We start from the raw sequence: 442,521 nt of genomic DNA, 5'->3' as shown, positions 1-442,521 counted from the left end.
CAGGTCGTGACGGCCATGAACTCCTCGATGTGGTCCCGCGTCCGGTCGGAGTCGGTCTCGACGTGGCGGCGTTCGAGGTTGCCGACGACGCCCTCGAAGGGGTGTTCCTTGTGGCGCGTGCCGTTTTTCGTCGTCCACTCGAACACCACGTCCTCGGTGGTGCCGAACAGGAAGGCGTCCTGCACCTCGTCCGAAAGCTCCTCGAACGGGGTGTCCACGCTGACGCCGAAGTGGTCGGCGACGTTGTCGAGCTGGCGGCGGTAGTACGTCCGGTTGTAGCTCCACGGCTCGAAGACGTGCTTGAGCGGCTTCGACGGCTCGGTGACGACGAGGTCGGGGTCGACCTCCTTCGCCTTGCCGAGGCCCTCGCACTCCGGGCAGGCCCCGTGGGGGCTGTTGAACGAGAACGACCGCGTCTCGATTTCCGAAAAACGGAACGACGAGTTCGGGTTACCGAGTTCCTCGGAGAACTCGACGACGAGGCGGTCGTCGCCCTCGCCCGCGAGCGACCCGGTCGAACGGGTGTTGGAGGCGAAGGGGAGGTCCTCGGGCGGGTCGGGGACGATGAGTTTGAGGACGCCGCCGGCCTCGTCGAGCGCGGTCTCGACGGAGTCGGCGATGCGCGAGCGCGCCTCGGGCGCGACCTTCACGCGGTCGACGACCACGTCGATGGTGTGGTCGTAGTTCTTGTCGAGTTCGGGCGTCTCGAACGAGAGGTCGAACTCCTCGCCGTCGACCTCGACGCGGGCGTAGCCCTCGGAGACGAGGTCCGAAAACAGGTCCTTGAACTCGCCTTTCTGGTCGCGGACGACCGGCGCGACGACCTTCGCTCGGGTGCCCTCGGGGAGTTCGAGAATCTGGTCGACCATGTCCTGTGCGGACTGCTCGCCGACCTCCTCGCCCGTGATGGGGTCGTACTGGGTGCCGACGCGGGCGTACAGGAGGCGGAGGTAGTCGTGGAGTTCGGTGACGGTCCCGACGGTCGACCGGGGGTTGTTGGCCCCGTTCTTCTGGTCGATGGAGATGGCGGGCGAGAGGCCCTCGACGGCCTCGACTTTCGGCTTGTCCATCTGGCCGAGGAAGTTCCGCGCGTAGGCCGAAAGCGACTCGATGTACCGCCGCTGACCCTCCGCGTAGACGGTGTCGAACGCGAGGGAGGACTTGCCTGACCCCGACAGGCCGGTGACGACGGTAAACGTCTCGCGGGGGATGCGAACGTCGAGGTTCTTGAGGTTGTGCTCTTCGGCACCGCGAACCTCGATGTAGTCCTTGCTCATTCGGACGACTCTAGGAACGAGAGGACCGAATAGGCATCGGTTCGGGCCGTTCGAGCCGCATCGCTCGCGTCGGCGACTCGGGAGAAATCGGAGCGTGCGCGGTGTCGTCCGCCGGCGTCAGCCGTTGAGCTTCTGCCGCGAGATGGAGATGCCCGTCGGCGTGATGACGATTTGGTCGTCGCCCTTCTGGACGATGTCGCCGTCTACCTCGCGCGCGACCTGCCGGAGGTCGTCGATGATGTGTTCCATCGTGTTGTCGGAGGTCGTGTGGCGGGTGATGTCCGCGATGACCAGATTGCCGTCGTAGACGGCGTCTTTGATGGCGATAACGTCCTGCTGGCCGCCGATTTCGGCGATGTGAACCGAGAGGCCGGCGTCGCCGCGAGCGGTGTCGAAGTCGTCGAGGTCGAGTTCGACGTAGTCCTCGGTCGTTCGGGAACCACCACCACCGAGAATCTTACTCATGATACCCATAGGACGTAGAGAGGCCACAACGGGGTTAGTTCTTACGTCAGACGATTGTCTCTCTTCAGACATGTCTGAGCGCTGAGGCGGGACGAATCGACGGCAGTACGGCCACAGGAGGGTGGTGCCGCGGGAGGCGACGACGCCGGCGGACGTCCGACGCGCGCGCCGTCCGCGTCGTTTCGCCGGGTGTTTTTACCTCGCGGCGCGCGGGAGCAGACGAACACGATGACCTTCAGCATCTGCGTCCGCGAGTCGTACGTCGACGACGGCGGCGACGACCAGCACCGCTTCGGCGTCGCCGTGACGACCCGCCTGCCGGGCGTCGGGGCCCTCTGTCCGTTTGCAAGTGAACACGGCGCGGTCGCGACACAGGCGCTGACGAACGTCGAACTCGGGGAGAAGGGCATGGACTACCTCGAAGACGGCCTCGCCGTCGACGACGCCCTACAGGCGCTGTTGAACGCCGACGACGGCCGGTCGGAGCGACAGCTCCACGGCGTCGGCTCCGAGGGGACGTTCGCCTTCACCGGCGACGACTGTCTCGGCTGGGCGGGCCACCGCGAAGGCGACGACTACACCGTCGCTGGCAACCTGCTCACGGGCGCGGAAGTCGTCGAAGCCGCCGCCGACGCCCACGAGCGAAGCGTCGACGGCGACGAGCCGCTCGCGAAGCGACTCATCGACGCGCTCGGCGCGGGACACGCCGCGGGCGGCGACAAGCGCGACGACCTCGACGTCCAGAGCGCGGCCGTCGTCGTGACCACGACCGAGGACCGCGAGATGGAGCCGTACTACAACGACCTCCGGGTCGACGCGACGGAGACGCCGCTTCGCGACCTTCGGGAGACGTTTTCGATGGCGCGAGAGGGATACGAGGCGGCGCTGGAGAAGTACGCCGAAGAGTAGCCGACGTGGCCGAGAGCCGCGCGCGCCGGGGCAAAGAAACAGTCGGCTCAGACGGAGAACTCGAAGAGGTCGTCGCCGACGTGGTGGATTGACTCGACGACCTTGCCGGAGTCGCCGACGAGGTCCGCCCCGTCTTCGAGCGCGCGACCCACGGCGAGCACCTTGCCGTGGGTCTCCTCGGCGATGACGACGAGGTCGCCAGCCTCGATGGTGTCGTCCGCCTCGGTGATGCCGGGGCGCATCACGTCGGCCCCGCTGGAGACGAACGAGACCGCGCCCGCGTCGACCGTGACGACGTTCGTCGTCGGCGGGAACTGGTTCGCGCCCTTGACCGTGAGAAACGGCTGGTCGTCGACGTACATGACCGCCGGCTCGCCGTCGACGAGGACGACCTCGTAGTCGGCGTCGGCGAACTCGACCGCCTCGAACGCGTCGCCGTCGAGGGCGACGCCGAGGGACGATTCGATGGAATCACACAGGGCGTCGATTTCGTCGCTTCGGAGGTGGTGGCGAGACTTGACCTTCATACCGGGTCGTGGACGCTCACGGCCGATAAATCGACCGCTCCGCATCGAGTGGTCGGCGACGACCCCGGCGGCCGGTCGAACGCGAGTCGACCCGAGCTAACCCAAAACCAACCCGAAGCAATCCGAAGCAACCCGAACCACGTCGGCGTCTGACGCGCGTCAGACTGTGACAGGATAAACTGCTAAGTACGATTGGGTCCACTCCAACGATATGTGGCGCTCCCGGACGAACCGGGACCGGAAACGTGTCGTGTGCATCGCATGCGGTGACGCGGTCCTCCGGTCGGCGGCGCGCGAGTACGACAAAGAGGGGAACCGCTGGGAACGGCACGGCAAGCGGTTCGAACACCTCTGTAAGTCCTGTTATCGAGGGCTCTGTCACCAGCCCCGCGGGGAGCTCGAAGGCCTCCTCATCGACATCGAAGAACACGGCATCACCAACGAGGAGTTCCTGCTTCGCTACTTCGACGCGGTCAAAGAGCGGTACGAATCCCCCGGCGAGCGCGGTCGCTGAGGTCGCTTTCCTTGGCCCGCCGCCGGGGCGCGCGCGAGCGTGCTCACGAGCGACGTCGTTTCCCTCTCGTCGCGGCCCGTGCCCGACACTCATTTCTCCCTGCCCCGTCTAGTCGGGGCTATGTCAGACGACGCGCAGGCGTACGCCGGGACCGCCGAAGGGCAAGGACCGGTGGAGATAGACGCCGAACTCGCGCGACACCTCCAGAACAAGCGCGAGGACCTGTTCGAGGAGTTCGAGATTCGAGACAAGTTCCCGCCGGAAGTCCTCTCGGAGGCGCGTGCGCGCACCGACGGCGTCCACGAGGAGATCGAAGACGAGCTCGAACACCGCAAGGACCTCCGAGACCTCACGACGTGGACGACAGACCCCGTCGACGCCCAGGACTTCGACGACGCCCTGAGCATCCGCGAGAACGAGGAGACGTACACGCTGTGGGTCCACATCGCCGACGTGACCCACTACGTCCACCCCGGTTCGGAGATGTGGGCCGAGGCCGTCAAGCGCGGGAACACCGTCTACCTCCCCGCCTACACCATCCACATGCTCCCGCCGGCGCTGGCCGAGACGGTCTGTTCTCTCGTCCCCGAGGAGGACCGCCTCGCCCACACCGTCGAGATGGAGATCAAGAAGGACACGCTCTCGTTCGAGTCTATCGACATCTACAAGTCCGTTATCCACTCCAACGAACGGCTCACCTACACGCAGTGTGAAAACCGGCTGGAAGACCCCGACCTCCCCCTCCACGACGAGAACGCGCTGGTCTTCGACCTCGCGGACCAACTCCACGAACAGCGCAAGGAAGACGGCTCGCTCGTTCTCAACCCGAGCCGCGACCGCGCCCACACCATCATCGAGGAGTGCATGCTGAAGGCGAACAAGGCCGTCACGCACGAACTCATGTGGAACCGCGGCGTCGAGGCGATGTACCGCGTCCACCCGCAGCCGACTCCCGACCAGTGGGACAAGGCGCTCCGCGAAATCACCGAACTCGACGGCGTGAGCATCAAGTCCACGTCGTGGGACGAGCCGCGGAAGGCCGTCAACGACGCCTTAGAGAGCGCGAACTCCCGCACGCTCAACAAGATTCAGCGCGCCGTGCTGAAGGTCATGCCCCGCGCGAAGTACATGAACGACCCCTTCGGCGGCCACTACGCGCTCAACTTCGACATCTACGGCCACTTCACCTCGCCCATCCGGCGGCTGTCGGACCTCATCAACCACTGGATCGTCCACGAAAACGACGTGCCCGAAGACCTCGTCGAGCTCTGCGACCGCGCCTCCGACCGTCAGAAGGACGCCGAGACGGCCGAGCGGCTCTACAAGCAGTTCCTCCAAGAAGTCGGCTTGGACCCCTACGCGGTCAACAACCGCGGCATCGTTACCGTCGACGACGACGGCGAGGTCATCGACGAAAACGGCCTCCCGCCGCGCGAATAACCGGGCGGGCGACCCCGCCGCCCGCGGCCGGCGAGGCGAACGCGAGACCATAGGCTCAGTCAGTGATGTGCCGAAGCGACCGAAAGGCGCTCACCGCCGCCGGCTGCGTTACTCCTCTTGTTTGTGCGTGAACAGGAGCACGTCGCCGTCGTGCTGAGTCACACAGAGGTCGAGCATCATGCTCAGTTCGAGACTGTTGTAGTCGTTTTCGCAGACGACCAAGTCGTCGAACGGTTTCTCACAGGCCGGACAGGCGATAGAGACGGTGTTCTGGTAGGTGGTGACGCCGCCGCTCGACTCGTAGGGCGTGAGCGACGACCGGAGTTCGTCGAGTTCCTCGTCGTTCATGGACGTGTTGTGCGCGCGGCGTGCGTATAATTCTTCACGGTCGGACACCGGTCACGGTCGGACGCGACGCACGAGTGGTGGCTCATCTTCCTCCGGCGTCGTCCAACCCGCAGGCCCACCGGAAGTGCGGGTGGACCCACGACAGCCCCGCGGCGTTAGCCTCGACCCACGACGACGGGTCACTCAGTCGACGCGACAGCACCGCCGCGCGCTCCTCGTGAGTCCCCTCACGGTCGAAGGGAACCAGTTCGAGCGTCCGCGACGCGGGGTTGAAAAAGACCGCCCGCTCGGTGTCCTCGTCGAGTCCGACCAGCCGCGAGCCGTTGGCGTCCTTCTGAAGGAGCGCCTGCGCCATCCGATGCTGGTGGACTCCGCGGCGCGTCTCGCGGAGTTTCGAGACGATTGCTCGAAAGAGGGCCGTCGGGTCCGACGGGGGGTCGCCTCGTCGTGTTTCCATACCGACGCCCTCGGAGCGAGACGATAAGAGGGTCCGCCATGAGCGGAGTGAAAGTGTCGGGTTCGGCGGAAGTGAACGTTCGGTAGTCGATAGCTACGGAGAGTACCGCTTGAACAGCGGGACGAACGGTTTGAGGAGGACAAGTCCGACTCCGAGAAAGACGTACAGCGTCGTTTCATCCGGGAGCCCGAGCTGACGAATCCCCAGCGTAACCCCGAGTGCGATGAGAACGTAGGCCCAGAAGAGTGCGACGACCGGACCATACCCCTGTACCGACGCCGGTGTCTCGAACATTGGTCGCTTTTGACGCGTAGTTAGTGAAACTCTTGTGTCAGAGCGGACGGGGAGTCGGTTCGGGGGGTTCGGCCTCGTAGCTGTATTACGAGGGGTATCATGCCGGGATTCCCTCCCGAAAATCGCCCGACGTGAACGGGGTGGATTCGGAGTGAGTAGGAACTCTCGATGAAACCGGTGTTTTGTGCGGCCGCTGGCCGATGAACGTTACAGCGTGAGACCGCAAGAGAGGCGTCTTGCGGGCCTTAGAAACGTTGTGAAAACGTGGATGGACTCGCGGGGATTTGAACCCCGGGCCTCTTCCTTGCGAAGGAAGCGATCTGCCACTGATCTACGAGCCCTCATTCCCACGGAGTCGTGGGATACACTTATACCCTATGTTTTGTCCGCGGCCGGGCATGCGATAGCATCCCGTTCCGTCGGGTGATTCTACGGGCGTCTGCTCGCGTGTCGAACGGAAGTGAGATGACACGCGCCTTAGCGCTGAAAGTCAGCTCGGAGGCAGAGTCCTCCGGACGCGCGCCTCGACAGCCGCGAGTGTGACGGGCGGGCCGTCACGAACGGGCGGTCCGGAAGTCCGGACAGCGCCGTCGTTAGTCTTCGAGGACGATCTCGATGCTGACGTCGTTCGGAACCTGAACGCGCATCAGCTGGCGCAGAGCGCGTTCGTCAGCGTCGAGGTCGATGAGACGCTTGTGGACGCGCATCTCCCAGTGCTCCCACGTTGCCGTCCCCTCGCCGTCAGGCGATTTGCGGGCGGGGACTTCGAGCGTCTTCGTGGGCAGCGGGATCGGCCCGCTGAGGTTGACGCCCGTCTTGTTCGCGATCTCGCGGACGTCGTCGCAGATATCGTCGAGGTCTTCCGGACTCGTGCCGGCGAGCCGAACGCGTGCCTGTTGCATCGTTATCGCTCGTTGACTTCGAGCACTTTGCCGGCCGCGATGGTCTGACCCATGTCACGGACAGCGAAGCTGCCGAGCTCCGGAATCTCGGAGGACGGCTCGATGCTGAGCGGCTTCTGCGGACGGACGGTCACGATGGCGGCGTCGCCGGACTTGATGAAGTCCGGGTTCTCCTCAGCAACCTCGCCCGACGCGGGGTCGAGCTTCTGGTCGATCGACTCGATGGTACACGCGACCTGCGCCGTGTGGGCGTGGAAGACCGGCGTGTAGCCAGCGGTGATGACCGAGGGGTGCTGCATGACGACGACCTGCGCCTTGAACGTCTCGGCGACCTTCGGCGGGTCGTCAGCCGGGCCACAGACGTCGCCGCGGCGGATGTCGTCCTTGCCGACGCCACGAACGTTGAAACCAACGTTGTCGCCAGGTCCGGCCTGGTCGACTTCCTCGTGGTGCATCTCGACGGTCTTGACCTCGCCGCCGACGTCAGAGGGCTGGAAGCTCACGTTGTCGCCGGGGTTGAGGGTACCCGTCTCGATACGGCCGACCGGGACCGTACCGATGCCGGAGATGGTGTAGACGTCCTGGATGGGCAGGCGCAGCGGCGCGTCCGTCGGCGGCTGCGGTGCCGGCAGGTTGTTGAGCGCTTCGAGGAGGATGTCGCCGTCGTACCACGACGTGTTGTCGGAGCGCTCGGCGATGTTGTCGCCCTCGAAGGCCGAAATCGGGACGTAGGTCGCGTCGTCGGAGTTGAAGCGGACCTGCTTGAGGAGCTTGTTGACCTGCTCCTTGACGTCCTTGTACTTGTCTTCGCTGTAGTCGACGACGTCCATCTTGTTGACCGCGATGATGAGTTCGCCGATGCCCAGGGTGCGGGCGAGGAAGACGTGCTCGCGGGTCTGAGGCGCGACACCGTCGTCGGCGGCGACGACGAGGACCGCGTTGTCAGCCTGCGAGGCACCGGTGATCATGTTCTTGACGAAGTCGCGGTGGCCAGGACAGTCGACGATGGTGAAGTAGAACTCGTCCGTGTCGAACTCCTGGTGGGCGATGTCGATGGTGACACCGCGCTCGCGCTCTTCGGCGAGGTTGTCCATGACGTAGGCGAATTCGAATCCGCCCTTGCCCTTCTCCTCGGCTTCCTCTCGGTGCTGCTCGATGACGTGCTCCGGGACGGAGCCGGTCTCGAACAGGAGTCGGCCGACGAGCGTACTCTTACCGTGGTCGACGTGGCCGATGATGGCCAGATTCTGGTGGGGTTTGTCGCTCATTGGTGTGTTCACGCGCTAAGGCGCTCTGTGGGGAATGTTTTTGCTGAAACCCCTAAAACGATTTCGATACGCGCTACGAGCCGTCTAACCGCCGTACTGCGATTTGCGGAACCATACCACGGTCCCGGAAACGGCGTGTCCGGTAGATACCGACAGTCGAAAGAAACAGGGATAGGGGCCGCCTGTGCCGCTATTCGAGGCGTGAAACGTCGGACAGGACGGCGGTCGCCGTTTCCGGACCGCCCGCCCCGCGGCCGCTGATATTCAGTTGGCCCGCGTGTTTGGTCTCCAACTGGACGATATTCTGCGTGCCCGTGACCGACAGCGCGGAGCCTTGCGGAATCAGCCGCGGGGCGACGCGGACCCCGTCGGCGGTCGCCTCGCCGATGAGGCGGACTGTCCGACCGTCCTCGGCGGCGAGGTCGAGCGCCGTCCCCGGAACGTTGCGGATGCCCTCGACCTCGGCGTCGTCGAGCGCGTACTCGGTCTCGCCGTCGGAGAGGACGTTCGCGAGGATGACGAACTTCAGCGCGGCGTCGATGCCGTCGACGTCGAACGTCGGGTCCGCCTCGGCGACGCCGAGGTCCTGGGCCTCCGCGAGCACGTGCTCGTAGTCGAGTCCCTCGGCGGCCATCCGCGAGAGGATGAAGTTCGCCGTCCCGTTCAGCACGCCGCGAGCGGCGGTCACGTGGGGCGCGCCGAGGTCCGAGATGGTCGAGAGGACGGGAATCGCGCCGCCGACGGCGGCCTCGAACTGGACGGTCCCCTCGCTTTCGGCTTCGAGCGCGCGCAGGTCGGCGTACCGTTCAGCCACGGGCCCTTTGTTCGCGAGCACGACGTGCCGGTCGTCGGCCAGCGCCCGCTCGACGTGCGAGAACCCGGGCTCGGCGTCGCCGAGCGTCGTCGGCGTCGCCTCCACCAACACGTCGTAGTCGGCGTCGAACACCGCACCGGGGTCCGCTTCCCCGACCACGCCGTCGCGTTCCTTGCGGTCGTGGACCGCGCTCGGGTCGAGTCCGGCGGGGTCGACCGCGGAGGAAGACGAGTCCGCGAACGCGACGACGTCGTGGCCGTAGTCGCCCGCGAGGTCGAGAACCGAGCCACCGACCGCGCCCGCACCGAGCACGGCGAGTCTGAGGCTCATTGGGACCCCTCCGCGAGCGGCTCGACGACGTGCAGTCCCTTCTCGGCGGCGAGGTCGCGAACGACCGACAGCGTCTCGTCGACGCGGCCGGAGCGGACCGCGAGCCGGAGTCGTGCGCTCGACGCCTCGTTAGTCCCCTCGCGGGCGGACAGCGACAGGTCCTGTAACGTCGCGTCCGCCGAGGACTCGATGCGGTGGAGCGTGTCCGAGAGGTCGGAATCGACGATGTCGCCGACGAGGATGACCATTACCTCCTCGCCGAAGTGCTCCGCGCCGGCGCGGATGACGTTGACGCCGGCGTCGCGGAGCGCCTCGACGATTCGCTCGAAGCGGTCGGGCGGGCACTCGAGGTCGACCTCCACGGGGATGTGCCCCCGAGGAGTCAGGCTCCCGCGCTCGTGGAAGATGGAAAGCAGGTTACCGCCGTTGTCGGAGATGGGCTTGAGCGCGGCCAAAAGCTGTCCGGGCTCGTCGACGAGTTCGAGCCGAATCGTGTGCGGTTTCGGCATCTCGCCGCTCCCGTCGGTCTCGGCGTCGCTCCCGCCGTCGAGGTCCTGTGCGCTCATCGCCCCACCCCCGTGGGCCGTCCCGACGCTGTTGTCCGCGACGCGCGGTTCGGTCGTGGTTTCGCGTCGTCGCGCCAGGAGTCGAGAGACGTACCCTTACGCATACGTATCCGTGATTCGGCCACGTGGTATAAGCCTTCGCAGCCGACACGGTTTGCCGACGTCGACAGCGTGCTGGCATGTGTCACGGGGAGGTCGACCGCGACAGAGCGCTCGGAGACGGTCTCGGCCACCGGAGGACGACGCGGGAAGGCCGTCGGGCGCGGCACGGCGGCGGGCCGACGGACCGGGGCCATCGCTGCCCGGGTGAAAAAACGAAAGAAGGCGCGAAGGCTCGCGCTTAGATGTAGTCGATAGCCTGCGAGAGCTCGAGCTTCATGCCCTTGCGCTCGCGGATCTCCATGATCTTCTCGCGCTGGAGGTTGTCCGAGAGCACCCGGAAGCCGGCGTTCTCCGTGTTCCAGGAGGCGCGACCTTCCGTGGCCGAACGGATGTCCGACGAGAAGCCGATCATCTCTTCGACGGGCGCGATGCCCTCGATGACCATGAGGTCACCTTCCTGGTACATGTCGTCGACGCGGCCGCGGCGACCCTGAATCTCGCCGGAGGCCGAGCCCATGTATTCGGAGGCGACGTCGATGCGGACGTTCTGGATGGGTTCGAGGAGCTTCACCTGACCCGCGATGAGCGAGCGGTGGACCGCGTCACGCGTCGCAGGGATGACCTGGGCGGGACCGCGGTGGATGGTGTCCTCGTGGAGTCGCGCGTCGTGGAGGCGTAGGAGCGTTCCCTGAACGGGCTCCGCGGCGAGCGGACCGTCGTCGAGCGCCTCTTCGAGACCCTCGATGACGAGTTCCATCGTCTCGTTGAGGTGCTGGATACCCTTCGTGTCGTCGATGAGGATGTTCGTCCCGTGGATGTGTTCGACGTTCTGGGACGTGTCCTTGTCCATGCCGGCTTCCTGGAGGGCCTCGCGGCGCTCCAGTTCGGGCATGTCCATCGAGATTTCGCCGAGCTTGATGGAGTCGACGATGTCCTGCGAGAGGGGTTCCGCCGTGATGTAGAACTTGTTGTGGCGGTTCGGGGAGACGCCCTCGACCTCGTGGGACTTGCCCTGGACCTGCTCGCGGTAGACGACAATCGGCTCACCGGTGCGGACCGGGATGCCCTGGTTGTCGCGGATGCGCTGGGTGATGACTTCGAGGTGGAGTTCGCCCTGACCGGAGATGAGGTGCTCGCCCGTGTCCTCGTTAATCTCGATGCGGATGGTCGGGTCTTCCTTCGCGACCTGCTGGAGCGTCTGGATGAGCTTCGGCAGGTCGTCCATGCGCTCTGCCTCGACGGACTTCGTGATGACAGGCTCGGAGATGTGCTCGATGGACTCGAACGGCGTCATCTCGACGGAGGAGACGGTGGAACCGGCGATGGCGTCACGGAGACCCGTGACGGCCGCGATGTTCCCTGCGGGGACACCGCGGTCGAGTTCCTCGCGCTCGCCGCCCATGAAGACACCGACGGACTGGACGCGGTTCTTGCCCGCGGTCCCGGAGACGTAGAGCTCCTGACCCTTGCGGATGGTACCGGAGAAGAGGCGACCCGTCGCGATTTCGCCCGCGTGGGGGTCCATCGAGATGTCGGTCGCCATGAAGACGACTTCGCCGTCGTCGTCGACTTCGCGCATCTGGCGCGCGAGGTCGGACTCGGAGTCACCGCGCCAGACCGTCGGGATACGACGGGGCTGGGCGTCGAGGGGGTCGGGGAAGTGCTCCGCGACCATGTCGAGAACGACGTCCGAAAGCGGCGTGCGCTCGTGGAGTTCCTGACGGTCGCCACCGCGCTCGAGTTCCATGATGTCGCCGAAGGAGATACCGGTCTCCTCCATCGACGGCATGGAGACACCCCACTTGTAGAGGGCGGACCCGAAGGCGACAGTCCCGTCTTCGACGGAGACCGTCCAGTCGTAGTCCTTCTCCTCGGTCATCCCGCGGATGAGCTCGTTGACGTCAGAGATGACGTCGACGAGGCGCTTCTGCATCTCCTCGGGACCTTCCTGCAGCTCGTTGATGAGGCGGTCGACCTTGTTGATGAAAAGCGCCGGCTTGACGCCCTCGCGGAGCGCCTGACGCAGGACCGTCTCGGTCTGCGGCATGGCACCCTCGACGGCGTCGACGACGACGAGCGCACCGTCGACGGCGCGCATCGCGCGCGTCACGTCGCCACCGAAGTCGACGTGGCCCGGCGTGTCGATGAGGTTGATGAGGTGGTTCTCGCCTTCCCATTCGTGGGTCATCGAGACGTTTGCGGCGTCGATGGTGATGCCGCGTTCCTGTTCGTCTTCCTTCGTGTCCATCGCGAGCTGCTGGCCGGCAGTCTCGTCAGAGATCATGCCCGCACCCGCGAGGAGGTTGTCGGAGAGGGTCGTCTTACCGTGGTCGACGTGAGCGGCGATGGCGATGTTCCGGATCTGCTCCGGCTTGTCCATCAGTTTCTCACATTCCTGGACGATCTTCTTTCGTCGGCCCATTATACAGGGGTCTACCGGCAGGAGGGTCAAAAGAGTAGTGTTTTTGCCGAGCGGATTTCCCATTTTCAGCCGCCCTACCGCCGGGGTATGAGCATTTTTGTCACGATAGGCGAGACTGTCCGCCGGACGCGGATCTCGTCGCCCACTCGGCGTAAGAGTCATGTTGATTGATAACATTTCTCAAGTCGAATGGACCTCCGAGTCGTCGGGGGCGCACCGGCAGACCCGTTCTTGAGCGCCGCCGACCTGTTCGAAACCGAGTTCGAGCTTTCGTACCCCGTGTACGTGCGCGTTCGCGATGATCCCGACTCCCGCACGTGGGCCGGCCACTATCAGGACCACCACGTCCTCAACATCTCCCGGCAGGCCGCCACCAGCGCGATGGCCCGCGAACTCGCGCTCCACGAGCTCTCACACATGGCCCGAAACGAAGAGGGCCACGTCTCGCACTACCAGTCCACGCGCGAGGCGGTCTTTCTCGCGCTCGCGGGGCGCACCGTCGAGCGCCGAAAGCTCGCGCACTGCTATCAAATCGCTAACCACTGCAAGGACATCTACGCCGACGACCTGACGCTGTCTGTCGCGCCCGCGGACAAGCTCGTCCAGTTCCTCGAGTCGCAACTGGCGGCGGCGCTCGCCGACCGACCGCAGGCGTCCGGCCGCCCCGGCTCCCGACTCGTCACCGCGGGTTCGGACCCCGAAATCACGGCCGTGAACGCCGGGTTCGCCCTCGCGCTCGTGGAGCGACACGACCTCGTCGAGTCCGACCACCGGCTGTACGACCTCGCCCACGCCGCGGGCGACGACGCGCCGTCGGTGTCTCTCGAGACGTTCAAAGAGCACTTCCGAACGCTCGCCGACGACCCCTCGAAAAGCGAGTACCGCCGGACGCTCGTCGACGTGGTGAAACACTACGTCGTCAACCCGGGGATGGCCGCCGACTGAGCGCTACGTACCGGCCGCGAGGCGTCAGACGGACGGCGTGGGTCCCACCGGCCCGACCGGACGGCGTCGTCACTCGGCGCGGTGAAAAACGAAAGAGAGTGGAGAGATTACCGGGCTGCTTCGGCGACGCGCTCTTTCTCCTCTTTCTGGGAGATAGCGTACGTCTGGACGTCGTAGTCGGCCGCACCGACGAGCTGCTGTGCGAGCGCCTCGGCGGCGGTGGTCGTCGTCTTGTAGGAGCCGCTGAGCGTGCCCTGCGCGATGAACTTCAGCGCCTCGTCGACGCGGCGCTGCGGGGCGACGTCGACGGCCTGCGGGACCGAGATACCGCCGTACTTGAGTCGGACGGTCTCCTCGCGGGGGCCGGCGTTCTCGACCGCGCGGATGAGCACCTGCACGGGGTTCTCCTCGGTGCGCTCGTTGACGATTTCGAACGCTTCCTTGACGATTTTACTCGTCTTCTGTTTGTGTCCCGTGTTGTCCTCGGTCTGCATCAGGCGGTTGATGAGCCGCTCGACGATGCTGATTTCGGACTTCTGGAACTGCTTCGAGGCGTGACGACCCATCGTGTGGGCGATGGGCGTCGCCTTGATGTACCGGCTCATGCTGGGGTCGGTGTACTCCATTTCGGAGACGTCCCAGACGCCGAACAGAAGCGCGTTCTCCTTTGCTTCCTCGCTGCTCGCGGGGGACTCGGGCTCGGGTGCGTCGCTTTCCGACATGGTTAGCGCACCGGCTTTTCAGCGTTCCCGCGGACGAGTTCGATCATCGAGACGCCGTTGACCTTCTCGACCTTGTAGTTGACACCCGAAAGGTCGCCCATCGCGCGACCCTTCGCGCCGCCGATACCGGCGATGGTGACTTCGTCGTGTTCGTCGATGAACGAAATCGCGCCGTCACCGGGACAGAAGGCGGTGACCTGCTTTCCGTTCTTGATGAGCTGAACACGGACGCATTTCCGAATCGCCGAGTTCGGCTGCTTCGCTTCGATACCGACCTTCTCGAGGACGATGCCGCGACCCTGCGGAGCACCCTCGAGCGGGTCGGACTTCTTGCCGAGACCGCGCTCACGGCGCGCGTACTCAGAGTCGGACCAGCGGCGCTTCTGCCGGTCCTGCTTGAGCTTGCGCGCGGCGTATTTGCCGTTCGCCATAGTGAACAACAGTTCCAGATGGAGCTACTTAAGCCTCCCTTTTCGAATCCGGTGAGACGGCTTCAGGAGCGATTAGCGACCCCTAAGGAGGAATCTGAGGTCGTTTCTCCGATTCGAACGACGCCCCCTCCGCGGCGAAGAGGGACTAAACCGCCCGGAGATGGTGTCGTTTCGTCCACCCATGCGAACGACACGCACGCGGGGTGACGCGCCCGTCTGACCGGGTCACTCGCCGCCGCGCTCCCCGACGAGGTCCACGTCGAGGCGGCCGCTGACCTCCCGGACCGACGCCGGCCCCAGCGTCAGCCCCTCCTCGTCGAACCGCCGCTTGACTCGACGCCGGTACTGCGAGCGAACGTCGACGAGGCTCACGTCCATCGGCGATTCGACCCAGAACTCCGCCTGCAGACCGATCGAACTCCCGGCGAACTCGAGGATGCGCGCGGTCGGCTCCGGGTCGTCGAGCACGCGGTCGTCCTCCCGCGCGGTCTCGACGAGTTCGCGGAGCGCCAACTCCGTGTCGTCGGCGTACGCGACGTCGACGCGCTCGGTGATGCGGTACCGCTCTCGGCCGTACGGGCGGGTGAGCGCGTTCGTCGTGAGTTCCGTGTTCGGCACGGAGATGGTCTCGTTGTTGACCGTCCGCACGCGCGTGACCCGGAAGTCGACCGCCTCGACGACGCCCTCGCCGCCGGGCCACGATATCCAGTCGCCGACGTTGAAGTCCGGGTCGGCCACGAGAAAGAGGCCGCTGATGAGCGCGCCGATGACCTCCTGCCCGGCGACGCCGACGACGAGCGTCAGCGCCGCGACGATGAGCGCGGTGTCGGTCAGCACCGACGCGTAGCCCGCGCCGACGACGCCCGCGAGCGTTGCGAGCGCGATGACGAACGCGTGCGCGTAGGTCTCCGTCGCCGACTGCAACGTCGGGTTGTTCCGGTTCCGGGCGCTGACGAGCCTCGTCACGCCCGGGACGACGAGAAGCCGACCGACCAGATAGACCACGACCGCCGCGGCGGCGAACCCCACGGTCGCGCTCGCGAGCTCCTCGTACTCGGCGAATCCCGTCGGGTCGAGTTGTCCGACCGCGAGCCCGACCGACTGTCGTATCGGCGACATGCGTAGCTCGCCGTTCGGTGAGGACAAAAACGTGTGGTCGAGTCGACCGCCGCCCTACGTCAACTGGATGTCGTCGATGTCGTAGTGACGACGCGCCAGCTCGCGCGCGGTGTCGATGGTCTTTCCGCTCGCGCCGATGGCGACGCCGCGGTCGGCTTCGGCGACCTCGACGTACGCGACGGTGTCGTTCTGCCGCGAGAGAGTCACGTGTCGGACGGCCGCCGGCGCGAGCGCGCTCGCGACGAACGCCTCCGGCGTGTCGGCGTCCTCGACCAGCTCGACCGACCGACCGAGTTGCCGCTCGACCGACTGGACGGTCCGCCCGCCGGGGCCGATGGCCGTCGCCATGTCGCCCGCGGCGACGAGGAAGACGACCCGGTCCTCGAACACGAGGCAGTCGTGGGCGGTCGCCTCCGTCTCCTCCTCGAAGAGGGCGATGAAGCGCCGGGCCGTATCCGACAGCGTAACTTTCATCGTCAGTCGTCAGACGGTTCGGGTGCCGCGTTGGCGTCCGCGTCCTCGACGTCGAGCGAGCCCATGCGGAGGTCCACGTCGCCGGTGCCGATCGCAATCGGCTTGCCGACGATGACGTTCTCGATGACGCCGTCGAGGTCGTCTTCCTCGCCGTGGATGGCGGCGTCGAGCAGGTGGTTGACCGTGACCTCGAACGCGGCGCGGGCGAGGACGGAGTCCTTCGACCCGGAGATACCGTGACGGCCGATGGACTCGATGGTCCCGTCGTTCGTCATGATGTCCGCGACGAGCATCAGGTGGCGGATGTTCACGTCGTCGAGACCCTGCTCGCGGAGCGTGTTCATCGTCTCGTCGATGATGGCCTCGCGGGCGGCCTCGATGCCGAGCTGCTTGTGCACCTCGTGGATGTTGTTCGAGGTGCTCCGGGAGGCGTCGACGCCCTCGATGGCGAGTGCGTCGCCGAACGCCGAACCCTCGGTGTAGAGGACGAACTCCTCTTCGTCGGTGTCCTCGTTGTTCTCCTTGCGGATGACGACGCGGGAGACCTCCTCGATGCCCTTGAACACGATGTCGCGCAGTTCCTCGACGAGTTGGAGGAGCCGGCGGTAGCTCGGGCTCTCGGGGCCGAACTCGATGAGCGTCCCCTCGCGGCGAGTCTTGATACCGAGCGCGTCCTCGATGGTCTCCGCGATTTCGCTCGCGACGACGCCCTCGTCGTCGTAGGTCGGCCAGCGTTCGAGAAGCGTCTCGTCGTTGAGGTTGATCTGGACGACCATGTCGGCGACGTTCGTCGAGATGTCGCCGAGCGCCAGAATCTTCGTGGACTCGATGTTCCAGACGACCTGGTGGGCGAGTTCGCGGTTGTTCGCGTACTCGTCTTCGAGGTACACGGTCATCATCGGCGTGTCGGGGGTCTTCCGCGCGTCCACCAGTTCGATGAGGCGCGGCAGTCCCTGCGTGACGTCGATTTCGGCGACGCCCGCGTAGTGGAACGTGTTCATCGTCATCTGCGTCCCCGGCTCACCGATGGACTGCGCCGAGACCGTCCCGACGGGGTCGAGGGGGTCGACGCGGGTGTCGAGGTAGCGCGCCTCGACGGCCTGCGCGATTTCGCCGGCCTGTTCGAACGAGACGCCCTCGCGCTCTTCGATGGTCTGGTAGATTCGGTCCTTCAGGCGTCGAGACAGCTCTTTGGACTCGACGACGTCGACGATGGCGTCGTCGACGAACTCGTAGTCGGCGGTTGCGTCGTGTTCAGTCATCGGATTCGACCCCCGCACGGGCGTCGACACGCGGTTCGGCGTGCTCGGAGAGGTTGGTCGGCGGTTCGCGCTCGCCGAGGAAGCGTTCCTTCTCCTCGGCGGAGCTGAACTCCGAGGTGAGGATGCGGTCGGCGATGTTCTCGACGTCGATCGGCGTCTCGTCGTCGGACGAGACCTTCACCGGGCTCGTGCCGTCTTCGCCGAACTCGAACTGAACGATGGTCCCCGACGTGTCGCGGACGGAGCCGTCGTACTGCGCTTCGAGTTCGGAGAGGGCGTTGATGAGCCGACGCTGCAGGTAGCCGGACTTCGAGGTCCGGACTGCCGTGTCGACCAGCCCTTCGCGGCCACCCATCGCGTGGAAGAAGAACTCACGCGGCGTGAGGCCGGCGCGGTAGGAGTTCTCGACGAAGCCGTGGGCCTCGGCCGAGAGGTCGCCTTTCTGGTAGTGGCTCAGGGTGCGACCCTCGTAGCCGCGGTTGATGCGCTCGCCCCGAACCGCCTGCTGGCCGACACAGCCGGCCATCTGGGTCAGGTTGAGCATGGACGCACGCGCGCCGGACTTCGACATCACGACCGCGGGGTTGTCCTCCTCGAAGTGGTCCTCCGCGATTTCACCGGCGGAGTCACGCGCCTTGCCGAGGCGCTGCATGATCTTCATCTCCAGCGTCTCGTCGACGGAGCGGCCCGGCAGGGACTCGAGCTCGCCCGCCTCGTAGATTTCGATGAGTTCCTGAATCTTGTCGTAGGCGGCGTCGATGGCCTCGTCGACCTGCGCCGTCGCCTCGTCCGGGATGGACTCGTCGTCGATACCGATAGACAGCCCGAAGTGCATGATGGCGCGCATCGCGAGCGAGGCAATCTCGTTGATGAAGATACGCGAGCGTGTCTTCGAGTAGTCCTTGGCGAGGGCGTCGACGATTTCGCCACCGAACGCGCCGACGGCGTCCTCGTCGATGGTACCCTGAGTGAGCTGGCCGTCCTCGATGGTGACCGTGTCGCCGACCTTCGAGGTGAACTCCATGTTCAGGTCGTCGGGCAGGAGTTCGGAGAAGATCTGCTGGCCGGTCCAGTAGGGCTGGCCGTCCTCGTTTTCGCCCGCGGGCTCGGGCAGGGTGTCCACGCGCGTCGCGCGGAGCAGGTCGAGCGCCTGCGTCTCGACGAACTCGGGGTTGTCGTGGGTGAGCAGGTAGGTGCCCGAGATGTGGTCCTGAATCGCGCCGATGATGTTCTCACCGAAGCGCGGCGAGAGAATCTGCTCTTGGACGCGCATGAGGACGCGCGCCTCGGCACGGGCCTCCTCGTTCTGGAGGGCGTGCATGTTCATCTCGTCGCCGTCGAAGTCGGCGTTGTACGGCGGACAGACGACGGTGTTCAGGCGGAACGTCTTGTACGGCATCACGACGACTTCGTGCGCCATGATGGACATCCGGTGCAGCGACGGCTGTCGGTTGAAGATGACGATGTCGCCGTCGACGAGGTGGCGGTTGACCTCCCAGCCGAGTTCGACCTTCTCCGCGAGTTCCTCGCAGTTCTTTTCGGTTACCTTCAGGCGGCGGCCGTCCGGACGGCGGACGTAGTTCGCGCCGGGGTGGCTCTCGGGTCCGTTACGGACGTACTGGCGAGCCTCGTCGATGTTGCGCTCGGTGACGTTCATCGTCTGGGTCATCTCGGACGCGACGCGGTCCGGGACGCCGACCTCGTTGAGCGACAGGGTCGGGTCCGGCGAGATGACGGTACGGGCCGAGAAGTTGACGCGCTTGCCGGACAGGGAGCCGCGGAAGCGACCCTCCTTGCCCTTCAGGCGCTGGCTGAGCGTCTTCAGCGGGCGGCCGGAGCGGTGCCGCGCCGGCGGCGTGCCCGAAATCTCGTTGTCGATGAACGTGGTGACGTGGTACTGAAGCAGCTCCCACAGGTCCTCGATAATCAGCTGCGGGGCACCCGCCTCGCGGTTCTCCATGAACCGCTGGTTGATGCGGATGATGTCCACGAGCTTGTGGGTCAGGTCGTCCTCGGAGCGCTGGCCGTTGTCCAGCGTGATGGAGGGACGCGCCGTGACCGGCGGGACGGGGAGGACGGTCAGAATCATCCACTCGGGGCGCGACCGGTCGGGGTCGATGCCGAGCGTGATGAGGTCCTCGTCCGGGATGTCCTCGAACCAGTCGCGGATGTCCGAGGGCATCAGCTTGTTCATGTCCTCTTCCGTGAGGTCGAGGTCGAGCGCCTTTTCGAGCGCTTTGCGGTCGTCGCCGACCGGGCGGAACTCGCCGGCGAGCACCTGGTTGACGCGCTCGGCGTCGAGGCCGGTCTCGTTAGCGAGGGTGACGGGGTCGACGCCCTCGTCGTCCTCGTCGTCGGGGTCGGGCTGCATCGCTTCGGCGATGCGCTCGGAGTAGTCCCCGGCGAGCACGTTCTGGACTTCGTAGTAGGTCGTCGGCTTCTCGTGTTTGATGTCGTGCTGCGGCGAGCCGCAGTGGGGACAGCGGTGGGCCTTGCGGGCCTGCCGAACCGCCGACTTCATCACGTCGCTCCAGTCGTCGCCGAGTTCCTTCGTGCGACCGAGCTTGTCGCGGTACTCGTCGGCCTCCTCCTGCGTGAGCGAGAGGCGACCGCACTCGCGACACGTCGAGCGGAGCAGGCGGCGGATGAGCTTCGTGAAGCCGACGTGGATGACGGGCGCGGCCAGTTCGATGTGGCCGAAGTGCCCGTTACACGACCCGGAGTGCTGGCCGCAGGTGCGGCACTGCAGCCCGGGGTCGATGACGCCCAGCCGCGGGTCCATGAGACCCATGTCGATTGGGTAGCCGTCGTCGTCGTAGGTGTCCGCGGTAATGACCTTCGTCGCGGACATGTCTCGGTACGTCTCCGGGTCCATCAACCCGAACTGGATGCTGCCGATTTCTTTGGGTGTCTGCATTGACATGAGTGGTTAGACCGCGTCCTTGAGCTCGATTCGCGGGCGAACGCCGAGTGCGACCATCTCGTCTAAGAGCAGCTTGAACGCGTAGCTGATGTCGATTTCGTGGATGTTGTCCTCGTCACCGGTGACGGGGTCGTAGATACGACGCTGGTCGCGGTCTTCGACGGCGACCATGCCGGTGTCGGCGGAGATGTAGACCTGCTCCTTGTCGGAGGAGTCGAGCAGGCGCTCCTGGAGCACCATCGCGGCACCGTGGCCGATGACGGTGTCGCGCTCCATCTCCCCGAGACGGAGGCCACCCTCGCGGGCGCGCCCCTCCGTCGGCTGGCGGGTGAGTACCTGCACGGGACCGCGCGAGCGGGCGTGCAGCTTGTTGCTCACCATGTGGTACAGCTTGTGGTAGAAGATGATGCCGACGAAGATTTCGGCCTCGATCTTCTCGCCGGTGACGCCGGAGTACATGACCTCCTTGCCGGAGGACATGAAGCCGCGCTCTTCGAGCGCCGAGCGGAGCTCCTCTTCGTTTTCGCCCTGGAAGGCGGTACCGTCGACGCGGCGGCCTTCGAGCGCACCGACCTTGCCGCCGAGCATCTCCAGCACGTGGCCGACCGTCATGCGCGACGGCAGGGCGTGCGGGTTAAGGACGAGGTCGGGAACGACGCCGTCGGCGGTGAACGGCATGTCCTCCTGGGGTGCCAGGTGGCCCACGACGCCCTTCTGTCCGTGACGGGACGCGAACTTGTCGCCGAGTTCCGGAACGCGCTGGTCGCGGACGGACACCTTGGCGAGCTTCGAGCCGTCTTCGCCCTCCATGAGCGTGACCGTGTCCACGACGCCGGATTCGCCCGAGCGCATCGTGACGGAGGTCTCGCGGCGCTTCTGCGGCGAGAGACCCGCCATGTCGTCGGGTTCCTCGAGGAACCGCGGCGGCGAGGTCTTGCCGAGCAGCACGGAGTTCTCGTCGACGACCGTCTCGGGGTTGACGAGGCCGTCCTCGTCGAGGTGCGAGTACGCGTCTTCACCGCGCGCGCCGCGCACGTCCTGCGACGGAATCTCGAAGCGGTCTTCCTGACCGCCGGGGTAGCGGCGCTCTTCGCCCTCGTAGGTGCGGAAGAAGTGCGAGCGGGCGAGGGCGCGTTCGACGGAGCCCTTGTTCATGACGAGCGCGTCCTCGATGTTGAAGCCCTCGTAGGACATGACGGCCACGACGAAGTTCTGGGCCGCGGGTCGCTCGTCGAACCCGATCTGCTCCGTGGTCTGCGTTTTGACCATCGAGAGCTGCGGGTAGTGCATGAGGTGCTGACGGGTGTCCGGGCGGATGCGGTAGTTCGCCGCGGGCAGCCCGAGCGACTGCTTCATCATCCCTGCACCCATCGTAATGCGGGGCGAAGCGTTGTGTTCCGGGTACGGAATCATCCCGGCACCAATGCCGAAGATGAGCTGCGGGTCGATTTCGAGGTGCGTGTGGTCCTCGTTGAGTTCGTCCTCGTCGACCGCGACGTAGATGTCTTCTTCCTCCTCGGCGTCGATGAACTCGACGAGTCCGCGCTCGACGAGGTCGTCGAAGTCGAGGTCGTTGTTGTCGAGCGCCTCGACGTGGTCGTCGTCGAGGAGCGGCTCGCCGTCTTCGACGACGATGAGCGGACGGCGGGCGCGGCCCGCGTCGGCGTTGATGATGACTTCGCGGGTGCGCTCTTTGACGGAGACGTTCACCATCTGGCTCACGTCGCCGCGGCGGCGCGCCTCTCGAATCTGTGCCGCGAGTTGGTTGGGGTCCGGGTGGGTCCCGACGAGACTACCGTTGACGTATACTTTCGCTTCTCGCTGTGCCTGAGCCATGTTAGTCGTCCGCGGGTGTGGCGTCGACGCTGTCGATGCCGGGGATACCCTCGACACCCATCGACGCGAGTTCTCGTTTCAGCGACTGTTCATCTTCGACGTTCTGGGAGAGCTCCATCGCCTGCGCGAAGTTCTTCACCAGTCCACAGTTCGGTCCCTCGGGAGTCTCGGAGGGACAGATGCGACCCCACTGGGTCGCGTGCAGGTCGCGCGCCTCGAAGTGCGGCTGCGACCGCGACAGCGGACTGCGGAGGCGGCGAAGGTGCGACAGCACACCCATGTAGTCGGTGCGGTCGACGAGCTGGGAGACGCCGGAGCGGCCGCCGACCCAGTTACCCGTCGCGATGGGGTGTTCGAGCCGCTCTGTGAGCACGTCGGACCGGACGACGGTGTTGACCGTCAGGTTCCGGTTCCGCATGTTAGCGCGCTCGAGCTGGTACTTCACGTCGCGTGCCAGCTTGTTGAGCGCCGTCCGGAAGAGGTCCTTCATGAGGTCGCCGGAGACCTTCAGGCGCTTGTTGGCGTAGTGGTCCTTGTCGTCGGAGTCGCGGCGCTGCAGCGCGAGTTCGAAACACGCCTCGGCCATGCGACAGAGGTAGTACGCCTTGTTCATGCGCACTTCCTCTTCTTCCGCGCCCTCCTCGTGGAGGTGCGGGAGCAGGTAGCGGTCGATGACGTAGTTGGCGCGCTTGAGCTGGTAGTTCTTGCCCTGGCCGCCGGCGACGCGCTTGCCGAGCGCCTCGATGGCCTGCTCTTGGGTCTGCACTTCGGCCTCCTCGAGGTTCTCGAGCATGAACTTCACAATCTCCGGGTCGTCGGAGACGCGGTGGACGATCTCCTCGTCGGATTCGAGGCCGAGCGCGCGGACGAGCGTGACGAAGTTGACGCTCCCGGAGACGGACGGGAACGACACTTCGAGGAGCCCCTCGCGGTTGCGCTCGCAGAGCACGAGCGCGCGGTAACCGCGGCGCTGGCTGAACGTCTTTGCGACCTGAATCTCGTCGCCGTACTTCGTGTCGTACTCGGCGAGAATCTTGTTCGGCGCCAGGTCCTCCGAGGTCATGAGCACGCGCTCGGAGCCGTTGACGATGAAGTAGCCACCGGGGTCGACGGGGTCCTCGCCGATTTCGACGAGGTCCTCGTCGGAGAGTTCCGCGATGTTACACTTCGAGGAGCCGACCATGATGGGCATCCGGCCGACCTTCGTCTCGGCGGTGTCGACGACGACCTCCTCTTCTTCTTCGCCGCCGCGGACGATGGACATCTCCATGAACACGGGGGCGGAGTAGGTGATGTTGCGCAGGCGGGCTTCCTGCGGGAAGAGCAGTTCCTCGGAGCCGTCGGCCTCGCGGACGCGGGGCGTCTCCACGCGGACGCCACCGAGTTCGACGTAGACGGGTTCCTCGCCCTCCTTGTCGCCGATGTCGGTCTCGATGGTCGCCTTCTCTTCGACGACGTCCATCATGCCGCGTTCGAGGAACGCGTTGAACGAGCGGAAGTGGTGTTCAGCGAGCCGTTCTTCGGAGAAGTACTTGCGAGAGACCTCGCGTCGCGCTTGTCGGTTCATTCGATCACCAGTCGGTATACGACTGCTTTGTCTGTCGTTCGAGAGTTCCGAACGATCTTGATGACGTCGCCGGGCTCTGCGTCCTCGGGGAGCGCCGGGTCCTTCAGCTTGATCTTCGGGAGGTTCGTCTTCTCGACGTTATACTCCTGTAACACGTCCTCGACGGCCTCGTCGTCGAGTTTCGTGTGTTCCGGAACCAGTTTGTGTTGGCTTACGTCTACCATGTATGGTGCTGCTGGGTGCTGGAAGAAGCTGTCACGGGATACTACGGCTGATTTTGGGACGCACCCATTTAACACTTGCCAACTGCGTCGAAGAAAGGCAACGCTATCGGAGGTCACGCACCGGAGATGCGCGAATCGTCACGTGTTGGCATGGGGTATCGCGATATAAATGTCTTCGGGGCAAGAATCGCGGTACCGCGGGCCAAGGGCAACCCAGATGGTAAGTCTTATCTATAAACCTCGGCTACGGATGAGTGCAGACGGAGGGCCCGGGTGGTGTAGTGGCCCATCATACGACCCTGTCACGGTCGTGACGCGGGTTCAAATCCCGCCTCGGGCGCTCTCCGTACCGCAAACTCACTTCAGTAAGCCCGGGTGGTGTAGTGGCCCATCATACGACCCTGTCACGGTCGTGACGCGGGTTCAAATCCCGCCTCGGGCGTACTTTTCGATGAATTACTCGCTGAGCGCCGAGTCTCGTCTCGGCGCGGCCGTGATTCTCGTGAATACCCCAAAAGGGATTGAACCCGACGACGAGCGAGTGAAACGAGCGACGTCGGTACGGTTCAAATCCCACCTCGGGCGCTTCTCTGATTTCAACTCCTCCAGCGAGGTGTCTCGTCGCCGAGCGACAGCGAGTGAAATCTGTAAGCGACGACAGGCGTGCTTTTCGACGAATTACTCGCCGAGCGCCGTGAGGGACGTCACTACCGCCATATTCTCGCGTGACGTCTGTACAGTATCGTGAACAGCACAACCGACGGGCGGGTCGTCGTCGTGACCGGCGCGAACGAAGGTATCGGCTACCACACGCTGAGGGCGCTCCTGAAGAAGGGCTATCGGGTCGCCGGGGTCGATATCAACGTGGACAGCCTTCGCCCGCTTCGGGAGACGTACCCCGACCGCATCCGCGTCTACGAGTGCGACGTGACGAACGACGACGACGTGGAGGCGGCGGTGGCTGGACTCCTGGACGAGTGGGGACACATCGACATCCTCCTCAACAACGCAGCGATATTCAACTTCGGCTTGTTCGACGACCGAACACTCGACGACACGCGCGAGGAGTTCGAGGTGAACTACTTCGGCTACCTTCGAATGATACGGGCCGTCCTGCCCCACATGCGGGCCCGAAACTCGGGGCACATCCACAACGTGAGCTCCGGCGTCGGGCTCGTCGGCACGCCGGGACTATCTGGGTACGCGTCGACGAAGGGCGCAATCGAGGCGTTCACCCGTTCGCTTCGGATGGAACTGCAACGCGAGAACGTCTCCTGTTCGGTGATGCACCCGCCTTACACCGCCACCCGGTCGGCGGCCCGACTCGGGCTCCCGTCGTCGATGATGAGTGACCCCGAAGACGTGGGGCGGAAGTTCGCCGACAAAATCGAATCTACCCGTCTCGTCATCACCGCCGACCTGACGACCAGAATCGGGCTGTACCTCGCCCGCCGCTTCCCGTTCATCGTCAAGCGGGGTACCAAACAGTTCCTCGACGAGCGCGAGGCGGCCGTCGAATCGGGCGAGCGGTGACGTGCGGTGAGCGCCGGACTCACCCGACCATCCCGCCCACAGCCCCGCCAATTGCCACGCCGACCAACGCCGCCACGAGCGTCCCGAACGCATACCGAGCCGCCGTGTCGTACTCACCCGCGTCAACGAGTTCGGCGACGCCGACCGCGAACGACGAGAAGGTCGTGAAGGCCCCGCAGAATCCGGTTCCGGCGAGCGTCACCGCCGCATCGCCGACGGGCGCGGAGACGAGAAACCCCAGCGCGACGCTTCCGAGGACGTTGACGGTGACGGTGCTCCACTTGCCGACGATTCGCTGGTCGACGGTGTGCCGAGAGACCGCGCCGGCCATCCCACCGACGCCGACGAGGACCGCCGGGAGAAGCGAGAGACTCATCGTCGTCCTCCGAACGCGAGTCCGAGTGCTGCGGCGGCGAAACCGAGCGCGTAGTTCGCGCCGACGTTGAGCGCGCCGCCCGCCGGCGACAGCGACGCGGTCTGGACGGCGAACGTGCTGTACGTCGTGAACGACGAGAGCAGCCCGGTCCCGAAGAACAACTGCGCCCGGCGAGAGGAGACCGACGTGATGAACGTCCCGAGGACGAAGCCCCCGAGGACGTTCACGGCGAGGGTGCCGCCCGCGCCGGGAATCACGACGGAGACGCCGTAGCGCAGTATCGCACCGGCGAATCCACCGAGGGCGACTAACGCCAGTTCCGAGCGGTCCATACGGCTCTTCTCCGGGCAGACTACTCCACGGTTTCGGAACCGTCACGCTCGGGAACCGCCCGCGGCGTCGCGCCCCCGTCCGGCGTCTCTCGGGGACGGACCCGCACGTCGTGGACCGTCTCCGCGGTGTCGTCGACGACGAGGGCGCAGCCGCGTTCCCGCGGGAGCCGAGCGCGGAGCGATTCGTCGAAGTACGTCGGGTCTGCGGCCGAAATCGCCGACACGTCGGGACCGGCGGTGAGTCGGTGGATGACCCGGAGGTCAGCCTGCGAGACGGCGACCTCGGGGAGCGCGGAGGGCCGCTGGGTCGCGAGAACGACGCCGACGCCGGGTGCTCGCCCGCGCGTGAGAAGTGTCCGAAGCGCGGAGTCTGCGAGCCCGCCGACGAACGCGTGGGCCTCGTCGAGAAGCATCCACGGGATGCGGGAGACAGCGTCCGCGACGCGGGCGTCGTAGAGGCCGCGGGCGACGACGCGGACGACGGCGCTCGCGGGAGTCTCGTCCAGTCCGGAGAGGTCGAGCACGTCGGGCGCGGGACCGCAGAGCGACCTCGGGTCGAGCCCGTCGGGGTGGAACACGTCCCACGAGTCGGCGAGCGCGAGGTGGTTCGCCGCGGCTCTGCGCGTCTCGGGCGCGGCGTCGGCGTCGTCGACCGCCCCGCGCATCGCCAACAGCGAGTCTTCCTCGGCCGCGAGTCGCCACACGAGCGACCCCGCGGGGGCGGTCGGGTCGAGACCGAGCAGGTCCGGCCACGCGCTCGGCGGGAGCGCGTCGGCCCGAACGCTCGGCGCGTCGTGGACCGTCCCGTCTATCGGTGACGCTTCGAGGCCGTCGAAGGCGCCCATCGGGTCGATGACGACCGGCGCGACGCCCGCGGCGCGCGCCAGGCCCTCGGCGACGACGCCGAGCGTGTGGGATTTCCCGCTTCCGCGCTTGCCGACGACGACCGCCGCGTGCGGGCGGTTCACGTCGAGGCCGACGGCCGCGCCGTCGCTCCCGTCGCGGGCGCGGTAGTTCCCGAACCGGCAGACAGGACCATCTTCGTCCGAGTCGCGGCCGATGGTGTGCATGGCGCGGACTGGTCCCGCGATGCGACTTGAACCTCCGGACGAGAGTTTATATACGAACCCGCGGCCAGACGGTCCATGCTCGATACGTTTCGGTCAGACACGCGCGCCATCGAAGGGCTCCCGGTCCGCCTCGTCGTCGCTCTCGTGGTCGGCGTCGCCAGCATGAGCGTCATGCTCAACATGCTCTCGGGAGTGCAGGGACTCGCCACCTCGGAGCTCGACGTAAAGCCGACGCCCGACGTGGTCGGTCCCGGCGCACAGACGCTCGATTTCACCGTCGTCGACCACGAGGGGGACCCCGTCGAGGGCGCGACGGTCATCGTCAAGTCCGGAACCGCGGAAATCGACGGCGTGGCGACGGCGAAAACGGGAGACGGGGGTTCAGCGACCGTTCGCGTCGACGCCGAACTCGGCGCGAACCGCGAGGACGGAACGCTCGTCGTGGACGTGAAACCGCCCGCGGGAGGCTCCTTCGTCGACCGCCGCGAGAACACGAACGTGCTGGTCGTCCAAGACTGAGGTGGACGGCTGCGAGCCGCGGGCTCAGCGTTCGGGGTGCGTCGCCGCGTCGAAGCCGCCGCGAACGAGCGGTTTGGCGATGTGTCGGCGGGCGCAGGGCGGCACCTCGTACCAGCCGAGTTCGAGGTCGCGGTCGACCGCCCGCTCGACTTTACCGGGCGCGTCGGTCCCGCAGTCGCGACACCGGTAGCCCTGATTCCGCCCGGCGCTTTTCATCGTCCGCCCGCAGTCGGGACAGACGGGCGTCGCGGGCTCCGTGTGCACGAGGTCGCGGACCGCGAACTTCTCCAGTTTGAGCGTCCCGTCTCCGACCTCGCCGCAGGCGGTGAGGGCGTCGCCGACGCGGAGCGCCCGCACCCGGTTCCGGAAGCGCTTCGTCGGTTCGAAGGCGGCGACGGGAACCGAAGCGCCGCCCGCTTCGAGGTCGAAAAAGACGTGGCCGCCGGCGCGCGTCTCCGGGTCGGAGGCGACGGTACCGGCGACCCGGTAGGCGCGGCCGTCGCGGAGGTCCGAGACGACGCCGTCGCGGAGGTGCGCGTCAGTCCCCTGATTCGTGAGGAACGTCGCCGAGCGGTCGACGGGCTCCGAGTCGATGGCGGCGGCGACCTCGCGGACGGTGTCGGCGTCGTCGCCCCGGATGCCGTGGAGAATCGGTCCCGGCGCGTTCGGCACGCAGACGGCCTCGCCCTCCTCGCGGTCCACGGTGTCCCACGCGTCGGGGTACGCCGCGTCCGCGGCGTCGAAGACGGAGTCGAAGTCGACCTCGCGGGGCGTCCCGCAGCGGTGGAACTCGCGGTAGGAGATGTGTTCGTAGGTCCACTCGTCGAAGGCGGCCCACGCGCCGACGGCCGCGAGCGCGCCGATGCGCCCCCGCCCGCCGTGCCAACCCTCGGTCAGAAACCCGGAGCGCTCGGCGAGGTTGACCGCGGCGTCGAGGTCGTGGAAGTCGCGGACGGCGTCGCGGGCGAAGTCGGCGACGGCGGTCGAAACCGTGTCGGGCGACCCCGGCGCGACGACGAGGCCCGGACTGGTTCGGTCGTCGTCGAGGACGGCCCAGCGGTCGAGCTCGTCGCGGGCGACGTCGAGCGCCGCGCCCGCGGGGAGGTCGGCGTGAAGCGCCAGCGCCGCGTTCCCGCGGGTCTTGTGCTCGACCGCCGGGTTCAGCCGGACGAGGAGTCGCCGCTCGACGGTCCCGCCGCGGGCCTCGACTGCCTCGGCGACGAGCGTCGCCAGGTAGGTCGTACACATCCCGAGGGTGCGGGAGTCGGTGTCGTCGAGGCCGATGACGGTCATCGGCGGAGATTGCCGGAGGGCGCAGTAACGCCTTTCGGGTCGGTCGCGGCTATATAAATGCGGCATCGAGAAGGGATACACGTCGGCGAGGGCGTCGATACCGGGGAAAACGCTTTATGGGCCGAATCGCTTATTGCCCCCTATGTCCCGGTCAGCGCTGGTTGGTAATGTCGCCGCGATGCTCCAAGACGCGGGCTTCGTCGTGAGCGACCGCATCGCCATCCGGCCGAAGAGCTTCGACCTCGCCGCCCGGAGAGGTGAGGACCTGTTGCTCCTCAAGATACTGGGGAACATCGACGCGTTCGACGGCGTCACCGGCTCCGAGATGCGACGCCTCGGCTCGTACCTCGACGCCACGCCGTTGGTCGTCGGGCTTCGGACCCGAGACGAGGACCTCAAACCCGGAGTCGTCTACTTCCGTCACGGCGTGCCGGTGTTGAACCCCGACACCGCCATGGACCTGTTCGTCGAAGAGGTCCCCCCGCTCATCTACGCCGCCCCCGGCGGTCTGTACGTGAGCCTCGACGGCGACGTGCTCGCCGAAGAGCGGCAAGAACGCGGGTGGAGCCTCGGACAGCTCGCGACCGAGCTCGGCGTTTCGCGGCGCACCGTCTCGAAGTACGAAAACGGCATGAACGCGAGCATCGAAGTGGCGATTCACCTCGAAGAGCTGTTCGATCGTCCCTTCTCGAGCCCGGTCGACGTGCTCACGGGCGCGGAGGACGTGCGCGACGCCGAGCCGACTCCCGAAGACCCCGACGTGGACCCCGACGACGAACACGTTCTGTCGGTGTTGACGCGCGCCGGCTTCACCGTCCACCCGACCGCCCGCGCACCGTTCAAGGCCGTCAGCGAGGACGCCGGACGAAAGAAGGAGACGAACGTTCTCACGGGCCACTCGTCGTTCACCAGAAGCGCCGAAAAGCGCGCCCAAATCATGTCTTCGCTCGGCGAAATCACGCGGACGCGCTCGGTCTACTTCGTCGAGGAACAACAGAAACGCGAGTCGGTCGACGGAACCGGCATCGTCAGCTGCGAGGAACTCGCCGCCATCGACGACCCCGACGAGATTCGCGACCTGATTCGAGAGCGGACCCGCGACCCCGCAGAGAGCTAACCGGCGGGGTCGGGTGCTCGCCTCCGAGCGACTACCGTTATTCTCCTCGACAGCGTAGCGACTGTGATGTCGAAATCGAAGAGGACAACCGAGGGTGCGGGGACGAGTGAGGAGTCGCCGGCCGCCGTCGAAACGCTCGCGGCCGCGGTGTGGCGCGAGGCCGCGTCGTGGCCGGCGGTCGAGCGGACGGCGCTTTTCGGCTGCCCGTCGTTTCGGGCGAACGGGACGCTCTTCGCCGTCGTCTCGGAGCAGGGGCTCTCGCTCACGTCGCTGTCGGCCGAGTCGCGAGCGGCGGTCGCGAAACGACACCGCGTCCTGCCGTTCGAGGCGAACGGTCGAATCGTCGGGTCGTGGGCGACGGTCGATATCGAGCCGAGCCGAATCGCCGAACTCTCGGACGCGCTCCGCGCGAGCTACGAGACCGCGTGCGGTCGAAAACGAGAACAGTAAGCGGGAGCCCGACGGCCGCCGCGAAAGGGGAGGGGGTTACGCCGCCGAGCCGTAGGTCTCTTCGAGGTAGTCGACGATATCGTCGCTCTCGGGCATCCCCTCGACGCCGTGTTCCTCGTCGACGAGGACGGGGACGCCGGTCTGCCCGCTTACCGCTTCGACTTCCGTGCGCTCGGCGTGGGCGCTGGGAACCATCCGCGACTCGTATTCGAGGTCGAGTTCGGCGAGCTTGTTCTTCACCTTCGCGCAGTACGGACAGCCCTGCAGTTCGTAGAGGACGAGTTGAGACATCGCTCGGAGGTATGGAGTCCGAGCGGAAAAACGCGGCGGTGGTGTGTGTCGCGGACGCATCGGAGAGAAACGCACGCCTGCGGGGGAATCGAGCGGTCGCGGATCGGCGTCTCAGACCTGCGCTTGCAGCATCCCGGAGGTACGGATGACGAAGTAGAGGACGAACGCGGCTGCGAGCGTCCACTGCCCGACGCTGACCTCGTCGTACTCGCCGGCGGCGACCTTCACGAGCGGGTACGAGACGATACCCGCCGCGATGCCGTAGGCGATGGAGTACGTGAAGGGCATGACGAGGATGGTCATGCCGGCGGGGATGGTGAACGTGATGTCGTCCCACGCGATGTCGACGACGTTGCGGAGCATCACGACGCCGATGACGACGAGCGCGATGTGAGAGGCGTACTGCGGGATGGCCGTCGCGAGCGGGACGATGGCGAGCGAGCCGAGGAACAGGAGGGCGACGACGAGCGCGGTGAGGCCCGTGCGACCGCCCTCTTCGACGCCGGTGGCGGACTCGATGTAGGTCGTGACCGTCGAGGTCCCGAGCATCGCGCCAGCCGTGGTACCGACCGCGTCGGCCATGAGCGGCTTGTCGATGTCGGGGAGGTCGCCGTTGTCGTCGAGGAAGCCCCCGGCCTGCCCGACGCCGACGAGCGTGCCGGCGGTGTCGAAGAAGTCGACGAAGAAGAACGTGATGACGATAAGCGCGAAGCTGAACGCCTCGACGTTGCCGAAGCCGGAGATGAACGCGCCGGCGAGCGGCGTGATGTCGTAGGTTGCGGCACCTCCACCGGGCATAACGAGGTCAATAGCACCAAGGAGAGGGAGCGAAATCGTTGTCGTTGTTGTACCTGCGACCAGACCCGCATCAGGAGCAACGAATCCGAAGGCAGTAACAGCCCATCCGATAATCGCCGTGCCGGCGATGCCGATGATGATGGAACCGGGAACGTTCGCCGCGTAGAGCGCGAACGTCAAGAACAGGCCGACGATGGAGACGATGGCGACGGGGTTCGACGCGAGGTCACCCATCGTGATGAGCGTCGAGTTATCGTTGACGACGATGCCCATCGCCTGTAAGCCGATAATCGCCAAGAACAGTCCGATACCGGTCCCGACGGCCATCTTGACCGGTTCGGGGAACACCTTGATGATGGCTTCCCGCGCGCCGACGGCGGTGAGCGCGATGAAGATGATTCCCTCGACGAAGACGGCCGCGAGCGCCGTCTGCCACGGGACGCCTAACGCGCCGACGACGGTGAACGCGAAGAAGGCGTTCAGGCCGAGGCCCGGCGCTTGCGCGAAGGGTCGGTTGGCGTAGAACGCCATGACCGTGGTCGCGATGGCGGCCGCGAGGATGGTGACGACAGCGAGCATGGACTGGACCTCGCCCGGCGTGTACCCGGCGATGGCGATGCCGTCGACGCCCTCGATGTACGGTTGGTCTGTGAGAAGCGACGGGTTGACCACGACGATGTACGACATCGTGAGGAACGTCGTGATGCCCGCGAGAATCTCGGTCCTGACCGTGGACCCGTGTTTATGCACGTCGAAGTAGTTTGCGAGGGTTTCAGAGAGCCCCATGATGCACGACTAAGCATACCCACGATTGCACACATAAGCATTACCATCCTCCCGGGCAGAATTATCCACGAACGTGAGTTAAACAGCCCATTCAGCGTGAGAGAACGGCACATAAGTGCCTATTTTCCCACCATTTGTAAGTTGGCTAACGAGTTTAGAGCCGTTTATTCGAGCGGCCGCGGGGGAGCCTCAGTCGAAACTGCTCAGCGCGCCGACCGGGGCGTCGGTGAGTTCGCGGGCGCGGTTCGTCCCCTCGTCGCCGACGGCGATGAGCGCGAAGACGCCGGCGATGTCGGCGTCGGCCTGCAGCGCGATGTCCAAGAGGAGTTCCTGCGTCTCGCCCGAGCGGATGAGGTCGTCGACGACGAGGACGCGCTCGCCGTCGTCGATGGCGCTGGCGGGGAGGTAGTAGGTGAGTTCGATACCGGACGCGAGGCGCTGGCGCGACTCGATGAAGTCCTCGACGGCGGTCTCTTTCGACTTCTTCGCGTACGCGAGGCGCGCGCCGAAGTAGCTCGCCATCGCCGCGCCGAGGGTGATGCCGTCGGTCGCCGCGGTCAGAATCACGTCGGGGCGTTCGAGGTTCAGCGTGTTCGCCGCGACGGGCGCGACGAGGTCGAGGAACGACTGGTCGAAGACGACGCCGGAGTTGTCGACGTAGCCCTCGTCGTCGAATCGGACGCGGGCTTCGAGTTCGTCGGCGAGCGCGTCGCGGCCGACGCCCTCGACGACCTCCCGGGCGCGTTCGACTCCGGGCAGGACGTGCCCGTTGACGTAGCGGTTGAGGTCGCCGGCCGGCAGTCCCGTGAGTTCGGCCAGCTCGTCGTACGTCCGGGTCTCTTTGAGCATCCGGAGCACGGAGACAGCCTGCAACTGGAGTGCGGCCTTCTCTGCTCTGTTCATGCCTCCGCCTTCGTACTTGCACAAAAATGAATACTTCGATTGCCGATTCCGAGTGAATTAGTCACAAGCGTGTATTAGCGGTCGGCGTCAGCCAGCAGGTCCTCGGCGGTGAGAAGCGACTCCAGTTCGATGTCGTGTTCGGCTAACAGCTCCGCTGCGCCCTCCTGTCGGTCCACGACGACGATGACGCGGTCGACGACCGCGCCGGCCTCGCGGAGCGCCTCCACGGCGTCGACGGCGCTCTGGCCGGTCGTCGCGATGTCTTCGAGGACGACGACCTCCTCGCCCTCGTCGAGCGCGCCCTCGATGCGCTTGGCCGTCCCGTACTCCTTCGCCTTCTTGCGGGCGATGACGTACGGCTTGTTCGTCTCGACCGCGGTCGCGGCCACGAGCGGGACCGCACCGAGCGCGACGCCAGCCAGTTTGTCGTCGTCCGCGACGCGCTCCGCGAACGCCTCGGCGATGAGATTCAGACACCGGGGGTCGGTCTCGAAGAGGTACTTGTCCACGTAGTAGCTCGACGTGCCGCCGTGGGAGAGTTCGAACTCGCCGAACTGGACCGCGTCGGCGGCTCGAAGCGCCTCGATGAGTGCTGCGTTCGCCATCTTGTTTCGAGAGGGTTCAGGGAAGCGCTTAAGCGGGACGGTTCGGGGCGGTTCGGTCGCGCCGACCCACGCTACCGCGGCAATCGAGGCGAACCCCTACTTCCCGGTCTTCTTCGTCACGCGGAAGTCGCGGGGCGGGTCGAGGATTCCCGCGACCGTCCCCATCGAGTGGACGACGGTGACGACCGGCGCGAGCGGGACCGCGAGCGCCCACGAGAACTTGTCGCGGCCGTAGTAGACCACACCCCGGAGGTACCAGAACGCCGTGAGCGCGCCGAGCGCGAGCGACGCGAGCGCGAACAGGCCGCTGGCGACGAGGCCGACGCCGAGGACCGACAGGGGGACGGCGACGACCGTGACCACCGGCGAGAGCGCCCACGCGTAGTTGCGGACGCGAGTGAGAAGCTGGTAGTGAACCGGGAGCGCCGTCGCGGCGTCGAGATTGCCGGCGGCCCAGCGGCGGCGCTGTTGGAGAATCTCGGTGAGCGACGGCGGGGCCTCGTTGGCGCAGGTCGCCGTCGCGAGGTCGAAGGTGAAGTCGTCGAGTTCCTGTGCGGCCGCCCAGACGAACGCGGTGTCCTCGACGAGCGTCTCGCGGTCCCACGTGACCGCCTCTTCGACCTCTCGGCGGACGGCGATACCGCCGCCCCACGCGAACAGCGGAATCGAGAGGCGCGCGAAGGCGCGCTGTTCTATCTGGACGCCCATCCGGTAGACGTCGGCGAGGTAGGAGAACAGCGAGTCGGTCCGACGCGGCCGTTCGCGCAGTTGGACCACGTCGGAGCCGGGAAGCCCGTCGAACGACTCCAGCAGGCTGTCCTCGTCCAGGTAGAGGACGTACTCGCGGTCGGTTTCGAGGTTCCGCCGCGCCCACTCGATTGCGCGACCCTTCCGGACGGCGTCGCAGTCGAACTCGTCGGGGACGGCGTGGACCGCTGCGCCCGCGACGTCGATGTCGGTCTCGGCGACGACGTGGACCTCGTCGAATGACGCCGGAAGCGAGTCGACGGTCGATTGGACGATCGACTCGGCGTCGACGGTGAGGATGCGGACCTGAATCTCGTCGGGGCCGTACTCCGGGGCCGGGGGCTCGTAGCCCGCGCCGACGACGTAGGTGAGGACGACCCAGACGAGGGCCGTGAGAGTGAAAAGCGCCGTCGTTCCGACGACCAGCAGTTCGCCCGCGGCGGTCCAGTCGACCCCGCCGGGTGCGAGCCACGGCGCGGCCGTCCCGACGGCCGCGAGGACGGCCACGAGTCCACCGACGATGAGTGAGATGCGTTCTGTCTTCATCTGGCCGAGTCGCAACCGTCGGAGAGACTTGAACTGCGGCGTCCGTCCAGCGCAGTACGGGACGTTTGACTCGAATTATGCCGAGTTAATCGCGGTGTCTCGCGGTGATATCGGCTTCGTAACAGGAACGAGCGGGGACCGAAGGGACGGCGGCGCGAGCGACCGAGGGACCGGCCTCGTCGCCTTGCGCGCGTCGGTCGGCGACCCGTCGCGCGGACGCTCGACCGCCTACCACGGCTCGTTTTTCAGCCCGAGCAGGTACGCGCCGACGTTGGTGACGACGTGGAGCACGGGCGTCATCACGAGCACGACCGCGAGCACGGGCAGGGTGAACGTCGCCGAGAACCAGCCGGGTGCAGCGACGAGCGCGAGGACGAGCGCGCCGACGACGAAGTCGAGCTGGTCGAGACCGGGGAAGGCGGCACCGCGCTCCCGGCCCGACCGACGCTTGAGGAACGACGCGCCGATGTCGCCGAGCATCGCGCCGAGCGCGAGGCCGAACCCGGCGGCGAGCGGGAACGTCGGGAGCGAGACGCCGAGCGCGCCCGAGACCGCGGGCGCGGCGGCGTTGAGGACGACGGCGAGGAGCGTCCCGGCCAGCGTCCCGGCGGCGGTGCCGCGCCACGTCTTTCCGTCCCCGAGGACGCGCCGACCGCCCCACGTGCGCCCGCCGTCGATGGGGCGGCCACCGCCCGCGAGGACGGCGGCGTTGTTCGGCACGTACGCGGGCAACATCGCCCAGAAGGCGGTGGCGACGAGAGAGACGACCATACCGACCCGTCGGCGGCGAAGAATGTAAGTTCCGACGGTTCGTCGCCGTTCGAAGCGCCGGAGTCGTTCGATTTCGCGTCCGAACCGATGATAACCCTCAATAGCTGAGGGTCGTAATCGTTCGTTATGATTCCGCCCATCGCGAGCAGGTTCGTCGCGGGGGAGTCCGCGGCGGGAGCGCTCGACCACGCCCGACGGATGAACGACGACGGCGTGGCGGTCATCCTCAACCTCCTCGGGGAGCACTACGCGGAGCGCGGCCCCGCGGACGAGGACGCGGCGGCGTACGTCAGCCTCGTCGAGGACATCGCCTCGGCCGGCATCGACGCCTGCGTGTCGGTCAAGCCCTCCCAAATCGGTCTCGACGCGGGCGACCACGTGTTCGAAGAGAACTACCGGCGCATCGCCGAGGCGGCGGACGAACACGGCGTCTTCCTGTGGTGCGACATGGAGGACCACGAGACGACAGACGTGACCCTCGACGCCTTCGAGGAACTCGCCCGCGAGTTCGACGGCGGGATGGGGCTGTGCGTGCAGGCGAACCTCAAGCGCACCCCCGAAGACCTCGAACGCCTCGCCGACGTGCCGGGGAAGATTCGCCTCGTCAAGGGCGCGTACGACGAACCCGCCGCGGTCGCCCACAAGCAGAAATCGGCGGTCAACGAGGCGTACAAGGAGCTCCTCGCGTACCTGTTTCGGGAGTACGACGGCGGCATCGCGGTCGGCAGCCACGACCCCGAGATGATAGCCTACGCCCGGGACCTCGGCGCGGAGTACGACCGCGACTACGAGGTGCAGATGCTCATGGGCGTGCGCGAGGACGCCCAGCGCGAACTCGCCGCCGAGGGCGTCGAAGTATGGCAGTACGCGCCCTACGGCGACAAGTGGGTCTCGTACTTCTACCGCCGGGTCCGCGAGCGCAAGGAAAACGCCCTGTTCGCACTCCGGGCGGTCGTCGGCGTCTGAGAGAGCGATGGGGTGCGGGTACGCCCCCGTCCCGCACTAGAAATCCCCTTATGCCCGCGGGTTCACGTACCCGATATCAATGTCCTCGTGGAGACGCGACTTCGCCAGCGGCCTCGTGGTCCTCGTTCCGCTCATCGTCATCCTGTACGTCCTCTCCATTCTGTACGGCGCAATCGTCCGCATACCGGGAGTTGACCGCCTGTTGGAGTTTCCGGAGCCGTACACCTACCTCTCGGAGGTGTTCGGGTTCTTCGTCGCCATCATCATCTTCCTGTTGTTGGTCCTCTCAGTCGGCTACCTGATGCGGACGACGGCCGGTCGCCTGCTCGAATCCGGCCTCGACGCCGCCATGAACAAGGTCCCGCTCGTTCGCGTTATCTACAACGCTTCTAAGCTCGCGGTCGAAACCGCCCTCACTGGTACCGAAGACCTCCAGAAGCCGGTCCGTCTCGAAACGTGGCCGGGCATCCGCATGACCGCGTTCAAGACCGGGAAGACGACCAAAGACGGCAAGGAGATCGTCTTCATGCCGACCGCGCCGAACATCACCACCGGGTTCGTGATGGAAGTCGACCCCGAAGACATCGAAGAGACCGGCGAGAAGGTCGAAGAGGCCCTCACGCGCGTCCTCTCGGCCGGGTTCGCAGAACAGGACCACGTGGACGAGTTCAACATCGAAGTGACCGAAGAGTCCGGCGACGGGCGAGTCCCCAGCAACGAGTAAGGATTCGGCGGCGGCGGTCGTCGCTATCGGGCCGTGGCGGTACAGTGACGTGAAAAGGGAGCTCGTTTTCGCGGGCGTCTACTGCTCGTCGACGTAGGTGAACCACTCTTCGTGGTCGTCGGTGCGGCGCTCCACGAGGTCGAAGAAGGCGGACTGCAGCTCCTCCGTGACCGGGCCGCGAGTGCCCTCGCCGATGACGACGTTGTCGACCTTGCGGATGGGAGTCACTTCGGCGGCGCTGCCGGTGAAGAACAGCTCGTCGGCCGTGTTGAGTTCGCCGCGGCTGATGGTCGCGCTGTCGTCGACCTCGTAGCCGCGCTCGCGGGCGAGCGTGATGACGGTGTCGCGGGTGATGCCGTCGAGGATGCTCTGGGAGAGCCCGGGGGTGTAGAGCTTCCCGTCGCGGACCATGAAGATGTTCTCGCCGGGACCCTCTGCGACGTTGCCCTCCTTGTTCAGGACGATGGCTTCGACGTAGCCGTTGCGGCGGGCTTCCTCGCCCGCGAGCATGGAGTTCACGTAGAGCCCGGTCGTCTTCGCGTTCGTCGGAATCTGGCTGGAGGCGTGCTTGCGCCACGACGAGACCATCACGTCGACGCCGTTTTCGAGCGCGTCCTCGCCGAGGTAGGTCCCCCACGGCCACGCCGCGATGGCGACCTCAGTCGGGTTGTCCTTGGGGCTGACGCCGAGCGAGTCGTAGCCGTAGAAGGCGATGGGGCGGATGTATCCGCCGTCGAGGTCGTTGCGGCGGATGACCTCCAGCGTCGCCTCGGTGAGTTCCTCGCGCGTGTACGGAATCTCCATGTCGTAGGGCTTCGCGGACTGATAGAGCCGTTCGAGGTGTTCCTCCCAACGGAAGATGGCCGGGCCGCGGTCGGTGTCGTAGGCGCGAACGCCCTCGAAGACGCCCGTCCCGTAGTGGAGTCCGTGGGTGAGGACGTGCACCGTCGCGTCCTCCCAGTCCTTGTACTCTCCACTCTGCCAAATCGTCGAGACATCCATCTCGTCAAATCCCATGTAGTGGCCTTCGGTGGCCCCCCTCTAAAATCATGACGACCCGACCACCGCGTCCCCCGCGGTTTTGTCCGCGGGCCGTCATGACGGGGTATGAGCCTCGAATCCGTCGCCGTCACGGGCGGGACCGGAAACCTCGGGCCGACCGTCGTCGCCCACCTCCGCGCGAGCGGCTACACCGTCACGAACTGCTCGCGGCACAGCGAGTCGTCGCTCGCGGACCACGACTACCGCGTGAGCGCGCTCGACCCGGGCGACCTCACCGCGGCGCTCAGCGACGTCGACGCCGACGCAGTCGTCCATCTCGGAACCATCTCGACGCCGACGAACGACCCCGGCCACCGCGTCTTCGAGAGCAACGTCCAGTCGACCTACGTCGTCCTCGAAGTCGCCGCCGCGCTCGGCATCGACCGCGTGGTCGCCGCCTCCAGCATGAGCGCCATCGGCGGGAGCTTCGAACCCGACCCCGCTCGAATCGACTTCCTCCCGGTCGACGAGACCCACCGCGCGACGCCCTCGAACCCCTACGGCCTCGGGAAGTACGTCGCCGAGCAGACCGCCGCGGGGGTCGTCCGCCGCGACGACGCACCCGAGACGGTCGCCAGCCTCCGATTCCCGTGGATGCCGAGTGAAGAAGAGGCCCGCCGGACCTTCGCCGAGGCCGACCGCTCGCTGTCGGGACTGCGGGACGCCGGGCACTTCCACACCGCGCGCAACACGCTCTTTTCGTACCTCGGCAGAGAGGACGCCGCGCGGCTCGTCCGCCGGGCGCTCGAAGCCGACTTCGCGGGCCACGAGGTGTTCTGGGCCGCGGCCGCCGACACCTCGACGACCGTCGAGTCAGAGACAGTCGCCCGCGAGGTCTACCCCGGCGCGGAGGTCAGAGCGCCGCTTTCGGACCACGAGGCGCTCGTTTCGACCGAGAAGGCAAAGCGACTGCTCGGCTGGGAACCGACGTGGTCGTGGCGCGACGGGCGCGCGTGAGAAGGTAAATCGGGGCGGACCCCGCTCTCGCGACCCGCCACGAACCACGTCGAGGGCGCGCGTGAGAAGGTAAATCGGGGCGGACCCCCCCGATCGCTCAGACGAGTTCGTCGATGAGGCCGTCGCCGTCGACGAAGGCGAAGCCGTGTCGGTCGGCGTAGTCGCGGGCGGCGTCCTTCGAGAGGGCCGCGCCGGTCTCGTCGTCGAGCATCTCGCAGACGACGACCGCCGGCGGGATACCCGCCTCGTCGGCCATCGCGAGGCCGAGTTCAGTGTGGCCCTGCCGGTCAGAAAGCAGGTTCGGCGCGCCGCGGAGCAGGTGGACGTGGCCGGGCGCACGGAACTCGCCGCCGAAGTCGTCGGCGTCGTACTCGCCGGCGCGGGCGGCCTCGGCGACGGGTGCGAGTCGAGAGATGGTCATCGCGCGGTCGCGGTCGGTGATGCCCGTAAACGAGTCGCGGTGGTTCACCGTGAACGAAAACGACGACCGAGAGTCGTAGGCGAGGTCGTGAGACGACGCGGCCGGGTGGTCGAGCACGTCGTCCATGAACGGGAGGCCGAGGGATTCTGACACGTCGTTCGGGAGGGCGACGCAGACGAGGCCGCCGGCGTCGTTGCGCATCCGGGCCACGTCGGCCGGACGGACCGCGCCCGCGGGGTAGACGAGGTCGGTCTCCCCCTCGCGGTCGTCGAAGTCGTGGACGAGCACCGGTTCGCCGGCGCGGAAGGCGTCGAGAACGCGCGAGACGGCGTCGAAGTCGCCGGTCGACTCGGCGGTGCGGCTCATTCGTAATCCGCCTCCTCGACGCGGACCGTGACCTCGTCGTCGTCGTCGAGGTCGAGTTCGTCGCGGAGCTTATCGGGCGCGATTATCTCCAGTTGCGACTCGTCGTGGTGGGTTCGCTCGGGGACGATGATGTGGACCGGTTCGTAGGACTCGTCGCCGACCGCGACGGAGGCGGCGTAACACGTCGCCGGGCCGAAGGTGCGTTCGTCGTCTTCCCAGCCGTCTATCGGGACCGCGTCGAGGGCGGTCATGCCGGCGCGAGCGCGGACCGCGTCGTCGTCGAGGCGGACGTTCAGCGTGCCGGGGAACGGCTCGTAGCCGAGCCGGTCTCTGAACTGCTCCATGTAGCCCGAAAGCGAGATGTAGTGGCGACCCTCGCCCATCCCGCCGGTGACCTCGCCGTCGAGGACGACAACCGAGGGCGTCTCGAAGATGCGTCGGTAGTCGGCGTACTCCTGTCTGAGCGCGGACTCCCCCGCGTCGGTGATGGTTATCCACTGGCCGTCGGCGACGACCTCGCGGTCGACGAAGTCGGCTTCTTCGAGGCGCTGGAGGCGACGAGAGGCCGTCTGGTTCGACACGTCGAGTCGGTTCGCGACGCCGGAACAGGAGAGCTTGACCGGGCCGGAGCGCCCGCCGTCGAGCGCGACGAGTTTGAGCGTGGCCAACTCGTCGTACCCGACCGCCGCGGCGACTGCCGATTCTGACATACCTCTCGCTTCGAACGCGCTCCCCATAAGCGTATCGTAAGTGAGATGCGTTCCAATAGTGAGATAGTCAGAGAAGGAACGACCGGTGGACGCGACCGCCGTGGATACGCGACAGTTCCAATCGCGAACGGGTAAGTCCGTCGGTCAGTCTACCGCGTCGAGAAGGGCGTGTTCGGCGGGCGCGCGGTCAAGTCTCTCGGTTCGACGAGAGCGGCACCGGCCGCTGGGTCGGTGTGACGGTGTGGGTGTGTGGTGGTGGAGAGTGTGGGTGTGATGGGGAGTGGCGGTGAGTGTGCGATGCCACGCGTTCCGCGCCGTCGGGCCAGCGACCGAATCGCGTCCTCAGGGAGACGACGCTCGCCGCTCGGTGCTGACCTGTGAGATACCCGCGTTCGCCGAGCAACTGGGACACGCGTACACGTTGCCGTCCTCGTCGCCGAAGACGCGGACGAAGTTGTTCGACACGAACGCATCGCAGTGGTTGCATTGACTCATGGGTGGGGTGGTGAGAGCGGCGGGTCGCCGCCCGTGATTTGAATGTCGTCCGCTTACGATATACCACTATTACCTAACTGGTAAGGTATCAGAGCGAGCGGCGGGAAGACTACCCCGTCAACCGGGGAAACGAGCGTCACCGTTCGATGCGGCGCGCGGTCGCTCGAACGGTTCGGAAAGGCCTTTAGCCGCCTATCGAGAATCCGCGTACATGTTCAGACAGTTCCGTGAGGAGGTCGAGACGGCGCTCTCTGCGGCGCTCTCGTCGCTCGACCTTCCCACCGACGACCTCGGGGTCGAGGAACCGCCGGAGGACGTACCCGCGACGCTCGCCTCCAGCGTCGCCTTCAGACTCGCCGGGGTCGTCGGCGCGCCGCCGCCGAAGATCGCCGTCGACATCGCAGACGAACTCTCCGTCGAGGGCTACGACTACCTCGCCGCGGTCGACACGCAGGGCCCGTACGTCAACTTCCACGTCTCCGACGCCTACTACGACGACACCCTCGAAGCCGCCGCGGCCGACGAGGAGTACGGTCGCCTGCCCGCGACCGGCGACAGCGTCGTCGTCGAGCACACGAGCGCGAACCCGACCGGCCCGGTCCACGTCGGTCGCACCCGTAACCCGGTCATCGGCGACGCCGTCGCCAACCTGCTCGACTTCGCCGGCAACGACGTCGACCGCCACTACTACGTGAACGACGCCGGCCGCCAGATGGCCGTCTTCACGTGGGCCTACGAGACGTTCGACGAAGCGGAGCTCGACAGCGAACCCGCGCGCGAGCGCGTCGAGTACGACCTCGTTCGCTACTACCGCAAGGGCAACGCGTTCCTCGAAGAGGCCGACCCCGAGGAAGTCGAGCAGGCGGAAGCGGAAATCACCGAGATTCTCCAGGGCATCGAGGAGGGCGACGAGGAGACCTACGCCCGCGTCGAGACCGTGGTCGACCAGGTGCTCGGCGGCATGCGCGAGTGTCTCGAACGCCTCCCCGCGGAGTTCGACGAGTTCGTCAAGGAGACGCGGTTCATGTTCGACGGGAGCACCCGCGACCTCGCCGAGCGCCTCAAGGAGACCGACCACGCCGTCTACGAGGAAGACGCGTGGCAACTCGAACTCGAGGACTACGGCTTCGAGAAGAACCTCGTGTTCCTCCGGTCGGACGACACCTCGCTGTACACGACGCGTGACCTCGCCCACCACGAGTGGAAGTTCGACAACTACGACCGCGCCGTGACCGTCCTCGGCGAGGACCACAAGCTCCAGTCCGGACAGCTCCGCGCCGCGCTGGACATCCTCGGCAACGACGTGGACAAACTGGAGAACGTCATCTACTCGTGGGTCAACCTCCCCGGCGGCGAGACGATGTCCACCCGCAAGGGGACGGGCGTCATGCTCGACGACCTCCTCGACGAGGCCATCGACCGCGCCCGCGACGAGGTCGAGACCCGCCTCGAAGGCCGCACTCGCGACGACGACCTCGGCGAGGCCGACATCGACCGCATCGCCCGGCAGGTCGGCATCGGCGCGGTCCGCTACGACATCGTCTCCAAACAGCCCACGAAGACCATCACCTTCGAGTGGGACCAGGCGCTCAACTTCGAGGCGCAGTCCGCGCCGTACATCCAGTACGTCCACGCGCGCTGTTGCGGCATCGCCGACGAGGCGGCCGCCGCCGGCCTCGACGCGAGCGAGGTCGACCCGACCGTGCTGACGACCGACGCCGAGCGCGACCTGCTGGCGACCATCGCGCGGTTCCCCGCCGTCGTCGAGGCCGCGGCCGACGACCTCGAACCCCACACCGTGGCGACGTTCGCCCGCGAGCTCGCCGAGGTGTTCAACACCTTCTACCGCGAGTGCCCCGTGCTCGACGCCGACGAGGAGGTCGGCGCGGCCCGCCTCGCGCTCGTTGAGGCCTCGCGGAACGCGGTGGCGAACGCACTCGCTATCGTGGGCGTGGAAGCGCCCGAGTCGATGTGACCGCGGGCTGAGCGAGTTCTTCGGAGACGGCTTTTTCCGGCGGTTCAGAAGAAAAGCGGGAGTACCGCGGCCCCCGAGATGAGCGACCCGCCGACCGAGAAGACGACGGCGGCACCGCTGCCGAGCGCGAGGACGAGAAACAGGACTATCCACCAGAAGGGAACGGACTCAGAGTCTGCCATAGAGGGCTTTCCGCAGACGCGAGTAAAAGGCCTTCCCGTTTAGCCGAGGAAACGACTGAAGAATCCCTTTTTCTTCTCGTCGCGCTCGTCGTCGTCGAACGACTCGACCTCCTCGACGAGCGAAGTGGTGTAGACGCCCTCCTCGTCGCCGCCGGCTTCGGGCGATTCGTCGGCGTCGGCGTCGGCGTCGGCGTCGGCGTCAGCACCAGTGTCGGCGGTGCTCGGCTCAGCCTCGGCAACGAGGGGTTCGTCCGCGCCGTGCGCGTCCGTCTCCTCGGCGTCGGGGTCGAAATCCGTAGGGACGGACTCCGCGGATTCGGAATCCTCAGATTCGGAACCCTCAGTCACCGGGTCAGCATCGTCCGCCGGCGTCTCGGGAACCTCGGCGGGGTCGTCGGACGGTGAACCGGGCGACAGGTCGCCGACCGACTCTGCTTCGACGGTCCCTTCAGCGAGCGGGTCCGTGCCCGTCGCACCGGCGTCGGCGTCGACATCCAGGGCGGCCTCATGGTCGGCGGTCGAGGTGCCGCGAGTGACCGCTTCGAGGTCCGCCGCCAGCGGGTCACTCTCCGGTTCCTCGTCGCCGACCGGTTCGGGGTCTGCGACCATCGAGTCGTCGGACGCGTCGGCCGCCAGCGGGTCGGCCGGCGCGTCGTCATCACCGGCTTCGACGGCGGCCGCACCAACGTCTGGGGCTTCGACGACACCGTCGGGTTCGGCGGAGTCGTCACCATCCATCGGGTCGGCGACTGCATCCGTTTCGACCGCCGGTTCGCCCGCGTCCTCGGCGGGGTCCGCGTCGGGTTCGGCGGAGTCGTCCGACGCTCCAGCGGAGCCACCGGAGAATGGAATCGACGCCGCGAGGTCGTCGTCCGGTTCGGGGTCGGCGTCAGTGTCCTCGACCGCCGGCTCTGGGCCCATGTCAGTGGTCTCGGCTTCGACGTCGGGTTCCGATTCCGGGTCGGACTCCGCTGCGGGGTCCGCGTCGACCTGAACGACCGACGTGTGCTCACTCGCCTCCGGCGTGGCTGCTTCGCCGTCGACCGCGTCGTCGTCGCTGGCCGCGTCGGAAGCGGATTCCGCGGTGACCGCCGCTTCGGGTTCCGTGTCCGACTCGTCCGCCGCGGCCTCGGAGTCGGCCGAGTCGACCGCGTCGTCCGGAATCGGCACCGGCTTGCCGGTGAGCGCTTCGGCGAGGGCGCGGTAGCCCGCGGCCGCGATGCTGTCGGGCGAGCGGGCGACGACCGGAATCTGCGTGCTGAGCGCCTCGCGGATGGCCGGGTCCTCGGGGACGACGGCGATGACGCCGGCGTCGAGGAGCGAGGCGACCACGTCGGCGTTCGGGTTCGACTGGTTGACGCGCGTGAGGACGACGCCGACCACGTCGGCGCCGATGCGCTCTGCGAGCTGTCGGGTCTTTTCAGTGTCGCCGAGCGACTCGCGCTCGGTCGTCGAGACCAAGACGACCTCGTCGGCGAGCTTCAACGGGACGAAGGTGTCGTCGCTCAGCCCCGCGCCGGTGTCGATGATGACGATATCGTAGCTCGCTTCGAGCGCCGAGACGACCGGTTCGAGTTCCTTCGCGTTCGCCGTCGCGAACGCTTCGAGGGCGTTCGAGCCGGGGAGCACCGAGAGTCCCGCCGGTCCCTCGTAGACGGCCGCCTCGACCGCCGCCTCGCCTGTCAATACGTCGTGAAGCGTCGCCCCGTCCGGGTCGACGCCGAGCGCGCCGGCGAGGTTCGGCATCCCGAGGTCACCGTCGACGACGACGACGTCGTGACCGGCCATCGCGAGCGTCGTCCCGAGGTTGGCCGTGGTCGTCGTCTTTCCAACCCCGCCTTTCGCGCTGGCAACTGCGTACACCCGGGCCATAATTCCAACGTCGAAGTCCACCCGTGACAGCCACATAAATGTTCTCCGACCGCGCTCGTCTCGAAGTCGGGTCGTAGGGCGGCTCGTGCGGCAAGATACCGTGGAACGTGACCAGTCAAAGGTTACTTAGCCGCTGGAGGGACTAGGTGGAGTGATGAGTAGCGACGCCGAGGAGGCGAGCGAGGACCGCCGAAAGTACGAATTCAAGAAGGTCATCGAGGACCTGCGAGAGTACGAAGGGTCAGGAACGCAGCTCGTCACCATCTACATCCCCGAAGACAAGCAGATTTCCGACGTGGTCGAACACGTCATCACGGAGCACAGCGAAGCGTCTAACATCAAATCGAAGCAGACGCGAACGAACGTCCAAGACGCCCTGACGAGCATCAAGGACCGACTCCGGTACTACGACACCTTCCCACCGGACCGCGGTATCGTCATGTTCTCCGGAGCGGTCAACTCCGGCGGCGGCCAGACGGACATGGTCACGAAGGTGCTGGAGAGCCCGCCGGAGCCGATTCAGTCGTTCCGGTACCACTGCGACTCGAACTTCCTCACCGGGCCGCTCGAGGACATGCTCATGGACAAGGGCCTGTTCGGGCTCATCGTCCTCGACCGCCGCGAGGCCAACGTCGGCTGGCTCAAGGGCAAGCGCGTCGAGCCGGTCAAGAGCGCCTCGTCGCTCGTCCCCGGTAAGCAGCGCAAAGGTGGTCAGTCCGCCCAGCGTTTCGCCCGCCTCCGCCTCGAAGCCATCGACAACTTCTATCAGGAGGTCGCCGGCATGGCCAACGACCTGTTCGTCCCCAAGCGACACGAGATGGACGGCATCCTCGTGGGCGGCCCCTCGCCGACGAAAGACGAGTTCCTCGACGGCGACTACCTCCACCACGAACTGCAGGACCTCGTCGTCGGGAAGTTCGACGTAGCCTACACCGACGAGTCCGGCCTCTACGACCTCGTCGACGCCGGCCAGGACGCGCTGGCCGACCAGGAGGTCATGAAGGACAAAAGGCAGATGGAGGAGTTCTTCGAGAAGCTCCACCGCGGCAACGAGTCCACATACGGGTTCGAGGCGACCCGGAAGAACCTCGTGATGGGCTCTGTCGACCGTCTCCTCATCTCCGAGGACCTTCGGAAGGACATCGCCATCTACGACTGCGACGGCCAAGAGGAGTACGAACTCGTCGACCACCGTCACAACACGCCGACCCACGAGTGCGAAGGCGGCTCGGAAGCCGAGCTGAAAGAGCGCGAGGACGTCATCGAGTGGCTCATGGACCTCGCCGACCAGCGCGGCACCGAGACGAAGTTCATCAGCACGGACTTCGAGAAAGGCGAACAGCTCTACGACGCGTTCGGCGGTATCGCCGGCATTCTCCGGTACTCCACCGGCGTCTAAGCGACTCCTCCTCGGCGTCTTCGCGCGCCACGCTGTCAGACAGCACGGAGCGGCGGCGCTCAGAGGAACGCGTCCAACTGCGCCTGCCGACGGGCGACGTCGAAGTGAGGGTCGGTCGCCTCCCGCTGGAGTCGGTCGAGCGTGAGATGCACGTCGATGCCAGACCGTTCGGCGAACTCGACGCAGTCGACGATGCCGGCGCGGTTGAGCGCCAGCGAGTCGAGCATGCCGACGAGGAGCGCGACCGAAGCGCCCGCGTCACCCTCGGGGAGCACGTCCGCGAGCGGGCGCGAGTCGCCGCCGGTCGGCGCCGTCTCCGCCGGGTGAAGTCGGAGGCAACCGGCACACAACCCGACGGTCAGCGCCGCTTCGGGCGCGTGAGACTCGAGCGGTTCGGGCACTGCGAAGACGGCGATTTCACCGTCGCAGTCGGGACAGGACATAGCAGTCTCTACGCGCCGAGATGGTGAAAAACGGTCGGAGACCCGACCGAGAGAGAACTGGAGAGAGAACGGTCGCGCGCGGTCGGCCTCAGTCGGCCGCGGTCGCCGCTTCCGCTTCGGCGGCGGCTTCCTTGGCGGCGCGTTCTTCCTTCTCTTCTTCTTCCTTCTTCGCCTTGATCTTCTTCAGGCGGAAGATCTCCTCGCGTTCCTGTTCTTCGAGCTTCTGCTCGATGTACTCCTGGTTCTCGTAGAGTTCCGGCAGGAGTTTGAACTCGAGCGCGTTGACGCGGCGCTTCGTCGTCTCGATTTCCTCGAGCATCTTCCTCATCGCCGTCTCGACCTCCGCGGCGAGGATGATGGATTCGAGGAGTTCCTCGTAGGCGTCGGCGGCCTCGTCGATGCGGGCCGAGGAGCCGAGCAGCCCGTAGCCGCGCTGATCGAGGCTCTTTTTCACACGCGAGGACTCGATCTGCGGAACGACGACGCCCATGATGTTCTTGGACTGCGTCGTGATTTCGGGGTACTCCTTCAGCGCGGCGGCCGCGCCGCGGACGGCCACGTCGCCCTCCATGGCGCGGGCCATGTTGATTTTGTTCTGCGCGCGCTCGTAGTCCTGATTGAGGTTGGCCCGCACGTCCTGGGCCTGGTCGAGGATATCCATGAACTCCATGATGAGCCCGTCACGCTTCTGTTCGAGCGTGTCGTGGCCCCGCTCGGAGAGTTCGATGCGATCTTCGATCGCCATCAAGTTCTTGCGGGTCGGCTTGACGTCTTCGGCCATCGTTGGCGGGGGTTGTTCGCCTGGGGTGTTAATCTTTTACTGTCTGGCCGGCCGGACCGCCCGAACTCCGTCGTGACGGGGAGACGTCACGTCTGTGGGTCGAGACCGCGATTCAGTTCGTGGGTCGTCACGGGTGCTGATGTCGGGGTACCGAGGCCGGTAGACATCGAGCGGCTATCGAAACGCCGGATATCCCCGCTAGTACGGTTCTCCATCGAAAAACCGAGAGATGAGTTTTCGCTCCGCCGCGTGCAGGTGCTGGTGAAACGTCGCCCGCGAGACACCCATCGTCTCCGCGAGTTCGTCGCCGGTGACGGCGTGCGGCCACTCGAAATACCCGCCGAGGTAGGCGAGTTGGAGGGCCGACTGCTGGCGGTCGGTCAGGTCGTCGTTGACGCTCGCGACGAACTCGCGGCGCGCCTCCGGCGGTTCGGACCGGTTCGTCACGGATCGGAGTTCGGCGTTCGCCGCGACCGACTTGAAGTCGTCGAGGAGCGCCCGCCCCGCCACGCGGTCGGGGACGACGACCGTAAGCCGACAGCCGAGGCGGTCTACTTCGAGGTCGACGAGTCGCCCGCCCGCGTCGGCGACGAGGTGGACGAGCGACCCGTCGGCGAAGGTGAGTTCGTAGAGTTCGGCGTCGTCACCGCGAGGGAGGACGTCGACGCTCCGAAGGCCGTCGAGCGCGGTGTCGACCTCGTCGAACTCCGTCGCGGGGTCCGTCGAGACGAACAGACTCACGGTCCCGTCGTCGTGTTGGGCCGAACCGCGGTACGAGAGTTTGCAGTCCCCCGCGGCGGCGAGTCGGACCAGCGGTTGCGTCTCGTCGCGCACCTCGATTTCGAGTTCGAGCCGCTCGTCGGACAGCAGGGACCGCCGGCTCTCGAAAGCGTCGATGGCCGCGCCGACCGCCCGACCGAGCGTCCCGAAGACCACCCGAACCTGGTCGTCGAGTTCCGCGGCGTCGGTGTAGACGGTCAAGACGCCGTAGAGCGTCCCGCGGTGGGCCAACGGAACCGCGATGACCGAGTCGAACGGGACGAGCGTCTCCGCGGAGACGCTCCCGTCACCGACAGTCGCCGACTGGACGGTCCGCGTCTCCGCGGCGCGAGCGGTGGGGTCGTCGGGGTTGGACCGGTCGATTTCGAGGCCGTCGAGGAATTCGGTGTCGGCTCCGGCCCGCTCGTTCGGGACGATGACCGCCGGTGCGAGGTCGCAGTGGCCGACCCACGCGCAGGTGAACGACCCGGCGGCGGTGACTCGGTCGCAGACGGCGGCTTCGAGTTCCTGTCTGCTCTCCGCGCGGACGAGCGCGCTCGTCACGTCCGCCAACAAGCCCTCGATGTGCTCGACGAGCGTCTGGAGACGCTCGCGCTCTTCGTCGACTCTCTCGGCGTACCGCTCGGCGGCCGTCTCCGCGCGCACGCGCTCCGTGATGTCGGTCTGGAAGCCGACGTAGTGGGTCACCTCGCCATCCGGCCCGCTCAACGGCGCGACGTCGACCCGGTTCCAGAACGTCTCGCCGTTCGCGCGGTAGTTCAGCAGTTCGACCGACGCCGACTCTTCGGCCTCGATGGCGCGGCGGAGTTCGGCGACCCGCTCGGGGTCGGTGTTCGGTCCCTGAAGGTATCGGCAGTTCCGCCCCAGCGCCGCGTCGGCCGAGTAGCCGGTCATCGCCTCAAACGCCTCGTTGACGTAGACGAGCGGTCGGTCGGGAAGCGAGCAGTCGGCGACGGTGATGCCGACCGGTGCCTCGTCTATCGCCTGTTCCTTCAGGTCCTCGGTTATCTTGCTCGCGGCCGTCGCGCCGCGGCGACGCCACGCGACGACGCTTTCGACCCGTTCGGGAAGCCGCTCGAAGAGGTTCGAGTCGACGACCGGTACCACGTCGGCCGCGCCGGCGTCGCGGGCGGCCGCCGCCGAGAGGTCGCCGTCGGTCGGGACGACGACGACCAGCGGGACCGCGAGCGCGCCGTGGACCGCTTCAACGTCCGCGAGTCGGTCGGTCGCAAGCACGACGCAGTCGACCCGTTCGTCCTCGGCGCGCCGGCCCACCGCATCGACGGACGCGGCGAGCGACACCGAAAGCGGCGAGAGCGCGTCTAAGAGTCGCCCCCGGTCGATGGCGGAGCCGACGACCGCGAGGACGTGCGCGCGAGACGAAGTGGCGTCCATACGGGGGTGTGGTCGCCGAGCCATAAGGAAGTTCTCGCGGCGGGCGTGCGGTCGCACGGCTCGGGGCGCGAATAGAAGAGGAGAATCGAACCGAGGGACGAACGCGGCGTTCGTCGCGGTCTAGGCTTCCGCTTCGACCGACTCGGCGTCTTCGTGGTAGTAGTCCTCGATGAGCTCCTCGTCGATACGGTTGAGCTCGGACTTCGGGAGCATCGACAGGAGGTCCCAGCCGATGTCGAGGGTTTCCTCGATGGACCGGTCCGTGTCGAAGCCCTGGTTGACGAACTCGGCTTCGAAGCGCTCGGCGAAGTCGAGGTACTTGTTGTCGCGCTCGGACAGCGCCTCGCGACCGACGATGTTCACGAGGTCGCGCAGGTCTTCACCCTCCGCGTACGCCGCGTACATCTGGTCGGACACGTCGGCGTGGTCCTCGCGGGTGAGGCCCTCACCGATACCGTCGTCCATGAGACGCGACAGGGACGGAAGCGGGTTGATCGGCGGGCGGATGCCCTGCGAGTTGAGGTCGCGGTCGATGTAGATCTGACCCTCGGTGATGTAGCCGGTCAGGTCCGGAATCGGGTGCGTGTCGTCGTCACCCGGCATCGTGAGGATGGGAATCTGCGTGACAGAGCCGTCGCGACCCTGGATGCGACCTGCACGCTCGTAGAGCTGTGCAAGGTCGGTGTACATGTAACCCGGGTAGCCACGGCGACCGGGGACCTCTTCGCGAGCCGCACCGATCTCGCGGAGCGCCTCGCAGTAGTTGGTCATGTCGGTCAGGATGACGAGGACGTGGTAGTCCTTGTCGAACGCGAGGTACTCGGCGGTCGTCAGCGCGAGACGCGGCGTGACCGTCCGCTCGACTGCGGGGTCGTCCGCGAGGTTCGTGAAGACGACGGAGCGCTCGAGTGCGCCCGTGCGCTCGAAGTCCTCCATGAACTCGTTCGCCTCTTCCTGCGTGATACCCATCGCGCCGAAGACCACTGCGAACTCGGACTCTTCGCCGCTTTCTTCGTCCTCGGGCACCGTCGCCTGACGGGCGATCTGGAGCGCGAGGTTGTTGTGGGGAAGCCCCGACGCGGAGAAGATCGGGAGCTTCTGACCGCGGACGAGGGTGTTCATGCCGTCGATGGCGGAGACGCCGGTCTGGATGAACTCCTCGGGGTACTCGCGGGAGTAGGGGTTGATTGCCGCGCCGACGATGTCCCGACGCTCGTCGGGAACGATTTCGGGGCCACCGTCGATTGGCTGGCCGGACCCGTCGAGCACGCGCCCGAGGAGGTCCTCGGTCACGGGCATCTTGAGGGTCTCGCCGAGGAACCTGACGGACGCGTTCCTGTCGATACCGCTCGTGCCTTCGAACACCTGAATCGCGACGAGGCCCTCGGAGGATTCGAGAACCTGTCCGCGCTTGGTTTCGCCTTGGGGCGTCTCGATTTCGACGATTTCGTCGTAACCGATCGGCTCGTCGACCTCGGCGAACACCAGCGGGCCGCTGATTTCGGTGATAGTCTGGTATTCCTTCATGGTCTCAGTACAGCTCGCGGAGCTGCTCGGTGATTTCTGCTTTGAGGTCCTCGATGTACGCCTCCCAGTCTTCCTGCACACCGATGCGGTTCAGCCGGGGAGCCGCCTCGATGGCCTGAATCTCTTCGACGGGGACGCCGGCTTCGAGCGCCTTGAACGCCTCGTCGTTGAACGCGTGGATGGCGGTGAGGATACCGTACGTCTTCTCGGGGGAACAGTACGTGTCCGTCGGGTGGAACGCGTTCTGCTGGAGGTACGCCTCGCGGAGGTAGCGAGCGATTTCGAGGGTCAGCTGCTGGTCCTCCGGCAGGGCGTCCTTACCGACGAGCTGAACGATTTCCTGCAGTTCGTTCTCCTCGTCGAGTACGTCGACGGCCCACTGGCGCTCTTCGGCCCAGTCGTCCTCGACGTTCTCGACGAACCACGGGTCGAGCTGCTCTTGGTAGAGCGAGTACGACTCGTTCCAGTTAATCGCCGGGAAGTGACGGCGCTCTGCGAGGTCCGCGTCGAGCGCCCAGAACGTCTTCACGATACGCAGGGTGTTCTGCGTGACCGGCTCGGAGAAGTCGCCGCCCGGCGGCGAAACCGCGCCGATGACGGAGACGGAACCTTCCTCGCCGTTGACGGTCGTGAAGTAGCCGGCGCGCTCGTAGAACTCGGAGAGACGCGCGGCGAGGTACGCGGGGTACCCCTCTTCGCCGGGCATCTCCTCGAGACGCGAGGAGATCTCGCGCATGGCCTCGGCCCACCGGGAGGTGGAGTCGGCCATCAGCGCGACGTCGTATCCCATGTCGCGGTAGTACTCCGCGATGGTGATGCCGGTGTAGATACAGGACTCGCGGGCCGCCACGGGCATGTTGGACGTGTTCGCGATGAGGCACGTCCGAGCCATGAGCGGGTTGCCGGTCTTCGGGTCGTCGAGTTCCGGGAAGTCCTCGATAACCTCGGTCATCTCGTTACCGCGCTCGCCGCAGCCGACATAGACGACGATGTCCGCGTCGGCCCACTTGGCGAGCTGGTGCTGGGTGACCGTCTTCCCGGACCCGAACGGACCCGGAATCGCGGCCGTTCCGCCCTTCGCGATGGGGAACAGGCCGTCGAGGATGCGCTGCCCCGAGACGAGCGGTTCGCGCGGGGTCTTCTTCTCCGCGGCGGGACGCGCCTGACGCACCGGCCACTCCTGGTGCATCGTAATCTCTTCGCCGTTGTCGAGTTCGGCGACCGTCTCGGTGACGGAGAACTCGCCTTCCTCGATGGCGACGACTTCGCCGCCCTCGAAGTCCGGCGGGACCATGACCTTGTGTTCGATGGTCACGGTCTCGGGGACCGTCCCCACGACGTCGCCGGAGGCGACCTCGTCGCCCTCGGAGACGGTGGGTTCGAACTCCCACTTCTTTTCGAGGTCGATACCCGGCGCGTCGACACCGCGGTCGAGGAACGCCGAGTTCATCTTCGACTCCAGCACGTCCAGAGGACGCTGCACGCCGTCGTAGATGGCGTCCATCATCCCCGGACCGAGGTCGACGGTCAGCGGTTCGCCCGTACTCTCGACGGGTTCGCTGGGACCGACACCGGAGGTCTCTTCGTACACCTGAATAGTCGTGAGGTCGCCCTCGATTTCGATGACCTCGCCCATTAGGCCTTCGTCGCCGACGTAGACGACGTCGTTCATGCGGGCGTCGAGGCCACGGGCGGTCACGACCGGACCACTCACGCTTGCGATGACACCGTCCTCGCGAACGGAATCTTGTGTTGCCTGACTCATGTTTGGTTATTCGTCCATCAGATCGATACCGATTGCTCTCTTGATCTGGTCACGGAGGCCGCTCGCGCCGCCGGAACCGCCGAGCGTCACGAGCGTCGGCTCGATGCTGCGCTCGACCGACTGCCGGGCGTTACGCGAGAGGTGGTCGAGGTCGTCTTCGTGCATCACGATGATGCCGACGTCCTCGTCCTCCAGCGTTCGCGTCACGGCTTCGTCGAGTTCGTCGTCCTTCGCTTCGTCCGGGACGTTCTCGAACTTGCGGACGCCCGCAAGCCGAAAGCCCGTGGTGAAGTCCGGACTGCCGATAACTGCGATTTCCTGGCTCATAGGATGACCAGCTCCTCTTCTATTGCATCGGGGTCCAGCCCGGCCTCGCGGCCGCGGGCGATGGCCCGGATGTTGTCGACCTCGCGCTCCTTGGCGAGGATGTACGAGACGATTGGCGTGACAGAAAGCGGGAACACGTAACCGAGCGTGTCCGCGTACTCCAAGAGCGCCGCGTCGAGGGCGCGCTCGAAGCCGATGAGGCTGTCGGCCTCCTCGAGGTCCGAAAGGGCCGTCGAGAGGCGGTCGCCGTACCGGCTGTCACGAATCTTCGACACCAGCTCGTCCGGGCTGGTCGCCAGCGACGCGAGCTCCGACGCGCGGAACAGCGTGCCGCCCTCGATGAAGTAGTCGACGGGGTCGAGGTCGGCACCGCTGCGAGCGATGCGGAGCGCGTTGCGGGCGTTTCGGAAGTCGATTTCGGCTTCGAGGAACTCGCGGTACTTCTTCGCCTCTTCGCCGACGACCAGACCCTCGAGCAGCTGCTCGTAGAAGGCGCGGTCGACCGCGTTCTCCAGGGGGACGAGGACGCCGACTTCCTCGAACTCCTCGTAGGCGGCCGCGAGGCCGTCTCCGAAGATAGTGCCGGAGAGGAGGTTGACGATCTCCTCTATCTCGTCTGCGTCGAGCAGTCGCGAGAGGAGGCGGTCGTCGAACTCGCCGGCGCGAATGAGGTCGGATTCGACCTCGTCGCGGGACGCGCCGGAGTAGATGCCGCGGATGATCGTCTTCACGTTCCACGCGTCGAACTTACGGAGGTACCGCGCGATGAGGTCGTAGAGGCGGCCGTCTGCCCAGTCGAGGATATCGTTGAACTGCTTCGCCAGATTCTGGTTCAGCGCGTACTCGATGAGGTCGACGCCCGAAAAACGGCTGCCGAGCGCGTTGACCTCGGTTTCGTACTCCGATTCCTCCATGAACCGAGCGATTTCGGCCGGCCCCATGCGGACCAGTTTGCGGTACTCCTCGTCGCCGAACAGGGCACTACGTCGCGCTCGAACGCGAGCGATGACGTATTCGGGATTCGAGCCGCCTGTAGTGCTCATTGGTCGTCGAACAGTCGCGCACTCACTTCCTTCAGATTGTCCTCCCAGACTGTGTCGAGGACCGAGTCGAAGGTGTTGTTCACCCGGACGCGCGAGTTCGAGCCCTCGACCACGACGCCACCGAGGCAGTCGCGCTCGCCGGCGAACTCGTAGCCGTCGTAGTCTTCGAGGATGCTCGAAAGCAGGTCCTCGTCGTCGGCGCGGCCGTAGACGGAGACTTCGTCTTCGTCTTCGAACTCGACCGACGCCGCGTCGAGCAGCGAGCGGGTGAGCTCTTCGCGACGGTCGCCTTCCAGCTCGGCGAGCTCGCTTTCGACCTGCTCGCGGACGCGCTGGAGCACGTCACGACGGGCGCTGAGTCGAGCCTGCTTGGCTTCGAGCTTCGCGCTGGAGAGCGCCTGTTCGCGCTCCCGTTCGAGTTGTTGCTCGACGTCCGCCTTCCGCGATTCGAGGAGTTCTTCGGCGTCGGCCTCGGCCTCGGCGACGATTTCGTCTGCCTGTTCCTGGCCGTCCTGCCTGATGTCCTCTGCGCGTGCGCGGGCTTCGTCTCGGATGTCCTCAACGACGTTGTCCAAACTCATAATGGGAAAGAGAGGGGGTGCTTAGGCCGCGAAGACAACGACCAGTGCGAGGATAACGAGGGTCTCGGGGAGAACCGTAAGGACCAGCCCGTTAACGAAGAGGTCCTCGTTTTCCGCGATGGCGCCCATCGCAGCGGAACCGATGCCACGCTCCGCATAGCCCGCGGCGAAGGCGGCGATACCGACGGAAAGGGCCGCCGCAGCGTCGGCGGTGATAGCGGGCGAGGAAGCGGTTTCATTCTGCAGTGCAGTCATGAGGGGTTCAATTGCTTCAATCATTGTGTGTTCCTGAGTACCGGATTGTCGTCTCCGAACGTCTGCATGTGGCGTCAGCCGTATCATAAAGGTTCCCAAAACGTCTGGAGCGGTCTGTCTACGACGGCGGAATCGTCGTCATTGCAAAAGCAGTCGCTCCCAGCGGACAAAACTCAAAAAAGAATCGTCGGTGAGAGTTAGTCTTCGGTCGTGAACTCGCGGTCGTACCCGAACGGGTTGTACTCGCGGCCGCCGCCCTCGAAGAATTTGTTGAAGAACTCGACGTACTCGAGACGCACGGCCTGCAGGCCGGCGCTCGTGACGCCGAGCGCGAGGACGACCAGGTGACCGACGACGAGGACGAGCAGTCCGCCCACGACGCCCGCGGCACCCGTGTGGAAGATGCCGCCGAACAGGACTTCGGTCACTTCGTAGCCGTGGTAACTCAGCGTTTCACCCGCGCCGAGCGCCGACACGGCGGCGGCGTCGGGCATCCCGCCGAGGCCGAAGTGCCAGCCGCCGTGGTCGTCGACGTACACGCCGAAGACGAGCAGGTTGACGGCGAACGCCATCGACGCCTTCGCGATGAGGACCGCGCCGAGACGCGTGTACGACAGGACGTTCGAAAGCGGGGCGGCGAACTCGACGAGTTCGGCCAGTTCGGCCATCCCGAGCAGCACCGCGCCGAGGATGTACATCCCGAAGCCGGCCCAGCCGACGATGAACGAGAAGCCGGAGAAGCCGAGCGGAATGAGCCCGTCAGCCGCGAACGTGGTGAACAGGAACTCCGGCGGCACGCCACCGAGCGCGTCGCTGAAGATCCAGATCCACAGGCCGTTCAGCATGAGGATCCACGAACCGCTTTCGAGGACTGCGTCCTTCGCGCCGTGGAGTTCGTAGTTCTCGAAGAAGTCGAGGATGTACCCCACGTTGACGTGGAAGATACCGACGGCGACGCTCACGGTGAGCCAACCGAGGGCCCACTCAGAGGTGGCCGGCGATAGTCCCTTCTCGATGGGCGGGTGCGACATCCCGAGCACGCCTTCCCAGAAGTACTCGGTGATGAGGTGGAAGCCGAATATCTCGCCGTAGAGGATGCCGAACAACGTCGTGAACAGCCCCGCGGCGATGGTGACGCCACCCATGCTCTTAATCGCGCCGTCATCGAACTTCGAGTAGAGGAAGAAGCCGATGGCGGTGTAGATGACACCGTACCCGAGGTCACCGATCATGAACCCGAAGAACGTCGGGAACGTCAGGAACAGGATGATGGTCGGGTCGAACTCGTAGTAGCTCGGGCGATTGACCGCCTGAACGAGGATTTCGAACGGCTTGACTGCGCCGCTGTTCTTCTGGACGACCGGCGGGTCGTCGCTGGACATCGAGACGGTCCCGCCGTCGGTGGCGGCGACCGTGCCACCACTCTCGGCGACATCCTCGCGCGCGTGGTCGTGCCCGTCACGCGAGAACTCGGCGCGTTCGAGCTCCTCGACGGCGACGTGCTCGCCGATCTCGTCTTTGAGCGTGCTCGCGAACGTGTTGTAGCGCTCGGTCGGAATCCAGCCCTCGGCGACGAAGGCGTTCTCCGTCGTCGCGAACGAAAGCGGCGCTTCCGTCTTCTGGACGTCGATTGCGAGGCGCTCTTCGGCGGCGAGGAGGAACTCTCCCTCCTCGACGGCGATGTCGTGAAGCTCGGACTCGACGGTTTCGAGCTTCGACTCGATTTCGCGCTTCTGCTGTTCGAGATTGCGGATGTGCTCTTCGGGGCTTCCCGAGGCATCCGGGACTTCGAGCGTGGCGAACTCGACGCCGACGAGCGCGTCGGCGAGCGCCATCTCGTCGGCACCGTCGACCGCGCGGCCGAAGATGGCGTGCGTTCGCTCGCCCGAGAAGATCTCGTACGCGTTGATGTCGTCGGCGTCGACGACGGCGCGCTCGACGGGTTCGACCTTCCCCTGTCCGACGACGACCTGCAGCGTCTCGTACCCCGAAAGCAGGTCGAGGTCGAGCCCGAGGTCGACGAACGGCTCCATCGCGTCGATTTCTTCGTCCACCGCGCGGAGCTCGTTTTCGAGCTCTGAGCGGCGGTCGTCCAGTTCGTTGACCTCGGCTCGAATCTCTTCGAGGGGCTCGCCGAGCGCGTCGTCGGGGACGATGCGCTGCCGGCCGGTGTCGGTGTCTTCGACCCCGAGGATGCTCTTGAGCGAGCGGACGGTGACGAGCTTGTCGGACGCGCTCTCGGCGCCTTCGATGGGCGACCCCGTCTCGAATCCGAACTCCTCCTGCCACGAGCCGTCGTATTCGGTGACGTGCAGCAGTCGGAGGTCGTGGACAGCCTCGATGACCTCGGGCATGACGCCCTTGGAACCGGTCACCGAGACCTTGCTCATCTGCTCAGGTCTGAGCATCAACCGCCTCCTCGAATTGGCCGATGGCGAATTCGACCGCGTCGTCGATGTGGTCTTCCGCCTCGGCAACCAGTTCGTCGCGGGCGTCCTCGCCTTCTTCGAGGATGCGTTCCCGCTCCGACTCTATGTCCGCGCGTCCCTCCTGTAGACGCTCGGATTCGAGCTCTGCGGCCTCTTCTTCGGCCTCGGAGCGAATCTCATCGGCTTCGCGACGCGCCTCCGCGACGAGCTCCTCACGTTTGGCCTCGGCCTCTTCAACGATGTCGTCGGCCTCCTGCTCGGCCGTTTTGATTCGTTCGAGAACCTCTTGTCTCGGCATACTCGTATCACAGGAACGTTGCACAAGCGCTGTATAAGGTGTTTGCGGAAAGTCTGTGACAGACGCTCGGGGAACGCGGCGATTTACCCCCCGAGAACGCCGACCGGCGCGGCGAATCCGCACCGTTATCATCGGTGAGTCCTAATCCCTGCGCGATGGGAGTCCTCGAAAACAAAGCGCGGGCCCGCCTGTTCTACAAGTACCTCTCGAAGGTGTACGACCGGGTGAACCCGTTCATCTGGAACGAGGAGATGCGCGACGAGGCGCTGGAGATGCTCGACATCCAGCAGGGCGACCGCGTCCTCGACGTGGGCTGTGGCACCGGCTTCGGAACCGAGGGACTGCTCCGCTACACCGACGACGTCCACGGCCTCGACCAGAGTATCCACCAGATGCAGAAGGCGTGGGAGAAGTTCGGCAAGAACGACGAGGTCAGGTTCTATCGCGGGGACGCAGAGCGGCTCCCCTTCGCCGACGACTCCTTCGACGTCATCTGGTCGTCCGGCTCCATCGAGTACTGGCCGAACCCGGTCACCGCGCTCGAGGAGTTCCGACGCGTGGTGAAGCCGGGGAGCAAAGTCCTCGTCGTCGGTCCCGACGACCCGAAATCCGGCGTCTTCCAGAAGTTGGCGGACGCCATCATGCTGTTCTACGACGAGGAGGAGGCCGACCGAATGTTCGAGGCCGCGGGCTTCGTCGACATCGAACACCACATCCTCCAGCGCCAGCCCGGCAGTCCGCGGGCCATCGTGACCATCGCGCGCGCACCAGAGGAATAAACCGCGACCGCCGCGTTCGACTCGGACGCTCGTTTTCGTCACCGCCGACTCACGACGCGCTCGCTTCGAGCGCCGCGACCGGCGTCTCTCCGTCGAAGACGCGGACGGTTACCGTCGCGCCAGGTTCGATGTCCGGGTCGTTCGTCCCCGCGAGTTCGAGCGTCGCCGTCTCGCCCGCGGTCCACCGGGAGTCGGCCGCGGCGTTGAACGGACCGGTCGGTCCGGGACGGAACCCGCTGGCCGAGAAGAACGGCACGGGCGGTTGGTGGGCGAGCGGCTCTCCGCCCACGGAGATGCGAATCGCGAGTGACTTCACGTCGAGTGGCGCGCCACCCTCGTGGGTCAGCGACAGCGTGTCGCCCGAGACCGCGAGCGACAGCGCTGTCGGTCGGGTCGGTGTCGGCGAGGACTCGGCCGCGTCGAACGCCACCGCGCCGACGGCGGCCGCGACGACGACCACGAGACCGATGAGGAGCACGCTCCCGAGGAGCACGGACGAGCCGCGAGTCGAGCGGCGGAACTGACGAGACATCGAGACGGGGTGGCCCCGTCATGGGATAAGAAGCTCCGGTCAGATGACCGCCGGCGGACCGGGCGGTGCGCCCTCCGAACCGACCGACGCGGAACTCGTCGACTCGGTCGGCGTCGAGGTGATCATCGCGGCGCTGTCGTTCGCCTCCGCGGTCGTGTTCATGACGAGGTCGGGCATCGGCGTCGGTGAAGTGGTGAGCACGACCGCCGAGTTGCCCTTAATCACCGTAATGGTGTAGGGGGACGACGGCGAGACGGTCCAGAGCGTCCCGTCGGTGCCGGTGTGGCCGAGAAGCGTGCTCTCTTGGCTGGCTTCGAGTCCGATGGTGACGTTCGCGTCTACCGGGTCGTCGCTCCCGCTTTCGTTCAGCTGGATTCGGAGCGGCCCCCCGGGGTAGGTCCGGTCGACAGTGAGCGCGAGGCCGTCTTTGACCTCGGTCGCGACGGCCCCGGTCGCAATCGAACCGAGTGGGCGGGTCTGCGACTCCTTGAACACCCGCCCGCTCCCGGCGTCAACGTAGGCAGTCAACTGGCCGCGGTCGTAGTTGATTCGCACGCGGTGGCTGTCACCGGCGCTGATGACGTTGGTCCCGTTCTGCGCGGCGCGGCTCGAGTAGATGGTGGGGTAGCTCTCCGCGACGATGTCGAGCGCCTCCTCGTAGGAGACCGTGCTCTGGTCGCGGTTGCGAAGCCCGGCACGGTAGGCCTCGCGGACGTACTCTCCGTCGGCTACGACGCCGAGGACGACGCCCGTCTCGCTCGTTCGGACAGAGAACCGCGCGGTATCGGACTCCCCGGTCATGACCAAGACGGCGTACTTTCGGACGGGACCGGTGAACGTGTCGAGTTCGCGTTCGAGCGCCGCGAGCCGGCCGGAGTTGATAGAGAAGTCCGACGTCTCGGTGGCGAGTTCCCGGAGGGCGACGCGTCGCTCGTTGAGGCCGCGGGCCTCGGCGTCGATTCGCGCGAGTTCGACGAGGAGTTCGCGCGCGGTAAGCTCCCCCGCGTTGAACCGTTCGATTGCGGAGCGCTGTGCGCTTTGCAGCGCAATCGCGCGCTGCTCGATGCTGTTTATCTCGTCGAGAATGAGCTGTTGGCGGGTGCTGTCGTCACCCGCGGACTCGATACGCTCGATCGACGCGCGCGATTGAACCTCGCCGCTGGTATCGAGGCCGGCGAAGCCGAGGGACGGGCCGAGGTCGACATGGGCGGGCTCGACGGTCGCTCGAACCAGTTGCGACGACGGGATATCGAGGACGTGAATCGTCTCGTTGGACGGCGACTGGACCTGTGCGGGGGCCGGCTCGTCGAGAGCCGTCGCTTGGGCCGAGCCGTCCGCGGGACCGACCGCGCCGAGAACCGGCGACGCCACCAAGAGCATGACGACGACGAGCGGGAGGGCCTTCATCGCCGTGAGGGTACACGGTGCCGGTACTAAAATGACCCTCTTGGCGGCGTCGGCACGGCGAAGCCTCGAGAGCGCACGTCGGCGACGTATGACGCTGTTGAGTCGATGGAAAGCGTTTTCATCGCCGGATGAAACGGATTTACGTATGCGGAGCGCCGCCCTCATCGTTGCCCTCCTCACCATCGTCTCCGGCGTCGCAGTCCCGGCGGCGGCCACAGATATGACTGCGCTTGGCGCTCACGGCGTTGACGCGGCAGTCGACGATTCCGGAGTCGACGTTTTCGGTTCCGACTCTCGCTCGCAAGCGCCCACCGCCCTCGGCCGCGCACCGCTCGTCACCCAGCAGACGAGTCTCGAACGGTCGCCGCGGACGGAGATATCGATTCGAGTTCGCGACGACCGCTCGGCGGACTGGCGCATCGAGATGCGCTACGAGCTCGAGACGCGAAACGAGACCGCGGCGTTCGAAGAGTTCGCACAGGAGTACGAGCAGGGAACCACCGATGTCGGCCCCGACGCCGCCTTCTTTCAGCGTGTCAGCCAGACGGCCGCCGAGCAGACCGGTCGGTCGATGACCGTCCAGAACGCGACGACGACGGGGTACGTCGAAAACGGGACCGGCGTCCTCGTGTTGAGGTTCACCTGGACGAACTTCGCGGAACAGACCGACGAAGGGCTGCGCGTCGGTGACGCCTTCTCGGCCGGTGGCGGCGAGACGTGGGTCACCTCGCTGCAGTCGAACCAGAACCTCACGATTCAGACGCCCCCGGGCTACGCCGTCAGTGACACAGACATCCCGCTGGAGAACAACGCCGTCGTCGCCGAGGGGCCGCGGACGTTCGAGTCGACCGAGCAACTAAGCGTGAGTTACGTTTCCACAGGGTCTGACGGAGCCATTCCGTGGACGCTCGTCGGTGGCGGTGCCATCGTCTTCTTGGTGCTCGTGGCGGGAGTCGTCCTGTTCACCCGGCGGCGGCCGGGCGACGCGGCCACGGCCAAACCGTCGGCATCGACGCCCACGCGGCGTCAGGAGCCGACGCCGGAGCCGGCCGACGAACTCGGCACCGACGAAGAGGTTGACAACGACGGCGAAGCAGGCGAAGCGCCCGACGATATCGACCTCGACTTACTCTCGGACGAAGAGCGGGTCGAACTCCTCTTGGAACGGAGCGGCGGGCGGATGAAGCAGGCGAACATCGTCAAGGAGACCGGCTGGTCCGACGCCAAAGTCTCGCAGCTCCTGTCGGCGATGGCCGACGAGGAGCGCGTCGAGAAACTGCGCCTCGGCCGCGAGAACCTCATCTCGCTCCCCGACGAGGACGAAGACGAGGAGTAATCGGGGGACGGCGTCGCCGACGACCGCGGTGCGAAAACGTTTATTCTCCCCGGTCGGTAGTGAACGTTGATGAAAGTTCTCGTAACCGTCAAGGAGGTCGCCGAGGTCGAAGAGGACTTCGAGCTCGACGGGCTCCGCGTGGCGGACCAGTACCTCGACTACGACCTCAACGAGTGGGACGAGTACGCGGTCGAGGAAGCCGTCCAAATCGCCGAGGAGAGCGACGACGACGTGGAGGTCGTCGCCGTCACCATCGGCCCCGAGCGGTCCGAAGAGACCATCCGCATGGCGCTCGCCAAGGGTGTCGACCGCGCGGTCCGCGTGTGGGACGACGCGCTCGACGGCGTGGACCTGCTCGACGTGGGCGCGAAGACGCGCCTGCTCTCGGCGGTCGTCGAGGAGGAAGACCCCGACCTCGTCCTGACGGGCGTGCAGGCGAACGACGACAGCTTCGGCGCGACCGGCGTCTCGCTCGCCTCGGCGATCGACTTCGAGTGGGCCGCGGTCGTGAACGCGCTCGACCTCGACGCCGACGGCGGCGTGGCGAACGTCCGCCGCGAACTCGAAGGCGGCGTGGAGGAGCTCACCGAGGTCGACCTGCCCGCGGTCCTCACCATCCAGACCGGTATCAACGAGCCCCGCTACGCGAGCCTGCGCGGGATTCGGCAGGCCCAGTCGAAGGAGATCAAGCCGCTCGCGCTCTCCGACCTCGGCCTCGACGCCGCGGCGGTCGAGTCCGACCTCGTCCTGACCGACGTGTACGAGCCGGAGACCGAGTCCGACGCGACCTACTTCGAGGGTGACGCCGGAGAGCAGGCCGCCGACCTTGCGACCGTCCTCCGCGAGAAGGGGGTGGGCGCGCAATGAGCGACGTGCTCGCCGTCGTCGAGCACCGCCGCGGAAGCCTCCGCGACGTGTCGTTCGAACTCGTGACGGCCGGCGCCGACCTCGTCGGCGACACCGGCGGCGACCTCCACCTCGCGGTCATCGGCGGCGACGTGGACGCCTTCGCCGAGGCGCTCTCGCTCGCCGGCGTGGACGCGATTCACACCGTCGCCGAGGGCGACGAATTCAACCACGACGTGTACGTGCAGGCCGTCGAGGCCCTCTCCGAGGAGCTCGACCCCACGTACGTCCTCATGGGCAACACGGTCAACGGTCTCGACTACGCCCCCGCGGTCGCAGAACGCCTCGACCTCCCGCTCGTGACCGACGCCATCGGCCTACAGAACGACGGCGGCCTCGTCGTCACCCGCGAGATGTACGCCTCGAAGGTCGAATCGACCGTCGAGGTCGACGCCGACCGCGCCGCGGTCACCGTCCGCCCCGGCGAGTGGGACGCCGCCGAGGAGCCGGGCGAACCCACCGTCGAGGCCTTCTCGTTCGACCTTGACGAGTCTCGCGTGCGCTCGCGCGTGACCGGCTTCGAGGAAGTCGGCAGCGGCGACGTGGACATCACCGACGCCGACGTACTCGTCTCCGTCGGCCGCGGCATCGAAGAAGAAGAGAACATCGAACTCGTGCAGGAACTCGCCGACGCGCTCGGCGCGACGCTCTCGTCGTCGCGGCCCATCGTCGACAACGGCTGGCTCCCGAAGGACCGACAGGTCGGCCAGTCCGGGAAGGTCGTCACGCCGAAGTTCTACATCGCAATCGGCATCTCCGGCGCCGTCCAGCACGTCGCCGGGATGAAGGGTGCCGAGAACATCGTCGCCATCAACACCGACCCCGACGCGCCCATCTTCGACATCGCCGACTACGGCATCGTCGGCGACCTCTTCGAGGTAGTTCCGGAACTCATCGAACAGTTCGAGTAAACGTCATCCGTTTTTGGTCCAGATTTTTGCGGACGCGAACCGGTGAGCGTCCGGAAAAGGCTGTCGCACGTGGTTCCGGAACTCATCGAACAGTTCGGGCAGGCGTCTCCCAATCAGGTGTTCTCCGACTACCGCCGCACCCCAGTCGCGCGGTTTCTCCAAATCCGGTACGTACTTCCCTACCCAACCCTACGAACCGACAATGGAATACCTGGAGCGCCGGGTCACGATGGTAAACGACCGCCTCGAGGAGGTCGTCTCGGCGGTCGAGCCGTCGGAACTCGCCGACCAACTCGACCACGTCGCTCTCGCGGGGGGCAAGCGCGTCCGCCCCGCCGTGACCATCCTCGCCTGCGAGGCCGTCGGTGGCACCCCCGAGGACGCCGTCGACTTCGCGGTCGGCGTCGAACTCGTCCACAACGCCTCGCTCGTCGTCGACGACATCATCGACCGGTCCGACATCCGCCGCGGCACGCCCAGCGCGTGGGCCGAGTACGGCTACGGCCCGGCAATCATCGCCTCCGACGGCCTGCTCGGCGAGGCGTTCGCCCTCCTCTCGTCGTCCGACCGCGCCACCCGCATCGTCGCCGAATCGATGGTCGAACTCGGCGAGGGCGAGGCGACCGAACTCGTCGCGGTCCCGTCCAACGAAGCCGAGTACATGCAACTCGCCCACCGCAAGACGGGGGCGCTGTTCCGCGCCGCCGCCGAACTCGGCGCTGTCGCCGCCGGCGGCGACGCCCACGTCGTCGAGGCGTTCGGCGACTACGCGGCCCGCGTCGGCGTCGCCTTCCAGATTCGCGACGACGTGCTGGACGCCACGGCCGACGCCGAGGAACTCGGCAAGCCGACGGGACAGGACGCCGAGATGGGTCGGCCGTCGCTCGTACAGGTGACGGACCTGACCCCCGAGGAAGCGAACCGCCGGGCCCGACAGCAGGCCGACGAAGCGCTTTCGGCCCTCGACTCCTCGGGCGTCGAGGACTCTGAGCCGCTGGAGTATCTCCGCGACCTCGCGGAGTTCGTCATCGTCCGCGAGAGCTGACGAGGCGACTTCGAGTTCGGCACCGACGACGCTAAAAACCGACAGAAAGCGCCGAGCGGCGAGGCCGCCCGCGACTGATTACGCCGGTTGCTCGCCGTCGCCGTCCGAGCCGGTCGGATAGCGCGACTCCGCCACCGCGAACGTGAGCGTGCTCAGCACACCGAGGAGCGTGCCGACCGTGAGCGCGACGGCGAGGCCGGGGAGGTAGAACTTCTGGACACCGACGACGCCCTCGGGGAGGAAGAAGCCGGAGAGCGCGTAGAGCACGATGGCGATGGCGAACACGTAGAACGGCGCGTTGAGGTAGCGCCACTTGAACCGGTCGTGGAGGTACTCGTCTGTCACCTGCCCGAGGCTGCTCGTGATACCGGCGGCGGCGAACCACTCGACTGCGCCGTGGACGAGCGTCGCGAGGATGAGTCCCGGGGCGGGGTCGCCGCCGACGCTGTCGGAGACGGTTTCGAGGAGTTCGACCCCGCGGACGCCGCCGACGACGAGGAGCGCCGCGGCGGCGACGTAGGTGATGATGGTGACGCGACCGGCGTAGAGGACGTTTCGCGCCCGGTTGGCCGCCTCGTCGACGGCGGATTCGAGGCCGAGCCCGCGGAACAGCGTGTACAGGCCGAGGAGCGCCGAGATGAGGCCGAGAACGACCGCGCCGGGCACGTCGAAGAAGCTGGCGATGGTGACGAAGGGGTAGATGAGAAGCAGGATGCCGAGCGGGACGAGGATGGTCCCACGAGTCTCGGGGTCGGCGAGCACCTGCTTCATCGTGTAGTACATCGATTCGAGGTTCTGGGCCTGTCTGACGACGACCCGACGGACCCCGTCGATGGGGACGCGAGAGCGGATGACCGGCAGGACCGACTCGTCCTGTGCGCCGTCGGTGATGACGATGGCGTGGACGGGCTCGCCGGTCGAGAGGCTCGCGAGGACGGTGTCAATCTCGTCGCCGATGGCGCGGTTCGCTTTCACGTCGCTTCCTTCCAACCCGGTGACCGCCGCGACCTCGACCTCCTCGTCTTCCGATTCGAGGAGTTCGTCGTGGACCTGAATGCCCTGAAAGAGGACGTTCACGTCGGAGTCCTCCGGGTCCGCGGTGGCCAGCGCCACCGCGGCGTCCTCGACGCGCTGTCGGCCGACGACGGGCGTCGAGAGACCCGTCTTGCGGCCGAGGTCGTCGTCGAGGTCGACACAGAGGACCAAGAGCATCGTTGACTCCTATGCCACGGGGATATATCTGCTTTCGGGGGCGCGGCCGCGGTGGCGCGGTCGGTCGGTCTCGCGGAGCGGACGGGCGGTCGCCGGGGCGCGGTCGTCGTCCCCTTCGGTTCGCCCCGGTCAGTCGGTCGCGCCGGCCTCGCCGACGGGGTCGAAAAGCACCTCGAAGCGCGCCCCGGACCCGCCGTTGGCGACCCGAATTATCCAGCCGTGGGAGTCGACAATCTGCCGGACGATACCGAGTCCGAGGCCGTTTCCGTCGCCGTCTTTGGTGGAAAACCCAGAGTCGAAGACGTGGTCGCGAATCGACGCCGGGATGCCGGGCCCGTTGTCCTCGACGAAGAAGCCGCGGTGCGACGGGAGGGCACCGACGCGAATCACGAGCTCCGAGTCGTCGCTCGCGGTGGACGCGTCGTCACGGTCGCTTCGGCCGTGCTGGAGCGCGTTCCGAAACAGGTTCTCGAAGAGCCGCGTCGCCCGGCTCTCGTCGGCTTCGACCACCGGAAGTTCGCCGACCTCACAGCGCACGTGGCCGGCGTTCGGCGAGCACATCTCCCACGCGGTTGCCGCGGCGTCCGCCAGCGAGACTTCCTCCGCGTCGAGGACGGAACGCCCGTCGCGGGCGAGAGAGAGCACGTCTTCGACCACGTCGGTGATGCGCTGGTGGGCGCGCTCGACGTAGTCGAGGTGGCTGCCGTCGTCGAGTTCGCGAGCGAGTTCGAGCCGGCCCTGCGCGACCGACAACGGTCCGCGGATGTCGTGCGAGAGGACGCGGGCGAAGGCGTCGAGCCGGGCGATCTGCTGGGCGAGTTCGCGCTCGTGGCTGATGCGCTCCGTCAGGTCGGACATCACGCCGAGGATGTTTGTCACGTCGCCGTTCTCGTCGAGGAGCGGGACCGCGCGGGCGTTCGCCCAACGGATGGTTTCGCTCCCCTCGGGGATGAACCGGAACTCGAACTCGTACTGCTCGTCGACGGCACCGTCTCGGATGTCGACGAACATCTCGTCGATGGCTCGCCGCAGTTGGTCGCGGTCGTCGACGTGGACGAGTTCGAGGAACGAATGCGGGTTCTCGTAGAGGAGCGACACGTCTCGCCCCCAGACGCTCTCGAACTGGTCGTTGATGTAGACGACGTCGAGCTCGGTCGGCTCCGAGATGAACACCATGTCCGGGAGCGACGAGATGATCTGTCTGGTGAGGCGCTCGGAGCGCCTGAGGAGCCGTTCGGACTCCAGCCGGGCCGTGACGTCCATGGCGGTGCCGACGACGACCGGCTCACCGTCGACAGCCGCCCGCTGGCCGGTGATTTCCAGCGTGGTCAACTCGCCGGTGCGGTCGCTGACGCGGACGGTGTACGACATCGATTCGACGCTGCCGTGGTCTCTGTTTCTCAGGCTCTCGTCGACGATGGCGCGGTCCTCCTCGACGATGAAGTCGGTGATGGGACGACCGACCACCTCGTCGGTGTCGTAGCCGAGCAGGTTCGAGAGGTACTCGTTGACGAACTCGATTCGGCCGTCGCGTATCACGTACAGGCCGACGAGCGACTGCTCGGCGATGACCCGGAGCCACGCGTACAGCTCGTCGAGTTCGGCCGACTGGCGAGCCGCGACGACCGCGTTCGAGATACGGTGGGCGAGTACCGCGAGCTTCACGTCGGTCGATCGCTTGTCCACCACGTCGGCGACGCCGGCGGCGAACGCCTCGTGGACCACGTCCTCGGAGTCGAGTCGGGTGAACAGAATCACCGGCGGCGGGTTCGGCGACTCGCGGACGCGAAGGAGCGTGTCGAGACCGGCGGTGCCGTCGAACTCGAACTCGGTGACGATACAGTCGAACGGCGACTCGGCGTGCGCGTCGAGCGCCGCGGTCGGGTCGTCGACCGCCGCGACGTCGAGACTGTCGCATCCGTCGAGTACCGAAACCGTGTCTGCCGCGGTCTCGGGGTCGTCGTCGACGATGAGGACCCGGACCTGACCCTCAGCACGGACGACGGAACCGAGAGACATGCTGTATTGTCAGTCATATACAACAATAACCCTACCGGCGAGGGAGAAGGTTCCAGGGCAAAGTCGGACGCCTTTTGACGATGCGCCAAGTACGGTTCCGTAATCGAATGATCTCGAAGGGATGCGAACAGTGCGCCATGGGCGGTAAGATGGTGCTGTTCGTCTACGGGTACTGCGACCAGCGCGATTGTTTCTACTGCCCGCTCGGCGAGAATCGCAAGAACGTCACCGACGTGTATGCCAACGAGCGGAAAGTCGAGTCCGACGCGGACGTCATCGAGGAGGCGAAACGCATGGACGCGCTCGGCTCGTCCATCACCGGCGGCGAACCCCAGGAGGCGCTCGACAAGACCTGCCGCTACATCTCGCTTCTCAAAGACGAGTTCGGCGAGGACCACCACATCCACCTCTATACGGGTATCACGGGCGGCCGCGAGAACATGCGGCGCCTCGCCGAGGCCGGCCTCGATGAGATTCGCTTCCACCCGCCGCTCGAACTCTGGGGCGACATGCACGGCACCGAGTGGGAGGATATCCTCTACATCGCCCGCGAGGAGGGCCTCACCCCGGCGTTCGAGATTCCGGGCATCCGCGCGGAACGGGAGTTCCTCGACTTCCTCGACGAGGGGGCCGCGGAGTTCTGCAACATCAACGAGTTCGAGATGTCCGACGGTAACTACCGCCGGATGCAGGAGAAGGGCTACGAACTGCAGGACGGTCACATGTCGGCGGTCGACGGCTCGAAGGAGGCCATCCTCGACGAGATGGGCGACCACGAGCGCGTCTACTTCTGTACCTCCGTGTTCAAGGACGCCGCCCAGCACCGAAACCGCCTGAAGCGCATGGCCCGCAACCTCCGCCGGCCGTTCGACGAGGTGACGGACGACGGCACGCTCGTCTACGGCAAGACCTACACGCCCGCCGAGCGCTTCATCGAACTCGGCGTCCCCGACGAGTTCTACAGCATCAAGTCGAACCACGTCGAGGTCGCGTGGTGGCTCCTCGAAGAGATGATAGAAGACGGCGACGTGGACGACGGCGAAATCGTCGAGCAGTACCCGACCTACGACGGGACGGTCGTCGAGCGGACGCCGCTGGCCTGAGTGTCACCGTTTTTGGTCCAGATTTTTGCGGAGTGAGCGTGAGCGAACTCCGGAAAAAGGTGGGACTGGGACGGTCGTCGAGCGGACGCCGCTGGCCTGAGTGTCACCGTTTTTGGTCCAGATTTTTGCGGAGTGAGCGTGAGCGAACTCCGGAAAAAGGTGGGACTGGGACGGTCGTCGAGCGGACGCCACTGGCCTGAGTGTCACCGTTTTTGGTCCAGATTTTTGCGGAGTGAGCGTGAGCGAACTCCGGAAAAAGGTGGGACCGGGACGGTCGTCGAGCGGACGCCGCTGGCCTGAGTTTCCCTCTGTTTCCTCCGAACTGTCACGGTGCCATCACGACCGAAAGCGGTGGTGCCGCCGCGTCCGGGTTCTCGTGAGCGCGACGAACAGACTCGGCGTGAGCGCGAGCGCCGCGGCCGCGGCCGTCGTCGGTCCGAGCGGGAGACGCATCGCGACGCCGGCACCCGCGACCGATACGCCGACGAGCGCGCCTGAGGCGATACCGACGCGCTGTTGACGGTGCGTCGGCCGGAACCCGCGGGCGTCGGCATAGAGCGCTCCCGAAAGCCCGAGGACGAACCCGAGGAGCGCGCTCACCGTCCCGAGGCGGGGCGCGACCGCGAGGAACGCCGTGCCGACGACCGCACAACAGACGAGCGACTGGACCGGGGAAAGGGGGTTCACGTCCGCGCCGAACCGGACCGCGTAGGCGACGGGCGGAAGTGAGACCACCACCGCGGCGAACACGCCATCGAGCGGTTCGACCGTCGCCCGTTCGAGGACGGCCGTCGTCGCGGTCAACAGCCCGATGGCCGCGCCGAGGCCGAGGACGACTCGCGGAGGGAGCGCCTCGGAGGGGTCGTCAGACCGGAGGACGCCGAAGGCGGCGAAGGGGTAGCAGACGACGGCACCGAAGAGGAGCGGGCGAAACAGCGTCCCCGAGAGGACCGCCGCGGAGACGGTCGCAGACAGGCCGAGGAAGACGCCGATGAGGAGTGCGAACTCGGGGACGCGTTCTGCCATACCGCGGGGTTCGGGCGAGCGACGGAAAGCGTTTCGGCGGGCGGCGGGCTACCCGCAAGCGTTTAGAGTGCCCCTAGTGTACCTCCCCGCATGTCCGACTGTCCACTCGCGGACGACTGCCCGAGCTTCTCAGAACGAATCGCGGGCATGGGGTGCCAGTACTACGGCGACCGGGGCGGCGCGGAGTGGTGCGACCACTACGAGCGCCCCATCTACGAGCTCAAACAGCAGCCCGTCAAGCCGGGCGAGGAGGTCATCGTCACCGTCGAGGACATCCACGAGAGCGGTGCCGGAGTCGGTCGGACCGAAGACGGCTTCATCGTCTTCGTCGACGGACTGCTGCCGGATGCGCGCGCCATCGTCCGCATCGACCGGGTGAAGGGGAGCCACGCCCGCGCGAAGAAAATCGTTGAGCGCCTGCCGCTGGACCCCGAAGCCGAGGGGGACGAGGCGGGCGAGACGAGCGGGACAGCTGAGTCAACCGGTGCGGACGCCAAATCGAAGGGAAGCGGTCGCGACGGCCCGAAGCGCCCCGAGGCGCTCGGGAGCCGAGACAACTTCTGGGGCGAATAACGCCGACTCGTCGGCGGCGTCCCGTGGACAGTCAGCCTGCTGTATCTTTTTTCACCCCCGAGACCTACCCCGTGGTATGAGCGACGCCGGACGCGACGACGAGACGGTCCCCGACGTAGACGAACTCCTCGATAGAGCCGGGTTCGACCCGGAGACGAGCGTCCTCACCCGGAGGCAAGCGGAGGTGCTCGCGCTGCGCGAGCGGGACGTCCGCCAGTCGACTATCGCCGACTCCCTCGGCACCTCGCGGGCGAACGTCTCCAGTATCGAAGCCAGCGCCCGCGCCAACGTCGAGAAGGCCCGCGAGACGGTGACGTTCGTCGACGCGCTCACCGCGCCGGTCCGCGTGGAGGTCCCCGCCGGAAGCGACCTCTACGACGTGCCCAAGCAGGTGTACGACGCCTGCGACGAGGCGGGCGTGAAGGTGAACCAGACCGCGCCGGACCTGATGAAAATCGTCTCCGACGCGGCCGGCGACGCGGTCGAGGGGCGGGAAATCAAAGAACAGCTGTTCGTCGGGGTCACGAGCGACGGGCGCGTCCGGGTCCGTCGGCACGCTGACGGAATCTGACCGCGCGCCCGCGCTGGAATCGCTCTCACAGCCGGCGACCTCGGTTCACCCCACGACGTGCCGCGAGGCCCACGCTTTTGCTCGCGGCGGTCGTCAGCCCGCGCATGGAACTCGGACTCGACGGCGACACGGTCGTCGTCACGGCGAGTTCGGCCGGCCTCGGGCGCGCGAGCGCCGCGGCGCTGGCCGACGAAGGAGCGAACGTCGTCGTCTGCGGGCGCGACCCCGAGCGCCTCGCGGCGACCGAATCGGAACTGAGTGACCTCGACGGCGACGTGCTCGGCGTCGAGACCGACATCACGAGCAAACGGGAGGTCGAGTCGCTGGTCGAGGCGGCCGTCGAGGAGTTCGGCGGCGTCGACCACGTCGTCACCTCGGCCGGGGGCGTGCCCCCGGGCGGGTTCGCCGACCTGACCGAACAGGAGTGGTACGGCGCGTTCGACATGCTCGTCATGAGCGCCGTCTGGACCGTCCGGGCGGCCCGGCCGCACCTCGAAGCGAGCGACGCGGGGACGATTACCTGCATCACCTCCACGTCGGTCAGGGAGGTCATCGACGACCTCATCCTCTCGAACGCGGTCCGCCGCGGCGTCATCGGCCTCGTGAAGTCGCTGTCGCGCGAACTCGCGCCGGGCGTGCGGGTGAACGCGGTGCTGCCGGGCGCACACGAGACGAGTCGCATCGAGGAACTGGTCGAGGCGGCCGTCGAGCGCGGCGACCACGAGACCTACGAGGAGGGTCTCGACTCGTGGTCCGACGGGATTCCGCTGGGTCGCGTCGGCGACCCGCGCGAACTCGGCGACGTGGTCGCGTTCCTCGCCAGCGACCGCGCGAGCTTCGTCACCGGGGCGTGCGTGCCGGTCGACGGCGGGCGACTGCGGAGCGCCTGACGCGGCGCTCGACCCGTCTCAGAACGCGTCGCGGTCGCGGAGGATAGAGACCGCGTCGCGCACTTTCTGCGCTTGTTCTTTCGGCACGACGAGCACGCGGTCGCCCCACGCGACGACCGCGAGGTCGGAGACGCCGACGAGCGAGACGTTCGCGCCGTCGGTGGCGACGACGTTGTCCGCGGCATCGACGAACACCGGGTCGTCACCGAGCGCGACGTTGCCGTCTTCGTCGGCGTCGACGATTCGTTCGAGGGCGTCCCACGAGCCGAGGTCGTCCCACTCGAAGTGGACCGGCACGACCGCCGCGTCCGCGGCGCGTTCCATCACCGCGTAGTCGATGCTGACGCCCTCGACCGCCTCGAAGCCGGCGTCGGTGTCGCCGTCGTCGAGGGCGTCGAGGAGGGGCGCGAGCGGCGAGTCGCGGACGGCGGCAAACAGCGCGTCGGGCGTCCACGCGAACATCCCGGCGTTCCAGAGGTAGCCCTCGTCGACGTAGCGGGCGGCCGTCTCGGCGTCCGGTTTCTCGTGGAACGCGGCGAGGTCGCGGTAGTCGCCGCGGTCCGCGCCGGGTTCGATGTAGCCGTAGCCGGTGTCTGGACGGGTCGGGTCGACGCCGAAGGCGACGAGCGCACCGGTGTCGGCGGCGACGCGCGCGCCGCGGGTCATCGCCTCGGCGAAGCCGTCGCCGACGTGGTGGTCGCTCGGCAGGACGACGACGACCGGGTCGTCGTACAACTCGGCGATTCGGTGGGTCGCGTAGACGAGCGCCGGGCCGGTGTCCTTGGCCGCGGGCTCGACCACGACCTCGGCGTCGGGCGCGTGGTCGGGGATGTCGTCCGCGAACGCGGGCCGCGTCGAGACGACGACGTGGTCGGCGAAGTCGGCGCGGGCGACGGTCTCGGTGAGGAGGGAGCGGTCGCCGCCGAGCGGGAGGAACTGTTTGGGCCGGTCGCTCCGGCTCGCGGGGTACAGGCGGGTGCCGGTGCCGCCGGCGAGGACGAGCGCGACGAGTGGTCGGTCCATGTCGGAGGGTGGCGCTACAGCCTCAAAACCGTACCACGTCTCCAACCACGTCGCCTACCACGTCTCGACCATCCCCTCGCGAATGTCCTCGACACAGCCCTGACAGTCGGGGTGGTCGGGGTCGAAGCAGGCGGGACGACCCTTCGCGTCGACGGCGACGGCGCGGCGCTCGGCGTGGCGGCGGCAGACGATTTTCGCGCGACCCTCGGCGTCCCGCGGGAGGGAGTGCGTCGGAGACGGGTCCCGACCGTCTCGATAGGCGCGTTTGGCCTCTTCGTAGCGCTTGCCGGCGGTGCGGGCGGCGCTGCGGATGATGCTTTCGAGGCGGTCGTCCATGCTGTCGAGTGCGTGCCCCGAGGCTATCAATTCCTCGCTCGGTGCGGCGGTTCTGGCGCGCTCTCGGCCGCGACGTTCACTTTCACTGCGCCGTTTGCAACTTTTTATATGAGTACGCATCCAAGGTCAGTATGCCTCCCAATGGAAACCAAGGTGGAGGCGAGGTAGACCATGACTGATTTGCGAACCCATGCGGCTGAGATAGCCGACCAGTTCTCGGACCACCTAGACGTGTCCGCGGACGAAGTCGAAGAACGATTAGAGAGCCTCGTCACCGAGTACCGCGTCCCCGTCGACGAAGCGCGGCGGAGCGTCGTCAACAGTTACCTCGACGAGGCCGGTATCGAGCGCGACGAGCTCGCCGGCGGCTCCGGCGGAAACGAACAGACCCTGCTCAACGACATCGACGAAGACGAGCAGTGGGTCGACGTGCGCGCGAAGGTCGTCGAACTCTGGGAACCCCGGAGCGAGTCCATCGCGCAGGTCGGCCTGCTCGGCGACGACTCCGGGCGGATGAAGTTCGTCTCGTTCACCACGTCCGAACTCCCCGAACTCGAAGAAGGGAAATCGTACGCGCTCGGCAACGTCGTCACCGACGAGTACCAGGGCAACTTCTCCGTGAAGCTCAACCGGACGACGAGCATCACCGAACTCGACGAGGAGATCGAAGTCGGCGACGACTCGACCAGCGTCGAGGGCGCGCTCGTGGACATCCAGTCCGGGAGCGGCCTCATCAAGCGCTGTCCCGAGGAGGGCTGCACGCGCGTCCTCCAGAACGGGCGCTGTTCCGAACACGGCAGCGTCGAAGGCGAGTTCGACCTCCGCATCAAGGCCGTCGTCGACGACGGCGACGAGGTCCACGAAGTCATCTTCAACCGTGAGATGACCGAGGAGTTGACCGGTATCGAACTGGACGAGGCGAAGCAGATGGCCATGGACGCCCTCGACACCACCATCGTCGAAGAGGAGATGCGCGGTGACCTCGTGGGGTTCTACTACCGCGTCACCGGCCCGACGCTGGGTCGGTACGTGCTCGCCAACGAAGTCGAGCGGCTGAGCGAGCCAGCGGACGCAGAAGAACTGCTCATCAAAGCGAGGTCGATGTAAATGAGTTCCAACGAAATCCCCACCCGAGAGGTCGCCCGGCGCGTCTTCGCACAGGAGTTCAACGACGCCGGTTACACGTTCAAGGAGTCCGACGACGAGCGCGCGCCCGTCTACCTGCTGCTTCCGACGGGAGAGAGCGCGAACCGCGTCTTCCTCGTCGGCACGCTGACCGAGAAGGAAGACGTCGGCGAGGACAACGAGTACTGGCGGGGTCGCATCGTCGACCCGACGGGGACGTTCTTCGTCTACGCCGGCCAGTACCAGCCCGAGGCCGCCAGCGCGCTGCGCGACCTCGACGCGCCCGCCTACGTCGCGGTCGTCGGCAAGCCGCGGACGTACGAGACCGACGACGGCAGCATCAACGTCTCCGTCCGCCCCGAGTCCATCACCGAGGTCGACGCGGCCACGCGCGACCGCTGGGTGACCGAGACCGCGGACAAGACGCTCGACCGCATCGCGGCGTTCGACGACGAGGGCAACGAGTACGCGCGGATGGCCCGCGAGCACTACGACCTCGACCCCGAGGAGTACAAGCGCGCCGCCATCGCCGCGCTCGAAAGCCTCGAACAGGCCGACGAGCTGAGCGCGTAAGCGAACGCCCCGGCCGCGACCCGGCGCGTCAGCGGGACGCGCACCGGTCGCCGAACCCACCGAACGTATCCAACCCCGACTGACGGCCGATTTCCACCGTCACACGCCCCGTTTTGCGACGAATCGCGACGCCCGAGACCCCTCGTCTGACGAACCATTAAGTGGCCTCACCACGGACCGACGAATATCATGGGCAACAAGAACAAGACCATCTCGTTTCGCGTCAACGAAGACGCGTTCGAGACCCTTCGGGAGATAGCCGAAGAGCGGGACATCTCCCTGTCCGCCGTCTTCCGCGACTACGTGGACACGTTAGTTGCCCACGACGGTCAGGTGCAGGTCGTCCCCAAGCACGAACTGGAGAAGTTGCGCGAGGGCGAAGACGAGTCGTTCCCCCCGACCGTCGAGGTTCCCAAGAGCTTCATCCGCGAGCACGAGCGCCTCGAACTGGAGGCCGAACACCTCCGCGAGCAGCTCGAAGAGCACAAGGGCTACGTGAACTACCTGCGCGAGCAGGTCGAAAACGACCACGACGACGTCGAAGAGGTCATCCAACTGGAGGACCTCGACACGGGCGACGAGCCGTCGTTCCGCCTCGGCTAAGCCGGCCGACCGCCGGCGCTCTCTGCGCTGTTGTCGATTCGCGGTAGCGGGTCCGATTCAGCGAGGACCGACGAGGTCCTGCTTCGCCCGCCGCGCGTCGTCCTGCATCTCTCTGTCTCCTTCCACGTCCGCGAGCGCCTCGACCGATTCGAGCGTCCGGACCGCGTCGTCGAGGAACGAGAGCACGTCGCCGGGGTAGGCGTACACCATGTAGTCGTCGCTCATCACGTCCACGATGGCGTCGGGCCCGAGCCCCTGCGCGCGGAGTTCGAGCAGGTACTCGATGAACTGGCGTTCGGGGTAGCCGGTGTAGATGTCGTCCGAATTTTCGCAGTCGAGGAAGTCCTGCGCGAAGTCGAGCAGGCGGTCGCGGGTGGCGTCGTCCACCTTGGCGAGCCCCTCGCCGGAGTAGAGGATTTCGAGGGTCGCACCGCTGAAGACGCGCTTGGGGATGTTCGTATCCAGTTGCGAGACGATCTGGCGGTGATTTTTGAGATAGATCTTGTCCGTGATAGCCACTGCTACCCGCGACTTCGGGCCTCCGCGGCAAAAGCGTCCCGCTCGCCGGCGCGGCGTCGTCGACGTGGGTGAGCTCTGTTACGTACTGTCATTCCGGGACCGTAGCGTAACGTATTTTAGTCGTAGCGGATTAGGAAGGATTGCAGCGTGTCCGGGTTGGGGTAGTGGACTATCCTTCAGCCTTGTGGAGGCTGAGACGCGGGTTCAATTCTCGCACCTGGACCTCTTCTCTAAATTTCGACCGGTGAGCACCGCGTCGCGTGTGCGAGCCCGTCTCGAAATTTACGGTGAGGTATGGCTGCGAGATTGAACCAGTGAGCAACTTGTCGCGAACGAGGTTCAATTCTCGCACCTAGACCTTCTTCACATTCTCACTCTTTCGAGCGTGTGCTCGCGTCAGCGAGCACCGCGAGAACTCACGAGAATGTGCGAAGTCGAACCGAGAGAATTGAACCAGAGAGCGAAGTGAGCGAGAGCGAACGAAGCGACCGAGGTTCACGCGAGTGAAACGAGCGTGAATACGTGAGGTGGAGCCTCACGGCGTTCAATTCTCGCACCAAGACTGACAACACCCCCGATTGGGACTCCCACCAGACCCAAGTGTGTCATGAACAAACATACCACGTGGGATGAGAACCCAACTCCGCGCGGACAACTCGGTGTTCGACCGCATCCGCGACGCGATACTCAACCGCGGCGACCCGGAGGACAACGAAGCGCCCGTCGGCCCAACGGTACCGACGGGCTGACCAGCCGGTTCCGCAGGTCGCCGACGGTCCACCTCGCTTTTCCGCGCTCGAACTACCGAGCGCGAGCCGCCACGAACCGTCGATAGCGCGGCCGTCGCCGACAACCCGAAGGGAACGCCGGAAACGAGCACGTCTTTCTATCGGGGGTCCTACGACCCGGCCATGCAGGCCGCCATCCTCACCGTCGGCAACGAACTGCTCGCGGGGGACATCGAGAACACGAACGCGACGTGGTTGGCCCGGCGACTCACCGAGGGCGGGGCGACGGTGGCGCGGATTCAGACGGTCCCCGACGACCACGAGGTCATCGCCGAGACGGTCGCCGACTGGGCGGCCGCCTTCGACGCAGTCCTCGTCACCGGCGGCCTCGGCGGGACGCCGGACGACATCACGATGGAGGCCGTCGCCGCCGGCCTCGACCGGGCGTTCGTCGTCAACGACGAGGCCGAAACGCAGGTCGAATCGACCATCGCGGCGATTCTCGAACGCCGGCCGGACATCGACTTCGACCTCGAACCGGAGTGGTACGCGTCGATGCCCGCCGACGCCGAGGTGCTCCGGAACGAGGAGGGCCTCGCACCCGGCTGTCGAGCGGGGAACGTCTACGTCCTGCCGGGCATCCCCGACGAGATGAAGCCGATGTTCGAGGGCATCGCCGAGCGGTTCGCGGGCGACGTGGAGTCGCGGGAGTGCTACGCCGACGCGCCGGAGGGGGCCGTCGCCCGCGAACTCGGCGGCGTCGCCGAGCGCTTCGGCGTGGGCGTCGGAAGTTACCCCAACAGCGGCGGGCCGACCCGAATCAAACTCACCGGCGGCGACCCGGCGGTGCTCGACGAGGCCGTGGCGTGGTTCCGGGCGAACGCGACGGTCGACCTCTACGATAGCGAGGCGGCAGTGACGGCGGCGCGCGAGGAGAGAGCGGGGAGCGACGCTCCCGAGAACTGAGAGCCGGTCGGCGAATCAGCGGAGTTGGGCGAGTCCAGCGTCTGACCGGGGCATGGCGTCGAGCGAGCCGCGACTGCGGATGATGTTGAAGGCGGTGACGAGGTCCGACCGGGAGACGAGGCCGACGAGGTCACCCGTCTCGTCGACGACCGGGAGGCGACCCACGCCGCGTTCCTGCATGAGCGCGATGGCGTCCATCGCGTCGGCGTCGGGGGTGATGGTCGTTAGTTCGTCGCTCATGATGTCGTCGACGCGGAAGGCGTCGCGTTCGACCTCCTTGACGCCGCGGGCGTCGTCGAGGGTGACCATGCCGACGAGGTTGCCGTTTCTGAGGACCGGGTAGCCCGTGTGGCGCTCGACGAACATGCGTTCGAGGAGTTCCGCGACTGAGGTCCTCTCGTCGACCACGTCGAGGTTTTCGCGACTGGTCATGATGTCGCGGACGACCACGTCCTGGAACGTCGCCTTGAGGACGGTCTGTTGGGCCTCACCGGACGCGCCCATGTAGATGAAGAAGGCGAGCGCGACGAGAAACAGGTTGAAAAAGAGGCCGAACAGGCCGAGGAGGAACGCGAACACCTTGCCGACCTCGGCGGCCATCTGCGTCGCTTTCGCGTGCGGGCGGTTCCGCGCGAGGAGCGCCCGGAGGACGCGGCCGCCGTCCATCGGGAAGCCGGGGAGCATGTTGAACACGGCGAGCGAGACGTTCACCAGCGCGAGGTAGCCGAGGACGAACTGCGCGGGGGCCTGCGACTCGGGGAGCAAGAGGAAGCCGGCGTAGGAGACGACGCCGATGGCGACCGAGACGAGCGGGCCGGCGACGGCGATGGTGAACTCCTGTTTCCAGTCCTCGGGAATCTCCTTGAACCGGGCGACGCCGCCGAAGAGCCAGAGCGTGATGGACTCGATTTCGTAGCCGTAGCGCATGGCGACGAGCGAGTGGCCGAACTCGTGCAGCAGGACGCCGGCGAACAGCCCGATGGCGGCCGCGCTTCCGAGTATCCACTGCATCGACCCCGCGGAGATGGCCACGCCGTCGATGTTCGAGCCGAAGAGGTCGTTGACGACGAGCGCGAGATTCGTCACGTCCGAGCCGATGAGCCACGCGAAAAGCGGGAGAACGATGAGGAACGTGAGGTCCAGCTTTATCGGGATGCCGAAGGCGCTACCGATGCGGATTCCTCGCATACCCGTAGTAACCCCGGAGGGGCCTTAAGCAGTCAGGGCGAAGAGACGGGGAAATGCTTACGCAGGCGGGGAATCGACGGGGAGATATGAGTGATTCCCGACCGGAGCCGGTGGTCAAGCGGGGCGCGGACATCGAGTACGAGCGGGTCGGCGCGGCCGACGGGATGTCGAAGGGCGTCCTCGTCTCCGAGGCCGACGGCGCGCCGAACTTTGCAATCCGGCGGTTCGTCCTGGACCCCGGCGCGACGGTGCCGAAACACACCAACGAGGTCGAACACGAGCAGTACGTCCTCTCGGGTCGGTACGTCGTCGGCATCGGCGACGAGGAGTACGAGGTCGAAGCCGGCGACTCGCTTTTGATTCCCGCCGGCGTCGTCCACTGGTACCGAAACGAGTCCGACGGAGAGGGGTCGTTCCTCTGTGCGGTCCCCAACGGCGACGACGCCATCGAACTCGCCGACGACGCCGACGCCTGAGCGTGGACGGGGACGCGGCGGCCGCGGCGGCCAGAGTACGAAGCCGCATGCGGGTCGCTATCGAGCCTGAGCGTTCGCAGGCGAATCGCTGAAATACCACGTCGCCGTAGCAGGCACCGTGTCTAAACAGGTCACCCGCGTCGACACGCTCTTTCTCCACCAGACGGGAGACGACTACCTCGTCGTCGCCCGCCGGGACGGAAAGCGGGTGCTCCGCGGCAAGCTCGAACTCAAAGAGACGAACGCGGGGCCTCGACCCCTGCGCTTTCTGGTGACTCGGAAGGGAGACGACTCGCCGCGCGACCCGAGTCAGTTCGTCGAACTCGCCCGGTCGGCCGCCCGCATCCGCATCTCTCAGCAGACGCCGAAAGACGGCCGCGACGAGCTGAAAGAGATGCTCGACGGCTACCAGTTGGAGGCGCTGACGGTGCGGACCTGCCGCCGCTGCGCCGTCAACGGCCGGTACTCGCCCATCACCGACGACACGGCCATCAAGGCCGAACACGAGCACATCTGTCGCGACTGCGCCGTCCAAGAACTGGAGGGCGAACTCTCCTTCGCGGGCGGGCTCACGCAGGCCGCCCAAGAGCGCCTGGAGGAACTGCTCTACGAGACGGGCGACCTGACCCGCATCACGAACTTACTGCAGGGTGAGTTGGACCCCGACCTGACGAAGTTCGACACCATCAGCGCGACGACCGAGGACGTGGAGCTGGTCGAGACGGAGACGCTCGACCTCCACCCGAACCTGAAGTCGATGCTGACCGAGCGCTTCGACACCCTGCTTCCCGTCCAGAGCCTCGCCATCGACAACGGGCTGCTCGACGGCGACGACCAGCTCGTCGTGAGCGCGACGGCGACCGGGAAGACGCTCGTCGGCGAGCTCGCCGGCATCAACCGGATGCTGAACGACGACGGGAAGATGCTGTTTCTCGTCCCGCTGGTCGCGCTCGCGAACCAGAAGCACGAGGACTTCAAGGAGCGCTACGGCCACCTCGGCAAGGTGACCATCCGCGTCGGCGCGAGCCGAATCAACGACGACGGCAACCGATTCGACCCGAACGCCGACGTCATCGTCGGCACCTACGAGGGCATCGACCACGCGCTCCGGACGGGCAAGGACCTCGGCGACATCGGCACGGTCGTCATCGACGAGGTCCACACCCTGAAAGAAGAAGAGCGCGGCCACCGCCTCGACGGGATGATAGCCCGCCTGAAACACTACTGCGAGGCCCGCGCGAAGCGCCGCGAGAGCTACGGCGGCGCGCAGTGGATTTACCTCTCTGCGACCGTCGGCAACCCGAAGTGGCTCGCACAGACCCTCCGGGCCAACCTCGTCGAGTACGAGGACCGCCCCGTCCCCATCGAGCGCCACGTCACCTTCGCCGACGGGCAGGAAAAGCCGCGAATCGAAAACCGCCTCGTGCGGCAGGCGTTCGACTCGAAGTCCTCGAAGGGCTACCGCGGCCAGACCATCATCTTCACCAACTCGCGGCGGCGGTGCCACGAAATCGCCCGGAAGATGGACTACAACGCCGCGGCGTACCACGCCGGCTTGGACTACGGCCAGCGAAAGCGGGTGGAGCGACAGTTCGCCAATCAGGACCTCGCGGCCGTCGTGACGACCGCCGCGCTCGCCGCCGGGGTCGACTTCCCGGCGTCGCAGGTCATCTTCGACACGCTGGCGATGGGCATCGAGTGGCTCTCCGTCCAGGAGTTCAGCCAGATGCTCGGCCGCGCCGGCCGCCCCGACTACCACGACAAGGGCGTCGTCTACCTGCTCGTCGAACCCGACGCGAGCTATCACAACACGATGGAGATGACCGAAGACGAGGTCGCGTTCAAACTCCTCAAAGGCGAGATGGAGGAGGTCCGGACGGTGTACGACCAGTCCTCGGCGGTCGAAGAGACGCTGGCGAACATCGTCGTCGCCGGCAAGAAGGCGAAGGCGCTCAACAGCCGGATGCTCGGCGAGGTGCCGACGACCCACGCGGTGGGGAAGCTCTTGGAGTGGGGCTTCATCGACGGCCTCGACCCGACGCCGCTCGGGCTCGCCGTGACGCGGCAGTTCCTCTCGCCGAGAGAGGCCTTCGCCATCCTCGACGGTATCCGGAAGGGGTCGTCGCCGTACGAAATCGTCGCCGACCTCGAACTCGACGAGGAAGGCCGGTAGCGTCCGGACGCCTTCAGCGGGGGCGGATATTCCGAATCCCGCACGCTTTTTGGCCGCCGACGCGTCGGTGACCGCGTGGTAGCGATAACGCCGGACATCCTCGTCGTCTTCGCCGTCATCCTCGTCGCGCTGGCGTTTTTCGCGACCGAACCCGTGCCGGTCGACGTGACGGCAATCGGCGTGATGGTGTCGTTGATGCTGATTCAACCCGCCTCGGAGGCGCTCGCCTCGGCGGGGATGCTCGGCGCGCCCATCGTTCTCTTCGAATCCTACCCCGGCGACGCCCTCTCGGGGTTCGCCAACACGGCGACGCTGACCGTCCTCGCGATGTTCATCCTCAGCGAGGGCGTCCAGCGGACCGGCATCATTCAGCTACTGGGCGCGAAGATATCGACGTTCACCGGCGATAGCGAACTGCGACAACTCGGCGCGACGGTCGGCCTCGTCGGCCCCATCTCCGGGTTCATCAACAACACCGCCGCGGTCGCCATCCTGTTGCCGATGGTGACCGACCTCGCAGAACGCGGGCGGACCTCGCCCTCGAAGCTCCTCTTACCGCTGTCGTACGCCTCGATGTTCGGCGGCATGCTGACGCTCATCGGGACCTCGACCAACATCCTCGCCAGCGACGTCTACTCGCGCATCACGGGCGAAGCGCCCTTCACGATGTTCGAGTTCACCGCGCTCGGTGCGGTGGTCATGGTCGTCGGCGTCGTCTACCTCATGACAATCGGCCGGCGGCTCACGCCGGCGCGAATCGAGCCCCGGCGCGACCTGACAGAGGAGTTCGAGATGGCGGAGTACCTGACCGAGGTCGTCGTCCGCGAGGACTCCCCGCTCGTCGGCCAGCAGGTCCAGCGGGCGCTCGTCGAGACCGAGTTCGACGTGGACCTCCTCCAACTCATCCGCGGCGAGAGCGTCTTCCTCGAACCGCTCGGCCCGAAGGAGATTCAGCCGGGCGACGTGTTCACCCTCCGGACCGACCGCAACACGCTCGTCGAACTGCTCGACGTGGAGGGACTCGACCTCGTGCCGGCGACCGTCACCGAAGACGAACTCGAACTCGCCGACCGCGGCCAGAACCTCGTCGAGGTCGTCGTCGCACCGGGGTCGGCGCTGGTCGGCGAGTCGCTCGCCTCGGCGAGTTTCAGACAGCGGTACGACGCGACCGTGCTCGCGCTCCGTCGCGGCGGCGAACTCATCCGCCGGCGGATGGACAACCTCCCGCTCCGCGTCGGCGACACGCTGCTCGTGCAGGCGACCGTCGAGAGCATCGAACGTCTCGACAACAACCGCAACTTCATCGTCGCCCAGGAAATCGAGCGCCACGACTACCGCGAATCGAAGATTCCGGTCGCCGTCGGCATCGTCGCCGGCGTCGTCGCGCTCGCCGCGCTCGACTTTCTCCCCATCGTCGTCGCCGCGCTCCTCGGCGCGCTCGCCATGGTCGCCACGAAGTGTCTCCGGCCGACCGAGTTGTACGACGCCGTTCAGTGGGACGTTATCTTCCTCCTCGCGGGCGTCATCCCGCTCGGCATCGCGATGGAGAACTCCGGGGCCGCCGAACTCCTCGCCGAACTGGTCGTGATGACCGGCGACTACCTCCCCCTTATCGCGGTCCTCGGCGTGTTCTACTTCGTGACGGCGCTCCTGACGAACGTCATCTCGAACAACGCGAGCGTCGTGCTCATGATTCCCGTCGCCATCGAGGCCGCGACGACCCTCGGAGCCGACCCGTTCTCGTTCGTCCTCGCGGTCATGTTCGCGGCGTCGACGGCCTTCATGACCCCCGTCGGCTACCAGACGAACCTGTTCGTCTACGGCCCCGGCGGCTACAAGTTCACGGACTACATCCGCGTCGGCGGCCCGCTACAGTTGCTCCTCGGGGTCGTGACGACGCTCGGCGTCGCGTACTTCTTCCCCCTGACCTGACGGGGCGGAACGAAACCCTTTACTCCGCGACGGGGAGAGTCGTATGTGCGGGACCGTGGGTTAGCCTGGTATACTTCGGGCCTTGGGTGCCCGTGACCCCGGTTCAAATCCGGGCGGTCCCATACCCATTAAGGCTGAATCGGCCGTTCTTTCCGGTTCTAACGGCCGTTTGAGGTGGTCGGCATGATGCTACTCGAGTCCAAGAGCGACGCGAGTAGCTGTCGGTACTGCGGGTCACACGTCACCCGCGACTTCCGTCGTGTCTACGGCGATTCCGACAACCACGTTCACCGCTGTCGCGAGTGTGACACGCTCATTCGTCTGCAAGGCGGGTCGGCCGCTGGTCTCTCCGTCTCTGTTCCAGACCCACAGCAGGCGTGCGGTCGCCACGGCGGTAACCCGGAGCGGTGGCAATGACGGTTCGCTGTCCGTCCTGCAGTCGTGAGAGTGACTGTCTCTTCCGCTGTGAGTACTGCGGCCACGATCTCGCAGAGGAGGGCCAACGATGAGTTCCGTCGCGAGCGCGCCCCACGAGACGCGCGGTAATCTCCTCTACGGTGAGTACGGGTCATCTCCGTACTGGGCAGTCCGCCAACTGTACAATCACATCGACGGCGGTATCTCGAAGATCGAGATCGAGGTGCCCCGCCTCGAGGAGGACGGAACCGAGACGTGGGAAGTCTCGATGGGCTTCCACCAGTCGGGACTGTCTCCGCGCGAGGCAGACACGGTGAACTCGCTTCTCGAGTACGACATCAACGCGTACGGTGAGGGAGAGCGGAAGCTTCCGGTCTGCGTACAGCCACGTCTCGCGTGGTCCGACGAGAACCGGCCTGACAGCGTCCCTGCGACGCTCGGTCCCGCGACGAACGTGAAACTACAGAACGTGGTCAATCTCGAGTTAGACGAGATTCCGCACGTCTTCAAGTGGGTGATGCGCCGCGTCTGTGAGAAAGTCGGGTTCGACTGGTCTCGCAAGTACTTCGCCGAAGAGCCGCACAAGTTCTCGACGATAACTCAGCATGAGCGGTATCTGAGAATCGACCGCGATCAGGCGAAGAAGCTGGTTCGACGCGACGGCGTCTTCATGCGGTTGTTCATGCTCTCGGCCGACATCGAGGGTTCCCACGTCGTCTACGATTCGAACAACGAGGACGTGGTCGGCTACAACCACCAGCTCCGGCTCGATCGGTCGGCGATCACCGAACTCTTCCCGAACAGCCAGCACCGTCCTCGAGGACTGCAGCTGAAGCACTACCACCCGCAGTATGTTCGCGAGAGCGCTGACGGTGACCCGCTGTACCACCCGAAACTCGGTGCGCTGTACAAGAAGAACCTGAACCGTGATCAGGCGGTCGCGTGGGACGATCGGCACGATCTGGTTGGTGACCTGGAAGAGAAACTCCTGAACGTCCTGTCGTGGGCGGACATCCCGACTCGGCCGGGTATGTGGTTCATCGCTGACGACCACTTCAGCGCGGTCGCGTCCGGCCGGACCATCGCGCTGTGGGATGACCCGACACCGGAGATCGAAGCGTCTCAAGACTCGGTCATCATGCGCACGCTCTCGAGACTCGGTGATTCAGACAGAGACGTACTCAAGCACCTCGCAGTAACCGATGGGGGCACACCTGTTGGTGAACTCGAGGACGGGACCGGCTGGTCTTCCACGACGATCTACCGCGTCCTCCAGCGTCTCTCGGGACTTCTCGAGAACGACGGTGGAGTCGTGAAGTGGGTCTCCTCGAAGATCGCGCAGGAAGTGCGCGAGCTGGTGAGCATCGCGGACGACGTGGTAGACTCGGTGGCCGGTCGAATCGAGAACGTGCTGAACGTCGATCCCCGCGACCTGGAGCGGTCTGGTCGTGCGCTACAGAACTGGCTGAACCGCTACGGTGCAGAAGTCGTCGCCGGGATGGATGACCGCGACGACCGCGTGCGGATTCGTATCCGGACGGTTCTCACTCAGTCGAAGAACTCCGCGGCGACGGGCGAGTATCTGCCCGACGTGCTCGAGGAGGGCTACAGCGCGTGGTGTGACGCCGGACTCGACTCTCGGCGGTTCCTCAACGCGATCATCACCTACGACCGGGCGTACGGTCCCGTGCAGAACACGGTCGCTCAGAAGCACCTGTAGCCGGTGGCCGTCTGAGTGGCAACACTCTCGGTCGGTCTCTTCTTTTATATACTACACCGCTGTTTTCGTCCGAACCCTGTTTTCGGGTGGAGTCTCGATTCTCCGTGAGCGGCCGCGCTCGAGGAGATCGGGCGGGTGCTGTTTTCGTCCGGTGGGACAGCCCCCTTAGGGAGTGTGACTAACGTCACAACTGAGAAAAAATAACCCTCCGGTTGTGTACCTCGAGTTGACGCAGTCGAAATGCTGGAGGAGATATTGTTGAATAGTCAGTCGGCACCAGATCCGCTACAGAAGTTATTGAGGAACTCAACCAAACGCCAGATGTGCGCATTTGATTCCAATAGATCCGCCGTCTGAGTTGCTTTTGCACTTCCTTCTTCGGCGAGAGATCTGGAGATACTTACTCGATCCTCAGCACTAGTTCTATCGCTATAATCTCGAATACGTTTCATATGTGACTGATAGTCAGCGACGAGTTCTACCTCCTCTTGGCTTAGATAGTCGATTCTCGGTAGCTGTGAGTCGATAATTGGTGTTTCGAGGGCCTGGTGACCAAGAAAAGCTGTTTTGAATGTACCTACTGGCGTATTCCTGATCTCAGTAACAATCGCGATCCTAATTTTGTCTGCAATGATTTTCCGGCGAAGAGTAAACAGACCAAGCCCTGCAAAGATGGTAGCCAATATACCTAAGAGAAAGTCATTTAGTAACACTCTCTTCGGTTATGGTTGCGATCATATTAATTTCTGTGTGGACAAAACCCCGTTCAAATCCTCGGATAGAGAGTCCAGAAGTGAGATTCAACGGTTCTGCGTCTGTAGAAACACACAAGCCACAATGCTAGCCTCACCCGGCCAGGAAAAGTGAGGGCCCTAAACACCGGTCAACTGAAGACTCGACGCGGGTGAATTTTCACCTGCTCCGAGTCACGGTGGCCGCCTGCACCGTAGAACCGTAGCTGTAGGGAGGACGCTTGGATAGAACGAATATTCTGAATCCGAATGCCACCCCCACCAGACCCACCAGTAGCTGAGTAGAGAACAAACACGTACAGGCCATCTTCTCGTTGGAGTCGAGCGTGATAGTCTTCAAAAACCCTGAACCGACCGATCTTCCCACTCCTCCGAACCATCATCGCACTCTTCACTTCTACAGGCCGACCGTCCTCAGTCTCCGCATCCTGCCAAGACGAGTGCGCAGGTTCGAGACCGTACCTCTGTCGAGCAGCACGCTCAGTGAGTGCGCCGTAGTGAGCTGCTTTCTTACTTCGATTCCTCATGACCTTTGACCCACCACGTCTTCGCGCCGATCTCCTCGAGGACCGAGAGCAAAATTCTGGTTCAACCGGGGTCGGGCCACCACCGGGGGCAGCCAGCGGCGCATCAGTAGATAAGTAATTATACGCCGTCCGGGGGGTCGCTGGTGGTGGCGACTACTGGAAGTTACCGCCGTCACTCGAAATCGCCTTCCGGACTGCTCACGATATCTCGATGATCGCCACGTTTCCACTCGCGGACGCGATTCCCGACCCATGAATCTCCGAAGCTGACGAGTTCGGCCGCGTCAGGATAGCTCATTCCGTTTTCATCATCCCACGGCTTGCACGCTTTGATCACGGTCGCCACGGCAGACTCCCATCGAATCTGGTTCGGATCTGGTGAGTCGTCCTGGCCATCGTCTTCGTCGTCGAGCGTCACCGAGAAGTGAGACGCTTCGTGCTCATCGTACTTCTCACGCGTATCCGTGACGCCGGTGAACTCAGCGGCTTCCTCGAATGAGTCCGCACCACCCTCAGAATCGAGGAACACAACGCGGCCGGGGTCGTTCCGGGTCGGTTTGACGAACGCACCCGACGCGAGTCGACGAATCTCGGCGGCGGTGTCCTTTCTCGTATGTCCGATGAGCAGGACGGAGCCACGTTTCGCGTAGGTGTCGCCGTCCTCCTTCTTGCGGACGTACTTCAGCGATTTCACGAACTCGTCGGTGATCGCTGCCTCAGCTCCTCGAGACGTAAGCGACTGCCCCGCCTCGTCGATGAGCTGTAGCACTTGTCCATCGGTCGAGCCCATCGCGTCGAGCATCGAACCAGACGATGTCGTGACTCGGTCTGCACCGTCCCACGCGACGTTCGCGAGGACGGTACCGCCGGTGAGAGAACCGAAGACGCGCGCCACGTCGAGCGCGAATGCAGTCTTTCCCGCACCCGGTGGACCGAGAACGAGATAGATCGCACCTTCGTCGGCGAGTCGTTTCGCCGCCTCGACGATAGCCTCGGAGCCGTCCCGCTTCTGGTTAGTGAGCCCGACCATGCCCTGCAGTTGCGAGACGTTCCCCTCGCGGTACGCGCGGTCAGCCATCGACGTTGCGGCCGACCGGACGACGTGCCGACCGACGTGGGTCTCGAGAAAGTTCTTGCCGCGCTCCTCATAGATCGAGCAGTACCGATTCAGAAAGTCGAGCACGTCGGGGTCGTCGATCATCCCGGCGAACTCACGAATGTACTCGTTGCTCTTGTCACGGAGCGCACCCCGTAGGAACTCGCGTCCCTGTGCAGCTGCGTAAACAGCCGAGTCACCCTGCTTGCGTCCGCTCATCGGTTACCACCATCGTTAACGAGCGGGTCGGTGGGAACAGGTTCGAGCGCATCATCGGCGAGGTCGTCATCGAGAACCATCCCGAGACCATCGCCCCAGTCGCCCCGATTGTCGTCCTGGTCGCCCGCGGCCTCGAGGAGATCACGAAGGTCGCCGTTCTGCAGTCGGCCGGGACGAAGTTCTTCGGGGAGTTCGGACGTGATGATCTCGTCGACCGTCGGCTGGTCGGTGATCATCGGTGCCGATGGGTCGAGCGCGGCGTTCTGTGCCTCCATCGTATCGTGCTTCACTCTTCTCACGATAGCTGGGAGCGCCTGTCGGAGTTCCTGTCCTCTCCGCGCCGCCGGTTCGAGATCACCACGAAGCTCTCCAACTACGTCGAGAACGTCGTCCGTATCGTGCCGCCCCACGAGTGACGAACCGGGGAGGGAACGCCGCCACGTCCCTACTGCGACGTTCGAGGACGGATCATACGCGTAGCACTCGTACACATCGCCGTGAGCCTGCTCGTGTGGGTACAGCGGTCCCCACTCGACCTGCATCTCTGCGAACTTGTCCGGGGACAGAGACCAGCACGCCAACGGGTCGTCGCTGTTCGCATTCACCTGCACGAGACGCACCCGCGGTGGGTCGGGGAGGAGATCGTTGATTTTCCCCGTCGCGAACAACGCACCGATGCCAGCGATGACGAGACCGGACGCGGCGAGTGGTGCCCACTCGGGGAACTGATACCCACCGAAGTAGGCGAGGACAGCGCCGACAGCGCCGAGCTTCACCCAGTCGTTCACCATTCTCGTTCAACCTCCAGTTGCTTCTCGTCGCGCTTCTTGCGAACCCACAGGAAGGTGCCACCGGCTGCGGCGACCGCTGTCGATGCGAGGAGCGTCTGGACTGTTCCGTACTCGATGGGTGGGTTTCCAGTCTTGATCGCATCGGAGCGGATAGCAACGATTCCGTCTGCGTTCGACGAGGAGACGGTGATCGCCGACGCGTCGCCGACCGATTCGGCGCGGAACTTGACGACGGTCGTTCCGGGGGTCAAGGTCAGGCGTCGGACGCGGGCTTTTCCGGCGGCCGCGCCGTCTCCCTCGGAGAGAATCCGTGAGAGCTCACCCGCGTCGGTGATGGCTAGTCGAGTCGGGACTTCGGCGTTCACGCTCAGATAGAACGTGCCGTTTTCGAACCGCCAGTCTTCGATTGTCGTCGTTTGCGAGAGTTCGATAGTTCGGGTTGGTCCGTCTGTCGGCGTCGAGGCCACCGTTGAGTTGTTCGCGGCGGCGACGGTGCCAGCGAGAGCGGGCGATGCGACTGCGATGAGCATGATGAGCGTGATGATGATTCGGCGCATGTTCCGAAATACGGGGATAGAGTTGTGCGGTCAGTTCTCTCGTCCGACAAGGAAGACGACGATGGCGGCGAGTCCGATTAGAACCGAGTTCTCGCTGAAACCACCAAATCCAAGCCCTCCACCGCCACCAATCGCATCGTCTTTTTGAGCATCCAGTTCGTTCTGGAGTTCAAGCAGCGACTGGAGTTCTTCGAGGGTGAGAGAGGCGTTCTGAGTCTGTCGGTTGTAACTTTGTGTCGTCGTGTTTTCGACCGTCTCGCCGGTCTTGACGTTCGTCATCTGCGTGATGGTGAACGGTTGGTCTGCCGCGATGAGTCCCTGATTCGTGGCGAAGAATACCATTGAGTCAGTCGCGTTAGATGGGTAGTAGGTAACGCCAGTTTCCCATTCACCCTCGGTTGACTCCGGCTCCCAGTTCGTATAGAGGCTGCCGTTGTAGACGGTCCCGTCGGCCATCTCGAAGGCCATCGAGTGGTTCATGGACGTTCCCACGCCCATCAGCGCGAGGTCAGCACCAGCGAAGGCATAGTATCCTGTGGAGTTGTATTCTGTCGCGTACTCCTGTGAGAGGGTACTAGGGTCTGGAATATCGGAGATGTCGATGTCGCCGGACGAGTACGCATTCATCAAGTTTTCAACGTACAAGTCGGCGTTAGATTTCATCTGCGAGTTTGCCGTCTCAATGGCATCCAAGCGGTTCGCAGAGTGATTTATGTTGAGGACAGCGAGGTTCGGCTCAGAGCCGTACTCCGCGTAATCGTATCCCTCAATCATGAGCTTGCTTTTTCGAGACCCACCAGTTGCAAGCAGAGATGTTTCACTCCCACTGGCGAACTGGACCGTTGAGACATTGACCTCGGTTCCGTTCGCCGCGGTGTAGGTGGTACTGTTGAGACCGTCGTAGGAGTAATCGAATCCCGCCTTGAACACCCAAATCCCGGTGGATTCGTTCACGTTCCCTGTCTCAACATTCGAGGACAATTCTGAGTGGCCCTCGTAGGTTTCGTTTAGATAGTGGTATTTCCGCACCACGTCGTTGTACTGGCCGATATAATTCATCTGCATCGTGGTGTAGTAATCCTCAACCGCCGCTTTTGATGCGTTCTTGACCTCAGCTTGGGATTCTCCGCGGTTCAGAGCTTCAATAGCGGCGATTTTGGCTTTTGCCCACGCGATGTTTCGAGAGCCGTCTTCAACTTGGTTAGTCATGACGGCATCGGTGGTTTCCATGCCTGAGCGCATCGTTTTGCCGTGCTGATAGACATCGACGTGAGTCTGGTTAGCGTCGGCGTCGATGTACAACTGAGAGGTGTCGTCACCAGACAGATACTCCGACACGAGGTAGCCAGCACCGAACGAAACGGCAATACCAGCACCGGCCGCGAGACAGAGGCCACCACACGCGATTGCACGTGCGTCTCCAACGGGCCGGTAGTCGTCGACGGTCTGCTGTGCAGTCGGCCCCATTACCCCTGACCCTGCCGCTGCTGAGACGAGAGCGAGAGCGAACAATACGGCCGCAACAGAGCGTGCAGAGGGAACTATGAGATATGAGCCAATATTAGGCATGACCCTGACCACATCTCCGAGCGAGAGTCGGAGTACGACAAAGGCAACAGCGACCACAGCGAGAGCCACCGCGCCTAGGTAGTCACCGTGAATCCCAGCGAGGTAGGCCGCGCCGACGCCGAGACCAACGGCGGCGTAGGTCGATGCAATTCGGAGCATCAGACTCAGTCCTCCTTGAGCGCGAGATAGCCGCCAACTGCGAGGACCGCGATCGCGCCGATTCCGACGCCCCCGGACGAGCCACCGAAGAAGCCGCCGCCGGACGAGACTGCCGCGACCGTCCCCACGTCGAGAGCGGACGAGTCAATCGCCGATGCAGTCCCGAGTACTTCGACGCGGTAGGTCGAGACATTCGTCGGGTCGAGGGCGTCGAACTCGTAGAGTTCAGTTGTCTCGTCGGCTGCAGAGATCTGCACGCGGTCGACTTCGGTCTCGTTACCGTCACCATCGACCTCGTAGACTGCGACTTCGACGGGTTCGGAAGCTGTCGCGGTGTCATTGTCCAACTCGACGTAGAGGCTCCGCGTGTCGTTGGTCACGTCGATGGTCTGGTTTGCGAGCGTGTCGTTGCCGACGCTCGTGAAGTTGGCCGAGTCGGTCGTCACGGTCGCCGCGCCGAGACCGACGAAGGCGATTGCAGCGACGGCCACGACCAGGAGACCGACGAGCGCGAGGGTTGCGCGGCCGCGCCTCACGACTCGAACACCTCAACGAGTCCGAGCTTGTCCGCGATGACGACACCACCAGCCACGCCGATCGCGATAAGTCCAGTTTCGAGGCTTCCACCGAGGAGATCGGACAGGAGTGTGATGTCGGTCGCAGCCGACAGACCGGCGTCGAGCGATCCGACGCCCGCGCCGATGATTGCAACCGTTTCGAGGTCGAGGTCGTCGAGATCGAGGTTCATAGCATCCACCCGATCGCCATCTGCGCGGTGAGACTCACAGCGACGTAGCCGACGCCCCAGAGGTCCTGCGACTGCACGAACGAACTCACGTCACCGAAGAAGACCCAGCCGACCAACAGGCCGACCGAGGCGACGATGCTGTAGTAGTAGTAGTTGTCGAGATCCTTCGCCTGCTGGTGCAGGGTGGATAACTCGGCGTTGTCGTTCGTGAGGATGGTGACGCCGAGCGAGACCAACGTGAGGAGCGTCGCCAGCGTCACGTCGTTGCCCGCGAGTTGGAACGCCACGTCTGAGAGCGTCACGTCGAACAGCGACCACGATGCGATTCCTGCCATTGCCGTCGTCCCGATGAACGTCGCGACAAGCGCCGCGGCGTCCTCCGGATCGAATTCCATTATGGACATGATACGATGACGGCGGCCACCCGACACGTCGTATCATTCAGGGTTTTGGCTACGAGAGGGCCACAGAAGGAACATTTTTATCTAGGCGGGTGGCCCGCTCCGTGTACAATGTTCCGCAAACTGTGCGATCGAGAAGGTACCCCAACTGTATCGCTCGATAAGGACGAACTACGGATGGACGGTATTCTCGACGAAGATGGAGTAGTCCCAGACGACCAGGAGATGCACATTCAGCGGGTTGGAAAGCGCTCGTACCTCGTTCGCGCAGTCGATTCCGACGGCATTCCGGAACTCGACGAGGTGTTTCAAAGATGATAGGTGAATAGACTACGCTTAATTTCGCGGGATAGTATCTAATGACCGAAATATTGTTGGCATGATAGTACCTGTCAGACACATATATGATTGATGACGTGCGGAAGTCTCACATCTCAGATTTCAATAACTGGAATACTATTCGACAAAGTGCCGTTTCTCTAATTAGAACTAACCTATTAGTTTTTGCGGCGTTCATCCCCGGAGTCTCCATTTTCACGAGTAATGATTTGGCGGATTTGGCAGGAATATATCAGAACCCACTTGTGATTCTCGGTGTCGGCGCATCTCTGGTTGCTATTGGCTCGGCCGGATTCACTAACCTACTTGTACAAACAACATTCAGGAACCATTTTCTTGGAGATGAAGATATTAAAGAAGAAAAACAAATCGAGCAATACCGAGAATTAACGGACTACTTAGCGGTGAGCGAAGTCTTTACTGCGATCTCAGTACCCCTAGTATTTTTTGGATTAGTTAGACAGGCGTTTTCGATTCCATATGATACGGTCTTTTTAGCACTCATGCTTACTGTTGGTGGGTCAGTAGTTGTTCGATTAATCGCCTCAACCACAGTATCTCTGTTCACCTATGTAGGAGGCGTAGTAAACCAGTACAGAGAATTAATCTCAGATGCGTTTGACCCTTCTGAGCCAGATACTTGGAACACTCTGAACGTTTTCATTGCACTCTTCTTCATTTTCACCGCTCTTTTAGTAGTCTATCAGACATTCCCGCTCATCACCATTCCCAACCTCGAAGGAGTTGCCAGTACAGCAGTTCTGATCGTGAATCTCATCTTAGGATTTCTTCTTGGAAGCCTATTTTGGACATTCGAATTATTCGGATGGGTTTTGTTCCTGATGATGCTCAAAAGATTTGGAGTAGTAGATATTCCTGAAGAAGTACTTTCAAATGAAGAATAGAGGTCATACGGCAAAGAATATATCATACGACGGGTGGCCGTCCTTGTCGATGCCTCGCCCCAGCGAATATCTAAGCAGTAGTATCGTGCAGACCCCTTCTCAACTCCGCCCCCACGGGGTCAGGCGTGAATGTATACGGCATCCTCGATGTATGCACCTTCACCGCCGTCGACGGCGAGTACCGTGCATAGATTCAGACCGATTCAACCAGGTGCCCGACGCGGTCGCAGTCACGGGTTACCCAGAGTATAAGAAGAATCGACCCTCGTTCACTCGAGATTCACGCAAATCGACCCCCGGTGCATACGGTGACTCATAAATGACCAAGCGAACCAGCCTGAAGTTGACCGACGAACGGCAGCTGCTCTTCGACAAAGCGAGCGAGATCGTGGCGCGAGACGCATCGGACGACCCACCGCGGAGTGACGTAATCGACGCGGCGCTCACGCACTTGATTGAATCGAAAGCAAACATCGAGAAGGTACGGGGTGAAGTAGACCCAACCACGATTCAGCAAGTGGCGAATACATCGGTCCTCGGATTTCGATACCGGACGCGGGTAGAAGGCCGATGGCGGTAACCCCACGTAACCAGTTGTAGCTTCTTTTTCTGAGCTTATTCAAAGAGGTCTACAATAGACGAGTGCTTGGTGGAATCATATTCATGAGAGACGGGTTGGCTCTTAGATATACCGCCATCGATAGACTCTAACACTACTCGAAACTCACACACCACTTGAACACGTTCATTCGAGTCCAAATACTCCGTGACAGCAGAATCAGGAGTTTCAAAGAGCCATTCAGCCCTGTCATCAGGACGTAACGTGCTCGGATACAGGTCATCCTCATTCTGGGTTTCCCGAGTTGGGCGAACAGTCGTTATATCTGGGATTCGAGTAGAGCCGCCAGTATGTAGGCTGATTTCAAGGTGCCCGTTGATTCCGGTCCCAGGACCGCTATTCTGAACCCGATACTTCAATTTCCCTTGGACCACCTCTGGGCCAAAAGATTGGATATTAGGTTTATGTTGGGACTCTAGAATGGATTTCTGATACTCCATGATCTCTGTCTGTCTTTTGTCAAACTCTTTTTGAGTTTCGGTGACATTTGCCATGCCCAAGTATACACTAATCAAGATTAGGGATAGAGCACCACTAACATAGATATCTGCGAGATCTACGAACCCAACAGCTGGTGGATCGTAAAAATACCAACAGACAAGTGCACCAAGTGTGAGAATTACAGCAACTACTGACCGGCGATATGAGACAAAGACTTCACTAAGTTCAGTTAGTTGCTTCCAATTGTCACCCACCTCTTGATTCGAACTTTGCGAGTCAGAGTCGTCCAAATTATTCTTCATCGATTTATTTTCTTTGAGTGAACTGACAAGGTCAAATAACCGATCATGGAAAGCATAGCCTACTGCTAGGAAGACCATCAAAGTAATCGCAAGGAGGTTGACCGCCCAGTTTGGCCATCCCCTCTGAAACCCAACTACGACAAGCCCACCGAATGCACCCCCAATAACATCTCGAAATGCCATGAAAAAGGTAGTTTGACGGTCACTCATACGCTTCTACGCTGCGTGGCCTCCATGACGCGGTGGTTGGTGACGATGACTGCGCTTGCGTGTTAGCTCGGGTATCACGAATGGACTCATTGGTGATCAGTAGGGTTTAATCGCTTCAGTAAGGTCAGACATATCGTACAATCAATAATTCATTCAAAGTATATAATCTGTCCTCCAGACATTTTTTGGGCGACGCGGTTGGTGTTGACCTTACGGATTAGAAGTCGGACAATCCCTTTGAGTATTCGACTAGCTTCACACCAACGGTGCTAAGTTGGTATCGGTGTGCCGCGTTTCGCCATCCAATTGGAACATAATCTTCACCCTTCGTTACATCTGGAGAAGACTCAACAGCTTGAACGGCTGTATCGTACTTATCCATTCGCTCAACGCCATCATCTTCTCCAAGAATTGTGCTCTCAACTAAGCTCGGTGCAACACCAAGTGATTCTGCAACAACTTCTCGGACACTAGTCTGCCCTTCACTTCCCCCATCGGCTACAACTTCTCCTGGTGTACCAGGTCCCTGAGTATCCAAATCCTGGATGAGAAGTTCGATCTCTTGGTCGACGATTTTGATCACTTCCTCCGATGGACGGAATTCAAGCCCATCCAACCGATCACTAGCTATAAACGAGCGTCCGCTTAGTGGTGCATGAAGATTTACTGCATCCGTCTTTGCGACATTTTCTAGAGTCGTAGAAATCTCGGTGTCAAGAGTCAAATTGAGGTCTTCTTCAATCTCTTTCCTTCGGAGTTTGATATCTCGAGATTCAGTTACACCGCGCTCATAGAGCCAAATTGCGATTTTAATTTGACTTGGAACAGAAGTTCTGTTCCGATTTTCAGGGTGGTTCTTTATGTGGTTAGCGAGCCGTTCGTACTTTTCTGGGATATCGTCCATTTACTGTGAATGTGTCGCGATGTATCTCACCGACCCACAAGCTATTTGATGTCCCAAAGTACGAATACAGGTGTATTCTTCTGGGAGGGCTTGCTGTCGGGCGTGTCCGACCCCCGTTGCAGCGGGGATCGAGTCCTCCTGGGATACCTAGGGAAATCGTGTCAGGTCACAGTATTCTAGACAGGGCGTCCCATATATAACGGTTTCTCTGAATAATTGGGCACCTGTTTGGTTGAGTGATGTATTTTTGATTTGAATCTGGTATACAACCATAAGCTGCACTACAAGGCCTCTAGTGTGTGATGTCGACTTAGATCCACAGAATATTCTAGGTTAACCTAAATCGAATTTAGTTGTAATTCCCGTATTCTGACATACAAGTCGAGGTCTAGTTATATTGTATGGACATATAAACCAGAGACTACCCAATTCGCCACCGCCACTAGACAAACCCAGCCCAGTAATCGGGTCTAACTTTATCCGGCGGCCTAGGCCTCGGAATCGGCCGAATCAACCCAGCATTCACCTTCCCGTCGAGATACAACTGACCCCACATCGTAATCTCGAACATGTCGGCGCTCCGCTCGTCGATGAACGGCGACGCCAACCCAGCGTGACACAGTACACGACACCGCTCTCGAATCTGGTGAAGCGTCGTCTCACGGCCGATCTCCCAATGGATCGTCTCCGGGGAGCCCCAGCCGTGCTCGAGGAGATACTCGAGAATCCGGTCATCCCAGATAGTCATCCAGTCACCTGACTTCCGCATCTCAGATTTCGTCACGCGGACGCAGAGCCCTCTTCACCATTCTCACCGTTCAGTTCTTCAGCGCTGAGTTCGCCTTCGAGATAGCTTTCGCCGGTGGCCGTGATGACGTAGACACCATTCCCGAGGTGCTGGAGTAGCCCTTTCTCATTGAGCTTCGAGAGCCTCCGTGAGAGCGACGAACGAGATACCTGGAAGTACTCGGTGTCTTTCATCGCGGCGGCGCTCGCCGACTCGTGTTCTCGTGCCCACTCGAGGATTCGGTCGTCCCATATCGTCATCCACGATGCAGACTTTCTCATTACGTGTACGTATACGCTGGTTTGGTCTATTGCCGACGAATCGTGCTTTAGCAATCCAAACATCTGTTCTCAAACTAACGGTGCATTTATGCACAGTTAGTGTTATGGTAGACTCACGGAACCCTGAGAGACACCGTCGGCTGGAGATGATTTTTGTAGGCCCTGAGCGCGGTGGGTCCAGCACCGCACTCAGGAAGGGTCCGTCAATAGCCATGACGGAAACCAAAACCACGGGTGTTACCACCCGCATAGCGACCGATGCAGTACAGTTTGATAAGGGCGACGAGTCCACGTGTGAGATCTGTCTCCTCCGCCCGGCGGTCGGCGTCGATGCCGAAACTCGCCTGAGCGTCTGCCGGAAGTGCGCGGCGCTGGAGGTCAAGAGATGAGCCGCCCCGCGCACAGGCGGCCCTGCCGCGCGTGTGACAGACTCCGCGGTCTCGACGACGACGGTCATTGTTCTGAATGCCGCCGCATCGAACGTCAGCTCGTGACCGACGGCGGGCAAGCCGATTCTACTCGTCCTGCGTTCATCGATCCGCTGACCGAGTGGGTCGAGTGTCATTTCTGCGGGCGAGTTCTGGAGCCGACGGAGTGCGACGGCTTCGATCTCTCGACCGAAGACGAGTATTATCCGCGAATGGTTCCGGTCTGCCCCGAACACAGCGGAGGGTGCAGATGACGTACTACCCGACGTGTGCGGTCTGTCGGATGGAAGTCGACCCGTCTGAGGACTACGTCTCTGTCGAAGCGGAGTACAGATTCACAGCCGACCGGAACGATGTCGACGACTACTACCTGCACCAGCGATGCGCCATGTCCATCTTCGATGGATGGGGTGAGCCATGAACGGACCTTCGGAACTCAAGCCCCGTGAGGCCGTTCGTCGGTATCTTGACCGTCGCGGGACGGAACTCTCGGAGTCGAGCATCAAGACCTACAAGTATCGTCTGAAACTCTGGGTCGAATGGTGTGAAGACCGGAATATCGAGCGCGTCTCTGACCTGAACGGATGGACGTTCGAGCAGTTCGAGGCCTTTCGCGCAGGTCAGGGAATCGCCTCACCCACTCTCCACGGCGAGATGGAGACGCTACTCGGGTTCATCGAGTACCTCGAACGCATCGAGGCGGTCGAGGACGGTCTCTCGAAGAAGGTCCACGTACCGAGTGTCCCGATGTCGGAGCGGTCGCGAGACACGATGTTGGTTCCCGACGACGCGCTTCGATTGCTTCGGTACTACCGGTCACACAGTAGCGTCCGCGGGACTCGATTCCACGCGGTTCTCGAACTCGCGTGGCACACGGGCGCTCGTCTTGGTGCCCTTCGTGGGCTCGATCTGCGCGACTACTACCCCGATGAGCAGTACGTCGAGTTCGTCCACCGGCCGGAGTCCGAGACGCCGCTGAAGAATCAGATGAATGGCGAACGTACGGTTTCGCTCTTGCCGGAGGTCGTCGAGTCGCTGAACACCTACATCGAGAAGTTCCGGCCGGATGGCCACGACGACTTCGGTCGCTCTCCGCTGTTCGTGACGCATCACGGGACTCGTATCTCGAAGAACGGTTTTCGGGGATGGATGTATCAGGCGACCCAGCCGTGTGTCGCTGGTCCGTGCCCGCACGAGTACGAGAAAGATTCCTGCGAGTTCGCGGGGTCATACACTCAGGGTAGCAAGTGTCCGTCTTCTCGATCACCGCACCACATTCGGACGGGTTCGATTACGTGGCACAGAGATCGCGGGTTCCCTGCGGAGGTGACCGCGGAGCGCGTGAATGCGTCTCAGGAGGTTATTGAACAGCATTACGACAAAGCGTCCCAGCGCGAACGGATGGAGCTGCGCCGCCGTCCTCACCTGGACAAACTCCGGATTGAATGAGTCATGAGTAGGAATATCTCAGTTCGACCGATAGAGGTAGTGGAGAGTCGGCTACTGTTGGGTAAGGACAGCCCGGGCGGTCCCACTCTTTGTGCGAAGAACAACGTGATGAGCCAAAGAGTGACAACCGTCGGAGAATCGCAGGACGACGGCGAGAAGACTTTTGAGACGAGCGAGGAATCTCTCGACAGAGATGTCAATCCAGCCGCTCGATGTCCTCGGCGGGGTCATGTTCCTCGCCGGTCTCGCGGTCGTGACCGGCGTGGTCGCGTCCGCGGTCGCCCCGGGGCAGCGCCTCGGCGTCGGTGCCTCGCTCATGGTGCTCGGAACGGCCGCCGTCGCCGGGCCGCGTATGTATCAAAAAGCCCTCGAAACGACGAACTAACCGGCATCGACCCCCGGCCGACCCGTGTTTCAGGCCGTCGGGTCGAGTTTGCGGTCGCGGCCGCGGAGTTACCGTCGCTTCTTTCGGTACCAGAACCGACAGCCGACGGGCGACTCGCCGGCGTCGACATCGAGCCGGCGGAGAAACAGGTCGCGGACCGCGAGGGTGACGACCAGTTCGACTGAATCGTCTCCCTCGCGTCCGTTCCGGGCCGTGCGCGCGCGGACCACCCAGTGACCGTCGCGTTCGGCGACCGACTCGACGACGCCCTCGGTCCAGCGGTCGCGGTCGTGGGTCGGTTCCCTCGCGTGGATTCTGTCGTGAACCATCGCTTACGCCGCCCTCACGGCCGTACCGGTAACTGCACCCCGAGTGGTTGCGTTCCTGTCGGCCTCGCGTTGTTCGGTCTCGTTCGTCCGCTGGACGACGTAGCGCTGACCGACCATCGGGTCCAGGAGACTGTCGACGGGCGCGCGGTCGTCGGTGAGAAGCGGCACGTCGCCGGTAGGTTCGTCGTTCCGGTAGGACGTGAGTTCGGCCGCGAGGTCGATGCCGATGTCGCGGCGCTGGTTGCGCGCCTGTAGCTCCTCGGCCGTCACGAGCGTCTCGTCTTTCGTCGCCACGACCTCGATGTTCTGGACGACGACGCTCCCCGCGGTGGGGAAGCTGTACACCCGCGGGTAGACCGACCGCATCGTCTTGTACTCCGCGCGGTAGAACTGCGAAGCCGGGCCGCTCGGCGCGGAGATGACGTTGGCGAACAGGACGCCGTCCTCGTCGAGGCGGTCCGCGGTGAGCTGCATGAACTCCTGGGTCGTCAGTTGGAACGGGACCTTGTCCTTCCGGTAGGCGTCGAGGACGATGAGGTCGTACGTCCGGTTCGTCTCCCGGAGGTACTGCCGGCCGTCCATCGTGTGGACGTTGAGCCGCGGCGACTCCTCGACGCCGAAGTACTCCTCGGCGACGGAGACGACTTCGGGGTCGAGTTCGACCACGTCGACCGTCACGTTCGGGTACTTCTCCAAGAACACGCGCGGGCCGGTGAACCCGCCGCCGCCGACGAACAACACGCGGTCGATGTCGTCGGACAAGAGGAAGGGGACGTGGAAGTACGAGGTGTAGTCGAAGACGTGCCGCGTCGGGTCGTCGAGGTCCATCGCGCTGTGGGGCTGGCCGTCGAGGTAGAGCGTCCGCGTCCCGCCCGCGTCGGCGACGCGAAGCTCTTGGTAGGCGGTCTGGGTGTGGTAGACGGTGGCTCCGCGGGAGTCGAGGCCGATGCCGCCGGTCAGAGACGCGAGGACGAGGACGGCGGCGATACCGACGCTCCAGACCGCCTCGTCGCGGCCGATGTCGGGGCGGGCGAGCGCGAGCGCCGTCACGACCGAGATGAGTCCGAAGACGAGCCCGATGTTGGTGACGCTCAGAGAGGGGATGAGAAAGTACGTGGTAGCGAACGCGCCGATGATGCTGCCGACGGTGCCGACGGCGTAGACGTGGCCCGACGCCGCGCCCACGTCGGACCGCCCGGAGAGTTCGGCCGCGTAGGGGCTGATGAAGCCGAGGAAGTACGTCGGCGGCCCGAACAGGAGCGTAATCGCCGGGAGCGACGCGAATCGGCTCGGGAGAGGGAGGCTCGTCGTCGACTGGATGAACAGGTCGCCGAGGAGGATGACGCCCGCGATGTACGCCGCGGTACCGATGAAAACGCGGACGAGAGCGCCGTTCGAGGCCTCTGCGGCCCGCTGCCCGCCGCGGTGGTAGCCGAGACTCAGCGCCGCGAGGAAGACGCCGATGATGCTTCCCCACGTGTAGATGCTGCTGCCGAACTCGGGGGCGACCATCCGACCGGCGAGAATCTCCAAACCCATGCTCGTGACCCCGGAGACGAACACGGCGAGTTCGGGACGCGTCATCCGGAGCCACGAGCCGGCGGCGGTCGATGCCATGTCAGTATGCCAAGGGGCGCGGCCGTATTAATTCACGCACGGCGGCGAGCCGGACGACGCGTGCGGGTGTTCGGCCCCGCCGCCGCTGCGACGCGCTCGCGCGAACCTTCTTATCTGATAACGGAGCCAGCCCGTCCCGTGTCCTCCCTCGTCGCCGCGTCCGACCTCGCCCGCGCCGCGTACTGTCCGCGACAACTCTACTACGCCCGCCGCGACGACGACCGAGCGCCGCCGCCCGCGGTCCGCGAGGTTCGCTCGCTCGCCTTCGCGTACCCCGACCTGCTCGACGCTCCCGGCGACGAACTCGCGGCGCGCCCGATTTCGGTGTCGCCGGCGGCGTACCGCGAGAACCTCGCTCGACTCCGCGAGCGCGACGACTGGGGCGCCCTCACCGACCCCGTCGCCCGTGACGTGTTCCTCGCGGGGAAAGACTGCCGCGGCATCGCGCACAAACTCGTGCGGTCGCCCGGCGACGACCAGCCGCCCGTTCCTTCACTCGTCTCGCCGGGCGAACCGCCCGAGCGCGGCGTCTGGGAACCCCAGCGCGTCCGGGCCGTCGCGCTGGCGAAGGCGCTCGCGTGGGAGCGCGAAACATCGATACCGCGGGCGCTGGTCGAGTATCCGGCGGTCGGCGTCGTGCGGACGGTCAGGCTCACCACGGGGAACAAGGCGGCCTACCGCCGGGCGCTCGGCATCGCCCGCGGCCTCGACTTCGTCCCGTCGCGGTTGCGGAACTCCGCGAAGTGCGAGTCGTGCGCCTACCGGGAGCGGTGCGGCGTGAAAACGTGGTCGTTGGCGTCGCTACTCGGTCGGTGAGGTGGGGCTCAGCCGGTGAGGTTAGGCTCGTCGCCGCGGCGGCGACGCCGCCTGCTACGCGTCGCCTCGTTGGCACGCCCGTCGGGCTACGCGTCGGCGGCGTGTTCGTCTAACCACGCCTCGATGTCGTCGGCCATCGCGCCGCGGCGGTGGACGACGCCGCGGCCGGGGTCGACGACGGTGCTCTCGGTGCCGGGCGTCGTCCCGCCGTCGAGAACGACGGCGACCGCCTCCCGAATCTCGTCGGAGAGCTGCGAGGGGTGCGTGATGCTCCCGGTACCGGAGCGGTTGGCGCTGGTCGCGGTGACGGGCGTCCCGGACGCGCGAAAGAGGGCGAGCGCGAGTTCGTGGTCGGGGACGCGGACGCCGACGCGCTCTTTCCCGGCGACGAGTGCGTCCGGCAGACTGTCGCGTCGTTCCACGACGACCGTCACCGGCCCGGGGAGGAACCGGCGCATAAACGCCTCCTCGCGGTCGTCGGCGACGACGTGCTCCAGCGCGGCGTCCACGTCGGGGAAGCCGGCGGAAAGCGGTTTGTCTCGGTCGCGGCTCTTGATGTCGAAGACGCGTTCGACCGCGTCGGCGTTCGTCGCGTCCGCGCCCATGCCGTAGACCGTCTCGGTCGGGTAGACGACCGCCTCGCCGCGGCGGATGGAGGCGGCGGCACGCTGTACGTCGTCGTCGCTCATGGACGAACGGACGGGCAACGGGCGAAAAAGCGTGACGAAACGGCGATTCCGTGCGGGGCACGCGGGTCGGTACGGGCGGGGCCGAGGGCTCGGCCCGCGTGCGTCGCTTCGAGCGGCGGGACTTACAGGCCGGCGAGCGCGTCAGCGAGTTCCTCGTAGTCCGGGAAATCCGGCCACTCGGCGGCGACCCAGCGGTACTGGACCGTCCGCTCCTCGTCGAGGAGGAACACGGCGGGGCGGTGTTCGGTGACGCCGGCCATCCCGTCGAGGTCGTGTTCGAGGTCGTAGTCGGCCGCGACGTCGGCCGCGGGGTCAGAGAACAGTCGGGCGTCCACGTCGCGTTCTTCGAGGAACGCCTTGTGCTCGTAGGGCGACGAGATTGAGACGCCGACCGCCTGCACGTCCTCCGGGACGCCGCGGTCGCGGAGTTCGTTCCAGACGTACGTCGCCGGGAACGCGCCCGCCATCGTGTGGAACACGAGGAGGACGGGGCCGTCGTCGGTGAGGTCCGAGAGGGACGCGTCCTCCCAGAACTCGTCGTTGACGAGCGGGCGGGTGAAGTCCGGGGCGGTGTCGCCCGTCGCCGGCGCGTCGTGGTCGGGGAGGTCGACGACGTCGAAGTCGACCATCAGGCACCCTCCCCGTAGGTGTTTTCGAGGTACTCGACGATGTTCGCCGACTCGGACATCGTGACGCCGGTGTTGTCGTCCACGATGGCCGGGACCGAGCGCTTGCCCGAGACGCGCTTGACGACGTTCCGGTCGGAGTGCATCGGCTCGACGAACCGCGACTGGTAGGCGAGGCCCTGGTCGTCGAGCGTGCGGACGACCCGCTCGCAGTACGGGCACGCCTGCAGTCGGTACAGCGTAATCGCCGGTTGCTCGTCTGCCATGGGCGGCTGTTGGGAAGAGCGTCGCCTAAGCCCTTCGCTCGCGGGCATCCGCGCCGCAATATCGGTTCGCCGTCGGTTCGCCGACCGGACCAGCGAGGGCGGACGAGACGCCGACCGAGAGGGGATCGAGGGCAACTCTTAATTCCGGTCCCGCGCAAGACAGTGTAGTTACATGGGTTTGCCGCCGCTACAGTTACCACCAGCCACGACACTCGCGGCCGCACAGGTCTCGAACATTCCGCTGGACGACACGACGATAACGGTCCTCGGCGTGATCGGAATCATCGTCCTGATCGGCCTCTCGGCGTTCTTCTCCTCGTCCGAGATTGCGATGTTCTCGCTCGCAAAACACCGCGTCGACTCGATGGTCGAAGACGGTGTACCGGGCGCGGAGCGGGTGAAAGCGCTCAAGGACGACCCGCACCGGCTTCTCGTGACCATTCTGGTCGGAAACAACATCGCGAACATCGCGATGTCTTCGATATCGACCGGGCTGCTCGTCTTCGTCGGCTTCCAACAGGGAGAGGCGGTCGCAATCGCGACGTTCGGGATTACGGCAATCGTCCTGCTGTTCGGCGAGAGCGCGCCGAAGTCCTACGCGGTCGAAAACACCGAGTCGTGGTCCCTCCGCATCGCGCGGCCCCTGAAATACGCCGAGCTGCTGTTGCTCCCGCTCGTCGTCTTCTTCGACTACCTGACCCGCGTCATCAACAAGGTCACCGGCGGTCAGACCGCCATCGAGACGACCTACGTCACCCGCGACGAGATTCAGAACCTCATCGAGACGGGCGAGCGCGAGGGCGTCATCGAGGAGGAAGAACGCGAGATGCTCGACCGCATCTTCCGGTTCAATTCGACGATCGCGAAGGAGGTCATGACCCCGCGCCTCGACATGACCGCCGTCCCGAAGGACGCGACCATCGACGAGGCCATCGAGACGTGCGTGCAGGCCGACCACGAGCGAGTCCCCGTGTACGACGGTAACCTCGACAACATCATCGGTATCGTCAACATCCGGAACCTCGTCCGCGAGAAGTACTACGGCGAACGCGGCGTCGGCATCGCCGACATCGTCTCGCCGACGCTCCACGTGCCCGAGTCGAAGAACGTCGACGAACTCATGGCCGAGATGCAAGATACGCGGATGCAGATGGTCGTCGTCATCGACGAGTTCGGGACCACGGAGGGGCTCATCACCCTCGAAGACATGGTCGAGGAAATCGTCGGCGACATCCTCGAAGGCGACGAGGAAGAGCCGTTCGAGTCGGTCGACGAGAACACCTACCTCGTCCGCGGCGAGGTCAACATCGACGAGGTCAACGAGATGCTCGACATCGAACTCCCCGAGGGCGAGGAGTTCGAGACGCTCGCCGGCTTCATCTTCAACCGCGCCGGTCGTCTCGTCGAGGAAGGCGAGGAAATCAGCTACAACGACATCGTCATCCGCATCGAGCAGGTCGACAACACGCGCATCATGAAAGCGCGCATCCGAACCAACTCAGGCATCGAAGCCGCCGACGGCAACGGCGACGACGAGAACGGCGGCGACGAGGAAGCGGAAGTCGAGCCCGACACCTGACCGGTCCGACCCGACCGAGCCCAATTCGTCCCGACCTCGACCGAACTCGTTTTCGAACCGTCGTCGACGCGACTCACCCGAGCAGCGTAAACGAGAGAACCACGAGCGCCAGCGACGCCAACGCGAGGAACGCCAATCCGGTCACGTCGGCGGTGCCGTCGCCGAGGCGTCGCGCCCGCCCGCGGAAGCGAATCGCCAGCGCGAACGCGCCGAGTCCGACGGCTCCGAAGGCGAACCCGCGGAGCGAGATGCCGGTCACGACCGCCATCGCGACGTGGTAGACGCCGAAGACGGCCCAGAGGGCAGAAACGAGGGTGGCGAGCGCGACGCGGAATCCACGAACGTTCACAGACCGAGTACGCTCGACACGAGCGTAAAGACGCCGTAGCCCAGCCCGAACGCGAGCGCGAGCGAACCGACCCACGCGAGGACCGTGTACAGCATCTTCCGCCGGGAGACGCCCGACCCGCCGGCGGCGTAGCCGGAGCCGATGATGGCGCTGACGATGATCTCGTTGAACGACACGGGAACGCCGAGGGCGACGGCGGTCTGGGCGATAGCGAACGAGGGAATCATCGCCGCGATGGAGCGCCGCGGCCCGAGCGAGGAGTAGTCCTGCGCGAGCGCCTTAATCATGCGCGGCGCACCGGTCCACGACCCAGCGAGGAGACCCACTCCGCCGCCGACGAGGAGCGCCGGGAGCGGGACCGCGACCACGTCCAGCAGGGGAACGAGCGGCCCAATAGCGAGGCCGACCTGACTGCCGCCCGCCGAGAAGGCCACGAGGCCGCCGAGGACGAGCAGGAATCGCCGCTGACCGCGGGTCTTGTCGGTCGTCACCCAGCGACCGACGACCGCGGCCGCGACGAGCGCGACGAAAAGGGAGGCGGCGACGAACCAGACCGTCTCGCCGAGGCCGACGAGGCCGGCCGCCTCGACTGCAGCGGCCCGGGCGACCGAGGCCGAGCCCGCCGCGCCGCCCAGCCCCGCGAACTCCATGTTGGCGACGAGCAGCCCGACGATTCCGGCGAGCGCAGGGACGGTCCACTGCTCGGAGACGCCGTCGGCGCGGAGGAGTCGGGCGGTCGCGTACGACGCCCCACCGCCGACGAAGGGGGTGAGCACCCACAGCGAAACGATTTGCTGGTACTTCGCCCACGCGGGGTCGCCGCCCATTGCGAGGCCGACGCCGACGACCGCGCCGGTGACGGTGAAGGCGGTGGCGATTGGGTAGCCGGCGAAGACGCCGAGCGCGACGAGCACCGCCGCGGTGATGAGCGCGACGACCGCGGCCCCCGCGGTCAGCGTGACGCCGCCGATGAGTTCGGTACCGACGGCGTTGGTGACGTTGGCGCCCTGCAGGAACGCTCCGGCGAACCCGAGCAGCCCGACGATGAAGCCCGCGCGCATCACCGAGATGGCGTTGGCTCCGACCGCGGGCGCAAAGGGCGTCGAACCCGACGACCCCGCGCCGATGGCCCACGCCATGAACAGGCTGGCGAGGGCGGCGACGACGAACGTGGCGAGCGTCGCGGCGGCTACCACGGGGCGACACCTCGGCGGTCGTCGGCGTCGGCTGTTGTCCCGTCCATCAGCGGCGGCGCGCCTCGTCGTACCCCTCGCTCAGGCCGAGGAGCGTCCGACGGACGAGGAGATACCCGAAGAAGACGAAGAGCAACAACGCGACGAGCAGCCCGACGAACACGGGATCCCCCGCGAGAAAGTCGACGAGGCCGTCTACGACCAAAGGGTCGGTCATGTGGATGGGTTCGGCGGGCACGAGGTATAGCAATTTCGGCGACGGGTCGTGAAAGAATACGAACACTCATGGGAAAACGCGAGTAACGCCGATTTGATGGCCGACCTCATCCCCTCCAGCCCGGGCGACCCGGACGACAACCGGGACGACCGAGATCCCAAGGTTATCGGCCTCGACAGCGACGAGGCGGACGACCTGCTCGGAGCCATCTCCTCGTCGACCGCCCGGTCGGTCCTCGCGTCGCTCCACGAGTCGCCGGCGACGCCCTCCGACCTCGCCACCGAGGTCGACACGTCCCTCCAGAACGTCCAGTACCACCTCGGGAACCTCTCGGAAGCGGGCCTCATCGAGGTCGCGGACACGAGGTACTCCGAGAAGGGTCGCGAGATGAAGGTGTACACCCCCGCGGACCGGGCGCTCGTCGTCGTCGCCGGGCGCGAGGACGAGACGAAGGGACTGAAAGGCGCGCTCACGCGCCTCATCGGCGGAGTCGGCGTCCTCGGCATCGGCGCGGCCGTGGTAAATCGGCTCGCTCGAACCGGGTCGGTGCTCCCGTTCGGCTTCGGTACCTCGGCCGGCGGTGCGGACGGCGCTGGCGGTTCCGAAGCCGGCCAAAGCGGCGGGTCGGGAGGCGACCTCAACGCGACCTATCAGGCCGATTCTGCCACGACGACGACGGCGACCGAGGCGACCACGACAGCGGATTCGACGACGCAGACGGCGACTGAGACCGCGACGACGACCGACGGCGGCGGCGGGTTCAGCATCGCCGAGGCGACCACGACGGCGGATTCGACGACGCAGACCGCGGAGGCGACCCGGACCGCGGTCGAGACGACGCGGACGGCGACGGAAGCCACGCAGACCGCCGCGGAGACCGCGACCGCGACGCCGACGCCGACGGCGGTTCCGGACACGACGGCCGCACAGACGGTCACGGAGACCGCGGCGCAGTTCACGAGCGGGTCGGGGGGGCTCGCCGAGACTATCGGGTCGCTCTCGCCGGGGACGCTGTTCTTCCTCGGGGGGCTGACCGTGCTTCTCGCGTGGGTCGCGGTGGGCGTGCTGCGTGACTAAAACGGTTGTTTGAGCTTACGGTGCGTATTTGATACCGTCACCCGTAGGAGTGAGTACGAGGTCGCGCGTGGCCCCCCAACGGCGACGGGACTGCCATCCGTGCCCCTGCCCCTCACCCCGTCGTCTCGCGTGGCCTCGGACTGTCCCCAACAGGCTTCCCGGCCTGTTCCCGCTGATTCTTCCGGCCCTCCGCCGGACCCCACTGTATTACTCGTCAGGGACGATACGGAACGTCTCGAAGGTGTCGCCGTCGACGGTGACGAGTCGCCCGCGGAGCCCGCCGTCCGGCAGTTCCTCCAGTTCCGCGTGCGCCTTGCGGTTGCCTCGCGGTTGGGCGTGACTCCCCGGGTTGAGGAGCGGAATCGGCCCGGTGCCGTCGAAGCCCGGCCGGTGGCTGTGGCCGAAGATGACCGCGTCGGCCCCGCGCTCGCGGCCGAACATCGAAAGCGCGGTGTTCCCGCCGCGTCGGGTGTGAGTCACCGCGAACTCGACGCCGCCGTAGGTGACGTTCCGCGCGACTGGAATCCGGTCGCGAATCTCGGAGCCGTCGTTGTTGCCGTAGACCGCGAGGAAGGCGTCGGCCTCGTCGATGAACGCGTCGAGGACGGACTCGCGCATGAAGTCGCCCGCGTGGACGACGAGGTCCGCCTCGCGGACCGCGTCGAGGGTTCGGTTCGTCAGTCGATGGCCGTCCGTGCTGTGGGTGTCGGAGACGACAACGAGCATGCGCCGGGGTAAGCGCCGGAGGGATTGAAACCTACCGGCTGCGGCGTCGGTGTCGGCGTCGCCGCCGCGGTCGGCGAGCGGTGTCCCGGTTCCTCGTCGGTAGCTCTATCCGAGCGGGGGGAGTGGCCCACGATATGGCAGGCAGTACGTCCGTCGTCGTCGCCGCGCTCTTCGCGAACGGGGCGATTGCGATTCTCAAGTTCCTCGGCTATCTCGCGACCGGGAGTCCCTCCATGCTCTCCGAAACGTATCACTCCATCTCCGACACCGGTAACCAGGTGTTCCTCCTCATCGGCATCCGCGACAGCAAGCGCGACGAGACGCAGTCGCACCCCTTCGGCTACGGGAAATCACAGTTCTTCTACTCGTTTCTCGTCTCCGTGATGCTGTTCGGTATCGCCGGTTGGGAGTCGGCCAAGCACGGCTACGACGCCCTGATGCACCCCGGCCACGGCGGTGGCGGAGAGGCGCTCTTCTTGCTCGGCTTCGAAATCGAGCCCGTGTTGATCAACGTCGCCATCCTCCTCGGCGCAATCGCCTTCGAGAGCTACGCGTTCCTGAAGGCGAACGCCGAACTCCGCCGGCAGATGGAGGAGTACGAGTGGAGCGGTCTCGTGGAGGCGTTCCGGGAGACGAGCGACGTGACGACGCTCACGGCGTTCACGGAGGACACCGTCGCCCTCGTCGGCGCGATGCTCGCGCTCGTCGGCATCGGCCTCACCGAACTCACGGGTAACGAGCTGTTCGACGCCGGTGCGGCGCTCCTCATCGGGATACTGCTCATGGGCTTCGCAATCGCGCTCGCGTGGGAGAACAAGCGCCTCCTCATCGGCGAGAGCGTCCCCATGGACGAAGAACAGGCCCTCCGCAACATCGTTAAAAACGACCCGCGGGTCGTCCACATCGACCACTTCCGCGCGAGCTACGTCGGCCCCGAGAAACTCCTCGTCGCCCTCGACGTGAGCTTCGACCCCGAACTCGACACCGAGGAGATAGACGACCACATCAGCGAAATCGAGACCGAACTCAAGGCGGCCGACGAACGGGTCCACTTCGTCTACATCGAACCCGAACTGTAGATGGACCCCGCACAGGTCGTTCCCTCGGTCATGTTCGTCGCCGCCGGCGGCTACCTGTACAGGCGACCGATGTCCGCGAGGAGCCTGGTTTCGCCCCGGGAGTGGACGGAGGCACCAGCGAAGGCGGAGGTACTCCAACGGCGGCTGGGGAAGGCGATGGGTGTCGCACTTGCCCTCGGTGGCGTGCTGTGGTTCGTCGTCGCGCTCGCGACTGGCTGAGGCTCCTTATCGCGACTCGACCGCGTCGGCGACGAGTTCGACCGCCGTCTCCACGTCCTCCTGCGAGACGTTCAGGTTCGTCGTGAACCGGGTGTGATACTCGCCGAACGTGCCGCCGAGGATATCCACGCCCTCACACAGACTCACAAACTCCTCGGCCGTCAGCCCCGCGCCCGCGGAGTCGACGACGACGATGTTCGTATCGGGCGTCGGCACCGACAGGCCGGCGACGGCGTCGAGACCCTCGGCGAGGACGCGGGCGTTCTCGTGGTCGTCGGCGAGGCGGTCGATATTGTCGAGCGCGACGAGCCCCGGCGCGGCGATGAGACCGGCCTGTCGCATGCCGCCGCCGAACTGCTTTCTGACGCGGACGGCGTCCTCGATGAACGCCTCGGAACCGGCGAGCATCGAGCCAACGGGTGCACCGAGCCCCTTCGAGAGACAGAACATCACCGTATCGACGCCCTCGACCATCGCCTTCGGGTCCTCGTCGAGGGCGACGCAGGCGTTGAACAGGCGCGCGCCGTCGAGGTGAACCGGAATCCCGAGGTCGCGGGCGGCGTCGGCCGCGGCGTCGACGTCGGCTTTCGGAACCGCGACGCCGCCGCGGGCGTTGTGGGTGTTTTCGAGGCACAGGACGCCCGTGCCGGCGACGTGCAGCGACTCCTCGCGGGCGTGGTCGCGGACCTGCTCGGGCGTCGGCGCGGCGCGCTCGCCGGCGTCGTAGGCGCGGACCTGCAGCCCCGACAGTTGGGCGAAGCCGCCGACCTCCCACTTGTAGACGTGTGCCTTCGCGTCCACGAGCGCCTCCTGACCGGGGTCGGCGTGGACGCGGGCGGCGATTTGGTTGCCCATCGTCCCCGACGGCACGAACAGCGCGGCCTCCTTGCCGACCAACTCGGCGGCGCGCGCTTCGAGTTCGTTCACGGTCGGGTCGTCGCCGTACACGTCGTCGCCGACGTCGGCGTCCCGGGCGGCCTCGCGCATCTCGTCGGACGGGAGCGTGACGGTGTCGCTTCGGAGGTCTATCATGCGCGGAGAGACCGCGCCGACGGAGAAATAAACGGTGGTCCGCGTGGCGTTCCCCGTCCGCCGGCGCAATATTTGCGCTTCGAAAGGTGTTTGCCCCGGGGACACACACGACGCGGTATGGACCCGCGCATCCGCGAGCACGCACAGACCATCGTCGACCACTCCACGAGCGTCGAGGCCGGCGACAACGTCGTCATCTCCGCGCCCTCGGTGGCCGAGGACCTCGTCACGGCCGTCCACGAACTGCTCGGCGACCGCGGCGCGAACGTCGTCGCGATGGACGCGAACCCGCGCTTTACCCGCGCGTTCCTCCGCGCCGGCGACGACGACTACGAGACGCCCGAGCACGTGCTGGCGCTCTACGAGGAGACGGACGTCATCATCCGCGTCCGCGGCGAGACGAACGCCACCGAGCAGAGCGACGTGCCGCCGGAGACGAACGCCGCGTACAAGCGGGCGTACAAGCCCGTGCAAGGCGAGATGCTCTCGAAGCGCTGGTGTCTCACCCAGTACCCCGCGAAGGGGAGCGCCCAGCTTGCGGGCATGAGCACAGAGGCTTACGAGAACTTCGTCTACGACGCCGTCACCCTCGACTGGGACGCGCAGGGCGAACTCCAACAGCAGTTAGTCGACATCCTCAACGACGGCGACGAGGTCCGCATCAAGTCGGGCGACGAGACCGACGTGACGATGAGCATCGCCGGCAACACGGCCATCAACGACACGGCCGAGCACAACCTCCCCGGCGGCGAAGTGTTCACCGCGCCAGTGAAGGACTCCGTGAACGGCGAGGTCTACTTCGACCTGCCGCTGTACCGACAGGGCCGCGAGGTCTCCGGCGTCCGCGTCCGCTTCGAGGATGGCGAGGTCGTCGACTACTCCGCCGAGGGGAACGAGGAGGTCTTAGACGGCGTGTTCGACACCGACGAGGGCGCGCGCTACCTCGGCGAACTCGGTATCGGCATGAACCGCAGCATCGACCAGTTCACCTACAACATGCTGTTCGACGAGAAGATGGGCGACACCGTCCACATGGCCGTCGGCTCGGCGTACCCCGAGACGGTCGGCGCGGACAACGAACTCAACGAGAGCGCCGAGCACGTCGACATGATCGTCGACATGTCCGAGGAGTCGGTCATCGAGGTTGACGGCGAGGTCGTCCAGCGGAACGGCACGTTCGTCTTCGAAGACGAGTTCTGACCGGGTCGACCGCGCACCGTCCTGTTCGCGGACAACTCGCAACATTTCGTCTCCGGTTTATCGGCCGGAGAATCGCTCGTCGTCGTCGGATTTTCCAGTCGAAACGGGAGCCTTCGAACAGTCGCCGAAATCGGCACCGAGACGCGGGGACAGATTCGGTCTGTCTCGACCGAAGTCCGCGGGTTCTCCAGTCGAAGCGGTGCCCCTCCGTCTATAGACAGACGTGTGACAACAATACACAGACCCCAGTAGGTTTATTTCGAATAGTCGATGAACACGAACCGATGCCAGCGGTCCAGTGCCGAGAGTGTGGACGCGACGTGGCGGTCCACGAGATAGAGACCACGACGAAAACGACGCCCGACGGCTTCGACACGAGGTATCGGTGTCCCTACTGCAAGTCGGAGATGCGAGACGTGAAAACGCGAATCGTCTGACGGCGTTACTGGTCGAGGTCGAGTTCGAACTGCTCGTTTTCGGTGACGGCGTTGAGCACGACCGAGGTGTTGGACTCGCGGATGTCCGCGTCCGTGAGCAGTTTCTTGATCTGCGTGTTCATGCCGTCGGTGTCACGGAACTTGCCGATGGCGATGATGTCGTAGTCGCCGGTGACCTCGTACACCGAAATCATCTGTTTTTCGGCGCGGAGGCGCTCCGTGATTTCGGGGAGCGCAGAGCCCTCGACTTTGAGCTGAATGACGGCGGTTACGTCGTAGCCGAGCGCGTCGTAGTTGACGCGGGGGGTGTAGCCCTCGATGACGCCTTCGTCTTCGAGGTCTCGCAGGTGATTCGAGACGGTCGTGACCGACACGTCGAGTTCTTCGGCGAGGCTTCGCAGGCTCGCCCGGCCGTCGCCGAGGAGTGCGTTGATGAGCTTCGCGTCGAGGTTTTCGTACGTCATTACATCTACACACCGTCCCGGGGGATTAGAATTTTACGAATATCCAATTCTGTGGCGAGGTGCGGGGAATTGCATTAAGCGGAAAGGTCTTTATAGTGCGGGTGTTCGAATCGCGTGTTCAGGAAAATGACGGAAGACAACGCACTCACCGACGGCGGCCTGAGCGACGAGGCACAGGCAGTCATCGACGAGATCGAAGAGAAGAATGTCGACTTCCTCCGACTCCAGTTCACCGACATTCTCGGAACGGTCAAAAACGTCTCCATCCCGGCCTCGCAGGCCGAAAAGGCGTTCACCGAAGGCATCTATTTCGACGGTTCCTCCATCGACGGCTTCGTGCGCATCCAGGAGTCCGACATGCGCCTCGAACCCGACCCGTCCACGTTCGCCGTCCTCCCGTGGCGGAAGAAGGAAAACAGCGCCGCCGCGCGCCTCATCTGTGACGTCTTCAACACCTCCACCGGCGAGCCGTTCAGCGGCGACCCGCGTGGCGTCCTCAAGCGCGCTATCAAGCGCGCAGAAGAGATGGGCTACGACGTGAACGCTGCCCCCGAACCGGAGTTCTTCCTGTTCGAAGAAGACGAAGACGGCCGCGCGACGACCGTCACGAACGACGCCGGCGGCTACTTCGACCTCGCGCCGAAGGACCTCGCGTCCGACGTGCGCCGCGACATCATCTACGGACTCGAGAGCATGGGCTTCGACATCGAAGCCTCGCACCACGAGGTCGCCGAGGGCCAGCACGAGATCAACTTCACGTACGACGACGCCCTCTCGACGGCCGACAACGTCGCAACCTTCCGGTCCGTCGTTCGCGCCATCGCGGCCGAACACGACCTCCACGCGACGTTCATGCCCAAGCCCATCGCCCGCATCAACGGCTCGGGTATGCACACGCACATCTCGCTGTTCCAGGACGGCGAGAACGCGTTCCACGACGGCGACGACGAGTTCGACCTGAGCGAGACTGCGAAGCAGTTCACTGCGGGTATCCTCGACCACGCGCCTGCCGTGACGGCAGTGTGTGACCCGACGGTGAACTCCTACAAGCGCCTCGTCCCCGGCTACGAAGCGCCGGTCTACATCGCGTGGTCCGACCGCAACCGCTCGGCGCTCATCCGCAAGCCGGCCGCCCGCACGCCGGCCGCCTCGCGCATCGAGGCCCGCTTCCCCGACCCGTCCTGTAACCCGTACCTCGCGCTCGCCGCGCTCCTCCACGCCGGTCTCGATGGCATCGAGAAAGGTCTCGAGTGCCCCGACCCGGTCCGCGAGAACATCTACGAGTTCGACGAGGAAAAGCGCGAAGAATACGGCATCGAGACGCTCCCGAAGGACCTCGGTGCTGCCGTCGACGCCCTCGAAGAGGACGAAGTCATCCAGGAGGCCCTGGGCGACCACGTCTACGAGAAGTTCGTCGAAGCCAAGCGCTCCGAGTTCAAGGACTACCTCGTCTCGGTCTCCCAGTGGGAACTCGACCGGTACCTCGAGACGTTCTAACCGTCGCGCACGCCTCACACCGATTTTTCTTTTGCGACCGCTCGCCGGAGAGCGGCAGCGCCGCGCCGAGACCGAACGCGAGCCGTCGTTGCCGCGGTGGCCGAGCCGCGACCGGACTCGCGAAGCTCGTTGGGTTGTGAGCGGTCGCGGAACCGGTGCAGTCCGAAAAGGGAAGCGCCAGCCTCGCGTCGGCCGTCGGCGTCGCCCGAGTCAGTCGGCGCGCTGGGTCGCCCCGTCGCCGAGCCCGATTCGGCCCTGTAACTTCGGCGCGACGAGGATGAACGCGACCACCGCCCCGGTGGCGAACACCGTCACCGGGACCGAGGCGTCGGCCACGTCGACGCCGACCCAGAGGCCGCCCGCGCCGAGGAATGCGACGAGCGCCACCGGCGGCGACAGCGTCGGCAGCGACTCGTGGTCGGCGAGTCGCGCCCAGCCGACGAGGCCGCCGAGCGACCCGCCGAGGGCCGCCGCGGCGTTTTCCGTGTGTCCGGGGACGCCCGTGGCGAACACCACCGCGAGCGCGAGAACGCTCAGGCCGGCCGCGATAGCGAACAGCCGCGCCGGCTCGAGGTGGCCGGCCGCGTCGGGGTCGTCCGCGGCGGCGACCGAAAAGACCGTCTTCAGAAAGACCAGGCCGAGGAGGACGCCGACGACGATGTCGACGCCGTAGTGGACGCCGAGGAAAATCCGCGAGAGCGAGACGGTGGCGACGACGACCGCCGCGGCGACGAGCCGGCGGCGGCGGTCCCACACGTCGAGAAGCGAGACCGCGGCCCCGTAGACGACGGTCGTCCCGAGGGCGTGGCCGCTCGGGAAGCCGAAGCCGTCGTCGGTGGTAAACGACACGAACAGGTCCGAGAGCGGCGACGGCCACGCGGGGGCATCGGCGACGGCCGCGGTCGGCGGTCGCGGCAGGGCGAAGCCGACTTTCAGCGCGGTGACGAGCGCCAGCGACCCGAGCGCGAGGCCGACGAAGGCGGCCGCGGTTCGCCGTGGACGGGCCGTGATTCGTGGGCGACAGAGCCAGTACAGCGACGTGAACGCGACGAAGAAGAACCACTGGTCGCCGAGTTGGGTGACGAGACCGAACAGGAAGACGAGCGCATCCGGCGCGTCCGCGAGCGCTAGCTCGCCGAACCCGCGAGTCTGAAGCGCGAGTGCAGACCGGAGCATCTCAGCCGCGGCGTTCGCGGACCGCGTCGACGGCGCGGCCGGGGAGGCCGAGCGCGTTCAGGCCGATGCCGAAGATGACGAACAGGACGTAGAGCCCGAGCGTCGACAGGAAGATGATGAGCATGGCGACGACCGCGATGAGGTCCGACTGGAGGTAGTAGAACGCGCCGAGCGTGAGGACGACGCCGTAGCCGAGCACGAGGTAGGGTCCCCAACCGCGAGCCTTGCCGCGGCGCATCCGACGGCGGACGTAGCGCTTCAACTCGGCTTCGAGCTTGGGCTTTTCGACCGTCCGGTCCGTCACGTCGTCCTCGAACGCGTCGAGGTCGGCGCGGAGTTCCTCGACCTGCGATTCCAGCTCCTCGATGTCGGGAGCGCCGCGCGGGGAGACGGACGCGCCGGTCTCCGCGTCGCCGGCGTCCTCCGTCCGCGGCCCATCGGTGTCACCTCGGTCGTCGCTCATATCCGTACGAGCGTCATGTCGGCCTCCCGTATGTTGTACCTGCCGGTCCACTCCGGGCGGTCCCCCCGGCGGGTCACGCGGTTCCGCGGGCAGCGCGTCGCCGCCGACCCCCGCGAGGACCGCGTTGACGACCGCGCCCGAAAGCAGGATGAGCCCCGAGAAGTAGAACCACGTCACGAGCAACAGGAGCGTCCCGAGCGCGCCCGCGACCGACGCGCCGGCCACCGACGCGTACACCCCGAACCCGATTCCGAGAACGGTCCAGCCGACGGCCGCGAAGACGGTTCCCGGAACGACCTGCCGCGGCGAGAGGTCGGCGTCGGGGAAGACGTAGTACAGCGGGAAGAACGCCGCACAGAGCGTGAGTAGCAACAGGAGCGGCGAGAGCAGTTGGAGGAACGGCACGTCGAGGAGGCCGAGTAGCGCGGTCAGCACCGCGACGCCGATGGTGCCGACGCCGATGCTGGCGAGGGCGATGGTGCCGTCTCGAAGTTGGTCGAGGAGACCGCCGGCCTCGGAGCCGTAGATGCGCGAAAACGCGATGTCGAGGCCGCGAAAGAGCTTCAGCGCGCCCCAGACCGTCAGCGCGAGGCTCACCGCTCCGACGCTACCCTGTCCGGCTCGGTCCGTGAGGGCCTCCTCGACGAGGTCCTGCCCGGTCGGGACGAGGTACCGTTCGACGAGCGTCTGGAGCTGCGCCTGCAACTCCGCGCCGCCGACCGCGGTGGCGACGACGACGCCGAGCACGAGAAGCGGAATCAGCGAGACGAGCGCGTAGTACGAGATGCTGGCCGCGAGAAACGAGATTTCCTTCTCCCGAATCGTGTCGACGACGGCCCGCGCGACGGGAACGACGGTTCGAATCTTGGCGCTCACGTATCACCAAAACGACACGGGAGACAAAGAAGCTACCCGCCGACGCGGCGGCGTGAGCCGGTTACGAGCCCCCGTCGGTCAGGCTTCGGGGTCGAGCGCGGCGGTCGCCTCGCGTATCTCCGCGACCGTCGCGTCGGTCTTGAACGCGGTGCCGTGGTAGTGCGCGGGAGTGGCGTCGTAGCCGGCGTCGCGGAGCGTTTCGAGGAAGGTCTCCATCTTCGAGGCCGAGCGCCCCCAGAGCTTACAGAGGCGGTGCTGGTCGAAGTGAGTCGGCGTGTCGAGTTCGACCGCCAGCGTGTCGAGGAGTTTGCGGGCGCGTTTCGCGGTGCCGAGATCCTCCGTCACCTCGTCGCGGACGGCCTCGGCGAACGCCGGTTCGGAGACGGGGCCGAGCCAGATGGGGCCGGCTTCGAGAATGCGGGTGGAACCGCAGTTGGCGCACGCTTCGGGCGGGTGGGCGATGAGCGAGTGCTCGGCCTCGCGGTGGAGGCAGTCCTCGCAGTGGTAGACGAAGCCGGTCGATTCGAGGAGTTCGTCGGCCTTCGTCGCCCGCTCGTCGAGTTCGAGGTACGCCCGCGCGTAGTGGCGCGTCGCGTGCGAGAGAACCGGGACGGCGGCCTTGTCGTAGCGGGCGGCGGTGCGGACCATCGCGCCGAGGAGCGTCCGAAGGCCCATCTCGGGGTGGTAGTCGGTGTTCTGCGGGAGACAGCCGTACTTCCGGATGCCGCTTTTCTGGTGTGCGCCGCACAGCGGGGCGGTGTCCGTAGCGGTGACGCAGACGAGGTCGCGAGTGTTGGCGAAGGCGGGGTCGGCGAAGGGCATCGGCGTGCCGAAGGGGTCGAGGTCGACCACGTCGAAGACGGAGTCGTACATGAGGGCGTTGGCGTTTCGGTGGACCGCCTCGCCGCCGTTGCCGGCGCGGTCGAGGTTCGACTGGGCGAGTTCGACGGCGTCGGTGTCGAGGTCGGCGCAGGTCACGTCGTAACCCTCGGCGGCGGCGCGGACGCCCCGGATTCCCGAGGCGGCCATCGCGTCGAGGTAGCTCTCGGCGCGGGGTTCGCGCTCGCGGAAGGCGCGGAGGACGGCCGCGGTGATGTCCCGGTTCAACTCCTGTGTGGGGTTGTAGAAGACATCGTCGCCGGTTCCCGCTGACGCCCCGTCGCGGGCGTCGGGAACCTCGATTTCGACGCCTCCCTCGCTCACGTGCATACCCGCAGTCGCCCGCGCGGGCGGAAACCGGTTGCGATGCGATTGTGCGCCGCGGCTGTGGCGGGCGTCCTCCCCCGCGGCATCGAATGCGTTTTCACCGCCACCGACGAAATCGGGGGCGTGGATTCGGCCGACGACTGGCGAGCGGCCCTCGAAGCGGCCGGGCGGCTCTCGCCGCAGATCGTGCAGGCCATCGTCGACGCCCACGGCGACCGGGGCGTCACGGCCATCGAGGCCGTCTCCGAGCGACGGGTGAAGCGCTACCGCGACTTCGACGTGGTCGTCGGCTACGACGACGAGTACGTGGTCGAAGACCGCGGCTGTACCTGCAAGGACTCCCAGTACAACCTCGACCCCGACGAGGGCGAGCGCTGCTGGCACGTCCTCGCGGTCGACGTGGCCGAGGCGCTCGACGAACTCGACCACCACGACATGTGGTACTCCGACGTGCGGGAATTTCTGTAATCACACTTCTCGGCCGCGCGCCCGTCCGACCCGTCGCCGCGCCGCGGGAACGACCACAATCCTTTCCGAACCCCGCCGCGAACCTCGGGCCAACGGATGGCTGATTTCGACCTCTCTATCGACGAAAAGCGGGTGTACGCGGACAAGTCCGACAAGCAGACGGTGTACGTCGCCGCGGGCGTCGGGGTCGTGACCGTCGACGTGTCCGACGACCTCGTCGGCGGCTTCCGCGTCGACCGCCGGTGCGCCGCGCGGGACGCCGCCGGGTCGCCCGGGGAAGTCGCCGTCGCCACCGACGAGGACGTACTGCTCGTCCGGGGCGACGACTACCACGAACTCGGCTTCGGGCCCGCGACGGCCGTCGGCTTCCACCGGAATCGCGTCGTCGCCGCCGCCGACTCGGGTCGTGTCGCCCGCTTCGACGAGTCCGGGTGGACCGACCTCGGCGAAGTCGAATCGGTCCGCGCCCTCGACGGGAGCCTCGTCGCGGCCGAAGACGGCGTCTACCGCATCGGCGACGACGGTCTCTCGCACGTCGGCTTGGACGGCGTGAACGACGTGTCCGACCCCGCGGGCCGTCTCGGCGGCGACTCGGGAACCCCGCTCGCCGCGACCGACTCGGGGCTGTACGCGCTCGGCAACGGCTGGATGGACGCGCTCGACGGGGCGTTTTCGGCGGTCGCGTCGATGCCGGACGGCCGCGCCCACGCGGTCGGACCGGACGGCGTCGTCGCGCGAGACGACGAGTCGGACGAGTGGAACGCCGCCCCGATTCCGCTGGACGAGACGGTCGTCGCGCTCGCCCACGACGCCCGCGCCGCCTACGCCGTCACCGACGCGGGGGGCTTCTGCGTTCGGCTGACCGGGGGCGACTGGCGGACGCAAGTGCTCGGATTGGACACCGTCGGCGTCGCGGTTCGCTGACACGCGACGCGGCTGTACGCAACGAAAAGCGGTTTTACCCCCCACGAGAGACGAACGGGTATGCTCGTACCCGGCGCATCCTCCCAGGCACTCGCGGCCGCGCTCGCCGCCGAACTCGGCGAGTCGCTCGCGGCCGTCGAGTACGACCGCTTCCCCGACGGCGAGACGCTGGCCGCCGTTCCCGACTTCGACGCCGACGCCGCCACCATCGTCGCCAGCACCGCCAGCAACGACGCCTACGTCGAACTCCTCCAACTGCAGGACGCGGTCCGCGAGGCCGGCGCGTCCGAGGTCACGACGGTCATCCCGTACATGGGCTACGCCCGACAGGACAAGGCGTTCGAGGCCGGCCACCCGGTTTCGGCCCGCGCGGTCGCCCGCGCCGTCAGCACGACGGCCGACCGCGTCGTGCTCGTCAACCCCCACGAGGACGCCGTCTCGGAGTTCTTCGACGTGCCCGTCGACATCGTCGACGCCGCCGGGCGACTCGCCGAACCACTCCCCGCGCTCGACGACCCGCTGTTTCTGTCGCCCGATTCGGGGGCCATCGGCATCGCCGAGACCGTCCGCGACGCCTACGGCGAGGGCGAGACCGACTACTTCGAGAAGGTGCGCCACTCCGGGACCGACGTCGAAATCACGCCGAGCGACGCCGACTTCGAGGGCCGCGACGTGGTCATCACCGACGACATCATCGCCACCGGGTCGACCATGAGCGAGGCCGTCGCCGTCCTCGCAGACGGTGGCGCGAAGCGCGTCTTCTGTGCGACCGTCCACCCGCTTCTCGCCCGCAACGCCCGCACGAAACTCGCGCGCGCCGGTATCGAACGCGTCGTCGGCACCGACACCATCGAGCGCGACGTGAGCGAGGTATCTGTGGCCCCCGTTCTCGCCGACGAACTCGAACGGTAACATATCACACAGTCTCTCGAAACGGTTTTCCCAGTCCCCGTATCTCGGAATACTATGGGACGCTACGGAGACATCGACTACCCGCGGATGACCAAGACCGGCCTCGGACTGGGGCTCGCGCTGTTCCTGTTCGGCGCTGTCGGCGCGAAAGTCGCGCTCGCGATGAACGGCGGCGCACTTCCGGGCTGGGAGCGCACGCTGTTTTTCGACGCCGAGTGGCTCGGCATCGCACTGGTCCTGTTCTCGCCGATTATCTTCGGCATCGTGCTCCCCCTGACGGAGTAGATGGCCGACGCCGACCCGCGGTTCCCCGACGACGACGAGACGCTCGTCCTCGAGCCCGACTGCGACCGCTGTCCGGCGCTCGTCGAGTGCCGCAACCGCATCTCGTGGGGCGTCGGTCCCGACGACGCGACCGTGATGGTCGTGGGCGAAGCGCCGGGTGCGGGCAATCCCGACGCCGACCGCTGGCGGGGCGGCAACTGGACCGGGATGTCCTACACGGCCCGGCACTCGGGCCGCCGCATCCGCGAGACGATGGCCGCCGTCGGCTACGAGTCGGGCGTCTTCTACACGAACGCGGTCAAGTGCTTCCCCTCGGACGGCGAGGGGTCGAACCGCGCGCCCACGGCCGCGGAAAAGGAAAACTGCCGCGACCACCTCGTCGCCGAACTCGAAGCCGTCGACCCCGACGTGGTGGTTCCGACCGGCCGCCACGCGACCGAAAGCGTCCTCTCGCTCGACGACACCTCGCTGGACGGCTTTCTCGATACCGTCCTCGAACCCGTCGAGAGCGAGCGGTTCGGCTACACCGTACTCCCGCTTTTGCACCCCTCGTACCGCGACGTGTGGCTCTCCCGACTCGGCTACGAGTTAGACGAGTACCTAGCCGACTTGGAATCGCGTCTCCCCTGAGGCCGCCGCGTCGACGACGCCGACCGCACCGACCGCACCGACCGACACCCCGCATACTCATGACTGTGGAATGACATGGTTCGACCACACCGATGCTCGGCGACCTCATCGCTGACCTGATTCTCGAAATCGTCTTCCGCCCCGTCCTGAAGGCGATGGACCTGTTCGTCGCCAGCGTGAAGAAGCGACTGGCGCGGATTCGGGCGCGGTTCGGCGGTGACGGAGGTAACGGCGGTGACGGTGTCGGCGCGGCCACCGACAACGGGAACGCCGGAGTCGGCCGCGAATACGACGCCGCCGACCGCGAACGGTCCACCGAGCGGAACTGACGCGTCCCCGACCCCGAACCGGTGCGAACTTTCTTTTTCCCGCCAATCGACGTGCCACGTATGTCCGACTGCATCTTCTGCGCCATCGTCGACGGCGACATCCCCGGCCGAATCGTCCACGAGACCGAACACTCGCTGGCGTTCCTCGACGCCAACCCGCTCGCGCCCGGCCACACGCTCGTCGTCCCGAAGGAGCACCACGCCCGACTCGACGAGGTGCCGGCCGACGCGGCCGCCGACCTCTTCGCCGCCGTGAACGACCTCGTCCCGCGCGTCGAGGCGGCGGTCGACGCCGACGCGACGAACGTCGGCATCAACAACGGCCCCGCCGCCGGCCAGGAAGTCGACCACGTCCACGTCCACATCGTCCCGCGGTTCGAGGGCGACGGCGGCAGTCCCATCCACGCCGTCGCGGGCGAGCGGCCCGACCTCTCCGACGAGGAACTGGCCGACATCGAGGCGGCCATCTCGGGCTGACGGAACCGACCTCTCCTGCCGGCGCCGCGCTCACCAACAAATCGTGTCGATGTAAAAACACATAGGGCCGCCGTGAGTACCGGCAGACGTGACAGTCCTCCAATCGTTTCGAACGACCCTCCAAGTCGTCACCAAGACGCCCGTGCTCGTCGCGTTCGCCCTCACGTTCGGGCTTATGGGCGCGTTGAACAACGCCACCGGTCTCGTCAGTGTGGTCGGGGCGATCCTGGTACTGTTCGGCTCACCGGCGCTCATCGGCGCGTTCTACACCGTCATCGACGGCGCGCGACCCGGTTCCGACACCGACCTGCGTGCGTCTACCGCGGCACAGCGCTACTACGTCAGCCTGCTCGGTGCGAGCATCCTCTCCGGCCTCGTCATCATGATCGTCGCGCTGGTCGTGGGCGGCGGCGTCGTCGGCTACATCGGCTTCGATCGAATCGACGCGGTTCTGAACGGCTCTGCGAGCCTCACGCTCGTCGAACTCGCCGCCGCCGGAGCAGCTTTCGCGGCCCTCGCGGCCGTCGTCTACCTCTTCACGTTCTTCGACACCGCCGTCGTCTTCGACGGGAAGACCGCGGGCGGGTCGCTCAGCCGCAGCGTCGACTTCGTCTTCGGCAACCTCCGGCACGTCGTCGGCTACGCGGTCGTGGCGACCGTCGCAACCTCGGTCGTCGACCTGCCGGTCCTCTGGCTCGTCAGCCTCGACGGGGCGACCACCGTCGCCGGCGCGGTGACGGCGTTCCAAGCGCCGATGCCGGCGGTCGACATCGCCGTCCTAGCCGTCGCCTCGACGGTCACGACGCTCGTCGGGCGAACCTACAAGGTCTGTTTCTACCGGGCCTGTACGGACGCCGTGCCGGGTTCTGACCCTGACGCGGCCGACGACGAGTGGTCGGTCTAGCCCCACCGCCGGCCGTCAAAATCATCTTTGCGAGCTGAATAGTGTCCTCCGGCGACACCAATTCCGGCCGACCGAAGCTATTAATTCGAGAACCCGACCAGTCGCGGTATGCCGATTCCCCCCAGAACCACCGCGCTCGTCGGCGTCGCCGGCGGCGCAGGGACGACCCGACTGACGCTCGAACTCGCCGCGGCGCTCGCGACCGACGGCCGCGACGTTGCGGTCCTCGACGCGGCGTTCGCCACGCAGGGGCTCTCGGACTACGTCTCGGGAGCGCTCGACCCCGACGCGACGTCGCTCGTCACCGACGCGGCGGACGTGCCGCTGGAGTCGGGGCTGGTAGACTTCGAGACCGACACCGAGGGACGCGTCGCCGTCTGCCCCGCCGCGGCCCCGTTCGAGCGACTCGCGCGGGCGATGACCCCCGATGCCGCACGGGCGTTCGAGGGTCGCATCGCCGAGGCCGCAGACAGCTTCGACCACGTGCTCGTCGACGCGCCGCTCCTCGCGTCGAATCAGACCGTCGCCGCCGCCGCGGCCTGCGACAGCGTCGCGCTCGTCGCGCCCGCCACGGACCGCGGTGCCGACGCCATCGGTCGTCTCAGCGCCCGGGCCGCCGACATCGGCGCTGATATCGACGCGGTCGTCTCCACGCTCGGCGCGCTCGGCGACGCGGACGTGATTGTTCCCGAGACCGAGGCGAACGACATCGCCGACGCGCCGGCGTGCCGCGACGACGCCGACCTCGCGGCGGGCGTCGCCGCAGTCGCGGAGGTCCTCCTCGACGTGGAACTCGATTCGGTGACGGCCGCCGGCGGCGTGCTCACCTCGGTCGGCGAGTACGTCCGTCGCTGAATCGCGCGACGCGCCGAGCGAGTTTCGAGAGCACAGACGGACGGCTGGTGAGCGCCGCCGCTCGCGAGCGTGAAAACGGGAGGTGGGGAGGCGTGTCCCGCGTCAGAACTGCATGTCGGTGACCGAACTCATGGTCTCGGCCAGCGAGTCGCGCTTCGCGACGGCCGCGTCGGTGCGGTCGGTCAGCGCGCCCTCGACGGCTTCGACGAGGGGGTCGATGGGGTCGTGCGTCTCGACGTACGTCGCGAGTGCGAACTCCGACGGCTCCGCGCCGGTGAGCGCGAGCGCGTCGGCGCGCGAGATTCGTCCGTCGATCCAATCGCGGACGATGCGTCGCGCCTCGGGTGCGAGGGGAATCACGCCCGCTTCGCCGCAACGGTGCAAGACTTTCGCCGCCGTGACCGGAGCGACGCCTGCGTCGCTCGCGCTCTCGCCGACTGACGTGCCCGACCCGTGTGCTTCGACAACCCGCTCCGCGGCCGCAGGCGCACAGGGGAGCGCGTCTGCGTGCGCCTCGAAGCGCTCGCGGAGGGAAACACCGGTGTCGTCGACAGTCGGAACGCAGCGCGAGCGCTGTTCAGTCGTCGTCGTCTCTAACGCGGCGGCGATATCCGACAGTCCCATCGCTCGGTGGTCCGCACCTACCGAGTAAAAGCGTTCCTAATCAGTATCAAAATTGAGTCTGTAACCCACCGGTTATCGGTAGGCTCTAGCGGCAGCAATCGGGGTTATACCCCCGATTCAACCCGTGTTTAAATACCTGTTCGCGACCAATTTTCAATTGTGATGAGCGAAGCACGTTCCCCCCAGGGTTGCCCCGAATGCGACGGACACCTCGGTTTCGAAGCCGGCGAGACGGTCTGTACCGACTGCGGTCTCGTCGTCTCGGAGTACCGCATCGACCACGGCCCCGAGTGGCGCTCGTTCGCCGACGACGACCGGAACCCCGCCCGCACCGGCGCGCCGCTCACCCGCTCGCGCCACGACCGCGGCCTGTCGACCGAAATCGGTCGCTCGACGCGTATCAAGGGTCGCAAGCGCCGGCAGTTCGCCCGCATGCGCCGCCAGCACAACCGCGCTCGCATCTCGACCAAGCGCGAGCGCAATCAGGTGTACGCCTTCACCGAGATTCGCCGCGTGACGAGCGCGCTGTCGCTCCCGAACCACATCCGCGACCAGGCGTGTTCGCTGTTCGAGTCCGCCCAGAACGAGGACCTCTTGCGCGGGCGCTCGCTCGAAGGGTTCGCCGCGGCCTGCGTCTACGCCGCCTGCCGCGTCGCCGGCGTCTCCCGGAGCGTCGAGGAGGTCTGCGACGTGTCGAAGGCCACTGAGGCGGAACACCAAGCGGCCTACGGCGCGCTCAACCGCGACCTCGGCCTCCCCGTCGCGCCCGCCGACCCGACCGAGTACCTGCCGCGGTTCGCGACCAAGCTCGACCTCGACAGCGACACCGAGCGCCGGGCGCGCGAGTACGTCGCCGAAGCCCGCGAGGAGGGCGTCGTTGGCGGCAAGAACCCCTGCGGCGTCGCCGCGGCGTGTCTCTACACCGCGGCTCGCGACCGCGGCGAAGACTGCACGCAGGCCGAGGCCGCCGACGTGGCCGACGTGACGCCCGTAACGCTCCGCAAGACGTACGTGGCGCTCCGCGAGTGAGCCGACGCCGACAGGCGACGAGACTCGCTAACTGAGACGACGGCGAGGAAGACGCGAGAATCGAACTGCGTCCGCACGAACGGACCGAAGACGAGACGACGTTTCTACCGACCGCTTACGCGAACCGCGTCCGCGAGTTCTCGAACGCGACTACTGGGAAGGCTCTTCGGCGACGACGCGACGACCGGTTCGAACCGCTCGACCGCCTCGGCCAGTCGAGAGTCCGCGGGGACCGCCGTCGCCGGCGCGCCGAGCACGTCAGCGAAGGCGTCGAGCGGCACCTCGTCGACGACGCGGTTGACCGCGACGGCGGCGAGCCCGCAGTCGAGTTCGCGCGCGAGCTCGCGGGTCCGCACCGCGTCGGCCAGCGCGTACCCCTTGGGCGACGCGACCACGAGGCAGGCGTCGGCAATGGTGAGAGGAACGCCGGCGTCGGCGCGCATCCCCGCGGGGCAGTCCACGACCACGTCGCCGTAGGCCGCTTCGACCGCGTGAAGCGCGTCGGCGAGGAGGCGCACGTCGGCCGCCCGCGCACCGGCGAGCGTCCGACCGCACGGCAGAATCGAGACCGGGCCGCTCGAGCGGATGGCTTCGAGCGGGTCCGCGCGCCCCGCGAGCACGTCGTGGAGGTCTGGACCGGGCGCGTACGGGAGGTTTGCCATCCCGAGGTCGGCGTCGACGACGACCGCGCCCAGTTCCGCCGCGAGTTCGAACGACAGCGTCGACTTCCCGACGCCGCCCTTCCCGGAGACGACCGCGAGAATCACGCGAGCCTCCGGAGCGCGTCCACGTCGGGGTCGGCGTCGGCGGCGCGGTCCGCGAGCGCCGTCGCGCGCGCCGCTAGCCGGCGAAGGCGCTCCCGGTCAGAATCGAGCGATTCGAGCGCCTCGACGCCGGCGTCGGCCTCTGAGAGCGCCGCCGCGGCGGCCGCGACCGACGCGCCGTCCAGTCGCTCGGCGAGGTCGATGCGACGCTCGAACGCCGCGAGCGACTCCAGTGGCTCCGGCGGCTCCAGTGGCTCCGACCCGAGCGACTGCTCAGTCTCGCGGCCGCGTTCCTCGGAAGTCCCGACCGCCGCCGACACGTCGGCGTCCGTGGGCTGTTCGGACGGTTCGGGACGTTCGGAGTGGGTCTGTGATGCGGGACTCGGAAGGGGCTCGCGGCGCTCGCCATCTGACGCGTCGCTCGTCGTGCTGGGTGTCGGTTCGGGCGTCTCCGACTCCCGCGTCGTCGGCGGCAGGTCAGAAGAGACGGGAACTGCATCGGCCGGCGGTCGCGCCGAACCGAGCGTTCGAACCGCGTCTTCGGGGGTCGAACCGGTGGCCTGCTCCGACCCGTCGGCGCGGCCGAGTACGTCGATATCGACCGCGCACCCGGGTCGAGCGTCGAAGTCGGTGGCGGCGGCGTCGCGGTCGGCCGTCGACGACGGGGAGACGGCGTAGCCGAGCGCAACCGTCGAACTCGCGGGGACGACGCCTTCGAACCCGTCGTCGTCCCATCCGGCTTCGGGGACGCCGGCGCGACGCGGCGGGAGCACCGACCCGTCGAGTCGGTTGCGAAGCCTGACGCGCCGGTCGACCGGCGCGTCGTTGTGGACTCGGACCGAGACGAGGGCGACGCCGTCGTCTACGGTCACGTCGATATCGGAGTGCATGGCGGGGCTGGCCGCCGCTTCGTATATAAATCAACGCCCGGTGTGGCTCGCTCACCCGTCGTTCGGCCGGCATCTGATGACCGGCGCGTCGAGCCAGTTCGCCGCGGCCTCGGCGTCCGAAAACCGGCCGCACGAGATGACGACCGGGGCGGACAGGTCGGCGAGGCGGACGGCGGCGAGCGCGCGTGCGACGGGGTCCGATTCGAGGTCTGCCACCGAGGCGGGCGACTCCGCAGTCGCCATCAGCGGCGGAGTCGCCACGAGGCTCCGGAGCGCCGCCTCGAACGCATCGCCGAGTTCGGCCGCGAAGTACGCCCGCGCCTCCCGACGGCGGTTCTCGACCGCGTCTTCGAGTTTGAGTCGCGCCTCGCGGCTGTCTCGCTCGGTTCGGGCCGCCCGTTCGAGCGCCGAAAGCCGCTGTTCGGCCGCGACGCGTTCGGTTTCGACCTCGGAGAGTTCGGTCGCGACCTCCACGAGTTCCGATTGCGCTGTCTCAGTCGCCTCGTCGTCGCCGGCGTCTCGGTGAGCATTCACCCGACCGCGAAGGGTTGCGACGCGCTCTCTGAGTCGGGACTCGTCCTCGCCGGCGGCGGCGACGCGGCGGCGGGCCTCGCGGAGCGCGGCCGCGGACGTGTCGATGGATTCGCGTTCGTCCGCCTCCCCTTCGACCCCATCGTCGCGGCGCTCGGCGAGTTTCGCTTCGAGTCGGCCGAGGTCGTCGGCGACGGGAGAGCGAAGCCCGCGGGACCGACCGACCGCCGCGAGGAGCCAGCCGCGGGACGGTGTCGGCTTCGAGACGGGAATCCGACCGAGGCGGTCGTACCCGGGACCCGGCGGCGGACAGTCGATTCGGAGCGCGCCGGTCGCGTCGTCCCCGTCGTCCCCGTTGTCCCCCCGTATCGCGGCGACGACCTCGTCGGCACCGACGTCGAACGGTCCGTCGGCGAGGTCGATAGCCGGTCCTTCGCGGACGGTCCCGTCGGGAAGCCGAAGCCTCATAGCTCGCGGCGCTGCATCTCCGCGGCCGACGGGTAGTCGGTGCCCGAGGCGAACTTGCTGTACGGCGTCGCCGGGGACTCGCGGTCCTCGTAGGCGGCCGCGGCCTCGCGGACCGCGTCCGGGACCGCCGCGAACTCGTTGAACGGCTCGGTTCGCTCGATTTGCACGGCCTCGTCGTGTTTCTCCCGAAGCCGAAGCGCGAGGAAGGCGGCCAACTCCGTCTCGTCGAAGAGCGCGGCGCGACCCAGTCGACGGACCACGACCTCGTCGTGGGTCCGACAGATGTTCCGAAGCGTCGTCCGCGCCGCCTGCGAGTAAGTCACGACCAACAGCACGCACGCTCGGTCACGGAGTCGGGAGAAAAATCGTTCGACAGCGGCGCTCTCGCGTCAGTCGACTGTCACAGACAGGGGAGACGGCGGCGTCTCACCCGAGTTCGAATCTCCGCGCGACTCGTCTCGCCTCAGACGCGCTCGACCGAGAACGTCACGTCGTCGGCGTCGCCGGCCGCCTCGTCAAGGAGGTCTCTGACCCGCGTCCGCGCGTCGACCTCGTCGGCGGCGAGGACGACGAGCCCCTCCGCGCGGTCGTCGCCGACGGCCGTCCAGGCGTCGAGCGTCCCGTCGCCGGCGTCGTCTTCGAACTCCGTCGCGAACGTCCGGAGGACGGTCACGACGCGACGCTCGGTGCTGGCGAGGTCCGCGTCGCCCGATTCGAGGTCGCGGATGGCGTCTTCGATGTTGCGGATGGCGGAGATTCGGTCCATCGGTCGTCTGTCTCGTCGCCGCACGCTCCACTAAGTTCGTCGGTTCCGCGCGGGTCGGTCGCAGACGGTCGCGAGTCGAACGGCCGTCTCAGGAGCGTTCGTCCGGTAGCTCCTCGAAGAAGTCGGCGACGAACGTGAACTGCTCCGCCACGAGGTCGCAGTCCGCGAAGGCCTCTCGCGCCTCGCTTTCGAGGGCGGTCTGCTTTTCGGGGATGTCGTTGTCGCCCGCGGTCGCCGCCTCGTCGAGCACCTCGCTGGCCCGCGCCATCGCGTCGGTGAGACAGGCGAACTCCTCGGAGCGGGAGGCGATTGCCGCCACGGGGTCGCGTTCCGAAACCCGCGCGTTCACGTCCTCGAACGCGCTCATCGCCCGGAAGAACGACCCGGTGGCGTCGCCGTAGCTCTCGCCGAGGTACTCGTCGAACCCGTCCTGTAATCGTCGGGTCGCGTCGCGGAACGAGACGATGTCGTCAGCGAAGGCCTCGAGCTGACCGATCTCCCGCTCGAAAAAGTCGACCTTCCGCCCGTAGTCCGCCGGTTCGAGGGCGGTGAGTTCGTCGAGGGCGTCGGCCTCCGACTCCTTCCGTAAGCTGTTGAGCGTCTCTCGCGTCGGTTCGAGCGCCTCCGCTATCTGTCGGACCTGCGTGTCGATTCGGTTGAACTCCTCGCCGTACAGTCTGGAGACTGCGTTATTGGTGCGGTAGAACGCCTGATTGGCGTTCTCGTGGGTCTTACCCGTCCACCAGAGGAACCAGAAGGCGCGTCGGAGACGCCCGAGACGCGCCCGCTGAGCGTCGGTCTTGTCGAGTTGGTCGAGCGTGTTGAAGTGGCCGCGCGCGAGGTACAGCGACTCGGCGTCGTCCTCGAACGAGAACTGCGTCGTGGCGTTCAGGTCGTGGAAGCCGCCGTCTTCGCCCGCCACGGACGCGAAGTCCTCGACCGCAGCGTCGAGGTCTTCCACGGCGAGGCCGAGAATTCGGTCCACCCTGTCCGGCTCTTCCGTGGTCGTCTCGGTCGTCGGCTCCTCCGTCGTCGTCGTCGGCTCCTCAGTCGTGGTCGCAGTCGGAGTTTCCGTCGCCGTCGGCGTGGCAGTCGTCGTCGGCTCCTCCGTCGTCGTCTCCCCACCGTCCGCTGACGAACATCCCGCGAGAAAGAGTGCACCCGCGGTCGCCAGATACGCTCGACGATTCATGCGTACTACATGACTTTCAGATTACATAGGGGTGTTGGTGCAAATAAACGACACGCGTTCGAGACTGTCCGCTCGCCAAGATAGTGTGGAAGTCGGGACAGTACGGAGTTCGTGACAGTCGAGAAATCGAGGGCGGGCGCTCAGGTCGCGCGGTACACGTCGCCGCGGGGCTCGTAGATGTCGCCTTTCATCTTGAGCTTGTCCAGCTGGTCGTTGACCGTCTTCTCGTCCATGTTCAGCTCGCTGTTGGCGCGTTCGAGGACCTCCTCGTGGGGCGCTCCCTCCTCGTACTCTTCCTGCATGGTGCGGATGAGTTCGAGCAGGTTCTTGATGCGGTCGCGCTGGGTCTTCGAGCGGCCGGTCTCGACGATGTCGGCGTCGAACTCGCCGGTTTCCGGGTCCATGCCGATGTCGCGCAGGCAGGACTCGACGATGCCCGTGACGCGCTCTGCGTCCTCGCGGGTCACCTTGTCCGAGAGGCGGACGCGAGCGGACGCCTCGCCGAGCCGGACGAGCGCTTCGAGCTTCCGGGCGGTCACGGGGACGGGCGCGTCCTCGTCGGCACCGCGGGCGCGGAAGTCCACGTAGAAGTCGCGGATGACCTGCTTCGCCTCGTCGGTCATCGTCGGGTAGCAGGTGCGCTTCGCGTAGGCGATGTACTTGCGGAGGAGCTCCGCGTCGATGGTGGGCGCGACCTCGTCGGTGACGGCGTCGACCTGCTGTTCCGTGAACTCGGAGTTGGCGACGTTCGTCCGCTGGGTGTTCAGCTCGCCCGCGTAGTTGGTCTTGAGGATGTGGTCCGCGAGCTTGGAGTCCTCGTCGGGGTCGGGGTCGTCCGTGACCGTGAAGATGAGGTCGAACCGGGAGATGAGCGCGGGTTCGAGGTCGATCTGCTCGCCGATTGGCTCGTACTGGTCGAAGCGGCCGTACTTCGGGTTCGCCGCGCCGAGGAGCGAACACCGCGACTTCAGCGTCGCGTTGATGCCGGCCTTGGAGACCGAAATCTGCTGTTGTTCGAGCCCCTCGTGCATCGCGGAGCGGTCCTCGGGCCGCATCTTGTCCAGCTCGTCGACCGCCGCGATACCCTTGTCCGCGAGGACGAGCGCGCCGGCTTCGAGCGTCCACTGCTGGCCGTCGCCGAAGTCGTCGCGGACGGCGGCGGCGGTGAGACCCGCCGAGGACGAACCCTTACCGGACGTGTAGACCGAGCGGGGAGCAATATGCCGGATATATGATAACATCTGCGATTTGCCAGTTCCGGGGTCCCCTATCAGCAGCATGTGCAGGTCACCGCGAATCCGCGACCCGTCGGGCAGGTGTTTCGTGACGCCCGAGAACAGTTGGAGAATCATGGCCATCTTCTCCTGCTCGTAGCCGTAGATGGCGGGCGCGACGGACTCGACCATCTTCTCGTAGATGGCCGGGTCGTTCGAGAGTTCGACGATTTCGGCCACGTCCTCGTCGGATATCTCCATGTCCTCGAACTCCTCGTCCTCGATGGTGAGCGAGATGCCCTCCATGTAGTAGTCGAAGACGGGCGTCTTCTCGTTGCCCGAGGTCTGCTGTTCGATGTGGAGGATGCCGACCGCGGTGACGTGGTCGCCGGCGGTGACTTTGCCGGTCACGTCGTCCGAGAGGTTGATGTCGATGCTCTGCGGCGTCTCGCCCCCGCGCAGGCCCTCGGGGGACTCCTGGACGCGCAGCTTCTGGGAGTCGATGAAGTTCGACTGGTCGAAGTCGATGCGGAACGGCCCCTGACGCTCGCACCCCTGACACTCGTGTGGTTCCTGAAAGCCGCCGTCGCCCTGCGGGATGTAGCTCATCGTCCCGCAGCGCTGGCACTCGAAGGCGGCCTCCGTGATTTTCGGGCGCACGTCGGTCGCCTTGCGGACGATTCCCTGCACCGAGATGAGCGTCCCGATGTGGTCGTCGTTGACCCGGATGTTCCGGATATCGACCGTCTCGGGGAGGTTGCGCATCCGGACGTGCGCCTGACCGAGCTTCACGTCCGCGGGGAGGTCGAACAGGCGCAGGGCCTCCTCCGCGTACTCCTGGAACTGGCCGGGCTTCGTGATGTAGTCGTCGGCGAGCTCCGCGTCGAACCGATAGAGGTCGTCGTAATCGATGTACAGCGACCGCTTTTCCTTCGGATACTGCTGTGCGAGTTTTCCGATCTCCTCTCGATAGTAGTTGCGGTAGAACTCGATGAACCGCTCCGTCAGGTCTCGGTTCTGGGGGGCCTGCGCCATCGCACAAGGGTATGTCCCCAATCGGTTAAGAACCTTCGTCGTTCGGCCGACCCTCCGTCGTCCCGACGGGTCGGCCGCGCGCCGGGACTCGCGCGGCCCGAGGGGTCACAGCGGCCGCCGCTACAGCGACACGTCGGTCTCGATGTCCTCGGTCGCCTCGCGAAGTCCGTCGCGGCGGGCGTCCTCGGCCATCCGATTCGAGAGGTCGTCGTCGGTCAACAGCTCCGCGAAATCGTCGCGGAAGCGGTAGTTGGCCCGGCTCGAGCGGATGTCGGCCTCGGCGACGGGGCGGCACTCGGCGACGACTTCGACGGGCACGTCGAGCGTCTCGGCGATAGTCTCGTCGTCCGCGCCGTCGACGAGCAGGTTGTCGAAGCGGTCGGCGTCGAACGGGAACTCGCGGTCGGCGTCGCGGACGAGGTGGAGGTCGAACCGGGCGGTGCGGACCGCCTCGGGCGCCGCGTCGAGTTCGACCGCGAGGTCGGCGTCCGCGTCGCCGTCGAAGTAGCCGACGACGAGCGCGACGAGCGCGTCGTCGTCGAAGTCGGCGTCGAACGCGTAGCGCTCGCGCATCGTCGCCACGGTGTCGCGGACGCGCTCGCGGACCGCTTCGGGGTCGTCCACGTCGGCGAGCGACCCGCGCGACTCGGACTGCTGTTCGGTCACGGTGTCCGACCCAGTCGCCTCGATGAAGATGTCGCGAAGCTCGGCGGTCTTTTCGTCCATACCCGGAGAATGGCACGCCCAGCGTCTTTAATGATGCTGACCCGGGAGCCGCCAAGCGCCGGGAGACGACTCGAATCGGCCGACGAGACCGAGGGCCGACCCCGCCCACGCACTCTGTAAACCGATAAGTTAAACAGGGTTTACGAGACAGCGATGGACATGGCAACCGAACACGAGTCAGTCGAACTCGTCGGCGACGAACTCGTCGGCAACATCGCCCGCGCCGCCCTGTTCGCGGCGCTCATGGGCGCGGGCAGTTACGTTTCGTTCCCGAACCCCGTCTCGCCGATTCCGGTGACGATGCAGGTGCTCGTCGTCTTCCTCGCGGGCATCTTCCTCGGCCCCGTCTGGGGCGGCGGCTCCATCGCGCTCTACCTCGCGGCCGGCGGCCTCGGCGCGCCGGTGTTCGCCGGCGGCTCGGCCGGGCTCGCACCGCTCGTCGGCCCGACCGCGGGCTACCTCTGGGCGTACCCGGTCGCCGCGGTCATCGTCGGCCTCGTCGTCCACGGCGGCGTCGACATCGGCGACTACCGCGTGAGCACCGGTCGCCTCGTCGGCGCGATGGTCGCGGGCACCGTCGTCGTCTACGCCTTCGGGACGCTCGGCTTCGCGTACGTCCAGAGCGTCGGCCTCGAATCCGCCTTCTGGACGGCCTCCGCCGCGTTCATCCCCGCCGAGGCGTTCAAAATCGCCGCCGCGGTCGGCATCGTCCGCTCCGACGCCATCGCCGCCCAGTAGATGATTCGCGTCGACGGCCTCGTCCACCGGTACGGCGACACTATCGCGGTCGACGGGGTCGACCTCGCCATCGACGACGGAGAGTGCGTCATCGTCGCGGGCGCGAACGGCTCCGGCAAGACCACGCTCGTCCGGCACTTCAACGGTCTGCTCGACCCCGACGAGGGCGCGGTCTCGGTCAACGGCCGCTCCGTCTCGGACCACCTCGTCGCCGCCCGAACCGCGGTGGCGATGGTGTTCCAGCACCCCGAGGACCAACTCGTCGCCGCGACCGTCGGGGCTGACGTGGCGTTCGGCCCGGAGAACCTCGGGCTCGACCGCGACGAAATCGACCGTCGCGTCCGCGAGTCGCTCGCCGCGGTCAACCTCGACGGCCGAGAGGACGAGCGCGTCGACGCCCTCTCCGGCGGCGAGGTCGAACGCCTCGCCATCGCCGGCGCGCTGGCGATGCGACCCGACCACCTCGTCTTGGACGAACCGTTCACCGGCCTCGACGAACCCGCGCGGCGCTCCGTGCTCGCGCGCCTCCGCGACCTCCGCGCCGCGGGGACGAGCCTCGTCGTCGTCACCCACGACCTGCGCGACGTGGCCGAACTGGCCGACCGCGTGGTCGTTCTCGCCGACGGCGACGTCGCCCTCGACGCCGCGCCCGACGAGGCCGCAGACCGCCTCCCCGACCTCGACGTCCGCCCGCCGTGTTGACCTACGAACCGGGCGACAGCCTCGCCCACCGACTCGACCCGCGGACCAAGCTCGGGGTGCAGGTCGCCTTCGCGGCGGCCGGCTTCGCGCACACGACGCCCGTCGGGCTCGTCGCCCTCGGCGTCGTCGCCGCGGGCTGTCTCCGCGCCGCCGACACCTCGCCGGTGTCCGCCCTCAGCGACCTCCGCTACGCGATTCCGTTCCTCGCGCTCGGTCCGGTCGTCGAGGCCGCCCGCCTCGGCGCGCCGTGGTTCGACCCCGAGGCGGCCGTGGACCCGGCGCTCGCCAGCGTCCGCGTGCTGCTCGTCTTCTTCGTCGCGGCGGCGTACGTCAGGACGACGCCCGTGCGCGAGTCCCGCGCGGCGATTCAGCGGCTCGTCCCGGGTCGCGTCGGCGTCGCGCTCGGCGTCGGCGTCGCCCTCGTCTTCCGGTTTCTTCCCTTGGTCCGCCGCGACCTGCTCCGCGTCCGCGAGGCGCAGGCGGCCCGCCTCGGGAGCGAGCGACGGCTGGACGAGCGACTCTCGCTCGTCGCCGCCGGCGGCCTCCGGCGGTCGTTCGCGCGGGCCGACGCGCTCGCGCTCGCCCTCCGCGCGCGGTGTTTCGCCTGGAACCCGACGCTCCCGGAGATTCGGTTCGGCCGGCGCGACGCGCCCGGGCTCGTCCTCGCCGTCGCGCTCCTCGCCAGCCTTGCGCTCTGAGGTCCCCGGGGCGCTCGTAATCCGCCGACCGACACGCCTCGGGTGGCAAGATTTAACCCTCCGTTCTCCGGTGATTGATTATGGACTTTGCGGCACAGGCGGATGTTACGCGAGAGACGTTCTGGACGATTAGTCCGGTCGGCGAGGCGCTCTTCTACGGCCTCGCCGCCATCGCGTCGCTCGTCTTCCTCTACGGGGTGTACGAGCGGTTCGCTCGATACGCGCGGGGTGGTGAAGACCCGTTCGACCGGCTGTCCGACCTGCCGGGACGGACGGTCCGGGCGGCGAAAGTGGTGTTCTCCAACGAGAAGCAGTTCAAGCGCGACCGGTTCGCCGGCGTGATGCACGCCTTCATCATGTGGGGCTTCCTGACGCTCCTCATCGGGACGACCATCCTCGCCATCGACATCGACGTGTGGCGGCGGGTGACTGGCAGTTCCTTCTTCGTCGGCGACTTCTACCTCTCGTACTCGTTCGTCATGGACCTCATGGGCCTGTTGTTCGTCGTCGGCGTCGGGATGGCGCTGTGGCGGCGCTACGGGGTCCGACACCCGCGGCTGTGGGGCAAACACACCGGCTTCGAGGACGCCGCGTTCGTCTGGACGCTGTTTCTCCTCGGCGTCGGCGGCTACGTCCTCGAAGGCATCCGCATCGTCGGTACGGAGTTCCCCGAGTTCGAGACGGTGAGCTTCGTCGGCTACTTCGTCGCCCTCGTGTTCGACGCGGGGGGCATGAGCCAGGGCCTCGCACAGACGCTCTACTGGTTCGGCTGGTGGTCCCACGCGCTCCTCGCCTTGGCGTTCGTCGCCGCCGTCCCCTACGCCAAGCCCCTGCACATGCTCACCTCCTTCGCCAACATCGTCACCGCAGACGAGAAGGCGGGCACGCGCCTCCCGAAGGTGCCGGCCGACACGCCGCCGGACGAAATCGGCTACGTCTCCGAGGACGACTTCTCGTGGAAGGCGATGCTCGACATGGACGCCTGCACGAAGTGCGGCCGCTGTACCGACGCCTGCCCGGCGGAGGCCTCCGGCCGCAACCTCGACCCGCGGGACGTGATTCTCGACTTGAAGACCTACCGCGAGTCGGTCGACGCCGGCGGCGACTCCATCGACATCGTCGCGGACGGCGGCACCTCCGTCGTCGACGCCGAATCGATGGAGTCCTGCATGGCCTGCATGGCCTGCATGGACGCCTGTCCGGTCGATATCGAGCACCTGACGCACTTCACCGAGATGAACCGCCGGCTCACCGAGACGGGCCAACAGCAAGAGCCGGTACAGGAGGCGATGATGAACATCTTCCAGAACGGCAACGCCTTCGGCGACCCTCAGCGCAAGCGGCCCGACTGGACTGACGACCTCGACTTCGAGGTTCCCGACGCCCGCGACGAATCGGTCGAGTTCCTCTGGTACGTCGGCGACTACCCCTCCTACGACGAGCGCAACCGCGCCGTCGCCCGCTCGGTGGCCCGCATCTTCGAGGAAGCGGGCGTCTCCTACGGCATCCTCTACGAAGACGAACAGCACGACGGCAACGACGTGCGCCGCGTCGGCGAGGAGGGCCTCTACGAGATGCTCGTCGAGGACAACGTCGCCGCGATGGCCGACTGCGACTTCGACAAAATCGTCTGCACCGACCCGCACTCGTACAACACGTTCAAAAACGAGTACCCGGAGATGGACGACTCGTTCGACTACCCGGTGTACCACTACACCCAACTGGTCGAACGCCTCGTCGGCGACGACCGCCTCGACCTCGCGGGCGACGAACTCGCCGCCCAGACGGTGACGTACCACGACCCGTGTCACCTCGGACGCTACAACGGCGAGTACGAAGCGCCCCGCGAGGTCATCCGCGCGACCGGCGTCGAACTCGCCGAGATGCCGCGCAACCGTGACCAGTCGTTCTGCTGCGGCGGCGGCGGCGGCGGTCTCTGGATGGACCACGAAGAGGAGTCGAAGCCGTCCGAAGAGCGCCTGCGCGAGGCGCTCGACGACACGACCGGCGGCGTCGAGCGCTTCGTCGTCGCCTGCCCGATGTGCGCGACGATGTACGAAGACGGCCGCAAGACCGGGAGCTACGAGGACGATATCGACATCGTGGACATCTCCGAACTCGTCGTGGAGGCGCTCGACGCGAAGGCCGCCGCGACGGGGGCGAACGCGGACACGACGCCCGCGTCGGCCGACTGAGTCGGCGGCGCGGCTGTTCCGTTTGCTTCGCTTCTTTCGCTTCTATTCTACGTCCAAGCGGTCGATGGACTCGCGGATGACGCTCGCCGACTCCCGGAGCGCCGCCGTCTCGGCCGCAGAGAGGTCGAACTCGTGAACGTCGCGGACGCCGCCTTGGTTGACGGTACACGGGAGGCTCATGTAGACGTCGTCGATGCCGTGTTCGCCCGAGACGAGCGTCGAGACGGTGAGGATGGAGTTGTCGCCGCCGAGGATGCGCTCCGTGGTCGCGGCCACCGAGCGCGCGACGCCGTAGTTCGTCCGCTCCTTGCGCTCGATGATTTCGTAGGCGGCCTCGCGGACCTCCTCTTCGACGCGGGCTTTGAGCGCGTCGACGTCGCCGACGCCGTGACGGGTGGCGTACGACTCGAACGGGATGCCGCCGAGGTTCGCCGAACTCCAGACGAGAACCTCGCTGTCGCCGTGCTCGCCGACGACGTACGCGTGGACGTTCGCCGGGTCAAGGTCGAACTCGCGGCTGAGCGAGTGGCGGAACCGCGACGTGTCGAGGACGGTTCCGGAGCCGATGACGCGCTCGGCCGGCAGGTCCGACACCTTCCACGTGACGTACGAGAGCACGTCCACGGGGTTGGTGACGATGAGCATCACGGCGTCGTCGTTCAACCCCTCCGTAATCTGCGGAATCATGTCGGCGAAGATGTCGGCGTTCCGCTCCATCAGGTCGAGGCGGGTCTCGTCCGGTTTCTGGCTGGCACCGGCGGTGACGATGACCACGTCGGCGTCCCAGCAGTCCTCGTAGTCGCCCGTCCGGACGCGGACCGGCGACGTGAAGTACGAGCCGTGGTTGAGGTCCATCGCCTCGCCCTCGACGCGCTCTTTGGCGACGTCGACGAGGACGATTTCGCCGACGAGACTGCTCTCCATCAGCGCGAACGCCGTGCTCGACCCGACTGCGCCGGCACCCCCGACGATTGCGACCGTTCCCTTGCCGCGTTCAGTGCTCATACCCGTCGTTCGAGCGACCGGTGGATAAAAGCAAAGCCCCGTTTCGAAGAACTGGGAGTACTACTTTTGTAACAGATGATAATTTGTTAGATATCTCTCCGTTCCGGCGCGTTTTTTGAAATGAAGAACTTCGGAGTCGTAGGTTCCGCAGGCAGTACACCGAACGTCGCGAGCGCGGCCGGCCGCCGCGTGCGGGGTTACTCGCGGTCGTACTCTTTCTTGAAGCCGCGGAACTCGGTCCGGTGGGCCTCCTCGTCGGCGAGGATGGTCACGGCGAGGTCCTCGGTGACGGGGTCGTTGGCCTCCTCCGCCGCGTCGATGAGCGCGCGGTAGGTCTCGATTGCATCCTCCTCGGCGGTGAGGACGCCGTTGATGACGGCGAGCACGTCCGTGCTGTCCTCCGGCGGCTGGAGGTCGTGCTGGCGCGCCTCGAAGGTCGCCGAGCCCGGCGGCTGCTCGTCGAGTTGCTTCAGCCGGTTCCCGAGCTGCTCCGCGTGGGTGAGTTCCTCCTGAATGTCAGTCTGGAGGGACTCCTTTATCTCCTCCGCCCGGACGCCGTCGAGGACGATGGAGTTCGTCATGTAGTTCATCACGGTCTCGATCTCGTCCTGATAGGCGCGCTTCAACAGCGCGGTTACGTCCTCAGACATAGCGACTTCGTATTGACGCTCTGGCAACAAATACCTGTTCGCCGCGGCGAGCCCGTCGGGTGAGTGAAGCGTCGGCGTCGGCGAAAATCAGCGGCCGAGGCGAGTCGGTACCGCGGGTGAGTTCAGTCTTCGATGGAGACGATTTCGACGACGTAGCCGTCGGGGTCCTTCACGAACGCCGCGCGGGCGTTCACCGGGTCGATGTCCACCGGCGGTTTCACGATGTCGGGCGACTGCGCCTCGACGATGTCCTCGAAGGCGCGGTCGGCGTCCGCGACCTCGACGGCGACGTGGTCGATGCCGGCGGGTTCGACGCGCGCCGACGAGGTCGGGTCGTACTTGAACTGCAGTTCCATGTCGGTGTCGTCGCTGCCGACGTAGACGTTCCGGACGCCGTCGAGTTCGAACTCGTTGGTCTGTTCGAGACCGAGGTCGGCGTAGAAGTCGAGCGTGGCGTCGATGTCCGAGACGACGAGGGCGGTGTGGATGAGTCCCATGGCCGACGCGACGCGGCGGGGAGAGATAACGTCTGGTCTTCGTGTCAGGCCTGCCGCGAGGCGTCCACGTCGATGGCGTCGACGGGACAGATGTCGACACAGAGCATGCAGTCGATACACTGGTCTTCGTTCGTCGGTTCGACCTTCCGCTCGCTCACCGGGTGGTCGGGCGTGTCGACCCACGTGAACACGTCCACGGGGCAGTTTTCGAGGCACGCGCCGTCCGCGAGACAGATGTCGTAGTCGACGGCGACGTGGGTGCCGTGGATGCCGAGTTTCTCCGGCGGCTCGACGGGGCCCCAGACGGCGACGCCGTTTTCCTCGCCCGCTCGTTCCCGGTTCTGGTCGAAGTTCGAGTCGATAGCCATTGCCGGGCGTTGGCCGTACCGCGTACTAAAACGTCCGCATCGCCGACGCGAAAAATCGGGGACGGAGTCGAGGTCGAGGGTGGTTTCGGAGTCGGTGCTGAGCACCGGAGCGCGTCAGCGACGAACCGCGAGGAACGCGGCCGCGAGGAGCGCCACCACGGCGAGCACGGCGCTGAAACCGGGGATGCCGGTGTCGCTGGTACCGGTCGTCTCGGTCGTCGCCGAGGCCGACGCGTTCGTCGCCGTCGTCTCGGTCGTCTCGCCCGCCGTCGTGGTCGTCTCGGTGTCGGTTGATTCAGTCGTCGTCTCAGTCGTCTCGGTCGGCTCGGTCGTCGTCTCCGCCGCCTGGAGCGAGAGCGTCGCCGTGTCAGTCGAGTTGTTCGCCGGGCCGAGCGCGAGCGAGTAGTCGCCCGCGTCGAGCGTCGCCGGGAGCACCTCGGTCGTCTGCGTCGCGTTCACCGAGTCGTTGCCGGCGGCGGTGAGGTACGACGAGGCGTTCGCCTGTCCCGCCGTCGAGGTGTTCAGTTCGAGGGTGACGTTGCCGTCGCGGTTCTCGTCGACTACCGTCGCGTTGACGGCGAAGTTCACGTCCTCGCCGCCGATGCGGAGCGGGACGGTGTTGTTCTCGCCGGCCAGCGCCGCGGACGTGTTGTTCGCGTCCGACGCGCCGGAGAGCGTGATGGAGACCACCTCACCCTGTTCGGCCGTGTACGCGTCGTCTGTGAACTCGTAGTGGCCCGAGGCGGCGGCCGCGGGCATCACCGCCGCCGCGAGGACGGCGGCGACGAGGAGGGTCGTCGTCAGTAGCGCGGATCGGTTGGAGGATCGCATCGACCGCCTCTTTTCAGAGGCCGGATAAGTTATTTTCCATATCGTAATGTCAAACGATAATTGGTATCGCGCGGGACGGGAGGACGGTGAGACGCGAGCGCGGCCGCTCGGGGCCTCGGTGGAATCGAAAGGAAGTCAGCGGGCCGGACGTCCGTCGGGCGACTACGCCCGCGCGGCCTCGATGTGCTCGAGAACGCGCGAAATGTGGTGGTCGTCCCGAGCGGGCGCCTGTTTCCGATAGGTTCGGAGGGCGTCTACGAGATAGTCGAGTTCGGCGCTGTCGAAATCTTCGTCGCCGGCCTCGACCCGCGCGAGCAGGCTTGGGGCCGGCGTCGGCTCTTCGTCTGCATCGACCGCCCGCTCGATGGCGTCGAGCAAGGCGGCGTGGACGACCCACGTCTCTTCACGAGAGAGGTCGAGCGCCGTCGGACGGTCCTGGGCCGATGTGGTCATTGTGGGGCCTCTATCGTAACCTATGGGCGGGAAGATATAAATGTATGTGTACTGTTGTCATGAGTCACGCACAACAGCGAAAGCCACGGGGGCGTCCGCTCCCGAGCCCTAGTGGAATGCTTCGATTCCCGTCAGGTCCGCGCCGAGGACGAGCGTGTGGATGTCGTCGGTCCCCTCGTAGGTGTAGACGGTCTCGATGTTCTCCATGTGGCGCATCGGCGAGTAGTCGGTCGTGATGCCGTTGCCGCCGAGCATCTCGCGGGCGGTTCGGGTCACCTCGCGGGCGACGCGGACGTTGTGTCGCTTCGCCATCGACACCTGCTGGTGTCGCAGGTCGCCGCGCTCTTTGAGGTCGGCGAGGCGATGGGCCATCAACTGCGCGTTCGTGATTTGGGTCGCCATCTCGGCGAGTTTGCCCTGCTGGAGTTGGAACCGCGCGATTGGCCCGCCGAACTGGTCTCGGTCCTTCGCGTACTGGCGGGCGTCCTCGAAGGCGTCGCGGGCCGCGCCGACGACGCCCCACGCGATGCCGAACCGCGCCTGCGTGAGACACGAAAGCGGCCCCTTCATCCCCTCGACGCCGGGGAGCACGTCCTCCTCGGGAACGCGCACGTCGTCGAGGCCGATTTCGCCCGTGACCGACGCGCGCATCGAGAGTTTGCCCTCGATTTTGTTCGTCGTCACGCCGTCTCGGTCGGTCTCGACGAGGAACCCGCGGACCGGCGACCCCTCCGCCGACACGTCGCGCGCCCAGACGACCGCCACGTCCGCGATGGGCGAGTTCGTAATCCACGTCTTCGAGCCGTTGAGGACGTAGCCGTCGGCGTCGCGCTCGGCGCGGGTTTCCATCCCCGACGGGTCCGAGCCGTGTTGCGGTTCAGTCAGGCCGAAACAGCCGACCGCCTCGCCCGACCCGAGTTTCGGGAGCCACCGCTGTTTCTGCTCGTCGGAGCCGTAGGCGTGGATAGGGTAGATGACGAGCGAGCCCTGCACGCTCGCCATCGACCGGAGGCCGGAGTCGCCGGCTTCGAGCTCCTGCATCAGGAGGCCGTAGGCGCGCTCGCCGAGGCCGGGGAGACCGTAGCCGTCGAGGTTGGGCGCGTAGAAGCCGAGTTCGCCCATCTGCGGGATGAGTTCGGTCGGGAACGTCCCGGCCTCGTAGTGCTCGCCGATGTCGGGTTTGACCTGCTCGTCGACGAAGCGGCGGGCCTCGTCGCGGACGAGTTTCTCTTCGCCGGTCAGGTCGCCCTCCAATTCCAGATAATCGAGCATGATAGACCCTGCGCCCGGCGCGGTGAAAAGCGATTCGCTCGGTCGAGATTCGGGGAAGACGGACGACCGAAAAGTCGGTGACGAAAGCGGGGCGGCGCGGCTCGGCAGCGAGAGGGGCACGACTCGACGGCGGCTCGGATGCGACTCGAAAACGGCTCGCGGCTGGCGGAACGCTCAGGCCGCCGATTCGACCGAACCAGCGTTCGTCCGGTTGACGTAGGTGACGAAGTTGTCGAACAGGCGCTTGGCCTCGCAGGCGGCGGCGTAGTTTTCCGGCGTGATGCCGTCGATGACCGACCGAAGCCGCTCGTCGGGGAGGAAGTCTTTCTGCCTCGCGATGGCCTCGGCGGTGTCGGTGTCGTACTCAGGGTGGAACTGGACGCCGAAGGCGTGGCTCCGGCGGAACGCGTGGACGCCGAACTCGTTTTGCGCGAGGAGTTCCGCGCCCGGCGGGAGTTCGCTCACCCGGTCGCCGTGGGAGGTGAAGACGGTGAAGCGCTCGCCGATGCCGGTGAGGATGTCGTCCTCGTCGTCGGCGCGGGTGCGCTCGATTTCGTTGTAGCCGAGTTCGAACTCGCCCATGTCCTCGACGGTGCCGCCGAGGGCCGCCGCGACGACCTGGTGACCGAAACAGACGCCCAAGAGAGGGAGGCCGCGCTCGTCGGCGTCGGCGACCCACGACACGAGGTTCCGAATCCACGCCTCGTCCCAGTAGACCGACGACGACGAGCCGGTGATGACGACGCCGTCGTAGTCGAAGTGGTCGGGGAGGCGGCCGTCGGTCACGTCGAACTCGACGAGGTCGGCGTCGAGTTCGCGCCTGAAGTTTCGGAACGTGCTCGAATCGCCGTGGGAGGCGTCCAAGAACGCGAGTCGCGGGCGGGTCATCGTGGAGAGACAGTCGGTGCGGCTCTAAAGAAGTTGCGCCCGGAACGCTCTCTGCCGGCACCTGGGACGGGGCGCGTCGGCGACGAATCCGGAGCGAACGCGACGGAGCGTCGCTCAGTCGTCGTCGAGCGATTCGAGAAAGGAGACGAGCGCGTCGTTGACGAGCCGCGACCGCTCGACGGTGACGAGGTGGCGCGCGCCTGCGAACGACTCGAACTCGCCGCGCGGGAGTCCCTCGGCCAGCGCGCGGCCCCCCTCGACCGGCCAGACCGGGTCGTCGTCGCCGTGGAGAACGAGCGTCGGAACCGTCACCTCGTAGAGCGGACCGGCGTCGTAGTCGGCGACGGCGGCGGTCTGCGCGGCCCACGCCTCGGGGTCGGCGTCTTCCCGTTCGCGCCACGAGACGAGTTGGTCGACCACGTCCGGCTGTTCCGCCCGGAACTCCTCGGAGAGCGCCGGCGCGAGCGACTCGCGGAGCGCCGCTGGGACGTCGGGCGCGGCCGAGAGCGGTTCGGGGTCGATACCGTCTCCCGAGGCGGCGGTGCCGACGAGGACGAGGCTCCGAACGCGGTTCGTCGTCCGCGCGGCCTCCAGCGCGACCAACCCGCCGAGGCCGAACCCGACGAGGTGAGCCTTCCTGACGTTCGCGTCCGCGAGGACGGCGACGAGGTCGGAGACGAGCGTCTCGACCGAGTACGGCCCCGCGGGCGCGTCGGAGCGGCCGGCCCCGCGGAGGTCGGTCACGAGGCTCTCGTAGGGGCCGGCGACGGCGGCGTGCTGCCAGCCCCACTGCCACGCGCCGTAGCCCGCGTCGCCGACGAAGGCGACCGTCTCGCCGTCGCCCTCGCTGTCGTAGTACAGTTCGACCCCGTCCGCGACTGCCGTGGGCATACCGGGGGCTCGGCGGGCGAGCGACTTAGGGCGTCCGTCTCGCGGACGCGGGGTAAGCGGGAACGAAAGCGAACGCGAACTCGGGCCGGTCGCGCGACCGACTCAGGCGTTCAAAACCGCGCGGAGCACGTCGGGAGCCTCGTCGAGCGCGTCGTCAAGCGCGTCCACGTCGGGGCCGCCGCCCTGCGCGAAGTCCGCGGGGCCGCCGCCGCCGCCGCCGACCTTCCCGGCGAGTTGGCCGACGACCTGCCCGGCGTTGACACCGACGCCGTCGGGAACGCCGACGACGAACTGGGCGCTCCCGCCCGCGGCGGAGCCGAGGACGGCGACTTTGCCCTCCTCGACCAGCGCGTTCGCGGTCGCGCGGAGTTCGTCCGCGTCGCCGTCGAGGCGCTGGACGACGGCGGGCGTGCCGTCGATGTCGATTTCGTCGGCCCCCGCCGCGGCGCGCGCCTCGGCGAGTTCCGTCTTCAGGCGGTCGATGGTCTTGCCGCGCTCTTTCCACTCGGTGAAGAAGCGCTCTGCCGTCTCGGGCACGTCCGCGGGGTTCACGTCGAGCACGTCGGCCGCGCCGTACAGCGCGTCCTCGGTGCGCTGGGTGGCCTCGATGGCCGCGTCGCCCGCCGCGAAGACGACGCGCTCGACGCCGTCCTGAACGGGCTCCGTCGTCAGCACCTTGATGGCCCCGATGTCGCCGGTGCGCTTGACGTGGGTGCCGCCGCAGGCCTGCACGTCGGTGCCGACGTGGATGAGGCGAATCTGCTCGCCCGGCGGGATACCGCCCTGATAGAGGTCGAAACCGTACTTCTTCTCGGCGTCGCGGCGGTCCGGCCACTCCTGTTTGACCGGGATGTTCCGCATCACGAGTTCGTTGGCGACGCGCTCTATCTGCGTGACCTCCTCGCGGGTGATGCGCTCGTAGTGGGTCACGTCGAGCCGCGAGCGGTCGACGCCCTTCGACGCGCCGGCCTGCCGGATGTGGTCGCCGAGGACCGTCCGGATGGCGTGGCCGATGACGTGGGTCGCCGTGTGGTGGCGCATGAGCCGACGGCGGCGTTCGGCGTCGAGTTGGCCGCGGACGAACTCGCCCTTGCCGGGGTCGTCGTCGGTGCGGTGGAGCACCACATCGCCCGCTATCTGCACGTCGGTCACCTCGACCGTCGCGTCGTCGGTGGCGAGCGAGCCGTGGTCGGCGGGCTGGCCGCCGCCTTCGGGGTAGAACATCGTCTGGTCGAGGACCACGTCGTAGCCCTCCTCGCGCTCGAACACGTCGAGGACGACGGCCTCGAACTCGGTGCGCTCCTGGTCGTCGTAGTAGAGCTTGTCCGTCGCCGGCAGGTCGCCGAGGCGGTCGTCGCGCTCCACGGCCTCGTCCTCGCCGTCGACCTGCTCGTGGCGGTCGGCGACGAGCGAGTAGAAGTCGTCGGGGATGTCGACGGTCGCGCCGCGCTCCTCGGCGATTTCCTGCACCATGTCGGGCTGGATGCCGTGGGAGTCGTACAGCTCGATGAGTTCGTCGAGCGGTATCGGCTCGTCCTTGTCGGCGTACTCGTCGGCGAGCTGCTGGACCTTGCGGGAGCCGCGTTCGAGCGTCTTTCTGTACTTGCGCTCCTCGCTGCGGACGATGTCGCGGATGGTGTCGCGGTTCTGGTAGTCGAGGCGCTCGGCCTGCATGTCCACGAGTTCGTCGAGCGGGGCGTCCACGCCGAGGTTGTCCACGAGGCGCTTCGTGCGCCGGAGGACCATACGGGCGAGGTAGCCCGTCCCGACGTTCGAGGGGACGATGCCGTCGCCGAACATGTACGCGAGGGTGCGACAGTGGTCCGCGATGGCGTAGATGTCTTCGAGCGGTCGGAGCAGGGCCGTGAGTTCGGCCTCGTCGACGCCGAGTTCGCCCGCGACTCCGGCGCGCGCGGTTGCGAGGTCGTCGATTTCGTCGATGTCGAGGTGGCCCGAGAGCTTCGCCGCGCGGTGGATGAGTTCCTCCTCCTCGTCGGTGTGTTCGATGCCGACGTTGTCCTTCAGGAACTCAATCATGTCGGGGTAGACGGCCTCGTACACCGTCGGCGTCCCCTGGGACACCCACGTCCACCGTTCGAGCCCGTAGCCGGTGTCGACGATGTAGGTGTCCATCGGCGAGTAGGTGTTGCCGTCCTTGAGTTCGTACTCGCCGTCCGGGTCCTGCTTCATCGACATGAAGACGAGGGTGGCGAGTTCGGCGCCGCGGTAGAGGACTTCGAAGGCCGGTCCGGCGTTGCCGCCGCCGACCCACGGGTCCTCGATGTAGGTGATTTCGGAGATGTCCGCGCCGAGCGACTCGAAGAACTCGTCGCAGAGGCGGACCGTCTCGTCCTTCCAGTAGACTTCGCCCTCGTAGGCGTACTTGTCGCCGGCCTCCTCGCGGGCGTTGAACGCGTGGTGGGCCATCATCTCGAACGCCATCGTGTGGCGGCCGGTCTTGCCCACGTTGTCGATATCCTGCATCCGGATGCAGGGCTGGGAGACGGTCAACGGGTTGGCCGGCGGCGGCGTCTCGCCGGACGTGACGAGTGGCTGGAAGTCGTAGATAGATGCCTGCGTCAAGAGCACGTCGTCGCGCCAGCGGTTCGCGGCGACCGGGTAGGGGTCGATGCGCTCGTGGTCGTGTTCCTCGAAGAAAGAGAGGAACTTCTCGCGCATCTCTTCGAGAGTGTACTCCTCGTCGAAGCCGGGGTTGTCGATGAAGGTGTAGTCGTCGGCGGGCGGTTCACCGCAGGTCTCGCGGTCGGGGTCTCGTGTCCAGAAGTGGACGCCCGTCACGGGGCATTGCTTCCGGTAGAAGCCCTCCTCCTCGAAGTAGTCGAGGCGGTACTCCGCTTCGAGTTCGCTCATTGCCAAACTCTGGTCTACCGTCGGGTAAAACAGTTCCGGGAAATGGGCGCAGACGCCCGATTCCCCTCAATTTCGCCCGCACGGGCCGTGTCGTTCTTTTCCCTCCCGAACCAACGAGGAGTATGGAACTCGCCTCGCTCCGTCGGCGACCGGCGGTCGAACTGCTCGCGTGGGTGGTCCTCGCGCAACTCGCGGGCGCGGTAGGGAGCGTCTTCACCGCGACCGCCATCGGGTCGTGGTACGCGACGCTCGCCCGCCCGTGGTTCGCCCCGCCGAACTGGGTGTTCGGCCCGGTCTGGGTGACGCTGTTCGCCCTGATGGGCGTCGCCGCGTGGCTCGTCTCCCGGAGCGACCATCCCCGCCGCGAACGGGCACTCGTCGTCTTCGTCGGTCACCTCGTCGTCAACGTCGCGTGGTCCGCGGCGTTCTTCGGACTGCAGTCGCCCGCGCTCGGCCTCGCGGTCATCGCGGTCCTCATCCTCGCGATTCTGGCGACGATGCGCGAGTTCGACGCCGTCGACCGACGCGCCGCCGCGCTCCTCGTTCCCTATCTCCTGTGGACGTGCTTCGCCACCGTGCTCAACTACGGCTTCTGGTCGCTAAACTGAGCAGTCGACCGGGTGACTCCCGCCTCGACGCCGTGTATCGCCCACCTCGGCTCGTTCTTGGTGATTGGAAACATGCCGCAACGATTATATTTCTCGTTGTCGTTCGATAGGGAGACTGCCGTGCACGCGACGGAACCAACGGTTTTCGTGGACGACGACTTCGACGATATCGACCTCGGCGACGGGGTCACGGTGACGTCAACGAGTGACGAGAACGACCCGTCCGACGCCGCCTGCGCCGTCGTCACGGACCCCGACGCATCGGTTTCCGACGACGTGCCGACCATTCTGTACACCGACGTCCCGCCAGCGACTGTCGAGCGGCCCGAGCGGTTCGACGCCTACGTCAGCCGCGGCGACCGCTCCGGGCTCGAATCGCAGGTTCGATGGGTGCTCGCATCGACCGCCGACAGAGACGCCGAGGAGGTGGCGCTGGCCCGAAACGACGCCGAGTGGGACCGGCTCAAGCGGCTCTACGAGGGGACGACGGACCTCATCACGGCCGGGACGGTCGACGAACTCTACGAGCGCGCCATCGGCCTCACGGAGCACATCCTCGAGTTCGACAACACCTCGTTTTTCGTCCACGACGGGGACAGCTTCTACGTCGCCGCCAACAACGACGATATGGCCGGGACGGGGCCGATTCCCTCGGACACGGGCCTGCTCGGGGAGACGCACCGGACCAAACGCTCGTTTCTCGTGGACGACGTGCGCGACCACCCCGTGGCCGACCCCGACGACCCCGCGTACCGCTCGGCGGTGAGCGTCCCGCTGGGCGACGACGGCGTGTTTCAGGCCATCTCCAACGAGGTCGGCGCGTACGACGAGACCGACCTCACGCTGGCCGAACTCCTCGTGTCCTACGTCTCCGAGACGCGGAGCCGCATCGAGTCCGAGGCCGCGCTTCGACAGAGCCGCGAGCAGATAGAGCGGCTCCACCGGGGGGCCACCGAACTGGCCGCGGCGACGAGCCTCGACGAACTGTTCGAGCGGACCGTCGAAATCACGGACGACATCCTCGAGTTCGACATCAGCTACGTGGGCCTCGTCGAGGGCGACTACATCGTCCCGGCGGCCATCTCGTCCGACGCGCCGGCCGACGGCGCAGAGCGCGTCCCCCTCGACGACGGGGGCATCGCGGCCGAGGTGTACCTGTCGGGGGAGACGGACATCACCGACGACGTGCGCGACCACCCCGAGGCGCGGCCGGTCAAGCGGATGTACCGCGCGGTCCTGAGCGTCCCCATCGGGGACCTCGGCGTCTTTCAGGCGACGACGTTCACGCCCGGCGCGTTCGACGAGCGAGACGCCGAACTAACGGAACTCCTCATGGCGCACGTCGCGGTCACGGCCGAGCGCATCCGCGCGGAATCGCGGCTCCGGGAGGAACGCGACCGCTCGACTGCGCTGTTCGAGCACGTCTCCGACGCCGCCGTCGCCTACGACGTGGAAGCCGGCGCGGTCACCGTCCGCGACGTGAACCGGGCGTTCCAGTCGATTTTCGGCTACGACGCCGACGACGTGGTCGGAAGCGACCTGCTGGGGCGAATCGTCCCGCCGGAGCCCGACCCAGACCCGGTGCCCGAACCGAGGGCCGACGAAACCATCCCCGAACTCCTCGTCGCCGCCGGCGAGAGCTACCGCGGCGAGGTCCGCCGTCGGACCGAAGGCGGCGTCCGCGAGTTCATCCTGAACGTCGTCCCGCTGTCGCCCGGCGAAGAGCGTGGGTCGGGGTACGCCATCTACACCGACATCACGGAGCGGAAGACCCGCGAAAGCGAGTTAGAGCGACAGAACGAGCGATTGGAGGAGTTCGCGAACATCGTGAGCCACGACCTTCGGAACCCGCTTTCGGTCGCCCGCGGGAACCTCGACCTCGCCCGCGAGACCGGCGCGGAGTCGCGGTTCGATACGGCCAAGCGGGCGCTCGAACAGATGGAGGAACTCATCGACGACCTGCTGTCGCTCGCCCGCCGCGGTCAACTGGTCGACGAGACGGAGCGCGTGGACCTCGGGGCGGTCGCCCGGCAGGCGTGGGCGACCACCGAGACCGAAGACGCCGAGTTACTCACCTGCCAGTCGGTCGTCGTCGACGCCGACGAGGACCGCCTCGCCGAACTGCTCGCCAACCTGTTTCGGAACGCGGTCGAACACGCCGGAAGCGACGTTCGCGTCGAGGTCGGCGGCGTCGACGGCGGCTTCTACGTCGAAGACGACGGCCCCGGCATCGACCCCGAGCGCCGCGACGAGGTGTTCGAGCCCGGCGAGACGACCGGCGACGACGGCATCGGCTACGGGCTCGCAATCGTCGAATCCATCGCCGAGGCCCACGGCTGGTCGGCTATCGTGACGTCGGGGACGGCGGGCGGCGCGCGCTTCGAGTTCCGGGCGTGAGGCGAAAACGAGGAGAGACCGGGGAGTGCGGCGGCCGGCGCGGCCGAGTCGGCCCAGTTCAGTTCAGTTCTGCGAGAGCGCGAGCGACGCGAGGAGCGCCTCGAGTTGGACCTGCTCGTTCGCGCCCTCGGAGATGCGGTAGTCGGCCTCGCCGATGCGTTCCATGAGGCGGACGGCCTCGCGCTCGCCGAGGTCGAACTCCCAGACGGAGCGATGAAGCTGGTCGATGATGTCGCCGCCGGCCATCCCGGTGTCGACGATGAGCGTCTCTAACTGCTTGCGCGCGGTCGTGAACTCGCCGTCGATGGCGGCCCGAACCATCTCCTCGATGTCCTCGGGGCGGGCCGTCGAGGTAATCATGTAGACGGCCTCCTCGTCGACGACTTCGCCGGTCGTCGCGGCGGCCTGCAGGGAGTTGATGGCGCGGCGCATGTCGCCGCCGGCGGCGTAGACGAGCGCGTCGAGGCCGTCCTCGGTGACCTCGATGTCCTCGGCCGCGGCGATGTCGCGGACCTGTTCCGCGACGGCGTCGTCGCCGAGCGGGGAGAAACGGAACACCGCACAGCGCGACTGGATGGGGTCGATAATCTTCGAGGAGTAGTTACACGAGAGGATAAACCGGGTGTTGTCGGAGAACTGCTCCATCGTCCGGCGGAGCGCCGACTGCGCGTCGTTCGTCAGCGAGTCGGCCTCGTCGAGGAAGATGACGCGGTAGTCGTGGCCGCCGAACGACGAGCGCGCGAAGTTCTTGATGCGGTCGCGGACCACGTCGATGCCGCGCTCGTCGGAGGCGTTGAGTTCGAGGAAGTTGCCGCGCCAGTCGTCACCGTAGATGGCGCGGGCGATGGCCGTCGCGGAAGTGGTCTTACCGACGCCCGCCGGTCCCGCGAACAGGAGGTGCGGCAGGTCGTCGCGCTCGATGTAGCTCCGCAGGCGCTCGACGATGTCGTCCTGTCCGTAGACGTCGTCGAAGGTCTGCGGTCGGTACTTCTCGATCCAGATCTCACGACCCGCCGGGGCGTCGCCCGACTCCGCGGCCTCGCTCATATCCGTTCTACCGACCGCCCCGCACATAAACCGTGCGAGACGGAGAGCCGGTGTGGCACCGACCCGGCGGCAGGTCGAACGCCGGGTCGCGGGGCCGCCGCGACGCCGAGCCGACGGACTGAAACCCGCGCCCGACCCACGAGCGACCATGAACGTGACCGTCGAGGTCGTCGGCGAGGAGACCAGCGAGGTCGCCGTCGGCGACGGCGGGACCTACGCGGACCTCGTGCGGGCGGTGGACCTCAGCCCACACGAGGTGACCGTCCTCGTCGACGGCCGCCCCGTCCCCGAAGACCAGCCCGTCGAAGTCGACCGCGTGAAGGTGCTCCGCCTCATCAAAGGCGGGTAGTCGGCGGCATGGACGACACCGCTGGGGCCGACGACGACACCACCCGGAGCGACGACGGAGTCCGCGTCCGCGAGGGCGACCCCGGGGAACTGGTGGCCGTGATGCGCGTCCTCGACGCCGGACTGCTCGAAGCCGACGCGGGCGACATCCGCGACCGACTGGCGGCGGGCGACTGTCTCGTCGCCGAGGCGTCCGGCCGCGTCGTCGGCGCGCTGGCGCTCGACGGCGACTATGTCGAGGCCGTGGCAACCTCACCGAGTCGCCGCGGGCGGGGCGTCGGAACCGCGCTCGTCCGGGCGGCTGTCGACCGAAGCGGACGACTCGTCGCCGACTTCGACGAGGGCGTCCGACCGTTCTACGAGTCGCTCGGGTTCGACATCGAAGAGCGAGGTGGGGACGCGAGAGCGGTCGCAGACACGGGCGCGGGCGACGACCGATTTCGCGGCGTCCTCCGGGACGCGTAGCGGCTTCAGAGATTGATGGATGTTACCAACCGACACAGATTTAGCCGCCGGTCGTCAAGGGCTAGGAAGTCAAGCCCATGGCAAAGCGTGACCGGAGCGACCGTATCCTGACCGACTGGGACCGCGTGTTCGACGCGCTCTCCGACCCGTCGCGCCGCTACGTGTTGGAGTACCTCCACGACCGGACGGAGCCGACGTCGGTCTGGGACCTCGCGGTCGCCCTCGCGGTGCGGACGACCGACCTGCCGCCCGACGAGGTGGACGTGCAGGTCGTCCAGCAGGCCGAGGTCGGAATCGTCCACGTCCACCTGCCGAAGCTTCAGGCCGCGGACCTCGTCGAGGCCGCGGGAGACGGCGTCTCGTTGACCGAGCACGCGGAGACGCTCCCGCTTTTCACGCCGGCGTACCGCGGGGTCGTCAGACCCGTCGGCGACGAAGAAGAGACGAGAGAGCCCTGAAAACGGCCCGCTCAGACGAGCGGTTCGACGAGTTCGCGGCCGGCTTCGAGGAGCGACGAGACCGCGTCTTCGCTCCCGGCCTCGGCGTAGACGCGCATCTTCGGCTCCGTGCCCGAGGGGCGGACGAGGAGCCACGAGCCGTCTTCTAAGAGCAGTTTGAAGCCGTCGAGCGTGACGACCTTGGCGATGTCGCGGCCGGCGACCGTCTCGGGGAGCACGTCCTCGAGGTCGTCGATGACGCGCGCCTTCTCGGAGTCGGGGCAGGCGACGCTTATCTTGTCGGCGACGATTTCGCCGTGTTCGGCCTCGATGCGGTCGAGGCGGGCGTCGAAGTCCTCTTCGGCGGTCGCGGCCGCCGCGAGCAGGCCCATGAGAACGCCGTCCTTCTCGCGGACGTGCCCGCGGACGGAGAAGCCGCCGGACTCCTCGCCGCCCATGAGCGCGTCGTGCTCACGCATGCCGTCGGCGACCCACTTGAAGCCGACCGCGGTCTCGAACACCTCCTCGCCGTGGGCCTCGGCGATGCGGTCGATGAGGAACGTGGTCGAGACGGTCCGGATAGCCGGCCCGGAGTCGGATTCGAGCAGGTAGTCGTAGACGGCGGCGAAAAAGAGGTTCTCGTCGAGGACGCCGCGGTCGGGCGTGGCGATGCCGATGCGGTCGGCGTCGCCGTCGTTGGCGACCCCGAGGTCCGCGTCGTGTTCGGCCATCGCCTCGGCGAGACCTTCGAGGTTCTCCGCGGAGGGCTCCGGTGAGATGCCGCCGAAGTCGGCGTCGCGCTCGCAGCGTAGGCGGACGACCTCCGCGCCGGCGGCTTCGAGCAGCGCGTCGGTGACGCCGCGGCCGCTGCCGTGCATGGCGTCGTAGACGACCGTGAGGTCCGAGAGGTCGTCGCCGACGAGGTCCATGGCGTGGTCGGCGTGCGGGGAGACCACGTCGACGCGCTCGATGGTCCCGCGTTCGGACTCTGGCAGGAGGTCCGGTTCGGCGAGTCGCTCGGCGACCGCGTCGGTCACGTCGGGGAGCGCCGGCGCGCCGTCCGAGGGGATGAACTTCACGCCGTTGTACTCCGGCGGGTTGTGCGAGGCCGTGACCATGAGTGCCCCCGAGAGGCCGCGCTCGGCGATGGCGTAGGCGACGAGCGGGGTCGGGCAGTCCCGCTCGGGCAGGAGCACGTCGAAACCGTTGCCGGCGACGACCTCGGCGAGCGACTCCGCGAAGCCGGGCGAGGTCTCGCGGGCGTCGTAGCCGACGAGCACCGGGGCGGTGAAGCCCTCGTCGGCGAGGTAGTCGGCGACGGCCTGTCCGACGATGCGGACGCGGTCGTCGGTGAAGGTGTCCAGCGTGGCGCGCCACCCGTCGGTCCCGAATGAGATTTCGTCCATACGCGCACCACTCCGCGGCGGGGCAAAAAACTACGTTACGAGCCGACGGGGAGGGGACGCGCTCACGACTCGACGAGCCGCTGTTTCTCCCGGCGGCGGAGCTGTTTTATCTCGTACTCACGGGACATGGCCGCCGACTTCGAGTCGAACTCCTCGACGTGGACGAGTTCGACCGGCGTCCGGCCGCGGGTGTACTTCGCGCCCTCGCCGGCGTCGTGTTCCGCGACGCGTCGCTCCACGTCGGTCGTGTACCCGGTGTACAGCGAGCCGTCGCTGCACTCGATGACGTAGACGAAGTGCACGAGAGAATGGTTCAGGGGCGCGGGTATGAACCCACCGCCCGACCTCGTGCACGAGGTGTTGGCTTCGCGTGGTGGTCTTTTCTCGCTTCAGTGGTCATGCGGTGCGGGCACGCTGTCGAGCGACCTCCGCGATACCCGCGTTCGCCGAACAGTTGGGACAGGCGAGAACCTGACCGTCCTTGTCGGCGAACACGCGTGCGAAGCGCTCGGAGACGTGTGACCCGCAGTGGTCACAGACTGGCATTGTTGCGGTCCGGCAGCCACCAAGCCGGTGTATGACACACAGTACCCCACCCATATGAGGGCTTCGCGCGTGTGCGTACGCACGCGAAATCGCGCACGACCACGAGGTGGAGAATAACGTCCAGTCAGGCGTCGTCGCGGGCGTCCGAGACCGCGCGGGCGATGAGTCCGGCCTGCGCGCCGGCGATGTAGCCGGCGTCGACGTTCACCGCGGAGAGCACGGTACAGGACTGGAGCATCCCGAGGACGGCCGCCTCGCCGTCGCCGCCGTGGCCGTAGCCCGTCGAGACGGGCAGACCGATGACGGGCGTGTCGACGAGTCCGGCGACGACGGTCGGCAGCGCGCCCTCGCGGCCGGCGGCGACGACGACCACGTCGGCCTCGCGGAGCGTGTCGAGGTGGTCGAGCACGCGACCGAGGTGGGCGACCCCCACGTCCTCGATGCGTTCGACGTCCACGCCCATCTCGCGAAGGACCGCGGCCGCCTCTCCCGCGGCCTCGGCGTCGGAGGTGCCGCCGGTGGCGATAGCGACGGTCGCGTCGAGGTCGGGGCGCTCGAAGTCCGGCGCGGCCGCGACGACGGTCTTCGCCCGGGCGTCGCGGTCGATGTCGGCGTCCGGGAGGGCGTCGGCGACGGCCTCCGCGTGAGCGGTGTCGGCCCGGGTGACGAGCGCCCGACCGCTCGTTTCGACCGCCGCGACGGCCAGCGTCGCCGTCTCGTCGGGTGTCTTCCCCTCCGCGAGAATCGCTTCGGGGACGCCGCGCCGCGTCTCTCGGGCGGCGTCGAACCGTCCCGCGTCGGTCGTCGCGTAGCCGGAGAGTCGTACCTCCGCCTCGGCGGGCGAGAGCGAACCGTCCGCGACCGCCTCCAAGATGTCGCGCATATGGCCGCACGTTGGCCCGAGGCGTACTCATACCCGTCGTTCCGCCCTCGCGGGGATAAAGCATATATAAGTGGAGATTGTTCCCGATAAATCCGTCCTCATAGAAGCGCCATAACCCCCAAATCCGGCGGTATTAACGTCCAATATAGGAAAGTTTATTAAAGGAGAATTGGTAGGACATTCTGTATGGCAGACCTCATTGTCAAGGCAGCCGTCAAGGAAGCGCTCAAGGACAAGAACGTGGCCTCGGACTTCTACGACGCTCTCGACGAGGAAGTCAAGGAGCTTCTCGAAGACGCTGCTCGCCGCGCTGAGCAGAACGACCGTAAGACGGTCCAGCCCCGCGACCTGTAAACTCGGTCTTTAGACCTCTCGTTCTTTTATCGCCGGCCGGTGAGCGCCGGTTGTGTCCCGCGAAGTGAGTCGACTCATCCCGTGAGCCGCGCCGGTCGAAGGCGTCCGTTCGAGCGCCGGACCAACCGAGTCAGTATTCGGTGACTTCGACGCCGTCGTCGGTGCCGACGTAGACCGCGTCCGCGAGGCCGACGAAGATGCCGTGTTCGACCGCGCCGGGAAGCGACGCGAGGTCGGCCGCGAGCGACTCGGGGTCGGCGATAGCGCCGAACTCGCAGTCGAGGACGAGGTTCCCGTTGTCGGTGACGACGGGACCGTCCTTGCGCTCGGCGCGGCGGAGCGTCGCCTCGCCGCCGAGGTCGGAGACGCCCGCGGCGACGGTCGTCCGCGCCGACGGGAGCACCTCGATGGGGACGGGCCGCGAGAGCGTTTCCGCGGTCTTCGACGGGTCGGCGACGACGAGGAATCGGTCGGCGAAGGCGTCGACCACCTTCTCGCGGGCGTGGGCCGCGCCGCCGCCCTTGACGAGCGCACCGTCGGTCGTCGCCACCTGGTCGGCCCCGTCGATGGCGAGGTCGACCGCGTCGACTTCGTCGAGGTCGGCGAGAGGGATGCCGCACTCGCGGGCGAGTTCGCGGGACGCGAAGGAGGTCGGGACGCCCCGAACGTCGAGGCCGTCGGCGACGCGGTCGCCGATGGCGCGGATGGCGAAGGCGGTGGTGCTGCCGGTGCCGAGGCCGACGACGGTTCCGTCTTCGACCGCTTCGACCGCCGCCTCCGCAGCGCGGCGCTTCTGCGCGTCGGTTCCGCCGGTAGTCTTCATGGCTCAGCCGACTCGGCCGGCGAGTAAAAATGGTCCCGAAAGCGGCGGCGTCAGAGGCGGTCCAAGACCGCGTCCGCGTCGTAAGCCAGCGAGATGGCGCGGGTCCGGCCGCGCCCCTCGATTTCGGTGTAGCGCGCCTCGATGACGCCCAGTTGGTCCAGTTTGTTCACGAGTTCGGAGTAGCGCGTGTAGCCGAGGCCGGTCTCCTCGTTGAAGGCGTCGTACACCGCGCCGGCGCGCTCGCCGTCGTACTCGGCGACGACCCGGACGAGCTCGCGTTCGGGGTCCGAAAGTCCCTGCAAACACCGCGAGAGGTGGACGTACTTCGACTTGTCGTAGGCCGCCTCCACGTCCTCCATGTCGACCGTGCGGGAGGCGCGCATCTCGGCGTGGAGACCGGCGCGCCGAAGCAGGTCGATGCCGACTCGCAGGTCGCCGCTGTCGGCGGTGAACTCCGCGACCTGGTCGAGTTCGGGCGCGCCGATGACGTCCTCGTGGAAGCCGCGTTTCGACCGACCACGGAGGATATCGACGATTTCGTCCACGTCGTAGCGGGGGAAGAACACCTCCTCGGGCCGGAAGACGCTCTGGACGCGCCCGTCGAGTTCGTCGATGACGTCGAGCGAGAGGTCCGACGAGATGATGATGACGCCGATGCGCGCGCCGGAGTGCGCCTCGTGGGCGCGGAGCAACGAGTAGAGCGTGTCGGACGCCTCGTTCTCGTAGAACAGGTAGTTCACGTCGTCGAGCGCGACGACGAGCACCTCGTCGTCCTCGACGAGGCGGTCGGTTATCTGGCCGAACAGCTTCTTGAACGAGATGCCCGACGACGGGGGTTCGTACTCGAAGATGTGCTCGAAGACGCGCGAGAACACCGCGTAGCGCGTCGAGTCGACCTGGCAGTTCACCCGGACGGTCCGGACGCCCGACTGCGTGCCCAACTCGCCGAACAGTTTCTGGACCGCGGTGGTCTTGCCCGTCCCCGGCGGCCCACGCACCATCGTGTTCAGGGGGCGAGAGCCGCGGACCGCGGGCCGGAGCGCGTACTTCAGGCTCCGCAGTTGGCTCTCGCGGTGGTTGAACGTCTCCGGAACGTGGTCGATTTCGAAGACGTGTTCGTCGCGGAACACGGTCTCGTCCCACGACAGCATCCCCTCTTCGGGGTCCTCCCTCATCGAGTGAAGTACCACGCGCGGGGGACTTAATCGTTTACCGCGGCGGCGTCCGACGGGGGGCGGACGCGTGCGCGTCGTCGCCACGGTTCGGTGGGAAGTCGCGAGCCGATACGTCACTTACTGAAGGAGCCGGACGATTCGGTAGCCGATGGCGACGAACAGAATCAGTCCGACCGCGCCGACGCCGAGGACGACCGGCGTTCCGCCGGTCTGCGAGAGCGCACTAAGCGCCGGAAGTACGAAGACGAACAGCACGAGGAACCCGCCGAACACCAGAAATAACAGGTAGACCGCGGTCCCGAGCACGTCCCAGATGGCGTTCTTCGTGGCGTGGTAGACGAGGTCGTACTGCTGTCGTTCCTCGGGGGAGAGCGAATCGGAGGGCACGGGCGAAGTTGTCGGCAAGTCAATATAAATCGTGCGTCGACGCGGGCGACCGCGTCAGTCGAATGTCGCCACAGACGGTCGCGTCAGTCGAACTTCTCCAACAGTCGCCCGTAGAAGCTGGTCTCGCTCTCGTCGGCCAGTTTCTCCACGATGAGTTCCGGGGTCGACCGCGCGAGGTGGTCCTTCACGGGCGAGCGGTTGACGACGAGTTCGCCGCCTTCCAGCCCGACCGCCTCGATACCGTCCACAGCGACCGGCACGTCCGCGGCCTCGCGGATGCCGCCGGCGAGGTGCGAGACGAACACGGCCGCCGCGCCCTGTTCCGCGAGTTCTTCGAGGATGCCGGCGATGATTTTGGCCGACGCGCCGGGTTCGGTGATGCTCTCCAGTTCGTCCACGAGGACGAGTCGGTCGGCCGCGCCGTCGGTGAGCGCGGCGAAGTCGCGGAGCGTGCTCTCGAAGGCCCCGGCGTCGAGGGTTCCCTGCGACTTGGCGTAGTAGTGGAGTTCGGAAAAGCGCGAGAGCCGGACCGACTCGGCGGGCACGGGAAGTCCCATGTGCGCGAGGACGACGACGAGTCCCACGAGGTCGAGCGTCGAGGTCTTCCCACCGCTGTTGACGCCTGAGAGGAGCGTGACGCCCGACACCTCGTAGTCCACGGAGTCGACGTCCGCGAAGTCCACGTCGAGGAGGGGCGAGCGGCCGGCCTCGATGGCGAACGAGCCGGCTCCGTCGTCGCCGGCCGCGCCGGTGAACTCGGGGAAGACGCAGTCGAAGTCGCGGGCGAACCGCGAGACGGCGAGGCGCACGTCGAGTTCGAGCGCGTCGCGGACCAGCGTCTCGACGGGGTCGCGCAGGTCGCCGAGGTCGGCGGCGAGGTCGGCTTTCAGCTTCGCGGCGCGGCGGTCGCGGGCGGCCTTCAGTTCGGTCCGGAGCCGGCCGACCGCCTCCTCGTCGTGGCCGAGCGGGAACGACGGGTCCTCGGGGAAGACGCGCTCTGTCAAGTCGGCCTCGCCGGGGCGGAGCGACAGCGACTCCACGAGGTGGTCGCGGGCGGCCGAAAGCGCCTCGTCGAACTCGTCTTCGAGTTCGCGCGACAGCAGGGAATCGACGCGCGCGCCCTGCTCGACGAGCGAGAGGAAGTCGGTCCCCTCGATGGTCACGTCGCGCTCGCGAATCACGTCGCGGAGGCGGTCGTTGGCCACCGATTCGGCGGTCGAGACGGCCGTGTCGAGGTCGTCGACCGCGTTCGAGAGGCGTTCGAGTTCGTCGTCGCCGAGGACGGTCCCGTCGTCGGCCAATCGGGACAGGGCGTCGCGGAGGTCGGCGAGGTCACAGGGCGGAGAGAGTCCGGCGGCCTCGTGAACCGCGGCGGCGGCCGAAAGCGCCTCGCGGTTCGCGGCGAAGAAGGCGAGCAGTCGCTCGGGGACGACCTCGTCGGTCCGCTCGGCGGCGTCGGGGAGGACGCGCACGTCGCCGTCGACGTCGATGCCGGCGAACGACTCGTCGAGGACGACCACCGTCGAGTACGACCGCGCGAGTTCGGCGATGTCGCGGCCGTCCTCGACGACCTCGATTGAGAGTTCGGGGAACGCCTCCTTGGCGGCGGCGTAGCGCTCCGCGTCGGCGGTGGCGATACAGCGCTCGCGGACGCGACGCGGCTTCGGGTCCGCGAGGGGTTCGACGCCCGCCAGCGCCGCGAGCACGTCCGGGTCGGGGTCGAGGTCGGTCGCGTCGGCCGCGAACGTCCGGACCTCCTCGATACGCGAGGCCGACCCGGTGGGAAACAGCGTCTCCAGTCGCTTCTCGGCGTACGTCGTGACCGTCCGCGCCTGCAGGAGACCGAGCGCGTCGCGGTAGATTTCCGAGGCGCGGTCGGTGGCGAGAAAGCCGCCGGGGTCGTCGTGGTCGCGGCGAATCGCCCCGCGGGCGATGGCCGCCGCCCTGCCCTCCGTGAGCCCCGGTGCCCGCGCGAGCGCCGCCACGTCGCCGTCGGTGAGCGCTCGCTCGGCGTCGTCGAGTTCCGCGAGCGCGGCGGCGGTCTTCTCGCCGACGCCCGGGATGGTCTCGAAGTCCATTCGGCCGGACCTATCGCGGCATAGGACAAAAAGTCGCGGGGTGGTGACTCCGGGACGACGCGCCGGTCGCGCCGCCGCGGGAGCGCTCGTCTCGTCCGATTCGGGGGCGCGTGCGCCCTTCGCGGTCGTTCGCGCCGGGGACGAGGGGCTTTTGACCGTCGGCCGGGAAGAGAGGCCATGAGCGAGCGAGATACCGCGGCGAAGGCCGACGCAGTACGCGAGGCGCTCGCGGAGCGCGAGAGCGTCCTCATCGCCTTTTCGGGCGGCGTGGACTCCAGCGTGGTCGCCGCACTCGCCCACGACGCGCTCGGCGAGAACGCGGTCGCCTGCACCGCGAAAAGCGAGACCCTCCCGGACGCCGAGTTGGACGACGCGAAGCGCGTCGCCGAGGAAATCGGCATCGAACACCTGACCGTCGAGTTCTCCGAGTTGGACAACCCCGACTTCGTCGCCAACGACGACGACCGGTGTTACCACTGCCGGACGATGCGCCTCGGCCGGATGTACGAGGCCGCCCGCGACCGCGGCATCGAAGCCGTCTGCGACGGGACGAACGCCTCGGACCCCGGCGAGGGCCATCGCCCCGGCCTCCGCGCCGTCGAGGAGTTGGAGGTGCTATCGCCGCTTCTCGCCCACGACATCACGAAAGAGGAGGTCCGCGCCATCGCCGACGAGTACGACCTGTCGGTCGCCGACAAGCCCTCCATGGCCTGTCTCTCCTCGCGGATTCCGACCGGCCTCGAAGTCACCGAAGAGCGGCTCTCGCGGGTCGAACGCGCCGAGACGATTCTGCGCACGTGGGGCTTCGAGCAGTTCCGCGTCCGCGACCACGACGGCCTCGCCCGCATCGAGGTCGCGCCGGATGAACTCGACCGCGCCCTCGACGCCGACTTCGTCCGCGCCGCCCGCGACCACCTGAAGGACGCCGGCTTCGACCACGTCACGCTCGACCTCCACGGCTACCGGACGGGAAGCGTCAGCCCCGCGGCCGAGGCGGACGCCGACTCGGGCGACGACCTCCTCGTGGACGACGTGTTCGCGCAGGACTACCCGATGCGGAAGTAGCTGAGAGATAACAGTCAGAAACTCGGACCAGACCGCCGAACCGACCTACGTCGTCAGAAACCGCGTCTCGTTCTCGGCGACGACGTGGATGGGCGGTTCGTCACCGTCGTCGCTCAGTTCGACTTCGAACTCACACAGGCCACCGTTGTCGAGCGATTGCGACAGCATCGCCTCGACGATGTCGAGGCCCTTCACCTCACCGAGCGACAGCCGAATCGGCGCGCCGTGGCTGACGACGAGCACCGTCTCGTCGGCGTCGAGCGAGTCAGCGAGCCCCTCGTGGGCGTTGAGGACGCGTCGGCGGACCTCGACGAGGCTCTCACCGCTCGGCGGACGCTCGCGGGCGGCGGGCGTGCCGACCGCCGAGAGGGCGTACTGCGGGTAGCGGTCGGTGAGTTCGTCGAACTCCAGTCCCTGCAGCGAGCCCACGTCGCGCTCGCGCCACGCGGAGTCGAGGACGGGTTCGAGGCCGAGTTCGCGGGCGATGGGGCGGGCGGTCTCTTGGGCGCGTTCGATGTCGGAGGAGACGAGGCGGTCGACCTCGTAGGAGTCCGCGACGTGGCGCGCGAGGGCGTCGGCCTGCGCGCGGCCGCGCTCGGTGAGCGACACGGGGGCCCACCCCTGTACGCGCCCGGCGCGGTTCCACGTCGTCTCGCCGTGTCTGGCGAGAAGGAGGGTTGCCATACGTCCGTCTCTCTCCCCATCGGCAATGAACGTTCCGCGCGAGATTCACGGTCTCGGCGCGCCAACTGTTAGGTATGGCACACGAAATCGAGACGAGCATCGAGATAGACGCCCCACCTGAACGGGTGTGGGAAACCCTCGTCGACTTCGACCGCTACCCCGAGTGGAACCCGTTCATGCGAATCGCCGGGCGACCGAACGAGGGCGCGACGCTCACCGTCCACCTGCGGCCGCCGGGCGGCCGCGAGTCGGAGTTCGAACCCGACGTGGTCCGCTGCGAGAACCACCGCGAACTGCGCTGGCTCGGCCACCTCGTCTTCCCGGGGCTGTTCGACGGCGAACACCGGTTCCGCCTCGAACCGCTCGACGGCGGCGAGCGCACGCGCTTCGAGCACGCGGAGACGTTCTCCGGCGTCTTCGCCGGACTCCTGTTGCGGTTCGTCGGCGAGCAGACCCGGGCGGGGTTCGTCGCCATGAACGAGGGGCTGAAGACGCGCGTCGAGGGAGCGGTCGCGGCCGAGGAGCGAGAGGGTACGGAGTCCTCGAACGCGGCGTGATTCCTCGCGCTCTCCGGGATGTTCGACGCGTTACAGCGACTCGCCGCAGAAACGGCAGGTGTCCCGGTCGGCTTCCTCCAGCGAGTGGCAGTTCGGACAGGAGACGGTCTCGGTGCGGGCGGACGGGACGCCGTTCGGCGACCCCGAATGACCGGGCGTGCCGCGGCCCATCCCGGGTTCGTCGCGCCCGAGGTTGAGGTACAGCGCCAAGCCCAGAATCCCCCCGACGAACACCGAGAGGCCCCAGAGGAAGGCGTTGTGCGAACTGTGTCTGGTCGCGTCGATGCCGGCCCAGACGCTCACGACGAACCAGAGCGGGAGGGTGACCACCGACAGGGCGACGAGGTCGACCATCGTGTGTGTTTTCTAACCATTCTGAAATAGGTCTTCTGACCGGTCAGCGTTCGGCAGAAACGGAGAGAACTGGCGGAGGAACGAGGAAGGAACGAGGAAGGAACGAAGAAGGAACGAGGAAGAAACGAGGAAGAAACGAAGGGCAGACCGGTGTCAGTTTCCGGTCCAACGCAAGACCGCGAGCGTCCCCTCGAACAGGACAATCATCGTGGCGCCGATGATGATGGGTGCCATCCCCGTCGGGTCGGGGCTGACGAGGAACGCGAGGCCGAGGAACGCGCCCCAAAACAGCAGACGGCGGTCTTCGAGCCACTGCCGAGTGACGAGGTTCATCATGATGGCCAGTTCCACGAACAGCGGAATCTGGAAGACGACCGCCATGTAGCCCATCAGGATGAGGATGAGGTTGAACGTCTCTTTGAGGCCGAACGCGACGACCGCCGTCCCCTCGGTGTAGGAGGTGAAGTACGCGAAGATGGCCGGGAGCACCACGAAGTGCGCGAACAGGACGCCGACGAGCGCGAGGATGAGGCTCGTCGGCACGGCCGCGAGGTAGTACTTGCGCTCTTTCGGGTAGAGGCCGGGGCGCATGAACAGGTACGTCTCGTAGACGAACACGGGGAGGCCGATGACGGTGCCGGCGAGGCCGGCGACCTTCAGTTTGGTGAGGATGAGTTCGAGCGGACCGTAGAGCCGCGGCCGGCGGTCCACGATGGTGTCCGCGCCGGGGATGTGGGAGTTCCAGAGGAAGTTGATAACGTCGGTCGCGCTCGGGATGTGGATGCCGAAGGCGGCCTGCGTGTCGACGAGCGCGTTGAGGATGTCCGCGCCGGGGAAGAGCACGAGCGTAATCGCGCCGGCGACGCCGAGGACGACCGCCAACCGGCGAATCATCTCCTCGATGTGGGCGGTCAGCGGCATCTCCTGGTCGCTCTCGGGTGCCTCGCCGACGAGGCCACCAACGTCTTCGTCGTCGAAGTCGTCGCCCTCGAACTCAGGGTCGTCGAAGTCGGCGTCCTCGACGGAGACGGACGACGGAGCCACGCCGCCCACCTCGTCCTCGCCGGTCAGCGCCGGGCTCGCGCCGTCGGCCGCCGCGTCCGGTCCGGCGTCGTCGGACGACTCGTCGCTCGAATCGTCGTACGTCCCCTCGGGCACGTGCGAGGTGTGTTCGTCGTCGGCGAGGAGACGCGGTTCGTCGTCGGAGTTGTCGGCATCGTCGCTATCACCGGTACTTCCGGAAAAATCGGCATCAGCGTCGGAGTCCTCGACGCCGTCATCCGAATCGGAATCGTCCGCGTCCTCTTCGGAAGCAGAATCGTCCGCGTCCTCTTCGGGAGCCGCATCAGTGTCGGCGTCGCCGGCGTCGTCTTCCGTCTCGTCGGTATCGGCGTCGTCGGAAGCGTCGTCGGCAGACCCGTCGGTAACGGTCTCGTCTCGCGGGGTGACTCGACCGTAAACCGGACCGTCAGACGACGAAGACCCGTCGTCGTCAGACTCGTCGGACGAGCGCTGGTCGGCGTCGTCCGAGGCGTCCGTCTCGTCGTCGGCCGCAGAGAGCCCTGTGTCGCGCTCCTCGTCCGCCATTCAGGTGTCCTACGCTTCCGGCCAGTTATAGGTCTTTTCGCATCGCGCCGAGGAGGTGCGTCGAGGGAGCCGAAATCACGCCCGCGGTGAAAAAGATTGATAACCGCCAGACTGCTTTCGCCACGTACGTATGTCCAGCGCCCTCGACGAGGACACCCAACAGACCATCGCGGCGGGCCGCGAGACCGCCGGTGCGATGCTCCGAGCGGCGCAAAAAGACCTCCAGAAGGTCTTCATCGTCTTCCTCGTCGGGTTCCTCGGAACGTTCTACGCGCTCCGACTCTACGTCTGGGAGTTCTTCCGGGGCGTGACCAAGGCACAGATGGACGCCAGCATCGCCGGCGACGTCAGCATCATCGCCCAGACGCCGTTCGACGTCATTCTCCTGCAGGCGAAAATCGGACTCGTCGTGGGGGTTCTCTTCGCACTCCCGCCGTTCATCTACGTCTCGCGGGACGCGCTGAAAGCCCGCGGCGCGTGGCCGAAATCGCCCGTCGCGCCGTGGAAACTCGCGCTCATCGGGCTGACGATGGTCGTGCTGTTCGCCGCGGGCGTCGCCTACGGCTACTTCGTCTTCTTCCCGTTCACGTTCGCGTTCCTCGCGCAGAACGCGCTGTCGGCCGGCTTCACGCCGAGTTACTCCATCGTGAAGTGGGCGCAGTTTATCTTCCTGCTCACGCTCTCGTTCGGCCTCGCGAGCCAGCTTCCGCTCGCGATGACCGCGCTCTCCTACGCCGAAATCGTCCCTTACGAACTGTTCCGCGACAAGTGGCGGCACGCCGTCGTCGGCATCTTCGCGTTCGGCGCGCTGTTCACCCCGCCGGACCCGTTCACCCAAATCATGTGGGCGGTACCCGTCATCACGCTGTACGCCTTCAGCCTCTATCTCGCCCGCGTGGTCGTCACGGCCAAACGCGGCAGCGAGAAGATGGACGTCAAGGCGACGGCAACTCACCACTGGAACCTCCTCGCGGGCGTCGGCGTCGTCGGCGGCCTCCTCGTCTACGCCTTCTACGAGTACGGCGGCGTCGGTCTCGTCAACGACGGACTCGCCGCGGTCGGAAGCGACTACGTGTTCCTCGACCCCGGTTCGGGGCTCGTGCTGGGCGCGTTCGTCGTCGCCGGCGGCGTCGTCGGCCTGGCATTCGGCCTCGCCTACCTCGTCTACCGCGACATCGAGCGGCTCGAACGGACCGAAGTCGGCGTCGGCGACCCCTCGAAACTCGACCTCTCCGCGCTCGACGTGGCGGGCGTCCGCGCCGCGCCGCCCGAGGTCTTCGCCGACCGCGACGAAGACGAGATTATGAGCCTCGCGTCAGCCGCCATCGACGACGGCGACAAGGCCAAAGCGCAGGCCCTCATCGACCGGTTCGACGAGGCCGAAGCGGACCGCGAAGCCGAGGCGGCCGCGGCCGAAGACGAACCGGGCGAACTCGAAGACCGGACGACCCGCGCGGGCGGCGCGTTCTTCTCCGAACTGACCGGAGGCGAGACCGACGAGGACGACATCGGCGGCTACTACACCGACATCGCGTTCATCGTCGACTCCGTCACCTCGCGGGCGTTCTGGGTCGTCGGCTGGTTCATGCTCGTCCTCGCGTCGACGTTCGGCTGGCTCTACACGGGCGGCATCAGGGACGTCTACGAGGACTTCCTCGGCCGACTACCCGCCGCGGTGACGCCGGAAGAAGTCCTCAACGTCGTCGCGCTCCACCCGATGGAGGCGCTCATCTTCGAGGTGAAGTTCTCGACGATTCTGGCCGTGCTGGCGACCCTGCCGCTCGTCGCGTACTTCGCGTGGCCCGCGCTCCGGGAACGCAACATCATCCGCAAGCGCCGTCGGACCGTCTTCCTGTGGACCGGCGCGCTCGTCGGCGGCCTCCTCGGCGGCTTCGCGCTCGGCTACAGCTACGTCGCGCCGACGGTCATCACGTTCCTCGTCGAGGACGCCATCGCGGCGAACATGATAATCTCCTACCGCATCACCAACTTCTTCTGGCTCATCTTCTTCACCACCGCGGGTATCGGCCTCCTCGCCGACATCCCCATCCTGATGGTGCTTCTCAACACCGCCGGCATCAGCTACCGCATGATGCGGAAGCGCTGGCGCGAGGTCACGGTGTTCATCCTCGCCATCTCGGCGGTGTTCACCCCCGCGAGCATCACGACGATGTTCATGGTAACGCTCCCGCTGATGGCCGCCTACGGCGTCGGTCTCGGCATCCTGTTCGTGCTGACGGTCGGCGGCCGGCGCGATCTCTCGCCCGCCCGCGGCGCAGCGGAGTGAAGACCGGTACCACAGCGACCGGCGCGCCGACTCGCCGACCCGAAAAACGCGCCAAATATCGCCGTTGAGACCGTTGAAAAGGCGTTAAGTATTCTCGTGAGAATCGCAGAGTATGGCCAAGATAAGCGTCGAGATTCCCGACGAACTGCTCGCGGACTTGGACGAGCACGTCGGCGACGACAAGAAGTTCGTGAACCGGAGCGATGCGGTTCGGGCGTCCATCCGGAAGACGCTCGACATCCTCGACGAGATAGACGACCGACACAATCGCCTCGTCGAAGATGAGTGAGGGGCGGTCGGCCGTCGGGCAAGTCGCGCTCGTCGGCCTGTTCGTCACCGCGCTGACGACGGCGCAGTTGACGGCGTCGAAACTGCTCGCGATTCCCCTGCCGGCCGCAATCGGCGAACTCCCGTACGTCGGCGCGGCCATCCTGATGCCGGGGGCGGCGCTGGCGTACGCGCTCACCTTCTTCGCGTCCGACTGCTACTCCGAACTGTACGGTCGCCGGGCGGCGCAGGTCATGGTGAACGTCGGCTTCGTCATGAACTTCGTCCTCCTCGGACTCGTCTGGAGCACCATCGCCGCGCCCGCCGCGAACCCCGAGTTCGCCGGGCAGTTCGCCACGGTGCTGTCGTCGGGGACGAACGTCGTCGCCGGGAGCCTGCTGGCATACCTCGTGAGCCAGAACTGGGACGTCGTCGTCTTCCACGGCATCCGCGACATGACCGACGGCGCGTTCCTCTGGCTCCGCAACATCGTCTCGACGGCGACGAGTCAGGCCATCGACACGGTCATCTTCGTCGGCGTCGCGTTCTACGTCGCGCCGACGGTCCTCGGCATCGGCGACGTGCTTCCGTGGAACGTTCTCGTCGGCCTCGCCGTCGGTCAGTACCTCCTGAAACTCCTCATCGCAGTCGTGGACACCCCGTTCGTCTACGGGACCGTCGCACTCCTGCGCGACGACGACGAGTCCGCGGCCGACGGCTGGGTCGCGGACTGAGGCGTTCTCGGGACGACGGACGGCTTATCTCTTTTGGTAGCATACCACACGACGTATGGCCGACGAGCACCGCCACAGGCTCACCGAGCGGGACGGGATGGAGATGGGGGTTCGCTGTCCGAACTGCGGGACGTACACGTCGTTCGGCGACATCCTCGCCACCGGAGCCTGCCGCGGCGGCTGGAAGGGATGCCGGACGGGCCTCCGGCTCGACCTCGTGGTGTACGACTGAGAAAGACGGCGGGGCGACGAGACGCTGGGACGCGGGGCCGGCGAGAGCGATAGCGCGCGCTCAGGCCGCCGCGTCAGTGTCCGACGGGTCGTTCAGGTAGAGGTACGCCGCCGCGACGGCGAAAACGGTCTCGCCGCCCTTCGAGAGAATCGCCATGTCGCTGACCCGCCCGCTCATGGCGACCCAGGCGACGATTTGGGCGAGCGCGAACGCGATGGCGACGAGGTAGAACTCGCGCCGCCAGAACTTACTCAGGTAGACGGCGGTGCCCGCGAGGAAGCCGACGCCCGCGAGGACGAACAGCACCGCCTGCGTCTGGTCGAACTGGAGCAACATCGGGGCCATCGATAGGTGGACGTACGTCGAGGCCAGCGCCCCGACGAGAGCGACGTACGGGGCGATACCCGACGGGAGGCCGGTGAACAGCGGTCGTGACTCGGCGGTCGTGGTGTCTGCTGACATGGGGACTCACGAACAGAATTGTGTCAATGGATAATAATTTTTGCCCGAAGTGAGGCACAAATCGGACGGAACACGCGGAGCCGTCGATGCGGGGGCGCGCAGGCGCGATGAGCGTGAAATCGGCGCGCTCAGTCGTCTATCGGCTCGGCGAAGGCGAACCGCGGCTTCACGTCGGTGACGCGGACCGTCGGGGTGTCGCCCGCCTCCGTCCCGGAGACGAAGAGCGTGAAGTCCTCGACCTTGGCGATGCCGTCGCCCTCGCTGCCCACGTCGACGATTTCGACCTCGAGCTCGTCGCCCTTGCGGACCGGGGCGGTGAGGAAGTGCTTGCCGACGAGGTACTGCTCTGAGGAGCTGTCGCGGGAGGCGTCGGGCCGCATCGACCGGACGTACTGGAACTCCCGTTCCATGTCGGCGCGGAGGTCCGCGACGTCCGGGCCGTCGAACACCTTCACGGCGAGGTCGCCGCCGGTCGCCAGCAGTTCCTGTGCGACCTCGAACGCCTGCCGGGCGAGGTAGACGGAGCGAGCGTGGTCCAGCGAGTACTCGCCGGTCATGTTCGGCGCCATGTCGGAGACGACGGCGTCGGCCCCGCGCTCGCCGATGACGGCCGTCAGCTCCTCTTTCGTCTCGTCTTCGGTCATGTCGCCGCGAATCGTCTGAACGTTGTCGCGGTCGATGCCGCGGATTCGCTGGAGGTCGACGCCGACGACCTTGCCGTGGTCGCCGACCGCCTCGGAGGCGACCTGCAGCCACCCGCCCGGGGCGGCACCGAGGTCGACGACGGTGTTACCGGGGCCGAACAGCCCCGCGTCCCCGTCGAGTTGTTTCAGCTTGTAGGCCGAGCGGGCGCGGTAGCCCTCCTGTTTGGCCTTGTTGTAGTAGTGGTCCTTGCGCGCCATGGTCTTGGCAGCAGTAGCGTATCAGGCCGTATACCGGCTTCGGCTTGCGCCGTGAAGCGTGCGGAACAGTCCCACATGCGGCGGCGTCGGCGTCGAGGCGGTCGGGCTCAGTCGTCGCCGACGAGTTCGTCGAACAGCGCCGCAACGCGCCCCTCGATGTCGTCGCGAATCGCCCGGACCGCGTCGAGGTCCCGCCCGTCGGGGTCGTCGAGGGCCCAGTCGCGGGCGTCGCCGCGCCACGTCATCGGACAGATACCCTCGGCCGAACAGCCCATCGTGACGACGATGTCGACGCGCATAATCTCGTCCTGCTCGATTGCGCGGGGCGTCTCGTCGGCGAGGTCGAACCCCCGCTCGCCCATGACCTCGACGACCTCGTCGTGGACGTGGTCGGCGGGGTCGGTGCCACCGGTGACGACCTCGATTCGGTCGCCGACGCCGCGTTCGTCGCGCTCCCGGCGGGCGAAGGCCGTCGCCATCTGGCTCCGGCCGGCGTTCTGGACGCAGACGAAGGCGACGCGGGTGGAAGTCGCGTCGGCGTCGGCGGCGTCGCTCATCTCTCGGCACCTCGTCGGCGGGCGGCTGTCTTCGTCTCGTCGTTCGCCATAGCCGGGAGTTACACAATCAGCTATTTGAGTGCTTTGAAGCCCGAGACTCCAGAAATCGGTCGATTAGCTGCATAGCCGAACAGTGACAACAACACACATGGGGAGTCGACGGGAGCGATGGGGCACTCGCGGGAGCGCGCACGCGGGAGAGCGTGCGAACATCATATTGCGGTGAGTCCAAATCAGGAGTATTTTTAAGACCGCTGTCGTACGACGGCACATATGTTCAAGGCCATCGTGAGCGCCGCGACGCTCCGGGACGCGCTCGACTCCGTGAGCGTCCTCGTCGACGAGTGTAAGATTCGACTCAACGAGGAGAGTCTCTCCATCCGCGCCGTCGACCCCGCGAACGTCGGCATGGTGGACCTCACGCTCGACGCGGCGGCGTTCGAATCCTACGAAGCCGACGGCGGCGTCATCGGCGTCAACCTCTCTCGCCTCGAAGAGGTCGCCGGGATGGCGGGCTCGGGCGACCTCATCCACCTCACGCTCGACGAGGAGACGCGCAAGCTCAACATCCGCATCGACGGGCTGTCGTACACGCTCGCGCTCATCGACCCCGACTCGATTCGCCAGGAACCCGACATCCCGGACCTCGACCTCGCCGCGGACATCGTCCTCGAAGGGACGCACCTCGACCGCGGTATCAAGGCGGCCGACATGGTCTCCGACCACATCCGCCTCCGCGTCGACGCCGCGGAAGAGACGTTCCACATCGAGGCAGAAGGCGACACCGACGACGTGGATCTGTCGCTTCCCCCGGCGGACCTCATCAGCATCGAGGCCGGCGCGGCCGACTCACTGTTCTCGCTGGACTACCTGAAGGACATGAACAAGGCGATTCCGACCGACGCCGAGGTCACCGTCGAACTCGGCGAGGAGTTCCCGGTCAAGCTTCACTACCAGATTGCAGAAGGGATGGGCACCATCACGTACATGCTCGCCCCGCGCATCCAGAGCGACTGAGCGGACGTTTCGGCCACCGCGTCGTTCACCGACCACCCGAGCCGTCCCACTCGTTTCTGTCGATTCTCACCCGCCAGCGGCGGCGTCGTCCGCCTCGTCACGACACCAGTACGGCAGTCGAACCGTCGCCGTCGTGCCGGTGTCGCCGCGGCCCGCTGACTCGTCGGTCGCGTCTCCGGCTCCGCCGTCCGTCTCGTCTCGCCCGCCCCGAACGTCGAAAGTGAGGTCGCCGCCGAGCGCGTCGACCGTCCACCGGACCGCCCAGAGACCGAGGCCGCTGCCGTGTTGGAGCGGCGACTCGCCGCCGGTCTCGACCACGGAGCGCTCGTAGTCGGGGACGCCCGGGCCGTCGTCTTCGACGACGAGGACGAGGTCGGCGTCGGCGGCCCGGATCGACACGGAGACGGTCGGGTCGTCGCCGCCGTGTTCGAGCGCGTTCTCGACGAGTTCGCGGACGAGGAGCTTCGCCGCCGATTCGCTCCCGGAGACCGGCAGCGACTCGGGGGCGTCCACGTCGACCGAGCCGGCGTCGAACTCCGCGCGGACCTCGGCGACGCAGGTTCGGACCGTCGCGGCGACGTCGAAGCGGCTGCCGCCGTCGATGCCGGCCATGACCCGCTCGACGGTCCGGGCTTTCTCGCCGAGCGAGAGGAGCTTGTTCGACCGCGCTCGTATCGTGTCGGTGGGGTCGCGCTGGTCCGCCGGGAGCCGCTCTGCGAGCATGTCGGCGTAGCCGATGACGACCGTCATGTCGTTTCTGAGGTTGTGCCGGAGGACGCGGTTGAGGACTTCGAGGCGCTGGCGGCGGCGGACCCGCCCCGTCACGTCGGAGACGGTGACGGTCCGGCCGAGCCGGCGGCCGTGCTGGTCCGTCACCGGCGAGAGCGTCACCTCGTAGGTCCGGCGGCGGCGGTCGACCGTCACGTCCACGAGCTGTCGGTCCTCGTCGAGGTCGACGCCCGGAAGCACCGACGACAGCGGGTCGAACGCCGACGCCGGGTCGAGGTCGAGGAGCGACGAGGCGGTCTCGTTGGCGTCGACCACGCGGTGCTCGCGGTCGAGGACGAGAATGCCGACGGCCACGTCGTCGATGGCGGCGCGACGGCCGAGCCGACCGGTCGCCGGCGAGAGCCCGAACAGCTGGAACCGGTAGAGCGCGTGGCCGAACGTCGCGCCCGTCACCGCGAGGGCGATGGGCGTGAAGTTCACCATCTGAAGCGGGCCGATGCCGAAGGTGTGGGCGACGTGGGCGACCGTCGGCGCGGTCGAGCCGATGGCGAGGGTGACCGCCTGCTCGCGGTAGTGCGAGAGCCGTTCGACCAGCATCTCGATGATGAGGACGAGCCCGGAGCCGATGATGACGTAGCCGTACACCGCGTGGAGGTAGTACCAGAGGTTCGGGTCGAACCGCACCGTGGCCGCGCCGAACACCGGGTCGATGTGGTAGTTCGTCCACAGCAGGCCGTGACTCGGATTCGTCGCGAGCGCGACGACGGTGATAGCCGGGAACACGAGGAGGCCGGCGATGAGCCGCCGCGAGAGGAGTTCACCGCGGCCGGTGTACGAAAGTGAGAAGGCGAACCACGCGGGCGCGATGACGGCCTGTGCGACGTCGATGGGGAGTTGGAACCAAAACCGCAGCGCGGGGTCGAACACCGTGAGCGCGACGCCGTAGGAACCGGCCCAGAGCGCCGCCGAAAACAGGAGGACCGACAGCGACTTCGAACCGGGTTCGGTGCCCTCGCGCCAGGCGACGGCCGCGATGGAGACGGAGACGAGCGCCGCGACGAGGCAGAGGACGACCAGCGGCGAGACGGCGGCGACCGAAGGCACGGATAAACCTCAGACTCGGCGCTCGTAACACTTGCGGGCCGCGGCGAAATTCGAGCGGCGGTTTCCCCGTATCGCGGCCGCGACACTCAGGCACTCAGGGCGCTTCCGCCCGCGGCCGGCGCGCGACGGACGCGAGGACGTAGACCACGGGCACGATGAGCGCGGCCCCGACGACGAACGGCGACCAGTACGCGAGGACGTACAGCGCCGCCATCGACGGCGGGCCGAGCGTCCGGCCGAGGCTTCCCGCGCCCTGCGTGACCCCGAAGGCGTTGCCCTGCTGGTCGGCCGACGCCGACGTGGAGACGAGCGTCGACAGCGAGACGTTCAACATCCCGTTGCCGAACGACAGGAGCGCCCCGACGAGGAGGAGCGCCACGAGTTCGCGGGTGAGCCACGGCGGGCCGCCGACCGCGGGGAGCACCGCCCCGATGTCGGGCGAAAAGGGGAGCAACGCGAGCGAGATCAGGAGTCCGACCGCGCCGACGACCGCCAGTTTCGCCTCCGAGTACCGCCGGGCGAGTCGGCCGACGACGACCCCTTGATTCAGCGTGCCGAGCAGGCCGATGTAGGTCAGAAACAGCGCCGTCTCGGTCTCGCCGTAGCCGTACACGTCGGCCGCGAAGGGGATGAACATGACCTGAATCCCCGAGAAGGCGACCGAGACGACGAAAAAGGAGACGACGAGTCCCCGGAGGTCGTCGTCGGCGAGGGCGGTGCGGAACTGCGAGACGAGCGTCGTCGCGGGCGTGCCGGCCGGCGCGCGGGTGCGCTCGGGTTCGCGCAGGAAGACGAACGCGAAGCCGAGGCTAACGAGGCTCAACGCCGCCGCGGTGAAACTCGGCAGCGAGAACCGCGTCGCGGGCACGAACGACGGGAGCAGGTCGCGGGCGGTGGTGACGACCGGTTCGGAGGCCATCAGACCGCCGAGAGCCGGCCCGAAGATGAACCCGAGGCTGAACGACGCGCCGACGAGGCCGAGCGCGCCGGCCCGCCGCGCCGGGGGCGTGATGTCGGCGATGTACGCCTGCGCGGTGGCGATGTTGCCGCCCATCGCCCCCGCAAGCATCCGCGAGGCGAACAGCGTCGCCACCGCGAGCGTCGTGCCGAACAGCAGGCCGATTTCGCCGGCGACGCCGAAGACCGTCCACGCGAGGACGCTCCCGACGAGCGACAGCATGATGACCGGCCGGCGGCCCCGCTGGTCGGAGATGCGGCCGAGGACGGGCGCGAAGAGGAACTGCATGAGCGAGTACGACGCCGCCAAGAACCCGATGTACACGTCGCTGACGCCGAAGCTTCGGACGTAGAACGGGAGGATGGGAATGACGACGCCGAACCCGAGAAGGTCGATGAAGACGACGGCGATGACGACCGCGAGGGCGCGTCGCGTTCCCCGCGACTCCTCGGGGAACTCGGCGTCGGAAGAGACGGCGGACTCGGGGGCACTCACGACACCACAAACGCGCGAGAAACGCCTAACGGTTACGCCGGGTTAGCGGGAGAATCGAAGGGAACGTTGTGTCGAAGGGCGAACTGGGTCGGCGCTCAGGAACGGTATCTGTCGATGACGCGCTTGGCCGAGACGGCCTTTTCCTTCCAGCCGTAGCCCGCGTCGTAGACGTGGCGCTTCTTCTCGACGAGTTCGGCGGGCGTCGCCTCCTCGAAGCCGCCGCGGTCCCACGCGCCGGTGTCGCGGAGCCAGTTGACGACGTTTTCGCGCGTCTCGGGCCACGACAGGCCGACCATCTCGTACCACGCGATCATGGCGAAGACGGCGTTGTCGTGACAGCCGGGGACGCTCCCGTACTGGTGGAGCGTCCGCATCGGTTCCCGGGTCGGCTCGGACACCTCCTCTCTGAACTCCTCGGCGGTGAGAAGGCGGAGGACGCCCGAGTTCGCTTCCGACACCCGCTCGTCGCGCTTGAGTCGTCGGAGCGCGGCCTGCTGGAGCGGCCCCCACTCGCCCGGCGCTTCGCGGCGAAGCGTCTCCTCGTCGCACGGGCCGCCAGCGAGGACCGAGACGATGTCGACGTAGGCGCGCTCGACTTCGACCCACGGGGTCCCCTCGAAGCGGCAGTCGGCGTCGTGGAGACTGGTGGTGGCGCGGCAGTCCGGACACGGGTAGTCGAAGTGCGGCACGTGAGAGCCTGAGGAAGTGGTCGGTAATAGGTTGTGTGATGCGCCGTCGCCGGCGACACCCCGCCACGGGACTCGACTGCACGGCCCGCGCCCGCCACCACCGAATCCGTCGCGTTTATCGGTGGGCACCCGGAACGTGGCGGTATGCGGATGCGCCCGCTCCACGCCCGATACCCGTTCTTCGCCGCGGCCAGAGAGGCGGTCGAATCGGCCGACGTCGCCATCGCGACGCTCGTCGCCGAGGACGCCCCGGCCGTCGAGCGTGGCGTCGAGCGCGTCGAACGCGCCCTCATGGAGGGCACCGTCGAGCCCGACCCCGACGAGGCCTACGGGTGGGACACCCAGACGGAACTGCTTTCGTACCCCATCTCCCGCATCATCGTCTCGCTCGTCGAGACGCCCGCGGCGGTGGACAAGTACGCCCGCGCCGAGGCCGACACGGCCTACGAGCGCATGCTCGCCGACTTCGACGCCGGCGACGACGACGTCCACGGCGAGGCCCGCGCGAGCCTCGACGACTTCCTCCGCGAGTTCGACCTCGACGGCGCGGTGCGGGCCGGGTCGAACCGGAATCGGAACAGCCGACGCGCGCCCGACCACTACTGGGTCGACGTGGGACCGTACCTCACCTACTCCGACACCGACTGGGGCGCGGACTGGCGGCTCGTCAACCGCTCGCTGGCCGACGGCGCGGTCCGCGTCACCCGCGAGGAGCTCTCGGAACTGCTCCGCGAGGCGGTCCGCCGCCGGGTCGCAGAGGGGCTTCCCTTCGCCGTCCGCGGCAGCGACGCGGGCGACCGACTCGCCGACGCGCTCAAACCCCACGTCGAGCGCCTGCGGAACCTGCTTTCGGACCGCGGCGCGGTCAACGTCGTCTACGTCGACTCGGTCGACCCGGACCACTTCCCGCCCTGCGTCGGGGCGCTGTTGGCGCGGGCGCAGGACGGCGAGGACCTCCCGAACGAGGCGGCGTTCGCGCTCGCGGCGTTCCTCGTCGGCGTCGGCCTCGAACCCGAGGAAGTCGGTGGCGTCGTCGGCGACGCGAACGCCGAGGAACTCGAAAAGCGGGCGACGGTCCTCGCGGACTCGAGCGGGTCGCAGTACGCGCCACCGACCTGCGAGACGATGCAGGCGTACGACCTCTGTGTGAACCGCGACGACCGCTGTGACACCATCAAGCACCCGATGAAGTACTTCGAGACGGCGACGAACGACGCGGACGCGGTCGCCGCGGACGAAGCCGCCGACTGACGGAGTCCGTGCTGACGACGTACCCAACCCACGAGCGCCGCGGCTGCGCGTCGAGCGCTGGCGTGGCGACGACCGGGTCGCCGAAACCGACCGAGAGGATTAGGAAGAACGCGACAGCCAGACGCCGATACCAGCCATCACGAGCACGAACGCCGTGATGGCGCCGACGAGTGCGAACCCGCCGGTGGAGATGAGTCCACTCTGGTTGTAGGTCGCACCGATGCCGACGATGAGGGCGATGAACACCCCGACCGCGACGATGGAGACGGCAATCTTCCGCCGCATCTCCGCTTCGATAGCCATGCGACGACGTATCCGCGGCCGTTCTAAAAGGTCTTCGATGGGCGGATGTCCGACGAGAGCCACTCACGCGCCCGATTTTCCACGTGAAACGAGGGTTTAGGTCGTTCGAGAACCTATACACAGGTGACGGAAACTGACCCCGAACAGCCGCTGGTAGGGTCGGAATCCCGCACCACCATGACGCACATCGCACACACACCCGCGTCGACTCGCCGCCCGGTGCGCCGCAAGACCACGCTCCCGTCCGACGGACTGGCCGGTCGCGCCCGCCGCGCCCGCGTCGAACCGATGGCCGTCCGACCGCTCCGCGACGGTCGCTACGTCGTCGAGACCGACGGCGGCACCTACGTCGTCGACGTGGAAGCCCGCACCTGCACCTGCCCCGACAACGCCATCCGACACGCCCGCTGTAAGCACCTCCGCCGGGTCGCCATCGAAATCACCCGTGGCGAGGTCCCGCCGCCGGGGCGCCGGAGCGCCACCTGCGCCGTCTGCGGCGACGAGACGTTCGTCCCGGTGGACGCGACGGGGCCCCAACTCTGCCGCGACCACGAACACCGCGCCGGCGACCTCGTCCGCGACCGCGAGAGCGGCGGTCTCCTCGTCGTCACGCGGGCGCTCGGCACCCGAGCCGACGAGACGCCGACCGAGACGGGGAAACTCGTCGCCGCGTTCGAGAGCAACCGCGACTACGGCGACCACGAACCGACCTTCGAGGCCGTCTACCTCGACTCGCTGCCGGTGAACGCCGGCCTCTCGGACCTCGGCGGACTGCACGCCTATCGGTTCCCCGCCTCGCGGCTCAGTCGCGTCGAGCGCGGGTTCGTCGGCGCTCGCACGCTCGGTGAGCGACTCGCTCGGGCGTGAGCGAACGCGGAGGGTGAAGAGACTCGGGGCGCGACCTCAGTCGTCGCCGAGTTTGGTCTGTGTCGGCCCGCCGGTAAAGGACTCGAAGTCCTCGCCCTCCGCCAGCGCCGTCTCCTTTTTGACGCGGTAGTTCCCGCCGTCGGTCACGTAGAGGTCGCCGGGATGGAAGAAGTACCAGTCCTCGCGATCGAATCGGACGGCGATTCGGGCCTTCGCGCCGAAGTTCTGCGAGAAGTAGATGAGCGCTTCGACCTCCTCGCCGTCGAGGTAGATAGGGCGACCGCTGGAGGCCTTCGCCTCGATGGCGTAGAACACCTCGCCGTTGCCCGCGAGCACGTCGGGGAGTTCTCGCGTCGTCGCGCTCCCGGAGGCGGGCGCGCGCATGACCGCGAACCCGGCCTCGTCGAGACGGTTGACGAGTTCGCGCTCGCGTCGGTCTCCCTTTCTGTTCGAAGACATGGTCGGGAGTCGGCCGCGGGCGGTGATAAATGGGGCGAACGTCGTCCGAGAGCGCCACCGGAACGCCGGCGTCACTCGAAAAGCGGGACGGCGTCGGGCCACAGCGCTCGGAACTGGCGAGCGAACTCGTCGACGACTGCCGCGTCCGTCACCACGACGACGCCGAGGCGGTCGGCGGCGGACTGTGGGTGCGGAATGTCGACCGACGCGACCGTCCCGTCGACGACGTCGAACGAGACCGGCAGGCTTGGCAGGCACCGGACTCGAACCGTCTGCGGCTTCGACGCCACGAGTTCCCGAAACTCGTCGGGGAGCGAGTCGAGCACGGGGTCGCTGAGGAGCAGCGACACGTCGAGGTCGTCGCGAGCGCCCTCGAAGAACGCGTCGAACTCCGTGCGGAGCGTCTCCCACGAGGCCCGCTCGTACGGCGGGCCGACCGCGGCCGAGACGGACTCGGTCGCCGCCCGCACGTGCTCGTGCATCGCCGTCCGCATCTCGTCGCCGCCGAGGCGGCCGGGTCGACGGCGACGTATCGCGTCGGCTGGGTCGACTGCGCTCGGACCAACCGGCGCGCCCGAAGCCCGTTGAGCACGTCGTAAACCCGGCCGTTCGGGACGCCGCTCGCGTCCGAGACGGTCGCGGCTGTCGCGGCACCCGTGACGAGGAGCGTCCGGTACGCCTTCTCCTCGTAGTTCGACAGGCCGAGTTCCCCGAGTTCGGTCATGGGCGGGGCTCTCTCGCCCACACGTTAGTAGTTTGATATTTCTCGTTCGGCGGCGAGCAACGGAGCGCAAGTGGTGGGCGATTGCAGAACGCTCATTGGGGTCGTGTCGTGACCAACAGGCATGAACCCGTACGCGTTACTCGCCGGCGCAATCGCGTCGGAGCTGGTCGGAACGACCGCGCTCAAACTGTCCGCGGGCTTTTCCAAGCCCCTCCCGAGCCTCGGCGTGGTGGTCGGCTACGGACTCGCGTTCTACCTCGTCTCGCTGACGCTCGAAGAACTCCCCATCGGCGTGGTGTACGGGACGTGGGCCGCGCTGGGCATCGTCGGCGTCGCGGCCATCGGCGTCGTCGTGTTCGACGAACCGGTCGACTTGACTGGCGTCGTCGGCCTGCTTCTCATCCTCGCGGGCGTCTACTGCGTCAACGTCCTCTCGGGGATGGCCGCGCACTGAAGCCGGCGTCGAAGGAGACGCGCCACCAGAGCTATCCATCGGCTGACGGATACTGTCGTATGAACCGCGAGAACCGGCGCGCCGTCGTCCTCCTCGTTCTCGGGGTCGCCCTCCTCGCGAACCCGCTGTACCTCTATCCCGACGGCGTCTCCTCCGAGAAGACGTACACCTACGAGGCGTCGGCGGTGGACTACCTCCCGCACACCGCAGACGCGTTCTACCGGGTCAAATCGTGCGGGTGGAACCCCCTCCAGTCGGCCGAGTGCGCAAGCATCATCGACATGGCCCGCGGCGACCCGGTCGAACTCGAGTTGGACCCGGACCGCGACGTCCATCCCGAGTTCTGGTCGTTCGACTACGTCCGGACCGACGGCCGCTACTTCGAACCGAACGCGACCCTCGACGGGCGCACTCTCACGCTCTCGCTCCACCCGGTGTCGACCGAGACGGTGAGACGAAATCTCTCGGAGGACCTCGACGAGTCGCCGCGGTACGTCCGCGACGCCGTCCGAAACGGTAGTAGCACGGTGAGTGGGTCGGAGCTGTACGAGACGGAGACGCACTACGTCGAGTCCGAGGGGCGGTACTACGTCGTCGAGCCGGTCGAAAGCGAACGCGTCCCGACCGGCTGGGGGTGGAAAACGCCGTCCGACGCGGCTATCGAGGCGATGCGGCTCGCGGCGTGGATAGGCGGCGTCGCGTGCGTCTGGCGGGCCGGCGAGTGGACCGAGCGCGGTCGAGAACAGTAGAAAAACGGTCAGCGCGCGGGGTGTGGGGGAGCGAGTCGGATTACGTTCCGTGGGCCCAGCTACCCATGTACTCGCGCTGCTCGTCGGTCATCGAGTCGAACTCGATGCCCTCGGCTTCGAGCTTGATTTCGGCGACTTCGCGGTCCAGTTCGTCGGGCACGTCGTGGACACCCGCGTCGTAGGCGTCGCCGTTCTCGACGAGTTCGCGGACGACGACGGCCTGCACGCCGAACGACTGGTCCATGACCTCGACCGGGTGACCGAGCGCGATGGGCGACGCGAGGTTGACGAGGCGGCCCTCGGCGAGGACGTTCAGCCGGCGGCCGTCTTCGAGTTCGTAGGCGTCGACGCCGTCGCGGGCCTCGTACTCGTCGACCGCGAGGTCCGACAGCGCGTCGAGGTCGATTTCGATGTCGAAGTGACCGGCGTTCGCGAGGAGGACGCCGTCTTTCATGTTCTCGAAGTCCTCGCGGGTGATGACGTCGCGGTTGCCGGTGGTCGTGATGAACACGTCGCCGACCTTCGCGGCCTCCTCCATCGGCATCACGTCGTAGCCCTCCATGTGGGCTTCGAGCGCGCGGCGGGGGTCGACCTCGGTGACGATGACGTTCGCGTTCTGGCCGGACGCCTTCTTGGCGACGCCCTTGCCGCAGTAGCCGTAGCCGCCGACGACGACGTTCTTGCCGGCGTACGAGAGGTTCGTCGTCATGGCGATGGTCGCCAGCGACGACTCGCCCGTGCCGTGGACGTTGTCGAACAGGCGCTTCATCGGCGTGTCGTTGACGGCGAAGACGGGGTAGTTCAGTTCGCCGTCCTCGTCCATCGCGCGGAGTCGGTGGACGCCGGTCGTGGTCTCTTCGGCCCCGCCGACGATGGTCTCGATGAGTTCGGGGTACTCCTCGTGGATGGTGAAGACCATGTCCATGCCGTCGTCGACCGTGACGGTCGGTTCGTGGGCGATGACGGCGTCGATGGCCGCGTAGTAGCCCTCCTCGTCGACGCCGCGGACGGCGTAGGAGGTGATGTCGTCGTTGGCGTCGAGTGCCGCCGACACGTCGTCGTGGGTCGAAAGCGGATTGCAGCCGGTGATGGCGACTTCCGCGCCGCCGAGCGCCAGCAGTTCGACGAGGTTCGCCGTCTTCGCCTCGACGTGCATCGCCATGCCGACGACCTCGCCGTCGAGCGGCTGTTCCGACTCGAACTGCTCGCGGAGCTCCTGCAGGATGGGCATGTGCTGGAGCGCCCAGTCCATCTTGCGTCGTCCCTCGGTCCGGGCGGCCTCGACGTCGTCGAGGTGCTCGGAGACGGGAGCGTAGTGTTCGCTCATACCCGTGGGTTCGGAGAGGGGTCCGAAAACCCTACCGAAGGCGGTCGCCGCCCCCGAATCTACAAGTGTCAACGGGGAGATTGTATCGCCGAGGGCCGATGCTCGTCATAGATAACGGCAAGACGGTCGCCGAGCAGGAGCTGTTCGCCCTGATGAGCGCCCCCGCGGTTCCCGACCTCTTGCGCGTCGCCGACGAGCCGCTGACGGTCAAGGAGCTGAGCTGTCGGGCCGACGTGCCGCTGTCGACCGCCTACCGGGAGGTCAAGCGGCTCCACGAGGCGTCGCTGTTCGAGAAATCAATCATGGTCGACCACAGCGACGGCCGACACGTCGCGCAGTACCACCGGACGTTCGAGCGCATGGAGGTCAGCGTGACCGACGACGGACTGCGCATCGAGTTGGCCGGGTAGCGAGGTCGGAGGGCGGTGCGGCGGCGGACCGGACGGCGGCGATTCAGACGCGCTCGCGGAGCGACGCGACCGCCTCGCTGGCGCGGGCCATCACGGCGTCCTCGTCGAGCGTCAGCACCTCGCGGTCCCGCATCAGCACCCGGCCGTCGCAGACCGTGTGGCGAACGTCGGAGCCGCGGGCGGCGTACGCGAGGTGACTCACGAGGTCGTTGGCGGGCGTGAGGTGCGGTGCGTCGAGGTCGACGACGGCGAGGTCGGCCGCGCCGCCGACTTCGAGCGCGCCGCCGGGGAGGTCGATGGCGTCGGCCGAGCCGGCGGTCGCCATCCGCACCACGTCGCCGGCGGCGACGGCGCTCGCGTCGTCGGCGGCGAGTTTCCCGAGCATCGCGGCGTCGCGCATCTCGTCGAACATGTCGAGGTCGTTGTTCGAGGCCGCGCCGTCGGTTCCGAGACCAACCGTGACGCCCGCGTCGAGCAGTTTCTGGACGGGAGCCATGCCGGAGGCAAGTTTCATGTTCGACGCCGGGCAGTGGACGACGCCGGTGCCCGCGTCGGCGAGGAGGTCGATTTCCGCGTCGTCGACGTGGACGCCGTGGGCGAGGAAGTCGTCGGCGGTGAGCATGCCGAGTTCCTTCGCGTACGACAGCGGGCGCTCGCCGCGCTCGTCGACGATGGGGTCGACCTCGTCTGTCGTCTCGTTGGCGTGGTAGTGGACCGGGATGTCCTCGGCGTGCGCGTCGGCGACGAACTCGCGAAGGTAGTCCTCCGCGACCGTCGTCAGCGAGTGCGGCATCGCGGCGGTCCGAATCCGGCCGTCGGCCGCGCCGTCGAACTCGCGGGCCACGTCGAGGCTCTCGTCGATGTCGGCCCGCGCGTCCTCGTCGTCTTTCCCGAGCGTGACGACGCCATGGCCGAGGCGGGCGCGGAGGCCGGCCTCGTCGACCGCGGCGGCGACCTCGGGGACGTGGAAGTACATGTCCGCGAACGCGGTGGTCCCCGACTTAATCATCTCCACGAGGCCGAGTTCCGCGCCGACGCGCACGTCCTCGGGCGTGAGCGCGGCCTCGGCGGGCCAGATGTCCTCGCGGAGCCACGCGTCGAGCGGCTTGTCGTCGGCGTAGCCGCGCAGGAGCGTCATCGCCACGTGACAGTGAGCATTCACCAGACCGGGCGTGACGAGACAGCCCTCGGCGTCGAGCGTCTCGTCGGCGTCGAGGTCCGCGCCGATGTCGAGGATAGTCCCCTCGTCTCGGTCCACGAGTACGTCCGCGTCCTCGACCGTCGCGTCGGGGCGGAGCACCTGTCCGCCCGCGATTCGGAGCGTGTTCATGTCGCTCGTTCGGGCCGGCGGGGTGGTGAATCCACCGTCTCGCGGCCGCGAGAGGCGACCGTCGGTTTCGCCGGTGAGCGGCCCGAATACCGGCGGTAGTCCGATTCCCGAAAATCGAGAACGAGCACGCCCCCTTAGGTTCGGACCCCCAGTATGAGGGGATATGGAGCCCCCGTGGAACCTCGCGCTCGTTCCGGGGCACGTCCAAGCGGGCAGTCCGTGGATGACCGCGGTTGTCGTCCTCGCGGGAGTCTCGTCGGTGACGCTGGCCGCACTCGGCGTCGCCGTCTTCCTCCGGCGACGGACGCGGTCGCACCTGCTCGTCGCGCTGGCGCTCTTGGCGTTTGCGTCGCGGGCGGCCGTCGCGGCGCTGACGCTCGGCGGCGTCCTCTCCGAGTTCGACCACCACGTGGTCGAACACCTCTTGGACCTCGTGATGGCCGGACTCGTCCTCGCGGCCATCTACTACGCCCGGAGCATCGAGCGCGAGGCGGGGGTCAACGACCCATGAGTGAGACACGAACCCGCGTCGCCGACCACATCAAGCACAATCCGGGAGTCCACTTCAACGAGCTCGTTCGCGCGCTCGACCTCGCTCCCGGCCAGGTACAACACCACGTCCGCAGACTGCTCTCCGACGAGACGGTTCGACGCTCCGAGTTCTACGGGCGGACGCACTACTTCCCGCCGGAGTTCGACGCGTGGGAGCGCGGCGCGCTCGCGCTCGTCCGCCGGGAGACCGCCCGAGACATCCTCGGCCACCTCCTCGAACACGGCGACGCCCGCCCCGACGACGTGGCCGACGACATCGGCGTCGCCCGCAGCACGCTGGAGTGGCACCTCGACCACCTCGTCGAGCGCGACGTAGTCCGCAAGGAACGCGACCTGCACAACCGCGTGACGCTCGTCCTCACCCACCCCGAGCGGACGACCCGGCTCTTAGACGACGTGTCGCCGTCGCTTCCAGAACGGTTCGTCGACCGGTTCGACCGCCTGCTCGACCACCTCGTCGAAGGATAACTTCGGGTCCGCGGAGCGGCGTCTCTACGCCCCCGCCTCGCCCGCGCCGGAGCCGTCTCGGAGTCGCTCGATGCGCGACGCCAGCGACGGCTCGAACGAGAGGCGCGACCCCGCGCGGCCGGTGTCAGCCTCGTCCGCGGTCGCGTCGAGCGCGTCGGCGACGACCGCGCGGCCGACCCGTTCTGCCGCCGCCTCGTCAGCCCGGTAGATGAGCCGTTTGCTCGCGTACTCGCCGGTCACGAGTAGTATCACGCCGACACCGGCGAAGGCCAAGAACGACAGGGCGAACCCGAACGGCGACCGACCGACACCCCAGACGACGAGTCCGGCGACCGCAGTCACGGTGAACAGTCGGAGTTCGTAGACGAACCGGCCGAGACGCGCGGCATCGAGCGCCAAGAGCGCCGCGACCGTCTCGTCGTCGTAGCGGTCGAGAAGCGAGTCGGTGAGAAAGAGCGTCCGCCGACCGACCGGCCCGCGGGTGAGGTGGTCCGAGCGGTGACCGCCGCCGTCGAGGAGTCGAATCCGAGCGACCGAGAGACCGGCGCGGTCGCACAGGCGGTCGAGTCGCTCGCGCGTCGTGTCGTCGGGAACCGTCGTCGTCTGCGAGACGCCGACGAGCGGTGTCGAAAAGACGTATGCGGCCGTTCCGAGGGCGAAAAGCGTGAGTATGCCGTTAGTCTCCGCGTACCGAAGTTCGGCCTGAACAACGGTCACCACGCAGAAGACGAGCGCCGCGATGACGAGGTGATAGCGGAACATCTTCGCGGCGGCCGTCCCCGCGCCCATATCGACGCCCCGCACGCGCCTCGCCACGGGAAACGCGCCCAAGTACGAGACGGTCGCCACGACTGCGGCACCGACGGCGATGAGCGCCCAGCCGAGAACCGTCCACGGCCAGTCGGCCGGGAGACCGGCGGCGGTGAGGACCGCCCGGTCCGCGTTCGTCCACCAGACGACGCCGACGAACAGGACGGCGGCGTAGAGCCAGTTGCTTCGCACTCGCTGTCTGAACCGCTGGACAGACGCGTCTCGGCGTTCGAGGCGGCCGGCGCTGAGGCGCGACCAGCCGGCACCGAGGAGGGAGACGCCGACGAGCGCGCCGGCGAAGGTGACGGGAGCCATAGGTGACACTTCGTAGACGTGTCAAAAACCGTTCCGGCTTGCGAAAGTCAATTACCTCCGGGACGTGACGGAGAGGTATGCGAATCGCCGTGCCCAACAAGGGCCGCCTGCACGAACCGACGATAGAACTTCTGGAGCGTGCGGGGCTGCACCTCGACAACGGTGCCGAGCGCAAACTCTACGCCGGGACCGTCGACCCCGACGTGACCGTGCTGTTCGCCCGCGCCGCCGACATCCCCGAGTACGTCCGCGACGGGGCCGCCGAGGTCGGCATCACGGGACTCGACCAGGTCCGCGAGTCGGGCCACGAACTCGAAGACCTGCTCGATTTGGAGTACGGGAAGTGTCGGCTCGTCCTCGCCGCGCCCGAGGACGGCGACATCGAGACCGTCGCGGACGTGTCGGGCAAGGTCGTCGCCACCGAGTTCCCGCACATCGCGCGGACCTACTTCGAGGAGGAGGGCATCGACGCCGAGGTCGTCGAGGTCACGGGCGCGACCGAACTGACGCCGCACGTCGAGATGGCCGACGCCATCATCGATATCACCTCGACCGGGACGACCCTCCGGGTGAACCGCCTCGCAGTCATCGACGAGGTGCTGTCGTCGTCGGTCCGGCTGTTCGCCCGCCCCGACGTGGTCGACGACCCGAAGGTCCAGCAGTTGCTCATGGCGCTCGAATCCGTCCGCTCCGCGGAGGGCAAGCGCTATCTGATGATGAACGCGCCGCGCGAGAAACTCGACGAGGTGAAGGAGGTCATCCCCGGCCTCGGCGGCCCGACCGTGATGGACGTCGCCGGCGACTCGACGGTCGCCGTCCACGCCGTCGTGAACGAACGCGACGTGTTCGAGGTCGTCAGCGACCTGAAGAACGTCGGCGCGAGCGGCATCCTCGTCACCGAAATCGAGCGGTTAGTCGAGTAATCGACGCGCCCGTCGCGCCCGTTATTCCTTCCAGCGCAGGTCCGGCACCGTGACCGACGGCTCGAACCCGAGTTCGCCGCGGCGCGCCCGGACGTAGGCCGCGATACAGACCGCGCCGAGCAGTATCGCGCCGACGCCGAGCAGGCCGGCCTCTGGGCCGAACGCGCCGCCGGTGACGAGGTTCGGCCCTTGCTCAGTCGTCTCGACGAGCGACGTGCCGAAGTCGAGGCCGCTGACCGCGAAGCCGAAGACGCCGCCCTGGACGAAGTTCCACGAGATGTGGATGCCCGTCGGGATGGCGAGGTCGCCGGTGAGCGCGTAGCCGAGGCCGAGCATGACGCCCGCGAGCGTGATGCTGGTCGTGCTGGCGAACCCGGCGTTCGGGTTCGTGTAGTGGGCGACGCCGAACACCGCCGACGAAACCGCGAGGCCGCCGGCGACCGCCGCGTCCGGGCCGAATCGCCAGCGGAGGCCCTCGGCGACATCGGTGAGGACGACGCCCCGAAGCAGGAGTTCCTCGGCGATGCCGACGACGACGAAGAACGCGAGGAGCGAGCCGACGCCGAGCAGTCGGTCGACGCCGAGCGGGACGGAGGAGACCGCAATCCAGTCCGCCGCGACGCCGACGACGAAGACGGCGGTCATCAACCCCGTTCCGAGCGCGAGGCCGAACGCGAGGTCGACCGCCCACTCGCGGTCGAACCGGAGACCGAGGTCCGTGACGGTCCGCCGGTCGACGTACCGCGCGACGACGAGGGCGGCGAGACCGCTCGCCCCGACAGAGACGAGCGAGACGACGAGCGCGACGAGTCGACTGGATTCGGCGAGAGCGCCGAGGGCGGCCGAGAGCGAGAGGGCGACCACGAGCGAGACGAGGACGAAGACGACGGGCGTCGCGAGCAGTCGAAACGGGGCTCGCGGCCGGCGTTCCATGTCGTTCCAGAGGAGACGGCGGGGAGACACGACGGGAGATTCAGCGGCCGCGGGCAAGAAAGTACGGCGAGCGCGACCTCAGATGGGCGCGCTCGTCAGGATGACGGTGAGACCGAACAGGACGAGGCCGAGGAGCACCGAGACGACGAAGTGGATGGTCACCACGTACGCCGACAGGCGGTTCGACCGGCCGTAGAGGTACTTGACGAAGCCGAAGTCGAGCCCGATTGCGAGCGCGAGCGCGACGAAGGAGTTCCAGCCGAAGGTGGTGAAGACGACGGCGATGGCCGCGGGAACCGGTCCGACGGCGAACGCCTTCTTGAGTTCCACGTCGCCGAGGACGTTCCGCGCGGCGATGTGGGCGGTGAGAGAAAGGAACAGCGCGAACAGCGCGAACGTTCCGGCGACGGCCGTGACCGGCGCACCGGCGGCCGTCTGCAAGGTGAGCGCGTCCATACCGGTCCGAGGGACGCGACTGACTTAGGTTCGGTCGATTCGGGTCCCGGTTACGCGGCGCGGTCGCGGGACTCGGAGAGGTTAGAACGACCCGTTCAGGAGACCGAGTTCGGAGAGGCGCGAGATGATGACGTCGACCGCCGCTTCGGCGTCTTCCGGCTTCTTCCCACCCGTGATGACGAGCTTGCCCGACCCGAAGAGAAGCGCGACGACGCTCGGTTCGTCGAGGCGATAGACGAGTCCAGGGAACTGTTCGGGCTCGTACTCGATGTTTTCGAGACCGAGGCCGATGGCGATGGCGTTGAGGTTCAGGTTCTCGCCGAGGTCCGCGCTCGTGACGATGTTCTGGACGGTGATTTCGGGATCGTCGTCGACCGGTATCTGAAGCTCGCGGAGCTTGTCGAAGACGATTTCGAGGCTCTCGTGCACGTCGGCGGTCGACTTCGCGCCGGTGCAGACGATTTTTCCGGACCGGAAGATGAGCGCCGCGGACTTCGGATCTTGGGTGCGGTAGACGAGTCCCGGGAACTGCTCGGGGTCGTAGTCGGCGCCCTCGAGGTCCATCGCCACGCTCTGGAGGTCGAGCTCTTGGCCGATTCCCGTGGAGGCGACGACGTTTTCGATGTTGATTGTGTCCTTGGGGTCGGTCATACAACGATTTAAGTCACGTATTTAAGGTTTAAAAAGATTGGTGCAAGGAATTGACAGCTTACGCGCGGCGACGAATAATCCGGACGTTCCGAACGGTGACGACCGCACCGAGAAGTGTCAAGGAAATGGGAACTGCGAGCCGTGCGACGGCCGGTCTGAGCACCCAGTAGGCGGCGAAGAACAGGGCGACGGAGACGAGTTTTAACACCGCGAACGAGCCGGGTCCGGGGTCGCCGCCCGAGATGAGTCGCACGACTGGATTTCCTTCCTGGACGCCGGCCATCCTGACACCGAGGACGGTCGTGACGTAGTCGCCGAGGCCGTAGACGAGCGCCGCCGCGCCCCAGAGGATGGCGTCGAGAGAGGCCATGCGGGAGGATTCGGAGCGGCCAGTATAAGTCTCGCCGTCGCCGGATTGTCACGTTCGGCGGCGTCGCCATCGGTCGGAGTGCGCGTCACCGCGCTCGCGGGTGCGACGACGACCGATACCCTCATTTCCGCGGCCCGTCAGGTCCGAGCGTGTACGGATTGGAACTCGCCGGCGAGGAGGACGCCTTCGCCGCCCGCGAGGCCGAGTCGGCCGCGACGGGCGTGACGGTCGTCGCCCCCGGCCTCGCCACCGCCCGCGGCGTCGAACCGGAGCGCGCGAGGCGACTCGCCTACACCCGGCGCGTCGTCGAACTGGTCGGTCGCTGCGACCCCGACATCGACGCCGCGCGCGCCGTCGTCGCGGCCGCGAACATCGACCGCGAAGGAACCGTCGCCGTCCGCGCCCGCGACGTGCGAGGACTGACGGGCATCAGCACGACCGACGCCGAGCGCGAACTCGGGTCGGCGCTCGTCGACCGCGGCTTCGGCGTCGATTTGGACGACCCCGACCACGTGCTTCGGGTCTACTTCTCCGAGGACACCTGTCTCGTCGGCTGGACCACCGTCGAGACCGTCCGCGACTTCGCCGACCGGAAACCGACCGACCGACCGTTCTTCCAGCCGGGGAGCATGGCCCCCGTGGACGCCCGCGCCTTCGTCAACATGGCCGGCGCGGAGCCCGACGCCCGGATTCTGGACCCGATGTGCGGCACCGGCGGCGTCCTCCTCGAAGCGGGCCTCGTCGGCGCCGACGTGGTCGGCGTCGACGCCCAAGCGAAGATGGTCGGCGGCGCGCGTGAGAACCTGCGCCACTACGTCGGCGACGGCGACGTGGTCCGCGGCGACGCCACCGCGCTCCCCCTCCGCGACGACTCGATGGACGGCGCGGTGTTCGACGCCCCCTACGGCCGGCAGTCGAAAATCGCGCGCCACTCGCTTTCGGACCTCGTCGGCGGGGCGCTGGCGGAGGTCCGCCGGGTCGCCCCCGAGTGCGTGATGGTCGCCGACCGGTCGTGGACCGAGGAAGCGGAAGACGCCGGCTGGGAGGTCGAACGGGTGTTCGAACGGCGAGTTCACCGGTCGCTGGTGCGGTACGTGCATCTGCTCCATCGGTAGTCGGAATCGACGGCGGTGCCGGTGGTCGCAGGTCGCGGCCACAACCGCGGTCGTAGTCGCGGTCGACGACCCACTATTCAATCGCGCGACAGGACTATCGTCCGGCGCGTCGAAGCGAAGGCATGTCGCGCACGGTTCGAGAAACCCTCGCCGAGGCGTACGACCCCGACCCGCGAGCGATGGCTATCGTCGCGATGGGGTCGTCGTTCCTGCTGGTGTCGCTCCTGTCGAACCCGGACGTGTCGAACCCGTCCTACCTGTTCGGTCTCGTGGTGGCGGTCCTCTCGCTCGTCGTGTCGGTCGCGATGCTCGCCGTCGAGACGCTCCGGTAGTCGAGGCGACCGAGGCCGCTACAGCTCTTCCTTCTGGAGCGTGAGGTCGCCGTCCGAGCCGACACGCAACATCACGAACTCGTAGTCCTGAATCCGTTCGTCGTACGCCACCTCGCCGTCGACGAGGAGTGTCACGTCGCAGGTCTCGGCGTCGGTCTGTCGGGTGAGCGTCTCCGTCTCGCCCGGCGAGAGTTCCACGTCGTCCTCGCGGCACGCGGGCTTCAACACGACCTCGCCGGAGAAGCCGCCGCTGACCCGCACGCGAACGAGTTCCGACCCTTCGCAGAACTGCGGCCACCCGCACTCGTCCGTGGTGGTCGCGGCCTGCCCGGACTCGGTCGTCTCCGGGTTGGCGGTGGTCGTCGTTGCAGTCTTCGTCTCGGTCTTCGTTTCAGACGATGACTCGTCTGAGCCACCGACACACCCGGAGAGGAGGGCGAGCGAGCCGAGAGACGCGAGGACACCTCTGCGCTGCATAGATTGTCAAATAGTTGTTGTGTTAAGTGTCTTGTGTGGGGTGCGGTCCGGTCTGCCCGATGAGACCGGCGCGTCCGATTCCGTCGGCGTCGAGGTGCGGGAACGCGGACTCAGAAACTCGGCGACCCGGTGCGCTTGCCCCGTCGATACAAGTAGTACGACAGAAGCGGCACCGAGACGACGAACAGGGGCGAGAACACGCCCCCGACGAAGTGGATCAGTCCCGCGCCGACCCAGAGCCAACTCGGTCGCCACGACACACCCGACCCCCGTACTGCGTGCAGGTCGATACCGAGCAAAATCGTGACCAAGAGACCGACGAGAACGCCGATGAGGTCCACGATAACTACGATAGCGAAGAAACTGAGCATCATCGCTTCGGACCCGAGTCGGCCGAGAGGCACGAATCCCCAGGTAGCCAGGAACATGAGTGCGCCAAGCAGGACCGAAATCGGGAACAGGGCGACGCCGTACCACCACGGCGACGGCGTCCGTGCGGAGGGTTGGGACGGTTCGTGGACTGTGGAGGACATGCCGCCCGCAACACCGTCTGCGTGTTAATTTCTTGTCATTCAGGCGGGGGAAGTCGGTGCATCACTCCCGACGCGCCAACACCGTCTCGCCCGCCCGCACCGACTCGCCCTTCTCGACGATAACGTCCTCGGAGCCGTATTCCGGGGGTAACAGCACGTCCGCCCGGGAGCCGAAGTCGATGTGGCCGAGTTTCTGCCCGCGGACGAGTTCGTCGCCGGGTGCGACGTACGAGTGAATCCGCCGGGCGAACGCCCCGGCGATGAGAGACACCTCGTACTCGCCATCACGTTCGTCCGCAACCTCGATGTCGACGCGCTCGTTTCGGTCGGAGTCCTTCGAGAACGCCGGCTTGTGCGCGCCGGGGCGGTGGGTGACGGTTCGGACCGCGCCGGAGACGGGCGCGCGGTTGACGTGCACGTCGGTGACGTTCATGAACACGCCCACGCGGACGCGGCCGTCCTCGACGCGAATCACGGAGACGTGCCCGTCGGCGGGAGAGACGACGCCCGGTTCGTCGGGCGGCGAGCGTTCGGGGTCACGGAAGAACCAGAGGACGAACGCTCCCACGGCGAGGAGAACGGCCCCGAGCGGCGGGAAGACGAACGACGCGAGCGCCGCGCCGACGAAGGCGGGGAGCGCGAACCGTCGGTAGCCCGGTGCGAACTTCATTATGCCTCGCCGCGGACGTCCGCGCCCCAACTCGTGAGGAGGTGGGTGATGTGCAGTCGGTCGTCGATGCCCGTCGAGATGTCGAGGTCGACCTGCCCCGCGAGTTCGTGCAGGCGGGCGAGTTCGCCGTCGGCGAAGCGCTCGGGGGTCGAGTCAGCGACGCGGAGGATGTCAGCCAGGAGCTCCTGTCCCTCGTAGCCCTCGTCGTCGAGGAGCGTCGTGAGGGTCTTGCGGGCGTCTTTGATGTCCCCCTCCCGGGCGTTGATGAGGAGCGTCTTCAGTTCGTCGTCGAAGCCCACGTCGCCGAGGGCGGCGTGGACCGTGGACATGGTGACCTCGTCGGCCTCGGTGGCCGTCCGCTGGGCCGAGAGGATGGCTTTTCGGATGTTTCCGTTGGACGCGTCCACGAGGAACTGGAGGCCGCCGTCGTCGTAGTCGACGCCCTCCGCGTCGAGGATGTCCGCGAGGAGGGCTTCGAGCGTGTCGTCGTCGGGCGCGGGCATGGGAACCGGGAAACACCGAGAGCGAATCGGCGGGATGAGCTTCGAGGGCTGGCGGGTGGTGATGACGAACTGCGTGGTCCGGTGGTGCTGTTCCATCACGCGGCGGAGCGCCTGCTGGAAGTCCTCGCGGATGGATTCGGCGTTGTCGAGGACGATGGTCTTGTACTCGCCGGACATCGGGGCGTAGCTGGCGGACTCCTTGAGCACGCGGTTTATCATGTCGCGTTTCGCCATGCGACTGCGGCCGTCGAGGAACTGCTCGAACCGCGGGTCGGCGCGAATCTGCTTTTTCGTCCGATTGAAGAAGTCCGCGACGTTGAGTTCGATGAGGTCGTTTTCGGGGTCCGAATGCGCCTCGCGAGCCAGCGCGCGGACGGCGGCGGTCTTGCCGACGCCCGGCGGGCCCTGTACGACGAGGTTCATCGGTTCGTCCACGGCGCGTCGGAGGCGTTCGCGGACCTCCGGCTGTGGGAGGTCTTCGAGCCCCGGCGCGTGCGTCTCGGTCCACAGCGGCGCGTCCATTGGACTCCGGTAGCAGACGGTCGGGTAAGAATCGGTCGGTCCGGGCCGTCGGGCGGACTCGGGTTTCCCGCGGGCGAGCCCCGAGGCCGCGACCGATTCGACGCACGTTTAGTCCCGCCGCTATCATTGTGGTGCATGTCCATGCGCGCGACCTTCCTCGGGACCGGCGGGGCCGTCCCCACCACGGCGCGTGCGCCGAGCGCGTTCCTCGTGAACCGCGACGGCGAGCGCCTGTTGTTCGATTGCGGGGAGGGAACCCAACGCCAGATGATGCGCTACGGGACCGGATTCGGCGTCAGCCACCTGTTCGTCACCCACCTCCACGGCGACCACATCCTCGGCATCCCCGGCCTGATTCAGACGCTCGACTTCAACGACCGCGACGACTCGCTGGCCATCCACGGCCCGCCGGGGAGCAAGCGCCACCTCGAAAAGCTCGTCCACGCGGGCGGCTATCAACCCGGCTTCCACGTCTCCGTCCACGAGGTCCGCCCCGGCAACGTCGCCTACCGCGCCGACGACTACGAGGTCCGCGCGTTCGACACCGAACACCGGACCGCCTCCGTCGGCTACGCCCTCGTCGAAGACGACCGCCCCGGCCGGTTCGACCGCGAGAAGGCCGAGGAACTCGGCGTTCCCGTCGGTCCGGCGTTCGGTCGCCTTCACGCCGGCGAGGACGTGGAACTCGAAGACGGCACGGTCGTGCGCTCCGAGCAGGTCGTCGGCGACCCCCGACCCGGGCGAACCGTCGTCTACACCGGCGACACCCGCCCGCTCGATTCGACCGTCGAAGTCGCCCGCGACGCCGACCTGCTCGTCCACGACGCGACGTTCACCGACGAGGAGGCGGAGCGGGCGAAACAGACCGCGCACTCGACCGCCCGCGAGGCCGCCCGAATCGCCCGCGACGCCGACGTTCGGCGGTTCGCGCTGACGCACATCTCCGCCCGGTACGCCGCCGACCCGAGCCCGCTTCTCGAACAGGCCCGCGAGGTCTACGACGGCGAGGCGTTCGTCGCCGAGGACGGCCAGAAACTGGAGGTTCCGTACGCCGACAGCGACGGCGGCGGAGCCGAGACCGGGGAGTAGTTCGAGGGGCCACAGTACACTTTTCTCCCGCCCGGGCGCATCCGCCGGTGTGCCGCAGAACGCCTTCCACACCGTCGACGTGTTCGCCACGGCGAAGTACGCCGGGAACCAACTCGCCGTCTTCGAGGGGGCGGACGCGCTCGGTTCCGACCAGATGGCCGCGCTCGCCAACGAGATGAACTACTCGGAGACGACGTTCATCGAGGGCGGGTCGCCCGACGATGGCTACGACGTTCGTATCTTCACGCCGGATGGCGAGATTCCGTTCGCCGGACACCCGACGCTCGGGACGGCCGCCGTCCTCCGCGAACACTTCGGCGCGGGCGACGGGGTGACGCTGAACCTCGGCGTCGGTCCGATTTCGGTCGAGGTCCGGTCCGACGGAAGCGACAGCGAGCAGTACTGGATGACGCAGAACGCGCCGACGTTCGGCGCGGAACTCGACCGCGAGACGCTCGCCGAGGTGCTGTCGCTCGACGCGGCCGACTTCGACGCCGACTGGCCGATACAGGTCGTCTCGACCGGTCTCCCGGCGGTGATGATTCCGCTCTGCGACCGCGACGCGCTCGCTCGGAGCGAGGTGTTTACCCCGGCGTACCGGTCGTTCTTCGACGACGTGGGCGTCGAGAACCTCTTTCTGTTCTGTCCGGACCCCCGCGACGACGCGAACGACTTCGCGGCGCGGATGTACGCGCCCGGCCACGGCGTCGCCGAGGACCCCGCGACCGGGAGCGCGAACGGCTGTTTCGCGGGCTATCTCGCCCGCCATCGCTACTTCGGAGACGACGAAATCGAGACCACGGTCGAGCAGGGCTACGAGATGGGCCGGCCGTCGCACCTCCACCTCGAAGCCGAGGACCGCGGCGACGAGGTGGCGGTCCGCGTCGGCGGGCGCGTCGAGTTCGTCTCGACGGGCAGGCTCGTCTGAGCGGCCGCTGAACGGGCCGTCGAGCCAAAAAGCGAGGTTGGGTCAGTCGCGGTGGGCGTCGCAGACCGGGTTCTCGCCGTCGTCGAGGAGGACGACGGGGACCCCGAGGACGACCCACTCGCGGACGTAGCGCCGGCGCGCCGTCGCGGGCGACCCGCACTCGACGCAGGCGACGTCCGCGGACTCGACGGCCGACTCGATGATTCTCGTCCGCGGGCCGACGGCCGTCCGCGGATACGCCGGGCGCTTGGACAGGAGCGCCACGAGCGCCGCGACGACCGCGAGGCCGACGACCGGCAGGACGAACCGGCCGACACCGGAGCGGGCGAGGACGCCGACGATGACGAGTAACACGACCGCGGCGGCCAGTTCACGGAGGAGACGCATCGACGGCGTCAGTTGCTCGTCTCGTTTTCGGAGCCGGACGAGGTCGACGACCTCGACGACGCCGAGGTAGTGTCCGACGACGAACCGGCGGACGAACCCGACGAGGACGACCCGTCACTATCGAGCGACCGGACGAACTGCGGGTAGCCGCCGTCGCCGACCGGGATGTAGACGGTGTCCGTCTCGTCGAGTTTCTCGATGTACTTCTGGGCCAGCACCTCGTCGGACAGCGACTCCGCGAGGATGCGGTTGGCGTCCGCCTGCCCCTGCGCCTCGATGCGCTTGCGCTCGGCTTCGAGTTCCTCGACGGCGAGTTCGTCCTGCTTCTGCTGGCGGCGCTGTTCGGTGATTTCCTTCTGTTCGACCGCCTGCGCGTACTCGGCGGGGAGTTCGACGTTGCGGACCTGCACCGCTTCGAGGATGAGGCCGTCGTCGGCGAACTCCTCTGCGAGTTCCCGCTCGGCGGCGGCCTTCAACTGGGTCTGGCCCTCGCCGGTGTAGATGACGGTGACGGGCAGTCGACCCGCTTCGGTCCGGAGCACCGACCGAATCGACGGGCGAATCAGGCGCTCTTCGGCGGTGGCGAGCGTCCGGTAGTTGCGGTAGAACTCGACCGCCTGTCCGGCGTCGATGCGGTAGCGGACGGTCACGTCGATGTCCGTCCGGAGGCCGTCCTCGGTCAGGACGGTGATGGCGTCGTCGCCGCGCCTGTCGCCTTCGCTCGTCGACGACGACATCGTGTACGACTGCGGTCGCACCGACAGCGACGAGGTCGACTGCGAGACGGGGTTGACGAAGTGCGCGCCGGGTTCGAAGACGGTGCCGGTGGTCGCGCCCCACTTCTTGACCACCTTGACGTTCCCTTCCTCGACGGGTTCCCACGCGAGGAGCCCGGCGATTGGGGCGGCGATAAGGAGGAGGGCGACGACACCGATGAGGGCGATGCGCGTCAGCGACCGGGAGGTCACCGACGGCGGGTCGGGGATGTCAGAACTCATCACTCTACTTTCAAATAGCCGAAACTTGTTTGTTTCGTGTCAATCGCGGGTCGCGGCGGCGGTGTCGTCGGTGGCAATGGCGTCGTCGGCCGAGACGGGCAAACGCGACACCCGAGGCGAGTCGGCATCCGCAACCGGCGTGGAGTATATATTCGGCGCAACCCTAGTCGCCGTCGTGAACGACCGGACGAGTGCGCTCGACTCGGTCGTCTTCGGCGTCGACATCCAGAGCGGCGATATCCGCGGCGACTCGCCGTCGTACGCGCTGGTCGTGTTGGACACCCGAGACACCGAGTCAGACGAGGTCCGAATCGAACGAGACGTGGTCTCCTTCCGCAAGTTACGCCGCCTCATCGAGCGCGACGAACCGCGCGTCGTCGCCACGGACAACATGTACGAGTTGGCGACCGACAAGGACGATTTAGTCCGCTTCCTGCGGTGGCTCCCCCACGGGACGCAGTTGGTGCAAGTGACCGGCGCGGAGCGACCGGAACCGCTCTCGCGGGTCGCCTCGCGCCACGGCGTCCCCTACGGCAAAGACCCGATGAAGGAGGCCGAGGCCGCGGCCCGGCTCGCCCTCGCCAACGTCGGCTACGAGGTCGCCGCATTCGAGAACACGACGACCGTGAAGGTCTCTCGCGGCCGCTCGACCGGTAAGGGCGGGTGGAGTCAGGACCGCTACACGCGCCGCATCCACGGGTCGGTCAAACAGCAGTCCCGCGAGGTCGAGTCCTCGCTGAAGGAGGCCAACCTCGACTACGAACGGGACGTGACCGAGAAGTACGGCGGCTACTCGCAGGCGCTGTTTACCGTCGAAGCGCGGCCCGAGGACATCCCCGTGTCGACCCACCGCTCGGGCGACACCCGCGTCGAAATCGAGCGCGAGCGCCGCGACGGCATCGAGTTCGAACCGCTCGTGAAGCGCCGCGACCGCGTCATCGTCGGCATCGACCCCGGCACGACCACCGCCGTCGCCGTCGTCGGCCTCGACGGGCGCGTCCTCGACGTGCACTCGACGCGAACCGCCGATACCGCCGCCGTCATCGAGTGGCTCATCGAGCGCGGGCGACCGAGTCTCGTCGCCGCCGACGTGCAGCCGATGCCCGAGACGGTCGAGAAGTTCCGGCGAAGCTTCGACGCCGCCGGCTGGGCTCCCGCGAGCGACATCCCCGTCGACGAAAAACTCCACCGGACCCGCGACATCGACTACGACAACGACCACGAGCGCGACGCCCTCGCGGCGGCGCTGTTCGCCTTCGACGCCCACGAAGACCAGTTCGAGCGCATCTCCCGGAAGGTGCCCGCCGACGTGGACCGCGAGGAGGTCATCGCCCGCGTCCTCGCCAGCGAGGAGTCGGTCGAGGCCGTTCTCCGCGAGATGGCCGACGACGGCGACGGGGGCGACCCCGACGACGCCGACGAGGAGGCTCACGAGGAACCCGAACTCACGCCCGAAGAACGCGAGATTCGGGAGTTGCGGTCGCGGGTCGAGCGCCTCGAATCGCACGTCGAGGACCTGAAGTCGACCATCGAGGAGAAAGACGAGACCATCGAGGAGTACAAGGAGGAACTCTCCGACGCCCGCCGCGAGGAGCGTCGCGAGGCCCGCGAGCGCCGCGAAGTTACCCGACTGGAACGCGAGAACGGTCGGTTAGAGCGGAAAGTCGAATCGCTCGAATCCGACAAGGCGGAGCTCGCAGACAAGCTCGACCAGCTGAAGTCGCTGTGGAAGCTCGACCACTCGAACTTCGCGGACGTGAACACCGACGGAAGCCTCGTGCCCGTCAAAATCGTCGAGCAGTTCACCAACGGCGCGCTCGACCACACCGTCGAGGAGTACGGCATCGCCGCGGGCGACGTGGTCTACCTCCGCGACGCCAGCGGGGCCGGACGAACCACCGCCGAGCGACTCGCCGAGTTCGACCCCAAGGTCGTCCTCCGGTCGGGCAACCTCTCGGAGGTCGCGGACGAGGTGCTGTTCGAGGCCGATATTCCGGTCGCACCGGCCGACGGCGTGACGATTCAGGAGATAGACGAACTCGCCGTGGCGAAGGAGTCCGAGGTGGCCGCCGCCATCGACGACTGGAAGGAGCGCGCCGAAGAGCGACAGAAGGAACAGCGCGAGGAGATGGTTGACCAGATTATCTCCGAACACCGCGCCGAGAACCGGCGGTGACCGGCCGAAAGTGAGACGCGTGGGCGGACCTCATTCGCGGTTTCGCTCCCGCGGTCACGCTCGAACGAGCGAGACGACCAACAGGAAACCGATAGCCAACGCGGCGCCGCCCGAGACGAGACGGATGACGTTGTCGAGGTAGACACCGGACACACTCGAGGAGACGAGGTACGTGAGGAGAGCGAGAAACAGCGAGATGACCACGAGCCATCGACGAATCGGGTTCGCGTCGTCGGAGAGCATACCGACGGGATGCGCGGCTGTTCGTAAATCGGTTCTGGCACCACTGAAGACGGTGACGAGAGCCGCGGCCGCCGAGGGTCGTCACTCCGCGGTCGCGTCGTGGCCGACGACGACGGCGACCACGAAGTACAGCGCCGCGCCGACGAGCGGCACGAAGAAAGCCAAGGCGGCCCAGAACGTCGCGTTTCGCCCCTTGAACGTCGCGTCCTTGTGGACCCGATAAGGGAGGTAGATGTGGAACGCGAGGAAGTAGACCGCGAAGCCGAGGATGTACGGGAGGAGGTCACCGCCGCGGACCGACGCCCACATGGCCGCGAGCAGACCGAAGACGACGAGGATGAGCGCGGCGAAGATGATGACGGGCGCACGCGTCGTGTTTCCTGAGTCGGACATCACCCGGAGTTGGGACCGGTACGTGTTGTCCGTTTCGCCCGCGCGCGGCGTTTCAGAGGGAGTATCGTAGCCGGCCGGCCGATTTGCGACGCCGGGTGGCGAGGGGGCGGTTCTCACGAGGGACGCGACACGTTTCTGCGGTAATCCCTATCAGAAGTCATATCCCACATCCCCGACACCGAACAGGTATGGACGCATACGACCTGATCACTCGGAACGCCTCCGAAGTGGTCACGGAGGACGAAGTGCGCGCGCTGGCCGACGACCCCGAGGGCAAGCGAGCGTACGTGGGCTACGAGCCCTCCGGCGTCCTCCACATCGGTCACATGCTCACCGCCAACAAGCTCATCGACCTCCAAGAGGCGGGCTTCGAGGTAGTCGTGCTGCTGGCCGACGTACACGCCTACCTCAACGGCAAGGGCACCTTCGAGGAGATTCGCGAGACGGCCGAGCGGATGAAAGCGCAGTTCATCGCCTACGGCCTCGACGAGAGCCAGACGGAGTTCGTCCTCGGCTCGGAGTACCAGCTCGACGAGAGCTACGTCCTCGACCTGCACGCGCTCGAACTGGAGACGACTCTCTCGCGCGCCGAGCGCGCCATGGCCGAAATCAAAAGCGGCGACGGCGTCACCGTCGCGCAGGCGGTCTACCCCATCATGCAGGCGCTCGACATCGTCTACCTCGACGTGGACCTCGCCATCGGCGGGATGGAACAGCGCAAGGTCCACATGCTCGCCCGCGACACGCTCCCGAGCATCGGCGAGGAGTCGCCGACCTGCATGCACACGCCGCTCATCGCGGACCTCGGCACGGGCATCGGCAAGATGTCCTCCTCCGAGGGCGTCACCATCTCGATGGAGGACTCCACCGAGGACATCGAAGACAAGGTCAACGGCGCGTTCTGCCCGCCGACGGCCGACCCCGACCCGACCGAGGAGGGCGAGGAACGCGAGAACCCCGTCCTCCAAATCTTCGAGTACCACGTCTTCCCGCGCTTCCAGCGGGTCGTCGTCGAGCGCCCCGAGCAGTACGGCGGGAACCTCGAATACGACGACTACGAGACGCTGGAGGCCGACCTCGAATCCGGCGAACTCCACCCCGCCGACGCGAAGGGCGCGCTCGCGAACTACCTCGACGAACTCATCGAGCCGGGTCGCGCGAAGATAGCCGAGTAATCGCCGCGCCCCGCCGGTAGTTCACCCCTTCTCGACGACCCGCTACTCGCCGTCTCCCAAACCGATAGAAGCTGCCGACCCGACGACTCGGTATGCCCCGCCCTTCCGACGTTCTCGTTCATCGAAACCGAACCGTCGCAGACCGCGAGGAGCGCACGCTGACCGCGGACGTGTACTGCCCCGAATCGCCCGCAGCGACCGAGATAGCCGAAACGACAGCGTCGCCGGCGGCCGAGGCGTCCCGCCCGCTCGTCGTCTTCGTCTACGGCGGCGCGTGGGAGACCGGCTCGACCGGCCAGTTCGCCCGCTGGGCGCTCGACGCCGCCGACAAGGGGTTCGTCGCGGCCGAGGTGTCGTACCGACTGGGCCACGAAGCGCCGTTCCCCGCGCAAATCGAAGACGTGTGCGAGGGTATCGACTGGGTCGTCGACCGCGCCGACGAGTTCGGTATCGACCCGGACGCCGTCGCCGTCGTCGGCCACTCCGCGGGGGCGCACCTCGCGTTGCTGGCGGCGCTTTCGGACGGTGACGAGTTCGGGCGGCGGACCGGAATCGACGCCGCTGTCGGCGTCTCCGGCGTCTACGACCTCCGAGCCGACGACCACGAGCGCGCCGGGGAGTCGCTGCCGCTGTTCGATGGCCGACCGTCGGCCGCCGAGTTGCGTCGGTGTTCGCCGATTACCGATGTCGATGGCGACCCCGACTCAGGGGTCGCCCCCAACGCCGACGCGCCGCCGACGCTGTTGCTCCACGGGAGCGAGGATTCGGTCGTCGCGCCGGACCAGAGTGCACGACTGGCGGACGCGCTCGACGCGGTCGGGGCTACGGTCGAATACGACAGGGTCAGTGCGGCCGACCACGTCTTCCTCCACTCGTCGTACCACTATCCCGCAGTCAGAAAGCGAGTGTTCTCGTTCCTCCGCGAATCGCTGTGAGCAGAGTCGGGATTCGGCGGGTCGTCAGGCCATGCCGAACATCTTCATCACGCCCTCGGCGAGACCGCTGGCGACGAGACCGAGGCCGGCGACGACGAACGCGAGCCCCGCCGCGACGACGGGTGCCTGATAGGCGACGATACCGATACCCAAGAGCAGCGAGACGACGCCGGCGATACCCTTCGTGCCGAGTTTGTCGAGCATACCACGACGGCGTTTCGGGACCGCCCTAAACGCGTCGTTCCGTCCGACGCTTCCTACCGGTCGAACGTCGGCGGATTTAACCATGCTCACGTCGAACGCTCGCGCATGAGCGACGACGAGAACGAGAGCCGCCGAGACCTTCGAATGCCGAACGACGACGAAGTGTTCGCCGTCGTGACGAACATGCTCGGGGCCAATCGTATTCGCGTCCGCTGTGCCGACGGCGTCGAGCGGACCGCTCGCATTCCCGGACGGATGCAGAAGCGAATCTGGATTCGAGAAGACGACGTGGTGCTCGTCGAACCGTGGGACTGGCAGGACGAGAAGGCCGACGTGAGCTGGCGCTACGAGAAGTCCGAAGCCGACCAACTCCGCCGCGAAGGCCACATCCAGTAACGCGTTCGAGCGCGCCGATTGGTTAGCGAGCGACACCGAAACCGGAGCCTGTGCCCTTTTCATCTCGCCTCTCGTAGCCCTAGTCCAATGACTGACGAGTTCGGCATGGTCGAACCCCAAGAGGGCGAGGCGTTCGGCGACGAGTGGGAGGAGATAGACGTCTCCGACGACGAGGCGGACCGCATCGCGCGCCGCAAGGACCGCGACTTCGACGAGTTCCGGATACGGTTGAAGGACGCCGACCAGTTCAAAGTCGAACAGTCGGTGTTCGACGACGCGACCTTCGCCGCCATCTACAAACTCGTCCAAGACGGGTACATCGACGCGTTCGGCGGGCCGATTTCGACCGGGAAGGAGGCCAACGTCTTCGAGGCGCTCGGCGGCGACGACTCGGACGTGGCGGTCAAGATATACCGCATCAACGCCTCCGACTTCCGGCACATGCGCGACTATCTCGAAGGCGACCCGCGCTTCGAGAACATCGGCCACGACAAGGGGCAGGTCGTCCGCGCGTGGGTCAGAAAGGAGTTCGCCAACCTCGAACGCGCCCAGCGCGCCGGCGTGCGCGTGCCGAAGCCTATCGCAGTCCAGCGGAACGTCCTCGTCATGGAACTCGTCGGCGTCGTCGACGACCGAGCGCGCCGCCTCTCGGAGGTTCGCGTCGAGAACCCCCAGACCGCCTACGAGGTCGTCCGCGAGTACATGCGCCGACTCCACCGCGCCGGCCTCGTCCACGGCGACCTCTCGGAGTACAACCTCATCATCCACGAGGGCGAACTCGTCGTCATCGACCTCGGACAGGCGGTGACGGTCCACCACCCCAACGCCGAGGAGTTCCTCCGGCGGGACTGCCGCAACGTGGCCAACTTCTTCCGGCGGCAGGGTGCCGACGCCGACGGCGACTCGCTGTTCGAGTTCGTCACGGCCGACGAAGACGAGAGCGAGTAGAGACGCGAACCCGCCGCGAGGCGGGGTGTGCGACCGAGACACGCGGCGACCCGCCGAGCGAACGCTTAAACCACTCCGACGGGTATCGGGAGATATGCAGCACGTCAAGGTGCCGCAGGACCGTATCGGTGTTCTCATCGGCGAAGGTGGCTCGACGCTCCGAGAGATAGAGAGTCGCGCGGAAGTCCGACTCGACGTGGACTCGGAGAACGGAAGCGTCGCCATCGACAGCGTCGGCGACCCCGTACTCGGCATGGTCGCCCCCGACGTGGTTCGAGCGGTCGGCCGCGGCTTCGCCCCGGAGGACGCGATGGCGCTCCTCGACGACGACATGATGATGTTCGAACTCATCGAGATAGACCGGCACACCCGAAACAAAAACGACATGCGGCGGCAGAAGGGCCGCCTCATCGGCGAGAACGGCCGCACCCGCGAACTCATGGAAGAACTGACCGGCGCGGACGTGGTCATCTACGGCTCGACGCTCGGCATCATCGGCCAGCCCGAGGAGGTCGAAGTCGTCCGTCGGGCCGTCGAGATGATTCTCGACGGCGCGCCCCACGGCGCGGTGTACTCCTTCCTCGAACGGAAGCACAACGACCTGACCCAGGGTTTCAACGTCCGGCAGAACAACTGAGACGCCACCGCCGACGAGTCCACCGCCGACACGGCACTCGCCCGCATCGTCTTTTCACCGCACTCGCTTCGAGACTGACGAGACCGCCCACCGAGAACCACACATAAACCCGCGTAATCGTCCGCCGTCCCCGAGTCTCGACCACCCCACCGTGTTGCGTTTTGGCATACCAATAAACGAAGCTTTTTTATAGAATCACAAACAATCAGGCGATGACTATGAGCCAGCGAATGCAGCAGGGTCAGCCCATGATCATTCTGGGCGAGGACTCGCAGCGCACATCCGGTCAGGATGCGCAGTCGATGAACATCACGGCCGGGAAGGCCGTCGCAGAGGCCGTACGCACGACGCTCGGCCCCAAAGGGATGGACAAGATGCTCGTCGACTCCGGCGGGCAGGTCGTCGTCACGAACGACGGCGTCACCATCCTCAAGGAGATGGACATCGACCACCCCGCGGCCAACATGATCGTCGAAGTCTCCGAGACCCAGGAGGACGAGGTCGGAGACGGCACGACGACGGCCGTCATCATCGCCGGTGAACTCCTCGACCAGGCCGAGGAGCTCCTCGAATCGGACGTCCACGCGACGACCATCGCGCAGGGCTACCGCCAGGCCGCCGAGAAGGCCAAGGAAGTCCTCGAGGACAACGCCATCGAGGTCACGGAGGACGACCGCGAGACCCTCACGAAGATCGCCGCAACGGCGATGACCGGTAAGGGCGCGGAGTCCGCGAAGGACCTGCTCTCCGAACTCGTCGTCGACGCCGTGCTGGCCGTCAAGGACGACGACGGCATCGACACGAACAACGTCTCCATCGAGAAGGTCGTCGGCGGCACCATCGACAACTCCGAACTCGTCGAGGGCGTCATCGTCGACAAGGAACGCGTCGACGAGAACATGCCCTACGCCGTCGAGGACGCGAACATCGCCATCCTCGACGACGCGCTGGAAGTCCGCGAGACCGAAATCGACGCAGAAGTCAACGTCACGGACCCCGACCAGCTTCAGCAGTTCCTCGACCAGGAAGAAAAGCAGCTGAAAGAGATGGTCGACCAACTCGTCGAGGTCGGCGCTGACGCCGTCTTCGTCGGTGACGGCATCGACGACATGGCGCAGCACTACCTCGCGAAGGAGGGCATCCTCGCGGTCCGCCGTACGAAGTCCTCCGACCTCAAGCGTCTCGCCCGCGCGACGGGCGGCCGCGTCGTCAGCAGTCTCGACGACATCGAGGCCGACGACCTCGGCTTCGCCGGCTCCGTCGGTCAGAAGGACGTCGGCGGCGACGAGCGCATCTTCGTCGAGGACGTCGAGGACGCGAAATCCGTCACGCTCATCCTCCGCGGCGGCACGGAACACGTCGTCGACGAGCTCGAGCGCGCCATCGAGGACTCCCTCGGCGTCGTCCGCACGACGCTCGAAGACGGCAAGGTTCTCCCCGGCGGCGGCGCTCCCGAGACGGAGCTCTCCCTGCAGCTCCGCGAGTTCGCCGACTCCGTCGGCGGCCGCGAGCAGCTCGCCGTCGAGGCGTTCGCCGAGGCGCTGGACATCATCCCGCGCACCCTCGCCGAGAACGCCGGTCTCGACCCCATCGACTCCCTCGTCGACCTGCGCTCGCGCCACGACGGCGGCGAGTTCGCAGCCGGCCTCGACGCCTACACGGGCGAGGTCATCGACATGGAAGAAGAGGGCGTCGTGGAGCCCCTCCGCGTCAAGACCCAGGCTATCGAGTCCGCGACCGAAGCCGCCGTCATGATTCTCCGCATCGACGACGTCATCGCCGCTGGCGACCTCTCCGGTGGCCAGACCGGCGGCGACGACGACGAAGGCGGCGCGCCCGGCGGCATGGGCGGCGGCATGGGTGGCATGGGCGGTATGGGCGGCATGGGCGGCGCAATGTGAGCGCCCCAGTAGGCCACTACACACCCACACCCTGACCTTCGCATCGACTCGAATCGTCGGCCGAATTCACGCTGTTTTTTGCGGATTCACGTCCGTTAGCATCTGCTTTGTCCGCTCGCGCGGCGATTGGGACGCCGTTAATCGAGCGCCCGCATCGCATCGTCACCAGACACCGCGAAACGGTGGGTGTATCGGCAACCGATTCGTTGCTGAAGTTGACAAATATCTATAAAACGTCCGGAATAGTTCGTGAACCGCCGGTGTTCGTCTCTATACTTATCTCCCGCGACGGCATCTGTCAGGGTGTATGTCCCCTCCCGAGTCCTCGGCGGACGCCGCCGCCTCGGACGCGACCACACCCACGAATCGGCCGCCGTTTCTCGCCGTCGTCGCGCCTCGGCTCTCCGAGGCGGCGGCGCTCGCGACGACGCTCCTCCCCGGTGTCGGCTTAGTAGTCCGCGCGCCCCGTAGTGCCTCCCCGTCGAACCTCCGCGCTACCCTCGCCGCGATGCGGCGGGCCGACGCCCCGCTCGTCGTAGCGACCGATAGCGCGGCCGCCGTCCGCGACGCCGACCGCGTCCACGTCGCCGACGGCGGCGTCGTCGTGGAGTCTGGCGCGCCGGACGACCTCCTCGCGGTCCCCGGCGTCTACGCCCGGCGCTACGGTACCGAACTCGGCGCGAACTTCGCCGGCCCGGGAAAAGACGTCGACGACGAGTGACGGGCCGGCCGACGCTCGGTCCTCCGGTTCGCCCCAACGTTCACCACCGCTCCCGTGGTAGCGGTACGTATGGGAGACAGGGCGTGTTACCGCGAGTTCTGTCCGGACTGCGACGCGCCGGTGACTATCGTCGACGACGAGTGTCCCGAGTGCGGCCGGGAACTGTCGCTCGTCTGAGAGACGGCGACGGCGTCACTCGGACACTCGCGTGTCGATGTGGTGGACCGCGTGCGGAGAGAGATACCGGCCGCCCGGCACCTCGACCCAGCCGTTGACGAGCACGCGGACCGGTCCCTCGTGCAGCACGGACTCCATCTCGGCGTTGCCGTAGACGACCGCGCTGTCTATCGTCTGTTCGAACCGACCTCCGAACGGGGAGTCGGACGCGAAAACCATACAAGAGACAACTCGCCGTCACGTAATCAGAATAACGGCGAATCGCGGCGTTCACGACGACTCGGAAGCGTCTGCACCCGCACGACGAGCGAGGAAATCGACTAGCGCCGAGACCACGAGCAGAGCCGCGACGAGGTGGAGGCCGCGGGAGACGTCCAGTCCGAGCGACGCCGCGATGCCGAATCTGTCGATGACGTAGAGCGTCGCGGCGACGAGTCCCAGACTACCGAACAGGGGTCTCGCGAATCGGCCGTCGAGGCTCGTCGCGAAATTGTAGGCGGCGACGCCGAAGACGACCGCCGCGGCGACGATGCCGAGAACGTCCATGGGAAGTGTATCGTACCTCCCGACCAAGAAAATGTTGTCTTTCTAACTCGACTGGCCAACGACTACCCGGGAGCAGGCTCCGATAGTCGTCGAGAACAGAGACAGTTTAGGGCTGGAGAAGGCGAGACCGCCGACGCTGTCGCTCGGCGGACAGTCACAGCAAAAGAGCGCGACGACCAACCAAAAGAGCGCGACGACCAACCAAAAGAGCGCGACGACCAACCAAAAGAGCGCGACGGGATTCGAACCCGCGACCATCGGATTAGAAGTCCGACGCTCTGTCCGACTGAGCTACGCGCCCTCGATGCCCACAAACCGGCCCTGCAAGAAAAACGAATCGGGTTCTACCCGTCCCGACCTACCCGTCGAACCGGTACAGCGACGTGACCGCCGGGAGCCGGTTGAGCATCCAGATGCCGACCGGGAGGCCGATGATGGTGAGCGTGAACAGCACCGCCACGTTCGCCCAGACCCAACTCAGCCACCAGCCGACGAAGACGAAGTAGACGGCTCGAACGACGACCGACCGCTGGCCGCGGCCCGAGTCGGGGTCGAGTCGGGTTTTCGGCTCTTTCAACGAGAGCACCGTCGGAACGAGGTTGATGAGCGCGACGCCGAGCGGGATACCGATAACGGTCGCGTTCAGGAACCACGCGACGTTGACGACGGCCGGCGTCGCCCACCAGCCGACGAAGACGAACCAGATGGCGCGGACGACGAACGAGCGCTGAGACATACGCGTAGTACGCGGGCCGAGGCGAAAAGCGACGGGGTGCCGGGGTGCGCCGAGTCGGCGGCGAGAGAGCGGCGAAACCCGCCACCCGAAGCGACGTGAAGGGAGGCTTTAACAGCGCCAACGCGGTAACACCGGCTATGAGAGTCATCGGGACGGTCGGCCTGCCGGGAAGCGGCAAGGGCGAACTCGCCGAGGTGGCCCGCGAAGCGGGCGTGCCCGTGGTGACGATGGGCGACGTCATCCGCGAGGAGTGTCGCCGCCGCGGGCTCGACCCCGCGACGGACCACGGGAAGATAGCGACCGCGCTCCGCGAGGAAGACGGCGACGACGCCATCGCCGCGCGGTCCCTGCCGATGGTCGAAGAGCACCTCGAATCGAACGACGCGGTGCTCGTCGACGGGCTTCGATCGGGCGTCGAACTCGACCGCTTCCGCGAGGCGTTCGGCGACGACTTCGTCCTCGTGAGCGTCGAAGCGCCGTTCGAGACGCGCGCCGCGCGCCTGCTCGACCGCGACCGCGACGACAGCGACACCGACGTGGAGGCGCTGAAAAAGCGCGAGCGCCGCGAACTCGACTTCGGCATGGGCGACGCGATGGACCGCGCCGACGTGGTCATCCAGAACACCGGCACGCTGGCGGAATACCGCGAGACCATCACGAAACTGTTCGAAGAGGGGCCCGAGGCGGTCGCGGAGGCCGACGCGTGAGCATGATTTACAGCGTCGACGTCCGCATCGAGGTGCCCGTCCGCGACACCGAGGTCACCGACCGTGTCGGCGACGCCGTCGAGAACATCTTCCCCGGCGTCGAACTCGAACACGAACCCGGAACGCTCGTCGGAGAGACCCACGAACTGGAGCGGTTCTCCGAGCGCCTCCACGAGCAGGCCATCCTCGACACCGCCCGCCGCGAGTTCGCGAAGCGCCGCGACGACGACGGCTTTTCGTTCGCGCTGAAAAAGCAGGCCGCGTTCAAGGGCGTCGTCAACTTCTCCGTCGGCAACCCCGACGAACTCGGCGACATCGAGGTCCACGTGACCGTCCGCGACCCCTCGGTCGACGAGGTCATCGACTACATCGCGCCGCCGACCGAAGACGGGCGACCGGTCGACCCGAACGACCGCTGAATCGCAGACAACGTCTTCTCGGCCGCTCAGGCGACCAGCAGCGCCACCGCGACGGCGATGAAGACGATTTTTAGCCCCGTGTTGACGGCGATAACCTTCGACCCGAACTCGGGGCCCCAGATGCCGTACTGGAAGGGAATCGACCGCTTGAACGTCGAGACGGCGAAGGAGATGATGCCGCCGATGAGCATCGTCGCCACGGCCTGCTTCGGCGTGAACGTCTCGCCGATGGCCGGCGCGATGGTCGCCGCGCCCGTCGTCGTGTCGAACGCGAAGGCGACGACGACGGGAACCGCCGCGCCCGGCAGGCCGACGAGGTTCGTCAGCGGGCTGGCGAGCGCCGCGAACGATTCGAGGTCGGTCGTCCGCAGGAGGAGCGTGACGGCCACGTAGACGACGGCGAGTCGCGGGACGATGCGCCGCAGTTTCGTCCACGTGCTCCGCGCGGCGTCTTCGAGCATCTCTCGGAGGGAGTCGTCGGTGTCGTCCGCGCCGTCCGCGTCGGCTGAATCGGTCGTCTCGCCGTCCGAAGTGGCCGCCGCGTCGACCACGCCGCCCGAGCCGTCGGTCTCGGCGACGGCGACCGGGGTCGTATTGCGGTCAGAAAGGAGCACTGCGCCGGCGACGACGCCGGTCGCGGTGATGGCGAGCGCGATGGCCGCCCGCGCGCCGACGTACATGAAGCCGACCTCGCGGCCGAGGATGGGGATGAGCACCGGCCAGTAGAACGTGAAGATGTGCTGGACGAACCCGAAGAACGTGTTGATGGTGACGGCGACGAGGGTCGCCCGGTCGTCGAGGACGCCCGACTCGCGGAACTCCGCGAGCATGCCGTAGCCCGCCGTCGTCGAGGCGGCGGTGGTGACGATGGCCGTCCCGACCTCGTCCGGGAGGTTCGCGGGACTCGTCAGATACCGGGAGAGCCCGGCGATGCGCTCGACGAGGCCGAAGGCGACGACGAGGTTCGCGGCGAAGACGCCCACGGCGATGTAGGCGGCGATGCGCGCGACTCTCGGGAGCACCTCGAACAGCACCGGGAGGACGGCCGACGACTGCACGAGCGAGGGTCGGTTCCGAGCGAACTAATCGGCGTCGGTCGGCGGGAGGCGGTTCGAGCATCGGGGTCAGACGAGCACCTGCGCCACTCCGAACAGGACGAGAACGCCCAGCACGTCGCAGACGTTGGTGACGACGGGGATGACCACGTCGTCGGGGTCGAGGCCGAACCGGTAGGCGACGTAGGTCGCCGAAAACGTCACCAGAACCGCGAGGACCGCGAGCGAAATTCCGCTCGACAGGGCGACGATGACGACCGTCCGCAGGGCCAGCGACGTGTCGCCGGAGACGAGGAACGTGGCGGCCCACGCGCCCGCGCCGATGACGGGGAAGACCGTCACCGCGAGGGCGAGCGTGGCGACGGCGTTGCCCGCGAGTTCGTCGTCGCGGGGCGAAAACGAGAGCGTCCCGAGGTGGAACGACGTGGACAGCCGCGCCGCGAGGACGCTCCCGAGGTTCCCCGCGGTCCCGATGGTGACGGGGACGAGCACGAGAAGCGACGGGTAGCGGAGTAGCTGTGCCTCGAAGCTCCCGAGGACGAGGCCGCTGCCGAGTTCGACGAGCGTGAGCACGAGGAGCACCGGGAGCATCGCCCGCGTGATGGCGCGGACGGTCCACTCCGTCGGCACTCAGAACACCCCCGCGACGGCGAGGACGGTTCTGACGGCGATGAGCAAAAAGAGGATGCCGAACACGTCGCCGGTGGTCGTCACGACCGGACCGACGATGGTGTCGGGGTTGCGCCCGCGGCGATAACCCGCGAAGACGACGCTGACGACGACGACGGTCAGGACGATGCCGGAGAGCAACCCGGCGACGATGGCGACGCCGACGAGAATCGGGAGCGGCGCGACCCGACTGCCGAGAAACGTGAGGAGGAAGTACGCCACGACGGCGGCGAACGTGCTCGTGAGCACGCCGTTGGCGAGCGCGGCCGTCGCGGCCGCCCGGAGGCGCTCGTCGCCGCCGGTGACGCGGGGTTCGATGAGCCCCTGGTGGAGTGCGGTGGCGATGCGAGCGCCGAGCGAGCCGTAGACGTTCCCGCGGGTCGCCAAGAGCGCGGGGACGAGCACGAGAAGCCCCGGCACGGCCCGGAGTTCGGCCCGCATCCCGCCGAGGACGACACCGGCGATGAGGCCGCCGACGAGGCTGGCCGCGAGCGCGGGCAAGGCTTCCTTGTAGGCCTCAACCGCCACGTCTCGCACGGTCATTGTGGGGTGCGACGGCCCCGAGCGTTAAAAGTCGGCGGTATCACGGCGAGCCGCGAGAACCGCGCGGTCGCGGCGTCGTAGAATTAGAATCGCAGAAAACGGGGAATAGAACGGGAACTGCGAAGTTAGAACGGACCCATGCCGCCGAGACCGCCCATGCCGCCGCCGCCGTCCTGATTCTGGAGCTTCTTCATCATGCGCTGCATGTCGCCGTCGCCCATGTTCTGGAACTGCTTGATGGTCTGTTCCATCATGCGGTGCTGTTCGAGGAGTTCCTGAATCGTCTCCTCGTCCTGTCCCGACCCCTGCGCGATGCGCTTGACGCGGGAGGCACCGACCTTACGCGGGTTCTCCAGTTCCTCTTCGGTCATCGAGTCCATGACGACCTCGAACGCGCGCATCCGGTCTTTCGTCACGTCCATCGCGTCGTCCGGAAGCTGGTCTTTGATGCCGCCGCCGAAGCCCGGAATCATGTCGAGCACCTGGTCGAGCGGTCCCATCTTGTTCATCGCCTCCATCTGCTTTTGCATGTCCTTGAGGGTGAAGTTCCCCTTCATCATCTCCTCGGGGTCCCAGTCCTCGTCTTCGGCCTGGGTCTCGGACATGGCGCGTTCGACGCGCTCGGAGAGCTGTTTCAGGTCGCCCATGCCGAGCAGGCGGGAGATGAAGCCGTTCGGCTCGAAGCGCTCGATGTCCTGAACGGTCTCGCCCATGCCGAGGAAGGCGATAGACGAATCGGTCTCGTTGACGGCGGTCAGCGCGCCGCCACCCTTCGCCGTCCCGTCGAGCTTGGTGATGACGACGCCGCCGATACCGATGGACTCGTCGAACTGCTGGGCCTGTTCTTTCGCGCCCTGGCCGATTGCCGCGTCGAGGACGAGCAGGTTCAGGTCGGGCTGGACGACGCCCTCTATCTCCTCGATTTCGGCGATGAGGTCGTCTTCGAGCGCGTGGCGACCGGCCGTGTCGACGATGTGCACGTCGGCGTCCTCGGTCGCTTCGAGGCCGTCGCGGGCGATTTGGACCGGGTCGTCGCAGTCGGGGTCGCCGTAGAAGTCGACCTCGGCGCGTTCGCACATCTGCTTGGCCTGGTCGTACGCGCCGGGTCGGAAGGTGTCGGTCTGGATGACCGCGGGGCGGAGCCCCTTCTTCGAGAACCACCACGCCATCTTGGCGGAGGTGGTCGTCTTCCCCGACCCCTGGAGGCCGGCGAGCATAATCGTCTGCGATTCGAGCGGAATCTCCGTCGACTCGCCGATGAGGCCGACGAGTTCCTCGTAGACGATTTTCAGGACGTGGTCGCGCGCGCTCGTGCCGCCCGGCGGCTCTTCTTCCAGCGCGCGGGTCTTGATAGAGTCCGAGAGGTCCATGACGAGGCTGACGTCGACGTCGGCGGAGAGCAAGGAGCGCTGTATCTCCTTGACGATCTCCTGAACGTCGTCCTCGTCGAGGCGGGACTTCCCTCGCAGTTTATCGAGACTGCCGCGGAGGGAACTCCCGAGATTGTCGAGTACCATTGTCCCTTCCTACGCCGTCGCGTCGGTAAAGGCTTTATCCGTCGCGTTGAGCGCGAGCGGGCCGAAGACCTTTCGCGCGAGGCACCGACAACGCACTCGATGACCACGATTCTCGTCCTCGACCGCCCCACGCACGGAATCCCGGCGTCGGAGTACGCCGCGGCCCTCCGCGAGCGCCTGCCCGACGCGACCGTCCGCCACCCGAAGACGACAGCCGAGACGCTCGACGCCGCGCGCGACGCGACCGTCATCACCAGCACGTCGCTCCCCGACGACGTGCTCGCCGCCGCCGACGAACTCCGACTGTTCGCCGGCGCGGCCGCCGGCTACGACCACCTCCCGCTGGGGACACTCCGCGAGCGCGGCGTCCTCGTCACCAACGCCTCCGGCGTCCACGGCCCCAACATCGCCGAACACGTCCTCGGCTCCCTGCTCATGATTACCCGCCGACTCGACGAGGGCCTCCGTCGCCAGCGACGCCGCGAGTGGCGACACTTCCAGTCGCACGGCGAGTTGCGCGGCTCGACGGCCACCGTGGTCGGCCTCGGTGCCATCGGCCAAGCGGTCGTCGAGCGACTCGACGCGTTCGGCGTCGAGACCATCGGCGTCCGCTACACGCCGGAGAAGGGCGGCCCGGCCGACGAGGTACTCGGGTTCGACGACCTCGAGTCGGCGCTCGTCCGCACCGACTTCCTCGTGGTCGCGTGCCCGCTGACCGACGAGACGCGCGATCTCATCGACCGGCGGGCGCTGAGCGCGCTCCCCGAACACGCCATCCTCGTCAACGTCGCCCGCGGCGGTATCGTCGACACCGACGCCCTCGTCTCGCACCTCCGAAGCAACCGACTCCGCGCCGCCGCGCTCGACGTGACCGACCCGGAGCCGTTGCCCGAAGACCACCCGCTTTGGGGCTTCGAGAACGTCTACATCACCCCGCACGTCTCCGGCCACACGCCGCACTACTGGACGCGGGTCGCCGACATCCTCGCCGAGAACGTCGGGCGACTGGCGTCGGCGTCGGAAGGCAAAACACCAACGCTCCGCAATCAGGTGGTCCCGACACCGGAATCGAACGCAGACGCGGACGCGGACTCGGATTCGGACTCGACGTCGAACCCCGACGCGAACCCCTGAGCTACTTCCCGCGACGAATCGTAGGCCCGGGCGATGACGACGCTCGCGTTCGGCCTCGACGCCGCGACCTATCTCGCCTTCTGCGGCGCGGCGGTCGCGCTCATCCTCGCGCCCGGCCCCGACACGATGTACGTCCTCGCCCGCGGCCTCGACGGTCGCGGGCCGGGCGTCCGGTCGGCGCTCGGCATCGCCACGGGCGTCCTCTTTCACACGCTCCTCGCGACGGTCGGCGCGGCGGCGCTCTTTCGAACCGTCCCCGAGGCCGCCGCGGCGCTCAAGTACGTCGGCGCGGCGTATCTGGGCTACCTCGGCGTCACCGCCCTCCGGAACGACGAGTTCGACCCCTCGGTCGAGACCGACGCCGGGGCGAGTTTTCGGCGCGGCGTCCTCGTCAACGCGCTCAACCCGAAAGTCGCGCTGTTCTTCCTCGCGTTCCTCCCCGGCTTCGCCGGACAGGGCGCGGGAACCGGGATACGGATGGCGAGTCTCGGCGCGACCTACGCCGTCCTCACGGCCCTGTACCTCTCGGTCGTCGCGCTCGGCGCGAACCGACTCGGGTCGAGACTCGCGGAGACGCGGGTCGCGAGCGCGCTGAACTACGTCGGCGCGGGGACGATGCTGCTGCTCGGGGTCGTGCTCGTACTGGAGTGAGGCGTCCGCGAGAAAAGAACGACGGACCGATTACTCGTCTTCGCCGAGCAGGCGTTCGACCATCTGTTCGGGGTCGAACTTCTCGATGTGGTCGTAGCCCTGTCCCACGCCGAGGAACAGGATGGGCTTGCCCGTCACGTACGCGATGGAGATGGCCGCGCCGCCGTTGGAGTCGGCGTCGGCCTTCGTCAGAATCGCGCCGTCGATGGCGGCCGCGTCGTTGAACTGCCGGGCGCGTTCGACCGCGTCCTGCCCGGCGACCGCCTCGTCCACGAAGAGGGTGAGGTCGGGGCCGACGACGCGGTCTATCTTCTCCAACTGCGCCATCAGGTCGTTCGAGGTGTGGAGCCGACCCGCCGTGTCGCCGAGGACGATGTCGATGTCGTGGGCCTCGGCGTACTCGACGCCGTCGTAGATGACCGCCGCCGGGTCGCCGCCCTGCTCGTGGGCGATGAGCTTCTTGTCGAGCGCCTCCGCGTGCTCGCGAATCTGCTCGTTCGCGCCGGCGCGGTAGGTGTCGCCGTTGGCGAGCACCGTCGAGTAGCCCTGCTTTTCGAAGTAGCGGGCGAGTTTGGCGATGGTCGTCGTCTTGCCGACGCCGTTGATGCCGGTGAAGATGAGCGTGACCGGCTTGTCCGCCTCGGCGATGCGCTGGTCGAAGTCGAACTGCCCGACGCTGATGACCTCGTAGAGCGCGTCGTGAAGCGCCTCGGAGACGAGTTGCCCGGTGCTCTGGACCTGCTTTCGCGTCTCGCCGATGAGCTTCTCGCGGATGGTCTCGAGAATCTCCTCTGCGACCTGCATCTCGACGTCGCTCTGGAGGAGCGCCATCTCGAGTTCCCAGAGGGGGTCTTCGAGGTCTTCCTCCTCGATGACGACCTTCCCCGTGGCGAACGCGGCGGCGCGGCGGAGCCGACCCGGACCGGACGAATCGTCGTCCTCCTCGGTCAGCGCCGCCTTCGCGGCGTCGGAAGCGAGCGACTCGCGCTGCTCGGCCTCGTCAGGCGCCGGTTCGTCCGCGTCTGCCGCCGGTTCGTCGGCCATCTGCTGGTCGGCCGTCGCCGTCGCCGGTTCGGCGTCGGCTTCTCCCTCCGCGGTCGCCGCGGCCTGTTCGGGCGCGGAGTCCGCGTCGGTCGCCGGTTCGGCGTCCGCGGAGGCGTCCTCGACCGCGTCGGCTTCGGAATCGGCGTCCGCGTCGCCGACGGAGTCGGTGTCAGCGGGTTCGGACGCCTCGGGTTCGACCGCCGCGTCTGCTGGTGCTGATTCCGCTTCCGCGTCGGCCTCGGTCTCGGCCTCGTCGGCCGCCGCTTCGGCCTTCTCTTCGGCGGTCTCTTCAACGTCGTTACGGAAGCGGTTGAGTTTCTTCTTCAGTCCGTCGAACATCTGAATAGTAGGAGGTGGGGGTTACCTTACTCGTCGTCGCCGTCGCCGCCCTCGCCCTGCATCTGCTGCATCTGCTGCATCTGCTGTTGCTGCATCTGCTGTTGGGCCTGCATCGCCTGCTCTTCGATCTCGTCGCTCTCCTCTTCGAGCTCCTCGATCTGGCCGCGGATGCTCGCGATTTCCTCGTCGAGCGCGTCCTGCTTGCGTCGCAGGGTCTCGATGGCCGTACCCTGTTCCTGTTCGGCGGCGTAGCTCGCGCCGAGGGAGACGACGATTTCGTCGATGTCCTGGACTTCGGCGCGGAGATACGCGTCGCCGCCGAGGGGGACCTGTACCGTCGAGCCCGTCTCGAGCGTCTCGATGGCCTCGACGGCCTCGTCGATCTCGTCCTTCTCGTCGTTCAGGTCCGAAACCTCGCCTTCGAGGGATTCGATTTCCTCGTCGAGGGCCTGCAGTTCCTGGGAGAGCTGCTGAAGTTGCTGCTGACCGCCACCCATCATGCTGCGGACACCTCGTTGAGTTCGACCTTCGTACGCTTGATTCCGTGCTCGCTCCCGATGAGCGAAAAGGCGCGTTCCTGTGCGACGTTCTCGTTCGGTGCTTCCACAGTCTTCGTGAACTCGTGGACGACGCCACGGCTCGTGAAGCTGCCCGCGATAATGAACTGGCTCATGCACGTCGGTCGGGTGGCGAGCGGGAAAGGTCTTCCTACTCGGAGCGAAACTGAAGCGAGAAACGGGGGGACGCGAGGCCCTCAGTCGATGTAGTCGAGGGCGTCTTCGATGCGACCCAGTTCGGGGCCGGTCGTGTCCTCGCCGACGATGTAGCCCTCGTCGTTGGCGACGAGGCCGGAGCCGACGAGCGGACCGCCGTAGTTGATGGTGCCGATGTCGGCGCGAACGTCGAGGAGCGCTTCGAGCGCTTCGAGTTCGGGTTCGCGCGACTTCGGGTGGCAGAGGACGCCGCGGTTGTTGGCGACGGCCGCCATCCCGACGGTTCGAACGTCGGCGAGGTCGCCGCGTTCGACGGGGACCTCGAGGGCCTCCTCGACGGCCGAGACGGCCTCGTCGGAGAGTTCCGCGTGGACGTACGCGCCGTAGTCGTTCGCGAGAACGACGTTGCCGGCGGCGTTGATGCGACCGGGAAGCTCGTAGACCGGGAGGTCCACGGCGTCGGTGAGGGCCTCCTTCTCGCGGGACGTCGCGCGGCTCGACACGAGAAGTCCGTTCTCGTTACCCGTCGCTAACGCACCGACCGTTCCCGACCCGCCGACGGTCGTCTTGACCAGCGGCACGTCGAGTTCTTCGGCCATCTGCTCGGCGAGCGAGTCGTCGGCGTCCGGGCGGACCAACAGCGCGTCGTCGGTCGCGCGAGCGAAGACGCCGATGTAGGACGAACCGGCGAAGGAGGCGCGAAGCACCGTTTACTCGGCCGGTTCCGCTTCGACGACCGACTCGCCGTCCTCGTCGAAACGCGCGGCGCGGACGCGGAACTTGCTCGGCGGGCTCTGCCGACCGTGCGCCCAGATGTCCTCGTTGATCTGCGTGTCGAGACGCACGTTCTCGGCGTCGACCTTGAAGTGCTTCGCGAGGTGCTCGCGGATGAGCGTCATCGAGCGGCCCGCGCGTTCGTGTGCCGGAACCGCCTGCACGTCTCGGAGCGGGACGGTGACGACGCGCTCCTCGAAGTCGTTTGCGCTCATTGCTTACTCGTCCGTGTTGCTTCGCCGCCAGTTGCGACGCTTGGGGTTTCGCGTGACTTCCATGTCCGTCTTGAGCATGACCCACGCGGGGACACGACTGTTCTGGCGCTCGAGCTTCGCCAGACGCTTCTTCTTAGACTTCGACTTCTTACCCATAGTGGGCTGTACTTTCCATCCTCCGCATAAAATCTTGTTCCTTCGCGTTTCAGACGTGTGAGGGGCGTCCGCACGCCCGAATCGGCGAGAACCCGGTGTTCTCCCGGGCCGGCGGCACGGCTGCGGGGCGGCCGAACCGACTCATTCAGTACCGTCGGCGCGAAAGCCGACGCGAATGAGTCGGGCCAGAACCGCCGTCGCCTTCCTCGCGCTCTCCGCCGTCTGGGGGAGCGCCTTCCTCGCCACCGACATCGCCCTCCGGACCGTCCCGCCGGCGTTTCTCGGCGCGGTCCGCTTCGACGTGGCTGCGCTCCTGTTGTTCGCCGTCGCCGTCGCCCGCGGTGACCGGGTCCGCCCCGCCGCACGCGACGAGTGGCGACCGATTCTCGCCGGCGGGGTGTTCAGCATCGGGGCCCACCACGCGCTCCTGTTCTCTGGACAGGTGTACGTCCCCGGGTCCGTGGCCTCGGTCCTTCTCGGCATCATCCCGCTCGCGACGCCGACGCTCACCCGCCTGACGGCCACCCGTGAGCGGGTGTCTGCGCATCAGATTGTCGGGCTCGTCCTCGGCTTTCTGGGGCTCGTCGTCATCGCCAACCCGGACCCGGAGAACCTGCTGTCGTCGAATCTCGTCGGCGCGGCGCTCGTGTTCGGGTCGGCCATCGCCTTCGCCCTCGGCGCGGTACTGACCCACGACAGCGAGACGAAGATGTCGCTGCTCTCCGTGCAGGCGTGGATGATGCTCGTCGGCGCGGTCACGCTCCACGTCACGAGTGCTGCCCTCCCGTGGGAGTCCGCCGCCGACGCGGCGTGGACCCAGACGACGCTCGTCGCCACGGGTTACCTCGCCGTCGTCGCCGGCGCGGGCGGCTTCCTGCTCTACTTCTGGCTCCTCGACCGAGTCGGCCCAATCGAGGTGAGCCTCCTCGAATACGTCATCCCGCTTTTCGCCGCCCTCGCCGACTGGACCGTCCTCGGGCGCGTGCCGACGCGCGCCACCGTCGCCGGCTTCGCGCTCATCTTCGCCGGCTTCCTCCTGTTCAAACGCGAGGTAATTCGGGGCGAACTGCGGCGTATCGTGGACCGCCGTCGCGGGCGGCGGTCGACCGACGACTGACGCGCCTCACAGCGAGAACCGCGTCACCGTCTCGTACTCGGGACCGTCGGGACCGAGTTCGCTCTTCTTCAGTCGCACCTCGCGCACCCGAAACGTTCCGACCGTCGGCGACTCGTCCTCGACGACGCGCCGGACGAGGCCCTTCCCGCGGGCGTCGTCCATGCGGGCGAGCGTGACGTGCGGCGTGAAGTCGTGTTCTTCGGGGTCGAAACCGATTGCCGTCGTCTCGCGCTCGATAGCCTCGTGTAGTCGCGTCAGCTCGGCTGCGCCGTCGTCGACGCCGGCCCAGACGACTCGAATGTAGTCCAGCGAGGGAAAGACGCCGAGTCCGCCGACCGAGGCGTCGAAGGGGTCGACCCCGGCGGCGTCGACAGCCGATTCGACCGCGTCTTCCACCTCGCCGACGCGGTCCGACGACAGCTCTCCGAGGAATTTCAGGGTGACGTGCGCCCCCGCGGGGTCGGTGAATCGAAGCCCGTCCGCGTCCGAAAGCCGGTCTTGCACCGCGGCGACGCCCGCCGCGAGCGAGTCCGGAAGGTCGACGGCGAGAAAGCAACGCATGGCAGATGTTTGACCCGAATCGGACGTTAACGTTCCGCCGGGTCGCGGTCGGCGTCGCCCGCGCGGTCGTCCCCCTCGGGCGTCCACGTCCGGGCGATGCTGAACGCCTCGCCGTCGACGAACGTCACCTCGTACACGTCGGGCATCGTCAGGCCCGACCAGAACTCGCGGCCGTAGCGCGGGTCGTAGGCGTTGAACACGAGCGCCATGAGCGTCCCGTGGGTGCCGACGACGACGTGGCGGTCGGGGTAGGCCTCGACGAGTCGGTCCACGGCGGCGACGCCCCGCGCCTGCGCCTCGGCGTGGGACTCGCCGCCGGGGTGCGACGCGTTCGGGTTCGCCCAGAGGTGTTCGACCGCCTGCTCGAAGTCGTCGACGTGCGACCCCGCGAGTTCGCGCTCTCTGAGGTCTTCGTCGACGATGAGCGGGGCGTCCGCCGCGTCGGCGACGCCCTCAACCGTGGCGCGGGCGCGCTCGTACGGGCTGGTCGCGACCACGTCCGCGAGGTCGGCGAGGCGGGCCGTAACGCGGGCGGCGTCGCGGCGGCCGCGACGCGAGAGGCCGCGGGTGCGCTCGGCGTCGGGGACGTACGGTGCGTGGGCGTGCCGGACGAACGACACGACCGTCGTCGGGGGCGCGGGCATTCGGAGACGCTCGCCCGCGGGAGGCTAAAAAGCGGTCGGTGTCGTCCCGCTGACGTAGCGTTTAACCGCCGTGACGCCCAAGCGCGGCTATATGACCGACGACGGCAAGCGACCCCACCGCTTCTCGGAAGGGCAGGGGTTCGACGAGGACTACTCCGATTTCTCGCTCGACCCGCCCGAACTCTCGGTGGACCCGACGAAGGTCGACCCGGTCGACTCGCGCGTCCTGACCGACATCCTCGACCAGCGGAACATCGACCCCGAGAACGTCGACATCGAGAAACTGCTCGACGTGGCGCTCTCGTACATGCAGATAAACCGCTTCGAGGAGGCCACGGGGGCGTTCGAACGCGTCGCTCGGTACGCCGGCGACGACGACAACATCGCCCAGGAGGCGTGGGTCAACAAGGGCGCGGCGCACGGCCAACTCGAAGAGTGGGACGAGGCCATCGGCTCCTACCGAGAGGCGCTCAAACTCGACGACGACAGCGAGCACGCCGCGACGGCCCACACCAACCTCGCGTACGCGCTCTGGGAGGCCGGCCAGACGGCCGACGCGCTCGACCACGCGGAGCGCGCCGTCGAACTCGACCCGCGCTTCCCGCAGGCGTGGTACAACCGCGGCTTCTTCCTCCACGAGCGCGGCCTCAACGAGGACGCCGTCAACGCCTTCGACAACGCCATCCGCCTCGGGATGCGCACTCCGGGCGTCCACGAGGAGAAGGCGCGCGCGCTCGAAGAGCTCGGCCGCGACGAGGAAGCAGAACAGGCCCAGCAGCAGGCCGACGACCTCCGCGAGCAGGCAGAAGCGGAGCTCGTCGAGGAGTACTAGGATGCTCCTCCGCGAGCGGGAGACTCCCGAGGGGCTCCTCGTCTCGGTCTGCGACCCCGACTGCATCGGCGAGACCTACACCGACGACGGCGTCTCGCTGGACGTGACGGAGGACTTCTACGGCGGCGACGAGGCCGAGACCGCCGACGAAGACGCCGTCGTGGACAGCCTCACCCGCGCGACCGTCGCCAACATCGTCGGCGAGGAGTCCGTCTCGGTCGCCATCGACGCCGGCCTCGTGGACGAGGAGGCCGTCCTCGAAGTCGGCGGCACGCTCCACGCGCAACTGCTCTGGCTCCGCTGAGCCGCCGTCGAAAACCCAGTTTCTTCGGGGTTCCGGCCTGTTACGCCGGCCGCTCGACACCCGTAATCTCGAATCGAGCGCCGCCGCCCTCGGCCTCGGTGACGGCGACGTCCCAGTCGTGGGTGCGGACCGCCTGCGCGACGATTGACAGGCCGAGACCCGTCCCCTCCTCACCCGTGGAGTAACCGGCTTCGAACACCTCGTCGCGCGTCTCCGTGGGGATGCCGACGCCGTCGTCCTCGACGTAGAAGCCCGCTTCGGCCGCGTCGCCATCGAGGACGCCGACCGTCACGGTCAGGTCGTCGTCGCTCGCGCCGTGCTCGACCGAGTTCCGAAACAGGTTCTCGAACACGTGTCCCAGCAGGTTCGAGTCCGCCCGGAACTCGACGGAGTCGGCGACGACGAGCGTGGCCGTGCCGGTTTCGACGTGTTCCCACGCGGCCGCCGCGCGGGTTTCGAGGTCGACAGTCGACAGCCCTTCGACCGTGTCGTGGCGGGCCAACACCAGCGCGTCGGTGATGATGTCGTCCATCCGGTCGAGCGCGCCCGCGACGCGTTCGAGTCGGTCGGAGGCGGCCGTCTCGTCGAGGAGCGATTCGACGTACCCAGCCGCGACCGAAAGCGGGTTTCTGAGGTCGTGCGAGAGCATCCGGGCGAGGTTCTGGAGGCGTTCGGCCTTCTCTTCGGCCTCCAGTTCCGCGCGCTTTCGGTCGGTGATGTCGAGGTGCACAATCTGGACGTAGGTGTCGCCGTCGTCGACGAAGCGGGTCGCTCGCATCGTGAACCAGAGGCGCTCGTCGGGCGTTTCGCAGGGGTACTCGAAGGAGAACTCGTCTCTCTCGCCGTCGATGACGGCGCGGATACCCTGGCTGGCCGTCGTCGCGTCGTCGGTGGTGCTGAGGTCGCAGACCCCGAGGTAGTTCGTGCCGACCGAACTGCTGTCGCCCTGATAGTCGTGTTCGGTTCCGAACTCCCGCCACGCGCGGTTGGTGTAGAGGATGACGCCGTCCTCGTCCAGAATCGCGAGCTGCGTCGGAAGCGCGTCGAGGCTCGAAAACGCGAGCGAGGACGAGGTGGCGTTCGACATTGGTGGATGAACGGGCGTGAGCTACTTGATTCGTTTGGGCGAGTGAGCGACACGTCGCCACCGCATCGCGATTGCGTCACCGCCACCGGCCACAGTTGCCGGCTGACGAAACCGAAATCGGTTGCAGAGCCGCGTGCGGACCGAAGACGTGTTGTGCCTACGGCGGTAACTCACACCCAATGAGAGTGCAGGAGTCGTACCCCGTCGACGTCGACGCTATCCGCGCGGATTTCCCCATCCTCGAGCGGAAGGTCGGCGGCGACATCTCGACGCCGGGTGAACACGACGACGACGACACGCCGCTCGTCTATCTCGACAACGCCGCGACGAGCCACACGCCGGAGCAGGTCGTCGACGCCATCGTCGACTACTACCACGGCTACAACTCGAACGTCCACCGCGGCATCCACCACCTGAGTCAGGAGGCCTCCGTCGCCTACGAGAACGCCCACGACCGCGTCGCGGAGTTCATCGGCGCGTCCGGCGGCCGCGAGGAGGTCGTCTTCACGAAGAACACCACCGAGTCGATGAACCTCGTCGCCTACGCGTGGGGCCTCGACGAACTCGGGCCGGGCGACTCGGTCGTCATGACCGAGATGGAACACCACGCCTCGCTGGTCACGTGGCAGCAGATAGCCAAGAAGACCGGTGCCGAGGTGCGCTACATCCGCGTCGACGACGACGGCCGCCTCGACATGGAGCACGCGAAGGAACTCATCGACGACTCCACGAAGATGGTCTCGGTCGTCCACGTCTCGAACACCCTCGGAACCGTCAACCCGGTTTCCGAACTCGCGGACATGGCTCACGAGGTCGGTTCGTACATCTTCGTCGACGGTGCGCAGTCGGTCCCGACCCGCCCGGTCGACGTGGAGGACATCGACGCCGACTTCTTCGCCTTCTCGGGTCACAAGATGTGCGGCCCGACGGGCATCGGCGCGCTCTACGGCAAGCGCGACATCCTCGAGGAGATGCAGCCGTATCTCTACGGCGGCGAGATGATTCGGAGCGTCACCTACGAGGACTCCACGTGGGAGGACCTCCCGTGGAAGTTCGAGGCGGGCACGCCGCCCATCGCGCAGGGCGTCGGCTTCGCCGCGGCCGTGGACTACCTCGACGACATCGGCATGGAGAACGTCCAGGCCCACGAGGAACTGCTCGCGGAGTACGCCTACGACCAACTCAGCGAGTTCGACGATATCGAGATTTACGGCCCGCCGGGCGACGACCGCGGCGGCCTCGTCGCGTTCAACCTCGACAGCGTCCACGCCCACGACCTCTCGAGCATCCTCAACGAGCAGGGCGTCGCCATCCGCGCCGGAGACCACTGTACGCAGCCGCTCCACGACAAACTCGGGGTGGCGGCCTCGACGCGAGCGTCCTTCTACATCTATAACACGAGAGAGGAAGTCGACAAACTGGTCGACGCTATCGACGCCGCTCGCGAACTGTTCGCCTGAGTACCCGGTTTTTCGCGGTGTCGGAGCGCGACCGTCCCAATACATTTGTCCCGCTGACACGTCGTCGGAGCGTATGCTCCAATCGCTGACCGGCTTCCTCGTCGAGACGCTCCGCGAAACCGTCGCGGAGTTCGGGACCGCGGTGCAGGACGCCGCGCCGAAGGTGCTCACCGCGGTCGTCTTCCTCGCGCTCGCCTACGTCGGCATCAAGGCGATACTGTTCGTCGTCCGCGGCGTGCTCGACGGGCTGTACCCCGAAGAGCAGGACCTCGTGGTCGAACTCGGGGTCGCCGTCGCGGGCGTGTTCCTCTGGTTCGGCGCGGCGCTCGCGCTGTTGAACATCGTCGGGATGACGGAAATCGCGGCGAGCCTCGGTACCGCGACCGGCTTCATCGCGCTGGGCGTCTCCTACGCGCTGTCGAACATGATAGCCGACACGGTGGCGGGCGTCTACCTGCTTCGAGACCCCGATTTCAACCCCGGCGACCGCGTGAAATCGGACCCGGTGACGGGGACGGTCAGCTCCATCGAACTCCGCAAGACGCGCTTCGAGAACGACGAGGGCGACACCGTCGTCGTGGCGAATCGTGACGTCGAAAAGAAGTGGACGAAGTACGACGCGGAGGCGGCCGCGGACGCGTCGGCGGCGGGTCCGACGTAAGCGACGAATTCGGCCGATTCGCCGGCCCCGGAATCCTTTTACGGCGCTCGGGCGTAGCCCCGACGAACACCAATGGGCATTGGCTCAGACATGTATCGTCAGCAGATAATGGACCACTACAAGAACCCCCGGAACCACGGTCGGCTGGAGTCGCCGACGTTCACCCACACCGGGGAGAACCCCTCCTGCGGCGATACGATTACGATGGACGTGCAGCTCGCCGACGACGGCGAGACCATAGAGCGCGTCGCGTTCTCCGGCGATGGCTGCGCCATCAGTCAGGCGTCCGCGAGTATGCTCACCCAGCGACTGCCGGGCACGACGCTCTCGGAGCTGGAAGCGATGGACACCGACGACATCACCGAGATGCTCGGCGTCGACATCTCGCCGATGCGCATCAAGTGCGCCGTCCTCGCGCGACAGGTCGCACAGGACGGCGCGAAGATTCACGACGGCGAAATAGAAATCGAGCAGACGAAGACCGAAGGCGACGACGACTGAGCCGCCTCCCGCCAGCGGTGAATCGGCGACCCGCCGAACCGAGCGCGAGTCGAGCTATTCTTCGTCCGTCCCCGCGCCGAGCGCCGCCGCCAGCGCGACGAGGTAGCCGAGCCCCGCTTTGACCTCGGGGTCGCGGGTGGCCCGCAGAAGGCCGACCGCGCCCACGGGCGTCGCCTCCGCGTCCTCCGCGTCGCCGACGGCGCGAAGCAGGCGCTTCATTCCGGCGACGGTGTCGGGGTCGGAGGCGTCGTCGGCGACCTCGGCGAGGGAGGTCCCGGTCCGCGCGAGCGACCGCACCATCTCGTCGTCGAGCGCGCCGACGCCGAGTTCGAGCACGTCGATGAGGTCGTTGACGAGGCCGAGTCGCTCGACGAGGAGCGCGACCTCCTCCGGGTTGTTCTCGATGGCCCGCACGAGTTCGTCGGGCACCGTCTGTTCGGTCGCTGTGGTTGATTCGTGGTCCTGCATTGGTCTCACCTCAGAGCATCCCCCTGGCGGTCAGCCAGTACGATTCGTTGTACGCGTGTTTCGCCCAGTGGATGGGCTTCGACGGCTGGCGCATCGTCGCGGGCGTCTCGTAGTCGAACGAGACGGACGACGCCTCGTCGAGGCCGGTCTCGACGAAGCAGACGGTCTTGCCGTCGTACCGCTTCGTCGGCGTGCGACCCCGGACTTCCGCGGCGATTCGCTCCGCGACCGTGAACGCCTGGAAGTGCGCCGCACTCCCGGCTTTCGGGATGGGGAGCGCCGCCGTGTCGCCGATGGCGTACACGTCCTCGGCCGCGGTCGCGCGGAGGGTCCGCTGGTCGACGTCGACCCAGCCAGCGTCGCCGAGGCCGGAATCGATGATTAGCTCATCACCGCGGTGTGGCGGGATGCCGACGAGCAGGTCGTAGCCCACTTCCGCGCCGTTCTTCGCCGAGACGACCCGTGCGTCCGGGTCGACGGCGTCGACGACGAAGTCGGTCTCGACGCGGACGCCCCGCTCGGCCAGAATGGGGTCGGCCCACTCGGCGACCTCGGGCTTCCCGTGGCTCCGCGCCATCGGGTACGTGTAGACGAGGTCGGTGTCCTCGCGCAGTCCCCGGCTCCGGAGCCAGTCGTCCACGATGAACGTGAATTCGAGCGGCGCGGCCGGACACATGTGGGGCGTCCCGACGACGCTCAAGACGAGGCGGCCGCCGTCGAACTCGGCGAGGGCGTCGCGGAGCCGTTCGGCCCCCTCGGCGCTGTAGAAGTGGTGTGCGCCCTCCCGAAAGCCGGGGACTGCGTCCGGGTCGAGCTTCGCGCCGGTCGCGAGGACGAGCGTGTCGTAGTCGAGCACCTCGTCGCCGTCCTGACAGTAGAGGCGGTTTTCGTCGGTGTCGACCCGGCGAACGCGGTTGGTGACGATGTTCACCCGCTCGTCGACGAGGTCCCGCAGGTCGCGAACGCCGTCCTCCGGTTCCGCGGCTCCGAACGGGACGTACAAGAACACCGGCTTGTAGACGTGTTTCGTGTCGTCGGAGACGAGCGATACCTCCACGTCGCCGTCGTCTATCTCCGACGCGAGTTCCTCGGCGAGACGGTTCGAAACCACCGTCCCACCCGTGCCACCGCCAACGACTACGATTCGGTTCGTCATGGAGTTCACCTACCTAAACGGTGGGGCGCCGACGGGATAGTATTGCGAGCTGTTTCCAACATTGTGGGAACCGAGGGACGGCGCGGCCGCTCGGGGCGGTGAGGAGGCAGGAGAGTGTGGTGAAAACGGAGAGCGTGTGGGGAACGGGGTTCGTGGAGTCGTGTAACGTCGCCCGGCTAACTTCGCGGGCTAACGTCGGCTTACTCGGGCTTGAGACCGGCGTCCTGCACGCGCATGATGGCCTCGCCGTCGGCGAGGTTCGGCGCGTCCACGAGGCGGACGATACGCTTGTCGCCCTTGGACTTGCGGAGGTAGATACGGAACGTCGAGGTGTGACCGAGGATGTTGCCACCGATGGGCTGAGTCGGGTCGCCGAAGTAGGAGTCGGGGTTCGACGCGACCTGGTTGGTGACGAGAATGCCCGTGTTGAACAGGTCGCCGATGCGCATCAGGTCGTGGAGGTGCTTGTTGAGCTTCTGCTGGCGCTCCGCGAGTTCGCCGCGGCCGACGTACTCGGCGCGGAAGTGAGCGGTGAGCGAGTCGACACAGAGGAGGCGCACCGGCCACTCGGTGTCCTCGTGCTCGCCGGCGAGCTCCTTGGCCTTCTCGGCGAGGAGAATCTGGTGGTTGGAGTTGAACGCCTTCGCAACGTGAATCTTGTCGAGGAAGTCGTCGACGAGCGCCTTCATGGTCTCCTCGTCGTCGATGGAGCCCTCCATCTCGCGGTCCTCGAGCGTCGCTTCGAGCGCCTCGTCTTCGAGGCCGCGGACCATGTCGTCGATACGTTCGGGGCGGAACGTGTCCTCGGAGTCGATGAAGATACAGCCGCCACCGAGGCCGCCGAGTTCCGGCGGGAGCTGGACGTTGACCGCGAGCTGGTGGGTGATCTGGGACTTCCCGGCACCGAACTCGCCGTACACCTCGGTGATGGACTGCGTTTCGAGGCCGCCGCCGAGGAGTTCGTCCACCTCGTCGATCTGCCAGCTCAGCTTGCCGATCTGCTGGCGTCGTTCGAGGACCATCGAGCCGGTCTCGAAGCCGCCCACGTCGGCCGCGTCGCGGGCCGCGTTGATGATGTCGGAGGCCGTGCTGGAGCCGATATCGGCCTTGTTCGACAGTTCGCCGGGGCTGGCGACCGCGATGGACTGGTAGGTGTCGTAGCCGGTATCTGTGAGTTTGTCGGCCGTCGCGGGGCCGACGCCGGGGAGACTTTCGAGGTCGTCTTCTGCCATACCCAGTCGTTCCGCCTATACCCTCATAAACCCTCGTTAACAGCAGGGTGAAAGTGAAATCGAGGGGCGTGGTGGGGTCGGTAGTCGGGCGGTTGCGGAGGTTCAAGGGCGATGTCGCGGAGGCGGAGACGAACGGACGAGAGACTGGAAGGGTTCCGAAGTCGACTGAGAGTACGGGCTCGTACGGAGGTAGAACCAGAACCGAATCGAAAGAGTGGGTCGGGAGTGTGTCGGGAGCGAGTCAGGAGCGCGAGTTCGTGGTCACTCCCACGGGTGGCCGTTCCGCGTCGACGGCCACAGCGGGTACCAGTAGCTCTCGTCGTCCTCTATCGTCAGTTCGCCGTCGAGGACCGATTCGAGCTTGAACTCCAGACTCTGGTTCCGCGTCGAGGTGCCCTGCGGGGCGAAGGGGTAGTACGCCCCGCGGCGGAACGAGTAAATCCAGTAGGCCCGGTCGCCGTCGCGCTCGAAGCCGAACAGGGCGGCGAGCAGGCGCGACCCGTAGCCGCGCTCGATGAACTCGTCGGCGGCGAAGTGGACGCTCGTCACGAGGTCCTCGGGGTCGTCGTCGGCGAGGACGACCCAGTTGTAGCCGTGGCCGTCGGTGTGGCGGCGGAACTCGGTGCCGGTCTCTTCGCCCCCGGCGGTGAGGATGTCCTCCACGGCGTCGACGGTGTCGGCGAAGTCGGTGCTATCGACGGAAGAGAAACACAGCGCCGCCTCGTCGGCCGAGTCGAACCGGAGGTCCGCCTCCATCGTCAGGTAGGCGGTGCTCATCCCGAAGAGGTCCTCGGGGTCCGCTTTGGTGGTCGCATCGGACTCGGCGCTGATGCCGAGCATGGCGCGGAATGAATCGAACAGTCCCATCGGCGCTTAGACGGTCTCCATCTCGCGCTCCATGTCGCGGAGGCGCTCGACGCGGTTCTCGGTGGAGGGATGCGTGCTGAACAGGCGACCGATGAAGTCCGACTTGATGGGGATGATGAAGAACGCGTTCATCTCCGAGGTGTCGCGCATGTCGCGCTTCGGGACGCTGTCCATCCGGCCCGAAATCTTGAGCAGCGCGGACGCCAGCGCCGAGGGGCGGCCGGTGATGACGGCGGCCCCGCGGTCGGCGGCGTACTCGCGGTACCGCGAGAGCGCCCGAATCAGGAGGTACGAGATTATCCAGACGGCGAGCGACGCGAGGATGGCGACGATGACCGGGGCGTTCTGTCGGTTGTCGTCGCCGCCGAAGAACCAGCCCCAGCGGACGATGAGGAAGGCGATGCTGGAGAGGAACGACGCGATGGTCATGACCATCACGTCGCGGTTCTTCACGTGCGCGAGTTCGTGGGCGATGACGCCCTCTAACTCGTCGTCGTCGAGGGTGTCCATCAGGCCGGTCGTCACGCAGACGGCCGAGCTCTTCTGGGAGCGCCCCGTCGCGAAGGCGTTCGGGACGCGCGTGTCTGCGATGGCGACCTTCGGCTTCGGGAGGTCCGCCTGCTGAGAGAGGCGACCGACCATCGCGTGGAGCTTCCGCGCCTGCGGGCCGTCGTCCTCGTCGACGACGCTCGCGCCCATGCTGTACAGCGCGATTTTGTCGCTGAAGAAGAACTGCGCGAAGAGGAAGACGCCCATGAACCCGGCCATGACGGCGAGGTTCTGGAAGTAGGCGAACAACACCCCCGCGAAGACGATGTAGAGGGCGAACAGGAGGAACATCGTGAGCGCCATCCGCCCGCGAAGTCCCCAGTCCGGTTTCCAGTTCATACCACGTGATTAGTAATCCGGCTAATAAACGCTGTTGGAGTGCGAAGGTGTCGCACGCGAGCGCCCGGGTCGTGAAGAATCGGGACATATCGTTTTGCCGCGGGAGCGCGTAGTCCCGGGTGACATGTTCGCCGATAGGGAAGACGCGGGCCGCCGACTTGCGGACCTGCTCGACGAGCGAGAAGAGGCGGCTGACCTCGTGTTGGCCATCCCGCGGGGCGGGCTCCCCGTCGGCAGGGAGGTCGCAGACCGCCTCAGAGTGCCGCTCGACGTGGTGGTCGCGTCCAAGGTCGGCGCGCCCGACAACCCCGAACTCGCCGTGGGGGCGGTCGCAGGCGACGGGAGCGCGTGGTGGAACGACGACCTGCTCTCGTATCTCGACGTGGGCGACGACTACCTCGACCGCGAGCGCGAGCGCGAGGCCGGAGCGGCCAGAGAGAAGGTGTCGCTGTACCGCGGCGGCGACCCGCTTCCCGACGTGGCCAGAAAGCGCGTCGTCGTCGTCGACGACGGCGTCGCCACGGGCGCGACCGCCCGAGCGTGCCTGCGGCAGGTCGTCGCCGGCGGCGCGGAGCGCGTCGTCCTCGCGGTTCCGGTCGGGCCCCCGCACACCCTCTCGGACCTCGAAGCCGAGTGCGACGCGGTCGTCGCAGTCGAGTCGCCGGAGGCGTTCGGGGCCGTCGGCGCGTTCTACCGTGACTTCGCGCAGGTCTCCGACGAGGAGGCCGCGTCGTACCTCCGCGACGGGGCGGACGGGGACTGAGACGGCTCACGGCTGCCGAGGCACATATCGACGACAGCCGGGAGTCACCGGCGCGGCCGTGACGCCGAACTTAAGCGGTCGAACGGACTAGAGCCGTCAATGAGCGAATCCCGCGACTTCTGCCCTCGGTGCGGTGACCCGGTTCCGGAGCGACCGGAACCGCTCCCCGGGATGCCGCGCGAGCGCGACGACGTGCTCTGCGACTCGTGTTACTTCGAGGACTTCGACCTCGTGGACGCACCCGACGAGGTGCAGGTCCGCGTCTGCGCGCAGTGCGGCGCGATTCACCGGGGCAACCGGTGGGTCGACGTCGGCGCGCGAGACTACACCGACATCGCCATCGAGGAGGTGTCGAACTCGCTCGGCGTCCACCTCAACGCCGAGGAGGTCCGCTGGGGCGTCGAACCCGAGCAGATCGACGAGAACAACATCCGGATGCACTGCCACTTCTCGGGCGTCGTCCGCGGCACGCCGCTGGAGGAGTCCGTCGTCGTCCCGGTGAGCATCGCTCGCGAGACGTGCCAGCGCTGTGGCCGCATCGCCGGCGGCTACTTCGCCAGCCTCGTGCAGGTCCGCGCCGACGACCGCACGCCGACGACGGACGAGGCCGAGACGGCCATCGAAATCGCCGAGTCCTACATCGCGGAGCGCGAGGAGAAAGGCGACCGAGACGCGTTCATCTCGAGTATCAAACGGACGCCCAACGGCCCGAACATCAAGATTTCGACCAACAAGATGGGAAGCGGTGTCGCCAAGCAGATTCGCGAGCGCTTCGGCGGCACCATCGAGGAGCACCCGACGCTCGTCACGGAGGACGGCGACGGCAACGAGGTCTACCGCGTCACGTTCGTCGCCCGCCTGCCGCGGTTCACCGCCGGCGACGTCATCGACCCCGAAGACGGCGACGGGCCGGTCCTCGTGCGGAGCAACCGCGGTCGGCTCAAGGGGACGCGTCTCACCTCGGGCGACCCCTACGAGTCGGAGTTCGAGGAGGGCGAGCGGCCCGAAGCCGAGGACCTCGGCTCCGTCGAGGATGCGGCGGAGACCACCGTCGTCACCGTCGAGGACGAACACGCCGTGCAGGTGCTCGACCCCGAGACGTACGAGGCGAAGACTATCCCTCGGCCGGACTACTTCGACGCCGACGCCGCGATGGTGCCGGTCCTCAAGAGCCAGTCGGGACTGCACATCCTCCCGGACGAGGCCGTCGACGACGAGGACGAGGAGTAAGCAGACCGCAGCGAAGAGAGACGGAACGCGGTGGCGACGGCGTTTGCGTTTTTACGAATCGTCGGCGACCGGCAATTGAACACCAAAAGCGGTCGCTCAGGAACGGGAGATAATCGAACGACGGAGCAGAATCAGTCGGCGCTGGCCGGCCGGTCCGTCGAGAGGGACGCGGCCGGAGCGTCGTCTTCGTGCACGGGCACACCGTGGCGCTGGAGAGCGAGGAGCAGGTCGTCCTCGGAGTAGCCGGAGCGGGCGGCCGCCTGCGAGAGTGTGAGCGTCCCACTACGATACAGTGTCATCGCCGTGGCGAGTGCGTTGGTGTGCATGGCCGATACTCCATCATTCAATGGCATTGGTGTTAACTATTTCGTGAGAAAGCGTGTCAAAGACAAAGTTAGGAGAACTATAGCTTTACAAACTTCACCCTATCTCCGCATCTCGTTCGCCAAACGGCCAAACACATTAACAATCATTGAGGAAATGTGTCGGAGGCGGCGACTCTCTTGGACACTATGGCGATTTTTGCCGTTCGAACGGGACGAGATGACATGACACCGCCGAGATGGCGCAGTCTCGGGAGACGATGTTATCACTCGTGCGAACCGGTGCAGAAGCGTTAATTATCGGCCACCCAACCCACAGCCATGGACCGACAGCAGGTTATCGCGCTGACGCTCGTCGCGCTCATGATTGGGTCGGCGCTGCTCTCTGGGGCTAGCCTCTTCCTGTAATCACTCGCCCCACACGTCGGAAAGCGGGTGGTTGCTCCGGCCGCCGTCGTCCGAACCGCCGGACGAGCCACCGCTCTTGCGACCGCCGGAACCGCCGGACGACGTGCCGCCGGAACCGCCCGCTTGACTCCCCGAAGAACCCGACCCGCGAGTCGAACCGCCCCGCGAGCCAGCGCTACCACCTGACGCTCCGGACGACCGACTCGTCGAGCCGCCGAGATTCGCGGTCCCACCGAGCGCGTTGCCCGCGTTGCCCCCGCGGCCGCCCGCCGCGACGGGGTCGAACTCCGGGAGGTCGGGTTTCGTCATCCGGTCGACCTGCGCCGCGAACCAGTCGGGCATGTCGGTCCGCGTCTTGTCGAACAGTTGGAGCAGGCTGCTGTCGGCGACGTAGGTGTCGCCGTAGTCGTCGGGCGCGCGCACGACCCGGCCGCACGCCTGAATCACGGTCCGGAGGGCGGCGCGGCGGTACCACGCCCACTGGCCGTCTTCGAGGCGGCGGGCGACTCTGGAGTCGTTTGTGTTGAGGTAGGGCGCTTTGCAGAGCACCTGCCAGCGACAGAGGTCGCCTTTCAGGTCCAGCGCCTCCTCCATCTTCACGGAGAGGAACACCTCCGGTCGGTCGGTCGCCTTCCACGTCTCCAGTTCCACGTTTCGGTCGTCGCGGTCGTGGCCGCGGACGCGGTTGCCGAGGCCCATCTCGGCGAGGCGGCGGCGAAGCTCCGCCTGAATCGCGTAGGAGTGACAGTGAATCAGGCCCTTCTCGTCGGGGTGTTTCGCCATCAGGCGGACGGCGAGGCGAGCGATTTTCGGCAGCGTCTCGTCGCGGTGCTCGTAGGTCATCTTCCCCTGCGTCACGTCGTACAGCGGTCGGTTCTCGACGGGGAAGGTGTGTTCCACGTCCACGAGCGCGACCTTCGAGGGGTCGAGGCCGACAGAGCGGCAGAACGCCGCCTTGTTCAGGATGGTCGCCGACAGGAGCGCGAACTTATTCCCGCGGTCCCAGACGGTGTGCTGGAGGTACTTCGCGGGGTCGAGCGGCTTGATGGCGATGGGCGACCCCTCGCCGTCGTGCTGGTCGACGACCCACGTCGTCGGGCTCTGGGGGTCGCGGTAGTCCTCGACGAACCACTTCAGTTCGCCGATGAGTTCCTGTAGGCGGTCGCGGCGGGCGGCCTCCTCGGGCGTCAGTTCGGACTGCGTGAGCAGTTCGTCTTTCTCGCGCTTGCAGACGCCGACGAGCGTCTCCGCGAAGCGCGAGGCGCGCTCGACGGGGTCGCCCGCGGCCGCGACGTCCGGCACGCCGATGTCGTCCCACACCGGGACGGTCCGGGGTTTCAGGTCGATGGTCGCGTACATCTCGGCCCATTCGGCCAGCCCGTGGGCCTCGTCGACGACGACCACGTCGCGCTTTCTGAATACGTCGGAGCCGGCGGTCTGCATGAAGTACGCGAGCGTCATCGCCGCGATTTGGCGGTTCGAGGCGATGGCGCGGTCGGAGAAGTACGGACAGCGGTGCCGGACCGAGCAGTCGAAGCCGCGCTTGCGGGCGCAGGGAGCGCGGTCGACCGGGGTGTCTTCCTCGCCGCGGATGATGCAGTTGTAGTTGGACTTGCCGCGGATTATCTTGAGGTCCGAAAGCAGGTCGTCCTCGGCCACGTCGTCGAGTTGCGACACCTGCGGGGTCGTGTAGTAGGCGTCAGTCGCCTGCGCGGGCGAGGTCTCGTCCACGGTCGCCGCCGAGCCCGCGATGGCGCGGGCGAGCAGCGACTTGCCGCTCCCGGTCGGCGCGCGGACCAAGACCACGTCGTTGCCGTCGGCGAAGGCGTCCCGGATGTCGCGCAGGGCCTGCTCCTGCGCGCCGCGGAAACTGGGGGCCGGAAACGAGTCGATGATGCGCGACGGATCCACGGTTGGTGGAGTCTTCGGACGGGCCTAAATCCACCGCTCCGGGGTGCGGTCGTGGCGTCGATAAACCGGTAGAATTCGGGTCTAAAGCGCCGCGACGTCCTCAGCGGTCGGTTCGCGGTCGCCCGGCAGTCGCTCCATGCAGTCGAAACAGAGGAAGTGCTCGGAGCCGTCGACGAGTTCCAGCGTCATTCCCCCGGACGAGGAGGTGGGGAAGTTCCAGAGGTCGCCGATGCCGCCGGCGATGCGGACGCCCTTCCCGCAGGCGTCGCACGGTTCGGAGGTCATGGAAGAACCGAGGGCCCGAGGCGGCAAAAGCGCCCCGCCGCGACGCCGGGCGCGTAATCGGCCGACACGACCGACCCGCCGGGAGCTTCTTGTCGGCTGGCGTATAACTTTCGGGGCATGCGCGTCGACTGCGAAGGCTGTGCGGGCTGCTGTATCGACTGGCGACCGGTCGCGCCGGTCCCGCTCGACCACGAGCGCCGCGGGCCGCGCGCGCCGCTCGACGACACCTACAACCTCGTTCCGCTGACCCGCGACGAGATTCGGGACTTCGTCGAGGCCGGACTGGGCGACGTCCTCACCCCGCGGCTGTGGGAAGCGTCGCCGGGCGAGGGCGTCGAAATCGACGGCGTCGAAGTCGCCGCAATCGCCGGGAAGCCGGCGTTCTTCGTCGGCATGCGCAAGCCGCCGAAGCCCGTCGCGCCGTTCGGTCTGGAGCGGACGTGGCTCCGCGCCTGCGCGTTTCTCGACCCCGAGACCCTCCAGTGCCGCATCCACGACACCGAGCTCTATCCGGACGAGTGCGCCGAGTATCCGGGGCACAACCTCGTCCTCGGACAGGAGACCGAGTGCGAGCGCGTCGAGCGACACCACGGGGGCGAGCGTCTGCTCGACGACGCACCCCCGGACGACCTTCACGGCCTGCTCCTCGGCCCACACGCCCTCGGCGCGAAGGTGTTCGTCCACCCGGAGCCCGAGCGGTTGGCGGGAACCATCGAGCACCTCGAGACTCGCGACCTGACCCCGGAGGACCGCGCGGAGTTCGTCGGCGTCGCGGTCGGGTCGCACCCCGGGTCGACGGAGGTCGACGACGACCGCGCCTCGCGAGCGCGTGCGAAGACGCTCGAAAGCGAGTCGTGGGCGAACGAAGCCGTCGCGGCGTGGGATGCGGTCGCTGGTCGTCTCGGGAGCGCGGCCGACGAGGCACCCGACCCCGACGAGGTCGAAGTCGCTCGCGGCGCGCCGGAAACCCCCGGCTGGGACGCGGTTCGCCGCGACGACTGAACCGCGGGTGGCGAGCGACGGGGGCGGACGGACCGCGGTCGGGTCAACGAGCGATACGTTAACATCGTGAGCGGCGCTACCGTATATCATGAAAGTGCTCGTGACCGGTGCGACCGGGTTCGTCGGTCGGCACCTCGTTCCCCTCCTCCTCGACGCCGGCCACGACGTGGTCGTCTTCGTCCGTGACGCGGCGCGCTACGACGGTCCGCCGGGCGTGGACGTGGTCGAAGGCGACATCTTCGAACCGGCGACGGTCGCCCCCGCGATGGCTGGCGTCGACGCGGCGTACTACCTCATCCACTCGATGCACTCCGGCGGCGACTTCGAGGCGCGCGACCGGCTCGCCGCCCGCAACTTCGTCGACGCCGCCGAGTCCGCCGGAGTCGGACGAATCGTCTACCTCGGCGGTCTCGGCGAGGACCGCGACCAGCTCTCGCCGCACCTTCGGTCGCGCCGCGAGGTCGAACACATCCTCGCGTCGGGGTCGCCCGAACTGACGACCCTCCGGGCGGCCATCATCGTCGGCGCGGGGAGCGCGAGCTTCGAGATGGTGCGCCAACTCGCCAAGCGCCTCCCGGTCATGGTGACGCCGCAGTGGGTCGAAACGCGGTGTCAACCCATCGCCATCACCGACGTTGTCGCCTACCTCGCGGGCGTCCTCGACCATCCCGAGACGGCGGGCGAGACCTACGAAATCGGCGGCCCGGACGTGCTCACCTACCGGGAGATGCTCCAGCGCGTCGGCGCGCAGTTGGGCCACGCACCCCGAATCGTCGCCGTGCCCGTGTTGACGCCGCGGCTCTCGTCGTACTGGATCGGCCTCGTGACCGACGTGGACACGGGGGTCGCCCGACCGCTCATCGAGGGGCTGAAAAACCCCGTCGTCGTCGGCGACGACCGCATCCGCGACATCGTCGAGGTGGACGAGACGACGTTCGACGCCGCGGTCGAGCGGGCGCTCCGTGAGGAGCGCGAGCTGCGGGAGCGAGCCGCCGAACCGGCGTCGACGACCCCGACGTGAACGGGACTCGAACCGCCCGCCTGCGCGCCCCGAGCGCGGCAGCGATTGATATACCGCGGGGCCGTAGGGGCGGGATATGAACGACGCCCCGGAGTACGGCGAGACGTGGGTGTACGAGAGCATCGTCGGCGCGCTCCCGGGCGTGAGAATCGGCGAGGCGGGCGCTATCGCACTCCAAATCGCCGTCTTCGAGGTCGCCGTGCTCGTCTTCGCGTGGGTGTACGACCTGTGGGCCGCGGCGGTCGCGGGCACCGCGGCCATCGTCGTCGCGGCCGCGGGCAGCGTCGTGATGCTCCGCATGGGCGAGTGGACCCGCGCCGCGAGGGTGCCCGCGCCCTATCGACGCCTGCTTTTCGGGTCGAGCATCGAGGTCGTCCTCGGCGTGCTCGCGTTCGTCGCGCTCGTGACGCACCTGTTCGTCTTCGACCCGCAACAGCCGGGGACGGCGCTCATGACGACGCTGTTCGGCCCCGAACCGCCGGTCGTGGTCGTCTACCTGACGCTGCTCGTCCTCTGGGACCTCTGTTACCGAATCGGCACGTCGTGGTGGGCGGCCGTCGTCGGCCTCTGGGGGGCGGTCCGCTATCGGTTCGACGGTCCGACCGCCGGGACGGTCAGGCGGGTGAACCTCCTGAACGTCGGCTTCGCGGTCGCGCAGATGCTGTTGCTGCCGTTCGTCGCAGACCAGCCGGTGCTCCTGTTCGCGGTCGGCGGGCACGTCGTCGCCGTGACCGTCGTGTCGGTGACGGCCGCGGCGCTGACGAGGACGTGAGATACGCAGGAACAGAGAGGGTACGGGTCAGTCGTCGGACTTCATCCGCTTGAACTGTTCGAGCAGCGCATCGGTCGAGTCGCCGGAGTCGTACTCGACGCTCCCGCGGTAGGTCTTCCGGTCGTCGTCGGTCCCGGGTTCGACCTGGCTCGTCATCCGCTCGCGGCGTTCGTGTTCGGCTTCGTCGTATGCCCCCATTGACATGGTTCGACTTACCATGTGGGTGTGTGCCACATATAGCTATCGGAGAGATTCACAATCGTGATACTCGGGGATATCCGGAGGTAACCGAGGGCAGAAGGGGGAGGGAGTGGCCGAAAACAGGCCCCGCGGCAGGAAAGGGTAAAAACAATCGCCGAACTACACCGTGTGTGGCACGCCCGCTTCGCTTTCGTTACGCCCCCGGACGCTGGGACGACTCGCGCATCACCCGCGACATCTTCCAGCCGCTCGACGCCAACCTCGGCGCAGAGATGGGTGCACCGTGGTACGCACCGCCCGAGGGGTACGAGGCCCGTCGGTTCGACATGGACAACGGCGACACCGCGCTCTTCGCGTGGGCCGACGACCACGCCTACTGGATAGGCAACACCGAGACGCCGAGTTCGCTGTGGCGGACCGACAAGGAGGGCTTCGACGAAGCCCCCTTCGAGGTTTCTCGGTGGGCCCAGCGCGAACTCATCGCCGAGCTGTTCGACCAGTCGCCGTGGCTGAAGCCCTATCCGCACCTCTCGTGGTTCTTCCTCCCGGTGTTCCTCTCGAAGGACGGCCGCGAGACGACCCGCGAGTTCTTTTACGACCACGCGGCGGGCTTCCCGGACGCGACCCGTGAGGAGGCCCTGGAGTTCTACGAGTCGTTCTTCGCCACGGGCGTCCTCGACGAGTACCGCGAGGTCATGGCCGGAAAGCTCGGCACCTCGGAGTACTTCGACCCAATACGGATGGCCGCGGCGATGGGCGAGTTCGACGTGGCGTACCTCCTCGACGAGGCGGGGTACGACATCACGCCCGAAATCGCCGTGACGACCGGCCACTCCATCGACTTCCGCGCGGAGAACACCCCCGCGGGCGGCGCGCTCATCGAGGTGACGCGGCCGCTCCCGCCGAACCGACGCTCCGTGAGCAACCCAATCGCCGCGATTCGGGACACGGCACAGACCAAGACTAACGGCGAGGGCCAACTCGCCGAACACGGCGGCGGCGTGACCCTGTTCGTCGACTGCTCGTCGTTCCCCGACGACGACTGGTCCGCCATCATGGGCGAGAAGCCCGACGTGCGGCACCGACCCGCGGTGGTCTTCCGGCTCCGCCCGTCGGGACAGGTCGAAGGCTACTCGAAGGGGTCGGTCCCGGTGGACCTGCCGTGGCTCGCTGACTGACGTTCGTTCTGACCGGTTGTGGACCGAGCGCATCGCGGGCGCGCGGTCGAGTCGTCGAACCCGACCCCGAGCCGACGGCTCACGGGTCGCAGTCAGAAAGAAAAAATCGAGACGAGACGAGAGCCTGCCTCAGAACGAGACCATCTCGGGCCCGTTCTCACCGAGCGGGGACGGGTCGCGGTCGCTGTAGTATCGACGACCGATCGCCTCGTGACCGACGCCGGTGAAGAGGGCGTCCCGCACGTCCTGCGGGCACGTGTACGTCTCGTCGCCGAGACGGGCCAGGATCTGTGCGACAGTCTCCTGACCGTTCTGGAGCTCGATTACTTCGTCGCCGTGGCGTTGGGCGAAATCGGTCGAGCTAATCGGGTATTCGTGGCGATCGATGGCGTCGCCGAGTCCGTTCAGGCGCATTACACCCACAGCTGTGTCGTCATCATTCTTAATGATTTTCCATGTATTTGATTAGTGCCCTTGCAGTCCTTAATCGTCCTTAATGATATACTGGGCGCAACGTTTGTCCCTCCCTCGCCCCGACCACGTGGCATGGACGACAGCCCGCCGGTCGCGGACCTCCATCTCCACACGACCGCCTCGGACGGCCGGCTCACTATCGACGCGCTCCCCGACGCGGCCCGCGCGGGCGGGGTCGAGGTGGTGGCCGTGACGGACCACGACCGCTACCACCCGGACCTCGACGCCCCGGTTATCGAACGCGACGGCGTGACTATCGTTCGGGGCATCGAACTGCGCGTCGACGCCGGCGACCGTCGGGTCGACCTCCTCGGCTACGGGCTCAGAGAGCGACCCGCCCTCGTCGAGACGGTCGAGCGCCTCCAGCGGAACCGCGTGGAGCGCGCCAGCGACATCGTCGCGGCGGTCGAAGCCGAGATCGGAGTCAGCCTCGACATCGACATCCACGACGGCGTCGGTCGGCCGCACGTCGCCCGCGCTATCGACGCCAGCGACGCTCCCTACGACTACCAAGGGGCGTTCGACGAGCTCATCGGCGCGGACGGCCCCTGTTACGTCCCGCGCGAACTCCCGACGTTCGACGATGGCGTGGCGGCCCTCCGGGACGCCTGCGACGTGGTCGGCCTCGCGCACCCGTTCCGCTACCGCGACCCGGCGGGCGCGCTCGACCTCTGTGCCGACCTCGACGCCGTGGAACGCTACTACCCCTACGGCTTCGCAGTCGACCGCGACCTCGTTGACGAGGCCATCGAACGCTACGACCTGTTCGCCACGGGCGGGAGCGACGCCCACGACGAAACCCTCGGCCGCGCCGGACCGCCGGCGGCCGACTTCGCTCGGTTCGCCGCGGCGGTAGACGGTCTCTAACCGTGTTAGTCCGTGAATAACTCCGAATGTGCCGTGGGGCGTAGAGTTAAATCCTATCGGAACTGAAGGGGGGATATGCAGTGTCACTACTGCGACCGTGAGGCCGCATACGCCGCGGAGAAGGACCACATTAAGGTCGGTCTCTGCGAGCGACACTTCCGCAAGCGGGTCGAGGAACTCGCCGAATCCGAGGAACTCGCCGCCCTGAAGGAAAAACTCGACATTAATCGAACAAAGTAGCGGCCGGTCAGCAGGTGTCCCTCCACTAACGCCTTCCTACCCCGCGACGCCGAGCGTTGCCCGCGACGGAGAACCCGTCTACGCGAGGACCTGTCCGCCGAACACGTACAGCGCCGCGAGCGCGCTCTCGAACACGACGGTTCCGGCCGCCGAGAGGGCGACGAACCGCTTCGTCGACATATCCGAGAGACCGGCCGGAACGGTGAGCATCCCGCGCGTGAACAGCATCGCGTTGCTCAGCGGGACGACGACCGGCCCCCAGCGGTCGAACCAGCCGTCGAACCGGTCGAGCGAGTCCTCGCCGACGCGGAACCACGACCGCGAGAGGAGGTACTCGCGGCCGCCCCGTTTGGCGACCGAGAACAGCGCGACCTGACCGAGCGTCGCGCCCAGAACGGCGACGGCGAGAATCGGAATCAACAGTCGTTCGCCGACCAGCACCAGCGCCCCGGGCACGAGGAGTTCGCTCGGCGCGACGTAGAGGAGCATCGCACCCTCCAGCACGAACACGAAAAAGAGGGCGACGAGAGCGAGGTCGGAAGCGAGGAGCTCCCGAAGGACGTCGGGGAGTTGGGCGGTGAAGGCGCTCATGTCGTGTGCGCGGTTCGAACGGTACTGTGTTCATTATGGGGTGGATAATGCGGCGCGAAGCGACGGGAGCGACGGCATTTTGCCGCCGCCAGCCGAACCCGGTGTATGGAGTTCACCGACCGTCCCCGCAGGCTTCGAACCGACGGGATTCGCCCGCTCGTCTCGGAGACGACCCTCGACGCGACGGACCTCGTCGCGCCAGTCTTCGTGGACGCGACGACTGACGAGCGCGTCCCCATCGAGTCCATGCCGGGTCACGAGCGCGTGCCGGTCGACGAGGCCGCCGACCGCGTCGCCGAGGTCCGCGAGGCGGGCGTCGAGGCCGTCATCGTCTTCGGCATCCCCGAGTCGAAAGACGCAGAGGGTTCTCGCGCGTACGCGCGAGACGGAGTCGTACAGGAGGCAGTCCGAGCCATCACCGCCGAGACCGACGCCTACGTCATCACCGACGTGTGTCTCTGTGAGTACACCGACCACGGCCACTGCGGAGTGCTGGAGGACCACGCCGAGGACGACCCGACGTTAACGGTCGAAAACGGACCGACTCTCGACCTGCTCGCGGAGACGGCCGTCTCCCACGCCGAAGCGGGCGCTGACATGGTCGCCCCCTCGGCCTCGATGGACGGGATGGTCGGCGCGATTCGGGCCGCCCTCGACGACGCCGGCCGCGACGAGGTTCCCATCATGTCCTACGCCGCGAAGTACGAGAGCGCCTTCTACGGTCCCTTCCGCGACGCGGCCGACGGCGCGCCGGCCTTCGGCGACCGGCGGCACTACCAGATGGACCCCGCGAACGCCCGCGAGGCGCTCCGCGAGGTCGCGCTCGACGTGGAACAGGGCGCGGACGTGCTGATGGTCAAGCCGGGCCTGCCGTACCTCGACATCGTCCGCGCCATCCGCGAGGGCTACGACCACCCGGTCGCCGCCTACAACGTCTCCGGCGAGTACGCGATGCTCCACGCCGCCGCCGAGAAGGGCTGGTTGGACCTCGACGGGGTCGCTCACGAGTCGCTCCTGTCGATGAAGCGGGCGGGCGCGGACCTCATCATCACGTACTTCGCAGAGCGCGTGGCGCGGCAGCTCGACTGAGGCGTCGACGGCCGAGTCGAACGCCCCGAACCCGCCAATTCGAACTCCGAACTACGTGACACGATACCGCGGTGCGCACGGCCAAAACACACTTGTCAGGCAACATTTTCCTGAACGTTCGTCCACAGAAGACCCGAGAATCTCAAAATCCTTGGACGATATACAACCTTATATGCGTAATATTCTAGCCTATTTTGTGCAGTTGTGGTATTACGCCCCACTAAATTTGACAAAATCAACCCCACACTTTATGTACTAACTCACCATGAAGCCGAACCGTGATGAAGCACCAGAATCCACACGGATACGGAGCAAAAGTAGCTGAACGGTCACTCGTGGCCGCATGGGGTGGGCAGTCGTGATTCCACTACAGGTCGACCCGAGCGTTATCGCACAGGGGGTCAACTACGTCTGGATCCTCGTCGTCTCGTTCCTCATCTTCTTCATGCAGCCGGGCTTCGCGCTCTTAGAGGCAGGGCAGGTACGCGCGAAGAACGTGGGCAACGTACTGATGAAGAACATGACCGACTGGGCGCTCGGCGTGCTCGTCTACTTCCTCGTCGGCGCGGGGGTCGCGACAATCGTCGGCGGCCTCACGTCGCCCGGCGGCTTCGACGTCGCCGCCGCGTTCTCGTACATCGGCGACTCCGGCGCGTGGATTGACTGGCTCTTCGGAGCCGTCTTCGCCATGACCGCCGCCACCATCGTCTCCGGCGCGGTCGCAGAACGCATGGACTTCCGCGCGTACATCGTCTTCGCGGCCACCATCACCGGGCTCATCTACCCCGTCGTGCAGGGCATGACGTGGTCCGGTGGCCTCCTCTCGGGGAGCGGTTACATCGGTGCCGCCCTCGGCGTCGGCTACCTCGACTTCGCCGGCGCGACCGTCGTCCACATGTGCGGCGGCATCGCCGGCCTCGTCGGCGCGAAGATGGTCGGCCCGCGTAAGGGTCGCTTCGACGCCAACGGCGACAGCCAGCCCATCCCGGGCCACTCGATGCTGCTCGCCGTCCTCGGCACGCTCATCCTCGCGTTCGGCTGGTACGGCTTCAACGTCGGCACGCAGGCGACGGTCCTCGCGACCACCGAAAGCGGCGGTCTGGAGTTCATGGGTGCCGCGCTCGGTCGCGTCGCCCTCGTGACGACCCTCGGCATGGGCGCCGGCGCGGTCGCCGCGATGATCGTCTCGACGAGCTACCAGGGCAAGCCCGACCCCCTCTGGATGGCCAACGGCCTGCTCGCCGGTCTCGTCGCAGTCACCGGCGCCGTCCCCCACGTCACGTGGTGGGGCGGTCTCATCCTCGGCGCGCTCGGCGGCGCAATCGTCCTGCCGGCGTACCGCTGGACCGTCGACTCGCTCAAAATCGACGACGTGTGTGGCGTCTTCGCCGTCCACGGCGTCGCGGGCGCGGTCGGCACGGCACTCATTCCCGTCTTCGCGGTGAGCGGCTTCTCCGGAACCCAGCTCGCGATGCAGGTCATCGGCGTGGTCGTCATCGCCGCGTGGACCATCCTCGCCTCGGCGGTCGTCTTCGCCATCGCGGACGCCGCCTTCGGCCTCCGCGTCTCGGAAGAAGAGGAAGTCGAAGGCCTCGACGTCGGCGAACACGGCGTCTCGGTCTACCCCGAATTCGTCGGCGACGCCGGTCCCGACGGCGCACTCGGCTCGCCCACGGCGACCGACGGCGGCAGCGACGTGCGCACCGACGGCGGCGTCGAGGAAGACGAAGCTGTCGAAGCCAACGGAGGTGACAGCCAATGAGCGACGAAGAACAGGGAATCAAGATGGTGATGGCCATCATCCGCCCCGACAAGCTCTCCGACGTGAAGACCGCGCTCGCCGAGGCGGGCGCGCCGTCGCTGACCGTCACCAACGTCTCCGGCCGCGGCTCTCAGCCCGCGAAGAAGGGCCAGTGGCGCGGCGAGGAGTACACCGTCGACCTCCACCAGAAGGTCAAAGTCGAGTGCGTCGTCGCCGATATTCCCGTCGACGACGTGGTCGAGGCCATCGCTGAGTCCGCCCACACGGGCGAGAAAGGCGACGGAAAGGTGTTCGTCCTCCCCGTCGAGAGCGCCGTCCAAGTCCGCACCGGCAAGGAGGGTAACCCGGCAGTCTGAGCGCGCACCTGCGACCGAAACCGGCTCGACGTCTCTGTTTGCCACTCCCGCCGCGGCCCGCGTGAGTGCGCACCCGACTGGGGTTCGATGAACGCCCCCGAACTATTCCTATCACTAATCCTACACTACATTCGTCGGATTACGTGGCAACATTTGTTTACTGAGTGCTAGCCTTACGTCCTTATACAACACATACTTCATCCTATATCGGACATACGTCTCTCAGAACGCCTTTTTGTGGTCATTTGTCAACGCGAACCGTTATATGAACGTCTGTAGATAGCATCTCTCATGGTTCGCGAGACATTCGGTCGCGAATCGAGCACCAATATGAACGACTGTCCAACTTCACAGCTCGAACTGTTCGCCGGAGGAATCGTATGTTGACACCCCTGCAGGCCGACCTCGCTTCGGTCGTCGAGGGCGTGAACCTCGTGTGGGTCCTCACGGTCACGTTCCTCATCTTCTTCATGCACGCCGGCTTCGCCATGCTCGAAGCCGGGCAGGTCCGCGCGAAGAACGTCGCCAACCAACTGACCAAGAACCTGCTGACGTGGAGTATCGGCGTCATCGTGTTCTTCCTGCTCGGCGCGGCGGTGTCGTCCATCGTCGCCGCCTTCACCGGCGGTCCCGCGACGACGATTTCTGGGGCGTTCATGAGCCTCTACGCGCCCGACGCCTCGGCGACGACGGCGTGGGTTGACTGGCTGTTCGGAGCCGTCTTCGCCATGACCGCCGCCACCATCGTCTCCGGTGCCGTGGCGGGCCGCGCCCGGCTCCGGGCGTACCTCACGTACACCATCCTCATCGCGGGCGTCATCTACCCCGTCGTCGTCGGCTTCACCTGGGGCGGCGGCTTCCTCGACGCCCTCGGCTTCCACGACTTCGCGGGCGGCATGATCGTCCACGGCATGGGCGGTATCGCCGGCCTCACCGCGGCGTGGATTATCGGCCCACGCATGAACCGCTTCAAGCCCGACGGCACGGCGAACGTCATTCCCGGCCACTCCATCACGTTCGCCGTCCTCGGCACGCTCATCCTCGCGTTCGGCTGGTACGGCTTCAACGTCGGCACCGCCGCCGCGCCCCTCGCGTACGCCGACGGCGCGGTCACGCTCGGCTCCTTCGCCTACGTCGGCCGCGTCGCCCTCGTGACGACTCTCGGCATGGCCGCCGGCGCAATCGGCGCGGGCGGCGTCGCCATGTACAAGACCGGCAAGGTCGACACGCTCTACGTCGCAAACGGCCTCCTCGCCGGGCTCGTCGGCGTCACCGCCATCGCGGACGACATCGTCTGGCCGGGCGCGCTGGCCGTCGGCCTCCTCGCCGGCGCACAGCTCCCGGTTGTCTTCGAGTTCGTCGAAAAGCGCCTCCACATCGACGACGTGTGTGCCGTCTTCCCCGTCCACGGCTCCGCGGGCATCCTCGGTGCGCTCCTCTACCCCGTGTTCGCCGTCCCGCTGTGGCACGACGGCGCGTCCTTCGTCTCGCTCGCCGTCCCGCAGGTCATCGGCGTCGGCGTCATCGCCCTCTGGACGTTCGCCGCGACCGCAGTCGTCTTCGGCGGCTTCCGGGCCATCGGACAGGTCCGCGTCTCCTCGGACCACGAACGCGAGGGGCTCGACACCGCCGAACACGGCGTCGACACCTACCCCGAGTTCGGTTCGCCCGACGCCGACACCGGCATCCGCACCGACGGCTCCGGCGTCCCGAGCGGGGATGGATTCATGACGACGGGCCGGGAGGACTGAGTTATGAGTGATTCCGACCTTCCGAACGACGGCGACATCAAGCTCGTCATGGCCGTTATCCGCCCCGACAAGCTCTCCGACGTGAAGACCGCGCTCGCCGAAATCGGCGCGCCGTCGCTGACTGTCACTAACGTCTCCGGCCGCGGCTCTCAGCCCGCGAAAAAGAGCCAGTGGCGCGGCGAGGAGTACACCGTGGACCTCCACCAGAAGGTCAAAGTCGAGTGCGTCGTCGCCGACATCCCGGCCGACGACGTGGTCGACGCCATCGCCGACGCCGCCCACACGGGCGAGAAAGGCGACGGGAAGGTGTTCACCTTCCCCGTCGAGAGCGCCGTCCAAGTCCGCACCGGCAAGACCGGACGCGACGCGGTCTGAGCCGCTCGTTCTCTGTCGGCGGTCCTCGTACCGTCCCCACGCCCGTCGCTCCGACCGGCGACGGGGTTATATCGGTTCGGTCGAACGTACCGGTGGCCCCTCGCGGGGCGAGAGCCGAACCCACGCGAAACCGTTTTTCCGCTCCGCACCGAGCGTCGTGACGATGAGCGGTGGCTCCACGTGGTGACTGTCGCGGTCCTCGGCGGACTCGCGGTCGCGCTGTTCGGAATGGCAGTCGCCGGACTGCTCGCTGACCGGTACCTCTCCGAACCCGACGACCTCCGCGCCGACCTCCTCGTCAGCGACGCGAACAAGTGGGCCGTCTTCGCCCTCCTGTGCGGCTACGTCCTCGTCGTCGAGGGGCGACCGCTGTCCTCGATGACCGGCCGCTCGCTGGACCCCCTCGCGTTCGTCGCGGTGGTCGGCGGCGGCGTTTTCCTCCTGTTCGCCGCGAACGCGGTGACGACGCCCGTCTTCGACCGACTCGGCGTGGGCGGCCTCGACGAGGGGATGACCGGACTGGCCTCGCTGTCGGTCAGACACCGGCTCTTCGTGGCCGGGACCGCCGGCGTCACGGAGCAAGTGCTGTTCCACGGCTACGCCGTCGAGCGGCTCCTCGAACTCACCGGCAGCCCGCTTCTCGCGGGCGGCGTCTCGTTCGCCGCGTTCACCGCGAGCCACGCCGTCGGCTGGGAGCGCGGCGCGGTCGCCAGAATCGCCGTCCCCGCGCTCCTGACGACGGTCGTGTACCTCCTCGTGCGCGACGTGGTCGCGCTCGCCTGCATCCACGCGCTCAACGACGCGGTCGGACTGCTCCTGGCCGGGTCGGTGGAGAAGGCCGACGACGCCGACGGCGCTGAGGCCGCCGCCGACGGGACGGCGCGGTAGGTCTCGGTAGGTCGCCGCAGTCCCGACACCCGACAGTTCATGCCGGCCGTGTCGTCTACTGGTTCGCCGGTGGCAGGTGCGGCCGACCCAGTAAGGTCTTTCCCGCGAGCGGTCGAACCGGCGCGCATGAACCACGACGAGTCAAGGGCGCTGTACGACCGCGCGCTGTCCGTGCTCGCGGGCGGCGTGAACTCCTCGGTCCGGGCGACGCAACCGTACCCGTTCTTCGTCGAGCGCGGCGACGGCGCGCACGTCATCGACGCCGACGGGAACCGCTACATCGACTACGTGCTGGGCTACGGGCCGCTCCTCTACGGCCACGACGCCCCCGAACCCGTCCAGTCGGCGGTCCAGAAGCACGCCGCGGCCGGGCCGATGTACGGCGCGCCGACCGAAATCGAGGTCGAACACGCCGAGTTCGTCGCGCGACACGTCCCCTCCGTCGAGATGCTGCGGTTCGTCAACTCCGGCACGGAGGCGACCGTCTCGGCGGTCCGCCTCGCCCGCGGCGTCACCGGCCGCGACAAAATCGTCGTCATGCAGGGCGGCTACCACGGCGCACAGGAGTCCACGCTCGTCGAGGGCGGCCCCGGGAACGCGAAGCCCTCGACGCCCGGCATCCCCTCCTCGTTCGCCGAACACACCATCCCCGTCCCGTTCAACGACGAGGAGACGGTCCGCGAGGTGTTCGAGGAACACGGCGAGGACATCGCCGCGGTGCTGACCGAGCCGATTCTGGCGAACACGGGTATCGTCCACCCCGTCGACGGCTACCTCGAAGCCCTCCGCGACGTCACCGAAGAGCACGGCGCGCTCCTCATCTTCGACGAGGTCATCACCGGCTTCCGCGTCGGCGGCCTCCAGTGCGCCCAAGGCAAGTTCGGCGTCACGCCCGACCTCACGACGTTCGGAAAAATTATCGGCGGCGGCTTCCCCGTCGGCGCGGTCGGCGGGAAGGCCGAACTCGTCGAGCAGTTCACCCCCGGCGGCGACGTGTTCCAGTCGGGAACCTTCTCGGGCCATCCGGTCACGATGGCCGCGGGCCACGAGTACCTGAAGTACGCCGCGGAAAACGACGTGTACGGACACGTCGACCGCCTCGGCGAGAAGCTTCGGTCGGGCATCACGGACATCCTCGAAGACCAGGCCCCCGAGTACACCGTCGTCGGCACGGACTCGATGTTCAAGACGGTGTTCACGCGCCACGGGACGGCCGAGCGCGCCGACGCCTGCGCCGACGGCTGCGCGCAGGTCGAGTCGTGTCCCAACTACGACGTCTGCCCGAAGACCGGCGCGGACGTGTCGAAAGCGGAGACCGACCGCTGGGAGCGCGTCTTCTGGCAGGAGATGAAAGACCAGGGCGTGTTCCTCACGGCGAACCAGTTCGAGTCGCAGTTCGTCTCCTACGCCCACACCGACGAGGACATCGAGGAGACGCTGGAAGCGTACAAGCAAGCGCTGTAGGCGCGTCCCGCCCTGCGACCCGCCGAAGGAGCTTTTTTACGACGCGATCGCCCGAGAGAGCCCGAGGTACGCCGGGAGTCCGAAGACGGCGGCCAGTCCGACGGTGAGGAAAAGCGGGACGACCCCCGTCGGGTCCGGCGCGAAGATGAATCCGAGCGGGAGCGCGACGACGAACGCGACGCCGAAGGTGAGCGCGAGACGGACGGACCTGTTCACGTCGGAGGCGTCGCCGCGGAGGCGCATAACTGTTCGGCACTTCGACACGGACGCGATTCGGCCGTGCGAGCGAGAGTCACTCGCCGTGACTGCGACCCGGCGCGAACCCGGTCACTCGGCCCGCAGTCGCGCCTCGGCCGCCCGCCACAGCGGCGGATAGGTCAGGGCGACGCCGACGCCGAGACAGACCGCCCACGCGACGAGGATGCCGACCGGGTTCCCCTGGAGTTCGAAGAGGACCAACAGGGGAATCCAGACGGCGGTCACGACGAGGCCGATACCCCAGACGCGGGCGACGAGGCGGAGGCGGAGCGGGCGCGCGAGGAGGAGCGCGAGTGCGACGAGCGCGGCCGCGGCGAGGCCGGCGAACCACGGGGGTTCGACGCCGAGCGCCGAGAGGAGCAGGTCGAGGGGCGCGACGACTGAAGTCAGGCCGAACAGGAGGAGCGCGACGACGACGAGGTCGCCGACCTGCCGGACGACCGAATCGAGGGAGGGCATCGTCCGGGTCGTCGCACGGGGACTGTATCGGTCTTCCGTTCGGATTCGACCCGGCGCGCGGGAGCGAACTGGAGGGCTTTTCAACGCGGGGGCCGGACTGACGCGTATGACTACAACACTTCGCTTGGCGACGCGAGGGTCGGCGCTCGCTCGCGCGCAGGCCGCGAGCGTGCAGGGGGCGCTCGCGGGCCGCCGACTCGACGTCGAACTCGTCGAAGTCGAGACCACGGGCGACCGGATTCAGGACGAACTCATCCACCGACTGGGCAAGACCGGCGCGTTCGTCCGCGCGCTCGACGAGCGCGTCCTCGACGGCGAGGTCGACGCCGCGGTCCACTCGATGAAGGACATGCCGACCGAGAAGCCCGCCGACCTCGTCGTCGCGGGCGTTCCCGAGCGCGCGCCCGCCGGCGACGTGCTCGTCACGGCAGAGGGCCACGGCATCGACGACCTGCCGGAGGGAGCCGTCGTCGGCACGTCGTCGCTCCGCCGGCAGGCCCAACTGCTGAACTACCGCGACGACCTCGAAGTCGAACCGCTCCGGGGCAACGTCGACACCCGCATCGAGAAACTGCTGGCGACGCACCTCCAGCGCGAACACGAGGCCCGCGTCGAAAACGACAAAGAGCGGCAAGAGAAGAAGGGCAAGACCGACCACGAAGAGGCGTTCGACGAGACCGCAGACGAGTGGTTCGAGGGGCTCACCGAGCTCGAACGGCAGGCGCTCGGTCGGAAGGTCGAAACCGAGTACGACGCCATCGTCCTCGCAGAGGCGGGACTCAAGCGCAGCGGGCTCTCGGAGAAGGTGAACTACGAGCGCCTGCCGCGGACGACGTTCGTCCCCGCGCCCGGACAGGGGGCCATCGCCGTGACCGCCGCGGACTCGGAGGTCATCGACCTCATCCGCGACAAACTCGACCACCCGCGGACCCGCGTCGAGACGACCGTCGAGCGGACCATTCTCGCCGAACTCGGCGGCGGCTGTATCGCCCCGGTCGGGGTCCACGCCCTCCTGCAGGGCGAGCACGTCCACGTCGACGTGCAGGTGCTCGCGACGGACGGCTCGGAGTCCATCAAGACCTCTCGGGACCTCCCCGTCGGCAACCACGCTAACGCCGCCCGCGAGTTCGCGGCGGCCCTGCGCGACCGTGGTGCCGGCCAGTTAGTCGACGCCGCCCGCGAGGAGGCCGAGGAGTGAGATGACGGCCGACGACGCGGAACCCGGGACGGCGGAGGAACGGTCGACCGGCGACGCGACCGACGGCGACGGCGTCGGCACGGTCCACCTCGTCGGTAGCGGCCCGGGCGACCCGGAACTGCTGACGATGAAGGCCGCCCGCCTCATCGACGAGGCTGACGTGGTCCTCCACGACAAGCTTCCCGGCCCGGAGATTCTCGGGATGATTCCGGCCGACAAGCGCGAGGACGTGGGCAAGCGCGCCGGCGGCGAGTGGACCCCGCAGGAGTACACGAACAACCGACTGGTCGAACTCGCCCGCGAGGGCAAGGACGTGGTGCGCCTGAAGGGCGGCGACCCGTTCGTCTTCGGCCGCGGCGGCGAGGAGATGGAACACCTCGCCGACAACGGGATTCCCTTCGAAGTCGTGCCGGGCATCACCTCGGCGGTCGCCGGGGCCGGTGCGGCGGGTATCCCCGTCACCCATCGCGACCACGTCTCGTCGGTGTCGTTCGTCACCGGCCACGAGGACCCGACGAAAGACGAGTCAGCGGTCGATTGGGACGCGCTCGCCGCGACCGGCGGGACGCTCGTCGTGCTCATGGGCGTCGGCAAACTCCCGCTGTACACCGCCGAACTCCGCGAGGCGGGGATGGACGGCGACACGCCCGTCGCCCTCATCGAGCGGGCCACGTGGCCCGACATGCGCGTCGCCACCGGCACCCTCGACACCATCGTCGACGTGCGCGACGAGGCCGACATCGAACCGCCCGCAATCACCGTCATCGGCGAGGTCGCCGCGACTCGCGACCGCGTGAAGCAGTTCCTGCAGGGCGGCGGCGCGGACGCCATCGCCGAGACTGACGCGACCGCGGGAGGTTCGGGAGGAGACGAATGAGCCAGCAGGTCCGCGCGGCCGTCTTCCGCCCCGACGACGACCGCATCGAGCGCGCCGTCGAACTCCTCGACTCGCTCGGCGCGACCCCGGTCCCCGACCCGATGCTCGCAATCGAACCGACCGGCGCGACGCCCGAGGCCGGCGAGTTCGTCGTCCTAACGAGCAAGACCGGCGTCGAACTCCTCGCCGCCGACGGCTGGGAACCCGGCGACGCGGTGCTGTGCTGCATCGGCCCCGCGACCGCCGACGCCGCCCGCGACACGGGTTGGACGGTCGACCGCGTCCCCGACGAGTACACCTCGGCGGGACTGGTCGACCACCTCGCGCCCGACGTGGACGGCGCGACGGTCGAAGTCGCCCGGAGCGACCACGGCAGTCCCGTCCTCACCGACGGCCTGCGCGACGCGGGCGCGGACGTCCACGAAACGGTGCTCTACCGCCTCGTCCGCCCCGAGGGAGCGGGAAAGTCGGCCGAACTGGCCGCGGCCGGCGACCTCGAAGCCGCCCTCTTTACCTCGTCGCTCACGGTCGAACACTTCCTCGACGCCGCCGCGGAGCGGGGTATCCGAGAGGAGGCCATCGCCGGCCTGAACGACGCCGTCGTCGGCACAATCGGGCCGCCGACCCGCGACACCGCGGCGTCCCACGGCATCGACGTGACCGTCGTCCCCGACGAGGCGACGTTCGAGTCACTCGCGGTGGCCGCGGTCGAGACGGCCGCGCCGACGTATCACGAGTGACGTGACGGGAACCGAGGCGGGAGCCGAGACGAGAGACGGCTCGTGGCGCGCCGTCGGCTCGGTCGCCGGCTGGCAGACCGCCGCGAGCCTCTGTTACTACGCCATCTTCGCGGCGACCGGCTTCGTCCGCGAGGCGTTTTCGGTCTCCGAGTCGCTCGTCGGTCTCTTTCTGACCGCCGGCCTGCTCGGCTACACGGTGTTTCTCTTCCCCAGCGGCGCGGCCGTCGACGGCTACGGCGAAAAGCCCGTCATGGTCGTCGGCCTGCTGGCGCTCGCAGTCGCGCTGGTCGGCGTCACGTTCGCGCCGCCGTCGTACCTCCTGTTGTTGGTGACGGTGGCGCTCCTCGGGGCAGCGTACTCGACCGCGATGCCGGCGTCGAACCGCGGCATCGTCGCGGCCGCGCCCGCCGGGAGCAAGAACCTCGCCATGGGGCTGAAACAGGTCGGCGTCACCCTCGGTAGCGGAGCGTCGTCGCTCGTCGTCACCGGCGTCGCCGTCGTCGCGGCGTGGCAGGTGGGGTTCTGGGCAATCGGCGTCTTCGCCGCCGGCTACGCGCTCGTCTTCGCGACGCGCTACCGCGGGAACCCGGGAACCGGCCGGCTCGAACGACCCCGGCTCGCCGGCCTCGGCGACAACCGCGCCTACGTCGCGCTCGTCGCCGCCGGACTGTTCATCGGCGCGTCCATCTTCTCGATGCTCGGCTACACCGTCCTGTACGTGCAGGACGTGGTCGGAACCGGCCCCGCCCTCGCCGGGGGCGTCCTCGCGGTGACGCAGGTGACCGGAAGCGTCGGCCGCATCGGCGCGGGGAGCCTCGCGGACCGACTCGGCGGGGCCCGCGGCGCGGCCACCGTCGCGCTCGTCCAACTGGCCGGCGCGGTCGCGCTCTTTTCGCTCCTCGTCGGAACCGGCGGCTCGTTCGCGCTCACCATCGCTGTCTTCGTCGCGCTCGGCCTCACCATCCACGGCTCGACCGGCGTCTTCTACTCCTGTCTGAGCGGCGTCGTCGACGACGGCGACATCGGCGCGGCGACCGCCGGCGGCCAGACCGCGCTCAACGTCGGCGGCCTCGTCGCCCCGCCGCTTTTCGGCTTCGTCGTGGAATCGACGGGATACGGGGCCGGCTGGGCGCTGGTCGCCGGCTCGACGGTGCTCGCGACCGTCCTCCTGTTCGTCGTCAGACGGCGAATCTGACCGGCGTCGCGGTCGACCAATCCCCCGCCCCGCGGGCGAGGCTTCTTATACCGAACCGCGGCAACCACGACACATGTTCGCCGCCGAACTGGAGTGGAAACGAAGGGGTTCCGTGCCCGAACTACCAGCGTTTATGCCGGAGAGGGCGTGAGTACCACACCAATGGACGGACCCGTCCCCGAACTCGCCGAGCACGCGGCGGCCTGCGCGGCCCGCCTCCGCGACGCCGACCGGGTGCTCCTCGCCTCGCACATCGACGCCGACGGGTTGACGAGCGCCGGCATCGCCTCGACCGCGCTCGAACGCGCCGAAATCCCCTTCGAGACGGTGTTCTGCCGCCAACTCGACGAGGCCGCCGTCGCCGATATCGCGGCGACCGACTACGACACCGTGCTGTTCACGGACTTCGGGAGCGGCCAACTCGACATCGTCGCCGAGTACGAGGCGGCGGGCGACTTCCACCCCGTCATCGCCGACCACCACCAGCCCGCCGAGGGCGTCGAGACCGACCACCACCTCAACCCGCTCCGGTTCGGCCTCAACGGCGCGAGCGAACTCTCCGGCGCGGGCGCGAGCTACGTCCTCGCGCGGGCGCTCGAACCCGAGGGCGTCGACAACCGCGACCTCGCCGCCCTCGCCGTCGTCGGCGCGGTCGGCGACATGCAGGACACGAACGGCGAACTCCGCGGGGCCAACGCGGGCATCGTCGACGAGGGCGTCGAGGCCGGCGTCGTCGAGGAGGGCACCGACCTCCGTATCTACGGCCGCCAGACCCGCGCGCTCCCCAAACTCCTCCAGTACGCGACCGACGTTCGCATCCCCGGCATCTCGAACAACGAGGCCGGAGCCATCGAGTTCCTCACCGAACTCGACGTGGCCTGCCGCGACGACGACGGCGAGTGGAAGCGGTGGGTCGACCTCACCGGCGACGAGCGCCAGACGCTCGCCAGCGCCCTGATTCGCCGCGCCATCGCCAGCGGCGTGCCCGCGTCCCGCATCGACGACCTCGTGGGGACGACCTACGTGCTCTCTCGGGAGCAAGAGGGAACCGAACTCCGCGACGTGAGCGAGTTCTCGACGCTCCTGAACGCGACCGCGCGCTACGACCGCGCCGACGTGGGCCTCGCGGTCTGTCTCGGCGAGCGCGACGCGGCGCTCGACCGGGCGCGCAGGCTCCTTCGGAACCACCGAAAGAACCTCTCGAACGGCCTCCAGTGGGTGAAAGAACACGGCGTCCACGTCGAAGACAACCTCCAGTGGTTCGACGCGGGCGACGAGATACGCGAAACCATCGTCGGCATCGTCGCCGGGATGGCCGTCGGCACCGGCGCGACCCGAAACGGGATTCCGGTCCTCGCGTTCGCCGACACCGAGGAAGGCGAGGTGAAAGTCTCCTCGCGCGGGTCGTACGTGATGGTCCGAGACGGGTTGGACCTCTCGGCGGTCATGCGCGAGGCGTCTCGATCGGTCGGCGGCGACGGCGGCGGCCACGACGTGGCCGCGGGCGCGACGATTCCGAAGGGCGAAGTCGAGGCGTTCATCGCCGAGGCGGACCGCATCGTCGGCGAGCAGTTGGGAGACGCCGATAGCGACGACAGCGACGACTGAAACAAAATCTCCCACCGGCGACGGAAGACGGCGCTCAGTCGTCGACCGGATTCGACCCGAACCTCGCCGGAACCCAGTTTTGACTGTCGATTGGCGGGCGCTCGTGACCGGTGTCGTCCTGTCGGGACGGGAGTTCGATGGGGTCGGGCGTGAGGTCCTCGTAGTCGATTTGCTCCAGCAGGTGCGAGATGCAGTTGAGTCGCGCGTGGCGCTTCACGTCCGCGTTGACGACGTGCCACGGAGCGTCGTCGGTATCGGTGTGTTCGAACATCCGGTCTTTGGCCTCCGAGTAGTCGGCCCACCGCGAGCGCGCTTCGAGGTCCATCGGACTGAGCTTCCAGCGGCGCTTCGGGTCCTCGTTTCGCTTCTGGAACCGCCGTTCCTGTTCCTCGTCGCTGATGGAGAACCAGTACTTGACGAGGACGATGCCCGACCGGACGAGCATCCGCTCGAACTCGGGACAGGTTCGCAGGAACTCCTCGTACTCCTCGTCGGTACAGAAGCCCATCACCCGCTCGACGCCCGCGCGGTTGTACCAACTCCGGTCGAAAAGCACCATCTCGCCCTCGGTCGGAAGCTGTTCGACGTACCGCTGGAAGTACCACTGGCCGCGCTCTCGCTCCGTGGGTTTGCCGAGCGCGACGACCCGCGCCACCCGCGGGTTGAGCCGGCGGGTGATGCGCTTGATGACGCCACCTTTGCCCGCGGCGTCCCGCCCCTCGAAGACGACGCAGACCCTGAGGTCGTGTTCCTTTATCCAGTACTGGAGTTTCACCAGTTCTTCCTGCAGGCGGTTCAACTCGCGTTTGTACTGTTTCTTCTTCAGGACGCCCTCGTCGTTGTAGCGAGGTTTGTCGGTGGGCATAGGCGAACTGCGTGCGCTGTGAACAAATAGCAGTCGGGGAGATGGGGTCGGCGCGGCGGTTCAGAGGTCCGAACAGACCTGCTCGCCGCTCACGATTTCCGGGACGACGACTTCGTCGGCACCGGCGCGGCGCGCGAGCGCCTCGTCCATCTGGTCGCCCGCGCGGACGACGAGTTTGGCGTCGGGGGACAACCGGCTCGCCGCGATGGCGATTTGGATGTTCACCTTGGAGTCGTCGATCGCCCCGACGACCGTCGCGGCGCGTTCGACGCCCGCGTCGATGAGCCTGTCCTCGCGGCGGGCGTCGCCTTCGACCGCGAGCAGGTCCGCGTCGAGCGCGCGCTGGTACTGCGCCTCCTTGCTCTCGACGACGACCACGTCGCGCCCCATCTCGCGGAGCCGCGCCGCCACCGTCTTACCGAAGGTTCCGTAGCCGCAGACGACCACGTGCGATTCGAGTTCCGCTATCTCTCGTTGGAGTTTCATCTGGTCGAGTTCCTCGCGTATCTGCCCGCCGAAGGCCGCGGAGACGAACGTCTCGCCGGCCCACAGTCCGGTTCCAATGAGGCCGGTGAGAATCACGATGGCGTACGCCTTGACCAGCGTCGCCGGCCCCTCGTGCGTCTGGTAGTGGAGTTCGATGCTGGTCGGGTCGAGAAGCCAGAACGCCGCGTCGACGAGGGACGCGCCGGCGAGGGCGCTGAATCCGCCGACGCCGGCGACGACGAACGCCGCGACTGCGACGAGCGGCCGGACCATCCGCCGAAGCAACGGCCTGTGCGCCAGCGCGTCGATGAGAATGCGGCGGTCGTACGTCACGGGGGCGCGGACACCTCGTGGGAGCGCGACCGGTCTGGCTCGTGCGGCCCGCAATCGCGACGAATCGGGCGTCTCGACAGTGAAGAGTCACTAGTCTGTCCACGTTTGGAGAAGTTTGACTCGTGTTTGAGTGTATATTCGGCCATGTATCTAGTGTTCGACAACCGTTCGAGTATAAAACCGTTTGTCCTTAAACAACCCAATATTCTGGCTATGACTCCCTGATTCGCTCTCGAACACTATTCGATATAGCAGAATATGATTTATATTTCGAAATCGGAGAGTGACGAACCGACGCCAAACCGGATTCGCGTTCGGTTTCGGGCACGAAATCCACGAAATCCTCATATCGGATGCTTGTGTATGACATGGCACCGGCACGCATGCCGGAGTGGGGTGAACGATGGCGACTGCCAACTCAAACGAGGCCGAATACGACTACCCGGTCGGCTACGAACCGGAGGTACAGACAGAGATGGTCGAACTGGACCGTCGAACCGTCGAGCGACTCGACGCGCTGCGCGAGGACGACGAGTCGTACGACGAACTGATAACCGAGCTCGTGTCCATCTTCGCGGCGAGCGAACTCTCCGCCGCGCGCGTGGACAGCCCGCTCATCGAGTGACGCCCCGCGTCGCTCGATTTTCCGCATTTGAGACGCACAGAGAGCGGAATCGCTGTTCGAGAGACTACCCGTGATAAATCACACTCTGCTATATAGAATCTGAAACACCAGCGAACAACCGTCCGATTTTTTGCCGGGAGCGCGAAAACTCCGGGTATGACCGACTTCGACCCCGAGAAGTTCGAGGACAAGTACGCCAACTACTTCCCCGAACTCCAGCGCGCGTACAAGAACGCCTTCGAGACGATGAACGACGAGTTCGACTCGTCGCTCATCCACGGGGTCGACCAGCAGATTCTCAACGAATCCGAGCCGTTCTACGAGGACGGCGACTTCTCCGTGCGGCTCCCCGAGAACCCCGCCGAGCGACTGACGGCGGTCGAAATCGACGACGACGAACTCGACGCCGTCCTCGACCGCTACGTCGACGAGATAGAAGGCGAGCTTCGGCGGGTCTTCGGCGTCGAGGCGTAACCCCGAACCAAAGGCCTAAGCACGTTCACCTCGAAGCCGCGTGCATGAGCACGGAGACGCAGGACGGCGAGGACGACCTCAAAGAGCGTGTCGTGAACTTCCTCCGTCGGAACTTCCCGCAGATCCAGATGCACGGCGGCAGCGCGGCCATCCGCGACCTCAACCGCGAGACCGGCGAGGTCACCGTTCTCCTCGGTGGCGCTTGCTCCGGGTGCGGTATCTCCCCGATGACCATCCAGGCCATCAAGACCCGCATGGTCAAGGAGATTCCCGAGATCAACGAAGTCCACGCCGACACCGGCATGGGCGACGACGGCGGCATGGGCGGCGACAGCCGCGGCGGCAGTCCGTCGTTCCCCGGCGACACCAGCGACGACACGACCGACATCGAAGACGACCAGGGCCCGCAGGCCCCGTTCTAAGTCGGCGTTTCGGACGTTTTCGTCCCGTCGTCGGCCGAGAACAGGAGTTTTATCGGCGACTACTCCCCACCCTCGGGTATGACTGCCGAGTCGCCCGAGAACGTCCTCTTCGTCGTCATGGACACGGTCCGGAAGGACCACCTCACGCCGTACGGCTACGACCGCCCGACGACGCCGGGGCTCGACCGATTCGCCGACGAGGCGACCGTCTTCGAGCAGGCCGTCGCGCCCGCACCGTGGACGCTCCCGGTCCACGCCTCGCTTTTCACCGGGATGTACCCGAGCCAACACGGGGCCGACCAGGAGAACCCCTACCTCGAAGGCGCGACGACCCTCGCCGAGACGCTCTCGGCGGCCGGCTACGACACCGCCTGTTACTCCTCGAACGCGTGGATAACGCCGTACACGCATCTGACCGACGGCTTCGCCGACCAGGACAACTTCTTCGAAGTCATGCCCGGCGAGTTCCTGTCTGGCCCGCTGGCGAAGGCGTGGAAGACGATGAACGACAGCGACGCGCTCCGGACGCTCGCCGATAAGCTCGTCAGCCTCGGCAACACCGCCCACGAGTACCTCGCCGGCGGCGAGGGCGCGGACTCGAAGACGCCCGCGGTCATCGACCAGACCATCGACTTCATCGACGACTCCGAGGAGTTCTTCGCGTTCGTCAACCTCATGGACGCCCATCTGCCGTACCACCCGCCCGAGGAGTACAAAGAGCGCTTCGCGCCCGGCGTCGATTCGACCGAGGTCTGCCAGAACTCCAAGGAGTACAACGCCGGAGCCTACGAGATCGACGACGACGAGTGGGAGGACATCCGCGGGCTCTACGACGCCGAAATCGCCCACATCGACGACCAACTCACCCGGCTGTTCGACCACCTGAAAGAGACCGGCCGCTGGGACGACACCATGGTCGTCGTCTGCGCCGACCACGGCGAACTCCACGGCGAACACGGCCTCTACGGCCACGAGTTCTGCCTGTACGACCCGCTCATCAACGTCCCGCTCATGGTCAAACACCCCGACCTCGGCGCGGACCGACGCGACGACCAGGTCGAACTGGTCGACCTCTATCACACGGTCCTCGACTCGCTCGGCGTCGAGGGCGGCGAACCCGCGAGCCCCGGCGACGACGCGGTCGGCCTCGACCGTACGCGCTCGCTCCTGTCGGCCGACTACCGGGAGTTCGCGCGGGCGTCGAACGACGACCCCGGCCAGCGGCGAGACGGCGAGTACGCCTTCGTCGAGTACTCTCGTCCCGTGGTCGAACTCAAGCAGTTAGAGGAGAAGGCCGCGGGCGCCGGCATCGAACTCCCCGAGGACTCGCGGTTCTACTCGCGGATGCGGGCGGCGCGGCGGACCGACGCCAAGTACGTCCGAATCGACCGCATACCCGACGAGGCCTACCGAATCGACGTCGACCCCGAGGAGACCGAGAACGTCGCCGATTCGGACGACGAGGCGGTCGCCGAGACGGAGGCCGCCCTCGCGGAGTTCGAAGACGCCATCGGCGGCGCGTGGACCGACGCACTCGATACCGACGTATCGGACGATTCAGTGGACCAGATGGACGACGAGACGCAGGACCGCCTGCGCGACCTCGGCTACCTCGAATAGCGACCGACGCCGAGTCTACGTCTTAGCGTATCCCTTCTCCCCGCTCCCACGCCCGAAGGAGCGCCGCAAGCGTCCGGTTCGTCGGCACCTCGAAGCCGTGTCCGGCGGCGATATCGACGACCGCACCGTTGATGGCGTCGACCTCGGTCCGCTTTTCCGACTCGACATCCTGCAGCATCGACGAGCGGTTCGCGGCGGTCTTTTCGACCACCCGGTCGACCGCCTCGCGGGCGATCCGGTTCGGGAGCGACACGCGCTCTAATCGGGCGACGCGGGCCGTCTCGCGGGCAGCCCGGTGTGCGAGTTCGCCGGCGTCATCGCCCGCGAGCGCGCCGTTTTCGACCCGCGAGAGCGCGGTGACCGCGTTGATGCCGGCGTTGACCGCGAGTTTCTCCCAGCGCCGCCTCGGCATGTCTGTGGCGACGAGCGTGTCGAGCCCCGCGTCCCGGAACGCCTTGCCGACGCGCTCGGCCAGCGGGTCGGGACCGCCGTCGAGCGCGCCCAGGACGACCCGGCCGACCCCGGTGCACTCGACGCGACCCGGTTCGACGAGCCGCGCCCCGTAGGTCGCCGTCCCCGCGAGGACGGGCGCGTCGAGACGAGAGGCGAGCATCTCCTCGGTGAGCCCGTTTTGGAGCGATAGCACCGCACCCACGTCGCAGTCGGCGAGCGCGTCGGCCGCCGCCGCGGTGTCGAACGATTTGACGGTGACGAGTGCGAGATCCGCGCTGTGGCCCGTATCGGTCGTCGTCGCGGCCGGTGAGACGTGCGCCGACTCGGCACCGACGATGTCGAGACCGGCCGCCGACACCCGCGCTGCGTGCGGGTCGCGGGCGACGAGCGTCACGTCGTGGACCGACGCGAGGAGGCCGCCGACGAGCGTGCCCAGACTGCCCGCGCCGAAGACGAGAATTCGCATGGCTACCCGTACTCAGCGGACGACAAAAATGGCGAGTGTCGCGGCGCGGCGGTCGAATCGGGGGCGACCCCTCAGTCCTCAGTCCAGTAGTAGAGTTTCTCGCGCTCGGCACCGCAGTTCGGACAGGTGTCGGGCAGTCCGTCGAGGTCGCCCATCTCGCCGCAGTCGCTGCACCGCCACATCAACTCGGCCTCGCCGAACTCGCCGCCCGCGCGCTCGTGTTCGACGGACATCCCGGCGAGTCCGTCGCGGGTCGTCACGAAGAAGCCGTCGTCGTCGAAGCCACGGATGCTCCCGAGTTCGGTTCCGTCCTCCGCGTACACCGTCATTCCCACCGTCGGCTGTGTCTCGTCAGCCATACCAGACTATTCGTCGCGCGAGCGAATAAAAAGGAACGGCCGATTCGCCCTCAAGAATCCGCGGGATGCTCGGAGGGGTGTGGACCCAGCATAAATAATAAACTGAATATCGCGATATAGAATTCGAGGACGCGACAAGACACTTACCGAATCGGTGTCACGCTCGTAACATGTCCCGATTTCGGAGCCGTCGCCGGTTCCTCCAACTGCTCGGGGGTGCATCTCTCGGCGCCGCCGGCTGTCTCGGCCGCGACGGCGGGTCGCCGAGTCCGACGACGACTACGGAGACGACCACCACCACCGCTGAGCCAACCACGACCTCCGGTCCGACCTCCGGACCGGACGAACGCGTGACGGCCACGCCACCCGGTGACCCCGCGCTCTCGCCATCGGGGACGTGGCCGTAGTACCAGTTCGACGCGGGTAACACCGGCTACAATCCCGACGTCTCGGTCGCCCCGTCGTCGAGGAGTACTGGCGGCTGAACGCCGGCGGCTCGCCCGTCCTCGACGGGGAGCGCCTCTACAACCTTCACGGCCGCGGGCGCGACAAGAGCGCGCTCGTTCGACGCGACCCCTCGACGATGGCCGAGCGGAGCGCGACCACTCTCGTCCGCTACGGCATAAACTCGCCGCCCGTCGTCGCAGGCGACCGGGTCGTCGTCACGACGTTCATCGAGGCCTTCTGCCTCGCCGCCGACGGCGACGAGGTACTGTGGCGCGGGCCGGAGATGGACGGCATCCACGGCCCGCCCGCGGTGGGAGACGGCGTCGCCGTCGTCTCTGGCGGCGGGTTCGACGGCGTTCCAACCCACCTACGGGCGTTCGAACTCGGCGACGGGACCGAGCGCTGGCGCTACGACCTCGGAAGCGACGCGAAGGGCGCGCCGGCCGTCGCCGCTGGCGCGGTGTTCGTCGTCACCGACGACGCCGTCCACGCCGTCGACCTCGCGACCGGCGAGCGGCGCTTCCGCGTCGAATCCCGGGCGAGCGAGTGGACGACGCCGGTCGCGACGACAGAGGCGGCGTACCTGTCCACCCGCGACGACGAACTCCTCGTGCTCGCCCCGACCGACGGCACCGAGCTGTGGCGGGCGCCGGGGAGTGGCACGCCGGTCGTCGCCGACGACGTGCTCCACATCGCCGTCGGCGGAGAGACCGCGACGCTATTGCGCGACGACGGGAAGGAAGTGGCGGCGCGCTTCCACGGCGTTCCTCACGCGCGCGCACGAGAAACAATATTGTCCTCCGATGAACACGGACAGCTAGTTGCGTACGATTCTGTAGAAGAGCGTCGGCTATGGATACATCAGACACCAGAAGTGCAGGTGGCTGACGTGATATCGCAGGGCGTCGGCACGGCGGTCCCGCTCGACGGGGCGGTGTACGTCGTCGCTGCCGACGGCTTCCACGGATTGGGACCGGCGCGGAACTGAGACCCCCGCGACGTGGCCGCTCGGCTCGAAAACCTGGAGGAAAAACCCGCCCGAATCTTACATGAAGTCCGCGATGCCAGACTGCTTGTTCTCGTCCACTTTTTCTTCGCCGAGCGGCAAGGCCGCTCGGCTCGAAAACCTGGAGGAAAAACCCACCCGAATCTTACATGAAGTCCGCGATGCCAGACTGCTTGTTCTTGTCGTTCTCGAAGACTGACTCGAGGCTCTTTTCGAGCACTTCGAGCCGCTGTTTCGTGTAGTCGCGGCAGTCGAACTCCTCGGCCACCTGAATCGCGGTATCCATGTACTTGTTCACGGAGCCCTGGTGGACCGTGAGGTTCACCCGACCGCCGCACTCCCGGCAGTCGCCCGAAAGCGGCATCCGCCGGTACTTTTCGCCGCAGTCGAGACACCGCGTCTCCTGTCGCGAGAAGGCGCGGAGGTTCCCGATGAGGTCCGGCAGGAAGTGGTACTCGATGACGCGCTCTGCCACGTCCGTCTCGTCGACCGCCCGGAGCTTCCGTGCGAGGAACAACTGGGCGTCCATCTTGTCCATCATCGACCCGAGCGTCTTGTACGCGGAGAGGTCGGGGCCGGCGGCGATATCCGTGGTGTCGTGGGTGTGGTCGAATCCGGTGTACTCGCGGTCGGTGCCCAAGTACTCCTCGGCGATGGTGACCTCGTCCTCCCAGTCGTCGGGGTCTTCCATCCGCAAGGTCGCCTCGTAGAACTCGCGGGGGTACTGCCGCACGATGTCCATGTTGTGCGCCTCGTCGTCGATTTCCGACGGGTCGATGCGCGAGGACATGACGAGCGGCGCGTCCATCTGCCCGCCGCGCTTGTCGGGGAGGTATTCTTTCGAGAAGTTGAGAAGACCGTCCATGAGGAGCATGACGCAGTCCTCGTCACCGTCGCACTGCGCGACGTGGAGGTCGTTGGCGACCAGCGAGTTGGTGTCTTCGACGGTCAACGAGTAAGTGTGGTCGATATCGCTTTCGAGGTATTCGACCGAGACGACTTCGTCGAGCCACGTGTCCCCGCCGTCCGAGAAGAGACGCTGGCTTCGGATGTCCGTGTCGTCGAGAGCGCTCGCCAGCGCCTCGCTCTTTCGAGGGAGGTGGAAACCGACTTCCTCGGCGAATCGAACCACGTTCTCCGACGTGACTTTGAGGACCCACGAGTCGAACGTCGGGACCTCGTCTCCGTCGTAGAACTCCGCCACCGCACCTGTTTGTGGTGTTCGGCGCTCGGAGTAGGTTTTCGAGGCGATACCGAAGCGTTTGAGCGCGGCAACGAGGTCGCGCTTGAGGTCGTCGCTCACGGTGTGCGCGCGAATCTCGACACGGTCCGAAGACGCGCTTCCGTCGCCGGAGAAGTACGCAGACAGGAAGGATCGAAGAACCGGCTCGGGACCGGTGAGTATCGACTCCGGGACGCGTTTGTCCTCGGCACGCGACCCGCATCCGATGACGTCCGCAAACAGCGACTGAACGAGCCGACTCGAAATCGTGACTTTCCATTCGTTCTCCTCGAACGCGTCGACACCGAGCGCTTCGCTAACCGTGTCGAGGATGTGTTCGCGGGCGAGTTCGTCCGGGATACAGATCGTCGTCTGGTAGAAGTTTCCGGGCGACGCTCTCGTGAAGCCGTCCGCGGCGTAGTATCCCAGTACAGTTCCGAACGCCTCGTCGATATCGAGCACTCTCGAAACAGTCGCGGTATCGCGACGAACGCCAAGAGATAGCTCACGCGGAAGCACGTCGACGACCGTTTCGACGTCTCCGAGAACTGCCACGAATACCGATGCCGGAACACTGTCGCGAGCGACCCAGTTGTAAACCGTCGAATCGCTCCGTCCGAGTCGCTCAGCGACCGGTTTCAGGTAGCCGCTCGCTTCGGTATGCTCGTCGAAGAGCGACCGGATTCGGTCCGCGCCGAGCCCCCGAATCATCAGGTCTTCGGCCGGTATCGACTCGCCGTGCAGGAACTCCGCGAGCAGGTCGAGCTGCGCCGGGCCCGCGTCGATGTCGACGCGCTTGGGCGACGGAAGTGCGTCACCTTCGTCGAGTTCGTGCGCGGGAATCCGAGTGAAGCCGCCGTCGTCGGCTCGAATCACCGTGTGGTCCGGAGTGACCGTTAGTTCTCTTCCACCACGAGTCTCGATTCGTACGAGGTGGTCCTGTGCGACGTGCTTAGAGACGGCTTCGACCGGTTTCATCGTCTCTCGGCCGTCTCTGTCCAAAGACGGGACGTACACGTTCCCGTCCAGTTCCTGAACGAGCGTCCCGAAGTCGTCGGTCTCCGGGTCATCGAGCCGTTCCTCGACGAGCGATCGAACCTCGTCGTATCGCCACCGGTCGGACTCGTCTCGGAACCAGACCTTCGTCTCCGGATGGAAGCAGTTCCGACGTTTCGCAGCGTGGAAGTACGGATGAGCGTATCCGACTGCTGCTGTCGTGAACCCGACAACTCTGCCGACGACCGCGGCGGAGGTGTGGGGAGCCATCCCGAAGACGAGTTCGCCGATGAGGTCGTCGCGCTCTTCGATTTCGTAGAACCGGTCGAGGCCGTAGAACTGTTCGAGGAGGTCGTCGACGAAGTCGGCGGTCTGCATCATGTGCTGCGCCGCGCCGTTCGAGAGGACGATGTCCTGAACTTTGAGTTCGACCAGTTGGTCGTCGAACCGGAGGGGTTCGCCGTCGATGTCGGTCTCGTAGCCGAGTTCGCGGAAGTGGTCTGCCGTCACGTCGAGTTCCTCGGGGCGGACCGCGGTGACGGGCAGGTCGGTCATGTCGTAGCGGACGGTGCCGTCTTTGAACGACGATACGTCGTGTTTCGCCCGCAGGACGCCCTTCTCGATAGGTTCGGGCGTCTTGTTCGCCGAGGTGAGTCCCTTCACGCCCTTGAGAATCTGGAACGACGACTCGCGCTCGCCGACGCGTTCGAGGGCGTCGCGGTACTCGGTGTTGAGGTCGATTTCCTGCCACTCGGCGCTCTCGACGTCCCACTCGCAGCGCTCGCAGTAGACGCGTCCCGACTCGTCGGGTTCGATGACGGTTCCGCAGTCGTCGCACTCGTAGTGGGGTTCGGTGTGGCCGCCGCAGTCGGGGCACTTCGACTTGAAGCCGAACGCGCCGCAGTCGGGGCACTTGCGCCGACCGAGTCGGACCGAAATCTGCCCGCGCCTACCGGACTCGCCGCGGTGTCTGGCGGCGTCGCCCACGTCGCGTTGGCTCCCGCCGGCCTCGCCGATGGGAAACAGCGTGTGGACGGCCGGCGAGAGGTCGCGGCGCTCGGACTTCTCCGGGCGGCCCATCCGGTTGCCGATGCGGGTGGGCGCGCGCTCGCGGACGGTAAAGGGCGCGACCTCGTTGACGGCCTCGACGGCGTTGTCGCCGTCGTCCCACTCGCGGGCGCGCTCCGAGAGGTCTGCGAGTTCCCACGTCCGCTCGCGGTCGTCGGTGAGGCCGAGGCTCCGGGCGAGCGGTCGCCAAACGGGGACCCGGAGCGTCTCGTCAGTCTGGCGGTGGGCGACGAGCAGGTGTTCGAGCGCCTTCCGAATCTCGGGCGTGTTGTCGAGGACGAGCGTACCCTCAAGCCCGCGCTCGGGTTCGTTCTCGTGTTCGAGCGCACCGGCCGTGCCGCCGTCGGCTTCGGCGGCGACGACATCGCCCGCCGCGACGGCGTCGGCGAGTGTGTCGAACCGCTCGACGGAGATGTCGTGCCAGAGATAGGTGTACGTCGGGTGCAACGGGGCGTCGAACTCGGTCGCCCACGAGAGGGCCTGTTCGACCGACGGCTCTTCGAGGTCGACGGCGGGGTCGTCGCGGAGCGCCTGCACGTTGGCCTCGGTCGTCTCGAAGTCCTGAATCCACCACTCGAAGACGTACGAAGCGGGTGCGAGCGGGTGGTTGTTCTCGACGAACTCGCCGAAGTTGACGAGGTACTCGCCGAGGTCGAGAATCTTCTCGACGCCGTTCTGGAGTTCCTCCGCCTCCTCGGGGTCGTCGATGCGGCGCACGTCGCCGTTGGCGAGTCTCACCGTCGGTCCCTCGATAGAATCGACGGGGACGACGCCGCCGGCCTTGCCGGGACGCTCGGTCTTGATTTGGGTGCCGGTGGCGATGAAGTCGTCCACGATGTGCATCGTCGCGGGGTGGACGCCGGCGGTTGCGAAGCCGTGGTTGCGGGCGCGGCCGTACCGCAGGCGGAAACCGCCGCGTGCGGAAGGATGGCCGAACACCGGGCGGCCCGCGATGAGGTCGCGGAGGAACTTGGTCGCGGGTTCGACGCGGGTCGGCCCGTCCGGCGCGTCGCTCTCGGCGTCGTCGTCGGCCGGGTCTGCGTCGGCCTCGTCGGCGTCCGGGTCGTCACCCGCGTCGTCTGCCTTTTCGGCGTCTTCGTCGTCCTTGCCGATGGTACCGTCGATGAGGTCCTGAAGCCACGGCCAGTCGACCTCGTCGAGTTGGCGGGTGTAGCGCTGAATCTTCGGGGCCTTGAGGGCGATACCCTCGGCCGCGACGAGACACATACCGCCGCGGGCGGAGTTGGTATCGACGCGTTCGAGGTCGCGGTAGCCCGAGACCTCCTCGTCGCCGGTGGCCTCGCCGTCGAGCATGATGGGCATGTTCTCGGCGATAAAGCGCGACTCCTTGTCCTTCGGCGAGTACTGGAGGCCGGTCTCCTTGTCGTAGAGGTTAATCTCCTCGACGTAGCGCTCGACCTCGTCGGTTCGAGCCTTGTACTCGTCGATGTCGAGAAGCGACCGGGCGTAGTCGGCGACGAGCACGGAGAGGGCCTGCGCGGTGCCGCCCGCCGAGCGAATCGGGCCGGCGTAGTAGACGTTGACGAACTCCGTGCCGTCGTCGTTTTCGAGGATTTCGACGCGGTCGATGCCCTCGATGGGGGCGGCGACGACCCCCTCGGTGAGGAGGGCGACGGCGGTGCGGACCGCGCCCTCGATTTTGCCCTCGCGAGAGTCGTAGTCGCCGACGTTGCCGTCGACGAAGTCGGTCACGAGTTCGAGCGCGGCTTCCTCGCGGGACATCTCGCCTTCGAGTTCACGGACGCGCTCTGCGACGCCGTCGATGCCGAGGATGTTCTCCACGCGGTCGGCCATGTCCTTGGCGACCGGAATCTCGACTTCGGTCCTCGGGTCGTACCCCGTCGCCTTCGCGGCCTCCGCGAGGTCGAACGCCTCGTCGAGGCGAGCTTCGATGCGGCGGAAGTACCGGGAGTCCTCCTCGCGCACGGTTACAACCAGAGGTCGAGGTCGGTCACCGCGTCGTGGTCGCGTTCGAGCGGTTCCTCGAAGGCGCGGAGGTTCACTTCGCCGGCGAAGACGGTCGCCGAGTCGAGGTGGCCGGCGAGCGACTGCCCGCTGCGCCGAGAGAGAATCGCGTGCGTGTGTGCGAAGGGTTCGCCGTCGAGGAGCGCGACGTTACCCACGCAGGCGGCGACTTCGAGCGGCTCGTCGAACGTCACGGACTGGTACTCCTGGTCCGTCTGGTCGTAGAACCAGAGTTCGGCGTCTTGGACGGCACCCATGGCGTTGAACCACGCGGACTCGATGTCCTTGCGCGCGCAGAACTCCTCGATCTCCTCGCGCCAGTCCGCACCGTGTTCGAGGCGGGCGAGGTACTCCTCGCTCACCGTCACCGCTCGAGCGTTCATGCAGCGTACCACGAGCGAGTCGGACTAAAATGTGAATGGTCTGGCCGCCGGGCGTCCGGCGGCGGGCTTACGGGGCCGGAGCGATTATCGCCACTCGTCGAGCGCGAGCGCGTCGGCTACGTCAGCAGCGAGCCACGCGTCGTCGCGGGAGATGTCCGCGATAATAAGACGCTGGCCCGTCTGAGAGCGATCCACCGAGGCCATGACCTCGGCGCCCGAGTCGTCGACGGAAGCCGTCGCATCCGGCGTCATGTATGATACATAGTGACACCCCTATATAAGTGGACCGAAACGGCAGGGCGAGAGGGAGCCCGTTACCCGATTCTGTCGTTCCGAAAAGTGGTTTAAAATGTAAAACGAGTTCTGTGGGGATTCTCGTGGCAGTTTTCGCCGCTTATGTATGGTACTACATCCCTTCCACGCTACACTATATCAAACAAATCGAATACGGTAAGTTTATCCACGCGGCCCGGAAAGATTGGTTCGAATGCCAGACACTAACAAACTCTCGCGTCGCCGTTTCCTGAAGGCAACGGGTGGGGCCGCCACGGCCGCCGCCCTCGCCGGTTGTACCGGCGGTGACGGTGAAGAGACGACGACGACCGAATCCGGTGGCGACGAGACCACCACCGCGACGACGACCGAAGAGGACACGGGCACGGAGCTGTCCGGCTCGGTGTTCAACCGTATCCTCTCGGGCACCATCACGACGATGGACCCCGTCGCCGCGACCGACACGTCGTCGGGCATCATCATCCAGCAGGTCTTCGACTGCTTGATGTCGTACCCGAACGCCCTGCCGACGGTCGAAAACGAGCTCGCCGCGGACTACACGGTCTCGGACGACTTCACGACCTACACGTTCCAGCTCGCCGACGCGACCTACCACAACGGTGAGACGGTCACCGCGTCCGACTTCATCTACGCGTGGGAGCGCCTCGCGGCCTCCTCGAACAGCCGCCGCGCCTACTTCATCCTCGATTCCATCGGCGTGGAACACGAGACGGACGACGAAGGCAACTACGTGCCCGGTTCGCTCGGCGTCGAAGTCGGCGAGACCGAGACCGAACTCGTCGTCAACCTCTCCGAGCCGTTCCACGACACCCTCGAGATGTTCGCCTACACCTCGTTCGCCGCCCTCCCCGAGGGCGTCCTCGGCGACGTCGAGGGCTACGACGGCGAGATGGAGTACACCGAATTCGCCTCGAACAACCCCATCGGCGCGGGCCCGTTCGAGTTCGCCTTCTGGGAGCAGGGTACCGCCGCGGCCGTCTCCAAGTACGACGACTACTACGGACAGGTCGCGCAGGTCGACAACGTCCGCTGGCAGGTCATCGAGGACGACACGGCTCGCTACAACTACGCGATGAACGAGAACGCGGACTACTTCGGACTGCCCACCGCGCAGTACGACCCCGGTCTCGTTCAGGTGGAGTCGACCGACGAGTACGGTCGTGAAATCGGTAAGTACGGTCCCGTCCGCAACGGGAAGACGCTCAACTACGTCGGCGTCCCGACGCTGTCGATCTTCTACGTCGGCTTCAACATGGAGAAGGTCCCGAAGCCGGTCCGTCAGGCGTTCGCTTACGTCCTGAACCAGGGCCAGATGGTCTCGGAGGTCTTCAAGGGCCGCGGCTCCCCCGCACAGCTCTTCACGCCGCCGACTATCTTCCCCGGTGGCGCGCAGGCCGCAAACGACCTCATCGACTCCGAATACCCGTACAACGCGGACGAGACGGACATCCAGGCCGCCCGCGAGGTTATGGAGGAAGCTGGCTACGGTGAGGACAACCAGTTCGAGGTCCAGTGGACCCAGTACAACTCCAACACGTGGGAGGAGATGGCGAGTATCCTCCGCGACCAGCTCGCGTCCGCCCACATCAACATGCAGATTCAGAAGGCCGACTTCTCGACGCTCCTCGAGCGCGGCCGCAACGGCCAGCTCGAAGCGTACACCCTCGGCTGGATCGCCGACTGGCCGGCCCCGGACAACTTCCTGCAGCTCCTGAACCCGCCGCAGACAGACACCTCCAAGCAGGGCCCCATCTCGTACGTCAACTGGACGGCCGAAAACGGCGACGCCTACCAGCAGGCGACCGACGCCTACCAGCAGGTCGTCAACAACCCGGCCCCGACCGACGAGGCCCAGCAGATCCGCGACGAGGCCTACGTCGACATCGAGACGGCCAACTGGGAAGACGTCGCGATGCTGCCCATCTACAACCGCAAGGACGAGACGTTCTGGTACGACACCGTCAACATCGAACCGTTCGGTGGGATGGGTCCGAGCCGTCAGAAGCTCAACAACGTCACCCTCAACCGGTAAGACTGGGTAGCACGGGCGCACCCTCGCGTCCCGTCCCAATTGAAACGTCCGGTTATTTTTGACAAGCGTACAATTAGTCCCTACTATATAGTATAATCTGGCAGTAGAGTTGCTGAAACTGCGACATTAGGACTTCGAAGCGCAAGACATATCCATACCACTCATTAAACCAGTACAATAATGTCCGCTCGAACGGTCTGCGAGGTGATGCCATGAGTCGATGGCAGTACTTCCTCCGCAGGGTACTGATGTCGATTCCTGTCGTCATCTTCGGGACGACAATTACGTTTGCCCTCATCCGCCTGGGGCCACTCGACCCCGTTTCGGCGATTCTGGGGACGCAATACAACCCACAGGCGGCAGAACAGATTCGGACGAACCTCGGGTTGAACCAGCCGCTCTGGAGTCAGTACCTCGACTTCATGTATCGGTTGTTCACCTTCCAACTCGGCCAGTCGTGGGTCATCGCACCCGGGACGACCGCGTACGAACTCATCGAAATCTACGCGCCCCGGACGATTTGGCTCGGCTTCTGGTCGGTCATCATCGCGCTGTTCGTCGGGATTCCCCTCGGCTTCTACGCCGGGCTGAACCCGAACACGCCCTCCGACTACGCCGCCTCCTTCGGCGGAATCGTCTGGCGCGCGATGCCGAACTTCTGGCTGGCCATCATGCTCGTCACGGCCCTCTCGCAGCTCGGGACGTGGACCAACGGCCTGTTCACGTGGCAGACGTGGATCGTCAGGACGAACGTCGTGACGCCGCCGGCGCTCGGCTTCTTCCAGTCGCCGGTCGAACAGTTCCTCGAAGACCCCGGCGGGTGGACCGAGTCGTTCGTCCGGGCGACGAAGCAGATCGCCCCGGCCGCGCTGGTCCTCGGGTCGGCGTCGATGGGGAACGAGATGCGCATCGGCCGCACCGCCGTCCTCGAGACCATCAACTCGAACTACGTCGAGACCGCCCGCGCGAAGGGCGTCTCCGGGCGCTCGCTCGTCTGGAAGCACATCTTCCGGAACGCGCTCATCCCGCTCGTGCCCATCATCACGGGCGAGGCGTTCCTGCTTCTCGGCGGGTCCGTGTTCGTCGAGACGGTCTTCGCCATCAACGGCCTCGGCTGGCTGTTCTTCAACGCAGCCATCAACGGGGACCTGCCGCTCATCGGGACGCTGATGTTTATCTTCATCCTCATCCTGGTCGGCACGAACATCCTACAGGACTTCCTGTACACGATTATCGACCCGCGCGTCGGGTACGACGGGTGAACCACAGTGAGCACGACAACCGAAACCGAAATTCCGCTCCGACAACGAGTCGCTGAGAACCCCCAGCCCGCGCTGATTTGGGCCGCCATCGGTGCCGTCCTCATCGGCGCCGAGCTGGGCGCTATCCTCCAAGTCGTCGGTGCCGTCGCCGGCGTGGTCGTCAACCTCATCCCCGGTGACCCCGGCGCGTCGGCCGTCCAGTCGCTGCAGGCGGCGTTCGACGCGATTCCGACGCTCATCTCCCGCGACGTGATTCCGAACCAGGGCTACTGGAACGGGACCGGCTACGAGAACACGTTCCTCGGGCTCTCGCCCGCGGTCGCGTGGGCCATCCGCGTCGCGGTCGTCTACGCGTACGCCTTCGCGGTGCTGGCGTGGGCGTGGAACGGCTACAAGCGGTTCCGCCGCCACTACCGCCGCGTCGACTGGACGCCGCGGGACGACGTGGTCAACCGCTTCCGGGGCCACTCCTGGGGCAAGTTCGGGCTCATTATCGTCATCACGTTTGTGGTCATGGCGGTATTCGCGCCCACGCTCGGGCCGACCACGATGGAACAGAACATCCTCCAGCCGTACGACTACGAGGTCAGCTACTGGAGCGAAGACACCCAGAGCGTCGAGACCGTCCTCGTCGGCGAGGCCAATCTCGGCTCCGGGTCGCAGGGAGCGGGTGACGAGAACGTCGCGCCGCTGACGTACGACGACTTCGGCAGATTCCACCCGTTCGGCACGGCGACAAACGGGAAGGACTTGTTCACACAGGTGGTGTTCGGGGCCAGGATATCCCTGACCATCGCCGTCGTCGCCATGGGCATCGCCGGCCTCATCGGACTCGCCTTGGCCATGATAACGGCGTACTACAAGGGACTGGCAGACTTGGCAACGGTGTTAGTCTCCGACTCGATACAGGCGTTGCCGGTCATCATGGTCCTCATCTTGATGCTCGTCATCTTCCAGAACACCTGGGTGAGGGAGTTGTACGACGGCGCGGTGCTCATCATCCTCATCTTCAGTATCGTCTACTGGCCGTTCATCTGGCGGTCGATACGTGGGCCAGCGCTCCAGGTCTCCGAGCAGGACTGGATTGACGCCGCGAAATCGTTCGGCCAGACGCCGACGCAGGTCATGCGCAAGCACATGGCCCCCTACGTGTTCAGCTACATGCTCATCTACGCCTCGCTCAGTCTCGGTGGTATCATCATCAGCGTCGCCGGGCTCTCGTACCTCGGGCTCGGCATCACCGCGCCGACCCCCGAGTGGGGCCGGCTCATCGCGAACGGACAGCAGTACGTCGCGAGTCCCTCGTGGCACATCTCGCTCGTCCCCGGCCTCCTCATCACGCTCGTCGTGACCGGTCTGAACGCCTTCGGCGACGGCATCCGCGACGCCATCGACCCGCAGGCGGACACCGGTGACGAGGCCGCGGCCACGGGAGGTGGCGCATGAGCACCGAACAGGCGAGTTCGACCCGCACCGAGGGAGAGCCCCTGCTCTCAATCGAGAACCTCCGAACGTCGTTCTACACCGACAAGGAAGTCATCCGCGCGGTCGACGGCATCTCGTTCGACATCTTCCGCGGCGAGACCGTGGGTATCGTCGGCGAGTCCGGTTCGGGCAAGTCGGTCACGGCCCGCTCTATCATGCGGCTGGTCGAAAATCCCGGCCGCATCGAGAACGGCCGCATCATGTACGACGGCGAGGACCTCCTCGACAAGTCGCCGAAGCAGATGCGCTCCATCCGCGGCGGCAGCATCGCGATGGTGTTCCAGGACCCGCTGACGAGCCTGAACCCCGTCTACACCGTCGGCAACCAGATCAAGGAAGCGCTCCGACTCCACCGCGGACTGAGCGGGTCGAAGGCGACGAAAGAGGCCATCGAACTGCTCGAAGCGGTCGGGATTCCGGACGCGCACCGCCGCGTTCGCGAGTACCCCCACCAGTTCTCCGGCGGGATGCGCCAGCGCGCCGTCATCGCGATGGCGCTCGCGTGCGACCCCGAACTGCTCATCTGCGACGAGCCGACGACGGCGCTCGACGTGACCATCCAGGCGCAGATTCTGGAACTCCTCGAAGAGATCCAAGAGGAACGCGACCTCGGCATCATGTTCATCACCCACGACATGGGCGTCATCGCCGAAATCGCGGACCGCGTCAACGTGATGTACGCGGGCGAAATCGTCGAGAGCGCACCCGTCGTCGAACTGTTCGAGTCGCCGAAACACCCCTACACGCAGGGGCTTCTCAACTCCATTCCCGGACAGGGGCTCGACGAGGACGAGCGCCTCGCGACCATCGAGGGCGACGTGCCGACACCGAACGAGGACCCGACGTACTGTCGGTTCGCCCCCCGGTGCCCGAAGGCGTTCGCAGAGTGCGACACGGTACATCCGGTCCCCGTCGACGTGGGCGACAGCGCGGACGACCACCGAGCGTCGTGTCTGCTGTACCCCGAGGACCTCCCGTCCGAGGAGGCGGTCGCCGTCCACCGCGAGGGCGGACAGCGCGGAGGTGACACGCGATGAGTACGACATCCACCGAAGAAGAGCGAAGCACCGAGGCGCGCGGAGACACCATCCTCGAAGTCAACGACCTCAAAACCTACTACGAGGACGGCGGCTTCCTCGGCAGTAACCCCGTGAAAGCGGTCGACGGCGTCTCGTTCGACATCCAGCGCGGCGAGACGCTCGGACTCGTCGGTGAGTCCGGCTGCGGGAAGTCCACGCTCGGGCGCACGTTGATGCGCCTCGAAGAGGCCACCGCGGGCGAGGTCAAACTCAACGGCACGGACATCACCACGCTGTCCGGCTCGGACCTCAAGCAGTTCCGCAAGGACGTACAGATGGTGTTCCAGGACCCCGATTCGAGCCTCAACGAGCGGATGACCGTGGGCGAAATCGTCCGCGAGCCGCTCGACGTGCACGACTGGAAGACGCCGTCGGAGCGCCGCGAGCGCGTCCGCGAACTGCTCGAAACCGTCGGCCTGCAGGAACAACACTACTACCGCTACCCGCACCAGTTCTCCGGCGGCCAGCGCCAGCGCATCGGCATCGCCCGCGCGCTCGCGCTCGAACCGGAGTTCATCATCCTCGACGAGCCGGTGTCGGCGCTCGACGTGTCCGTGCAGGCGAAGATTCTCAACCTGCTCGAAGACCTGCAAAACGAGTTCGGGCTGACGTACCTGTTTATCGCCCACGACCTCGCGGTCGTCCGCCACATCTGCGACCGCGTCGCCGTGATGTACCTCGGCAACATGATGGAAATCGGACCGGCGGACGAGATGTTCGACCAACCGGCGAACCCGTACACGCACGCGCTGTTGTCGTCGATTCCGGAGCCGGACCCGACTATCGAGCGCGACCGAATCACCCTCCGCGGGACGCCGCCGAGCCCGCGGGACCCGCCGGCGGGCTGTCCGTTCTCGACGCGCTGTCCGGTGAAGATTCGCCCGGAGGCGTACAGAGACATGGACCCAGAGCTCTGGGAGCGCATCGAGGTCTTCCGCGAAGTTCTGCGGGAGCGCTCGCGCGCCGACCCCTCGTTGAGCGACCGCGTCCGGAAACTGCTCGGCCGCGAGAGCCACCGCGCCGGGATGGACGAAATCATCCCCGAACTGTTCGGCGAACTGGACGTGCCCTCGAGCGTGATGACCCACATCCGCGAGGCCGCCGATTACGCCGAAAACGACGACGAGGACGCCGCGCAGACCTACCTCCACGAGGAGTTCGGGAGCGTCTGTGACCACGAGCGACCCGACCAGCTCACGGTCGGCAACCGGGGGCGCTTGAGCCTCTGTCACCGTCACGAACCCGAGTACGAAGAGCCGGCGGCCGTCTTCGAGACGCTCGTTCAATAGCCATGGAGTTCGACCCACGCCGCTTCGGCGTCAAGACCATCGACGCCGTGGTCTACGCCGTCTCCCTCACCGGCGTGGTGTTCGTCGTGACCGCCCTCCTGAGCACGCTCGCCGGCAACGGACTGCCCGGCGCGAAGTGGCTCATGTTCTTTCTCGGGTTCGCCATGTTCGGCTACGCGTCGCTGAAGGTCCGCCCGAAGGCGGCCTGGAAGGGCGGCGACGAAAACAGCGACAACGACGGCGGCCTGTTTTCGGGGAGCGACGAGCCCGTCGGCGTCGAGAAACTCGTCGGGAACGCGCTCGACGCGATACTACCGCCGCGACTGCGACCCGCGAACAGCGACGAGCGGCCGTCGAGCGGGGTGAAACTCCTCCTCGCGTCGGTCTGTATCCTCGCGGCCTCGTACGCGATGGAGGTCGTCTTCGGCATCAACTACTGACCGCCTCGGACCCCCGTGGCCTTCGATGCCTTTTACCATATACGTCGTCCAGAACGGGTATGGCCGAACTCGGAGACGACGAGACGCCCGATGTCGAACGAATCGCCGGCGAGGCGGACCGCCGCCGCGAGGCGTGGGGCGCAACGCTCGACGACATGACAGCGATGGCCGACGAGTTCGAAGCCGACGGGTGGGAGACGGTCCGCATCCCGGCGGGCGACAGCGGCCCGTTCGGTCCCTCCAGCGGCAAGGGCGACGAGGGGGCGTTCGGCCTCGCGTACGTCATTCCCGGCGACAAGGCCGAGACGGTCGCCGACCTGTTCGAAGCGACGTCGTTCCCCGAGTACGAGGTGTACCGCGCGGAGAACGACGGCCGCGTCTACATGGTGACGGCGCTGTTCTCGCCGGACGCCGAGACCGCTATCTTCCTCGCGGGCGCGTGGGACCTCCGCGAGGCGCTCGAGTGTGCGACCGTCGCCGTCGAGGAAGGGCGGATGTACACCTACCTGCAGAAGCTCGACGGCACCGTCGTCGGCGTCGTCGAACACGACGACCCCGAGAAGTTCTTCCCCAACCTCGATGCGATTCGGCGGTACGCGCCGAACAGCGGCGACGACGAGGCCGAAGGCGACGCGAGCGACGACAACTGAGTCGGGGCCGTTCCGCTTTCGTTTTCGGAGGACTCACGACGCTCCCGCGAGCGACGGCGGACGCCTGTCAACGAGCCGAAAGCGTTCGCAGAGTACATTAGGCGGGGGGAAGAAAGCGGGTGTATGAAAGTAGCCGACGCGATGACCCGCGGTGAGGAGGTCGTGACGGTGTCCCTGCCGGGCACCCGCGACGACGTTCTGGAATACCTCCAAGAGCGTGGGTTCTCTTCTGTTCCTGTGGTAAAAGAGACCGACGAGGGGACGAAGTACCGAGGGCTCATCTCTCGAGAGGACCTCATCGAACACCCCGACGAGGACCAGCTGGCGGTGCTCGTCCGCGAGGTGCCGACCGCGAGCGCCGACGACGACCTCGAAGCGGTGGCCGCGACGATGGTCTCGGAGGGCGCGCGCCGAATCCCCGTCGTCGACGGCGACGCCATCGAGGGCATCCTCACCGTCACCGACGTGGTCCGGGCCATCGCCCGCGGCGACATCGACGGCGAGACCGAGGTCGGCGACCTCGCCGCCCGCGACGTGAACACGACGTACGTCGACGTCCCTCTGCACATCGTCGAGCGCGAGATATTCTACGCGAACGTTCCCTACGCGGTCGTCCTCGACGACGAGGCCTCGCTGGCCGGCATCGTGACCGAAGTCGACATCATCGAGGTCGCCCGCGTCGTCGAAGGCGAGGCCGGCACCGGCGACTCGGTCGCAAACCAGGACGACGAGTGGATGTGGGAGGGAATCAAGGCGGTCGGCAACCGTTACATCCCGACCCGGAACGTCGAGATTCCGGCCGAGCCGGTCTCGAAGTTCATGACCGACGACCTCGTGAGCGTCCCGACGCGCGCCACCGCCAAGGACGCCGCCCAGACGATGATTCGCGAGGACATCGAGCAGATTCCGCTCGTCTCCGGCGACGAACTCATCGGCATCGTCCGCGACATCAACCTGCTGGAGGCGCTGTATGAGTGAGGGCGACGAGTCCGCAGCGCTCACCGAACTCGCCAAGCGACGCGGCTTTTTCTTCGGCTCCTCGGAGGCCTACGGCGGCGTCGGCGGGTTCTACACCTACGGCCCGCAGGGCGCGGCCCTGAAGTCCAACGTCGAAGAGGCGTGGCGCGAGCGCTTCGCCGTCCAGGAGGGCAACCTCGAAATCGAAGCGCCGACCATCATGCCCGAGCCCGTCTTCGAGGCGTCGGGCCACCTCGACGGCTTCGACGACATGCTCGTCGAGTGCGCCGAGTGCGGCGAGTCCCACCGCGCGGACCACCTCATCGAGGACAACTCCGAACTGGAGGACGCGGAGACACTGTCGCCCGAGGAGGCGGCGGAGAAAATCGCCGACCTCGGCCTCGTCTGTCCGACCTGCGGCGCGGACCTCGCCGGCCAGTCGGTCGAGGACTTCAACCTCATGTTCGAGACGAACATCGGCCCCGGCTCCTCGACGCCCGGCTACCTCCGCCCCGAGACGGCGCAGGGCATCTTCGTGGAGTTCCCGCGCATCAAGGAGTACGCGCGCAACAGCCTCCCGTTCGGCGTGACGCAGGTCGGCCGCGCCTACCGCAACGAGATTTCGCCGCGGAAGAGCATCGTCCGCACCCGCGAGTTCACGCAGGCCGAACTGGAGCACTTCATCGACCCCGAGCGCGACGAGGCCGACCTCTCTGCGGTCGAGGACGTGGAGGTGCTTCTGTACCCCGCGACCGAGCAGGAGGCCGACGACGGCGACTACGTCGAGACGACCATCGGCGAGGCCGTCGAAGACGGCGTCATCGGCAACGCGTGGCTCGGCTACTTCCTCGGCATCGCCCAGGAGTGGTACGAGACGGTCGGCGTCGACATGGACCGCTTCCGCTTCCGCCAGCACCTCGCGGGCGAGCGCGCCCACTACTCCTCGGACTGCTGGGACGCCGAGAGCGAGGTCGACGGTGACTGGATAGAAATCGCGGGCTTCTCGTACCGCAGCGACTACGACCTCTCGAAGCACGGCGAGTACGGCGACGACGACTTCACCGTCTTCCAGCAGTACGACGAGCCGAAGACGGTCGAGCGCGCCGTCGTCGACCCCGACATGGCGACGCTCGGCCCCGAGTTCGGCGCGCAGGCCGCCGACGTGGCCGAGGCGCTGGAGACGCTCGCCGAGCGCGACCCCGACGCCTTCGACGCCGACGAGGTGACCCTCGACATCGACGGCGAGGAAATCACCGTCGACACCGACGTGGCGAACTTCTCGGTCGAGACGCAGACCGAGGCGGGCGAGCACATCACCCCGCACGTGGTCGAGCCCTCGTTCGGTATCGACCGCACGGTGTACACGCTCCTCGCGCACGCGTACGAGACCGACGAGGTCGACGGCGAGGCGCGGAGCTACCTCTCGCTTTCGCCGTCGGTCGCGCCGACGAACGTCGGCGTCTTCCCGCTCGTGAGCAACGTCGACGAACTGGTCGACCTCGCCGACGACGTGGCCGCCGAACTCCGCGCGGCCGGCTTCGCGGTCGTCTACGACGACTCGGGTAGCATCGGTCGGCGCTACCGCCGACAGGACGAGGTGGGCACGCCGTTCTGCATCACCATCGACCGCGACGGGCTCGAAGGCGACGGCGCGAACACCGTCACCATCCGCGAGCGCGACAGCGGAAAGCAAGTCCGACTGCCCGTCGACGACCTCGTCGGAACGCTCGTCGGCCTGCGCGCCGGCACCGCCTCGTTCGACGACGTGCTCGACGAGAACGAGGTCGTCGAGGCGTAACCCGCCGTGGGGCGACCGAGCACCGCCGAGGTGAAACGGCGACTGGTCCACGCGAGCGGCTCGGGGATGCCGCTTTTGTACCTCCTCGGGCTGGTCGAGTGGCGTACCCTCGGGTATCTGTTCGTCTTCCTCGCGGCGGTCGTCAGCGTCCTCGAACTGCTTCGACTGTTCGGCGGCCTCGAATGGGTCGTCTACGACGAACTCACCCGCGAGTACGAACAGGACAACGTCGCCGGCTACGCGCTGTACGTCTACAGCCAGACCGCCGTCGCGTTGGTGTTCGACCCGCACGTCGCGGTTCCGGGGATGTTCATGCTCACCATCGGCGACCCGATAAGCGGCCTCCTCGGCTCCGCCCCGGTCGGCGAACTGAAGTCGGCGCGGACGCTCGCGGCGATGTTCGCGGTCTGTTTCGTCCTCGCCGCCCCGTTCGTGATTCCCGTGTCGGGGGTCGTCGCGGGCGGCCTCGCCGCGGCCGCCGGAGCCGCGGGGGCGACGCTGGCCGACGGCGTGAAACCGGTTGTCGCCGGCTACGTCATCGACGACAACCTCTCGATTCCGCCGGTCGCCTGTACCGCCATCGCGGTGACGCTCTGGCTGGTCGCCTGAGCGGAACGCGGTCGGCGTTCGGGTGTCGGTCCGTGATGCGATTTTATTTCGGTCGGCGACGAACCGGACAGTCATGACTGTCTACGAGAGCGACCTTCCGGGCGTCGGGAAGAAACACGAGGTAGAACTCGGCGACGGCTCCCGACTCGTCATCGTGACGCACAACACCGGCAAACGGGAGGTGTTCCGGCGTCCGAGCGCCGACAGCGATTCCGAGAAGCTGTTCGAACTCACCGACAAACTCGCTCGGCAGGTGGGGACGCTCCTCGAAGGCGCGTACTTCCAGCCGATCCAGACGGAGAACATCGAGACGCTTCTTGGCGGGGACACGCTCATCGAGTGGGTGGAAGTCGGTACTGGTTCCGAGGTAGCGGGCAAGACCCTCGGCGAGTCCGACCTCCGGCAGGCGACCGGCGCGTCCGTCATCGCCATCGAGCGCGGCGACGAGGTCATCACGTCGCCCGGCGGCGACGCGGTGGTCGAAGCCGGCGACACGCTGGTCGTCATCGGTCCGAAGGCGGCCTGCCGCGACTTCACAGCGCTCGTCAAAGGGACCTGATGGCGGCGGCGCTGCTCGAATTCGGCTACCTGTTCGCAGTCCTCGCGGTCGTCGGAGCAGTCGCGCTCCGCCTCGGCCTGTCGGTGATTCCCCTCTACGTCGTCGGCGGCGTCGTCGCCGGACCGTACGTCGCCGGGCGGTTCGGCCTCCCGTACGTCCCGAACGGCGAAGTGGTGACGATTCTGGCGGAACTCGGTATCGTCCTCCTCCTGTTTTTCCTCGGGTTGGAGTTCAGCCTCGACCGACTCCGGTCGTCGGGAGCGAAAATCGGCCGCGCGGGCGTCATCGACCTCGCGGTGAACCTCCCCATCGGCATCGCCATCGGTCTCGTCCTCGGGTGGTCGCCGGTGGAGGCGCTGCTGCTCGGCGGCATCGTCTACATTTCGTCGTCGGCCATCGTGACGAAGACGCTCATCGACCTCGGATGGATTGCGGACCCCGAGTCGGAGCCGATTCTGGGGACGCTCGTCTTCGAGGACCTCGCCATCGCGGTCTACCTCGCGGTCGTCACCTCGCTCGTGCTCGGCGGCGACGGCGGCGTCGCGGCCATCGGTCGCTCGCTCGCCATCGCCTTCGGCTTCCTCGGCCTCCTGTTCGTGGCCGTCCAGTACGGGACGGTGCTTTTCGCCCGCGTCCTCGACGTGGAGAACGAGGAGGCGTTCGTCCTGCGGGCGCTCGCGGTCGTCGTTCCCATCTCGGGTGCGGCGCTCGCGCTCGGGGTGAGCGAGGCCGTCGCGGCGTTCTTCGTCGGGATGGGCTTTTCGACGAGCGGCCACCGGGAGCGACTCGAACACCTGCTCGTCTCGGTCCGCGACGTGTTCGCCGCGGTGTTCTTCTTCTGGATTGGCCTCGGCACCGACCCGACGCTGTTGGCGGCGGCGGCCGTCCCGCTCGCCATCGCGGTCGTCGTGTCGACGCCGTCGAAGATTCTCTCGGGCTATTTCGGCGGTCGGGCGTACGACCTCTCCGCACACCGGTCGCTCCGGGTCGGCGTCGGGCTGGTGCCGCGCGGCGAGTTCTCGCTTGTCATCGCGGCGCTGGCCGCCGCGGGGACGACGCCGGTGATGCGCGAAATCATCCCGGCGTTCGCGGTCGGCTACGTCTTCGTCATGAGCGCGCTCGGGACGGTGCTGATGCAGCGGTCTGACCTCGTGGAGCGACTCGTGTTCCGCGGCGGCGCGGCGGACGGAGATGCCTCGACCGAGAGCGCCTGACTCGCCCCGGCGCGGCGTTTTCGAGCCGTCGACGCCGACCGACCCGAACGGCCACAGAACACTTATCCGAGGAGTCGTCACGTTGCGGGTGCTATGACCCTTATCGAGTGGCTCGTCATCGCAGTCGTCGTGCTCGCGATTATTGCGCTCGTGGTCGCGCTCGTCGACAACGAACTACTGGTCGAACTCGCCGGGGAGTTGCTCGACTGAGGAAACGTTTGCGTCGCCGGAAGCGTTTAATAGGGAAGACGTCGTAGCGTTTCGCAACCATGGCGACTCGCAGCACCTTCGCCACTTTTGCCCCGCTGCGAGCCGCGGCTGTCCGACCCCGACGACGGGCCCTTTAGGGCCACAATCATCATCTCCTTCGGGACACGTCGAAATCGCTAATCACCTATTTTCGTGCCTATAGGCATCTCTACCACTTAATTTCAGAAATTGAATGCAAAGAATTTATCTGTATGTCCCCGCCACAGACGAGTACATGAAGAAAGTCGCACTCGCGTTCTCGGGCGGACTCGACACAACAGTCTGCGTCCCGATTCTCGAAGAGGAGTACGGATACGACGAAGTCGTCGGCGTCACCGTCGACGTCGGCCAGCCGGAAGAGGAGTTCGAGGAGGCCTACGAGACGGCCGAGGCCCTCGGGCTGGAACACTACGTCGTCGACGCGAAACAGGAGTTCGCACAGCTCTGTCTCGACTCGGTGTGCGCCAACGCGGACTATCAGGGCTATCCGCTCGGCACCGCGCTCGCGCGTCCGGTCATCGCCAAGGCCATCCTCGGACTCGCGGAGGAGAAGGACTGTGACGGCATCGCCCACGGCTGTACGGGCAAGGGCAACGACCAGCTTCGCTTCGAAGCGGTCTGGCGCGCCTCCGACCTCGAAGTCATCGCACCCGTCCGCGAGATGGGCATGACCCGCGAGTGGGAAATCGAGTACGCCGCCGAGAAGGACCTCCCGGTGCAGGGCGGCAACGAGGGCGTCTGGTCCATCGACACGAACCTCTGGAGCCGTTCCATCGAGGGCGGCAACCTCGAAGACCCCGGCTACGTCCCGCCGGAGGACATCTACGAGTGGACCGACCAGCCGTCCGACGAGACGGAACTCATCGAAATCGCGTTCGAAGACGGCTACCCGGTCGCCGTCGACGACGAGGAGATGGAACCCCTCGAACTCATCTCGTTCCTCAACGAGAAGGCCGGCAAGCACGGCGTCGGCCGCACCGACATGATGGAAGACCGCATGCTCGGCCTCAAGGTGCGCGAGAACTACGAGCACCCGGCCGCGACGACGCTCCTGAACGCCCACGAGGCGCTCGAAGGGCTCGTCCTCACGAAGGAGGAACGCGACTTCAAGGCCACCGTGGACAACGAGTGGTCCCAGAAGGCCTACGAGGGCCTCATCGACGCCCCGCTCGTGGGCGCGCTGAACGCCTTCCTCGAGAAGACCCAAGAGCGCGTCACGGGCACCGTGACCATCAAGTTCGAGGGCGGGCAGGCCCGCCCGGTCGGTCGCAAATCCGAGTACGCCGCGTACTCCGAGTCCGCCGCCTCCTTCAACACGGAGACGGTCGACGGCATCGAACAGGCCGACGCGACGGGCGTCGCCAAGTACCACGGCTTCCAGGCGCGCCTCGCCAACCAGAGCGCGAAAAAGCAGAAGCCCGAACTCGCCGCAGACGGCGGTAGCGACGAGTAAGATGGCAGGCGAGGACGGCGACTCCGAGGGCGTCATCCGCCGGGACCGCTTCAGCGGCGGCCCCGCCCGCGGGTTCATGTCGAGCCTCGCGGCCGACGAACGCATCTTCGAGGCCGACCTCGCCGTCGACCGGGCGCACGTCGTGATGCTCGCGTCGCAGGACATCATCGAGTCCGAGGTCGCGAGCGAGATTCTCGCCGCGCTGGACGAGGTCGAGGCCGCGGGCCACGACGCGCTTTCGGGCGGCGAAGACGTTCACGAGGCCATCGAGGCCGCCGTCATCGACATCGTCGGCCCCGACGGCGGGAAGATGCACACCGCCCGCTCGCGCAACGACGAGGTGGCGACCTGCATCCGCTACCGTCTGCGCGAGGACGTGCTTTCGGCCCTCGACGCCGCGCTCGCTCTGCGCGAGTCGTTACTCGAGACGGCCGCGGCACACACCGAGACGGTAATGCCCGGCTACACGCACCTCCAGCCCGCGCAACCGACGACGGTCGCGCACTTCCTTCTCTCGTACGAACGGGCGGTCGCCCGCGACTGCGCCCGCCTCATGTGCGCGTACGAGCGCATCAACCAGTCGCCGCTCGGGTCGGCGGCGTTCGCGGGCACGCCCTTCGACGTGAACCGCGAACTCGTGTCCGACCTGCTCGGCTTCGACCGCGTAATGGAGAACTCGATGGACGCCTCGGCGACCCGCGACTTCCTCGCGGAGACGCTGTCGGCGCTCACGACCCACGCGGTCACGCTCTCCGGCCTCGCCGAGGACCTCGTGATATTCTCGAACAAGGGCCTCGTCGAGCTGTCGGACGACTACTCGTCGACCTCCTCTATCATGCCGCAGAAGAAGAACCCCGACACGATGGAACTCGTCCGCGCCGTCGCGGGCGACGCCGTCGGGGAACTCACCGGCCTCCTGACGACGCTGAAGGGACTCCCGCGCGCGTACAACCGCGACCTACAGCGCGCCCACAAACACGCGTTCCGCACCGTCGACGACGTGGCCGAGGCGGCCGCGGTCGCCGCCGGCGCGGTCGGGTCGGCGACGTGGCCCGAGGACGAACTCGCCGCGGCCGCGGGCGACGGCTTTTCGACCGCGACCGGCGTGGCGGACCTGCTGGCGATGGCCGGCCTGCCGTTCCGTACGGCCCACGAGGTCGTCGCGGAGGCGGCCGCCCGCTCCGAGGGAACGCCCGACGTGGCAACACTTGACGCCGTCGCTACGGACGTATTAGGTGAGTCACTCTTTACGCACGTGACAGCCGAGGCCGTCGAAGCCGCGCTCGACCCGACCGAGAGCGTGGCGAGTCGCGATTCGGTCGGCGGGCCCGCACCCGCCGCCGTGGAGGCGACGCTCTCGACGGCCCGCGACGAGCTCTCGGACGACGCCGCCGCCGTCGCCGACGCGCGCGACTCGCTCGCCGCGGCGGCCGAGGGTCTCGAAGAGGAGGTCTCGAGCTATGTCTGAGTTCACGGACGCGACGCCCGCCGGTCTGCTCCGACGACCGCGAGCGACCGCGCCGCGACGACCGGCCGGGCTCCGGCGACCCCGACCGGAACCCCGACGACGACCACGCCCGACGCGGGAGACGGGTCGACCGGTCCGACGACCGGTCCCGTCTCCGGCGTCGAGTGAGCGTGGCACCCAAGCTCGACGCGTCGTTCGGCTGACCCGTATTGTCGGCCGATTCGACAGATAACACCCGCTAGAGACTTCTTTGCGTTTATTTTCGCCGTGTAATTTTCGACGGCTTTAATACCGTCCGTCGACCAGCCACGGATGTAATGAGCGACACCATCACCGCGGAAGACCCGCTGAGTGGAGAGGAAATCGAGCTGCCTGCCGACGTCGAAGTCGGCGAAATCATCGACAGCCCCGCCACGGGCGCAGAGCTTGAGGTCGTCTCCCTCGACCCCGTGACACTCGAAGAAGCGCCCGAACTCGAAGAGGACTGGGGAGAGTAAATTGCACGTTGGACTGCTCTATTCCCGGATTCGCCGCGACGAGAAGCTCCTGCTCAACGAGCTTCGCGACCGCGGCCACGAGGTGACGAAGATAGACGTTCGGAAAGAGCAGTTCGACCTCACGGAGCCGCCGGAATCGTTCGACGGACTCGACGTGGTGGTCGACCGCTGTCTGGCGACGAGCAGGAGCATCTACATCACGCGCTTCCTGCAGTCGTACGGAATCCCGGTCGTCAACTCCCACGAGACCGCCGACATCTGCGCCGACAAGGCGAAAAACAGCCTCGCGCTCGCTGACGCGGGCGTCCCCACGCCGAACACGAAAGTGGCCTTCACGGTCGACTCGGCCATGGAAATCGTCGAGGAGTTCGGCTACCCCTGCGTCCTCAAGCCGGTCGTCGGCTCGTGGGGTCGCCTGATGGCGAAAATCGACTCCGAGGCGGCCGCCGAGGCCATCCTCGAACACAAGTCGACGCTCGGGAACTACGAGCACAAGGTGTTCTACATCCAGGAGTTCGTCGAGAAGCCGGGCCGCGACATCCGCGTGCTCGCCACCGACGGCGAACCCGTGGCCGCGATGGTCCGCTCGTCGGACCACTGGCTCACGAACGCCGCGAAGGGCGCGAGCGTCGACGAGTTCGAACTCGACGACCGCGCGAAGGAACTCGTCAAGCAGGCGTCCGACGCGGTCGGCGGCGGCCTCCTCGGCGTCGACCTCATGGAGACCGGAGACGACTACACCGTCCACGAGGTCAACCACACCGTCGAGTTCAAGGCGCTCAACGACGCCGTCGAGGCGGACGTTCCCGCGACGGTCGTCGACTGGCTCGAAGCGAAGGCCGACGGCGAGCAGTCGCTGGCGGAGGTCTCGGCGTGAGCGAACAGCTCACCGCGGGCGTCGTCGGCGGCTCCGGCTTCACCGGCGGCGAACTGCTCCGCCTGCTCGACGGCCACCCGAACTTCGACGTCGAACAGGCGACGAGCCGCTCCTACGAGCGCAAGACCGTCGGTCACGTCCACCCGAACCTTCGTCACCTCGACCTCCGTTTCACCTCGCCCGAGGACCTCGAATCAGTCGACGTGCTGTTCACGGCGACGCCCCACGGCGTCTCGATGGAGCACATCGACGCCTTTCAGGACGCGGCGGACACCGTCGTCGACCTCTCTGCGGACTTCCGTCTCTCCGAGGCGGCGCAGTACGACGAGTGGTACGACGGCCACGTCTGCCCCGAATACCTCGAACAGTCGGAGTACGCGCTCCCCGAACTGAACCGCGAGAACCTCCCCGGCGCGGACCTCATCGCCGCGGGCGGCTGTAACGCGACTGCGACGATTCTCGGCCTCAAGCCGCTTTTCGACGCCGGCATCCTCTCCGGCGACGAGCAGGTCGTCGTGGACGTGAAAGTCGGCTCGTCGGAGGGCGGCGCGGGCGCGAGCAAGGCGTCGTCACACGCCGAGCGCTCGGGCATCGTCCGCCCCTACGCGCCGACCGGCCACCGCCACGAGGCCGAAATCGAGGAGTACCTCGGCCTCTCGGTCTCGTTTACCGTCCACGCGGTCGACATGGTCCGCGGCGCGGCGGCGACCTGTCACGTCTTCCCCGACGGCCCCGTCTCGAAGGGCGACATGTGGAAAGCGTTCCGCGGCTCCTACGGCGACGAACCGTTCATGCGCACCGTCGCCGGCGGCGGCGGCGTCTACCGCTACCCGGAACCGAAGTCGGTCGCCGGGACGAACTTCGGCGAGGTCGGCTTCGAAATCGACCCCGGAAACCGACGACTCGTCGTCTTCTCGGCCATCGACAACATGATGAAAGGCTCCGCGGGGCAGGCGGTCCACGCCGCCAACATCGCGCTCGGGCTGGAGGAGACCGCCGGACTCGACTTCACCGGCTTCCACCCCATCGGCTCGCCCTGACCGCACCGCCCCCGAACGCTCGTCCCGACCCACGATTTACGCACCATTTCGACTATGACAGGATACACACGCGAGGAACTGCTCGCGGCACACGAACAGCTCGTCGACAACGAAGCGAACCTACTCACGGATGGCGGTTCCGAGCCGCCGGTCGTCGTCAAAATCGGCGGCGCGAAGGCCGTCGACCCGAAGGGAGCCGTCTCCGACGTGGCCCACCTCGTCGCCAACGGCACCGACGTGGTCGTCGTCCACGGCGGCTCGACCGCCGTCGACGAGACGCTCGAAGAACTCGGCGAGGAGCCGACGTACGTCGAGTCGCCCTCGGGCGTCTCCGGCCGCTTCACCGACGAGCGCACCATGGAGGTCTTCTCGATGGTGATGCCCGGCAAGCTCAACACGGACCTGACCGCGCTGTTCCGCGAGGCCGGCGTCGATGCGCTCGGCCTCTCGGGCGTCGACGGCGGCCTCCTGACCGGCCCGCGCAAGTCGGCCGTCCGGGTCGTCGAAGACGGCAAGAAGAAAATCAAACGCGGCGACCACTCCGGGAAGATCACCTCGGTGAACGCGACGCTCCTCGAAACCCTCCTCGACGGTGGCTACACGCCCGTCGTGACCGTTCCGATGCTCGCCGACGACGGCGTGCCGGTCAACGCCGACGCCGACCGCGCCGCCGCTGCGGTCGCGGGCGCGCTCGGCGCGAAACTCGTCGTCCTCACCGACGTGAAAGGCGTCTACGCCGACCCCGACGACGAGTCAACGCTCATCGAGACGGCCGACACGCCCGAGGAGTTCTCGGCGCTCGAATCGGCCGCCGAGGGGTTCATGACGAAGAAGGTCATGGCCGCGAAGGAGGCGCTCGACGGCGGGGCCGCCGAGGTCATCGTCTCCGACGCGAACCTGAACGACCCCATCGTGACGGCGCTCAACGACGGCGGCACGCACGTGACGCCCGGCGCGCTGGTCGAAACTGAGGAGGCCGAACAATGAGCGGCTTCGTCTTCAACGAGAAACCCATCGCCATCGAGTCCGGCGAGGGGCCGTATCTCTACTCCGACGACGGCACCGAGTACCTCGACTTCGGCGCGAGCTACGCCGTCGCGGCGCTCGGCCACTCCCACCCCGCGGTCACCTCGGCGATTCAAGAGCAGGCCGCGAAGCTGACCTACGTGCAGGCGTCGTACCCCGTCGAGGTCCGCACCGAACTCTACGAGAAGCTGGCGACGCTCGCGCCCGGCGGTATCTCGAACGTCTGGCTCTGTAACTCCGGCACGGAGGCCAACGAGGCGGCGATGAAGTTCGCCCGCTCGGCGACCGGCCGCCAGAAGGTTATCGCCACGAAGCGCGCCTTCCACGGCCGCACCCTCGGGAGCCTCGCGCTCACGTGGAAACAGAAGTACAAGAAGCCCTACGAGCCGGTCGCCGGCGGCGTCGAGTTCGTCAGCTACGGCGACGAGGAGGAACTCGCCGAGGCCATCGACGACGAAACGGCCGCGGTCTTCTTGGAGCCGATTCAGGGCGAAGGCGGCATCAACCCCGCCGCGGCGGAGTACCTCCAGACCGCCCGCGACCTGACCGACGACGCCGGCGCGGCGCTCGTCTTCGACGAGATTCAGACCGGTATCGGTCGCACCGGGGCGCTGTGGGCCTGCGAGAACGCCGGCGTCGTCCCCGACATCCTCACGAGCGCGAAGGGCATCGCCAACGGCCTGCCGCTCGGCGCGACGCTCTGTGCCGACTGGATTGCGGACGGCGCGGCCTCTCACGGCTCGACGTTCTCCGGCGGTCCCGTAGTCTGTGCGGCGGCGAACGCCACCCTCGACACCATCGTCGAAGAGGACCTGCCCGGCCACGCGGCCGCGGTGGGCGACTACCTCACGACGGAGCTCGAAGCCGCCGTCGAGGAACACGACCTGCCGGTCCGCGAGGTCCGCGGCGACGGCCTCATGGTCGGCGTCGAGGTCAAACGCGGCGCGAACCGCACGCTGAAACACCTCGCGCTGTCCGAGCAGTTGCTCGCGCTCCCCGCGGGCCGGACGGTCGTCCGGTTCCTGCCGCCGCTCGTCATCGAGGAGGAACACGCCGACCGCGCGGTCGACGCCATGACGAACGTGTTATCATGAACGCCGAAATCGACCGCGAGGACGGCGAGGAGGCGAAAGCGGCGGCAGAAGCAGAAGCGGAGGCGACGGCGGAGACGACAGCCAACGCCGAAGCCGACGCCAGCGTGACCTCCGGCGCAGACGCCGACACCGACGCTCTCGACGAGGGCGAGTGGGTCGACGCGCGCCACCTCCTCTACGACATGGTCTCGACGCCCTCGGTGTCGGGCGACGAGGAGGCGGCCGCCGAGGTCCTGAAGGCGTTCTTCGAGGCGCACGACCGCGAGGTCTGGATAGACGAGGTCGGCAACGTCCGCGCGCCCGCCGACGACGCGGTGCTTCTCACCTCCCACGTCGACACCGTCCCCGGCGACGTGCCGGTGAAGATAGAAGACGGCGTCCTCTGGGGTCGCGGCAGCGTCGACGCGACGGGGCCGCTCTGCTCGATGGCCGCTGCGGCCGTCGAGACGGGCGTCTCGTTCGTCGGCGTCGTCGGCGAGGAGACCTCCTCGCGCGGCGCGTGGCACCTCGTGGAGGACCGCGAGGAGCCCGACGCGGTCGTCAACGGCGAGCCCTCGGGCTGGGACGGCGTCACGCTCGGCTACCGCGGGTTCCTCTCGGGAACGTACATCGCGACGAGCGAACTCGGCCACTCCTCGCGCCCCGAGGAGAACGCCATCCAGTCCGCGGTCGCGTGGTGGTCCCGCGTGGCCGACTTCTTCGACGAGGAGCGCGACGGCGTCTTCGACACGGTGACGACCAAGCCCGTGACGTTCGACGGCGGCCCGACCGACGACGGCCTCGCGGTCGAGGCGACGGTGGACGTGCAGTTCCGCGTCCCGCCGCGGCTCTCCATCGACGACGTGCGCGAGGTCGCGGAGGGCGAACTCACCCGCGGCGGCGTCCACTGGAACAAGCCCATCCCGCCGGTCATGATGAGCCCCCGCACCGACGTGGCGCGGGCGTTCCGCGTCGCCATCCGCAACGTCGGCGGCGTGAAACCCCGGCTCCTCCGGAAAACCGGGACCAGCGACATGAACATCTTCGCCGGCACGTGGGACTGCCCGATGGCGACCTACGGTCCCGGCGACTCGGACCTCGACCACGCCCCGAACGAACACCTCGACCTCGCCGAGTTCGACAGCGCCATCGACGTGCTCGTCGACGTGTGCGAGCGCCTCGCGGACGACTGAGGCGAGCGGCGAGGACGACCGACCGAGACGACGAACCGACACGGAGACACGACACACGACACAATGCTCGAAACCACCCACTTCACCGACATCGACGACATCAGCGCATCGGAGTTAGACCGCGTCCTCACCCGCGCCGCCGACATCAAGTCCGGCGACGACGAGACGCAGCTCACCCGAGCGACGCTGGCGATGCTCTTCGAGAAGCCGAGTACCCGGACGCGTGTCTCCTTCGAGACGGGGATGACCGAACTGGGCGGCCACGCGCTGTTCCTCGGCCCCGAGGACATCCAGCTCGGCCACGGCGAGCCGCTTTCGGACACCGCGCGCGTGCTGGGTCGCTACGGCGACGCCATCATGGTCCGCCTGTTCGACCACGAGGACCTGCTCGAAATCGCCGAACACTCCGACGCGCCGGTCATCAACGGTCTGACCGACGACGCCCATCCCTGCCAGACGCTCGCCGACCTGCTCACCATTCGCGAGCACGTCGGCGACTTCGACGAGGTGCAGGCCGCGTGGGTCGGCGACGGCAACAACGTCGGCCAGTCGTTCGTCCTCGGCTGCGCGATGGCCGGCATCGACCTCACCGTGGCGACGCCGCCGGCGTACGGCGTCGACGACGACGTGCTCGAGAAGGCGGCGGAACTCGGCTCGACGCCGACGATTACGACCGACCCCGAGGAGGCCGTCGCGGACGCGGACGTGGTCTACACCGACGTCTGGATTTCGATGGGTCAGGAGGACCAGCGCCACGAGAAACTGCAGGCGTTCGAGGGATTCCAACTCAACGAGGACCTGCTTTCGAGCACCGACGCGAAGGTCATGCACTGTCTGCCGGCCCACCGCGGCGAGGAGATTACCGGCGACGTGCTCGAAGGCGAGCGCTCGCTCGTCTGGGACCAGGCGGAGAACCGCCTGCACGCCCAGAAAGGGCTCATCGTCGAACTGCTCGAAGAATAGTCCGGGTCTGCAGCGGTCGCCGCTCTTTTCAGCTTCTCAGAAGACGCCGTCGAGCGCGGGGTACGACGCCCCGAGGACGGCCCCGTAGACGACGTGGCCGACGAGGCTCGTCGCGTTCACGTTCGGGAGCGGCGGGTTCGCGGGCGAGCCGACCGCACCGAGCCACACGGGCATTACCAAGACGGCGAGGACGACCCAGAGGACGACGCCGTAGCCGACGCCCGCTCCGAGCGACCTGAGCGAACCGTCGAGGTCGAAGTCGAGGGCGCTCACGAGGCCGGCGAACGCGACGCCGAGAATCGCGCCGTGGGCGACGTGGATGGTGAAGCCGGCGGCCCCGCCCGTCAAGCCGTACATCGAGGGAATGGCGACTTCGAGGACCGGCCGCATCTGGACGACCATCATCGCTCCCATGACGACGGCGGCGAGCGAGCCGGCGGCGACGCCGGTGCGCCAAGAGGTGGCCGTCGTCGATTCGAGTCGTGTCGTGGCTGTTTCAGAGGCCATGGTTAGCGTGCCAACGTCTGGCACGATAACGGTCACTCGGACGGGCGGCACCGCCGCACCGCAGGGGTACCATTATACCGGACCTGTCGAATCCGGCGGTGTCGAGGGGTCCGAGCCTTTTAATCGGATGGCGGCCGAGATTCTCCCGTGGCCCACGCCAACGGCGCACCCGACGACGGCGACGCGGACGGAGCGTGGCGGTTCTTCCCGTACGACGAGCCGTACCCCAATCAGGAGGCGGCGATGTCCGGCATCGCAGACGCCCTCGACGACGAGCGGAACGTCCTCCTCGAAGGGGCGACCGGGACCGGGAAGACCATCTCCGCGCTCGTGCCCGCGCTCTCGTACGCCCGCGAGCACGACAAGACGGTCGTCATCACGACGAACGTCCACCAGCAGATGCGCCAGTTCGTCGAGGACGCCCGCGCCATCACCAGAGAGGAGGCCATCCGCGCGGTGGTGTTCCGCGGGAAGTCCTCGATGTGCCACATCGACGTGGGCTTTCAGGAGTGCCAGACCCTCCGCGATACGACCCGGAGCATCGTCGAAAAGGAGTCCGACAAGGCCGAGCTCTCCGAGCAGGCGCAGTCGCTCCTCGACGGGATGCGCGAAGGCGAGTCCGGCGCGGCCGACGCGCGAAGCGCCGTCACGGACGAACTCGACAGCATCGACGACGAGCTAGAGGAGTTGAAGGAGGGCAACTACTGCGAGCACTACTACAACAATCTCGCGCGGAACACCGACGAGTTCTTCCAGTGGCTGTTCGACGACGTGCGGACGCCCGACGAGATTTTCGAGTACGCCGGGAAACAGAACCTCTGCGGCTACGAACTCCTCAAGGAGGGCATGGAGGGCATCGACCTCGTCGTCTGCAACTACCACCACCTGCTCGACCCGATGATACGCGAGCAGTTCTTCCGGTGGTTGGACCGCGACCCCGACGACGTGATTACGGTGTTCGACGAGGCGCACAACATCGAGAGCGCGGCCCGCGACCACGCGAGTCGCGCGCTCACCGAGAACACGCTCGAGAGCGCGATGAACGAGCTGGAAGACGAGGACGACTCGCGGGCCGAGAGCGCCCGCAACGTCATCGGGACGTTCCTCGACTCGCTTCGCGACAGCTACGAGGAAGCGTTCGGCTTCGGCGAGCGCGAGCAGGTCGGCGAGAACTGGTACGACCTCTCTATCGCCAATCAGGGCCGCCGCGACGACCTGACGATGGAGTTCCTGCAGTCCTACGAGGGCCGCGGCATCGACGTGGAAGTCGAACTCGCCCTCCAGTTGGGCAAGCAGTTAGACGAGCAGTACGAAGACGCGTACAAGAACGGCGAGGCGACGACGCGCAAGGAGTGCCAGACGCTACAGGCGGCGAACTTCATCGCCGACTGGACGGAGATGGGCGGCGAACTCGGCCGCCATCCGATGCTGTCGGTCCGGCGCGACGGCGGCACCGACGAGATTTACGGCCGCGCGGAGCTGTACACCTGTATCCCGCGCGAGGTCACGAAAGAACTGTTCGAGGAGGTCCACGCGAGCATCCTGATGTCGGCGACGCTCCGCCCGTTCGACGTGACGGAGGGGACTCTTGGCCTCAAAAACCCCGTCACGATGGCCTACGGCCTCGAATACCCCGAGGAGAACCGCCGGACATTTTCGGTGTCGCTGCCCGCGCTGTTCTCCTCCGAGCGCGACGAGCCGAGCACGCAGGAGACCATCGAGGGGATGCTGGCCGACGCGGCCACGTTCACGCCGGGCAACACGCTCGTGTTCTTCCCGTCGTACGCCGAGGCGGAGCGCTACCACGAGCGCCTACGGGCGAACCCAGACGTCGACGCGGAGCTGTTCTTGGACGAGCCGGGCGTCCGCGCCGAGGAGCTTCGCCGCGAGTTCGTCGGCAAGGACGGCGCGGTGCTTCTCACCTCGCTTTGGGGGACGCTCGCCGAGGGTGTGAGCTTCGACGGCGACGACGCCCGGACGGTCGTGGTCGTCGGCGTGCCCTACCCGCACCTCTCCGAGCGATTGGAGGCGGTACAGGACGCCTACGACCGCGCCTATCGCGGCAAGAAGGACGCCGGCTGGCGCTACGCCGTCGAGATTCCGACGATTCGAAAGACCAGACAGGCGCTCGGCCGGGTCATCCGCGCGCCCGACGACTTCGGCGTCCGCGTGCTGGCCGACAAGCGCTACACCCGCGAGAGCTCCTCGATGGGCAAGTACGGCGTCCGCGGGTCGTTCCCGGTCGAAGAGCGCGCCGAGATGGTCGACATCGCGCCGAACAAGCTCAAGTTCGCGATGCTGAACTTCTACAACGACCGCGACGCCTACGACGGCGACCCGCCGCGGCCCTGAGCGGGTCGCGGTCGGTACGGAAACGTCGGTCGCGACCGCCGTGCAATTCTTACCTGTTCGAACCAACACAGGGTGATGAGTGCGACCCCTCCCGGACCGAAGGGCCTCCCGTTGTTCGGCGCGAGCAGACAGTACGCCCGCGACCCGTTTACGTTCCTGACGGCTGTCGCGGACGCCTACGGCGACGTGGTCCACTTCGACCTCGGCCCGCTCGACACCTACATGCTCACGAATCCGGCGGACATCGAGACGGTGCTCGTGAGCGAGGCGTCGAAGTTCAGGAAGCCGCAGTTCCAGGACCGCGCCATCGGCGACCTGCTTGGCGACGGCCTGCTCATGAGCGAGGGTGCGACGTGGAAGAAACAGCGCCAACTCGCCCAGCCGGCGTTCGACGTGCGGCGCATCTCGACGATGGCCGGCATGATGACCGACCGGACGGAGTCGATGCTGTCGTCGTGGGGCGACGGCGACGTGGTCGACGTGCAACTGGAGATGGCGCGGCTGACCGTCGAGATAATCGTCGACGCCATGTTCGGCACCGATCTCGACGACGAGCGCATTCGGCGGGTACAGGAGAACCTCGAACCGCTCGGGGCGCGGTTCGAACCCGACCCGTTTCGGTTCCTGACGCCCGACTGGGCCCCGACGCGGGAGAACCGCCAGTACAAGGAGGCGCTGTCCGAACTCGAATCGCTCGTCTGGGACATCGTCGAGGAGCGCCGCGGGACCGAGTACGGCGAGACGCCGGCGTCGTCGGTGCCGGCCGACGCGACGAGCGACGACCGGCCGATGGACCTGCTTTCGATTCTGCTCCGCGCCCACGACGAGGGCGAGCAGACCGAAAAGAACCTCCGCGACGAGCTGATGACGATGCTCCTCGCGGGCCACGACACGACGGCGCTGACGCTGACGTACGCGTGGTACCTGCTCTCGCAACACCCCGAGGCGGAGGCGAAGCTCCACCGCGAACTGGACGAGGTGCTCGGCGGGCGGACGCCGACGTTCGAAGACGTGCGGAAGCTGGAGTACACCGAACGCGTGCTGAACGAGGCGATGCGGCTGTACCCGCCGGTGTACGTCATGTTCCGCGAGCCGAAGGTGGACGTTCGTCTGGGCGGCTACCGCGTCCCGGAAGGCTCGGCCATCATGCTCCCGCAGTGGGTCGTCCACCGGTCGGAGCGCTGGTGGGACGACCCGCTTTCGTTCGACCCGGACCGCTGGGCACCCGAGCGGGCCGGGGACCGCCCGCGCTTCGCGTACTTCCCGTTCGGCGGGGGGCCGCGCCACTGCATCGGTAAGCACCTCTCGCTGCTCGAAGGGCGGCTCATCCTCGGCACTGTCGCCCAGCGGTACGAACTCGACTACGTCCGCGACGAGCCGTTCTCGCTTCGCGGGTCGCTGACGATGCACCCCGAAGAGCCGATGGGGATGCGGCTCCGGGCGCGCGACTGACGGGGCGGGGCGACACACCGGCGGTCGTCGCTTCGCCGACGGCGACGCGGTCGAATCGCCGCCGTCAGGCCGGAAGCGAAATCGAGGCCGCGGTCTCGCGGAACGACGAGTCGTAGATGTCGAGCTGCGAGACGGTCCACTCGACGGGCTCGATGGACTGGCTCGCGACCGCGCGGGCGTCCGCGAGACTGCCGCCGCGGGCGAGCGTGACGTGCGGGACGTACTCGTCGCCCTCCAGTCCGTCGACAGCGCCGAACTCGTCAGTGAGCGCGCGGTGCAGGTCGGCGAGGCCGGGGCTCTCGACAGCGAGATAGACGACCGGCGCGGCTCCGCGCGGCGGCGCTTCGAAGAACCGGATGTCGGTCACGCGGGCTTCGAACGCCGGCTGACCGGCGAGCACGCGCCGCAACTGTTCGTGTAAGCGGTCGAACTCGGTGTCTTCGAACCGCTTGCAGACGAGCGTGTGCCGGTCGCGAACCCGGTCGAACGGGGCGAGGTACGGAAACAGGTCGGACGCGAGGCGGGCGACCCGCCCCGGAACCGGGACGTTCAGACTGTACACGCCCGTGACTCACGCGAGAGACACAAAGGCGTATCGTCGCCGCGGGGGGTCAGATTCGGTCGAGCAGCCAGAGGACGATGAGCGCCGCGACGACGAGTCCCAGAATCGGCTGGAGCGGGCCGAGCAACGCGCCGAACAGCCCGAGCACCTCGCCGATGATTTCGAGCACGAGCCAGACGAGGACGAGCAGGAGGATGATTTTCAGCAGGTCCTCCACGTCGATTCGGCCGCGGTTCGTTCGCATACGGGGCGGTCGGGCGTTCGCGGACAAATAGCTGGTGGCCGGGTAGCTTTATTCCGCTTCGGTGTCACTCTCCACCATGGACAGCCTGTTCTACCAACTCGGGAAGCTCTCGGCGTCCTCGTCGTCTTCGTCGTCGGGCGCGGGGCGGGTCGACAGCGAGCCCGGCCGAATCCCGCGTTGGCTTGGTCCCCTCGCCGTCGCGGTGATCGTCTTCGGCCTCGCCGTCGTCGTCTTCCCCGTCACGCCGCTGACGCTCGCGGGATACGTCGTCCTCGCGCTCGCCGTCGCCGCGGTGTACGACGCGGTCGAAATCGTGCAGGCGTACGAAAAGCGGACGCTGACCGTGTTCGGCGACTACAAGGGCATCCTCGAACCGGGGCTGAACGTCGTCCCGCCGTTCGTCTCGAAGACCTACCGCTTCGACATGCGAACCCAGACGCTCGACGTGCCCTCCCAAGAGGCCATCACGGAGGACAACTCCCCCGTGACGGCGGACGCCGTCGTCTACATCCGCGTGATGGACCCCGAACGCGCCTTCCTGCAGGTCGACAACTACCGCCGGGCCGTCTCGCTGCTCGCGCAGACGACGCTGCGGGCCGCCCTCGGCGACATGGAACTCGACGAGACGCTGGCGCGCCGGGACCACATCAACGCGCGCATCCGCCGGGAACTCGACGAGCCGACCGACGAGTGGGGCGTCCGCGTCGAATCCGTCGAGGTCCGCGAGGTGAAGCCCTCGAAGGACGTCGAGACTGCGATGGAACAACAGACCTCCGCCGAGCGCCGCCGCCGCGCCATGATTCTCGAAGCGCAGGGCGAACGTCGCTCCGCCGTCGAGAAGGCGCAGGGCGACAAGCAGTCGAACATCATCCGCTCGCAGGGGGAAAAGCAGTCACAGATTCTCGAAGCGCAGGGTGACGCCATCTCGACGGTTCTGCGGGCCCGCGCGGCGGAGTCGATGGGCGAGCGCGCCATCATCGACAAGGGCATGGAGACGCTGGGGAACATCGGAACCTCGCCGTCGACGACGTACATCCTCCCGCAGGAACTCACGTCGCTGCTCGGCCGCTACGGAAAGGGGTTGACCGGCTCCGATATACAGCAGGCAGCGGGCCTCGAAAGCAAGGCGTTCGACGAGGAGACCCGCGAACTCCTCGGCCTCGACGACATCAGTGAGATACTCGGTGAGTTGGACGGCATCGAGACGGCGGACATCTCCGCCGACGCGGTCGACATCGAAATCGAAGACGGCGGCGTCGAGGCTGAGCGGGTCGAGTGAGCCAAAAATCGAATACGCGAAGCAGTCGCGATTCCACCGACGCGCCGAGGGGCCGGTGCAGCGTCGTGTCCGGTCTGCGGGGCGACCGGCGCGAGCCCCGTCGTCCGGCCGTCGCGGTTCGGCGAGGCGCGGGACGGACGTGAAACGGGAGCCGCTCGGGTCGTCGGAGTCGGAATCGGCGACTGATTCCCCGTCGCTCGTCGCGGTCGAACGGGAGTCGGAACCCTCGGGAACGTTCCCTCGAACGCGGGCGAGAGACGGGCGTCGGCGTCCCACCACCGGTCTGCGGTTCGCGCAGACACCGTTCGATACGTAATAAACACTATTAATTGTCTAGGTTGTTGAAATGTGAGGCGCGTTTGTCGACAATCGACAACCCGAGCGATTAATCACCTTTATTTCTATTTTTCACCACGTAGAATAATTTAACCACGTCCGACTCCGACCGTGTGGTATGCAACAGCAGTCGTCGGTCGGCACGCGGTCGCTGTCGGCGTCCCGCGCCGAGATGAGCGAGATTTTGATGCCCAACGACACGAACAACCTCGGACGCGCCCTCGGGGGGCGGATTCTGGAGTGGATGGACGTTTGCGGGGCCATCGCCGGGCGACGCTTCGCCGAGCGGCAGGTAGTCACGGCGTCGATGGACCACGTGGACTTCCTCGCACCCATCGACGTGGGCGACGTGGTGACCGTCGAGGCGTACGTCTTCGACACCGGTCGCACCAGCATGGACATCAAGGTCGACGTGACCGCCGAGCGACCGAGCGAGGGCGACCGCCGCGAGACCATCACCTCCTTTTTCACCTTCGTCGCGCTCGACGACGACGAGAAACCGATTCCGGTTCCGGACCTCGTCTGCGACTCCCAAGAGGAGCGCGAACTGCGCGACGCGGCGCTTCAGAAGCGCCGCGAGCACCGCGCCGCGCTGGCAGAAGAGTTCGAGTAACGCGGACCGCGAGGGGTCGCGGCGCTTATTTTTCGTCCGCCGCGCGGACGGTCAACACCGGTGCGTCGGACTGGCGGACGACGCGCTCCGTGACGGAGCCGACGAGGTAGTGGTCGAGGCCGGTTCGACCGTGGGTCGCCATCACGACGAGGTCGACCTCGGCGTCGGCGGCGTAGTCGACGATAGTCGAGTGAGGCACGCCCTCCTCGACGATGCGTTCGGTCGCGACGCTGTCAGGGAGCGCCTCGACGGCGGCGTCGGCCGCCGACTCCGCGCGGTCGAGTTCGGACTTCTCCCACACGTCCGGCGCGATGCCGGCCGAGGGCGACTCGAAGCGGTTACGCGAGTCGGCCACGGACAGGACGTGGACCGTCGCGCCGTACGTTTCGGCGAGGGTCGCCGCGTGCTCGATGGTCGCATCGGTCGCGTCGCTACCGTCGGTCGGAAGCAGGATGTGGTCGTACATGGGTGAGGGTTCAGAATCGAGGACTGTGAAAGTGGTGCCGGTGAAAACGGTTCGAGTGGGTCGTTAGATGCCCAGCGCCATCATGAACAGCGCAATCGAGATGACGGCGAAGAGGACGCCGACGAAGTTCTTGATGACGTCGGTCTCCAGCGCGTTCGACACGTAGGGGGCGATTTGGCCGCCGAGGACCGTCGCGGGGACGGTGAAGACGACCATGTTCCACGGCGTCGTCGCGAGGCTCAACGAGTGACCGCCGACGATACCGCCGCCGAAGACGTGGACGAGCGACGCCAGGATGGCGGTCAGCGCGACCACGATGTGGTTCGTACCGATGGCGACGCGGACGGGGACTTTCGTGCTGAGCATCGAGATGATGCCGAGTTCGCCGACGCCGAAGCCGGCGAGGCCCTGGAACATCCCGCCGACGCTGTAGTTGGCGAAGCGGCGCAGGTAGCCGCCGCGGGTGTAGGTGTAGTCGTCGCCCTCGCGGTCGACGCGGGTGACGGTGCCGTCGTCGGCCGTGTGGACGCCCGCGGGGCCGAGCTTACCGGGGTCGTTGGGGAGGCTCGCGGAGACGGTGCCGCCGTCGGTGGCCGCGGCGTGGTCGGAGTCCGACGAGCCGGGTTCGTCGTGGCCGAGGTCGGCGTTGAACAGCAGGTAGGACGCGGCGAGCAGCGCGATTCCGAGCAGCGCGTGAAACACCACGTCGGGGATGACGAACGACAGGAGCGCGCCGCCGACGACGAACGGAATCGAGCCGCCGACGAGCGTCAGCGCCAGTCGCCGGTCGACGAGGCCGTACTGGATGAAAGCGACGGCCGAACTGGAGAGGCCGAACGCCTCGCTGATGAGGCCAACTTTCACCAGCGTCGACGAGTCGAGCGGGTGCGCGAAGATGGGGAAGATGAAGATGAGGAACGGGACGAAGAGCGCCGACCCGCTGATGCCGACCGTGTTCACGATGGTCGCGCCGGTGAGGAACACCGGGAACAGCCACCAGTACTGGAGCCAGTACTCCATGCCTGCACCCGACGGCGTCGGTGCCATGGTGAACACCGAGGCGAGGAACAGCAGGGGAGCGATGAACACGAGGATGTGTTGGTACTTCAGGAACGACTTCTGGACGTGACTGAGAGACTGAGAGCTCATGGTTCTCGTTGTTATCAGTACGCAGTAGCGTTCGCGTGCACTCGCGTGGAGTGGCACGTCGAAAACAGCCCGTTCGCCGAGTCATCAGCGGCACCGACCCGCGCGTGTTCACCGTCTCCCGAGGATGCGACCGCGTCGCACACCGGGGAGACCGGCGTGCGGTGGTCGCCCGAACTATCGAGCACTCCGTGCTCGAATCCGCGGACCATTCAGGTAATGCCTCCGTTGGGGTAGGCGTGGTGAACGGTGTGGGTTGCAGGCTCGTCCGCCGAGGTGCGGATCACGGTGAAACGGGCATAGCGAGGTCGGGCTAATAAGTCTTGATGTCGACCCCCCAATTTGGGTACGGTCCACACACCGACGCGCGTCGAAAAACCAGTAACATGTGTTTCTATCCAAAATCTGTGCTCAGTCGTTGGGTTCGAACGCCCGTCTGACCAGCGCCCGTTCGGTCTCGTAGGTGAGCCGTTCGAGCGCTGCGGCGGGGGTGGCCCACTGGCGCGCGTCGACCTCGCCGTCGGGTTCGAACGGGCGCTCGTCGGCGACGCGCATGTGCCAGACGAACACGCCCTTCGGGCCGCTCCGTGTCCCCGCGTCGTCGGGAACGCGGTACTCGTAGCGCCCGGCGAACCGGCCGCAGTCGACCTCGCATCTCGTCTCCTCGCGGACCTCTCTGACGGCGGTCTCGATCAGCGTCTCGCCCGGTTCGAGTTTCCCCTTCGGGAGCGACCAGTCGTCGTAGCGCGGCCGGTGGACGAGACAGAGTCGGCCGTCGTCGCGGCGGAGGAGTCCGCCGGCCGCGAACGTCAGGGTCGGTGGTGAGGACACGACCGGTCAGAACTCGTCCGGGGGCGTCAGGCCGTCGTCGGCCTCGCCGTCGTGTTCGTCGGGGTACTCGGGCGCAACGCCGTCTTCGAGCGCGTCCACGTCGAACTCGCGGCGGAGGTTCTGGATGCGGTCGCGGATGTCGGCGGCGAGTTCGAACTCGAGGTTGTCGGCGGCCTCCTGCATCCGGTCTTCGAGGAAGGCTATCTGTTCCACCGCCTCGTCGGCGTCGGCGGGTTCGTCGCCGGAGACGCCGCGGGTGTCGGTCTTGCTCCCCGGCAGGTTCGTCTCGCCGACCTCTTTTTCGATGGTCGTCGGCGTGTAGCCGTGTTCCTCGTTGAACTCCTGTTGGATGCGGCGGCGGCGCTGCGTCTCGGAAATGGCTGCCTCCATCGCGTCCGTCATCTCGTCGGCGTAGAGCACGACCTCGCCGTTGACGTTGCGGGCGGCGCGACCCATCGTCTGGACGAGCGTGGTCTCGGAGCGCAGGAAGCCCTGCTGGTCGGCGTCGAGGATGGCGACGAGCGAGACCTCCGGGATGTCGAGGCCCTCCCGGAGGAGGTTGATGCCGACGAGCACGTCGATGTCGCCGAGGCGGAGCGACCGGATGAGTTCGTGGCGTTCGAGCGTGTCGGTCTCGTCGTGCATGTAGGCCACGTCGACGCCGGCCTCTTCGAGGTACTCGGTGAGGTCTTCGGCCATCCGCTTCGTGAGCGTCGTGACGAGCACGCGCTCGTCGCGGTCGATGCGCTCGTCGATGCGGGCCATGAGGTCGTCGACCTGTCCGGTCGCCTCCGTCACCTCGACTTTCGGGTCCACGAGGTGGGTCGGCCGAACGATTTGCTCGACGATTTGGTTGGAGTGCTCGCGCTCGTAGTCGCCGGGGGTCGCGGAGACGAAAAGCGCCTGTCCGACGGTCTCTTCGAACTCCTCGAAGGTGAGCGGGCGGTTGTCGTAGGCCGTCGGCAGGCGGAAGCCGTTTTCGACGAGCGAGTCCTTTCGGGACTTGTCGCCGGCGTACTGGCCCTTAATCTGCGGGAGCGTGACGTGCGACTCGTCGATGACGGTGAGGAAGTCGTCGGGGAAGTAGTCGAGGAGCGTGTAGGGCGCGTCGCCCGGCTCGCGGTCAGAGAGGTGGACCGAGTAGTTCTCGATGCCGGAGCAGTGGCCCGTCTCGCGGAGCATCTCGATGTCGAAGGTGGTGCGCTCTTCGATGCGCTGGGCGGCCACGAGGTCGCCCTGTCGCTGGAAGTGCTTCACCCGCTGTTCCATCAGCTCCTCGATTTCCGAGATGGCTCCTTCGAGCTGCTCTTCGGGGATGGAGTAGTGCTCCGCCGGGTGGACGAGCACCGCCGGCTCCGACGACTTGACCTCGCCCTCCAGCGGGTCGAGCTTCAGCATCCGGTCGATTTCGTCGCCCCAGAACTCGATGCGGACGGCGTAGCGACCGTACATCGGGAACACCTCGACGGTGTCGCCGCGGACGCGGAACGTGCCCTGTCGGAAGTCCACGTCGTTTCGCTCGTAGTTGAGGTCGACGAGCGCGCCGAGCAGTTCGTCGCGGTCCATCTGCTGGCCGACCTCCAACCGGAGAGACATGTCGGTGTAGTTCGTCGGGTCGCCGAGGCCGTAGATGGCGGACACCGAGGCGACGACGATGACGTCGTCGCGGGTGAGAAGCGACCGGGTCGCGGAGTGGCGGAGCCGGTCGATTTCCTCGTTTATCGACATGTCCTTGTCGATGTAGGTGTCGGTCTGTTCGATGTACGCCTCGGGCTGGTAGTAGTCGTAGTAGGAGACGAAGTACTCGACCGCGTTGTCGGGAAAGAGACTCTTGAACTCCTCGTACAACTGGGCGGCGAGCGTCTTGTTGTGCGCGAGGACGAGCGTCGGCTTCTGAATCTCCTCGACCACCCACGAGACGGTGTTTGTCTTGCCGGAACCGGTGACACCGAGCAGGGTCTGCACGTCGGCACCCTCGCGGAAGCCGCGGGCCAGCGCCTCGATTGCCTCGGGCTGGTCGCCCGCGGGGTCGAAGGGGGCGTCGACGCGGAATTCGCGGTCTGCGTCGGGTCTGTCGGCGGACAGGGGACCGGACTCGCTCATTGCCCGTCCTTGGGTCGCGGCGTACTTGAGCGAGGCGGTGCTTGTCGCCGGAGGAACGGTTTTGGGTCGGGCTGTCGAACCGTTCAGTATGACGCGAGCCGAACTCGAACGCGCGAGCAACCTGCTCAAGGAAGCCGCCGAGGCGACCGAGGGCGACGTGCAGGAGCGACTCTACGAACAGTCCGACCAGCTCGCGAAGCTGGCGACGCGCGAGCAGGGACCGGACCACGGGCGACTCGCCCGCCACATGACGGTCCTCCACGAACTCGCCGAGGGCCTCGACGGCGACGTCGCCGAGACAGTCCGCGAGGCTCGAAGCGAAGTTCTCGAATACCGCAAGGGCGTCCCCGGCGTCTGACGACCGGCTGACAAACCCCCTCGTTTCTACTGGAACTCGCCCGTTACGCCGCGAGTCGGCGCTGTCAGCACTGGGCGAACGAAGATACAAGTTCCGAGCATAACGCACAGCGAGCCAGGCCGAAGTCGAGTCTCGCGGCTGTTTTCCCCACCGTGAGACGCGCTGCGTCTCACGAGCCGTCGTTCCGCTACCGTTCACGGAGACGGTTTACTCCGGGTGGGTCGCCAACGGCGACCCTCTGTGAGTGAAAAGGGGGCTTAGCAGACGTTCTTCGGCTTGACGCCCATGCCTTCCAGCGTCTCGACGTACTCGTCGTAGGCGGCTTCGACCACCGCGTCGGCGGCCTCGCGGGCGACGGCGTCGTCCTCGACGAGGCCGTCGATGGCGGCTTCGAGCGTGTCGAGTTGGTCGTTGAGGTCGGACTTGAGCGTGCGGAAGTCGTTGGCGGCCATCGGGTCCGCGTCGCCGACGAAGAAGCCGACCATCTGCTCGACGGTCTTCAGCGACACGAGCGCGCGGGCGAGCGCGCCGCCGAGGCGGCCGTCGGTCGTCTCGAACTCGGCGAGCACGTCGTAGACGTTCGGCTTCGAGCCGTCGGACTCCGCGCCGACGGTTTCGGCGTGCTCCCGGGCGGTGTCGGCGAGGTCCGAAAAGAGCGCGGCCGCCTCGTCGTTCGGTTCGTCGTCTGCCCACCAGTCGAACAGGTCGGCGGCGGCGGCGGCCTCGGCGGCGGCCGCGGCGCGGACCGCGTCGCCGTCCATCTCGCCGCCGGTGACGGCGTACAGCGCCTTCGAGGAGCCGAGTCGGGAAAGCGGCGTCTCGTGGTCGTCGCGGAGGGTGTCGAGGAGTTCGGACATACGCTCCCGTATGTCCGTCTCGGGTTTGTACCCATCGGCGGCGGCGAGTCCGGCGCGGGTCTGCGACGACCCGACCCGATCCCAGACGACGACCGGCGTGTCGGCCGGTTCGTGACATTCTACCGAATCGAACTAGCAGGAATATTAAACATTATATATTGTATTATCATGAGGTTATCCGGGCTATGACAAACGCTATCAGGCAGGCGGCGGAGCGCAGTTCGAAACTGGTCGAACAGTACCTCCCCGACGCGTTCCTGTTCGCCATCATCCTGACCGGAGTGGCGTTCGTGCTGGCGCTGGTGTCGGTCGCGCCGGCCGAGGGGGTCGGCGTGGTCGGACACGCCGGGAACCTCCTCATCGACGGCTGGTACGGCGGCTTCTGGAACCTGCTTTCGTTCGGGATGCAGATGACGCTCATCCTGATGACGGGCTACGCGCTCGCGCAGACGAAGCCCGTGGACTGGCTCCTGACGCGCCTCGCGGGCGTCCCGAACACGGAGCGAGGGGCGGCCGCGATGGTGCCGGTCGTCGCCGCCGCGGCGTCGTTCGTCCACTGGGGCCTCGGCCTCGTCGTCGGGGCGCTGTTCGCCCGGAAGATAGCGACCGAGATGCGCGGCATCGACTTCCCCATCGTCGTCGCCGGGGCGTACTCCGGGTTCGTCGTCTGGCACGGCGGTCTCGCGGGGTCGATTCCGCTCCTGTTGAACACCGAGGGGAACTTCCTCATCGAGGCGGGCATCCTCGACACGACGTTCGGCACCGGCGGGACCATCTTCACGGTCGCCAACCTCGTGTTGGTCGTCGCAGTCGGCTTCCTCTTCCTGCCGGCGCTGTTCGCGCTCATGTACCCGACCGACGACGCGAAGAAGACGCCCATCGACCCCGCGGCGTTCGAGACGGCGACCGACGGCGGCGAGCAGGCGACCGGCGGCGGCGAGCAGGCGACCGGCGGGTGGGCCTCCACGGCCGTCCCCGACGACGCCTCGCTCGCGACGCGCATCGAGCACTCGCTCGGCATCGGCGTGGCAATCGGCGTCGTCGGCCTGCTCGCGGTCGCCCTGTACTTCTGGGAGGGCGTCCAGAACGGGACGATGCCGTGGAACAATCTCAACCTGAACATCGTCAACTTCGGTTTCCTCTTTCTCGGCCTGCTGTTCCACGGGACGCCCAAGGCGTACATCGAGGCCGTCGTCGAGGCCGTCGAGAACGTCTGGGGAATCATCCTCCAGTTCCCCTTCTACGCGGGCATCATGGGCATCATGGCCTACGCGCCGGAGGGCTCCGTCAGCCTCGCCACGCAAATCGCACAGGGCATGGTCGCCGTCGCGCCCGACGGGACGCTCCCGGCCTTTGCCTTCTTCACCGCCGGCCTCGTGAACTTCTTCGTCCCCTCCGGCGGGGGCGAGTGGGCCGTCATCGGCGAGACGCTCGTCACGGCCGCGAAGGCGTCCGGCGAGTCCATCCCGCGGGTCGCCGTCGCCGCCTCGTGGGGCGACGCGTGGACCAACATGATTCAGCCCTTCTGGGCCATCCCGCTGCTCTCCATCAGCGGCCTGTCGGTCCGCGACATTATGGGCTACTGCGTGATGGTGCTTCTCGGCGCGGGCGTACTCGTCGCCGTCGGCATCAGCGTCCTGCCGATGTGAACCGCAAAAAGAACCGGTCGGTCGGTATCGAAACGAACTGAGGCCGAGGCGGCTCAGTTACCCTTCTCGACGGGCGCGCCGACGAGGTTGCCCCACTCCGTCCACGAGCCGTCGTAGTTGGTGACGTTCTCGTAGCCGAGGAGTTCGTGAAGGGCGAACCACGCGATGGACGAGCGCTCGCCGATGCGGCAGTAGGCGATGGTGGACTCGTCGCCTTCGATGCCCTGGTCCGCGTAGAGGTCGCGGAGTTCGTCGGCAGACTTGAAGGTGCCGTCGTCGTTGACGGTCGCGGCCCACGAGATGTTGCTCGCGCCGGGGATGTGGCCGCCGCGCTGGGCGGTCTCCTGCAGTCCCGGGGGCGCGAGAATCTCGCCGGAGAACTCTTCGGGCGAGCGAACGTCGACGAGGGGAAGACCCTTGTCGACCGCCTTCTCGACGTCGTCGCGGTACGCGCGGATGTCCTCGAAGGGACCCTTGGCGCTGTAGTCTTGCTCCGGGAAGGACGGGATTTCGTCGGTCGTCGGATAGTCGTTGTCGACCCAGTAGTCGCGGCCGCCGTTCATCAGGTGAACGTTCTCGTGGCCGTAGTACTTGAACTGCCAATAGGTGTAGGCGGCGAACCAGTTGGAGTTGTCGCCGTAGAGGACGACCGTAGAGTCCTCGGAGATGCCGTGGGAGCCGAGGAGGTCCTCGAAGTCCTCCTTGGTCAGCACGTCGCGGGTCGTCTGGTCCTGCAGCTGGGACTCCCAGTTGAACCCGATGGCACCGGGGGCGTGACTCTCGTCGTACGCCTCGGTGTCCACGTCCACTTCGACGAGTCGGTACGCCGGGTCGTCGCTCTGGAACTCGTCGAGGTGGCTCTCCACCCAGTCCGCAGAGACGAGCACGTCCTTCGCGTAATCGGAGTTTGACATCGCGTTTCACCGTACAACAGGAAGGCCCATAACTCTCACAGCGACGGCATGTACGGCCTGACCTCGGGTGATGCGGCAATATTGTCCCAGATAAGGCGGGGGAGACGGCGAAAGTGACTCGGAGAACGGCCGTCTCGGGGATTCTCAGCCCGGTATCCGACGAAACCAGCAACAACATCCGCTACCCCGGACACGTGGCGAGGGGTGCGAGGAGGGGCGGACCTAAATCCGCGGCCCGGAAACGTGGGGACATGGTAGACGTGGTCTCTTCGACGTGGCTCGCGGACCGACTCGGCGACGTTCGCGTGGTGGACGTACGGGACGGCTGGGAGTTCGACGGCATCGGGCACCTCCCCGGCGCGGTGTCGATACCCTTCGACGAGTTCCGAAGCGCCGACGGCGACGTGGGAATGCTCCCCGGCCGCGACGCGTGGTCCGACCTCCTTTCGGGCGCGGGCATCGCGGCCGACGACGACGTGGTCGCCTACGACGACACCCACGGCGTCTTCGCCGCCCGCTTTCTCGTGACCGCCCTCCTCTACGGACACGACCCCGAGAAACTCCACCTCCTCGACGGCGACTTCAGCGCGTGGAACCGCGAGCGCGAGACGACGACCGAGGCGACCGAGGTCGAGGGAACGGTCTACGAGATAACCGACCCGACCGAGACGCCGCTCGTGGACTTCGAGGCGGTCGAAGCCGCGCTCGACGACCCCGAGACCGTCATCGTGGACACCCGCGACCCCGCGGAGTACGACGAGGGCCACCTCCCCGGCGCGGTCAACCTCGACTGGCGCGAACTCGTCGACGACGAGACCCGCGGGCTGAAACCGCGGGACGAACTCGACTCGATTCTGGACGCCGCGGGCGCCGCCCCGGACCGTCGGGTCGTCCTCTACTGCAACACCGCCCGGCGCATCAGCCACACCTACGTCGTCCTCTCGCACCTCGGCTACGACGACGTGGCGTTCTACGAGGGCAGCCTCACCGAGTGGGAGGAACGCGACGGCGCGGTCGTCGAGGGCTGACGAGCGGCGCAGTCAGGGAGTCTCGACCGGGTCGTCGCCCGCGGCCTCCTCGCCTCCGCCGTCGTCGACGCGTAACTCCGCACCGAGCAGGTCAACGGACTCCGCGAGGAGCGCGACGACGAGCGGGCCGGCGATGATACCAACCGGACCGAGGCTGAGCAGGCCGCCGACGAAGCCGACGAAGTAGAGGCTCCCCGGCAGGTCGGCGGTCTCCTTGGCGAGTCGCGGGCGAATCAGGATATCCGGGAGCCACGCGACCGCGAATCCGCCGACGGCGACGACGAGCGCGGCGGCGACGAGGTCGCCGACCGCGACGTGGTAGACGGCCATCGCCGCGAGCAGGACGCTCGGGCCGACGATGGGGATGAACTGGAGGACGGCCGCGACCGTGGCGAGCGTGACGACGTAGTCGTAGCCGAGCGCCCAGAAGACGACGAGGCCGATGGCGAACGTGCCGACGGCGGTCGCCGCCTGCAGGACGTAGATGGCGAACAGTGTCTCGCGGGCCCGCTCGTTGAGGGCCGTCGCCGCATCCCGGTAGTCGGTGGGGACCAGCGCGAGGAGCGTCCGCCCGACGGCGTCGCCGCTGAGGAGCAGCGAGAACACGAGGAAGCCGAACAGCGTGAGTTTGATCAGGACCACGGGCGCGGCGGTGGCGGCGGCGCGGCCGAGCGACTGGAGCAGGTCGAGGCCGACCGCAACCACGTCGTCGAGCGTCACCGTCTCGACCATCCCGAGGAACTCGACGGTCACCACGTCGGGCAGGAGCACCGCGAACTCGAGGATGTCGCTCAGTCGGAGGAAGACGATGACGACGAGCGGCGCGAGCACGACGCCGACGCCGACCGCCGCGACGACGGTGGCGGCGAGGCTGGAGACCCATCGGGAGACCCCGCGCGCTTCGAGGCGTCGCCTGAGCGGCACGAGCAGGTAGGCGACCGTGATGGCGAAAAACACCGTCGCCAACACGTCCGCGAGCATGACCGCCGCGAGCAGCACGAAGAGGGCGAGCACACCGCCGAGGACGTACGGACGAGAAGCAGTCACCTCCGGTGATACTCCCGCCGAGGATAAAGTCGTTCTCCCGATACGGACCTCGAATCCGACAGATTCGGCCGTTTATTCGTCTCCGAGAACACCACGCCCGTTAAATACCACAGAGTGCAACAACCGAGTAATGAGACGACGTAGTTTCCTGAAGGCCGCCGGTGCGGGAGGCGTCTCCGCGCTCCTCGCCGGCTGCACCGGGACCGGCGGCGAGCAGACGACGACCGAGGCCTCGGGCGACACGACCGAGACGACCACGACGACGACCGAGGGGACGACCACAGGCGGCGAGTCGCCGACGCTCACCGTCGGCACCTACGGCTCGTTCGTCGACGCGCCGAGTTCGAGCCCCGGTCCGTGGCTGAAAGAGACGTTCGAGTCCGAGTTCGACGCGACGCTGGAGTGGCAGACGCCCGATTCGGGCGTGAACTACTACATCGAACGCGCCCTCCGCGGCGTCGAGTCCGGCGCGGACCTCTACGTCGGCCTCGACGCGCAGATGCTCGTCCGCATCGACCAGAACCTCGACGAGGCGCTGTTCTCGCCCGCCGAGGGACTGTCCCGACTGGGCGACGTGAACGAGCAACTGAACTTCGACCCGCAGGGCCGCGCGGTCCCCTACGACACGGGCTACATCTCGCTCGTCTACAACGAGACCTACGGCGACGGCGACTTCGTCGCCCCCGAAACGTTCGACGGCCTGCTGGAGTCCGAGTACGCGGGCGCGCTCCTCGCGCAGAACCCCACATCGTCGGCGACGGGACAGGCGTTCTTACTCCACACCATCGACGCCAAGGGCGAAGACGGCTACCTCGACTACTGGGCGAGCCTGAAGGAAAACGACGTCCGCGTCCTCGGCAACTGGGAGGACTCCTACAACGCCTACTCGAACGGGGAGGCCCCGATGGTCGTCTCGTACTCGACCGACCAGGTGTTCGCCGCCGAGGCCGGCGAGGACATGGCGAAACACCAGATTCGCTTCCTGAACGACGAGGGCTACGCCAACCCCGAGGGGATGGCCCACTTCGCCGACGCGTCGAACCCCGACCTCGCGGCCGAGTTCATGGACTTCATGCTCCGACCCGAGGTGCAGGCCGAAATCGCCGTCCGCAACGTCCAGTTCCCGGCCACGACCACCGCGGAGCTGCCCGAGGACTTCGCGCAGTACGCACAGGAGCCGCCGGAAGCCGTCACGTTCTCCTACGACCGGCTTCAGAACAACCTGAGTGACTGGACCGACGCCTGGGCCCGCGAGTTCGCCAGAAAGTGAGGTGAACCGGTGAGCCGCGTCTCGGTTCGCCGGGTCGTCCGCGTCCTCGAACAGCGACTGCTCACCCTCGTCGCGGCGCTCACCGCCGTCGTCCTCCTGGTCCTGTTTTACTACCCCGTCGCCACCGTCTTCGCCGACGCCGTCCTCGTGGACGGCCGACCCACGGTCGAACCCATCGCGGCGATTCTGACGAGCGAGTTCTACCTCGTCGACATCATCTGGTTCACGGCGAAACAGGCGTTCTACTCGACGCTCGCCAGCCTCGCGCTCGGCCTCCCCGCCGCGTGGCTGTTCTCGCGCTTCGAGTTCCGCGGCCGTGAGACGCTCCGTTCGCTTACCATTCTCCCGTTCGTCATGCCCTCCATCATGGTCGCCATCGGCTTCGTGGCGACGTTCGGCCGCAACGGGACGCTGAACCGCGCGCTCTCTGCCGTCGGCCTCCCGCCGGTCGAACTGCTGTTCACGCTCGAAGCCATCATCGTCGCCCACGCGTTCTACAACGCCCCGCTCGTCGCCCGCGTCGTCACCGCCGCGTGGGAGAGCGTGGACGCCCGGACCGTCGAGACTGCCCGCTCGCTCGGCGCGAACCCGCGGCGGGCCTTCCGCGACGTTGTCCTCCCACAGCTCCTGCCGTCCATCGGCGTCGGCGCGACCCTGACGTTCATCTTCACCTTCGCGTCGTTCCCCATCGTCCTCGCACTCGGCGGCTTCCAACTGGCGACCATCGAGGTGTTCGTCTACTCGCGGGTCCGAGACCTCGCGTACGCCGAGGCCGCCAGCCTCGCGGTCATCGAGACGGTCATCTCCATCACGCTGACCGCCGTCTATCTCCGGTACGAGGCCAGCCAGCGGTCGGCCGGCGGCGCGGCGAACCCGCTTCCTCGCCGGTCTGTCGTCCCGTCCGACTGGACGCCGAAATCGGCGCTCCGAACCGCCGGCATCGCCGGCTACGCCCTCATCGTCGGACTGGTGTTCGTCGTCCCCATCGCCAGCATGGTGCTGGCGAGCGTCACCGGCGGCGACGGCGGCTTCACGCTCGCCAACTACGCCTTCCTCGCCGAGCGACAGGCGACCGGCGCGAGCTTTCAGGTCAAACCCCTCCCCGCCATCCTGAACTCGCTGGCCTTCGCCGCGGGGACGCTCGTCGTGGCCGTCCCGATGGGCGTGGTGATGGCCGTCCTCACGACCCGCCGGTACCGCGGGCGCGGCCTCATCGACGTACTCGCGATGGCACCTTTCGCCGTCTCGGGCATCGTCGTCGGCCTCGGCCTGCTCCGCGGCCTCGTCTTCGGCGTCGACGTGCTGGGGACGCGAATCCGCGTCACCGGCGCGCTCGCTATCGTCGCGGCCCACGCCGTCGGCGCGTACCCCTTCGTCACCCGAAACGTCGCGCCGCTTTTCGCCCGACTCGACGGCCGGCTCGTGGAGTCCGCGCGGTCGCTCGGTGCGACCAGAACCCGCGCGCTCGTCGATATCGAACTGCCGCTCGTCTGGACCGGCGTCGTCGCGGGCGCGGCGTTCGCCGTCGCCATCAGCATCGGCGAGTTCGACTCGACAATCATCCTCGCGGAGGGCGCGGGGAGCTACACGATGCCCATCGCAGTCGAGCGGTTCCTCGGGCGACGTCTCGGCCCCGCGACGGCGATGGGCTGTCTCCTGCTTCTCGTCACGTCCGCCAGCTTCCTCGTCGTGGACCGCTTCGGCGGCCGGTGGGGCGAGCTATGAGTGAGCCCGGAGAACGAGACGAGGGCGAGCCGCGGGAAGTGAGAATTATGACCGTCCGCCGGCGAGGGGAGAACGTGACTTCGGAGGCGAACCCGTGAGACTCGAACTCGACGCGGTGTCCAAGCGCTACGGGTCGGCGACGGCGCTCGATTCCGTCTCGCTGTCGGTCGACGACGGCGAGTTTTTCACGCTCGTCGGCCCCTCTGGCTGCGGCAAGACGACCACGCTCCGCTGTATCGCCGGCTTCGAGTCCCCGACCGAGGGGACCGTGCGCTTCGACGGCGAGTCGATGGCCGGCGTCGCGCCCGAGTCTCGGGGCGTCGGCGTCGTGTTCCAGAACTACGCGCTGTTCCCGCACCTCAGCGTCGGCGAGAACGTCGCCTACGGCCTCCGCTTTACCGACCCGCCGGGCGGCGGCACCCGCGACGAGCGCATCGCGGAACTGCTGGACCTCGTCGACCTCGCGGGGTTCGAAGACCGCGACCCGGACTCTCTCTCGGGCGGGCAACAACAGCGGGTCGCGCTCGCCCGCGCCCTCGCGCCCGGCCCGAACCTGCTGCTCCTCGACGAGCCGATGTCGGCGCTCGACGCCCGACTCCGCGACCGCCTCCGCCGACAGGTAAAGCGAATCCAGTCGGAACTCGGCGTGACGACCGTCTACGTCACCCACGACCAGTCGGAGGCGCTGGCGGTGTCCGACCGGGTGGCCGTCCTCAACCGCGGCCGCGTCGAACAGGTCGGCCGGCCCCGCGAACTCTACCACCGACCGCGGACGCGGTTCGTCGCGGAGTTCCTCGGCGAGAACAACGTCCTCGACGCAGTCGTCGAGTCTCGACCGGAAACGGGGGGGATTCGCGTCGGCGTCGGCGACGCGGTGTTCACGCTGGCCGAGGGGCGGCGCGTCCTCGGCCAAGGTGGTTCGGCGTCCGGCAACCGCGCTGAAAGCGACGGGAGAGACGGCGGCCGACCCGCACGTCCTGCGCCCGGCGACGAACTCACCTTCTGCGTCCGACCCGAACAGCTCCGGGTCGGCGCGGAGACGAACCGGGTTCGCGGGACCGTCGTCGACACCGAGTTTCAGGGGGCGACGACGCGGGTGCGACTCGACTGGGGCGAGACGGAACTCGTCGTGGCGGTCGAAGACGGCGGCGAAGAATCAGCGGCCGGATTCGAGGTCGGGACGACGCTTGATATCGGATTCGCCCCGGCGTCGGCTCACATCGTCGAGTAGGTCGAAAGCGCGGGTCGGCGGTTCTGCGGTCCCGTTCCGCGTCAGGGCGCGACGCCGACGGTCAGGAGCGTGCCGAACGTCCGGTAGCGCTCGACCATCTCCTCGCGGGTCTCCCAATCGTCGGTCGGGAACTCGGCGGCCGCCGGGATGTCGATGTCGAGGTCGGCGATGGAGTCCTGTTCGGCGACGTGGAGGCCGGCGTCGCGGAACGCCTCGCGGTACTCCGCGTGGGACCACCGGGTCATGTCGATGGAGATGAGCTCCTGCCACTCGTGGGAGTGGACGTTCTCGTCGTAATAATTGACCGCGCAGTAGAACGTCCCGCCGGGCCTGAGGATACGGGCGATTTCTTCGAGGGTGTGGTGCGGGTCGGCGGCGTAGTAGAACGCCTCCATCGACCAGACGTGGTCGACGCTGTCGTCGTCGAACGGGAGGTCGTCGAAGTCGCCGACGAGAAACGAGAGGTCGTCGGTGTCGGTGTACTCGCGGGCGTTCTGGACCATCTCGGGCGAGCCGTCGAGGCCGAACCCGCGGCCGATGCCCTTCGTGTCGTGAAGCGCGCGCAGGGCGTAGCCGCTTCCGGTCCCGAGGTCGACGACGGTGTCGCCTTCCTCGACCGGCATCCGTGCGAGCGCGTGCTTCGCGGTGTGCCAGTGTCGGTCCTCCATGCCCTTGTCGCGGCCGTCGGCCGCCCAGGCGTCGAACTCGTCGCGGACGCTCATACCGAAGCCTCGCGCGCCGGGGTGAAAATGCGTTCGAACTGGTCCCGCGGGGGCGGCGAATCCGGCGGCGAATCAGCCGTGTCTCCCGTCGCGCCTTTTAATTGCCGCCGTCCCGACGACCGGTGTATGGTCGGAGTCCGCCGCCGGTTCGCGCTCGCCGACACCGCCCAGCAGGTCGTCGGCGGGTTCCTCCTCGCGGGGCCGTTCGTCGTCACCGAGGAGGTGTGGGTGCTCGCGCGGAGCATGTCGTTCGCGCAGGCGCTCCTCACGCTCTTTATCGTGCTCGCGGTCGGCTACGGCGCGCTCTACAAGGCCGACGACCGCGACCCCGACAGGGAGCGCGAGGTCGGCGGGATTCCCGTCCGGTTCATCTCGCTCATCACCGTCTCGTACCTCTCCGTGTTCATCCTCGCGCTCGCGTTCGACGCGCCGGGGACGTTCCTCTCGGACGTGTCGGGACAGGTCCTCGTCACCGTGCTGGGGTACGACCTCGACCTCGCGGTGCTCCGTATCACGCTCAAGGCGACGAGCGTCGGCGCGGTGTTCAGCGTCATCGGCGCCGCCACGGCCGACTCGCTGTTCTGACCGCCCAGCGCGAGGAGAGTGAACACACGACACGATTCGGGGACGCCGCGGCCCAAGCGGCATGAAGGATTAAGTCGGCAGGGTAACTGCTTGGGGTATGGATTACGAGCTCGCCATCGAAGACGCGCCCGCGACGATTCCGGGCGGCACAGGTATCTTGCTCCTTCATCCGAGCATCGGCGAGACCGACCGCATCGACACGGACTTCTTCAAAGTCGACACCGACCGCTTCCTCGTCATCTCGACGCGGACCACCGCGCGCGAGGTCGAACAGAAGCTGGAACACTACGAGGTCGACGAGTCCAGCGCCACCATCCTCGACACGCTCTCTATCGAGCGCGGCTACTCCCGACGCAGTTCGGACAACATCCACTACGTCGCGGCTCCCGACGACCTCGACGCCATCGTCGAGAAGACCCGACAGTTCCTCGAAAGCCACGATGGAAAGCTCCGGCTCAGCGTCGATTCAGTCACGGAGATGGCCTACTACGCCGACGAGGACCGCGCCTTCGAGGCGACGAAACAGATTCTCGAACTCCTCGACGAGTTCGACGCGGTAGGGCTGTTCCACCTCTCGAAGGAGGTCCACGACCAAGAGACGCTGGACCGATTCCGCGAACTGTTCGACGGCGTCGTCGACCTCGACGAGGACGGCACCGTCGAAACCGAGTTCTGAGGCGACGCGCGACGCGCTCGGGCGCGACCGACTACGCCGAGTCGGCGTCGTCGTCGGCCGAATCGTCGGTGGCCGCGCCGTCGACCGGTTCCGCGTCGTCGGCCGCGAGTTGCTCGAACGTCTTTTCCGCCCACTTGACCGCGTAGCTCGGCCCGTGGTCGCGGTACGCCGCGGTGTCCAGCGCCGAAAACGGCGCGGGGAGGTCGCGGCCGTGTTTGATGGCCGAACACGCGAACTCGGTCGCCTCGGCGAACGAGAGTCTGCCGAGCGCGACGAGCCGCGGGAGGTTCGCAAGTCGGTCGTCGAGTCGGCCGCCGGCATCGACCCACGCGTCGTGGAGGCGGTCGTGGCTCCCCTCCCACGACGCGAACGCCTCGCGGGTGTGGAGACCGACCCAGCCCTCGTAGAGGGCGGCGGCGACCTGATACGTCTCGCTCGGGCCGAGCGGCGTCGCCGCGGCGAGGTCGCGGTACCGCTCACCGAAGAAGGGGAGGAAGTGCTCCGGAATCTCGTCGTTTCCGGCCTGCACGAACGCCTCGGCGATGAGGAAGTCCAGAAAGTCGTCCGGCGTCCCCTTCGCGCGGTACTTCACCAGCACGACCGGCGGGACGGTCTGTCGGGACCACGTCACGGTGCCGTCGCCGGGCATCCCGATGGTGAAGTCCGACGACGCGTAGCGTCGGAGCTGTTGGGGCGAGTCGTCTGGTAGCCACTCCGCGGGGTACGCCGCCGGGGAGAGCGACTCGACCACCAACCCGAGGTTCTCCGCGGCCTCGGGTGGGATGGTGTCGAAGTCACCGGCCACGTCCAAGACGAGCGCGCCGGAGGCGTACTCGTCGCGGATCGATTCGAGGTCCGACGGCAGGGTGCGCGTCTCGAACATCCGCTCAGGCGATGCTCATCCCGACGAACACGACGGCCAGCAGGGCCGACACGCCGACGGTACCGAGCACGATTTTCGTCGCTTGGCTCATAGTGGCACGATTAGGGGCCCGCCGCTTAACTGTTACACTCTATCGTCGGCCGAATCTCCAGTCGAAACGGAGGGGTTCGGGGACGTGCCCCACGGTCGTCGGTCACACGGTTCGGTCGCGTCGCGGACGCGAGAGAAAACAGCAGGCTCGTCGGCGTCGCGGTCAGGGAACGAGCTGTTCGCCGTCGTCGTCGAGGATGCGGATGGCCTCGACGGGGCAGACGCGGGCGGCGAACTTCGCGTCGAACTCGGCGTCCTCGGGGACCTCGCGGACGAAGACGCCGTCGTCGGTCTCCTCGCCGTCGACGAGGTCGGCCTTGCCGTCGTCGACGTTCTTCTCGAAGCCCTCCCACTCGTCGACACACTGGAACATGCCGATGCAGGTGTCGCGGTCGTACTCGACTCTCATGCGCCATCGTACCGCCGGGCCGTACAAAGCCCTGCCGACGCGGGGACGTGGGTCGGCGACCGAACCGACCCGATGGCTTAAACCGGGGGACGGTCCAAGGGAGATGCAATGCGAACTGCGGACCTGACGGGCCTGCCGACGGGGATTCCCGAGGCCCTCCGCGACGAGGGTATCGAGGAGCTGTACCCGCCGCAGGCCGAGGCCGTCGAGGCCGGCCTGACGGACGGCGAGAGCCTCGTGGCCGCCGTCCCGACGGCGAGCGGAAAGACGCTCATCGCCGAACTGGCGATGCTGTCGAGCGTCGCGCGCGGCGGGAAGGCGCTGTACATCGTCCCGCTCCGGGCGCTCGCCTCCGAGAAGAAAGCCGAGTTCGAGCGCTGGGAGGAGTACGGCATCGACGTGGGCGTCTCGACCGGCAACTACGAGTCCGACGGCGAGTGGCTCTCCTCGCGCGACATCATCGTCGCCACCTCCGAGAAGGTCGACTCGCTCGTCCGGAACAACGCGGCGTGGATGGACCAACTCACCTGCGTCGTCGCCGACGAGGTCCACCTCGTCGACGACAGACACCGCGGGCCGACGCTGGAGGTCACGCTGGCGAAGCTCCGCCGGCTCAACCCGAACCTGCAGGTCGTCGCGCTCTCGGCGACCGTCGGCAACGCGGGCGTCGTCGCCGACTGGCTCGACGCGGAACTCGTCAAGTCCGACTGGCGACCCATCGACCTCAAGATGGGCGTCCACTACGGCAACGCCATCTCCTTCGCCGACGGGAGCCAACGCGAGGTGCCGGTCGGCCGCGGGGAACGGCAGACGCCCGCGCTCGTCGCCGACGCGTTGGAGGGCGACGGCGACGGCGACCAGGGCTCCTCGCTCGTCTTCGTGAACTCGCGGCGAAACGCCGAGTCCGCGGCCCGCCGCATGGCCGACGTGACGGAGCGGTACATCACCGGCGACGAGCGCGGCGACCTCGCGGAACTCGCCGCCGAGATACGCGACGTGTCCGACACCGAGACCTCCGAGGACCTCGCCGCGGCGGTCGCCAAGGGCGCGGCGTTCCACCACGCGGGGCTCGCCGCGGAGCACCGAACCCTCGTCGAGGACGCCTTCCGCGACCGACTCATCAAGTGCATCTGCGCCACGCCGACGCTCGCCGCCGGCGTCAACACCCCGAGCCGCCGCGTCGTCGTCCGTGACTGGCAGCGCTACGACGGCGACTACGGCGGAATGAAGCCGCTTGACGTGCTCGAAGTTCACCAGATGATGGGTCGCGCCGGTCGGCCCGGCCTCGACCCCTACGGCGAGGCGGTACTGCTCGCGAAGGACGCCGACGCCCGCGACGAACTGTTCGAGCGGTACATCTGGGCCGACGCAGAAGACGTGCGGTCGAAGCTCGCGGCCGAGCCCGCGCTGCGGACGCACCTGCTCGCCACCGTCGCCTCCGGCTTCGCCCACACCCGCGAGGGACTGCTCGAATTCCTCGACCAGACGCTCTATGCGACCCAGACCGACGACCCCGAGCGACTCGGACAGGTGACCGACCGCGTGCTCGACTACCTCGAAGTAAACGGGTTCGTCGAGTTCGAAGGAGAGACGATACGGGCGACGCCCGTCGGCCACACCGTCTCGCGGCTCTATCTCGACCCGATGAGCGCCGCCGAAATCATCGACGGCCTCGAATGGGCGGCGGACCACCGAACCGAGAAGCTCCGGGCGCTCGCGGGCGAGACGCCCGAGAAGCCGAAACAAGCGCGGGGCGAATCCGACGACGAACCCGGCGGCTTCCAGCGGGCCAGCGAGATGGTCGCGACAGAGAGCGGCGACGGGGGAGACGTTGACGCCGGTGGTTCCGGAGACGACGACGCCGACGAGTTCGAGACGGACCGGACGTATCCGACGCCGCTCGGCCTCTACCACCTCGTCTGCCGGACGCCGGACATGTATCAGCTCTACCTGAAGTCCGGCGACCGCGAGACCTACACCGAACTGTGCTACGAGCGCGAACCGGAGTTCCTCGGGCGCGTCCCCTCGGAGTACGAGGACGTGGCGTTCGAAGACTGGTTGTCGGCGCTGAAGACCGCGAAGCTCCTCGAAGACTGGGTCGGCGAGGTCGACGAGGACCGAATCACCGAGCGCTACGGCGTCGGCCCCGGCGACATCCGCGGGAAGGTCGAGACGGCCGAGTGGCTCCTCGGTGCGGCCGAGCGACTCGCCTCCGAACTCGACCTCGATTCCGTGTACGCGGTCCGCGAGGGGAAAAAGCGCGTCGAGTACGGCGTCCGCGAGGAACTGCTCGACCTCGCCGGCGTCCGCGGCGTCGGCCGAAAGCGCGCCCGACGGCTGTTCGAAGCCGGCGTCGAGAGTCGGGCCGACCTCCGCGAGACCGAGAAATCGCGCATCCTCGCCGCGCTCCGGGGTCGCAGGAAGACGGCTCAGAACATCCTCGAAGCCGCGGGTCGGAAGGACCCCTCGATGGACGAGGTGGACGAAGACGACGCGCCGGAAGACGCCGTCCCCGACGACACCGGCTTCGAGACGGCAAAAGACCGCGCCGACCAACAGGCGAGTCTGGGTGATTTCGAATGAGACTCGTCGAAGCCGAGGCGACCGTCTCGGACCTCGATTCGTTCATCGCGGTCGTCGGCGACGTGGCCGACGAGACGGGCGCGACGGTGCAGGCGTTCGACGCCCGGTACGTCGTGGACCGCGAGCACCTCGAACGGGCGACCGAACTCGCCGACCGGGCCATCGGCCGCGGCAACGAAATCGCCCGCGACCGGGCCGTCGAAATCCTCCTCTACGCCAGCGGCCGCCGGCAGATTAACCGCGCGTTCGAAATCGGCGTCTCGGAGGGGAGGGTCCCCGTCGTAATTCTCGTCGACGGCGGCGACGAAGAAGGCGCCGAGGCCGCGCTGTTCGACCGACTCGACCTCGAACCCGCGGAGACCCTCGGCGACTACGACGAAGCGCTCGTCCGCGAGGTGTTCGACGTGGGCGAGACGGAGTTGCGCGTCGCCGACGGCGACCTCCCCGCACTGGTCAAAGAGCGAGTCGCGCTGCTCGCGGTCGAACGCTAAGCGGTTTTCACGACCCGTATCGCCGGTATTCGGACGGTCTGAGAATCCGTCAGCAAAAACTCCACTCGAAACACACCCCTTGGGTTTCTGAAACCTACCCCTTCGTTTCAACTGGAGAACAGGGGACAGTGCGGCCTCAAAGAGCGTGAGAATCGGAGAAATAGTCCCACCAGGATTCGAACCTGGGTCGTTGCCCCCAGAAGGCAACAGGATTGGCCACTACCCCATGGGACTTCGCATCAATTCGTACTTCGCGGGTATTTGTAAACGTTGCGTGTCGATTCCGCCGTGCGATTTTATGGCACGGTGACGGACAGACGTGCATAAACCGCCAACTATTTGCCCCTATTCTATCCACTCTCGTGTATGTACGTCGGACGTTTCGTCGTCGTTGGCCCCGGAATCGGTGCGTATCGCGTCTCCTCTCGGTCCTTCCCGAACCGACAGGTCGTCGACCGGGACGGAGCCCTGACCGTCGGGCCGACGCCCGACGCCCCCGAGACCGATAACCCCTACATCGCCTACAACTGCGTCCGCGAGGGCGGCGACTACGTCGTCGTCGGCAACGGCTCGCAGGTCGACCCCATCGCGGAGAAACTCGACCTCGGCTACCCGCCGCGCGACGCCCTCGCCGAGATTCTGCTCGCGCTCGACTACGAGAAAGACGACTACGACACGCCCCGAATCGCGGGCGTCGTCGGCGACGACGAGGCGTTCATCGGCATCGTCCGAAAGGACGCGCTCGTGGTGGAAGCCGTCTCCGAACCCACGCTCGTGGCGACCTACGAGGAAGACGAACCGCGCGCGTTCGACCTCGACGCGGAGACCGCGGCCGACGCGGCCCGCGAACTCTACGACCACGAGTTCGAACACGCCGTCTGTGCCGCCGCCGCGACCGTCGGTGACTCGGTCGAGACCGCCTTCTACAACGGCGAGTAACGCGACTGTCGGCGTCCCGCCGGGTCAGGTGCGCTGTCGTACTCGACTCGCGACCGGCCCGGAACTTTTCAGCCGCGCACCCGTACACCGAGCCATGCGACTGGGCGTCATCTCGGACGTGCACGGGAACCTCCCGGCACTCGACGCGGTGCTCGAATCGATGCCGCCGGTCGACCGACTGGTCTGCGCCGGCGACGTGGTCGGCTACAACCCGTGGCCCGAGGAGTGCGTGTCCGAACTCGCCGACCGGGACGTGCCAACGGTCTCGGGGAACCACGACCGCGCAGTCACGTCGGGGACCGGCTTCCGCTTCAACAGCATGGCGGCCGCGGGCGTCGACTACGCCCGCGACGCGCTCTCCCCGGCGTCGATGGAGTGGCTATCGTCACTTCCGAAAACCCGACACGTCGCCGACGGCCGGGTCAAACTCGCCCACGGCCACCCCGACCACCCCGACCGCTACACCTACCCCGACGACTTCTCGCCGTCGCTCCTCGACGGCGAGGACCTGCTGGTGTTGGGTCACACCCACGTGCAGGGCCACCGAATCTACGACGACGGAATCGTCCTGAACCCCGGAAGCGTCGGCCAGCCCCGCGACGGCGACCCGCGGGCGGCCTACGCGGTCGCCGACCTCGACGCGATGGAAATCGAGGCGGAGCGCGTCAACTACGACATCGACCGCGTCGCCGAGCGCGTGCGCGAGGTCGGCCTGCCGGAGCGACTGGCGAGCCGGCTGTACGAGGGAAAATAGGGACGAAATCGAGTAGCTATCCTGAAGCCGTCAGTTCGACACCGGTTCGAGCCGCGCCGAGAAGTGCCGAAGCTCCTTCATCGGCGGCTCCTCGACGATTTCGAGACCGCCGTACTCGCCGGCGGAGTCCATCACCTTCGCGGCCGTCTCGGCGACGTGTTCGAGATGTTCGCGGCTGTAGGTGCGCCGCGGGAGCGCGAGGCGCACGAGGTCCGGCCGGTCGGTGCCGGGGAACGCGAAGCCGCCGAGTTCGACGCCGCGGACGCCGCCTTCGAGATAGAGCGCGCAGACGAGTTCCTGTCCGGGGAACTCGTCTTTCGGGATGTGCGGGAACACCTCGCCGGCGTCGAGATAGACCGCATGGCCGCCGGTCGGCTGGTAGACAGGGACGCCCGCCTCGACGAGGAGGTCGCCCAGTTCGGCCACCTGTTCGACGCGGTCGGACACGTAGGGCGGCGTGACGGCCTCGCGGAGGCCGACGGCCATCGCCTCGATGTCGCGGCCCGAGAGGCCGCCGTAGGTCGGAAAGCCCTCGTAGAGGATGGCGCGCTGCTTCGCGTGTTCGAACACCGTCTCGTCGCGCATCGCGGCGAAGCCGCCGATGTTGACGAGCGCGTCTTTCTTGCCGGACATCGTAATCGCGTCGGCGTGTTCGAACTGCGCGCGGGCGATTTCGGCGACTGAGCGGTTCTCGTAACCCGCCTCGTGGGTCTTGATGAAGTGGGCGTTCTCCGCGAACCGGCAGGCGTCGATGACGAACATGGCGTCGATGTCGCGGGCGAACTCGGCGGTGGCGCGAATGTTCGCCATCGAGACCGGCTGGCCGGCGACGGAGTTGTTCGTGATGGTGAGGACGACGACGGGAACCGCGTCGGCGCCGACCTCCTCGACGAGCGCGTAGCCCGCGTCGATGTCGAAGTTACCCTTGAACGACTCCGTGGAGTTCGGGTCGCGCGCGGCGGGCGACGGACAGTCGACCGGCTCCGCGCCCTGATTGACGATGTGGGCGCGGGTCGTATCGAAGTGCGAGTTGTTCGGAACCACGTCGCCGTCCTCCAAGAGGACGCCGTAGAGGACGTTCTCCGCCCCGCGACCCTGATGGGTCGGTACGACGTGCTCGAAGCCCATCACGTCGCGGACCGACTCCGCGAGTCGGGCGAACGACTCGCTGCCCGCGTAGGCCTCGTCGCCGCGAATCATCGCCGCCCACTGCTCTGCGGACATGGTTCCCGTCCCCGAGTCGGTCAAGAGGTCGATGTACACGTCGCGGGCGTCGAGGTTGAACGCGTTGTAGCCGGCCCGTTCGAGGGCGGCCTCGCGCTCCTCGCGCGAGGGGAGTTCGATGGGCTCGACCATCTTCGCCTTGTACGATTTCATGCCCGCAATAGACCCGCGAACGTGAAGTAATCGGCAGGCGGAAAATCGAGGGACGACGCCCGGTTTTCGGCGCTCGTGGACGGGACTGTGCATCGGTGTCGCCGGCTGTTCCGCTATCGCCACGAACCGCCCACGCCGACCGTCGGATGCTGCCGGCTGTTCGGCGTCGCTGGCGGAAACGACTGCGTAAAAACGGAATCGAGCCGAGGAGCGGGCTCAGAACTTGTCTTGGATGATGCCGAGCGTCTCCTCGCGGTCGTCCCACGCCACGAAGATTGCGACGGAGGTCGCGGAGGTGATGGCGTCGTGGATGTTGATGCCGGCGTCGGACAGCGGCTGAACGATGTCGAGGATGACGCCGGGGCGGTTCGGGAGTTCGCCGCCGGTGACGCGGACGACGGCGATGTCGTCTTCGACGGTGACGGAAGACAGCGCGTCGTCGGCGACGACGCGGTCGTGGAGGACGGCCTCGGCCCGGTCGGAGTCGTCTTCGAGGACGTAGAACGTGATAGAGTCCATCCCGGAGGCGACCGAGTCGACGTTGATGTCCTCTTCTCGGAGGGCTGCCGAGAGGTCCGCGAGGATTCCCGGTCGGTTGCGAATCGCTCGCCCGGCCACGGTGAGACACGCGAGGGGTTCTTCCTGCATGTCGATGAGGTTGTGGAACTCGCCTTCGATGAGCGTCCCGCCGGTGAGCAGGTCGCCGTGCTGGTAGTGGACGACCCGAACGTCGAGCCCCGCGTCCTTGTACGAGAGCGCAGACGGCGCGACGACCTCGGCCCCACGGAACGAGAGGTTCCGAAGCTCGTCGACGGTGATGCGGCCGACGTTGCGCGCGCCTTCGACCACGCGCGGGTCGCCGGTCATGACACCCTCCACGTCGGTGACGATGACGACCTCGTCGGCGTCCATGTAGTTACCGAGCATCACGGCGGAGGTGTCGGAGCCGCCGCGGCCGAGCGTCGTGATTTCGCCGTCGTGGTTCTGCGCGAGGAAGCCGGTGATGACCGGAACGACGCCGTCGAGTTCGGCGGCGAGCTTCGCGGCCCGCTCTCGGGTCGCCTCGACGTCGACCTCGCCGAGGTCGTTCGTGATGACCGGCCACTCGTCGGTGCCGGGTTCGACGAACAGGGCGTTGACGCCGCGGGCGGCCAGCGCCGCCTTGAGCATGCGCACGCTGGTCCGCTCGCCCATCGAGACGATTTCGGCGCGGTCGCGGTCGTCGGCCTCGAACTTGATTTCGTCGAGGAGGTCGTCGGTCGTCGAGCCCATCGCGGAGGCGACGACGGCGATTTCGTGGCCGTGTTCGACGGCCGCGGCGATGGAGTCCGCGGCGCGGTTGATTCGGTCACCGCTACCGAGCGAGGTGCCGCCGAACTTCGCGACTACGCGCATCGTCCCTCCGGTGCGTCGCGTCGCTTCGGGGCTTCGTTGGTAAACATGCGAGGGGCTAACGCGGGGGGACGTATAACTATGTCCTCCGATTCAACCGTTGCCGTCACCCTCGAATCCGGCGTCGAGACGGCCCGTACCGCCGCCTCGCGTGCGGAGATTTATCACCGAAGGCGCGGTACGTTCGGGTATGGATGTCAGAGACGCCGTGGACACCGACGCCGAGGCGCTCGCCGCCGTCGCCGACGCGCCGATACGGGCGATGCGGCGGCTGATACGCGACCGCACGGTCCGTCTCGCCACCGCCGACACGGGCTCCGACCCGAACGCCGACGCGCCGGCCGACGACGAACCGGTACTCGGGTTCGTCGGCTTCGACGTCCGCGACGGCGTCCTCCACGTCACTCGGCTCGGCGGGACCGAGCCGGCGGTACGGCGGCTGCTCGAAGAGCCGCTCCGCTTCGCCAGCGCCGAGAGCCTGCCGGTCGAGGTGCTCGTCCTCGAATCCGAGCGGCCGCTGTGTGACGCGGTCGAGCACGCCGGGTTCGACCGCGTCGGCCACGGCCCGCGGTTCGAGGGGTCGCCGACCGTCCGGTACGTCCTCGACGAGACGGGGTAGTCCAGCCCGCGGGGCGCGACCGCCCAGTTCGCTCCCGTCGCGCGCAACGAGGGCGCGGTCGGCGAGAACCGACGGTGGGAATACATACCTCCCTCTCGTTTGGTGGCCCATGACCGAACGACGCGCGAACCGGCGGCCGGGAGTGAGACGACTGTGACCACGGTCGAAGAGTTGTTCGTCTCGCTCGCCGGCTCGGACCCGGTGATGCAGGGCCTCCTCGGCGGCATCGTCATCGCCGGCATGAACATGGTGGGCGCGCTTCTCATTCTCGTCTGGCGCGACCCCTCGAAGCGCTCGCTCGACACGCTCCTCGGCTTCGCCGCCGGCGTCATGCTCGCCGCGAGTTTCACGAGTCTCATCCTCCCCGGCATCGAGGCGGCGGGCGGGAATCCGATTCCGGTCCTCGCCGGCTTCGTCATCGGCGTCGTCGTCCTCGACCAAGCGGACCTGTGGATTCCGCACGTCCACATCCTCGTGACCGGCAAGACCCGGACGGACGCCCCTGAGACGGAGAAGAAGATGGCCTCGGTCGTCCTCTTTATCGTCGCCATCACCATCCACAACATGCCCGAGGGCCTCGCCGTCGGGGTCGGCTTCGGCTCCGGCGACCTCGGGACGGCAATCCCGCTGATGCTCGCCATCGGCATCCAGAACATCCCCGAGGGGCTGGCGGTCTCCATCGCCGCCGTCAACGCCGGCCTCCGGAACACGACCTACGCGACGTTCACGGGCATCCGAGCCGGCCTCGTGGAGATTCCGCTCGCCGTCTTCGGCGCGTGGGCCATCCAGTACGCCTCGGCGCTGCTCCCCTACGCGATGGGCTTCGCCGCCGGCGCGATGCTGTTCGTCATCTCCGACGAAATCGTCCCCGAGACGCACTCGAACGGTCACGAGCGCGTGGCGACCTTCGGGACGATGGTCGGCGTCGTCGTGATGCTCTACCTCGACGTGACGCTCGGGTAGTCGAGTCGGGGTCGCGGAACCCGAAAACAGAACGCCCCGGAAAACGCCGCAAAAACGAGAGTTCGAGTGGAAGCGAAGGGGTTCGGTCGTCGGTCCGCCGTCAGGGGACTCGGCGTCGAGCGCGCGTCAGTCGTCCGCGGCCGGTGGGTCGGACGGAACCTCGTGGTTGGAGAGACCGGCGGTCGGCGCGAGGAACTTCGCCGGGTCGAAGGCGTCGAGGCCGTCGTCGGCGGCCACGCGCGCCGGCCAATCCGGATTGGCGAGCGCGCTCGTTCCCAGCGTGAACAGGTCCGCGCCGGCGTCGACGGCGGCCCCCGCCGCGTCGGGGTCACCGAGACCGCCGTTGGCGATGACGACCGTGTCGTCCGCGACGTGTTCGGCGGCCGCCTCGGCGAGCGAGGACCCGTCCGCGCCGAAGGTCGGACTCGTCGCGTCGGTCTCGGTCGTGTGGACGTAGTCGGCTCCGGCGGCCGAGAGCGCCTCGAAGAAGACCGCGGCCGCGTCCTCGCCTTCTGGCCACTCGTAGTCGCCGTCGGTCACTTTCTCTTGGGAGACGCGGATGCCGACGACGAACTCCTCGGGGACCGCGTCGGCGACCGCAGAAAGGACCTCGGCGGGGAACTTAACGCGAGACTCGGGGCCCCCGCCGTACTCGTCGTCGCGCTGGTTCGCGTCCGCCGCGAGGAACTCGTTGAGCAGATAGCCGTTCGCGCCGTGGAGTTCCACGCCGTCGAAGCCGGCTTCGACCGCGTTCCTCGCCGCCTGTACGAAGCCCTCACGAGCGGTTTCGAGGTCCACCTCGTCAGCCGCCTTCGGGACGGCGAACTCGCCGCTCCCGCCGTAGGCTTCCGCCTTCTGGCCGTCGGGCTGGACCGCGGAGGGCGCGAGCGTCCGGTCGCCGTCGAGGTGCGGGTTCCCCTGCGACTGCGCCCCGGCGTGCATTAACTGCGCGAAAATCGGCGTGTCGACCTCGTGGACGGCGTCCGTGACGTTCGTCCACGCCTCGACGTGGTCGTCGGTGACGAGCCCCGGCTGGTTCAGATAGCCTTGGCTGTACGCGTCGTCCGTGTAGACGCCCTCGGTGACGAGGAATCCGAACCCGCCGTCGGCGAACTTCCGGTAGTAGTGGGCCATCTCGTTCGTCGCCAACCCCTCGTCGGTGGCGCTGATACGCGTCATCGGTGCCAACCCGGCCCGGTTAGCGAGCGACAGGTCGTTCAGGATCGTCGCGTCGAACAGCGCGTCGTCAGTCATCACCGATTCTGCGCGCGTCGCGGATAAAAAGCGACGGCGGAATGGTCCCGACCCCCGCACATCCGGCGTGCTATCAGGGGGCACGCTGAGCAGGAGAACGGCCGCCGACTCAGGAGAACTTCCGAACCGTCATGTTCAGCGTGTCGAGGTCGACAATGGGGGCGTAGCCGGCGTCGGGGTCGATGTTGACGGACTTCTGGAAGTCGGTCTGGGCCTGCCAACAGCCGGAGTTGACCGCGAGGACGTTGTGGTACTTGCCCCAGCCGAGCTTGTGGACGTGGCCGGTGTGGAAGATGTCGGGCACGTCCTCCATGACGAGGTAGTCGAGTTCCTCGGGCGCGAGGCGGGTGTGGCCCCCGAACTGCGGCGCGACGTGGCGCTTTTTCAGGAGCTGATACATCGCCTTGTGCGGCTCGTCGTAGCTCGCCTTATCGGCCGGCAGCTCGGCGATGACCTCGTCGAGCGAGACGCCGTGGTACATGAGAACGTTGACCCCTTCGAGCGTGATCATCGAGGGATTGCTCGTGATTCGAGCGTCGTGGGCCGACATGATATCGCGGAGTTCGTCGTCGAAACCGGGTTGTGGCTCCGCGAGTCGGACCGCGTCGTGGTTGCCCGGAATCATCACGATGTCGAGGTCGCCGGGCACCGATTTGAGGTGCTCCGAGAACGCCTCGTACTGCTCGTAGATGTCGATGACGTCGAGTTCCTCGTCTTGATTCGGGTAGACGCCGACGCCCTCGACCATGTCGCCGGCGATGAGGAGGTACTCGATGCGCTCTGCCTCCTCGGTGTGGAGCCAGTCGGCGAAGCGATTCCACGCGCCGGCCATGAATTCCTGGCTGCCGACGTGCACGTCCGAGATGAGCGCCGCCTGCACGTCCCTGTCGGCGGTGTTGGGTCGGTGGCTCCGCGGCACGTCGGGGAAGTGCATCGAGTCGACGAAGAGGATGCCCGCGTCGCCCGAGAGCGTCCCCTGCACCGCGATGCACTCGTCCATGAGGAGTTCGTCGACGTAGCCCGCGATGTCCTTGTCCTTCATCACGAGACAGGGGAACGTCCCCGTCGTGTCTTCGAGTTCGATAATCCAGTGGCCGCTCTTGGTGGAGCGAACGTCGTCGACGAGGCCGATGAGTTCCGCGTCCTCGCCGCCGGACATGTTCGAGATGGCCTTCGCGGGACGGTGGTTGACGCGCCCGCGGAGCATCTTCGAGAGCTTCTCGTAGCGGTCGCGGAACACCTTCACGAAGTCGTCGTACTCGCCGGTTCCCGTCGACTGGCCGGTCATGTCGTTGGCGATTTCGAGGGACCGAAGCGCCGGGTCGACGTTCCGCCCGGTCGGCTCTCCCTCGGCTTCGGCTGGAGTCGATTGAGCGGTGTGGTCCGCGTTGTCGTGCGATGTTGCAGCGGAAACAGGGGGGTCTGACGCGGCGGTGGCAGACGCGTCGGCGTCCGTAACCTGCGCGGCGGCCGGGCCGGTCGATTCCGTTCCCGGCGGGTCCGCGGCGGGGGCGGACGCGAGCACCTCGCGGACGTGGTCGGCGGTGATGCGAAGCGCGTCGTCCGGGACGGCTTCGACGACGCGGGCGAGGGTGCGGCCGGGGTCGTCGGAGCCGGCGATGAGGGTCACGGCCTCGCGTTCCGCGTTGTAGCCGCGACCGACGAGCGCCCGGACGATGCGCGCCGGCGTCTCCAGTGGCACACCCGGAGTGTGCGACACGCGGCAAAAAGGATGCCGAAACCCAGAACGTTGAAACCCAGTCCGGGTAAACTGGGAGTGATGAGTGACGACGACGGTCGCCCGCCCTCCCCCGAACCGCGGCGCGGTCCCGCCTCCGACGAAGGCGTACTAACTCGACTCCGGACGGCAGAGGAGGGGCCGCTGCTGTTCGTCCGCGAAGTTCTGACGAGCGCGCTCGCCGTGTTGGCCGTCGGGTTGTTCCTGTTCGCGGTGAGCGGCGTGTGGCCACCGATGGTCGCCGTCGAAAGCGGGAGCATGGAACCGCACATGCACAAAGGCGACCTCGTGTTCATCACGGGACCGGACCGGTACGCCCCGGACGCGTCCGTCGAGGGAACCGCCGTCGTCACGGCCGAGACGGGCGCGGATGTCGACTATCGGAAGTTCGGCGGCCCCGGCAGCGTCATCGTCTACGACGACCCCGGGTCGGCAGGGCCACCGATTATCCACCGGGCGATGTTCTGGGTCGACGAAGGAGAGAACTGGTACGACCGGGCGAACCCCGAATATATGTCGGCCGACAACTGTCGAGAACTCGCCAACTGTCCCGCGGAGTACGCCGGCTTCATCACGAAAGGAGACAACAACCCGCGGTACGACCAGGTGAGCGGCATCGCCGACCCGGTCCGACCCGAGTGGGTCCAAGGCGTCGCGCGGGTCCGCATCCCGCTTCTCGGGTGGGTTCGCCTGACGCTCGCCAACTCGATGGCGACGACGACGCCGGTCCCACCCGTGTCCGTTGAGTCCGTCGAATCCGTCGACGTGGCGACCGAGGACGTGACCATGATTGAGGCGACAGCCACCAACATACCGACGACGGCACCGCTTCCGGTCGAGACGTCGAAGACAGCAGTGCACGGCGACGCGGTCGCGGCGTGATCCGGGTTCGGTAAGCAGGACTAAGCAGAGCGGAACTTCTACGACGGCACCAACCAGAGAGCGACGATTGTCGTTTAGTGATTGTCGTTTAGTTATCGAACCGCGCCTGCACGAACGGCTGTGCGCTCTCGATGTCGCCGAGTCGGGAGTCCGTCAGCAGGACGGCCTCGGTCTCGTCAATGGGGACAGAAAGGCTGATTTCCTTGGTTCGGCCGTAACGACCCTTCGAGACGACGACGGCGTTGACGATGCCGAGCATGTCGAGTTCCGAGATGAGGTCGGTGACGCGGCGTTGGGTGAGGACGTCGGCGTCGATCTCCTCGCAGAGGCGCTTGTAGATGTTGAACACCTCGCCGGTGTTGATGTTGCGGACGCCGTTTTTCTCCAGGAGGATGATGGCGAAGAGGACGATTTTCGACTGCGTGGGGAGGGTACGGACGACCTCGACCACCCGGTCGAGTTCGATTTTGTCCTGCGCCTGCCGGACGTGTGCCTCCTCGACAGTGTCGGCCTGCCCGCGCTCTGCGAGCTCGCCGGCCGTGCGGAGCAGGTCGAGTGCGCGCCGGGCGTCACCGTGTTCCTGCGCGGCGAAGGCGGCACACAACGGAATCACGTCGTCCGTGAGCGCGCCGGGCTTGAACGCCACGTCGGCGCGGTGCTGGAGGATGTCGCGGAGCTGATTCGCGTCGTACGGCGGGAAGACGATTTCCTCCTCGCCGAGGCTCGACTTGACCCGGGGGTCGAGGAAGTCGGTGAACTTCAGGTCGTTCGAGATACCCATGATGGAGATGCGGGAGTTGTCGAGTTCGGAGTTCATCCGCGAGAGGTTGTAGAGGGTATCGTCGCCCGACTTCTCCACCAGCTTGTCGATTTCGTCGAGCATGATGACGACCACGCGCTCCTTGTAGTCGACGGCGTCGAAGAACGTCGTGTAGACCCGGTCGGTCGGCCACCCGGTCATCGGCACCGTCTCCATCTCGTCGGCGTCGTCGTCGAGTTCCGCCGCGCGCTCGTCTATCTCGGCGATGGAGTCGTAGGGCGTGTCCGCGAGGGCGTTGGGGTCTTCCGTCGCCCGCGTGCGCATCTCGTCGAGTCGTTCCTGTTCGGCCTCGATGCGCTCGACGTTCTTCTCGATGAACTTGTTCGCCAACTGCGCGAGCACGCGGTACTGCGTGTCTGTCACCTCGCAGTTGATGTACTCGACCTCGCAGGGCACGTCGTACTTCTGGGAGGTGGATTCGAGTTCCTGACTGACGAACTTCGCGCTCGCGGTCTTGCCGGTCCCCGTCTTCCCGTAGATGAGGATGTTCGACGGCGTCTCCCCGCGCAGGGCGGAGACGAGAATCGTCGCCATCTGGTTTATCTGGTCGGTCCGGTGAGGGAGTTCGTGCGGGGTGTACGACGGCCGAAGGACTTCCTTGTTCTCGAAAATCGGCTCGCCGGCGAGGAGGTCGTCGAACAGCCCCTTCGAACCCTCGTCGTCGTTGAGGACGACCTTGTCGAGACCGACGTCGGGGTCTTTGTGCTGGTCGAGGTCCTCGTCGGGCGCGTCGGCGTCGGGGCCGATGCTCGCCTGAATGTCGATGTCTTCGGGGGAGACGTCGTCCTCGGCGGCGGATGTCGGTGCCCCGGAGGACGCATCGTCAGCGGACGCGTCGGTACTGGGTGCATCGCCAGAGTCGCCGTCGACGGCGCTGTCGTCCGACGTACTGTTCCCGACTTCTCCTCGTGCGCCGCCTCGCGGATTCTCTTCCTCGTCCATCGTGAATACCCCTTTGTTTCAAGTGGAATAGTCGCCCGCAGCGGCGCATACGGTGCGTGAGGCCGGTGGTAGCCGGCATCTGCGCGTCACGCCGAAGAAGGCGATTCCAGATGATGCAAAGGAACCAAACGAACAGTCGGTACAAAAATCTTACTTCTCCGACTCGTCTGCCGCCGTCCGACCGGAACTCGGCCGGACGGGACCGTTTCAACACGAGCGCTCGATTCGCTCGGAGGACGGAGACTCCTCGCGACCACTGTTCGGAAGCGCCGGTTGGAGTCGTCAATCGATTGAGGTCGTCAGTTGGAAGTCGGGAGTCAGTCGAGGGTCAACCGGGGGTCAGTCGATGGAGGTCGGCAGGTCGTATCGACACCGAGAGCGGAGCGTCTCGGAGTCGAAACCATGGCCGGGAGTCAGGGATGGGTGAGGAAGGGTTCGGATGAGGCGAGTAGTTCGAGTCGATTGGAGAACGTAGTCGACGTGGGGTCTGATAGAGTCGACCGGCTGGGACGGAGGGAATTGGGCACAGTGGCGTCGAGGTGAAACGGGTCGGTTCGAACAATCGCACTCTACCGAGTCGAACCGCGGGACGCGTCGAGACTCCAAGCGATAGTGGTAGATTTCGACGAACGGCAGTTGCACACCGGACATCCGGGCGGCACCACACCGGACTCCCGGTTGACGCGAAACCCACCGGTCCGCGCGGGTGGAGTGGAACTCGGAGTTGAGTGGGTGTCCGACGAGAAAAATTGGTCCCCGCAACCCCTCTGTTTCGTGTGGAAACGGGAAAAACACGCTTCCGGAGAAATCGAGGAACTGAGGAGTTCAGCGACTGTTCTAACCCCTTGGTTTCCTCTGCAATTAAGTGGGTGTTTTCCAGTTCGACGGGAAACCCTTGGGGCTCGGAGCCCCCACACCCCTTCGTTTCGGGTGGAGCCGTGAGAGAGTAGGGAGGGGGTCTCGGCGGTCTTTAGATACAGATAGTTTTATTAACTATATTATCATACCGTAACCGTACTGGGGCAAAAAGAGATATTATTGTACTCCCCTAGAATAGAATTAACGTCCCACCGCCGTCTAGCGGTCTCCCCCCACCCACCCCTTCGGGCCGTTCCACCCGAAACGAAGGGGTGGGGGTGTTACCCCTGCGACGAGTTCACGTCCGTGGAGTGGCCCGCCTCGACGAGAGAGCCACTACCGGTACGGGGCCGGACTTCCGGCACCGATATCGTTTCGGTCCCGTCCCCTCCTACTCACTTCGGCGGACGAAGTCGGTAGTAGCGGCGGTTGAGGTTGTACATGTACCCCTTGCGCATCGTCTTCAGCACCGCGTAAGAGGCCGCCCCGGCGACCCCTTGTTGAGGAACGGTACGACGGCGATAGCACCGACGACGTTCGCCAATACGCCGTAAGTGAGTCGGAAGTGGGCCGTCTCACGAGTCTTGCGCTCGCTCCAAGTAGGCGTCTCGTCGTCGGGGGCTACGATGCCCGCGCCGTCGGCTTGCACACTTTGTTCGGGAGGGTCTGGTTCCCTCATGGTTACAGGAACCCGTTCTAACTACCTTTCGAATTGACAAATATCTGCATTCCAAACGTCATCAGAAATTAATTTCAAACTAGCTAACTAATTTGGCGGGGGTGAATATGCCATCCGAGCCGGCCGATGAGTTACTCGCTCGCGCTTTCGCCGAGGGTCGAATACCCTCACGCTTGTCTGTGTCTTGGCTAATCGGCTCGCGCGCACGCACGCTCGAAGTAACACAAATCGCCGAGTGAGACATCAGCGGAGGGATGCGGGACGGGGTCACTCCGTCGAGTCTCTTTTCGAAGGGTGCGGCCAGTGGCGTCTTTCCGCTGCCCCTCCCTGCCCCTTCGTTTCACGTGCAATCTCCCAGTTCTCTCTCGTCTTTTTCTCGCTCGCGTCGGTCCGTCGCGACCGCTGTCCACGACGTTCCTTTCTGTCGTCCTGTCTCCCACGTGACTGGTGTCTGACGTAGTGCTTAAGTGAGTCCGGTTGGGTGATACCTCCATACGCCCTCCACGACGCGTTCGGGAGGTGCGGGAGGCCCAGGATGGGACTGCTCACAGATTTAAGAGACAGCATCTCACGAGTCGTCGACCGGCTCTTTTCGGAGAGCGAGCCGAAGCGGATCGGTATATATGGCCCGCCCAACGCCGGGAAGACGACTCTCGCAAACCGTATCGCCCGTGACTGGACCGGTGACGCCATCGGTCCCGAGAGCCACATCCCTCACGAGACTCGCCGCGCCAGGCGGAAAGAGAACGTCGAAATCGAGCGGAACGGCAAGAAAGTCACCATCGACATCGTCGACACGCCGGGTGTCACGACGAAGGTCGATTACAAGGAATTTCTCGAACACGACATGGAGAAAGACGACGCCGTCCGCCGGTCCCGCGAGGCGACCGAGGGCGTCGCCGAGGCCATGCACTGGCTCCGCGAGGACGTCGACGGCGTCATCTACGTGCTCGACAGCACGAAGGACCCGATATCGCAGGTCAACACGATGCTCATCGGCATCATCGAGAGCCAGGACCTGCCCGTGCTCATCTTCGCGAACAAGATCGACCTCGAAGACTCGAACGTCGAGCGCATCGCGAACGCGTACCCACAGCACGAAACAGTCGAGTTGTCGGCGCTCGAAGGGGAGAACATGGACGAAGTGTACGCCAAAATCGCGGAGTACTTCGCGTGATTCACCATGCCTGAAGCAACCGCCTCCGACAACGGCTCCGACGGGGTCCAGATAGACCTCTTCAGCGGGAATCGGATGGCAAACCTCACCAGCATGGAGAAGATTCGGCTCATCCTCGACGGCGTTCGCGACGGCAACATCGTCATCCTCGAGGAGGGCCTTTCGCCCGACGAGGAGTCGAAGCTCATCGAGGTCACGATGGCCGAGATAAGCCCCGACGAGTTCAACGGAATCGAAATCGAGACGTACCCGCGTTCGCAGACCGCAGACCAGAGCTTCCTCGACCGGCTCATGGGCCGACAGTCGACCCAGAAGCTCACCGTCATCGGTCCCGCGAACCAGATTCAGACGCTACACAAGGACGAGAATCTCATCAGCGCGCTCGTCTCGCGAAAGTAGGGGGTCCCACGAACGCCCTCACGCGCCATCCGGCGTCAACATCTATCAATGCCACATCAATGCACCACGTGCGGTAAGGTGTTCCCCGACGGCTCGAAGGAGATGCTCTCGGGGTGCCCGAGCTGCGGCGGCAACAAGTTTCAGTTCAAGCCCGCGTCGAGCGGGAGCGCTCCCGCGAGCGCGAGCGACGACGCGACGTCGACGGGCGGCGCCGGAACGCGGGACCTGACCTCCTCGGCGGCCGACGCCGTCCGAGACCGCGGGCAGCGTCAGTCCCATCCCGATTCGACCGACGAGGAGTCGATGACCGTCAGCGACTGGGCGAACGCGAATGCGGACGCGGACGCCTCACAGCGAACCGAGACTGCCGATGCCGCCGGCTCGACCCAGAACGAGCCGTCGTCGACCGACGCGGCCGACGCAAGTGACGCGCTCGACGTCCCCGAAACCAAACCCCGCGGTTGGGGTGAATGGCCGTCTGCGCCCGGCGAGTCCCCGGGGGCCGAGCCGCAGGACCCGGAAGCGTCGCGGAACGAATCGCGGGCCCAATCGGCCTCGGAGCAGGCCAGCCGCTCGCGGGGACCGGATTCGCCCCCGAACCGCGAGCCGGGCAAAATCAACGCGCGCGAGACGGACGAAGACAACTCCCAGAAGAGCGCGCGGAGCGACGTCGTCACCCCCGAGGAACTCGCCGCTGCCGACGCGAACCGGCGCGGCTCGCCGGCCGAGACGCCGTCCGAAGCGCCTTCCGGCCCCGACCCCGACGCGGCTGCCGGTCAGTCCACCGACGCCGCGCCCACGGACGCGGACGGCACGGTCATCGAGCCGTCGTCCGACGACCGACCCAACCTGGACCAGCTCCGCGAGGAACTCAACGACCAGTTCGAGAGCATCAAAATCGTCAATCCCGGTCAGTACGAACTCAATCTCATGGAACTGTACGACCGCGACGAGTACATCATCTCGCTCCGCGAGGACGGCCGCTACGTCATCGAAGTCCCGGATTCGTGGGGCCCCGGCAACCGCGAAGACTGAGCGCGTTCCTCGCGTCGAACTGATTTTCCGACCCCGTTGTTTCCGGTGGAACGCCGGCCGTTCGGTCTCGCGGACGAGTCCGTCCGTCGAATCGGCACAATCGTTATATACGATAGTTGAGAGTATATCTCCTTGGGGAAGCGCTATGTCCAATCCGCACAACGAAAAAGTCGCCGAGTGGGCGTCGCTCCTCGGAGCGTCGCTCCCGTCCGCGCGACCAGACGACCTCGACCTCGACACCGCCGACAGCGCGGGGTAACGACCGCCGCGGTTTCCACCGGCGGACCGCTTTACTTTCACCCCGCTCTGCGAACCCTTATCGGCGAGGACGCGTAATCGTCACCGATGTCGGCCTCCGAGGACGTTGCGTACGTGGACCACCCGCTACTCGCGCCGTCGTTCATCGAGCGACGGCTCTATCAGATTCGCCTCGCCGGTACCGCGCGCAACGGCCACACACTAGTCTGTCTCCCCACCGGCCTCGGGAAGACGACCGTCAGCCTACTCGTCACGGCCCAGCGGCTCTACGACGTCGGCGGGAAGTCGCTGTTTCTCGCGCCGACGAAGCCGCTCGTCCAACAGCACGCCGACTTCTACCGCGAGGCGCTGAACGTCCCGGACGACGAAATCGTCGTCTTCACCGGCGACGTTCGGCCCGACGACCGGGCTGAACTCTGGCAGGAGGCCCAGATTGTCATCGCCACGCCGCAGGTCATCGAAAACGACCTCATCGGCAACCGCATCTCGCTTCGGGACGTGACGCACCTCACCTTCGACGAGTGCCACCGCGCGAGCGGCGACTACGCCTACGTCTACATCGCAGAGCGCTACCACGCCGACGCCGAAGACCCGCTCGTCACGGGGATGAGCGCCTCGCCGGGCGGCGACGAGGAGGCCATCCTCGAAGTCTGTGAGAACCTCGGCATCGTCGACGTGGAGGTGATGACCGAGGAGGACGCCGACGTGTCGGAGTACACCCACGACACGGACGTGGAGTGGAACCGCATCCAACTCCCCGACGAGATTCTGGAGATACGCGACGCCCTCAACGAGGTCATCACCGACCGCCTGGAGAAACTCAAGCAGTTGGGCGTCACCAAGTCGACGAAGCCCGATATCTCGCAGAAGAAGCTCAACCGGATGCGCGCGGAGCTACAGCGGCTGATGAACGCGGACAAGTCGGAGGGCTACAAGGGTATGTCCACGCACGCGGAGGTGATGAAGCTCCGCCGGGCTGTCGAACTCGTGGAGACCCAATCGGTCGAGTCGGTCCGGCGGTACTTCGAGCGCCAGCGCAACGCCGCCCGGTCGTCGGGCGCGTCGAAGGCCAGCCAGCGACTCGTCGCCGAACCGAAGGTCCGCGAGGCGATGCGGAAAGCCGAGTCGTTCGACGGCCTCCACCCGAAGTTCAGGAAGACGCGCATCCTCCTCGCGGAGACGCTCGGCATTCAGGACGGCGAGCGCGTCATCGTCTTCACCGAGTCCCGCGACACGGCCGAGGCGCTCACGGAGTTCCTCTCGGAGAGCTTTTCCGTCCGGCGGTTCGTCGGGCAGGGCGACCGCGAGGGCTCCGACGGGATGACCCAGAACGAACAGCAGGAGACCCTCGACAAGTTCCGAAGCGGCGAGTTCGAGGTGCTGGTCTCGACCTCCGTCGCGGAGGAGGGCCTCGACGTGCCCGAGGTCGACCTCGTGCTCTTTTTCGAACCCGTGCCGACGGCCATCCGGTCCATCCAGCGGAAGGGTCGGACCGGTCGTCAGGCCGACGGTCGCGTGGTCGTCCTCCTCGCCGAGGACACCCGCGACGAGGCGTACTTCTGGATATCGCGCCGTCGCGAGAAGACGATGCAAAACGAGCTTCGCGACCTCAAGGGTGCGGCCGACGACCTCGAAGCCGAACTCGACCCCTCCCAGCGCGACCTCTCGGCGTTCGCGGGAGACGACGGAAAATCCACCCAGAATTCGGAGGGTTCCACCGGAAACGGGGGGGTTGACGCCGCGACCGAGAACGGTGCAAACGGAGCGTCGGACGCCGCACCGACCGCCTCGAACGGACAGACCGCGGCCGCCGCGGCGACCGACTCGGACGGACAGTCCGGCCTCGCCGACTTCGGTCCCTCCGACGAGGAACTGGCGCGGGCGGAAGATGGTGATGACGGCGACGACAGCGACGACGCGCCCGTCCGAGACGAGGACTCGAACGATTCCAATGCCAACCTGTCGTCAGAGACCGAAGGCGACGAGTCGGGCGAACTGGCCACCGTCGCCGCGGCAGGAACGGACGACGAGGAGACCGTCGAAATCGTCGTTGACCAGCGCGAACTCGACTCCAACATCGCCCGCACTCTCTCGAAGCGCGAGGACCTGACGACCCGGTTGGAGACGCTCGCGGTCGGCGATTACGTCCTCTCGGACCGCGTCGCGGTCGAACGAAAGAGCGTCTCGGACTTCCTCGACACGCTCACTGGCGGCGACCGCTCGATATTCGAACAGATAGCGGACCTCACGCGTCACTACGCCCGGCCACTTCTCATCATCGAGGGTCGTGGTCTCTACGAGGAGCGGAACATCCACCCCGGCGCGATTCGGGGGGCGCTGTCGTCGGTCGCGGTCGACTTCAACGTGAGCGTGCTGTTCACGGAGGACGAAGACGACACCGCGGAGATGCTGGCGACCATCGCCACCCGCGAGCAGACGGACCGCGAGCGCACCGTGAGCGTTCACGGCGGCAAGAGCGCGAAGACGCTCGACGAGCAACAGGAGTACGTCGTCTCCGCCATCGCCGACATCGGCCCGGTCACGGCGCGGACGCTGCTCGAAGCGTTCGGGAGCGTCGAGGCGGTCATGACCGCCAACGAGGACGACCTCAAAGAGGTCCGTGGCGTCGGCCAAGTTACCGCCGAGCGAATCCGCGAGGTCGTCGGGGCGGAGTATCGCTGAGCGGTTTTCCTGCCCGTAGGCGCGTCAGGAGACGAGGGTCAGATGGGCTCGGTCCGAAGCACCGTTCGGTGGCGCTTTCGAAGTCGGCTCGTTCGACGACTCGGTCTTCGTTGCCGCCACGAGGTGAACGTTCCCGCCAGCCCGACCGCCGTCTCGATGGCGACGTCGAGCGCGTTTGCTCGCGTCGGTGCCGCCGGTGTGGATGAGTGTGCATCTCCGAAACAGAGGGACCGCAGTGTGTTGATTTCAACCGCCGAGAGAGATTGCGGTTCGCGGGTCGGTTATCGGTCGAGCGCGGAGATGGCCTCGGCGGCCTCGCGCGCGGCGGCCAGGTACTCGGTCGCCCGCCGCGGGTCGTCGGTCGACTCGGCGCGCTCGGCGGCCCACGTCAGCGTCCGCACGAGCGACTCGCGCGCGTCGGTGACGTCGCCGGCGACCTCGCGGCGTGCACGCTGCCCGGTCGCCCTCTGGTCGCCTGCGGTTCGCGCCGGCGGGGTCGCAGCACGCCCGTTCACGCCGGTGGGGTCGCGGCGCGCCTCGTCGGCGACGCGGGTTCCTTGGCCCTGCGCCGGCTGTCGCGTTCCGGCCTGTGGTCGCTCGGAGTCCGACGCCTCGGCGGTGACCGCCGCAGAGTCGGCCGCCGCATCGGCGCTCTCTACGGACTCGGTCGCTCCGCCGGACGAGGCCTCGACCCCGGCCTCGGACACGTCGGCTTCGACGGCCGCCTCGGCGGCCCGCTCCGCGTCTTGGTCCGCGTCCGCCGCGACCTGCCCCTCGGCCTGACAGGTCGGACAGAACACCTGTCCCTCGTAGCGGAACAGCGGGTCGCCGCAGTTGTCGCAGTGTTTGTTCGTCATCGTCGCGCCCTTGAGGAGCAACTCGCTCATGCGCTGGGTCGAACGGCGCTTCTTTTCGTCTCGTTCGTACTTCTCCCGAAGTCGCTGCCGCTCTGCTTCCTTATCGAAGTCGCTCATGTGCGTGTGGACGCGACGTGCGTCGAAAAACCCCACGGCGTCGCTCGGGTGGGTCCGTCACCGACGGTCTCACCGGCTCTCGCGGCCGACCACACCCCGCCGCTGTCGGTCGAAATTCGACGACTGACGAACAGATAATCGACAGACGGCGCTTCGGTGCCCGTTTCGAAACGTTTACTCGGAATCCACAGCCTGGTTAATGTGGTATGACGAAAGTTAGCGTGATTGGTGCGGCCGGGACGGTCGGCGCCGCGGCTGGGTACAACCTCGCGCTTCGCGATGTCTGTGACGAACTCGTGTTCGTCGACATCCCGAAGATGGAAGACAAGACGGTCGGACAGGCGGCGGACACGAACCACGGCATCGCGTACGACTCCAACACGGTCGTGACGCAGGGCGGCTACGAGGACACCGCCGGCTCCGACGTGGTCGTCATCACGGCGGGCATCCCGCGGCAGCCGGGACAGACCCGCATCGACCTCGCGGGCGACAACGCCCCCATCATGGACGACATCGGCTCCTCGCTCGCGGAGCACAACGACGACTTCGTTTCCATCACCACGTCGAACCCCGTCGACCTGCTCAACCGCCACCTCTACGAGACGGGCGACCGCGACCGCCACAAAGTCATCGGCTTCGGCGGCCGCCTCGACTCCGCCCGCTTCCGTTACGTGCTGAGCCAGCGCTTCGACGTGCCGGTCAAGAACGTCGAAGCGACCATCCTCGGCGAGCACGGCGACGCACAGGTGCCCGTCTTCTCGAAGGTCCGCGTCGACGGCAACGACCCTGCCTTCTCCGGCGACGAGAAAGACGAGATTCTCGGCGACCTCCAGGAGTCCGCCATGGACGTCATCGAGCGCAAGGGCGCGACCCAGTGGGGCCCGGCGACCGGCGTCGCCCACATGGTCGAGGCCGTCCTGCACGACACCGGCGAAGTGCTCCCTGGCTCGCTCGTCCTCGACGGCGAGTTCGGCTACGAGGACACCGCCTTCGGCGTCCCCGTCAAGCTCGGCTCGAACGGCATCGAGGAAGTCGTCGAGTGGGACCTCGACGACTACGAGGCCGACCTCATGGACGACGCGGCCGAGAAGCTCCGCGACCAGTACAACAAAATCGCGTAAGCCGCTCCGGCTCGCTCGCGCGACGAATCCAATCCGTCTTTTTCACCCGACGCGCTCGACTCCCCTCAGAGCCGTCGCTTCAGTTCATCGGCCGTCTTCTCGCCGACGCCGGGCACGTCCGTCAGGTCCTCGAGCGACGCCTCGCGGACGCCTTCGACGCTGCCGAACCGCGTGAGCAGCGCCCGGCGGGTCTTCTCGCCGACGCCGGGTACGTCGTCGAGGACGGTCTTCACCTCGTCGCGGAGCGTCTGGTGGTACTGGACGGCGAAGCGGTGGGCCTCGTCGCGGACGCGCTGGAGGACGTGCAGGTGCGGCGCGTCGTCCGGCCAGTCGAACGTCCGGTCGGGGGTGACCACCAGTTCGCGGTCCTTGGCGATGCCGACGGCGGGCACGTCCCAGCCGGTCTCGTCGAGGGCGTCGAGCGCGGCGTTCAACTGTCCCTTCCCGCCGTCGATGAGGAGTAAGTCGGGGTCCGGGCGGTCGTCGCGGCCCTCCAGCGCGCGGGTCGCCCGCCAGCGGACGAGTTCTCGCATGTTCGCGTAGTCGTCGTTGCGCTCGGGGAGTCGCCGCCGGCGGTAGTCCGAGGTTTCGGCGCTCCCCTCGACGAAGCACACGTCGCTGCCGACGACGGCCTTGCCCTGCGCGTGGCTCACGTCGAAGCCCTCGATGCGGGAGGCGCGGCGCACGTCGAGGTCGAGTTCGCGGGCGAGCGTGGCGAGTCCGTCGTCGCGGCCGGCGCGTCGGCGGGCGTTCTTCAGGGCGAGTTCGACCAGTTTCGCCTCGCGGCCCGCGCCGGGGACGCGGACGCCCACGCCCTCCGATTCGAGCCACGCGACCACGTCCTCGTCGTCCGGATGCTCCGAGAGGACGACCGCGTCGGGGAGTTCGCGCTCGGCGTAGAACTGCGCGAGGAACGCCGAGAGGACGGCGGCCGTGCGGTCTTCGCCCTCGGGCGCGTCGAGGTGGTGGCGGGTCCGGTCGACCAACTGGCCGCGCTCGGCGTGGAGTCGCGCGACCGTCGCCGAGTCGCCGCGGAGCGAGACGCCGAGCACGTCGATGGCGCGCTCGTCGGTCTGCGCCGAGACGGCGTCTTCGCCCGCGCCGTGGAACGACTCGACGACTTCCAACCGGTCGCGGAGGTTGGCGGCGCGCTCGAACTCCGCGTCCTGTGCGGCGGCTTCCATCTCTCGCCGGAGCGGGTCGGCGAGGGCGCCCGTCTCGCCCTCGAAGAATCGAACTGCCGACTCCACGTCCTCGCGGTAGTCGCGCTCCGCGATTTCGCCGGTACAGGGAGCCGTACACAGGCCCATCTCGTAGTCGAGACACGGCCGCGAGCGATTCGAGTACTTGTGGTCCGAACAGCCGCGAAGGCCGTAGGTCTCCCGAATCGCCTTCACGACCGTCTCGACGCGGCCCTTGTCGGTGTACGGTCCGAAGACGGTCGCGGAGTCCTCGGGGTCGCGAGTGACCTCGATGCGCGGGACCGCGTGGGCCGTCAGTTGGACGAGCGGGTAGGACTTGTCGTCCTTCAGGCGGACGTTGTAGCGCGGCTGGTGGCGCTTGATGAGGTTGGCTTCGAGGAGGAGCGCCTGCGTTTCAGTGTCGGTAACGGCGAAGTCGATGTGCTCCGCGCGGTCGATCATCCGGGAGATGCGCTCCGACCGCGGGTCGGCGTACGACCGAACCCGCGCGCGGATGTCGACAGCCTTCCCGACGTACAGCACCGCGTCGCCGGCGACGAACTGGTACACGCCGGGGTCCGACGGAAGCGCGCTGGCTCGTTCGCTGACCGCGGCAGGGTCCATCTGGGGTGGCTTACCGCGCGAAGGGCTTGAGGCTGACGCGTCGAGCGAGCGGGACGGTCGATTCGGTCGTCTCGCCGCCTCGGATGTTATCTAATTTGATAATATGCTCGAAAGATACTCCTGTGATGCTCTGAAACGTGGCCTCTAATGTCACTTGGTATACTCTCACGCGTCCGCTCGTGGTTCGGCGAGGAGACTCCGTTACCGGACGGCGGAATCGTCGCCGGTTCCGCCACGGACGCGCCGGACTTGAACGTCGACGACGACGTACTGCTCGACGGCGTCGGCCTCCCGGCGTTCGTCCTCGACGAGCAGGGTCGCATCGCGGCGTGGAACGCCGGCGTCGAGTCGTTGACCGGCACGTCCGCGGACGCCGCGCTGGGCCGACGCGACCTCGGTGATGCCTTCTACGGCGACTCCGCGGCCAGCGTGCTCGCGGGGCAGGTCCTCGACAACCCCCGCGACGCGGCGGCGCTCGACGGCGTGGAACTCGACGACTCCGACCGCCTGCTCTACGCCGTAGAGGAGACGTTTGCGGACGTGAACGGCGACGACTGCCACGCCCGGCACACGGCGATGCCGCTCTACGAGGACGACGAGCTCGTCGGCGTCCTCCAGACCGTCCGCAACCGGACGACGGAAGTCGAGCGCCACCGCGAGGTTGCCGCGCTCGTCTCCGAGGTCGAATCGACGCTGACCCAGTTGAGCGGGGGCAACCTGGACGCGCGGGCGACGATAGACGAGAGCGGGGCCGTCGACGACCAGCTCTACCTCGTCGTCGACGCGGTCAACGAGACGGCGCGCAACCTCTCGACGCTGGCGTCGAACGTCGAAGACGAGACGGAGACGGCGACCGCGGCGGTCACGCGGGCCGCCTCGGCGGCCGACGCCATCGTCGACAACGTCGAGGAACAGCGCGACCTCCTCGACGAGGGCGCGACCCAGATGCAGCAGTTCAGCGCGACGATGGAGGAGGTCGCCGCGACCGCCGACGAGGTCGACACGGCGGCTACGGAGGCGCGGCAGGCGGCCGCCGAGGGCCGCGAGGCCAACAGCGAGGCGCGAGAGGCGACCGAGAGCGTCGTCACGATGGGCGACGAACTCGTCGACCGCGTGACCGAACTCGGCGGCCGCATGGACGACATCGAGGCGGTCGTTGAGGTCATCTCCGAGGTGGCCGAACAGACGAACCTGCTCGCGCTCAACGCGAACATCGAGGCCGCTCGCGCCGGCGAGGACGGCGACGGGTTCGCCGTCGTCGCGGAGGAGGTCAAGTCGCTCGCCGACGAGACGCGCCAGCACACCGAAGACATCACCGCGCAGATAGAGGACATCCAGTCGCAGACCGGCGAGGCGGTCCACGCGGCGACGGAGTCGAACGACCGCATCGAGCACGCCGACGACCGCATCTCCGAGATGCTGGCGGCGTTCGAGGAAATCGCCACCTCCATCGACACCGCCGCCGACGGCGTCGCGGAGGTCTCCCGCGCGACCGACGAGCAGGCCGAGGCGGTCGAGGAACTGACCGCGACCATCGAGGACGTGCGCGACCGGACCGTCGAGACCGAGGGCGCGGTCGACAGCATCGTCAGCGCGACCGACGAGAGCACGCAGGCGCTGTCGTCGCTCGCCATGGAAGTCGAGGAGCTGACGGGCAATAGCTCCTGAGTCGGGTTCCGAACGGCCGGCGTCGATGCCGGCACGCGTAAGGGAACCCCGTCCGAACCACGGGCCATGAGCGACGACGACACGACGCGGCTCTGGTTGGTCGAGCGGTCCTACGACGACCGGGACCTCATCATCCTCATCTACGCGACGCCGGACGGCGAGTACGAACTCCGGAAGGAGCTCGCCGCGGCCGTGATGCACCAGCGCCGGATGACCGTGACCGCCGCCATCGACGCGCCGACCGAGAACCTCGAACCAGTAAGTGACGACGACCTGCGCGAGCGGTACGCGACGGAGGCCACGAAGATGGCTGACTCCCACGAACCCGACGAAGAGGTCTGAGGCGGCCCCGCCGACCGTCGACGTCGACCGTCGATACCGGCCGTCGAAGCCGACCGAATCGCACGACTGCGGCGATGTAACCTCCTCCGTCTGACCCCCCGCTCCGCGCGGGAATGTTATCGCCCGTGATTTTTGCACCTAAAACCCTTTAACCCAGTACGACGCAGGCCCGCCCATGGCCGCCATCGAACTGAACGGGGTGACGAAACGGTTCGAAGACGACGAGGGACTGTTCGATTCTCTCCTCCCGTCGTCCGACGCCGACGGCGTCACCGCCGTCGACGACCTCACGTTTTCCGTTGCGGAGGGTGAGGTCTTCGGGTTCCTCGGTCCCAACGGTGCCGGAAAATCGACGACTATCAACATGCTTCTCGACTTCGTGCGCCCGACGAGCGGGTCCGTCCGCGTGCTCGGACACGACGCGCAGGCCGAGAGCGTGGCCGTCCGGCGTCGGACCGGCGTGCTCCCCGAAGGTTACGAGGTGTACGACCGGCTGACCGGGCGCGAACACGTCGAGTTCGCCATCGAGTCCAAGGAAGCCGACGACGACCCCGACGAACTGCTCTCCCGCGTCGGCCTCGACCCCGACGAGGCGGACCGCCGCGCCGGCGGCTACTCCAAGGGGATGTCCCAGCGCCTCGCGCTCGCGATGGCGCTCGCCGGGAGTCCCGACCTCCTCGTCCTCGACGAGCCATCCTCCGGTCTCGACCCCGCCGGCGCACGCGAGATGCGCGACATCGTCCGCACCGAGGCCGACCGCGGCGCGACGGTGTTCTTCTCCAGCCACGTCCTCGGACAGGTCGAGGCGGTCTGCGACCGCGTCGGCATCATGCGCGACGGCGAGCTCATCGCCGAGGACACCATCGAGGGGCTCCGTAGCCGAATCGAGACCGACTCGGTTCTCCGACTCGACGTCGACGGCGACGCAGACCTCGACGCTGTCCGCGCCCTCGACGGCGTCTCGTCGGTCGAATCGGACGGCGACCGCCTCGTCGTCGGCTGTACCGACGACGCGAAGACGCGCGTCATCGAAGCGGTTGAATCGAACGGTGCCACGGTGGCCGACTTCGAGACTGACTCCGCGTCGCTGGAGGACATCTTCCTCGCGTACACCGAGGGTGACGACTCGGCCGGCGAACCGGAGGTGACAGCATGACGCTCGAATCGGTCGCGCGCAAGGACTTCCGCGACGCCCTCCGGTCGCGGTGGCTCCTCGGCCTGACGCTGTTTTTCGCCCTCCTCATCGGCGGGTCGACGGCGCTGTTCTACGGCGTCCTGCTCTCTGGCGCGGGCGCGAACTCCGAGACGCTGTTCGGCCTCACCACCGCGCCGGGCGGGCTGTTCAACTTCTCCTACGCGGGCATGCTCGGGTTCGTCCTCGCGCTCATCGCGCTCGTAACGGCCCACGGCTCGCTCATCGACGAGCGCGAGTCGGGCACCATCAAGCTCCTGCTGTCGCTGCCGAACTCCCGGCGCGACGTGGTGTTCGGAAAGCTCGTCGGCCGCACGCTCGTCGTCATCATCTCGATGCTCGTCGGCTTCGTCGTCGCCCTCTTCGCGATGCTGTTCACCGGCGGGCAGGTCATGTTCGTCTCCTACGCGGGACAGGTCGCACTCTCGGGGCTTCTCGCCACGGCGTTCGTCTCCATCGGCGTCTGGCTCTCCGCGACCTCGGCGTCCCAGCGACAGGCGCTGTTCGGCACTGTCGGGCTGTACTTCATCTTCGCCGTCCTCTGGTCGACGGTCGCGACGGGCGTCCCGCGGCTCGTCAACTGGGTCATCGAGCAGCTCGGTCTCACCGCGCTGACCGCGCCCCAAGTCGTCCAGATGCGCCTTTTCATCAAGTACCTGAACCCGCTTCGGGCCTACGAGACGCTGGTCGCGGAGCTGTACGGCCCCGCGGTCGCCGCCCGCCTGTTCAAGGCCGGACTCGGCGAGCGACTCGCCATCGAGGCGACCTTCAGCGAGGCGCTTCCGTTCTACTTCACCGGGCCGTTCATCCTCGCTATCCTCCTCGCGTGGATCGTCGTCCCGCCGCTGCTCGGCTACCGCGCGTTCCAGAAGGCGGACCTCTGAAGCGGAGACGCGGACCGCCGAGGCGGTAACGACCGCTTTCGCGACTCCCCACCGACTGCCGACTATTCTGGCGGGTACGCCACGCCGCGCTCCGCGAGCAGTTCTTCGAAGTCGGCTTCCGTGAGCGTCGGCACGTCGTTCGCCTCGGCGTCGTCGCGCTTCGACTGGCCGGGGTTCTCGCCGACGACGAGGTAGTCGGTGTTGCCCGAGACGGAACCGGTGACGCTGCCGCCGTGGGATTCGACGAGGTCCTTCACGTCGCCCCTGCTCGCGGCGAGCGTCCCGGTCACGACGAACGTCAGGCCGTCGAGTTCGTCGCCGCCCGATTCGACGGGGTCGGGGTCGACGCCGCGGTCGAGGAGCGCGCGAATCACGGCGCGGTTGTCCGCGTTCTCGAAGAAGTCGCGGACGCGGCGCGCGACCGTCTCGCCCACGTCGGGCACCGTCGTCAGACGTTCTTCGAACGCGTCGAACTCGCTTTCGTCGGCGTCGGATTCGATGGGAAACGCCTCGATCGACCCGAACTCGCGGGCGAGACCGCGGGCGGTCGCCTCGCCGACTTCGGGGATGCTCAGGCCGACGAGGAACGAGTCGAGCGACGGGCTCGTCGAGTTCTCGACGGCGGCAACGAAGTTCTCGGCGCTCGTCTCGCCCCAGCCCGCTAACTCGGCGAGGTCGTCGACCGTCAGGCCGTACAGGTCGGCGACCGTCTCGACGAGGCCGGCGTCAACGAGCTGGGAGACGCGCTCCCCGCCGAGGCCGTCGATGTCCATCGCGCCCTTGACCGCGAAGTGGCCGATAGAGGCCTCCCGCTGGGCCGGACACGACAGTCCGCCCGAGCAGAACGCCAGCGGGCCGTCGCGGTCAACCGCGCTCCCGCAGACCGGGCACTCGTCGGGGAACTCGTAGCTTCCGCCGCCGTCCTCCGTGACTTCGACAACCTGCGGAATCACGTCGCCGGCGCGTTTGACGCGGACGTGGTCGCCGACCGCGACGCCGAGGGCGGCTATCTCGTCGGGGTTGTGGAGCGTCGCCCGCGAGACGGTGACGCCGCCCACGTCGACGGGGTCGAGGATGGCGACCGGCGTGAGCCGGCCTGTCCGCCCGACCTGCACGACGATGTCGCGGACGGTCGTCACCTCGTGGCGGGCGGGGAACTTGTAGGCGAACGCCCAGCGGACCGAGCGACTCTTTTCGCCCAAGCGCTCGCGGGCCTCCCGCGAGTCCACCTTGATGACCGTCCCGTCGATTTCGTAGTCGAGGTCGTCGCGGGCCGCCTGCATCCGGTTCCGGTAGTCGATGGCCCCCGCTACGTCCTCGGCGCGCTCGACCCGGTCGGCGACGCGGAGGCCCCACTCGCGCAGGCGGTCCAGCGCCGCCCACTGGCTGTCGGGTCGCGCGCTCGCGTCGAGGATGTCGTAGAAGAAGACCGCGAGCGGTCTGTCGGCGACGACCGAGGGGTCGAGGTTGCGGAGCGTCCCGGCGGCCGCGTTCCGGGGGTTGGCGAAGGCGTCCTCGCCGGCCTCGACGCGCCGGGCGTTGAGGTCGCTGAAGTCGGACTTCGGCATGTAAATCTCGCCGCGGACGGCGAGTCGGCCCGGGTGGTCTCCCCGGAGCGAGAGGGGAACGGTCGGAATCGTCTTCACCTGCGCGCTCACGTCGTCGCCGTGTCGGCCGTCGCCGCGAGTGGCCGCGCGGACGAACTCGCCGCCCTCGTAGACGACTTCGACCGAGAGGCCGTCGAACTTGGGTTCGCAGACGTAGTCGACCTCACCGACCTCGCGGCGGACGCGCTCGTCGAACTCCCGGAGGTCGTCGGCGTCGGTGCTCTGGTCGATAGAGAGCATGGGCGCGACGTGTTCGACCGTCTCCAGCGCGTCGATTGGCTCGCCGCCGACGCGGTCCGTCGGGCTGTTGGTCGTGTCGAGGTCGAACGCGCCTTCGAGCGCGACGAGTCGGGAGAACAGCGCGTCGTAGGCCGCGTCGGAGACGAGCGGGTCGGCCTCGACGTAGTACCGGTGGTCGTGTTCGCGGACGGCTTCGCGGAGGAGCGCGGCCTGTTCTTCGGCCGCTTCGCGCGAGAGCGACTCGGCGGGTTCGAACTCGGTCGGCGGGTCGCGGAGGTACGGGTTCGACTCAGCGTTGACGTCGGCGTCGCTCATTGGTTCGGGTGTCGGCCGGACGGCGGGTAAACGCTCCGGGGTGACGGCGAACGGTGACGTTCCGGCCGCGACGACTCCCGCCCGAACCGCGCCGCGTCACGCGAACAGGTAGGCGACTCCGAGCGCGGACGTGAAGACGCCGACGAACCGCGTGAGCGTCACGTTCCACTCGGCGGGTTCGACCTCGTCGTTGGAAGTCTTGCTCCCGATGGCGTCGACCCGCTCGCCGAGTTTCGACACGCGGGAGGGGAACGCCGCCGCCGGGAGGCCGACTGCGAGAAAGACGGCGGCGACGAGGAGGAAGTCTCCGGCCATGAAACCGGTCTTCGGTCTCGGGGAATAAGCGTGTTGGCGACGACGGCGGGCGAAGCCGGGGATGAGACTGTGCGCCGACGACTCGACTCCCGCCGACCGCTCACCTGCGGTTCACGACCATCTCGACCGACCCCTCGGGTCGGAGCGTAATCGAGGGGTCGAACGACAGGTCGTGGGTTGGGTCGACCGTCCACGACCGGGCAATCGTTGCCAGCGCGAGACGCGCTTCCAGCATGGCGAAGCGGTCGCCGATACACCGCCGCGGGCCGCCGCCGAACGGGAAGTAGGCGTACTTCGGGAGGTCGCGCTCGAACGCTTTCGTCCACCGACTCGGCCGGAAGTCGAGGGGGTCGTCGTAGAACCGCGGGTCGCGGTGGAGCACCCACTGCTGGACCGAGACGGTCTGGCCGGGTTCGACGCGATAGCCGCCGACTGTGTCGAGTTCGGCGGCCTCGCGGATGAGTTCCCACACCGGCGGATAGACCCGCATCCCCTCCTTGACGACCTGCTCGGTGTAGGTCAGGTCGTCGAGGTCGCCGAAGCCGGGGCGCTCGCCGTCGAGGACAGTGTCGAGTTCCTCGCGGAGCGTCGCCGCCTGCTCGGGGTTCGTCCCGAGGAGGTGGAGCGTGTAGGTGAGCGCCAGCGCGGTCGTCTCGTGGCCGGCGAGGAGGATGGTCACGAGTTCGTCGCGTATCTGCTCGTCCGGCAGGGGTTCGCCGTCGTCGTCGCGGAACGTCAACAGGAGCGAGACGACGTCGTTGGCCTCGGGGTCGGGGTCGTCGTCGCGGTGCTCGGTCACGATGCGGCCGACGACCTCGGTGAGGTCGTCCAGCGCCTGCTGATACCGACGGTTGCGCGGGGTGGGGACCCACCGGGGCACGTCCACCGGGCGCTTCAGCGAGGTCGACGAGTAGTCCATGACGGTTTCGAGGGCGTCGCCGACGGCGGACTCCTCCTCGCGGATGTCCACGTCGAACAGCGTCTTCGCGGCGATTTCGACAGTGAGGCTCATCATGTCCTCGTGGATGTCGCGCGTCTCGCCGTCTTCCCACGACGACAGCATGCGCTCCGTGTAGTCGACCATCACCTCGCTGTAGCGCCGGAGCATCTGCGGGAGGAACGCAGGCTGCATCAGGTGGCGTTGCTGTCGCCAGAACTCGCCTTCGCTCGTGAGCAGGCCGTCACCGAGGACCGTCCCGAGCGATTCCTGAAACAGCTCGCCTTTGATATACCGCTGGTTCTCCTGTACGAGGACGTGCTCGACGAGTTCGGGGTCGCTCAGCTGGTAAAACGAGATGCCGCCGATGTCGTACTCGGCGACCGGACCGTACTCGCGGGCGACCCCGGTGACGAACGCGAGCGGGTCGTCCGCGTACCGAAGGGTGTGGTGGACCACGGGCTTCGACGGGGGACTCGGCGGTCGTTCTCGACCGCCTTGCGTCGCTTCTGACATGGATGAAGCTACGGGCGGAACCGGGATGGCGCTACTGCCGATGCCGGCCGGCCCTTTATATGGTGGTCCACCAAGTCGGCGACGCGACGCCGGCGGCCGTCACCCGAGTCGATTCATCACGCGCGATTCGACCTTCCGGAGGTGTTCCGAGACGGTGCTCTGCGAGCAGCCGAGTTCGCCGGCGAGTTCCTCGACCGACACCCGACGCGGGATGTCGTAGTAGCCGCGCTCGACGGCGGTGTCGAGGACTTCGCGCTGGCGGGCGGTGAGGTCCGCGCGGACGCCGCCGCGGACCGGTTCGTAGTCCGAGAGGCCGTCCACGCAGAACGCGTCGGTGAGCGAGTCGGGCAGCGACGTGACCGCGCCCGAGAGCTGCGCGTGGCTCCCGAGGACGTTGACGACGACGCCCTCGCGGGTGAGCCGAATCGGCGTGTCGAGAAGCAGGTCGTGTTCGTCCACGAGTTCGAGGAGGCGGCGCACGTCGTCGTCGGGGACGAGATGAACGTGGCAGACGACACCGCCGTCGGCCGTCTCGCCCGCGTCGAAATCGACGATATCGGGGTGGTCGGCCAGCCGCGCCTCGACGTCCGGCGGCGCGTCTTCGAGGACGCAGAGTTCGACCACGGTTCCGTCGGGCCGGAGCCGTAGGTCGCGAAGCTCCCCGCACGGGTGTCGGCCGTCGACCGCGAACACGTCGTACGGGCTCCCGAACGGGTTCTCGTCGGCGTCGAAGTGGGCCCGGAGACACTTCATGCGTTATATCCTCCCTCGCGCCGCCGAGGTATGCAAGTTACTCTCCGGCGCGGGGCGTCTCGTTTCTCCCGGGCTCCCCTCCGAACTGGCCGCCGCTTTTCACCCCTAACCACGGGCAACGCTTGCCGTAACTGACGGTTATTCCTCTGTCGAAGATTATGCACCTCATACATGAACCGAGGCTTCCGCACGCTCGGCCTCCACGCCGGACAGGACCCGGACCCGGCGACAGGGGCCCGCGCCCCGCCACTCTATCAGACCACGTCGTACGTCTTCGACGACGCGGACCACGCCGCGGACCTGTACGCCCTCGAAGCCGACGGCGACGTCTACTCCCGCATCTCCAACCCGACGACCCGCATCCTCGAACGCCGCCTCGCCGCCCTCGAATCGGGCGTCGACGCGGTTGCCACCGCCTCCGGGATGGGCGCGCTCGACGCGCTCACGACCGTTCTCGCGTCGGTCGGCGACAACGTCGTCCTCTCGGAGGATATGTACGGCGGCACGGCCTCGTACTTCTCGAAGACCGCCGTCAGGCGCGGTATCGAATCCCGGACCGTCGAGACGCTCGACGTGGACGCTTACGAGGACGCCATCGACGAGGACACCGCCTTCGTCCACGTCGAGACGGTGGCGAACCCCTCGCTGAAGACGCCGGACTTCGAGGCCATCGCCGAGGTCGCCCACGAGAACCGCGTCCCGCTCGTCGTGGACAACACGTTCGCCACACCAGCACTCTGTCGGCCCATCGAACACGGCGCGGACATCGTCTGGGAGTCCACGACGAAGTGGCTCCACGGCTCCGGCACGACCGTCGGTGGCGTCGTCGTCGACGGCGGCACCTTCCCGTGGGACGCGGCCGACTACGACGAACTCTCCGGCGAGAACCCCGCCTTCGGCGTCGATTTCGTCGAGCGGTTCGGCGAGCGCGCCTTCGCCGAGGCCGTCCGCCAGCGCGCCGTCAGGAGCACCGGCAGTTGCCAGTCGCCGTTCGACGCCTGGCAGACGCTTCAGGGCGTCGAAACGCTCGCGCTCCGGATGCGCGCCCACTGCGAGAACGCCCGGCAGGTCGCCGAGTTCCTCCGCGACCGCGACGGCGTCGCGTGGGTCACCTACCCCGGCTTCGAGGACCACGAGACCCACGACCTCGCCTCGGAGTACCTGCAGGGCGGCTACGCCGGCATGGTCACCTTCGGCCTCGACGGCGCGGACGACGAGGCGGCCTACGGGGCCGCCAAGACCGTCTGCGAGTCGGTCGACCTCGTGAGCTTCCTCGCCAACATCGGCGACGCGAAGACGCTCCTCATCCACCCCGCGTCGACCACGCACGCCCAACTCTCGATGGACGAACAGCGCGCCGCGGGCGTCGCGCCCGACATGCTTCGACTGTCTGTCGGCATCGAGGACGCCGACGACATCATCGCCGACCTCGACCAGGCAATCGAACACGCCCTGCGTCAGCAGGCCGACGGGGGCCCGGAGGAGCCATGAGCCGCACGCGAACCACGCCCGGTCGCCGGGTCGAATCCGACGTGGTCGACATCGGCGAACACGAGTTCGAGTCGGGCGAGATACTGCCCGACCTGAAGGTCGCCTACGAGGCCTACGGCGAGTTCGACGGACAGAACGCGGTCCTCGTCTGTCACGGTCTCACCGGGAGCCAGCACGTCGCCGGCCACGGCACCGAGTCGGGCGTCTCCGGGCAGGCCCGCGCGTGGTGGGGCGACATCGTCGGGCCGGGCAAGGCGCTCGATACGAACGACTACTACGTCATCTGCGTGAACGTCCCGGGGTCGTGTTACGGCACGAGCGGCCCGGCGAGCGAGGGACCCGACGGCGAGCCGTGGGGGACCGACTTCCCGCCGGTCACCGTCCACGACTGGACCCGTGCCCAGCGCCGCCTGCTCGACCACCTCGGCGTCGGCCGCCTCCACGCCGTCGTCGGCGGCTCCGTCGGCGGCATGAACGCCCTCGACTGGGCCGTGCAGTTCCCCGACGACGTGGAGCGCCTCGCCGTCGTCGCCTCGGCGGCCCGCCTCGATTCGCAGTGTCTCGGCATCGACGCCGTCGCTCGCCGCGCCATCACCTCGGACCCGAACTGGAACGGCGGCGACTACTACGGCGAGGACAGCGCCACGCCCGACGCGGGCCTCGGACTCGCCCGCCAACTCGGCCACCTGATGTACCTCTCGAAGGACTCGATGGAGCGCAAGTTCGGCCGGCGCTCCGCGGGCCGCGGCGACCGCGGCGACGCCTTCCCGTCGGACCCCGCGGCCGCGTTCTTCCCGTACCGCGAGGTCGAGTCCTACCTCGACTACCAGGCCGAGAAGTTCGCCGAGCGCTTCGACGCCAACTCGTACCTGTACCTCACGCGCGCCATGGACGACTTCGACCTCTCGGAGGGCTACGAGTCCGACGCGGCTGCCCTCGCCGCCTTCGAGGGCGAGTCGCTCCTCGTCTCCTTCACCGGCGACTGGCACTTCACGACCGAGCAGTCGGAGTCGCTGGCGGGCGCGTTCCGCCGCGTCGACGTGCCGGTCGCCCACCACGTCGTCGAGTCCGACCACGGCCACGACGCCTTCCTCGTCGAACCAGAGAAGGTCGGGCCGCCGCTCGGCGACTTCGTCGACGAGGGCGTCGCGGGCCGCGCCGTGACCGACACCGCGACCGACGGCGGTGAACCCGACGAGGAGGAGGACTTCGCACCGGTCCACTCCTCGCTGTTCTCGCGCTGACGGTCTCTCCGTCGTTCCTGCTTCTCCCCGGCGGTTTTCCTCTTTCGCGTCGGTCCCACGTCGCAGAAGCCGGCGGGAATTGCGACCGACACCCCGCTTTACCCCCGTTCGATTCGACGTTCGGGTATGAGCGACGACGACAGCCCGGGCTTCCACACTCGGAGCCTCCACGCCGGACAGAGTCCCGATTCCGCGACGGGCGCGCGCGCCCCGCCGCTGTACCAGACCACCTCGTACGTCTTCGAAGACGCCGCCGACGCCGCCGCGCAGTTCGCCCTCGAAAAACCGGGGCACATCTACTCGCGGCTGATGAACCCCACCGTCGGGATGCTGCAGGAGCGCCTCGCGTCGCTCGAAGGCGGCGTGGGCGCGGTCGCGACCTCGTCCGGGATGGCCGCGTTCGACCTCGCTACCTTCCTGCTCGCCTCGGCCGGCGACAACATCGTCTCCGCGTCGTCGCTGTACGGCGGGACCTACACCTACCTCACCCACACCGTCGAGCGCCGCGGCGTCACGACCCGGTTCGTGGACACGCTCGACGTTGACGCCTACGAGGAAGCCATCGACGACGACACCGCGTTCGTCCACCTCGAAACCATCGGCAACCCGGCGCTCGTGACGCCGGACATCGAGGCCATCGCCGAGGTCGCCCACGACCACGGGACGCCGCTGTTCGTGGACAACACGTTCGCCACGCCGTACCTCTGTAACCCCATCGAGCACGGCGCGGACCTCGTCTGGCAGTCCACGACGAAGTGGATTCACGGGGCCGGCACGACCATCGGCGGCATCCTCATCGACGGCGGCACCTTCCCGTGGGACGAGTACGCCGACGACTACCCCGAAATCGCGAAGCCGAACCCGGCGTACCACGGCGTCAACTTCGACGAGACGTTCGGTCCCGCCGGCTTCACCTACGCCGGCATCGCCCGCGGCCTGCGCGACCTCGGCAACGCCCAGTCGCCGTTCGACGCGTGGCAGACGCTCGAAAAGCTCGAATCGCTCCCGCTTCGGATGCGCGCGCACTGCGAGAACGCGCAGGCCGTCGCGGAGTTCCTCGACGACCACGAGAAGGTGTCGTGGGTGAACTACCCCGGCCTCGAATCCCACGAGACCCACGAGGAGGCCTCGAAGTACCTGGAAGGCGGCTACGGCGGCATGATTACCTTCGGCCTCACCGACGGCTACGAGGCCGCCAAGGGCACCGTCAACAACGTCGAACTCGCGTCGCTCCTCGCCAACGTCGGCGACGCGAAGACGCTCGTCATCCACCCGTCGTCCACGACGCACCAGCAGCTCACGGAAGACGAACAGGCCGCCGCGGGCGTCACGCCCGACATGGTCCGCCTGTCGGTCGGCATCGAGGACGTCGACGACATCATCGACGACCTCGACCAGGCGATTCGCGCCGCGTCGAACTGAACTGAGCGCGCTCCCCTCGGGCGAGTCGTTCCCGGCCGCCGCGTCGGCGAACTGGCCGGCCACCGACCGCCGTTCCTTTTATTCCCGCGCCAGTAGGTAGCTCCGTGGTAGAAGCACTCCTCTTCGTCGGTCTCCTGGTGGCAGTGTTCGTCGGGTTCAACATCGGCGGCTCGTCCACGGGGGTCGCCTTCGGTCCCGCGGTCGGGAGCGGTGTGCTCGGGAAACTCGCCGCAGCGGCCCTGATGACGGGGTTCGCGCTCCTCGGCGGGTGGACGCTCGGGAGGGAGGTCGTCGCCAAGATGGGCGGCGAAATCGTCCCGCAAAGCGAGTTCACCCTCGCGGCGAGCGTCGCCGTCCTCTTTTTCGTCGGCCTCGCGCTGTTGGTCTCTAACACCTTCGGCGTCCCCGCCTCCACGTCGATGACGGCGGTCGGGGCCATCGCGGGTCTCGGCCTCGCCAACGGGTCGCTCGACTCCGGCGTGATGCTCGAAATCATCTCGTGGTGGATCGTCGCGCCCGTCATCGCCTTCTGGATCTGCGCGGTCATCGGTCGGTACATCTACCCGTATCTCGATGCGTGGCTCAAACTCGACCAGAGCCCCGGTGCCCTCGTCAGGCTCGACCGCGACGGCGGCGTTCCGCGACCGCGACTCGGGCCGAACACGACGTACCGCGAGTTCGGGAGCACCGTCCTCGTCGTCGTCGTCGCCTGTTACATGGCGTTCTCCGCGGGCGCGTCGAACGTCGCCAACGCGGTCGCCCCGCTCGTCGGCAACGGCGCGGTCGAGATGAACACGGGCATCCTCATCGCCGGCGGCGCCATCGGTCTCGGCGCGTTCACCATCGCCCGTCGGACGCTCGACACCGTCGGCAACGACCTCACGCAGTTGCCCATCCTCGCGGCGCTCATCGTCGAGACGGTGAGCGCGTCGCTCATCTCCTTCCTGTCGGCCATCGGTATCCCCGCCAGCCTCGCCGTGAGCGCGACGATGTGCATCGTCGGCCTCGGCTGGGGACGGGCGACCCGAACTGTCACTCTCGGCGAGGCCCTGAGCGGCGGCGAGGCCCCGCAGGTATCGGTCAATGCCCTCACCGTCGAACGCGAGGACGAGGTGCCGAAGATGGGCGAGGAAGCCCCCGACGAACTCTCCGCGCAGGACCTGTTCGACCCCGGCACGACCGGGCGGGTCATCTTCTTCTGGATGCTCACGCCCTCGCTTTCGGCCCTCGCGTCGTACGCGCTGTTCTCCGCTGGCGTTATCTGAAGCGTTCAATCGCCGCGTCTGTCAACCCGGGACTATCACGGTCAACAATGTAACAAACGGGCGGCCGCCGCCGCGGCGCGGGTCGAATTCGGCGCACGGAACAGCAAAGTCTAATGGGGTGGCCTTCGAATCCTCTGTCGATGCCCACGGTAACCTACCTCAACTACGAAGTTCTCGACGACAACGGCTGGGACCTCGACGACGACGACCTCTTCGAGCAGGCCGCGGACGCCGGTCTCGACGCCGAAGACTACGGTGAGATGGAAGTCAACCAGGGCGAGTACATCCTGGAAGCCGCCGAGGCCCAGGGCTACGACTGGCCCTTCAGCTGCCGCGCAGGTGCCTGTGCGAACTGTGCGTCCATCCTGAAGGAGGGCGAAATCGAGATGGACATGCAGCAGATTCTCTCCGACGAGGAGGTCAACGACAAGAACGTCCGTCTCACCTGCATCGGTTCGCCGGTCGAGGACGAGGTCAAGATCGTCTACAACGCGAAGCACCTCGACTACCTGCAGAACCGCGTCATCTAAGGCGCTATCCCGAACATTTCTTTCGACGCGTCGCACCCGTGACCGACGGGTACGCCGTTTCCGCCCCCGTCCGAGCCGAGAGGCCGACAGCGATTTGTCCCGCCGACCGGTCGCTCCACCCGTGTCGAGAGTCACGACCGTCGTCCGCGAACTCCGCCCCGACGATTCGCTCCCGAGCGAAGCGACCGAACTCGGTCGACTCGGGCTCTTTCTCGCCTGTCTCACGGTGGCGAGCGCGGCCAGCTACTGGGTCGCGCTCAGGCTCCGCGGCGTCCCGATAGTCGGCGCGCTCGCGTCGCCGAACGTCGCCGGCCTCGCGGTTCCGACGCTGGTCTACGCGCGCCATCGTGGCGTCTCGCTCTCGTTCGGGCCTCCCGAGCGCTCCCGACTCGGCGACGCGGCGGCGACGGCTCTCGCTCCCGCGCTCGCCGTCATCGCGGCGAGCGTCCTCTTTGCGGTCGGATTCGACGCCTCGCTCGCCGCGCTCCTCGGCTGGACGTACCATCCGGAGGCGTCGGTCGCGACGGCGGCGGTTCGGACCGCCGAAGACGCGGCACTCACCGGCCTCGGGTTCGGGATTCTCGTCGCGGCGGTGTTCGACCTCGCCTCGTCGCGGGTCGGACTCTCGTCCGCGCGCGCCGTCGCTACGACGGCCGCGCTCGCGACGTTCTTTCACTCGGTGCTTCGGGACGCCGCGTTCACGCTCGTCGTCTTCCCGAAGCCGTGGCGGGTCGGCGTCGTCTCGCTTCTCCTCGTCGCTACCGTCTGCGGCTGCGTCGCCGCCGGCGTGACGTACCGAGGCGTGGTCGAGCGGTCGATTCGACCCCTCTCGCGCCCGACACTCGCTCCCGCGTTCGCCTTCGGACTGTTCGCCGTGGCCGCGCTCGGAACCGTCTTCGCCGACGTTCCCGGCGGCGTCGAACACGCCCTGTGGTCGCTCGCGTTCGGCGTGGCGGCCCTCGGTTTCGGCCGCTCGAAGTCGGCGTGGGTTCCCGCGGCCACGATGGCGCTGTTCTCGCTTTCGATTCGGCTCGTCGGCTTCGTCGAACTCGCGTTGCTCTGACGCGTCGCCGGGTTCGGTTTCAGGATTGATACCCGTCCCGAACACCTAACTCCCCTGCCCCCAGTCTGCGGGTATGTTCGGTATCGGAACGCTCCCCGACCTCCTGCGGTTGGTGGTGCTCCCCGTCCTCGCGTGGACCGCGGTACGCGACGTCCGCACGCGGCGCGTCCCCAACGTCGTCTGGTATCCGCTCGCGGCGCTGGGGCTCGTCCTGCTCGCGTGGGAACTCGTCGGCCACCTGCCGCCCGAGACGGTGTTCGACCGGCTGTACCTGATTCGCGTCGGCGTGAGCGTCTGTTTCGTCGTCCCGCTTTCGTACCTGTTCTGGCGGCTCGGCGGCTTCGGCGGCGCGGACGCGAAGGCGCTCATGGTGTTCGCCGTCCTGCTCCCGACGTTCCCCAGTTACACCCTCGCCGGAACGGAGTTCCCGCTCGCCGCCACCCGCCTCGGCGTCTTCTCGATGACGATTCTCACGAACACGGTCATCGTCGGCCTCGCCTACCCGCTGTTCCTCGCCGCCCGGAACCTCGCCGACGGCGAGTTCGAGTTCCCCATCTCGTTCGTCGGCCGCTGCGTCGGTGTCCCGTCGCTCTCGACGGCCCACGGCCGCCTGTTCGAGTCGCCCGAGGGCGTGACGCGGAACGGGCTGGACCTCGACGCGCTCCGGATGTACCTCCGCTGGCGCGGCCTCACGCTCGCGGACCTGCGTTCGGACCCGGACGCTCTCCGCGACCCCGACAGCATCGGCGAGACGTTCGACCCGACCGACGGCGCGGTCCACCGCGCGGCGACCGACGGCGGCGCGTCGCCCAACCTCGACGACGAGGATGCGGTCGACGGCGATACCGCGGACGACGGCGCTGGAGGCGACACCGCCGAAGCCGACGCGGACGCGTCGTTCGACGACCCGTGGGGCGCGGCCCAGTTCCTCGACAGCATCGAGGGCACCGCCTACGGCACCTCGCCCGAGAAACTCCGCGGCGGACTGGAACTCGTGACGGCCCGCGAGTCGGTCTGGATTTCGCCGGGCATTCCGTTTCTCGTCCCCATGTTCGTCGGTCTCGTCGTCGCGTTCGTCTACGGCGACATCCTCTTCGGCGTCCTCGGCGCGCTCGGTATCGTCTGAGAACCCACGCGGGTCGTGCGTAGTTTCCGCGCGGCGACGCACAAGAGATAACCCCGGCCACTGCGTGACCCGAATCATGACCGTCGATGTCGACTTCGGCGAGGACGGCCTCGTCCCCGCCGTGGCGCAGGACGCCGACTCCGGAGAGGTGCTCATGCTGGCGTACGTCTCGCCCGAGGCGCTCGACCGAACCGTCGAGACGGGTCGGGCGCACTACTACTCGCGGAGCCGCGACGAACTCTGGGAGAAGGGTGCGTCCAGCGGCCACACACAGGAGATTCGGGAGGTTCGCGTCGACTGCGATGCGGACACCCTGTTGTATCTCGTCAACCAGAACGTCGGCGCGTGCCACACCGGTCACCGGTCGTGTTTCTACCGCACCGTCGAGGGCGAGAACGTCGGCGAGCGCGTCTTCGACCCCGACGCGGTCTACGACGACGAGTGACCGATGCGAGCCGACCGATGACGGGGACGGCCGCTTTGTCGACCATCGCGACCGACGGGTCGACCGACCGATGACCGCGGGCGTCGGCCGATGCTGAGCGTCAATCCGATCTCCGTGGTCGCCATCGTCGTGGGGCTGGGCTGTTTCGCCCTCGGCGGCCGGCTGCTCAAGAGCGCCGCGGCCGCCCGTCGGGTCGCCCGCTCGGACGACCCGGAGTTCGTCCTCGACCCGACCCGCGAGGACCCGCCGGACGACGAACTCGACGGCGACGGCCTCGAACGCGGCTTCATGCTGTTGGTGTTCGGCGCGCTGGCGCTCCTGTTCGCGGCGATTAGCCTGTGAGTGGCGCGCGAAAAGTGATTCTTTCTCCCCGGTGCTGTCGCCGAGTTACAGCGTCGTGACCGCGCTTCGAAGCGCGTCGGCGGCGTCCTCGGCGAGTTCGGTCGCGCGCTCCTCGGAGCGCCCCTCGGCGTAGACGCGGACTTTCGGCTCGGTCCCCGAGGGGCGGACGAGCACCCACGCGTCGCCGTAGTCGAGGCGGTAGCCGTCGGTCGTGTTCGGCGTCGCGTCGGCGGATTCCGCGTAGTTTGCGGCGGCGTTGAGCATCGCCGTCAACTCGGATTCCTCGTCGTATTCGAGGTTGATGCGGACGTTGTAGTAGTCCTCGTAGGGCGCGACGAGTTCGCTCGGCGGGCGCTCGGCGACGAGTTCGAGGAACTTCGCCGCGATGTACGCGCCGTCGCGGACGAGACGGTAGTTGGGGTAGAACACTCCCCCGTTACCCTCGCCCGCGATGGGGACGTTCCGACCCTCGCGCCAGAGTTCGCGGATGCGGGTGATGAGGTTCGTCGCGCCGATGGGCGTGAGTTCGAGGTCGGCACCGACCTCCTCGCAGACGTCGACGAGCCGTTGGGAGACGTTCACCGCGGAGACGGTCGCGTCGCCCGGTTGGAGGGCTGCGGCCGCGAGGGCGGCCAGCGACGCCTCGCCGGAGATGCACTCGCCGCGCTCGTTCACGAAGACGGCCCGGTCGGCGTCTCCGTCGTGGGCGATTCCCACGTCGGCGTCGGTCGCACGAACGAGTCGTTCGAGGTCGCGGAGGTTCTCGGGAACCGGTTCGGACTGGCGGCCGGGGAAGTGGCCGTCTGGCTGGGCGTTGACGGTGCGGACCTCACAGCCGAGTTCGCGGAGGAAGTCGGGCGTGACGAGCGACCCGGCGCCGTGGCCGGGGTCGAGCGCGACCGTGAGGTTCGCGTCGGCGATTTTCTCGCGGTCGACGCTGGCGAGGAGGTCCTCGCGGTAGTCGTCGTTCGCCGTCTCGACGCACCGGGTCTTCCCGACGGCGTCCCACTCGGCCACGTCGAACTCCTCGGCGAGGATGTGGTCTTCGATGCGCTCTAACTCCTCGACGGCGAGTTCGACGCCGTCGTCGCCGACGAGTTTGACGCCGTTGAACTCCGGGGGGTTGTGCGAGGCCGTGATGACGACGCCCGGAACGCCCTGGTTCTCGCAGTACCGGACGGCGGCGGGGGTGGGGACGACGCCGAGGTCGTCCACGTCGACGCCGACGCTCGCCAGCCCGGACTCGGCGGCGTTGACGAACATCTCACCCGTTGTTCGGGTGTCGCGTGCGATGGCGACCCGGTCTGCGTTCCAGACCGTGCCGGCGGCCTTGGCGACGCGGAGGACGAACTCCGGTGTGAGGCTCTCACCCACCACGCCGCGGGTGCCGCTGGAACCGAAGAGTTTCATTGAGTGTGTGTGCACCCCGGCGCGACAAAGCCGTTCCGAACTGGTGGCTCGCTCGGTACGTTCGTCGCCCGATTCGAGTCGCCCAATCATCCGGGTCGCCGTATCCGGTGCGTTTACGCACGTCGCTCGCCCACGGTGGCGTATGTTCCCGGAGTTCGAAGTCGTCCCCGCGGTCGACATGCAAGACGGCGAGGTCGTCCAGCTCGTACAGGGCGAACGCGGCACCGAGAAGACCTACGGCGACCCGGTCGAGGCCGCTCGCCGCTGGGTCGACGCCGGCGCGGAGACGCTCCACCTCGTCGACCTCGACGGCGCGTTCGAGGGAGAGCGGAAGAACGCCCCGGCGGTCGACGCCGTCCTCGACGCGGTCGACGTGCCGCTCCAACTCGGCGGCGGCATCCGCACCGCCGACGACGCCCGCGACCTGCTGGACCGCGGCGTCGACCGCGTCATCCTCGGCACCGCGGCCGTCGAGAACCCCGACATCGTCGCCGAACTCGCCGACGACTACCCCGACGGCGTGATGGTCAGTCTCGACGCGAAAGACGGCGAGGTCGTCGTCTCCGGCTGGACCGAGGGCACCGGCCTGGACCCCGCCGAGGCGGCCGCCCGGTACGAGGAACTCGGCGCGGCGGCCATCCTGTTTACCGACGTGGACGTGGAGGGCCAACTCGAAGGCGTCCACCTCGAGACGACCTCGGCGGTCGTCGACGCGGTCGATATTCCCGTCGTCGCCTCCGGCGGCGTCGCCTCGCTCGACGACGTCCGCGCGCTCCGCGAGGCGGGCGCGGCGGCGACCGTCGTCGGCACCGCGCTCTACGAGGGGCGGTTCACGCTCGAAGAAGCGATGGAGGCGTAGGTCGCCGACGCGGCGAGACACGACCTGACCGAGACGCTACGCGTCGAGGTACGCGAAAACGGCCGCGGCGAGGCTCTCGACGGTCCCGTAGACGCCGACGGCGACGAACAGCGCGCCGATAATCGCGGTCTCGGGACGCGAGGTCGCGAGGAACGGCCCGGCGAGAACGAGCATACTGAGGGTCACCACGTCGCGTTTCGGGCTGGCGGTCGCTCCGCGCCGCATCAGTCGCTCGCCTCCGGACGACTCGATTCCAGCCGCATCGGTCGGTTATCGCCCACCCAGGACGCCTCCGCCGAGTACCGCCGCGCCGACCGCGAGCGTCACCAGCGCGACGCCGAGCGCGACAGCCACCCCGGACCGGGCGGTGAGCAGGAGTCCCCCGACGCAGATGGTGTAGCCCACCACCAGCGCTCCCTTTCGCTGCATACCCCACCGTACGCGTCCGAAGTTATGAACGTCCGTCAGACGTGCGTCTGACGCTGCGGCGGGCTGCGGCCGCCGCCGCACGACGAGAATCCCTATATGCGCGGCCCGCTTCGAACGCGACATGAGCGACGCCGACCGACGCGCGGCCGTCTCCCGCGAGACGTCCGAGACGACCATCGACGTGACGCTGTCCATCGACGGCGACGGCGACGCGGTCGTCGACACCGGTATCGGATTCTTCGACCACATGTTGGAGGCCTTCGCCAAACACGGCCTGTTCGACCTGACCGTCCAGTGCGACGGCGACCTCCACATCGACGACCACCACACCGTCGAGGACGTGGCCATCGTCCTCGGCGAGGCGTTCACCGAGGCGCTCGGCGACAAGCGCGGCATCGTCCGCTACGCCGACCGCAAGGTCCCGCTCGACGAGGCCGTCGCCTCCGTCGTCGTGGACGTGTCGGGCCGCCCCTTCTTCGAGTTCTCGGGCGAGTTCTCCCAGCCCTACGTCGGCGAGTTCACCAGCCACATGGCCGAACACTTCGCGATGTCGCTGTCGATGAACGCCGGCCTCACGCTCCACGCGGGCGTCGAGGGCGACAACGCCCACCACGAGGTCGAGGCGCTGTTCAAGGCGCTCGCGCGCTCGCTCGACGACGCGACCCGCGTGGACCCGCGGCGCTCGGACACGCCGAGTACCAAAGGAAAGCTGTAGTCGCCAGTCCGCCCCGTTCTCCCCGACCTCCCGCACTCGACTCTCAGGGTCGCCGGAGCGTCCCCGAGTCGTCGACGAGCAGGCCGCGTTCGACCGCGTAGTCGAAGATGTCGGCGACCTCGTCGTCCTCGAGGTCGTACGCGCCAGACGCCAGCGCCTCGACCTCCGCCCGCTCGACGGGGAACTCGCGGTTCTGGAGGATGCGAATGACCTTTCGGAACTTCGGCGGCTCCTCGCCGGGGTCGGACGAGTCGCCGCCGGTTTCAGTCTCATCGTCGGCGTCCGACTCGGCGTCACTGTCGAGCCGCTCGGGTTCGTCGGCGGTCTCGTCGGCCGCCCGGGCGGCACCGTCGGACCTCTCGGCCTCGTCCTCGCCGTCGTCGTCGTCCGCGTCGTCTCCCGACTCCTCGTGGTCGTCGGCCTCGTCCGGCGAGTCGTGGTTCGCCGGTTCCGGCGGCGTCGGCGCGGGGTCGACCGCGTTCACGTCGACCGAGGCGGCCTCGCCGCCCGACCCGCTCGCGGTCCGCTCCGGTGCCGCGGACGCGCCCGTCTCGGCCCGTGCGTCGTCGGGCACGTCGACGCCAGCGTCGACGCCGAGTCGGGAGAGAAGCGGCGCGATGACCTCGCTCAGCGTCTCCTCGCAGTGTTCGCAGAGGACGACGCGGCGCTGGTCGTCGGCCGGCGTCAACTCCGGCGGCAGTACCTCGAACACGCCGACGGCGTCGGTCCCACAGAAGTCGCAGGTGCGTAGCTCGCGCATGCACGACGGGTCTCCGCGCCGACGGTTAAACCCACTCCCCGGCCGCGGCGTCGGTCGCCTGCCCGTGGCGTCGTCCACCCGACGCCCACGCGACGTCTCCAGTCAGCCGCCGTCGGCGACGTACCACTTAATGCACCCGCCCGCAAATCCCCCGACCAACGAATGTTCGACGAGATTATGGAGAAGTTCGAGGGCAGCCCGAGCCAGCAGGCCGTCATCCGGCTCCTCTTGGAACGGGGCTTTTCCGTCAACGACCAGGGACGGGTCGTCTCGGGCGGCATCGAGATACCGAACACCGGCATCGCCCGCGAGGCCGACGTGGACAGGCGCGTCGTCGACTCGACCACCGACGCCATCCTCGCCGACGAGGAGCTTCGACGAATCTTCCAGAACATCTCGTCGATTCCGAGTCTGATGGACCTCGCGCCGGTGCTCAACCTCTCCGTGCTCACCGTCGAGGTTGCCGACGCCGACGAGCCCGGCATCGTCGCCACCGTCACCTCGAAGCTCGCCGACGCGGGCATCTCGATTCGCCAGACGATAAGCGAGGACCCCGAGTTCACCGACGACCCGAAGCTCTACATCATCACCGACGAGCCGATTCCCGGCGACCTGCTCAACGACCTGTCGAACCTCGAATTCGTCCGCCGCATCATCATCGCCTGAGCCCGCCCGTCGGCTCCGCGAATATTCTGTCAACGTAGCAATAAGATTCTTGTAACTTCACGTGGTAGCCGTTCGCATGGTGTCCATGCGCAGTTGCATGTGCTGTGGTGAGCCGATTTCCGAGACGCGCCACCTCTGCGGCGTCTGCATCCAAAACGGGTGTACGTCGTACGCGGACGCCTGCGGACAGTAGCAGTAGCGCGGCTCCGCGCTCGCCCGCACCGCCTCGCCCTGCTCGGTTTCTCCCGCGCCGGGCCGACGACGCCCCGGTGCGAACGCTTTTCCACGCCGCGACGCCAACTCGGTGGCATGACCGACGCCTATCGAACCGTCGCCGGCCGGGCCGACGCCCGCTTCGAGGTCAACGGCTCGGAGTTCATCGGCTACGTCTCCCCCGCGGAGACGGTCGAGGAGGCGGAGGCGTTCGTCGCCGAAATCGAGGAGCGCCACCCCGACGCCACCCACAACGTCCCCGCCTACCGGGTGCCCGCCGGGGCGGCCTCGTCGTCGGTTCCCGGCGGGGGGAACGTCATGCTCCGCGAGTACCAGAGCGACGACGGCGAGCCGAGCGGCTCGTCGGGAAAACCGGCGCTCAACGTCCTCGTCCAGCAGGACGTGCGCAACGTCGCCGCCGTCGTGACGCGCTACTACGGCGGCACCAACCTCGGCGTCGGCGGCCTCGCCCGCGCGTACTCCCGAGCCGTCAAGGAGGCGCTCGACGCGGCGGGCGTCGTCGAGGAGATTCCCCACGAACGATTCACTGCGACCGTCGAGTACGACGACTCGGGGAGCGTTCGCGGGCTGTTAGAAAGCGCGGGCGTCGAGTTCGAAGCCGCCTACGAGGCCGACGTGTCGTTCGAAGTCCGCGTTCCCGTCGAGGACGGGGCGGACCTCCGCGACCGCATCAGAAGCGCGACCAGCGGCCGCGCGGACATCGAGTAGCGCGGCCGCGGGATTCTTTTCGGTTCAGTCGGTCGGTTCCACCTGTTCCGGCGGCGTCGGTGCGGCTTTCTCGCGCGTCTCGCGGCGGTTCTTGATGGCGAGCGCGCCGAACAGCGCCCCACCGACCGCGCGCATGGCGAGGTCGACGGCGACCGTGTCGGGGACGTTCCCGACGAGCCCGAGGAAGCTCCCGAGGTCGAACGCGGCGTTCAACAGGAGCATCGGGGCCATGAGCAGGAACGCCGAGAGGGCGAACAGGGCCCGTTCGGTCTGCGACACGCGGCTGTAGAGGTAACCGATGACGGTCGCACCGAGTCCGATGACGCCGACGAAGACGCCCGCGACCGGGATGACCACCTCGGGAACGAAGTAGCCGATTTCGGCCACGTCGGCGAACGTGATGACCGCCGCGGCCTCGCCCTGTCCGCGGAGGAGCAGGATGCCGGGCGTCAGGGCGAACGCGAACGGCACGATGGCCTTGTTGAGCGACAGCGAGAACGCCTTCGTCCCGGTCCGGAACGGATTAGACCGGGCAATGCCGGAGGCGGCGTACGCCGCGACCGCCACCGGCGGTGTGATGTCCGCTATCACCCCGAAGTAGAGGATGAACAGGTGGGCCGCGAGCAGCGGGATGTCGGAGGACTGCGCGATAGCCGGCCCGAGCAGCGAGACGAGGATGATGTACGTCACCGTCGTCGGCATCCCCATCCCGAGGATGATGGAGGCGATGGCGGTGAAAAGCAGCAAGAGGACGATAGAGCCGCCGGCGACCGCCTTGATGAGCGCGGTCAGGTTCGGGCCGAGGCCGGTCGCGCTGACGACACCGGGGATGATTCCCGCGGCGGCGACGGCGACGACGACCTCGGTCGAGGTGCGCGCGCCGGAGTCCATCGACTTCCCGATGAACGTCACGTAGCGGAAGACGTTCAGGTCGGACAGCGACGGCCGCGAGACGGCGTTGGCGATGTTGTCGGCCGCTTCGTCGACCGCGTCGTCGAACTCCAACAGCGGCGAGTCGAGCGCCGGTCGGACGAGCATCACGACGAGGCTGACGAAGATGGCGATGACGCCGAGGTCGCCCGCGGCGGCGAAGAGCGCCGCGGTCGCGCCGAGCGGTTCACCGCTTCCACCCGTGACCGCGTCGATGACGCCGACGCCGGTAGTGACGTAGGAACCGAGTTGCGCGACGAACGCCGCCGCGATAGCGCCCAAGAGGGGCACACGGGTCCGCTCGCTGTACGCCGCGACGACGGACAGGAGCGCCATGATGGCGATGAGCGTGAACCACGCCGAGCGCGCGACCGTCAGGCGCTCGACCAGCAGGTAGTACATGAGCAACACGAGCGGGATGAGGTAGAACCACCCGCTGACGAGGTGCTTCCCGAGGTCGACGACCTCGGAGCGGTCGAGGCCGCCGATGCCGGCCCGCGTCGCTTCGAGGTGGACCATCACCCACACGCCGAAGAAGAACACCACGGCGGGGATGGCCGCCGCGATGATGATATCGGAGAAGGGGACGCCGATGAACTCTATCATGAGGAACGCCGCCGCGCCCATCACCGGCGGGAGAATCTGCCCGCCGGAGGAGGCGGAGGCCTCGACGGCCCCGGCGAACTCAGAGCGGTAGCCGGAGCGCTTCATCAGCGGGATGGTGAACGCGCCGGTCGTCACCGTGTTGGCGATGGAAGAGCCCGAAATGGTCCCCATGAATCCGGACGCGAGGATGGACGCCTTCGCCGGGCCGCCCTTGCGGGTCCCGGTCGCGGCGTACGCGAGGTCGATGAACCACTGGCCGGCCCCCGACATCTCCAGGAACGCCCCGAACAGGATGAAGATGTAGATGAACTGCACGGAGACGGTGACCGGGATGCCGAAGACGCCGTTTTCGGTGTTGTACCAGAGGTTCTGGATGATGTTCGCCCACGACCCTTCGGGGATGGAGAGGACGCCGACCAGCGGCATCGACGGCGAGATGAGGTAGCCGAACCTCGCGTAGACGATGAACGAGGCGACGATGACCATCAGGTAGAACCCGAGCGAGCGGCGGGTCGCCTCCAGGACGAGGAGGACGCCGACCGCGCCGAGGAAGAACGGGTAGGACACGTCCGTGAAGGGGAGGACGCCGATGGCCGCGACGACCGCGTCGGCGAGGAAGCCGAGCGGACCGAGCGTCTCGGACACCGAGACGAACGGCGCGCCGAGGTACTCGGCGACCGTCCGGCCGGCTTCGAGGCCGAACACGCGGAGCCGCTGAATCTCGGACCACTCGAACACCATGTAGGCCGCCGTGGCGACGGCGAGCACGATAAACAGCAGGTCGAGCGGCGTCACGCGCTCGCGCTCCGGGTCGATCGCGAGCCATCGGACGAACCGGCGGATTCCCGCGGCACCGCGGGTGACCGGGTGGTCCTCACCGAGGTTCGACGCGAGGGTCGGAACGACGCGACTGAGTGCCGCGGCGAACCGACCGTGGCCGGTCGTCGCCGGGAAGAGGACGAACGCCAGCACGAGCGCGAAGGCGACGTGAATCGAGTTCACCTGCAGGAGTTGGAGCGAACCGAGCGACACCTCGCCGACGAGCGGTATCGTCGCGGCGAACTCGAAGCCGCGGGCGGCCAGCCACGACTGGAAGACGGAAAAGGAGATGGCGACGAGCGACGTGAGAATCGCCGCCCACCCCGAGAGCGTCCGCTTCCGGTCGATGCCCTCCAGCATCTCCTGTGCCTCTTCTTCGGATAGTTCTTCGTCGGTACTCGCTGCCTCGCGGTCGTCGTCAGCGGGCGACTCGCCGCCGTCGGTTCGAATCGGCGAGTCGGCCGGTGCCGCGTCGGTCTCCGGGACGGACCGGGAGGCGTCTTCGTCGTCGGGGCCGTCGGGTCGACCCTCGTCGTGTGTTCGGTTCATCGTTAGTCAGTGGAGGGCGGCGTCGAGGACGGAGCGGTGCGTGACGTACAGGCGGACCGAGCGCGCGTCGGAGAGCGCCACGAGGTCGTAGGTCCGGTCACCGACGTGTAGCTTGTGGCCGGCGATACGGCCGGGCTTGACGTACAGATCCTCGTAGCTTCCCTCGGGGTCGAAGACAAACGAGCCGTTTTCGGTCGTCACGTTCGCCCGAGCGGGCAGCCCCGCGCCGTAGGACTTGAACTCCATCTTGGTCATGACGAGTTCGCCGTCCTGAACCGCGTAGGCGTCGAGGACGCGCGTCTTCTCGACGCTGTGGGTGTATTCGAGCGCGACGGTCGTGTTCTCTTCGACCGGCATCGTCTGTAGTCGCTCGCCGGTTTCGGCGTCTTCGACGACGAGCACCTGTCCGGCCGGAACGGCGGCGCTCCCGCCGACGGCGACCGCCAGCACCGCGACTACGACGAGGAGACGTGTGGGAGTCGAATCAAGCATCGAAAGATGGGTAGGAAACCGCTGTTCGAAAGCGAAGCGAAGCGCCCGGGCTCAGCCGAAGTAGGCCTGCGCGCCGGGGTGGAGCTCGATGGACATGCCGTCCTGCGCGCTCTCCTTGGAGATGAAGTCCGTCTTGATGGTGAGTTCGTCGACGTTCTCGAAGATGGCGCTGGTGACCGATTCGACGGTCGATTCGGGCTGTTCGGCGTTGGTCGCGATCATCGCCTGCACCGAGACGGTCGGGGCGGGGTTCTCCAGTCCGTAGGTGCCCGACGGGACCTCGTCGTCGGCGTAGAACGGCGCGGCGTCCTTGACGGCCGTGCGGTCCTCGCCCTCGATGGGAACGATGCGCACGTCCTCGGTCGCGGCGAGTTCCTCGATAGCGCCGACCGGCCAGCCGCCGACGACGAACGCGGCGTCAATGTCGCCGTTCTTCAGCTGGTCGGAGGCCTGCGAGAAGCCGGTGTTCTGCTCGCTGTAGTCCGAGATGCCGAGGGCTTCGAGAATCTGGGTCGCGTTGACCTGCGTCCCGGAGCCGAGGTCGCCGGTGTTGATGGTCGCACCGGAGAGGTCGGACGGCGTCTCGATGCCCGTGTCGGCGAGCGTGACGACGTGAATCGTCTCGGGGTAGAGCGTGGCGACGCCGCGGAGGTTCTCGACGGGGCTGCCCTGGAACGCCTCGATGCCCTCGCCGTTGCGGGCGAAGTAGGCGACGTCGTTCTGAATCAGCGCGAAGTCCGCGTCGCCGCGGGCGAGGCTGCCGACGTTCTCGACGGACGCGCCGGTGGACTGCACCTGAATCGTGAAGTCGGTCTGTCCCTCGATAACGGACTTGAACTCGTTCGAGAGGGGGTAGTACGTGCCGCCCGTCCCGCCGGCGTGCCACGAGAGTCGGCTCTCGGTGCCGCCGTTACCGCCGGATTCGGTCGTCGTCTCCTCGGCGGTGGTGGTATCTTCGCCACCGGATTCGGTCGTCGTCGTCGTCTCTTCGCCGCCGCCACCGGAACAGCCGGCGAGGCCGGCCAGACCGACGGCACCTGTCGCAGCGATAAACTGTCGGCGGTCAAGCTTCCGAGTCATACATCACTATTCGTCACGATACGTATTTATGACTGTTCATGTCAACGGCCAACATATCTCTATTTACACACTAATTGTAGTAAATTCTTATCAATGTTAGAATATTAATTCGCCAACGATACACATACCTGAACTCGCCCTTCTGGGGAGAAATACAATCCTCCGCGGTTCTGATTTCACTTCGACCCGCGTGCCCACCGCTGTCGGTTTCTCGTTTCTCTGTTCCGTCCGACTCCGGAGTTCGCGGCGGACTTCGACCCGAAACGAAGGGGTTCGGCGAGTTGGGTGCCGACCCCGACGCACCCCGTGCAAACGTCTCTCACAGTAGTCTACGGGGGTGCGGTTCGGGACGTTCGACTCGAACGACAGTCGGCCGCCGGCGGGCGACTTTCGACCCGAAAAGAGGGGGTTCGGACGGCGTTCAGGGGAGTGCGCTCGCGCCCGCAGCCGTCAGTCGACGATTATCTCGGAGTCCGTCGAGTCGTCCGACGACTGCTTGGGCGACATCTGTTCTTCGTACCGGGTTATCCAGTCGGCGAAGCAGGTCGGACAGAGTCGCTGGTCGTCCACGGTCGAGCCGTCGACCTGCAACTGGACCGCGCGGGCGAGGGCGTCTTCGACCGCCCGCCCGCAGCCGTCGCACGGGTCGCTCATCGTCGGGTTCCTCCGGTGGCGCGAGGTTCGTCCATGCGTCGGAGGTGCGCGGGCGGTAACTTAGTCGTTACCCGAATCGGGGCCGGCGGCCGGGGCGTCCCGCCCGCGAGCCGCGGTGCGAGGTGACCGAGTTACGTCGTGCGGAACGCGCGGTCGCCGGCGTCGCCCAGACCGGGGACGATGTAGCCGTCGTCGTCGAGGTAGTCGTCGATGGAGACCGTCAGCAGGTCGACCTCGGGGAACTCGCTGTCGACGCGGAGCAGGCCGTCGGGCGCGGAGACGGCCGAGAGGACGAACAGCTTCTCGGGGTCGACGCCCGCGTTCTCGAGGATGTGGTCGAGGACCGAGCACATCGTCGAACCGGTCGCGAGCATCGGGTCGGCCACGATGACCGTGTCTTTCTCCGTGATTTCGGGGAGCTTCACGTAGTCGATGGTGATGGGGAAGCCGCCGTCGTCGTCCATCCCCGCCTCCTCGTCGCGGCCGGCGGAGATGACGCCCTGCTTCGCCCGCGGGAACGCCTTGAGCAGTCCCTCCACGAACGGCGTCGCGGCGCGGAGCACGTTGATGATGACGACGTTGTCGAGCCCCTTCACGCGCTCGCCGGTCGTCTCAGCCAGCGGGGTCTGGATGGTGACGTACTCGGTCTCCATCGCGCCGTCGATTATCTCGTAGCCACAGATGCGGCCGAGTTTGACGAGGCCTTTCCGGAAGGCGACCTGCGTCGTCTCCACGTCCCGGAGGCGCGAGAGCGTGTCCTTCGCCAGCGCGTGCGTGATGAGGTACGCATCGTCTCGGTCTTCGATGGGCATCTTACTGAGAAGGCGGTTTCCCGAAGGACATAAATGCGGCTATCGGCCGCCAGCGGTGCCCTGCGGGTAGTTCACGCGTAGAATGGGTCGGCGGCGCATCCCGCGGTTTCAGTTCGTCACGAGGTACGTAACCGCCGTGAGCACGAGCGCCGCGGAGGCGACGTTGACCGCCGAGAAGGCCGCGAGGTCGAGGTACGACAGGCCGTAGACGACGACCGCCGCGAACGCCGTCGAGAGAACGAGGTTCATGACGAACAGCACCCGCGGGTCGCCCTCGCCCCACTCTATCTCGTCGGCCCCGCGCCCCTCGTCGTCGCTCCCGGCCCCTTCGGCTTCGCCGCTCATCGCCCGCCCTCCGAGGCCGCGCCCGTGGTCGGCACCGACTCGCGCTCCCGGGTCGGCTCCGCGAGCGCGACTTCCTCGCCGGGGTCGGTCGGGAAGTCGCCGGCGTCCGCGGACGCGCCGGGGTCGAGCAGGTGGGCGTCGAGCGCGGCCGCGAGCGCGTCTTCGTCTATCTCACGGCCGATGAACACCAGCTCGGTCCGCCTGTCGCCGTGGTCGTCGTGCCAGTCGAGTTCGGGGTGGTTGCGGCGGTAGGTGTCCTGTTCGAACTCGGGGCGCGAGGCGACCCACGGGCCGGCGGCGGCGACGTACGCCGACGGGCCGGCCTGACTGTAGGTGAAGTGTACGTTCTCGGCCCCGGCGACCCACAGCGAGCCCTTGGCGCGGACGACTGACTCCGGGAGGTTCCCGAGGACCGCGGCCGCACCGTCGGGGTCGAGCGGTGCCCGCCGGCGGTAGACGAACGAGGTGACGCCGTAGGTCGCTTCCGCGTGTAGGGTGTCGTCGTGGTCGTGGTCGCCGTAGCCGCCGTGGTCGTGGTCGCTGTGGTCGCCGTGGCCGCCGTGGCCGTCTCGGTCGCTCTCGTCTCCTCCCGTATCATTTTCCAACGCCGCCCGCCAGCCGACGGGCGCGTCGGGGTCGTGGAGGTCAGAGAGGAGCAGGTCCGCGTCCACGTCGCCGCGGGTCGTCTCCACCACGGTCGCGCCGGGACGGAGCGCCTCGACCGCGTCGCGGACCGCCGCGAGTTCCGCGTCGGAGACGAGGTCGCGCTTGTTGAGGACGACGAGGTCGGCGCTCTCGACCTGCTCGACGAGGAGGTCCGAGAGGGGGCGCACCGAGCCGTCTCCCTCCTCGGCGACGGTCCGGTCTGGGTCGCCGTCGCCGAAGGTGTCCGCGAAGAGTCTGGCGTCGACGACCGTGGCGAGGCCGGCCACGTCGTAGCGGGCGGCCGCCCGCGAGGTGACGAACAGCCGGGCGACAGGGCCGGGCTCCGAGACGCCCGAGGCCTCGACGACGAGGTGGTCGAACGACCGCTCGCGCGCGAGGCGGACGACCGCGGTTTCGAGGTCGTCCTGTAGCTCGCAGCAGATACAGCCGTTCGAGAGTTCGGCGACGCCGTCGCCGACCGCGAGGTCGGACTCCTCGGCGACGAGTTCGGCGTCGACGTTCACGGAACCCATGTCGTTGACGAGCACGGCGATGTCTCGGTCGCCGGCGTGTGTCAACAGGTGGTTGAGAAGCGTCGTCTTGCCCGCCCCGAGGCTCCCGCCGAGCACCGTCACCGGAATCGTCTCCCCCGCGTTCATGGGCGGGCCTACCGGGGCCGCACATATGAAATCGCAGGTAACCAGCGTGGACGTTCGTGAACGATACCCTTTTGTCCGAAAGCGGGTGAGTGTGTAAACTGATGACGCTCGCCGCGCGCATCGAATCCTTTCGCGAACTCGTCGAAGAGTGGCTCCGCGGCCTCTACCACGGGCTGATTTCGCATCCCGCCTACGAGAAGATTGAAAAACAGGCCGAGGACGACGAGGACGCGTTCATGCTCGCGTGCTTCCCCGACGCGTTCGGCATCCCCTCGCCCATCTCGTACTACACCGCCGAACTGCTCCCGTACCTCGAAGACGAGTTCGAGGCGTGGGAGCGGCGGATGTGGGACCGCGGGTCGCTCCTCGAACGCAAAGGTCACCAGTACCACTTCTAACATGCGCAAATTCGTCTTCTTCGGCGGCAAAGGCGGCGTGGGCAAGACGACGATGTCCAGCGCCTACGCGGTCAAGTGCGCCCGCGACGGCGTCCGGACGCTCCTCGTCTCGACCGACCCGGCCCACAGCACGAGCGACGTGTTCGACCAGTCGTTCACCGACGAGCCCGCGGCCGTCGCGGACGAACCGAACCTCGACGCGATGGAAATCGACCCCGAGACCGAGGTCCGCGAGCACCTCATGGAGACCAAGCGGGCGATGGGCGACCAGGTCAGCCCCGCGATGGTCAACGAAATCGACCGGCAGATAGAGATGGCCCACCAGACGCCCGGCGCGTACGAGTCGGCGCTGTTCGACCGCTTCATCGACGTGATGCGCTCCGCGGACGAGTACGACCGGGTCGTCTTCGACACCTCGCCGACCGGCGGGACGCTCCGACTGCTCTCGCTGCCGGAGTACCTCGACGGCTGGATTCAGCGGCTCCTCCACAAGCGAAAGGAGTCGGTCAAACTGTTCGAGCGCGCGGCCATCGGCAACAACGAACCCCGGCGGATGATGGACGGCGACCCCATCATCGCCCGCCTCGAACAGCGCCGCGACGACTTCTCGTTCGCCAAGGAGACGCTTCGGGACGACGCCGCGTTCTTCCTCGTCGTGAACCCCGACGAACTCTCGCTCCGGGAGACCGAGCGCGCCATCGACCAACTCGACGACTACGGCCTCGACGTGCGCGGCCTCGCGGTCAACCGCCTCACGCCCGAACCCGACCCCGAGGAGTCCGGGCGGGGCGCGACGTTCTTGCGCGAGCGAGTCAAGACAGAACGAGAGCACCTCGACGACCTCCGCGAGAATTTTTCACCGCCGCTCGTCGCCGCGGTCGAGACGCGGGTGGCCGAAGTCAAAGGCGACTTCCTCGGCGAGGTCGCGGCCGAACTCGACATCGACACCGCGCCCGACGTTCAGTGAGCCGGTAAACCGACCGCACGGTGAGAATTTTCGGTCACCTCGGCGATTGAACCTGTCGTTCGAACACGATACATTCCTATCTATCGTTAACGTTAAGGTGGGCATTTTCGTGTCACCGAGTGGGGCAGCGTACCATGGTACAAGTCATTTGGTTGGTCGTCACGGTACTCGCGTTGTTTACCGTCGGGTATCTCGGTTACTCCCGATATCTCGCGCAGTTCGTCGAGCTCGACGACAGTCGTGAGACGCCAGCGCACAAGTACGAAGACGGCCAAGAATACGTTCCGGCGAAAAAGCCGGTGTTACTGGGGCATCACTATTCGAGCATCGCAGGCGGCGCGCCGATTGTCGGGCCGATTACGGCGGGCGTGGTGTGGGGCTGGCTCCCGGCGCTCGCGTGGATCGCCATCGGCAACCCGCTTCTCGGGAGCGTTCACGACTTCGTGTCGCTGTCGAGCAGTCTGCGACACGACGGGAAGTCCATCGGCTACATCATCGGCGAGTACGTCGGCGAGCGCGGCAAGAACATGCTGTTGTGGTTCGCGTTTCTCACCATCGTCCTCGTCGTCGCGGTGTTCGCCCTCGTGGTGGCCATCGTGTTCAACGCCTATCCGGAGGCCGCCACGGCGAGTCTGGTGTACATCGTCCTCGCGGTGCTGTTCGGCGTCTACCTCTACCAACTGAACCTCCCGTTCCTGCTCGGGACGGCCGTCTTCGTCGTGGCGATGTTCGTCGGCGTCTACGCGGGGATTCAGTTCCCGATTGCGCTGTTCGAACCCGCGGCCCGAGCGCCCGCCGAGACGTTCGTCCTGTTCTCCGGCTCCGGCGCGTGGCTCCCCGGTGCGAGTTCGTTCAACGGGAACACCGCGGCGTGGGTGCCGCTCATCCTCGTCTACGGGGCCATCGCCAGCGCCCTCCCGGTCTGGGTGCTCCTGCAACCGCGCGACTACCTCTCGTCGTTCCTGCTGTACGCGGGCGTCGGCGGCGCGCTCGTCGCTATCGTCGTGGGCACGTTCTTCACGAACCCGACCCAGCCGCTCGTGACGAACCTCGAACCGTACTACGGGTTCATCGGGCGCTCCGGCGCGCCGCTGTTCCCGCTTCTGTTCATCACCATCGCCTGTGGGACCATCAGCGGGTTCCACTCGCTCGTCTCGTCGGGCACGACCTCGAAACAACTGAACAAGGAGTCCGACGCGCGCGTCATCGGCTACGGCGGCATGCTCGGTGAGGGACTCCTCGCCACCGTCGCGCTGGCGACGGTCGCTATCATCGCGCCCGACGTGGGCGGCGGTATCGGCCTCGCGCTGCCGACGTTCGCCGCGGGTGGCGGCGTCATCCTGTCGAGCTTCGGCATCCCGACTTCCTTCGGCGGGCCGTTCATGGCCCTCGTGCTGGTCAGCTTCCTCCTCACGTCGACCGACACCGCGGTTCGACTCGGTCGCTACATGATGGAGGAAATCGTCGGGACGCCCGAGACGCCGGTCGAGGAGTTCGCGACCAACCGCTACGGCAACGCGTTCGTGCAGTCGCTGCCGGCGTACATCCTCATCACGAGCGGCTCGTGGTTGACGCTCTGGCAGCTGTTCGGTGGCGCGAACCAGTTGCTCGCCGCGCTGGCGCTCCTGACCGCGACCGTCTGGCTGGCTAACTGGGACGACTCCAAGCAGCTCCTCAGCACGGGTCTGCCGATGGCCCTCATGACGACTATCACGTCGCTGGGTCTGCTCTGGCTCGCGTTCCACGACAACCTCTACGCGAAGTTCCTGAACGCCGAGTGGATGGCCTCGGCGGGCACCTTCGCGATGGTGTCGGCAGTCGTCCAAATCGTCCTCGCGCTGGTGCTCGTCTACCTCGCGCTGTCGCTGGCGAAAATCGGTTACGACAACATCAAAGACGCCCGGAGCTCGGGCGGCGGTGGCGGCGGTCGTCCGCAGCCGAGCGACGACTGACGCGCGGCCGTTCGACTACTCCGTTTTCTCTTATCGACGAAGCTTCCCGAGGAGCCGACGCAACAGCCCGTCGGAGACGGCCGGCGAGCCGTCGCTCCAGAGCGTGAACGCGGCGACCGAGTCGGCGTTCCGGCTGGCGACGGCGTCCTCGTCGGTCGGCGCGACGACGGCGAGGTTCACCTCGTAGTGACCGTAGTAGCCGAACTTCAGGAGCGTCCGGTCCGCGAAGTCGGAAACGAACGACCGGACCTCGTCCGACACCGCGTCGGCGACGAGCACGAAGGTGAAGTCCGTCCCGTAGTGCTTCTCGTCGGGTTCTATCCACTCGTCGGCGAGCGCGTGGCCCAGTTCGACGAGCCGTTCGAGTTCGGCGACCGTCGCCGACTCGACTCGCCGCGCGAACATGTACTCCATCGCGTGGTGGTTGGCGTAGTTGATAGACTGGTGGAGGAACTGCTTTTGGCTCTCCATGCGCATCGAGCCGAACAGGTCGAACCGCTCGCCGCGGACGGCGTACTCCCGCTCCAAGTCGTAGTTGTACATGAGCCGTTCGGCGACCCGGTCGAGGTACTCGTCGTCCCACTCGGGGCGGTCGAGGGCCGGACCCGGAGCCGACGCGTTAGCCTCGGTCGACTTCCCCGACGTTCCGGCTCCCTCGGCGTCCTCGGGCTCGACGCGCTTCATTCCTCGTCGGGGTCGTAGACCACCGCGTCGCCCGACACGGCCGGCGAGCCGAGCGCGAGCAGTTCGACCGGCTCGTCGGCTTCTTCGGGGTTGTACGCCCGGTGGGGGCTCTTCGGGTCGGCGACGAACAGGCCGTCAGCGCCGACTTCGAACGTCTCGTCGGGCGTCTCGACGAACAGCGTGCCCGAGAGGACGTAGAACGCCTCTTCCTGTTCGGTGTGGTAGTGGTACGAAAGCGGCACCTGCTCGCCGGGGGCGGCCCGGAAGCGGTTGAGCGCGACGGTCTCCAAGCCGCCCTCGCCGCCGATGCGGCGGAGTTCGCACGGGCGGTCGTCGGCGGGTTCGACGGCGGTTGCGTCCACGATGCGATATCCCATGAGACGGAGCAACACGTTCGACCCTATAAGCCCGTCGCGACCCGTCCGAAAACCAAGGTTTATTCGTGAAGGTTTCGAACCGCGGCGCATGACAGACTCGTCCCGCGAGGCCTGCGGTCGGTGTTCGATGACCACCGTCGTGGACGCAACCGCGAGCGAGGACCGCGACCCGCTCGGTGACGACCGAATCGAACTCGACGAGTCGGCGCTCCGACTCGCGTCGCCGGCGGCGTGGCTCGGTCGGGTGTCGGCCCGCCTCGACGCGGCCGCCGAGCGGTTCGTCTACCGCGACCGCTAGGCGTTCCCATGCGTGTGCGAACCTGTCCCCTCGTAGAGTTTATACCGTCTGGCACGTACACCCGTCAACGACAATGGAAGAGAGCATCTCCGGGTTCAAGCGCCGCGGCACCTGGGACGAGGTCGTCGAACACGGGGAGCGAATCACCCGAGCGCTCCGCGACGCCGACGTCGACGGCGCCGCCTTCGACGACTGGGACGAGTGGCGACCGAAGTCCCACGAGCGCCTCGGCGAGGACGTCAACGAGAAGACGGCCCAGCAGGCCAGCGTCGGCGAGGGCGAGGGCGAGAAGGCGGGCAAGACGCCCAACGACGACCTCAAGACGGCGGGCGAGAAGCTCTCTCGGTCCTACGAGCGTGTCGAGGAGGGCGACAACGAGGGGGCCGTCGAGTCGTGGCAGGACTCCATCAACTACGTCGCCCGCGCGGCAGACTCCGCCGGCCGGAAGGCGCTGCGGAAGGTCGAGGACACGGTCTACCGCAACGTGATGACCCAGTTGGCACCGTACTACTTCGACAACGAACTCGTGAGCGCGAACATCCAGCAGGTCGGTCGCGGCTCCGGCGACGAGCGGTTCGTCTTCGAGGTGAACGTCAACGACGACGAACTGAAGTCGATGGTGTCGGAGACGCTGCGGGACTTCGAGGACGAAATCGACCGCTGGCACATCGACACGCCGAAAGAGACCGAGGTCGCGGAGGTCGTCGAGGGCGTGGAGGTTCCGGTGACGGACGACGAACAGCGGTCCAAGTCCACGACGAACTGACGCGCGTCTCGCGCTGACTCGACTCGTCGAGCGTGGTCGCCGTCGTCGGCGTCCGCCGTCATCGACAATACTGATACCGTTCGCCCGCGACCCTCCGGTATGCCCGAGCCGCTTCGAGTCGAGTCCGGCGAACTGACCGCAGACGAAATCCTCGACGCGCTCCGCGAGGGCCGCCGCGTCGTCGTCCAGGCGGAGATGCTCGGCGGTATCCACGAGGTGACGCTCCGACACGACGGGACGGTCTTCTACTGCGACACGCCGACGACGCTCCACAAACACGACGACGAAGACGGCATGCGGGACTGCGTGCTGAAGATGGGGTACGCGAAATCGGAGTAGCCGCGCCGTCCCGTCCGGGACGACCGCTCGCTCGCCTGTAGGTGAGGGTTTAATCCGGCGCACGGCGAACAGGTGTGCATGGCCGACGCACCGGACATGGGCGAACTGATGGAGACCGAGGACCCGAACTTCGGACAGGTCCTCGCGTGCGTCTTCGGCATCCAGAGCCACGAGAGCCGGACGTATCTCGCACTACTCGACAACCCCGGCAGCACCGTCGCCGAACTCGCGGAGGTGCTCGACCGCGACCGGAGCAACGTCAACCGCTCGCTGACGACGCTCCTCGACAAGGGGCTCACCGAGCGCAAGCGCCGCCTGCTCGACCCCGGCGGCTACGTCTACCAGTACACGGCGACCCCGCTCCCCGAGGCCAAGGAGATGATGCACGCCGCGCTCGACGAGTGGGCCGAAGACGTGCACGCCCGCATCGACGCCTTCGGCGAGTCGTAGCCCTCCCCGACCGACCGCGTTCCCGACGAGGTCGTCGCCCGGCAGGTGCCGCCCAAACCCGCCCGCTTTTGTCCCTCTGGTGCCACCGCCCGAGCAATGAGCCTCGAACTCACGGCACCCGCCCCCGAGGAGCCATCCGTCGCCGACGACGGCACCTGGCTCGAATGTATCGCGTGCGGCGCGCAGTTCGCGCCGTTCGAGGACGTTCGGTACACCTGCGACGACTGCGACGGCCTCCTCGAAGTGCGCTATGCGTCCCCGCCGACGTGGGACGACTTCGAGGGCCGCGGCGTCTGGCGCTACAACGCCGCGCTCCCCTTCGAAGAGGGCGTCTCGCTCCCCGAGGGCGCGACGCCGCTGCACGAAGTCCCCCGCCTCGAAGCCGACGTCGGCGTCGAGACCCTCCGCGTCAAACACGAGGGAATGAACCCCACCGGCTCGTTCAAGGACCGCGGCATGACCGTCGGCGTCCGCGTGGCGAAGGAACTCGGCGTCGGCCGCCTCGCGTGCGCGTCGACCGGGAACACCTCGGCCGCGCTCGCCGCCTACGGCGCGCGCGGCGGGATGGAAACGCTCGTGCTCCTCCCCGCCGGCAAGGTCGCCGCCGGGAAAATCGCGCAGGCGTCGCTCCACGACGCGCGCATCCTCGAAGTCGACGGGAACTTCGACTCCTGTCTCGACATCGTACAGGACCTCGCCGCCCGCGGCGAGGCGTACCTCCTCAACTCGCTGAACCCCTTCCGCTTGGAGGGCCAGAAGACCATCGGCCTCGAAATCTTAGAGGAGTTCCACGAGGACTACGGCACCTACCCGGACCGCATCGTCCTCCCCGTCGGCAACGCGGGCAACACCTCCGCGCTCTACAAGGCGTTCCGCGAACTCGTCCAGTCGGGCGCGCTCGACGTCGACGACGTGCCGAAACTGACCGGCGTGCAGGCCGAGGGTGCGGCCCCGATGGTCGAAGCTATCGAGAACGGCTGGGACGAAACCCGCCGCTGGGACGATGTCGAGACGCGCGCGACCGCCATCCGCATCGGCAACCCGGTCAACGCGCCGAAGGCGCTCCCCGGCATCCGCGAGACGGACGGCACGGCCGTCGCCGTCTCCGACGAGGAAATCACCGAGGCGCAGCGGGACCTCGCGGCCGAGGGCGTCGGCGTCGAACCCGCCTCCGCCGCCTCCGTCGCCGGCCTCCGAAAGCTCCGCGCCGAGGGCGTCGTCGACGCGGACGAGCGGGTCGTCTGTCTCACGACGGGCCACCTGCTGAAGGACCCCGACGCGGCGTTCGAGGCGGGCGACGACCCCGAACCCGTCCCGAACGACACCGAAGCGGTCCTCGAACACCTCGCCGAGTAGGCGCGACCGGTTCGGTCCGACCGTCGCCGACGGTCGCGAATATCGGCGGGCGGAGCCGTCTGACCGCGGACGATGACGCGCGTCGGGTGCGCGTCTGACGCATCCTTTTCATTCTGTGGTACGTCGTGGCACACGATGTCGCTCAGCAGTATGCCGACCGGAACCGTCAGTCGGGACGGGGCCGGGTCGAGAACGTACCCGCCGGACGAGCCCGAGCGAGGGTCGTCCACCGCCGCGGCCTCGTCCGCACCCGCGTCTTCGGCCTCGTCCGCGTCTTCACCCGCACCCGCGTCCACGTCCGCGTCACCCCGTGGTCACCGCCAGTCACCCGCGGGCGACACTCGGGGTCGAGACGCTCTCCAGCGCGAGAACGAGGCGCTCCGTCGCGCGAACGCCCGACTCAACGCCCGCCTCGACAGCGCCGACGCGGACCGACAGGAGATAATCGACCGCTACGAACGACTGTTAGCCGAGAGCCGGGGCCGTGGTCGGCAGCAGACGCACGGCCGCTCGGGTCGGCGGACCGACCGGTCCCGTCGCTCGGGCTCGGAATCGAACGCGGTCGCCGCGGTCCGGGCGGTCGCCGACCGCGTGGTCGACCGGGTCGCGTCGGCGTTCGGCCGACGGTAGTCCGGCTTTTCTTTCAGAAAGAGGTGCGGTTCGTCCGCTTCAGAGCGTGATGAGGTCCACGTCGATGATGCGGTCGTCGGCGAGGAGCTTCTCGCGGACGCTTTCGGGTACGTCGTCGTCGAGGTTGTAGACGGTCAGCGCCTCGCCGCCGGCCTTCGCGCGGCGGGCGTTGAACATCCCGGCGATGTTCACGTCGTTCTCGCCGAGGACGGTCCCGATGAAGCCGATGACGCCCGGCTTGTCGTAGTTGCGGGCGACGAGCATCTGGCCGTGCGGGATGGCGTCGAGGCGGTAGCCGTTGATGCGGACGATGCGCGGGTCCTCGCCGGTGAACAGCGTCCCGGAGACGGTCATCTCCTCGTCGCCGTTGCGGACGGTGACGGTCACGAGGCTCTGGAAGTCGTCCGACTGGCGGGACTTCGACTCGACGACCTCGATGCCACGTTCCTTGGCGACCTGCGGGGCGTTGACGGCGTTGACCTGCCATTCGAGCGGCGCGAAGACGCCCTTCAGCGCGGAGGCCGTGACGAGTTCGACGTCCTCTGCGGCGATGTCGCCGGTGTAGGTGACCTCGACCTCGTTGAGGCGGCCGTCGAGCAGTTGGGCGGCGATTTTGCCGGCGGTCTCGGCGAGGCCGATGTACGGCTGGATGCGCGGGAAGGCGCTCTCGTCGACCGAGGGCGCGTTGAGCGCGTTGATGACCGGCTCGTCGCGGAACGCGGCGACGATTTGGTCGGCCGTCGAGACGGCGACGTTCTCCTGTGCGGCCGAGGTGGACGCGCCGAGGTGCGGCGTGACGACCACGTCGTCGACGGAGAGAAGCGGGTTGTCGGGCGAGACCGGCTCGTCGGCGAACACGTCGACCGCGGCCCCGTCGATGACGCCGGCGTCGACGGCCTCGGCGAGGGCGGCCTCGTCGACGACGCCGCCGCGGGCGCAGTTGACGAGGTAGCCGCTCCCCATCGTTTCGAGTTCGTCGGTGGAGATGAGCCCCTCCGTCTCGGGGGTCAGCGGCGTGTGGACGGTGAGGAAGTCGGCGCGGGAGAGACAGGCGTCGAACTCGACGAGTTCGGCACCGAGCTGGTCGGCGCGCTCCTCGCCGATGTAGGGGTCGTAGGCGACGATGTCCATCCCGAGCGACGAGAACTTCTTTGCGACCTCTTGGCCGACGCGGCCGAGGCCGACGACGCCGAGGGTCTTGCCGTTGACCTCGTTGCCGAGGTAGTCGGACTTGGCCCACTCGCCGTCTTTCAGGCGGGCGTGGGCCTGCGGAATCGAGCGCGCGGCGGCGAAGCCCATCGCCACCGTGTGCTCGGCGGCGGCGCGGACGTTCCCCTCGGGCGCGTTGGCGACGATGACGCCGTGTTGAGTCGCGGCGTCGATGTCGATGTTGTCGACGCCGATGCCGGCGCGTCCGACGATGACGAGGTCGGGTGCCGCCTCGAACACCTCGGCGGTCACCTGCGTTCCGGAGCGGACGATGAGCCCGTTCGCGTCGGAGACGGCTTCGAGCAGCGCGTCACCTTCGACATCGTACGCGGTCTCTACCTCGTAACCGGCCTCGCGTAACCGGTCCAGACCCGCGTCGGCGATCGGGTCCGTGACGAGTACCTTCATGCGCGTAGGGTCAGACCCGTGCGGGTTAAGGGTTGTCACAACGGCCGATATCGTGACATTGAGACTGTCTCGCACGGTTCGGGTCGCCCGACGTTCTCGCCCACTAGTATTATCTCGGCGAGTCCGATAGATTCTGTAGATGGTCTTCCGTCCCGAGAACGCTTCGCCGGCGACGCAACCGCCCGAGGTGTCGCTTCCGGACACCGGGTCCGTGCTCATCGCCGGTCCGACGATGACGCGGAAGCGACGGCTCATGCTCTCGATGCTCGCGCCCGGCGAGCGCGACGACGTGGGGACGGTCGTCGTGACGACCAAGAAGCCCGCCCCGAGCATCGCACAGGAACTGTCGCACATCAGCGGCTCGCCCCCGGAGCAGTTCGAGGTCATCGACACGACGAGCGTCGCCGACCTCCTCGGCGACCGCGCCGACGCGGGGAACCTCCGGTACGTCTCCAGCCCCGGCGACCTGACCGGCATCGGCATCCACCTGACGGAGTCGCTCCGACAGCACTACGAGGCGAGTCGGGCGGCCCGCGTCGGCCTCCACGTCCTCTCGACGCTCGTGATGTACGTCGACCTCAAGCGGCTGTTTCAGTTCCTTCACGTCATCACGGGTCGCATCTCGGCGGCGGGCTTTTCGGGCGTCTTCACGCTCGACACCGGCTTCGTCGACGAGCGCGAACTCGCGCTTCTCAAGCAGCCGTTCGACGGGTTCGTCGAGACGCGAGACACCGACGGCGACCCGGAGTTCCGGGTCCGCGGACTCGACGACGGCCCGCGGTCGTGGACGCCGCTTCGACTCTGAGCGGGCGTCGCGGCCGCCCCGAGAACGTTCTCACGACAGGTGCTTCGACGCGAGGTCGACCAGCGGCGAGTTCGCCCGGTCGAACGTCGCGATGGCCCCAGACCACTCGTCGTGCGGGTAGATGGCGACGACGACTTCGTCGAACCACCTGATGACGGCGTTCAACTCGCCGTAGTCGTCGAGTTCGGGTTCGTTGACGGGTTCGCCGAGCGCCTTCAGCACGAGCGTCTTCACGCGCTCGGTGCGCGCGTCCGGTTCGAGCGCCGCTTCGATGTCGTCGCGGAGGTAGAGCAGCTCGAACGACTCGCCGTCGTACTGCCCGACCGCGCGCACGTCGGCCTCGTCGAGGTCGCGCAGACCCCGGACGAACTGTCGGAGCGGGGTGTCGCCTTCCTCGCCGAAGTCGTCGGCGAGGTCGGCTTCGACATCGCTGAGCCGCTCGTGTTCGGCGTCGTGGAGGTCGTCCATACGTGCTTGTCAGGGAGACGACCGGTAAATAGCTGTGCGCGGCGCGACGCTGCTTTCCTCCGGCGGCCGACTCGGTCGCTGTCTCCCTCACCCGATAACTGCCGACGCGGAAGCTTTGAAACCCCGCGGCGACGACGGGCAGATATGCGCATCATCGCCTTCGACTTCGACGGCACGCTCTCGGACTCCGAGATGACGGTTCTCCTCGGCAAAAAGAACGGCACGGCCGACGAGATGGCCGACATCACCGAACGAGCCATGAACGACGAGATGAGCTACGCGGAGAGCCTCCGGTCGCGCGCCCGCCTCCTCGAAGGCCTCGAAGAGGAACTCGCAGAGGAAGCCTACGGCGAGGTCGAACTCCGCCCCGGCGCGGCCGACCTCATCCAGCGCCTCCGCGACTACGGCCACCACGTCGCCATCTTCACCGGCGGGTTCGAACGCGGCGTCGAGCGCGCGCTGGAAAAGGAGGGCGTCGAGGTCGATGACATCGTCTCGAACCGCCTGCCCGTGAAGGGCGGCCGACTCACCGGCGACGTGGAGGGGTCGCTCATCGAGGGCACGAAGGACACGGCGCTTGAGAACCACGCCGCCGAACACGACGTCCCGATGGACCGCACCGTCGCGGTCGGCGACGGCGCGAACGACCTCCCGATGCTCGAAGTGGCCGGCCTCTCGGTCGGCTTCGTCCCCAAGGACGCGGTCCGCCCGGCCTGCGACGCCGTCGTCGCCTCCATGGACCGACTCGGAAAGCTCTTCGAGAGCCACGGGATTCTCGACGCCGACGAGTAGTCTATTTGTGGCCTGCTAACACTTATCATATTCCGGCCCGTAGCACCGCGCATGTCAACCAGCGACGTCAACACACCCGAAATCTGGGTGGCGGGGTTCGTCTTCGTGGCCCTCGCGCTCGCCGCCCTGCTCGAGGGCGTCGTCCTCTTCGACGTCCGCACATTCGGCGTCGACGAGTCGATTCCCGCGGCCGTGGCAGTCGTGGGGACGATGCTGGCGCTGTGGTGGTTCGACGACGGGTGAAAAAAGACCGGTCCGGTTCTGCGGCGCTTACCGATTCAGCGTGTGAATCGCCTGCCCGAGCGCGTTCTCGGCGGCCTCCATGACCGCTTCCGCGAGCGTCGGGTGGGTGTGGATGGTCGACGCCACGTCTTCGAGCGTCGCGCCCATCTCGATGGCGAACGCCAGTTCGGCGATTAGCTCCGAGGCCTCGGGGCCGACGATTTGCGCCCCGAGGACGAAGCCGGACTCCTCGTCGGCGACGATGCGGACGAAGCCGTCGGCGTGGTTCGTCGTCAGCGCGCGGCCGGACGCCCGGAACGGCATCTGGCCGACGACGGGTGAAAAGCCGGCCTCCTCGGCGTCGGCTTCGGTCATGCCGACCGTGCCGATTTCGGGGTCGGTGAACACCGCCGCGGGGACGGCCTGACTGTCGAAGGCGACCGGCTCGCCGGCGATGTGCTCGGCGGCGACGATGCCCTCCTTCGAGGCGACGTGCGCGAGCATCGGCGTGTCCTCGACCACGTCGCCGACGGCGTAGATGTGCTCCACGTCGGTTCGGCGGCGGTCGTCGACCGAGAGGAAGCCGCGGTCGTCGGCTTCGAGACCGGCGCTCTCGATGTCCATCGTGTCGGTGACGGGCGAGCGCCCGACGGCGACGAGCACCTTGTCGGCGCGGTACTCGTTTTCCTCGCCGTCTTCGGTCTCGGTGGTCACCATGATGCCGTCGTCCTCCTCGCGCCAGCCGCTTGCTCCCTCGCCGAAGTGCATGTCGATGCCGAGGTCCTCGGCGCGCTTGCGGACGACGCGGGCCACGTCGGACTCGTAGCCCGGCAGGATGTCGTCGAGCATCTCGACGACGGTCACGTCCGCGCCGAGCTTGGCGAACGTCGTGGACAGCTCCATCCCGATGTAGCCGCCGCCGACGACGACCAGTCGCTCCGGGACGGTGTCGGCCTCGAGGGCGTCGCGCGACGACCACACCGGCTCGTCGCCGAAGTCGAAACCGGGAATCTGGATGACGCGCGAGCCGGTGGCGATGATGCAGTGCTCGAACTCGATGGTCTCCGAGCCCTGTCCCTCGCCGCCGTGGGCGATGCGGACGGCGTTCTCGTCTTTGAAGCGGGCGGTTCCCTCGACGAGGTTGACGCCGTTCGCCTTACAGAGCTTCTCGACGCCGCCGGTGAGCTGGTCCACGACGCCGCTCTTCCAGTCGCGCAGTTGCGACATGTCGACGACGGGGTCGGCGTGGATGCCCATCTCCTCCGCGTGGCCCGCCTCGTGAGCGAGGTTCGCGCCCGTGATGAGCGCCTTCGAGGGGATACAGCCGTAGTTGAGGCAGGTGCCTCCGTAGGCGTCCTTCTCGACGAGCGTCGTGTCGATTCCCTTCTGTGCGGCGCGGATGGCGGCGACGTAGCCGCCCGGTCCCGCGCCGATGACGAGCAGGTCGGTTCCGGTCGCGATGTCTCCGACGACCATTATTCTAACACCAACAGCTTGGGGTCTTCGAGCAGTTCTTTCACGCGGTTCGTGAAGCGAGCGCCCTGCGCGCCGTCGACGATGCGGTGGTCGAACGACAGCGAGAGGGTGAGGACTTTTCGCGGCACGACCTCACCGTCGACGACCCGCGGCTTGTCTTTGATGGCTCCGAGCGCGAGAATCGCCACCTCGGGGTAGTTGATGATGGGCGTCGCGTACTCGCCGCCGATGCCGCCGATGTTGGTGATGGTGAAGGTGCCGCCGCGCATCTCGCCGGGCGAAATCTTGCGGTTGCGGGCCTTCTCGACCTTCTCGTTCATCTCGTCGGCGAGTTCGAGCATGCCCTTGCGGTCCGCGTCGTGGACGACGGGGACGAGCAGGCCGGCGTCGGTCGCGGCCGCGACGCCGATGTTGTACTCGTCGCGCAGGACGATTTCCTCGTTCTCCTCGTCGAGCTGCGAGTTGAGATACGGGAAGTCCTTCAGCGCCGCGATGACGGCCTTCATCACGAACGGCATGTAGGTCAGCCGCGAGCCGCGCTCCTCGGCGACCGGTTTGAGCTGTTCGCGCAGTTCGACGAGTTCGGTCACGTCCACCTCGTCGTGGTGGGTGACGTGCGGCGCGGTGTACTTCGAGCGCTGCATCTGGTCGCCGATGGCCTTGCGGACGCCCTTGTAGGGGACGCGCTCGCCGGCACCGGGACCGGTGTCGGCTTCGGCGCTCTCGGCCGGTTCCGGCTCGCTCGTCGCCTCGGCGGTCGCAGTTCCGGCGTCGGGCTCGGCGGCCACCGCTTCGGCGTCCGCGGCCTGCGCCTCGCGCTGGGCTTGGGCGTACTCTTGGACGGCCTCGGGCGAGACGAACGCCTCGCCGTCGCGCATCTCGGTCGCGGGGACGGCGTTGATGTCAACGCCCTCCTCCTTGGCCAGCGCGCGGGTCGCGGGCGCGGCGAGCGTCTGTTCTCGGTCGGCGCTCTCGGCCGACGCGGATGTGGACGCGCTCGACGTTCCCTCGTCGCGCTTCGCGGTCGCGGACTTCCCGTTGCTCTGGACGGTCCGCGGGCCGCTGGATTCGTCCTCGTCGCCGTCGTCTTCCGCGGCGGCGCGAACGTCGCCTTCGGTCACGCGGCCGCTCGGGCCGCTGCCGTCGACGGATTCGAGACTGACGCCGAGTTCGCGGGCGAGTCGTCGGACGCTCGGCGGGGCGAACACGCGTCCGCCGGAACCGGAGTCGTCGTCGCCGGCGTCGTCGGACGCCTGCGCGTCGTCGCTCTCGGCCGTCTCCTCGGCATCCGCGTCGGCTGTCTCGTCGGCCTCGTCGTCGCCACCCACCCGGATGGTGATGATGACGTTGCCGACGGGGACGACCTCGCCCTCCTCGGCGAGGAGTTCCTCAACCGTCCCGTTGAACGGCGAGGGCACGTCGACGAGCGCCTTGTCCGTCTCGACCTCCGCGAGCACCTGGTCTTCTGTCACCTCGTCGCCCGGCGCGACGTGCCACGTTACGAGTTCGCCTTCCGCGACGCCTTCGCCGACGTCGGGGAGTTTGAATTCCTTGAGCGCCATCGTTCAGAAGTTCACCGCCTCACGAATACCTTCTTCGACGCGGGCGACCGAGGGGAGGTAGTAGTCCTCCAACGCGTACAGCGGGTACGGCACGTCGTAGCCCGCGACGCGCTTGACCGGCGCTTCCTGGTAGAGCAGCGCCTCCTCCTGAACCGTCGCCGTGATTTCGGCCCCGAGACCGCCGTTCTTCGGGGCCTCGTGGACGACCACCGCGCGGCCGGTCTTCTTGAACGACTCCACGATGGTCTCGCGGTCGAGCGGCGAGATGGTGCGGATGTCCACGACCTCTGCGTCGATGCCCTCCTCTTCGAGGTTCTCGACGGCTTCGAGCGTCGGACGCGTCATCGCGCCGAAGGTGAACACGGATACGTCCGTACCCTCGCGGCGGACGGCGGCCTCGCCGATGGGGACCGTGTACTCCTCTTCGGGGACCTCGCCGCGGAACGCCCGGTAGATGAGCTTCGGTTCCATGAAGATGACCGGGTCGGGGTCGCGGATGGCGGAGATGAGCAGTCCCTTCGTGTCGTACGGCGTCGAGGGGATGACGACCTTCAGGCCGGCCTCGTGCGCGTAGAACATCTCTTTGGACTCCGAGTGCGACTCGGGGGCGCGGATGCCGCCGCCGTAGGGCGCGCGGAGCACCATCGGCAGCGTGTAGCGGCCGCGGGTTCGGTTGCGGAACCGCGACATGTGGCTCACGATTTGGTCGAAGCCGGGGTACATGAAGCCGGAGAACTGAATCTCGGGGACCGGCTTCAGCCCCATCGCGGCCATGCCGACGGCCGTGCCGACGATGCCGGACTCGGCCAGCGGCGTGTCGATGACGCGGTCGTCGCCGAACTCGTCCCAGAGGCCCTCCGTGGCACGGAAGACGCCGCCGTTCTTCCCGACGTCTTCGCCCATGACGAGCACCTCGTCGTCGAGGTTCATCTCGGTGTAGAGACCGTCCCGTACCGCCTGCACGATGGTGAGGTTCTGACTGCTCATTCTCTGAGGAATCCTTCGTCGCCGAACTTCTCGCGGAGCGCCTCGAACTCCTCGTACTGCGCTTGAATCTCCGGGGTTCGCTCGGCGTATGCGTGGTTGAACATCTCGCTCGGGTCCGGTCGCGGGTCGGACTCGGCCGCCTCGATGGCGTCGGCGACCCGCTGTTTCACGTCCGCCTCGATGGCCTCGACGCCCTCGTCGTCGATCCGACCCGTCTCGCGGAGGAACGACTCCAGCCGCGGGATGGGGTCTTTCGCCTTCCACTTCTCGACTTCCTCGTCGTCGCGGTAGACGGTCGGGTCGTCGGCGGTCGTGTGCGCGCCGAAGCGGTACTGGACCGCCTCGATGAGCGTCGGCCGGCCCTCGCCCTCGGCGGGGTTCTTCGCCTTGTCGAGCGCCGCCTTCGTCACCGAGTAGACCGCGAGCGGGTCCATCCCGTCGACCTGCACGCCGTCGATGCCGTAGGCGGTTGCCTTCTGCGCCAGCGTCTCGGAGGCGGTCTGTCGCTCCCGCGGCACCGAGATAGCCCACTGGTTGTTGTTACAGAAGAAGACGTTCGGCGTGTCGAAGACGCCCGCGAAGTTCAGTCCCTCGTGGAAGTCACCCTCGGAGGTCGCGCCGTCGCCGAAGTAACAGATGACGGCCGTGTCGTCCTCGCCGCGGAGCTTCTTCGCCCACGCCGCGCCGGTCGCGTGGGGAATCTGCGAGGCGATGGGGACCGCGGGCGGAAAGAGGTTCACGCCCTCGGGCATCTCGTTGCCCTTCTCGTGGCCCATCCAGTACAGCAGCGTCTGTTTCAGCGGGAGCCCCCGGAGCAGCGACGCGCCGTGTTCGCGATAGCTCGGGACCATCCAGTCCTGTTCGTCGAGCGCGATTGCGCTGCCGATCTGTGCGCCTTCCTGTCCCGACAGCGGCGGATACGTCCCCATCCGCCCCTGCCGCTGGAGACTCACCGCCCGCGTGTCGAAGTGTCGGGCGAGACGCATGTACCGGTACATCTCGACGAGCGTCTCGTCGTCGATGTCGGGAACCTCGCCGACGACGGTCCCGTCCTCGTCGAGCACTCGTACCTGGTCCTGCGGGTCGCGCTGAAGCACGCTCACGGGAGAACCCTCCTGTTCATGGCAAAATCGACACCCGCCGGCGTTATATTGTTTTCGTATATAATTTACTTTGGCTCGGAATATTGCGGCTCGCGTCGTGCTATGTAAACTCACGCGAGGTAAAATTGGACATTTTCGCTTCTAAACGATTCTTCCTGACGTTCATTAGTGTGAACCCACACATCACCGAGAAATAATCGGAAATATCGACAGCATTGCAGGACTGTTTCGGGGCGGGAACGGGGTCGGACCCGGTCGGTCGAGTCGCGCGGAGTGGGGTGGGATGGCGGCGAGACTTACTGTCCGGCGGCCGCGCGCGCGGCCTGTCGCGCCTCCTCGACGCTCGACCCCTCGCGGAGGAGCGCGTCCACGAACAGCTCGCCGGCCTTGTACGACGACCGGACCATCGGGCCGGACGCGCAGTAGAGGAAGCCCAGTTCGTCCTCCGCGACGCGCCGCCACGTCTCGAAGGCGTCGGGGTGGACGTACTCGAACACGTCGAGGTGGCTCCGAGAGGGTTGGAGGTACTGACCGAAGGTGACGATGTCCACGTCGGCCTCGCGGAGGTCAGAGAGGGTCTGGTAGACTTCGTGGGCGTGCTCGCCGAGGCCGAGCATGATAGAGGTCTTCGTGTGGATGTCAGACTCGTCCGTCACCTGCTGGAGCACCGAAAGCGACTGCTCGTAGCCGGCGCGGCGGTCCCGAATCGGCCACTGGAGGCGCTCGACGGTCTCGATGTTGTGGGCGATGACGTCGGGCCCGGCGTCGATTATCTTCCGGACGTGCTCGGGTTCGCCCTGGAAGTCGGGAATCAGCACCTCGACGAGCACCTCGGGGTCGCGGCGCTTGATTTCGCGGATGGTCTCGGCGAAGTGGGCCGCGCCCTGGTCCGGCAGGTCGTCGCGGTCCACGGAGGTCAACACGACGTAGTCGAGGCCGATTTCGGCCACCGCGTCGGCGACGTTCGCCGGCTCCTCGGGGTCCAGCGGCTCCATCCCGCCGGTCGTCACGTCGCAGAAGTTACACCCGCGTGAGCACCGGTCGCCCATGAGCATGAACGTGGCCGTCCCGGGGCCGTCGCGGCCGCTCCAACACTCTCCGAGGTTCGGGCAGTTCGCCTCCTCGCAGACGGTGTTGAGGTTCCGGTCCCGGAGCGTCGATTTGATATCGGTGAAACGCCGGCCCGATGGCGGTCGCATCTTCAACCAGTCTGGCTTCCGCCGCGTGCGCATAGGCAGTTCTTGCGAGGCGACGGGCAAAAACGTGAGGATTGGTCCGCCGTCTGTCGGGTTGCCGACGGAGCCACTCCCCGAGGCGACCGAAACCGCACCGCCGTGACTTCGCCCAGTACCCGTGTGCTCCGTGTTATCACGACTTGTTCAGAATCGTTCAAACGAACACTACCATCTCGGAAAACGAAACGTTCGGGCCGAATACATCACGACTTTCCATCAAACAGCATGTACGACCGTGCTAGATGTATCATCTAACTGAAAAACTTATATTCGAGTAAAGACTTCTGACGGGTGTGAACTGGAAACACCGCCGCAACATGACGAAGGCCGAATCGAAGAAGCACGAGGCCACCGCGGGGACGAACTGGTCGTTCATCGCCGCGCTCGCCGGCGCCGCGTAACCGGCCGACGCCTCAGTCCTCGACCTGACCCTCCCTACCACCCACCCACCAACCTCAGCCCCTCCGTTTTCCGCACGTTCGAGACCTGCGAGCCGCCGCGCCGGATGGAGAAACGCCTTTCCCCACGGACGACTCGGCTTCGTGTATGACGCTCGTCTTCGTCTCGTTCCCGACGCCAGCGCGCACCCGGAGGTGCGCCCAGTGAAAGTCGCCGAGGCGGTCCCCGAGTTCGCAGACGCCTTCGGGTTCGAGGAGTTCAACCGGATGCAGCGCGAGGCGCTGCCCGCCATCCTCGACACCGACCACAACGTCGTCGCCTCCGCGCCCACCGCCAGCGGGAAGACGGCGCTCGCCGAACTCGCCATCTGTCGGACCCTCCGCGACGAGGGGACGGCGCTTTTCATCGCGCCGCTCCGCGCGCTCACCACCGAGAAGGAGACCGAGTGGGAGCGCTTCGAGGACCTCGGCTACTCGGTGTACGTCGTCACCGGCGAGCGCGACCTGAACCCGCGGCGGGCCGCTCGCGCCGACATCCTCGTGATGACGCCCGAGAAGACCGACTCCGCGACCCGGAAACACGACTCGGCGCGCTACTCGTTCATCGAGGACGTCGACTGCGTCGTCATCGACGAGGTCCACCTGCTGGACTCCGAGACCCGCGGCGGCGTCCTCGAAGTCACCGTCTCACGGATGCGCCGCATCTGCGACCCCCGCATCGTCGCGCTTTCCGCGACCATGCCCAACATCGACGACGTGGCGGCGTGGCTCGACGCGCCGGACGAGACGACCTTCGAGTTCGGCGACGACTACCGCCCCGTCGACCTGCACGCGGGCGTCAAAACCTACACCCACGGCGAGAACTCCTTCGCCGACAAGTACCGCCGACTCTACCGGGCGTTCGACCTCGCGGAGCCCCACATCCGCGACGGCGGCCAGTCGCTCGTCTTCGTCTCCTCGCGGCAGGACGCCGTCCGCGCGGCCGCCAAGGCCCGCGACGAACTCGCGAAGCGCGACGTGCCAATCGGCGCGCGCGGCGACTACGACTTCCACAACGAGGCGAAGGAACTGAGCAACGACTCGCTCGCCAAGGGCGTCTTAGACGGCGTCGGCTTCCACCACGCCGGCCTCTCTCGGGACGACCGCGAGGCCGTCGAGGAGTGGTTCAAGGAAGGTAAGATTCAGCTCCTGTTTTCGACCTCCACGCTCGCGTGGGGCGTGAACCTCCCCGCCCGCTGTGTCGTCATCCGCGACACGAAACACCACGACCCCCTCGAAGGCGAGGTGGACATCTCGCCGCTCGACATCCTCCAGATGCTCGGCCGCGCGGGCCGCCCCGGCTACGACGACGTGGGCTACGGCTGGGTCGTCTGCGACCGCTCGGACCAGAACAAGTACCGTCGTCTACTCCGCGAGGGCAAGGAAATCGAGTCACGCCTCGCCGAGGACCTCGACTCGCACCTCAACGCCGAAATCGCCATGGGGACCATCCGCGACCTCGACGACGTGCTGTCGTGGCTGGAGACGACGTTCTACTACCGCCGGGCGCAGTCGAACCCGGCGGCCTACGACTTCGAGGACCTCCGCGAGCGCGTCCGCGACGTGCTCGACCGCCTCGTCTCCCGCGGCTTCGTCGAGATGGACGACGACCTCTCTATCGACGCGACCCCGCTCGGCCGACTCACCTCGAAGTACTACCTCCGCCTCGGGACCGCCTCCCGCTTCGCCGACCTCGCCGAGCGCGACCGCATCACCGCCGACGACATCCTCGAAACCGTCGCTGGCGCGGCCGACTTCCGGCAGGTGTCGGCGCGTCAGTCCGAGGTCGACGCCGTCGACTCGGTGCTGACGGGCGTCTCGACCACGCTCGAAGACGGCCCGAAGAAGGTGCTCGCCATCCTCCACGCCAGCATGGCGAACTCGACGCCGAGCGAACTCCGGAGCGACGCGTGGGTCATCAAGCAGAACGCGCTCCGACTCCTCTCCGCGCTCCGCGAGTTCCTCGACACCTTCGCGGACGCCCGCGCTGCCAACCTCGCAAAGCGCGTCGAGGCCCGCGTCGACAACGGCGTCAGCAGCGACGCCGCGGCGCTCACGGCCGTCGACGGCATCGGTCCCGGCCGCGCGCGAAAGCTCGCGACCGGCGGGCTCTCCACCCCGGCCGACGTGGTCGACGCCGGCGTGAAGGAACTCACCCGCGCGGGCCTCTCGCAGGGCGTCGCCGAGCGCGTCATCAAGAGCGCGAAGGACCTCCCCGCACCCGACATCGACTGGGGGGACTTCCCCGAGTCGGTCGCCCGCGGCGAGAGCGACATGCACGACATCCGCGTGCGGAACGACGGCGGCGGTGGCTCTGTCGGTATTCGCGTCACCGTCAACGACGTGGAGATGTCGGCGAAGACGTGCTACCTCTCCGACGAGGTGACCGTCCCTGTCGGCGTCTTCGGCGCGACGGACGACGAACTGGAGTTTGTCGTGGAAGTCACGTTCCCCGACCTGCCGCTGCTCCCGATTCGGGAGACGCGGACGGTTCGGGTCGAATAGCAGAAACCGCGGGGCCGGTCGGGTTCCGGTCGTTTTCGGTCGCGTTTCGCTTACTCCTCGCCGAGCAACGCCGCCCGCAACTCTTCGGGCCCGTTCACGATTTCGTCCGCCCGCGAGAGGTCGAGGTCGGCGTTCTGTCCGCCGCGGTAGGCGATGGTGTACGCGCCGGACCGCACGGCGGCCTCGATGCCGTTTATCGAGTCCTCGATGACGACGCACTCCTCGGGGGCGACGCCGAACTCGGCGGCGGCGTGCTCGTAGATGTGGGGTTCGGGCTTGCCGGGGTCGTCGATGTCGTCGGCCGAGAGCACGAGGTCGAGGGGGTCGAGGTCGAACCGCTCGCGGACGGTCGAAATCCAGTCCTGCGGGGCCGACGAGACGATTGCCACCTGCTTGCCCGCCGCGCGGAGGTCCGAAAACAGCTCCTCCGCGCCGTCCATCAGGACGACATTTTCGCCGTAGACGCCCTCGGCGTTCTCGTGGTACGCCGCGACGAACTGGTCTTTCGTGACGGTCGTCCCGTACTCCGCGTCGAGGTAGTCGTATATCTCGCGGAAGTTCATCCCCGTTATCTCCTCGTGGTCGGGGTCGCCGGACTCGATGGCGTCGGCGAACACCCACTCGTCCTCGAAGGCGTGCCAGTACTGCTCGGAATCGACCAACACTCCGTCCATGTCGAACAGCACGACGTTCGCGTCCATGGTTCGCCCTCGGCCGCGGCCGACCAAAGACCTTCGTGCCGCGGCATGGCTGATGAACCCCCGTACGAAGGTTCAAATCGGAACCCGGAACCACCCCGCTCCATGGATTCGATACGCGTCTTCGCCGGCGACTGCACCGTCAGCTTCGAGGGCTCCCGCGACCGCATCCAGCGCGGGCGGGTCGTCGTCGTGGCCAAGCCCGACCGCACCGTCCTCGTCCACGACGCCGGGGGCTACCAACCCGTCGCGTGGCTGACCCGCGCCGACTCGCTGACCGTCGAGTCCGGACCGGGGTCGTTCGGCCTCGTGGCCCGCGCCGACGACCAGACCCTCACGGTCGAGTCGAACGACGTGACCGGCCGCGCCGAGTACCCCGCGAGCGACGCGGGCGTCCCGGTCGGTTCGCACCCCGACACCGGCGACCCGCTCGTCAGGACCAACGGCTCCGTCGTCGCTCTCGATTCGGGGACCGAGTATCGACTGCCAGCGGGCGCAACCGTCCTCGACGAGACGTGTGACGACTGCGGCCTGCCTTTGATGCGCGTCGAGCGCGGCGCGCCGTTCGAGGTGTGCATCGACCGCGGGTGCGACCCGCTGGACGACCGCGTGAGAGACCGCTTTGACGGCGAGTGGTCCTGTCCGGACTGCGGGTCGCCGCTCCGCATCATCCGGCGGAGCGGCCGCCTGCTCGCCGGCTGTGACGCCTCCCCCGAGTGTGAAACGGCGTTTTCCCTCCCCGCGGGCGTCGTTGGCGACGACTGCGACTGCGGCCTCCCGATATTCGAGACGAGTCGCGGCCGGCGGTGTCTCGACTCGACCTGCGAGGTCGCATGAGCCGACGTCCACGCATAGGGCAGCAAGACGGGGGACGACGACCGTGGCCCCGCCGCTGGCGACACGGCCGGCCGAGCGGTGCGCGTCCGGAACCGCGGCCGCGACGAGTCGACGCTGGCGGTCATCCCGACGCTCCCGCGCGCCGCGCCGCCGGCATCGCAGGCCCTTTGTCGTCGCCGCGCCCCGATTCGGGTATGCAAGGACGCCTCGAAGACGGCGTCGTCCACCTCCCGGGCGACGCTCGACAGCGGTTCCACGACTCCCGCGGCTACGGGAGACCCACCGGCGGCGACGACCTCGAGGTCGCGCCCGTCGAGGCCGCCCACCTGCTCTCGCGGGACGACATCGACGGCGTGGACGGGATGGGCCTGCGCGAACTCCTCGCGCGCACCGGGACCACCCTCGACTTCGTCGTCTACAAAGACCTCCGCGACCGCGGGTTCTACCTCTCGCCCGCCCGCGAGGGCTGGCCCGGCGTCGCGGACGCCGCTGACGCGGACTTCCTCGTCTACCCCCGCGGGAAGGGTCCGTGGGACGGCGAGGTCGAACACCGGGTCCGCGTCGTCGGCGAGCGCGAGAGTATCCCCGTCTCGTCGCTCGGCGAGGTGGTCCTCGCCATCGTCGACGAGGACGGCGACCTGACGTACTTCGACACCGAGGGGGACGACCCCGAGGGGACGGCCGCGGAAGACCTCCCGGCCGACCTCGACGCGGAACTCCTCTCGGACCGCGCGCTCGTCTGGGACGGGGTCGACCGCCTCTACCAGCGCGGCTTCTTCGGCCAGCGGTTGTACGGCAGAAACGCCGACAGCGGCCCGCTCCAACTGTCGCTCCTCGAAGCCGCGTACCTCGCCCGCGCCGACGCGCTCGCCATCGACGAGGCCGACGTGGTCTCCCGCGGCCGCGACGTCGAGGGCGACCGATTCGACCGCAGGCTCGCGGTCTACGCCGCGCTCCGGGAGGCCAAGACGGTCCCCAAAAGCGGGTTCAAGTTCGGCTCTGACTTCCGCGTCTACACGGAGTTTGAGTCGGTGTCGGACCTCTCGCACTCCGAGTTCCTCGTGCGCGTGGTCGCGCCCGACCACACGTTCGTCCCGCGGGACCTCTCGCTCGACGTGCGCCTCGCCGGCGGTGTCCGCAAGCGAATGGTTTTTGCGCTGACCGACGACAACGGAGAGATAGACTGGCTTTCGGTCAGTCGGCTCACGCCATGACAGACGACGAACCCGCGGAGCGCATCCGCACCGATGGAGGCACAGCAGAGGGAGCAGATGACGTCGCCCTCGACCCGTGGGGCTCGTCGACCGTCTCCGACTACCGGAAGCTGTTCGAGGAGTTCGGCATCGAGGAGTTCGACGAGGTGCTCGACGAGGTGCCGAACCCGCACTATCTGATGCGCCGCGGGGTCATCTTCGGCCACCGCGACTACCGGCCGGTCCTCGACGCCATGCGAAACGGCGACGACTTCGCCGTCCTCTCGGGCTTCATGCCGACGGGCGACCCCCACATCGGCCACAAGCTCGTCTTCGACGAGATAATCTGGCATCAAGAGCAGGACGGCGACGCCTACGGCCTCATCGCCGACATGGAGGCGCACTCCGCCCGCGGCATCCCGTGGGACGAAATCAACGAGCACAGCCGCGACTACCTGCTGTCGCTCATCGCGCTCGGGTTCGACCCCGAGGAGGGCGAACTCTACCGACAGTCGGACAACGACCGCCTCCAGCGGCTCGCGTTCGAACTCGGTGGGAAGGCCAACTTCTCGGAGTTCCAGTCCATCTACGGCTTCGACGGCGAGACCAACGTCTCGCACATGCAGTCGGTCGTCACGCAGATGGCCGACATCCTCTACCCGCAGTTGGACGACCCCAAGCCGACGGTCATCCCGGTCGGCCCCGACCAGGACCCCCACGTCCGGTTCGCCCGCGACCTCGCCATCCGGATGCGATTCTTCAAGGTGACCGAGGCGTTCGCGAGCTTCGAACTCGACGACGCCGAGCGCCCGCTCGTCGCGGCCGCCCACGACGCCCGCGAGGCGTACGCCGAGGACGCCGACATGCCGCGGTGCGGCGAGGCGGCCGAGTGGCTCGCCGACGCCGACCTCGACGCGGCCGGCGTGCTCGTTTCCGAGTCGGTCCGCGAATCGGCGGTCGAGAAGCTCGAAAACGCCGGGATGGAACCGCTCCGCCCGCGGATTCGGTTCTTCGCGCGGCAGGCGACCGACGAGGCGTTCGAGGCGCTCATCGAGGACATCGAGGGCGAAAAGCGCCGGTACGACCAGCACATCGACGCGTTCGACATGGACGTCGACGAGGCCGAAGACCTCGCCCGCGAGGTCGAGGCCCATCACGGCGGCTACGGTTTCATCCCGCCGTCCTCTATCTACCACCGCTTCATGACCGGCCTCACCGGCGGCAAGATGTCGTCGTCGATTCCGGCGAGCCACATCTCGCTTCTCGACGCGCCCGAGGAGGGCTACGACAAGGTGAAGTCGGCGACGACCGGCGGCCGCGACACCGCCGACGAACAGCGCGAACTCGGCGGCGAGGCCGACAAGTGTCCGGTGTACGAGCTGTACGCCTACCTGCTGACGGGCGACGACGACGAACTCGCCAAGGAGGTCTACGACGAGTGCGTCGGCGGCGAGCGCCTCTGCGGCGGCTGCAAGGAGCAGGCGGCGACGATGATGCGGGAGTTCCTCGAAGACCACCACGAAAAGCGCGAGGAGGCCGCGGAAGTCCTCGATTCGCTGGACATCGACTTAGAGACGGAGCGGCGGGGGGTTGCCGCCGAGCACTAGTGAGGCGGTAACGCCACCCATCGCCCACACGACCGCTCACAACCCCACTTCTTCTCCCACGCCGCGCGCGTTCGACTTCTCGTAGAGGTACTCGGCGGTCGCGGCGTCGAGCACCGCCGAGCCGACGCTCTCGACCACCAGAATCTCGTCGTCGTCGTCGCGGCCGGCGTCGCCCTCGAACACCGCCGAGAGCGGAATCAGGTCGGACTCGTCGAGAGCCGCCCCGCGCACGTCGCCGATATCGGCGACTTCCTCGGGCACGTCGGCGAACACCCGCGCGGCCCGCTCGAACGTCTCGGCGTCGAGTTCCCGCATCTCGGGCGTGTAGGCCCCGACGGCGACGACGAGGGCCCCGGGGTCGAGCCACGAGCCGTCGAAGACGGGCGTCTCGCTCGTCGTCGCGGTGACGACGACGTTCGCCCCGGAGACGGCCGCCTCGGGGGAGTCGACCGCTTCGGCGGGGAGGCCGTCAGCGCGGAGGTCGGCGGCGCACGCCTCGCGGGAGTCGCTCGGGGAGTAGACCCGGACCGACTCGACCGCGGAGCCGACGGCGACGGCGCGGCTCTGCCAGCGGGCCTGCGTGCCCGCGCCGAGGACGCCGAGTCGGACCGGGTCGGCGGCGAGGTACTCCGCGGCGAGCCCGCCGATACAGCCCGTGCGGGCGCTGGTAATCGTCGTCCCGTCGAGGAGCGCGAGCGGGAGGCCGGTCGTCGCGTCGGTGAGGACGACCTGCGCGTTCACCGTCGAAAGGCCGTGCGAGACGTTCTCGGGATGGACGGACGCGAGCTTCGTCGCGTACACCTCGCGCCCGTGGATGTACGCCGGCATGGTGAGGCCGGTGCCGAGCGGGTCGTCCCGCCCTGCCGGTTCCACATCTGTGCCCGCGATACCCTCGCCGCCGGTCCCGTCCCGAACCCTGTCGATGTCGATGCCGACCGGGAAGTGCGGTCTCGGGGGGCGTTCGACCTCGCCGCGACCCTGCTTGACGAACGCCTCCTCGACGACGGGAAACAGCTCCGCGAGCGACAGTAACTCGCCGACGGCGTCGGCGGAGAGTATACGGACCATACCCAGACTACTCACCGTGGTCGGGTGAAAACGTTGCCCTCGCTAGTGAGTGACAGACAAGCTCATGTCGGTGGCGAATCAGACAGGACCATGCACGTCCTCATCGTCGGCGGCGGGGTCGTCGGGCTCGCCTGCGCCCACGCGCTGGCCGACCGCGGAGCCGAGGTCACCGTCTGCGAGGCGGGGACGCTCGGTGGTGGCAGCACGGGTCGCGCGGCGGGCGGCATCCGAACGCAGTTCTCGACGCGCGTGAACGTCGAACTCTCGCTCGCGAGCGTCCCCGTCTGGGAGTCCTTCGCGGACGACTTCGGCGTCGACATCGACTACCGGCGCTCCGGCTACCTCTTTCTGGCCCGGAGCGAGGAGACCGCCGCGGCGTTCCGGGAGAACGTCGCCATGCAGACCGACGCGGGCGCGCCGAGTCGCGTCCTCTCGCCCGCGGAGGCCACCGAGTACCTCCCGGAGCTCCGGACCGAGTCGTTCGTCGCGGCGACCTTCTCGGCCGCCGACGGCGTCGCCGACCCGCACTCCGCGGTTCAGGGCTACTCGGACGCGGTCCGCGTCGCCGGCGTCGACGTTCGGACGAAGACGCCCGTGACCGACCTCGCTCGTGTCGGCGACGACGGGTTCGACGACGGTGCGACCGAGACCGCAGCTGCGACCGCTGCCGATTTCGGCGGCTGGCGGGCCGAGACGCCCGACGGCCCCATCGACGCCGACGCGGTCGTCGTCGCCGCGGGCGCGTGGTCCGGTCGGGTCGCGGCGCTCGCGGGCGTCGACCTCCCACTCGCGCCGCGCCGTCGACAGATAGCCGTCGTGGAACCCGAGGGCGACCTTCCGGCGGACGCACCGCTCACCATCGACCTCGACACGGGTGCGTACTTCCGGCCGGAGCGGGAGGGGACCGCCATCGTCGGCGGACACTTCTCGGAGTCGGACCCCGACGCGGACCCAGACCGGTTCGACGAGTCGATGGACCTCGAGTGGGCGGTTGAGGCGACGGAGCGGGCCGACGACGCCGCGGCTTACTTCGGCCCGGAGACGCGGATTCGAAACGGCTGGGCCGGGTTGTACGCCGTGACGCCCGACCACCACGCGATTCTGGACGAGGTCGCCCCCGGTCTCGTCGTCGCGGCGGGCTTCTCGGGTCACGGCTTCCAGCACGCGCCCGCCACGGGAGAGGCCGTCGCCGACTTGTGTCTCGGCGAGGACGTCTGTGGGGTGGACGTGTCGGCGCTGTCGCTCGACCGGTTCGAGTCGGGTGAGATGCTCCGCGAGCGGAACGTGGCGTAGGAGAGTCCGGGAAGCTCGGCTCAGGCGCTCATATCGACCACGGCGCGGAGTTCGCCGAGGACGCGGACGGGGTCGGCGACGTCGCGCGACGCGAGGACGCGAAAGCCGGTGTCGCCCTCGTCTTCGACGACGCGGTAGGTCCGTTCGCCGTCGTCGAACTCGTAGGGCGGCGAGGCCCGGACGAGGACGGCCTCGACGTCGTCTCTGTCGTCCGGTCGGTTCGGGGGTTTGACGATGAGCGACGCCTCGTGGCCGAGGCGAATCGCCGAGAGGGTCGTGTCCAGGTCTCGCATTCGTCTTCGCCGTCTCTCCGTCGGCCGGTACCAAGAACGTATCTGCGTTCGGACTGACTCGGGATGGACGCGCAACGCTTTTACTCGGCACTCACAATCGGTCGCATATGGTATCCGAACCCAAACGCGGGACGCGAGCGAGCGAACCGACCACCGACGGGTTCGGATTTTTCTTCCTGACCGCCTGAGGTCGGCGGACTCCGGTCGGGCGTCATCGCGCCCGCCGGACGAAACCGACCCCGCCGGTCAGCCCCGCCAGCGCGGCGAGGCTTCGAAACTGCTAACCGACCACCAGACGGCTAACGCCACAACGAACCAGATGCGACTTCCGGAATCACAGGTCGCGGTGTTGAACGCCGCGAGCGCCACCGACGAACGAACGATTGCACAGCTCGCGGAGGCGACGGACCAGAAGCCCGAGACGGTGACGGGTGCGGTCTTCGACCTCCGCGACGAGGGACTCGTCTCGGTCACCGAGACCACGGCGGAGTCCGTCGAACTGACCGACGAGGGCGTCGAATACGCCGAGGAGGACCTCCCCGAGGTCCGGCTCTACCGTGCCGCGCTCGACGTGGGCGACGGCGACGCGGTCCCGATGGGACAGGTCATCGGCGCGTCCTCCCTCGGCGGCCCGCAGGTCGATATCGCGCTGTCGAACTTCGCGCGCAAGGGCTACGGGCACATCGATTCGGGCGAACTCGCGCCCGACGCGGACGCCGACCCCGACGCCGACGAGGAGGCCGCCGCGCTCGCGGCCCTCGCCGCGGGCGAGTCCGTCGACGCCGACGTGCTCGACCAGCTCGAATCGCGGCAGCTCGTGGTCCGCCACGAGCGCACCATCCGCGCCGTCACTCTCACAGACGAGGGCGTCACGGCGCTGATGGAGGGCGTCGAGGCGGCGGAGACGGTCGACCGCCTCACGCCCGAGCTGCTCACCTCCGGCGAGTGGGAAGACGTGGAGTTCACCGAGTACAACGTCGAGGCCGACGCGCCCGAGGCCCGCGGCGGCAAGAAGCACATCCTCCGGCAGACCGCCGACCGCGTGAAGGACGTGCTCACCGGCATGGGATTCGCCGAGATGGAAGGCCCGCACGCCGACGCGGACTTCTGGATCAACGACTGTCTGTTCATGCCGCAGGACCACCCGGCGCGCACCCACTGGGACCGCTTCGCCCTCGACGTGCCGCCGATGGAGGACATTCCCGAGGACCTCATCGACCGCGTCCGCGACGCCCACCTCAACGGCGTCGGCGAGGACGGCGACGGCTACCACTCGCCGTGGTCCGAGGACTTCGCGCGGGCCATCGCGCTCCGTGGCCACACCACGTCGCTGTCGATGCGCTACCTCTCGGGCCACGAGGTCGGCGAGTTAGAGCCGCCGCAGCGGTACTTCTCGGTCGAGAAGGTGTACCGCAACGACACGCTCGACCCGACGCACCTGCTGGAGTTCTACCAGATAGAGGGCTGGGTGATGGCCGAGGACCTCTCGGTGCGCGACCTGATGGGCACCTTCGAGGAGTTCTACTCCCACTTCGGCATCACGGACATCCAGTTCAAGCCGCACTACAACCCCTACACGGAGCCGTCGTTCGAGCTGTTCGGCCGACACCCCGAGACGGGCGAACTCATCGAAATCGGTAACTCCGGCATGTTCCGCGAGGAAGTGCTTCGCCCGCTCGGCGTCGAGTGCGACGTGATGGCGTGGGGTCTCGCCCTGGAGCGTCTCCTGATGCTCATGTACGGCTTCGACGACATCCGCGACGTGCACGGAACGCTGTGCGACCTCGACCTGCTCCGCGAGACGGAGGTGCTCAAGTAATGCCCGTAGTCGACGTTCAACCCGACGAACTGCGCCGCCTGACCGGCCACGAAGACAAGTCCGACGAGGAGTTCAAAGACGACCTGTTCGCGCTCGGACTGGAGTTCGAGGGCGTCACAGACGACGGGGCGTTCCAACTGGAGTTCGGCCCCGACCGCCTCGACCGCCTGTCGGTCGAAGGTGTCGCCCGCTCGCTCCGTTACCAGTACGGCGACGCTCGCGGCGTCTCGGTGCCGAACACGAACGACCCCGACTGGACCTTCGTCGTCGACGACGAGGTTCCCGACGAGCGCCCCTACGTCACAGGCGCGGTCGTCCGCGGGGTCGACTTGGACGACGCGGCGCTCGATTCGCTCATCCAGTTGCAGGAGAAACTCCACGCGACGATGGGTCGCAAGCGCGCCAAGGGAGCCATCGGCATCCACGACCTGACGATGCTGAAAGGCGACGTGCTCTCGGAGAACGCCTCCGGCAACTCCATCACGTACACGGGCATCGAACCCGATGGCGACACCTTCGTCGCGCTCGACTCGAACGACGAACTCACGCCCGCCGAGGTGCTCGAACAGCACGACACCGGGCGGAAGTACGCCGACCTCGTGAGCGAGTACGACCGCTATCCGGCCATCTACGACGAAATCGGTCTGTTCTCGTTCCCGCCGGTCATCAACGGCCGCCGGACCGAGGTCTCGACGGACTCCCGCGACCTGCTCGTCGAACTCACCGGCACCGACCAGTGGACCATCGACCGGATGTGCAACATCATCTGCTACGCGCTGGCCGCCCGCGGGGCGACCATCGAGGACGTCGAGGTCCAGTACGAGGAAGGGACCGTCGTCAAGCCCGACTTCGAAGTCGAGACGAAACACGTCTCCCACGACCGCATCGAGACGGTCCTCGGCGTCGAGTTGGAGATGGACGAGGTCATCGACCTGTTCGAGCGCTCCGGCCTCGACGCGGACGCCGAGTTGGGCGAAGAGACCGTCTACGAGGTCTCTATCCCGCCGTACCGCGTGGACGTGCTCCACCCGCTCGACCTCGTCGACGACGTGGGCCGCGCCTACGGCTTCAACGAGCTCGAACCGCGCTATCCCGACGTGGGGACGGTCGGCCAGCGCCACGAGCGCTCCCGACTCGAAGACGCCGTTCGCACCTCACTCGTCGGTCTCGGCTTCGAGGACCTCCTCAACTTCCACATGATTTCGGAGGAGGAGAACTACGCGCGCATGGACGTCGAGGTCGGTTCCGAGTACCTCGGCGGCGGCGAACCCGCCTCCATCACCGAGCCGTACAGCGAGGACTACACCATGCTCCGGACGTGGGTGCTGCCCTCGCTGACGATGGTGCTGGAGAACAACACCCACCGGGCGTACCCGCAGGACCTCGCGGAAATCGGCCACGCGGCCCACCGCGACGATGACGAGAACACTCGCGTCGCCGAGGCCCGGCACGTCGCGGCCGTCCTCGCCCGTCACGACGCGACCTACGAGGACGCGAAGGCCCGCCTCGCGGCGCTCTGCCGCGACTTCGACGCGGAACTGGAGACGCCCGCTACCGAGCATCCGTCGTTCATCGACGGCCGGACCGCCGCGGTCGTCATCGACGGCGAGGAAGTCGGCGTCGTCGGCGAACTCCACCCGAAGGTCATCGTCGACCACGACCTCGAACTGCCGGTCGCGGCGTTCGAGTTCGACCTGTCGGCGCTGGCGTAGGTTTTCGGACGGTTCTTTTTGGTCCAGATTTTGCGCGGCGAGCGGAGCGCGTCGCGGAAAACGGTGGGAGCTTCGACCTGTCGGAGCTGTCACAGGACCGCGGGCGGATTTTTGACGGTCCACGGGCCGAAATCGGATAACTTGGGGTAATTTTACACCTCCAGTAATTCTTTTCATGCATTTGGTCAGGACGCGATAGAAACCTTTAGGACGCGAGTCGTCGCCTTTTCTGTATGAACGATAATGATGTACGCCGCGAGACGCTGGCGGTGACCCACGGCGAGCGCGGGCAGGCCCCGGCTCCGGGTGTCGAGGACGTCGTCGTTCCAGTCCATCTCTCTTCGACCTACGCGGTGCCGACCATCGACCCCGACGCGGACTTGGAGACGCTCGACCCCGACGCGGGCGAGTATCTCTACTCGCGGCTGTCGAATCCGACGCGGAACGCGCTGGAACACCGGCTCGCGGCGCTCGAAGGTGCCGACCACGCGCTGGCGTTCGTCTCCGGCACGGCGGCCATCGCCGCGACGATGACCGCCGTGGTCCGGCCGGGCGACCACATCGTCGCGTTCGAGGACCTCTACGGCGGGACGAAGACGATGCTCAACCGGCTGTTCGCCGACCGGCTGAACGTGGACGTGTCGTTCGTCGACGCCACCGACCCGGAGAACGTCGCGGCTGCGATGCGCGAGGAGACGGCGCTCGTCTGGATGGAGACGCCGACGAACCCGCTCATGCACCTCTGCGACATCGAAGCCATCGCCGCCATCGCCGACGAGGGCGACGCGGTGTTCGGGGTGGACAACACCTTCCTCAGCCCGCAGTTCCAGAACCCGCTTTCGCTCGGGGCCGACGTGGTCGTCCACAGCACCACGAAGTACCTCAACGGTCACTCCGACTCCATCGGCGGCGCGGTCGTCACCGACCGCGAGGACGTACTGGAGGAGATTACCTTCCTCCAGCGCGTCGGGATGGGGTCGATGCTCTCACCGTTCGACTCCTACCTGACGCTCCGGGGAATCAAGACGCTCCCGCTGCGGATGCGCCAGCACGAGGCCAACGCGATGGAAATCGCCGAGTTCCTCGAATCCCACGAGGCCGTGACGCGGGTACTGTACCCGGGGCTGGAGTCCCATCCGCAACACGACCTCGCGGCGCGCCAGCAGTCGGGGTTCGGCGGGGTGCTGTCGTTCGAACTCGATACCGACCTCGACGGGACCGCCGAGTTCCTCGGCGAACTCCGGGAGTTCCCGCTGGCGGTGAGTCTCGGCGGCGTCGAGAGCCTCATCGAGCACCCGGCGACGATGACCCACTCGCCGCTCTCGCAGACCGAACGCGACGCGCTCGGCATCTCCGATTCGTTGCTTCGGATGTCCGTTGGCGTCGAGCACGTCGACGACCTTCGTTCGGACCTCGAGTCGGCGCTTTCGGTCCTGTAGGTAGTCACCGCTCTCGCGCCCGAATTCCGTTCCCTCGGGCACTTAACCGAGGCGTTTAACAGTCCGCCCGGCTGTAGGTACGCCAACGCAATGCCGAGCGGAGAATACGATCCGGAAACCGTCGAGGCGAAGTGGCAAGAGAGGTGGGTCGACGAGGACCTGTACGCGTACCCGGAGCGTGCGGTAGACCCCGACACCGTCTTCTCTATCGACTCACCGCCGCCGACGGTGTCCGGCAGCCTCCACTGGGGCCACGTCTACGGCTTCACCCTTCAGGACTTCGTCGCCCGGTTCAACCGGATGCGCGGCGACGAGGTGTACTTCCCGTTCGGTTACGACGACAACGGCATCGCGTCGGAGCTCCTGACCGAGGACGAACTCGGAATCAAACACCAGGACTACGAGCGACGCGAGTTCCAGAAGCTCTGCCGCGAGGTCACGGCGGAGTACGAAGGCGAGTTCACGGAGAAGATGCAGAACCTCGGCATCTCTATCGACTGGGACCAGACGTACCAGACGATTTCGCCCGAGGTCCAGCGCGTCTCCCAGCTCTCTTTCGTCGACCTCTACGACAAGGGTCGGCAGTACCGCCAGCGCGCCCCCGCCATCTGGTGTCCCGAGTGCGAGACCGCAATCTCGCAGGTCGAGACCGAAGACGACGAGCAGGGCTCGCACTTCCACGACATCGAGTTCGGCGTGGCCGACAGCGAGGAACAGCGTTCCTCTGGCAGTCGGACGGAGTCCGACGACAGCGAGGAGTCGTTCGTCATCTCCACGACGCGACCCGAACTGCTCCCCGCCTGCGTCGCCGTCTTCGTCCACCCGGACGACGACGACAACGAGCACCTCGTCGGACAGGAAGCGGAGGTTCCGCTGTTCGGACAGCGGGTTCCCATCCTCGAAGACGAGCGCGTCGACTTGGAGACGGGTACGGGTCTCGTCATGTGCTGTACCTTCGGCGACCAGACCGACATCGAGTGGTATCAGGCCCACGACCTGCCGCTCCGCGTCGCCATCGACGAGTCCGGAACGATGACCGAGGAGGCCGACGAGTACGCCGGTCTCTCCGCCGACGAGGCGCGGGAGGCTATCGTCTCCGACCTCGACGACGCCGGGGCACTCCTCGACAAGCGCGCCATCACGCACACGGTCAACGTCCACGAGCGCTGCGGCACGAGCGTCGAGTTCCTCGTCAAGGACCAGTGGTACATCAAACTGCTCGACAAGCGCGAGGAGTATCTCGAAGCCGGCGAGCAGATGGACTGGTACCCCGAGAAGATGTTCACGCGGTACAAGAACTGGATTGAGGGTCTCCAGTGGGACTGGGCCATCTCGCGGCAGCGCTCCTCGGGGATTCCGTTCCCCGTCTGGTACTGCGAGGACTGCGAGCACGTCGTCGTCGCCGACCGCGAGGACCTGCCGGTCGACCCGCTCTCGGACGACCCGCCGGTCGACGCCTGCCCCGAGTGCGGCCACGACGAGTTCGCCGCCGAGGACGACGTGTTCGACACGTGGGCGACCTCGTCGCTCACGCCCCTCATCAACGGCGGCTGGGACTGGAACCCAGAGACGGAGGAGATGGAACTCGAACGGCCCGAACTCTACCCGTTCGACATGCGCCCGCAGGGCCACGACATCATCTCCTTTTGGCTGTTCCACACGGTCGTCAAGTGCTACGAGCACACCGGCGAGGTCCCGTTCGACAGCGTCATGATAAACGGGATGGTCCTCGACGAGAACCGCGAGAAGATGTCGAAGTCCGTCGGTAACGTCGTCTCGCCTGACGAGGTCTTAGAGAAGTTCCCGGTCGACGCCGCCCGCTACTGGGCCGCCGGGAGCGCCGTCGGCGACGACCTGCCGTACCAGGAGAAGGGCCTCGTCGCGGGCGAGAAACTCATGCGGAAGCTCTGGAACGCCTCGAAGCTCGTCGAGAGCCTCACCGAGGACGCGCCCGCCGAGTTCGACCACGACGACCTGAAGGCCATCGACCGCTGGCTTCTGGCCTCGCTCGACCGCGAACTCGAGTTCGTCACTGAGAAACTGGAGAACCGCGAGTTCTCGAAGGCGCGCGACCGCCTGCGCAGTTTCTTCTGGCACACGTTCTGCGACGACTACCTCGAAATCGCCAAACAGCGCGTCCGCGAGGGTGACGACCCCTCGGCGGCGTACACGCTCCAGACCGCCCACAAGCGGTTCCTGACCTGCTTCGCGCCCATCCTCGCGCACGTCACGGAGGAACTCTGGCGCGACATGTACGACGAAACGAGTGTTCACGACCAGCCGTGGCCCGAACCGCTCGGACTCGACGCCGCCGTGGCGGCCGGCGAAACCGCGATGGCAGTCGTCGGCGCGCTCCGCAAGTACAAAAGCGACAACCAGCTCTCGATGAACGCCCCCGTCGACCTCGTGCAGGTGTACGGCGACATCCACGGCTTCGAAGAGGACGTGAGCGGCGTCATGCACATCGAGGAACTCGAACTGCTCGGCGAGGAGCCCGAAATCGAGTCGGTCGTGACCAGCGTCGACCTCGACTACTCGCTCGTCGGCCCCGAGTACGGCGCGCAGGTCCCGGACATCGAGGCCGCCCTCGAAAGCGACGACTACGAGGTCGAAGACGGCGTCATGCACGTCGCGGGCGTCGAACTCGCGCCCGAGATGTTCACCATCGAGGAGTCCCGCGAGTACGTCGGCGAAGGCGACATGCTCGAAGCCGGCGACGCCATCGTCATCGTCCAGCACGCCGACTGAGGCGGCGACTCGTTCGTTTTCGTCCGCGTTCTTTTCCCGGTATTCGGTCGCTTAGCCGGCGGCCCGTCAGTCGTCGCCGCTCGGCACCGTCGTCTCGACCTCTGTCTCTGGCTCAGCTTCAGCCACATCTACGCCGCCGAAGGCGTCTCGCACCGCCGTCGCGTCTTCGACGTGGGGAACCGTCATCGGATGGTTCGCGTTCGCATCGTCGGTGTTGACCTCCTCGGGGTCGGGGACGGTGAGTTGCACGTCCGGACCCGTGTCAATGCCCGTTTCGAACCGTATCGTCTCCGTGCCGAACAGGCGGTCGACGGCGTCGGTGGACACGCTGATGTCGGTGACCGCGCCGCGTTCGAGGCGGGCTTGCGGCTCGTCCAACAACACGTCGTGGGCGACGAGTACGTCGCCGTAGCACCGGAACTCGACGGGTCCGTAGGCGAGGCAGCGGGAGGCTCCTCGAACGGTACCGAACGCGCCAGCGAGGGTGAGCGGCGCGAGAGCGAGCGTCCCAGCGCCGAAGACGACGAGCGCGGCGGCGACGCCGTAGCACCACAGCACGCCGCTGGTGACCGTGTACCGGAGGCTCCGGTAGACCGCGTCGGACAGGGCGACCACGCGGGCGGGCGTGGTTCGATAGGTCGGTGCTCCTGCAGGAACCTCCACCGGGACCGGTTCTATCTCCGTCTCCTCGCTCCCGTAGAGTCGGTAGAAGATGCCCCGCTTTTCGCTCCGTTCGAGTTGGAGCGCGCGGAGGTCGTAGAGGAGCTTCAGGCCGACGAGGGCCACGAGAAACGCGTCGTTCTCGATTTCGACCGCGAACGGCCCGACGACGAACATCAGCAGTCCGACGGCGAACAGGAGTTTGAACGGAGGCAAGAGCACCGACCGGGCGGAGTGGTCGCGGTAGCCGCCCGCCGCGAAGTAGCCGGTGACCGTTTCGACGCCCCGGCCGACGAACACGCTCGCGCCGCCGAGGAGAATCTGTCCGGCGACTTCGTCGGTGACGATCGGACCGGTCAGGCTGAAGGTGCCGAAGGCGACGCCGAGTTCGACCGGGACGAGCAAGAACGCCGCGATGAGGAACGTCGGGACGTTCCGCGGGTAGCACGGCGGGAGGGGCCCTGGGAGCGAGACCGACCCTCGCTTGGCCTGTAACGCGCCGAACAGTCGGTCGCCGTCGCCGATGGCGTTGTTGGGGCGCTTCGCCGCGAAGGGTATCTTCACGAGCGTCCAGCACAGCACGGCGGCGATTTCGGCGACGAACACGCCGAAGAGCACGGTCGGAGACCAGCCCAGGAACAGGACGCCGACGGGCGCGACGGCGTTCGAGGCGAGGACCGCCAGCACGCCGGAGTCACGAGGGGAGGGAGGGCGCACGACTTTTCAACCGGATGGGAAGAAAATCAGTCTTCGGTTCGTTATCACGCGCAGGTTCTCGGTCGTTGCGGCCGCAGTCGGCGAGGCTTCGGGCCGCTACAGTCCCGACCCGACGGCGTCGGCCACGTCGTCGAAGCCGTCGCGGTCGAGCAGGTCGAGGAGGCCGCGGTTGATGTCGCGGGCGATAGACGGTCCCTCGTAGACCATGCCCGTGTAGAGTTGGACCATCTCGGCCCCGGCGCGAATCTTTCTGTAGGCGCTTTCGGCGTCCGAGACGCCGCCGACGCCGACGACGGGCACGTCGGTCCGCTCGGCGATGAAGCGAATCATGTTCGTGGCCTCGGCCTCGATTGGCTTCCCGGAGAGGCCGCCGCGTTCTGCCCGGTTTGGGTTCCGCAGGGTGTCGGGCCGCGAGGTGGTCGTGTTGCTGGCGATGATGCCGTCGAGACCGAGTTCGTCGACGACTTCGAGCGCGTCCTCCACCGCGGGGTCCGGGAGGTCGGGCGACAGTTTCACGAGAAGCGGGTCGGCGCCGGCGTCGACGAGCGTCCCGAGAATCGCTTCGAGCGAGTCGCGGTTCTGTAGGTCGCGGAAGCCCTCGCTGTTGGGACACGAGACGTTGACGACGAAGTAGTCCGCGCCGTCGGCGACGCGCTCGTAGGTGTAGCGGTAGTCGTCGGGAGCCTCCTCGGCGGGCGTTACCTCCGAGAGCGCGAGGTTGACGCCGACAGGGATGTCCGGGAGGGGTCCGGCGGCGAGGCGCTCTCCGACCGCGTCCGCGCCCTCGTTGTTGAGGCCCATGCGGTTGATGAGCGCCTCGTCCTCGGGGAGGCGGAACATCCGGGGGCGCGGGTTACCGGGCTGGGGCTCCGCGGTGACGCCGCCGACTTCCACGTGGCCGAAGCCGAGCGCCGAGAGAACGGTGGGTATCTCGGCGTTCTTGTCGAACCCGGCCGCGACGCCGACCGGGTTCGGGAAGTCGAGGCCGAACGCGTTCGTCGCGAGTCGGGAGTCGTTTACGCGGTAGCGCCGCTCTAAGAGCGGTTCGACCGGAGTGCCGCGAGCGGTCGCGAGCAGTCCGTGGATGGTCCGGTGGGCAGTCTCCGGTGGAAACGAAAAGAGGAGTGGTTTGGCGAGGTGGTAGGGGTTCATTGCTCTCTGTCGTGCCTTCCGCTGGTGACGGGTCGGTTCGAGACGATGCGTATCACGCGCTCAGAAGTCGTGTTCGACCTGGTCTGGGTCCGCTTTTTGGATGATGATTTTACCGTCCCGAACGCGGACGAACACCTCGTCGCCGATCTCCATTCCGGCGACTGCGAGTTCGTCTTCGTGGAGGTTGACATGGACGTTGTGGTACTCGCCGTTCTCGTCTTTGGCGCCACTCGGACTGAGCTTCTTTTTCCGGACCATCTGGGGGTCTATCCGTTGGTTCGCCGCAGGGGATACATAAGTGTTGTCTCCGTCCTCCCGGAGAGTGGTGATTTTCGCCGGAACCCGACCGTCTCGCAGCGAAGTCCGTCGCACCGTTGGCGAGGTGAGTCGGCGCGTCGAACCGGTCGAGTATATAAGTAACACGGCGTCGTCGGTCGAAATTCGTCGATATATTTATCATGTGCCATGTGGTTCATTGGCATAGAGGTGGAAAATCATGGTACGCGAGGACGGTAAGCGGAACTTCGTGCTCCGAGAGGAGGACGGTACAGAGACGAGCGTGTTTTCGGGCAGCATGCCGAGGCAAGCGGCGCTCAAGGCGGCCCGACGACTCGACCCCGCCGGGTCCGAAGACGACGCGAAGTCGGACGCGGTCGAGATTCGACTCCGGGAAAAGGGGACCGACAAGGTCCACATCTTCGACGCGTGGGCGTGGAACAGCAGCGCCCCGGAGGACAAGCCCGGCTGGATGGAGGGGAAGATTACCAAAGGAAACGTTTCCAAGAAGGGAATCGAGCACCTCGACGAGTAGCGCGACCGACGTTCACATTCTTATCGTGCGCACGCACGTGTAGCACTCGAGTCGTAGTCTAGTCGATACGCCTTTCAAACAGCGCCGCCAGCGTCTGCTTGCGCGACCGACACCCGGTCAGACCGAACGTACGACGCGGGGGATGACCGACCGGCCTCCAGTCGCGCGATATCTACATCCTCGAGAGTTATTCGTCTCTCCGAGAGTCTATCATTATTTTATGAATAATCCCGCCATGAAACCGCATGACGAAGCGCCATCGGTTCGACGGCCTTTTATGTATCCCCGGCATTCGGATTAATGCGAAGAAGCGCACGGGGGTACTCCCCCCGAAAGCTTCCACCGAACGCCCCGACCCCAAGGTCGTCAGGCGCTCACCGGGATGACACACCTTCCCGGGGGCCGCCACGATACGACGGCCTTAAGTGGTCCAAGGCATTTCGGATGAATGCGAACGACACACCGCGATTGCAGGGCGATTCAACGCGTCCTGCCTCACCGGACCAGAACCCACGGAGGTTCGAAGGGTTTATACCCACGAATCGCCTCGGTTCAGGTCCGAAGGAAATGAGGATTCCGCCCCTGCGGTACGCCGCAAGACGGTATCTGATGTTAGCCCTAGTAGTTCGGTGACATCCGAACGGATGTCATACGAACTCGGACCTTTGAACGGTGATTTGACAGCATATCGCTGCCATTCACCCGCCAAAACCCCGCGACCAGGTTTAAATGGTCGCGACCCATTCCGGTTGATCCTGCCGGAGGTCATTGCTATTGGGGTCCGATTTAGCCATGCTAGTTGCACGAGTTCATACTCGTGGCGAAAAGCTCAGTAACACGTGGCCAAACTACCCTACAGAGAACGATAACCTCGGGAAACTGAGGCTAATAGTTCATACGGGAGTCATGCTGGAATGCCGACTCCCCGAAACGCTCAGGCGCTGTAGGATGTGGCTGCGGCCGATTAGGTAGACGGTGGGGTAACGGCCCACCGTGCCGATAATCGGTACGGGTTGTGAGAGCAAGAGCCCGGAGACGGAATCTGAGACAAGATTCCGGGCCCTACGGGGCGCAGCAGGCGCGAAACCTTTACACTGCACGCAAGTGCGATAAGGGGACCCCAAGTGCGAGGGCATATAGTCCTCGCTTTTCTCGACTGTAAGGCGGTCGAGGAATAAGAGCTGGGCAAGACCGGTGCCAGCCGCCGCGGTAATACCGGCAGCTCAAGTGATGACCGATATTATTGGGCCTAAAGCGTCCGTAGCCGGCCACGAAGGTTCATCGGGAAATCCGCCAGCTCAACTGGCGGGCGTCCGGTGAAAACCACGTGGCTTGGGACCGGAAGGCTCGAGGGGTACGTCCGGGGTAGGAGTGAAATCCCGTAATCCTGGACGGACCACCGATGGCGAAAGCACCTCGAGAAGACGGATCCGACGGTGAGGGACGAAAGCTAGGGTCTCGAACCGGATTAGATACCCGGGTAGTCCTAGCTGTAAACGATGCTCGCTAGGTGTGACACAGGCTACGAGCCTGTGTTGTGCCGTAGGGAAGCCGAGAAGCGAGCCGCCTGGGAAGTACGTCCGCAAGGATGAAACTTAAAGGAATTGGCGGGGGAGCACTACAACCGGAGGAGCCTGCGGTTTAATTGGACTCAACGCCGGACATCTCACCAGCTCCGACTATAGTGATGACGGTCAGGTTGATGACCTTACCACGACGCTATAGAGAGGAGGTGCATGGCCGCCGTCAGCTCGTACCGTGAGGCGTCCTGTTAAGTCAGGCAACGAGCGAGACCCGCACTTCTAATTGCCAGCAGCAGTTTCGACTGGCTGGGTACATTAGAAGGACTGCCGCTGCTAAAGCGGAGGAAGGAACGGGCAACGGTAGGTCAGTATGCCCCGAATGAGCTGGGCTACACGCGGGCTACAATGGTCGAGACAATGGGTTGCTATCTCGAAAGAGAACGCTAATCTCCTAAACTCGATCGTAGTTCGGATTGAGGGCTGAAACTCGCCCTCATGAAGCTGGATTCGGTAGTAATCGCATTTCAATAGAGTGCGGTGAATACGTCCCTGCTCCTTGCACACACCGCCCGTCAAAGCACCCGAGTGAGGTCCGGATGAGGCCACCACACGGTGGTCGAATCTGGGCTTCGCAAGGGGGCTTAAGTCGTAACAAGGTAGCCGTAGGGGAATCTGCGGCTGGATCACCTCCTAACGACCGAGACCACCCCGACGGGGTGGCTCACACGCGATCTTCCGAGTTCACTAATGACACCCGTTCGGACACCTTAGAACCCGTTCGGACACCTTAGAACTACTAGGGCTAACACGGGCCCATAGCTCAGTGGTAGAGTGCCTCCTTTGCAAGGAGGATGCCCAGGGTTCGAATCCCTGTGGGTCCATGGTAAGCAGTACTCCACTCCGAAACGATCGTGCCCCTTAAGTGTGGCAAGACGTTTCGAATGAATGGATACTGACGACAGATGCACCATCCCGCGCAAGCGAGGTTGGGAAGGGTCGAAAATTCGCCTCGGGTCGTCACCGAGGGGATTTGATGAAACCGTGTGTACGTGCAATCCAGGCGTCCACTGGACCCGTTCTCCGGGTCACAGTGACTATATCAACTGGCTACTGTGCCAGCTGGTGGATAGCTCGGCTCGAGAGCCGATGACGGACGTGCCAAGCTGCGATAAGCCTCAGGGACCCGCATGGAGGGAAAGAACTGAGGATCTCCGAATGGGAATCCCCACGCAATTGCCTTGCGCAATGGGGAACGTTCCGAATTGAAACATCTTAGTAGGAACAGGAAAAGAAAGCAATCCGCGATGTCGTTAGTAACGGCGAGTAAACGCGATACAGTCCAAACCGAAGCCTTCGGGCAATGTGGTGTACGGACTACCCATAACGGACCTGGATCTTATGTGAAGTCTCCTGGAACGGAGCGTGATACAGGGTGAAAACCCCGTAACATAAGAACCAGATCCCGGGGTTGTTCCAGAATAGCGGGGGTTGGATATCCCTCGTGAATTTCGCAGGCATCAACTGCGAAGACTAAACACTCCTCGAGACCGATAGCGAACAAGTAGCGTGAGCGAACGCTGAAAAGCACCCCGAAAAGGGCGGTGCAATAGGGCTTGAAATCAGTTGGCGATAGAGCGACGTGGCATACAAGGTCACTCGACGAAAGAACTGGGAGCGATCCCGTAGTATGACTTGAGTGAAGCCGATGTTACGTCGTGCGTTTTGAAAAACGAACCATGGAGTGCATCTGACTGGCGAGTCTAAGGGGTGAACCCCCGGAGGCATAGGGAAACCGATACGGCCGCAGTCTTTGACCAGGGCCACCGTCTTCAAGGGCGGGGAGCCAACCGGATGCGACCCGAAACCAAGTGATCTACGCCGGAGCAGGGCGAAGCGTGGCGAAAGCTGCGTGGAGGCCCGTTAGAGTTGGTGTCCTACAATACCCTCTCGTGACTCTGGTGTAGGGGTGAAAGGCCCATCGAACTTGGCAACAGCTGGTTCCAACCGAAACATGTCGAAGCATGACCTCTGATGAGATAGTTCGTGAGGTAGAGCGACCGATTGGGAATCCGGACTCCGAGAGGAGTTCGCTTCCCTGTCAAACTCCGAACTTACGAACGTCGTAGACTCAGGGAGTCCGGTGTGCGGGGTAAGCTTGTGCACCGTGAGGGAGACAACCCAGAGCCAGGTTAAGGACCCAAAGTGTGGATTAAGTGTGATTGAAGATTGTCTCGAGCCCTAAACAGCCGGGAGGTGAGCTTAGAAGCAGCTACCCTCTAAGAATAGCGTAACAGCTTACCGGCCGAGGTTCGAGGCGTCGAAAATGATCGGGACTCAAATCCACCTCCGAGACCTGGCGGCGTGTCTTATGACACGATTCCGTAGGTTGGCATACTGCATGGGTGGAAGCACGGGTGAGAACTCGTGTGGACCGTGCAGCAACGAAAATCATGGTCTCAGTAGCAGCGAGAGTCGGGTGTGAACCCCGACGGCCTTACGCGCAAGGGTTCCTCGGCACTGTCAATCAGCCGAGGGTTAGTCGATCCTAAGTCTAACCGTAATTCGAATTAGATGAAAGGGAAACTGGTTAATATTCCAGTACCTTCTTGCAACAAACGTCGACGCTTTAGGAAACACCGAGCGGGGCCTTCGCCCCGTCGAATCACCGAAATTCGTGGAAGCCGTAACGGCACGAAGCGAACGAATGGTGAGATAGAGAAATTCGGCGGTACCTAGAGCCCGTGAAAAGACAAGCAAGAAGCTCGTACCGAGATCCGACACAGGTGCGCTGGCAGAGCAAGCCAAGGCCTGTCGGGATCAACCGACGTTAGGGAATTCGGCAAGTTAGTCCCGTAAGTTCGCGATAAGGGATGCCTGCTCTTGACCGAGCAGGTCGCAGTGACTCGGACGCTCCGACTGTCTAGTAACAACATAGGTGACCGCAAATCCGCAAGGACTCGTACGGTCACTGAATCCTGCCCAGTGCGGGTATCTGAACACCTAGTACAATAGGACGAAGGACCCGTCAACGGCGGGGGTAACTATGACCCTCTTAAGGTAGCGTAGTACCTTGCCGCTTCAGTAGCGGCTTGCATGAATGGATCAACGAGAGCGTCACTGTCCCAACGTTGGGCCCGGTGAACAGTACGTTCCAGTGCGGAGTCTGGAGACCCCCAAGGGGAAGCGAAGACCCTATAGAGCTTTACTGCAGGCTGTCGCTGAGACGTGGTCGCTAATGTGCAGCATAGGTAGGAGCCGTTACACAGGTACCCGCGCCAGCGGGCCACCGAGGCAACATTGAAATACTACCCGTTAGTGACTGCGACTCTCACTCCTGGCGGAGGACACCGGTAGCCGGGCAGTTTGACTGGGGCGGTACGCGCTCGAAAAGATATCGAGCGCGCCCAAAGATTTCCTCACGCGAGTCGGAAACTCGTGGAAGAGCGCAAGAGCAAACGGAAGTCTGACAGTGACATTCCCAACGAGTGTCGCTGACGCGAAAGCGTGGTCTAGCGAACCTACGAGGTTCATTCATGGGACCCGTAGATGACAGAAAAGCTACCTTAGGGATAACAGAGTCGTCACCCGCAAGAGCACATATCGACCGGGTGGCTTGCTACCTCGATGTCGGTTCCCTCCATCCTGCCTGTGCAGAAGCAGGCAAGGGTGAGGTTGTTCGCCTATTAAAGGAGGTCGTGAGCTGGGTTTAGACCGTCGTGAGACAGGTCGGCTGCTATCTATTGGGGGTGTTAAGGAACTTGACGTGAACGTTCGTATAGTACGAGAGGAACTACGAATGGGTGCCACTGGTGTACCGGTTGTCCGAGAGGGCAGATGCCGGGCAGCTACGCACCACGGGGTAAGAGCTGAACGCATCTAAGCTCGAAACCCACACGGAAAAGAAGTTCCACTGAGGTCACTCGTAGAAGACGAGTTCGATAGACTCGGGGTGTACGCAACGAGGCAACGAGTTATTAAGCCCGCGAGCACTAACAGACCAAGCCACATTCATACGCACTGAGACCCGAGAACGGGTCCAGGCGCAAACTGGATTGCACGAACACATTGGTAAGACGGCCCGTCCGATATTGGTATGACAACGGTTCGATTCCGTTGATCGGCATTAAGGCGGCCAGAGCGGTGAGGTTCCACCCGTACCCATCCCGAACACGGCAGTTAAGCTCACCTGCGTTCTGGTCAGTACTGGAGTGAGCGATCCTCTGGGAAATCCAGTTCGCCGCCCCCACTCATACAGAGCCCACTGGACTTCGGTCCAGTGGGCTTTTTTCATTTATAGCGAGCGGTAATCGCTCGCTCGCACACCGCACAGACAGCGACTGCTCTCTCGGTCGCGTCTCTCATGTCGTCCGAGAGTGGCAACGCTCTCGTCGAACGCACCGGTTCCGCCGACACCACTCGCGTTCGACCGTGACGGTGTTTCGACGGGACCCGGGCGGCCGTTCGGCTCGAAACTCGGCGAAATCGACAGACGAAGGCCCGATTTCGAACACGTTGATTGGGGTGAAATTCAGCGAAAACCGGGGTTACGATTCTCCCCTTTTACCGTATCAGGGTTAGAAGGGAGGGTTGCATGCGCGGCAGCAAACACCTCACCGTAGTCATGGTCGTTGCGATGCTCGCCGTCGCGATGGTCCCCGGGACCGTCAGTGCAGCGAGCACCGATGCCCTCCAGGTCGGCGTCACGCAGGACGCCGACACGGGCGACGCGACAGTGACCGTGACGCGGAACGAGACGGCCGTCGAGAACGCGACGGTCGTCGTCGAATCGAGCAGTAACTACTCCGGGAACGGAACGTACGCGACGGGTGCGAACGGCACCGTCGACCTCCCCAATCCGCAGGAGCGTGTGAACGCGACGTTCACCGTCACGGAGGGGAACAACACGACCACCGCGTCAGCCGTCCTCGTCCCGCTCGACGAGTCCCTCGATATCTCCGTCGAGGCTGACGACGCCAACGACACGCTCACCGCCACCGTCACTCAGTACGGCGACGCCGTCGAAGGTGCGTCAGTCGTGGTCAACGGAACCGCGTACGACAACGGAACGTACGAGACGGACGCGAACGGTACCGTCGAGGTTGGCGAACCGACGACCGCGACGAACCTGACGTTCGTCGCGATGGACGGCGACCTCTCCGCGGAGACCACGGTCGCGGTCGAGGCTGACGACCTCAACGTCTCTGTCGAGGTTGACGACGCCAACGACACGGTCGTCGCCACCGTCACGCAGGACGGAGAACCGGTCGAGAACGCGTCGGTTCAGGTCAACGGGACCGATTACGCCGACAACGGGACGTACGAGACGGATGAGAACGGTACCGTCGAGGTCGCCGAGCCGACGACCGCGACGAACCTGACGTTCGTCGCGACGGCCGACGGCCTCTCCGCCGAGACGACGGTCGCCGTGGAGGCTGACGACCTCGACGTCGCCGTCTCGCAGGACGAAAACGAGTCGGTCACCATCACCGTGACCGAAGACGGCGAACCCGTCGAGAACGCCTCGGTCGCGGTCGAGGGCAACTACACGGACGCGGGCGAGTACGAGACGGACGCGAACGGTACCGTCGAACTCACCGCGCCCCTGCAGACTGTCACGGTCGACGTGACCGCCGAGTACGACGGCCTCAGCGTCGAGACGACCGCCACCCTGCAGGGAGAGGTCGCCGAGGACGACCCGTTCGGCCAGCTCGTCAGCCGGTTCGTCGAGCGGCTCAAGGACACGGGCGGTGACGGCCCCATCGGACAGGCCGTCTCCGACTTCGTGACCGAGAACAACCCGGGTAACGCGGACGACAAGCGTCCGGACCACGCTGGCCCGAAGAACAGCAGCGATGACGCTGACGGCGAGGAGGACGCACCCGGAAACTCCGGCAAGGCCAAGAACGGTAGCGCCGGTGGCCCGCCGGAGCACGCGAACAACGACAAGGCGAGCGACGAAGACGAACAGCAGACCGCCGAGACTGAGGAGACCGACGAAGAGGAGACCGACGACGACTCGGACGACGAGTCAGAAGACGATGACGAGTCCAACGGTAATGGTAACGGCAACGGTGGTGGCCCGCCGGAGCACGCGAACAACAACTAACTAATCGAACACGGGTTCCCACGCATCAAGCGTGGGTTTGGGTTTCACCCTTCGCACGCGCCCGGGCGGGTACTGTGGACAGAGGCACCCCCACATCTCTTACGTCCCCGACCGTGGTTGTCAGAGCACGACGGTCGGGCTACTCACTCGCCCGACGCGACTTTTTCTGTGGAAACGTCACCGAGCGCGCCGACGAGCGCCGGGTCGACGTCGAACCGTCGAACCGCGAGCCGTGCGCCCGCGACCACGAGGTCGTCGTCGACGCGGGCGGGCGCGCCGCTGGGATACCACGCCGAGTCGTCGGACGCGCGGACGCTCGACTGGAGCGACTCGCGGAGCCGACGATGTGCGAACAGCGTCGAGACGAACGCGAGCGACGCCGCGAGTGTCACGCCGCCGCCGTCGAACCCCGTCTCGGTCGCTTCCGTTCTGGCCGTTTCGAGCGCACCGGCGACGGCGAGCGACTGTCTCGCGTGGTCGCCGTCGGTGAGCGCGCGGCTAAGCGCGGCGTCCTGAATCTCTCGAATCGCGCTTGCTGTCGTCGGGTCGGTCATCGGAGGAGAGACGGAGTTAGCTCACGCCCCGTCGAGCGGCGGCACGCGGAGCGTGTGGTCGACGACGGTCTCGTCCGGTCGCAGCGTCACCGTCCCGAGGAACACCGTCTCGCCCTCGGCGGCGTTGGTCGCGACGGTCTCAAGCGTCGCTCGCTGGTCGAGTTGCTCCCAGGTGACGCGCTCGACGAGGCGCTGGAACGCGTCGGGATCGGTCCACCCCGAATCGATATCGGACGGGACGTTGACCACGAACCGAAGTTCGGTCTCGGTGACGTGGATGCCGACGCGAAACGTGTCCGCGTCGATCGAATCGTCCGGCGAGGGCTCGGTGGCGGCCGCGTCGGAGTCCGTGTTCGACGCGGGTGCGGTTTCGCTCGCCGTCTCGTCGGGGTCGGTCATGCCCGGCTGTCGGAGACGTGGAGACAAAGATGCACCGGACGTGAGCCGAAAGGCGAACCACGAGCGTGCATCGTCGCCGACTCCCCGGCGTGGCCCGGCTACCGCGTGCTGCGAACCCGGCGACGAAGCCGCATCTCCGGCACTCGAACCGGGGCGTTGTGCGCGGAGAATCGCTCTCCTCGGCCCCGGAAGCGTGCGAATATCACGCATGCAGAGACGAACGTCGAACGGTTATTAGCGTTCGAGACACCAGTCCGACCAACGAATGAGTTACAAGATCGGTCTCGTCGGAAAACCGTCCGTCGGGAAGTCGAGTTTCTTCAACGCGGCGACGATGAACGACGTGCCCGAGGGCGCGTACCCGTTTACGACCATCGACCCCTCCATCGGCGAGGCGTACGTCCGCGTCGAGTGTGCGGCCCCGGAGTTCGACGAGTCGTGTACGCCCTCTGTCGGCTACTGCGACCACGGAATGCGATACGTCCCGGTCAAACTCGTCGACGTGGCGGGTCTCATCCCCGGCGCGCACGAGGGGAAAGGGCTCGGGAACCAGTTCCTCACCGACCTCAACGAGGCGGACGTGCTCGTCCACGTCGTGGACTTCTCCGGTGAGACGGACATCGAAGGCGAGGCGACGGAGGGCCACGACCCCCGAGAGGACATCGACTTCCTCGAGAACGAACTGGACATGTGGTACCTCGGCGTCCTCGAGAAGGGCATCGACCGCTACCGTTCGGGTTACCACGGCGAGGACAAAGACGTCGAAGTCGACCTCGCGGAGCAGATGTCCGCGTTCAAGACGAACAAAGACGAGATCAAGCAGATCATCCTTTCCCTCGGCCTGGAGCTCGACCCCGACGAGTGGGACGACGCGGACAAGGAATCGCTCGCCCGCGAGATTCGAAAGCGGACGAAGCCCATCATCATCGCGGCGAACAAGATGGACAAGCCGGTCTCCCAGGAGAACTACGAGGAAATAACGGCCGACGCCGACTACGAACACCTGACGTTCGTCCCGACCTCGGCGCACGCGGAGAAGGCGCTGAAGAAGGCCGACGAGGGCGGCGTCGTCGACTATCGCCCCGGCGACGACGACTTCGACATCGTCGGCGACGTGAGCGACGAACAGGAGGCGGGCCTCGAACAGATTCGCGAGTTCGTCGCGGAGTTCGGCGGCACGGGCGTCCAGCAGTCGCTCGAAAACGCGCTGTTCGACGTGATGGGTGCCATCGCTATCTTCCCCGGGAGCGCGAACGGCAAGAGCGACTCGCAGGGCGTCTTCCGCGACTGCTTTATCCTCCCCGAGGGCTCGACGACCGAGGACTTCGCGTACCACCTGCACTCGGACATCGGCGACGGTCTCCTCCACGGCATCGACTGCCACTCGAAGCGGCAAATCGGCTCGGACCACGAACTCGCGCACCGGGACGTGGTCGAAATCGTCTCGACGAACTGACTCTCTCGGACGCCAACCGCAACACCGTTATATCCGTGGCTGTAGGACCCGGGTATGGGTGAGGCCGAAACGACGGCCGCGACACTCGACGTCGAGATTGGGGGTCTCGGCGGCGAGGTGACGCTGGCCGACTTGTTCCCGTCGTCGTGGGTCGAGTCACATTGTCAGGCGGCATCGATTAGTGAATTCCTCGAAGAGAGCGGTTTCGCGGTCGCAGACCAGGAGTCCTTCGAGTCGATACCGGCCCACGAGTTGGACCGGTACGTCGACGCGAACACCGAGTTCGACGACTGGCAGGAGATGCTCTCCGCCGGCGTCGAGCGCTACGTGCTCGAACAGGCGGGGTCCGACGGCCCGGCTGCCGACGCGGCCGCCGAGGTTGACGACGTCGGCGAAGTCGAGGCGGTCGAGGGGAGCGACTCGGCGGAAACCGAGACGGAAGACTCCCTCGAAGCCGGCGTCTGAACGCGGGTGACGGGCCGGGAGATGGGAAGGAACCTCGGCTTAGGTAGTGCTGTTCTGTCCGGTGTCTTCGACGAGCGCAGCGCCGCGAGCGAGCGCGTCGTCCCACCAGTCGCATTCCCGAGCGTCGGCCACGGACAGCGGTGCTGCGGGTTCTTCGGGTCGCTCGCCGAGGTCGAGACTCCACCACTCCACGTCGTGCCACGCGTCGTGTTTGTAGCCGACGCGCTCGAAACGGCCGACGCGCTCGAAGCCGAACGACTCGTGGAAGGCGATGCTCGCGGGGTTCGGGGTCGTGACGACGGCGACGGCAGAGACGTAGCCCTGCCGTTCGAGCAGGTCTAAAAGCGCCGTGTAGAGGCCGCGGGCGACGCCCCGACGCTGAAAGTCCGGGTGGACGTAAATCGAGGTCTCGACGGCCCACTGGTAGGCGATGCGCTCTCGAATCGTCCCGGCGTAGGCGTAGCCGGCCACCTCGCCGTCGAGTTCGCAGACGAGCCACGGGTAGTCGGTCTTCTTCTCCAGCTTCGATTCGAGGTCCGCGACGCTCGGCGGGTCGTAGGCGAACGAAATCGCGGTGTCCTCGACGAACGGCGCGTAAATCTCCCGAATCGCGGGGAGGTCGGACGCCGTCGCCGTGCGGAGGCGGACAGTCATGACTCAGGAGGGGTCACGCGGAGAGAAAGATGCGACGATGGCGGCCGGTCTCGCGGGTGATTCGACTCGAGGTCGAACCGGCGCTCAGTCGCTCGTCGGCGCCGCGTCGAGGCCGTCGGCGACCGCCCGCGCCCGCTCGCGGATGTCGTCGGCGTCCGCGCGGACGTGTTCGCCACCATCGTAGAGCACGTCGCCGTCGACCATGGTGAACACCACGTCGTCGCCGTGGGCGGAGAAGACGAGGTGCGAAAGCACGTCGTGCATCGGCGTCGCGCGGGTGAGGTCGGTGTCGATACCGACGATGTCGGCTTTCCACCCCTCACGGAGCGCGCCGACCCGGTCGAAGCCGGCGGCCTTCGCGCCGTTTCGCGTCGCCATCTCGAAGACGGTTGCGGCCGGCGTGCTCGTCGAGTCGAACGAGTCGACTTTCTGGAGGAGGCTGGCCTGCCGCATCTCGGTGAAGGGGTCGAGCGTGTTGTTGCACGGCGGGCCGTCGTTGCCGAGGGCGACGTTGATGCCGCGGTCGAGGTAGTCCGGAATCGGCGCGATGCCCGACGCGAGCTTCATGTTCGACGACGGGCAGTAGGTGACGTGCGTGCCGGTCTCGGCGAGCACTTCGCGCTCGGACTCGTCGGTGTGGACGCAGTGGGCGAGCACCACGTCGTCGCCGGTGATTCCAACCTCGTCGAGCCAGTGGATGTTCCGCATGCCCGTCTCCTCCTCGACGGTGGCGATTTCGTCGCGGTTCTCGCTCGCGTGGGTGTGGATGCGGACGCCGTCGTACCGGTCTGCGAGTTCGCGGACGCCCCGCAGACACGCCTCCGAGCAGGTGACGGCGAACCGCGGCGTGACGGCGTACTGGATACGCCCGCCGAAGCCGTCGTGGTAGCGCTCGATGAGGCGCTCGGACTCGGCGAGGCCGGCGTCGGTGTCTTCCTGTAGTCCCTCGGGCGCGTTCGTGTCCATGAGCACCTTCCCGATTCGCCCGCGGATGCCCATCTCGCCCGCCGCCTCGAACGCCTCCTCGGCGTGTCGAACCGAGAGGTGGTCGACGACCGTCGTCGTCCCGGACTCGATACATTCGAGGTAGCCGAGCTCGGCGGCGACGCGCATCCCCGCCGCGTCGAGGCCGGCTTCCATCGGAAGCACGTGGTCGAAGAGCCAGTCGAGAAGCGACGTGTCGTCGGCGATACCGCGTCCGAGCGACTGTACCGAGTGGACGTGCCCGCCGACCAGCCCCGGGGCGATGACGTCGAACTCGCGTCGCTCGTGGCCCGGATACCGCTCTGTCAGGGTAGCGCGCCCTCCGACCGCGACGATGCGGTCGTCGTCGACGACTACGGCTCCCTCTTCGATGATAGTGGACGCGTCGGCGACCACGGTTCCCGCGAGTAACATCCTCGTGCGGGTAGACGACCGGGCGTGAAATAGGTGGTGACCCGGTCGCCGTCCGAGGTTGGTTGGAGTGAGCTTGCGGTCGGTGGCGGTGTGGGTGGTCGGGACCGGTTCTCGCGGGGCGAGCGGACCCCGCGTCACTCCGACTCTTGTTCCGTCCGCAACTTCCCTCACAATTCCGCTAGTATATGCTAACCAGTTCCGGCCCGAGCGGTATCGCTCCAGAAATACTCGGATAGGACTCCGAACACGCATGGGTAAGATTAGTACATGCTAAGTCAGTTCGCGACAGAGCGGAGACCGAATGCGCGAGTTCGAATTCGTCGTTCGCTTTTCCGAGGGCACCGACGAGCTGATGGACCTGTTTCACGAGTATCCGAGTCTGCGCTCCCGGTCGTCGGTCTGTTCGTCCACGGAGGACGTGATGTGGCGGGTCGACCACGTCGTCGGCACGCCGGAGGCGCTGTCGGCGTTCGAGGGGGTGTTCCTCGACGAGACGCGGTGCAACGAGTGTCTCGACGCACCCGACTGCCACACTCACCGCGACTACCACGTCCTCGACCGGTCGGACAACTCGATGACCGTCTACACCTACCGCGAGGAGGTGAGCAACTGCCACTCGATTCCGCGGTACGTCCTCGAACACGTCGGACCGGGCGTCATCTTCGAGTCGTCCCGCCGTGCGGGCGCGTACCGCTGGCGCATCCTCTACCCCGGCGACCACCCGCTCGGCGAACTGTACGAGACCATCGAGGCACAGCTCAGGGAGGGGCTACAGCTGGACGTCGAACACCTCACGAGCGCGGGCAACTGGGACGCCGAAGCGCGTATCGCGGCCGACCTCTCGTCGGCTCACTGGGAGGCGCTCGAAACCGCCGTCGAACACGGCTACTACGAGCGGCCGCGAAAAGTGACCGTCGAGGACCTCAGCGAGGTGCTCGACGTGCCGCGCTCGACGGTCCAGTACCGACTGCGAACCGCCGAAGACCTCGTGATGTCGAAACTCGGCGACCGGAATCGGTAAGGAATCGACGCCGCTCGGAAGCGAACGCTCGCTGTCGCTCGCGGTTCAGGGGTTGAGAGAAGTGCTCCGTCAGGGATTCGAACCCTGGTCATCACCGTGAGAGGGTGATATGATTGGCCGGACTACACCAACAGAGCACGTTGGTACATCCTTTCGTATTGCTCGTGATTGTAAAAGGTTGTCGCTTCAAATCGGGTATGATACCGACTGCCGTGTTGCGATTAGACGACCTGCTCGCCCTCGCGATACACCTGCTTGACCGTCCGCCACGCGCCCGCGTCCTCGCTCGGGTCGGCGTCGAGGACGACGAGGTCCGCGACGTAGCCCTCGGCGACCTTCCCCACGTCGTCCAGTCCGAGCAGGTCTGCGCCGCCGACGGTCGCGGCTTCGAGGGCCTCGGCGGGCGACAGGCCGTACTCGACGAGCAGGTCCATCTCGCGGAGCGCGTTCTCGCCGTGGTCGTTGAACGGCGTGCCCGCGTCGGTTCCCATGGCGATTTTCACGCCGGCGTCGAGCGCGTGTTCCCACGCGCCTTCGAAGCGCTCCACGGCGTCTTCGGCTTTCGCGACCGCCTCGGGCGGGATGCCGGCTTCGACGCCCGCCTCGACGATTTCCCGGACCGCCGAGGCCGTCGGGACCCAGTACGTACCGTGTTCGACCATGAGCGCCGCGGCCTCTTCGTCCATGAACATCCCGTGTTCGACGCTCGAAATCCCCGCGCGGACGGCGTTCTTGATACCTTCCTCGCCGTGGGCGTGGGCCGCGGTCGGGACGCCCTTCGCGCTCGCGGCGTCGACGAGGGCGCGAATCTCCGCCTCCGTGAACTCGGGCGCGCCCGTGACCGCGCCGGTGGTGAGGACGCCGCCGGTCGCCATGCACTTCACCACGTCGGCGCCGCGTTTCAGTTGCTCTCGGGCGGCCTTGCGGACCTCGGTCGGGCCGTCGGCCTCCCGACCGAACCAGTGGCCGTGGCCGCCGGTCATGGTGATGTTCTCCCCGGCGGCGAGGACGCGCGGCCCGTCGAGTTCGCCGTCGGCGACCGCGGCCTTCGCGCTCGTCGCGAGGTCGCCGGGAGAACCGAGGTCGCGGACGGTCGTGACGCCCGCTTCCAGCGTCTTCCGGAGGTTGGCCGCGGCTCGATAGCAGGCGCGTTCGACCGGCTCAGACTGGTAGGCCGCCACGTCGGGGCGGCCGTCCATCATGAGGTGGACGTGTGCGTCGACGAGTCCCGGCGCGACGACCGCGCCCGAGTGGTTCCGCGTCTCGCCTTCGGTCTCGTCGCCGACGGACGCGATGCGCCCGGTCGACTCGTCTACCACCACGTTCGCCTCGCGGGCCCCGTCGGCGTCGACGACCCGCACGCCGGTCAGCGTGAACATGGGTCTCTCAACCGAGCCAGACGACGTAAATCCGCGGGTGTCGGCGAGGCGGAACCGCTCGACTGCGGGGCGTTCGAACGCTACGAAAAACGGACCGACTCACTCGGAAACGACGTCGCCGACGGTGACCGCGTCGCCGACAGACAGCGTCTCACCCCACGAGGACTCCGGGACGGTGGTGTTGACCATGAGCCGGAAGTCGTGGTCGAACCAGTCGCCGCCGGACCACTCGGGGAGCGTCTCGCGGCGCTTCCTCATGAGCGTCGTCCGGAAGTCGGGCGTCTGCTCGCCCGTATCGGGGTCGCGGCTCGGAACGACACAGCGCTGGCAAGGGTTGACGCCCTCGAAAGCCACCCCGCCGATAGTGAACTCGACGACCGTCCCGCGCCGGTCGAACAGGTGGTCCTCCCAGAACGGCTCGGCCGCGTCTAAGACGAGGTTCGGCCGGAGGCGACGGCGCATCTCGTCGGCGTCGACGCCGTCGAACCACGAGGCGACCGCGTCGAGCGTCCCCGTCGAGATAACCGTCGGGCCGCTGGCCTCGGTGTCGTCGGGAAACCCGCCGGCGGGGTCGCGTCGGAGTTCGACCGGGTAGCCGAAGTACGCCGAGAGCCAGTCGTCGGCCTCGGCTATCGGGCCGTCGTAGTCGGTCATCTCGGGGGCCGAGAGTTCGACCGTGCCGTCGTCGAGCGAGACGGAACTCCGGATGCCGTGGACCGCCCGCTCGCGCTTCCCGTTGACGTACTCGCCGTCCTCGTCGAAGATGGCGTACTCGCGGTCGCCGCGGAGCCCGCCGTTCTCGACGATATCGGCGGCGTCGACGAACTCGGCGTCGAGCGACTTCACGGGGTAGACCGCGATGCGGTCGAGCGTCACGGCCGCCGCGCCGGCGGTCGCGCCCGCTCCCGAACCCGCCGATTCCGACGCGTCCGCGTCGGTCGTCTGGACGCTATCGTCGGTCGGGCTCCCGTCTGTCATCTACTCCTCGGCTTCGTCCGCGTCGTCGTCCTCTCCTTCCGTCGCGTCGGCGAACAGTTCGGCGATGGTCTCCTCGTCGACGATTTCGTAGCCCGCCTCGGAGACGGTGACGAGATTCAGCTCGTCGCTCTCGATTTCGTCGTCGGCCGCGACGAGCGCCTGGACGGCGAGCGCGAGGCCGTCTTCGAGCGACAGGTCCTCGGCGTACCCGTCTTCGAGGGCGGCCTGTACGTCTTCGCGGTGCCCGCCGATGGCGACCGCCTTCCACTCTTGGGGCGTCCCCGACGGGTCGGTCGCAAAGAGGCGACCCGAGCCGTTCTCGACGCCGCCGATGAGGAGCGACGCGCCGTACGGGCGGGTGCCGCCGGACTGCGTGCTCTCCTGGATGTTGTCGGTGATGGTCTTCGTGAGCGTCTCGACGCCGATGGGCTCGCCGTAGCGCAGGTGCTCGCGCTGGGCGGTCGTCCGCGCGAAGTCGACGAGCTTCCGCGCGTCGGCGACGTGGCCGGCCGTGGCCGCGCCGAGCGCGTCGTCGAGCTTGTGGAGCTTCTCGATGCTTTCGGCTTCCATGAGTTCCGACGGGGTCGACCGGAGAGCGGCCAGAACGACGCCGTCGGCGGTACGGACGCCGAGGACCGGCGCGCCGCGCTTGACGGCCTCGCGGGCGTACTCGACCTGATAGATGCGTCCGTCGGGAGAGAAAAGCGACGTACCGCGGTCGTAGGCCTGCTTGTCGTTTCGGTTCATCGTGCGACCTCCTCGCTCGCGTCGGCGACGTTCGTCATTACTCCGTGGTCAGTTCCGGAGGCGGAAAAAGCCTCCACACCCGGCATCGGTGTGGGGGTAACGTTCGAATCGCCGCGAAATCCGACGATTCCCGACGAATCGAGGGCTGGAAGCCCCGAACTACGCCTCGACCACGTCCGCGTCGGGCGCGTTCCGCTTCACACTCTCGATTCCCTGTTTCGCCTTCTGTTTCGACGCGTAGCCCTCGCCGGAATCGGCGAGGATGTTCCCGTTGTCGTGGACGAGTCGCCACCGGTACTTGTCCGCCGCGTCGACGAACACCTCGAAGTGCGCCTTGCTCATACTCGGACACTGTTGTCAGCAAACAAAAGTGTACCCGCCAAGACGGGATTCGAACGCCGACTTACGCCGCCTCGGGTTCGAGCGCGTCGGCGTCGACCTCCAACAGTCGTTCCTCGCAGTCGTCACAGCGGACGACGAACACCTCCCACGACCGGCAGCACGACTCGGCCGTCTCGGTGCCGAATCGAACGTCCCCGCCGCAGGCCGGACAGCGGTCGAGGTAGATGCGGAGCCCTCTCGCCAGCGCGCTCCGCTGTTCGCCCGTCAGGCGGTCCCAGTCGTCGAAGCGGTCGCCGAGGGCGGCGTCGGCGGCCACGTCGGCGACGAGCGCGGCGCGCGACTCCCACGTGCCGACGGTGGTGCCGTCGACGACCGCGACGAACCACCGGTTCCGAGACCGGGATTCCAGCGAGATGTCGTCGGCGTCGAGGCCGGTGAGATCGGCGAGTCGCCGTCGAATCGTCGCGTCGTCGGTGCGCTCGATTTCGTCGTTCCACGCCGACTCGAACGCGGGGTCGAGGCGCAGTTCGTCGCCGCTTTCGTCCCAGTCGAGCGCGCCGGCCTCCAGGAGCGACGACTCCACGTCCAACTCCTCGGCAGACTCGCCGCCCTCGTCTAACTGGCCCGCCTCGACCTCGTCGCTCGGCGACTCGGCGTCAGCGTCGTTCTCCGTCGCCGGCGCGGCCGGCGCGGACCCGACGCGGGTCGGCGTCGGTTCCTTGTCGAACCACCGGAGGACCCGGTCGGGGAAGTACGTCTTCGTGAGCGTCGGCGTGCCGGGAATCAGGTAGCCGCGGAAGTAGATGGCCCCCGCGAAGACGGCGAACGAGACGAGCGCGAGCGGCGGCCACGCGACGCCGAGCAACAGGCTCAACGCGGCGGCGATGACGACGTTCACGACGGTACACGGGGTACACCGGTTCTCGCCGGTGTACTCGGGCTGACGGAGTCGGTCTGCGAGTGTCGAGGCGGTCATAGCGAGGGAAACTACGTTCCCTGTTATGAGGACTCACCCGTCAATAAACCTACCCGTCATCTGCCACGAATCGCGCGGACACTCCGCGCCGCGGATGTCCCGCCGGTCTCACAGACGACTTGCAGACGAACGTGTCAGTCGGCGACGACCCTTCCGATAGCACGCGTCACGCACTCGCTTATCGCTCCGTGGCGCGTGTATCGAGTATGGCTTCGTACTCCGCTGTCGCCCTTCTCGCGGTGTTCTTCGTCGGGCTCGTCGTCGGTGCCGGCGTCGTCGTCTACTCGCTTCCGACGGAGACGACGACCTCGCCGACCAGTTCGATGACCACCGCGACCGGCTGTCTGCTCGCCGACGAGACCGCGCCCAGTTCGTGGGTCGGTCGGATGCCCGCCGGCGAGCAGACGACCGTCGCGTTCAACCGGACCTTCACGCACGACGCGCCGAGCGTCGTCGTCCGCGGCGAACTCGACACGGCCGAAGACGGCGTCTACGTCTACCGAATCACGACCGCACCCGACGAAGACGGCGAAAAGGAGCCGTCAGACGACTGCGTGCCGCGCACGACGCTCGACGCCGTGGTCTCGGTCCCCAGCGATTACGACTCGGTCACGGTCACCTTCGACGGCGAGGAGATGGTCCGGTTCGAGGGCGGCGACTCGTCACCGCTGTTCCGGACGCTCGAAGACTGAAGAGAGTAGGTAAAAACGGGGACCGAACGGAGAACGGCGAATCTCAGCGCTTCGGCCGCTTGAACACGAGCGCCGTCTGCCCGCTGTTCGCGCCGGCACCGCGCGAGTCGGAAATCGTGTCCACGAGCTCCCAGCCGTCGCCGCCGAGGGAGTTGAGGGCGTCTTCCATCGGGGAGGTATCGCCGCTGAACAGGCCGCCGTCGGCCGTGCGGACGATTTTGTACTCCCACTCGCTCGAGTTAGTCATCGGATTCCTCCGTGCCGCGGTCGGCTGCGTCGGGTTCCCGGCGTTCCCGGCGCTCGTACGTGACGAACGAGAAGCCGTCTCGGTCGTCGCGGTCGGCCTCGACCCACCCTTCGCGGTCCCACTCGGGGAACCGCGTGTCGCCCTCGTGGGTCTCGTCGAGTTCGGTGCGAACTAGCCCCGCGGCGCGGTCGAGGAACTGCTCGTAGACGGTCGCGCCGCCGACGACGTACACCGTCTCGACGCCCATCTCGTCGGCCGCGTTCTCGGCGGCGGCGACCGCCGATTCGACCGAATCGACCGCCTCAGCCCCCTCGGGGAGGTCGAGGTCGCGGGTCGTCAGAACGACGCTGTGGCGGTCCGGAAGCGGGCCGCCGAGCTGGCGGGCGATGCTCTCGTAGGTCTTGCGGCCCATCACGACCGGGTGGCCGGTCGTCGTCCGCTTGAAGTGCTTCAGGTCCTCGGGAATATGCCACGGCATGTCGCCGTCGCGGCCGATGACGCGGTTGTCGGCGACGGCGGCGACGAGGACGAACCGGACCGCGACGTCGCCCCCGGTTCCGGACCCAGCGGGCTCCTCGCCGCTCATTCGGCCACCGCGAAGCGAATCCCGTCGGCGGGGTCGTAGTCCCGGAGGACGATGTCCTCGAACGAGAGGTCTTCGAGCGGCACGTCGGCCACGTCGAGCGTGGGGCGCTCGCGGGGTTCGCGCGAGGCCTGCAGGAGCAGTCCGGGAACGTGGTCGTAGTCCTCCTCGCCCTCGGCCTCCTCGGGTGCCGCGTCGAGGAGCCACTCGCGCACGTCGAGGTACCCTTCGGGGGAGTCCACGTCGGCGAGGCGGGACTGGAGTTCGTCGAGGTGGTCGCCGTACCACGCGCCGCGCTCGCCGGTGCCGCAGTAGACGTGGGCGTCCACGATGGTGTGGGCGAACGACCCGAGTTCGAAACCGGCGCGCTGGGCGACGACCTGCGCGAGGATGGCGTACGCCGCGAGGTTGAACGGGACGCCGAGCGCGATGTCGCCGGAGCGCTGGGTCAGATGGAGGTTGAGTTCGTCGCCCTGCACGTTGAAGACGAAGGTGTAGTGACACGGCGGGAGCGTCGAGACGGCCGCGTTCGCGGGGTGCCACGCGTTGATGACCAGCCGGCGGGAGTTCGGGTTCTCGTCGAGCGTGTCGAGGACGTACGCGAGCTGGTCGAACGTCCCCTCGTCGTTCATCCAGCGGTGGTCGTCCTCGGGCCACGCCTCGCCTGCAAGCCCTTCCTCGGGGACCGGATAGCGTCGCCAGAACCGGCCGTAAGCCGTGTCGAGATGGCCGTCGTCGTCGGCCCACGCGTCCCAGATGCCCGTTTCCTCGCGCAGGGTGCGGATGTGTTCCTCGCCGGAGAGGTACCAGAGGAGTTCGTGGATGAGGGAGTTCCACCGGAAGCCCGAGAGGTCCTTGGTCGTGAGGAGCGGGAAGCCCTCCTGCAGGTCGACGGTGTAGTGCTTCGAAAAGCCCGAGATAGTGTCGACGCCCGTCCGATTCGGTTTGTGTCGCCCGGTTCCGAGAACGTCTGTCACGAGGTCGAGATATTGGCGCATGAGAGGTGCCCTGGTTGGATGTTGGTCGTCGTCGGCCCCTCTAAACCCTACCGTCCTCGGCCCGGATTTCCGCAGCGCCCACAACACGGAATAGCCCGCTTTTCGTACCTGTGCCCATGATTCGCAACCTCGCGCAGGGAATCCGGGTCTTCACGAGCAACGCCTTTCTCGTCGACGGCGAGACCACCGCGCTCGTCGACGCCGGCGCGAACTTCGACGTGGTGCCCAAAATCCGCGAGTTCACGGACTCGCTCGACGCGGTGTATCTGACCCACACCCACCCGGACCACATCGGAAACGTCGACGCCGTCCGCGACGCGTTCGACGTGCAGACGTGGGGTTACGACACCGGAAACCTCGCCGTGGACAAGCGCATCGACGACGGCGAGCGCATCCAAATCGGCGACGACGTGTACGAGGCGGTCCACACGCCGGGACACAAAGACGACCACCTGTGCTTTTTCTCTCGCGGGGCGGGCGTCTGCTTCGCGGGCGACCTGGTCTTCGCGAACGGCGGATTCGGCCGAACCGACCTCCCCGAGGGCGACCGCGGTGCGCTCGTCAAGAGCATCGACCGCCTGCGCGAGGTCGTCGGGGACGACCTGACCGAACTCCACACCGGTCACGGGCCGAGCGTCACCACTCGCCCAAAAGACGACATCGACCTCGCGGCGAAAGCGGCGCGGACGAGGTGAGTCGCCGAAGCGACCTCGCCGCCGGCTCGTCGTCCCGTTACGCCTCGCTAACTCGTTACGTCGCGCTAACTCGTTCTACCGACTCGTGTAGCCGCCGTCGACGGTGAGCGCCTCGCCCGTCGTGAACGACGCGCCGTCGGAACAGAGCCAGACGACCGCGGAGGCGATTTCGTCGACGTCGCCGAGGCGGTTCATCGGGTGGAGCGACTCGATTCCCTTCCGCGCCTCGGGGTCGTCGAGGCCGCCTTCTCCGAGTAGTGGCGTGTCGATGAAGCCCGGACACACCGCGTTGACGCGGACGCCCTGCTCGGCGTACTCGATGGCCGCGCTCTTCGTCAGTCCGAGGACGCCGTGCTTCGCGGCGACGTAGTGGCTCGCGTTCGCGAAGCCGACCTTTCCGAGAATCGACGCCATGTTGACGACGACGCCCCCGCCGTTTTCGAGCATCGCGGGAATCTCGTGCCGCATCGACCGCCAGACGCCGTTGAGGTTCACGTCGATGACCTGTTGCCACTCGTCGAACGAGAGGTCGGCGGCCGGTTTCTGCGCGCCGCCGATGCCCGCGTTGTTGCAGGCGAAGTCGAGTCGGCCGTACTCGGAGACCGCCGTCTCGACCATCGCGGCGACGGCGTCGCCGTCCGTCACGTCCGTCTCGACGAACGTCGCCGTCCCGCCGGCCTCCTCGATGCGCGCGACGGTCTCTTCGCCGCCCTCGACGTCCACGTCGGAGACGACGACTCGCGCACCCTCCGCGGCGAACGCCTCCGCCACCGCGCGGCCGATTCCCGAGCCAGCACCAGTTACGACCGCGACTTCGGTGTCGAATTGAGCCATAGTACGCTATAGTCAACAACCACCTGACAGATAACCGTTTGTGCGACTCTCAGGTCGGGAGAACGTCGCGACGCCGACCGGCGCGGTGGGTTCGTGGCGGCGGTTACTCCTCGTCTTCTTCGGGGACGGCGTCGGGGTGGAGGCCGAAGTAGCCCGGCTCGTCGCTCCGGGGGTCGTTGATGACGAAGTCCTCCTGGTTGGCGACGATCCACGGGATGGTCCACTGAACGATGCGGTCTTCGGTCTCCTCGCTGAGGTCGTCCTGCGGGGACAGCCCCTGCATCAGGCGGGCGATTTCGCCCACGGTGTACATGTAATCGGGGTCGAGGATGTCGGCGGGTTCGTACAGGAGATACCCGTAGAGGGTTTCGAACTCGTCTTTCGGCTTGGGCATACTCACGCTTCTCGGTCGACGGGCAAAACCCCGACGACCGCAGGCAGCGAGCGGCCGGCGGCGTGCTGGTCGACGGCGGGCGTCCGTCGCCCGTGCGACCGCCAGCGACCTCATGAGTAGGCTTATCAGGCGCGACGCGAGACCCGAAGCGATGAGCGACGCCGCTGCACGACTGGTTGAGACCTTCCGAGACTTCGGTGGGGACGACCTCCGAGACCTCTGGGTCTTCGACCACCACGGCTACGAACACCTCTATCTCCGGGCGGACGTCTCGAACGCGCTCGAATGCCTCGACATCTCCCGATTCATCGACAACGAACGGTTCGGCTACATCACGAGAGACACCTACGAGACGCTGTACTACGCCGACTACGGCTACACCGTCCGCGGATTCGACTCGTTCGAGCAGTTCCGAACGTTTCTCGGCGACCGTCCCGTCGGCATCTTGGCCAGCTTCGACCGCGGCACCGACGGCCGGGATTTCGCCGCCCTGAACGACCGAGTCTGCGAGCTGAACGAGGCGTTCGACGGAGCGGAACTGTTCGATGACGCGGCCGCCGGCGACCGACAGTCCTGAGAAGGCGACCGTACCCGCGAGAGACGACCCTCAGCACTTGGTTCGACGCGGAGAGCGCCGCCGCTGGCGACGTCGCGTCCGAAAGAAAAGTCGGGATGTACCGGGTCTACTCGAAGAGTTCGACGGCTTGGTCGTAGCGGGCGGCGGGTTCGTCCCAGTCGACGACCTCGAAGAACGCGGAAACGAAGTCGCCGCGGGCCGGGCCGTAGTCGTGGTAGTAGGAGTGTTCCCAGACGTCGAGCGCGAGGATGGGGTGGGAGCCCCAGAGCGCGCCCTGGTCGTGCTTGTCGACGACGACGTTCCGAAGCTGGTTCGAGAACGAGTCGTAGACGAGAAGTGCCCAGCCGCCGGCTGCGCCGGCCGCCGCTTCGAATTCACCCTTCCAGGCTTCGTAGGAGCCGAAGTCCTCGGCGATGCGCTCTGCGAGCGCGCCTTCGGGCTCGTCGCCGCCTTCCGGCGACATGTTCTGCCAGAACAGGTCGTGCAGAATGTGTCCCGAGCCGTTGTGGGTGACGTTACGAAGCGCGCCGGCAGACGAGCCGAACTCGCCTGCTTCGCGGTTGTCGGCGAGGGTCTCCTCGGCCGCGTTCCAGCCGTTGACGTAGCCCTGATGGTGGGTGTCGTGATGCCACGTCAGCACCTGCTCGGAGATGTGCGGTTCGAGGGCGTCGTACTCGTACGGAAGCGGGTCGAGTTCGTAGCTCATACTGTGTAACCTCCGTATCACGGGTCGGGCGGAATCCTGTTAAAACTTGAGGAGAGGTATGCTAGCACAAACCACGCCGTGCGGGTCGCTGTCGGTCGATTTCCCCGATTCGAGAAACTCCGTTTCGCGCGAGCGTGTCAGCCGTCGAACGGGTCAGCTCGGCGCTCGTACTCGATTTCGGTCGAGACGGCGTCGGCGATGTCCGACCCGAACTCCCGTTCGACGACGTGTAACGACAGGTCCAGTCCGGAGGTGACGCCGCCCGCGGTGAGCACGTCGCCGTCGTCGACGACGCGGGCGGAGACGACTTCCGCGGCCGTCTTGCGGAGGTCCGAGAGCGCGCCGCCGTGGGTGACCGCGGGGCGGCCGTCGAGGATGCCGGCGCGGGCGAGGAGCATGCCGCCGGTACAGACGCCGGCGACGGTGGTTCCGGCCTCGTGGAGCGCCGCGATGGCGTCCGGAATCTCGCCTTTCTCGGCTTCGGCCCACGCGCTCTGTGCGGCCCGGGAGTTCCAGCCACCGCCGGGGACGACGAGGAGGTCCGGGCGGTCGGTCTCGGGGTCGAGGACGCCGTCGACGCCGACGCGCATCCCGTGGCTCGCGGTCACGAACTCGCGGTCGGAGAGCGCGACGAGTTGGGCCTCGCAGTCGGCCCCGGCCGCGCCGGCGTTCTGGAACACTTCGAACGGCGCGACGGCGTCGAGTTCGTCGAAGCCGTCGTAGAGGATGATAGCGACCTGCATGCTTGCGGAGTCGGTTTCCGGGGAGAAAGTCGTTCGCGCCGCGGCGACCGAGGGTGGAGAACAGCGGACGGGCTCGGTCGTCGGTCAGTCGTCGCCGCGGGCGGCCTCGAACATCGAAATCGCCCGCTCGCGGCGCTCGGAGTGGTCCACGATGGGTTCCGGATAGTCGGGCGCGAGGCGCTCGCGTTCGAGGTCGGTCAGCTCGTGCCACTCGTGGATGGTGTTGGCCGTCACGTCCGATAGCTCGGGGACGTACCGCGTGATGTACTCGCCGTCGGGGTCGTAGCGCTCGCCCTGCGTCATCGGGTTGAAGATGCGGAAGTACGGTTGGGCGTCGGTCCCGGTCGAGGCGGCCCACTGCCAGCCGCCGTTGTCGTTTGCGGTGTCGTGGTCCGCGAGGTGCTCGCGGAAGTGCGCGTAGCCGTGTCGCCAGTCGCACAGGAGGTCCTTCGTGAGGAACGACGCGACGATCATCCGGACGCGGTTGTGCATGTACGCCTCCTCGCGGAGCTGTCGCATCCCGGCGTCGACGATGGGGTAGCCGGTCTTCCCCTCCTTCCACGCCGCGAGTTCCTCGGCGTCGTCGCGCCACGCGATGTCGTTTTCGTACTCCTTGTAGTTCTCGGTGACGACGTTCGGATGCTCCCGGAGGACGTGGGCGTAGAACTCCCGCCACGCCAACTGCGACTGGAACTCCTCGACCGACTCGTCTCGCTCCCCGCCGACGCCCTCGCGGGCCGCCGCGGTCGCCGCGTACACCTCGCGGATGCCGATGGTCCCGAACTTGAGGTCCGTCGAGAGCCGCGACGTGGCGTCCCGCGTCGGGTAGTCGCGGTCGTCGGCGTAGCGGTAGATGGCGTCCGAACAGAACGCCGAGAGGCGCTCGCGGGCCGCCTCGGTCCCCGCCGGCTGGACCGATGCCGACGGCTCCTCGAAGCCGAGGTCCGAGATGGTCGGCAGGTCGCCGGCGGCGACGTCGAACTCGGCGTCAGCGAGCGCTTCCGCCGCGGTTTCGAGCGTGTTGGCGTCGGCGAGGTCGTCGGCGTCCGGTTCCGGATAGGGGTCGGGTTTGTCGCGGTCGCGCCACTTCTTCCAGAAGTAGGTGTAGACGGAGTAGGTGTCGCCCGCGTTTGTCGTAATGCTCCCCGGCGGGTGGAAGATGGCGTCGTGGACCGGCTCGCGGGCGACGCCGGCGTCGTCGAGGGCGAGTCGCACGTCGGCGTCGCGCTCGCGGGCGAGTCCGGAGTAATCGATTGCCCAGGTGGCCCGTTCGGCGTCGAGCGCCGCCGCGACCGCCGGGACGACGACTCGGGGGTCGCCGCGGGCGACGAGCAGGTCGCTCCCGCGCTCTTGGTACGCGCCGCGGAGTTCGGCGAGCGCGTCGAGTAAGTACCTGACGCGGGGCGCGCCGGCGTGGTCGAGCACGTCCCGGTCGAAGACGAAAAGCGGGGCGACGGGGCCGGCCTCGGCGGCCGTCGCGAGGCCGCGGTTGTCCACGACTCGCAGGTCCCGGCGGTGCCAGTGCAGTTGCATAGCCGCGCCTCAGGACGGCGGCTATGTCAATGTAGCGGCAGTCCGACCCCCGACGCGAGAGCGAAGCCGCCTAACCCGTCCGTTCGAACGAACTTAATCAGCCTACGGCTCGGGAAACGGTATCCTACCGCGTCTAACGGCCGTCACTACCCCGTTTTCGGACGCCTGCTGGCATGGATATGGTACGGTGGCCGACCCTCGGGACGGCGCGACTGTCTCGGGTAATATGATGTTATCGACCGAATTCCGGGACGGGAGCACGTTTACGTTCTTGCTATCTGGTGTACCCGGTTCATACCTATACCGCGTCGAACCCACGGTTCTGGTATGTCCGGGCATCGCCTCCTTCCTGACTCCGCGGTCCGACAACCGCGTCTCCGCTCCCCACTCGTGTTTCCGCTCCTCCTCTTGACGTTCGTCTGCGGAACGCTCGGGTGGCTCGTCTGGGTTCCCTACGGCGTGTTCCTCGGTGTGCTTCCGCCCCTGGTCGTCTTCGGCTTCGCGTTTGTCGAACTCTCGTCGGCCTCGCCGTCGCCGCCGATGCTCCCGTCGGCGCGTCCCTCACCGCCGCTCTCGCTCGACGGTCGCGTCGACCTCGCCGCCGCGCTACACGGTGCGGGCGTCTTCGCGACCGACGCGGACGACAACCTCTCGCTGTCGCCGCGGTTCGCTGAGGACTGGCGTGCCCGCATGCTCGAAACCGACGGGCGGGACCACGACCGCGAGGCGCTCGCGGCGCTCCTCGGCGTCGACCCAGACAGAATCGAGATGGGGTGGAACGAGCGGGGACTGTTCGCGCGACTCGACCGCGGAACCGTCGGCCAGTGGACCTCCCGGGCCGCGTTCGTCGCCGACCTCACGGCCGTCGCGACGTTCCGCCGGTACTATCCCGAGTGGTGGCGGTTGCCGACGGCGGACCGGAACCGCGTCCTCGGCGCTCTTCGGTTGTGTCTCCGCACGTGCCCGACCTGCGACGGTGCAGTCGCGGTCGAGAGCAAACGGGTGGCACGGCCCGACAGCGAGCGGACGAAGCGACGCGTCTCGGCGACCTGTCAGGGGTGCGATTCGGACCTGTTCGACGGCGTCGTCGAGCAGTCGGCGGGCGTGCCGTCCGGGTCCGACGAGGGGGCCGGCGTTCACCCGCAGAACACGCGCTGAGCGCGACGCTCCGCCCGACTGAGCCGCGACGGCGGGAACTCGGACTCGCGGCGGACCGCCGCTCTCAGGGGAGCGGGTCGATGCCGTCGCGTCGGCCGTCGAGAACCGAAAGACGCTCTCCGCGGCGTCGTTCGAGCCACCGGAGCAGGCGCTCGGCCCACCGGAGCTTCTGCGCTTTCACCGCCCCCACGCTCGGGTCGTCGAAGTCCCAGCCGACGAAGACGAGCCGTCCCGCGCCGAGTTCGTCGGCGATGAAGGCCGCTCGGTCGCCGTCGGTGAAGCCGCCCCAGTTGACGACGGGGCCGACCGGGGCCGCCTGCGTCGTCCCGAGGACGTTGTCGGCGTCGAACCGCGGCACCCACTCGCGGACCGCGGGGAGGTTGTCGCCGTGGGCGTGGGCCGCGACGGGCACGCCGGATTCCGTTAGCTCGATCGCAGTCTCGGGGTTCTTGTCGAGGTCGGTCACCATCAGGTCGAGGTCGAACCCGGCGGCTCGGACCGCGTCGGCGGCGGTGGAGGCGGCGACGACCACGTCCACGTCGGGGGCGTCGAGCCTGTCGAGTTCGTCGTCGAGCGTCGGGGCCGCCCCGCAGACGGCGACGGTCGCGTCCGCCCAGTCCAGTCGGTCGCGGTCGAAGGGGCTCACGAGGTCCGCGAGCGCGTCTCTGGCGCGCTCGTCCCCGGCTCGTTCGAAGCCGAAATCGTCGAGAATCCGCTCGTAGACGGGTTCCCAAGTGGTGAAATCCATGGTGTAGCTGTCGCTCAGAATGTAACTGTATGGGCCGGAATGGCACTCGTGTACCCCTACCCGCGTGCCCTTCCGGCGTCCACAGGACCGTTTTAGAGTCGGATGGTATAAGTTTTCTCTTAGTAGAACGGTCAACGTCTGCCGAACGTCAGACGGATAGACGGGTCTGGTACGAGATAGCGTACCAGTTAGTTCGTCGCCCGCTCGACGGTCTCTAAGGCGGCTTCGAGGGCGTCTGAGGCATCCGTGACGAGGTCCGAAAGTCGAGTGAGCGCGGCGGGACTTCCGACCAGAAGCGCCCCGGTGTCGCCGGCGGCCAAGACGGCTCCCGCGTCGCCGACGGCGGCGGCGAGAGATTCCCGGTCGTCGG

General features: G+C 66.8%; 462 protein-coding genes, 9 tRNA genes, 3 rRNA genes and 3 pseudogenes (2 of these 477 only partly in view). 228 read left to right on the top strand and 249 right to left on the bottom strand.

Going from position 1 to position 442,521, the window contains the following annotated elements; all coding sequences use genetic code 11:
* Together uvrA and BN984_RS08275 are read right to left on the bottom strand one after the other, a co-directional pair.
* On the bottom strand, positions 1-1,277 hold the 5' end (the start) of the coding sequence (uvrA, locus tag BN984_RS08280) for an excinuclease ABC subunit UvrA (protein ID WP_049968016.1). 1,672 nt of this gene lie to the left of the window's left edge; the window shows 1,277 of its 2,949 coding nt (coding positions 1-1,277); the start codon lies at positions 1,275-1,277; the stop codon falls past the left edge of the window.
* Positions 1,278-1,394: 117 nt separating this feature from the next.
* Complete coding sequence (locus tag BN984_RS08275; protein WP_004969075.1) at positions 1,395-1,751, bottom strand: cell division protein SepF; 357 nt, start codon at positions 1,749-1,751, stop codon at positions 1,395-1,397.
* A 219-nt stretch (positions 1,752-1,970) separates the two neighbouring features.
* Between BN984_RS08275 and BN984_RS08270 the strand changes: the two genes are divergently transcribed.
* Complete coding sequence (locus BN984_RS08270; protein ID WP_049968015.1) at positions 1,971-2,651, top strand: DUF1028 domain-containing protein; 681 nt, start codon at positions 1,971-1,973, stop codon at positions 2,649-2,651.
* A gap of 47 nt (positions 2,652-2,698) precedes the next feature.
* Here the strand turns inward: BN984_RS08270 and BN984_RS08265 are convergent, their stop codons facing one another.
* The gene (locus tag BN984_RS08265; RefSeq protein WP_004969073.1) at positions 2,699-3,178 is read right to left on the bottom strand and encodes an RNA-binding protein; all 480 of its coding nucleotides are present in this window, start codon (positions 3,176-3,178) and stop codon (positions 2,699-2,701) included.
* A gap of 211 nt (positions 3,179-3,389) precedes the next feature.
* Here BN984_RS08265 and BN984_RS08260 point away from each other — a divergent pair, with 211 nt between their 5' ends.
* Both BN984_RS08260 and BN984_RS08255 read left to right on the top strand, forming a co-directional pair.
* Positions 3,390-3,692: a DUF7562 family protein gene (locus tag BN984_RS08260; RefSeq protein WP_008091528.1), complete on the top strand. Its 303-nt coding sequence runs from the start codon at positions 3,390-3,392 to the stop codon at positions 3,690-3,692.
* A 120-nt stretch (positions 3,693-3,812) separates the two neighbouring features.
* Positions 3,813-5,132 (top strand): RNB domain-containing ribonuclease, encoded by a 1,320-nt coding sequence (locus BN984_RS08255; RefSeq protein WP_008091527.1) that lies wholly within the window; start codon positions 3,813-3,815, stop codon positions 5,130-5,132.
* Positions 5,133-5,240: 108 nt separating this feature from the next.
* Here BN984_RS08255 and BN984_RS08250 read toward each other — a convergent pair whose 3' ends face one another.
* From BN984_RS08250 to BN984_RS08210, 9 genes are all read right to left on the bottom strand, one after another.
* Entirely contained in the window at positions 5,241-5,480 is a 240-nt protein-coding gene (locus BN984_RS08250; protein ID WP_004065334.1) for a DUF7385 family protein, read from the bottom strand.
* Positions 5,481-5,562: 82 nt separating this feature from the next.
* Complete coding sequence (locus tag BN984_RS08245; protein ID WP_049968014.1) at positions 5,563-5,937, bottom strand: hypothetical protein; 375 nt, start codon at positions 5,935-5,937, stop codon at positions 5,563-5,565.
* Between the two features lie 93 nt (positions 5,938-6,030).
* Positions 6,031-6,231, bottom strand: coding sequence for a hypothetical protein (locus BN984_RS08240; RefSeq protein WP_008091522.1), 201 nt, complete (start codon positions 6,229-6,231; stop codon positions 6,031-6,033).
* Between the two features lie 269 nt (positions 6,232-6,500).
* Positions 6,501-6,572 (bottom strand) — tRNA-Ala (locus BN984_RS08235).
* Positions 6,573-6,824: 252 nt separating this feature from the next.
* Positions 6,825-7,133, bottom strand: a complete 309-nt coding sequence (gene rpsJ, locus BN984_RS08230) for a 30S ribosomal protein S10 (protein WP_004044563.1) — start codon at positions 7,131-7,133, stop codon at positions 6,825-6,827.
* Positions 7,134-7,135: 2 nt separating this feature from the next.
* Positions 7,136-8,401, bottom strand: a complete 1,266-nt coding sequence (gene tuf, locus BN984_RS08225) for a translation elongation factor EF-1 subunit alpha (protein ID WP_004044564.1) — start codon at positions 8,399-8,401, stop codon at positions 7,136-7,138.
* A gap of 190 nt (positions 8,402-8,591) precedes the next feature.
* Positions 8,592-9,545 (bottom strand): homoserine dehydrogenase, encoded by a 954-nt coding sequence (locus BN984_RS08220; RefSeq protein WP_008091515.1) that lies wholly within the window; start codon positions 9,543-9,545, stop codon positions 8,592-8,594.
* Positions 9,542-10,111, bottom strand: a complete 570-nt coding sequence (locus BN984_RS08215; protein ID WP_008091513.1) for an amino acid-binding protein — start codon at positions 10,109-10,111, stop codon at positions 9,542-9,544. The genes BN984_RS08220 and BN984_RS08215 overlap by 4 nt, the downstream gene beginning before the upstream one ends.
* 340 nt (positions 10,112-10,451) lie before the next feature.
* The gene (locus BN984_RS08210) at positions 10,452-12,635 is read right to left on the bottom strand and encodes an elongation factor EF-2 (RefSeq protein ID WP_008091511.1); all 2,184 of its coding nucleotides are present in this window, start codon (positions 12,633-12,635) and stop codon (positions 10,452-10,454) included.
* Between the two features lie 189 nt (positions 12,636-12,824).
* On the opposite strand from BN984_RS08210, the gene BN984_RS08205 reads away from it, so the two are divergent.
* Entirely contained in the window at positions 12,825-13,580 is a 756-nt protein-coding gene (locus BN984_RS08205) for a DUF5781 family protein (protein WP_049968013.1), read from the top strand.
* Positions 13,581-13,687: 107 nt separating this feature from the next.
* Here the strand turns inward: BN984_RS08205 and BN984_RS08200 are convergent, their stop codons facing one another.
* The 9 genes from BN984_RS08200 to BN984_RS08160 form a co-directional block, all read right to left on the bottom strand.
* Positions 13,688-14,302: a 30S ribosomal protein S7 gene (locus BN984_RS08200; protein ID WP_008091508.1), complete on the bottom strand. Its 615-nt coding sequence runs from the start codon at positions 14,300-14,302 to the stop codon at positions 13,688-13,690.
* Positions 14,303-14,304: 2 nt separating this feature from the next.
* Positions 14,305-14,733, bottom strand: a complete 429-nt coding sequence (locus BN984_RS08195) for a 30S ribosomal protein S12 (protein ID WP_004044570.1) — start codon at positions 14,731-14,733, stop codon at positions 14,305-14,307.
* A gap of 225 nt (positions 14,734-14,958) precedes the next feature.
* On the bottom strand, positions 14,959-15,852 hold the full coding sequence (locus BN984_RS08190) for a mechanosensitive ion channel family protein (RefSeq protein ID WP_049968012.1): 894 nt from the start codon (positions 15,850-15,852) through the stop codon (positions 14,959-14,961).
* A 54-nt stretch (positions 15,853-15,906) separates the two neighbouring features.
* Positions 15,907-16,326 (bottom strand): NusA-like transcription termination signal-binding factor, encoded by a 420-nt coding sequence (locus BN984_RS08185; protein ID WP_004973575.1) that lies wholly within the window; start codon positions 16,324-16,326, stop codon positions 15,907-15,909.
* 2 nt (positions 16,327-16,328) lie between these two features.
* Positions 16,329-17,588 carry a DNA-directed RNA polymerase subunit A'' gene (gene rpoA2 / locus BN984_RS08180; protein WP_049968011.1) on the bottom strand — a complete coding sequence of 420 codons (1,260 nt, stop codon included), beginning with the start codon at positions 17,586-17,588 and terminating at the stop codon, positions 16,329-16,331.
* Complete coding sequence (locus tag BN984_RS08175) at positions 17,581-20,505, bottom strand: DNA-directed RNA polymerase subunit A' (protein ID WP_049968010.1); 2,925 nt, start codon at positions 20,503-20,505, stop codon at positions 17,581-17,583. The genes rpoA2 and BN984_RS08175 overlap by 8 nt, the downstream gene beginning before the upstream one ends.
* A 12-nt stretch (positions 20,506-20,517) precedes the next feature.
* The gene (gene rpoB / locus BN984_RS08170; RefSeq protein ID WP_008091495.1) at positions 20,518-22,347 is read right to left on the bottom strand and encodes a DNA-directed RNA polymerase subunit B; all 1,830 of its coding nucleotides are present in this window, start codon (positions 22,345-22,347) and stop codon (positions 20,518-20,520) included.
* A 1-nt stretch (position 22,348) separates the two neighbouring features.
* Positions 22,349-23,914, bottom strand: coding sequence for a DNA-directed RNA polymerase subunit B'' (locus BN984_RS08165; RefSeq protein ID WP_004969057.1), 1,566 nt, complete (start codon positions 23,912-23,914; stop codon positions 22,349-22,351).
* Positions 23,911-24,138, bottom strand: coding sequence for a DNA-directed RNA polymerase subunit H (locus BN984_RS08160; protein ID WP_004044577.1), 228 nt, complete (start codon positions 24,136-24,138; stop codon positions 23,911-23,913). The genes BN984_RS08165 and BN984_RS08160 overlap by 4 nt, the downstream gene beginning before the upstream one ends.
* Positions 24,139-24,405: 267 nt before the next feature.
* On the opposite strand from BN984_RS08160, the gene BN984_RS08155 reads away from it, so the two are divergent.
* From BN984_RS08155 to BN984_RS08145, 3 genes are all read left to right on the top strand, one after another.
* A tRNA-Asp gene (locus tag BN984_RS08155) sits at positions 24,406-24,478 on the top strand.
* A 29-nt stretch (positions 24,479-24,507) separates the two neighbouring features.
* Positions 24,508-24,580, top strand: a tRNA-Asp gene (locus BN984_RS08150).
* Between the two features lie 302 nt (positions 24,581-24,882).
* Positions 24,883-25,671, top strand: coding sequence for an SDR family NAD(P)-dependent oxidoreductase (locus tag BN984_RS08145; RefSeq protein WP_008091488.1), 789 nt, complete (start codon positions 24,883-24,885; stop codon positions 25,669-25,671).
* A 19-nt stretch (positions 25,672-25,690) separates the two neighbouring features.
* Here BN984_RS08145 and BN984_RS08140 read toward each other — a convergent pair whose 3' ends face one another.
* The 3 genes from BN984_RS08140 to BN984_RS08130 are packed head-to-tail and all read right to left on the bottom strand — an operon-like array spanning position 25,691 to position 27,449.
* Complete coding sequence (locus BN984_RS08140) at positions 25,691-26,047, bottom strand: fluoride efflux transporter FluC (protein ID WP_008091486.1); 357 nt, start codon at positions 26,045-26,047, stop codon at positions 25,691-25,693.
* Positions 26,044-26,379: a CrcB family protein gene (locus BN984_RS08135; protein WP_049968009.1), complete on the bottom strand. Its 336-nt coding sequence runs from the start codon at positions 26,377-26,379 to the stop codon at positions 26,044-26,046. The genes BN984_RS08140 and BN984_RS08135 overlap by 4 nt, the downstream gene beginning before the upstream one ends.
* Positions 26,380-26,399: 20 nt before the next feature.
* Entirely contained in the window at positions 26,400-27,449 is a 1,050-nt protein-coding gene (locus BN984_RS08130; RefSeq protein ID WP_049968008.1) for an ATP-binding protein, read from the bottom strand.
* 75 nt (positions 27,450-27,524) lie between these two features.
* Between BN984_RS08130 and BN984_RS08125 the strand changes: the two genes are divergently transcribed.
* Positions 27,525-27,968, top strand: a complete 444-nt coding sequence (locus BN984_RS08125; RefSeq protein ID WP_008091480.1) for a DUF7382 domain-containing protein — start codon at positions 27,525-27,527, stop codon at positions 27,966-27,968.
* A 24-nt stretch (positions 27,969-27,992) separates the two neighbouring features.
* Here BN984_RS08125 and BN984_RS08120 read toward each other — a convergent pair whose 3' ends face one another.
* Positions 27,993-29,261, bottom strand: coding sequence for a tRNA(Ile)(2)-agmatinylcytidine synthase (locus BN984_RS08120; RefSeq protein WP_049968007.1), 1,269 nt, complete (start codon positions 29,259-29,261; stop codon positions 27,993-27,995).
* A 142-nt stretch (positions 29,262-29,403) separates the two neighbouring features.
* Between BN984_RS08120 and BN984_RS08115 the strand changes: the two genes are divergently transcribed.
* Together BN984_RS08115 and BN984_RS08110 are read left to right on the top strand one after the other, a co-directional pair.
* A complete protein-coding gene (locus tag BN984_RS08115; RefSeq protein ID WP_004973594.1) occupies positions 29,404-30,378 on the top strand; it encodes a transcriptional regulator in 975 nt (324 codons plus the stop codon).
* 66 nt (positions 30,379-30,444) lie between these two features.
* Positions 30,445-30,828 (top strand): hypothetical protein, encoded by a 384-nt coding sequence (locus BN984_RS08110; RefSeq protein ID WP_008091475.1) that lies wholly within the window; start codon positions 30,445-30,447, stop codon positions 30,826-30,828.
* Between the two features lie 36 nt (positions 30,829-30,864).
* On the opposite strand, the gene BN984_RS08105 is transcribed toward BN984_RS08110, so the two are convergent.
* The 6 genes from BN984_RS08105 to BN984_RS08080 all read right to left on the bottom strand — a co-directional run bounded on the left by BN984_RS08105 (position 30,865) and on the right by BN984_RS08080 (position 36,275).
* The gene (locus tag BN984_RS08105; protein ID WP_008091473.1) at positions 30,865-31,119 is read right to left on the bottom strand and encodes a glutathione S-transferase N-terminal domain-containing protein; all 255 of its coding nucleotides are present in this window, start codon (positions 31,117-31,119) and stop codon (positions 30,865-30,867) included.
* Between the two features lie 111 nt (positions 31,120-31,230).
* Positions 31,231-32,703: an NCS2 family permease gene (locus tag BN984_RS08100; RefSeq protein WP_049968006.1), complete on the bottom strand. Its 1,473-nt coding sequence runs from the start codon at positions 32,701-32,703 to the stop codon at positions 31,231-31,233.
* Between the two features lie 189 nt (positions 32,704-32,892).
* Positions 32,893-33,606: a phosphoribosyltransferase family protein gene (locus BN984_RS08095; RefSeq protein WP_004969046.1), complete on the bottom strand. Its 714-nt coding sequence runs from the start codon at positions 33,604-33,606 to the stop codon at positions 32,893-32,895.
* Positions 33,607-33,680: 74 nt separating this feature from the next.
* Entirely contained in the window at positions 33,681-34,211 is a 531-nt protein-coding gene (gene pyrE / locus BN984_RS08090; RefSeq protein ID WP_049968005.1) for an orotate phosphoribosyltransferase, read from the bottom strand.
* 96 nt (positions 34,212-34,307) lie between these two features.
* Entirely contained in the window at positions 34,308-35,504 is a 1,197-nt protein-coding gene (locus BN984_RS08085; RefSeq protein ID WP_008091467.1) for a glycosyltransferase family 2 protein, read from the bottom strand.
* 228 nt (positions 35,505-35,732) lie between these two features.
* A complete protein-coding gene (locus tag BN984_RS08080) occupies positions 35,733-36,275 on the bottom strand; it encodes a CDP-2,3-bis-(O-geranylgeranyl)-sn-glycerol synthase (protein WP_049968004.1) in 543 nt (180 codons plus the stop codon).
* A gap of 126 nt (positions 36,276-36,401) precedes the next feature.
* Between BN984_RS08080 and BN984_RS08075 the strand changes: the two genes are divergently transcribed.
* Together BN984_RS08075 and BN984_RS08070 are read left to right on the top strand one after the other, a co-directional pair.
* Positions 36,402-37,241, top strand: a complete 840-nt coding sequence (locus BN984_RS08075) for a proline dehydrogenase family protein (protein ID WP_049968003.1) — start codon at positions 36,402-36,404, stop codon at positions 37,239-37,241.
* 79 nt (positions 37,242-37,320) lie between these two features.
* Complete coding sequence (locus BN984_RS08070; protein WP_008091463.1) at positions 37,321-37,965, top strand: DUF502 domain-containing protein; 645 nt, start codon at positions 37,321-37,323, stop codon at positions 37,963-37,965.
* 78 nt (positions 37,966-38,043) lie between these two features.
* Here BN984_RS08070 and BN984_RS08065 read toward each other — a convergent pair whose 3' ends face one another.
* Positions 38,044-38,982 carry a branched-chain amino acid transaminase gene (locus BN984_RS08065; RefSeq protein ID WP_008091462.1) on the bottom strand — a complete coding sequence of 313 codons (939 nt, stop codon included), beginning with the start codon at positions 38,980-38,982 and terminating at the stop codon, positions 38,044-38,046.
* A gap of 90 nt (positions 38,983-39,072) precedes the next feature.
* On the opposite strand from BN984_RS08065, the gene BN984_RS08060 reads away from it, so the two are divergent.
* On the top strand, positions 39,073-39,963 hold the full coding sequence (locus tag BN984_RS08060; protein ID WP_008091460.1) for an NAD-dependent epimerase/dehydratase family protein: 891 nt from the start codon (positions 39,073-39,075) through the stop codon (positions 39,961-39,963).
* A 97-nt stretch (positions 39,964-40,060) separates the two neighbouring features.
* Here the strand turns inward: BN984_RS08060 and ribB are convergent, their stop codons facing one another.
* From ribB to BN984_RS19710, 3 genes are all read right to left on the bottom strand, one after another.
* Positions 40,061-40,750 carry a 3,4-dihydroxy-2-butanone-4-phosphate synthase gene (ribB, locus tag BN984_RS08055; protein WP_008091458.1) on the bottom strand — a complete coding sequence of 230 codons (690 nt, stop codon included), beginning with the start codon at positions 40,748-40,750 and terminating at the stop codon, positions 40,061-40,063.
* A complete protein-coding gene (locus BN984_RS08050; protein ID WP_181950690.1) occupies positions 40,747-41,487 on the bottom strand; it encodes a DUF120 domain-containing protein in 741 nt (246 codons plus the stop codon). Before BN984_RS08050 ends, ribB begins: the two co-directional genes overlap by 4 nt.
* A gap of 315 nt (positions 41,488-41,802) precedes the next feature.
* Complete coding sequence (locus BN984_RS19710) at positions 41,803-41,955, bottom strand: DUF7563 family protein (protein ID WP_181950689.1); 153 nt, start codon at positions 41,953-41,955, stop codon at positions 41,803-41,805.
* A 211-nt stretch (positions 41,956-42,166) separates the two neighbouring features.
* Between BN984_RS19710 and argS the strand changes: the two genes are divergently transcribed.
* Positions 42,167-43,930: an arginine--tRNA ligase gene (gene argS, locus BN984_RS08045; protein WP_008091452.1), complete on the top strand. Its 1,764-nt coding sequence runs from the start codon at positions 42,167-42,169 to the stop codon at positions 43,928-43,930.
* Between the two features lie 44 nt (positions 43,931-43,974).
* On the opposite strand, the gene BN984_RS19705 is transcribed toward argS, so the two are convergent.
* Positions 43,975-44,112, bottom strand: coding sequence for a hypothetical protein (locus tag BN984_RS19705; RefSeq protein WP_008091450.1), 138 nt, complete (start codon positions 44,110-44,112; stop codon positions 43,975-43,977).
* A gap of 39 nt (positions 44,113-44,151) precedes the next feature.
* On the bottom strand, positions 44,152-45,984 hold the full coding sequence (minD, locus tag BN984_RS08040; protein ID WP_049968002.1) for a cell division ATPase MinD: 1,833 nt from the start codon (positions 45,982-45,984) through the stop codon (positions 44,152-44,154).
* A 154-nt stretch (positions 45,985-46,138) separates the two neighbouring features.
* Between minD and prf1 the strand changes: the two genes are divergently transcribed.
* Entirely contained in the window at positions 46,139-47,383 is a 1,245-nt protein-coding gene (prf1, locus tag BN984_RS08035; RefSeq protein ID WP_008091445.1) for a peptide chain release factor aRF-1, read from the top strand.
* A 59-nt stretch (positions 47,384-47,442) separates the two neighbouring features.
* Here prf1 and BN984_RS08030 read toward each other — a convergent pair whose 3' ends face one another.
* From BN984_RS08030 to ahaH, 11 genes are all read right to left on the bottom strand, one after another.
* A complete protein-coding gene (locus BN984_RS08030) occupies positions 47,443-47,826 on the bottom strand; it encodes a DUF6276 family protein (RefSeq protein WP_008091443.1) in 384 nt (127 codons plus the stop codon).
* An 88-nt stretch (positions 47,827-47,914) separates the two neighbouring features.
* The gene (locus tag BN984_RS08025) at positions 47,915-48,607 is read right to left on the bottom strand and encodes a V-type ATP synthase subunit D (RefSeq protein ID WP_008091441.1); all 693 of its coding nucleotides are present in this window, start codon (positions 48,605-48,607) and stop codon (positions 47,915-47,917) included.
* 198 nt (positions 48,608-48,805) lie between these two features.
* On the bottom strand, positions 48,806-50,782 hold the full coding sequence (locus BN984_RS08020) for a bacterio-opsin activator domain-containing protein (protein WP_049968001.1): 1,977 nt from the start codon (positions 50,780-50,782) through the stop codon (positions 48,806-48,808).
* A gap of 120 nt (positions 50,783-50,902) precedes the next feature.
* Entirely contained in the window at positions 50,903-52,309 is a 1,407-nt protein-coding gene (locus BN984_RS08015; RefSeq protein WP_008091439.1) for an ATP synthase subunit B, read from the bottom strand.
* A gap of 4 nt (positions 52,310-52,313) precedes the next feature.
* Complete coding sequence (locus BN984_RS08010; RefSeq protein WP_008091438.1) at positions 52,314-54,074, bottom strand: ATP synthase subunit A; 1,761 nt, start codon at positions 54,072-54,074, stop codon at positions 52,314-52,316.
* A gap of 6 nt (positions 54,075-54,080) precedes the next feature.
* A complete protein-coding gene (locus BN984_RS08005; protein ID WP_004044608.1) occupies positions 54,081-54,401 on the bottom strand; it encodes a V-type ATP synthase subunit F in 321 nt (106 codons plus the stop codon).
* A complete protein-coding gene (locus tag BN984_RS08000; RefSeq protein ID WP_008091431.1) occupies positions 54,398-55,444 on the bottom strand; it encodes a V-type ATP synthase subunit C in 1,047 nt (348 codons plus the stop codon). Before BN984_RS08000 ends, BN984_RS08005 begins: the two co-directional genes overlap by 4 nt.
* The gene (locus BN984_RS07995) at positions 55,441-56,025 is read right to left on the bottom strand and encodes a V-type ATP synthase subunit E (RefSeq protein WP_008091429.1); all 585 of its coding nucleotides are present in this window, start codon (positions 56,023-56,025) and stop codon (positions 55,441-55,443) included. Before BN984_RS07995 ends, BN984_RS08000 begins: the two co-directional genes overlap by 4 nt.
* A gap of 21 nt (positions 56,026-56,046) precedes the next feature.
* Positions 56,047-56,304 carry an ATP synthase subunit K gene (locus BN984_RS07990; RefSeq protein WP_049968000.1) on the bottom strand — a complete coding sequence of 86 codons (258 nt, stop codon included), beginning with the start codon at positions 56,302-56,304 and terminating at the stop codon, positions 56,047-56,049.
* 173 nt (positions 56,305-56,477) lie between these two features.
* Entirely contained in the window at positions 56,478-58,688 is a 2,211-nt protein-coding gene (locus tag BN984_RS07985; protein WP_049913344.1) for a V-type ATP synthase subunit I, read from the bottom strand.
* Positions 58,675-59,007, bottom strand: coding sequence for an ATP synthase archaeal subunit H (gene ahaH / locus BN984_RS07980; RefSeq protein ID WP_008091423.1), 333 nt, complete (start codon positions 59,005-59,007; stop codon positions 58,675-58,677). Before ahaH ends, BN984_RS07985 begins: the two co-directional genes overlap by 14 nt.
* Before the next feature lie 155 nt (positions 59,008-59,162).
* Between ahaH and BN984_RS07975 the strand changes: the two genes are divergently transcribed.
* Positions 59,163-59,786 (top strand): methyltransferase domain-containing protein, encoded by a 624-nt coding sequence (locus BN984_RS07975; RefSeq protein WP_004973651.1) that lies wholly within the window; start codon positions 59,163-59,165, stop codon positions 59,784-59,786.
* Between the two features lie 49 nt (positions 59,787-59,835).
* On the opposite strand, the gene BN984_RS07970 is transcribed toward BN984_RS07975, so the two are convergent.
* Positions 59,836-60,318 (bottom strand): type IV pilin, encoded by a 483-nt coding sequence (locus BN984_RS07970; RefSeq protein ID WP_049967999.1) that lies wholly within the window; start codon positions 60,316-60,318, stop codon positions 59,836-59,838.
* Positions 60,319-60,357: 39 nt separating this feature from the next.
* Complete coding sequence (locus BN984_RS07965; protein ID WP_049913343.1) at positions 60,358-61,725, bottom strand: DUF7094 domain-containing protein; 1,368 nt, start codon at positions 61,723-61,725, stop codon at positions 60,358-60,360.
* A gap of 145 nt (positions 61,726-61,870) precedes the next feature.
* On the opposite strand from BN984_RS07965, the gene BN984_RS07960 reads away from it, so the two are divergent.
* From BN984_RS07960 to BN984_RS07945, 4 genes are all read left to right on the top strand, one after another.
* On the top strand, positions 61,871-63,061 hold the full coding sequence (locus tag BN984_RS07960; RefSeq protein ID WP_049967998.1) for a DUF7345 domain-containing protein: 1,191 nt from the start codon (positions 61,871-61,873) through the stop codon (positions 63,059-63,061).
* Between the two features lie 69 nt (positions 63,062-63,130).
* The gene (locus BN984_RS07955) at positions 63,131-63,928 is read left to right on the top strand and encodes an electron transfer flavoprotein subunit beta/FixA family protein (RefSeq protein ID WP_004973659.1); all 798 of its coding nucleotides are present in this window, start codon (positions 63,131-63,133) and stop codon (positions 63,926-63,928) included.
* Positions 63,925-64,878, top strand: a complete 954-nt coding sequence (locus BN984_RS07950) for an electron transfer flavoprotein subunit alpha/FixB family protein (RefSeq protein WP_049967997.1) — start codon at positions 63,925-63,927, stop codon at positions 64,876-64,878. The genes BN984_RS07955 and BN984_RS07950 overlap by 4 nt, the downstream gene beginning before the upstream one ends.
* Positions 64,879-65,080: 202 nt before the next feature.
* Complete coding sequence (locus tag BN984_RS07945; protein WP_004973663.1) at positions 65,081-65,923, top strand: polyprenyl synthetase family protein; 843 nt, start codon at positions 65,081-65,083, stop codon at positions 65,921-65,923.
* A gap of 78 nt (positions 65,924-66,001) precedes the next feature.
* Here the strand turns inward: BN984_RS07945 and BN984_RS07940 are convergent, their stop codons facing one another.
* Together BN984_RS07940 and BN984_RS07935 are read right to left on the bottom strand one after the other, a co-directional pair.
* A complete protein-coding gene (locus BN984_RS07940) occupies positions 66,002-67,135 on the bottom strand; it encodes a DUF373 family protein (RefSeq protein WP_004973664.1) in 1,134 nt (377 codons plus the stop codon).
* A 129-nt stretch (positions 67,136-67,264) separates the two neighbouring features.
* Positions 67,265-69,154 carry a PAS domain S-box protein gene (locus tag BN984_RS07935; RefSeq protein WP_049967996.1) on the bottom strand — a complete coding sequence of 630 codons (1,890 nt, stop codon included), beginning with the start codon at positions 69,152-69,154 and terminating at the stop codon, positions 67,265-67,267.
* A gap of 107 nt (positions 69,155-69,261) precedes the next feature.
* On the opposite strand from BN984_RS07935, the gene BN984_RS07930 reads away from it, so the two are divergent.
* Positions 69,262-70,257, top strand: a complete 996-nt coding sequence (locus BN984_RS07930) for a radical SAM protein (RefSeq protein WP_049904989.1) — start codon at positions 69,262-69,264, stop codon at positions 70,255-70,257.
* A 336-nt stretch (positions 70,258-70,593) separates the two neighbouring features.
* Here BN984_RS07930 and BN984_RS07925 read toward each other — a convergent pair whose 3' ends face one another.
* Positions 70,594-71,283: a hypothetical protein gene (locus BN984_RS07925; protein ID WP_049967995.1), complete on the bottom strand. Its 690-nt coding sequence runs from the start codon at positions 71,281-71,283 to the stop codon at positions 70,594-70,596.
* Between the two features lie 90 nt (positions 71,284-71,373).
* Between BN984_RS07925 and BN984_RS07920 the strand changes: the two genes are divergently transcribed.
* The 3 genes from BN984_RS07920 (at position 71,374) to BN984_RS07910 (ending at position 73,317) form a co-directional block, all read left to right on the top strand.
* On the top strand, positions 71,374-71,856 hold the full coding sequence (locus tag BN984_RS07920; RefSeq protein WP_049967994.1) for a TRAM domain-containing protein: 483 nt from the start codon (positions 71,374-71,376) through the stop codon (positions 71,854-71,856).
* A gap of 76 nt (positions 71,857-71,932) precedes the next feature.
* Positions 71,933-72,427: a Tfx family DNA-binding protein gene (locus BN984_RS07915; protein ID WP_008091405.1), complete on the top strand. Its 495-nt coding sequence runs from the start codon at positions 71,933-71,935 to the stop codon at positions 72,425-72,427.
* 104 nt (positions 72,428-72,531) lie between these two features.
* Complete coding sequence (locus BN984_RS07910; RefSeq protein ID WP_008091403.1) at positions 72,532-73,317, top strand: SDR family oxidoreductase; 786 nt, start codon at positions 72,532-72,534, stop codon at positions 73,315-73,317.
* 18 nt (positions 73,318-73,335) lie between these two features.
* On the opposite strand, the gene BN984_RS07905 is transcribed toward BN984_RS07910, so the two are convergent.
* Both BN984_RS07905 and BN984_RS07900 read right to left on the bottom strand, forming a co-directional pair.
* Positions 73,336-74,340 carry a mannose-1-phosphate guanylyltransferase gene (locus tag BN984_RS07905; RefSeq protein WP_008091401.1) on the bottom strand — a complete coding sequence of 335 codons (1,005 nt, stop codon included), beginning with the start codon at positions 74,338-74,340 and terminating at the stop codon, positions 73,336-73,338.
* A gap of 54 nt (positions 74,341-74,394) precedes the next feature.
* A complete protein-coding gene (locus tag BN984_RS07900) occupies positions 74,395-74,676 on the bottom strand; it encodes a DUF7091 family protein (protein ID WP_008091399.1) in 282 nt (93 codons plus the stop codon).
* A 171-nt stretch (positions 74,677-74,847) separates the two neighbouring features.
* Between BN984_RS07900 and BN984_RS07895 the strand changes: the two genes are divergently transcribed.
* The 3 genes from BN984_RS07895 to BN984_RS07885 all read left to right on the top strand — a co-directional run bounded on the left by BN984_RS07895 (position 74,848) and on the right by BN984_RS07885 (position 76,977).
* A complete protein-coding gene (locus tag BN984_RS07895; protein WP_004973680.1) occupies positions 74,848-75,783 on the top strand; it encodes a replication factor A in 936 nt (311 codons plus the stop codon).
* A complete protein-coding gene (locus BN984_RS07890) occupies positions 75,784-76,374 on the top strand; it encodes an RPA family protein (RefSeq protein WP_004973682.1) in 591 nt (196 codons plus the stop codon).
* A gap of 189 nt (positions 76,375-76,563) precedes the next feature.
* Positions 76,564-76,977, top strand: coding sequence for a ribbon-helix-helix protein, CopG family (locus BN984_RS07885; RefSeq protein ID WP_004044633.1), 414 nt, complete (start codon positions 76,564-76,566; stop codon positions 76,975-76,977).
* Positions 76,978-77,034: 57 nt separating this feature from the next.
* On the opposite strand, the gene BN984_RS07880 is transcribed toward BN984_RS07885, so the two are convergent.
* Positions 77,035-77,496, bottom strand: a complete 462-nt coding sequence (locus BN984_RS07880; protein ID WP_008091389.1) for a DUF5814 domain-containing protein — start codon at positions 77,494-77,496, stop codon at positions 77,035-77,037.
* A 150-nt stretch (positions 77,497-77,646) separates the two neighbouring features.
* Here BN984_RS07880 and BN984_RS07875 point away from each other — a divergent pair.
* Together BN984_RS07875 and BN984_RS07870 are read left to right on the top strand one after the other, a co-directional pair.
* Positions 77,647-77,719: transfer RNA gene (locus tag BN984_RS07875), tRNA-His, on the top strand.
* A gap of 688 nt (positions 77,720-78,407) precedes the next feature.
* Positions 78,408-79,190 (top strand): competence/damage-inducible protein A, encoded by a 783-nt coding sequence (locus BN984_RS07870; protein WP_049967993.1) that lies wholly within the window; start codon positions 78,408-78,410, stop codon positions 79,188-79,190.
* 15 nt (positions 79,191-79,205) lie between these two features.
* Here the strand turns inward: BN984_RS07870 and BN984_RS07865 are convergent, their stop codons facing one another.
* Positions 79,206-80,378 carry a M50 family metallopeptidase gene (locus BN984_RS07865; protein ID WP_008091384.1) on the bottom strand — a complete coding sequence of 391 codons (1,173 nt, stop codon included), beginning with the start codon at positions 80,376-80,378 and terminating at the stop codon, positions 79,206-79,208.
* Between the two features lie 86 nt (positions 80,379-80,464).
* Between BN984_RS07865 and BN984_RS07860 the strand changes: the two genes are divergently transcribed.
* The 6 genes from BN984_RS07860 to BN984_RS07840 all read left to right on the top strand — a co-directional run bounded on the left by BN984_RS07860 (position 80,465) and on the right by BN984_RS07840 (position 87,096).
* Positions 80,465-80,854 carry a cupin domain-containing protein gene (locus BN984_RS07860; protein ID WP_049967992.1) on the top strand — a complete coding sequence of 130 codons (390 nt, stop codon included), beginning with the start codon at positions 80,465-80,467 and terminating at the stop codon, positions 80,852-80,854.
* Between the two features lie 118 nt (positions 80,855-80,972).
* Positions 80,973-83,027 carry a DEAD/DEAH box helicase gene (locus tag BN984_RS07855; RefSeq protein ID WP_008091380.1) on the top strand — a complete coding sequence of 685 codons (2,055 nt, stop codon included), beginning with the start codon at positions 80,973-80,975 and terminating at the stop codon, positions 83,025-83,027.
* A gap of 75 nt (positions 83,028-83,102) precedes the next feature.
* Positions 83,103-84,959 (top strand): SLC13 family permease, encoded by a 1,857-nt coding sequence (locus BN984_RS07850; RefSeq protein WP_008091379.1) that lies wholly within the window; start codon positions 83,103-83,105, stop codon positions 84,957-84,959.
* 49 nt (positions 84,960-85,008) lie between these two features.
* Positions 85,009-85,081: transfer RNA gene (locus BN984_RS07845), tRNA-Pro, on the top strand.
* A gap of 61 nt (positions 85,082-85,142) precedes the next feature.
* Entirely contained in the window at positions 85,143-85,376 is a 234-nt protein-coding gene (locus BN984_RS20220; RefSeq protein WP_081909230.1) for a DUF7563 family protein, read from the top strand.
* Positions 85,377-85,464: 88 nt separating this feature from the next.
* On the top strand, positions 85,465-87,096 hold the full coding sequence (locus BN984_RS07840; RefSeq protein ID WP_049967991.1) for a DUF7845 domain-containing protein: 1,632 nt from the start codon (positions 85,465-85,467) through the stop codon (positions 87,094-87,096).
* Between the two features lie 266 nt (positions 87,097-87,362).
* Here the strand turns inward: BN984_RS07840 and BN984_RS19430 are convergent, their stop codons facing one another.
* The 8 genes from BN984_RS19430 to BN984_RS07805 form a co-directional block, all read right to left on the bottom strand.
* On the bottom strand, positions 87,363-87,809 hold the full coding sequence (locus tag BN984_RS19430; protein ID WP_156037889.1) for a hypothetical protein: 447 nt from the start codon (positions 87,807-87,809) through the stop codon (positions 87,363-87,365).
* A gap of 738 nt (positions 87,810-88,547) precedes the next feature.
* The gene (locus BN984_RS07835) at positions 88,548-89,690 is read right to left on the bottom strand and encodes an ATP-binding protein (RefSeq protein WP_049967990.1); all 1,143 of its coding nucleotides are present in this window, start codon (positions 89,688-89,690) and stop codon (positions 88,548-88,550) included.
* Positions 89,687-90,481 (bottom strand): hypothetical protein, encoded by a 795-nt coding sequence (locus tag BN984_RS07830; RefSeq protein ID WP_049967989.1) that lies wholly within the window; start codon positions 90,479-90,481, stop codon positions 89,687-89,689. The genes BN984_RS07835 and BN984_RS07830 overlap by 4 nt, the downstream gene beginning before the upstream one ends.
* Positions 90,475-91,038, bottom strand: coding sequence for a hypothetical protein (locus BN984_RS07825; RefSeq protein WP_049967988.1), 564 nt, complete (start codon positions 91,036-91,038; stop codon positions 90,475-90,477). Before BN984_RS07825 ends, BN984_RS07830 begins: the two co-directional genes overlap by 7 nt.
* A 30-nt stretch (positions 91,039-91,068) precedes the next feature.
* Positions 91,069-92,766: a hypothetical protein gene (locus BN984_RS07820; RefSeq protein WP_049967987.1), complete on the bottom strand. Its 1,698-nt coding sequence runs from the start codon at positions 92,764-92,766 to the stop codon at positions 91,069-91,071.
* A 5-nt stretch (positions 92,767-92,771) separates the two neighbouring features.
* Entirely contained in the window at positions 92,772-93,302 is a 531-nt protein-coding gene (locus tag BN984_RS07815) for a hypothetical protein (protein ID WP_049967986.1), read from the bottom strand.
* Entirely contained in the window at positions 93,299-93,514 is a 216-nt protein-coding gene (locus BN984_RS07810; protein ID WP_049967985.1) for a hypothetical protein, read from the bottom strand. Before BN984_RS07810 ends, BN984_RS07815 begins: the two co-directional genes overlap by 4 nt.
* On the bottom strand, positions 93,511-93,849 hold the full coding sequence (locus BN984_RS07805; protein ID WP_244877453.1) for a hypothetical protein: 339 nt from the start codon (positions 93,847-93,849) through the stop codon (positions 93,511-93,513). Before BN984_RS07805 ends, BN984_RS07810 begins: the two co-directional genes overlap by 4 nt.
* A gap of 177 nt (positions 93,850-94,026) precedes the next feature.
* On the opposite strand from BN984_RS07805, the gene BN984_RS07800 reads away from it, so the two are divergent.
* The 3 genes from BN984_RS07800 (at position 94,027) to BN984_RS20125 (ending at position 95,739) form a co-directional block, all read left to right on the top strand.
* Positions 94,027-94,233, top strand: a complete 207-nt coding sequence (locus tag BN984_RS07800) for a hypothetical protein (protein ID WP_049967983.1) — start codon at positions 94,027-94,029, stop codon at positions 94,231-94,233.
* An 86-nt stretch (positions 94,234-94,319) separates the two neighbouring features.
* Positions 94,320-95,159 carry a hypothetical protein gene (locus BN984_RS19425; RefSeq protein ID WP_156037888.1) on the top strand — a complete coding sequence of 280 codons (840 nt, stop codon included), beginning with the start codon at positions 94,320-94,322 and terminating at the stop codon, positions 95,157-95,159.
* 319 nt (positions 95,160-95,478) lie between these two features.
* On the top strand, positions 95,479-95,739 hold the full coding sequence (locus BN984_RS20125; RefSeq protein WP_049967982.1) for a DUF7386 family protein: 261 nt from the start codon (positions 95,479-95,481) through the stop codon (positions 95,737-95,739).
* A 35-nt stretch (positions 95,740-95,774) separates the two neighbouring features.
* Here the strand turns inward: BN984_RS20125 and BN984_RS19420 are convergent, their stop codons facing one another.
* The 4 genes from BN984_RS19420 to BN984_RS07785 all read right to left on the bottom strand — a co-directional run bounded on the left by BN984_RS19420 (position 95,775) and on the right by BN984_RS07785 (position 98,703).
* Entirely contained in the window at positions 95,775-96,731 is a 957-nt protein-coding gene (locus tag BN984_RS19420) for a hypothetical protein (RefSeq protein ID WP_156037887.1), read from the bottom strand.
* 217 nt (positions 96,732-96,948) lie between these two features.
* The gene (locus BN984_RS19415) at positions 96,949-97,635 is read right to left on the bottom strand and encodes a hypothetical protein (RefSeq protein ID WP_156037886.1); all 687 of its coding nucleotides are present in this window, start codon (positions 97,633-97,635) and stop codon (positions 96,949-96,951) included.
* A 442-nt stretch (positions 97,636-98,077) separates the two neighbouring features.
* On the bottom strand, positions 98,078-98,419 hold the full coding sequence (locus tag BN984_RS07790; protein ID WP_244877452.1) for a repressor phrH2: 342 nt from the start codon (positions 98,417-98,419) through the stop codon (positions 98,078-98,080).
* Positions 98,416-98,703 (bottom strand): hypothetical protein, encoded by a 288-nt coding sequence (locus BN984_RS07785; protein WP_013035412.1) that lies wholly within the window; start codon positions 98,701-98,703, stop codon positions 98,416-98,418. The genes BN984_RS07790 and BN984_RS07785 overlap by 4 nt, the downstream gene beginning before the upstream one ends.
* Before the next feature lie 104 nt (positions 98,704-98,807).
* Between BN984_RS07785 and BN984_RS07780 the strand changes: the two genes are divergently transcribed.
* The 4 genes from BN984_RS07780 to BN984_RS07770 all read left to right on the top strand — a co-directional run bounded on the left by BN984_RS07780 (position 98,808) and on the right by BN984_RS07770 (position 100,965).
* Positions 98,808-99,092: a hypothetical protein gene (locus BN984_RS07780; protein ID WP_244877451.1), complete on the top strand. Its 285-nt coding sequence runs from the start codon at positions 98,808-98,810 to the stop codon at positions 99,090-99,092.
* Positions 99,093-99,381: 289 nt separating this feature from the next.
* Positions 99,382-99,552 carry a hypothetical protein gene (locus BN984_RS19700; RefSeq protein WP_181950714.1) on the top strand — a complete coding sequence of 57 codons (171 nt, stop codon included), beginning with the start codon at positions 99,382-99,384 and terminating at the stop codon, positions 99,550-99,552.
* The gene (locus tag BN984_RS07775; RefSeq protein WP_049967980.1) at positions 99,549-100,580 is read left to right on the top strand and encodes a tyrosine-type recombinase/integrase; all 1,032 of its coding nucleotides are present in this window, start codon (positions 99,549-99,551) and stop codon (positions 100,578-100,580) included. The genes BN984_RS19700 and BN984_RS07775 overlap by 4 nt, the downstream gene beginning before the upstream one ends.
* Before the next feature lie 193 nt (positions 100,581-100,773).
* The gene (locus BN984_RS07770; RefSeq protein ID WP_004973703.1) at positions 100,774-100,965 is read left to right on the top strand and encodes a hypothetical protein; all 192 of its coding nucleotides are present in this window, start codon (positions 100,774-100,776) and stop codon (positions 100,963-100,965) included.
* Between the two features lie 68 nt (positions 100,966-101,033).
* Here the strand turns inward: BN984_RS07770 and BN984_RS07765 are convergent, their stop codons facing one another.
* Positions 101,034-101,294 (bottom strand): DUF7861 family protein, encoded by a 261-nt coding sequence (locus BN984_RS07765; protein WP_049967979.1) that lies wholly within the window; start codon positions 101,292-101,294, stop codon positions 101,034-101,036.
* Between the two features lie 3 nt (positions 101,295-101,297).
* Positions 101,298-102,911: a spermidine synthase gene (locus BN984_RS07760; protein ID WP_008091377.1), complete on the bottom strand. Its 1,614-nt coding sequence runs from the start codon at positions 102,909-102,911 to the stop codon at positions 101,298-101,300.
* Positions 102,912-103,049: 138 nt separating this feature from the next.
* Between BN984_RS07760 and BN984_RS07755 the strand changes: the two genes are divergently transcribed.
* Complete coding sequence (locus tag BN984_RS07755) at positions 103,050-103,727, top strand: CRISPR-associated protein Cas4 (RefSeq protein WP_049967978.1); 678 nt, start codon at positions 103,050-103,052, stop codon at positions 103,725-103,727.
* 86 nt (positions 103,728-103,813) lie between these two features.
* On the opposite strand, the gene BN984_RS07750 is transcribed toward BN984_RS07755, so the two are convergent.
* The 3 genes from BN984_RS07750 to BN984_RS07740 form a co-directional block, all read right to left on the bottom strand.
* On the bottom strand, positions 103,814-104,416 hold the full coding sequence (locus BN984_RS07750; RefSeq protein ID WP_049967977.1) for an L-threonylcarbamoyladenylate synthase: 603 nt from the start codon (positions 104,414-104,416) through the stop codon (positions 103,814-103,816).
* Positions 104,417-104,538: 122 nt separating this feature from the next.
* The gene (locus tag BN984_RS07745) at positions 104,539-105,045 is read right to left on the bottom strand and encodes a redoxin domain-containing protein (protein ID WP_008091372.1); all 507 of its coding nucleotides are present in this window, start codon (positions 105,043-105,045) and stop codon (positions 104,539-104,541) included.
* Complete coding sequence (locus BN984_RS07740) at positions 105,045-105,308, bottom strand: glutaredoxin family protein (RefSeq protein ID WP_004973724.1); 264 nt, start codon at positions 105,306-105,308, stop codon at positions 105,045-105,047. The genes BN984_RS07745 and BN984_RS07740 overlap by 1 nt, the downstream gene beginning before the upstream one ends.
* Before the next feature lie 172 nt (positions 105,309-105,480).
* Between BN984_RS07740 and BN984_RS07735 the strand changes: the two genes are divergently transcribed.
* The gene (locus tag BN984_RS07735) at positions 105,481-106,887 is read left to right on the top strand and encodes a hemolysin family protein (RefSeq protein ID WP_008091368.1); all 1,407 of its coding nucleotides are present in this window, start codon (positions 105,481-105,483) and stop codon (positions 106,885-106,887) included.
* A 73-nt stretch (positions 106,888-106,960) separates the two neighbouring features.
* Here the strand turns inward: BN984_RS07735 and BN984_RS07730 are convergent, their stop codons facing one another.
* From BN984_RS07730 to BN984_RS19695, 3 genes are read right to left on the bottom strand one after another with little or no spacing between them, the layout of a single operon-like run.
* Positions 106,961-107,236 carry a hypothetical protein gene (locus BN984_RS07730; protein WP_008091365.1) on the bottom strand — a complete coding sequence of 92 codons (276 nt, stop codon included), beginning with the start codon at positions 107,234-107,236 and terminating at the stop codon, positions 106,961-106,963.
* Positions 107,233-108,432, bottom strand: a complete 1,200-nt coding sequence (locus BN984_RS07725) for an inorganic phosphate transporter (RefSeq protein ID WP_008091362.1) — start codon at positions 108,430-108,432, stop codon at positions 107,233-107,235. The genes BN984_RS07730 and BN984_RS07725 overlap by 4 nt, the downstream gene beginning before the upstream one ends.
* Positions 108,433-108,478: 46 nt before the next feature.
* Positions 108,479-108,646 carry a DUF7859 family protein gene (locus BN984_RS19695; RefSeq protein ID WP_162832761.1) on the bottom strand — a complete coding sequence of 56 codons (168 nt, stop codon included), beginning with the start codon at positions 108,644-108,646 and terminating at the stop codon, positions 108,479-108,481.
* 96 nt (positions 108,647-108,742) lie between these two features.
* Here BN984_RS19695 and BN984_RS07715 point away from each other — a divergent pair, with 96 nt between their 5' ends.
* Entirely contained in the window at positions 108,743-109,723 is a 981-nt protein-coding gene (locus tag BN984_RS07715; RefSeq protein ID WP_049967976.1) for an ArsR/SmtB family transcription factor, read from the top strand.
* Positions 109,724-109,930: 207 nt separating this feature from the next.
* Here the strand turns inward: BN984_RS07715 and BN984_RS07710 are convergent, their stop codons facing one another.
* Positions 109,931-110,449, bottom strand: a complete 519-nt coding sequence (locus tag BN984_RS07710) for a metallophosphoesterase (protein ID WP_008091355.1) — start codon at positions 110,447-110,449, stop codon at positions 109,931-109,933.
* Between the two features lie 134 nt (positions 110,450-110,583).
* Between BN984_RS07710 and BN984_RS07705 the strand changes: the two genes are divergently transcribed.
* A complete protein-coding gene (locus BN984_RS07705) occupies positions 110,584-111,528 on the top strand; it encodes a cation diffusion facilitator family transporter (protein ID WP_008091352.1) in 945 nt (314 codons plus the stop codon).
* Positions 111,529-111,747, top strand: coding sequence for a hypothetical protein (locus tag BN984_RS07700; protein WP_008091350.1), 219 nt, complete (start codon positions 111,529-111,531; stop codon positions 111,745-111,747).
* Between the two features lie 6 nt (positions 111,748-111,753).
* On the opposite strand, the gene BN984_RS07695 is transcribed toward BN984_RS07700, so the two are convergent.
* Entirely contained in the window at positions 111,754-112,779 is a 1,026-nt protein-coding gene (locus BN984_RS07695; protein ID WP_049913341.1) for a threonine aldolase family protein, read from the bottom strand.
* A gap of 117 nt (positions 112,780-112,896) precedes the next feature.
* On the opposite strand from BN984_RS07695, the gene BN984_RS07690 reads away from it, so the two are divergent.
* Complete coding sequence (locus tag BN984_RS07690; RefSeq protein ID WP_008091345.1) at positions 112,897-113,979, top strand: aminopeptidase; 1,083 nt, start codon at positions 112,897-112,899, stop codon at positions 113,977-113,979.
* A 284-nt stretch (positions 113,980-114,263) separates the two neighbouring features.
* Positions 114,264-114,416: a hypothetical protein gene (locus BN984_RS19690; RefSeq protein WP_004045356.1), complete on the top strand. Its 153-nt coding sequence runs from the start codon at positions 114,264-114,266 to the stop codon at positions 114,414-114,416.
* Positions 114,417-114,421: 5 nt separating this feature from the next.
* Here BN984_RS19690 and lrp read toward each other — a convergent pair whose 3' ends face one another.
* Positions 114,422-114,880 carry an HTH-type transcriptional regulator Lrp gene (lrp, locus tag BN984_RS07685; protein WP_008091341.1) on the bottom strand — a complete coding sequence of 153 codons (459 nt, stop codon included), beginning with the start codon at positions 114,878-114,880 and terminating at the stop codon, positions 114,422-114,424.
* A 126-nt stretch (positions 114,881-115,006) separates the two neighbouring features.
* Here lrp and glnA point away from each other — a divergent pair, with 126 nt between their 5' ends.
* Positions 115,007-116,377, top strand: a complete 1,371-nt coding sequence (gene glnA, locus BN984_RS07680) for a type I glutamate--ammonia ligase (RefSeq protein ID WP_049967975.1) — start codon at positions 115,007-115,009, stop codon at positions 116,375-116,377.
* Positions 116,378-116,587: 210 nt separating this feature from the next.
* On the opposite strand, the gene BN984_RS07675 is transcribed toward glnA, so the two are convergent.
* The 3 genes from BN984_RS07675 to BN984_RS07665 form a co-directional block, all read right to left on the bottom strand.
* Positions 116,588-117,553, bottom strand: a complete 966-nt coding sequence (locus BN984_RS07675) for a phosphatase PAP2 family protein (protein ID WP_049967974.1) — start codon at positions 117,551-117,553, stop codon at positions 116,588-116,590.
* A gap of 1 nt (position 117,554) precedes the next feature.
* On the bottom strand, positions 117,555-118,892 hold the full coding sequence (locus tag BN984_RS07670) for a YihY/virulence factor BrkB family protein (protein WP_008091339.1): 1,338 nt from the start codon (positions 118,890-118,892) through the stop codon (positions 117,555-117,557).
* Positions 118,893-118,970: 78 nt separating this feature from the next.
* Complete coding sequence (locus BN984_RS07665; protein WP_049967973.1) at positions 118,971-120,101, bottom strand: tRNA (guanine(26)-N(2))-dimethyltransferase; 1,131 nt, start codon at positions 120,099-120,101, stop codon at positions 118,971-118,973.
* Between the two features lie 120 nt (positions 120,102-120,221).
* Between BN984_RS07665 and BN984_RS07660 the strand changes: the two genes are divergently transcribed.
* The 9 genes from BN984_RS07660 to BN984_RS07620 all read left to right on the top strand — a co-directional run bounded on the left by BN984_RS07660 (position 120,222) and on the right by BN984_RS07620 (position 125,882).
* Positions 120,222-120,566 (top strand): SWIM zinc finger family protein, encoded by a 345-nt coding sequence (locus BN984_RS07660; protein ID WP_049897082.1) that lies wholly within the window; start codon positions 120,222-120,224, stop codon positions 120,564-120,566.
* A 96-nt stretch (positions 120,567-120,662) separates the two neighbouring features.
* Positions 120,663-121,490, top strand: a complete 828-nt coding sequence (locus BN984_RS07655; RefSeq protein WP_049967972.1) for an HVO_0234 family beta-propeller protein — start codon at positions 120,663-120,665, stop codon at positions 121,488-121,490.
* Positions 121,491-121,550: 60 nt separating this feature from the next.
* On the top strand, positions 121,551-122,402 hold the full coding sequence (locus tag BN984_RS07650; protein WP_049967971.1) for a ribose-phosphate diphosphokinase: 852 nt from the start codon (positions 121,551-121,553) through the stop codon (positions 122,400-122,402).
* A 54-nt stretch (positions 122,403-122,456) separates the two neighbouring features.
* A complete protein-coding gene (locus BN984_RS07645; RefSeq protein WP_004973761.1) occupies positions 122,457-122,687 on the top strand; it encodes a DUF7860 family protein in 231 nt (76 codons plus the stop codon).
* Complete coding sequence (locus BN984_RS07640) at positions 122,688-123,317, top strand: uracil-DNA glycosylase (protein ID WP_049967970.1); 630 nt, start codon at positions 122,688-122,690, stop codon at positions 123,315-123,317.
* 92 nt (positions 123,318-123,409) lie between these two features.
* Complete coding sequence (locus BN984_RS07635) at positions 123,410-123,646, top strand: hypothetical protein (RefSeq protein ID WP_049967969.1); 237 nt, start codon at positions 123,410-123,412, stop codon at positions 123,644-123,646.
* A gap of 60 nt (positions 123,647-123,706) precedes the next feature.
* Positions 123,707-124,123, top strand: a complete 417-nt coding sequence (locus BN984_RS07630) for an HIT family protein (protein ID WP_004973767.1) — start codon at positions 123,707-123,709, stop codon at positions 124,121-124,123.
* Positions 124,124-124,211: 88 nt separating this feature from the next.
* Complete coding sequence (locus BN984_RS07625) at positions 124,212-125,027, top strand: DUF7847 domain-containing protein (RefSeq protein ID WP_008091328.1); 816 nt, start codon at positions 124,212-124,214, stop codon at positions 125,025-125,027.
* Between the two features lie 108 nt (positions 125,028-125,135).
* Positions 125,136-125,882 carry a P-loop NTPase family protein gene (locus BN984_RS07620; protein ID WP_008091326.1) on the top strand — a complete coding sequence of 249 codons (747 nt, stop codon included), beginning with the start codon at positions 125,136-125,138 and terminating at the stop codon, positions 125,880-125,882.
* A gap of 102 nt (positions 125,883-125,984) precedes the next feature.
* On the opposite strand, the gene BN984_RS07615 is transcribed toward BN984_RS07620, so the two are convergent.
* Positions 125,985-126,506 carry a DUF7858 family protein gene (locus BN984_RS07615; RefSeq protein ID WP_008091324.1) on the bottom strand — a complete coding sequence of 174 codons (522 nt, stop codon included), beginning with the start codon at positions 126,504-126,506 and terminating at the stop codon, positions 125,985-125,987.
* Positions 126,507-126,668: 162 nt separating this feature from the next.
* Here BN984_RS07615 and BN984_RS07610 point away from each other — a divergent pair, with 162 nt between their 5' ends.
* The gene (locus BN984_RS07610; protein WP_004973774.1) at positions 126,669-127,535 is read left to right on the top strand and encodes a transcription initiation factor IIB; all 867 of its coding nucleotides are present in this window, start codon (positions 126,669-126,671) and stop codon (positions 127,533-127,535) included.
* 104 nt (positions 127,536-127,639) lie between these two features.
* On the opposite strand, the gene BN984_RS07605 is transcribed toward BN984_RS07610, so the two are convergent.
* From BN984_RS07605 to BN984_RS07570, 8 genes are all read right to left on the bottom strand, one after another.
* Positions 127,640-128,302 carry a P-loop NTPase gene (locus BN984_RS07605; protein ID WP_049967968.1) on the bottom strand — a complete coding sequence of 221 codons (663 nt, stop codon included), beginning with the start codon at positions 128,300-128,302 and terminating at the stop codon, positions 127,640-127,642.
* Entirely contained in the window at positions 128,299-129,189 is an 891-nt protein-coding gene (locus tag BN984_RS07600) for a DUF7857 domain-containing protein (RefSeq protein WP_008091318.1), read from the bottom strand. The genes BN984_RS07605 and BN984_RS07600 overlap by 4 nt, the downstream gene beginning before the upstream one ends.
* Positions 129,190-129,240: 51 nt before the next feature.
* On the bottom strand, positions 129,241-130,188 hold the full coding sequence (locus BN984_RS07595) for a DUF7856 family protein (protein ID WP_049967967.1): 948 nt from the start codon (positions 130,186-130,188) through the stop codon (positions 129,241-129,243).
* On the bottom strand, positions 130,185-130,523 hold the full coding sequence (locus BN984_RS07590) for a DUF7855 family protein (protein ID WP_008091314.1): 339 nt from the start codon (positions 130,521-130,523) through the stop codon (positions 130,185-130,187). The genes BN984_RS07595 and BN984_RS07590 overlap by 4 nt, the downstream gene beginning before the upstream one ends.
* Before the next feature lie 128 nt (positions 130,524-130,651).
* Positions 130,652-130,954 (bottom strand): DUF7854 family protein, encoded by a 303-nt coding sequence (locus BN984_RS07585; protein ID WP_008091312.1) that lies wholly within the window; start codon positions 130,952-130,954, stop codon positions 130,652-130,654.
* An 88-nt stretch (positions 130,955-131,042) separates the two neighbouring features.
* On the bottom strand, positions 131,043-132,146 hold the full coding sequence (locus tag BN984_RS07580) for a hypothetical protein (protein WP_049967966.1): 1,104 nt from the start codon (positions 132,144-132,146) through the stop codon (positions 131,043-131,045).
* 140 nt (positions 132,147-132,286) lie between these two features.
* Positions 132,287-134,395: a minichromosome maintenance protein MCM gene (locus tag BN984_RS07575; protein WP_008091306.1), complete on the bottom strand. Its 2,109-nt coding sequence runs from the start codon at positions 134,393-134,395 to the stop codon at positions 132,287-132,289.
* A 120-nt stretch (positions 134,396-134,515) separates the two neighbouring features.
* Positions 134,516-135,121, bottom strand: coding sequence for a hypothetical protein (locus tag BN984_RS07570; RefSeq protein WP_049967965.1), 606 nt, complete (start codon positions 135,119-135,121; stop codon positions 134,516-134,518).
* A 159-nt stretch (positions 135,122-135,280) separates the two neighbouring features.
* Here BN984_RS07570 and BN984_RS07565 point away from each other — a divergent pair, with 159 nt between their 5' ends.
* The 4 genes from BN984_RS07565 (at position 135,281) to BN984_RS07550 (ending at position 139,454) form a co-directional block, all read left to right on the top strand.
* The gene (locus BN984_RS07565; protein WP_049968593.1) at positions 135,281-135,859 is read left to right on the top strand and encodes a biotin transporter BioY; all 579 of its coding nucleotides are present in this window, start codon (positions 135,281-135,283) and stop codon (positions 135,857-135,859) included.
* Positions 135,860-136,561: an energy-coupling factor ABC transporter ATP-binding protein gene (locus tag BN984_RS07560; RefSeq protein ID WP_049967964.1), complete on the top strand. Its 702-nt coding sequence runs from the start codon at positions 135,860-135,862 to the stop codon at positions 136,559-136,561.
* Positions 136,555-137,259 (top strand): energy-coupling factor transporter transmembrane component T family protein, encoded by a 705-nt coding sequence (locus tag BN984_RS07555; protein ID WP_008091298.1) that lies wholly within the window; start codon positions 136,555-136,557, stop codon positions 137,257-137,259. The genes BN984_RS07560 and BN984_RS07555 overlap by 7 nt, the downstream gene beginning before the upstream one ends.
* An 80-nt stretch (positions 137,260-137,339) precedes the next feature.
* Positions 137,340-139,454 carry a (Fe-S)-binding protein gene (locus BN984_RS07550; RefSeq protein WP_049967963.1) on the top strand — a complete coding sequence of 705 codons (2,115 nt, stop codon included), beginning with the start codon at positions 137,340-137,342 and terminating at the stop codon, positions 139,452-139,454.
* Between the two features lie 42 nt (positions 139,455-139,496).
* On the opposite strand, the gene BN984_RS07545 is transcribed toward BN984_RS07550, so the two are convergent.
* The 10 genes from BN984_RS07545 to alaS form a co-directional block, all read right to left on the bottom strand.
* On the bottom strand, positions 139,497-140,459 hold the full coding sequence (locus BN984_RS07545; protein ID WP_008091295.1) for an L-lactate dehydrogenase: 963 nt from the start codon (positions 140,457-140,459) through the stop codon (positions 139,497-139,499).
* Between the two features lie 197 nt (positions 140,460-140,656).
* Positions 140,657-141,109: a ferritin-like domain-containing protein gene (locus tag BN984_RS07540; protein ID WP_004973804.1), complete on the bottom strand. Its 453-nt coding sequence runs from the start codon at positions 141,107-141,109 to the stop codon at positions 140,657-140,659.
* A 122-nt stretch (positions 141,110-141,231) separates the two neighbouring features.
* Complete coding sequence (locus BN984_RS07535) at positions 141,232-141,606, bottom strand: VOC family protein (RefSeq protein WP_004973805.1); 375 nt, start codon at positions 141,604-141,606, stop codon at positions 141,232-141,234.
* Positions 141,607-141,650: 44 nt separating this feature from the next.
* Positions 141,651-141,974, bottom strand: a complete 324-nt coding sequence (locus BN984_RS07530) for a 4Fe-4S dicluster domain-containing protein (RefSeq protein WP_008091289.1) — start codon at positions 141,972-141,974, stop codon at positions 141,651-141,653.
* Positions 141,975-142,088: 114 nt separating this feature from the next.
* The gene (locus BN984_RS07525) at positions 142,089-142,805 is read right to left on the bottom strand and encodes a DUF7827 domain-containing protein (protein ID WP_049967962.1); all 717 of its coding nucleotides are present in this window, start codon (positions 142,803-142,805) and stop codon (positions 142,089-142,091) included.
* 162 nt (positions 142,806-142,967) lie between these two features.
* Positions 142,968-143,258 (bottom strand): DUF7853 family protein, encoded by a 291-nt coding sequence (locus BN984_RS07520; protein WP_008091285.1) that lies wholly within the window; start codon positions 143,256-143,258, stop codon positions 142,968-142,970.
* Between the two features lie 108 nt (positions 143,259-143,366).
* Positions 143,367-144,530 carry an acyl-CoA dehydrogenase family protein gene (locus tag BN984_RS07515; RefSeq protein WP_008091283.1) on the bottom strand — a complete coding sequence of 388 codons (1,164 nt, stop codon included), beginning with the start codon at positions 144,528-144,530 and terminating at the stop codon, positions 143,367-143,369.
* Between the two features lie 174 nt (positions 144,531-144,704).
* The gene (locus BN984_RS07510; RefSeq protein ID WP_008091281.1) at positions 144,705-145,418 is read right to left on the bottom strand and encodes a type 1 glutamine amidotransferase; all 714 of its coding nucleotides are present in this window, start codon (positions 145,416-145,418) and stop codon (positions 144,705-144,707) included.
* Positions 145,419-145,532: 114 nt separating this feature from the next.
* Positions 145,533-146,309 (bottom strand): alpha/beta fold hydrolase, encoded by a 777-nt coding sequence (locus BN984_RS07505; protein WP_049967961.1) that lies wholly within the window; start codon positions 146,307-146,309, stop codon positions 145,533-145,535.
* Between the two features lie 102 nt (positions 146,310-146,411).
* The gene (gene alaS, locus BN984_RS07500; protein WP_008091278.1) at positions 146,412-149,180 is read right to left on the bottom strand and encodes an alanine--tRNA ligase; all 2,769 of its coding nucleotides are present in this window, start codon (positions 149,178-149,180) and stop codon (positions 146,412-146,414) included.
* A 122-nt stretch (positions 149,181-149,302) separates the two neighbouring features.
* On the opposite strand from alaS, the gene BN984_RS07495 reads away from it, so the two are divergent.
* Both BN984_RS07495 and BN984_RS07490 read left to right on the top strand, forming a co-directional pair.
* A complete protein-coding gene (locus tag BN984_RS07495; RefSeq protein WP_049967960.1) occupies positions 149,303-149,788 on the top strand; it encodes a TspO/MBR family protein in 486 nt (161 codons plus the stop codon).
* 147 nt (positions 149,789-149,935) lie between these two features.
* Positions 149,936-152,185: a GAF domain-containing protein gene (locus BN984_RS07490; RefSeq protein ID WP_244877450.1), complete on the top strand. Its 2,250-nt coding sequence runs from the start codon at positions 149,936-149,938 to the stop codon at positions 152,183-152,185.
* A 63-nt stretch (positions 152,186-152,248) separates the two neighbouring features.
* On the opposite strand, the gene BN984_RS07485 is transcribed toward BN984_RS07490, so the two are convergent.
* Positions 152,249-153,232, bottom strand: a complete 984-nt coding sequence (locus BN984_RS07485) for a replication factor C small subunit (protein WP_008091272.1) — start codon at positions 153,230-153,232, stop codon at positions 152,249-152,251.
* Positions 153,233-153,380: 148 nt separating this feature from the next.
* On the opposite strand from BN984_RS07485, the gene samp2 reads away from it, so the two are divergent.
* From samp2 to BN984_RS07470, 3 genes are all read left to right on the top strand, one after another.
* Complete coding sequence (gene samp2, locus BN984_RS07480) at positions 153,381-153,581, top strand: ubiquitin-like small modifier protein SAMP2 (protein WP_004973827.1); 201 nt, start codon at positions 153,381-153,383, stop codon at positions 153,579-153,581.
* A gap of 8 nt (positions 153,582-153,589) precedes the next feature.
* Complete coding sequence (locus tag BN984_RS07475; RefSeq protein WP_049967958.1) at positions 153,590-154,045, top strand: GNAT family N-acetyltransferase; 456 nt, start codon at positions 153,590-153,592, stop codon at positions 154,043-154,045.
* Between the two features lie 77 nt (positions 154,046-154,122).
* Positions 154,123-154,503, top strand: coding sequence for a DUF7344 domain-containing protein (locus BN984_RS07470; protein ID WP_008091266.1), 381 nt, complete (start codon positions 154,123-154,125; stop codon positions 154,501-154,503).
* Between the two features lie 11 nt (positions 154,504-154,514).
* Here the strand turns inward: BN984_RS07470 and BN984_RS07465 are convergent, their stop codons facing one another.
* From BN984_RS07465 to larB, 4 genes are all read right to left on the bottom strand, one after another.
* Complete coding sequence (locus BN984_RS07465) at positions 154,515-155,888, bottom strand: phosphoglucomutase/phosphomannomutase family protein (RefSeq protein ID WP_008091265.1); 1,374 nt, start codon at positions 155,886-155,888, stop codon at positions 154,515-154,517.
* 62 nt (positions 155,889-155,950) lie between these two features.
* Positions 155,951-156,190 (bottom strand): GIY-YIG nuclease family protein, encoded by a 240-nt coding sequence (locus BN984_RS07460; RefSeq protein WP_004973837.1) that lies wholly within the window; start codon positions 156,188-156,190, stop codon positions 155,951-155,953.
* 94 nt (positions 156,191-156,284) lie between these two features.
* Positions 156,285-156,434, bottom strand: coding sequence for a DUF7563 family protein (locus BN984_RS20215; protein WP_187367346.1), 150 nt, complete (start codon positions 156,432-156,434; stop codon positions 156,285-156,287).
* A gap of 124 nt (positions 156,435-156,558) precedes the next feature.
* Complete coding sequence (gene larB, locus BN984_RS07455) at positions 156,559-157,317, bottom strand: nickel pincer cofactor biosynthesis protein LarB (protein ID WP_008091263.1); 759 nt, start codon at positions 157,315-157,317, stop codon at positions 156,559-156,561.
* Between the two features lie 186 nt (positions 157,318-157,503).
* Here larB and BN984_RS07450 point away from each other — a divergent pair, with 186 nt between their 5' ends.
* Positions 157,504-157,671, top strand: a complete 168-nt coding sequence (locus BN984_RS07450; protein ID WP_004045310.1) for a DUF1931 family protein — start codon at positions 157,504-157,506, stop codon at positions 157,669-157,671.
* A 130-nt stretch (positions 157,672-157,801) separates the two neighbouring features.
* On the opposite strand, the gene rpiA is transcribed toward BN984_RS07450, so the two are convergent.
* From rpiA to BN984_RS07430, 4 genes are all read right to left on the bottom strand, one after another.
* Entirely contained in the window at positions 157,802-158,494 is a 693-nt protein-coding gene (gene rpiA / locus BN984_RS07445; RefSeq protein WP_049967957.1) for a ribose-5-phosphate isomerase RpiA, read from the bottom strand.
* 50 nt (positions 158,495-158,544) lie between these two features.
* Positions 158,545-159,669 (bottom strand): ORC1-type DNA replication protein, encoded by a 1,125-nt coding sequence (locus BN984_RS07440; RefSeq protein WP_004973842.1) that lies wholly within the window; start codon positions 159,667-159,669, stop codon positions 158,545-158,547.
* Positions 159,670-159,786: 117 nt separating this feature from the next.
* Positions 159,787-160,056, bottom strand: a complete 270-nt coding sequence (locus tag BN984_RS07435; protein WP_008091260.1) for a hypothetical protein — start codon at positions 160,054-160,056, stop codon at positions 159,787-159,789.
* An 83-nt stretch (positions 160,057-160,139) separates the two neighbouring features.
* Complete coding sequence (locus tag BN984_RS07430; RefSeq protein ID WP_049967956.1) at positions 160,140-162,134, bottom strand: MutS-related protein; 1,995 nt, start codon at positions 162,132-162,134, stop codon at positions 160,140-160,142.
* A 177-nt stretch (positions 162,135-162,311) separates the two neighbouring features.
* Here BN984_RS07430 and larE point away from each other — a divergent pair, with 177 nt between their 5' ends.
* Complete coding sequence (gene larE / locus BN984_RS07425) at positions 162,312-163,199, top strand: ATP-dependent sacrificial sulfur transferase LarE (protein WP_008091255.1); 888 nt, start codon at positions 162,312-162,314, stop codon at positions 163,197-163,199.
* Positions 163,200-163,244: 45 nt separating this feature from the next.
* Here the strand turns inward: larE and BN984_RS07420 are convergent, their stop codons facing one another.
* Complete coding sequence (locus tag BN984_RS07420) at positions 163,245-163,883, bottom strand: histidine phosphatase family protein (RefSeq protein WP_008091253.1); 639 nt, start codon at positions 163,881-163,883, stop codon at positions 163,245-163,247.
* 74 nt (positions 163,884-163,957) lie between these two features.
* Here BN984_RS07420 and BN984_RS07415 point away from each other — a divergent pair, with 74 nt between their 5' ends.
* Positions 163,958-164,440 carry an SRPBCC domain-containing protein gene (locus BN984_RS07415; RefSeq protein ID WP_008091251.1) on the top strand — a complete coding sequence of 161 codons (483 nt, stop codon included), beginning with the start codon at positions 163,958-163,960 and terminating at the stop codon, positions 164,438-164,440.
* 30 nt (positions 164,441-164,470) lie between these two features.
* Here the strand turns inward: BN984_RS07415 and BN984_RS07410 are convergent, their stop codons facing one another.
* Together BN984_RS07410 and tatC are read right to left on the bottom strand one after the other, a co-directional pair.
* On the bottom strand, positions 164,471-164,794 hold the full coding sequence (locus BN984_RS07410; protein WP_049967955.1) for a hypothetical protein: 324 nt from the start codon (positions 164,792-164,794) through the stop codon (positions 164,471-164,473).
* 153 nt (positions 164,795-164,947) lie between these two features.
* Entirely contained in the window at positions 164,948-166,381 is a 1,434-nt protein-coding gene (gene tatC / locus BN984_RS07405; RefSeq protein ID WP_049967954.1) for a twin-arginine translocase subunit TatC, read from the bottom strand.
* 130 nt (positions 166,382-166,511) lie between these two features.
* Between tatC and BN984_RS07400 the strand changes: the two genes are divergently transcribed.
* From BN984_RS07400 to BN984_RS19685, 4 genes are all read left to right on the top strand, one after another.
* Positions 166,512-168,668: a twin-arginine translocase subunit TatC gene (locus BN984_RS07400; protein WP_008091246.1), complete on the top strand. Its 2,157-nt coding sequence runs from the start codon at positions 166,512-166,514 to the stop codon at positions 168,666-168,668.
* 112 nt (positions 168,669-168,780) lie between these two features.
* Positions 168,781-168,957 (top strand): ribbon-helix-helix domain-containing protein, encoded by a 177-nt coding sequence (locus tag BN984_RS07395; RefSeq protein WP_004045298.1) that lies wholly within the window; start codon positions 168,781-168,783, stop codon positions 168,955-168,957.
* On the top strand, positions 168,950-169,669 hold the full coding sequence (locus BN984_RS07390) for a queuosine precursor transporter (protein WP_049967953.1): 720 nt from the start codon (positions 168,950-168,952) through the stop codon (positions 169,667-169,669). Before BN984_RS07395 ends, BN984_RS07390 begins: the two co-directional genes overlap by 8 nt.
* Positions 169,670-169,724: 55 nt before the next feature.
* Positions 169,725-169,901: a hypothetical protein gene (locus BN984_RS19685; RefSeq protein ID WP_004968931.1), complete on the top strand. Its 177-nt coding sequence runs from the start codon at positions 169,725-169,727 to the stop codon at positions 169,899-169,901.
* A 60-nt stretch (positions 169,902-169,961) separates the two neighbouring features.
* Here BN984_RS19685 and BN984_RS07385 read toward each other — a convergent pair whose 3' ends face one another.
* The 3 genes from BN984_RS07385 to BN984_RS07375 form a co-directional block, all read right to left on the bottom strand.
* Entirely contained in the window at positions 169,962-170,363 is a 402-nt protein-coding gene (locus tag BN984_RS07385) for a DUF7475 family protein (RefSeq protein ID WP_008091238.1), read from the bottom strand.
* A 128-nt stretch (positions 170,364-170,491) separates the two neighbouring features.
* A complete protein-coding gene (locus BN984_RS07380; protein WP_049967952.1) occupies positions 170,492-171,265 on the bottom strand; it encodes a 23S rRNA (uridine(2552)-2'-O)-methyltransferase in 774 nt (257 codons plus the stop codon).
* 107 nt (positions 171,266-171,372) lie between these two features.
* Positions 171,373-171,822 (bottom strand): arsenate-mycothiol transferase ArsC, encoded by a 450-nt coding sequence (locus BN984_RS07375; protein WP_008091236.1) that lies wholly within the window; start codon positions 171,820-171,822, stop codon positions 171,373-171,375.
* Between the two features lie 273 nt (positions 171,823-172,095).
* Here BN984_RS07375 and BN984_RS07370 point away from each other — a divergent pair, with 273 nt between their 5' ends.
* Entirely contained in the window at positions 172,096-172,839 is a 744-nt protein-coding gene (locus BN984_RS07370) for a DNA polymerase sliding clamp (RefSeq protein WP_008091235.1), read from the top strand.
* Between the two features lie 66 nt (positions 172,840-172,905).
* Here BN984_RS07370 and BN984_RS07365 read toward each other — a convergent pair whose 3' ends face one another.
* The 3 genes from BN984_RS07365 to BN984_RS07355 all read right to left on the bottom strand — a co-directional run bounded on the left by BN984_RS07365 (position 172,906) and on the right by BN984_RS07355 (position 176,814).
* Positions 172,906-174,672 carry a histidine kinase N-terminal 7TM domain-containing protein gene (locus tag BN984_RS07365; RefSeq protein ID WP_008091234.1) on the bottom strand — a complete coding sequence of 589 codons (1,767 nt, stop codon included), beginning with the start codon at positions 174,670-174,672 and terminating at the stop codon, positions 172,906-172,908.
* Positions 174,673-174,766: 94 nt separating this feature from the next.
* Positions 174,767-176,125, bottom strand: a complete 1,359-nt coding sequence (locus BN984_RS07360; protein WP_008091233.1) for an MFS transporter — start codon at positions 176,123-176,125, stop codon at positions 174,767-174,769.
* A 95-nt stretch (positions 176,126-176,220) separates the two neighbouring features.
* A complete protein-coding gene (locus BN984_RS07355) occupies positions 176,221-176,814 on the bottom strand; it encodes a DUF7474 family protein (protein WP_004973869.1) in 594 nt (197 codons plus the stop codon).
* Positions 176,815-176,964: 150 nt separating this feature from the next.
* On the opposite strand from BN984_RS07355, the gene BN984_RS07350 reads away from it, so the two are divergent.
* Positions 176,965-178,065: a DNA primase eukaryotic-type large subunit gene (locus BN984_RS07350; protein ID WP_008091232.1), complete on the top strand. Its 1,101-nt coding sequence runs from the start codon at positions 176,965-176,967 to the stop codon at positions 178,063-178,065.
* 99 nt (positions 178,066-178,164) lie between these two features.
* Here the strand turns inward: BN984_RS07350 and BN984_RS07345 are convergent, their stop codons facing one another.
* The gene (locus BN984_RS07345) at positions 178,165-178,368 is read right to left on the bottom strand and encodes a DUF7472 family protein (protein WP_004973872.1); all 204 of its coding nucleotides are present in this window, start codon (positions 178,366-178,368) and stop codon (positions 178,165-178,167) included.
* Positions 178,369-178,587: 219 nt separating this feature from the next.
* Here BN984_RS07345 and BN984_RS07340 point away from each other — a divergent pair, with 219 nt between their 5' ends.
* Complete coding sequence (locus BN984_RS07340; RefSeq protein WP_049968592.1) at positions 178,588-179,235, top strand: SWIM zinc finger family protein; 648 nt, start codon at positions 178,588-178,590, stop codon at positions 179,233-179,235.
* 36 nt (positions 179,236-179,271) lie between these two features.
* On the opposite strand, the gene hjc is transcribed toward BN984_RS07340, so the two are convergent.
* Positions 179,272-179,694 (bottom strand): Holliday junction resolvase Hjc, encoded by a 423-nt coding sequence (gene hjc, locus BN984_RS07335; protein WP_004973874.1) that lies wholly within the window; start codon positions 179,692-179,694, stop codon positions 179,272-179,274.
* A gap of 71 nt (positions 179,695-179,765) precedes the next feature.
* A pseudogene (locus BN984_RS07330) lies at positions 179,766-180,418 on the bottom strand (TrmB family transcriptional regulator).
* A 121-nt stretch (positions 180,419-180,539) separates the two neighbouring features.
* Between BN984_RS07330 and BN984_RS07325 the strand changes: the two are divergent.
* Positions 180,540-180,872: a DMT family transporter gene (locus BN984_RS07325; protein ID WP_008091226.1), complete on the top strand. Its 333-nt coding sequence runs from the start codon at positions 180,540-180,542 to the stop codon at positions 180,870-180,872.
* 59 nt (positions 180,873-180,931) lie between these two features.
* Entirely contained in the window at positions 180,932-181,621 is a 690-nt protein-coding gene (locus tag BN984_RS07320; RefSeq protein ID WP_049967951.1) for a hypothetical protein, read from the top strand.
* Between the two features lie 40 nt (positions 181,622-181,661).
* On the opposite strand, the gene BN984_RS07315 is transcribed toward BN984_RS07320, so the two are convergent.
* Positions 181,662-182,948, bottom strand: coding sequence for an adenosylhomocysteinase (locus BN984_RS07315; protein WP_008091222.1), 1,287 nt, complete (start codon positions 182,946-182,948; stop codon positions 181,662-181,664).
* Positions 182,949-183,046: 98 nt separating this feature from the next.
* On the opposite strand from BN984_RS07315, the gene BN984_RS07310 reads away from it, so the two are divergent.
* Positions 183,047-183,358, top strand: coding sequence for a helix-turn-helix domain-containing protein (locus BN984_RS07310; RefSeq protein ID WP_004973886.1), 312 nt, complete (start codon positions 183,047-183,049; stop codon positions 183,356-183,358).
* A gap of 43 nt (positions 183,359-183,401) precedes the next feature.
* On the opposite strand, the gene BN984_RS07305 is transcribed toward BN984_RS07310, so the two are convergent.
* Positions 183,402-184,688, bottom strand: coding sequence for an amidohydrolase (locus BN984_RS07305; protein WP_049967950.1), 1,287 nt, complete (start codon positions 184,686-184,688; stop codon positions 183,402-183,404).
* Between the two features lie 163 nt (positions 184,689-184,851).
* Here BN984_RS07305 and BN984_RS07300 point away from each other — a divergent pair, with 163 nt between their 5' ends.
* Together BN984_RS07300 and BN984_RS07295 are read left to right on the top strand one after the other, a co-directional pair.
* Positions 184,852-185,199 carry a DUF7471 family protein gene (locus BN984_RS07300; protein ID WP_008091217.1) on the top strand — a complete coding sequence of 116 codons (348 nt, stop codon included), beginning with the start codon at positions 184,852-184,854 and terminating at the stop codon, positions 185,197-185,199.
* A complete protein-coding gene (locus BN984_RS07295; RefSeq protein ID WP_004045277.1) occupies positions 185,196-185,708 on the top strand; it encodes a winged helix-turn-helix transcriptional regulator in 513 nt (170 codons plus the stop codon). The genes BN984_RS07300 and BN984_RS07295 overlap by 4 nt, the downstream gene beginning before the upstream one ends.
* A 24-nt stretch (positions 185,709-185,732) precedes the next feature.
* Here the strand turns inward: BN984_RS07295 and BN984_RS07290 are convergent, their stop codons facing one another.
* Complete coding sequence (locus BN984_RS07290) at positions 185,733-186,833, bottom strand: hypothetical protein (protein ID WP_049967949.1); 1,101 nt, start codon at positions 186,831-186,833, stop codon at positions 185,733-185,735.
* 77 nt (positions 186,834-186,910) lie between these two features.
* Here BN984_RS07290 and hisG point away from each other — a divergent pair, with 77 nt between their 5' ends.
* A complete protein-coding gene (gene hisG, locus BN984_RS07285; protein WP_004045274.1) occupies positions 186,911-187,756 on the top strand; it encodes an ATP phosphoribosyltransferase in 846 nt (281 codons plus the stop codon).
* Positions 187,757-187,777: 21 nt separating this feature from the next.
* On the opposite strand, the gene BN984_RS07280 is transcribed toward hisG, so the two are convergent.
* The 4 genes from BN984_RS07280 to BN984_RS07265 form a co-directional block, all read right to left on the bottom strand.
* Positions 187,778-188,746, bottom strand: a complete 969-nt coding sequence (locus tag BN984_RS07280; RefSeq protein WP_049967948.1) for a CPBP family intramembrane glutamic endopeptidase — start codon at positions 188,744-188,746, stop codon at positions 187,778-187,780.
* A 21-nt stretch (positions 188,747-188,767) separates the two neighbouring features.
* The gene (locus BN984_RS07275; RefSeq protein WP_004973890.1) at positions 188,768-189,145 is read right to left on the bottom strand and encodes a DUF7473 family protein; all 378 of its coding nucleotides are present in this window, start codon (positions 189,143-189,145) and stop codon (positions 188,768-188,770) included.
* 81 nt (positions 189,146-189,226) lie between these two features.
* Positions 189,227-189,796: a TATA-box-binding protein gene (locus BN984_RS07270; RefSeq protein ID WP_049967947.1), complete on the bottom strand. Its 570-nt coding sequence runs from the start codon at positions 189,794-189,796 to the stop codon at positions 189,227-189,229.
* Between the two features lie 58 nt (positions 189,797-189,854).
* Positions 189,855-190,166: a DUF5658 family protein gene (locus BN984_RS07265; RefSeq protein WP_049967946.1), complete on the bottom strand. Its 312-nt coding sequence runs from the start codon at positions 190,164-190,166 to the stop codon at positions 189,855-189,857.
* A gap of 158 nt (positions 190,167-190,324) precedes the next feature.
* On the opposite strand from BN984_RS07265, the gene BN984_RS07260 reads away from it, so the two are divergent.
* Together BN984_RS07260 and BN984_RS07255 are read left to right on the top strand one after the other, a co-directional pair.
* Positions 190,325-191,281 carry a methyltransferase domain-containing protein gene (locus BN984_RS07260; protein ID WP_008091201.1) on the top strand — a complete coding sequence of 319 codons (957 nt, stop codon included), beginning with the start codon at positions 190,325-190,327 and terminating at the stop codon, positions 191,279-191,281.
* Between the two features lie 122 nt (positions 191,282-191,403).
* A complete protein-coding gene (locus BN984_RS07255; RefSeq protein ID WP_049967945.1) occupies positions 191,404-191,613 on the top strand; it encodes a hypothetical protein in 210 nt (69 codons plus the stop codon).
* Positions 191,614-191,631: 18 nt separating this feature from the next.
* Here the strand turns inward: BN984_RS07255 and BN984_RS07250 are convergent, their stop codons facing one another.
* The 4 genes from BN984_RS07250 to BN984_RS07235 all read right to left on the bottom strand — a co-directional run bounded on the left by BN984_RS07250 (position 191,632) and on the right by BN984_RS07235 (position 194,318).
* Complete coding sequence (locus BN984_RS07250) at positions 191,632-192,090, bottom strand: hypothetical protein (protein ID WP_008091197.1); 459 nt, start codon at positions 192,088-192,090, stop codon at positions 191,632-191,634.
* A gap of 110 nt (positions 192,091-192,200) precedes the next feature.
* The gene (locus tag BN984_RS07245) at positions 192,201-192,623 is read right to left on the bottom strand and encodes a hypothetical protein (protein ID WP_008091195.1); all 423 of its coding nucleotides are present in this window, start codon (positions 192,621-192,623) and stop codon (positions 192,201-192,203) included.
* 61 nt (positions 192,624-192,684) lie between these two features.
* The gene (locus BN984_RS07240; RefSeq protein WP_008091193.1) at positions 192,685-193,293 is read right to left on the bottom strand and encodes a protein sorting system archaetidylserine decarboxylase; all 609 of its coding nucleotides are present in this window, start codon (positions 193,291-193,293) and stop codon (positions 192,685-192,687) included.
* The gene (locus tag BN984_RS07235) at positions 193,293-194,318 is read right to left on the bottom strand and encodes an AAA family ATPase (RefSeq protein ID WP_049967944.1); all 1,026 of its coding nucleotides are present in this window, start codon (positions 194,316-194,318) and stop codon (positions 193,293-193,295) included. The genes BN984_RS07240 and BN984_RS07235 overlap by 1 nt, the downstream gene beginning before the upstream one ends.
* A 141-nt stretch (positions 194,319-194,459) precedes the next feature.
* Here BN984_RS07235 and rnz point away from each other — a divergent pair, with 141 nt between their 5' ends.
* Both rnz and BN984_RS07225 read left to right on the top strand, forming a co-directional pair.
* Positions 194,460-195,407, top strand: a complete 948-nt coding sequence (gene rnz / locus BN984_RS07230) for a ribonuclease Z (RefSeq protein ID WP_008091190.1) — start codon at positions 194,460-194,462, stop codon at positions 195,405-195,407.
* A 49-nt stretch (positions 195,408-195,456) separates the two neighbouring features.
* A complete protein-coding gene (locus tag BN984_RS07225; protein WP_049967943.1) occupies positions 195,457-196,335 on the top strand; it encodes a PhzF family phenazine biosynthesis protein in 879 nt (292 codons plus the stop codon).
* A 42-nt stretch (positions 196,336-196,377) separates the two neighbouring features.
* Here the strand turns inward: BN984_RS07225 and BN984_RS07220 are convergent, their stop codons facing one another.
* Both BN984_RS07220 and BN984_RS07215 read right to left on the bottom strand, forming a co-directional pair.
* The gene (locus BN984_RS07220; RefSeq protein WP_008091186.1) at positions 196,378-196,722 is read right to left on the bottom strand and encodes a hypothetical protein; all 345 of its coding nucleotides are present in this window, start codon (positions 196,720-196,722) and stop codon (positions 196,378-196,380) included.
* Positions 196,723-196,730: 8 nt separating this feature from the next.
* Positions 196,731-197,720: a prohibitin family protein gene (locus BN984_RS07215; RefSeq protein WP_008091184.1), complete on the bottom strand. Its 990-nt coding sequence runs from the start codon at positions 197,718-197,720 to the stop codon at positions 196,731-196,733.
* A gap of 175 nt (positions 197,721-197,895) precedes the next feature.
* On the opposite strand from BN984_RS07215, the gene BN984_RS07210 reads away from it, so the two are divergent.
* Positions 197,896-199,896: a DUF460 domain-containing protein gene (locus BN984_RS07210; RefSeq protein ID WP_049968591.1), complete on the top strand. Its 2,001-nt coding sequence runs from the start codon at positions 197,896-197,898 to the stop codon at positions 199,894-199,896.
* A 54-nt stretch (positions 199,897-199,950) separates the two neighbouring features.
* Here BN984_RS07210 and BN984_RS07205 read toward each other — a convergent pair whose 3' ends face one another.
* Together BN984_RS07205 and BN984_RS07200 are read right to left on the bottom strand one after the other, a co-directional pair.
* The gene (locus BN984_RS07205) at positions 199,951-200,139 is read right to left on the bottom strand and encodes a hypothetical protein (RefSeq protein WP_008091180.1); all 189 of its coding nucleotides are present in this window, start codon (positions 200,137-200,139) and stop codon (positions 199,951-199,953) included.
* Positions 200,140-200,220: 81 nt separating this feature from the next.
* On the bottom strand, positions 200,221-200,532 hold the full coding sequence (locus tag BN984_RS07200; protein WP_008091179.1) for a hypothetical protein: 312 nt from the start codon (positions 200,530-200,532) through the stop codon (positions 200,221-200,223).
* 188 nt (positions 200,533-200,720) lie between these two features.
* On the opposite strand from BN984_RS07200, the gene BN984_RS07195 reads away from it, so the two are divergent.
* Both BN984_RS07195 and BN984_RS07190 read left to right on the top strand, forming a co-directional pair.
* On the top strand, positions 200,721-201,707 hold the full coding sequence (locus BN984_RS07195) for a tyrosine--tRNA ligase (protein WP_008091178.1): 987 nt from the start codon (positions 200,721-200,723) through the stop codon (positions 201,705-201,707).
* Between the two features lie 92 nt (positions 201,708-201,799).
* A complete protein-coding gene (locus BN984_RS07190; protein WP_008091176.1) occupies positions 201,800-202,642 on the top strand; it encodes an alpha/beta hydrolase in 843 nt (280 codons plus the stop codon).
* A gap of 24 nt (positions 202,643-202,666) precedes the next feature.
* Here BN984_RS07190 and BN984_RS07185 read toward each other — a convergent pair whose 3' ends face one another.
* Positions 202,667-202,846 (bottom strand): DUF7470 family protein, encoded by a 180-nt coding sequence (locus tag BN984_RS07185; RefSeq protein WP_004973908.1) that lies wholly within the window; start codon positions 202,844-202,846, stop codon positions 202,667-202,669.
* A 105-nt stretch (positions 202,847-202,951) separates the two neighbouring features.
* On the opposite strand from BN984_RS07185, the gene eif1A reads away from it, so the two are divergent.
* From eif1A to BN984_RS07160, 5 genes are all read left to right on the top strand, one after another.
* Positions 202,952-203,242: a translation initiation factor eIF-1A gene (eif1A, locus tag BN984_RS07180; RefSeq protein ID WP_004045248.1), complete on the top strand. Its 291-nt coding sequence runs from the start codon at positions 202,952-202,954 to the stop codon at positions 203,240-203,242.
* An 87-nt stretch (positions 203,243-203,329) separates the two neighbouring features.
* Positions 203,330-204,190, top strand: a complete 861-nt coding sequence (gene rio1, locus BN984_RS07175) for a serine/threonine-protein kinase Rio1 (protein WP_008091174.1) — start codon at positions 203,330-203,332, stop codon at positions 204,188-204,190.
* Positions 204,191-204,284: 94 nt separating this feature from the next.
* Positions 204,285-204,827 carry a KH domain-containing protein gene (locus tag BN984_RS07170; RefSeq protein ID WP_004973911.1) on the top strand — a complete coding sequence of 181 codons (543 nt, stop codon included), beginning with the start codon at positions 204,285-204,287 and terminating at the stop codon, positions 204,825-204,827.
* A gap of 248 nt (positions 204,828-205,075) precedes the next feature.
* Positions 205,076-206,728 (top strand): thermosome subunit alpha, encoded by a 1,653-nt coding sequence (gene thsA, locus BN984_RS07165; RefSeq protein WP_004973912.1) that lies wholly within the window; start codon positions 205,076-205,078, stop codon positions 206,726-206,728.
* Positions 206,729-207,035: 307 nt separating this feature from the next.
* A complete protein-coding gene (locus BN984_RS07160; RefSeq protein ID WP_049967942.1) occupies positions 207,036-207,449 on the top strand; it encodes an ABC transporter ATP-binding protein/permease in 414 nt (137 codons plus the stop codon).
* A 192-nt stretch (positions 207,450-207,641) separates the two neighbouring features.
* On the opposite strand, the gene BN984_RS07155 is transcribed toward BN984_RS07160, so the two are convergent.
* The 4 genes from BN984_RS07155 to BN984_RS07140 form a co-directional block, all read right to left on the bottom strand.
* Positions 207,642-207,845, bottom strand: a complete 204-nt coding sequence (locus BN984_RS07155; RefSeq protein WP_008091171.1) for a hypothetical protein — start codon at positions 207,843-207,845, stop codon at positions 207,642-207,644.
* A gap of 51 nt (positions 207,846-207,896) precedes the next feature.
* On the bottom strand, positions 207,897-208,172 hold the full coding sequence (locus BN984_RS07150) for a hypothetical protein (RefSeq protein ID WP_008091170.1): 276 nt from the start codon (positions 208,170-208,172) through the stop codon (positions 207,897-207,899).
* A 227-nt stretch (positions 208,173-208,399) separates the two neighbouring features.
* Positions 208,400-208,473 (bottom strand) — tRNA-Arg (locus BN984_RS07145).
* Positions 208,474-208,530: 57 nt separating this feature from the next.
* Positions 208,531-208,908 carry a YccF domain-containing protein gene (locus BN984_RS07140; RefSeq protein ID WP_004973917.1) on the bottom strand — a complete coding sequence of 126 codons (378 nt, stop codon included), beginning with the start codon at positions 208,906-208,908 and terminating at the stop codon, positions 208,531-208,533.
* A gap of 137 nt (positions 208,909-209,045) precedes the next feature.
* On the opposite strand from BN984_RS07140, the gene BN984_RS07135 reads away from it, so the two are divergent.
* Both BN984_RS07135 and BN984_RS07130 read left to right on the top strand, forming a co-directional pair.
* Entirely contained in the window at positions 209,046-209,615 is a 570-nt protein-coding gene (locus BN984_RS07135; RefSeq protein WP_008091167.1) for an AAA family ATPase, read from the top strand.
* A 2-nt stretch (positions 209,616-209,617) separates the two neighbouring features.
* Entirely contained in the window at positions 209,618-210,034 is a 417-nt protein-coding gene (locus BN984_RS07130; protein WP_004973919.1) for an RNA-binding domain-containing protein, read from the top strand.
* 26 nt (positions 210,035-210,060) lie between these two features.
* Here the strand turns inward: BN984_RS07130 and BN984_RS07125 are convergent, their stop codons facing one another.
* The 4 genes from BN984_RS07125 to BN984_RS07110 form a co-directional block, all read right to left on the bottom strand.
* Positions 210,061-211,092 carry a nucleoside recognition protein gene (locus BN984_RS07125; RefSeq protein ID WP_049967941.1) on the bottom strand — a complete coding sequence of 344 codons (1,032 nt, stop codon included), beginning with the start codon at positions 211,090-211,092 and terminating at the stop codon, positions 210,061-210,063.
* Between the two features lie 66 nt (positions 211,093-211,158).
* Positions 211,159-211,719: a magnesium transporter gene (locus BN984_RS07120; RefSeq protein WP_008091162.1), complete on the bottom strand. Its 561-nt coding sequence runs from the start codon at positions 211,717-211,719 to the stop codon at positions 211,159-211,161.
* Positions 211,720-212,301 carry a magnesium transporter gene (locus BN984_RS07115; protein WP_004973922.1) on the bottom strand — a complete coding sequence of 194 codons (582 nt, stop codon included), beginning with the start codon at positions 212,299-212,301 and terminating at the stop codon, positions 211,720-211,722. It abuts the gene before it with no gap.
* 125 nt (positions 212,302-212,426) lie between these two features.
* Positions 212,427-213,818, bottom strand: coding sequence for a signal recognition particle protein Srp54 (locus BN984_RS07110; RefSeq protein ID WP_004973923.1), 1,392 nt, complete (start codon positions 213,816-213,818; stop codon positions 212,427-212,429).
* 99 nt (positions 213,819-213,917) lie between these two features.
* On the opposite strand from BN984_RS07110, the gene BN984_RS07105 reads away from it, so the two are divergent.
* Together BN984_RS07105 and BN984_RS07100 are read left to right on the top strand one after the other, a co-directional pair.
* Positions 213,918-214,952, top strand: coding sequence for a D-2-hydroxyacid dehydrogenase (locus tag BN984_RS07105; protein ID WP_008091158.1), 1,035 nt, complete (start codon positions 213,918-213,920; stop codon positions 214,950-214,952).
* A gap of 33 nt (positions 214,953-214,985) precedes the next feature.
* Positions 214,986-215,603 (top strand): LysE family translocator, encoded by a 618-nt coding sequence (locus BN984_RS07100; protein ID WP_008091156.1) that lies wholly within the window; start codon positions 214,986-214,988, stop codon positions 215,601-215,603.
* Positions 215,604-215,633: 30 nt separating this feature from the next.
* Here the strand turns inward: BN984_RS07100 and ftsY are convergent, their stop codons facing one another.
* From ftsY to BN984_RS07070, 6 genes are all read right to left on the bottom strand, one after another.
* A complete protein-coding gene (gene ftsY, locus BN984_RS07095) occupies positions 215,634-216,986 on the bottom strand; it encodes a signal recognition particle-docking protein FtsY (RefSeq protein WP_049967940.1) in 1,353 nt (450 codons plus the stop codon).
* A gap of 26 nt (positions 216,987-217,012) precedes the next feature.
* The gene (pfdA, locus tag BN984_RS07090; RefSeq protein WP_008091152.1) at positions 217,013-217,483 is read right to left on the bottom strand and encodes a prefoldin subunit alpha; all 471 of its coding nucleotides are present in this window, start codon (positions 217,481-217,483) and stop codon (positions 217,013-217,015) included.
* Positions 217,483-217,659, bottom strand: a complete 177-nt coding sequence (gene rpl18a / locus BN984_RS07085) for a 50S ribosomal protein L18Ae (RefSeq protein WP_004973929.1) — start codon at positions 217,657-217,659, stop codon at positions 217,483-217,485. Before rpl18a ends, pfdA begins: the two co-directional genes overlap by 1 nt.
* Before the next feature lie 81 nt (positions 217,660-217,740).
* On the bottom strand, positions 217,741-218,406 hold the full coding sequence (locus BN984_RS07080) for a translation initiation factor IF-6 (RefSeq protein WP_008091149.1): 666 nt from the start codon (positions 218,404-218,406) through the stop codon (positions 217,741-217,743).
* A gap of 3 nt (positions 218,407-218,409) precedes the next feature.
* Positions 218,410-218,688 (bottom strand): 50S ribosomal protein L31e, encoded by a 279-nt coding sequence (locus BN984_RS07075; protein ID WP_004045216.1) that lies wholly within the window; start codon positions 218,686-218,688, stop codon positions 218,410-218,412.
* A 3-nt stretch (positions 218,689-218,691) separates the two neighbouring features.
* A complete protein-coding gene (locus BN984_RS07070; protein WP_004045214.1) occupies positions 218,692-218,844 on the bottom strand; it encodes a 50S ribosomal protein L39e in 153 nt (50 codons plus the stop codon).
* Between the two features lie 175 nt (positions 218,845-219,019).
* Here BN984_RS07070 and BN984_RS07065 point away from each other — a divergent pair, with 175 nt between their 5' ends.
* Entirely contained in the window at positions 219,020-219,961 is a 942-nt protein-coding gene (locus BN984_RS07065; protein WP_008091146.1) for a DMT family transporter, read from the top strand.
* A gap of 6 nt (positions 219,962-219,967) precedes the next feature.
* Here the strand turns inward: BN984_RS07065 and thpR are convergent, their stop codons facing one another.
* Both thpR and BN984_RS07055 read right to left on the bottom strand, forming a co-directional pair.
* The gene (thpR, locus tag BN984_RS07060; RefSeq protein ID WP_008091145.1) at positions 219,968-220,522 is read right to left on the bottom strand and encodes an RNA 2',3'-cyclic phosphodiesterase; all 555 of its coding nucleotides are present in this window, start codon (positions 220,520-220,522) and stop codon (positions 219,968-219,970) included.
* 26 nt (positions 220,523-220,548) lie between these two features.
* A complete protein-coding gene (locus BN984_RS07055) occupies positions 220,549-221,166 on the bottom strand; it encodes a histidine phosphatase family protein (protein ID WP_049967939.1) in 618 nt (205 codons plus the stop codon).
* Positions 221,167-221,257: 91 nt separating this feature from the next.
* Between BN984_RS07055 and BN984_RS07050 the strand changes: the two genes are divergently transcribed.
* Together BN984_RS07050 and BN984_RS07045 are read left to right on the top strand one after the other, a co-directional pair.
* Positions 221,258-221,998: a tetratricopeptide repeat protein gene (locus BN984_RS07050; protein WP_008091141.1), complete on the top strand. Its 741-nt coding sequence runs from the start codon at positions 221,258-221,260 to the stop codon at positions 221,996-221,998.
* A gap of 1 nt (position 221,999) precedes the next feature.
* Entirely contained in the window at positions 222,000-222,302 is a 303-nt protein-coding gene (locus BN984_RS07045) for a DUF424 domain-containing protein (RefSeq protein WP_008091140.1), read from the top strand.
* 40 nt (positions 222,303-222,342) lie between these two features.
* Here BN984_RS07045 and BN984_RS07040 read toward each other — a convergent pair whose 3' ends face one another.
* Positions 222,343-223,389 (bottom strand): PAS domain-containing sensor histidine kinase, encoded by a 1,047-nt coding sequence (locus tag BN984_RS07040; protein ID WP_008091138.1) that lies wholly within the window; start codon positions 223,387-223,389, stop codon positions 222,343-222,345.
* Positions 223,390-223,574: 185 nt separating this feature from the next.
* Here BN984_RS07040 and sufS point away from each other — a divergent pair, with 185 nt between their 5' ends.
* The 3 genes from sufS to sufU all read left to right on the top strand — a co-directional run bounded on the left by sufS (position 223,575) and on the right by sufU (position 226,011).
* Entirely contained in the window at positions 223,575-224,849 is a 1,275-nt protein-coding gene (gene sufS / locus BN984_RS07035; protein WP_008091136.1) for a bifunctional cysteine desulfurase/selenocysteine lyase SufS, read from the top strand.
* A gap of 73 nt (positions 224,850-224,922) precedes the next feature.
* Positions 224,923-225,510 (top strand): mechanosensitive ion channel domain-containing protein, encoded by a 588-nt coding sequence (locus BN984_RS07030; RefSeq protein ID WP_004973938.1) that lies wholly within the window; start codon positions 224,923-224,925, stop codon positions 225,508-225,510.
* Between the two features lie 72 nt (positions 225,511-225,582).
* Positions 225,583-226,011 carry a Fe-S cluster assembly sulfur transfer protein SufU gene (gene sufU / locus BN984_RS07025; RefSeq protein ID WP_008091133.1) on the top strand — a complete coding sequence of 143 codons (429 nt, stop codon included), beginning with the start codon at positions 225,583-225,585 and terminating at the stop codon, positions 226,009-226,011.
* 54 nt (positions 226,012-226,065) lie between these two features.
* On the opposite strand, the gene BN984_RS07020 is transcribed toward sufU, so the two are convergent.
* The 5 genes from BN984_RS07020 to htpX form a co-directional block, all read right to left on the bottom strand.
* Positions 226,066-226,479 carry a DUF1641 domain-containing protein gene (locus BN984_RS07020; protein WP_008091132.1) on the bottom strand — a complete coding sequence of 138 codons (414 nt, stop codon included), beginning with the start codon at positions 226,477-226,479 and terminating at the stop codon, positions 226,066-226,068.
* A gap of 10 nt (positions 226,480-226,489) precedes the next feature.
* Complete coding sequence (locus BN984_RS07015; RefSeq protein ID WP_049968590.1) at positions 226,490-227,635, bottom strand: NAD(P)/FAD-dependent oxidoreductase; 1,146 nt, start codon at positions 227,633-227,635, stop codon at positions 226,490-226,492.
* Between the two features lie 200 nt (positions 227,636-227,835).
* Entirely contained in the window at positions 227,836-228,867 is a 1,032-nt protein-coding gene (radA, locus tag BN984_RS07010) for a DNA repair and recombination protein RadA (RefSeq protein ID WP_008091130.1), read from the bottom strand.
* Between the two features lie 261 nt (positions 228,868-229,128).
* Complete coding sequence (gene pspAB / locus BN984_RS07005; RefSeq protein WP_008091129.1) at positions 229,129-229,734, bottom strand: PspA-associated protein PspAB; 606 nt, start codon at positions 229,732-229,734, stop codon at positions 229,129-229,131.
* A 6-nt stretch (positions 229,735-229,740) separates the two neighbouring features.
* Positions 229,741-230,622: a zinc metalloprotease HtpX gene (htpX, locus tag BN984_RS07000; protein WP_049967938.1), complete on the bottom strand. Its 882-nt coding sequence runs from the start codon at positions 230,620-230,622 to the stop codon at positions 229,741-229,743.
* Between the two features lie 124 nt (positions 230,623-230,746).
* Between htpX and BN984_RS06995 the strand changes: the two genes are divergently transcribed.
* Positions 230,747-231,385, top strand: a complete 639-nt coding sequence (locus BN984_RS06995) for a phosphoribosyltransferase (RefSeq protein ID WP_008091127.1) — start codon at positions 230,747-230,749, stop codon at positions 231,383-231,385.
* Positions 231,386-231,484: 99 nt separating this feature from the next.
* A complete protein-coding gene (locus BN984_RS06990) occupies positions 231,485-232,615 on the top strand; it encodes a 60S ribosomal export protein NMD3 (protein ID WP_049913336.1) in 1,131 nt (376 codons plus the stop codon).
* Positions 232,616-232,746: 131 nt separating this feature from the next.
* Here BN984_RS06990 and BN984_RS06985 read toward each other — a convergent pair whose 3' ends face one another.
* The 3 genes from BN984_RS06985 to BN984_RS06975 all read right to left on the bottom strand — a co-directional run bounded on the left by BN984_RS06985 (position 232,747) and on the right by BN984_RS06975 (position 235,542).
* On the bottom strand, positions 232,747-232,941 hold the full coding sequence (locus BN984_RS06985; RefSeq protein WP_008091125.1) for a DUF7317 family protein: 195 nt from the start codon (positions 232,939-232,941) through the stop codon (positions 232,747-232,749).
* Between the two features lie 405 nt (positions 232,942-233,346).
* The gene (locus tag BN984_RS06980) at positions 233,347-235,257 is read right to left on the bottom strand and encodes a helicase C-terminal domain-containing protein (protein ID WP_049967937.1); all 1,911 of its coding nucleotides are present in this window, start codon (positions 235,255-235,257) and stop codon (positions 233,347-233,349) included.
* A gap of 81 nt (positions 235,258-235,338) precedes the next feature.
* Positions 235,339-235,542 carry a DUF7561 family protein gene (locus tag BN984_RS06975; RefSeq protein ID WP_004045177.1) on the bottom strand — a complete coding sequence of 68 codons (204 nt, stop codon included), beginning with the start codon at positions 235,540-235,542 and terminating at the stop codon, positions 235,339-235,341.
* Positions 235,543-235,659: 117 nt separating this feature from the next.
* Here BN984_RS06975 and BN984_RS06970 point away from each other — a divergent pair, with 117 nt between their 5' ends.
* The 3 genes from BN984_RS06970 to BN984_RS06960 all read left to right on the top strand — a co-directional run bounded on the left by BN984_RS06970 (position 235,660) and on the right by BN984_RS06960 (position 238,337).
* Positions 235,660-236,544 carry a YkgJ family cysteine cluster protein gene (locus BN984_RS06970; protein WP_008091120.1) on the top strand — a complete coding sequence of 295 codons (885 nt, stop codon included), beginning with the start codon at positions 235,660-235,662 and terminating at the stop codon, positions 236,542-236,544.
* Between the two features lie 88 nt (positions 236,545-236,632).
* Entirely contained in the window at positions 236,633-237,565 is a 933-nt protein-coding gene (locus BN984_RS06965) for an NAD(P)H-binding protein (protein WP_008091119.1), read from the top strand.
* Between the two features lie 76 nt (positions 237,566-237,641).
* On the top strand, positions 237,642-238,337 hold the full coding sequence (locus BN984_RS06960) for a DUF7530 family protein (protein ID WP_008091117.1): 696 nt from the start codon (positions 237,642-237,644) through the stop codon (positions 238,335-238,337).
* Positions 238,338-238,364: 27 nt separating this feature from the next.
* On the opposite strand, the gene BN984_RS19680 is transcribed toward BN984_RS06960, so the two are convergent.
* Positions 238,365-238,541, bottom strand: coding sequence for a DUF5786 family protein (locus BN984_RS19680; RefSeq protein ID WP_004968847.1), 177 nt, complete (start codon positions 238,539-238,541; stop codon positions 238,365-238,367).
* Between the two features lie 167 nt (positions 238,542-238,708).
* Here BN984_RS19680 and BN984_RS06955 point away from each other — a divergent pair, with 167 nt between their 5' ends.
* Positions 238,709-239,716, top strand: a complete 1,008-nt coding sequence (locus BN984_RS06955; RefSeq protein ID WP_008091113.1) for a DUF5784 family protein — start codon at positions 238,709-238,711, stop codon at positions 239,714-239,716.
* A gap of 129 nt (positions 239,717-239,845) precedes the next feature.
* On the opposite strand, the gene BN984_RS06950 is transcribed toward BN984_RS06955, so the two are convergent.
* Positions 239,846-240,130 carry a DUF5789 family protein gene (locus tag BN984_RS06950; protein WP_004973953.1) on the bottom strand — a complete coding sequence of 95 codons (285 nt, stop codon included), beginning with the start codon at positions 240,128-240,130 and terminating at the stop codon, positions 239,846-239,848.
* A gap of 132 nt (positions 240,131-240,262) precedes the next feature.
* Between BN984_RS06950 and BN984_RS06945 the strand changes: the two genes are divergently transcribed.
* Both BN984_RS06945 and BN984_RS19675 read left to right on the top strand, forming a co-directional pair.
* Complete coding sequence (locus tag BN984_RS06945; protein WP_008091110.1) at positions 240,263-241,057, top strand: PHP domain-containing protein; 795 nt, start codon at positions 240,263-240,265, stop codon at positions 241,055-241,057.
* Between the two features lie 75 nt (positions 241,058-241,132).
* Positions 241,133-241,297 (top strand): DUF6757 family protein, encoded by a 165-nt coding sequence (locus BN984_RS19675; protein WP_004045157.1) that lies wholly within the window; start codon positions 241,133-241,135, stop codon positions 241,295-241,297.
* Between the two features lie 78 nt (positions 241,298-241,375).
* Here the strand turns inward: BN984_RS19675 and BN984_RS06940 are convergent, their stop codons facing one another.
* Positions 241,376-241,888, bottom strand: a complete 513-nt coding sequence (locus BN984_RS06940) for a DedA family protein (protein ID WP_008091088.1) — start codon at positions 241,886-241,888, stop codon at positions 241,376-241,378.
* 105 nt (positions 241,889-241,993) lie between these two features.
* Between BN984_RS06940 and hemB the strand changes: the two genes are divergently transcribed.
* The 7 genes from hemB (at position 241,994) to hemL (ending at position 249,573) form a co-directional block, all read left to right on the top strand.
* The gene (gene hemB, locus BN984_RS06935) at positions 241,994-242,977 is read left to right on the top strand and encodes a porphobilinogen synthase (RefSeq protein ID WP_008091086.1); all 984 of its coding nucleotides are present in this window, start codon (positions 241,994-241,996) and stop codon (positions 242,975-242,977) included.
* 343 nt (positions 242,978-243,320) lie between these two features.
* Positions 243,321-244,739: an ammonium transporter gene (locus tag BN984_RS06930; RefSeq protein WP_008091084.1), complete on the top strand. Its 1,419-nt coding sequence runs from the start codon at positions 243,321-243,323 to the stop codon at positions 244,737-244,739.
* Positions 244,736-245,095 (top strand): P-II family nitrogen regulator, encoded by a 360-nt coding sequence (locus tag BN984_RS06925; protein WP_004973958.1) that lies wholly within the window; start codon positions 244,736-244,738, stop codon positions 245,093-245,095. Before BN984_RS06930 ends, BN984_RS06925 begins: the two co-directional genes overlap by 4 nt.
* Positions 245,096-245,475: 380 nt before the next feature.
* Positions 245,476-246,846 (top strand): ammonium transporter, encoded by a 1,371-nt coding sequence (locus BN984_RS06920; protein ID WP_049967936.1) that lies wholly within the window; start codon positions 245,476-245,478, stop codon positions 246,844-246,846.
* Between the two features lie 3 nt (positions 246,847-246,849).
* Positions 246,850-247,221 (top strand): P-II family nitrogen regulator, encoded by a 372-nt coding sequence (locus tag BN984_RS19935; protein ID WP_004973960.1) that lies wholly within the window; start codon positions 246,850-246,852, stop codon positions 247,219-247,221.
* Between the two features lie 180 nt (positions 247,222-247,401).
* Complete coding sequence (locus tag BN984_RS06910) at positions 247,402-248,109, top strand: CPBP family glutamic-type intramembrane protease (RefSeq protein ID WP_008091078.1); 708 nt, start codon at positions 247,402-247,404, stop codon at positions 248,107-248,109.
* 126 nt (positions 248,110-248,235) lie between these two features.
* Complete coding sequence (hemL, locus tag BN984_RS06905; RefSeq protein WP_049967935.1) at positions 248,236-249,573, top strand: glutamate-1-semialdehyde 2,1-aminomutase; 1,338 nt, start codon at positions 248,236-248,238, stop codon at positions 249,571-249,573.
* A gap of 36 nt (positions 249,574-249,609) precedes the next feature.
* Here the strand turns inward: hemL and BN984_RS06900 are convergent, their stop codons facing one another.
* Together BN984_RS06900 and BN984_RS06895 are read right to left on the bottom strand one after the other, a co-directional pair.
* On the bottom strand, positions 249,610-249,789 hold the full coding sequence (locus BN984_RS06900; RefSeq protein ID WP_233514260.1) for a hypothetical protein: 180 nt from the start codon (positions 249,787-249,789) through the stop codon (positions 249,610-249,612).
* A gap of 111 nt (positions 249,790-249,900) precedes the next feature.
* Positions 249,901-250,290, bottom strand: coding sequence for a hypothetical protein (locus BN984_RS06895; protein ID WP_049967933.1), 390 nt, complete (start codon positions 250,288-250,290; stop codon positions 249,901-249,903).
* A 124-nt stretch (positions 250,291-250,414) separates the two neighbouring features.
* On the opposite strand from BN984_RS06895, the gene hemC reads away from it, so the two are divergent.
* The 5 genes from hemC to BN984_RS06870 all read left to right on the top strand — a co-directional run bounded on the left by hemC (position 250,415) and on the right by BN984_RS06870 (position 255,908).
* Positions 250,415-251,488 carry a hydroxymethylbilane synthase gene (gene hemC / locus BN984_RS06890; protein ID WP_008091071.1) on the top strand — a complete coding sequence of 358 codons (1,074 nt, stop codon included), beginning with the start codon at positions 250,415-250,417 and terminating at the stop codon, positions 251,486-251,488.
* 1 nt (position 251,489) lies between these two features.
* Complete coding sequence (gene cobA, locus BN984_RS06885; RefSeq protein WP_008091070.1) at positions 251,490-252,365, top strand: uroporphyrinogen-III C-methyltransferase; 876 nt, start codon at positions 251,490-251,492, stop codon at positions 252,363-252,365.
* The gene (locus BN984_RS06880) at positions 252,362-253,105 is read left to right on the top strand and encodes a uroporphyrinogen-III synthase (protein ID WP_049967932.1); all 744 of its coding nucleotides are present in this window, start codon (positions 252,362-252,364) and stop codon (positions 253,103-253,105) included. Before cobA ends, BN984_RS06880 begins: the two co-directional genes overlap by 4 nt.
* A gap of 1 nt (position 253,106) precedes the next feature.
* Complete coding sequence (locus BN984_RS06875) at positions 253,107-254,300, top strand: MFS transporter (protein ID WP_049967931.1); 1,194 nt, start codon at positions 253,107-253,109, stop codon at positions 254,298-254,300.
* A 162-nt stretch (positions 254,301-254,462) separates the two neighbouring features.
* Positions 254,463-255,908: a single-stranded-DNA-specific exonuclease RecJ gene (locus BN984_RS06870; RefSeq protein WP_008091064.1), complete on the top strand. Its 1,446-nt coding sequence runs from the start codon at positions 254,463-254,465 to the stop codon at positions 255,906-255,908.
* A 34-nt stretch (positions 255,909-255,942) separates the two neighbouring features.
* On the opposite strand, the gene ppk2 is transcribed toward BN984_RS06870, so the two are convergent.
* Together ppk2 and BN984_RS06860 are read right to left on the bottom strand one after the other, a co-directional pair.
* Complete coding sequence (gene ppk2, locus BN984_RS06865; protein WP_008091063.1) at positions 255,943-256,773, bottom strand: polyphosphate kinase 2; 831 nt, start codon at positions 256,771-256,773, stop codon at positions 255,943-255,945.
* 60 nt (positions 256,774-256,833) lie between these two features.
* The gene (locus tag BN984_RS06860; RefSeq protein ID WP_049913348.1) at positions 256,834-257,532 is read right to left on the bottom strand and encodes a potassium channel family protein; all 699 of its coding nucleotides are present in this window, start codon (positions 257,530-257,532) and stop codon (positions 256,834-256,836) included.
* A gap of 463 nt (positions 257,533-257,995) precedes the next feature.
* On the opposite strand from BN984_RS06860, the gene BN984_RS06855 reads away from it, so the two are divergent.
* The 4 genes from BN984_RS06855 (at position 257,996) to BN984_RS06840 (ending at position 260,733) form a co-directional block, all read left to right on the top strand.
* Complete coding sequence (locus BN984_RS06855) at positions 257,996-258,217, top strand: DUF7557 family protein (protein WP_008091059.1); 222 nt, start codon at positions 257,996-257,998, stop codon at positions 258,215-258,217.
* Positions 258,218-258,373: 156 nt separating this feature from the next.
* Entirely contained in the window at positions 258,374-258,691 is a 318-nt protein-coding gene (locus BN984_RS06850; RefSeq protein ID WP_004973973.1) for a DUF5783 family protein, read from the top strand.
* A gap of 44 nt (positions 258,692-258,735) precedes the next feature.
* Complete coding sequence (locus tag BN984_RS06845) at positions 258,736-259,113, top strand: NifU family protein (protein WP_008091056.1); 378 nt, start codon at positions 258,736-258,738, stop codon at positions 259,111-259,113.
* A gap of 78 nt (positions 259,114-259,191) precedes the next feature.
* On the top strand, positions 259,192-260,733 hold the full coding sequence (locus tag BN984_RS06840; RefSeq protein WP_049967930.1) for a sulfatase: 1,542 nt from the start codon (positions 259,192-259,194) through the stop codon (positions 260,731-260,733).
* Between the two features lie 22 nt (positions 260,734-260,755).
* Here BN984_RS06840 and BN984_RS06835 read toward each other — a convergent pair whose 3' ends face one another.
* Both BN984_RS06835 and BN984_RS06830 read right to left on the bottom strand, forming a co-directional pair.
* The gene (locus BN984_RS06835; protein ID WP_049967929.1) at positions 260,756-261,652 is read right to left on the bottom strand and encodes a ketopantoate reductase family protein; all 897 of its coding nucleotides are present in this window, start codon (positions 261,650-261,652) and stop codon (positions 260,756-260,758) included.
* Between the two features lie 71 nt (positions 261,653-261,723).
* The gene (locus tag BN984_RS06830) at positions 261,724-262,011 is read right to left on the bottom strand and encodes a DUF7130 family rubredoxin-like protein (protein WP_008091050.1); all 288 of its coding nucleotides are present in this window, start codon (positions 262,009-262,011) and stop codon (positions 261,724-261,726) included.
* A gap of 170 nt (positions 262,012-262,181) precedes the next feature.
* On the opposite strand from BN984_RS06830, the pseudogene BN984_RS06825 reads away from it, so the two are divergent.
* Positions 262,182-263,446: pseudogene (locus BN984_RS06825) on the top strand (outer membrane protein assembly factor BamB family protein).
* 163 nt (positions 263,447-263,609) lie between these two features.
* On the opposite strand, the gene BN984_RS06820 reads toward BN984_RS06825, so the two are convergent.
* From BN984_RS06820 to BN984_RS19670, 3 genes are all read right to left on the bottom strand, one after another.
* Positions 263,610-268,697: a DNA polymerase II large subunit gene (locus BN984_RS06820; RefSeq protein ID WP_049967928.1), complete on the bottom strand. Its 5,088-nt coding sequence runs from the start codon at positions 268,695-268,697 to the stop codon at positions 263,610-263,612.
* A 2-nt stretch (positions 268,698-268,699) separates the two neighbouring features.
* The gene (locus BN984_RS06815; RefSeq protein WP_004973980.1) at positions 268,700-269,119 is read right to left on the bottom strand and encodes a PPC domain-containing DNA-binding protein; all 420 of its coding nucleotides are present in this window, start codon (positions 269,117-269,119) and stop codon (positions 268,700-268,702) included.
* Positions 269,120-269,203: 84 nt separating this feature from the next.
* Entirely contained in the window at positions 269,204-269,371 is a 168-nt protein-coding gene (locus tag BN984_RS19670; protein WP_004973981.1) for a DUF7556 family protein, read from the bottom strand.
* A 235-nt stretch (positions 269,372-269,606) separates the two neighbouring features.
* On the opposite strand from BN984_RS19670, the gene BN984_RS06810 reads away from it, so the two are divergent.
* The 21 genes from BN984_RS06810 to argF all read left to right on the top strand — a co-directional run bounded on the left by BN984_RS06810 (position 269,607) and on the right by argF (position 292,626).
* A complete protein-coding gene (locus tag BN984_RS06810; protein ID WP_049967927.1) occupies positions 269,607-271,445 on the top strand; it encodes an ABC transporter substrate-binding protein in 1,839 nt (612 codons plus the stop codon).
* Positions 271,446-271,657: 212 nt separating this feature from the next.
* The gene (locus BN984_RS06805) at positions 271,658-272,707 is read left to right on the top strand and encodes an ABC transporter permease (protein ID WP_008091041.1); all 1,050 of its coding nucleotides are present in this window, start codon (positions 271,658-271,660) and stop codon (positions 272,705-272,707) included.
* A gap of 6 nt (positions 272,708-272,713) precedes the next feature.
* Positions 272,714-274,153 (top strand): ABC transporter permease, encoded by a 1,440-nt coding sequence (locus BN984_RS06800; RefSeq protein WP_008091039.1) that lies wholly within the window; start codon positions 272,714-272,716, stop codon positions 274,151-274,153.
* Positions 274,150-275,229: an ABC transporter ATP-binding protein gene (locus BN984_RS06795; protein WP_008091037.1), complete on the top strand. Its 1,080-nt coding sequence runs from the start codon at positions 274,150-274,152 to the stop codon at positions 275,227-275,229. Before BN984_RS06800 ends, BN984_RS06795 begins: the two co-directional genes overlap by 4 nt.
* Positions 275,226-276,560: an ABC transporter ATP-binding protein gene (locus BN984_RS06790; RefSeq protein WP_008091035.1), complete on the top strand. Its 1,335-nt coding sequence runs from the start codon at positions 275,226-275,228 to the stop codon at positions 276,558-276,560. Before BN984_RS06795 ends, BN984_RS06790 begins: the two co-directional genes overlap by 4 nt.
* Positions 276,561-276,562: 2 nt before the next feature.
* A complete protein-coding gene (locus BN984_RS06785; RefSeq protein WP_049967926.1) occupies positions 276,563-277,000 on the top strand; it encodes a DUF7555 family protein in 438 nt (145 codons plus the stop codon).
* A 59-nt stretch (positions 277,001-277,059) separates the two neighbouring features.
* Positions 277,060-277,650 carry a DUF7529 family protein gene (locus tag BN984_RS06780; protein ID WP_008091031.1) on the top strand — a complete coding sequence of 197 codons (591 nt, stop codon included), beginning with the start codon at positions 277,060-277,062 and terminating at the stop codon, positions 277,648-277,650.
* A gap of 123 nt (positions 277,651-277,773) precedes the next feature.
* On the top strand, positions 277,774-278,628 hold the full coding sequence (locus tag BN984_RS06775) for a CBS domain-containing protein (RefSeq protein WP_004968794.1): 855 nt from the start codon (positions 277,774-277,776) through the stop codon (positions 278,626-278,628).
* Positions 278,621-280,405, top strand: a complete 1,785-nt coding sequence (gene glyS, locus BN984_RS06770) for a glycine--tRNA ligase (RefSeq protein ID WP_049967925.1) — start codon at positions 278,621-278,623, stop codon at positions 280,403-280,405. Before BN984_RS06775 ends, glyS begins: the two co-directional genes overlap by 8 nt.
* A gap of 6 nt (positions 280,406-280,411) precedes the next feature.
* Positions 280,412-281,014 (top strand): diacylglycerol/polyprenol kinase family protein, encoded by a 603-nt coding sequence (locus tag BN984_RS06765; protein ID WP_049967924.1) that lies wholly within the window; start codon positions 280,412-280,414, stop codon positions 281,012-281,014.
* Between the two features lie 73 nt (positions 281,015-281,087).
* On the top strand, positions 281,088-281,573 hold the full coding sequence (locus BN984_RS06760) for a cation:proton antiporter regulatory subunit (protein WP_049967923.1): 486 nt from the start codon (positions 281,088-281,090) through the stop codon (positions 281,571-281,573).
* On the top strand, positions 281,573-282,787 hold the full coding sequence (locus BN984_RS06755) for a cation:proton antiporter (RefSeq protein WP_049967922.1): 1,215 nt from the start codon (positions 281,573-281,575) through the stop codon (positions 282,785-282,787). The genes BN984_RS06760 and BN984_RS06755 overlap by 1 nt, the downstream gene beginning before the upstream one ends.
* A gap of 484 nt (positions 282,788-283,271) precedes the next feature.
* Positions 283,272-284,489, top strand: coding sequence for an argininosuccinate synthase (locus BN984_RS06750; protein ID WP_049967921.1), 1,218 nt, complete (start codon positions 283,272-283,274; stop codon positions 284,487-284,489).
* A 1-nt stretch (position 284,490) separates the two neighbouring features.
* Positions 284,491-285,957 (top strand): argininosuccinate lyase, encoded by a 1,467-nt coding sequence (argH, locus tag BN984_RS06745; protein ID WP_008091017.1) that lies wholly within the window; start codon positions 284,491-284,493, stop codon positions 285,955-285,957.
* A gap of 317 nt (positions 285,958-286,274) precedes the next feature.
* Positions 286,275-286,454 carry a lysine biosynthesis protein LysW gene (lysW, locus tag BN984_RS06740; RefSeq protein WP_004045057.1) on the top strand — a complete coding sequence of 60 codons (180 nt, stop codon included), beginning with the start codon at positions 286,275-286,277 and terminating at the stop codon, positions 286,452-286,454.
* 1 nt (position 286,455) lies between these two features.
* Positions 286,456-287,331, top strand: coding sequence for a lysine biosynthesis protein LysX (gene lysX / locus BN984_RS06735; RefSeq protein WP_008091006.1), 876 nt, complete (start codon positions 286,456-286,458; stop codon positions 287,329-287,331).
* On the top strand, positions 287,328-288,371 hold the full coding sequence (argC, locus tag BN984_RS06730) for an N-acetyl-gamma-glutamyl-phosphate reductase (RefSeq protein WP_004973998.1): 1,044 nt from the start codon (positions 287,328-287,330) through the stop codon (positions 288,369-288,371). The genes lysX and argC overlap by 4 nt, the downstream gene beginning before the upstream one ends.
* A 54-nt stretch (positions 288,372-288,425) precedes the next feature.
* Positions 288,426-289,358 (top strand): acetylglutamate/acetylaminoadipate kinase, encoded by a 933-nt coding sequence (locus tag BN984_RS06725; protein ID WP_049967920.1) that lies wholly within the window; start codon positions 288,426-288,428, stop codon positions 289,356-289,358.
* Complete coding sequence (locus tag BN984_RS06720; protein ID WP_049967919.1) at positions 289,355-290,491, top strand: aspartate aminotransferase family protein; 1,137 nt, start codon at positions 289,355-289,357, stop codon at positions 290,489-290,491. The genes BN984_RS06725 and BN984_RS06720 overlap by 4 nt, the downstream gene beginning before the upstream one ends.
* Positions 290,488-291,663 carry a [LysW]-lysine hydrolase gene (locus BN984_RS06715; protein ID WP_008090999.1) on the top strand — a complete coding sequence of 392 codons (1,176 nt, stop codon included), beginning with the start codon at positions 290,488-290,490 and terminating at the stop codon, positions 291,661-291,663. The genes BN984_RS06720 and BN984_RS06715 overlap by 4 nt, the downstream gene beginning before the upstream one ends.
* 63 nt (positions 291,664-291,726) lie before the next feature.
* Positions 291,727-292,626 carry an ornithine carbamoyltransferase gene (argF, locus tag BN984_RS06710; protein WP_008090997.1) on the top strand — a complete coding sequence of 300 codons (900 nt, stop codon included), beginning with the start codon at positions 291,727-291,729 and terminating at the stop codon, positions 292,624-292,626.
* A gap of 36 nt (positions 292,627-292,662) precedes the next feature.
* Here argF and BN984_RS06705 read toward each other — a convergent pair whose 3' ends face one another.
* Positions 292,663-293,133 (bottom strand): hypothetical protein, encoded by a 471-nt coding sequence (locus tag BN984_RS06705; protein WP_008090996.1) that lies wholly within the window; start codon positions 293,131-293,133, stop codon positions 292,663-292,665.
* A gap of 147 nt (positions 293,134-293,280) precedes the next feature.
* On the opposite strand from BN984_RS06705, the gene BN984_RS06700 reads away from it, so the two are divergent.
* Positions 293,281-295,485 carry an ATP-dependent DNA helicase gene (locus tag BN984_RS06700; RefSeq protein ID WP_008090993.1) on the top strand — a complete coding sequence of 735 codons (2,205 nt, stop codon included), beginning with the start codon at positions 293,281-293,283 and terminating at the stop codon, positions 295,483-295,485.
* 75 nt (positions 295,486-295,560) lie between these two features.
* Positions 295,561-296,937 carry a cytochrome P450 gene (locus BN984_RS06695; protein WP_049967918.1) on the top strand — a complete coding sequence of 459 codons (1,377 nt, stop codon included), beginning with the start codon at positions 295,561-295,563 and terminating at the stop codon, positions 296,935-296,937.
* A gap of 64 nt (positions 296,938-297,001) precedes the next feature.
* On the opposite strand, the gene BN984_RS06690 is transcribed toward BN984_RS06695, so the two are convergent.
* A complete protein-coding gene (locus BN984_RS06690; protein WP_049967917.1) occupies positions 297,002-297,499 on the bottom strand; it encodes a 2'-5' RNA ligase family protein in 498 nt (165 codons plus the stop codon).
* 49 nt (positions 297,500-297,548) lie between these two features.
* Complete coding sequence (locus BN984_RS06685) at positions 297,549-297,743, bottom strand: DUF7554 family protein (protein WP_004974006.1); 195 nt, start codon at positions 297,741-297,743, stop codon at positions 297,549-297,551.
* A 76-nt stretch (positions 297,744-297,819) separates the two neighbouring features.
* Here BN984_RS06685 and BN984_RS06680 point away from each other — a divergent pair, with 76 nt between their 5' ends.
* A complete protein-coding gene (locus BN984_RS06680) occupies positions 297,820-299,022 on the top strand; it encodes an SPFH domain-containing protein (protein ID WP_049967916.1) in 1,203 nt (400 codons plus the stop codon).
* Positions 299,023-299,476: 454 nt separating this feature from the next.
* Positions 299,477-299,971, top strand: a complete 495-nt coding sequence (locus BN984_RS06675) for an acyl-CoA thioesterase (RefSeq protein ID WP_042665339.1) — start codon at positions 299,477-299,479, stop codon at positions 299,969-299,971.
* Between the two features lie 25 nt (positions 299,972-299,996).
* Here the strand turns inward: BN984_RS06675 and BN984_RS06670 are convergent, their stop codons facing one another.
* From BN984_RS06670 to uvrB, 4 genes are all read right to left on the bottom strand, one after another.
* Entirely contained in the window at positions 299,997-300,437 is a 441-nt protein-coding gene (locus BN984_RS06670; protein WP_008090982.1) for a universal stress protein, read from the bottom strand.
* Positions 300,438-300,500: 63 nt separating this feature from the next.
* Positions 300,501-301,586 (bottom strand): sulfite exporter TauE/SafE family protein, encoded by a 1,086-nt coding sequence (locus BN984_RS06665; RefSeq protein ID WP_008090981.1) that lies wholly within the window; start codon positions 301,584-301,586, stop codon positions 300,501-300,503.
* Between the two features lie 408 nt (positions 301,587-301,994).
* Positions 301,995-302,414, bottom strand: a complete 420-nt coding sequence (locus tag BN984_RS06660) for an NUDIX hydrolase (RefSeq protein ID WP_008090980.1) — start codon at positions 302,412-302,414, stop codon at positions 301,995-301,997.
* Positions 302,415-302,420: 6 nt separating this feature from the next.
* Positions 302,421-304,517 (bottom strand): excinuclease ABC subunit UvrB, encoded by a 2,097-nt coding sequence (gene uvrB, locus BN984_RS06655; RefSeq protein WP_049967915.1) that lies wholly within the window; start codon positions 304,515-304,517, stop codon positions 302,421-302,423.
* Between the two features lie 88 nt (positions 304,518-304,605).
* Between uvrB and BN984_RS06650 the strand changes: the two genes are divergently transcribed.
* Positions 304,606-304,875: a DUF7553 family protein gene (locus tag BN984_RS06650; protein WP_008090978.1), complete on the top strand. Its 270-nt coding sequence runs from the start codon at positions 304,606-304,608 to the stop codon at positions 304,873-304,875.
* Between the two features lie 257 nt (positions 304,876-305,132).
* On the opposite strand, the gene BN984_RS06645 is transcribed toward BN984_RS06650, so the two are convergent.
* On the bottom strand, positions 305,133-305,732 hold the full coding sequence (locus BN984_RS06645; RefSeq protein ID WP_008090975.1) for a hypothetical protein: 600 nt from the start codon (positions 305,730-305,732) through the stop codon (positions 305,133-305,135).
* A gap of 185 nt (positions 305,733-305,917) precedes the next feature.
* On the opposite strand from BN984_RS06645, the gene BN984_RS06640 reads away from it, so the two are divergent.
* Positions 305,918-307,381 (top strand): short-chain fatty acid transporter, encoded by a 1,464-nt coding sequence (locus BN984_RS06640; RefSeq protein WP_049967914.1) that lies wholly within the window; start codon positions 305,918-305,920, stop codon positions 307,379-307,381.
* A 53-nt stretch (positions 307,382-307,434) separates the two neighbouring features.
* Here BN984_RS06640 and BN984_RS06635 read toward each other — a convergent pair whose 3' ends face one another.
* Positions 307,435-308,295: a sulfurtransferase gene (locus tag BN984_RS06635; RefSeq protein ID WP_004045008.1), complete on the bottom strand. Its 861-nt coding sequence runs from the start codon at positions 308,293-308,295 to the stop codon at positions 307,435-307,437.
* Between the two features lie 251 nt (positions 308,296-308,546).
* On the opposite strand from BN984_RS06635, the gene BN984_RS06630 reads away from it, so the two are divergent.
* Positions 308,547-309,323, top strand: a complete 777-nt coding sequence (locus BN984_RS06630) for a sulfurtransferase (RefSeq protein ID WP_008090971.1) — start codon at positions 308,547-308,549, stop codon at positions 309,321-309,323.
* Between the two features lie 12 nt (positions 309,324-309,335).
* On the opposite strand, the gene BN984_RS06625 is transcribed toward BN984_RS06630, so the two are convergent.
* Positions 309,336-310,370 carry an AI-2E family transporter gene (locus BN984_RS06625; protein WP_049967913.1) on the bottom strand — a complete coding sequence of 345 codons (1,035 nt, stop codon included), beginning with the start codon at positions 310,368-310,370 and terminating at the stop codon, positions 309,336-309,338.
* Between the two features lie 130 nt (positions 310,371-310,500).
* Here BN984_RS06625 and BN984_RS06620 point away from each other — a divergent pair, with 130 nt between their 5' ends.
* The 3 genes from BN984_RS06620 (at position 310,501) to BN984_RS06610 (ending at position 314,596) form a co-directional block, all read left to right on the top strand.
* Positions 310,501-311,640 (top strand): thiamine ABC transporter substrate-binding protein, encoded by a 1,140-nt coding sequence (locus BN984_RS06620; protein WP_049967912.1) that lies wholly within the window; start codon positions 310,501-310,503, stop codon positions 311,638-311,640.
* 9 nt (positions 311,641-311,649) lie between these two features.
* Positions 311,650-313,365: an ABC transporter permease gene (locus tag BN984_RS06615; RefSeq protein ID WP_008090968.1), complete on the top strand. Its 1,716-nt coding sequence runs from the start codon at positions 311,650-311,652 to the stop codon at positions 313,363-313,365.
* Positions 313,366-313,459: 94 nt separating this feature from the next.
* Positions 313,460-314,596 carry an ABC transporter ATP-binding protein gene (locus BN984_RS06610; protein ID WP_049967911.1) on the top strand — a complete coding sequence of 379 codons (1,137 nt, stop codon included), beginning with the start codon at positions 313,460-313,462 and terminating at the stop codon, positions 314,594-314,596.
* A gap of 41 nt (positions 314,597-314,637) precedes the next feature.
* Here the strand turns inward: BN984_RS06610 and BN984_RS06605 are convergent, their stop codons facing one another.
* On the bottom strand, positions 314,638-315,318 hold the full coding sequence (locus BN984_RS06605; RefSeq protein WP_008090965.1) for a class I SAM-dependent methyltransferase: 681 nt from the start codon (positions 315,316-315,318) through the stop codon (positions 314,638-314,640).
* Positions 315,319-315,444: 126 nt separating this feature from the next.
* Here BN984_RS06605 and BN984_RS06600 point away from each other — a divergent pair, with 126 nt between their 5' ends.
* Both BN984_RS06600 and BN984_RS06595 read left to right on the top strand, forming a co-directional pair.
* Positions 315,445-315,903, top strand: a complete 459-nt coding sequence (locus BN984_RS06600; protein WP_008090964.1) for a DUF2391 family protein — start codon at positions 315,445-315,447, stop codon at positions 315,901-315,903.
* 97 nt (positions 315,904-316,000) lie between these two features.
* A complete protein-coding gene (locus BN984_RS06595) occupies positions 316,001-316,579 on the top strand; it encodes a DUF7090 family protein (RefSeq protein WP_049967910.1) in 579 nt (192 codons plus the stop codon).
* Positions 316,580-316,610: 31 nt separating this feature from the next.
* Here the strand turns inward: BN984_RS06595 and BN984_RS06590 are convergent, their stop codons facing one another.
* From BN984_RS06590 to BN984_RS06585, 3 genes are all read right to left on the bottom strand, one after another.
* A complete protein-coding gene (locus BN984_RS06590; RefSeq protein WP_049967909.1) occupies positions 316,611-317,462 on the bottom strand; it encodes a DUF7089 family protein in 852 nt (283 codons plus the stop codon).
* Between the two features lie 4 nt (positions 317,463-317,466).
* The gene (locus BN984_RS20210; RefSeq protein ID WP_422653684.1) at positions 317,467-317,553 is read right to left on the bottom strand and encodes a hypothetical protein; all 87 of its coding nucleotides are present in this window, start codon (positions 317,551-317,553) and stop codon (positions 317,467-317,469) included.
* 162 nt (positions 317,554-317,715) lie between these two features.
* Positions 317,716-317,961 (bottom strand): ferredoxin, encoded by a 246-nt coding sequence (locus BN984_RS06585; protein ID WP_004044976.1) that lies wholly within the window; start codon positions 317,959-317,961, stop codon positions 317,716-317,718.
* Positions 317,962-318,069: 108 nt separating this feature from the next.
* Between BN984_RS06585 and BN984_RS06580 the strand changes: the two genes are divergently transcribed.
* Together BN984_RS06580 and cgi121 are read left to right on the top strand one after the other, a co-directional pair.
* Positions 318,070-320,544 carry an ATP-dependent DNA helicase gene (locus tag BN984_RS06580; protein ID WP_008090954.1) on the top strand — a complete coding sequence of 825 codons (2,475 nt, stop codon included), beginning with the start codon at positions 318,070-318,072 and terminating at the stop codon, positions 320,542-320,544.
* On the top strand, positions 320,541-321,035 hold the full coding sequence (cgi121, locus tag BN984_RS06575) for a KEOPS complex subunit Cgi121 (protein ID WP_049967908.1): 495 nt from the start codon (positions 320,541-320,543) through the stop codon (positions 321,033-321,035). The genes BN984_RS06580 and cgi121 overlap by 4 nt, the downstream gene beginning before the upstream one ends.
* A gap of 161 nt (positions 321,036-321,196) precedes the next feature.
* On the opposite strand, the gene BN984_RS06570 is transcribed toward cgi121, so the two are convergent.
* Positions 321,197-321,269 (bottom strand) — tRNA-Gln (locus tag BN984_RS06570).
* Positions 321,270-321,401: 132 nt separating this feature from the next.
* Between BN984_RS06570 and BN984_RS06565 the strand changes: the two genes are divergently transcribed.
* Together BN984_RS06565 and BN984_RS06560 are read left to right on the top strand one after the other, a co-directional pair.
* The gene (locus tag BN984_RS06565; protein WP_008090950.1) at positions 321,402-321,974 is read left to right on the top strand and encodes an IMP cyclohydrolase; all 573 of its coding nucleotides are present in this window, start codon (positions 321,402-321,404) and stop codon (positions 321,972-321,974) included.
* A 94-nt stretch (positions 321,975-322,068) separates the two neighbouring features.
* Positions 322,069-322,728 (top strand): metallophosphoesterase family protein, encoded by a 660-nt coding sequence (locus BN984_RS06560; protein WP_008090948.1) that lies wholly within the window; start codon positions 322,069-322,071, stop codon positions 322,726-322,728.
* A gap of 30 nt (positions 322,729-322,758) precedes the next feature.
* Here the strand turns inward: BN984_RS06560 and BN984_RS06555 are convergent, their stop codons facing one another.
* Both BN984_RS06555 and BN984_RS06550 read right to left on the bottom strand, forming a co-directional pair.
* Entirely contained in the window at positions 322,759-324,105 is a 1,347-nt protein-coding gene (locus BN984_RS06555; protein ID WP_008090946.1) for a tryptophanase, read from the bottom strand.
* A 216-nt stretch (positions 324,106-324,321) separates the two neighbouring features.
* A complete protein-coding gene (locus tag BN984_RS06550) occupies positions 324,322-325,500 on the bottom strand; it encodes an aspartate kinase (RefSeq protein ID WP_008090944.1) in 1,179 nt (392 codons plus the stop codon).
* A gap of 187 nt (positions 325,501-325,687) precedes the next feature.
* Between BN984_RS06550 and BN984_RS06545 the strand changes: the two genes are divergently transcribed.
* Both BN984_RS06545 and BN984_RS06540 read left to right on the top strand, forming a co-directional pair.
* A complete protein-coding gene (locus BN984_RS06545; RefSeq protein WP_008090941.1) occupies positions 325,688-326,116 on the top strand; it encodes a hypothetical protein in 429 nt (142 codons plus the stop codon).
* A 153-nt stretch (positions 326,117-326,269) separates the two neighbouring features.
* Positions 326,270-327,079 carry a ZIP family metal transporter gene (locus BN984_RS06540; protein ID WP_008090940.1) on the top strand — a complete coding sequence of 270 codons (810 nt, stop codon included), beginning with the start codon at positions 326,270-326,272 and terminating at the stop codon, positions 327,077-327,079.
* A 126-nt stretch (positions 327,080-327,205) separates the two neighbouring features.
* Here BN984_RS06540 and BN984_RS06535 read toward each other — a convergent pair whose 3' ends face one another.
* Positions 327,206-328,333 carry an oxidoreductase gene (locus tag BN984_RS06535; RefSeq protein ID WP_008090939.1) on the bottom strand — a complete coding sequence of 376 codons (1,128 nt, stop codon included), beginning with the start codon at positions 328,331-328,333 and terminating at the stop codon, positions 327,206-327,208.
* Positions 328,334-328,442: 109 nt separating this feature from the next.
* On the bottom strand, positions 328,443-330,035 hold the full coding sequence (locus tag BN984_RS06530) for a DNA-directed DNA polymerase II small subunit (RefSeq protein ID WP_008090938.1): 1,593 nt from the start codon (positions 330,033-330,035) through the stop codon (positions 328,443-328,445).
* Between the two features lie 78 nt (positions 330,036-330,113).
* On the opposite strand from BN984_RS06530, the gene BN984_RS06525 reads away from it, so the two are divergent.
* The gene (locus BN984_RS06525; protein WP_181950688.1) at positions 330,114-330,953 is read left to right on the top strand and encodes a S26 family signal peptidase; all 840 of its coding nucleotides are present in this window, start codon (positions 330,114-330,116) and stop codon (positions 330,951-330,953) included.
* A gap of 88 nt (positions 330,954-331,041) precedes the next feature.
* On the opposite strand, the gene BN984_RS06520 is transcribed toward BN984_RS06525, so the two are convergent.
* Together BN984_RS06520 and BN984_RS20205 are read right to left on the bottom strand one after the other, a co-directional pair.
* Positions 331,042-332,715 (bottom strand): Cdc6/Cdc18 family protein, encoded by a 1,674-nt coding sequence (locus BN984_RS06520; RefSeq protein ID WP_008090936.1) that lies wholly within the window; start codon positions 332,713-332,715, stop codon positions 331,042-331,044.
* 1,253 nt (positions 332,716-333,968) lie between these two features.
* Positions 333,969-334,129, bottom strand: a pseudogene (locus BN984_RS20205) (cytochrome bc complex cytochrome b subunit); the annotation flags it as partial.
* 658 nt (positions 334,130-334,787) lie between these two features.
* On the opposite strand from BN984_RS20205, the gene BN984_RS06515 reads away from it, so the two are divergent.
* The 4 genes from BN984_RS06515 (at position 334,788) to BN984_RS06500 (ending at position 339,803) form a co-directional block, all read left to right on the top strand.
* Positions 334,788-335,429 (top strand): Era-like GTP-binding protein, encoded by a 642-nt coding sequence (locus BN984_RS06515; RefSeq protein WP_004974066.1) that lies wholly within the window; start codon positions 334,788-334,790, stop codon positions 335,427-335,429.
* Between the two features lie 6 nt (positions 335,430-335,435).
* Entirely contained in the window at positions 335,436-335,828 is a 393-nt protein-coding gene (locus tag BN984_RS06510; protein WP_004044951.1) for a DUF2073 domain-containing protein, read from the top strand.
* Positions 335,829-335,876: 48 nt separating this feature from the next.
* Positions 335,877-336,863 (top strand): OapC/ArvC family zinc-ribbon domain-containing protein, encoded by a 987-nt coding sequence (locus tag BN984_RS06505; RefSeq protein WP_081909182.1) that lies wholly within the window; start codon positions 335,877-335,879, stop codon positions 336,861-336,863.
* 345 nt (positions 336,864-337,208) lie between these two features.
* Positions 337,209-339,803 carry a DEAD/DEAH box helicase gene (locus tag BN984_RS06500; protein ID WP_049967906.1) on the top strand — a complete coding sequence of 865 codons (2,595 nt, stop codon included), beginning with the start codon at positions 337,209-337,211 and terminating at the stop codon, positions 339,801-339,803.
* Positions 339,804-340,084: 281 nt separating this feature from the next.
* Here the strand turns inward: BN984_RS06500 and BN984_RS06495 are convergent, their stop codons facing one another.
* Positions 340,085-340,777, bottom strand: coding sequence for an Sjogren's syndrome/scleroderma autoantigen 1 family protein (locus tag BN984_RS06495; RefSeq protein WP_049967905.1), 693 nt, complete (start codon positions 340,775-340,777; stop codon positions 340,085-340,087).
* A gap of 206 nt (positions 340,778-340,983) precedes the next feature.
* On the opposite strand from BN984_RS06495, the gene mdh reads away from it, so the two are divergent.
* On the top strand, positions 340,984-341,898 hold the full coding sequence (gene mdh, locus BN984_RS06490) for a malate dehydrogenase (RefSeq protein WP_049905028.1): 915 nt from the start codon (positions 340,984-340,986) through the stop codon (positions 341,896-341,898).
* Positions 341,899-341,963: 65 nt separating this feature from the next.
* Here mdh and BN984_RS06485 read toward each other — a convergent pair whose 3' ends face one another.
* A complete protein-coding gene (locus BN984_RS06485) occupies positions 341,964-343,703 on the bottom strand; it encodes an excinuclease ABC subunit C (RefSeq protein WP_049967904.1) in 1,740 nt (579 codons plus the stop codon).
* A gap of 147 nt (positions 343,704-343,850) precedes the next feature.
* Between BN984_RS06485 and BN984_RS06480 the strand changes: the two genes are divergently transcribed.
* The 4 genes from BN984_RS06480 (at position 343,851) to BN984_RS06465 (ending at position 347,789) form a co-directional block, all read left to right on the top strand.
* Positions 343,851-345,371 carry a methyl-accepting chemotaxis protein gene (locus tag BN984_RS06480; protein ID WP_049967903.1) on the top strand — a complete coding sequence of 507 codons (1,521 nt, stop codon included), beginning with the start codon at positions 343,851-343,853 and terminating at the stop codon, positions 345,369-345,371.
* 66 nt (positions 345,372-345,437) lie between these two features.
* Positions 345,438-345,713, top strand: a complete 276-nt coding sequence (locus BN984_RS06475; RefSeq protein WP_004974087.1) for a hypothetical protein — start codon at positions 345,438-345,440, stop codon at positions 345,711-345,713.
* Positions 345,714-345,888: 175 nt separating this feature from the next.
* A complete protein-coding gene (locus BN984_RS06470) occupies positions 345,889-346,869 on the top strand; it encodes an ABC transporter ATP-binding protein (protein WP_049967902.1) in 981 nt (326 codons plus the stop codon).
* Positions 346,866-347,789, top strand: coding sequence for an ABC transporter permease (locus BN984_RS06465; RefSeq protein WP_008090922.1), 924 nt, complete (start codon positions 346,866-346,868; stop codon positions 347,787-347,789). Before BN984_RS06470 ends, BN984_RS06465 begins: the two co-directional genes overlap by 4 nt.
* A 62-nt stretch (positions 347,790-347,851) precedes the next feature.
* Here the strand turns inward: BN984_RS06465 and ligA are convergent, their stop codons facing one another.
* The 4 genes from ligA to BN984_RS06445 all read right to left on the bottom strand — a co-directional run bounded on the left by ligA (position 347,852) and on the right by BN984_RS06445 (position 352,472).
* The gene (ligA, locus tag BN984_RS06460) at positions 347,852-349,951 is read right to left on the bottom strand and encodes an NAD-dependent DNA ligase LigA (RefSeq protein ID WP_049967901.1); all 2,100 of its coding nucleotides are present in this window, start codon (positions 349,949-349,951) and stop codon (positions 347,852-347,854) included.
* Between the two features lie 96 nt (positions 349,952-350,047).
* On the bottom strand, positions 350,048-350,266 hold the full coding sequence (locus BN984_RS06455) for a hypothetical protein (RefSeq protein WP_049967900.1): 219 nt from the start codon (positions 350,264-350,266) through the stop codon (positions 350,048-350,050).
* Between the two features lie 100 nt (positions 350,267-350,366).
* Complete coding sequence (locus BN984_RS06450) at positions 350,367-351,719, bottom strand: cytochrome P450 (RefSeq protein WP_049913331.1); 1,353 nt, start codon at positions 351,717-351,719, stop codon at positions 350,367-350,369.
* A gap of 99 nt (positions 351,720-351,818) precedes the next feature.
* Complete coding sequence (locus BN984_RS06445; RefSeq protein ID WP_008090918.1) at positions 351,819-352,472, bottom strand: helix-turn-helix domain-containing protein; 654 nt, start codon at positions 352,470-352,472, stop codon at positions 351,819-351,821.
* Between the two features lie 171 nt (positions 352,473-352,643).
* Here BN984_RS06445 and BN984_RS06440 point away from each other — a divergent pair, with 171 nt between their 5' ends.
* The 9 genes from BN984_RS06440 to BN984_RS06400 all read left to right on the top strand — a co-directional run bounded on the left by BN984_RS06440 (position 352,644) and on the right by BN984_RS06400 (position 361,400).
* A complete protein-coding gene (locus BN984_RS06440; protein ID WP_008090917.1) occupies positions 352,644-353,963 on the top strand; it encodes an O-acetylhomoserine aminocarboxypropyltransferase/cysteine synthase family protein in 1,320 nt (439 codons plus the stop codon).
* The gene (metX, locus tag BN984_RS06435) at positions 353,960-355,207 is read left to right on the top strand and encodes a homoserine O-acetyltransferase MetX (RefSeq protein WP_049967899.1); all 1,248 of its coding nucleotides are present in this window, start codon (positions 353,960-353,962) and stop codon (positions 355,205-355,207) included. Before BN984_RS06440 ends, metX begins: the two co-directional genes overlap by 4 nt.
* 126 nt (positions 355,208-355,333) lie before the next feature.
* The gene (locus BN984_RS06430; RefSeq protein ID WP_008090914.1) at positions 355,334-356,629 is read left to right on the top strand and encodes an O-acetylhomoserine aminocarboxypropyltransferase/cysteine synthase family protein; all 1,296 of its coding nucleotides are present in this window, start codon (positions 355,334-355,336) and stop codon (positions 356,627-356,629) included.
* Between the two features lie 143 nt (positions 356,630-356,772).
* Entirely contained in the window at positions 356,773-357,894 is a 1,122-nt protein-coding gene (locus BN984_RS06425) for an inorganic phosphate transporter (RefSeq protein ID WP_181950705.1), read from the top strand.
* A gap of 140 nt (positions 357,895-358,034) precedes the next feature.
* On the top strand, positions 358,035-358,424 hold the full coding sequence (fer, locus tag BN984_RS06420) for a ferredoxin Fer (protein ID WP_004974109.1): 390 nt from the start codon (positions 358,035-358,037) through the stop codon (positions 358,422-358,424).
* Between the two features lie 121 nt (positions 358,425-358,545).
* Complete coding sequence (locus tag BN984_RS06415; protein ID WP_049967897.1) at positions 358,546-359,487, top strand: hypothetical protein; 942 nt, start codon at positions 358,546-358,548, stop codon at positions 359,485-359,487.
* 73 nt (positions 359,488-359,560) lie between these two features.
* Entirely contained in the window at positions 359,561-360,613 is a 1,053-nt protein-coding gene (locus BN984_RS06410; RefSeq protein ID WP_049967896.1) for an A24 family peptidase, read from the top strand.
* Between the two features lie 76 nt (positions 360,614-360,689).
* Positions 360,690-361,058, top strand: a complete 369-nt coding sequence (hisI, locus tag BN984_RS06405; RefSeq protein WP_049967895.1) for a phosphoribosyl-AMP cyclohydrolase — start codon at positions 360,690-360,692, stop codon at positions 361,056-361,058.
* 90 nt (positions 361,059-361,148) lie between these two features.
* Complete coding sequence (locus BN984_RS06400; protein ID WP_008090907.1) at positions 361,149-361,400, top strand: hypothetical protein; 252 nt, start codon at positions 361,149-361,151, stop codon at positions 361,398-361,400.
* Between the two features lie 45 nt (positions 361,401-361,445).
* Here the strand turns inward: BN984_RS06400 and glmM are convergent, their stop codons facing one another.
* Complete coding sequence (gene glmM / locus BN984_RS06395) at positions 361,446-362,810, bottom strand: phosphoglucosamine mutase (protein ID WP_008090906.1); 1,365 nt, start codon at positions 362,808-362,810, stop codon at positions 361,446-361,448.
* A gap of 142 nt (positions 362,811-362,952) precedes the next feature.
* On the opposite strand from glmM, the gene hisA reads away from it, so the two are divergent.
* Complete coding sequence (gene hisA / locus BN984_RS06390) at positions 362,953-363,669, top strand: 1-(5-phosphoribosyl)-5-[(5-phosphoribosylamino)methylideneamino]imidazole-4-carboxamide isomerase (RefSeq protein ID WP_008090905.1); 717 nt, start codon at positions 362,953-362,955, stop codon at positions 363,667-363,669.
* A gap of 36 nt (positions 363,670-363,705) precedes the next feature.
* Here hisA and BN984_RS06385 read toward each other — a convergent pair whose 3' ends face one another.
* Together BN984_RS06385 and BN984_RS19925 are read right to left on the bottom strand one after the other, a co-directional pair.
* A complete protein-coding gene (locus BN984_RS06385) occupies positions 363,706-363,894 on the bottom strand; it encodes a hypothetical protein (protein WP_008090904.1) in 189 nt (62 codons plus the stop codon).
* A 45-nt stretch (positions 363,895-363,939) separates the two neighbouring features.
* Positions 363,940-364,098, bottom strand: coding sequence for a hypothetical protein (locus BN984_RS19925; RefSeq protein WP_233514263.1), 159 nt, complete (start codon positions 364,096-364,098; stop codon positions 363,940-363,942).
* Between the two features lie 121 nt (positions 364,099-364,219).
* Between BN984_RS19925 and hisB the strand changes: the two genes are divergently transcribed.
* Complete coding sequence (gene hisB / locus BN984_RS06375; RefSeq protein ID WP_004974124.1) at positions 364,220-364,813, top strand: imidazoleglycerol-phosphate dehydratase HisB; 594 nt, start codon at positions 364,220-364,222, stop codon at positions 364,811-364,813.
* 43 nt (positions 364,814-364,856) lie between these two features.
* On the opposite strand, the gene BN984_RS06370 is transcribed toward hisB, so the two are convergent.
* Positions 364,857-365,573 carry a hypothetical protein gene (locus tag BN984_RS06370; RefSeq protein WP_008090902.1) on the bottom strand — a complete coding sequence of 239 codons (717 nt, stop codon included), beginning with the start codon at positions 365,571-365,573 and terminating at the stop codon, positions 364,857-364,859.
* A gap of 162 nt (positions 365,574-365,735) precedes the next feature.
* On the opposite strand from BN984_RS06370, the gene BN984_RS06365 reads away from it, so the two are divergent.
* Complete coding sequence (locus BN984_RS06365; RefSeq protein WP_004974129.1) at positions 365,736-366,239, top strand: ACT domain-containing protein; 504 nt, start codon at positions 365,736-365,738, stop codon at positions 366,237-366,239.
* Between the two features lie 309 nt (positions 366,240-366,548).
* The gene (locus tag BN984_RS06360) at positions 366,549-367,181 is read left to right on the top strand and encodes an IMPACT family protein (RefSeq protein ID WP_049967894.1); all 633 of its coding nucleotides are present in this window, start codon (positions 366,549-366,551) and stop codon (positions 367,179-367,181) included.
* A 24-nt stretch (positions 367,182-367,205) separates the two neighbouring features.
* Here the strand turns inward: BN984_RS06360 and BN984_RS06355 are convergent, their stop codons facing one another.
* The 7 genes from BN984_RS06355 to BN984_RS06325 form a co-directional block, all read right to left on the bottom strand.
* On the bottom strand, positions 367,206-370,085 hold the full coding sequence (locus BN984_RS06355) for a TRAP transporter permease (protein WP_049967893.1): 2,880 nt from the start codon (positions 370,083-370,085) through the stop codon (positions 367,206-367,208).
* Positions 370,086-370,091: 6 nt separating this feature from the next.
* Positions 370,092-370,577 carry a DUF1850 domain-containing protein gene (locus BN984_RS06350; protein WP_049905033.1) on the bottom strand — a complete coding sequence of 162 codons (486 nt, stop codon included), beginning with the start codon at positions 370,575-370,577 and terminating at the stop codon, positions 370,092-370,094.
* A 51-nt stretch (positions 370,578-370,628) separates the two neighbouring features.
* Positions 370,629-371,657, bottom strand: coding sequence for a TAXI family TRAP transporter solute-binding subunit (locus BN984_RS06345; RefSeq protein WP_049967892.1), 1,029 nt, complete (start codon positions 371,655-371,657; stop codon positions 370,629-370,631).
* A gap of 450 nt (positions 371,658-372,107) precedes the next feature.
* A complete protein-coding gene (locus BN984_RS06340; RefSeq protein ID WP_004974143.1) occupies positions 372,108-372,311 on the bottom strand; it encodes a DUF7569 family protein in 204 nt (67 codons plus the stop codon).
* Between the two features lie 131 nt (positions 372,312-372,442).
* Positions 372,443-373,123 (bottom strand): uracil phosphoribosyltransferase, encoded by a 681-nt coding sequence (gene upp / locus BN984_RS06335; RefSeq protein WP_008090895.1) that lies wholly within the window; start codon positions 373,121-373,123, stop codon positions 372,443-372,445.
* A gap of 108 nt (positions 373,124-373,231) precedes the next feature.
* Positions 373,232-373,468, bottom strand: coding sequence for a hypothetical protein (locus tag BN984_RS06330; protein WP_008090892.1), 237 nt, complete (start codon positions 373,466-373,468; stop codon positions 373,232-373,234).
* Entirely contained in the window at positions 373,465-374,772 is a 1,308-nt protein-coding gene (locus tag BN984_RS06325) for a CobW family GTP-binding protein (protein WP_049967891.1), read from the bottom strand. The genes BN984_RS06330 and BN984_RS06325 overlap by 4 nt, the downstream gene beginning before the upstream one ends.
* Positions 374,773-374,873: 101 nt before the next feature.
* Here BN984_RS06325 and BN984_RS06320 point away from each other — a divergent pair, with 101 nt between their 5' ends.
* The 3 genes from BN984_RS06320 (at position 374,874) to BN984_RS06310 (ending at position 378,089) form a co-directional block, all read left to right on the top strand.
* On the top strand, positions 374,874-375,170 hold the full coding sequence (locus BN984_RS06320) for a hypothetical protein (RefSeq protein WP_008090889.1): 297 nt from the start codon (positions 374,874-374,876) through the stop codon (positions 375,168-375,170).
* Between the two features lies 1 nt (position 375,171).
* Entirely contained in the window at positions 375,172-376,137 is a 966-nt protein-coding gene (locus BN984_RS06315; RefSeq protein ID WP_008090887.1) for an ArsA family ATPase, read from the top strand.
* 134 nt (positions 376,138-376,271) lie between these two features.
* Positions 376,272-378,089, top strand: coding sequence for a carbon starvation CstA family protein (locus tag BN984_RS06310; protein WP_008090886.1), 1,818 nt, complete (start codon positions 376,272-376,274; stop codon positions 378,087-378,089).
* Between the two features lie 30 nt (positions 378,090-378,119).
* Here the strand turns inward: BN984_RS06310 and BN984_RS06305 are convergent, their stop codons facing one another.
* Together BN984_RS06305 and BN984_RS06300 are read right to left on the bottom strand one after the other, a co-directional pair.
* Positions 378,120-378,773, bottom strand: coding sequence for a hypothetical protein (locus BN984_RS06305; protein ID WP_008090885.1), 654 nt, complete (start codon positions 378,771-378,773; stop codon positions 378,120-378,122).
* Positions 378,770-379,150 carry a cupin domain-containing protein gene (locus tag BN984_RS06300; RefSeq protein WP_008090884.1) on the bottom strand — a complete coding sequence of 127 codons (381 nt, stop codon included), beginning with the start codon at positions 379,148-379,150 and terminating at the stop codon, positions 378,770-378,772. Before BN984_RS06300 ends, BN984_RS06305 begins: the two co-directional genes overlap by 4 nt.
* 88 nt (positions 379,151-379,238) lie before the next feature.
* On the opposite strand from BN984_RS06300, the gene BN984_RS06295 reads away from it, so the two are divergent.
* From BN984_RS06295 to BN984_RS06270, 6 genes are all read left to right on the top strand, one after another.
* Positions 379,239-379,448 (top strand): hypothetical protein, encoded by a 210-nt coding sequence (locus BN984_RS06295; protein WP_008090883.1) that lies wholly within the window; start codon positions 379,239-379,241, stop codon positions 379,446-379,448.
* A 73-nt stretch (positions 379,449-379,521) separates the two neighbouring features.
* A complete protein-coding gene (locus BN984_RS06290) occupies positions 379,522-380,214 on the top strand; it encodes a DUF5828 family protein (protein ID WP_008090882.1) in 693 nt (230 codons plus the stop codon).
* A 99-nt stretch (positions 380,215-380,313) separates the two neighbouring features.
* The gene (locus BN984_RS06285; RefSeq protein WP_004974161.1) at positions 380,314-380,553 is read left to right on the top strand and encodes a hypothetical protein; all 240 of its coding nucleotides are present in this window, start codon (positions 380,314-380,316) and stop codon (positions 380,551-380,553) included.
* Positions 380,554-380,631: 78 nt separating this feature from the next.
* Positions 380,632-381,003, top strand: a complete 372-nt coding sequence (locus BN984_RS06280) for a helix-turn-helix domain-containing protein (RefSeq protein WP_004044838.1) — start codon at positions 380,632-380,634, stop codon at positions 381,001-381,003.
* Between the two features lie 96 nt (positions 381,004-381,099).
* Positions 381,100-382,359, top strand: a complete 1,260-nt coding sequence (gene thrC / locus BN984_RS06275) for a threonine synthase (RefSeq protein WP_008090881.1) — start codon at positions 381,100-381,102, stop codon at positions 382,357-382,359.
* 135 nt (positions 382,360-382,494) lie between these two features.
* The gene (locus tag BN984_RS06270; RefSeq protein WP_049913329.1) at positions 382,495-382,989 is read left to right on the top strand and encodes a hypothetical protein; all 495 of its coding nucleotides are present in this window, start codon (positions 382,495-382,497) and stop codon (positions 382,987-382,989) included.
* Positions 382,990-383,028: 39 nt separating this feature from the next.
* Here BN984_RS06270 and serA read toward each other — a convergent pair whose 3' ends face one another.
* Positions 383,029-384,606 carry a phosphoglycerate dehydrogenase gene (gene serA, locus BN984_RS06265; protein WP_049967890.1) on the bottom strand — a complete coding sequence of 526 codons (1,578 nt, stop codon included), beginning with the start codon at positions 384,604-384,606 and terminating at the stop codon, positions 383,029-383,031.
* A gap of 139 nt (positions 384,607-384,745) precedes the next feature.
* Here serA and BN984_RS06260 point away from each other — a divergent pair, with 139 nt between their 5' ends.
* A complete protein-coding gene (locus BN984_RS06260) occupies positions 384,746-385,411 on the top strand; it encodes a DUF7504 family protein (RefSeq protein ID WP_008090878.1) in 666 nt (221 codons plus the stop codon).
* Positions 385,412-385,441: 30 nt separating this feature from the next.
* Here BN984_RS06260 and BN984_RS06255 read toward each other — a convergent pair whose 3' ends face one another.
* Positions 385,442-385,879: a hypothetical protein gene (locus BN984_RS06255; protein ID WP_008090877.1), complete on the bottom strand. Its 438-nt coding sequence runs from the start codon at positions 385,877-385,879 to the stop codon at positions 385,442-385,444.
* Positions 385,880-386,023: 144 nt separating this feature from the next.
* Here BN984_RS06255 and serB point away from each other — a divergent pair, with 144 nt between their 5' ends.
* Positions 386,024-386,671, top strand: a complete 648-nt coding sequence (serB, locus tag BN984_RS06250; RefSeq protein ID WP_008090876.1) for a phosphoserine phosphatase SerB — start codon at positions 386,024-386,026, stop codon at positions 386,669-386,671.
* A gap of 51 nt (positions 386,672-386,722) precedes the next feature.
* Positions 386,723-386,914, top strand: a complete 192-nt coding sequence (locus tag BN984_RS06245) for a hypothetical protein (RefSeq protein WP_049967889.1) — start codon at positions 386,723-386,725, stop codon at positions 386,912-386,914.
* 27 nt (positions 386,915-386,941) lie between these two features.
* Here the strand turns inward: BN984_RS06245 and lpdA are convergent, their stop codons facing one another.
* The 5 genes from lpdA to lipA form a co-directional block, all read right to left on the bottom strand.
* Complete coding sequence (lpdA, locus tag BN984_RS06240; RefSeq protein ID WP_008090874.1) at positions 386,942-388,369, bottom strand: dihydrolipoyl dehydrogenase; 1,428 nt, start codon at positions 388,367-388,369, stop codon at positions 386,942-386,944.
* The gene (locus BN984_RS06235; RefSeq protein WP_008090873.1) at positions 388,369-389,931 is read right to left on the bottom strand and encodes a 2-oxo acid dehydrogenase subunit E2; all 1,563 of its coding nucleotides are present in this window, start codon (positions 389,929-389,931) and stop codon (positions 388,369-388,371) included. Before BN984_RS06235 ends, lpdA begins: the two co-directional genes overlap by 1 nt.
* 3 nt (positions 389,932-389,934) lie before the next feature.
* Positions 389,935-390,918, bottom strand: a complete 984-nt coding sequence (locus BN984_RS06230; RefSeq protein ID WP_008090872.1) for an alpha-ketoacid dehydrogenase subunit beta — start codon at positions 390,916-390,918, stop codon at positions 389,935-389,937.
* Complete coding sequence (pdhA, locus tag BN984_RS06225) at positions 390,915-392,021, bottom strand: pyruvate dehydrogenase (acetyl-transferring) E1 component subunit alpha (protein ID WP_008090871.1); 1,107 nt, start codon at positions 392,019-392,021, stop codon at positions 390,915-390,917. Before pdhA ends, BN984_RS06230 begins: the two co-directional genes overlap by 4 nt.
* A 296-nt stretch (positions 392,022-392,317) precedes the next feature.
* A complete protein-coding gene (gene lipA, locus BN984_RS06220; protein ID WP_049913328.1) occupies positions 392,318-393,253 on the bottom strand; it encodes a lipoyl synthase in 936 nt (311 codons plus the stop codon).
* Positions 393,254-393,858: 605 nt separating this feature from the next.
* Here lipA and BN984_RS06215 point away from each other — a divergent pair.
* The gene (locus BN984_RS06215; protein ID WP_008090869.1) at positions 393,859-396,198 is read left to right on the top strand and encodes a DEAD/DEAH box helicase; all 2,340 of its coding nucleotides are present in this window, start codon (positions 393,859-393,861) and stop codon (positions 396,196-396,198) included.
* 50 nt (positions 396,199-396,248) lie between these two features.
* Here the strand turns inward: BN984_RS06215 and BN984_RS06210 are convergent, their stop codons facing one another.
* Complete coding sequence (locus BN984_RS06210; RefSeq protein ID WP_049967888.1) at positions 396,249-396,899, bottom strand: HAD family hydrolase; 651 nt, start codon at positions 396,897-396,899, stop codon at positions 396,249-396,251.
* A 102-nt stretch (positions 396,900-397,001) separates the two neighbouring features.
* On the opposite strand from BN984_RS06210, the gene BN984_RS06205 reads away from it, so the two are divergent.
* The 3 genes from BN984_RS06205 (at position 397,002) to BN984_RS06195 (ending at position 400,533) form a co-directional block, all read left to right on the top strand.
* Positions 397,002-397,733 carry an Sjogren's syndrome/scleroderma autoantigen 1 family protein gene (locus BN984_RS06205; RefSeq protein WP_049967887.1) on the top strand — a complete coding sequence of 244 codons (732 nt, stop codon included), beginning with the start codon at positions 397,002-397,004 and terminating at the stop codon, positions 397,731-397,733.
* Positions 397,734-397,927: 194 nt separating this feature from the next.
* Positions 397,928-398,947 carry a tRNA-intron lyase gene (gene endA / locus BN984_RS06200; protein ID WP_008090866.1) on the top strand — a complete coding sequence of 340 codons (1,020 nt, stop codon included), beginning with the start codon at positions 397,928-397,930 and terminating at the stop codon, positions 398,945-398,947.
* Positions 398,944-400,533: a tryptophan--tRNA ligase gene (locus BN984_RS06195; RefSeq protein WP_049967886.1), complete on the top strand. Its 1,590-nt coding sequence runs from the start codon at positions 398,944-398,946 to the stop codon at positions 400,531-400,533. Before endA ends, BN984_RS06195 begins: the two co-directional genes overlap by 4 nt.
* A gap of 36 nt (positions 400,534-400,569) precedes the next feature.
* Here the strand turns inward: BN984_RS06195 and BN984_RS06190 are convergent, their stop codons facing one another.
* Positions 400,570-401,601, bottom strand: coding sequence for an ornithine cyclodeaminase family protein (locus BN984_RS06190; protein ID WP_049967885.1), 1,032 nt, complete (start codon positions 401,599-401,601; stop codon positions 400,570-400,572).
* A gap of 90 nt (positions 401,602-401,691) precedes the next feature.
* Here BN984_RS06190 and BN984_RS06185 point away from each other — a divergent pair, with 90 nt between their 5' ends.
* Entirely contained in the window at positions 401,692-402,894 is a 1,203-nt protein-coding gene (locus tag BN984_RS06185; RefSeq protein ID WP_049967884.1) for an NAD(P)/FAD-dependent oxidoreductase, read from the top strand.
* A gap of 20 nt (positions 402,895-402,914) precedes the next feature.
* Here BN984_RS06185 and BN984_RS06180 read toward each other — a convergent pair whose 3' ends face one another.
* Positions 402,915-403,187, bottom strand: coding sequence for a hypothetical protein (locus tag BN984_RS06180; RefSeq protein WP_004974211.1), 273 nt, complete (start codon positions 403,185-403,187; stop codon positions 402,915-402,917).
* A gap of 319 nt (positions 403,188-403,506) precedes the next feature.
* Here BN984_RS06180 and pheS point away from each other — a divergent pair, with 319 nt between their 5' ends.
* The 4 genes from pheS (at position 403,507) to BN984_RS06160 (ending at position 410,905) form a co-directional block, all read left to right on the top strand.
* The gene (pheS, locus tag BN984_RS06175; protein WP_049967883.1) at positions 403,507-405,006 is read left to right on the top strand and encodes a phenylalanine--tRNA ligase subunit alpha; all 1,500 of its coding nucleotides are present in this window, start codon (positions 403,507-403,509) and stop codon (positions 405,004-405,006) included.
* Positions 405,006-406,718, top strand: a complete 1,713-nt coding sequence (pheT, locus tag BN984_RS06170; protein ID WP_008090861.1) for a phenylalanine--tRNA ligase subunit beta — start codon at positions 405,006-405,008, stop codon at positions 406,716-406,718. The genes pheS and pheT overlap by 1 nt, the downstream gene beginning before the upstream one ends.
* Before the next feature lie 233 nt (positions 406,719-406,951).
* On the top strand, positions 406,952-408,157 hold the full coding sequence (locus tag BN984_RS06165; protein WP_049913327.1) for a trans-sulfuration enzyme family protein: 1,206 nt from the start codon (positions 406,952-406,954) through the stop codon (positions 408,155-408,157).
* Positions 408,158-408,247: 90 nt separating this feature from the next.
* Positions 408,248-410,905 (top strand): valine--tRNA ligase, encoded by a 2,658-nt coding sequence (locus BN984_RS06160; protein ID WP_049967882.1) that lies wholly within the window; start codon positions 408,248-408,250, stop codon positions 410,903-410,905.
* A gap of 66 nt (positions 410,906-410,971) precedes the next feature.
* Here BN984_RS06160 and BN984_RS06155 read toward each other — a convergent pair whose 3' ends face one another.
* The 3 genes from BN984_RS06155 to BN984_RS06145 form a co-directional block, all read right to left on the bottom strand.
* On the bottom strand, positions 410,972-412,282 hold the full coding sequence (locus tag BN984_RS06155; protein WP_222114932.1) for a DUF6498-containing protein: 1,311 nt from the start codon (positions 412,280-412,282) through the stop codon (positions 410,972-410,974).
* Between the two features lie 96 nt (positions 412,283-412,378).
* A complete protein-coding gene (locus tag BN984_RS06150) occupies positions 412,379-413,434 on the bottom strand; it encodes a quinone-dependent dihydroorotate dehydrogenase (RefSeq protein WP_008090858.1) in 1,056 nt (351 codons plus the stop codon).
* A 60-nt stretch (positions 413,435-413,494) separates the two neighbouring features.
* Positions 413,495-413,692 (bottom strand): hypothetical protein, encoded by a 198-nt coding sequence (locus tag BN984_RS06145; protein ID WP_004044784.1) that lies wholly within the window; start codon positions 413,690-413,692, stop codon positions 413,495-413,497.
* A gap of 238 nt (positions 413,693-413,930) precedes the next feature.
* Between BN984_RS06145 and BN984_RS06140 the strand changes: the two genes are divergently transcribed.
* The 6 genes from BN984_RS06140 to BN984_RS06115 all read left to right on the top strand — a co-directional run bounded on the left by BN984_RS06140 (position 413,931) and on the right by BN984_RS06115 (position 421,874).
* Positions 413,931-414,245: a non-histone chromosomal MC1 family protein gene (locus tag BN984_RS06140; protein ID WP_004044781.1), complete on the top strand. Its 315-nt coding sequence runs from the start codon at positions 413,931-413,933 to the stop codon at positions 414,243-414,245.
* 742 nt (positions 414,246-414,987) lie between these two features.
* Positions 414,988-416,460: ribosomal RNA gene (locus BN984_RS06135) — 16S ribosomal RNA — on the top strand.
* 117 nt (positions 416,461-416,577) lie between these two features.
* Positions 416,578-416,649 (top strand) — tRNA-Ala (locus tag BN984_RS06130).
* A gap of 217 nt (positions 416,650-416,866) precedes the next feature.
* Positions 416,867-419,779 (top strand): 23S ribosomal RNA (locus tag BN984_RS06125).
* A 113-nt stretch (positions 419,780-419,892) separates the two neighbouring features.
* Positions 419,893-420,014 (top strand): 5S ribosomal RNA (gene rrf, locus BN984_RS06120).
* The 16S, 23S and 5S rRNA genes sit together here with 1 tRNA gene alongside, the layout of an rRNA operon.
* A gap of 345 nt (positions 420,015-420,359) precedes the next feature.
* A complete protein-coding gene (locus BN984_RS06115) occupies positions 420,360-421,874 on the top strand; it encodes a hypothetical protein (protein ID WP_049967880.1) in 1,515 nt (504 codons plus the stop codon).
* A 143-nt stretch (positions 421,875-422,017) separates the two neighbouring features.
* Here the strand turns inward: BN984_RS06115 and BN984_RS06110 are convergent, their stop codons facing one another.
* Together BN984_RS06110 and BN984_RS06105 are read right to left on the bottom strand one after the other, a co-directional pair.
* Positions 422,018-422,428 (bottom strand): hypothetical protein, encoded by a 411-nt coding sequence (locus BN984_RS06110; protein WP_008094738.1) that lies wholly within the window; start codon positions 422,426-422,428, stop codon positions 422,018-422,020.
* A gap of 21 nt (positions 422,429-422,449) precedes the next feature.
* Entirely contained in the window at positions 422,450-422,827 is a 378-nt protein-coding gene (locus BN984_RS06105; RefSeq protein WP_049967879.1) for a hypothetical protein, read from the bottom strand.
* A gap of 265 nt (positions 422,828-423,092) precedes the next feature.
* Between BN984_RS06105 and BN984_RS06100 the strand changes: the two genes are divergently transcribed.
* Both BN984_RS06100 and BN984_RS06095 read left to right on the top strand, forming a co-directional pair.
* On the top strand, positions 423,093-424,283 hold the full coding sequence (locus BN984_RS06100) for a redox-regulated ATPase YchF (protein WP_008094741.1): 1,191 nt from the start codon (positions 423,093-423,095) through the stop codon (positions 424,281-424,283).
* A gap of 54 nt (positions 424,284-424,337) precedes the next feature.
* Positions 424,338-424,748 (top strand): hypothetical protein, encoded by a 411-nt coding sequence (locus BN984_RS06095; RefSeq protein WP_008094743.1) that lies wholly within the window; start codon positions 424,338-424,340, stop codon positions 424,746-424,748.
* Positions 424,749-424,787: 39 nt separating this feature from the next.
* Here BN984_RS06095 and BN984_RS06090 read toward each other — a convergent pair whose 3' ends face one another.
* On the bottom strand, positions 424,788-425,402 hold the full coding sequence (locus BN984_RS06090) for a GNAT family N-acetyltransferase (protein ID WP_008094746.1): 615 nt from the start codon (positions 425,400-425,402) through the stop codon (positions 424,788-424,790).
* An 84-nt stretch (positions 425,403-425,486) separates the two neighbouring features.
* Positions 425,487-426,800, bottom strand: coding sequence for a 5'-deoxyadenosine deaminase (locus tag BN984_RS06085; protein WP_049967878.1), 1,314 nt, complete (start codon positions 426,798-426,800; stop codon positions 425,487-425,489).
* 301 nt (positions 426,801-427,101) lie between these two features.
* On the opposite strand from BN984_RS06085, the gene BN984_RS06080 reads away from it, so the two are divergent.
* The gene (locus BN984_RS06080; protein WP_008094748.1) at positions 427,102-427,821 is read left to right on the top strand and encodes a helix-turn-helix domain-containing protein; all 720 of its coding nucleotides are present in this window, start codon (positions 427,102-427,104) and stop codon (positions 427,819-427,821) included.
* A gap of 62 nt (positions 427,822-427,883) precedes the next feature.
* On the opposite strand, the gene BN984_RS06075 is transcribed toward BN984_RS06080, so the two are convergent.
* From BN984_RS06075 to BN984_RS06050, 6 genes are all read right to left on the bottom strand, one after another.
* Positions 427,884-427,958: transfer RNA gene (locus BN984_RS06075), tRNA-Glu, on the bottom strand.
* An 84-nt stretch (positions 427,959-428,042) separates the two neighbouring features.
* The gene (locus tag BN984_RS06070; protein ID WP_008094749.1) at positions 428,043-429,200 is read right to left on the bottom strand and encodes a metal-dependent hydrolase family protein; all 1,158 of its coding nucleotides are present in this window, start codon (positions 429,198-429,200) and stop codon (positions 428,043-428,045) included.
* A gap of 99 nt (positions 429,201-429,299) precedes the next feature.
* Positions 429,300-430,178: an MOSC domain-containing protein gene (locus BN984_RS06065; protein WP_008094750.1), complete on the bottom strand. Its 879-nt coding sequence runs from the start codon at positions 430,176-430,178 to the stop codon at positions 429,300-429,302.
* Positions 430,179-430,925, bottom strand: a complete 747-nt coding sequence (psmA2, locus tag BN984_RS06060) for a proteasome subunit alpha (protein WP_004974258.1) — start codon at positions 430,923-430,925, stop codon at positions 430,179-430,181.
* A gap of 159 nt (positions 430,926-431,084) precedes the next feature.
* A complete protein-coding gene (locus BN984_RS06055) occupies positions 431,085-431,267 on the bottom strand; it encodes an HVO_2922 family protein (RefSeq protein WP_004974266.1) in 183 nt (60 codons plus the stop codon).
* 61 nt (positions 431,268-431,328) lie between these two features.
* Entirely contained in the window at positions 431,329-432,243 is a 915-nt protein-coding gene (locus BN984_RS06050; RefSeq protein ID WP_049967877.1) for a hypothetical protein, read from the bottom strand.
* 206 nt (positions 432,244-432,449) lie between these two features.
* Here BN984_RS06050 and BN984_RS06045 point away from each other — a divergent pair, with 206 nt between their 5' ends.
* The gene (locus BN984_RS06045) at positions 432,450-432,935 is read left to right on the top strand and encodes a hypothetical protein (protein WP_008094752.1); all 486 of its coding nucleotides are present in this window, start codon (positions 432,450-432,452) and stop codon (positions 432,933-432,935) included.
* 43 nt (positions 432,936-432,978) lie between these two features.
* Here BN984_RS06045 and BN984_RS06040 read toward each other — a convergent pair whose 3' ends face one another.
* From BN984_RS06040 to thyA, 3 genes are read right to left on the bottom strand one after another with little or no spacing between them, the layout of a single operon-like run.
* A complete protein-coding gene (locus BN984_RS06040; protein WP_008094753.1) occupies positions 432,979-433,182 on the bottom strand; it encodes a DUF4177 domain-containing protein in 204 nt (67 codons plus the stop codon).
* On the bottom strand, positions 433,175-433,768 hold the full coding sequence (locus BN984_RS06035) for a dihydrofolate reductase (protein WP_008094754.1): 594 nt from the start codon (positions 433,766-433,768) through the stop codon (positions 433,175-433,177). Before BN984_RS06035 ends, BN984_RS06040 begins: the two co-directional genes overlap by 8 nt.
* Positions 433,765-434,763: a thymidylate synthase gene (gene thyA, locus BN984_RS06030; protein ID WP_008094756.1), complete on the bottom strand. Its 999-nt coding sequence runs from the start codon at positions 434,761-434,763 to the stop codon at positions 433,765-433,767. The genes BN984_RS06035 and thyA overlap by 4 nt, the downstream gene beginning before the upstream one ends.
* Before the next feature lie 116 nt (positions 434,764-434,879).
* On the opposite strand from thyA, the gene BN984_RS06025 reads away from it, so the two are divergent.
* Positions 434,880-435,458 carry an MBL fold metallo-hydrolase gene (locus BN984_RS06025; protein WP_049967876.1) on the top strand — a complete coding sequence of 193 codons (579 nt, stop codon included), beginning with the start codon at positions 434,880-434,882 and terminating at the stop codon, positions 435,456-435,458.
* Positions 435,459-435,533: 75 nt separating this feature from the next.
* Here the strand turns inward: BN984_RS06025 and BN984_RS06020 are convergent, their stop codons facing one another.
* Together BN984_RS06020 and BN984_RS06015 are read right to left on the bottom strand one after the other, a co-directional pair.
* Positions 435,534-436,292, bottom strand: coding sequence for an SDR family oxidoreductase (locus tag BN984_RS06020; RefSeq protein ID WP_008094760.1), 759 nt, complete (start codon positions 436,290-436,292; stop codon positions 435,534-435,536).
* A 103-nt stretch (positions 436,293-436,395) separates the two neighbouring features.
* On the bottom strand, positions 436,396-436,686 hold the full coding sequence (locus BN984_RS06015) for a DUF5827 family protein (RefSeq protein WP_004974279.1): 291 nt from the start codon (positions 436,684-436,686) through the stop codon (positions 436,396-436,398).
* Positions 436,687-436,837: 151 nt separating this feature from the next.
* Here BN984_RS06015 and BN984_RS06010 point away from each other — a divergent pair, with 151 nt between their 5' ends.
* Positions 436,838-437,263 carry a DUF7522 family protein gene (locus tag BN984_RS06010; RefSeq protein ID WP_049967875.1) on the top strand — a complete coding sequence of 142 codons (426 nt, stop codon included), beginning with the start codon at positions 436,838-436,840 and terminating at the stop codon, positions 437,261-437,263.
* A gap of 106 nt (positions 437,264-437,369) precedes the next feature.
* On the opposite strand, the gene sod is transcribed toward BN984_RS06010, so the two are convergent.
* The 3 genes from sod to BN984_RS05995 all read right to left on the bottom strand — a co-directional run bounded on the left by sod (position 437,370) and on the right by BN984_RS05995 (position 440,245).
* Positions 437,370-437,969: a superoxide dismutase gene (sod, locus tag BN984_RS06005; RefSeq protein ID WP_049967874.1), complete on the bottom strand. Its 600-nt coding sequence runs from the start codon at positions 437,967-437,969 to the stop codon at positions 437,370-437,372.
* Positions 437,970-438,106: 137 nt separating this feature from the next.
* Positions 438,107-438,712, bottom strand: a complete 606-nt coding sequence (locus BN984_RS06000) for a DJ-1/PfpI family protein (RefSeq protein ID WP_008094777.1) — start codon at positions 438,710-438,712, stop codon at positions 438,107-438,109.
* 84 nt (positions 438,713-438,796) lie between these two features.
* Positions 438,797-440,245, bottom strand: coding sequence for a cryptochrome/photolyase family protein (locus BN984_RS05995; RefSeq protein ID WP_049967873.1), 1,449 nt, complete (start codon positions 440,243-440,245; stop codon positions 438,797-438,799).
* Positions 440,246-440,635: 390 nt separating this feature from the next.
* Here BN984_RS05995 and BN984_RS05990 point away from each other — a divergent pair, with 390 nt between their 5' ends.
* Positions 440,636-441,403, top strand: coding sequence for a hypothetical protein (locus BN984_RS05990; protein ID WP_081909229.1), 768 nt, complete (start codon positions 440,636-440,638; stop codon positions 441,401-441,403).
* A gap of 64 nt (positions 441,404-441,467) precedes the next feature.
* On the opposite strand, the gene BN984_RS05985 is transcribed toward BN984_RS05990, so the two are convergent.
* Both BN984_RS05985 and BN984_RS05980 read right to left on the bottom strand, forming a co-directional pair.
* On the bottom strand, positions 441,468-442,151 hold the full coding sequence (locus BN984_RS05985; protein ID WP_049967871.1) for a 6-hydroxymethylpterin diphosphokinase MptE-like protein: 684 nt from the start codon (positions 442,149-442,151) through the stop codon (positions 441,468-441,470).
* Between the two features lie 188 nt (positions 442,152-442,339).
* A protein-coding gene (locus BN984_RS05980) for a dihydropteroate synthase (RefSeq protein ID WP_008094782.1) crosses the window boundary here: on the bottom strand, positions 442,340-442,521 show its 3' end. The gene runs 958 nt beyond the window's last position; 182 of the gene's 1,140 nt are visible here — the last part of the coding sequence; the start codon falls outside the window, past its right edge — the gene reads right to left on this strand; it ends in the stop codon at positions 442,340-442,342.

The sequence above is a fragment of the Haloferax prahovense genome, assembly GCF_000723845.1.
Lineage (GTDB): Archaea > Halobacteriota > Halobacteria > Halobacteriales > Haloferacaceae > Haloferax > Haloferax prahovense.
This window is presented reverse-complemented; position numbering and strand designations above follow the sequence as displayed.

Bases quoted from the DNA above. Each gene is read 5' to 3' on its own strand.
- BN984_RS08275 (WP_004969075.1), bottom strand. From the start codon at position 1,751: ATGGGTATCATGAGTAAGATTCTCGGTGGTGGTGGTTCCCGAACGACC.
- BN984_RS08270 (WP_049968015.1), top strand. From the start codon at position 1,971: ATGACCTTCAGCATCTGCGTCCGCGAGTCGTACGTCGACGACGGCGGC.
- BN984_RS08265 (WP_004969073.1), bottom strand. From the start codon at position 3,178: ATGAAGGTCAAGTCTCGCCACCACCTCCGAAGCGACGAAATCGACGCC.
- BN984_RS08260 (WP_008091528.1), top strand. From the start codon at position 3,390: ATGTGGCGCTCCCGGACGAACCGGGACCGGAAACGTGTCGTGTGCATC.
- BN984_RS08255 (WP_008091527.1), top strand. From the start codon at position 3,813: ATGTCAGACGACGCGCAGGCGTACGCCGGGACCGCCGAAGGGCAAGGA.
- BN984_RS08250 (WP_004065334.1), bottom strand. From the start codon at position 5,480: ATGAACGACGAGGAACTCGACGAACTCCGGTCGTCGCTCACGCCCTAC.
- BN984_RS08245 (WP_049968014.1), bottom strand. From the start codon at position 5,937: ATGGAAACACGACGAGGCGACCCCCCGTCGGACCCGACGGCCCTCTTT.
- BN984_RS08240 (WP_008091522.1), bottom strand. From the start codon at position 6,231: ATGTTCGAGACACCGGCGTCGGTACAGGGGTATGGTCCGGTCGTCGCA.
- rpsJ (WP_004044563.1), bottom strand. From the start codon at position 7,133: ATGCAACAGGCACGCGTTCGGCTCGCCGGCACGAGTCCGGAAGACCTC.
- tuf (WP_004044564.1), bottom strand. From the start codon at position 8,401: ATGAGCGACAAACCCCACCAGAATCTGGCCATCATCGGCCACGTCGAC.
- BN984_RS08220 (WP_008091515.1), bottom strand. From the start codon at position 9,545: ATGAGCCTCAGACTCGCCGTGCTCGGTGCGGGCGCGGTCGGTGGCTCG.
- BN984_RS08215 (WP_008091513.1), bottom strand. From the start codon at position 10,111: ATGAGCGCACAGGACCTCGACGGCGGGAGCGACGCCGAGACCGACGGG.
- BN984_RS08210 (WP_008091511.1), bottom strand. From the start codon at position 12,635: ATGGGCCGACGAAAGAAGATCGTCCAGGAATGTGAGAAACTGATGGAC.
- BN984_RS08205 (WP_049968013.1), top strand. From the start codon at position 12,825: ATGGACCTCCGAGTCGTCGGGGGCGCACCGGCAGACCCGTTCTTGAGC.
- BN984_RS08200 (WP_008091508.1), bottom strand. From the start codon at position 14,302: ATGTCGGAAAGCGACGCACCCGAGCCCGAGTCCCCCGCGAGCAGCGAG.
- BN984_RS08195 (WP_004044570.1), bottom strand. From the start codon at position 14,733: ATGGCGAACGGCAAATACGCCGCGCGCAAGCTCAAGCAGGACCGGCAG.
- BN984_RS08190 (WP_049968012.1), bottom strand. From the start codon at position 15,852: ATGTCGCCGATACGACAGTCGGTCGGGCTCGCGGTCGGACAACTCGAC.
- BN984_RS08185 (WP_004973575.1), bottom strand. From the start codon at position 16,326: ATGAAAGTTACGCTGTCGGATACGGCCCGGCGCTTCATCGCCCTCTTC.
- rpoA2 (WP_049968011.1), bottom strand. From the start codon at position 17,588: ATGACTGAACACGACGCAACCGCCGACTACGAGTTCGTCGACGACGCC.
- BN984_RS08175 (WP_049968010.1), bottom strand. From the start codon at position 20,505: ATGCAGACACCCAAAGAAATCGGCAGCATCCAGTTCGGGTTGATGGAC.
- rpoB (WP_008091495.1), bottom strand. From the start codon at position 22,347: ATGGCTCAGGCACAGCGAGAAGCGAAAGTATACGTCAACGGTAGTCTC.
- BN984_RS08165 (WP_004969057.1), bottom strand. From the start codon at position 23,914: ATGAACCGACAAGCGCGACGCGAGGTCTCTCGCAAGTACTTCTCCGAA.
- BN984_RS08160 (WP_004044577.1), bottom strand. From the start codon at position 24,138: ATGGTAGACGTAAGCCAACACAAACTGGTTCCGGAACACACGAAACTC.
- BN984_RS08140 (WP_008091486.1), bottom strand. From the start codon at position 26,047: ATGAGTCTCTCGCTTCTCCCGGCGGTCCTCGTCGGCGTCGGTGGGATG.
- BN984_RS08135 (WP_049968009.1), bottom strand. From the start codon at position 26,379: ATGGACCGCTCGGAACTGGCGTTAGTCGCCCTCGGTGGATTCGCCGGT.
- BN984_RS08130 (WP_049968008.1), bottom strand. From the start codon at position 27,449: ATGCACACCATCGGCCGCGACTCGGACGAAGATGGTCCTGTCTGCCGG.
- BN984_RS08125 (WP_008091480.1), top strand. From the start codon at position 27,525: ATGCTCGATACGTTTCGGTCAGACACGCGCGCCATCGAAGGGCTCCCG.
- BN984_RS08120 (WP_049968007.1), bottom strand. From the start codon at position 29,261: ATGACCGTCATCGGCCTCGACGACACCGACTCCCGCACCCTCGGGATG.
- BN984_RS08115 (WP_004973594.1), top strand. From the start codon at position 29,404: ATGTCCCGGTCAGCGCTGGTTGGTAATGTCGCCGCGATGCTCCAAGAC.
- BN984_RS08110 (WP_008091475.1), top strand. From the start codon at position 30,445: ATGTCGAAATCGAAGAGGACAACCGAGGGTGCGGGGACGAGTGAGGAG.
- BN984_RS08105 (WP_008091473.1), bottom strand. From the start codon at position 31,119: ATGTCTCAACTCGTCCTCTACGAACTGCAGGGCTGTCCGTACTGCGCG.
- BN984_RS08100 (WP_049968006.1), bottom strand. From the start codon at position 32,703: ATGGGGCTCTCTGAAACCCTCGCAAACTACTTCGACGTGCATAAACAC.
- BN984_RS08095 (WP_004969046.1), bottom strand. From the start codon at position 33,606: ATGAACAGAGCAGAGAAGGCCGCACTCCAGTTGCAGGCTGTCTCCGTG.
- pyrE (WP_049968005.1), bottom strand. From the start codon at position 34,211: ATGGCGAACGCAGCACTCATCGAGGCGCTTCGAGCCGCCGACGCGGTC.
- BN984_RS08085 (WP_008091467.1), bottom strand. From the start codon at position 35,504: ATGAAGACAGAACGCATCTCACTCATCGTCGGTGGACTCGTGGCCGTC.
- BN984_RS08080 (WP_049968004.1), bottom strand. From the start codon at position 36,275: ATGGTCGTCTCTCTCGTCGCCACCGCCTTCTGGGCGATGTTGCCCGCG.
- BN984_RS08075 (WP_049968003.1), top strand. From the start codon at position 36,402: ATGATTCCGCCCATCGCGAGCAGGTTCGTCGCGGGGGAGTCCGCGGCG.
- BN984_RS08070 (WP_008091463.1), top strand. From the start codon at position 37,321: ATGTCCTCGTGGAGACGCGACTTCGCCAGCGGCCTCGTGGTCCTCGTT.
- BN984_RS08065 (WP_008091462.1), bottom strand. From the start codon at position 38,982: ATGGGATTTGACGAGATGGATGTCTCGACGATTTGGCAGAGTGGAGAG.
- BN984_RS08060 (WP_008091460.1), top strand. From the start codon at position 39,073: ATGAGCCTCGAATCCGTCGCCGTCACGGGCGGGACCGGAAACCTCGGG.
- ribB (WP_008091458.1), bottom strand. From the start codon at position 40,750: ATGAGCCGCACCGCCGAGTCGACCGGCGACTTCGACGCCGTCTCGCGC.
- BN984_RS08050 (WP_181950690.1), bottom strand. From the start codon at position 41,487: ATGGGGAGCGCGTTCGAAGCGAGAGGTATGTCAGAATCGGCAGTCGCC.
- BN984_RS19710 (WP_181950689.1), bottom strand. From the start codon at position 41,955: ATGAGTCAATGCAACCACTGCGATGCGTTCGTGTCGAACAACTTCGTC.
- argS (WP_008091452.1), top strand. From the start codon at position 42,167: ATGTTCAGACAGTTCCGTGAGGAGGTCGAGACGGCGCTCTCTGCGGCG.
- BN984_RS19705 (WP_008091450.1), bottom strand. From the start codon at position 44,112: ATGGCAGACTCTGAGTCCGTTCCCTTCTGGTGGATAGTCCTGTTTCTC.
- minD (WP_049968002.1), bottom strand. From the start codon at position 45,984: ATGGCCCGGGTGTACGCAGTTGCCAGCGCGAAAGGCGGGGTTGGAAAG.
- prf1 (WP_008091445.1), top strand. From the start codon at position 46,139: ATGAGTAGCGACGCCGAGGAGGCGAGCGAGGACCGCCGAAAGTACGAA.
- BN984_RS08030 (WP_008091443.1), bottom strand. From the start codon at position 47,826: ATGTCCTGTCCCGACTGCGACGGTGAAATCGCCGTCTTCGCAGTGCCC.
- BN984_RS08025 (WP_008091441.1), bottom strand. From the start codon at position 48,607: ATGGCCGAAGACGTCAAGCCGACCCGCAAGAACTTGATGGCGATCGAA.
- BN984_RS08020 (WP_049968001.1), bottom strand. From the start codon at position 50,782: ATGGACGCCACTTCGTCTCGCGCGCACGTCCTCGCGGTCGTCGGCTCC.
- BN984_RS08015 (WP_008091439.1), bottom strand. From the start codon at position 52,309: ATGAAGGAATACCAGACTATCACCGAAATCAGCGGCCCGCTGGTGTTC.
- BN984_RS08010 (WP_008091438.1), bottom strand. From the start codon at position 54,074: ATGAGTCAGGCAACACAAGATTCCGTTCGCGAGGACGGTGTCATCGCA.
- BN984_RS08005 (WP_004044608.1), bottom strand. From the start codon at position 54,401: ATGAGCCAGGAAATCGCAGTTATCGGCAGTCCGGACTTCACCACGGGC.
- BN984_RS08000 (WP_008091431.1), bottom strand. From the start codon at position 55,444: ATGAGCACTACAGGCGGCTCGAATCCCGAATACGTCATCGCTCGCGTT.
- BN984_RS07995 (WP_008091429.1), bottom strand. From the start codon at position 56,025: ATGAGTTTGGACAACGTCGTTGAGGACATCCGAGACGAAGCCCGCGCA.
- BN984_RS07990 (WP_049968000.1), bottom strand. From the start codon at position 56,304: ATGATTGAAGCAATTGAACCCCTCATGACTGCACTGCAGAATGAAACC.
- BN984_RS07985 (WP_049913344.1), bottom strand. From the start codon at position 58,688: ATGCTCAGACCTGAGCAGATGAGCAAGGTCTCGGTGACCGGTTCCAAG.
- ahaH (WP_008091423.1), bottom strand. From the start codon at position 59,007: ATGCCGAGACAAGAGGTTCTCGAACGAATCAAAACGGCCGAGCAGGAG.
- BN984_RS07975 (WP_004973651.1), top strand. From the start codon at position 59,163: ATGGGAGTCCTCGAAAACAAAGCGCGGGCCCGCCTGTTCTACAAGTAC.
- BN984_RS07970 (WP_049967999.1), bottom strand. From the start codon at position 60,318: ATGTCTCGTCAGTTCCGCCGCTCGACTCGCGGCTCGTCCGTGCTCCTC.
- BN984_RS07965 (WP_049913343.1), bottom strand. From the start codon at position 61,725: ATGAAGGCCCTCCCGCTCGTCGTCGTCATGCTCTTGGTGGCGTCGCCG.
- BN984_RS07960 (WP_049967998.1), top strand. From the start codon at position 61,871: ATGCGGAGCGCCGCCCTCATCGTTGCCCTCCTCACCATCGTCTCCGGC.
- BN984_RS07955 (WP_004973659.1), top strand. From the start codon at position 63,131: ATGAAAGTTCTCGTAACCGTCAAGGAGGTCGCCGAGGTCGAAGAGGAC.
- BN984_RS07950 (WP_049967997.1), top strand. From the start codon at position 63,925: ATGAGCGACGTGCTCGCCGTCGTCGAGCACCGCCGCGGAAGCCTCCGC.
- BN984_RS07945 (WP_004973663.1), top strand. From the start codon at position 65,081: ATGGAATACCTGGAGCGCCGGGTCACGATGGTAAACGACCGCCTCGAG.
- BN984_RS07940 (WP_004973664.1), bottom strand. From the start codon at position 67,135: ATGCTCTTGGTCCTCTGTGTCGACCTCGACGACGACCTCGGCCGCAAG.
- BN984_RS07935 (WP_049967996.1), bottom strand. From the start codon at position 69,154: ATGTCTCTCGGTTCCGTCGTCCGTGCTGAGGGTCAGGTCCGGGTCCTC.
- BN984_RS07930 (WP_049904989.1), top strand. From the start codon at position 69,262: ATGATCTCGAAGGGATGCGAACAGTGCGCCATGGGCGGTAAGATGGTG.
- BN984_RS07925 (WP_049967995.1), bottom strand. From the start codon at position 71,283: ATGGCAGAACGCGTCCCCGAGTTCGCACTCCTCATCGGCGTCTTCCTC.
- BN984_RS07920 (WP_049967994.1), top strand. From the start codon at position 71,374: ATGTCCGACTGTCCACTCGCGGACGACTGCCCGAGCTTCTCAGAACGA.
- BN984_RS07915 (WP_008091405.1), top strand. From the start codon at position 71,933: ATGAGCGACGCCGGACGCGACGACGAGACGGTCCCCGACGTAGACGAA.
- BN984_RS07910 (WP_008091403.1), top strand. From the start codon at position 72,532: ATGGAACTCGGACTCGACGGCGACACGGTCGTCGTCACGGCGAGTTCG.
- BN984_RS07905 (WP_008091401.1), bottom strand. From the start codon at position 74,340: ATGGACCGACCACTCGTCGCGCTCGTCCTCGCCGGCGGCACCGGCACC.
- BN984_RS07900 (WP_008091399.1), bottom strand. From the start codon at position 74,676: ATGGACGACCGCCTCGAAAGCATCATCCGCAGCGCCGCCCGCACCGCC.
- BN984_RS07895 (WP_004973680.1), top strand. From the start codon at position 74,848: ATGACTGATTTGCGAACCCATGCGGCTGAGATAGCCGACCAGTTCTCG.
- BN984_RS07890 (WP_004973682.1), top strand. From the start codon at position 75,784: ATGAGTTCCAACGAAATCCCCACCCGAGAGGTCGCCCGGCGCGTCTTC.
- BN984_RS07885 (WP_004044633.1), top strand. From the start codon at position 76,564: ATGGGCAACAAGAACAAGACCATCTCGTTTCGCGTCAACGAAGACGCG.
- BN984_RS07870 (WP_049967993.1), top strand. From the start codon at position 78,408: ATGCAGGCCGCCATCCTCACCGTCGGCAACGAACTGCTCGCGGGGGAC.
- BN984_RS07865 (WP_008091384.1), bottom strand. From the start codon at position 80,378: ATGCGAGGAATCCGCATCGGTAGCGCCTTCGGCATCCCGATAAAGCTG.
- BN984_RS07860 (WP_049967992.1), top strand. From the start codon at position 80,465: ATGAGTGATTCCCGACCGGAGCCGGTGGTCAAGCGGGGCGCGGACATC.
- BN984_RS20220 (WP_081909230.1), top strand. From the start codon at position 85,143: ATGATGCTACTCGAGTCCAAGAGCGACGCGAGTAGCTGTCGGTACTGC.
- BN984_RS07840 (WP_049967991.1), top strand. From the start codon at position 85,465: ATGAGTTCCGTCGCGAGCGCGCCCCACGAGACGCGCGGTAATCTCCTC.
- BN984_RS07835 (WP_049967990.1), bottom strand. From the start codon at position 89,690: ATGAGCGGACGCAAGCAGGGTGACTCGGCTGTTTACGCAGCTGCACAG.
- BN984_RS07830 (WP_049967989.1), bottom strand. From the start codon at position 90,481: ATGGTGAACGACTGGGTGAAGCTCGGCGCTGTCGGCGCTGTCCTCGCC.
- BN984_RS07825 (WP_049967988.1), bottom strand. From the start codon at position 91,038: ATGCGCCGAATCATCATCACGCTCATCATGCTCATCGCAGTCGCATCG.
- BN984_RS07820 (WP_049967987.1), bottom strand. From the start codon at position 92,766: ATGCTCCGAATTGCATCGACCTACGCCGCCGTTGGTCTCGGCGTCGGC.
- BN984_RS07810 (WP_049967985.1), bottom strand. From the start codon at position 93,514: ATGAACCTCGATCTCGACGACCTCGACCTCGAAACGGTTGCAATCATC.
- BN984_RS07805 (WP_244877453.1), bottom strand. From the start codon at position 93,849: ATGGCAGGAATCGCATCGTGGTCGCTGTTCGACGTGACGCTCTCAGAC.
- BN984_RS07800 (WP_049967983.1), top strand. From the start codon at position 94,027: ATGTTCCGCAAACTGTGCGATCGAGAAGGTACCCCAACTGTATCGCTC.
- BN984_RS19425 (WP_156037888.1), top strand. From the start codon at position 94,320: ATGATTGATGACGTGCGGAAGTCTCACATCTCAGATTTCAATAACTGG.
- BN984_RS20125 (WP_049967982.1), top strand. From the start codon at position 95,479: ATGACCAAGCGAACCAGCCTGAAGTTGACCGACGAACGGCAGCTGCTC.
- BN984_RS19420 (WP_156037887.1), bottom strand. From the start codon at position 96,731: ATGAGTGACCGTCAAACTACCTTTTTCATGGCATTTCGAGATGTTATT.
- BN984_RS19415 (WP_156037886.1), bottom strand. From the start codon at position 97,635: ATGGACGATATCCCAGAAAAGTACGAACGGCTCGCTAACCACATAAAG.
- BN984_RS07785 (WP_013035412.1), bottom strand. From the start codon at position 98,703: ATGAGAAAGTCTGCATCGTGGATGACGATATGGGACGACCGAATCCTC.
- BN984_RS07780 (WP_244877451.1), top strand. From the start codon at position 98,808: ATGGTAGACTCACGGAACCCTGAGAGACACCGTCGGCTGGAGATGATT.
- BN984_RS19700 (WP_181950714.1), top strand. From the start codon at position 99,382: ATGACGTACTACCCGACGTGTGCGGTCTGTCGGATGGAAGTCGACCCG.
- BN984_RS07775 (WP_049967980.1), top strand. From the start codon at position 99,549: ATGAACGGACCTTCGGAACTCAAGCCCCGTGAGGCCGTTCGTCGGTAT.
- BN984_RS07770 (WP_004973703.1), top strand. From the start codon at position 100,774: ATGTCAATCCAGCCGCTCGATGTCCTCGGCGGGGTCATGTTCCTCGCC.
- BN984_RS07765 (WP_049967979.1), bottom strand. From the start codon at position 101,294: ATGGTTCACGACAGAATCCACGCGAGGGAACCGACCCACGACCGCGAC.
- BN984_RS07760 (WP_008091377.1), bottom strand. From the start codon at position 102,911: ATGGCATCGACCGCCGCCGGCTCGTGGCTCCGGATGACGCGTCCCGAA.
- BN984_RS07750 (WP_049967977.1), bottom strand. From the start codon at position 104,416: ATGAGCGACGACGACGTACAGCGTGCCGCCGCCTCCATCCGCCGCGGC.
- BN984_RS07745 (WP_008091372.1), bottom strand. From the start codon at position 105,045: ATGGTCGACTTCGACGTCGTCGACCTCCCCGACCACGACGCGCCGGCG.
- BN984_RS07740 (WP_004973724.1), bottom strand. From the start codon at position 105,308: ATGGCAGACGAGCAACCGGCGATTACGCTGTACCGACTGCAGGCGTGC.
- BN984_RS07735 (WP_008091368.1), top strand. From the start codon at position 105,481: ATGGGTTTGCCGCCGCTACAGTTACCACCAGCCACGACACTCGCGGCC.
- BN984_RS19695 (WP_162832761.1), bottom strand. From the start codon at position 108,646: ATGACCGACCCTTTGGTCGTAGACGGCCTCGTCGACTTTCTCGCGGGG.
- BN984_RS07715 (WP_049967976.1), top strand. From the start codon at position 108,743: ATGGCCGACCTCATCCCCTCCAGCCCGGGCGACCCGGACGACAACCGG.
- BN984_RS07710 (WP_008091355.1), bottom strand. From the start codon at position 110,449: ATGCTCGTTGTCGTCTCCGACACCCACAGCACGGACGGCCATCGACTG.
- BN984_RS07705 (WP_008091352.1), top strand. From the start codon at position 110,584: ATGGCAGGCAGTACGTCCGTCGTCGTCGCCGCGCTCTTCGCGAACGGG.
- BN984_RS07700 (WP_008091350.1), top strand. From the start codon at position 111,529: ATGGACCCCGCACAGGTCGTTCCCTCGGTCATGTTCGTCGCCGCCGGC.
- BN984_RS07695 (WP_049913341.1), bottom strand. From the start codon at position 112,779: ATGATAGACCTCCGAAGCGACACCGTCACGCTCCCGTCCGACGAGATG.
- BN984_RS07690 (WP_008091345.1), top strand. From the start codon at position 112,897: ATGGACCCGCGCATCCGCGAGCACGCACAGACCATCGTCGACCACTCC.
- BN984_RS19690 (WP_004045356.1), top strand. From the start codon at position 114,264: ATGCCAGCGGTCCAGTGCCGAGAGTGTGGACGCGACGTGGCGGTCCAC.
- lrp (WP_008091341.1), bottom strand. From the start codon at position 114,880: ATGACGTACGAAAACCTCGACGCGAAGCTCATCAACGCACTCCTCGGC.
- glnA (WP_049967975.1), top strand. From the start codon at position 115,007: ATGACGGAAGACAACGCACTCACCGACGGCGGCCTGAGCGACGAGGCA.
- BN984_RS07675 (WP_049967974.1), bottom strand. From the start codon at position 117,553: ATGCTCCGGTCTGCACTCGCGCTTCAGACTCGCGGGTTCGGCGAGCTA.
- BN984_RS07665 (WP_049967973.1), bottom strand. From the start codon at position 120,101: ATGCACGTGAGCGAGGGAGGCGTCGAAATCGAGGTTCCCGACGCCCGC.
- BN984_RS07655 (WP_049967972.1), top strand. From the start codon at position 120,663: ATGGCTGATTTCGACCTCTCTATCGACGAAAAGCGGGTGTACGCGGAC.
- BN984_RS07650 (WP_049967971.1), top strand. From the start codon at position 121,551: ATGCTCGTACCCGGCGCATCCTCCCAGGCACTCGCGGCCGCGCTCGCC.
- BN984_RS07645 (WP_004973761.1), top strand. From the start codon at position 122,457: ATGGGACGCTACGGAGACATCGACTACCCGCGGATGACCAAGACCGGC.
- BN984_RS07640 (WP_049967970.1), top strand. From the start codon at position 122,688: ATGGCCGACGCCGACCCGCGGTTCCCCGACGACGACGAGACGCTCGTC.
- BN984_RS07635 (WP_049967969.1), top strand. From the start codon at position 123,410: ATGCTCGGCGACCTCATCGCTGACCTGATTCTCGAAATCGTCTTCCGC.
- BN984_RS07630 (WP_004973767.1), top strand. From the start codon at position 123,707: ATGTCCGACTGCATCTTCTGCGCCATCGTCGACGGCGACATCCCCGGC.
- BN984_RS07620 (WP_008091326.1), top strand. From the start codon at position 125,136: ATGCCGATTCCCCCCAGAACCACCGCGCTCGTCGGCGTCGCCGGCGGC.
- BN984_RS07615 (WP_008091324.1), bottom strand. From the start codon at position 126,506: ATGGGACTGTCGGATATCGCCGCCGCGTTAGAGACGACGACGACTGAA.
- BN984_RS07610 (WP_004973774.1), top strand. From the start codon at position 126,669: ATGAGCGAAGCACGTTCCCCCCAGGGTTGCCCCGAATGCGACGGACAC.
- BN984_RS07600 (WP_008091318.1), bottom strand. From the start codon at position 129,189: ATGCACTCCGATATCGACGTGACCGTAGACGACGGCGTCGCCCTCGTC.
- BN984_RS07595 (WP_049967967.1), bottom strand. From the start codon at position 130,188: ATGAGGCTTCGGCTTCCCGACGGGACCGTCCGCGAAGGACCGGCTATC.
- BN984_RS07585 (WP_008091312.1), bottom strand. From the start codon at position 130,954: ATGGACCGAATCTCCGCCATCCGCAACATCGAAGACGCCATCCGCGAC.
- BN984_RS07580 (WP_049967966.1), bottom strand. From the start codon at position 132,146: ATGAATCGTCGAGCGTATCTGGCGACCGCGGGTGCACTCTTTCTCGCG.
- BN984_RS07575 (WP_008091306.1), bottom strand. From the start codon at position 134,395: ATGGCGCAGGCCCCCCAGAACCGAGACCTGACGGAGCGGTTCATCGAG.
- BN984_RS07570 (WP_049967965.1), bottom strand. From the start codon at position 135,121: ATGGACGAAAAGACCGCCGAGCTTCGCGACATCTTCATCGAGGCGACT.
- BN984_RS07565 (WP_049968593.1), top strand. From the start codon at position 135,281: ATGGCAACCGAACACGAGTCAGTCGAACTCGTCGGCGACGAACTCGTC.
- BN984_RS07560 (WP_049967964.1), top strand. From the start codon at position 135,860: ATGATTCGCGTCGACGGCCTCGTCCACCGGTACGGCGACACTATCGCG.
- BN984_RS07550 (WP_049967963.1), top strand. From the start codon at position 137,340: ATGGACTTTGCGGCACAGGCGGATGTTACGCGAGAGACGTTCTGGACG.
- BN984_RS07545 (WP_008091295.1), bottom strand. From the start codon at position 140,459: ATGAGCACTGAACGCGGCAAGGGAACGGTCGCAATCGTCGGGGGTGCC.
- BN984_RS07540 (WP_004973804.1), bottom strand. From the start codon at position 141,109: ATGTCTGAGGACGTAACCGCGCTGTTGAAGCGCGCCTATCAGGACGAG.
- BN984_RS07535 (WP_004973805.1), bottom strand. From the start codon at position 141,606: ATGGGACTCATCCACACCGCCCTCGTCGTCTCGGACATCGACGCCACG.
- BN984_RS07530 (WP_008091289.1), bottom strand. From the start codon at position 141,974: ATGGCTATCGACTCGAACTTCGACCAGAACCGGGAACGAGCGGGCGAG.
- BN984_RS07525 (WP_049967962.1), bottom strand. From the start codon at position 142,805: ATGCGATCCTCCAACCGATCCGCGCTACTGACGACGACCCTCCTCGTC.
- BN984_RS07520 (WP_008091285.1), bottom strand. From the start codon at position 143,258: ATGACCACATCGGCCCAGGACCGTCCGACGGCGCTCGACCTCTCTCGT.
- BN984_RS07515 (WP_008091283.1), bottom strand. From the start codon at position 144,530: ATGCTCGATTATCTGGAATTGGAGGGCGACCTGACCGGCGAAGAGAAA.
- BN984_RS07510 (WP_008091281.1), bottom strand. From the start codon at position 145,418: ATGACCCGCCCGCGACTCGCGTTCTTGGACGCCTCCCACGGCGATTCG.
- BN984_RS07505 (WP_049967961.1), bottom strand. From the start codon at position 146,309: ATGCCCACGGCAGTCGCGGACGGGGTCGAACTGTACTACGACAGCGAG.
- alaS (WP_008091278.1), bottom strand. From the start codon at position 149,180: ATGAGCGAACTCGAAGCGGAGTACCGCCTCGACTACTTCGAGGAGGAG.
- BN984_RS07495 (WP_049967960.1), top strand. From the start codon at position 149,303: ATGGAACTCGCCTCGCTCCGTCGGCGACCGGCGGTCGAACTGCTCGCG.
- BN984_RS07485 (WP_008091272.1), bottom strand. From the start codon at position 153,232: ATGAGCGAGGCCGCGGAGTCGGGCGACGCCCCGGCGGGTCGTGAGATC.
- samp2 (WP_004973827.1), top strand. From the start codon at position 153,381: ATGAACGTGACCGTCGAGGTCGTCGGCGAGGAGACCAGCGAGGTCGCC.
- BN984_RS07475 (WP_049967958.1), top strand. From the start codon at position 153,590: ATGGACGACACCGCTGGGGCCGACGACGACACCACCCGGAGCGACGAC.
- BN984_RS07470 (WP_008091266.1), top strand. From the start codon at position 154,123: ATGGCAAAGCGTGACCGGAGCGACCGTATCCTGACCGACTGGGACCGC.
- BN984_RS07465 (WP_008091265.1), bottom strand. From the start codon at position 155,888: ATGGACGAAATCTCATTCGGGACCGACGGGTGGCGCGCCACGCTGGAC.
- BN984_RS20215 (WP_187367346.1), bottom strand. From the start codon at position 156,434: ATGCCAGTCTGTGACCACTGCGGGTCACACGTCTCCGAGCGCTTCGCA.
- larB (WP_008091263.1), bottom strand. From the start codon at position 157,317: ATGCGCGACATCTTGGAGGCGGTCGCGGACGGTTCGCTCTCGCCCGCC.
- BN984_RS07450 (WP_004045310.1), top strand. From the start codon at position 157,504: ATGGCAGACCTCATTGTCAAGGCAGCCGTCAAGGAAGCGCTCAAGGAC.
- rpiA (WP_049967957.1), bottom strand. From the start codon at position 158,494: ATGAAGACTACCGGCGGAACCGACGCGCAGAAGCGCCGCGCTGCGGAG.
- BN984_RS07440 (WP_004973842.1), bottom strand. From the start codon at position 159,669: ATGAGGGAGGACCCCGAAGAGGGGATGCTGTCGTGGGACGAGACCGTG.
- BN984_RS07430 (WP_049967956.1), bottom strand. From the start codon at position 162,134: ATGGACTTCGAGACCATCCCGGGCGTCGGCGAGAAGACCGCCGCCGCG.
- larE (WP_008091255.1), top strand. From the start codon at position 162,312: ATGAGCGAGCGAGATACCGCGGCGAAGGCCGACGCAGTACGCGAGGCG.
- BN984_RS07420 (WP_008091253.1), bottom strand. From the start codon at position 163,883: ATGGCAACCCTCCTTCTCGCCAGACACGGCGAGACGACGTGGAACCGC.
- BN984_RS07415 (WP_008091251.1), top strand. From the start codon at position 163,958: ATGGCACACGAAATCGAGACGAGCATCGAGATAGACGCCCCACCTGAA.
- BN984_RS07410 (WP_049967955.1), bottom strand. From the start codon at position 164,794: ATGGTCGACCTCGTCGCCCTGTCGGTGGTCACCCTCCCGCTCTGGTTC.
- tatC (WP_049967954.1), bottom strand. From the start codon at position 166,381: ATGGCGGACGAGGAGCGCGACACAGGGCTCTCTGCGGCCGACGACGAG.
- BN984_RS07400 (WP_008091246.1), top strand. From the start codon at position 166,512: ATGTCCAGCGCCCTCGACGAGGACACCCAACAGACCATCGCGGCGGGC.
- BN984_RS07395 (WP_004045298.1), top strand. From the start codon at position 168,781: ATGGCCAAGATAAGCGTCGAGATTCCCGACGAACTGCTCGCGGACTTG.
- BN984_RS07390 (WP_049967953.1), top strand. From the start codon at position 168,950: ATGAGTGAGGGGCGGTCGGCCGTCGGGCAAGTCGCGCTCGTCGGCCTG.
- BN984_RS19685 (WP_004968931.1), top strand. From the start codon at position 169,725: ATGGCCGACGAGCACCGCCACAGGCTCACCGAGCGGGACGGGATGGAG.
- BN984_RS07385 (WP_008091238.1), bottom strand. From the start codon at position 170,363: ATGTCAGCAGACACCACGACCGCCGAGTCACGACCGCTGTTCACCGGC.
- BN984_RS07380 (WP_049967952.1), bottom strand. From the start codon at position 171,265: ATGGCGCGCAAGGACCACTACTACAACAAGGCCAAACAGGAGGGCTAC.
- BN984_RS07375 (WP_008091236.1), bottom strand. From the start codon at position 171,822: ATGAGCGACGCCGCCGACGCCGACGCGACTTCCACCCGCGTCGCCTTC.
- BN984_RS07370 (WP_008091235.1), top strand. From the start codon at position 172,096: ATGTTCAAGGCCATCGTGAGCGCCGCGACGCTCCGGGACGCGCTCGAC.
- BN984_RS07350 (WP_008091232.1), top strand. From the start codon at position 176,965: ATGCGCCCGCTCCACGCCCGATACCCGTTCTTCGCCGCGGCCAGAGAG.
- BN984_RS07345 (WP_004973872.1), bottom strand. From the start codon at position 178,368: ATGGCTATCGAAGCGGAGATGCGGCGGAAGATTGCCGTCTCCATCGTC.
- hjc (WP_004973874.1), bottom strand. From the start codon at position 179,694: ATGTCTTCGAACAGAAAGGGAGACCGACGCGAGCGCGAACTCGTCAAC.
- BN984_RS07325 (WP_008091226.1), top strand. From the start codon at position 180,540: ATGAACCCGTACGCGTTACTCGCCGGCGCAATCGCGTCGGAGCTGGTC.
- BN984_RS07320 (WP_049967951.1), top strand. From the start codon at position 180,932: ATGAACCGCGAGAACCGGCGCGCCGTCGTCCTCCTCGTTCTCGGGGTC.
- BN984_RS07315 (WP_008091222.1), bottom strand. From the start codon at position 182,948: ATGAGCGAACACTACGCTCCCGTCTCCGAGCACCTCGACGACGTCGAG.
- BN984_RS07310 (WP_004973886.1), top strand. From the start codon at position 183,047: ATGCTCGTCATAGATAACGGCAAGACGGTCGCCGAGCAGGAGCTGTTC.
- BN984_RS07305 (WP_049967950.1), bottom strand. From the start codon at position 184,688: ATGAACACGCTCCGAATCGCGGGCGGACAGGTGCTCCGCCCCGACGCG.
- BN984_RS07300 (WP_008091217.1), top strand. From the start codon at position 184,852: ATGGAGCCCCCGTGGAACCTCGCGCTCGTTCCGGGGCACGTCCAAGCG.
- BN984_RS07295 (WP_004045277.1), top strand. From the start codon at position 185,196: ATGAGTGAGACACGAACCCGCGTCGCCGACCACATCAAGCACAATCCG.
- BN984_RS07290 (WP_049967949.1), bottom strand. From the start codon at position 186,833: ATGGCTCCCGTCACCTTCGCCGGCGCGCTCGTCGGCGTCTCCCTCCTC.
- hisG (WP_004045274.1), top strand. From the start codon at position 186,911: ATGCGAATCGCCGTGCCCAACAAGGGCCGCCTGCACGAACCGACGATA.
- BN984_RS07275 (WP_004973890.1), bottom strand. From the start codon at position 189,145: ATGGACGCGCTCACCTTGCAGACGGCCGCCGGTGCGCCGGTCACGGCC.
- BN984_RS07270 (WP_049967947.1), bottom strand. From the start codon at position 189,796: ATGACCGACCCCAAGGACACAATCAACATCGAAAACGTCGTCGCCTCC.
- BN984_RS07265 (WP_049967946.1), bottom strand. From the start codon at position 190,166: ATGGCCTCTCTCGACGCCATCCTCTGGGGCGCGGCGGCGCTCGTCTAC.
- BN984_RS07255 (WP_049967945.1), top strand. From the start codon at position 191,404: ATGTCGCGCACGGTTCGAGAAACCCTCGCCGAGGCGTACGACCCCGAC.
- BN984_RS07250 (WP_008091197.1), bottom strand. From the start codon at position 192,090: ATGCAGCGCAGAGGTGTCCTCGCGTCTCTCGGCTCGCTCGCCCTCCTC.
- BN984_RS07245 (WP_008091195.1), bottom strand. From the start codon at position 192,623: ATGTCCTCCACAGTCCACGAACCGTCCCAACCCTCCGCACGGACGCCG.
- BN984_RS07240 (WP_008091193.1), bottom strand. From the start codon at position 193,293: ATGAAGTTCGCACCGGGCTACCGACGGTTCGCGCTCCCCGCCTTCGTC.
- BN984_RS07235 (WP_049967944.1), bottom strand. From the start codon at position 194,318: ATGGACGCGCCGCTGTGGACCGAGACGCACGCGCCGGGGCTCGAAGAC.
- rnz (WP_008091190.1), top strand. From the start codon at position 194,460: ATGCGCGCGACCTTCCTCGGGACCGGCGGGGCCGTCCCCACCACGGCG.
- BN984_RS07220 (WP_008091186.1), bottom strand. From the start codon at position 196,722: ATGCGTCTCCTCCGTGAACTGGCCGCCGCGGTCGTGTTACTCGTCATC.
- BN984_RS07215 (WP_008091184.1), bottom strand. From the start codon at position 197,720: ATGAGTTCTGACATCCCCGACCCGCCGTCGGTGACCTCCCGGTCGCTG.
- BN984_RS07205 (WP_008091180.1), bottom strand. From the start codon at position 200,139: ATGCTCTCCGACGACGCGAACCCGATTCGTCGATGGCTCGTGGTCATC.
- BN984_RS07200 (WP_008091179.1), bottom strand. From the start codon at position 200,532: ATGTCCGACTCAGGAAACACGACGCGTGCGCCCGTCATCATCTTCGCC.
- BN984_RS07195 (WP_008091178.1), top strand. From the start codon at position 200,721: ATGGACGCATACGACCTGATCACTCGGAACGCCTCCGAAGTGGTCACG.
- BN984_RS07190 (WP_008091176.1), top strand. From the start codon at position 201,800: ATGCCCCGCCCTTCCGACGTTCTCGTTCATCGAAACCGAACCGTCGCA.
- BN984_RS07185 (WP_004973908.1), bottom strand. From the start codon at position 202,846: ATGCTCGACAAACTCGGCACGAAGGGTATCGCCGGCGTCGTCTCGCTG.
- eif1A (WP_004045248.1), top strand. From the start codon at position 202,952: ATGAGCGACGACGAGAACGAGAGCCGCCGAGACCTTCGAATGCCGAAC.
- rio1 (WP_008091174.1), top strand. From the start codon at position 203,330: ATGACTGACGAGTTCGGCATGGTCGAACCCCAAGAGGGCGAGGCGTTC.
- BN984_RS07170 (WP_004973911.1), top strand. From the start codon at position 204,285: ATGCAGCACGTCAAGGTGCCGCAGGACCGTATCGGTGTTCTCATCGGC.
- thsA (WP_004973912.1), top strand. From the start codon at position 205,076: ATGATCATTCTGGGCGAGGACTCGCAGCGCACATCCGGTCAGGATGCG.
- BN984_RS07160 (WP_049967942.1), top strand. From the start codon at position 207,036: ATGTCCCCTCCCGAGTCCTCGGCGGACGCCGCCGCCTCGGACGCGACC.
- BN984_RS07155 (WP_008091171.1), bottom strand. From the start codon at position 207,845: ATGGTTTTCGCGTCCGACTCCCCGTTCGGAGGTCGGTTCGAACAGACG.
- BN984_RS07150 (WP_008091170.1), bottom strand. From the start codon at position 208,172: ATGGACGTTCTCGGCATCGTCGCCGCGGCGGTCGTCTTCGGCGTCGCC.
- BN984_RS07140 (WP_004973917.1), bottom strand. From the start codon at position 208,908: ATGTCTCAGCGCTCGTTCGTCGTCCGCGCCATCTGGTTCGTCTTCGTC.
- BN984_RS07135 (WP_008091167.1), top strand. From the start codon at position 209,046: ATGAGAGTCATCGGGACGGTCGGCCTGCCGGGAAGCGGCAAGGGCGAA.
- BN984_RS07130 (WP_004973919.1), top strand. From the start codon at position 209,618: ATGATTTACAGCGTCGACGTCCGCATCGAGGTGCCCGTCCGCGACACC.
- BN984_RS07115 (WP_004973922.1), bottom strand. From the start codon at position 212,301: ATGACCGTGCGAGACGTGGCGGTTGAGGCCTACAAGGAAGCCTTGCCC.
- BN984_RS07110 (WP_004973923.1), bottom strand. From the start codon at position 213,818: ATGGTACTCGACAATCTCGGGAGTTCCCTCCGCGGCAGTCTCGATAAA.
- BN984_RS07105 (WP_008091158.1), top strand. From the start codon at position 213,918: ATGACCACGATTCTCGTCCTCGACCGCCCCACGCACGGAATCCCGGCG.
- BN984_RS07100 (WP_008091156.1), top strand. From the start codon at position 214,986: ATGACGACGCTCGCGTTCGGCCTCGACGCCGCGACCTATCTCGCCTTC.
- ftsY (WP_049967940.1), bottom strand. From the start codon at position 216,986: ATGTTCGACGGACTGAAGAAGAAACTCAACCGCTTCCGTAACGACGTT.
- pfdA (WP_008091152.1), bottom strand. From the start codon at position 217,483: ATGGGTGGCGGTCAGCAGCAACTTCAGCAGCTCTCCCAGGAACTGCAG.
- rpl18a (WP_004973929.1), bottom strand. From the start codon at position 217,659: ATGAGCCAGTTCATTATCGCGGGCAGCTTCACGAGCCGTGGCGTCGTC.
- BN984_RS07075 (WP_004045216.1), bottom strand. From the start codon at position 218,688: ATGAGCGCAAACGACTTCGAGGAGCGCGTCGTCACCGTCCCGCTCCGA.
- BN984_RS07070 (WP_004045214.1), bottom strand. From the start codon at position 218,844: ATGGGTAAGAAGTCGAAGTCTAAGAAGAAGCGTCTGGCGAAGCTCGAG.
- BN984_RS07065 (WP_008091146.1), top strand. From the start codon at position 219,020: ATGAGTCGGGCCAGAACCGCCGTCGCCTTCCTCGCGCTCTCCGCCGTC.
- thpR (WP_008091145.1), bottom strand. From the start codon at position 220,522: ATGCGTTGCTTTCTCGCCGTCGACCTTCCGGACTCGCTCGCGGCGGGC.
- BN984_RS07055 (WP_049967939.1), bottom strand. From the start codon at position 221,166: ATGCCCGCGCCCCCGACGACGGTCGTGTCGTTCGTCCGGCACGCCCAC.
- BN984_RS07050 (WP_008091141.1), top strand. From the start codon at position 221,258: ATGACCGACGACGGCAAGCGACCCCACCGCTTCTCGGAAGGGCAGGGG.
- BN984_RS07045 (WP_008091140.1), top strand. From the start codon at position 222,000: ATGCTCCTCCGCGAGCGGGAGACTCCCGAGGGGCTCCTCGTCTCGGTC.
- BN984_RS07040 (WP_008091138.1), bottom strand. From the start codon at position 223,389: ATGTCGAACGCCACCTCGTCCTCGCTCGCGTTTTCGAGCCTCGACGCG.
- BN984_RS07030 (WP_004973938.1), top strand. From the start codon at position 224,923: ATGCTCCAATCGCTGACCGGCTTCCTCGTCGAGACGCTCCGCGAAACC.
- sufU (WP_008091133.1), top strand. From the start codon at position 225,583: ATGGGCATTGGCTCAGACATGTATCGTCAGCAGATAATGGACCACTAC.
- BN984_RS07020 (WP_008091132.1), bottom strand. From the start codon at position 226,479: ATGCAGGACCACGAATCAACCACAGCGACCGAACAGACGGTGCCCGAC.
- BN984_RS07015 (WP_049968590.1), bottom strand. From the start codon at position 227,635: ATGACGAACCGAATCGTAGTCGTTGGCGGTGGCACGGGTGGGACGGTG.
- radA (WP_008091130.1), bottom strand. From the start codon at position 228,867: ATGGCAGAAGACGACCTCGAAAGTCTCCCCGGCGTCGGCCCCGCGACG.
- pspAB (WP_008091129.1), bottom strand. From the start codon at position 229,734: ATGGGACTGTTCGATTCATTCCGCGCCATGCTCGGCATCAGCGCCGAG.
- htpX (WP_049967938.1), bottom strand. From the start codon at position 230,622: ATGAACTGGAAACCGGACTGGGGACTTCGCGGGCGGATGGCGCTCACG.
- BN984_RS06995 (WP_008091127.1), top strand. From the start codon at position 230,747: ATGTTCGCCGATAGGGAAGACGCGGGCCGCCGACTTGCGGACCTGCTC.
- BN984_RS06990 (WP_049913336.1), top strand. From the start codon at position 231,485: ATGAGCGAATCCCGCGACTTCTGCCCTCGGTGCGGTGACCCGGTTCCG.
- BN984_RS06985 (WP_008091125.1), bottom strand. From the start codon at position 232,941: ATGCACACCAACGCACTCGCCACGGCGATGACACTGTATCGTAGTGGG.
- BN984_RS06975 (WP_004045177.1), bottom strand. From the start codon at position 235,542: ATGACCTCCGAACCGTGCGACGCCTGCGGGAAGGGCGTCCGCATCGCC.
- BN984_RS06970 (WP_008091120.1), top strand. From the start codon at position 235,660: ATGCGCGTCGACTGCGAAGGCTGTGCGGGCTGCTGTATCGACTGGCGA.
- BN984_RS06965 (WP_008091119.1), top strand. From the start codon at position 236,633: ATGAAAGTGCTCGTGACCGGTGCGACCGGGTTCGTCGGTCGGCACCTC.
- BN984_RS06960 (WP_008091117.1), top strand. From the start codon at position 237,642: ATGAACGACGCCCCGGAGTACGGCGAGACGTGGGTGTACGAGAGCATC.
- BN984_RS19680 (WP_004968847.1), bottom strand. From the start codon at position 238,541: ATGTCAATGGGGGCATACGACGAAGCCGAACACGAACGCCGCGAGCGG.
- BN984_RS06950 (WP_004973953.1), bottom strand. From the start codon at position 240,130: ATGCGCCTGAACGGACTCGGCGACGCCATCGATCGCCACGAATACCCG.
- BN984_RS06945 (WP_008091110.1), top strand. From the start codon at position 240,263: ATGGACGACAGCCCGCCGGTCGCGGACCTCCATCTCCACACGACCGCC.
- BN984_RS19675 (WP_004045157.1), top strand. From the start codon at position 241,133: ATGCAGTGTCACTACTGCGACCGTGAGGCCGCATACGCCGCGGAGAAG.
- BN984_RS06940 (WP_008091088.1), bottom strand. From the start codon at position 241,888: ATGAGCGCCTTCACCGCCCAACTCCCCGACGTCCTTCGGGAGCTCCTC.
- hemB (WP_008091086.1), top strand. From the start codon at position 241,994: ATGGAGTTCACCGACCGTCCCCGCAGGCTTCGAACCGACGGGATTCGC.
- BN984_RS06930 (WP_008091084.1), top strand. From the start codon at position 243,321: ATGGGGTGGGCAGTCGTGATTCCACTACAGGTCGACCCGAGCGTTATC.
- BN984_RS06925 (WP_004973958.1), top strand. From the start codon at position 244,736: ATGAGCGACGAAGAACAGGGAATCAAGATGGTGATGGCCATCATCCGC.
- BN984_RS06920 (WP_049967936.1), top strand. From the start codon at position 245,476: ATGTTGACACCCCTGCAGGCCGACCTCGCTTCGGTCGTCGAGGGCGTG.
- BN984_RS19935 (WP_004973960.1), top strand. From the start codon at position 246,850: ATGAGTGATTCCGACCTTCCGAACGACGGCGACATCAAGCTCGTCATG.
- hemL (WP_049967935.1), top strand. From the start codon at position 248,236: ATGAACCACGACGAGTCAAGGGCGCTGTACGACCGCGCGCTGTCCGTG.
- BN984_RS06895 (WP_049967933.1), bottom strand. From the start codon at position 250,290: ATGCCCTCCCTCGATTCGGTCGTCCGGCAGGTCGGCGACCTCGTCGTC.
- cobA (WP_008091070.1), top strand. From the start codon at position 251,490: ATGACGGCCGACGACGCGGAACCCGGGACGGCGGAGGAACGGTCGACC.
- BN984_RS06880 (WP_049967932.1), top strand. From the start codon at position 252,362: ATGAGCCAGCAGGTCCGCGCGGCCGTCTTCCGCCCCGACGACGACCGC.
- BN984_RS06870 (WP_008091064.1), top strand. From the start codon at position 254,463: ATGGACGGACCCGTCCCCGAACTCGCCGAGCACGCGGCGGCCTGCGCG.
- ppk2 (WP_008091063.1), bottom strand. From the start codon at position 256,773: ATGCCCACCGACAAACCTCGCTACAACGACGAGGGCGTCCTGAAGAAG.
- BN984_RS06860 (WP_049913348.1), bottom strand. From the start codon at position 257,532: ATGGTCCGGCCGCTCGTCGCAGTCGCGGCGTTCGTCGTCGCCGGCGTC.
- BN984_RS06855 (WP_008091059.1), top strand. From the start codon at position 257,996: ATGGCGACTGCCAACTCAAACGAGGCCGAATACGACTACCCGGTCGGC.
- BN984_RS06850 (WP_004973973.1), top strand. From the start codon at position 258,374: ATGACCGACTTCGACCCCGAGAAGTTCGAGGACAAGTACGCCAACTAC.
- BN984_RS06845 (WP_008091056.1), top strand. From the start codon at position 258,736: ATGAGCACGGAGACGCAGGACGGCGAGGACGACCTCAAAGAGCGTGTC.
- BN984_RS06840 (WP_049967930.1), top strand. From the start codon at position 259,192: ATGACTGCCGAGTCGCCCGAGAACGTCCTCTTCGTCGTCATGGACACG.
- BN984_RS06835 (WP_049967929.1), bottom strand. From the start codon at position 261,652: ATGCGAATTCTCGTCTTCGGCGCGGGCAGTCTGGGCACGCTCGTCGGC.
- BN984_RS06830 (WP_008091050.1), bottom strand. From the start codon at position 262,011: ATGGCTGACGAGACACAGCCGACGGTGGGAATGACGGTGTACGCGGAG.
- BN984_RS06815 (WP_004973980.1), bottom strand. From the start codon at position 269,119: ATGAACGCTCGAGCGGTGACGGTGAGCGAGGAGTACCTCGCCCGCCTC.
- BN984_RS19670 (WP_004973981.1), bottom strand. From the start codon at position 269,371: ATGACGCCGGATGCGACGGCTTCCGTCGACGACTCGGGCGCCGAGGTC.
- BN984_RS06810 (WP_049967927.1), top strand. From the start codon at position 269,607: ATGCCAGACACTAACAAACTCTCGCGTCGCCGTTTCCTGAAGGCAACG.
- BN984_RS06805 (WP_008091041.1), top strand. From the start codon at position 271,658: ATGAGTCGATGGCAGTACTTCCTCCGCAGGGTACTGATGTCGATTCCT.
- BN984_RS06795 (WP_008091037.1), top strand. From the start codon at position 274,150: ATGAGCACCGAACAGGCGAGTTCGACCCGCACCGAGGGAGAGCCCCTG.
- BN984_RS06790 (WP_008091035.1), top strand. From the start codon at position 275,226: ATGAGTACGACATCCACCGAAGAAGAGCGAAGCACCGAGGCGCGCGGA.
- BN984_RS06785 (WP_049967926.1), top strand. From the start codon at position 276,563: ATGGAGTTCGACCCACGCCGCTTCGGCGTCAAGACCATCGACGCCGTG.
- BN984_RS06780 (WP_008091031.1), top strand. From the start codon at position 277,060: ATGGCCGAACTCGGAGACGACGAGACGCCCGATGTCGAACGAATCGCC.
- BN984_RS06775 (WP_004968794.1), top strand. From the start codon at position 277,774: ATGAAAGTAGCCGACGCGATGACCCGCGGTGAGGAGGTCGTGACGGTG.
- glyS (WP_049967925.1), top strand. From the start codon at position 278,621: ATGAGTGAGGGCGACGAGTCCGCAGCGCTCACCGAACTCGCCAAGCGA.
- BN984_RS06760 (WP_049967923.1), top strand. From the start codon at position 281,088: ATGACTGTCTACGAGAGCGACCTTCCGGGCGTCGGGAAGAAACACGAG.
- BN984_RS06755 (WP_049967922.1), top strand. From the start codon at position 281,573: ATGGCGGCGGCGCTGCTCGAATTCGGCTACCTGTTCGCAGTCCTCGCG.
- BN984_RS06750 (WP_049967921.1), top strand. From the start codon at position 283,272: ATGAAGAAAGTCGCACTCGCGTTCTCGGGCGGACTCGACACAACAGTC.
- argH (WP_008091017.1), top strand. From the start codon at position 284,491: ATGGCAGGCGAGGACGGCGACTCCGAGGGCGTCATCCGCCGGGACCGC.
- lysW (WP_004045057.1), top strand. From the start codon at position 286,275: ATGAGCGACACCATCACCGCGGAAGACCCGCTGAGTGGAGAGGAAATC.
- BN984_RS06725 (WP_049967920.1), top strand. From the start codon at position 288,426: ATGACAGGATACACACGCGAGGAACTGCTCGCGGCACACGAACAGCTC.
- BN984_RS06720 (WP_049967919.1), top strand. From the start codon at position 289,355: ATGAGCGGCTTCGTCTTCAACGAGAAACCCATCGCCATCGAGTCCGGC.
- BN984_RS06715 (WP_008090999.1), top strand. From the start codon at position 290,488: ATGAACGCCGAAATCGACCGCGAGGACGGCGAGGAGGCGAAAGCGGCG.
- argF (WP_008090997.1), top strand. From the start codon at position 291,727: ATGCTCGAAACCACCCACTTCACCGACATCGACGACATCAGCGCATCG.
- BN984_RS06705 (WP_008090996.1), bottom strand. From the start codon at position 293,133: ATGGCCTCTGAAACAGCCACGACACGACTCGAATCGACGACGGCCACC.
- BN984_RS06695 (WP_049967918.1), top strand. From the start codon at position 295,561: ATGAGTGCGACCCCTCCCGGACCGAAGGGCCTCCCGTTGTTCGGCGCG.
- BN984_RS06685 (WP_004974006.1), bottom strand. From the start codon at position 297,743: ATGCGAACGAACCGCGGCCGAATCGACGTGGAGGACCTGCTGAAAATC.
- BN984_RS06680 (WP_049967916.1), top strand. From the start codon at position 297,820: ATGGACAGCCTGTTCTACCAACTCGGGAAGCTCTCGGCGTCCTCGTCG.
- BN984_RS06675 (WP_042665339.1), top strand. From the start codon at position 299,477: ATGCAACAGCAGTCGTCGGTCGGCACGCGGTCGCTGTCGGCGTCCCGC.
- BN984_RS06670 (WP_008090982.1), bottom strand. From the start codon at position 300,437: ATGTACGACCACATCCTGCTTCCGACCGACGGTAGCGACGCGACCGAT.
- BN984_RS06665 (WP_008090981.1), bottom strand. From the start codon at position 301,586: ATGAGCTCTCAGTCTCTCAGTCACGTCCAGAAGTCGTTCCTGAAGTAC.
- uvrB (WP_049967915.1), bottom strand. From the start codon at position 304,517: ATGAGCGAGTCCGGTCCCCTGTCCGCCGACAGACCCGACGCAGACCGC.
- BN984_RS06650 (WP_008090978.1), top strand. From the start codon at position 304,606: ATGACGCGAGCCGAACTCGAACGCGCGAGCAACCTGCTCAAGGAAGCC.
- BN984_RS06645 (WP_008090975.1), bottom strand. From the start codon at position 305,732: ATGTCCGAACTCCTCGACACCCTCCGCGACGACCACGAGACGCCGCTT.
- BN984_RS06640 (WP_049967914.1), top strand. From the start codon at position 305,918: ATGACAAACGCTATCAGGCAGGCGGCGGAGCGCAGTTCGAAACTGGTC.
- BN984_RS06635 (WP_004045008.1), bottom strand. From the start codon at position 308,295: ATGTCAAACTCCGATTACGCGAAGGACGTGCTCGTCTCTGCGGACTGG.
- BN984_RS06630 (WP_008090971.1), top strand. From the start codon at position 308,547: ATGGTAGACGTGGTCTCTTCGACGTGGCTCGCGGACCGACTCGGCGAC.
- BN984_RS06620 (WP_049967912.1), top strand. From the start codon at position 310,501: ATGAGACGACGTAGTTTCCTGAAGGCCGCCGGTGCGGGAGGCGTCTCC.
- BN984_RS06605 (WP_008090965.1), bottom strand. From the start codon at position 315,318: ATGAGCGTCCGCGACGAGTTCGACGCCTGGGCGGCCGACGGCCGCGAC.
- BN984_RS06600 (WP_008090964.1), top strand. From the start codon at position 315,445: ATGGTCGGAGTCCGCCGCCGGTTCGCGCTCGCCGACACCGCCCAGCAG.
- BN984_RS06595 (WP_049967910.1), top strand. From the start codon at position 316,001: ATGGATTACGAGCTCGCCATCGAAGACGCGCCCGCGACGATTCCGGGC.
- BN984_RS06590 (WP_049967909.1), bottom strand. From the start codon at position 317,462: ATGTTCGAGACGCGCACCCTGCCGTCGGACCTCGAATCGATCCGCGAC.
- BN984_RS20210 (WP_422653684.1), bottom strand. From the start codon at position 317,553: ATGAGCCAAGCGACGAAAATCGTGCTCGGTACCGTCGGCGTGTCGGCC.
- BN984_RS06585 (WP_004044976.1), bottom strand. From the start codon at position 317,961: ATGAGAGTCGAGTACGACCGCGACACCTGCATCGGCATGTTCCAGTGT.
- BN984_RS06580 (WP_008090954.1), top strand. From the start codon at position 318,070: ATGCGAACTGCGGACCTGACGGGCCTGCCGACGGGGATTCCCGAGGCC.
- cgi121 (WP_049967908.1), top strand. From the start codon at position 320,541: ATGAGACTCGTCGAAGCCGAGGCGACCGTCTCGGACCTCGATTCGTTC.
- BN984_RS06565 (WP_008090950.1), top strand. From the start codon at position 321,402: ATGTACGTCGGACGTTTCGTCGTCGTTGGCCCCGGAATCGGTGCGTAT.
- BN984_RS06560 (WP_008090948.1), top strand. From the start codon at position 322,069: ATGCGACTGGGCGTCATCTCGGACGTGCACGGGAACCTCCCGGCACTC.
- BN984_RS06555 (WP_008090946.1), bottom strand. From the start codon at position 324,105: ATGAAATCGTACAAGGCGAAGATGGTCGAGCCCATCGAACTCCCCTCG.
- BN984_RS06550 (WP_008090944.1), bottom strand. From the start codon at position 325,500: ATGCGCGTAGTCGCGAAGTTCGGCGGCACCTCGCTCGGTAGCGGTGAC.
- BN984_RS06545 (WP_008090941.1), top strand. From the start codon at position 325,688: ATGGATGTCAGAGACGCCGTGGACACCGACGCCGAGGCGCTCGCCGCC.
- BN984_RS06535 (WP_008090939.1), bottom strand. From the start codon at position 328,333: ATGACTGACGACGCGCTGTTCGACGCGACGATCCTGAACGACCTGTCG.
- BN984_RS06525 (WP_181950688.1), top strand. From the start codon at position 330,114: ATGAGTGACGACGACGGTCGCCCGCCCTCCCCCGAACCGCGGCGCGGT.
- BN984_RS06520 (WP_008090936.1), bottom strand. From the start codon at position 332,715: ATGGACGAGGAAGAGAATCCGCGAGGCGGCGCACGAGGAGAAGTCGGG.
- BN984_RS06515 (WP_004974066.1), top strand. From the start codon at position 334,788: ATGGGACTGCTCACAGATTTAAGAGACAGCATCTCACGAGTCGTCGAC.
- BN984_RS06510 (WP_004044951.1), top strand. From the start codon at position 335,436: ATGCCTGAAGCAACCGCCTCCGACAACGGCTCCGACGGGGTCCAGATA.
- BN984_RS06505 (WP_081909182.1), top strand. From the start codon at position 335,877: ATGCCACATCAATGCACCACGTGCGGTAAGGTGTTCCCCGACGGCTCG.
- BN984_RS06500 (WP_049967906.1), top strand. From the start codon at position 337,209: ATGTCGGCCTCCGAGGACGTTGCGTACGTGGACCACCCGCTACTCGCG.
- BN984_RS06495 (WP_049967905.1), bottom strand. From the start codon at position 340,777: ATGAGCGACTTCGATAAGGAAGCAGAGCGGCAGCGACTTCGGGAGAAG.
- mdh (WP_049905028.1), top strand. From the start codon at position 340,984: ATGACGAAAGTTAGCGTGATTGGTGCGGCCGGGACGGTCGGCGCCGCG.
- BN984_RS06485 (WP_049967904.1), bottom strand. From the start codon at position 343,703: ATGGACCCTGCCGCGGTCAGCGAACGAGCCAGCGCGCTTCCGTCGGAC.
- BN984_RS06480 (WP_049967903.1), top strand. From the start codon at position 343,851: ATGTCACTTGGTATACTCTCACGCGTCCGCTCGTGGTTCGGCGAGGAG.
- BN984_RS06475 (WP_004974087.1), top strand. From the start codon at position 345,438: ATGAGCGACGACGACACGACGCGGCTCTGGTTGGTCGAGCGGTCCTAC.
- BN984_RS06470 (WP_049967902.1), top strand. From the start codon at position 345,889: ATGGCCGCCATCGAACTGAACGGGGTGACGAAACGGTTCGAAGACGAC.
- BN984_RS06465 (WP_008090922.1), top strand. From the start codon at position 346,866: ATGACGCTCGAATCGGTCGCGCGCAAGGACTTCCGCGACGCCCTCCGG.
- ligA (WP_049967901.1), bottom strand. From the start codon at position 349,951: ATGAGCGACGCCGACGTCAACGCTGAGTCGAACCCGTACCTCCGCGAC.
- BN984_RS06455 (WP_049967900.1), bottom strand. From the start codon at position 350,266: ATGGCCGGAGACTTCCTCCTCGTCGCCGCCGTCTTTCTCGCAGTCGGC.
- BN984_RS06450 (WP_049913331.1), bottom strand. From the start codon at position 351,719: ATGTCAGAAGCGACGCAAGGCGGTCGAGAACGACCGCCGAGTCCCCCG.
- BN984_RS06445 (WP_008090918.1), bottom strand. From the start codon at position 352,472: ATGAAGTGTCTCCGGGCCCACTTCGACGCCGACGAGAACCCGTTCGGG.
- BN984_RS06440 (WP_008090917.1), top strand. From the start codon at position 352,644: ATGAACCGAGGCTTCCGCACGCTCGGCCTCCACGCCGGACAGGACCCG.
- metX (WP_049967899.1), top strand. From the start codon at position 353,960: ATGAGCCGCACGCGAACCACGCCCGGTCGCCGGGTCGAATCCGACGTG.
- BN984_RS06430 (WP_008090914.1), top strand. From the start codon at position 355,334: ATGAGCGACGACGACAGCCCGGGCTTCCACACTCGGAGCCTCCACGCC.
- fer (WP_004974109.1), top strand. From the start codon at position 358,035: ATGCCCACGGTAACCTACCTCAACTACGAAGTTCTCGACGACAACGGC.
- BN984_RS06410 (WP_049967896.1), top strand. From the start codon at position 359,561: ATGTTCGGTATCGGAACGCTCCCCGACCTCCTGCGGTTGGTGGTGCTC.
- hisI (WP_049967895.1), top strand. From the start codon at position 360,690: ATGACCGTCGATGTCGACTTCGGCGAGGACGGCCTCGTCCCCGCCGTG.
- BN984_RS06400 (WP_008090907.1), top strand. From the start codon at position 361,149: ATGCTGAGCGTCAATCCGATCTCCGTGGTCGCCATCGTCGTGGGGCTG.
- glmM (WP_008090906.1), bottom strand. From the start codon at position 362,810: ATGAAACTCTTCGGTTCCAGCGGCACCCGCGGCGTGGTGGGTGAGAGC.
- hisA (WP_008090905.1), top strand. From the start codon at position 362,953: ATGTTCCCGGAGTTCGAAGTCGTCCCCGCGGTCGACATGCAAGACGGC.
- BN984_RS06385 (WP_008090904.1), bottom strand. From the start codon at position 363,894: ATGCGGCGCGGAGCGACCGCCAGCCCGAAACGCGACGTGGTGACCCTC.
- BN984_RS19925 (WP_233514263.1), bottom strand. From the start codon at position 364,098: ATGCAGCGAAAGGGAGCGCTGGTGGTGGGCTACACCATCTGCGTCGGG.
- hisB (WP_004974124.1), top strand. From the start codon at position 364,220: ATGAGCGACGCCGACCGACGCGCGGCCGTCTCCCGCGAGACGTCCGAG.
- BN984_RS06370 (WP_008090902.1), bottom strand. From the start codon at position 365,573: ATGCGCGAGCTACGCACCTGCGACTTCTGTGGGACCGACGCCGTCGGC.
- BN984_RS06365 (WP_004974129.1), top strand. From the start codon at position 365,736: ATGTTCGACGAGATTATGGAGAAGTTCGAGGGCAGCCCGAGCCAGCAG.
- BN984_RS06360 (WP_049967894.1), top strand. From the start codon at position 366,549: ATGACCGACGCCTATCGAACCGTCGCCGGCCGGGCCGACGCCCGCTTC.
- BN984_RS06355 (WP_049967893.1), bottom strand. From the start codon at position 370,085: ATGAACCGAACACACGACGAGGGTCGACCCGACGGCCCCGACGACGAA.
- BN984_RS06350 (WP_049905033.1), bottom strand. From the start codon at position 370,577: ATGCTTGATTCGACTCCCACACGTCTCCTCGTCGTAGTCGCGGTGCTG.
- BN984_RS06345 (WP_049967892.1), bottom strand. From the start codon at position 371,657: ATGACTCGGAAGCTTGACCGCCGACAGTTTATCGCTGCGACAGGTGCC.
- BN984_RS06340 (WP_004974143.1), bottom strand. From the start codon at position 372,311: ATGAGCGACCCGTGCGACGGCTGCGGGCGGGCGGTCGAAGACGCCCTC.
- upp (WP_008090895.1), bottom strand. From the start codon at position 373,123: ATGCCCATCGAAGACCGAGACGATGCGTACCTCATCACGCACGCGCTG.
- BN984_RS06330 (WP_008090892.1), bottom strand. From the start codon at position 373,468: ATGAGCGGCGAAGCCGAAGGGGCCGGGAGCGACGACGAGGGGCGCGGG.
- BN984_RS06325 (WP_049967891.1), bottom strand. From the start codon at position 374,772: ATGAACGCGGGGGAGACGATTCCGGTGACGGTGCTCGGCGGGAGCCTC.
- BN984_RS06320 (WP_008090889.1), top strand. From the start codon at position 374,874: ATGACGCTCGCCGCGCGCATCGAATCCTTTCGCGAACTCGTCGAAGAG.
- BN984_RS06315 (WP_008090887.1), top strand. From the start codon at position 375,172: ATGCGCAAATTCGTCTTCTTCGGCGGCAAAGGCGGCGTGGGCAAGACG.
- BN984_RS06310 (WP_008090886.1), top strand. From the start codon at position 376,272: ATGGTACAAGTCATTTGGTTGGTCGTCACGGTACTCGCGTTGTTTACC.
- BN984_RS06305 (WP_008090885.1), bottom strand. From the start codon at position 378,773: ATGAAGCGCGTCGAGCCCGAGGACGCCGAGGGAGCCGGAACGTCGGGG.
- BN984_RS06300 (WP_008090884.1), bottom strand. From the start codon at position 379,150: ATGGGATATCGCATCGTGGACGCAACCGCCGTCGAACCCGCCGACGAC.
- BN984_RS06295 (WP_008090883.1), top strand. From the start codon at position 379,239: ATGACAGACTCGTCCCGCGAGGCCTGCGGTCGGTGTTCGATGACCACC.
- BN984_RS06290 (WP_008090882.1), top strand. From the start codon at position 379,522: ATGGAAGAGAGCATCTCCGGGTTCAAGCGCCGCGGCACCTGGGACGAG.
- BN984_RS06285 (WP_004974161.1), top strand. From the start codon at position 380,314: ATGCCCGAGCCGCTTCGAGTCGAGTCCGGCGAACTGACCGCAGACGAA.
- BN984_RS06280 (WP_004044838.1), top strand. From the start codon at position 380,632: ATGGCCGACGCACCGGACATGGGCGAACTGATGGAGACCGAGGACCCG.
- thrC (WP_008090881.1), top strand. From the start codon at position 381,100: ATGAGCCTCGAACTCACGGCACCCGCCCCCGAGGAGCCATCCGTCGCC.
- BN984_RS06270 (WP_049913329.1), top strand. From the start codon at position 382,495: ATGTCGCTCAGCAGTATGCCGACCGGAACCGTCAGTCGGGACGGGGCC.
- serA (WP_049967890.1), bottom strand. From the start codon at position 384,606: ATGAAGGTACTCGTCACGGACCCGATCGCCGACGCGGGTCTGGACCGG.
- BN984_RS06260 (WP_008090878.1), top strand. From the start codon at position 384,746: ATGGTCTTCCGTCCCGAGAACGCTTCGCCGGCGACGCAACCGCCCGAG.
- BN984_RS06255 (WP_008090877.1), bottom strand. From the start codon at position 385,879: ATGGACGACCTCCACGACGCCGAACACGAGCGGCTCAGCGATGTCGAA.
- serB (WP_008090876.1), top strand. From the start codon at position 386,024: ATGCGCATCATCGCCTTCGACTTCGACGGCACGCTCTCGGACTCCGAG.
- BN984_RS06245 (WP_049967889.1), top strand. From the start codon at position 386,723: ATGTCAACCAGCGACGTCAACACACCCGAAATCTGGGTGGCGGGGTTC.
- lpdA (WP_008090874.1), bottom strand. From the start codon at position 388,369: ATGGTCGTCGGAGACATCGCGACCGGAACCGACCTGCTCGTCATCGGC.
- BN984_RS06235 (WP_008090873.1), bottom strand. From the start codon at position 389,931: ATGGCGCTCAAGGAATTCAAACTCCCCGACGTCGGCGAAGGCGTCGCG.
- BN984_RS06230 (WP_008090872.1), bottom strand. From the start codon at position 390,918: ATGAGCAGTCAGAACCTCACCATCGTGCAGGCGGTACGGGACGGTCTC.
- lipA (WP_049913328.1), bottom strand. From the start codon at position 393,253: ATGCGCACGCGGCGGAAGCCAGACTGGTTGAAGATGCGACCGCCATCG.
- BN984_RS06210 (WP_049967888.1), bottom strand. From the start codon at position 396,899: ATGGACGCGAACGTCGTGCTGTTCGACATGGACGGAGTGTTGGTCGAT.
- BN984_RS06205 (WP_049967887.1), top strand. From the start codon at position 397,002: ATGGATTCGATACGCGTCTTCGCCGGCGACTGCACCGTCAGCTTCGAG.
- endA (WP_008090866.1), top strand. From the start codon at position 397,928: ATGCAAGGACGCCTCGAAGACGGCGTCGTCCACCTCCCGGGCGACGCT.
- BN984_RS06195 (WP_049967886.1), top strand. From the start codon at position 398,944: ATGACAGACGACGAACCCGCGGAGCGCATCCGCACCGATGGAGGCACA.
- BN984_RS06190 (WP_049967885.1), bottom strand. From the start codon at position 401,601: ATGGTCCGTATACTCTCCGCCGACGCCGTCGGCGAGTTACTGTCGCTC.
- BN984_RS06185 (WP_049967884.1), top strand. From the start codon at position 401,692: ATGCACGTCCTCATCGTCGGCGGCGGGGTCGTCGGGCTCGCCTGCGCC.
- BN984_RS06180 (WP_004974211.1), bottom strand. From the start codon at position 403,187: ATGCGAGACCTGGACACGACCCTCTCGGCGATTCGCCTCGGCCACGAG.
- pheS (WP_049967883.1), top strand. From the start codon at position 403,507: ATGCGACTTCCGGAATCACAGGTCGCGGTGTTGAACGCCGCGAGCGCC.
- pheT (WP_008090861.1), top strand. From the start codon at position 405,006: ATGCCCGTAGTCGACGTTCAACCCGACGAACTGCGCCGCCTGACCGGC.
- BN984_RS06165 (WP_049913327.1), top strand. From the start codon at position 406,952: ATGAACGATAATGATGTACGCCGCGAGACGCTGGCGGTGACCCACGGC.
- BN984_RS06160 (WP_049967882.1), top strand. From the start codon at position 408,248: ATGCCGAGCGGAGAATACGATCCGGAAACCGTCGAGGCGAAGTGGCAA.
- BN984_RS06150 (WP_008090858.1), bottom strand. From the start codon at position 413,434: ATGAACCCCTACCACCTCGCCAAACCACTCCTCTTTTCGTTTCCACCG.
- BN984_RS06145 (WP_004044784.1), bottom strand. From the start codon at position 413,692: ATGGTCCGGAAAAAGAAGCTCAGTCCGAGTGGCGCCAAAGACGAGAAC.
- BN984_RS06140 (WP_004044781.1), top strand. From the start codon at position 413,931: ATGGTACGCGAGGACGGTAAGCGGAACTTCGTGCTCCGAGAGGAGGAC.
- BN984_RS06115 (WP_049967880.1), top strand. From the start codon at position 420,360: ATGCGCGGCAGCAAACACCTCACCGTAGTCATGGTCGTTGCGATGCTC.
- BN984_RS06110 (WP_008094738.1), bottom strand. From the start codon at position 422,428: ATGACCGACCCGACGACAGCAAGCGCGATTCGAGAGATTCAGGACGCC.
- BN984_RS06105 (WP_049967879.1), bottom strand. From the start codon at position 422,827: ATGACCGACCCCGACGAGACGGCGAGCGAAACCGCACCCGCGTCGAAC.
- BN984_RS06100 (WP_008094741.1), top strand. From the start codon at position 423,093: ATGAGTTACAAGATCGGTCTCGTCGGAAAACCGTCCGTCGGGAAGTCG.
- BN984_RS06095 (WP_008094743.1), top strand. From the start codon at position 424,338: ATGGGTGAGGCCGAAACGACGGCCGCGACACTCGACGTCGAGATTGGG.
- BN984_RS06090 (WP_008094746.1), bottom strand. From the start codon at position 425,402: ATGACTGTCCGCCTCCGCACGGCGACGGCGTCCGACCTCCCCGCGATT.
- BN984_RS06085 (WP_049967878.1), bottom strand. From the start codon at position 426,800: ATGTTACTCGCGGGAACCGTGGTCGCCGACGCGTCCACTATCATCGAA.
- BN984_RS06080 (WP_008094748.1), top strand. From the start codon at position 427,102: ATGCGCGAGTTCGAATTCGTCGTTCGCTTTTCCGAGGGCACCGACGAG.
- BN984_RS06070 (WP_008094749.1), bottom strand. From the start codon at position 429,200: ATGTTCACGCTGACCGGCGTGCGGGTCGTCGACGCCGACGGGGCCCGC.
- BN984_RS06065 (WP_008094750.1), bottom strand. From the start codon at position 430,178: ATGACAGACGGGAGCCCGACCGACGATAGCGTCCAGACGACCGACGCG.
- psmA2 (WP_004974258.1), bottom strand. From the start codon at position 430,925: ATGAACCGAAACGACAAGCAGGCCTACGACCGCGGTACGTCGCTTTTC.
- BN984_RS06055 (WP_004974266.1), bottom strand. From the start codon at position 431,267: ATGAGCAAGGCGCACTTCGAGGTGTTCGTCGACGCGGCGGACAAGTAC.
- BN984_RS06050 (WP_049967877.1), bottom strand. From the start codon at position 432,243: ATGACCGCCTCGACACTCGCAGACCGACTCCGTCAGCCCGAGTACACC.
- BN984_RS06045 (WP_008094752.1), top strand. From the start codon at position 432,450: ATGGCTTCGTACTCCGCTGTCGCCCTTCTCGCGGTGTTCTTCGTCGGG.
- BN984_RS06040 (WP_008094753.1), bottom strand. From the start codon at position 433,182: ATGACTAACTCGAGCGAGTGGGAGTACAAAATCGTCCGCACGGCCGAC.
- BN984_RS06035 (WP_008094754.1), bottom strand. From the start codon at position 433,768: ATGAGCGGCGAGGAGCCCGCTGGGTCCGGAACCGGGGGCGACGTCGCG.
- thyA (WP_008094756.1), bottom strand. From the start codon at position 434,763: ATGCGCCAATATCTCGACCTCGTGACAGACGTTCTCGGAACCGGGCGA.
- BN984_RS06025 (WP_049967876.1), top strand. From the start codon at position 434,880: ATGATTCGCAACCTCGCGCAGGGAATCCGGGTCTTCACGAGCAACGCC.
- BN984_RS06020 (WP_008094760.1), bottom strand. From the start codon at position 436,292: ATGGCTCAATTCGACACCGAAGTCGCGGTCGTAACTGGTGCTGGCTCG.
- BN984_RS06015 (WP_004974279.1), bottom strand. From the start codon at position 436,686: ATGCCCAAGCCGAAAGACGAGTTCGAAACCCTCTACGGGTATCTCCTG.
- BN984_RS06010 (WP_049967875.1), top strand. From the start codon at position 436,838: ATGAGCGACGCCGCTGCACGACTGGTTGAGACCTTCCGAGACTTCGGT.
- sod (WP_049967874.1), bottom strand. From the start codon at position 437,969: ATGAGCTACGAACTCGACCCGCTTCCGTACGAGTACGACGCCCTCGAA.
- BN984_RS06000 (WP_008094777.1), bottom strand. From the start codon at position 438,712: ATGCAGGTCGCTATCATCCTCTACGACGGCTTCGACGAACTCGACGCC.
- BN984_RS05995 (WP_049967873.1), bottom strand. From the start codon at position 440,245: ATGCAACTGCACTGGCACCGCCGGGACCTGCGAGTCGTGGACAACCGC.
- BN984_RS05985 (WP_049967871.1), bottom strand. From the start codon at position 442,151: ATGGATTTCACCACTTGGGAACCCGTCTACGAGCGGATTCTCGACGAT.